The sequence below is a fragment of the Isoptericola variabilis genome, from assembly GCF_050311655.1.
Classification (GTDB): domain Bacteria; phylum Actinomycetota; class Actinomycetes; order Actinomycetales; family Cellulomonadaceae; genus Isoptericola; species Isoptericola variabilis.
On sequence record NZ_JBNOZM010000001.1, the window covers coordinates 1 to 448879 of the forward strand.

Consider the following 448879-nt stretch of genomic DNA (forward strand, 5'->3'; position numbering starts at 1 on the left):
CGGCCACGCGCCGCGACACCCCCGCGCGCCCCGGGCGCCCCGCCGGCGACGCCGCCGCACCCGGCACCGCCCGCCCCGGCCGCGGAGCCGCTGGCGCCCGCACCGGCTGCGCCCGGCGCCCCGCTCCCGGACGACCTGGAGGACCTGGAGGCCACCCGGTTCAGCGTGTCCTCCCGCCGCAGCCCGGGAGACGGCAGCGTGCCGCCGCGGATCGTCGTCGAGATCGACCCCGAGCGCCGGGTGCACGTCGCGACGCGGACGCTCGTCGGTCGTCAGCCGCAGCAGGACGGCGGCGCGCCCGCGACGTTGCTGCGCGTCGAGGACCCGACCCGCTCGGTGTCGAAGACCCACCTCGAGCTCGTGCCGACCGCGCAGGGGCTGCAGGTCATGGACCTGGGCAGCACCAACGGCAGTGCCGTCATCGCGCCGGGCGGCGCGGTGCAGGAGCTCGTCGTGGGGCGGCCGGTGACGGTCGCCGCGGGATGGGTCGTGCAGGCCGGCGCGCGCCGCCTCACCGTGGTCGGCCAGGACGCCGGAGCATGACGGCACCCGTGAGCCTCGGCCTGCTCTGGGGCGCGGCGACGCACCAGGGCGCCCGCCGCAGGCTCAACGAGGACTCCTACCTCGCGCGCGGGTCGGTCTTCTTCGTCGCCGACGGGATGGGCGGGCACGACGCCGGGGAGGTCGCGAGCGCGGCCGCGGTGGCCGCGCTCTCGCCCCTGGGCGATTCGGAGGTCGTCGGGGTCGACGAGGTGCGCTGCCGCGTGCGCGCGGCGCACGACGCCGTGCGCGCCATCGAGACCGCACCCGGCCGGGGTGCCGGCACGACGCTCTCGGGTGTCGTCCTCACCGACCAGGGCGGTGAGCCGTACTGGCTCGTGGTCAACGTGGGCGACTCTCGCACCTACCGGTCGGCGGACGGCGTGCTCGAGCAGGTGAGCGTGGACCACTCGGAGGTCCAGGAGCTGGTCGACGCCGGGCGGATCACCGCGCACCAGGCACTCACGCACCCCCGCCGGCACGTCGTGACGCGCGCGCTGGGGGCCCCGGACGACCCGGAGCCCGACTTCTGGTTCCTGCCCGTGCACGCGGGCGACCGGATGCTCGTGTGCTCGGACGGTCTGACGGCCGAGCTGACCGACCGTCGGGTGGCCGAGGTGCTGCTCGTCGAGGCCGATCCCCAGGTGGCCGCCGAGCGGCTGGTCGGCGAGGCCCTGGCCGCGGGAGGCCGGGATAACATCACGGTCATCGTGGTGGACGCCACAGGGCTGACCGACGCCCTGGAGCGCACGGCGCCCCGGGGGGACGGGCGCGCCGGCCAGGAGGACGACGAGGACACGGTGCCCCGGCGGTCGCCGTGGGAGGGGGCGCTGACGTGACGGTGCGCTACGTGATCGGCCCGGCGTACGCCGTGGTGCGCGGCGGGGCCGTGGTCGTGCTGCCGGAGAAGGTGACCCCCGAGCTCGTGGACGAGCTGTGGACCACCCTCGGCGAGCGGCCCGGCGTCGTGCCGGTCCTCGAGGTGCTCACGGGGTCCTTCGGCTCGAGCCTGGCGTCCCTGCCCCCGTTCGCGATCGCGGTCGCCGACGGGCGGCGCGTGCAGGTCGCGAGCCGTGGCGCCACGTCCGTGACGGTCGCGCGGGCTGACGGCCGGGACCACGTGTCCGGCGAGGGCGTCACGACCTGGGCGGAACGGACCTTCGACGAGGTGGTCGACCTCGCCGTGCAGGTCGGAGTCACCGAGCCCGAGGACCTCGTCGACGCGCGTGCCCTGCCGCTCGACGCGGGCGTGGTCCTCGTGCGCTCCGTCGGCACCCGGCTCACCGGGGAGCCGCTGCCCGCGGTCGCGGTCCGCCGGTCAGAGCCCGTCCGCGAGCCGTGGGAGGACTCGGGTCCCGAGCCGGCCGGCGCGCCGACGCCGGTCGTGGCCGCCCCAGCGCTCGCCGCGCCGGTCGCGCCCGAGGCGACCATCGCCCCCGAGGCCACCATGGTGCCCGGCCTGACCGTGACGTCCGACGACGTCCCGCGCCCCGCGGCCGCGGAGCCGGCCCCCGGCCCAACCGGTGCAGAGGTCCGTGCCGACGACCTCGCCGGGGACCGCGCCGACGACGGGGGCGCGACCGCCGGCGGTGCTGCCGGCGCGGGCGAGCCCCCGGTCGAGGAGAGCACGGGCTACGACCACCTCTGGGGGTCGACGGTCCACCGCGCGGTGGAGGCCGCGGCCGTGCGGCCGCAGGGCGAGGACGACGCGGAGGACGACGCGGAGGACGACGCGGAGGACGACGGCACGCCCTCCGCGGACGCCTCCCCGGCGGGAGAGGCGGTCCAGGCCGGCGACGCCGACGCCTCCGCGGCGGGTGCGCCGGGGGCCGGGCCGCCACCGGTCGAGGCGCCGGCAGCACCGCCGGGGGAGGACGACGCCGGGCCCTCGCCCGAGACGCTGGCTCCCGCCTTCACCGCTCCCTCCGGTCCGGTACCGTCCGTCCCCGCCGCGGCAGGGTCCCCCCCGTCCGCGACAGGGTTCACGGGCGCGCCGGCCGCGGGAGCCGACGAGATCGACGGCAGCACCGTGCTGTCGTCCGCGATCGCAGACCTGCGTGCCGCAGCGAGCACCCCGGCGGCGGCCGCGCCGGTCCCGGACGTCCCGGTCACGCTTCCGCCCGGCCCGTCGTTCGCGGCTGCCCCGCAGCCGGGGCGGCCGATGATCCTGGCGCGCTCGTGCACGGCCGGGCACCCCAACCCCCCGCAGCGGGACGACTGCGCGACGTGCGGGCAGTCGCTCGTGGGGGAGGCGCGGCAGGTGCCCCGGCCGGCGCTCGGCGTGATGAGCGTCTCGGGCGGGCCGCGCGTCACGCTGGACCGACCCGTCGTCGTCGGGCGCCGCCCGCGCTCGCCCCGGGCGACCGGGGACGACCTGCCCCGCCTGGTGACCGTCCCGAGCCCGCAGCAGGACATCTCCCGGTCCCACGTCGAGGTGCGGCTGGAGGGCTGGCACGTGCTCGTCAGCGACATGAGCACGACCAACGGCACCACCCTGCTGCGGTCGGGGCAGCCGCCGCTGCGCCTGCACCCGGGAGAGCCTGTGCTCGTCGTCTCGCGGGACGTCGTCGACCTGGGCGACGGCGTGACGCTGACCTTCGAAGGGATCCTCTGAGTGAGCCGCAAGCGCCCGCCGTCACCGCCGCCCGAGATCGAGGGGTACGAGTACGTCTCCCTCATCGGCTCGGGCGGCTTCTCGGACGTCTTCCTCTACCAGCAGCGGCGCCCGCGTCGGCGCGTCGCGGTCAAGGTGCTGCTGCACGAGTGGACGAACGAGGGGCAGCGGGAGGCCTTCGAGGCCGAGGCCGACCTCATGGCCACCCTGTCCACCCACCCGTCCATCGTCACGATGTACGAGGCGGACGTCGCCGCGGACGGCCGCCCGTACCTCGCGATGGAGTTCTGCTCCCGGCCCAACCTGGGCGCGCGGTACCGCGCCGAGCGGCTCAGCGTGCCGGACGTGCTGCGCATCGCCGTGCAGGTCGCCGGCGCGGTCGAGACGTCCCACCGCGCGGGCATCCTGCACCGGGACATCAAGCCCGCCAACATCCTGGTCACCGAGTACGGGCACCCCGCCCTGACCGACTTCGGCATCTCGTCCACGCTGGACGACGCCGGGCTCGCGGAGGGCATGTCGATCCCGTGGTCGCCGCCCGAGTCGTTCGCGGAGCCACCGCGCACCTCCGTCGCGACCGACGTCTGGGGCCTGGCCGCCACGACCTACTCGCTGCTCGCGTCGCGGACGCCGTTCGAGGTGCCGGGTGGGTCGAACTCCAGCGCGGACCTCGTGTCGCGGATCGAGTCGTCGCCGCTGCAGCCCACCGGCCGGAACGACGTGCCGGCCTCGCTGGAGCGGGTGCTCGCCACGGCGATGGCGAAGAACCCGGAGGCGCGGTACCCGACGGCGCTCGCGTTCGCGCGCGCGCTCCAGGCCGTGCAGACGGACCTCTCGTTCGCCGTCACGCCGATCGACCTCCTGGACGACCGCGGTCAGGTGCTCGACGACGACGGGAGCGCGTCCGGGCCGGACGACGACGAGGTCGGCACCCGCCTGCGCGAGGTCGTCTCGGTCGACCCGCGCGGCCCGGCGACGGCTGCGGGCGGGCTCGCGGCGCCGGCTCCCGCCGCCCCGCCCCGGCCCTCCTGGTCCTCGTCGGTCCCGGCTGCCACGACCGGCACGCCCCAGGGCGTCCTGGCCGACGACCTCGGGGACACGGTGCACCGGTCGATGGCCCCGTCCATGCCGATGGCTCCGGCCGGGACGACGGCGCCTCCGGCGCCCGCCCCGGCCCCGGAGGAGCCGCGTCGCGGCCGGGCCACGACCGGCCTCGTGGTCGGGCTCGTCGCGGTCGTGGCCGCCCTGGTGGTGACCCTCGCGGTCGTGCTGTGGCCCGACGGCGCGCAGGACCCCGACGTCGCCCCCACGCCGGTGGCCACGGGTGCCGGCGACGACCCCGCGCCCCCGGCCGACAACCTGGGCGGTCTGGTGCCCGCGGTGACGGAGCTCGAGGGCACGGTCGAGGGCGACAAGGTGGTGTTCACCTGGGCGAACCCCGACCCCGTGGACGGCGACACGTACGGCTGGCGCGAGCCGAAGGCGCTGGAGGAGGCCCACTACCAGCAGGTGGAGGAGCCCACTGTCACCGTCGACAAGGCGGGCTCCGGTGAGACCTGCGTCGAGGTCGTCATCGTGCGCCGGGGGGCGTTCTCTGTCGAGCCGCAGGGGGTGTGCGTCCCATGAGCGACCTCGCGGTGGAGTTCGCGGGCGAGTGGTTCCGGCCCGACCCGGCGGCGGTGTTCGAGATCGGCCGCGAGGGCGACCTGGCGCTGGACGACAACCCGTACCTGCACCGGCGGTTCCTGCACCTGACGTACGCCTCCGGCCTGTGGTGGCTGGGCAACGTGGGCGCGCGCCTGTCGGCCACCGTGTGCGACGCGGCGGGCGGGGTGCAGTCCTGGCTCTCGCCGGGCACGTCGCTGCCGATCGTCTTCCCCTCGACGTCCATCGTCTTCACCGCCGGCCCGACCACGTACGAGCTGCTCGCACGGCTCAGCCCCTCCCCGTACGCGGAGATCCGCTCGGAGGAGCCGGAGGGCGGCGCCACCACCATCGGGATGATCCCGTTCACCGTGAGCCAGCGGCAGCTCGTGGTCGCCCTGTGCGAGCCGATGCTGCGCCGCGACGGCACGGGGCTGTCCGAGATCCCGTCCTCCGCCGAGGCGGCGGCACGCCTCGGGTGGACGACGACCCGGTTCAACCGCAAGCTCGACAACGTGTGCGAGAAGCTCGACCGCGTGGGGGTCAAGGGGCTGCGCGGCGGTTCCGGCGGCCTCGCCACCAACCGGCGCGCGAGGCTCGTGGAGTACGCCGTCGCGTCGCGGCTCGTGACCTCGGATGACCTGCCCCTGCTGGACCTGGCCGACGACGAGGGAAAGGACGGCGAGTGAACCGCCCCACGCGCCCGGAGCTCTGGCAGCTCGTGGTCGTGGTCGCCGGGGGAGCCGCCGCCATCGCGTTCGTGATCCTCGTGGCTGCCGGCGTCGTCACCGACGGTGCCGGTACCGGCGACCCGCTGGACTACTGGCGGTCGATCGGCCGTGAGCTCACCGACGGCGGCAACTGGCGCATCATCGGCCTCAGCGCGCTGGCCGGGGCGGCCGTCACCGCCGTCGTCGGCGCGATCGCCCGCCGGGGTTCCTGACCCGGACCGGCCGACGCGGCCGGTCCCCACCGACACCGACAGAACGACCCGAGGAGAGCGATGCGCGTCAAGGTGACGCTCCGGCGCCCCGACACCACGCACGACGACGTCGTCATCACCGCCGACGCGGGGGCGACGATCGGCGAGGTGGCGTCCACGCTGGCCCGCGTGGACCCCGGGGCCACGGGGGCGGTCGGCGCCGGCCGCAAGACGATCGAGGCGCGCCTGCCCGGCCAGGACCGGCCCACCCGCCTGCCGGCCGACGCCGCACTGGGTGAGGCGTGGATCGGGTCGGGCGCCGAGGTCGCCGTCGTGGACCTGGACCGGCCGGGCTTCGACTACCAGACCTCGCGCGAGGTGCGCGCGACCCTGCGGTTCGCGGACGGCGGCGCGATCGACCTCCCCGAGGGCAGCTGGACGCTCGGCCGGGCGCCGGGGTGCGACGTCGTGCTCAGCGACCCCCTCGTGTCCAAGCAGCACCTGCGGCTCGACGTCTCGGACGTGGTGGACGTCGTCGACCTGGGCTCCGCGAACGGCCTGCTGGTGGACGGCGACCACGTGCAGCGGCTGCGCGTCGAGGGCGGCCAGCGGGTCACCGTCGGCGACACGGTGATGACCATCGAGCGACGCAAGCCGCAGACGCTGACGGGCGTGGCGCCCAAGGCGGGGCCCGTGCCGTTCACGCGGTCGCCGCGGGTCGAGGCGCGGTACAAGGGCGAGGAGTTCGAGTCGCCCGAGGTGCCGACCGAGACCGAGCCGCAGCCGTTCCCGCTGCTGGCCATGCTGGCGCCGGTCCTCATGGGCGGCTTCATGGTCGCCATGGGCCGCGGAGTCATGGGCCTGGTGTTCATCGCGATGTCCCCGATCATGCTGCTCGGCAACTACCTGACGCGGAACCGGCAGATCAAGAAGCGCAAGGAGCGCGACATCGCACGGTTCGAGGAGCGACTGGACGCGCTGCGCGACGCGCTCGGGGGCGAGGAGGAGACGGAGCGCTCGGTGCGGCTGCGCGAGGCACCCGCCACGCAGCACGTGTTCGCCGAGGCGATGCGGCACGGGCCGATGCTGTGGACGCGCCGTCCTGAGCACTGGAGCTTCCTCAACGTGCGCTTCGGCATCGGCACGATGCCGTCGCGCAACACCGTGAAGGACGCGGCCAAGGGCGCGCTCATCAAGGAGTACCAGGAACGCCTGGACGCGGTCGTGGACCGGTACGAGAACGTGTCGGGCGTGCCGGTGGTCGAGAACCTGTACGACGCCGGCGCGCTCGGCTTCGCGGGCCCGCCCGCGCAGGTGGCGGGCAGCCTGAACGCCGTGCTGCTGCAGCTCACGGGTCTGCACTCGCCGTCGGAGCTGGTGGTCACCGGCATGGTCAGCCCGGTGTGGACCCGGCACCTGCAGTGGCTGACGTGGATCCCGCACACGTCGTCGCCGCAGAGCCCCGTGGAGGGACACCACCTCGCCGACTCGGCGAGCGGGGCCGCCCGGCTCGTCGCCGAGCTCGAGGAACTGGTCACGACGCGGCTGAAGGCGCAGCGTGGCGGTGCCCAGCGGCGGGGCGCGATCGACGAGGACGACGCCGCGCTCGAGCGGGGCGCCGAGGTCGGCACCACGAAGGCGGAGGCCGGGACCCGGTCGCCTGTGCCGGCCGTCGTGGTGGTCATCTCCGACGACATCGACGTCGAGCGCGCCCGCCTCGTGCAGCTCGCCGAGCAGGGGCCGGACGCTGGCGTCTTCCCGCTGTGGATCTCGGCCGACACGGCGTACCTGCCGGCTGCGTGCCGCACCTTCGTCGACCTGGGCGAGCACGGCCCGCGCGTGGGCATGGTGCGCCTCGGTCGCTGGGTGGACGACGTCGAGCTGGAGGAGGTGGACGCCACCACCGCCCTGGACTACGGCCGTCGGCTCGCCCCCGTGTTCGACGCGGGCGCGATCGTCGCGGACTCCTCCGACCTGCCCCGGTCGGTGACGATGCCGACGCTGCTGGGTCACGAGCTGTTCGAGGACCCGCACGCCGTGCTGGAACGCTGGCGGCAGAACCTGTCCGTCTACGACCGCACGCAGGCCGTGCCGCGCAAGCGCGCAGGGACGCTCCGCGCCATCGTCGGCTCGGCCGGCCTCGACGCGCAGCACCTCGACCTGCGCACGCAGGGCCCCCACGCCCTGGTGGGCGGCACCACCGGTGCCGGCAAGTCGGAGTTCCTGCAGGCCTGGGTGCTCGCGATGGCGGCGGAGTACAGCCCGGACCGCGTGACGTTCCTGTTCGTGGACTACAAGGGCGGGTCGGCGTTCGCCGACTGCGTCCAGCTGCCGCACTGCGTCGGTCTGGTCACCGACCTCTCCCAGCACCTGGTGCTGCGGGCCCTGACCTCGCTGCGCGCCGAGCTGCACCACCGCGAGCACCTGTTCAACCGCAAGAAGGTCAAGGACCTGCTCGAGCTGGAGAAGCGCGGTGACCCGGAGACGCCGCCCGCGCTCGTCATCGTCATCGACGAGTTCGCGGCGCTGGTGGGGGACGTACCCGAGTTCGTCGACGGCGTCGTGGACGTCGCGCAGCGCGGACGCTCGCTGGGCATCCACCTCATCATGGCCACGCAGCGGCCGGCCGGTGTCATCAAGGACAACCTGCGCGCGAACACCAACCTGCGTGTGGCGCTGCGCATGGCCGACGAGTCGGACTCCAGCGACGTCGTCGACATCAAGGACGCCGCGCACATCGACCCGGCCATTCCCGGCCGCGGCGTGGTGAAGACCGGTCCGGGTCGCCTGCAGGCCTTTCAGTCCGGCTACGCGGGCGCCTGGAGCACCCGGGAGCCGGAGCGGGCAGCGATCGAGGTCGCGGGGCTGCACTTCGGTCGCGAGGAGAAGTGGGAGGAGCCGGTCGACCCGGCCGCGGTGGACGACGACATGGATCTCGGCCCCAACGACCAGCAGCGGCTCGTGGCCCGGGTCAGCGAGGCGTTCGAGCTGGGACGGCTGCCCGTGCCGCGCCGCCCGTGGCTGGACTCCATGGCGGACGCCTACGACCTGACCCGCCTGCACCAGCGCACCGACACCGAGCTGCTCGTCGGCGTCGCGGACATCCCGGAGCAGCAGGCCCAGCGGCCCGTGTACTTCGTGCCGGACGTCGACGGTCACCTGGGCGTGTACGGTACGGGCGGCGCGGGCAAGAGCACGGCTCTGCGCACGCTGGCGGCGGCGGCGGGCATCACCCCCCGCGGCGGCCCGGTGCACGTGTACGGCCTGGACTTCGCGGCCGGCGCGCTGCGGATGCTGTCCGCCCTGCCGCACGTGGGCACGGTCGCCCGCGGGGACGACGTCGAGCGGGTCGTCGGCCTCATGCGGATGCTGCGCGACGAGCTGCAGCGCCGCGGAGAGGCGTTCGCCGCCGTGTCGGCGTCGAGCGTCACCGAGTATCGCCAGCTCATCGGCCGTGCCGACGTGCCGCGCATCCTGCTGCTCGTCGACGGCTTCCCCGGGTTCCGTGACGACTTCGAGGTCGGCGCCGGCCGCGCCGAGTGGTTCGACGTGTTCCGCGACATCCTCAACGACGGCCGCGCGCTGGGTATGCATGTCGTGTTCACCGCTGACCGCTCGGGCGCGGTGCCCACGTACGTGCGCTCGATGGTGCAGCGCAACCTCCTGCTCCGGATGACCGACGACGGGTACCTGGCCTTCAACGCGCCGCGCGACGTCATCACGGCGGACTCGCCCAACGGCCGCGCGCTGCTCGACGGGCTCGAGGTCCAGGTCGCCGTGATCGGCGGCACGACGTCCGTGTCCGCGCAGGCGGCCGCGACCGAGAAGCTGGGCCAGTCGATGCTCCAGGCGGGAGTCCGCCCGGCGCCCGGGGTGCGCGTGCTGCCGACCGAGTACGACGCCGGAGAGCTGCCGGACCAGGTGGACGGTCAGCCGGTGCTCGGTCTGGACGGCATCACCCTGGGCCCGGTGCCATTCGAACCCACGGGCACCATGGTCGTCGCCGGCCCGCCGGGGTCGGGTCGCAGCAACGCGCTGGTCGCGATCGGCCGGGCGGTGCTGCGGGCCAACCCCGACGCGCGTCTGTACCTGTTCGCGCAGGGCCGGTCGGCGATCGCGGACAAGCTGCCCTGGACCGAGGTGGCCACCGGGGTGGAGAAGGTCAAGGCGCTCGCCGCGGACCTGCTCGCCGCCGTGCAGGACGAGGACGTCGACCCCGGTGTCGTCGTCCTGATCGAGGGCATCAACGAGTACCTGCAGTCCCCGGCGGACAAGCCCATCCAGGACCTCACGAAGGCGATCCGCAACAGCGACCACCTGCTGGTGGCCGAGGCGGAGACCGCCGGTTGGGCCGCGACCTGGCCCCTCCTGGGCGAGGTGAAGAACGGCCGCCGAGGCCTCATCCTGCAGCCGGAGAACCTTGACGGCGACACCATCCTCAAGACGTCCCTGCCGCGCGCCGGCAAGGGTGAGTTCCCCGTCGGCCGCGGGGCCTGGATCGCGCGCGGCAAGCACACGCGCGTGCAGTTGCCGCTGGTGCTGGACGCGTGAGGACGCGCCGCGCGGATGGGGAGTCCTCCCCATCGACCGGCGCCGTCGCCCTCGGCTACGGTGCTGCCCGGCGACGAGACGACGAGCCGCGGTGCGACGACGAGGGGGAGCTGTGGCCGGGTACGACCTGTCCATCGACATGGAACAGCTGAGGACGCTGAAGGACGACCTGAAGTCCATCAGCAGCGAGCTCGAGAACGCCGACTCCCACGCCCAGGACGCGGCGGAGGCGACGGGACACGACGAGCTCCGCGACCGGGTGAACGACTTCGCCGACAAGTGGGAGATCAAGCGCGGCGAGATGCTCGAGAACGTCAAGAAGCTGTCTGACATCATCGCCCAGATCGCTGACACGTTCACGGAGATCGACAGCGAGCTGGCCAAGTCCCTCGAAGACGCGGCGAAGAAGTAGGAGAAGGTCGGCATGAGCGACACGCAGTGGGACGAGCTCGACGGGACCCCGGGCACCGTCGAGGCCAAGGGGCGCCGGTACACCGAGCTCGCAGAGGCGATCAGCCGCTCGATCGGCACGCTCCAGCAGATCGTCGACGACACGAGCACGACGGCGAAGTCCATGGAGGCGACCCGCAAGCTCGCGAGCGAGGTCCGCGAGGACATCGAGAAGGCGAAGGACCGGTACTCGTTCACGGGCGAGGCGCTGACCACCTACGGTGCGGCCCTGCGCGCGGCGAAGAACGAGGCCGACCCCGCGGCGGTGCGGCTGCGCACCCTGCGGGACCAGCTGGACCACGCCCAGGCGACGCAACGGAGCGCCGAGAGCTCGGTGGACGACCTCCCCGACGACGCGTCGCCGGCAGAGACGAGCGAGGCGCAGCGCGCCGCGACGAGCGCGGGCGACGCCGTGAGCGACCTCGAGGGCCAGATCGCGGTCCAGGAGGGATACTGGAACGGCGGCCACGACGACAAGAACCGGGCCGCGAGCGCCGCGATCTCCAAGATCGACGAGGTCGTGTCCGGCGAGAAGGTCCACGGCCTCGAGGACAGCACCTGGGACAAGGTGATGAACGTCGTCAAGGGCGTCTACAAGGTCTTCAAGGTGATCTGCGACATCGCGGGGATCCTGGCGATCTTCCTGTCGTGGGTGCCCGTCCTCGGCCAGATCCTGCTGGTGCTCGCTGCGATCGGCGCGATCATCTCCATCGTCGAGAGCATCGTGAAGTTTGCCCGCGGAGAGATCGGCTTCGGGGCGATGCTGCTGGGCGTCGGGCTCGGCGTCATGGGCCTCTTCGGCGGCAAGGCCATCAGCTCGGTCGCCAAGTACGCGAAGGCCCGCTCCGTGGTGCAGACGGCCGCCACCATGAGCAACGGGGCGGCGAAGGCGAAGTTCGGCGCCGCGCTGCTCAAGAGCTCGCGCAAGACGTTCGCCATGACCAGGGGGCAGCGGGTCACCGAGGTGCTCAAGTCGCCCTTCGTGCGCTCCGCCGGCGACAAGGCCGTGGCGGGCATGGTGAAGAACGGCCTGTACAAGAACGCGTTCAAGTCCTGGCAGGGCTCGCAGTTCCCCCTGCCCTACAAGGACGGCGCGGCCCGGTTCACCCTGGGCAACGACGATGTCGTCGACATGATCTCGCACTTCAACCAGACGGGTCTGCGGATCGACAACGTGACCAGCAACGCGCAGGCCATCGCGTCCGTCGGGGCGGTCTTCCACCAGACGGCCAGCCTGGCGAACAACGCGGGCAAGCTCGGTATGGGCATCAGCGGCGGCGACGGCTGGGGCATCTACGGCGAGGGCAACTCGTTGGTCACCAGCGGCGCCGGCGGGGCGTGGGGCAAGATCACCGGGTCGCCCGGCAACGTCAACAACGCGGTGACGGGCATCGACGACGTGTTCGGGCACGGCGGGTACGTGGCGGGCTCCTGGTGAGCCGACGCATCGCGGGCTTCGAGCTGCGGCTCCCCGAGGCCTGGTACACCGTCCCGACCGAGACGCCCGGCCTCGTGGGGGAGTGGGCGCGGTCGACCGCTGCGCAGCTGGTGGCCGAGGCAGCGGCGGCTCGCGACCTCGAGGTGCCCGGACAGGACCTGGCGCTCGAGCTGGCGAGCCAGCTCGAGGCCGTGGGGCACGCGGTCGCCGACACGGGGCTGCCCGGCCTGGTGACCGGGGCCCTGGTCCGCAGGCCGGAGCTCGGGGTGGTCGACGCGATGGTGACGGTGACGGCGCAGCCGGGCCTCGGAGCCCAGGAGTTCGCCGCGCAGCTCACGTCCGTCGTGGAGACGTCGGAGGAGCACGACTACGCGTTCGCGAGCCGCTTCGACGGCACGTCGGCCGCCGGAGACGTGACGGGACTGCACGCCATGATCACGCACTTCGGCGAGTTCGGCGACGAGGGCTCCGGGGTCCTCGAGGAGCGCGTGGTGCTGGGGGTCTTCCCCCCGGGCAGCCCGGACATGGTCGAGGTGACGGCCGTGGCACGCAGCGTCGGGACCTTCGACGACATGCCCCAGGAGATGCTCGACCTGCTCGTCGGGCTGACGGTCGAGACGGAGGAGGCATGACGCAGGAGGCGACCCCCGAGCTCAAGGTGCTCGGCGGTGAGGTGCGGATCATCGTGCCGGGCACCTGGGTGAGCATCCCGCTGGAGAGCCCGGAGAAGGCCACGGCGTTCATCAAGCGTCTCGTGCGCCGTCAGGTCGGCACCGCGGACAGACTGGCGCGCATGCGCCGCCAGGCGGTGGACGAGCTGCTGGCCACCGCGCGCGAGGCCGCCTCGATCGGCGTGCACACCTACCTCATGTCGCTCGAGATCGCGCCCGGCGTCCCCTTCCCGGCGGCGATCCTCATGGTCGACGACGAGTGGCCGGCCGCGGCGGGCCCGCTCGTGGCGGAGGGCGACTACGAGGGGGCGCTGCGGGCCGCCTACCCCGAAGGCGAGGTCGCCGTCCAGCGCAACGGCCGGCCGGCAGCCCGCGTCGTCGAGATGACCCAGGGTCAGGCCGGCGACGGCGACGACGCGGTCGACGTCCTGACGATGCGGCTCGAATATCACATGCCGCACCCGAAGGACCCGTCGAGGATGCTGCTCGTCCGCGCGAACGCCTCGGACATCCCGTCGGCGGAACCCTTCGCGATCCTCTTCGACGAGATCGTGGACTCGGTCGCGTTTATCGACGACGCCGAGGAGTCCGCGGCCTTCTGAGGGCGCAGGGCGGTCAGCGGCCCGAGTCGTCGTCCTGCATCCGGGCGACGTTGCGGTTGGTCCGGCGGACCATGTCCAGGCCGGCCCAGACGGCGACGACGAGGAAGACCACCACGACCGTCACCCAGCCGCCCAGGGTCGCGAACAGGTGGGGTGCGGCGACGTTGAGAACCACCCCGAGCACGCAGATCACGACGGCCGCGCCGAGCGCGTAGCCGGCCGGTCGCATCGCCTGGTTGGCGGCGGTGTCGCGCGCCGCGTCCTTCTTGCCGGTCATCTCGTCCGCTCCTGTCGTCGGGACCGTGCTGGTCCGCCCTGCTGTCGTCACGCGCCCGTGGCGGTCGGCGATCCGGCCGCCGTCGTCGGGGCGCGCGGCCCGGCGGCTAGTCTGACACCCCGACGCAGCACCGACAGGGAGGGACGATGACCGGGACGAGGGCCGAGGCGCCGGAGGCCTCGACACCGGCGCCACCGCCGCCCGCACGATGGAGCCTCGTGCTGCGGCCGCTCGGGTACCTGTTCGTGGGGCTGGTGTGGACAGGGATCTGGCTGGTCGCGCTGCTGCTGCTCGTGGGTTCGGTGCCCTACCTGGCTTTCGTGGACTCGGAGGCGCTGGTGGCCGGCGTCGGCGAGCGCCTGTCGAACCCGCTGGAGGCGCTCGGCGTCGTGGTGATCGTGCTGCCGGTGCTCGCCCTCGCGATCGGCTCCGGCGGGTGGTACGTGCTGACCGCGTCGTGGCCGCTCGCGGTCCTGTCCTTCGTCTATGCGGGGCGCGCGCTGGACCGCCGCTACCGCGGCGAGAAGCTCTCGTTCACGACGCGCGGCGCCCGGGGCAGCACGTTCGGGCCCCCGACGACGACGAGCGTCGCCCTGTCGCTCCAGCCGGTGCGGTCGACGGCGTTCACGGACCGGGTGATGCGGTTCTACGCCGCCGGCTGGAGCGTGGACGGGCGGACGGTGGTCGCGATGCTGCCGGCCGGCCTTGCCTGGCCGTGCGCGATCGCGGCGCTCGCCCCCGACGTGCCGGACCCGGTGCGCGCCGTGTCGGCCGTCGCCGTGGTGGTGCTGCTCCTAGCGTCGCTCGTGCTCGGGGTCCGGGCCTTCCGCCGGCGTCTCGCCGACCCGTCGGCGCCGGACCACGACCGGCCGTTGACGGATCTCAGCGCCGCCGAGCGCCGCGACCGGCTGGCCCGGGTGCGCGAGCAGCGGCGGGCGCGGCTGTCCCGCGGCGACCCCTCGGGCACGTGACCGGCGCGTCGACGGCTCGGGGACGAGACCGGCACGTGTTCCCGGATGGGGAGGAGTCCCCATCGACGGTGCTTGGGGGCGGCGGCTAGGGTCGTCCCCGGACGACGGATCGGCCGCAAGGGGGCCGGCCGAACCACTGATGAGCTGAGGAGCTTCTCATGGCGAACATGAACGTCACGTACGACGAGCTGCGGTCGCAGGCGGGGCAGCTGCGCAACGGTCAGCAGCAGATGACGGACATCCTGCACAACCTGCAGACCCAGGTGAACAACCTGGTGTCGTCGGGCTTCGTGACCGACCAGGCGTCGGGCGCGTTCCAGACGTCCTACGAGGAGTTCACGACCGGTACCACGCAGGCCATCGAGGGCCTCGAGGGTATGGCGTCGTTCCTGGAGCAGGCCGCGCAGACGCTGTCCGACGCGGACTCGCAGCTGGCGCAGGGCATCCGCGGCTGATCTCAGCCTTCTCCCGGCCGGTGGTCGGGACGTCGAGGGGCGGTCCGGTTCACCGGGCCGCCCCTCGACGCGTCCACGGACCAGGGACGGGGCCGGGCCATGCTGGCGGCACGGGTTCCCGGATGGGGAGGAGTCCCCATCGACGGTGCTTGGGGGCGGCGGCTAGGGTCGTCCCCGGACGACGGATCGGCCGCAAGGGGGCCGGCCGAACCACTGATGAGCTGAGGAGCTTCTCATGGCGAACATGAACGTCACGTACGACGAGCTGCGGTCGCAGGCGGGGCAGCTGCGCAACGGTCAGCAGCAGATGACGGACATCCTGCACAACCTGCAGACCCAGGTGAACAACCTGGTGTCGTCGGGCTTCGTGACCGACCAGGCGTCGGGCGCGTTCCAGACGTCCTACGAGGAGTTCACGACCGGTACCACGCAGGCCATCGAGGGCCTCGAGGGTATGGCGTCGTTCCTGGAGCAGGCCGCGCAGACGCTGTCCGACGCGGACGCGCAGCTGGCGCAGGGCATCCGCGGCTGACACCAGCCGAGGTCGAGGGGCGGTCCGGGTTCCGGACCGCCCCTCGTCGTCTGCGGTACCGACGTCGCCGGCGCACCGCGTGGTGCGCGGCCCCGACCCGACACGTCCCTGGAGGCAGGGTGGACTCCCGTTCCCGACGCAGGTGGTTCGTCACCGCGCTCGTGCTGTTCCTCGCGATCTCGGTGCTGCGCCTCGCGATCACCGTCTCGCGCGACGGCATCGAGGGCGCCACGATCTGGATCGCGCTCCTCGTGGTGGTCGTCATCGTGGGGGTGACGCTGGCGGTGGTCGTGCGCCGGGCCGGCGCGGTCCGGGACCACGTCACACGCCTGCGCCCGGGCGCGGTCGTGGTCCCGGCGTTCACGACCGCGGACACGCTCGACGAGGCGCGCGCGGCCGGGGCCCGCACCCAGGGCATCTCGGGGATGGGCGGCAACCCGGTCGCCCTCGCGGTGGGCGACGGCGCCGTCGAGGTCTGGGTGGGTCGCGAGGAGGCGCCCCGCTGGGTGGTGCGCCGGGTGCCGGACGGCGTGGCGCAGGCGCGCGCCGTGTACGGGTCGCGCGAGTCGGGCGCCGTGAGGGTGTCGGACCGGGCGACGTCGGTCACCGTGGTGCCGGCGTACCGGCCGCTGCGCGCGGCGGGCGGCGCGGCCGGCGCGGACCTCGCCCGGGCGGTCCAGGAGCTCACGACGGCGCCGTGACGCGGTGCGTGCCCCCGGCACCAGTGCCCGACGAGCGAGACAACCTGTTCACCGGATGAGACGGTTGTGGCACCCTGGGTAAGGCTGGACCCTGAAGGTGAGGTAACCCTCACCAGTTCGCAGGAGAATCCTCCTAGAATCGAACGCCACGCATCACCGATCCGGAAGGCGTACCCCGCAGTGAGCAGCATCCGACCTCTGCGCGTCGCGATCGTCGGCGCAGGCCCCGCCGGCATCTACGCCGCGGACATCCTGTCGAAGACCGACCTCGACGTGAGCATCGACCTCTTCGAACGCCTGCCCGCGCCGTTCGGCCTCGTGCGCTACGGCGTCGCCCCGGACCACCCGCGCATCAAGCAGATCATCACCGCGCTGCACCGCGTGCTCGGCCGCGGCGACGTGCGCCTGCTGGGCAACGTGGACTACGGCGTCGACCTCAAGCTCGACGACCTGCGCCAGTTCTACGACGCCGTGATCTTCTCCACGGGCGCGATCAAGGACCACGAGCTGCCGATCCCCGGCATCGACCTCGACGGCTCGTACGGCGCGGCCGACTTCGTGTCCTGGTACGACGGGCACCCGGACGTGCCGCGCACCTGGCCGCTCGAGGCCAAGGAGGTCGCCGTGCTCGGCGCCGGCAACGTCGCCCTCGACGTCGCGCGCATCCTCGCCAAGCACGCGGACGACCTGCTGCCCACCGAGATCCCGGCCAACGTCTACGACATCCTCAAGTCGTCGCCGGTGACCGACGTGCACGTCTTCGCCCGGCGCGGCCCGGCGCAGGTGAAGTTCTCGCCGCTGGAGCTGCGCGAGCTCGGCCACGTGCCGGACGTCGACATCGTCGTCTACCCCGAGGACTACGACTTCGACGAGGGCTCGATGGCCGCCGTCGAGTCGTCCAACCAGACGAAGCAGGTCGTCAAGACGCTCACGGACTGGACGCTCGTCGACCCGTCGACGCAGAAGGCCTCCCGTCGCCTGCACCTGCACTTCCTGCACGCCCCGGCCGAGATCCTCGGCTCCGGCGGCAAGGTCGTCGGGCTGCGCACCGAGCGCACCGCCCTGCAGGGCGACGGCACGGTCAAGGGCACGGGCGAGCACCACGACTGGCCGGTCCAGGCCGTCTACCGCGCGGTCGGCTACTTCGGCTCGCCGCTGCCGGAGATTCCCTTCGACGAGCTCAAGGGCGTCATCTCCAACCGCGAGGGCCGCGTCGTCGACCTCGACGGCGAGCACCTGCCCGGCGTGTACGCCACCGGCTGGATCAAGCGCGGGCCGGTCGGCCTCATCGGCCACACCAAGTCCGACGCGTCGGAGACGATCCGCCACCTCGTGGAGGACGTCACGGGCGTGGGCGACGGCGGCGACGTCGCGACCGGGGACCTGACCGCCGGCCGCACCGCCACGCAGGCGGACCCGCAGGCCGTGCTGGACTTCCTCGCCGACCGCGGCGTCGACGTCGTCGAGTGGGACGACTTCGTGCTGCTCGACGAGCACGAGAAGGCTCTCGGCGAGCCGCACGGCCGCGAGCGCATCAAGGTCGTGCCGCGCGAGGAGATGCTGGACATCGCGAAGGGCCGCGCCTGACGGCGCGCCGCTGACGCGTCGGTACTGACGGATCGGCACGAGGGCCCGGGCGGGAACCGCCCGGGCCCTCGGCGCGTTCACCTCGTGGGATCCTGCCGGCGCGCCGGCGCGGGCGGGACGCACGGAAGGAGACAGCAGGACACATGGGCCACCAGCACTTCAACGGTCTCAAAACGGCGGCGCTCTTCGGCGTCATGTGGGCCGTGGTCCTCGGCCTGTGGGCCCTGTTCTTCCGCGGCAGCGCGGGCATGCTCGTCGTCTTCGTGGGGATCGGCCTCGTCACGACGTTCGTCGGCTACTGGAACTCCGACAAGATCGCGATCCGGGCGATGCACGCCTACCCGGTGACGGAGCTCGAGGCGCCGGAGATGTACCGCATCGTGCGGGAGCTCTCGACCCAGGCCCGCCAGCCCATGCCGCGCCTGTTCATCTCGCCCACGCAGGCGCCGAACGCGTTCGCGACGGGGCGCAACCCCAAGAACGCGGCGGTGTGCTGCACCGAGGGCATCCTGCGCCTGCTCGACGAGCGGGAGCTGCGCGGCGTGCTCGGGCACGAGCTGATGCACGTGTACAACCGCGACATCCTCACGTCGTCGGTGGCGTCCGCGATGGCGGGCGTCATCACCTCGCTGGCGCAGTTCCTGCTGATCTTCGGTGGCGGCGACCGGCGCGAGGGCGGCAACCCGCTGGCCGCGCTGGCGATGGCGATCCTCGCGCCGTTCGCGGCGATGATGATCCAGATGGCGATCTCCCGGACGCGCGAGTACGACGCGGACGAGGACGGCGCCAAGCTCACCGGCGACCCGATGGCGCTCGCGTCGGCGCTGCGCAAGCTGGAGTCCGGCACCGCGAAGGCGCCGCTGCCGCAGACCCGCGAGCTGCAGAACGTCTCGCACCTCATGCTCGCCAACCCGTTCCGCGGTGCCGGCATGGCGAAGATGTTCTCCACGCACCCGCCGATGGCGGACCGCATCGCCCGCCTGGAGAAGATGGCCGGCGGCACGGGCTTCGGCCCCGGGGGAATCACCCGCTACTGACGCCGCGTGGGGCGGCGCTCGGGGAGCGTGGCCGGCGCCGGTCTGCCAGGCTGACCTGCGATGACCTCAGCCCTACCGGGCGGCCGGGACGACACCCCTGACACGGCCGCGCCCGGTCCGCGGGAGCGCCCGCCGTCGTCGCACGCGGACGCGGGTCACGCGCGCCTGCGGCGCTGGCAGGCCGCCACCGAGTGGCCGCTGACCGCGATCTCGCTGCTGTTCCTCGTCGCGTACGCGATCCCGATCGCGCGGCCCGACGTCCCTCCGGAGGTCCGGGCCGCCTGCTCGTTCGTCCTCGCGGTGACGTGGCTGCTCTTCGTCCTCGACTATCTCGTGCGCGCCCGGCTGGCCCCTCACCCGTGGCGGTACGTCCGCCGGCACCCGCTCGAGCTCGCGGTGGTCGTGCTGCCCGTGCTGCGCCCGCTGCTGCTCGTGTCCGTGGTGGTGCGCCTCAACCGGGTGAACGCCGTGCGGCTGCGGGGCCGGGTGGTGCGGTTCGCCGCGGCGGGCACCGCCCTCCTGGTGATCGTCGGCGCGCTCACCGTGACCCAGGCCGAGCGGGGCGTGCCCGGGGCGGACATCGTCAACCTCGGCGACGGCTTCTGGTGGGCCATGGTGACCATCACGACCGTCGGCTACGGCGACCTCGCCCCCGTCTCGCCCGTCGGCCGCGTCATCGCGGTCTGCCTCATGCTCGGCGGCATCGCGCTGCTGGGCGTCGTGACGGCGACGCTGTCGTCGTGGCTGGTGGAGCGGGTCACCGACACCTCGTCGCCGGACGACCGCCTGGGCGGGGCGGCTCGCGGGCCGGCCGGCCCGGCGGGGGAGGCGCCCGTCGGCATGGTCAGCCAGGCGCAGGTCGCCCTCCTCGTCGCGGAGGTGCAGGAGCTGCGCGCCCAGCTCGTCGCCGACCGGCAGCGCGCTCAGGGGGAGGGCGGCCCCGCGGGCGAGTGAGCCCCGGCGGGCGGGGCCGGGTCGAGCGCCGCCTCCAGCGCGGCGGCGACGCCGTCGTCGTCGTTGCCGGGCACGACGGCGTCCGCGCACGCGAGCACGTCGGGGTGCGCGTTCGCGACGGCGTGGCCGCGACCGGCCCAGCGCAGCATCGGCAGGTCGTTGGGCATGTCGCCGAAGGCCCACACGTCGCGGGCGTCGACGCCGAGGCGGCGGCACCACCGGGCAAGCGCGACGTCCTTCGTCACCCCGGGCGGGAGCAGCTCGGCGAGCCCGGCCGCGCCCGAGTAGTGCAGCTCGGCCCGCCCGCCGACGACGTCCCGCACCCGCTCGAAGAAGGCCTCCTGCGCGTCGTCCCGCACGTCGCCGCGCTGCACGACGCCGAAGCCCTGCGTCGGCGTGCCGGGCCGGACCGCGAGGAGCTTGGCGACGGCGTCGTCCCCGCCGCGGAGCGCGTCCTCGACGGGCACGGCGCGCAGACCGCGGTCGAGGCCCGGCTCGCCGTCGGGGAACCAGGGGTCGAAGGCGGGGCCGCGGACGGTCTCGACGGCGAGGCCCACGCCGGGCACGGCCTCCCGCAGCCCGGCGACGAGGTCGCGCACGACGCCGTCGCCGAAGCCGCAGGCGTCCAGCGCGCGGCCGGACCCCAGGTCCCAGACCGCGGCGCCGCCCAGGGCGATGACGCGGCCGTGGCCGCCGACGAGGTCGGCCAGGTCGGCCAGCCAGCGCGGCGGGCGGGCGGTGACGAAGACGACCTCGGTGCCGGCCTCCTCCACGGCCCGGAGCGCGTCGCGCGTGCGCGCGGAGACGGTGCCGTCCGAGCGCAGCAGCGTGCCGTCGAGGTCCGTCGCGACGACGCGCGGCAGCCCGCGGCGTGCGCCGCCGTCCGCGTCCCCCGTCATGCCGGGGTCACCGGTAGTTGACGAACTGGACCGCGAAGTCGAGGTCCGCGCCCTTGAGGAGCGCGATCACGGCCTGGAGGTCGTCGCGGGACTTGCTCGTCACCCGCACCTCGTCGCCGGTGATCTGCGTCTTGACGCCCTTGGGGCCCTCGTCGCGGATGATCTTGGTGACCTTCTTGGCGTTCTCGCCCGCGAGGCCCTCCTTGAGGGAGCCGGCGAGCCGGTACGCCTTCCCGGACGCCTGGGGCTCGTTCTCGCCCGTGTCGAAGGCCTTGAGCGAGACCCCGCGCTTGATGAGCTTGGTCTGGAAGACGTCGAGGGCGGCGAGCACGCGCTCGGCCGAGTTCGCCTCGAAGACCACGGTGTCCTGGCCGCTCCACGCGATGGACGCCCCCACGCCCTTGAAGTCGTACCGCTGCGAGATCTCCTTGGCGGCCTGGTTGAGGGCGTTGTCCACCTCCTGGCGGTCCACCTTGCTGACGATGTCGAACGACGAGTCGGCCATGACGGCTCCTTCGGGTCGGGGGTCAGGGTTCGGTGACCACCGTAGTGCGTGCGCGCGCCGCCAGACGGGCGGCGCGGGCCTGGCGGGTGCCGTCGACGCTGAGGATCACGAGCGCCACCCACACGAGCACGAAGCCGGCCCAGCGCGTGGGCGGCATGTGCTCGCCGAAGACCAGCAGGCCCAGCAGGAACTGCAGCACCGGGGTGAGGTACTGGAGCATCCCCACGACGGACAGCGGCAGCCGTCGCGCGGCGGCCGAGAAGAGCAGCAGGGGAAGCCCCGTGATGACGCCGCACGCGGCGAGCAGGAGCGCGTGCCCCACCCCCTGGGTGGTGAACGTGCCGACGCCGGTGGCGCCCAGCACCACCAAGTACGCCAGGGCGAACGGCGTGGCCACGGCCGTCTCGGCGGCGAGCCCCGGCAGCGCGCCGACGTCGCGCCCCACCCGGTTCTTCACCAGGGAGTAGAGCCCGAACGCGCCCGCGAGGACGAGGGCGATCCACGGCAGGCCGCCCACCCCGGTGGAGATCACCACGACCGCGGCGGCACCGGACCCGAGCGCCACCCACTGGGCCACGCGCAGGCGCTCGCGCAGCACGAGCACGCCGAGCAGCACCGTGAGGAGCGGGTTGATGAAGTACCCGAGGGCGGCGTCGAGCACGTGGCCGGAGAGCACCGCGTACACGTAGGTGGTCCAGTTCGCGATGATCAGCACGGACGCGACGGCGAGCACGCCCATGACGCGACCGTTGCGGAGGACGGCGACGAACGAGGAGAAGGTGCGCGTGACGAGCAGGAGCACCACGCAGAACACGAGGCTCCACACCACGCGGTGGGCGATGATCTCGACCGGGCCGGCGGGCTCGAGCAGCGGGAAGAACAGGGGCATCGCGCCCCACAGGACGAACGCCGAGAGGCCGAGCGGCAGCCCCCAGCGGTCGGGGGAGGAGGGGGACGTCACCGCCTCAATGTAGGGCCCCGCCGCACGGAGCGGGCGGTGGTGACGGGGGCCACCGCGGGACGATTTCCGCCGGGGCCCTCCGGGGCGTTATGGTTCTACCCGCGAGCTCGTCCGCGAGCCCGCACGGCAGGTTGCCCGAGCGGCCAAAGGGATCTGACTGTAAATCAGACGGCTCAGCCTTCGGGGGTTCGAATCCCTCACCTGCCACCGCGACGGACGGGGCGCCACCCTCGGGAGGCGCCTCGTCCGACGTCTGGAGGGACCGCGCGGTCCCGGCGCACGGTGTGATCCAGCGGGCATCCCGCGGATTTCATCAGGTGCCGCGAGCCGTGTAGAGTCTTCTCCGCTGCCCCGATAGCTCAGTCGGCAGAGCGTCTCCATGGTAAGGAGAAGGTCAAGGGTTCGATTCCCTTTCGGGGCTCTGTGACACGGCGCGGGGCCGCCCACCGGAAACGGGCGGCGGTCTCGCGTTCAGTCACGCGCGGCGGGGTAGCTCAGCTGGTCAGAGCGCACGACTCATAATCGTGAGGTCGCGGGTTCGAGCCCCGCCCTCGCTACCGACATCATCACGGTTCGACGGCCGGCGTCGGACCGGCCTGTTCCTTGATTCACGTGGCGCCTTCCGGGGGCGCGAGAGGTGACACACCATGGCTGCCAAGAGCGCGGACGTCCGCCCGAAGATCACGCTGGCCTGCGTGGACTGCAAGGAGCGGAACTACATCACGAAGAAGAACCGCCGCAACGACCCCGACCGTCTCGAGCTGGCGAAGTTCTGCCCGCGCTGCGGCAAGCACACGTCGCACCGCGAGACCCGCTGACCCAGCCCTCGACGGCTCACCGCACCGACGTGGCGAACACGCTGCCCGATCGAGGCTTCGCCGGCCGGGAGTACCCGGCCACCGCCCCCTACTTCGTGGGGCGCGAGAAGCTCCGCGAGTTCGCCTCCGCCGTCGGTGCCGCCCACCCCGCGCACCACGACCTCGTGGCGGCGCGGGGTCTCGGCTATCCGGACCTTGTCGCGCCCCCCACGTTCGCCGTCGTCGTCGCGCAGCGGGCCGAGGCGCAGTACGTGCAGGACCCGGCCGCCGGGATCGACTTCTCGCGCGTCGTGCACGCCGACGAGAAGTTCACGCACCACCGGCCGATCGTCGCGGGCGACGAGCTGGTCACCGTGCTCCACGTGGACTCCGTGACCGAGCGCGCCGGCATCGCGATGGTGACCACGCGCTGCGAGATCTTCGCGGTCACGGAGGGTGGCGGTGCCGACGACGCCCGCGAGCCCGTCGCGACCGTCTCCTCCAGCCTCGTGATCCGCGGGGAGGACTCCTGATGACCCGCCCCGTCCTCGCGGACCTGACCGTCGGCGACGTCGTCGCCACCGGGACGGTCGAGCTCGACCGCGCCCGCCTCGTGCGCTACGCCGGGGCCAGCGGCGACTTCAACCCGATCCACTGGGACGAGTCCTTCGCCACCGGCGTCGGGCTCCCCGACGTCATCGCCCACGGGATGCTCACGATGGGCTCCGTGGTCGGCGTCGTCGCCGACTGGGCGGGCGACCCGGGCGCCGTCGTCGCCTACCAGACGCGCTTCACGAAGCCCGTCCCGGTGCCCCGCGAGGGCGGCGCCGTCGTCGAGGTCTCGGCAGCGGTCGGCGCGATCGACGCCGACGCCGGCACGGTGCGCGTCGACCTCACGGTGACCCACGAGGGCGCCAAGGTCCTGGGCCGCTCGCAGGCCACCGTCCGCCTCTCCTGACGCCTCGTCCTCGGCCGCGCGCGGCCGACCCGATCTCGTCGCGCCTCCCGCGCGACGAGATTTTTTACATCTACGACTTCCCATGAAACGGGATTTCACGGTTCGATGACGAGGTGCGCCCTGAGCGCACTCCGTCCTCGAGAGGAGCACTCCCCGTGAGATCCGTACGACGACGCACCACCGGGCTGGCAGCCGCCGGCCTGCTCATCCCCCTGGTCACGATCCCCGCGGTCGCCGCGGGGGCGGGGCCGGGCACCGCACCCACGTCCGACGCGACCTGCGACGCCGTCGTCGCGGCGCCGGACCGGGAGTCGGCCTTCGCCGCCGCGAGCGAGGCGACCGGCGTCCCGGCCGACCTGCTCAAGGCCGTCTCCTACATGGAGTCCCGGTGGGACCAGCACGCCGGCTCCCCGAGCGCGGACGGCGGCTACGGCCTGTTCAACCTGCTCGACCACGCGCCCGAGGCGCCCGACGGGGCCGGCAAGGACGCCGACCGACGCGCCGCCGTGAGCGAGCTCGACCGTGCCGCCGCGCTCACCGGCCTGTCCGTCGCGGAGCTGAAGTCCGACGCCGCCGCGAACACCTGCGGTGGCGCCGCGCTGCTGGCCTCCTACCAGGCGGACGCGGGCGAGGGCCTCGGCGAGGGCAAGGAGGACCTGGCGTCGTGGGACACCGCCGTCGCGCGGCTGGGCGGCTCGGCGTCCTTCGCCGACCGGGTGTACACGACCCTCCGGAAGGGCGCGTCGCGCACCACCGACGACGGGGGGCGGGTCACCCTGGCCGCCCGGCCGGACGCCGTCCTGCCGGAGACGACCACGGCCGCGGCCAGCGACCCGGCGGCGGACTGCCCGCCCGACCTGGGCTGCGAGTGGCTGCCCGCGCCGTACGAGAAGGGCAGCCCCGACCTGCCCGACGACACGGGCAACTACGGCAACCACGACCAGGCCGACCGCACGGGCGAGGGCGGCCCGTCGATCGACTACATCGTCATCCACGACACGGAGACGGCGTACGAGCCGAGCGTGCGGCTGGTCACCGACCCCACGTACCTGGCGTGGAACTACACGCTGCGGTCCTCCGACGGGCACGTGGCGAACCACCTCGAGCCCGGCGACGTCGGCTGGCACGCCGGCAACTGGTACATGAACATGCACTCGATCGGCCTGGAGCACGAGGGCTGGGCCGGCACGTCGGGCTGGTTCACGGAGGCGATGTACCAGTCGTCGGCGGAGCTCGTGCGCTACCTCGGCGAGAGGTACGACGTCCCGCTCGACCGCGCGCACGTCATCGGGCACGACCAGATCCCCGGCATCCTGCCCGGGTACACCAAGAGCGTGCACTGGGACCCGGGCCCGTACTGGGACTGGGAGCACTACTTCGAGCTGCTCGGCGCGCCGATCGGCGGCGGCCTGGACACGACGACGGACGTCGCGCCCGGCGACGTCGTCGAGGTGGTCGCCGGCTACGACGACAACGCCAACCCGATCACCGGCTGCCAGCAGGCGTCGCCGGGCTCGGGCGACTGCGTCGCCGGCGCGGGGACGAACTTCGCCCTCGCGTACCAGGAGCCGTCGCTCGACGCCGCATACGCCCGCGACCCGGGCTGGAAGCCGGACGGCGCGGCCGGCACGACCTACGCCAGCGACATCAGCGCCCGCGTGAGCTCGGGCCACAAGCTCGTCGTCGCACAGGTGCAGGGCGACTGGCTGGGCGTGTGGTGGGCCGGCTCGCTCGCGTGGATCCACAACCCGGCCGACCGGCCCGTCGTCGTGCCGAGCACCGGGCAGACGGTGACCGTGAGCGGGGACGAGGCGGCCGCCATCTACGGCCGCGCGTACCCGGAGGAGGCCGCGTACGCGCCGTACCCGGGCATCACCCCGCAGTCCGTCATGCCGATCGAGTACACGATCGGCACGGACCAGAGCTACGTGGTCTCCGACGACACGGTGTCGACGGACTACTACTACGCCACGTCGTTCGACGGCTCCGTGCCCGACGACCGCACGGACGTGCGCGGCGAGGACGCGTACTACCAGCTCTGGTACGCGCACCGGCAGGTGTTCACCCGCGCGGCGGACGTGACGCTGCACGACCCGGTCGTCACCGACGTCGAGGGGCCGAGCGTCGAGGGCCGGCCCGAGATCGGCAAGGTGCTCACCGTCGACCCGGGGGAGTACCTGCCCGCGGACGGCGCCGACCTCGAGGTGCAGTGGCTGCGCGACGGCGAACCCGTGGCCGGCGGTGAGCGGTACCACCTCACCGGCCGCGACCGCGGCGCGGACATCTCCGTCGAGGTGACCGTCTCCGCCCCGGGCTACACGGCGGCGACGTTCACGTCCGACGCCGTCGGCCCGGTGCGCCCGCACTGAGTCCGGACGACGAACCCCCGGCCGTTGTGCGCGGCCGGGGGTTCGTCGTGCCAGGGGTGCCTGCCGGGGTCACCAGTTCGGCGTGGCCCCCGGGACGTTGTCGGGCAGCTTCACGTCGTGCGGGTGGATGACGTACGCGATGCCGTCGGTGGACGTCTGCCACACGCGCTCGAAGTTCTCGCGGGTGTAGACGTTGCGGACGTCGGCGTCGGTCGCCTTGTTGGGGTCGTTGATGACCGGGTCGCCGTCGGCGGTGAAGCCCACGATGGTCACCAGGTGGCCGTCGGTGCCGTAGCCGGCCTCGGGCATCTCCTCCTTCGCGAAGTTGATCGACACGACGAGCGGGATGCCCGCCGCGACGAACCGCTCCGCCTCGGCCAGCGACCGCAGGCGGGTCACGAACGACTCGAGCCCGAACCGGTGCGCGTAGGCCGTGTTGAACGGCCAGTTGCCCGAGCCCTCGTACGTGTAGTCCCACGTGTTGATGGCGGCGTAGGCGACCTCCGGGTCGCCGTTCGGCGCCACGATGTCCGCCAGCTCCGACGCCGGCACCCGGTACTTCGCGCCGTAGGAGTACTGGATCATCGTCGTCGACGTCGGGGAGCACCACACCTGTCCGCCGCCCCCGAACTCCGGGTACTCGCCGATGTGGACGAGCTGCGAGTAGCCGGGCACGTCGAGCTCCACCGCGCGCCCGAGCGTGAAGTCGCTCGTGCCCTGGTAGGCGCCGTCGGGCAGGTACTCGTTGGTCATCGTCGTCACGCCCGACAGCCGGGGGGTGGCCGTCGACCCGGCCGGGCGGTAGAGCGTGACGCGGGTCTGGAACGCCTCGGGCTCGTGGCCGGACTTGGCGACGTACGTGTCGGTGAACAGGTACGCGTCGGCGTCGTTCTGGCCGTCCACCGAGGTGCGGTGGATGTCGCCCACGCCGCCGTCGGCGGGCTCGACGTCGTCGCCCGACGCCCAGCGCCCCATGACGAACCACTTGGTCCACGCGCCGTCGGCCTTGCGGCCGCGGAACTCGACCTCCACCCAGGTGCCGGTCGGCGTGGTGGCGTTCCACGACGTGAGCGACTCGTCGACGGCGTACCCGGTCTCGACGACCGGGGACGTCCACGTCCCCGTCTCGTACTCGACCGCGGTGCCGTCGCCGAACGGGTCGGTGTACGCGGTGGTGGGTCCTCCGGCGTCGCGGATCCCCAGGGTGCCGTGCGCCCCGGGGCGCAGGTTCTCCCACTCGCCCTGCCGCAGGTCGTCGATGCCCTGCCAGTGGGTGGTGGTGATCTTGCTGCCGGTCGGCTCCGGGTCGTCCGCGGCGCCGGCCGCGCCCGCCGTGGGCGCGATCACCGCCCCCGCCACCAGTGCCGCCGTCGTCGCTCGCATCCAGCTCCTTCGTGCCGTGCCTCGCGCCATGGTTCTCATGGATCCTCCCGCAGGCGGGGGCGGTGGACGGTCCCCACCGCCCTGATGGCGAAGACTTTCCCAGATCCTGAGGTCCGTGTCACGGGTTTGCGCGTCACCACGTCGTCGCGGCCCGGCGGTGTGATCTGCGTCGCTCCGGTTGGCAGGGGCCGGGCGCCCCTCTAGGTTAGGCGAGGCTCGCCTAACCCAAACTTCGAAGGAGCTCCGTGACGATGCCCTCCGCCCTGCTCGGAGCCGCGACCGCGGCCGACTACGCCGGCGCGCTGCACGCGGTCGTGGACGACGTGGCCACCCGCGTCGAGACCGCACGGCAGCCGTTCTGCGGCGCCGGCCGTCGCGAGCTCCAGGCCCTTGTCGACGCGGTCGATCTCGACGGCCCGCCGGTCGGGACGCCCGACGCGCTGCGCGAGACGGCCGACCTCTACGCCTCCCACGCCGTCTGGTTCCACCACCCCGCGTACGCGGCGCACCTCAACTGCCCGGTGGCTCTCCCCGCCGTCGGGGCGGAGGCGATGCTCGCCGCGATCAACACGTCGGTCGACACGTACGACCAGTCGACGGTCGCGACGCTCATGGAGCAGCGCCTCGTCGGGTGGACGGCCGGCCGCATCGGCTTCCCTGCCGGGAGCGACGGCGTGTTCACCTCGGGCGGCACGCAGTCGAACCTCCAGGCCCTGCACCTGGCGCGCGAGGCCGCGCTCACCGGGCCCGACGGCGCCCGGCTCGGCGGCGCGGCGCGGCGCGAGCGCCTCGGGCGGCTGCGCGTGCTGGCCACCGCCGCCGGGCACTTCAGCGTGGCGCGGTCCGCGCTGCTGCTCGGGCTCGACGACGACGCCGTGATCGGCGTCGGCACCGACGCCGACGGCCGCCTCGACCCCGGCGCGCTGGCCCGGGCGCTGGTCGACGTCGAGCGGGCGGGCGACGTCATCATGGCCGTCGTCGTCACCGCGGGGACCACCGACCGCGGCTGCGTCGACCCGATCGGCCCGGTCGCGGACCTGTGCGACGCCGTCGGGGCCTGGCTGCACGTCGACGCCGCGTACGGCGGCGGGCTGCTGGTCTCACCGCGTCGCCGCCACCTGCTGGACGGCATCGAGCGGGCCCGCAGTGTCACGGTCGACTTCCACAAGACGTTCTTCCAGCCGGTCTCCTCCAGCGCCCTCCTGGTCCGCGACGCCGCCGACCTGGCGCGCGCCGCGTGGCACGCGGACTACCTCAACCCCGCCGAGGAGTCGGGGGAGCCGAACCCCGACCTCAACCTCGTCGACCGGTCCCTGCAGACCACGCGCCGCTTCGACGCCCTCAAGCTCTGGGCCACCCTGCGGGCCGTCGGCGCCGACGGGATCGGCGCGATGGTCGACGCCGTCTGCGACCTCGCCGCCGCCGTGCACGCCGACCTGGCCGGCGACCCCGAGCTGCGACTCCTGGCACGGACGGACCTCTCCACCGTGCTGTTCCGCTACCAGCCCGACGGCGTCGACGACGCGCAGGCGGACGCGCTCGTGCCGCGCGTGCGGCGCGTGCTGTTCGACTCCGGCCGCGCGCTCGTCGCGAAGACGGTGGTCGACGGGCGTCCCTGCCTCAAGCTCACGCTCCTCAACCCGGACGCGACCTTCGACGACGTCCGCGGCGTGCTCGACCTGGTGCGCTCCACGGCGCACGGGCTGCTCGCCGGCCAGGAGCTGCTCGAGCTCGACGCCCCGCCGTGCCGCGGGGTGCACCCGCGGCTCGAGCGCACCGCCACCACCGACGCCACCCTCGAGGGAGCAGCCCGATGACCCGCACCTACGACCTGCTCGGCGTCGGCGTCGGCCCGTTCAACCTGGGCCTCGCGGCGCTCGCCGACCCGCTCGACGACGTCGACGCCGTGTTCCTCGACCGCCGCGACGGGTTCTCCTGGCACCCGGGCATGATGCTCGAGGGGGCCACGATCCAGGTGCCGTTCCTGGCCGACCTGGTGACGATGGCCGACCCGACGTCGCCGTTCTCGTTCCTGGCGTTCCTCAAGGAGACGGGCCGTCTCTACCCCTTCTACATCCGCGAGTCGTTCTACCCGCTGCGCGCCGAGTACGACGCGTACTGCCGCTGGGCGGCCGACCGGCTCGACACCCTGCGCTGGGGCCGCGACGTCGTCGCGGTCGACCGGGACGAGTCGTCCGGCGACCTGGTGGTGACCGCGCGCCTCGCGGACGGGACGTCGGAGACGTACCGGGCGCGCCACGTCGTCCTCGGCGTCGGCACGACGCCGCAGCTCCCCGGGCCGCTCGCGGACCTGGCCGCGGAGGCCGCCCGGCACCCGGGTGCCGGTCCGGTCGTGCACAGCGCCGACTACCTGCCGCACCGCGACGCGCTCGCCGCGACGGGCGCGGTGACCGTCGTCGGGTCGGGCCAGTCGGCCGCCGAGGTGTACCGCGACCTGCTGGAGGACGCCGCGCCGGGCGCCCACCGCGTGGACTGGGTGACCCGCTCGCCGCGGTTCTTCCCGATGGAGTACACCAAGCTCACGCTCGAGATGACCTCGCCGGAGTACACCGACCACCACCGCGCGCTGCCCACCGAGCTGCGCGAGATCCTCGGCCGCGAGCAGCGCGCGCTGCACAAGGGGATCAGCGGCGACCTCGTCGACGACATCTACGACGCGCTGTACCGCAAGTCCGCGCTCGGGCGGGAGGTGCCGACGACGCTCCTGTCCGACACGGAGGTGGTCGCGGCGCGGTTCGACGCCGACGGCGCGGGCGGGGCGGGGGAGTACGTGCTCACGCTGCGGCACGGCCAGCTGGGCACGACGGCGGAGCACCGCACGCGCGCCGTGGTCGCGGCGACCGGGTATGCCCCGGGGTACGGCCCGGGCGTGCCCGAGTTCGTGGCGCCAGGCCTGGTGGACCTCGACGAGCTGGGTCGCGTGGACGTGGCCCGCGACTACACCGCCGGTGCGGGCGGGCGCCTGCACGTGGGCGGCACGGAGGTGCACACCCACGGCGTCACGGCCCCCGACCTGGGCTTCGCCGCCTGGCGGAACTCGGTGATCCTCGCGCAGGTCACGGGGCGCGAGCCCTACGCGATCGAGCGGCGCATCGCGTTCCAGACGTTCGGCCTGCCCGGCGGCGTGCCCGCGGACCGGGCCGCCGCGCCCGCGCAGGAGGTGGCGCGATGACCGCCGAGGCCGCTCCCCGCCCCGCCCTGGCCCCGGCGCCGCGGACGTCCCCCGACGCCGTCACCCTCGAGCCGGTCGACCCGGCGCGCGACGCCGCGACCGTGCACGGCTGGCTGACCCACCCGGCGTCCGCGTTCTGGCAGCTGGGGCACCTGGGCCTCGCCGAGGTGCGCGACTACCTCGCCGCCGTCACCGGCGACCCGGACCAGGACGGCTGGCTCGGCCGGGTCGACGGCGTGCCCGCGTTCTACGCCGAGACCTACGACCCGGCCCGCGTGCTGCTCGTCGGCGTGCACGACGCCGCGCCCGGCGACGTCGGCATGCACCTGCTCGTGGCGCCCGCGCCCGAGGACCCGGCCGCCCGCGCGCCGGGGCTCACCGACGCCGTGATGGCCGCCGTCGTGCGATTCTGCCTGACGCGCGAGGGGCTGGACGCCGCGCGCGTCGTCGTCGAGCCGGACGTGCGCAACCGCGCGATCGCCGCGAAGAACGCGGCGGCGGGGTTCCGCGTGCTGCGGGAGGTCGACGTCGCCGAGGGCGACGGGCGCACCAAGCGCGCCGCGCTGAGCGTGTGTACCCGGGCGGACTTCGCGGCGTCGCCCCTCGGAGCGCTCGCCGGGGTCGAGGACGGCGCCGCCGCCCAGGCTCCGCACCTGCGCCCGGACCTCGCCGAGCACGCCCACCGGCACCTGGCCGCCAAGGCCCTCGCGGAGCTCGCGCACGAGCGCCTCTTCCGCCCGGAGCCCGACGTGGGGGACGGAGGACGGGGCCGGTACGTGCTCGCGCTCGACGGCGTCACCTACCGGTTCGCGGCGCGCACGTTCGCGCTGGAGCACTGGGTGGTGGACCCGGCGTCGATCACGCGCACGGCGGCGTCGGGCGGTACCGAGGTCGCGCTCCCCGTGGACGCGCTGGAGCTGGTGGCCGAGCTGCAGCCGCTGCTGCGGATCCCCGACGACCTGGTGGCGACGTACCTCGAAGAGCTCTCCTCGACGCTCGCCGCGGCGTGCGCCAAGCGGGAGCGGGAGCTGGACGGCGCGTCGCCGCAGGTCCCGGCGCTCACCTCGCTCCTCGCCCCCGCGGGCGGACACCTGGACGAGGGCGGCGACGACCGCCGTCGCGCCGACGCGTTCCAGGCCGCCGAGGCCGCGATGACGGAGGGCCACCCCGGCTTCCTGGCGAACAACGGCCGCATCGGGTTCTCGCTCGACGACTACCGTGCGTACGCGCCCGAGCGGGGCGAGCGGCTGCGCCTGATGTGGCTGGCGGCCCGCCGCGAGCACACCCACCTCGCCGTCGGAGACGGCCTGGACGAGCAGCAGCTGTACGGGACCGAGCTCTCCGGGGCCGAGCGCGCCGCGTTCGCCGGGCGGCTGGCCGCCCGCGGCCTCGACCCGGCCGGGTACCTCTACCTGCCCGTGCACCCGTGGCAGTGGCAGCATCGCGTGCCGGTCACGTTCGCCGCGGACGTCGCGCGCGGCGACCTCGTGCCCCTCGGCCCGGGTGCGGACGAGTACCAGCCGCAGCAGTCGATCCGCACGATGTTCAACCGGACGTGGCCGGAGCGCCACTACGTCAAGGTGGCGCTCGCGATCCAGAACATGGGCTTCCTGCGCGGCCTCTCGCCCGCGTACATGCGCGCGACGCCGGAGATCAACGACTGGGTGGCGGGCGTCGTCGAGGGCGACCCCGCGCTGCGCGCGGCCGGCTTCGGCGTCCTGCGCGAGCGGGCGTCGATCGGGTACACGGGCGACGTCTACCACCGCACCGCCCGGCCCAGCGCGCACCGCAAGATGCTCGCCGCCCTGTGGCGCGAGTCGCCCGTGCCGCGCACCGCGCCGGGGGAGCGGCTGGCCACCATGGCGAGCCTGCTGCACCGCGACGTCTCCGGTCGGGCGCTCGCCACCTCGCTCGTCCGCGCGTCGGGCATCGCGCCCGAGGCCTGGCTGCGCGCCTACCTCGACGCCTACCTGTACCCGCTGGTGCACTGCCTGCGCGCCCACGACCTGGCGTTCATGCCCCACGGCGAGAACCTCGTGCTCGTGCTGCGCGACGGCGTCGTGCGGCGCGTGTTCATGAAGGACATCGGGGAGGAGGTCGCGGTGCTCGGCGAGCGGGCCCTGCCGCCCGGCGTCGAGCGGGTCCGGTCCGTGGTGGACGACGAGGAGAAGGCGCTCGCGATCTTCACCGACGTGTTCGACGGCGTGCTGCGCCACCTCGCCGGCATCCTCGCGGTGGACGGCGTGCTCGCGGAGGACCGGTTCTGGGCCGTCGTGGCGGACGTCGTGGACCGGCACTCTGCCGAGCACCCCGACCTCGCCCCGCGCGGGGGCCGGGGCGTCGACCTGCGGGCGCCGCGGTTCGCGCACTCGTGCCTCAACCGGCTGCAGCTGCGCAACACGCTGCAGATGGTCGACCTCACCGACCAGTCCGCCTCCCTGCTGTACGCAGGGACGATGGCCAACCCCGTCGCCCGCACCGAGACCGGCGCGGGCGCCCCGTGAGCGCACGCTTCGAGCTGTTCCGCGACGACCTGGGCGTGCCGCACGTGCGGGCCGGCTCCGAGGCAGACCTGGCGTACGGGCAGGGGTACGTCACGGCGCTGGACCGCGGCTGGCAGCTCGAGGTCGACCGCTGGTACGGCGAGGGCCGGCTCGCCGCGCGGATCGGGCCGGCGGGGCTCGAGTGGGACCGGTTCGCCGTCCGGGTGCGCCTCGCGGACACCACCCGCCGGGTCTGGGACGCGCTCGACGAGCCCGAGCGGGCGTGGCTCGCGGCCTACGCCGACGGCGTGCGCGCCGGGCTCGACGCCGGCGGCCGGGACACCCCCGAGCGGGCCGAGCTCGCCCGCGCCCTCGCAGGCGCCCCGCTACCCGACGACGAGCCCTGGCGCCCGTGGACGCCGGTCGGCACCTTCCTGGTGCACCACGTGCTGTTCAGCGGGTTCCCCCACCTGCTGTGGCGCGAGCACGTGGCGCGCACGCTCGGCCCGACCCTGGGCGACGCGGCCGTCGGCTGGTGGGGCGAGCGGGCCGGCGGGGCGGGCGGCCCGTCGTCGGGGTCCAACGCGTGGGCGCTGCACGGGTCACGGACGGCGTCCGGCGCGCCGCTGCTCGCCGGCGACCCGCACCGGCTGCTCGAGCTGCCCGGCGTCTACCAGCAGGTCCGGCTCGCGCGTCCCGGTCATGACCTTGTCGGGCTGGCGTTCCCCGGCGTGCCCGGCGTGCTGCACTTCGGGCACGCCGAGACCCCGCAGGGCTCGGTCGCCTGGGGCATCACCAACGCGATGGCGCACCACGCCGAGCTGTTCGTGGAGGGCCGCGACGCCGCGGCGGCGGGCGCGCGGGTGGTCGCGCAGGGGGCCGAGACCGTGCCCGTGCGCGGCGGCGACGCCGTCGTCGTGCGCTGGGCCGAGACGCCGCGCGGCCCGCTCGTCACCGACCGGCACAGCCTGCGCTGGCCCGTGCGCGTCACCGCGGACGCCGGTGTGGCGGCCTGGCGCGCGCTCCAGCACGCGCGGACGGCGCGCGACGTCGCCGCCGCGTTCGCGGGCTGGGTCGACCCGGTGGACCGGGTGCTCACCGCCGACTCCGGCGGCGAGGTGCTGCGCCTCACCGCCGGACGGGTCCCGGTCGTCGAGCCGGCCGACCGCGTCCTCCCGGCGCCGGGTGACGCGGCCGCGCCGCGGGGTGGCGCGCCCCGGGCGCCGTCGGACGTGACCTGGCGCGTGCTGCCGGGACCCCGGGGCGTCACCGACGTCGCGGTGGACGCGAACCACCGCCCGAGCCGGCCGGAGCACGACCTCGGCCACGCCTATGCGCCGCACCGTGCGGCGCGGATCCGCGCGCTGCTGGCCGACCCGCCACCGGGCGGCGAGACGGCGGCCGCGCAGCAGCGCGTGCTCGCGGACACGCACGACGGCGGCGCGGCGGAGCTCGTCACCTGGCTGGCCGCGCCGGGGCTCGGCGAGCCGGCCGACGCGAACGACCGTCGTCGTGCGCGCGCCGACCGGCTGCTCGCGTGGGCGTCGTCCGGCGCCCGCATGGACGCCGACGACGTCGACGCCGCGCTGTTCGCCCGCTGGCGGCACGCGCTGGCGCGCCGCGTCGCGGCGGACCGCGCCCTCGCCCCGCTGCACCAGCCGCACGGCCTGCCCGAGGTCTTCGCACCGTGGCTCGACGTCGTCGCGCGGGTGGGCGACGCGCTCGCGGTGGTCCTGGCCTCGGGTGTCGTCGACGCCCGCGCCGCGGCCGCGGCGGCGCTCGCGGACCTCGACGAGGACGACGACGGCGAACGCGACGACGGCGGCCGCGGCGCCCGTCGCCCCGAGACGTGGGGCGACCTGCACCGCCTGGCGCCGCTGCACGCGCTGGGTCTGGTCCCGGGCGCGGCGGTGCCCGCGGTCCCGGTGGAGCACGCCCGGCCGCTGGGCGGGTCGGTCGACGCCGTCCGCTGCACGGCGGGCGCGCTCGGCGTGACGCACGCCGTCCTGCACGGCTCCGTCGCCCGCTGGGTGTGGGACCTGGGCGACCGGCGCCGCAGCCGCTGGGGTGTGCCGTTCGGCGCGTCCGGCGACCCGCGCTCGCCGCACTTCGCCGACCAGCACCCGGCGTGGGCCGACGCCCGCACCGTGCCTGTCGAGACCGACTGGGCGCGGCTGCGCCCGGAACCCCTGCCGACCCGACCGACCACCGCGACGACCACGGAGGACCGATGACCAGCGAGCCCACGACCGACCACCCGACCGACGCCACGCCGTCCGACCGCCTGCTGTCCGGCGCGCGCGGCGCGGAGGTGTGGCGCGCGGACGTCCCGGGCGCGGGCACGGTCACGGCGCACGTGCTCGACCCGGTGGCGGACCTCGACGTGCTGCACGAGTGGGTCAACCGCCCGCACGCCGGGTTCTGGGGGCTGGCGGGCCTGAGCCGCGAGGACCTGAGCGACACGTACGCGTTCGTCGACTCGCTGCCGACGCACGACGCCTACCTGGTGCGCTGGGACGGTGAGCCGGTCGTCCTGGTGCAGCTGTACCACCCGGAGGACGACCCGGTCTCGACCGCCTACGACGTGCAGCCGGGCGACCTGGGCCTGCACTTCTTCAAGGGCGGCGACGGGCCGGCCGAGCGCCACGGCGTCGCGCCCTGGGCCGTGATCGGGCCGGCGGTGCTCGCCTTCGCGTTCGCCCGACCGGCCACGCGGCGGCTGGTCGGGGAGCCGGACACCCGCAACCGGTCCGCGGTCACGCGCATGGCGGCGTTCGGCTTCGAGGCCGCCGGCACGGTGCGCTTCGAGTCGCCGCAGGGGCCGAAGGAGGCGGTGCTGGCCTTCTGCGCGCGCGAGCGTGCCGAGGAGCTCGTCGCCGCGGCCCTCGGGACGGGCGGGTTCGCGGCGGAGGGGTGAGCCCGGCGTCAGGCCTGCGGGTCGGCGGGCCGGACGACGTCGGGCACGGGCCCGGTGGTGGTGCCGGGCACGAGCTCGACGGGCAGGGTGGTGCAGGTGGGCTCGTCGCCGGCCAGCACGCCCAGGACGGCGCGCCCGAGCGCGGCGCCCTTCGCCTGCAGCGGCTGGTGCACGCTGGTGAGCACGTCGGGGGAGAGCCACGGCAGGTCGATGCCGTCGAAGCCCGCGACCGAGACGTCCTCGGGCACGCGCAGGCCGAGCTCGCGGGCGGCGATGACGGCGCCCGCGGCGAGCAGGTCGGAGTGCGCGACGATCGCCGTCGGGCGCTCCGTCTCGGGCACCCAGGCCCCGAGGATCTCCGTGGCGGCGTCACGACCGTGCTCGACGAGCGACGCGGGCGTCTCCCACGAGATCACCGGCTCCACCGCGTCGCGCACGCCCGCGAGACGGTGCCGCGTCGACGTGCGGTCGGCCTGCGCGAGGCGGGCCGCGTCGATCGGGCCGGACCGCTCCGCGGCGTCGAGGGGCAGCGTGATCTCGGCGATGCGGGTGTGCCCCAGCTCCTGCAGGTGGCGCACGGCCAGGGCCGTGCCCGCCCGGTCGTCCAGGGCGACGAGCGGCGCGCCCTCGACCCGGCCGCCCTCGCCGACGACCACGGGCACGTCGCGGCGGCGCAGGGCCGCGAGCGTGGCGTCGTCGGTGAGCACGCCCCACACGAGCACCGCCACGTCCATGGCGGCGGACTCCAGCAGGGGGTCGACGGCGGTCACGGGCGGGGCGTCGTCCCCCTCCGCGCGCGGGCTCGCGACGGCACGGACGCCGGGGATGAGCAGCACGCCCAGGCCCTCCGTGCCGAGCACGTCCACGAGGCCGTCGAGCACCTTGACCGCGACGGGGTCGCGGAAGGCGCGGCCGGGCTGGTCGCCGAGGACGACGCCCACGATGCCGGACCGGCCCGAGCGGAGCTGCCGCCCGAGCGGGTTGGGCCCGGAGTAGCCCAGCTCGGCGGCTGCGGCGAGCACCTTGTCGCGGGTCTCGGCGGTGATCGGTCCGGCGCCGGAGAACGCCAGGGACGCGGTCGAGACCGAGACACCCGCGAGCTCGGCCACCCGTGCGAGGGTCGGTCGGGCGTTGCTGCGGCCCATGGGGCTCCTTCCGGCGAGGTCCGGGGCGAAGCCTACCCGCGGCGGCCACGCAGCGCTCGAATCGATTTGACCCGCGTGGCGGAATCGGGAAGCGTCGGACCGTGAGCACCGAGATCCCCACGCGCGCGCCCGCGCACGCCGTCCGCGCGGCCTGGGCCGTCTTCGCCGTCTTCGTCGTCGCGGGGATCGGCATGGCCACGTGGGCGTCCCGCATCCCCGCGGTGCGCGACGGCCTCGGTTTCTCCGAGGCGGAGATGGGCGTGCTGCTGCTCACCGGTGCCATCGGGTCGCTCGTCGCGCTGCCGCTGTCCGGCATGATCGCCTCGCGCATCGGCGCCGGCCGCACCTGCGTGTCCTTCGCCGCGCTGGCGGCCGCCGGCTTCGCCGTCGCCACCCTCGCGGTCGAGGGCGACCACCCGCTGCTGGTGCGCGTCGGGCTCTTCCTCGGCGGCATGGGCGTGGGCATCTGGGACGCGGCGATGAACCTCGAGGGCGCCGTGGTCGAGCAGCGCCTCGGGAAGTCCGTCATGCCGCGCTTCCACGCCGGCTTCTCGCTCGGCACCGTCGCGGGCGCGGGCATCGGCGCCCTCGCGGCGCACGCCGGCGCCTCGCTGCCCGGGCACGTCATCACGGTGATGGTGGTCGACCTGGTGGTGGTCGTGGCCTGCGTGCGCTTCTTCGAGCCGACGGCGGAGGCCGCCGCGGCGGAGGGCATGGCCGCGACGGACGGGCAGGCCGACCCGGCCACCGCCGTCGACACGGGCACCGGCCACACGCTCCGGGACACCCTGGCGACCTGGCGCGAGTCGCGCACGCTGCTGGTCGGGCTGGTCGTGCTCGCGGCCGCGCTCACCGAGGGCGCCGCCAACGACTGGGTGAGCCTCGCCGTCGTGGACGGCTTCGGCACCGACGACTCCGTCGGCGCGATCGGCCTGGCCGTCTTCCTGTGCGCGATGACGCTCGCCCGGTTGGCCGGCACGTCGCTGATCGACCGCTACGGCCGCGTGACCATGCTGCGCGCGTGCGGCGCCGCGGCCCTGGTGGGCGTCGTCGTGTTCGCGCTCGTGCCGACGCTGTGGGTGGCCCTGGTGGGCGTCGCGGTCTGGGGCGCGGGGGCCTCGCTCGGTTTCCCGCTGGGCATGTCCGCCGCCTCGGACGACCCGAAGCGGGCCGCGCTGCGCGTCTCCGTCGTGTCGACCGTCGGGTACTCGGCGTTCTTCGTCGGCCCCGCGCTCATCGGGTTCCTCGCCGAGCACGTCGGCTACCGCGACGCCCTGCTGGTGCTGGCCGTGCCGGTCGCGGTGGGCCTGCTGGTCGCGGGCGCCGCGAAGCCCTTGCCGGCCGCTCCGGACCCGGCGCGTACGCTGGGCGAGTGAGCCTGTCGACCCTGAACACGCCGTCCGCCGACGAGCCCGCCCGTGAGCGCGACGGGCGCGACACGGCCGCTCCGGCCCTCTCCGAGCTCACGACGCTGCGCGTCGGCGGGCCCGTCGACGAGTACGTCGAGGCGGAGTCGGAGGCTGAGCTGATCGACGCGGTGCGTGCGGCGGACGACGCCGGGCGGCCGCTGCTCGTGATCGGCGGGGGCTCCAACCTGCTGGTCGCGGACGAGGGGTTCGCCGGCGTCGTCGTGCGCGACGTGCGCCAGGGCCTCGACGCGGACCTCGAGGACTCGTGCGGCACGGACGGCGCGTGCGGGGGCGCGAGCCTGCGCCTGCCCGCCGGCCAGGACTGGGACTCCTTCGTGGCCGAGGCCGTGGCCAACGAGTGGGTGGGCGTCGAGGCGCTGTCCGGCGTCCCCGGCACCGTGGGCGCCGCGCCCGTGCAGAACATCGGCGCGTACGGCCAGGAGGTGTCCGGCGTCGTCGCGTCCGTGGTCACGTGGGACCGCGCCACCGGCAGCCGCCGGACCTTCACGCTCAGCGAGCTGGGCTTCGGCTACCGCACGTCGCTGCTCAAGCGCACGATGCGCGCCGACGGCGGCGAGGGCGCGCCCTGGTACCCCACGCCGCGGTACGTCGTGCTCGAGGTGAACCTCCAGATGCGGCTCGGCAGCCTGTCCGCGCCCGTCGGCTACGGCGAGCTCGCCCGGCGGCTCGGCGTCGAGGTGGGGCAGCGGGCGCCGTCGGCCGAGGTGCGCCAGGCCGTGCTCGAGCTGCGCGGCGGCAAGGGCATGCTGCTCGACGGCGTGGGCGGGGTGCCGCTCGGCGACCACGACCGCTGGTCGGCCGGGTCGTTCTTCACCAACCCGGTGCTGCCGGCCGCCGCTGCGGACGAGCTGCCCGAGGACGCCCCGCGCTTCGCCGTCCGCTCCGCGACGCCGGAGTCGACCGTGAGCCCGAGCCTCGGCGTCGTCGACCCGACGCTCGTCAAGACGAGCGCCGCCTGGCTCATCGAGCACGCCGGGTTCACCAAGGGCTTCGGCCTCGCCGGCGAGCACAGCCCGGCGCGCCTGTCGACGCGGCACACCCTCGCGCTGACCAACCGCGGCGGGGCGACGGCGGCCGACCTCGTGGCCCTCGCCCGCACCGTGCGCGACGGCGTCCGCGACGCCTTCGGCATCGAGCTCGAGCCCGAGCCGGTCCTGGTCGGCACCGCCCTGTAGCGCCCACAGCGCGGGGTCGCGGTCAGTAGAGGATGACCGGCGTGCCCTTCGGCATGCCCCACGAGTCCCAGAGCCAGTTCATCGCGGCGTTGGAGACGCGCACGCAGCCGTGCGACGCGGGGAACGGCGGGATGGACCCCGAGCCGTGCACGGCGTACCCGCCGGAGAAGTACTTCGGCCGGTACATCGACCCCAGCTCGAGCGTGGACTCGTGCATGCCGTTGCGCTCCATGTACACGGCGTAGGAGCCCCGCGGGGTCGTCGCGTGGTAGCTGCGGCCCTTCGCCTCGTACGTCTCCCCGTTGCCCGACGACGCGTTGATGATCCGCGTGACCTTGCCGCCCTCGACGGTCATGAGCAGCTGTCGGTCGAGGTCGATCTCGATCGCCTTGCCGGACGACGAGTGGGCCTGCGGCCGGACGCCGTCGTCCAGCGCGGCCTGCGTCTTGGGGCCGACGACGCCGTCGCGGTACTGCCCGGCGGCCTTCTGCAGCGCCCACACGGCCTGCTGCGTGGCGGGGCCGAAGCTGCCGTCGGCGTCCTGGAGGAAGTAGCCCAGCTCCTGCAGCCGCTGCTGCAGCGCGAGGACCCGCTCGCCCGAGTCGCCGTACTCGAGCATCTTGTCCCGCTCCTCGGCGGCCTTCTTCTCCGCCGCCTCCTGCTCGGCCTTCTCCTTCGCGGCCTTCTCCTCCGCCTTCTTCTCGGCGGCCGCCTTCTCCTCGGCCTTCTTCGCCTTCTCCGCGGCCTTCTTCTCGGCCGCCTCCTGCTCGGCCTGCTCCTTCGCGGCGGCCTCGTCGGCGGCCTTCTTCTCGGCCGCCTCCTTCTCGGCGGCGTCGCGGTCGGCCTGCTCCTGGGCTTCCTGGTCGGCACGGCCCTGGGCGTCCGAGCCGGCGTCGGACGAGGGAGCGGAGGCCGTCGGGGCGGAGCCCGGCTCGGGCTCGGTCTCGCCGGTCAGCGGGGCGCACCCGGCCAGGGTCAGGGCGAGCACCACGGGCACGCCGACGAGCGCCGCCGTCAGGCGTCGCCTCAGGTTGGGAACCGTACGCATGGAGCCCCTTCCGCGCCGTCGGCGCACCAGGCGCGCCGCGGGGTACTACCGTGCCCCGCGGGTGCCCGGAACGCGACCGCAGCGCTCCGGTCGTGTCGTGATCGTCACCGTGTCGTGACCTGTCGTCTGCCGTTCACCTGCTCAGACGCACGACGGGGCGGAAACGTTGTGGCGGTGGCCACGACGACCGATGCCTTCCAGCACGCGATCTCTCGGGCCATCGGACCCGATGGCGCGAGAGATCGCGTGCTGAAAGGCCGGGCAGGGTCAGCGGCGGTCCTCCTTGAGGACCGAGAGCCGCTGCCGGTACTCGGCCTCGTCGATCTCGCCGCGGGCGTAGCGCTCGCCCAGGACGTCGACGCCGCCGGCGCCCCCGCGGGCCCACGGCGGGCCGTACCGCCGCGCGCGGCGGGCGATGAGGACGACGACGGTGGCGAACAGCAGGAACCACAGGATCGGGAAGACGATCCACCAGCCCGGCCCGCCCCCTGCGGCGTACGGGTGCCCCATCTCGGCTGCGGAGGCGACCGCAGGGGCGGCGATCGCGGTGGCGGTGGTGAGCATCGGGAACTCCTCGTGACGGTGGGCCCGCCCGGTGCGAACCCTTCGTCACCACCGTCGCCCGGGAGGGTGGGTCGCGTCGTCAGCCCCTCGTACCGACCTGGGTCGTCCCGTCGTGCCGTCCCGTCGAGCCGCCTGTTCGGCACTCCTGGTCAGCCGGTCCAGCCCGGTCGCACGACGCCGCCCTCGTACGCGGCGACGACGAGCTGCGCGCGGTCGCGGGCGCCCAGCTTGGCCATGACCCGCGAGACGTGCGTCTTGACGGTCGACTCCGACAGGTACAGGGCGTGCGCGATCTCGTCGTTGGAGAGCCCGCCGGCCACCTCGACGAGCACCTCGCGCTCGCGGGCGGTGAGGTCGTCGAGGCCGGGCGGGGGCGGCACGTCGCGGGTGGCGTCGGCGACCCGGGCGAGCAGTCGGCGGGTGACGCCGGGGGAGAGGAGGGCGTCGCCCGCCGCCGCCACGCGCACCGCACGCACCAGGTCGGCGGGCTCCGTGTCCTTGACGAGGAAGCCGCTCGCGCCGCCGCGGATGGCCTCGGCCACGTAGTCGTCGAGCTCGAACGTCGTCACGACCACGACGTGCACCCCGCCCGCGCCCGGGTCCGCGACGATGCGCCGGGTCGCCTCCAGCCCGTCCGCGCCGGGCATCCGCACGTCCATGAGCACGACGTCGGGCCGCAGCTGCAGCGCGAGGCGCACGGCCTCGTCGCCGGTGGCCGCCTCACCCACCACGCTCATGTCGTCCTCGGCGTCCAGCAGGGCGCGGAAGCCGCCGCGCACCAGCGCCTGGTCGTCGGCCAGCAGCACCCGGATCATGCGTTCCTCCGCGAGTTGTCAGGGCCAGGTTCACGTATACCCGTGCGTGGCCCTGACAACTCTGAGCGCTCCGAGTTGTCAGGGGCAGGATCAGGTTGTGGTGCCCCTGGCCCTGACAGGTCGAGGGGGATGGCCGCGGCGACGGCGAACCCGCGCGCCCCGGGCGCGGCGTGGAGCGTGCCGCCCGCGCCCTCGACGCGCTCGCGCATCCCGCGCAGGCCGTAGCCGACCGCGTCCGCGTCGTGCGTGCCGACGGGTCCGCCGTCGTCGTCCACCGTGACCTGCAGCACGTCGCCGTCGCGGGCGACGCGCACGACGACGCGCCGGGCCCGCGACGCGTGCCGACCCACGTTGGTGAGCGCCTCCTGCACCACGCGGTACGCGACGCCGGCGAGGTGCGCGGGCACGGCACCCGGGGGCAGGAGCGCGGGGTCGACGTCGAAGTGCACGGTCACGCCGCGGGCCCGCAGCGGCTCTGCCAGGCGGGGCAGGGCGGCGAGGTCCCAGGTGGGGGTGCGCGGCTCGGGGGCGTCGGACGACGCCACGGGCACGCCGTCGCCGGTGCCCTCGACGGCGTCGCCCTCGCCACGGACGACGCCGAGCACGGCGCGCACCTCGTCGAGCGCGTCGCGGCTCGTGGTCTTGATGGACGCGAGCGCGGAGCGCGCCTGCTCGACGTCGCGGTCCAGCAGGTGCAGCCCCACGCCCGCCTGCACGTTGATCGCGGACAGGGAGTGCGCGAGGACGTCGTGCAGCTCGCGCGCGATGCGGAGGCGCTCGGTGGCGACGGCCGTGCGTTCCCGGTCGGCGCGGGCGGCCCGCCAGGCGGCGGCCCGCGCGAGCCGTTCGCGGATGCCGGTCGCGACGAGCAGCGCGACGGCGGTCCAGGCGGCACCGCCGAGCAGACCGCCGACGCGGGTCCCCTCGTCGCGCAGGGCGGCCGCGCCCACCACGACGCCCCACATGAGCACGGCCCCCGACCAGGCGACGACCCGCGCCCGGGCGGCGGGCCCGGTGAGGAGCACCATGACCAGGACGCCGACCGTGCCGCCCAGCACCGGCCCCCACGCGTAGCCGAGCGCGAGGTACGTGCCGACCGCGCCGACGGCGAGCAGCACGGCGAGGACCGGCCGCCGGGGCAGCGCGAGCAGCACGACCGGCCCGACGAGCGCGAGCCCCAGCCCCAGCGCGTCGATGTCGCGCGCGCCCGGCTGCCAGTGCGACGCCCCGAGCGTCCCGAACGTCGCGACGACGGCCAGCGCCACCGCGAGGAACAGCCGGGGGCGCCACCGGTCGAGCGGGCCGCGGTCCATGCCGGGCACGCTACGCCGCGGCGCCGTCCTGCGCGTCCGACCGGGGTGCCGTGCCGGGTGGTCCCGGGGGACGACCCGGCGACCCGGCACGGCCCGTGCGCGAGGTCGGTACGGGACCGGCCCTCGATGAGAGACCTCTCATCGACGTCTCACCGTGCGCACGCCCGCGACCCGTCGGATGGTGCCGTGCCGCCCACGAGCCCCGTCCTGACCGGTCCCGTCGCGACCGGCGCCGCCCCGACCTCGCCGGCGGACCACCGCGCCTGGCTCGACGTGCTCACCGGCGACGCCGCAGCGGACCTGCTGGAGGCGGCGCTCGCGGCCGACGGCGCCGCGCTCGAGTCGTGGTCGGTGCGGCAGGTGCACGCGCGCCCCGGCGCGGAGCTGACGGTGGCGTACGAGGTCGTCGCGCGGCGCGAGGCCGACGGGCGCACGCTCCGCGCGCCCGAGCACCTGTTCGCGACGAGCGCCCGCGCGTCCGCGTTCCGCCGGGCCCGGGGAGACCGCGACCCCGGCCGTGACGTCGCCGCCGGCCCCGGGGTCGTGCGCCTCGACGACGGCGAGCGCACGGTGCACGTGTGGCGGCACCCGTACGACCCCGCGCTGCCCGGGCTCGCGGCGGGCAGCACGCCCGACCGGGTCGCCGAGCGGCTGCGCGCCGCGGGGGTCGACGCCCCGCTGCTGTCCCTGGAGACCGTCACCTACCGGCCCCTGCGTCGTGCCGTGCTGCGGGCGCGGACCACCGCCGGGGCCGCCTACGTCAAGGTCGTGCGCCCCACCCGCGTCGAGGCCCTCGTGCGGCGGCACGCGCTCTTCGCCGCCCGCCCGGGCGGGACGAGCGGGGTGGCCGCCCCACGCGTCCGGTCCTGGTCCGCCGACGGCGTCGTGCTGCTCGACGAGGTGCCGGGGGAGTCGGTCGCCGGGCTGCTCGCCCGCACCTCGGCGCGCGACCAGCCCGCCTGCATCGACCCCGCCGAGCTGCTCCGGGTCGCGACGGCGCTGCCGCGCGCGGGCCTCGCCCTGCCGCGCCGGCCCGCCTGGGCCGACCGGTCGGCCCACTACCTCGGCGCGCTCGCCACCGTGCACGGCGTCGACGCCGCCCGGCTCGCCGCGCTGCACGAGGCGATCGACGCCGTCGTCGCGGAGGGCGACCCCGGACCGCTGGTGGTGACGCACGGCGACCTGCACGCCGCCAACCTGCTGCTGGAGCCCGCCGCCCGGGCCGGGGACCGCCCGCGCGTGGGCGCCGTGCTCGACGTCGACACCCTGGGGCCCGGGCACCTGGTGGACGACCTGGCGTGCGCCGTCGCGCACCTCGCCGTGCTGCCGGCGCTCGACCCGGGCGCGTACGCGGGCGTCGACGGGCTGGTGGAGCGGTGCCTCGACGTGTTCGGGCGGGCGGTGGAGCCGGCCCTGCTGCGCGCCCGCGCCGCGGCCGTCGTCGTCTCGCTCGCCGCGGGGGCGGAGGACGCGGCGACCGTGGGGGAGTTCCTCGCCGTCGCGGAGCGACTCGCCGACCGGCATGCCGCGCAGGCGGCCGGAGTCTGAGAACCCTCTCATCCACGCCTCCCGGCCCTCTCACGGTGGCCACGGAGGCTGGGAACCAGTCGGCGGGAGAGGCCCGCCGGGAACCGTCACACGAATCACGAACCACGAGCGAAGGAGCAGCACGATGAAGGCACGCAGCGCATGGATCGTCACGGGCGCGCTGGGCGCCGTCGGCCTGGGTGCCGGCGTCGCCGCGGCCCAGGGTACGTTCGACCGCACGCCGTCGGACGCGGTGGTCGCCGACGCCGTCCAGGTGGGCGACGACGGCGCCTCGTCGACCGCGGCGTCGGCAGCGACGTCGACCGCGAGCCCGTCGCCAGCGGCAGTGCAGAACGGCACGTCCATCACCACCGTGACGGCGGGTTCGGTCGCCACGCCGGGCACCGCGCCGACGACGCAGACCGCGAACACGGCGCCGTCCGCCCAGACGGCCCAGACCGCCCAGACGGCCCCGACCGCCCAGACCGCGGCGTCCCCGGTCAGCCCGGTGACCCCGCAGTCGGCGACGACCACCCCGACGGCGGCCTCCACGGACTGACCGTCCCCCTCGCACCCCGCCGCCGGCCGCCCTCCTCGAGAGGCACGGCCGGCGGCGTCGTCATGCCAGGCGGTACCCCATGCCCCGCACGGTGACGAACCGCTCGGCGCCGAGCTTGTTGCGCAGGTAGCGCACGTAGACGTCCACGACGTTGGAGCCGGGGTCGAAGTCGTACCCCCACACGCGCGAGAGCAGCTGCTCGCGGCTGAGCACCTGCCCGGCGTTGCGCAGGAAGGCCTCGGCGAGCGCGAACTCCCGCGCGGAGAGGTCCACCTCGACGCCGGCGGCGGTGGCCCGGCGGGTGCGCAGGTCGAGGCTGAGGTCGCCGTGGCTGAGCACCGTGACCTCGCCCGCCGGCTCGGCCCGCAGGCGCAGCCGGATGCGCGCCAGCAGCTCCTCGAAGCGGAAGGGTTTCGGCATGTAGTCGTCGGCGCCGCCCTCGAGGCCGGCCACCGTGTCCGCCACGGAGGTGCGGGCGGTGAGGATGATGACCGGCAGGGTGACCTTGGCCTCGCGCAGCCGGCGCAGCACGGTGAAGCCGTCCTGGTCGGGGAGCCCGAGGTCGAGCACCATGAGGTCGAAGTCGCCCGACGACGCGAGGTCGAACGCCTCGCGCGCGGTCGCGACCGTCGTGCTCGCGTAGCCGGCGGCGCGCAGCCCCTTCGCGACGAACGACGCGATGCGGGTCTCGTCCTCGGCGATGAGGATCTGGCTCACGTGGCGGGTCCTTCCCGGTCGGGGGCGGTGCGCGGGGGCAGCTCGGGGGTGGGGGCGGAGCGGGCGGTCGGCGCGGTCCGGCCGGCCGGGGGCACGGAGCGGCCGGGGGCCGGGTCGGGGCCGGCGTCGGGCACGGGCAGCACGGGCACCACGACGGCGAACGTGGACCCCCGTCCCGGCGCGGACTCGACCGTCACCTCGCCGCCGTGGCCCTCGGCGATGGCGGCGACGATCGCGAGGCCGAGCCCGGAGCCCTCGCGCCGCTCGCCCTCGTGGTCGCCGCGCGCGAACCGGTCGAAGATGCGCTCGAGGTCGTCCGGCGCGATGCCGACGCCCTCGTCCCGCACCCACAGGCGCACCCGCGCCCCGTCCGGCGTCGTGCGCGACCCGATCGCCACCACGCTGCCCGGTGCGGAGAACTTCACGGCGTTCGCGGCGAGCTGCAGCCACGCCTGCGTGAGGCGCTGCGCGTCCGCCATGGTCCGGGCGTCGGTCCGGGAGTCGACCAGCCAGGTGCGCTCGCCGAGCGTGCGGGCCTTGTCGAGCACGTCGTCGGTGAGCCGGCCCAGCTCCACGGGTGCGGGGCGCACGAAGTCGGGCTGCCCGACGGTGGCGAGGGTGACCAGGTCGTCGACGAGGCGGTGCATCCGGTCGAGCTCGTCGAGCGCCAGCACGCGGGTCTCGGCCGCGTCGGCCGGGTCGGCGGTGTCCATGAGCTCGAGGTGGCCGCGCACGATCGTCAGCGGGGTGCGCAGCTCGTGGCCGACGTCGTCGAGCAGGCGGCGCTGGGACTCGAACGAGCCCTCGAGCCGGTCGAGCATCCCGTTGAAGGCGCGGGTGAGGTGCGTGAGGTCGTCGTTCCCGGTCTCCGGGATCCGGGCCGACAGGTCCGACTCGCCGATCTGCTGGGCGGTGCGCGCGAGCGTCCGGATCGGGCGCAGCAGGCGCCCGGCGAGCAGCCAGCCGACGACGCCCGTGACCACGAGCGCGGCGAGCGCGACGAGGAGGTACCCGCGGAAGACGGCCTGCGTCTCGGCGTGCTCGGCGTCCCGGTCGTACGCGAGGACGAGGGCCGCGGGGTCGCCCGACGGCGTCACCGGCGCGACGGGCGCGACGAGCACCCGGTAGTCGGTCGTCGACGTGCCGATCGTGCGCAGCACGGCCCTCTCGGACGTGAGCAGCGGGGTCACCGCCGCGACGAGCTCGGGGTCGTCCTGCAGGTGCACCTCCACCGCCTGCTGGGAGACGAGCGGCCGCTTGCCGGTGCGCAGGCCCAGGACGCCCTCGTGCCGGGCGGGCACGTCGAGCTGGATCGCGGCGATCACCACCTCCTCCGCCGTCGCGAACGGGTCGCCGGTCACCGGGTCGACGCCCGAGGCGCCCAGGGTCTGCAGCTCCTGCGCGCTCTCGGCGAGGTCGGCGTCGATGCGGTCGTCCACGTGGTCGTACGTGAGGAGGTACGCCGTGGCCCCGGCCAGCGCGAGGGCGAGAGCGGTGAGGGCGAGGAGGACGGCCAGGATGCGCGTGCGGACGGTGGGCCCGCCCTGGGGCCGCGGGGCTCGCGCCATCAGTCGTCCTTGTCCGTGTCGGGGGCGTCGTCATCGTCGTCCGGGCCGTCGTCGTCGGGCCCGTCGTCGTCGTCATCGTCGTCGTCCGTGGGCGGGACGGGCGCGACGCCGCCGTCGTCGGACGTCCGCGTCGGGGAGGGGCTCCCGGACGGCGTCGGCTCCCCGGACGGGGCGGGCGTCGGCGACGCGGGGTCGCGCGTGCGGTCGGGCGTGGGGTCGGGCGTGGGGGAGACAACCACGACGCCGCCCACGTCCCGGTCCTCGGGCTCGGACGACAGGGCGGCGGCGAGGACCCCGCCGATCAGCGCGACCAGCGCCACCCCGAGCACCCAGGGCACGGCGGCGCGCCACCGACGTCCCGACCGTCCAGCCGCCCCGTGCACCATGGCCGGATCATCCCGCGGGCGGATGAGACGCAGATGAGAGCGCCGCGGCCCCGGAGCTCGTGCCCGGGTCCGGGGCCGCGAGCCAGGCGTCGACGTCCGCCAGCATCCGACGCCTCGTCGCGTCCGAGGCCCGGCTCGCCCGCACCGACGACCGGGCCAGGTCCGCCAGCTCGGCGTCGGTGAACCCGTGGACCTCGCGGGCGGCGACGTACTGGTCGAGCAGCCGGGAGGAGAACAGCAGCGGGTCGTCCGCGCCGAGCGCCACCCGCGCCCCGGCGTCGACCAGCGGCCGCAGCGGCACCTGCGACGTGTCGGCGTACACGCCGAGGCCGACGTTCGAGGCGGGGCACACCTCGAGGGCGACCTCGCGCTCCACGAGCTCGGCGAGCAGCGCCGGGTCCTCGCCGGCGCGCACGCCGTGCCCCAGCCGGTCGGGGTGCAGGGCGTCGACGACGTCGCGCACGTGCGCCGGCCCGAGCAGCTCGCCGCCGTGCGGCACCGACGCCAGGCCCGCGCGGCGCGCGATCCGGAACGCGGCGGCGAACTCGGCGGTGTCCCCGCGCCGCTCGTCGTTGCTCAGCCCGAAACCCACCACCTCGCCGGCGCCCTCGCCCGCGTACCGGGCCGCGAGCCGGGCGAGCGTGCGCGCGTCGAGCGGGTGCCGCATCCGCGACGCGGCCACGACCACCGCCACCTCGACCCCGTGCGCGGCGCTCGCGGCCTTCGCGGCGTCCAGCACGATCTCGACCGCCGGCGTGATGCCGCCGACGAACGGCGCGTACGACGTCGGGTCCACCTGGATCTCCAGCCGGCCCGACCCCTCGGCGGCGTCGTCCGCCGCGGCCTCGTCGACCAGGCGGCGCATGTCCGCCTCCGAGCGCACGCACGCGCGGGCCGCGTCGTAGAGGCGCTGGAACCGGAACCAGCCGCGCTCGTCGGCCGGCACCCGCAACGGGTCGCCGTCCAGCAGGGCGCCGGGCAGCCGCACGCCGTGGCCGGCCGACAGGTCGCGCAGGGTGTCCACCCGCATCGACCCCGTGAAGTGCAGGTGCAGGTGGGCCTTGGGGAGCTTCGCCAGATCGCGCACGGCGCCAGTCTGCCCCGAGCCCGCGGGTGCGGGCCCGGTCAGGGCAGCCAGCCGCGCTCGCGGGCCACGGTCACGGCGGCCGTGCGGTCGTCCACCCCGAGCTTCGCGAACGCCCGCAGCAGGTGCGTCTTCACCGTGGCCTCCGCGATGAACAGCTCCCGCCCGACGGCGGCGTTGGACAGGCCGCGCGCCACGAGCCCGAGCACCTCCGCCTCGCGCGCCGTGAGCCGCTCGGCCGCGGTGCGCACGCTCGTCACCAGGCGCGTCGCGACGCCCGGCGCCAGCACCGTCTCGCCGCGCGCGGCGGCGCGCACGCCCGCGACGAGCTGGTCGCGCGGGGTGTCCTTGAGCAGGTAGCCGGTCGCCCCCGCCTCGACGGCGCGCAGGATGTCGGCGTCCGTGTCGTACGTCGTGAGGACGACGACGCTCGGCCCGGCGTCGCGCGACGCGCCGACGATGCGCGCCGTCGCGCCCACGCCGTCCAGGCGAGGCATGCGCAGGTCCATGAGCACGACGTCGGGCGCCAGCTCCGCGGCCAGCGCCACGGCCGCCTCGCCGTCCGGGGCCTCGCCCACGACCTCGACGTCCGGCTCGCCGTCGAGCATCCCGATGATCCCCGAGCGCACCACCGGGTGGTCGTCGGCGACCAGCACGCGCACCGTCCCCACCGGTGCCTCCCCGGGACCCGGCCCCGTCACGGCGAACCGCCCGCGGCCGGCACCTGCACCTCGACGCGGGTGCCGCCGCCCTCGCCCGGCCCGACGGCGAGCCTGCCGCCCACCGCCGACACCCGCTCGCGCATGCCGGCCAGCCCCAGGCCGTCCGCGTGGCCGGGCGGCAGGCCGCGGCCGTCGTCGGACACCTCGAGCCGGACGTCGCCCGCACCGCCGCCCTCGCGCTCGCCGTCGCGCGTCAGCCGGACCGTCACCGCGTGCGCCCCCGCGTGCCGTCGGACGTTCGCCAGGGCCTCCTGCGCCGCGCGCAGCAGCACCACGTCGGCGGCCGCGTGGCCGGTGGCGCCGCCGCCCGACCCGTCGGCCGCCCCGGCGACGTCCAGCACCACAGGCGTGCCCGTCTCGGCGGTGAACCGTTCGGCGAGCCGGCGCAGCGCCTCGGCGAGCGTCGAGCCCTGCAGGGGCACGGGCGCGAACGCGGCCACCAGCGCGCGCGCCTCCGCGAGGTTGTCCCGCGCGGTCTGCTCCACCACCACGAGCCGCTCGCGGGCACGGTCCTGCTCGCCCCGGTCGAGCGCTGCCGTCGCCGCCTGCGCCTGCGTCACGACGCTCGTGAACCCCTGCGCCAGCGTGTCGTGGATCTCCCGGGCGATGCGCTCGCGCTCCGCCGTCACGCCCGCCGCGTGGTGCGACTCCGCGAGCTCCGCCTGCGCCTCGCGCAGGTCGTGCAGGAGCCGCGCGCGCTCGTCGGACCGGCGCATCGTCGTGGCCACCCAGAGCCCCAGCATGATCGCGAACGCCAGCGCGATCGCCATCTGGGGCGCCGCCTCCAGCAGGGTGGGCAGGTCGAAGCCCTCCTGGTACGCGATGCCCACCGTGGTCGCGGCGGCGAGCACCACCGACGCGACGACCGCTCGCCGCTCCGGCTCGAGGAGCATCCACAGCTGCGTGAACGCGCCGAACAGGAGCAGCGTCGCGATGCCGTTCTGCGCCACCGTGACCGACGTGCCCGCGATCAGCACGACGACGTACGCCGTCGCCAGGCGCTGGTCGCGGGACCGCGCCGCCCGCGCGCCCCACGCCGCGTACGCCGCGAGGATCACCGCCATCGCGCCGTACGCGACCCACAGCGACGTGCCGCGCTGGCCCGTCAGGGGGAGCGCGACGGCGGTCAGCAGGACGATGGCGACGAACGTGCGGTCCCACCACACGACCTGCCGGTCCCAGGCGGCGAGGTCCAGCGCGTCGTACGGCTCGCCGGGCCGGGCGGCGTGGTCCTCAGCCGTCGTCACGGCGCCGCCACCGGAAGGTGCGCACCGCGACGACCAGCCCCACGATCAGCCATGCGACCAGTACAGCAGCGGTCGCGGGGTGCTGCCAGGACCCGCTCGTCTCCAGCGCCGCCATCTCGTCGGGCAGGAAGACGGACCGCATGCCCTGCGCGATCCACTTGAGGGGGAACACCGAGGCCAGGGTCTGCATCCACCCCGGCAGGGCGAAGAACGCGAAGAACACGCCCGAGACGAACTGGAGCACCAGCACGACCGGCGTCACGACGGCGCTCGCGGACCGGCCCGACCGCGGCAGGGACGAGAACCCGACGCCGCAGATCGTGCCGGTCGCCGACCCCAGCACGAACACCCAGGCGAACGTGGCCCAGCGGCCGGCGTCGGTGGGCAGCGGCACGTCGAAGGCGAGGGCCGCCACCGCCAGCAGCAGCGCCGTCTGGACCACCGACGTGGCGAGCGTCAGCAGCACCTTCCCGCCGACGTACGCGGCGGCGGGCAGCGGCGTCGCCCGCAGGCGGCGCAGCGTGCCGTCGTCCCGCTCCACCGCGATGGACACGGCCAGGGACTGGAAGCTCGTGAGCACGATGCCGGTCGCGACCATGCCCGGCAGGAAGTACTGGGCGAAGCCGATCTGGGCGACGTCGGTGCCCTGGTCCTCGCTCCCGAAGACGCTGGAGAAGATCGCGAGCATGACGATCGGGTAGGCGAACACGAAGATCACGGCGTCCCGCTCGCGCCAGAACTGCCGCAGCTCGAGCCCCGCGCGCACCAGCGCGAGAGGTGCGAGGCCGGGCAGGCGCCCGGCCCGGCCGGGGGCGACCCGGGTGTCGACGGCGGCGCTCATGCGTGGTCCTCCTTCGCGAGCAGCCCGAGGTAGACGTCCTCGAGGCTGGGGCGGGTGATGCACAGGTCGGCGACCTCGCCGTCGGCGCCGGCGGCGGTCGCCATGAGGTGCGCGGCGAGCGCGGTGGGGGCGTCGGTGCGCTCCGCGTGCCGGACGCCGTCGGCGGTCCAGGTCACCAGGGGGGTGCGGGCGTCGGGACCGCCGAGGGACTCGGGCGCCCCCTCGGCCACGACCCGCCCGTCGCGCACGACGGCGACGCGGTCGGCCAGGTGGGCGGCCTCGGCGAGGTCGTGGGTGGTGAGCAGGATCGTCGTGCCGGCGTCGCGAAGCCGCAGCACGAGGTCCCAGAACGTGCGCCGTGCCTGCGGGTCGAAGCCGGTCGTCGGCTCGTCGAGGAACAACAGCTCGGGATGGCCGACGACACCCAGCGCGACGTCGAGCCGACGCCGCTGCCCGCCCGACAGGGAGCGCACGCGCGCGCCCGCCTTGGGGGCGAGGCCCACGGCCTCGACCACCTCGTCGGGGTCGCGCGGCGCCGGGTAGTAGCGGGCCGTTGAGCGCACGGACTCCGCGACGGTGAGCTCCGCCTGGTCGCGCGAGTCCTGCGCGACGACGCCGAGCCGCGCCCGCCAGGCCCGCCCGGCACGGGCGGGGTCCTCGCCGAGCACGCGGACGTCGCCGCCGTCGCGGTCCCGGAACCCCTCGAGGATCTCGATCGTCGTCGTCTTGCCCGCGCCGTTGGGGCCGAGGACGGCGACGATCTCCCCCGTCGCGAGGTCGAGGTCGAGGCCGTCGACCGCCTGCTTGGTGCCGTAGCGCTTGGCCAGGCCGCGGACGCGGACGGCCTCGCCGGAGGAGCGGCGCGGCCCGGCGCCGGCGGGGGTGCCGCGCCGTCCGCGGGGGGCGGCCGGCGGGGGAGCCGGAGAGGGTGTCGTCGTCGAGGTCATGCGTCGAGCCTCGCGCCGGGGACGGGGCCTGCGGGAGCCTCGGACGACGGGCCCCGGGGTCCACCGATCGGTGGACGGCGGGGGTCCGCGCGGGCGGTCGAGAGGGTGTGCCGGCGGTGGTTCGACCCACGCCCCCGCGTCGCGTACAGTTGTCCCTCGGTGGTTGATGCCCGCCAAGATCGAACGCGCCCTTCCGGGGTGGTTCGAGCGTGGCGACAGGGGCGTCGAGCACGAAGGGTAGTGGCGCAATTGGTAGCGCAGCGGTCTCCAAAACCGCAGGTTGCAGGTTCGAGTCCTGTCTACCCTGCCAGCGTGATCCCCCGCGGGGCCGCGCGCAGCGGGGCCATCCGCATGACCCCGGAACGCCAGGAGTCAGTGCCGTGGGTGCGTCGCCGGCAGGTGGCGCGGCCGCGGCGGGAACGCGAAACGGGGTAGAGCGAGTGAGCGAGTCACCGGCTGAGGCCGTGGGGACGCCCGGCGGGGGCAAGTCGGCCACCGGCAAGCGCCCGAACCTGTTCGCGCGCATCGCGCTCTTCGTGCGCCAGGTCGTGGCGGAGCTCCGCAAGGTCGTGACCCCGACCCGTTCGGAGCTCATCAACTACACGATCGTGGTGCTGGTGTTCGTCACCGTGGTCATGCTGTTCGTGGTGGCGCTCGACTGGGTCATCGGACTGGGCGTCCTCGCCCTCTTCGGCGACTGACCTCGGCAGGCCGCCGGCGCCCGCCCCTGAAGCAAGCAGATTCCAGAAAGCAGGTTCGTTCGTGTCCCAGGATCCGCTGGACCAGACGGAGAACGTCGACCCCACCCAGCCCGACGCCGACGGCGCCGAGGCTGACCTCGACGTGCCCACGGACACCGCCGACGCCGAGCCCGAGGCGGGCGTCGAGGACGCTGCTGAGGAGAGCGACGCCGTCGACGCGGGCACCGCGGCCGACGACGGCGCCGACGACGAGGACGAGCGCCCGGCGGACGCCGACGGCGACGTCGTCGAGGACCCGGCCGAGGAGTTCCGCCGCACGCTGCGCTCGCAGCTCGGCGACTGGTACGTCATCCACTCGTACGCCGGGTACGAGAACCGTGTGAAGGCCAACCTGGAGAACCGCATCCAGAGCCTGAACATGGAGGACTACATCTTCCAGATCGAGGTCCCCATGGAGGAGGTGACCGAGATCAAGAACGCGCAGAAGAAGACCGTCCGCCGCGTCCGCATCCCCGGTTACGTCCTCGTGCGCATGGACCTCACGGACGAGTCGTGGGGCGCCGTGCGCCACACGCCGGGCGTCACCGGCTTCGTCGGCCACACGCACCAGCCCGTCCCGCTGACGCTCGACGAGGTCTACTCGATGCTGGCGCCGGTGTTCGTCGAGGCCGCCCCCGAGGCCGGCAAGGCCGCCGCGGCGTCGTCGGGCGCGACGGCGAAGGCCCCGGTCGAGGTCGACTTCGAGGTCGGCGAGTCGGTCACCGTCACCGACGGCCCGTTCGACACGCTGCCCGCCACGATCTCCGAGATCAACGCCGAGGCCCAGAAGCTCCAGGTCCTCGTCTCCATCTTCGGCCGGGAGACCCCGGTCGAGCTGTCGTTCAACCAGGTCGCCAAGATCTGACGGACGCAGTACTGCAACCGGGTCATCGCCCACGGCGTCGGCCCACAACTCAGAAAGTCAGGGAAGAGTCATGCCTCCCAAGAAGAAGGTCGCCGGCCTCATCAAGCTCCAGATCAACGCCGGTGCGGCCACGCCCGCCCCGCCGATCGGCCCCGCGCTCGGTCAGCACGGCGTGAACATCATGGAGTTCTGCAAGGCCTACAACGCGGCCACCGAGTCGCAGCGCGGCAACGTCGTCCCCGTCGAGATCACCGTGTACGAGGACCGCTCGTTCACGTTCATCACGAAGACGCCGCCGGCCGCCGAGCTCATCAAGAAGGCCGCAGGTGTGGCCAAGGGCTCCGCGACGCCGCACACCGTCAAGGTCGCGCAGCTCAGCCAGGACCAGGTCCGCGAGATCGCGCAGACCAAGCTCCAGGACCTCAACGCGAACGACATCGACGCCGCGATGAAGATCGTCGCCGGCACCGCTCGTTCGATGGGCATCACCGTCGCGGAGTGACCCGCGAGAACCGTCGCGGAGTGATCCGCGACCGGGTCGCCCGGCCGTGACCGGATTCTTCCGGCGCGGTCCGGGCGTCCCGGACCAAGTCCCGGCGATCGACGCCGGGCACGTGGCAGGGTCCGCGCGGACCCGCTCACCACGACTGCAGAAGGAGAAGCAGATGGCAACGCGCAGCAAGGCGTACCGCGCCGCGGCCGAGAAGATCGACCGCGAGAACCTGTACAGCCCCCTCGAGGCGGTCCGCCTCGCCAAGGAGACCGCGACGGTCAAGTACGACGCGACCGTCGAGGTCGTGTTCCGCCTGGGCGTCGACCCCCGCAAGGCCGACCAGATGGTCCGCGGCACGGTCAACCTCCCGCACGGCACCGGCAAGACGGCCCGCGTGATCGTCTTCGCGAACGCCGCCAAGGCGGAGGAGGCCCGTGCGGCCGGCGCCGACGAGGTCGGCGGCGACGACCTGATCGAGAAGGTCGCCGGCGGCTACACCGACTTCGACGCCGCCGTGGCGACGCCGGACCTCATGGGCAAGGTCGGTCGTCTGGGCAAGGTGCTGGGCCCCCGTGGTCTCATGCCGAACCCGAAGACCGGCACCGTGACGATGGACGTGACCAAGGCCGTGTCCGACATCAAGGGCGGCAAGATCGAGTTCCGCGTCGACAAGCACGCGAACCTGCACTTCATCATCGGCAAGGCGTCCTTCGACGAGAAGGCGCTGGTGGAGAACTACGCCGCCGCGCTCGACGAGGTGCTGCGTCTCAAGCCGACGTCGTCCAAGGGCCGGTACATCACCAAGGCCACGATGACGACGACGATGGGCCCGGGCATCCCGCTCGACCAGTCGCGCACCTCGAAGCTGCTCGAGGAGGCGTGATCCCGGCAGGGACCCGCTGAACCACCGCCGACGGCCCGGCACCCGCGAGGGTGCCGGGCCGTCGTCGTACGCGAACTCCCTGACCCCGCGGCCGCAGGTGCCGGGGAATCCCTCATCCCGCGGCCCTGCCCTCCCCGCCTACCGTCGAAGCACCCGGATCCCCGGGCCCGCGACGACGAGGGAGCATGCCGTGAGAGCAACGACGAAGAGGGTCGTGACGGGACTGGTCGGCGCCGCGTGCGCCGCCGTCGTCGCGCTGACCGGGGGAGCCGCGGCGTCGGCCTCGCCGGGGCAGGAGCCCGCCGCTGCGCCCGTCGCCGCCGCGGCCGACGGCCCGTGGCTCACCGGCTACTGGCAGAACTTCGACAACGGCGCGACGGTGCTGCGGCTGTCGCAGGTGCCGGCCGCCTACAACCTGGTCGCGGTCGCCTTCGCCGAGAACCTCACCGGCACGCCGGGCGGCATCACCTTCGAGGTGGCGAGCGCGGAGCTCGACGGGTACACCGAGGCGCAGTTCAAGGCCGACGTCGCCGCCATGCACGCGCAGGGCCGCAAGGTCGTGCTGTCGGTCGGCGGGGAGAAGGGCAACGTCGTCGTCTCGAACCCGACGGAGGCGAAGAACTTCGCGGACAGCGCCTACGCCCTCATGCAGGAGTACGGCTTCGACGGCGTCGACATCGACCTGGAGCACGGCATCAACGCCACCGCGATGGCGGACGCCCTGCACCAGCTCTCGGCGAAGGCCGGGTCCGACCTGATCCTCACGATGGCGCCGCAGACGATCGACTACCAGGCGACGACCATGGGCTACTACCAGCTCACGCTGGCGATCAAGGACATCCTCACGATCGTCAACACGCAGTACTACAACTCCGGGTCGATGCTCGGCTGCGACCAGAAGGTCTACTCGCAGGGCACGGTCGACTTCCTCACCGCGCTGTCGTGCATCCAGCTCGAGATGGGGCTGCGGCCCGACCAGGTGGGCATCGGCGTCCCGGCCACGTCGCGCGCGGCGGGCGGCGGGTACCAGCCGGCGGGGAACGTCGTGAAGGCGCTCGACTGCCTCGAGGCGGGCACCGACTGCGGGGCGTTCACCCCCGCGGAGCCGTACGGGCCGATCGGCGGCGCCATGACCTGGTCGATCAACTGGGACGCGACGAACGGCTACGCGTTCGCGGACGTCGTCGGCGCGCGGCTCGCCACCGGCGCGGGCACGCCGACCGACCCGCCGACGGAGCCCACGGACCCGCCGACGGAGCCCACGGACCCGCCGACGGACCCGGGTGACTGCACGGCGCCGGCCTGGGCGTCGTCGGCCGTGTACGTGGGCGGGAACCAGGTCTCCTCCGACGGCCGCACGTACGAGGCCAGGTGGTGGACCACGAACGAGAACCCCGCCCAGAGCGGCCAGTGGGGTGTCTGGCGCGACCTCGGCGCCTGCTGACGGGGCCGCCCGGACGAGCTCGGAGATTCGACCCGCGCCGCGTGTATCACGCGGCGCGGGTCGTCCTCTCTCCGGGCGATGACGAGTACGCAGCACCGCACGAGCGCTGCGGGAGGAGGTCCTTGCATGTCGATGCAACTTCCTCCTGCCGCGTCGTCCGGGCGCGCCGTAGGCTCGGAGGTTCCGGGGCGCGGCCGCCCCGGCCTCTCGACGAGCCCCCACGAGGTGCGAACAGCCATGACACGAGCCACTGAGGAACCGCTCGGTGGGACGCCCGACGCCGACGAGAGCCTGGGCGACCGGGCCGCGCGGGCGATCCTGGAGTTCCGGGCGGGGCGCACCGACGCCCTGACGGACCTGGTCCGTGAGGCGACGCCGCTGCTGTGGCACACCGTGCGCGCCCAGGGTGTCGACCGGGACGTCGCCGACGACGTGGTGCAGTCCACGTGGGCGGCACTCGTGCGGCACGCGGACACGATCGCCGAGCCGAAGGCCGTGCTGAAGTGGCTCCTCGTGACGGCCCGCCGGGCCGCCTGGGAGACGGTGCGCAAGGGGCGTGCGGACCTGCGCCGCCGCACCGAGCTGCCGGACGACGTGACCGAGGGTGCCGCGGCGCTGCCGGACGCCCGCCCGGGCCCGGAGGCCGAGGTGCTGACCGACGAGCGCGACCGGATCCTCTGGTCGTCGCTCCGCCGGCTCCCGGAGCGCTGCCAGGAGCTGCTGCGGCTCGTCTCGCTCGCCGACCGCCCGGACTACAAGGCGATCTCGGCGTCGATCGGCATGCCGGTGGGAAGCATCGGCGCCACACGGGGACGGTGCCTGGCGAAGCTGCGCGCCGTCCTCACGGAGCATGGGGAGGCCTCGTGGACATGAGCCAGAAGCACGAGAACGCGTGGGGCGAGCCCGTGCCCGGCGAGGACGAGGCCCTGGACGCGCGCGACGTCGCGGTCCTGGGGCGTCTGGGACGCGCCGTCGAGGCGGTGGACCCCGTGCCCGACGGGCTGGTCGAGCGGTCGCTGTTCGCCATGACGCTCGCGCGCCTCGAGGCCGAGGTGATGGAGCTGCAGCAGATCGAGGCCCCCGTCGGGTCCGTGCGGGGTGACGCCCCGCCGCTCGAGGCGCGCACCATCACGTTCACGCACGAGCGCCTCACCGTGATGATCGCGCTGTCCACCGACGACGACGGCACCCACGTGCGCCTCGACGGCTGGGTCGCGCCCGCCGCCACGCTCGTCGTCGAGCTGCGCCAGCCGGACGGCGAGCGCACCACCACCGCCGACGACGACGGCCGCTTCGCCTTCACCGGCGTCGACCGCGGCCCCACCAGCCTGCTCGTGCGCCTGCCCGACGGCGGCGACGTCACCGTCGCCACGCCGCTCATCGAGCTCTGAGACGCCGGGCGCGACCGCGCCCACCTGAGAACGTGCGCCGATCCGGCGCGCCCGTGACGAGGAGGACACGTGACCGAGAGCCCCGTGGGACCGACGCCGAGCCGGCCCGAGCCGACGATCCGGTTCCTGGACCCCAGCACCGCCCGGCGGAGTCCCGGGCAGCGCCAGGTCGGGTCGACCTGGTACGTGGCTGATCGGCTGCTGGTCCGCGGAGGCCTCCCGGACTCGGTGCGCGGGCGCCTGCGCACGCCTGAGGGTGTCACCGGGCTGCCGCCGGTCCTGGCACTGGAGCCGAGCGAGGACGAGGAGGCCGCCGCGGGGTTCGAGCGGGCAGCGAGGCGCCAGGGGTGCCGCGTCGGTGTCGAGGTCAGGTACCGGCACGGGATCCAGCCCGCGGCGGACGCGAGACCGCTCGATCTGGTGGACGAGGACCAGGGCTTCGTGCTCCGGCTGATCGCGGATCGACCGGACGTTCAGCCCGACGCCTGGGAGGTCCTCGAGGCCGACGCTCGTGACGAGTCGACGCCGTGGACCCTCAGCCTCGATCACGTCCTCACTGCGCTCCCGTTCACGACGCATCCGTTCACGACGCATCCGTTCACGACGCATCCCTTCACGACGCATCCCTTCACGACACATCCGTTCACCACGCACCCGTTCACCACCCACCCCATGGCGGCGCAGCCGTTCACGACGCACCCGTTCACGACCCACGGGATGGCTGAATACGGCGTGCCGGGCAGTGGCGGCAGGTCGCCGGTGGCGTGGCTCGGCGCGCCGCCGGCGCGCCGGGTCCGGGACGACGGCGACGAGTCGCGCACACCCGACGGGGCGATCCGCCCGGTGGTCGCCATCGTCGACACCGGGATCGGGACCCACCCGTGGTTCGGTACCTACGGGCTGGGGTCGGAACCGGACGACGGCAACGGCGTCGTGATCCGCGGCGCGCGCCTGCCCGACGGTCCCATCGGCACATATCCGGTGCCGCAGCTGCCGGAGGAGGACGCCGAGATCGGGGGCGCGAGCACCGCACCCCTGACCGGGCCCCTGGACCCGGTCGCCGGCCACGGGACCTTCATCGCAGGGATCGTGCACCAGACGTGCCCGGACGCTCGGCTCCTGCCCGTCCGGGTGGTCGGTGGAGCCGGTGCCGCCATCGAGTCCGAGGTGATCGAATCCCTGCGGCGTCTGCTGAGGTTCCACCGCCGCGGGCTCGCGGGCGAGGAAGGCTTTGTCGCGGTCGATGTGGTGGTGCTCCCGATGGGCTACTACCACGAGCAGCCCGAGGACCTGCAGTGGGATCACCCGCTCGCCGACGTGCTGGCGCGGCTCCGCGACTCAGGCGTCGCCGTCGTCGTGGCCGCGGGCAACGACGGCGAGACCCGCCCTGAGTTCCCCGCTGCGTTCGCGCCCGAGGTGGACCGGCGCGCGACGCCACCGCGTATCACCAGCCCGCGGGACACGACCACGGAGCGCCCCCCGATCCTCGCGGTGGGTGCTGCCAACCCCGACGGCTCCACGGCGCTGTTCAGCAACGACGGCCCCTGGGTGACGTGCGTCCGTCCGGGCGCTGCGGTGGTGAGCACCGTGCCGCGGACCCTTGACGGGCCCAGCACGCCCTCGCTGCGCACGCGGGAGCGGTTCGCCGACGCGGTGCGCTCGACGATCGACCCGGAGGGATTCCAGGGCGGGTTCGCGACCTGGAGCGGGACGTCGTTCGCCGCGCCGGTCCTCGCGGGCGAGATCGCTCGTGAGCTGCTCGCCGACCGGAGCCAGCGTGCCCGGGCGGCGGACGCTACGCTCACGGGGTCGGTCGCTCGGACCGATCAGGACGACGAGGCGCGGGTGGCGGCGATCTGGCGCGCCATCTCCGGGGCGACGGGAGGCCTGTCGCTCGACGACGCGTCCACCCCGGGGTGATCCACGAGGGGTGAGGCATGAGCGATGCGTTGGCGACGGTCCGCGCCGAGGTCGACGAGATCCGTTCGCACGCGCGCGCTCATCGCCAGTTCTCCAGCACGCTCAGCCGCTACGAGGGCGTTCTCGTGCGGCTCGACGCGCTCGAGGACGAGGCGACGGCGCGGGACGTCGCCGCTGTCAGGGCCCGTGTACTGGTGGGGATCGCCGCGTGCGAAGGCGAGCTCGGGGCGGACCGCGAGGTGGTGCTCGCGAAGCTGGCGGCAGCCGCGGCGATGGCGCTCCGGGCAGGCAGCGCGGAGATGGTCGCGCTCGTCCATGCCAACCTGGGTCTCCAGCTCCTGCGGTCGGGGGATCACGACGGCGCGAGGGTCGAGCTCGGCGCCGCCCTGGACGGCCTCGTCGACGAGGCCGAGATGCTCCCGGTCCTCATCAACCGGAGCTCCCTCCTGCTCGAGATCGGTGCGATCGACGAGGCGGTCGCCGATCTCCGGCGCTGCCTGGAGATCGCCCGAGGGCTGGGGGACGAGCAGGTGATCCCGATGGCGGAGCACAACCTCGGGTACGCGCAGTTCCTCCAGGGTGACCTTCCCGCGGCGCTGCGGGCCATGGACGCCGCTGCAGCGGCGGCGCCGCCCGAGCACGCCGGCGTGGGCCTGATGGACAAGGCCGCGGTGCTCTATGAAGCGGGGCTGCTCACGGACGCGGAGACCGCGCTCCGCACCGCGGCCGGCATCCTCGCCGCGACGGGGGGCGCGCGCGATCTGCTCGACGCCGAGCTCCAGCAGGCTCGATGCCTCGTGGGCCTGGCGAGGTTCTCGGAGGCGGAGGAGCTCGCCGAGCAGGTCCGTGACCGCGCGCAGCGTGCGGGGCACGGAGTCATGGCGCTCCGTGCGGAAGTCGTCGGCCTCGACTCGCGGTTCGGGCTCGTCGTCGCGGGCGACACGGACGAAGGCCTCCTGCCGCTGGCGCGTGCCGCCGACCTGCTCTGCGCTCGGGCGGGCGACCAGCCCGGTGCCGAGCGCGTGCTCATCGACGCCCGGCTGCTCGCTGCGGAAGCATGGGCTCGCGCGGGACGGTTCGCTGAGTCGCGGGACCGACTCCGTGCCCTTCCGTCGCGGTCGAGCCTGGCCCTCGGCGCGCGCGTGCGCTGTGAGGTCGTCTCCGCCTTGTGCGGCTTCGGCACAGGGTCCCGGCGCACGGGGCTGGCGGCCGTCCGGCGTGGCTATCGGTTGCTTGCCGTGCAGCGGCAACAGCTCGGTGCCGTCGAAGCCGTCACGGCCGCCGCGGTGCACGGCATCCGGCTCCAGGGCGTCGACATCGACGCCGCGCTGCGGTCTGTGTCGCCGGACCCGCTCTTCGACGCCCTGGAACGCGGGCGCGCGACCTTCGCAGGGTCGGGCCGTGTGCGCCCGCCGGACGACGAGCATGCCGCCGAGCTGATCGTGTCGGCTCGACGGCTGATGGAGCGCGCGCGCCTCCTCCGGTCGGACGGGGCGACCACGGACGCAGAGCTGGTGCGCGGCGTCGAGCTGCATCGCGACGCGCGCCGGCTCCAGGACCGTGCGCGGCAACGGACCTGGCACGCGGGCGGGTCCGGAGGCGTCCCGGCTCCGGTGACGGCGCGTGGTCTGCGGACGGACCTTCGCGCCGCGGGGTCGGATCGGGTGGTCCTCAACCTGGCCATGAGCGGCGACCGCCTCCGCGCCATCCGGGTGGACGGTACGGGGGCGCGCCTCGTCGAGCTCGGACCGCTGCCGCCTGTCCTCGAGCTTGCGAGGCGGGTGCGCGCGGACCAGCAGGCCCTGGCCAACCCGCTCCTGCCCACGCCCCTGCGCGACGTGGTCCACGCGTCCGTGACGGCGACGTTGCAGCGTCTCGACGTGCTCCTCCTCGGTGCTCTCGACGTCGCGGAGCGAGACGTCTTCGTCGCGGCTCGCGACAGGCTGGTGTCGCTCCCGTGGGCGTCGCTGCCCTCCCGGCGGGGACTGTCGACGGTGGTCAACTCCTGGGTCGCGCGCGGGAACGCGGAGTGGACCCCGGGGCCCGGTCTCTCGGTCGCAGGGTCCGATCTCGTCCACGGCGTTGCCGAGGCGCAGCAGGTGGCGGCGGTCTGGGGGAGCGGTGCGCGTCTGCTCACCGGTGACGACGCCTCGTGTGCGGCGGTGGCGGAGGCGGTCGAAGGCGTTCCGGTGGTCCATGTCGCCGCGCACGGGACGCACGAGCCCGAGAACCCCATGTTCTCGAGCCTTCAGCTGGCCGACGGCCCGTTGTTCGCGCACGAGCTGGACGGGCGGGACCTGTCGCGTTCGGTCGTGGTCCTGTCGGCCTGCGACGTCGGCTCGGCGAGCATCCGGCACGGCGGCGAGCCGCTCGGCCTGACGAGCGTGCTGCTGCGGATGGGGGCTCGCGCCGTGATCGCCGCGGTCGCGCCGCTGCGGGACGACGTCGCCGTGCGGGTCATGCCAGCGCTGCACGAGGGGCTGCGCGACGGCTTGCGCCCGGGCGCGGCGCTCGCCCGCGCCGTCGCGGACGAGCCGGAGCCGGTGCCGCTGGTGTGCTTCGGCCCGCTGGTGCTCTGACAGTCGGAGTGGCGCGTGCCACAGGCGTCGCGTGCTGAGCGCGGCCGTCGTCGTGTAGAGTTCTCGGGTAACCCAAGACCGCCGGTCGTCCGACGCTGCCCGGGCTCGCCCCAGCAAGCCGAAGACCGAAGTCCCGTGAGAGTGCGGGGGCCTGCGTAGGTGACACGACGACGATCACACAGCCCGGCTGTGAGCTCCGAGCCCCGTGCGCACCTGCGCCGGGGCTCTTTTCTTTCGCAGGTACCGGTGGCACCACCACCGGAAGGATTGCCATGGCGAGGCCGGACAAGGCAGCCGCTGTCGCGGAGGTCGCGGACAAGTTCCGTGACTCGAACGCGGCCGTGCTGACCGAGTACCGCGGGCTCACCGTCGCGCAGCTCAAGGAGCTGCGTCGGTCGCTCAGCGGCAACGCAACCTACGCCGTGGTGAAGAACACGCTGACGTCCATCGCGGCCAAGGAGGCCGGGATCGACGCGTTCGAGGCCGACCTCAAGGGTCCGTCCGCGATCGCGTTCGTGACCGGCGACCCGGTCGAGGCCGCCAAGGGTCTGCGTGACTTCGCCAAGGCGAACCCTGCACTGGTCATCAAGGGCGGTGTCCTTGACGGGAAGCCGCTGACCGCTGCAGAGGTCACCAAGCTCGCGGACCTCGAGTCCCGCGAGGTCCTGCTGGCCAAGACGGCCGGCGCGATGAAGGCCAAGCTCTTCCAGGCTGCCTACGCCTTCAGCGCGAAGCCGGCCCAGGCCGCTCGCGTCATCGATGCCCTGCGTCAGAAGCAGGAATCGGAGGCCGCTGCCGCCTGACGGCGGTGCGGCAAGCACTACCCCCTCCCTTGCTTCTGCGGGGCCCCGGCCCCAGGACGCACCAACCGAAAGGAACGCCATCATGGCGAAGCTCAGCACCGACGAGCTCCTGGCCGCCTTCGAGGAGCTCACCCTCATCGAGCTCAACGAGTTCGTGAAGGCCTTCGAGGAGAAGTTCGAGGTCACCGCCGCCGCTCCCGCCGCCGTCGCGGTTGCCGCCCCCGCCGCTGGCGGTGCCGGTGGCGCCGAGGCCGCCGAGGAGAAGGACGAGTTCGACGTCATCCTCGAGGCCGCCGGCGACAAGAAGATCCAGGTCATCAAGGAGGTGCGCGCGCTCACGTCCCTCGGCCTGAAGGAGGCCAAGGACCTCGTGGACGGCGCCCCGAAGCCGGTCCTGGAGGCCGCGAACAAGGAGACGGCCGAGAAGGCCAAGGCTGCCCTCGAGGGCGCCGGCGCCACCGTCACCCTCAAGTGATCGTTGCGGCCTAGCCGCGCATCGCTTCCGCGAGGCCCGCATCCCTTCGGGGGGTGCGGGCCTCGCCGCGTTCTACGCCGGTGTCCCATGCCGGTGTCCGATGCCGGTGTCCGACGTCGTCGGCGCGGCACTTCCGGCTCGGCGCGGCAGTTCGAACTGCCGCCGCGAGCGCGAACTGCCGCGGCGAGCGACCGGCGGACGGCGCGGCGTCGCGGGGAGCCGGGCCGGTTGTGGAGGTGTCGTGTCGTGACCGACGTCGCGCGCGGGCCCCTGGCCGGGGCCGCCTACCACGGGTTAGGCTGGTCCGACAACCGTTTCTTGGGCGGCATATGGCGGCCACCGAGACAACGTCCTCACGACCCAGAACCGAGGGCGTCCACTCGTGTGCCCGCGCGAGTGGACAAACGACGAAGTTCTGGCTACGCTAGCGCTTTGCGCTCGCTTGTGCCCCGACGCCTCCCCGCCGACGAAGTCCCGCCCCCTGTGATCACGTCTTCGTGACCCCTGGGCCGGTTCCTCCCGCCGCGGTCCGGCGCCTGCAGCCTCGCTGAGCGTACAGCGTGCCATCGAACTGCAGGGAAGGACCCCTCTTGGCTGCCTCGCGCACCCCTTCTGTTCCGTCCGCCGACGCTATCGCGAACCGCACCGCTTCCCGCCGCGTCTCCTTCGCCAAGATCTACGAGCCGCTCGAGGTCCCCGACCTCCTCGGGCTGCAGACCGAGAGCTTCGACTGGCTCCTCGGCAGCCCCGCCTGGCAGGCCCGGGTCGAGGCGGCCACCGCCGCCGGCCGTTCCGACGTCCCCGCGACGTCGGGCCTCGAGGAGATCTTCGAGGAGATCTCGCCGATCGAGGACTTCGGCCAGTCGATGTCCCTCTCCTTCTCGAACCACCGTTTCGAGCCGCCGAAGTACACGGCGGAGGAGTGCAAGGAGAAGGACTTCACCTTCGCCGCCCCGCTGTTCGTGACGGCCGAGTTCGTGAACTACACGACCGGTGAGATCAAGAGCCAGACCGTGTTCATGGGCGACTTCCCGCTCATGACCGAGCGTGGCACGTTCATCATCAACGGCACCGAGCGCGTCGTCGTCTCCCAGCTGGTGCGTTCTCCGGGCGTGTACTTCGAGCGTCAGCCGGACAAGACGAGCGACAAGGACGTCTTCTCCGCGAAGGTCATCCCGTCGCGCGGCGCCTGGCTCGAGTTCGAGATCGACAAGCGCGACGCCGTCGGCGTGCGCGTCGACCGCAAGCGCAAGCAGCCCGTCACCGTCCTGCTGAAGGCCCTCGGCCTCACCGAGGCGGAGATCCGCGAGGAGTTCGCCGACTTCCCGTCCGTGCTCGACACGCTCGAGAAGGACCACGTCCACACCCAGGACGAGGCCCTCGTCGACCTGTACCGCAAGATCCGCCCGGGCGAGCCGCCGACGGTCGAGGCCGGTCGCGCGCTGCTCGAGAACTTCTACTTCAACCCGAAGCGCTACGACCTGGCGAAGGTCGGCCGCTACAAGGTGGGCAAGAAGCTCGGCGTCGAGGCGCCGCTGGCGGACTCCACGCTGTCCGTGACCGACGTCGTCGCCACGATCAAGTACCTGGCCGCGCTGCACGCCGACCAGGCGACGATCCCTGGCACCCGCGACGGCCAGCCGATCGAGGTCCGCGTCGAGACGGACGACATCGACCACTTCGGCAACCGCCGCATCCGCGCCGTCGGCGAGCTCATCCAGAACCAGGTGCGCACGGGCCTGTCCCGCATGGAGCGCGTGGTCCGTGAGCGCATGACGACGCAGGACGTCGAGGCGATCACGCCGCAGACGCTGATCAACATCCGTCCCGTGGTGGCGTCGATCCGCGAGTTCTTCGGCACCTCGCAGCTGTCGCAGTTCATGGACCAGAACAACCCGCTGGCGGGCCTGACGCACAAGCGTCGTCTGAACGCCCTCGGCCCGGGTGGTCTGTCCCGCGACCGCGCCGGCATGGAGGTCCGTGACGTCCACCCGTCGCACTACGGCCGCATGTGCCCGATCGAGACCCCTGAGGGGCCGAACATCGGCCTCATCGGCTCGCTCGCGTCGTTCGGTCGCATCAACCCGTTCGGCTTCATCGAGACGCCGTACCGCAAGGTCACGGACGGCAAGGTCACCGACGAGATCGTCTACCTGACGGCGGACGACGAGGACCGGCACATCATCGCCCAGGCGAACACCGAGCTCGCCGCGGACGGCACGTTCCTCAACGACCGCGTCCTGGTGCGCACCAAGGGCGGCGAGACCGACGACCTGCCGCCGGCCGAGGTCGACTACATGGACGTCTCGCCGCGCCAGATGGTGTCCGTCGCGACGGCGCTCATCCCGTTCCTCGAGCACGACGACGCGAACCGCGCGCTCATGGGCGCGAACATGCAGCGTCAGGCCGTGCCGCTGGTGCGCTCCGAGGCGCCGCTGGTCGGCACCGGCATGGAGCGTCGTGCGGCGGTCGACGCCGGCGACGTCATCGTGGCGACCAAGCCCGGCGTGGTCACCGAGGTGTCCGCCGACCTGGTCCTCGTCGCGAACGACGACGGCACCACGGGCTCGTACCGTGCGGCCAAGTTCCGCCGCTCGAACCAGGGCACCAGCTACAACCAGCGCGTGCTCGTGGACGAGGGCCAGCGGGTCGAGGTCGGCTCCGTGCTGGCCGACGGCCCGGCGACCGACGAGGGTGACCTCGCCCTCGGCCGCAACCTGCTCGTGGCGTTCATGTCGTGGGAGGGCCACAACTACGAGGACGCGATCATCCTGTCGCAGCGCCTCGTGGAGGACGACGTCCTGTCCTCGATCCACATCGAGGAGCACGAGGTCGACGCCCGCGACACCAAGCTCGGGCCCGAGGAGATCACGCGGGACATCCCGAACGTCTCCGAGGACGTGCTGGCGGACCTGGACGAGCGCGGCATCATCCGCATCGGTGCCGAGGTCGGCGCGGGCGACGTGCTGGTCGGCAAGGTCACCCCGAAGGGCGAGACCGAGCTGACCCCGGAGGAGCGCCTGCTGCGCGCCATCTTCGGCGAGAAGGCCCGCGAGGTCCGCGACACGTCCCTCAAGGTGCCTCACGGCGAGCAGGGCACGGTCATCGGCGTCCGCGAGTTCAACCGCGAGGACGGCGACGAGCTGCCCGCCGGCGTGAACCAGCTGGTCCGCGTCTACATCGCCCAGCGCCGCAAGATCACCGTCGGCGACAAGCTCGCCGGCCGGCACGGCAACAAGGGCGTCATCTCGAAGATCCTGCCGCAGGAGGACATGCCGTTCCTCCCCGACGGCACGCCGGTCGACGTCATCCTCAACCCGCTGGGCGTGCCCGGCCGCATGAACGTCGGCCAGGTCCTCGAGACGCACCTGGGGTGGGTCGCGAGCCGCGGCTGGGACATCGAGCTGGCCGAGGGCGAGGACCTCTCCTGGAAGGAGACCCTGCCCGAGGTCGCGTCGAAGTCCGCGCCGGGGACGCCGGTGGCGACGCCGGTGTTCGACGGCCTCGAGGAGTCGGGCCTGCGCGGTCTGCTCTCCACGACGCTGCCGAACCGCGACGGTGACCGCATGGTCGCGACGGACGGCAAGGCCCGGCTCTTCGACGGCCGCTCCGGCGAGCCGTTCCCGGACCCGGTGTCGGTGGGCTACATGTACATCCTCAAGCTCCACCACCTGGTCGACGACAAGATCCACGCGCGCTCGACCGGCCCGTACTCGATGATCACGCAGCAGCCGCTGGGTGGTAAGGCGCAGTTCGGCGGCCAGCGCTTCGGCGAGATGGAGGTGTGGGCCCTCGAGGCGTACGGCGCGGCCTACACGCTGCAGGAGCTGCTCACCATCAAGTCCGACGACGTCCCGGGCCGCGTGAAGGTCTACGAGGCGATCGTCAAGGGCGAGAACATCCCCGACTCGGGCATCCCGGAGTCCTTCAAGGTGCTCCTCAAGGAGATGCAGTCGCTGTGCCTGAACGTCGAGGTGCTCTCGAGCGACGGGACCTCCATCGAGATGAAGGAGTCCGACGACGAGGTGTACCGCGCCGCGGAGGAGCTGGGCATCGATCTGTCCCGACGCCCCAACTCGGCCGCCACGGTCGACGAGATCTGATCCAGCGACCAGCTGAACTCCACGGACATTCGAAAGCTTTGAGGAAGTAGGACATCTTGCTCGACGTCAACGTCTTCGACGAGCTGCGTATCGGCCTGGCCACGGCCGACGACATCCGTGCCTGGTCGCACGGAGAGGTCAAGAAGCCCGAGACCATCAACTACCGCACCCTGAAGCCGGAGAAGGACGGGCTCTTCTGCGAGAAGATCTTCGGCCCCACCCGGGACTGGGAGTGCTACTGCGGCAAGTACAAGCGCGTGCGCTTCAAGGGCATCATCTGCGAGCGCTGCGGCGTCGAGGTGACGCGCTCGAAGGTGCGCCGTGAGCGCATGGGCCACATCGAGCTCGCCGCCCCGGTCACGCACATCTGGTTCTTCAAGGGTGTGCCGTCGCGCCTCGGCTACCTGCTGGACCTGGCCCCGAAGGACCTGGAGAAGGTCATCTACTTCGCGGCCTACATGGTCACGTGGGTCGACGACGAGGCCCGGCACGAGGACCTCCCGAACCTCCAGAACGAGATCGACCTGGAGAAGAAGGAGATCTCGGACCGCCGCGACAACGACATCAACACCCGCGCCGCCAAGCTCGAGGCCGACCTGGCCGAGCTGGAGGCCGAGGGCGCCAAGGCCGACGCGCGCCGCAAGGTGCGCGACTCCGCCGAGCGCGAGATGGCGCAGCTGCGCAAGCGTGCCGACCAGGAGCTGGACCGCCTCGAGCAGGTCTGGGACCGGTTCAAGAACCTCAAGGTCGCGGACCTCGAGGGCGACGAGATGCTGTACCGCCAGCTCGTCGACCGCTACGGCACGTACTTCGAGGGCTCGATGGGCGCCGCGGCGATCCAGAAGCGCCTCGAGAGCTTCGACCTGGAGGCCGAGGCCGAGTCGCTGCGCGAGACCATCCGCACCGGCAAGGGCCAGCGCAAGACGCGCGCGCTCAAGCGACTGAAGGTCGTCAACGCGTTCCTCACGACGACCAACTCGCCCACGGCGATGGTGCTCGACGCCGTCCCGGTCATCCCGCCGGACCTGCGCCCGATGGTGCAGCTCGACGGTGGCCGCTTCGCGACGTCGGACCTCAACGACCTGTACCGCCGCGTGATCAACCGCAACAACCGGCTCAAGCGCCTGCTCGACCTGGGTGCGCCGGAGATCATCGTCAACAACGAGAAGCGGATGCTCCAGGAGGCCGTGGACTCGCTGTTCGACAACGGTCGCCGCGGCCGTCCGGTCACGGGCCCGGGCAACCGCCCGCTGAAGTCGATCTCCGACATGCTCAAGGGCAAGCAGGGCCGGTTCCGCCAGAACCTGCTCGGCAAGCGCGTCGACTACTCGGGCCGTTCGGTCATCGTGGTCGGCCCGCAGCTCAAGCTGCACCAGTGCGGCCTGCCCAAGCAGATGGCGCTCGAGCTGTTCAAGCCGTTCGTCATGAAGCGGCTGGTCGAGCTCAACCACGCGCAGAACATCAAGAGCGCCAAGCGCATGGTCGAGCGCACCCGCGCCGAGGTGTGGGACGTGCTGGAGGAGGTCATCCAGGAGCACCCGGTGCTGCTGAACCGTGCCCCCACCCTGCACCGTCTGGGCATCCAGGCGTTCGAGCCGCAGCTCGTCGAGGGCAAGGCCATCCACCTGCACCCGCTCGTGTGCGCCGCGTTCAACGCGGACTTCGACGGCGACCAGATGGCGGTCCACCTGCCCCTGAGCGCGGAGGCGCAGGCCGAGGCCCGCATCCTCATGCTCTCGAGCAACAACATCCTCAAGCCGTCGGACGGCCGTCCGGTGACCATGCCCTCGCAGGACATGATCATCGGTCTGCACCACCTCACCTCGGACCGCCCCGGCGCGACGGGGGAGGGGCGCGTGTTCTCCTCGCAGGCCGAGGCGATCATGGCCCTCGACCGCGGCGAGCTGGACCTCAACGCCACGATCAAGCTGCGGATGTCGGACCTCGTGCCCCCGACCAAGGGCTTCGAGGCTCCCGAGGGGTGGGAGCCCGGGCAGCCGCTGCTGTTCGAGACCACCCTGGGCCGCACGATCTTCAACGAGGCGCTCCCGATCGACTACCCGTTCCAGAACGGCGTCGTCGGCAAGAAGGAGCTCTCGACGATCGTCAACGACCTGGCGGAGCGCTACCCGAAGGTCGACGTCGCGACGTCGCTCGACGCGCTGAAGGACGCCGGCTACCGGTGGGCCACGCGCTCGGGCGTCACGATCGCGATCTCCGACGTCGCGATGCCGGAGGTCAAGAACGACATCCTGGACGAGCACGAGCAGCGTGCGCTGAAGGTCCAGGACCAGTTCGACAAGGGTCTGATCACCGACGACGAGCGCCGTCAGGAGCTCATCGAGATCTGGACCCAGGCCACCGACAAGATCGCGTCGGTCATGCGCGAGAACCTCGAGAACAACTCGCGGAACACGCTGTACCGCATGGTGTCCTCGGGCGCCCGTGGTAACTGGATGCAGGTCCGTCAGATCGCCGGTATGCGCGGTCTCGTGGCGAACCCGAAGGGCGAGATCATCCCGCGCCCGATCAAGTCCAACTACCGCGAGGGCCTGTCCGTCCTCGAGTACTTCATCGCCTCGCACGGTGCCCGCAAGGGTCTGGCCGACACGGCGCTGCGTACCGCGGACTCCGGCTACCTGACCCGTCGTCTGGTCGACGTGTCGCAGGACGTCATCATCCGCGAGGAGGACTGCGGCACCGAGCGCGGCCTCACGCTGCCCGTCGCCGAGCGCATCGGCGACGTGCTGGTGCCGCACCCGCGCGTCGAGACGAGCATCTACTCGCGCACGTTCGCGACGGACGTCGTGGACGCGGACGGCAACGTCGTGGCCGAGGCGGGCTCGGACGCGGGCGACGTGATCATCGACAAGGTGATCGCCGCCGGCATCGAGAACGTCAAGGTCCGCTCCGTGCTGACCTGCGAGTCGCGCGTCGGCACCTGCGCCAAGTGCTACGGCCGCTCCCTGGCCACCGGCAAGCTGGTGGACATCGGCGAGGCCGTCGGCATCATCGCGGCGCAGTCCATCGGTGAGCCGGGCACGCAGCTGACGATGCGTACCTTCCACACCGGTGGTGTCGCCTCCGCGGAGGACATCACGCAGGGTCTGCCGCGTGTCACCGAGCTGTTCGAGGCCCGCACCCCCAAGGGTGAGGCCCCGATCGCGGAGTACACCGGCACGGTGACGATCGAGGACACGGAGCGCACGCGCCACCTGGTCCTCACGCCGGCCGACGGCGGCGAGGAGATCCGCTACCCGGTGACCAAGCGCGCCCGCCTCCTGATCGCCGACGGCGAGCAGGTCCAGGTCGGCACGCAGCTGGTCCAGGGCGCCGTCGACCCGAAGAAGGTGCTGCGCATCCTCGGCCCGCGTGCCACGCAGAAGCACCTGGTGGACGAGGTCCAGGAGACCTACCGCTCGCAGGGTGTGGACATCCACGACAAGCACATCGAGGTCATCGTGCGGCAGATGCTGCGTCGCGTGACCGTGCTCGACTCGGGTGACTCGCACCTGCTGCCGGGTGAGCTCGCGGAGCGCGTCCGCTTCGAGGACGCGAACCGTCGCGCCGTGGCGGAGGGTGGCCAGCCGGCCTCCGGCCGTCCGGAGCTCATGGGCATCACGAAGGCGTCGCTCGCCACCGACTCGTGGCTCTCGGCCGCCTCCTTCCAGGAGACGACCCGCGTGCTCACCGAGGCGGCGATGAGCGGTCGTCGTGACCCGCTGCTGGGCCTCAAGGAGAACGTCATCCTCGGTAAGCTCATCCCCGCCGGTACGGGCCTGCCCCGCTACCGGAACATCGAGGTCGAGCCGACCGAGCAGGCCAAGGCCGAGCTCTACCCGAGCTTCGGCTACGACGAGATCGACTTCCCGACGCTCGGCATGGGCTCGGGCGAGGCGATCCCGCTGGAGGACCTGGACTTCGGCGACTTCCGCTAGGTCTGATACCACGAGGTAGTCCGGGAGGGGCGCACGTCACAGCGTGCGCCCCTCCCGTTCCTTTGACCCCGCTTGCTTCCGCGGGTAATCTTGGAAGCCGTGCCCGTGCCGTCGCGCGCGCATCCCGCTGTCAGCCCAGAACGTTCTCGCTCGGGCCGGCTGCCGGAGGCGTCGCCGACCTGAGCGCACAGGTACCCCGGGAAGATCGCTCGGACCGTCCGTGAGGGCGGGGGAGCTGAGCTGACCCGGGCCATCGAGCCGGTGGTAAGTGGCGTTGCGGTCCGTGAGGGCCGCGGGTGCCGCATGCGATCGGCACGCACAAGCCAGACAGACCACCGTCGAGGGCCGGCCGGCCCTCGTGAGCTCGAGAAGACGACGGAGACGTAGTGCCTACGATCCAGCAGCTCGTCCGCAAGGGCCGGTCCACGAAGGCCGTGGCGTCGAAGACGCCGGCCCTCAAGGACTCGCCCCAGCGGCGCGGCGTGTGCACCCGTGTGTACACCACCACCCCCAAGAAGCCGAACTCCGCGCTCCGCAAGGTCGCGCGCGTCAAGCTGTCCTCGGGCACCGAGGTCACGGCGTACATCCCCGGTGTCGGCCACAACCTGCAGGAGCACTCGATCGTGCTCGTCCGCGGCGGCCGTGTGAAGGACCTCCCGGGTGTCCGCTACAAGATCGTGCGCGGCGCGCTCGACACGCAGGGCGTGAAGAACCGCAAGCAGGCCCGCAGCAAGTACGGCGCGAAGAAGGAGAAGGCCTGATGCCTCGCAAGGGTCCGGCCCCCAAGCGGCCGCTCATCGTCGACCCCGTCTACGGGTCGCCCGTCGTGACGCAGCTGATCAACAAGGTCCTGCTCGACGGCAAGAAGTCCACCGCCGAGGCGATCGTCTACGGCGCCCTCGAGGGCGTCCGTGCCAAGACGGACCAGGACCCGGTCGTCGTGCTCAAGCGCGCGCTGGAGAACGTCCGCCCGGCTCTCGAGGTCCGCTCCCGCCGTGTCGGTGGCGCCACCTACCAGGTGCCCGTCGAGGTCCGCCCCGCGCGCTCCACGACGCTCGCGCTGCGCTGGCTCACCGACTTCTCGCGCGCCCGTCGCGAGAAGACGATGACCGAGCGCCTGATGAACGAGATCCTCGACGCCTCCAACGGCCTCGGTGCCGCGGTGAAGCGCCGCGAGGACATGCACAAGATGGCCGACTCGAACAAGGCGTTCGCGCACTACCGCTGGTGATGCGCTCAGGACGGCTCCGGGTGACCCCCGGGGCCGTCCGCGGATCCGGAGCCGGCCGGGGGCCGGCCCTCCGGCCCGGCTTCCGACCTTCCACCGACCAAGGGGAAAGACACCGTGGCACTCGACGTGCTGACCGACCTGAAGAAGGTCCGCAACATCGGCATCATGGCCCACATCGATGCCGGCAAGACGACCACCACCGAGCGCATCCTGTACTACACGGGTGTGAACTACAAGATCGGTGAGACGCACGACGGTGCGTCGACGATGGACTGGATGGAGCAGGAGCAGGAGCGCGGCATCACGATCACGTCCGCCGCGACGACCTGCTACTGGAAGAACAACCAGATCAACATCATCGACACCCCCGGTCACGTGGACTTCACCGTCGAGGTCGAGCGCTCGCTGCGCGTGCTCGACGGCGCGGTCGCCGTCTTCGACGGCAAGGAGGGCGTGGAGCCCCAGTCCGAGACCGTGTGGCGTCAGGCCGACAAGTACGACGTCCCGCGCATCTGCTTCGTCAACAAGATGGACAAGCTGGGCGCCGACTTCTACTTCACGGTCGAGACGATCATCAACCGCCTCAAGGCGAAGCCGCTGGTCATCCAGCTGCCGATCGGTGCCGAGAACGACTTCATCGGCGTCGTCGACCTGCTCGAGATGAAGGCGCTCGTCTGGCGCGGCGAGACCGCCCTCGGCGAGAGCTACGAGACCGAGGAGATCCCCGCGGACCTCCAGGAGAAGGCCGAGCAGTACCGCAACGAGCTCATCGAGGCGGTCGCCGAGGCCGACGACGAGCTGCTCGAGAAGTTCCTCGGTGGCGAGGAGCTCACGGTCGCCGAGATCAAGTCCGGCATCCGCAAGCTCGTGGTCAAGTCCGAGGCGTTCCCGGTCCTGTGCGGTTCGGCGTACAAGAACAAGGGCGTGCAGCCCATGCTCGACGCCGTCATCGACTACCTGCCGTCGCCGCTCGACGTCCCCTCGATCGAGGGTCACGACGTCAAGGACGTGGAGAAGGTCGTCGAGCGTCACGCCGACGCGTCGGAGCCCTTCTCGGGCCTCGCGTTCAAGGTCGCGACGCACCCGTTCTTCGGCAAGCTCACCTACGTGCGCGTGTACTCCGGCAAGGTCGAGCAGGGCGCCCAGGTGCTCAACACGACCAAGGGCAAGCGCGAGCGCATCGGCAAGCTCTTCCAGATGCACTCCAACAAGGAGAACCCGGTCGAGGAGGCGCAGGCCGGGCACATCTACGCGTTCATCGGTCTCAAGGACGTCACCACCGGTGACACCCTGAGCGACCCGGCGAACCCGGTCATCCTCGAGGCGATGACCTTCCCCGAGCCGGTCATCGACGTGGCCATCGAGCCGAAGACGAAGGCCGACCAGGAGAAGATGTCGACCGCGATCCAGAAGCTTCTGGCCGAGGACCCGACGTACCGCGTCAAGCTGGACGAGGAGACCGGCCAGACCGTCATCGGCGGCATGGGCGAGCTCCACCTCGACATCCTCGTCGACCGCATGCGTCGCGAGTTCAAGGTCGAGGCGAACGTCGGCAAGCCGCAGGTCGCCTACCGCGAGACGATCCGCCGCACCGCGGAGAAGATCGACTACACGCACAAGAAGCAGACCGGTGGCTCGGGCCAGTTCGCGAAGGTCCAGGTGACCTTCGAGCCGCTCGACACGGCCGAGGGGGAGCTCTACGAGTTCGCCAACGCCGTGACCGGTGGCCGCATCCCCCGCGAGTACATCCCCTCCGTCGACGCCGGTATCCAGTCGGCGATGGAGCAGGGCGTGCTGGCCGGGTTCCCCGTCGTGGGCGTCAAGGCCACGCTGCTCGACGGTGCCTACCACGACGTCGACTCCTCGGAGATGGCGTTCAAGATCGCCGGCTCGATGGTCTTCAAGGAGGGCATCAAGCGCGCCGACCCGGTGCTGCTCGAGCCCGTCATGGCCGTCGAGGTCCGGACGCCCGAGGAGTACATGGGTGAGGTGATCGGCGACATCAACTCGCGTCGTGGGATGATCCAGTCCATGGAGGACGCGACCGGTGTCAAGGTCGTGCGCGCCCAGGTACCGTTGAGCGAGATGTTCGGGTACATCGGTGACCTGCGTTCCAAGACGCAGGGCCGCGCCGTGTACTCGATGCAGTTCGACAGCTACGCCGAGGTTCCTCGCAACGTTGCTGACGAGATCATCAAGAAGACCCGGGGCGAGTGAGTCCCCACAGGTCGACGACCAGCACAACCATCAACCTGTAGGAAACCCCCGTCGCCCCGCGGGATGTAGGCTCTCTCGCCGAGTCTCGCAACGTTCGGGAACATCTACCCAAGTCCCAGGAGGACCCCAGTGGCTAAGGCCAAGTTCGAGCGGACCAAGCCGCACGTCAACATCGGCACGATCGGGCACGTCGACCACGGCAAGACGACGCTGACCGCCGCGATCTCGAAGACGCTTGCGGACACGTACCCCGACCTGCCGGCGAACACGCAGCGCAACTTCGACGAGATCGACGCCGCGCCGGAGGAGAAGCAGCGCGGTATCACGATCAACATCGCGCACATCGAGTACGAGACGCCCAAGCGTCACTACGCGCACGTCGATGCTCCGGGTCACGCCGACTACATCAAGAACATGATCACCGGTGCCGCCCAGATGGACGGCGCGATCCTGGTGGTCGCCGCGACCGACGGTCCGATGGCCCAGACGCGCGAGCACGTGCTGCTGGCCCGCCAGGTGGGCGTCCCCTACCTGCTGGTCGCGCTGAACAAGGCCGACATGGTCGACGACGAGGAGATCCTCGAGCTCGTCGAGATGGAGGTCCGCGAGCTGCTGTCGTCGCAGGAGTTCGACGGCGACAACGCGCCCGTCGTCCGCGTCTCCGGCCTCAAGGCCCTCGAGGGTGACCCCGAGTGGACCAAGAAGGTCCTGGAGCTCATGGAGGCCGTGGACGAGAACGTCCCCGACCCGGTCCGCGAGCTCGACAAGCCGTTCCTCATGCCGATCGAGGACGTCTTCACCATCACCGGCCGCGGCACCGTCGTGACCGGCAAGGTGGAGCGCGGTGCGCTCGACGTCAACTCCGAGGTCGAGATCGTCGGTATCCGTGCGCCCCAGAAGACCACGGTCACCGGTATCGAGACGTTCCACAAGCAGATGGACCAGGCCCAGGCCGGTGACAACACCGGTCTGCTCCTGCGCGGCATCAAGCGCGAGGACGTCGAGCGTGGCCAGGTCGTCGTGAAGCCGGGTTCGATCACCCCGCACACGAACTTCGAGGCGCAGGTCTACATCCTGGGCAAGGACGAGGGCGGCCGTCACAACCCGTTCTACTCGAACTACCGTCCGCAGTTCTACTTCCGGACCACGGACGTCACCGGCGTCATCACGCTGCCCGAGGGCACCGAGATGGTCATGCCCGGCGACAACACCGAGATGTCGGTGGAGCTGATCCAGCCCATCGCCATGGAGGAGGGCCTCGGCTTCGCCATCCGTGAGGGTGGCCGCACGGTCGGTTCCGGCCGTGTCACCAAGATCATCAAGTGACCATCGCTTGATCTTGGTCGGCTGAAGCCCGGCTGATCGTCCGGAGGCCCGGGCCCGCGAGGGTCCGGGCCTCCGGCGTGCGCGGACGCGTCGTGCCCTGAGTGGAGGTGCGTCCGGTGTCACAGCGGCAGTACCCCGTTCCGGCTTGGAATCACGGGGTTCCCTGTGGCAAGATGTTCAGGTTGCCTGTCACGGGCGCGTTCTTTCTCGTGTCGAACAGTGTGTAGCACCACGGTGCGTGCACCGGTCCGGTCTGCCGGAGCGGTCCACCCGCCTGGAGCGGTTCTCCTCCCGGAGGAGTCGCGGGGTTGCCGGCTGTCGACGCGCGTGAGCGCCCCGCGGGACACATGTTTCGACAGGCCAGACAGACGTCGTGGTCCGCCTCGCGCGGACCACAATCAACGGCCCCACGCCGATTCGGTGTGCGCCCGGGTACGTCGCCTAGCGCGACACGCCCGAGCGCGGGGGTCGGACAGTAGCGGTTCGAGAGAGAGAGTCAGACGACGCCATGGCGGGACAGAAGATCCGCATCCGGCTCAAGTCCTACGACCACGAGGTCATCGACAGCTCGGCGCGCAAGATCGTCGACACGGTGACGCGCGCTGGTGCGACGGTCGTGGGTCCGGTGCCGCTGCCGACGGAGAAGAACGTCTTCACCGTCATCCGGTCGCCTCACAAGTACAAGGACAGCCGCGAGCACTTCGAGATGCGCACGCACAAGCGGCTCATCGACATCATCGACCCCACGCCGAAGGCCGTCGACTCGCTCATGCGGATCGACCTGCCTGCCGACGTGAACATCGAGATCAAGCTCTGAGGCTGGGATAGACATGACCAACCAGCAGAAGAACGTGACCGCGGTGCTCGGCACCAAGCTCGGTATGACGCAGCTGTGGGACGACGCCGGTCGTCTGGTCCCCGTGACCGTCGTGGCCGTCCCGACCAACGTCGTGACGCAGGTCCGCTCCGCGGACGCCGACGGCTACGCGGCCGTGCAGCTCGCCGCCGGCCAGATCGACCCGCGCAAGGTCACCAAGCCGCTCAAGGGCCACTTCGAGAAGGCCGGCGTCACGCCGCGCCGTCACGTCGCCGAGGTCCGCACCGAGGACGCCGCCGAGTACACGCTCGGCCAGGAGATCACCGCCGAGGCCTTCGAGGCCGGTGCCGTGGTCGACGTCGTCGGCACCACCAAGGGCAAGGGCACCGCCGGTGTCATGAAGCGCCACGGCTTCGCCGGCGTCGGCGCCTCGCACGGTGCCCACCGCAACCACCGCAAGCCGGGCTCGATCGGCGGCGCCTCGACGCCGTCGCGCGTCTTCAAGGGCCTGCGGATGGCCGGTCGCATGGGCCACGCCCGCATGACCGTCCAGAACCTGACCGTTCACGCGGTCGACGCCGAGAAGGGTCTGCTGCTCGTCAAGGGCGCGGTTCCCGGCCCCAAGGGTGGCGTCGTCGTCGTGCGTACCGCCGCGAAGGGTGCGTGACCTCCATGGCCAACCAGACCGTCGACGTGCTCGACGCCCAGGGCAAGAAGGCCGGCTCCGCCGAGCTCCCCGCTGAGGTGTTCGACGTCGCGACCAACGTCCCGCTGATCCACCAGGTGGTCGTGGCGCAGCGCGCCGCCGCCCGCCAGGGGACGCACGCCACCAAGACCCGCGGCGACGTCCGCGGTGGTGGCAAGAAGCCGTACAAGCAGAAGGGCACCGGCCGCGCCCGCCAGGGTTCGACCCGCGCCCCGCAGTTCGCCGGCGGTGGCACCGTCCACGGCCCGCAGCCGCGCAAGTACGACCAGCGCACCCCGAAGAAGATGAAGGCCGCCGCGCTCCGTGGCGCCCTCTCCGACCGGGCTCGCGCCGGCCGCGTCCACGTGGTCTCCGGCTTCGGCCTCGACGGTGCGCCGTCGACCCGGACCGCCGTCAAGACGATCGCGGCGCTGACCGAGCGTGAGCACGTCCTCGTGGTCACCGAGCGTTCGGACGAGCTGACGATCCTGTCGCTCCGCAACGTCGAGCAGGTCCACCTGCTGACCGCGGACCAGCTCAACACCTACGACGTGCTCGTCTCCGACGACGTCGTCTTCACCGAGGGCGCGCTCGCCGCGTTCCTCGCGGGCCCGGCCACGGGCAAGAGCGTGAAGGCCGTCGCCACGGAGTCCGAGGCGGCCGAGACCGAGGAGGCCACGAAGTGACCGCCGTGACGAAGGACCCGCGCGACATCCTGATCGCGCCGGTCGTCTCCGAGAAGTCCTACAACCTCCTCGACGAGGGCAAGTACACCTTCGTCGTGGACCCGCGGGCCAACAAGACCGAGATCAAGATCGCGGTCGAGCAGGTCTTCGGCGTCAAGGTCGACTCGGTGAACACGATCAACCGCAAGGGCAAGGCGCGTCGCACGCGCTTCGGCCTGGGCAAGCGCAAGGACACGAAGCGCGCGATCGTGACCCTCCGTGAGGGCACGATCGACATCTTCGGCGGTCCGGCTTCCTGAGGCGCAGAGAGCAGATCGAGGACTAACCCATGGGAATCCGTAAGTACAAGCCGACGACGCCCGGCCGCCGCGGCGCCAGCGTCGCCGACTTCGTCGAGATCACGCGCTCCGAGCCGGAGAAGTCTCTGGTCCGTCCGCTGTCCAAGACGGGTGGGCGCAACAACTCCGGTCGCATCACGACCCGTCACAAGGGCGGTGGCCACAAGCGTGCCTACCGCGTGATCGACTTCCGTCGCCACGACAAGGACGGCGTGCCCGCCAAGGTCGCGCACATCGAGTACGACCCGAACCGCACGGCTCGGATCGCGCTCCTGCACTACGCGGACGGCACGAAGCGCTACATCGTCGCGCCGAACAAGCTGTCGCAGGGCGACGTCGTCGAGGCCGGTGCCGGCGCCGACATCAAGCCCGGCAACAACCTGCCGCTGCGCAACATCCCGACCGGTACGGTCATCCACGCCGTCGAGCTCCGCCCCGGTGGCGGCGCGAAGATCGCCCGCTCCGCGGGTGCCTCCGTGCAGCTCGTCGCGAAGGACGGCCCGTACGCGCAGCTGCGCATGCCGTCCGGCGAGATCCGCAACGTCGACCTGCGCTGCCGCGCCACGGTCGGCGAGGTGGGCAACGCCGAGCAGTCGAACATCAACTGGGGCAAGGCCGGCCGCAAGCGGTGGAAGGGCGTCCGCCCGACCGTCCGAGGCGTCGTCATGAACCCGGTCGACCACCCGCACGGTGGTGGTGAGGGCAAGACCTCCGGTGGTCGCCACCCGGTCAGCCCGTGGGGCCAGCCCGAGGGCCGGACCCGCCGCCCGAACAAGCCGAGCGACAAGCTGATCGTCCGCCGTCGCCGCACCGGCAAGAAGCGCTGATAGGAGCCTGACAGATGCCTCGTAGCCTGAAGAAGGGCCCCTTCGTCGACGACCACCTGCAGAAGAAGGTGGACGCTCAGAACGAGAAGGGGACCAAGAACGTCATCAAGACCTGGTCCCGTCGGTCGGTCATCACGCCCGACTTCCTCGGTCACACCTTCGCCGTGCACGACGGCCGGAAGCACACCCCGGTCTTCGTCACCGAGGCGATGGTCGGCCACAAGCTCGGCGAGTTCGCTCCCACGCGAACCTTCCGCGGCCACGTGAAGGACGACAAGAAGGGCCGTCGCCGCTGACCCCCCGGGTCAGCCGGACGACAGGCCCCGACGGTCTGAGAAAAGGAAGCAGGACAGCAATGGAAGCCAAGGCGCAGGCGCGGTTCGTCCGTGTCACGCCCCAGAAGGCCCGGCGCGTCGTGGACCTCATCCGTGGCAAGCAGGCCGCCGAGGCCGTCGCGGTGCTGAAGTTCGCGCCGCAGGCGGCGAGCGAGCCGATCCGCAAGGTCGTGGAGAGCGCCGTCGCGAACGCCCGGGTGAAGGCCGACCGCGCGAGCGAGCGCTTCGACGAGACGGAGCTCTTCGTCTCGGAGGCGTTCGTGGACGAGGGCCCGACCCTCAAGCGGTTCCGTCCGCGGGCCCAGGGGCGTGCGAGCCGGATCCTCAAGCGCACCAGCCACATCACCGTGGTCGTCGCACCGCGTGAGCAGAAGGAAGGGGCCCGATAGTGGGGCAGAAGGTTCACCCGCACGGGTACCGCCTCGGCATCACCACCGACCACCGGTCGCGCTGGTTCGCCGACAGCACCAAGCCTGGTCAGCGGTACCGCGACTACGTCCGTGAGGACGTGGCGATCCGCAAGCTCATGAGCACCGGTCTCGAGCGGGCCGGCATCTCCAAGGTCGAGGTCGAGCGCACCCGCGACCGCGTCCGCGTGGACATCCACACGGCGCGTCCGGGCATCGTCATCGGTCGCCGGGGTGCCGAGGCCGACCGCATCCGCGGCGAGCTCGAGAAGCTCACGGGCAAGCAGGTCCAGCTCAACATCCTCGAGGTCAAGAACGCGGAGATCGACGCGCAGCTGGTCGCGCAGGGCATCGCCGAGCAGCTCGCGAGCCGCGTCTCGTTCCGTCGCGCCATGCGCAAGGGCATCCAGTCCGCGCAGCGCGCCGGTGCCAAGGGCATCCGCGTGCAGGTCTCCGGCCGCCTCGGCGGCGCCGAGATGAGCCGGTCGGAGTTCTACCGCGAGGGTCGTGTGCCGCTGCACACGCTGCGCGCGAACATCGACTACGGCTTCTTCGAGGCCCGCACCACCTTCGGCCGCATCGGCGTGAAGGTGTGGATCTACAAGGGCGACATCACCGAGAAGGAGTTCGCCGCGCAGCAGGCCGCTGCCGCGCCCCGTCAGGGTCGTGGCCGTGGTGGCGAGCGTGGGGAGCGCCGCGGTGGCGGTCGTCGCCCCGAGCGTCAGGCCCAGCCGGCCGCCGAGAGCGCCCCCGCGTCCGACGCGGCCCCGGCGCCGGAGCAGGCTGCGGCCCCCGAGTCCGGAACGGAGGCCTGAGTCATGCTGATCCCCCGCAGGCTCAAGCACCGCAAGCAGCACCACCCGAAGCGCTCCGGCGCGGCCAAGGGTGGCACCACGATCGCGTTCGGCGACTACGGCATCCAGGCTCTCGAGCCGGCCTACGTCACCAACCGCCAGATCGAGGCTGCTCGTATCGCGATGACCCGCCACATCAAGCGTGGCGGCAAGGTCTGGATCAACATCTACCCGGACCGTCCCCTGACCAAGAAGCCCGCCGAGACCCGCATGGGTTCCGGTAAGGGCTCGCCCGAGTGGTGGGTCGCCAACGTCAAGCCCGGCCGCATCGTCTTCGAGCTGGCCGGTGTCGACGAGGAGCTGGCCCGTGAGGCCATGCGCCGCGCGATCCACAAGCTCCCGATGAAGTGCCGTTTCGTGGTGCGCGAGGGTGGTGCGAACTGATGGCAGTCGGAACCAAGGGCCTGGCCCCCGCTGACCTCGACGGGTTCGACGACGAGAAGCTGGTCGCCGAGCTGAAGAAGGCCAAGGAGGAGCTCTTCAACCTCCGTTTCCAGTCGGCCACCGGCCAGCTGGAGTCCCACGGTCGGATCAAGGCCGTCAAGCGCGACATCGCGCGGATCTACACGGTCCTGCACGAGCGCGAGCTCGGTATCCGCACGGCCCCGAGCGTGAGTGAGTGAGGCATCGATGAGCGAGAACACCAACGCGGTGGCCGCTGAGACGACCGCGCGCAGCACGCGCAAGGTCCGTCGCGGCTACGTCGTCAGCGACAAGATGGAGAAGACCATCGTCGTCGAGGTCGAGGACCGCAAGAAGCACCCCCTCTACGGCAAGGTCATGCGCACCACCACCAAGGTGAAGGCGCACGACGAGCAGAACTCCGCCGGTATCGGCGACCTGGTCGAGATCATGGAGACCCGTCCGCTGTCCGCGACCAAGCGGTGGCGCCTGACGGAGATCCTCGAGAAGGCCAAGTGATCCAGAAGGTCGTCTAGACCTTCGGCCGGGGCAGGCCGTGACACACGTATGCGGCCCGCCCCGGCCACCTCAGCAACTATCCGTTCGGCAAGGCTCGCCCGGGGGACCCCGGGACGAGAACCAGCTCGACGACAGGAGATCAATCGATGATCCAGCAGGAGTCGCGACTGCGGGTCGCCGACAACACGGGTGCCAAGGAGATCCTCTGCATCCGTGTTCTCGGTGGATCCGGCCGTCGCTACGCCGGTATCGGCGACACGATCGTCGCCACCGTCAAGGACGCGATCCCCGGCGGCAACGTGAAGAAGGGCGACGTGGTCAAGGCCGTCGTCGTCCGGACCGCCAAGGAGCGCCGTCGTCCGGACGGTTCCTACATCAAGTTCGACGAGAACGCCGCCGTGATCCTCAAGAACGACGGTGAGCCCCGTGGCACCCGCATCTTCGGCCCGGTCGGGCGCGAGCTGCGCGACAAGCGGTTCATGAAGATCATCTCGCTGGCGCCGGAGGTGCTCTGACCATGGCGAAGATCAAGAAGGGCGACCAGGTGATCGTCATCGCCGGTCGCGACAAGGGCAAGACGGGCCGCGTGCTCGAGGTCCTCAAGGACTCCGACCGCGTCGTGGTCGAGGGCGTGCAGCGCGTCACCAAGCACGTCAAGGCCGGCCAGACGGCTCGTGGCACCCGCACGGGTGGCATCGAGACCGTCGAGGCGCCGATCCACGTCTCGAACGTGATGGTCGTCGACCCGGAGACCAAGAAGGGCACGCGCGTCGGGTTCCGCACCGAGCAGGTCGAGCGCGACGGCCGTACCCGCACCGTCCGTGTGCGCTACGCCAAGCGTTCCGGGAAGGACATCTGATGACCGAGACCACTCTCGAGGCCCCGGCCACCCCGCGCCTCAAGCAGAAGTACCGCGAGGAGATCATCGCGGCGCTGCGCGAGGAGTTCGGCCACCAGAACATCCAGCAGGTCGCCGGTCTGACCAAGATCGTCGTCAACATGGGTGTCGGTGACGCCGCCAAGGACTCCAAGCTCATCGAGGGCGCGATCCGCGACCTCACGGCGATCACCGGGCAGAAGCCCCAGGTGACCCGGGCCAAGAAGTCCATCGCGCAGTTCAAGCTGCGCGAGGGCATGCCGATCGGTGCGCACGTCACGCTGCGCGGCGACCGGATGTGGGAGTTCCTCGACCGGCTGCTGTCGATCGCGCTGCCCCGTATCCGCGACTTCCGCGGGCTGAGCCCGAAGCAGTTCGACGGGCACGGCAACTACACCTTCGGTCTCACGGAGCAGTCGATGTTCCACGAGATCGACCAGGACAAGATCGACCGCGTCCGCGGCATGGACATCACGGTCGTGACCACGGCGACGACCGATGACGAGGGCCGCTCCCTGCTGCGCCGTCTCGGCTTCCCCTTCAAGGAGAACTGACATGGCGAAGAAGGCCCTGATCAACAAGGCGAACGCCAAGCCGAAGTTCGCCGTCCGCGCCTACACCCGGTGCCAGCGCTGCGGCCGTCCGCACTCGGTCTACCGCAAGTTCGGCCTGTGCCGGATCTGCCTGCGGGAGATGGCCCACCGCGGCGAGCTCCCCGGCGTCACCAAGAGCAGCTGGTAAAACCACTACGCCGCAGGTCCGGGCGGTACCTCGTACCGCCCGGATACCCCGGCGAGGAAGGGCTGGAGCCCAATGACCATGACAGACCCCATCGCAGACATGCTCACGCGTCTGCGTAACGCGAACTCGGCGCACCACGAGACGGTCACCATGCCGCACTCGAAGCTGAAGTCGAACATCGCGGAGATCCTGCAGGCGCAGGGGTACATCTCCGGCTGGACCGTCGAGGACGCGAAGGTCGGCAAGACCCTCACGCTCACCCTCAAGTACGGCCCGAGCCGCGAGCGCGCCCTCACCGGCGTCCGCCGCGTCTCGAAGCCCGGCCTCCGCGTCTACGCGAAGTCCACCAACCTGCCCCAGGTCCTCGGCGGCCTCGGCGTGGCGATCCTGTCCACGTCCTCCGGCCTGCTGACGGACCGTCAGGCCCAGGCCAAGGGCGTGGGCGGCGAAGTCCTCGCCTACGTCTGGTAATCCGGAAAGGAGATATCGCCATGTCTCGAATCGGCAAGCTCCCCGTTCCGGTCCCGGCCGGCGTGGACGTCACCATCAGCGGTGCGCTCGTGACCATCAAGGGCCCGAAGGGGACCCTGGAGCACACGGTGCCCGCCCCCATCACGGTCGCTCAGGACGACGGCTCCCTCGTGGTGTCGCGCCCGGACGACGAGCGTGAGTCCCGTGCGCTGCACGGCCTCACCCGCACCCTCCTGGCCAACATCGTCACCGGTGTGACCCAGGGCTACGAGAAGAAGCTCGAGATCGTCGGCACGGGTTACCGCGTCGCGGCCAAGGGGCAGAGCCTGGAGTTCGCTCTCGGCTTCTCGCACCCGGTCACCGTGACCGCTCCCGAGGGCATCACCTTCGCGGTGGAGAGCCCGACCAAGTTCTCGGTCGCGGGCATCGACAAGCAGCAGGTCGGCGAGGTCGCAGCGAACATCCGCAAGATCCGCAAGCCCGAGCCCTACAAGGGCAAGGGTGTGCGCTACGCCGGCGAGGTCGTCCGCCGCAAGGTCGGAAAGGCTGGTAAGTGATGGCTCTCAAGGTTCTGGGCAAGGGCAAGGCCGTCGCTCGTCAGCGCCGTCACCTGCGCCTGCGCAAGAAGATCAAGGGCACCGCGGCGCGTCCGCGCCTCGTCGTGACCCGCTCCTCGCGCCACATGGTGGCGCAGGTCGTCGACGACACGGTCGGCAAGACCGTCGCCTCCGCCTCGACCCTCGAGGCCGACCTGCGCGCCCTCGACGGCGACAAGACGGCGAAGGCCCGCAAGGTCGGCGAGCTCGTCGCCGCGCGTGCCAAGGCCGCCGGCGTCGAGACCGTGGTCTTCGACCGCGGTGGCAACAAGTACCACGGTCGGGTGGCTGCGGTCGCCGACGGCGCCCGGGAAGCGGGGCTGGAGCTGTGATGGCCGACGTCCGCGATTTCGCACGGAAGATGAGGATCCTCTGATGGCTGCAGGGCAGCGCACCGGCGCCCCCCAGGGCGCCAACGAGTCCAACAAGAACGACGGCCGCCGCGGCGGCGGTCGCCGCGACGACCGCCGTGGCGGTGGCCGCGACGCCGCCGACAAGAACGCCTTCGTCGAGCGCGTGGTGACGATCAACCGCGTCTCGAAGGTCGTCAAGGGTGGTCGCCGCTTCAGCTTCACCGCGCTGGTCGTGGTGGGCGACGGCGACGGCACCGTCGGTGTCGGCTACGGCAAGGCCAAGGAGGTGCCCGCGGCGATCGCCAAGGGTGTCGAGGAGGCGAAGAAGAACTTCTTCCGCGTCCCGCGCATCCAGGGCACCATCCCGCACCCCGTCCAGGGTGAGGAGGCCGCCGGCGTCGTGTTCCTGCGTCCGGCCTCGCCGGGTACCGGTGTGATCGCCGGTGGTCCGGTGCGCGCCGTGCTGGAGTGCGCCGGCATCCACGACGTGCTGAGCAAGTCGCTCGGCTCGTCCAACTCGATCAACATCGTGCACGCCACCGTCGCGGCCCTCAAGGGCCTCGAGGAGCCGGCTGCCGTGGCCGCCCGCCGTGGTCTGCCGCTGGAGGACGTGGCCCCGGCCGCGCTCCTGCGTGCGCAGGCCGCCGGGCTCGCCGACAAGGCGGCCAAGGCCGACGAGAAGGTGGGTGCGTGATGCCTCGACTGAAGGTCACCCAGGTCAAGTCCGCCATCGGCGGCAAGCAGAACCAGCGTGACACGCTGCGGACCCTCGGCCTCAAGCGGATCGGCGACACCGCCGTGAAGGAGGACCGTCCGGAGATCCGTGGCATGGTCACCACGGTGGCGCACCTCGTCACCGTCGAGGAGGTCGAGTGATCGTGGCTGAGAACAAGGCCGACAACACCGAGAAGGCGGGTCAGCCGCTCAAGGTCCACCACCTGCGTCCGGCCCCCGGCGCCAAGACCGCCAAGACCCGTGTGGGTCGTGGTGAGGCGTCGAAGGGTAAGACGGCGGGTCGCGGTACCAAGGGCACGAAGGCTCGCTACCAGGTTCCCGCCGGCTTCGAGGGTGGGCAGATGCCTCTGCACATGCGCCTCCCGAAGCTCCGCGGGTTCAAGAACCCGTTCCGCGTCGAGTACCAGGTCGTCAACCTGGACAAGCTCGCCGCGCTGTACCCCGAGGGTGGCTCCGTCACCGTCGAGGGCCTCGTCGCCAAGGGCGCGGTCCGCAAGGGTCAGCCGGTGAAGGTGCTCGGCAACGGCGAGATCACCGTCAAGCTGGACGTCACGGTCGACCGCGTCTCCGGCTCCGCCAAGGACAAGATCCTGGCGGCCGGCGGCACGGTCTCCGAGGACTGACATCCGCATCAGGGCCGGCGGCGCACATGCGCTGCCGGCCCTGTGTGCTCCCGGGGTGATCCGCCGGTCGGGCTCACGTGACGGCGTGTGGTCTGGATCACTGGTCCGGGGCACGTAGAATCCGTCACGGTCCGCGCCGCGCACCTCATCCGGGTGGCGGCGAGGCCGGGGGTCTCCCCGGCCGGACCTTGACCGAGTCGGCGTGACGGCGGCGTGGCCCACGGGCCGCGGCGTCGGCAGCTCGCGCCACACCTCGCCGGTCCCCGGCGACACGACAACCCGCCGCGGCGGGCCAGGAGGATAGGTGCTCAGCGCATTCGGCCGGGCTTTCCGGACACCGGACCTGCGGCGCAAGCTGCTGTTCACGATCGCGATCATGGCGCTCTTCCGGGTGGGGTCGCTCGTACCCACGCCCGGCGTCGACTACGGCAACGTGCAGCAGTGCGTCGCGGCCCTCGAGGGCAGCACCTCTCTGCTCGGCCTCGTCAACGTCTTCAGCGGTGGCGCGCTGCTGCAGCTGTCGATCTTCGCGCTCGGCATCATGCCGTACATCACCGCGAGCATCATCGTGCAGCTGCTGCGCGTGGTGATCCCGCGGTTCGAGGCCCTGCACAAGGAGGGCCAGTCGGGTCAGGCGAAGCTCACGCAGTACACGCGCTACCTGACGATCGCCCTCGCGATCCTGCAGTCGACGACGATCATCACGACCGCCCGCACCGGGATGCTCTTCCAGGGCTGCCCGGTCGACGTGATCGCGGACGACAGCTTCGTGACGGCCACGCTGATGGTCATCACGATGACGGCCGGTACCGGTCTGGTGATGTGGCTCGGCGAGATGATCACCGAGCGCGGCGTCGGCAACGGCATGTCGCTGCTGATCTTCACGTCGATCGCGGCCAGCTTCCCGTCGGCCCTCTGGTCGATCGCGGGCGGCTCGAACGGCCCCCTGAACTTCATCGTGATGATCCTGGTCATCGTGCTCGTCGTCGGCCTGGTCGTCTTCGTCGAGCAGTCCCAGCGCCGCATCCCGGTGCAGTACGCGAAGCGCATGGTGGGTCGCCGCATGTACGGCGGCACCAGCACCTACATCCCGATCAAGATCAACATGGCCGGCGTCATCCCGGTCATCTTCGCCGCGTCGATCCTCGCGATCCCCGGCCTGATCGCCCAGTTCGGCGAGCCGACGGCGGACTGGGTCGTGTGGATCTCCGACAACCTGGTCCAGCAGTCCGACCCGCTGTACATCGTGCTGTACGTGCTGATGGTCATCTTCTTCGCGTTCTTCTACACGTCGATCACGTTCAACCCGGACGAGGTCGCGGACAACATGAAGAAGTACGGCGGCTTCATCCCGGGCATCCGCGCGGGCCGGCCCACGGCCGAGTACCTCGACTACGTGATCACCCGCATCACGTCCGCGGGCTCGATCTACCTGGCGATCGTGGCGCTCATCCCCACGATCGTGCTCGTGGTGCTGGGAGTCACCACGAACATCCCGTTCGGCGGCACGTCGATCCTCATCATCGTGGGCGTCGGGCTCGAGACCGTGAAGCAGATCGACTCCCAGCTCCAGCAGCGTCATTACGAAGGGTTCCTCCGTTGACCGAGACGACCGAAGGCGGCAGCACTGCTGCCACCCCGACCACCCGCCGCGAGCTCCACGGCGCCCCCAGCGCCGAGGCGCGGGTGACGCGCCTGGTGATCATGGGTCCGCAGGGTGCGGGCAAGGGCACGCAGGCCGCGCGCCTCGCCGAGCTCTTCGGCATCCCCGCCATCTCGACGGGTGACATCTTCCGCGCCAACATCAAGGGCGGCACGGAGCTCGGCAAGCTCGCGCAGGAGTACAGCGCCAAGGGCGAGCTCGTCCCGGACGAGGTCACCGACCAGATGGTGCGCTCGCGCCTCGGCGAGGACGACGTCAAGGCGGGCTTCCTGCTCGACGGCTACCCGCGCAACGCGCACCAGGTCGAGGCGCTGGACGGCATCCTGGCCGACCTCGGCTGGGAGCTGGACGGCGTCATCGAGCTCACCGCCGCGCGCGAGGAGCTCCTGTCGCGGATCGCGAAGCGCGCCGAGATCGAGGGCCGGGAGGACGACACCCCGGACGCGATCGCGCGCCGGCTCGACATCTACGACGAGCAGACCGCGCCGCTCACTGCCGCCTACTCGGAGCGGGGCCTCCTCGCGAAGGTCGACGGCATCGGCGACGTCTCCGAGGTCACCGAGCGCATCGTCCAGGCGCTGGCCGCCGAGCTCGGCTGAGGCCCGCGACCCCATGATCTTCGGTTCGCGCGAGCGCATCGAGCTCAAGACGCCGGACCAGGTGCGCGTCATGCGGCGCGCCGGCCTGGTCGTCGCGTCGGCGCTCGACGCGGTGCGCGCGGCGGCCCGCCCGGGCCTGACGACGGCGGACCTCGACGCGGTCGCCGCCCGGGTCATCGCGGAGGCGGGGGCGACCCCGTCGTTCCTCGGCTACGAGGGCTACCCCGCGACGATCTGCGTCTCCGTGTCGGAGGAGGTCATCCACGGTATCCCCGGCGGTCGCGTGCTCGAGGTCGGCGACGTCGTGTCGATCGACTGCGGCGCGATCGTGGACGGCTGGCACGGCGACTCCGCGATCAGCGTCGTGCTGGGCCCGGACGGCGCGCTGGACGTCGACGACCCGGGCGCCGCCGACGGCGTCGAGGGTGTCGACGCGGCCGACCTCGACCTCGTGCGCGCCACGCGGACGGCCATGTGGGCCGGGATCGCCGCGCTGGCGGGCGGCAAGCGCCTGGGCGACGTCGGCACGGCGGTCGAGGCGGCCGTGGAGCTGGCGGGCGGCATGGCCGGTGTCGAGTACGGGATCGTCGAGGACTACGTCGGGCACGGCATCGGCACGGCGATGCACCAGCCGCCCGACGTCGTGAACTTCCGGACCTCGGACCGCGGACCGCGGCTGCGGCCGGGCATGTGCCTCGCCGTCGAACCGATGGTCACGCGGGGGAGCGGGGCGACCCGGGTGCTCGCCGACGACTGGACGGTCGTGACGCAGGACGGGTCCCGCGCCGCGCACTGGGAGCACAGCGTGGCTCTCCTCGAGGACGGCATCAGCGTGCTGACGGCCGCGGACGGCGGCCGCGCCGGGCTCGCCCCGTTCGAGGTCGTGCCCGTGGCCCTCGACGTGTGACCGACGCCCGCCTGCCGCACGGTCGCACCCCCTGGTGCGATGGAGTAGGATGGTCTGTCGGGTGTAGTCCGTTCGGCAGTTCCTCGAGATGCAGGCGCGAGTTGGTGGCGCTGCAGACCAGCACCGGTCCGACGTCACGTCGGCCGGCCGGGACGAGGGTGAGCAGGCGGCACGCACGACATCCGGACCTCCGTCACATCGCTGACGGGCGCCCGGGGACAGACGAGAGTTAGCGGAGGACATGGCAAAGAAGGACGGCGTCATCGAGATCGAGGGCAGCGTGGTCGAGGCCCTGCCGAACGCGATGTTCCGTGTGGAGCTGGCGAACGGCCACAAGGTCCTCGCGCACATCTCGGGCAAGATGCGTCAGCACTACATCCGGATCCTCCCGGAGGACCGTGTCGTGGTCGAGCTCAGCCCGTACGACCTGTCCCGCGGTCGGATCGTCTACCGCTACAAGTAACCACCACCCCATCGAGCGCCGTCGTGGCGCCGGCACCCGCCGGCGTGCGTACGGCGGCGGAGGAACACTGATGAAGGTCAAGCCGAGCGTCAAGAAGATCTGCGACAAGTGCAAGGTGATCCGCCGGCACGGTCGCGTCATGGTGATCTGCGACAACCTGCGCCACAAGCAGCGCCAGGGCTGATCGCAGCCACCGCCTGACGGCACGCGCTCGCCGTCGGACACAGCGCACCACCACGAACCTCGACCCCGCTCTTCCGAGAGCGGAGCCCCTCGCGGGGCAGGTCGGGAGGAACCTCCGGTCCAGGGGCCGGGGCCCGCGGTCTTCGCGGGAGGGCGGTGCGGTAGACCTCTGGACGAAGTACAGGAGCCGGAAGGCACATGGCACGTCTGATCGGCGTCGACCTCCCCCGCGAGAAGCGGCTCGAGGTTGCGCTCACCTACATCTACGGCGTCGGCCGTACCCGCGCCCAGCAGACGCTGGCCGCGACCGGGATCTCCCCGGACGTGCGGGTCAAGGACCTCGGCGACGACCAGCTCGTCGCTCTCCGCGACTACCTGGAGGGCAACTTCCAGCTCGAGGGCGACCTGCGCCGCGAGGTCGCCGCCGACATCCGCCGCAAGGTCGAGATCGGCACCTACCAGGGCCTGCGTCACCGCCGCGGCCTCCCGGTGCGCGGTCAGCGCACCAAGACCAACGCGCGCACCCGCAAGGGCCCGAAGCGCACCGTGGCGGGCAAGAAGAAGGCCCGCTGAGAGCAGTCCGTGGCGTGGTCGGCTCCCCGAGCTGAACCGCCCCGGTCCGATCAGACCAGGAGATCAGAGAACACATGCCTCCCAAGACTCGTGCCACGGCCGCGCGCAAGCCGCGTCGCAAGGACAAGAAGAACGTCCCGCTCGGCCAGGCTCACATCAAGAGCACCTTCAACAACACGATCGTCTCGATCACCGACCCGTCGGGCGCCGTGATCTCGTGGGCGTCCGCCGGCCACGTCGGCTTCAAGGGCTCCCGCAAGTCCACGCCGTACGCCGCGCAGCTCGCCGCCGAGTCGGCCGCCCGCCGCGCCCAGGAGCACGGTGTCAAGAAGGTCGACGTCTTCGTCAAGGGCCCGGGTTCCGGTCGTGAGACCGCGATCCGCTCCCTGCAGGCGACCGGCCTCGAGGTCGGCTCGATCCAGGACGTGACGCCCCAGGCGCACAACGGCTGCCGTCCCCCGAAGCGCCGCCGCGTCTGACCCTCCCGACGTCGTCGGGCCCCGGGGCCGAGGGATCGGCCCCGGGCCCGTACGACGCCGCAGCCTGCCCGGGCGGGTGGACCGAGTCCCACCCGGGGCCGCGAGTACTCGCGGATCCGTGATGCGTCATATGGCGGACGCACACTGAAAGGACCTGACCGTGCTGATCGCACAGCGCCCCTCCCTGACCGAAGAGGTCATCTCGGAGTACCGTTCGCGCTTCTCCATCGAGCCGCTCGAGCCTGGCTTCGGCTACACGCTCGGCAACTCCCTGCGCCGGACCCTCCTGTCGTCCATCCCGGGCGCGGCCGTCACCTCCATCCGCATCGACGGAGTGCTCCACGAGTTCTCCACCGTGCCGGGTGTGAAGGAGGACGTCACCGAGATCATCCTCAACATCAAGAACCTCGTCGTCTCCTCGGAGAACGACGAGCCCGTCGTGATGTACCTGCGCAAGACGGGTGCGGGCGTGGTCACCGCCGCGGACATCGTGCCGCCGGCGGGCGTCGAGGTGCACAACCCGGACCTGCACGTCGCCACGCTCAACGACAAGGGCAAGCTCGAGATCGAGCTCACCGTCGAGCGCGGTCGTGGCTACGTGTCCGCGGCGCAGAACAAGAACGACGAGGCCGAGATCGGTCGGATCCCCGTCGACTCGATCTACTCGCCGGTCCTCAAGGTCACCTACAAGGTCGAGGCCACCCGTGTCGAGCAGCGCACGGACTTCGACAAGCTGATCGTCGACGTCGAGACGAAGGCCGCGATCGCCCCGCGCGACGCGCTCGCCTCGGCCGGCAAGACGCTCGTCGAGCTGTTCGGTCTCGCCCGTGAGCTGAACGTCGAGGCCGAGGGCATCGAGATCGGCCCGTCGCCGACGGACTCCGCGCTGGCCGCGGACCTGGCGCTGCCGATCGAGGAGCTCAACCTCACGATCCGCTCGTACAACTGCCTCAAGCGCGAGGGCATCCACCAGGTGGGTGAGCTCGTGGCTCGCAGCGAGGCCGACCTGCTCGACATCCGCAACTTCGGTGCGAAGTCCATCAACGAGGTCAAGGAGAAGCTCGCCGAGCTGGGCCTCTCGCTGAAGGACTCGCCCCTCGACTTCGACCCGTCCAGCTCCGCGTACTTCAGCGGTGGGGACGACGAGGCCACGTACTCGGACGAGCAGTCGTACTGACGTCTCCGCGCCCGCAGCAGCCCGCTCGACCTGACCGGGCCGCGCGGTGCGGAACCACCCTCAAGGAGAACCAGAAATGCCTACCCCCACCAAGGGTCCGCGGCTCGGTGGCAGCCCGGCTCACGAGCGACTGATCCTCGCGAACCTGTCGACGTCGCTCTTCGAGCACGGCCGCATCACCACCACGGAGACCAAGGCGAAGCGCCTGCGCCCCCTGGCCGAGCGCCTCATCACCTTCGCGAAGCGCGGCGACCTGCACGCCCGTCGCCGGGTGCTGACCGTCGTCCGCGACAAGTCCGTGGTGCACACGCTGTTCACCGAGATCGCCCCGGCCATGGCCGAGCGCAACGGTGGCTACACGCGCATCACCAAGATCGGCAACCGCAAGGGTGACAACGCGCCCATGGCGGTCATCGAGCTCGTCACCGAGCCGGTGAGCCCGAAGCAGGCCGTCGTCAAGGAGGCCACGAAGGCCACTGAGAAGGCGTCGACGAAGGCCGCCAAGGCCGAGGACGAGAAGCCCGCCAAGGACGAGGCCGCGGTCGAGGCGGCCGAGGAGGCCACCGAGGCTCCGGCCGAGGCGCCCGCCGAGGACGCCGCTGAGGACAAGGCCGAGGAGACCAAGGAGGCCTGACCTCCCGCGTCCCCGCGACCAGGACGAGCCCTGCGCCACCTCCCGAGGTGGCGCAGGGCTTCGTCGTCCCTAGGGTGGGCCGCATGGTCGCGCGCCCCGGGCCCGTCCCCGTCCCCGTCGTCCTCGTGCACGGGTCGCGCACGTCCGCGACGATGTGGCGCCGTCAGCTCGAGACGCTCGGGCGCGCCGGGGTCCCCGCCGTGGCGACCGACCTGCCGGGCCACGGCTCGCGCCGGGGCGAGCCGTTCACCCTCGACGGCGCGGTGGCGGCGGTGCGACGCGACGTCGACGCGCTGGGCGGGCGCGCGTTGGTGGTCGGGCTGTCGCTCGGGGGCTACGTCGCGATCGAGCACCGGGCGCGGCACCCCGAGCAGAGCGCCGGCCTCGTCGCCGCGGCGTGCTGCACAGTGACCTCGTCGGTGCTGCGGCCGGCGTGGCTGTCGCTCGCCCGGTGGATCGAGGGGTGGCCCGACCACGGCGCCCGCCTGAACGACACGTTCGTCCGGCTGGCCCTCGACGCGGAGGGTGCGGGGGACCTCGCGGCGGGCGGCTTCGCGCTCACCGCCATGGCCCAGGTGCTGCGGGAGCTCGGACCCACGGACACGCTCCGCGCCCTCGCAGAGGCGAGCAGCCCCGTGTGGCTCGTCAACGGCCGCTACGACCACTTCCGCACCCAGGAGCGCGCGTTCGTCGCGGCGGCCCGGGCCGGCGGCGCGGACGCCCGGCTCGTCGTCGTGCCGCACGCCCGGCACCTCGTCAGCCTCGACGCCCCGGTCGCCTTCTCGAGGGTCCTTCTCGAGGCGGGCGACGTGGTGGCCTCCACCGTCAGGGCAGGGTGAGGTCCCAGGCCCGCGCACCGCCGACGAGCGCGGCCGAGTTGGGCACGACGACGACGTCGTCGCCCAGGCGGTCCAGGGCGGCCCGGGTGATGCGGCGCGAGTTGCCGCCGCCCAGGTACAGGCGGTCCCAGAGGAACACCGGGCGCAGCCCGTCGACCATCGCGACGACCCGCCGCGACCAGAGGCCGTCGCCCAGGCGGCGCCGTTCCGGCTCGCCGATGTATTGGTCGTACGTCGCGCCCCGCCGTACGGGGGCGTGCGACCACTCCAGGTGGGGCGCCAGCAGGCCGCCGTCGAACAGTGCGGACCCCAGCCCTGTGCCGAGGGTGAGCACGAGCTCGGCACCCGAGCCCGCGACGACGCCGGCGCCGTGCACCTCGGCGTCGTTGAGCACGAGCGCGGGCACGCCCAGCCGGCGGGCGAGCGCGCCGCGCACGTCGAAGCTGGCCCACGCCTCCACGAGCTCGGGCAGCACCCGCGAGCGGGGCCCCGAGCGGGTGATGTAGTGCGGCGTGTGGACGACGACGCCGTGGCGGATCATGCCGGGCATGCCGAGCGTCACCCGGTGCGCCGGCGGCAGCCGGTCCGCGATGTCGGCCACGGTGTCCAGCAGCAGCGTCGGGGGCAGGGGATAGGGCGTGGGGACCCGCACCGGCGTCGCGTGCGCGGTGCCGGCGGAGTCGAGCACGGCCGCCTTGATGCCCCCGCCGCCGCAGTCGACGGCGAGGGTGAGCACGTCGGCGGGCGCGGGGGCGCGGGAGCCGCCGCCGGGACCGGGTTCGGGGGTGCGCGCCGTGGCGCCTGGGTCGACCATCACGGGACATCATCCGGCCACAATGGGTCGGTGAGCACGCCGACACCTCCCGCCGACACCCTCCGCGTGCGGCTCGACCTCGCCTACGACGGCACCCACTTCGCGGGCTGGGCCGCCCAGCCGCGGCTGCGCACCGTGCAGGGGGTGCTCGAGGACGCCCTCGCGACGGTGCTGCGGACCGGCCCCCTCGGGCTGCCCCGTCCGCGGCTCACCGTGGCGGGCCGGACGGACGCGGGCGTGCACGCCCGCGGCCAGGTGGCGCACGTCGACGTGCCGCGCGAGCGCTGGGCGGAGATGCCCGGCCGGTCCGACCGGGAGCCGGGCGTCGCCCTCGCCGACCGGCTCGCCGGGGTGCTGCCCCCCGACGTCGTCGTGCACCGGGCCACGGAGGCCCCCGACGGCTTCGACGCGCGGTTCTCCGCGCTGCACCGCCGCTACGCCTACCGGGTGGCCGACCGCCCGGACCTGCGCGACCCGCTGCGCCGCGACTGGGTGCTGTGGCACCGCCGCCCGCTCGACGTCGAGGCCATGCACCGGGCGATGCAGCCGCTGGTCGGGCTGCACGACTTCGCGGCCTTCTGCAAGCCTCGCGAGGGCGCCACGACCATCCGCGAGCTCACGCACCTGTCGTGGGACCGCCCCGCGGACGGGCCGGATGCCGGGCTCGCCGTCGCGACCGTGCAGGCCGACGCCTTCTGCCACTCGATGGTCCGCGCCCTGGTCGGCACGGCGCTGGCCGTGGGGGAGGGGCGGCGCGGTATCGACGACCCCGCCGCGGTGCTGGCGGGCCGGTCCCGCTCGGCGGCGGCCGGCGTCGTCGCCGCGCGCGGGCTGACCCTCGAGCACGTCGCCTACCCGGACGCCGACGAGCTCGCCGCGCGCGCCGAGCGGGTCCGGGCCAAGCGGGACCCCGGCGAGGTCGACGCCGGGTGACCCCGCCGGGCGCGGCCACGGCTCGTCGGCCTTACGGCTCGTCCACCCAGTGGACGGCTGCCTCCTCGGCGCTGGCGCCCGCGCCGTCGATCCCCGCGTCCTCGCCGTAGACGTCGTTCTCGCGGTCGCCGTCCTCGCCGGGGTCGGCGAACGGGTCCTCCGCGAGCCGGCCGGCGCGGGTCGTGTCCGGGCGCTCGAGCGGGTCGCGCTCCCACACGTCGGGCTGCTCCTCGGCGAGACGCCGGTCCATCGGCTCGCCGGCGGACTCCTCCCACGCCGTCTCGCCCCAGTGGTTCGACCGCGACCGCTCCAGGGGGGAGTAGCCCTCGTCGAGGACGTCGTCGAGCTCGGGGTCGAGGAGCGTGTCCTCCTGGGGGAGCTGGTCCTCGTCGCCCTCGGCGCCGGTCTCGGGGTCCGGGGTGGTGCCCGGTGTCTCCTGGGTCATGTCACCACGGTGCACCCGTGGGCGTGCCGCTGCAACGAGGGCGCGAGACCCGGGCCGAGCGGTTGCGAGGCCCCCCGTGATCGTGAGCGCGCCCGGCAGGTGCGCCTGCCGGGCGCGGCACGACGGGGAGCCCATCATGTCCGCTGCATCGTCCGCTGCATCGCCGGCTGCGTCGTCCCGCCCGAGCATCGACGACCTGCTCGCCGAGCTGCCGATCGACCAGGTCGCGGGACAGCTCGGCGACGACGCCGAGCAGGCCCGGCGCGCCGTGGGCGGGGCGCTCCCCGCGCTCTTCGGCGGGCTCAAGGCCAACGCCAACGACCCCGCAGACGCGGCCTCCCTCGCGGGCGCGCTGTCCCAGCACGACCCCGGCCTGGTGGAGGCGGTGCCGCGGCGGGCGGGGGGATCGGAGACCTGCTGGGCGGGCTGCTCGGGGGCGGTGGCTCGTCGTCGGGCGGCCTCGACGTCGGGGGAGTGCTCGGCGGCCTGGGCGGCCTGCTGGGCGGCGGCCAGCGCTGACCCGGGTGCCCGGTCGCGGGCACGGGGCCGCGTGACCAGCGTCGCTTTGACCCTCGTGCCCGGCCGCCGCTAAACTGTCTCCTCGTTGTGCTATGCCTCCGGCGTCCCGCGTCGTCAGCGCGCCCACTCGCACCCGACGATGCCTCGGCCAGGACGCCACCCGGAGCACCCGCGCACAACACCTGACTCATCGGGCGCCGCTTCCGCCCGACGACACCGAACACGAAAAGGTGACGCAACCGTGCGTACTTACACCCCCAAGCCCGGCGACGTCCAGCGCGACTGGTACGTCGTCGACGCGACCGACGTCGTCCTCGGCCGCCTGGCGAGCCAGGTCGCCACCCTCCTGCGCGGGAAGCACAAGCCGACCTTCGCCCCGCACGTCGACGGCGGTGACTTCGTCATCGTCATCAACGCGGACAAGGTCGCCCTGAGCGGCAACAAGCGGGAGACCAAGCTGGCCTACCGCCACTCCGGCTACCCGGGCGGCCTCCGCTCGGTCAACTACGGCGAGCTTCTCGAGAAGAACCCCGAGCGGGCCGTGGAGAAGGCCGTGCGCGGCATGCTCCCCAAGACGTCCCTCGGTCGTGACCAGCTGGGCAAGCTGAAGGTCTACCGCGGCGCGGAGCACCCGCACGCGGCGCAGCAGCCCAAGCCGTTCGAGATCACCCAGGTTTCGCAGCAGGCCTGAGCCGCTGCCGGATGCAAAGCGAAGGATTCACTGTGGCCGAGACCACCGTCGACACCGAGCTGGACGAGAACACGCCCAGCACCTACACCTCTGAGTCCGCCGCGCCCGTCGCGGACGGCGGCCAGTCCATCACCGCTCCCGGCGCGGCCGTCGGCCGCCGCAAGGAGGCCGTGGCGCGCGTGCGCCTCGTCCCCGGCACCGGGACGTGGAAGATCAACGGTCGCACCCTCGAGGACTACTTCCCGAACAAGGTGCACCAGCAGCTCGTGAACTCGCCGCTGAAGCTGGTCGAGGTCGAGGGCCGCTTCGACGTCATCGTCCGCATCACCGGCGGCGGCCCCTCGGGCCAGGCCGGCGCGGTGCGCCTGGGCATCGCCCGCGCGCTCAACGCGATCGACGCCGAGGCGAACCGCCCCGCGCTGAAGAAGGCCGGCTACCTCACGCGTGACCCGCGTGCGGTCGAGTCCAAGAAGGCCGGTCTCAAGAAGGCGCGCAAGGCGCCGCAGTACTCGAAGCGCTGATCCAGCGCTCCTGCGCCGGTCGACCTGTCGACGGGCGTCGACAGGAGCGTCAGCGTCACGGACGGCCCCGTCGGAACTCTTCCGGCGGGGCCGTCCGCGTGTCCGGCTACGATCGGTGCGGCGTCCGCGGGGACGTCGTGGGGTGTGCGTGCGGATCCACCGCCGCGCCCGGAGGAGGAGACATCGTGCGACTGTTCGGCACGGACGGGGTCCGTGGGCTGGCCAACCGGGACGTCACCGCGGAGCTGGCCCTGGGGCTCGGCAGCGCGGCGGCCCACGTGCTCGGCACGTCGGGCGAGTTCGCCGGGCACCGCCCGCGTGCCGTCGTCGGGCGCGACCCGCGTGCGTCCGGGGAGTTCCTGGCCGCCGCGGTCGGCGCCGGTCTCGCCAGCTCCGGGGTGGACGTCGTCAACCTCGGGGTGCTGCCGACGCCCGCGCTCGCCCACCTCGTGGGGGCGATGGACATGGACCTCGGCGTCATGATCTCCGCGTCCCACAACGCGATGCCGGACAACGGCATCAAGTTCTTCGCGCGCGGCGGGCTCAAGCTGGCCGACCACGTCGAGGACGAGATCGAGGCCCGGCTCGGCCAGGACTGGGAGCGGCCGATCGGCGCCGACGTCGGGCGCATGCGCTCCGACACCGGCATCGCCGCCCAGCAGTACGTGGAGCACCTCGTGGCGAGCATCGGCACGACGCCGGACGTGCGCCCCCTGGAGGGCCTGCGCATCGCCGTGGACGCCGCGAACGGTGCCGCGAGCCAGGTCGGTCCGGAGGCCCTCCGGGAGGCGGGGGCCGACGTCGTCGTCATCAACGCGAGCCCCGACGGTCGCAACATCAACGAGAAGGCCGGCTCCACGCACCCGGAGCAGCTGCAGGCCGTCGTCGTGGCCGCGGAGGCCGACTTCGGCGTCGCGTTCGACGGTGACGCGGACCGCTGCCTCGCCGTCGACCACGGGGGCGTGCTGGTGGACGGCGACCAGATCCTCGGGATCCTCGCCCGCGCGCTCAAGGACGAGGGCCGGCTGCCGTCGGACACGCTGGTCGTCACCGTGATGAGCAACCTCGGCCTCCTGCTCGCGATGCGCGAGTCGGGCATCACCACGATCCAGACCGGCGTGGGCGACCGGTACGTGCTCGAGGAGATGCGCGCGCACGGGTACGGCCTCGGGGGCGAGCAGTCGGGCCACATCATCCTCGCCGACCACGCCACGACCGGCGACGGCGTCCTCACCGCGCTGCACCTCGCCGCGCGCGTGAAGGCGAGCGGGCGGCGCCTGGCCGACCTCGCCGCCGACGTCCCGCGCCTCCCGCAGACGCTCGTCAACGTCAAGGGCGTCGACAAGGCCCGCGCGGCCGACGACGAGGGGGTGCGCGCCGCGATCGAGAGCGCGGAGGCGCTGCTGGGGGAGACGGGCCGCGTGCTGCTGCGCCCGTCCGGCACGGAGCCGCTCGTGCGCGTCATGGTCGAGGCCGCCACCCAGACGCAGGCCGACGGCGTGGCGGACACGCTCGCCGCCGTCGTGCGCGACCGGCTGGCCCTGTGACCGACGGCCCGGCCGACGCCGTGGACGAGGCCCTGCGGGCCGCCGTCGTCGACCTGCTGGACCGGGCGGACGCGGCGGCGGACGGGCCGGGCACCGGCCTGCTGCCGATCGTGCAGGCCGGGGCGCCGGTGCTGCGCACCCGAGCGGCGTCGTACACCGGGCAGCTGGGCGACGTGCTGCCGCGGCTGCTCGAGGCGATGCGGCGCACCATGCACGCCGCGCCCGGCGTGGGGCTCGCGGCGCCGCAGGTCGGGATCGGGCTGGCGGTCGCCGTCGTCGAGGACGCCGGCGCCTCGCCCGGCTCCGGGGCGGACGACCCCCGCGAACGGACGCCGCTGCCGTACCGGGTGCTGCTCGACCCCGCGTACGAACCGCTGACCGGCCCGGACGGGGAGCCGGAGCGAGCGGCCTTCCACGAGGGCTGCCTGTCCGTGCACGGCTGGCAGGCCGTCGTCGCGCGGCACCGGCGGGTGCGCCTCACCGGCCGCGACGAGACCGGCGCGCCGATCGACGAGGTCCTCACGGGCTGGCCCGCCCGCATCGTGCAGCACGAGACGGACCACCTGGCGGGCGAGCTCTACCTGGACCACGCGCGGCTGCGGACGCTCACCTCGAACGAGAACCTGCTGCGGTACGGCCAGGTCACCGACCCGGCGTCCGCGGACAGCGGGTTCGTGGACCTCGGGTGAACATTCGGCGCTCAGGGTGGAACCGGGGGAAATCCCCATGCAGCCGGTGCCCTGGTACTGCCTAGGCTGGTGCCGTGACGCCGCCCGGCGTCGTGCGACCGCCGGAGGCCCACCTCCCGGCCGACGAACCGAGGGACCGACCTGGTGAACCTGTCGACGATGCTGGCACAGCTGGAGGGCTGGGTCCTCGACCTGGGCGCGTCCCTGTGGATCTACCCGGCCATGTACGTCTTCGCCACGATCGACGGGTTCTTCCCCCCGATTCCCAGCGAGTCCGTGGTCATCACGCTCACCGTGCTCGCGCACTCCGAGGGCGAGCCGTGGCTGCCCGGCGTCCTCGCCCTCGCCATCGCCGGCGCGTGGACGGGCGACCAGATCGCCTACCAGATCGGCCGCTCCGTCGGCACCGAACGGTTCGCCTTCCTGCGGTCCGCCCGCGGACGCAAGGCCGTCGACTGGGCGCGGCACGCGCTGGACCACCGCGGGGCGTCGTTCATCCTCGCCGCGCGGTACGTGCCGATCGGGCGGGTCGCGGTCAACATGACCGCGGGCGCCGTGGGCTACCCGCGCCACCGGTTCATGCTCTACTCGGGCATCGCGGCCGTGACGTGGGGCATCTACTCGATGCTCATCGGGCTCGCCGCGGCCTCGTGGCTCGGGCACAACACGCTGCTCGCCATGGCCGTCGGCGTGGTCGCGGGCATCCTGCTCGGCGTCCTCGTGGACCAGGTGGTGCAGCGCGTCGCCGGTCCGCCGAAGACGCAGCCGGTGCCCGCCGACGACGAGCGCGACGACGAGGCCGACGCCGAGCCCACGAGCCGGGCGGCCTGACGCCGGTCGCCGTCAGAGCTTGCGCAGCCGCACCCGCTGGACGGAGTGGTCCGACCCCTTGGTGAGCACCAGGGTGGCGCGGCCCCGGGTGGGGAGCACGTTGTGCTCGAGGTTCGGCGCGTTGATCGACTCCCAGATGGACAGCGCCCGCTCCGTCGCCTCCGCGTCGGACAGGTCCGCGTAGCGCCGGAAGTACGACTCCGGCCGGCTGAACGCCGTCCGGCGCAGCTGGAGGAACCGCTCCACGTACCACTGGCGGATGTTGCGCGTGCGGGCGTCGACGTAGATCGAGAAGTCGAAGAAGTCGCTCACCGCCACCGTCGACTCGTCGATCGCCGACGGGCGCGCCGGCTGCAGCACGTTGAGGCCCTCGACGATCAGCACGTCCGGCTTGCGCACCACGACCTCCTCGCCGGGCACGATGTCGTACACGACGTGCGAGTACACGGGGGCGCGTACCTCGGCCTGCCCCGCCTTCACGCGGGACAGGAAGCGGATGAGGGCGCGACGGTCGTAGGACTCGGGGAAGCCCTTGCGGTCCATGATGCCGCGGCGCTGCAGCTCGGCGTTCGGGTACAGGAAGCCGTCGGTCGTGATCAGCTCGACGTGCGGGGTGTCCGGCCAGCGCGCCATCATCTCGCGCAGGATGCGCGCCGTCGTCGACTTGCCGACCGCGACCGAGCCCGCGACGCCGATGACGTACGGGGTGCGCGGCGGCTCCTCGTGCAGGAACGTCGACGTGGCGCGGTGCAGCCCGGCGCTCGCGGCCACGTACAGGTTGAGCAGCCGCGACAGGGGGCGGAAGACGGCGTCCACCTCGGCCAGGTCGATCGGGTCGCCCAGGCCGCGCAGCCGCTCCACGTCGGCGTCGGTCAGCGGCAGGGGCGTCGACGCGGACAGGCGGCTCCACGCCGCGCGGTCGAGGTCGACGTACGGGGACGCCGGCGCCAGCCGGGTGAGGTGCTCGCCGAGGGGCTGGGGTGCCGTGCCGGGGGCTGTGCCCGGTGCGTTGTCGGGGGACTGCGGTGCCACCTGCACGATTCTGCCCGAGGCCGGCCGGGGAACGACAACCGCGGACGCTCTCGTCTCCGGGCGAGTCACGGCGGCCACGGGTCGACGACGTCGCCGAGCCGCTCCACGAGCCGCCGCGCGTCCCGCGGGGCGTGGGCGTGGCCGTCGTTGTCGAAGTACACGACGACGTCCTGCCCGGCGTCCGCCCGCCGTCGCACCCAGTCCGCCCACCCGTCCAGGCGCGCGTCGTCGTAGCGGCTCGAGTACAGCGACGTCGGGCCGTGCAGCCGGAGATACGCGAGGCCGGCCGTGGGGTGGTCGAGGAGCGGCCAGTGCCCGGCGCCGTCCGACAGGACGAGCGCGACGTCGTGGTCGCGCAGCATCCGGAGGGCCTCGCGAGTCTCGAACGACGCGTGCCGCGGCTCCAGGGCGTGGCGCAGGGGGCGGTCCACGCCGGCCTCGGTCCAGGCCTCCGCACGAAGACGGTCGTCGTGGTGGGTGGCGAGGCGCGCGGCCTCGGCGGTGGTGCGCGGCAGCGTGTCGAGGAACGTCGCGAGCACCTCGGCGTCGAACGTGGCGCGCTCCGGCAGCTGCCAGAGCACGGGACCGAGCCGGTCCCCGAGGGCGAGGAGGCCGCTCGCCACGAAGTTCGCGAGCGCGGTGCGCGGCTCGCGCAGGCGCTTGAGGTGCGTGACGTACCGGCTGCCCTTGACCGCGAACGTGAAGCCCTCCGGCACCGTGTCCCGCCAGCGCAGGAAGGAGGCGGGCCGCTGGAGGCCGTAGAACGTGCCGTTGAGCTCGAGCGTCGAGAACCGCCCCGCGGCGTGGGCCAGCTCGTCGGCACGCCGGGTGCCGTCGGGATAGAAGCGGCCGTGCCAGTGCCGGTACTGCCAGCCCGACAGGCCCACGCGGACGCTGGGCACGGTGGCGAGCCTACGAGCCGTCCGCTCTGGTCGCCGCACGGCGCCCCGCCCTGGAGGTGGCCGGCGGCCGCGGGTGGGCAGGGTGCATGATCGGCGCATGGACCTGGGCGAGCTGTCGGACGAGCTGGAGATCATCTCGCGGGTGTACGAGCGGCGCTTCGGCGTGGCGCGCACCGACGACTGGTTGGTGCTCAAGCTGCACGAGGAGGTCGGGGAGCTCACCCAGGCCTACCTCGCCCGGTCGGGACGTTCCCGGGACCGGGGCGAGGGGGAGCAGGCGGTGGACGCCGCGTTCCGGGCCGAGCTCGCCGACGTGCTCGCCCAGGTGCTGCTCGTGGCGCGCCGGTTCGACGTCGACCTCGAGGCGGAGCTCGAGCGGAAGTGGTTCCGCTGGCGGCACCTCGTGGAGCCGGCGGACGAGGCCGGGGTGCGCGCCGGGGACGGTCCGGCGCCGACCTAGAGTGGGGCGCATGATCATCGGCGTGGGCATCGACGTGGTGGACGTCGCCCGGTTCATGGCGACGGTGGAGCGGGTGCCGCGCCTGCGCGAGAAGCTCTTCACCGAGGCCGAGCGCGACCTGCCGGCGTCGTCCCTGGCGGCGCGCTTCGCGGCCAAGGAGGCCATCGCGAAGGCGCTCGGTGCCCCGGGGAACCTGCACTGGCACGACGCGACGGTGCACCGCACGGTCGGCGGGCCGCCCGAGGTCGAGCTGCGGGGCACCGTGCAGGCCCGCGCCGACGAGCTGGGCGTCAAGGCCTGGCACCTGTCCATCTCGCACGACGCCGGCATCGCGTCGGCCATGGTGGTGGCGGAGGGCTGAGCGCGCCCGCCGGACGGGCCCTCAGGCGAGGGCCCGCCACCAGTCGAGCGCGACCGGCAGCGCGGCGAGCACGCTGACGTGGCCGTCCCGTGGGCGCAGCCACAGCTCCGCGGCGGGGAGGGCGTCGAGCAGCAGGTCGGCGTGGTGGCACGGCACGACCCGGTCGGCGCCGCCCTGCACGACCAGGGCGGGGGCCGTCACGTCGCCCAGCTCGACGCCCCAGGGCCGCACGAACGCGAGGTCGTCGTCGACCTGCCCGCCCGGCCACGCCTGGCCGGACCGCGAGGCGTCGTCCCCGAGCGAGGCCCAGGTCCCCGCCAGCGCCGCGTAGTCGTCGGCCGTGAAGCTGGACTCGTCGAACTCCGCCGTCTCGGCGTGTCGCTCCCGCGCCTCCCGACCGTCGAGCGCCGAGCGCAGGCCGCCGTCGTCGGCCATCCCGGCGAACCACGGCTCGTCGCGCTCGGGCCCGGGGTACGGCGCGACGCCGGCGAGGGTCACCGCGCCGGACACCAGGTCGGGCCGGAGCGCGGCGAGGGCCAGGGCGTGCGGACCGCCGCCGGAGGCGCCGACGGCGACGCACCGGGCCACGCCGAGGGCGTCGAGGGCGTGCGCCACGTCCGACGCGGCGTCCGCCACGGTGCGCCCGGGGTGGGCAGCGGAGCCGCCGTACCCGGCGCGGGCCGCGGAGACCACCCGCAGCCCGCGCGCCCGGGCGGCCCCGACGACCGGGGGCAGCAGCTCGCCGGACTGCGGCGACCCGTGGTGCCAGACGACGGCGTCGGCAGACGGCGGGCCGTCGTCGTGCACGACGAGCCGCCGACCGTCCGGCAGGTCGATCTCGTGGCGCGGCACCCCGTCAGTCCTGCAGCGCGGGGATGACCTGGCGCTGGAACAGCTCGATCTGGTCGCGGTCGGCCGCGGCGTTCGGGAAGTATGTGATGGCGTACGTCATGCCGAGGTCGCGCAGCCCCGAGAGCTTCTCCACGATCTGCTCCGGCGTGCCGACGAGCGGCCCGTTGCGCCAGTTCGCGATCTCCTGCTCGCCCTTCTCGCCGGGCGCGTGCTTGCGGAAGTGCGACTCGATCCAGGCGAAGCGGTCGTCCACCTCGGCCTGGTTCTCGCCGATCACCACGTTGTAGTCCGAGGACCGGGTGATCTCGCCGAAGTCGCGGCCCAGGTCGCGGCAGTGCTGCTCGAGGATGGACGACTTGTGGGCGAACGTCTCCGGGTCGCCCGCGAAGTTCGTGTACTGCGCGAACCGCGCGGCGATGCGCAGCGTCTTCTTCTCGCCGCCGCCTGCCACCCACAGCGGGATGCTCGGCACCTCGGCGCCGCCGTCGCCCACCGGGAGCTGCTGGAGCGGCTGGGGGTAGCAGAGGGCGCCGTCCACCTGGTACGTCTCGCCGTCGAACTTCCCGGACGACCCGGTGCGCCACATCTGCGTGATGATCTGCAGGCCCTCGTCGAGCGCACGCAGACGCTCGCCCGCGCGGGGGAAGCCGTAGCCGTAGGCACGCCACTCGTGCTCGTACCAGCCCGCCCCGATGCCGAGCTGGGCGCGGCCGCCGGAGATCGCGTCCACCGTGGAGGCGACCTTCGCCAGGTAGGCGGGGTTGCGGTACGACATGCACGTGCACATCTGGCCCAGCTTCACGCGCTGGGACGCGGCCGCGAACGCCGCCATGAGCGTCCACGCCTCGTGCGTCGCCTCGGTGCTGGGGACCGGAACGGTATGAAAATGGTCATACACCCAGACCGAGTCCCAGGCCCAGGGGCCACCGGGGATCGGCTCGCCGGCCGCGGCGTTGTCGGCGTAGTGGAGCAGGGACAGCATCGTCTCCCAGTGCTGCTCCGGGGGGATGTCGGTGAGCGAGTGGCGCCAGCCCTGCGGGATGAAGAGTCCGAATCGCATGGGCCAGAGCCTATGCCTCGACCTGGGGCGACGCTGCGGGGCGCGGCGGGGCGCGGCAGGATGCGTCCCATGATCTCCGCCTGGACCGCCGCCGACGTCCGCGCCGCCGAGGAGCCGCTGCTCGAGGCCGGGGTCCCCCTGATGGAGCGGGCGTCGTTCGCGCTCGCCGTGCACGTGCTGCGCGAAGTCGCCGCGCGCCGGGGGCCGGTGCGCGGCGCGCGGGTCGTGGTGCTCGCGGGGGCGGGCAACAACGGTGGCGACGCGCTGCACGCGGGCGCCGTGCTCGCGCGGCGTGGGCTCGCGGTGACGGCGGTGCTGGTCGCCGAGCGGTTCCACGCCGGCGGTCGGGCGGCGCTGGAGCTCGCCGGCGGCCGCGTCGTCGAGCTCTTCGCCGCGCCCGAGCGACTGGACGCGGTGGCCGACGACGCCGCCCGCGCCGACGTCGTGCTCGACGGCCTGGTCGGCATCGGGGCGCGGGGGCCGCTGCGCGGACTCGCCCAGGATGCTGCGAGCGGGCTCGTGGCCCGCATCGACCGGCGTGCCGGGGCCGACGGCCCGCTCACTGCGACGGCGGACGGCCGGCCGTGGGTGGTGGCGGTGGACGTGCCGTCGGGCATCGGAGTCGACGACGGCGCGGTGGCCGGTCCGGTGCTGCCGGCGGACCGCACGGTGACGTTCGGCGCGGTCAAGCCGGGCCTGCTGCTGCCGCCGGCGGCAAGGCTCGCGGGCGAGGTGAGCGTCGTGGACATCGGCCTGGACCTCCGGCCGGACGGCGCCGGCCCGTCGGCCGTGCGGCGGCTGGAGCCGGCCGACGTCGGCGCGTCGTGGCCCGTGCCCGGCGCCGCGGACCACAAGTACACGCGCGGCGTGGTCGGCGTCGTGGCGGGAACGGCGACGTACCCCGGCGCGGCGGTGCTCACGACGACCGCCGCCGTACGGACCGGGGCCGGGATGGTGCGCTACCGGGGCTCGGCCGAGGTGGGCGGCCGGGTGCTCGACGCCCGGCCCGAGGTCGTCACCGCGCCCGGCCGCGTGCAGTCGTGGGTCGTGGGGCCGGGCATCCCCGGCGACCCGGAGACCGCGCACGAGGGGGAGGCCGACGGCCTGGACGACGGTCAGCATGAGCGCGGGCGGGCGTGCCTCGCCGCGGCGGCCGGCCGGCTCGCCGGGACGGCGGGCGGGCCCGTGCCCGCGGTGGTCGACGCCGGCGGGCTGGGCCTGCTCGACGAGCGCGTCCCGGCGTGGTTCGTGCTCACCCCGCACGCGGGCGAGCTGACGGCGCTGCTGCGCTCGCGCGGCGAGGACGTGCGCAGGCCGGACGTCGAGGCCGAGCCGCTGCGCTGGGCACGCCGCGCGCATGAGCTCACGGGCGCGACGGTGCTGCTCAAGGGCGGTGTGACCGTCGTCGCGGGACCGGGCGTCGCCTGGGCGCAGGCCGACGGGCCCGGGTGGCTGGCCACGGCGGGCGCCGGCGACGTCCTCGCCGGGGTGCTCGGCGCGATGCTCGCGGCCCGGTCGCGCGACGTCGTCGAGGACCCGGCGCTCGCGGCCGAGGTCGCCGCCGCCGCGGCGCTGGTGCACGGTCGTGCCGCCCAGCGCGCGAACCCCGGCGGGCCCGTGGCCGCCCTCGACGTCGCGCACGCCGTGCCCGGCGAGATCGGGGACCTCCTGGCCGCTGTCTGACGCAGACCCGAGGTCGACTGCACGCGCGGCCAGAAAGGGCATGACCGGTGCCGCTCAGCGCGGGTACGGTGCGCCGGTGACGACGAACCTCCCGGCCGTGCGAGTGCTGCGCTCCGACGACCCGGAGGCCGCCCGCCTCCTCGACGCCGGGGCCCGTGTCGTCTCCGAGTCGTGGGGCGCCCGGCTCACCGTCACGCCCGAGGTGCTGGCCACGTGCCGTGCCGCCGTCGACGCCGGGCAGAGAGCGGGGTGGACGGTCCGGGCGCTCGCGCCTGACGACGCGGCCGCGCTCGCCGCGCTCGACGCCGGGGCCGCCGCCGACTACCCGGTGACCGTCGCGACGTCGCACGACGTGCCCGACGCCGCTGCGCTCGCGGCACAGCTGGGCGCGGGGGAGCGATGGGCGTTCGGTGCGTTCGCCGCGGGCGGCCGTCTGGACGCCGCGACGGTGCTGTACCCGGCGGCGGACCGCGTCGAGATCGACTTCACCGTGACGCGCGCCGCGGCCCGACGGCGAGGGCTGGCGACCGCCGTCAAGGGGGCCGCGGTCATGGCGCTCGCCGACGCCGGGCACGCCGTCTTCGGCACCGGTGGCGCCGGGGACAACGTGGCATCACGGCGTGCGAACGAGGCGCTCGGCTACGTCGTCACCGAGCGCTGGCTGCACCTGGGGAGGCCCGTGCCCACAGGGGCGGTCGGCACCGCGCCACGACCGTGACCGCTCACCGCGTGGTGAACGCGCCCCCGTTCACGTGCAGGGTCTGGCCGGTCACGTGCCGTGCGCCGGGCGACGCGAGGTAGGCCACGAGGGCGGCGACGTCGTCCGGGCGGCCGGGACGCCGGTCGTGCGTCGCGGCCACGAGCGACTCCCGCCGCTCGGGGGCGAGGCGTCCCTTGAAGTAGCCGGTGCCCTCGACGTATCCGGGGGACACGCAGTTCACGGTGATCCCTCGGGGGCCCACCTCGGCGGACAGGCCCGCGGTCCACGCCTGGACCGCGGCCTTCGCGACGCCGTAGGAGGTGCCGGCGTATTCCGCGCCGATCGAGCCCACGGTGACGACCGACCCGCCGGGCGGCATCTCGCGCAGCGCGGCGGTCGAGACGAGGACGGTCGACAGCAGGTTGGCGTCGAGGTTCGCCCGCCACGCCTCCGCCACCGCGTCGAGCGACCGGGTCCCCTCGGCCGGGGAGTCGAAGTCGGTGTTGCCGCCGGAGAGGGCGACGAGCACGTCGACGGGCCGGCCGACCTCCGCCACCAGGCGCTCGACGTCCGCGGGGTCGGCGGGGTCGCAGCGCACGCCGCGCGCGCCGGTGTCGGCGGCGGCGTCCGCGAGCGGCCCGGGCCGGCGGCCAGACAGGACGACGTCGTCGCCCGCCGCGGCGAACGTGCGCGCCACGGCGCGGCCGATGCCGCCGGTGCCGCCGGTCACGAGAACGGTGCGGGTCATGGGGGCCCCCGGTATGTTTAGACCTAAACGTCGTCGCCAGCGTACAGGAGCCCGCATGTCCGAACCCGTCGTGGGGCCGCCCGGCCCCGGACCCCTGGACGGGGTGGCCGCGCTCCCGTCCGCGCGGATCGCCGAGGCCTGGGAGCGTGAGCTGCCCGGTGTCCCGACGTCGTCGATCGGGGTCATCACGCCGCTGTGGAGGGTGGCGAAGTTGCTCGCCGACGAGCGTCGACGCACCCTCGCACGGCTCGGGGTCGACACGGCGGCCCTGGACCTGCTGAGCACGCTGCGCCGGGCGGGCGATCCCTGGACGCTCACGACGCGGGAGCTCGCGGCCCGGTGCCTTGTCACCGCGGGGGCGATCTCGCAGCGGGTGGCCCGGGCCGAGGCCGCCGGGCTGGTGGCACGGTCGTCGTCGTCCACCGGGCCGCGCGCGGTCGCCGTCACGCTGACGGACGCCGGTCACGCGACGGTGGAGCGGGTCGTGCGCGAGCTGCTCGAGCACGAGGAACGGCTGCTCGACGTGCTGAGCGACGCGGACCAGGCCCGCGTGGCCGACGCGCTCGAGACCCTGCTCGCGTCGCTGCCGAGGGCGGACGCGGAAGGCCCAGGAGGCGTCTAGCGGGGCAGCGCCTTCTCGATCAGGCCGACGATGTCGGGGGAGTCGGGGACGGTCTGCGGGGAGAACCGGTGCACGTCGCCGCCGGGCAGCACGACGAACTTCTCGAAGTTCCACCGGATGCGGCCGTCGTGCCCGCCGGCGTCGGAGGTCTTCTTCAGCTCGACGTACAGCGGGTGGGTGTGCCGGCCGTTCACGCGGATTTTCGAGACCACGGGGAACGTGACGCCGTAGGTGGTGGAGCAGAACTCGGCGATCTTCTCGTCGGTGGACAGCTCCTGGAGGAACTGGTTGGACGGGAAGCCGATCACGGTGAACCCGCGGTCGGCGTACGACTTCTGCAGCTGCTCCAGCGCCTCGTACTGCGGGGTGAGCCCGCACCGCGAGGCGACGTTGACCACCAGCACGACGTCGTCCCGGTGCTCCGCGAGCGTGGTCGCCGTGCCGTCCATGCGCTCGAACGGGATGTCGTAGAGGCTCATACGGCCCATCATGCCGCGCGCGACAATGGTCCGGTGCCACCAGGATCGCGCGAGCACCGCCCGCGCAAGCACGTCCCGCCCCTGCCCGTGCGCGCCGGCCTCAACCCCACGCGCCTCGTGCTGCCCCACGACGCGGCCAGCGTCGCCCGGTACGCGACGGCGGCGCAGTACCTGCTGGAGCGGTTCGGCCGCGACGCGGGCGACGTCGCGCGCTTGCGGGAGAAGCTCGCCGCGGGCGAGGTGGTGACGGGCGGGGGCGCCGTCGTCGACGACGCGACGCCGTACGAGCCGCGCGGGTTCCTCTATCTCTACCGCGACCCGCCCGCCGACGAGCCGGAGGTGCCCGCCCTCGCGGAGCTGGAGGTGCTGCACCGCGACGACGACCTGCTCGTCGTGGACAAGCCGCACCTCGTCGCCACGATGCCGCGCGGGCGGTGGGTGACCCGCACGGTGCTCGTGCGCCTGCGCGCCACGCTCGACCTGCCCGAGCTGGTGCCCGCGCACCGGCTCGACCGGCCCACCGCGGGCGTCCTGGTGCTCACGGTGCGGCCCGAGGTGCGCGGTGCGTACCAGACGGCGTTCCAGGACCGTGCCGTGCGGAAGGTCTACGAGGCGGTCGCGCCGCTTCCGGCGCCGGGCTCGGCGATCGACCGGGACGGGACGACGACGGTCCGTTCGCGCATCGTCAAGCACCGGGGCGTGGTGCGCGCCCAGGAGGAGCCGGGGGAGCCGAACGCCGAGTCGCGGGTGACGCTCGTCGCGCGGGACGAGGACCGCGGGCTCGGGCTCTACCGGCTCGAGCCGCGCACCGGCAAGACGCACCAGCTGCGCCTGCACATGGCGTCCCTCGGGCTGCCGTTGCTGCACGACCCGTTCTGGCCGGTGCTGCGCGCGGACGCCCCCGACGACCCGGACCGGCCGCTGCAGCTGCTCGCCCGCTCGCTGGCGTTCGTCGACCCGCTCAGCGGCGAGCCGCGCGAGTTCCGCTCCCGCCGCCGCCTCGCCGCGTGGCCCGGTGGCGAGCACGCCGGGGCCGACGGCCCGCGGTGAGAGAATCGATGACCGTGAGCACCGAGGTCCCGTCCGAGGTCCCGACCGACACCACCCCCGCCGCGCCGGCCGACCCGTCCCTCCCCGCATTCCCCGACGACGCGCTGGCCCGCGCCGTCGTCGACCTGTCCGCCGTGCGCGACAACGTGCGCGCCCTGGCCGGGCACGCCCCCGGCGCCGCGGTGATGGCCGTGGTGAAGGCGGACGGGTACGGGCACGGGATGCTCCCGGTGGCGCGGGCGGCGCTCGCCGGCGGCGCGACCTGGCTCGGCACGGCGGTGCCCGCCGAGGCGCTCGCGCTGCGCGCCGGCGGCGTCACGACCGCCGACGCCCGCGTGCTCACCTGGCTCGCGACGCCCGGCGCGCCGTTCGACCGGCTCGTGGCGGCGGGCGTGGACGTCGGGGTCGCGGCGCCGTGGGCGCTGGACGAGGTGGCCGCCGGGGCGCGGGCCGCGGGCGAGCCGGCGCGCGTGCACCTCAAGGTCGACACCGGCCTCGGCCGCAGCGGGATCATGCCCGCCGACCTGCCGGACGTCGTCCGGCGGGCCGCCGCGCTCCAGGCCGAGGGCGTGCTGCGGGTGGTCGGCGTGATGTCGCACCTGGCGTGCGCGGACGAGCCCGGCCACCCGTCGATCGCGCTCCAGGCGGCGGCGTTCGACGCCGCGGTCGCCGTGGTCGAGGCCTCCGGCGCGTCGCTCGAGGTGCGGCACCTCGCGAACTCGGCCGCCGTGCTCACCGACCCCCGCCTGCACTACGACCTCGTGCGCCCCGGCATCGCCGTCTACGGGCACTCGCCGGTGCCGCAGCTCGGCGCCCCCGGCGACTACGGGCTGCGCGGGGCGATGACGCTGCAGGCGCGGCTCGCCACCGTCAAGGACGTACCGGCCGGCCACGGGGTGTCGTACGGGCACCACTACACGACGCCGCGGGACACGCGGCTCGGGGTGGTGCCGCTGGGCTACGCGGACGGCATCCAGCGGCACGCGTCGGGCGGCGGCCTCGGCGTCGGCGGGCCGGTGGGCGTCGGCTCCGCGGCCGGAGCACGGGTGCTGCGCGTGGCCGGGAGGGTGTGCATGGACCAGTTCGTGCTCGACCTCGGGCCGGACGCGACCGAGCGCGAGGGCGACGTCGTGACGCTGTTCGGGGCGTCCGACGGCGTGGAGCGCGGCGCGGTCGTGCCGAACGCGGAGGACTGGGCCCGCGCGGCGGGCACCATCAGCTACGAGATCGTGACGGGCATCGGGGCGCGCGCGGTGCGCGTGTACACGGGCCCGGGCGACGGGACCGACAACGGCAGCAGGAAGGAAGGGCAGCGGTGAGCGACGTCGTCGTGCGCACGGAGACGGACCTGCCGGACGCGGAGGCGACCCGGGCGCTGGGAGCGGCCCTCGCCGGGGTGCTCCGGGCGGGTGACCTGGTGATCCTCACGGGGGACCTGGGGGCGGGCAAGACGACGCTCACCCAGGGCCTCGGGGCCGCGCTGGGGGTGCGGGGGCAGGTCGCGTCGCCCACGTTCATCGTGGCGCGCGAGCACCCGCCGCTGCCGCGCGAGGACGGCTCGCGCGGCCCGGCGCTGGTGCACGTGGACGCCTACCGGCTCGGCGGGCTGGGAGAGCTGGACGCGCTGGACCTGGACTCGTCGCTGGACGAGTCCGTCACCGTCGTCGAGTGGGGTCGCGGGCTGGCCGAGGCGCTCACCGACGACCGGCTCGAGATCGACCTGGAGCGCCCGCGCGGCACCGCGGCCGGCGCGGCCGACGGCCCCGACGCGGAGGTGGCTGCCGACGACGAGGCCGACCCCGGCGCCGGGACGCGGCACGCGACGCTGCGCGGCGTCGGCGCCCGCTGGGCCGGCGTCGACCTGGCCGCGCTCACCGCGCGCTGACCCGGTCGAGGAATCGAGCGTGCTGAACTGATCCTCCAAGGCCGCGTTCGAGGATCAATTCAGCACCGACGATGCGTCCCCCGGCCGGGCCGCGGGAAACGTAGGCTGAGGCCGTGGCAGTTCTCGCATTGGACACCTCCGCAGCCGTCGCCGTCGCCCTCGTGGACGACGACGGCGCACGCCTCGCCGCACGCTCGGCCGACGAGCGCCGCCGGCACGCCGAGTCGCTGGCCCCGCTGATCGACGCGGCGCTCGCCGACGCCGGCCTGGACCGCACCGACCTCACCGCCGTCGCGGTGGGCACCGGGCCCGCGCCGTTCACCGGCCTGCGCGTGGGGCTGGTCACGGCGCGCACGCTGGCGCTCGCGCTCGGGATCGACGTGCTCGGCGTGCCGAGCGTCGACGCGCTGGCCGTGCAGGCGGTCGCCGACCTGGGGCTGACGCCGGGCGACGAGGTGCTCGTCGCGACCGACGCCCGCCGCAAGGAGGTCTACTGGGCGCACTACCGCGTCGTCGCGCACGAGGGTCCGCACGCGGTCCCCGTCGTCGAGACGCTGGCCGGCCCGGGCGTCGACAAGGCCGCCGACGTCGCCGCCCGCCTCGCGGACGCGCCCGCCGACGGCGGTCGTCTCGTCGTCGTGGGGGAGGGTGCGGCCCTCTTCCCCGAGCACCTGCCCGCCGACGACGACGGGCCGCTCGTGCCCGACGCCGCCGTGCTCGCGCGCGTCGCTCTCGCCCGCCGCGCCGCCGGCGAGGAGCTGCCCACCGAGCCGCTGTACCTGCGCCGGCCCGACGTGCAGGAGCCCGCGCCGGCGCGCCTCGTGCCCGCGACCGGGAGCCCGGCATGAGCACCGAGCAGCCGACCTCCGACCCGACGACAGAGCCGACGACGGAGCCCGTCGCCGCCGAGCCCGAGCGCCCCGCCCCGGACCTGCCCCGTACCGTGCAGCAGGTGTACGCGCCGTCGTGCCGGCTGCGACCGCTGGGCAGCGCGGACTTCGACCGCGTGCTCCAGCTCGAGCGGGTGCTGTTCGGCGCCGGGGCGTGGACGTACGGGATGCTCGCCGACGAGCTGGCCGCGCTCGGCCGCTGGTACGTCGTCGCGGAGCCCGCGGGGCCGGACGCCGTCGCGGTGTACGGGATCGGGCCGAAGCCGGTGGTCGGGTACGCAGGCCTGTGGTTCGACGGCGACGACGCGCAGATCATGACGATCGGCGTGGACCCGCACTACCAGCGGCACGGCGTGGGGCGCGCGCTGCTGGAGGCGCTGGTCGAGCGCGCGCGCAAGCTCCGCGCCGGGGCGGTCCTGCTCGAGGTACGGGTCGACAACGCGCCCGCGCTGGCGCTGTACGAGAAGTACGGCTTCGAGCGGATCGGGCTGCGCAGGCGGTACTACCAGCCCGAGGACAAGGACGCCTTCACGATGCGGCTCGACCTGCGGGGGACGGCGTCGTGACCCGCGAGGACACGCCGCGCTCGCGGGTGCTCGTCACGGTCGCGGAGCTCGCGGCGGACCTGCGGCTGAGCGCCGGGCCCGACCCGGCCGACGGCGCCCCCGTGCTGCTCGACGTCCGCTGGGCGCTCGGCATGACCGACGGCCGCGAGCGCTACCTCGAGGGGCACCTGCCCGACGCCGTCTACGTGGACCTGGAGTCCGAGCTGGCCGCCGAGGCGTCGCCGGAGGAGGGCCGCCACCCGCTGCCGTCGGCGTCGTCGTTCCAGCGCAGCGCGCGGGCCTGGGGGCTGCGGGGCTCGTCCCGCGTCGTCGTGTACGACACGGTGGGCGGCACGTCCGCGGCGCGGGCCTGGTGGCTGCTGCGCTACTTCGGCGTGGCCGACGTCCGCATCCTCGACGGCGGCCTGTCCGCCTGGGTGCGCGCGGGCTACGCGCTGGAGAGCGGCGACGTCACGCGCGCGCCGGGGGACCTGGTCGTCCGTCCGGGCCACCTGCCCGTGCTCGACGCCGACGACGCGGCGGAGCTGGCCGAGACCGGGACGTTGCTGGACGCGCGGGCCGCCGAGCGCTACCGGGGTGAGACCGAGCCGGTGGACCCGCGCGCGGGTCACGTGCCCGGAGCCGTGAGCGCCCCGACGGCGGAGAACCTGCGCGAGGACGGCACGTTCCTCGACGAGGAGTCGCTCCTGGGGCGGTTCGCCGACCTCGGCCTGAGCGCGACCGGCGAGGCCGACGACGTGCTCGCCGTCGGCGTCTACTGCGGGTCGGGCGTGACGGCGTCGCACGAGATCGCCGCGCTGGCGTGCGCGGGCATCCCGGCCGCTCTGTACCCGGGGTCCTGGTCGCAGTGGTCGAACGACCCGTCGCGGCCGGTGGCCACGGGCGCACGCCCCTGAGCACGCCGAGGCGCGGAACGTCGTGAGCGGGCGGCGGGCCCCTCTCCCGACCGGAAGAGGGGCCCACCGCCCGCTCACGACGTGCGGCGGTCGGGTCAGAGGACCTGCGCGACCTCGTCGAAGGACAGGCGCGGGGCGCGCGGGTACGGCGAGCCCTCGCCCTCGGCGTGGCCGACGTTGATGACGAGGAACGACTTCCAGCCGGACTCGGCGAAGAACTCGGCGTCGACACCGTCGAAGTCCATGCCGTTCATCGGGCCGGCGGCGAGGCCGGCGGCGCGCAGGCCGACGATGAGGTACCCGGCCTGGATGAGGGCGTTGTTGCGGGCCATCTGCTCGCGGACGTCCGCGGCGGGCTCCAGCTGGTCCTTCATGCCCGGGTAGGCGGGGAACAGGGTGTCGAGGTGCTGGTGGAACGCCGGGTCGGCGGCCAGGACGAGGGAGACGGGCGCGTTCGCGACGCGCTCCTTGTTGTTGCCGCCCATGTGGGTCACGAGGCGCTCGCGGGCCTCGCCCGAGCGCAGCACGAGCACGCGCAGGGGCAGCGTGTTCATCGCGGTCGGCCCGAACTTCGCCAGGTCCCAGGCGGACGTGAGCTGCTCGTCGGTGACGGGCTCGTCGGTCCACAGGGAGGTGGTGCGGGCGGAGCGGAACAGGAGGTCCGCCACGTCGTCGCCGACGGCGAGGGACGTGGACGGGTGCGTGAGGGTCTCGGTCATGGTTGCCGTAACAGATCGATGCAGACGCATGATTCCGCGCTCGGCCGTGACGTGAACCACAACGGCACGGCTCACAGCGTCGTGAGGGGCTCGAAGTCGAACCCGTCGGCCCGCGCGAGGTACAGCCTCTGCTCCGCGTGGTTGCCGTGGAACCGGACCAGGCCCCGCGGCCCCTCGTAGGCGAGGCCGTCCACGGAGCGGTCCGTCGCTGCGACGGCGGCGCTGCCCGCCCGCTCGACGATCGACCGCAGCGCGAGGATCCCCTCGTAGCAGGCCTCCGCGGCCGCGCCGACGGCGGGCGCGTGCAGCCCGTGGTGCGCCGTGTACCGACCCACCAGGTCGAGGGCCTCGCCGGTCGCGAGGCTGCGGAACCAGCCGCCGGCCGAGTAGAGGTTCGCCGTCGCCCCGGTGCCGCTGCCCATGAGCATGTTCTCCTCCATGAGCGTGCTGAGGCGCACGACCCGTTCGTGCAGGCCTCGCCGGGCGAACAGGCGGTTGAACCGCACCCCGTTCTGCCCCACCATCAGCAGCAGCACACCCTCGGCGCCGGAGCGCTCCACCTCCGCGAGGGTGGCCGCGAGCTGCGCGTCGCTCGCGCCCTGCTCCGGCAGGAAGCGCGCGCCCGCGAACCCGGCGCCGAGCCCGGCGAGCTGCGGGGCCAGCGCCGCGTAGGTGCCGCGGGGCCAGGCGTAGTCGTCCCCGACGACGAACCACCGCCGCGCACCGACCTCCGCCCGCAGCCGGGTGATCGCGGGGAAGAGCTGCGCCGACGGCACCTCGCCGGTGACGTAGAGGCCCGGGCGGGTCTCCCTGCCCTCGTACGCCGCCGGGTACACGTACGGGACGCGCCGCTGCACCACCGGGACGACGGCGTGCCGCACCGCCGACGTGTGCCACCCGGTGAGCGCGTGGATGCGCCGGGCGTCGAGCGCCGCCCCCAGCCGACGGCGCAGCTGGGCGGCCGGCTGACCGGCGTCCAGCAGCTCGGCGCGCACCGGGCGCCCGAGGATGCCGCCGGTGGCGTTGAGCTCGGCGACGGCGAGCTCCGTGACGGCCTGGCACGAGGGGCCGTAGATCCCGCCCGGCCCCTGGAAGTGCAGCAGGACGCCGACGACGAAGTCCGACATGACGTCCCGTCCGCGCGAGGGGCCCTGCCCCGGGCCCCGGCCTGTGATGGCCGGTAGTGTACGAGCGCGAGGGAAGGCGGGTCAGCATGCGGACGGCACCACGTGCAGGGCGCACCACGACTGTCGTGCCCGCGGGCGCGCTGCGCGACACCGTCCTCGCCGGCCGTCGGGCAGCACGCCGCGCCGCCGACGTCCTGGCGCACGCGGGCTGCACCGTCGACGAGTGGCTCGTGCTGGACGCGCTCGCGCGCCGGCCGGGGGCCACGATGTCGGAGCTTCGCGCCGCGACGGTCACCGACAAGGCGACGCTCGGCCGTCGCGTGGACGCCCTGGTGACGCGCGCGCTGGCGTTCCGCGAGGTCGACACCTTCGACCGGCGCGTGATCCGGGTCCACCTGTCGTCCCGAGGGCGGGACGTGCTGTCAGACCTCGACGCGCGGCTGGCGGAGGCGGAGCAGGGCGACCAGCCACGCGACCAGTAGCACCCCGGCGAGGACGAGGCCGTAGGGCTCGAGGCCGACGGCGGCGCCGGGCAGCCCGGACAGCGCCGGCACGTGCTCTGCCGCGACCTGGAGGAGAGTGACCCCTCCGATCCCCACCGCGGCCGCCGCGGACACCCCCGTGACCAGCACGTCGTAGCGCAGGCGCCCGCGGGTCGCGTCTCCGGTCCCGGCCTGGGCGTACGCGCGCCGGGCGGCCGAGCCCTGCAGGGAGTCGAGGAGAGACATCCCGGCGGCGAACAGCACCGCCAGCGGCAGCGGCGCGTACCAGGGCACCTGCCCCAGGGCCGCCGACGCCGTCATCGCGAGCAGGCCGATCTCCGTCGCGGTGTCGAACCCCAGCCCGAACACGAGGCCGACGCCGTACATGCGGCCCGGGCGGTCGGTGGCCCAGGCGAAGCGGCGCAGGGCCCACGAGACCGGGCCGCCGACGGGGCTGTCGACGGGGCCGAGGTCGTGACGGTGGCCGTCGCCGCCGTCCGCGTCGCCGCCCGCGCTGCGGCCGGCCCGCAGGGCGCGACGCAGCAGCAGCACGTTGACGACGGCGATCGTCAGCAGGAACGTGCCCGACACGACCGGCCCCCACACGCCGGTGAACCGGCGCCAGGGCGACGACTCGTCCTCGAGCACCGGCGCCAGGGCCTGCGCGCCGACGGTGAGGAGCAGCGCGGCGCCCACGACCACCGTCGAGTGCCCGAGCGAGAACCACAGGCCCACGCCGCGGGCGTCGCGCCCCTCGCGCACGAGGCGGCGCGTGGTGTTGTCGATCGTCGCGATGTGGTCGGCGTCGAAGGCGTGCCGCAGGCCGAACCCGTACGCGGTGAGGGCCATGACCAGCGTGATCGCGCCGGCACCGCCGTCGACGGCGAGGGTCGCGGCGAGACCGAGGATCCCCACGACGTGCAGGGCGGCGACGACGAGGGCGGTGCGGGTCATGCGTGCTCCAGACGGGCGAGGGGCGGTACGGACGGCACCGGATCCGGACGGTCCGGTACGGGGTGAGACCGGTGCAACGGGCTGAGATGAGCGGCGGGCCCGAGCCAGCGGGTCAGCGTGCCGCCGCGCTCCAGGCGCAGCGTCACCGCGCTGTCCGCCGTCGGCACGCGGTGGTCGGCCACACGATCGCCCCCGGATCCGTCCAGCGGCTCGTCGTCGGCGGTGGCTCGCAGGTCGACGACCGTGTCGATCACGCGCGTCCCGGCCAGGACGCCCGGCACGGGGCGTTCGCCGGCCGCCACGACCTCCTCGACCAGCAGCGGCCCGCCGTCGTCGTGCACGCCGGACCGCAGCACCACGCGGCCGCCATGCTCGCCGTCGCGCCCCAGCACGATGGTCTCGCGCAGCCGCAGCCGCGCGCCCGGGCCGAGCCGCACGTCCGTCGACCGGGTCACGTCCGCGCCCGTGGCCACCACGAACGGCAGACCCTCCCAGTCGAGCCGCGCGCCGGCGCCGAGGCGCACGTCCACGTCCCAGCGGCACGGCCGGCCCTCGCCGTCGTACGCGACCGTGCCGCCGACGTCGGTGAGGGTGAGGGCGCACCCGTCGGCGACGCGCACCTGCACGGCCACGTGGTCGCCGCCGAGCAGCACCGCGCCGGTCGCGACCAGCGCGACCTCGGCGTGCACCGCGCCGCGCGCGACGGTCCGCGCCGCGAGCAGGCCGTCTCGGGTCCGGACCCGCACGGGCGCGCCCGGCACGGTGGCCGGGAGGACCTCGACCAGCGTGCGGCGCACCTCAGTGCGCGTGGGCGTGCTCATGCTCGTGCCCGTGCGACGGGTCGTCGTGGCTGTGCAGGTAGCCCTGGCCCTCCTCGTCCGCGTGGAAGTGCGGCGCCATGGGGCCGGGGTCCTGCGCCACGTGCGCCCCGGCGCGGAACCGCTCCAGCACGCCGAGGAGCCACGCCCGTAGCGCCGCGACGGAGGCCGGGTCCGTGCGCGACAGGGCCACGACGTCCCGGCCGTCGCGGGCGGCCGACGCGTCGGCGACCATCCGTGCGACGTCGACGCCCACGTACGGGGCGAGGTCCGTCTTGTTGACCACGAGCAGGTCGGCGCGCCCGATGCCCGGCCCGCCCTTGCGCGCGACGTCGCCCCCGCCCGCGACGTCGAGCACGAAGATCTGCGCGTCGACGAGGGCGGGGGAGAACGTGGCGGTGAGGTTGTCGCCGCCGGACTCGATGACGACGAGGTCGAGCGGCGCGAAGTCGCGCTCCAGGTCCTCGGCGGCGAGCAGGTTGGCGGTGACGTCGTCGCGGATGGCGGTGTGCGGGCACGCGCCGGTCTCGACGGCGCGGATGCGCTCGGGGTCCAGCACGCCGGCGGAGCGCAGGAACCTCGCGTCCTCGTCGGTGTAGATGTCGTTGGTGATGACGCCGATCGCCAGCTCGTCGGCCAGCGCCCGGCACACGGTCGCGATGAGGGAGGACTTGCCGACGCCGACGGGGCCGGCGACGCCGAGCCGCAGGGCTCGGGCGGGGGCGTGGGGGAACGTGGTGGTCTCAGGCACGGAACAACCTCTGGGTCGTGACGGCATGGGCCTCGGCCCAGCCCTCGGTCAGCGGGGCGCCGGAGGCAGGGACGTCCTCCGGGGTGGTGCACGCCGCGACGCGGAGCACGTGCTCCTCCGCCGCGGCGCACGCGTCGAGGACCCACCGCGCCGGGGCGAGGGGGTCCAGCGGCTCGAGCTTGAGCAGGGCCGACGCCGCCGTCTGGGCGTCGTCGTACACGGTGAGGCGGACGACGTCCGCCGGCGCGACACCGGCCGCCGCGCAGATCGCCCCCAGCACGACGGCGCGCGGGAGCCCGCCCGTGCCGTGCGGGTGCCCCTTGCCCTCCCGGCGACGGGTCGCCGCGTCGTGCCGGGCGACGACGCGCACGGCCGCGCTGTGGGGCCACAGGGTGCGCGCGACCCGCAGGTACCCGCGGCCCAGCAGGCGCGACGCGTCCCGCAGCGCGGGGGACGGCGTGCGCGCGGCCCAGGCGCGCACCAGCGCGTCGACACGGGTGTGGACACGCGCGTCGCCCGCCTGGTCGTCGTGCGTGACGGGCCCGGCGTCGGCGAGCAGCCGCGCGGCGACCACCGCGGTGCCCGCCTCCACGAGGCTCACCGTCGTCGCGCGCCCGACCATCCACGCCGGGACGTCGCCGGGAGGCAGGCCGCCGCGCAGCGCGGGCTCGAGGCTCGCGGAGTGGGCGTGCCCGCCGCCGGGCAGGCGGGCGTCCGCGAGCAGCAGCGCGACCGTGGCGGGGTGCGGGGACAGGGACGTCACGGGCGGCCTAGAACATCGCGTAGAGCTGGGCGAGCGGCAGGCGCACCGCGGGGGCGGGCTCCACCAGGTCGCCGTCGACGCGGATCTCGAAGGTGTCCGGGCGGATGTCGATGTCCGGCAGCGCGTCGTTGTTGCGCATGTCCGCCTTGGTGACGCCGCGCGTCGGGGCGACGGGGGCGAGCTCGCGGCGCAGGCCGAGCCGCCCGGCCAGGCCGTCCTCGATCGCGGCCGGCGCGACGAACGCGAGCGAGGTGTCCGCGCCGACGGCGTCGCCGAACGCCGGCCGCATGAGTACCGGCTGCGGGGTGGGGATGGACGCGTTCGGGTCGCCGAGCGCCGCCCACGCGATGACGCCGCCCTTGATCACGAGCTCGGGCCGGACCCCGAAGAACCGCCGGTCCCACAGCACGAGGTCGGCCAGCTTGCCCGGCTCCACGGAGCCGATGTGGACGTCGACGCCGTGCGCGACGGCCGGGTTGATCGTGTACTTCGCGACGTACCGGCGGGCGCGCTCGTTGTCTGCCGGCTCCGCGCCCGACAGCGGCCCGCGCCGGTGCTTCATCACGTGGGCCACCTGCCAGGTGCGGGTGATCACCTCGCCGATGCGGCCCATCGCCTGGGCGTCGGAGGACGTGATGGAGATGGCGCCCAGGTCGTGCAGCACGTCCTCGGCGGCGATGGTCGACGCCCGGATGCGCGACTCGGCGAACGCCAGGTCCTCGGGGACGGCCGGGTTGAGGTGGTGGCAGACCATCAGCATGTCGAGGTGCTCTGCCACGGTGTTCACGGTGTGCGGCAGGGTCGGGTTGGTCGACCCCGGCAGCACGTGCGGCAGGCTCGCGATGGTGAGGATGTCGGGGGCGTGGCCGCCGCCCGCGCCCTCGACGTGGTACGCGTGGATGCCGCGGCCGTCGATCGCGTCGATCGTGGACTGCACGAACCCGGCCTCGTTGAGCGAGTCGGAGTGCAGCGCCACCTGCAGGCCCCACTCGTCGGCGGCCCGCAGCGCGGCGTCGAGGGCCGCGGGGGTGGAGCCCCAGTCCTCGTGCACCTTGTACCCGGCGGCGCCGGCCAGGGCCTGCTCGGCCAGGGCGTCCGCGCTCACGGTGTTGCCCTTGCCCAGCAGCAGCACGTTGAGCGGCAGGTGGTCCAGCGCGCGCAGCACGGACCGCAGGTGCCAGGCCCCGGGCGTCACCGTGGTGGCCTTCGACCCCTCGGACGGGCCCGTGCCGCCCCCGGCGACCGTCGTGATGCCGGTGGCCAGCGCCTCGTGCAGCGCCGACGGGGACAGCAGGTGCACGTGCGGGTCGAAGCCCCCGGCGGTGAGGATGCGGCCCTCGCCCGAGATCACGTCGGTGGACGGCCCGATGACGAGGTCGGGGTGCACGCCGTCGGCCACGTCCGGGTTGCCGGCGCGGCCGAGCGCGACGACCCGGCCGTCGCGCAGGCCGACGTCCGCCCGGACCACGCCCCACCAGTCCAGGACGACGACGCCCGTGATCACGGTGTCCAGGGCCCCGGCGGCGCGGCTCCGCGTCGACTGCGCCATCGACTCCCGGATGGACTTGCCGCCGCCGAACACAGCCTCCTCGCCCCCGACCGTGCGGTCCTCCGTGACCTCGATCCACAGGTCGGTGTCGCCGAGGCGCAGCTGGTCGCCGACGGTCGGTCCGTACAGGGCCGCGTAGCGCTCGCGGTCGATCCAGACCATCAGTCCTCCTGGTCGTCGTGCGGCTCGGTGTGCGGCCCGGTGGCCCCCGGTGCGACGACGGCGCCGAGCGCGCCGCCGTCGGGCTTGCCCCGCTGGATGCCCGGCACGCGGCGCGCGCCGCGGATCGTCACGGCGTCGACCTCGCGGCTCACGCCGGGCTCGAACCGCTGCGACGTGCCGGACGGCACGTCGAGCCGGAACCCGTGCGCGGCGGCACGGTCGAAGCGCAGCGCCTCGTTGGCGTCGGGCAGGTGGACGTGCGAGCCCACCTGCACCGGCCGGTCGCCGGTGTTCTCCACGACGAGGCGCAGCCGCTCGTGGTCGGGGCGCACGTTGAGCTCGAGGCGGCCGGGGGCGACGCGGGTCGCGCCGGGGCCGGCGGACGAGGTGGCGGACACGGGGTCCTCCTGTCGGGTCGGGACGTCAGGGGATCGGGTGGTGCAGGGTGACGAGCTTGCGGCCGTCCGGGAAGGTGGCCTCGACCTGCACGTCGACGAGCATCTCGGGCACGCCGTCCATCACCTGCTCGCGGCCCAGCACCTCGCGGCCGTCCTGCATGAGGGTCGGGACGTCGGCGCCGTCGCGGGCCCGCTCGATCACCCAGCACGACAGCAGGGCGACCGACTCGGGGTGGTTGAGGCGCACGCCGCGGGCGAGGCGGTCGCGCGCGACCATGCCCGCGACGGCGAGCAGCAGCTTCTCGGTGTCGGCGGGGGTCAGGTGCACGGTGCCTCCTCGGCTCGGACGGCGGCTCGCACGGCGGGTCGGCTCACAGCGCCATCGCCTCGCGGGCGCCGGCGAGGGCGCCCGCGCCGCCGCCCGTGCCCCGGTGGGTCACGCGCCCCGACGCGAGCACGGCGTACTCGGCCGCGTGCTCGACGGCGTAGCCGAGGTGCTGCTCGACCAGCAGCGCGGAGAGCCCGCCCGCCGCCGTCAGCGTCGTGATCGCCGCGTAGATCTCGCTCACGACGTTCGGCTGGATGCCCTCGGCGGGCTCGTCGAGCACCAGCAGCCGCGGGCCGGTGACCAGCGCGCGGGCGATGGCGAGCTGCTGGCGCTGCCCGCCCGACAGCAGCCCTGCCTGGCGGCCGAGCAGCTCGCGCAGCGCCGGGAACAGGTCGAGCGCGTCGTCGGTGCGGCGGCGCCCGGCGGCCCCGTGGGCGTCGGCCACCACCTGCAGGTTCTCCCGCGCGGTGAGCTGGCCGAACGACTGCTGGCCCTGCGGCACGTACGCGATCCCCGCGCGCACCCGCCGGTGGGTGGGCCAGCGCGTGACGTCCTCGCCGGCCAGCCGCACGGTCCCCGCGCGCACGGGGAGCAGGCCGAGCACCGCCTTGAGGAGCGTCGTCTTGCCCGCCCCGTTGTGGCCGAGGACGGCGGTCAGCGTGCCGTCCGCGACGGCGAGGTCGACGTCGTGCACCACGGCCGTGCGGCCGTACCCCGTGCTCACGCCTGCCAGCTCGAGCATCATGCGCCTGCCTCCGTTCCCGTGTCGACGGTCGTGGTCCCGAGGTACACCTCGACGACCGCCGGGTCCTGCTGCACCTCGGCGACGGTCCCCTCGGCGAGGACGGCGCCCTGGTGCATGACCGTCACCGAGTCGGCGTAGGAGCGCAGGAACTCCATGTCGTGCTCCACGACCACGACGACCCGCTGCGAGCCGACCCGGCGCAGCAGCTCTCCGGTCTCCTCGCGCTCCGCCTGGGTCATGCCCGCGACGGGCTCGTCGAGCAGCAGCAGGTGCGCGTCCTGCACCAGCAGCATCCCGATCTCGAGCCACTGCTTCTGGCCGTGCGCGAGGACGCCCGCCGGCACGTCGCGCAGCGCCGCGAGGCCGACCGTCTCCATCGCCTGCTCGACCGCCTCCGGGATGCCCCGGCGGCGGCGCAGCATCGTCGTCGCCCGGCGGCGCGCTCCCGCGGCGATGTCGAGGTTCTGCACCACCGTGAGCTGCTCGAACACGCTCGCCGTCTGGAACGTGCGGCCCACGCCCGCGCGGGCGACGCGGTGCGTGGCGCGCCCCAGCAGCTCCGTCCCGCCGAAGCGCGCCGACCCCGCCGCGGCCCGCACGAGACCGGTGACGGCGTCGATGAGCGTCGTCTTGCCCGCGCCGTTGGGGCCGATGAGGAACCGCAGGTCGCCCTGCGTGACGGTGAGGTCGACGTCGCGGACGGCGACGAAGCCGCCGAACTGCACGCGCAGGCCGCGCACCTCGAGGTAGTCGTGCCGGAACCGGTCGGTGTCGCCGCCGAGCAGCGCGTCGGCGGCGGCGAGGTCGATCTGCTCGGTCGGCCCGGTCTGCTCCGTCTGCCCGGTCATGCGCGGCTCCCTTCGGGGAGGAGGTCGGAGGCCGGGGCGGTACCCGGCTCGTCGGGCTCGGCCGGGGCGCCCGGTTGCCCGTCGCGGGCGGTGCGGCGCCGGCGGCGCAGGGCGGGCACGACCGACGCCAGGCCGCCGGGCAGGAAGGCCACCACCAGGACGAACAGCGTGCCCTGGAGGTAGATCCAGCCGGAGGGGAACTGCTCGGACAGCGAGGTCTGCGCCCAGCTCACGGCGACGGACCCGAGGACGGGGCCGAGCAGGGTCGCCCGGCCGCCGATGGCGACGCCGACGAGGAAGCCGATGGACGGCACGACGCCGACGTCGGCGGGGGAGACGATGCCGACGATCGGCACGAACAGCGCCCCGCCGACGGCGGCCATCACGGCCGCGACCACGTAGACGACCGTCTTCACGGCCGCTGGGTCGTAACCGAGGAACCGGACGCGGTCCTCCTGGTCGCGGACCGCGACGAGGACCTCGCCGAACCGCGACACCATGAGCTGGCGGGCGACGACGACCATGACGAGGAGCACCCCGGCGGCGATCAGGTAGAGCATCCGCTGGTTGACCGGGTCGGCGAGGTCGTAGCCGAAGAACGACCGGAACCCGTTGAGCCCGTTGGTGCCGCCCGTCGTCTGCTGCTGGCCGACGAGCAGGATGGCGAACGCGGCGGCGAGCGCCTGCGACAGGATCGCGAAGTACGCGCCCCGCACCCGCCGCGTGAAGACGGCCCAGCCGAGGGCGGCGGCGAGCGCGGCCGGCAGGAGCACCACGAGGGCGAGCGCGACGGCGGGCGAGCGCAGGGGCTCCCACCAGCCGGGCACCTCGCCGGTGCCGTACAGGAGCATGAAGTCGGGCACGCCGCCCGGGCCGGCGTCGGCGAGCTTGAGGTGCATGGCCATGACGTACGCGCCCAGGCCGAAGTACACGCCCTGGCCGAGGGTGAGCAGCCCGCCGCGGCCCCAGGCGAGGCCGATGCCGACGGCCACCATGGCCAGGCAGAGGAACTTGCCGAGCAGGCCCAGCCGGAACGGGCTGAGCAGCACGGGCGCGACGGCGAGGAGCAGGACGGCGGCGAGGCCGAACCCGGCCAGGGCGCGCGCCCGCCCCGGGCGCAGGAGCACAGCGAGCCGTGCCGTGAGGGTGTTCGTGCTGCCGGTCATGCCAGGCTCCTCGTCCGGACCGAGACCAGGCCCTGGGGTCGTACCTGCAGGAACGCGACGATGACGACGAAGACGAGCACCTTCGCGACGGACGCCGTCGTGGAGTACTCGAAGAACGCCTGGAGCAGGCCCAGCGCCGTCGCCGCGATCACGGTGCCCTTGATCTGCCCGATGCCGCCGGCGACGACGACGAGGAACGCGTCGACGATGTAGCCGGTGCCGAGCGTCGGGCCGACCGAGCCGAGCAGGGTCAGCGCGACGCCGGCCACGCCCGCGAGGCCCGAGCCGATGAAGAAGGTCAGCCGGTCGGTGGCGCGCGACGAGATGCCCGACGCCTCCGCCAGGTCACGGTGCTGCACGACGGCGCGGATCCGCCGCCCGAGCGGCGTGGCCCGCAGCACGAGCGCCAGCGCGACGACGCACCCCACCGCCAGCACGAGGATGAACAGCCGCGTCTTCGGCAGCGCGAGGCCGCCGACGGTGACCGCCCCCGACAGCCAGGACGGCGCGGCCACGTCCACGTTGGGGGCGCCGAACACGTCGCGCGCCACCTGCTGCAGCAGCAGCGCGACGCCCCACGTGACGAGCAGGGTGTCGAGCGGGCGCCGATACATCCGGTGGATGAGCGTGGCCTCGAGCAGAAGCCCGAGCGCCCCGCCCACCAGGAAGCCGAGCGGCAGCGACACGAGCAGGCTCGCGCCCGGGTCGCCGAGCAGCCCCTGGATCACGAACGCCGTGTAGGCGCCCGCCATCATGAACTCGCCGTGGGCCATGTTGATCACGCCCATCTGACCGAACGTCAGGGCGAGACCCAGGGCCGCGAGCAGCAGCACCGAGCCGAGGCTCAGGCCCGCGAAGAGCTGGGAGAGGAGGGTGTCCATGTCGTGTCCAGGGGCCCCGGTCAGGAGAGCCCGTCGGCCCAGTCGTAGCCCTCGAGGAACGGGTCCGGTTCGATGGGCTCCTCGGAGCTCCACTCGGTGTGGATGAGCCCGTCCTCGCCGATGCGCCCGATGAGCGCCGTCTTCGCGACGTGGTGGTTGTCGCCGTCCACGACGACGGTGCCCTCGGGGGCGTCGAAGCTGACGCCGTCGGCGGCCGCCTGCACGTCCGCGACGTCGAACGACTCCGCCTTCTCGACCATCGCCTTCCACAGGTACAGCGACGTGTAGGCCGCCTCCATCGGGTCGGAGGTCACGCGGTCGTCGCCGTACTCGGCCTGGAACGCCTCGACGAACGCGTCGTTCTCCGGGCTGTCGACGGTCTGGTAGTAGTTCCACGCGGTGAGCTGGCCCTCGACGTTGTCCACGCCGATGCCGCCCACCTCCTCCTCGGCGATGGACACGGAGACGACGGGCATGTCGTCGGCGGACAGGCCGGCGTTGTTGTACTCCTTGAAGAAGGCGACGTTGGAGTCGCCGTTGAGGGTGTTGAAGACGGCGTCCGCCCCCGCGGCCTTCACCTTGTTGACGATGGTGGAGAAGTCCGTGTGGCCGAGCGGCGCGTACTCCTCGCCGACGACCTCCATGCCGTTCGCCTCCGCGTAGGCGTTGATGATCTTGTTCGCCGTGCGGGGGAAGACGTAGTCGGAGCCGACGAGGAACAGCGTCTTGGTGCCCTGCTCCTTGAGGTAGTCGAGGGCCGGCACGATCTGCTGGTTGGTCGTGGCGCCCGTGTAGAAGATGTTCTCGGACGCCTCGAGCCCCTCGTACTGCACCGGGTAGAACAGCAGCGAGTCGTTCGCCTCGAAGACCGGCAGCATCGCCTTGCGCGACGCCGACGTCCAGCCACCGAACACGGCCGCGACGCAGTCGCTCGTGATGAGCTTGGTGGCCTTCTCCGCGAAGACGGTGGGCTCGGACTGGCCGTCCTCGGAGACGATCTCGAGCTGCTTGCCGAGCACCCCGCCGCCGGAGTTGATCTCCGCGGCGGCCAGCTGGAGCGAGTCGTGCACGGTCTGCTCGGAGATCGCCATGGTGCCCGACAGCGAGTTGAGGAAGCCGACCTTGACCGTGTCGCCCGACGTGTCGACGCAGCCCTCCGCCGCGGACGCCGAGGCGCCGCCGCCCGCCGCGTCCACCCGGGCGCCGCAGGCCGAGAGGGCCGCGACCGCGAGGACGGCGAGCGAGGCGACGACAGGTCGGGTGGCGGGGGTGCGCGTGGTGCCCGTGCTGCTTCGAGGACGCATGGTGCTCCTTCGTGGCCGTGGCCCGGGGGCCGGTTAGGTTCAGATGAACCCAAGTACGTCCACGTGTCCCCGCCGTGAGTTCGGTGTCACCATCGTGTTACGGCTGGTGGGAGGGGGTCGGGACGACCGCACCGGCACCGGTGCCAAAATGGGGCCATGGCATCCGCGCACGGGGTCGGCGACCCCCTCGTCCTCGGCATCGAGACCTCCTGCGACGAGACGGGCGTCGCGCTCGTCCGGGGCGACGAGCTCCTCGTCGACGCCGTCGCGAGCTCCATGGACGAGCACGCGCGCTACGGCGGGATCATCCCGGAGGTCGCGAGCCGCGCCCACCTCGAGCAGATGGTCCCGACGATCACCCGCGCGCTGGGCGAGGCCGACGTCGACCTGTCCGAGGTGGACGCGATCGCCGTCACCGCCGGCCCGGGCCTGGTCGGCCCGCTGACGATCGGCGCGTCCGCCGCGAAGGCGCTCGCGATCGGCCTGAACAAGCCGCTGTACGGCGTCAACCACGTCATCGGGCACGCCGCGGTGAACCAGCTCGTCGACGGCCCGTTCTCCGGGCGCACGATGGCGCTCGTGGTGTCGGGCGGGCACAGCTCGCTCATGCTCGTGGACGACGTCGCGACGGACGTCACCGAGCTCGGCTCCACGCTCGACGACGCGGCGGGGGAGGCGTTCGACAAGGTCGGCCGCCTGCTCGGCCTGCCCTACCCGGGCGGCCCGCACGTCGACCGGCTCGCGCGCGAGGGCGACCCGGAGGCCATCCGCTTCCCGCGCGGCCTCACCGCGGCGAAGGACCAGGCGAAGCACGCCTACGACTTCTCCTTCTCCGGTCTCAAGACGGCGGTCGCGCGCTGGATCGAGGCGTGCGTCGACGCCGGGCGTGAGGTGCCGGCGGCCGACGTCGCCGCGTCGTTCGCCGCCGCCGTCGCCGACGTGCTCACGGCCAAGACGATCGCCGCGTGCCGGCGGCACGACGTCGACACCCTCGTCGTGGGCGGCGGCTTCTCCGCCAACAGCCAGCTGCGCGACATGGCCGCGAAGCGCTGTGCCGAGGCGGGCATCGACCTGCGCATCCCGCCGATCCGCTACTGCACCGACAACGGCGCGATGATCGCCGCGCTGGGCTCCGCCGTCGTGCGCGCCGGGGCGGCGCCGTCGAGCTTCGACTTCCCGGTCGACTCGTCGATGCCGATGACCACGATCACCGTCTGACGGGCGCCGCCGGAAAAGGCCTCGTGGCCGCCGGGGCGCGTCGGTAGCGTCCCGAGCGTGGACGCCGACCGCCCCGCCATCTACCAGCACCCGCTCGCGTACCTCGTCGGGCTGGAGGGCCTGGCGCTGCTGCGCGCGTTCGCCGGCGAGCACGACCGCTCGTTCGTCGAGGCGCGCCTGGCCGACGTGCGCGCGCTGCTCGACGCCGCCGACCGCTTCGGCCCGGGCCACGAGGTCCCGCCGATCAGCACCCGCGAGGGCTACCGGCACTGGGCGCCGCGCTACGACGGTCCCAACGGCTTCTGGGGGATGGAGGAGCCGCTCGTCCGGCCGTTGATGGAGGGCCTGCCCCGCGGCGTCGCGATCGACGCGGCGTGCGGCACCGGGCGCCACACGGAGTGGCTGGTCGAGCAGGGGCACGACGTGCTCGGCGTGGACTCGTCGCCGGACATGCTCGAGCTCGCCCGCGCCAAGGTCCCGGGGGCACGGTTCGCCGAGGGCGACCTGCACGCGCTGCCGGTGGACGACGCGTCCGCCGACCTCGTGCTGGTCACCCTCGCGCTGTGCCACGTGCGGGACCTGGCGCCGGTGTTCGCCGAGCTGGCGCGCGTCCTGCGTCCGGGCGGCCACCTCGTCGTCTCCGACACGCGCGGGTACTTCACGGGGTCGCCGCTCTATCCGCTCGTCGAGGGCGCGGACGGCGAGTTCGGCTACATCCCGAACTGGTTCCACGCGACGAGCGAGTACCTGCAGGCGGCCCTCCCCGCGGGCCTGGCGCCGCGGTTCTGCCGCGAGTACGTCGGCGGCGCGGACGACGCCGACGGCGGAGCCGCTGCGGGCCGCGAGTACGCCGCGGCCCCGGACCCCGGGACAGGGGCCTTCGACCCCACCGCCGACCTCGGGCTCGAGGACCCGGCGAGGCCCCCGACCATCTGGGAGCTGATGCCGTGGGTGCCGGCGGCGGCGGGCGCGGCGTACGCCGGCACGCCCTCGCTCATCGTGTGGGACTTCGAGAAGGAATAGCCGCAGTGCGTCCGTGGACAGGGGCTCGTGCTTGGCCCGTGTCGTGCCAGACTCGGCGAGATGGACCCCCTGACCAGCCCGGACGCCGTCCGCGACCCGTACCTCGAGGCTGCCGCCAGGGCAGCTGCCCTGCTCCACGACCCGCGGGTGGCGAGCGCGTGGGACGGAGAGTCGGTCCTGGCAGGCATGACGGTCGGCGCGCTCGCCGGCCACCTCGCGCGCAGCGTGCTGCAGGTGGAGTGGTTCCTCGACGGGCCGCTCGACCACGGCAACGAACCCACGACCGCGGTGACCTACTACGCCCGCATCGTGGACGCCCCGGACCCGGGCTCGGCGCTCAACCGTGGCGTGCGTGCGCGCAGCCAGGAGTCCGCGGCGGCGGGCGCTGCCGCCGTGGCGAGCGACACCGCGACGGCGCTCGACCGCCTCCGCGCCCGGCTCCCGCAGGAGCCTGCCGACCGCCGCGTGGCGATCCTGCACCGGCCGGGGGAGGAGATGCTCCTCGACGAGTACCTGCGCACCCGGTGCGTCGAGCTCGCGGTGCACACCGACGACCTCGCCCTCAGCGTCGGGGCGGACGTGCGCGCGCCCGAACCGGCGACGGCGGTCGCGATCGACCTGCTCGTCGCCGCCGCCGCCGAGCGGCATGGCCGGCTCGCCGTCCTGCACGCTCTCAGCCGCCGGGAGCGGGACGCGATCGGGGCGCTGCGCGTGCTGTGAGTCAGGCCCGACGGGCGCACGTGCGGCACGGGCGGCGGGTCCGCTCCCGGTCTCGGCCGGATCGTCAGGCCGCCGCCGGCAGCGGCCGGCCGGCGTGCAGTTCGGCGACGAGCGACGCGACGACGGCCTCGAGCGCCGCGGGGCCTCCGCCGTGCGCGCGTGCCACCTCCCGCTGCCGCTGGTACGACGCGCCCCGGCGGACGATCTCCCGCACGCCGTCGAGCTCCGCGGCGCAGCCGAGCCGCTCGGCGACGGGCTCGAGGGTGGTCAGCAGGCGAGGGAGCGCGTCGGTGACGAGCTCCTCCTCGCCCGCGTCGTCGAGGATGATGATCGCGTCGGTGCCGTAGCGGGCCGCGCGCCACTTGTTCTCGTGCACGAACCACGCCGGCATCGTGGGCAGCGGGCGTCCCTCGTCCAGCAGGGTCGACAGGTGCTCCACCAGGCAGTGCACCAGGGCACCGAGCGCCGCCAGCTCCAGCGTGTTCGACGTGCCGTCGCAGATCCGCACCTCGACGGTGCCGAAGTGCGGCGCGGGCCGCACGTCCCAGCGCACCTCCGTGAAGTCGTCGATGACGCCGGTGTGCAGCATGTCCGCGACGTACCGCTCCAGCTCCGACCACGCCCCGAACTGGTAGGGCAGCCCGGCCGTGGGCAGCTGCTGGAAGATCATGGTCCGCATCGACGCGTAGCCCGTGTCGTCGCCGCCGAAGAACGGCGACGAGGCGGACAGCACCTGGAGGTACGGCAGGTACACCAGCAGGGAGTTGACGATGGGCAGCACCTTGGCGCGGTCCTCGATGCCGACGTGGGCGTGCACGCCGTAGACGATCTGCTGGCGCCCCACCACCTGCGCCCGGTCGACGACGGTCGCGTACCGCTTCTTGTCCGTGACCTTCTGCTGCGACCAGTGCGCGAACGGGTGCGTGCCGGCGCCCATGAGGTCCACCCGCATGGGGCCGGTGGCGTCGTGGATGGCCGCGATCCCCCGCTCGAGGTCGGCGATCGCCTCGGGCACGGTGCGGCGCACATCGCTGATCACCTCGACCGTGTTCCGCAGGAACTCGGGCTTCACGTAGCGGTGCCGGACGTCGTCGGCGACGGCGTCGATGACGGCGGGCGCCACCTGCCGCAGGGTGCCGGAGTCGGCGTCGACCAGCGCGAGCTCCCACTCGAGGCCGACGCTCGACCGGTCGGAGACGGCGAATTCCAGCACCATGCGGGCCATGCTTCCACGGGGGGACGGCGGGCCGCGCGCCGGTCCGCGGCCCGTCGTCTCAGCAGCGTCGCCTCAGCAACCCACGCGGCGGGTGGAGAGGGCGATGTCGTCGAGGTACGTGTCGAAGGTCTCCGTGCTCTCCTGGTAGAGCTGCCAGCCGAACCGCACGGTGTCCACGTCGGGCAGCACGAGGTCGACCGGGTTGCCGCCGTGGTCGGTGCGCGAGACGGAGAGGTCCGGCTGGGCCACGCCGTCGAGCCAGACGTCGATCGCGTCGTCCTGTCCGTCCCAGAGGAACTCGACGCACTGCCACCGGCCCGCGACCGTCGGGGCCGACTCACGCCAGGTCGTCCAGTCGCCGGTGGGACCGCCGTCGGCGCCGACGCCGTAGAACGTCGCGTCAGGCCCGACGGTCGGGGCGAACTGGCCACCGAAGGGGCGCACCACCTCGGCGGAGCCCGTGCCGGTCGCCTCGACGAGCGTGAAGTGCGCCCAGTCGGGGGACGTGGGGAACTCGTCCACCAGGACGCGGAGCCGCCCGTAGAACGCGCCCGCCGGGACATCGAGGTCGCGCACCGTGAGGAAGGCCTTGCCGTTGCCCTCGGTGCGCACGTGCGCCACGTGGTTGCGGCGGCTCTCGCGCTCGACGCGGAGCGTGCCGGCGCTCGACTCCACGTCCCAGCGCGGCGCCGTGCGGTGGCCGGTCGGCCGGCCCTCGAAGTCCTCGCAGAAGTGCGCGCCGGGGCGTGGGCACGCGCCCTGCCCGGCGTGCCGCCCGTGCGGGTGGTCCGGCGCGGCCGCGGCGGCGGGTGGCGCCCCCAGGGCGGCGACCAGCAGGAACGCCGGCAGGAGCGCGGACAGGGTGGTCGTCAGGGGCTTCTTCATCGAGGCACCGGCCGTTCGTCGGGAGCGGGACGCGCCGCAGTCAACGGGCCCCGCGGGCGCCCGGCAAGACGCCGGAACGTTTCAGCCGCGCAGCGGCTCGACGACGAGCACGTGCTGCGCACCGCCGACGCGGGTGAGCACCAGGGTCGCCTCGGCGTCGCCCTTCGGCGAGAGCTGGGCGCGCAGCTGCTCGGGCGTGACGGCGGTGCCGCGCTTCTTGATCGTCAGGCGGCCCACGCCGCGCTCGCGCAGGTAGGCCTTGAGCCGCTTGAGGTTGAACGGCATGACGTCGAGCACGCGGTAGCCGGTCGCCAGCGGCGCGGCGCCGGCCGGGGGCGGCGGCGCGGGCTGGTCGGTCGTGACGTAGGCGATGGTGCGGTCCAGCAGGCGACCGCCCAGCTCCGCGGCGGCGTGGGCCACGAGCCCCGCGCGGATGACGGCGCCGTCCGGCTCGTACAGGTAGGCGCCGACGGCGCCGACGTCGGGCACCAGCTCTGCGGTGCCGAGGTCCGCGCGCAGGGTGCGCGACGCCGTCGTCCCGCCCGTGGTCGCGAGCACGAGCGCGGACCGGCCGGGTCCGTCGGGGGCGAGCGGCCCGAACCACAGCCCCGCCTCCACGACGTCGCCGTCCACGGACACCCACTGCGTCTCGGCGTCGTCCGGCAGCCCCTGGTGGGGGATGCCCGGGCCGACCTTGATGCCCAGCGCCGGGACCTGCGCCCGCAGGTCCCAGACGGCGTCGAGCGGGGGAGCATAGGCCGCCGGGTCGAACACCCGCCGCCCACCGCGGGTGCGCCGGGCCGGGTCGGCGTACACGCCGTCCACGCCCTCGGCGGCGAGGTCGAGCGCGAGCCCGTCCGCGTGCCGCACCTCGGCCTCGGGGAAGTGGCGCAGGTTGACGGTGGCGAGCGCGGCGGTGATCTCGTCGACGTCGGTCGCGAGCACGCGCAGCCCGACGCCGGCGAACGCGAGCGCGTCCGCGCCGATCCCGCTCGTGAGGTCCGCGACCTTGGTGACGCCGGCGGCGAGGTAGCGGCGGGCGTGCAGCGCCGCGACCACGAGCCGCGTGGCCTGCTCCACGCCGTCGGGCGTGAAGAGCATCCCGTCCGCGAAGTCGCCGAGCTTGGCGCGGGCCTTCGCGCGCAGCCGCGACTGGGTGAGCGCGGCCGCCGCGAGGTCGGCGTCCACCCCGTCGGCCCGCAGCCGGGTGGCCAGGGCCATGGCCTGCTTCTCGTCGTACGGGGGGAGCGAGCTCAGCAGCGCCCACCCGTCCGGGCTCAGCAGCTTGCTCACGGAGGCGGCATCCATCGGGCCATCGTCTCAGGCGCGCGGGTGACGCCGTGGGCGAACGACCCGCCGACTTCTGGCACTCGACTTGTCAGAGTGCTAACGCCTGCCTAGATTTGTCGTCAGCGACCGCAAGGCTGTACCGGCACCCGCGACGACGGCCAGCCCTCGGACGCGACCTGGTCAACCAGCTAGTCCATCCACGCATCGCGAATCAAGGAGGTCCGACGTGTCGGTCCCCATCAAGCCGCTCGAGGACCGGATCGTCGTCAAGGCCATCGAGGCCGAGACCACGACCGCTTCCGGCCTGGTCATCCCGGACACCGCCAAGGAGAAGCCCCAGGAGGGCGAGGTCCTGGCCGTGGGCGAGGGTCGCTTCGACGACAAGGGCAACCGTGTCCCCGTCGACGTCAAGGTCGGTGACAAGGTCATCTACAGCAAGTACGGCGGCACCGAGGTCAAGTACGCCGGCGAGGACTACCTTGTCCTCTCCGCCCGTGACATCCTCGCGGTCGTCGTCGCCTGACGACGCCACCACGCAGAAGGCCTCGCACCGTCGTCGGTGCGGGGCCTTCGTGCTGTCAGCCGGTCTTGCGGGCGCTGCCGGCGAGGATCGCGGAGCGCTCGTCCTCGCTGAGCCCGCCCCACACGCCGTAGGGCTCGCGGACCCGGAGCGACTGCTCCCGGCACTGCATCATCACGGGGCACGAGCGGCAGATCGCCTTGGCCGCCTCGGCGCGACGTCGGCGCGTGGAGCCGCGCTCACCCTCGGGGTGGAAGAACAACGTGTCGTCGGCGTCGCGGCAGGAGCCCTGGTACTGCCACTCCCACAGCTCCATCACCGGACCGGGAAGCCTCGAGATCTCCGTCATGGCGAACAACCTACAAGTTGTGCAGAAGTTGTTCAAGGTCCGAAATCGTGACCGGATTCGATGATTCAGTGTTCAACTTTCTGTCGCTGCCTGAACGGGTTCGGGTGGCCTCTGAACGGCTTTGACCTGCAGTGTCGAGGTTTACGGCGGCGCGCCCGGGGGAGCAGTGGCGACCCTCCGATCCTCTCGGCAGAATCGACGCCATGACCTCATCCCGACCCGCTCCTCACGGGGGCGGGTCTCGCGCGTCGAGCCCGGGCCTCGCCGTCGCGGCGGTCGCGAGGCGCCTGGGGGTGGCTCCGGCGACCCTGCGCACGTGGGACCGCCGCTACGGACTCGGCCCGTCCGCCCGCACCGCGGGATCGCACCGTCGCTACACGCCCGAGGACGTGGCGCGCCTGCTCGTCATGCGCCGCCTCACGCTCGAGGGCGTCGCGCCCGTCGACGCAGCGAAGGCCGCCCTGGAGGCGGGCGTCGAGGAGCTCGAGGAGGCGACCGAGGAGGCCGCGAGCGCCGGCGCCGAGCCGGAGGACGGGGACGACGCGGAACCCGACCCGGCACGGCCTGCCCCGGTCTCCGACGGCGAGGCGCCGCGCGGGCGCGCCCACCTCCGCGCCCTGCCCGGGGGCGGGGAGGGCTCCTCGCCCGCTCCTGGTCACCTGCCCGGTGGGAGCGCTTCCGGCCGGGTGTCGGCCGTGGTCGACGCCGCGCTCGACTACGACCAGGCGGCGTGCGACGACCTGCTCGCGATCCCGGCGCAGGGCGACCCCGCCGCCTGGTGGACCGAGATCGCGGAGCCCGCGTGGCAGCGCGTCGCCCAGCGGACGGTGCTCGCCGGCCCGGGCGCCGTCCCCGAGGTGGTGCTCGCGACCGCGGCGCTGCGCGCCCTGCGCGACTTCACCGAGGAGTTCGAGCGGGCCATGGTCGCCGGCGGGGCCCCGCCGGCCAACCACCCGAGCCGGATGCGCAAGATCGTGCTGATCTTCGCCGCGCCCGACGAGGTGGTGCCGCTGTCGGCGCACGCCCTCGCGGCCGCCCTGACGGCGAAGGGGGCGACGGCGCGCATCGTGACCGGGCCCGCCAGCACGCACCGCTCGCTCGAGCTCGTGACGATGGTGCGGCCCGCGGCGCTCGTCCTCGCGACCGCGCAGCGCCGGCCCGACCTGGACCTCATCCACGCGGTGCACGACGGCTTCGCCGACCTGCCGGTCATCGTCAGCCTGCGGCGCGACGACGCGGCGAGCGAGCTGCCGCTGGCGGCGACCGTGCAACGGGTGCGGTCGTTCACCGCGATGCTGCACGAGGCGCTCGCCGTCGTGACCTGAGTCGTGACGTGAGGTCCGCCACGACAGGGCCCCGCTGGGCGGACGGGCCGGAATAACGCGGCCGCCCAGAACGTAGACTCCTGTCATGACGGACTCGATCTCGCCCGCGCACGACCCGTTCGGATTCCTCGGCCTCACCTACGACGACGTCCTGCTGCTGCCGGGGTACTCCGACCTCGCACCGTCGGACATCGACACGACCTCCCGCCTGACCCGCGAGATCTCGCTGCGCGTGCCGCTCGTCTCGGCCGCGATGGACACCGTCACCGAGTCGCGCATGGCGATCGCGATGGCCCGTCAGGGCGGCATCGGCGTGCTGCACCGCAACCTGTCGATCGAGGACCAGGCGTACCAGGTGGACCTGGTGAAGCGGACGCAGACCGGCATCATCTCCAACCCGGTGACGATCGGGCCGGACGCCACGCTCGAGGAGCTCGACAAGCGGGCGGGCGAGTACCGCATCTCCGGCTTCCCCGTGGTCGACGCGGGCGGCCGCCTCACCGGCATCGTCACCAACCGCGACCTGCGCTTCACCCCGGTCGCCGAGTGGGCCACGACCAAGGTCTCCGAGGTCATGACGCCCGCCCCGCTCATCACCGGGCAGGCCGGCATCTCGCGCGAGGACGCCACGCTGCTGCTGCGCAAGCACAAGCTGGAGCGCCTTCCGCTGGTCGACGACGAGGGGCGCCTCGCGGGCCTCATCACCGTCAAGGACTTCGTGAAGTCCGAGCAGTTCCCGAACGCGTCGAAGGACGGCCAGGGCCGTCTGCTCGTCGGCGCGGCGATCGGCTACTTCGGCGACGCCTGGGAGCGCGCGACGACGCTGGTCGACGCCGGCGTCGACGTCCTGGTCGCGGACACCGCGCACGGCAACGTCCGGATGCTCATCGACATGGTCCGCAAGCTTAAGACGGACCCTGCCACCCGCCACGTGCAGGTGATCGGCGGAAACGTCGCGACGAAGGAGGGCGCGCAGTCCTTCGTCGACGCCGGCGCCGACGGCATCAAGGTCGGCGTCGGGCCGGGCTCGATCTGCACCACCCGAATCGTCACCGGCGTCGGGGTCCCGCAGATCACGGCCGTGTACGAGGCGTCGCTGGCCGCGCGCGCGGCCGGGATCCCCGTCATCGCCGACGGCGGGATGCGGCACTCGGGCGAGATCGGCAAGGCGATCGTCGCCGGCGCGGAGGCGGTCATGCTCGGCTCGATGCTGGCCGGCACCGAGGAGGCGCCGGGCGAGACGATCCTCGTCAACGGCAAGCAGTACAAGGCCTACCGCGGCATGGGCTCCATGGGCGCGATGTCCTCGCGCGGCAAGAAGTCCTACTCGAAGGACCGGTACTTCCAGGCCGAGGTCACCAGCGACGACATGATCGTGCCGGAGGGTATCGAGGGCCAGGTGCCGTACAAGGGCACGCTGAACACGGTCGCGCACCAGCTCGTCGGCGGGCTGCACCAGTCGATGTTCTACGTCGGCGCCAGCACCATCCCGGAGCTGCAGGCCAAGGGCCGGTTCGTGCGCATCACGTCCGCGTCGCTCAAGGAGAGCCACCCGCACGACGTGCAGATGACCGTCGAGGCGCCGAACTACACCGGCTTCTGAGCCGACCGGCGGGCGCGACGAGGCCCGGCACCCGCGAGGGTGCCGGGCCTCCGCCGTCCCGCCGTCAGCTCGCCATGACCCGGGCGTGCAGCGCCTGGACCGCGTACCGGGCGGACCAGAACGCGCCGTGCTGCCAGGCGGAGACCTCGGACATCCAGTCGCCCGCGAAGTAGACGCGGCCGGCGCCCTGCTGGAGCTGCTTGAACCCGGAGGACTCCGTGTTCGGGTAGGCCCACGCGCCCTCGATGTACGGCACCTTGTGCCAGGCGATCGAGAACGACGACTCGAGCTCGGTGCGGTACTTCTCGCCGTGGATCTTGACGCCCTGCTCGACAGCGCGGCGCTCGCGCTGCCGGGGCGTCAGGTCCGCGTAGGCGCGGGCGTTGGCGCCCGTGTTGTAGTAGCCCACCACGAGTCCCTTGCGCTCCCCGTACCCGTAGGACGGGTACCAGATGTGCGCGAGGTCCATGTCCGTCTCGGTGATGCCGCCGAAGATGCGGTGGTCGTCCTCCCACCACCGCGACCGGTACTGCAGGCCGATCTTGCCCGCCGGCGAGCCGGTGGCGAACTCGCCCAGCGCGGCGTCGATCCCTGCGCCCCAGTTCGTGTCCCAGCGGCGCATGACGCCTGCCGGCGCGGCGACGATCGCGAAGTCGGCCTCGAGCTGCCGCGCCTTGCCGTTCGGCGCCGTGTAGGTGACGCGCACCCCCCGGCTCGTGTTCTCCACCCCGGTGACCGGCGAGTTGAAGTGCACGTTCTCGGAGCCGATGGCCTTGACGAAGTACCGGTACGTCGTGTCCATGCCGCCCTTGGGCTGGAACATGAGCATCGACTGCTCCCAGTTGATCTCGAACGGGAAGTACTGGCCCACCTTCGAGGCGAGCACCTCCGAGACCGTGCCGGGGCCCGGCAGCGGCGTGCCGTGCTCGTTCCAGGCGGACGGGTAGGTCGCGAACCCGCGGTTGTCGCCGCCGGCGTACGTGCCGTCGGCCTTGAGCGAGCCCCAGCTGCGCAGGAAGGACCGCAGGTTCTCCTTGTCCTCGGCGCTGAGCCGCTGGTCCAGGGCGCCCTGGTCGGTGGCGTAGCTCAGCAGCTCGGACGTGTAGCCGAAGACGTCGGCCTTGGCCGTGCGGTAGCGCACGGGGTTGCCGGGCGTGGCGCCCGACCTCTCGTTGTAGAGGTAGGCGTCGGCGTTCGCGTTGGTGAAGACCTCGTAGGGCACGCCCAGCTCGCGCAGGTAGTCCATGGTGACCATCCACTGCGCAATGCGGCCGGCGCCCGCGTTCATGTAGACGCCGTCGTCGAACCGCGCCGTCTGGGTGACGCCGTCCACGTCCGTCTCCGAGTCGCCGCCCCGGATCGTCAGCGTGCGGCCGCCCGGCCGGTGCCGTGCCTCGAGCACCGTGACGCGGTAGCCGGCCTTCTGCAGCTCGTAGGCGGACGCGAGGCCGGCCGGGCCCGCGCCGACCACCACGACCTTCTTCGCCGAACGGCCGGTGAGGGTGAAGTCGCCGGACCGGGGCGGCGTCCACGCGGCGGCGGTGGGCTGGGCCGCGGCCGTCGGGGCGAGCCCCATCGCCCCCATCGTGGCGAACATGACGCCGGCGCTGGAGCCGACCCCGACGGCCTGGAGGAAGCCGCGGCGGGAGACGCCGGACCGGGTTCCGTCGGTGGACCCGTCGGTGATCGTGTCAGTGACCATGTGGCACTACCTCTCGTGTCGAAAGGTCTGACGGACGGACGCGGCGGCCCTGGATGCCGGGCGCCGCCGTCAGCACCGCGCCCGACCGTAGGAGGCCGGTGTCACGCGGCGAGGTCCGGGCCGTTTCCGGGGCGTCGCCCACGGTAACGACGACGTTTCCCGGGCATCGCCGCAGGTCACCGACTCGCGTTGGACCCGCCGCCGTCATCCGGGAGAAACCGGGCGCCCCTACGTTCCCGCCATGAAGAACACCACCAAGGTCGCCGTCGCCGTCCTCGTCACCACCGCCGTCGCGGTCCCTGCCACCGCCGTCGCCGCCGGCCGGCTCTTCGAGCCGCGGCCCACCGAGGCGCACTCGTTCGTCACGGGGGACACGCCCTCCATCGCCGACGGCGTCGCCCTCGGCAAGAACGTCGCCTGGTACAAGTCGTCGGGCCTCGGCCCGTCCGCGATGAACAAGGCGCCCGGCGCGACCGCCGAGGAGCGCTACATCCCGACCGACGTCTTCCCCGGCGGGGAGCTGCCCGCCGGGGTGACGCTCACCGAGGCGCAGGGGATCAACGCGTTGATGCGGATCGGCGAGAACCTCGAGCGCGCGGGGCTGTCCTACGACGACGTCGTCTCCATGCGGGTGTTCCTGCAGAACCCGGACGGCGAGGAGGCGATGGACTTCGCCGGCTGGAACCGCGCCTACCGGCAGTTCTTCGCCAACACGAACCTCGCCACCGGGGAGACGCTCGACGTCCAGCTCGGGTCGGCTCCCGGCGAGCCCATGGTCGTCAACGAGGCCCGTCCCTCCCGGTTCGCGCTGGAGATCGAGAACCTGCCGGTGGACGGCTGGCTGGTCGAGGTGGAGGTCGACGCCGTCTACGACCGGTAGGGGCTAGGCGCCGGCCGCGGGCCAGGCCGTCGAGGTGGGCGGCCGCCCCTCGAGGCTCGCGGCGCGCTCGGCGTTGACGCGCTCCGCCCAGGCCCGGTGGGCGCCGGCCTGGGCGGCGTGCAGCGCGTCGAGCGCGGTGCTCCGCAGCCGCGGGTGGGCGACGAGCTGGGCGTCGAGGACGTCGAGCGTCGCGAGGACGTCGACGTCCGCGCGGTGCAGCTCGCCGTCGCCCTCGATCCCGTACAGCGCGCAGAGGTCCCCGAGGCGTCGCTTGCCCTCGCGGGCCCGGTCGAGCCACCGGTCGAGGACGAGGGGGTCGAGCACCGGAGCGACGGGCCGGCCCAGCCGCTCGGGCACGGTCGGCAGGCCGTGGCGGGCGAGCTCGACGTCGAGGAGCGACAGGTCGAACGACGCGTTGTAGGCGACGAGGGGGACGCTGTCGCGCACGTGGTGGACGAGGATCGCGGCGATCTCCTCGAGCGCGCCGACGGGGTCCCGGCCGTGCGCGCGGGCCTCGGCGGTGGTGATGCCGTGGATGGCGGTGGCCTCCGCGGGGATCTCGACGCCCGGGTCGAGCAGCCAGGTGCGCACCGAGCGGGACCCGTCCGGCCCGCGCAGGACGAGCGCGGCGGACACGATGCGGTCGGCCTCGACGTCGAGCCCGGTGGTCTCCGTGTCGAAGCCGAGCAGGGGCCCCCGCGACCACCCGGGGTCGGGGGCGGCCTGCGGTGCGCCGAGCTCCGCGTACGTCGTCATGCCCCCGGACTGTGCCACCGGCCACCGACAGCACGCGCCGGTAGGCTGTCCGGGTGAGCAACGAGATCGAGATCGGACGCGGAAAGCGCGGCCGCCGCGCATACTCCTTCGACGACATCGCGATCGTGCCCTCGCGGCGCACGCGCGACCCGAAGGACGTCTCCGTGGAGTGGCAGATCGACGCCTACCACTTCGAGCTGCCGATCATGTCGGCGCCGATGGACTCCGTGATGAGCCCCGCCACCGCGGTGGCGCTGGGGAACCACGGTGGCCTCGGCGTCCTGGACCTCGAGGGCCTGTGGACCCGCTACGAGTCGCCCGAGGCCCTGCTCGCCGAGATCCGTGAGCTGCCCGCCGAGCGCGCCACGCAGCGCATGCAGGAGATCTACGCCGAGCCGATCAAGGCCGAGCTCATCACCCAGCGCCTCAAGGAGGTCCGCGCCGCGGGCGTCACGGTGGCCGGCGCGCTGTCCCCGCAGCGCACGCAGGAGCACTACCAGACGGTGGTCGACGCCGGCGTCGACCTGTTCGTCATCCGCGGCACCACGGTCTCGGCCGAGCACGTCTCCGGCAACGCGGAGCCGCTCAACCTCAAGCGGTTCATCTACGAGCTCGACGTCCCCGTCGTCGTCGGCGGCGCGTCCACCTACACCGCCGCGCTGCACCTCATGCGCACGGGCGCGGCCGGCGTCCTGGTCGGCTTCGGCGGCGGCGCCGCCCACACGACGCGCGTGGGCCTCGGCATCCACGCCCCGATGGCCACGGCCGTCTCGGACGTCGCCGCGGCCCGCCGCGACTACCTCGACGAGTCCGGCGGCCGGTACGTGCACGTCATCGCCGACGGCGGCGTGGGCCGCTCGGGCGACATCGTCAAGGCGGTCGCCTGCGGCGCCGACGCCGTCATGCTGGGTGCCGCGCTCGCCCGCGCCGAGGAGGCGCCGGGCAAGGGCTGGCACTGGGGGCCCGAGGCCCATCACCCGGCGCTGCCGCGCGGCGAGCGCGTCGAGGTCGGCACGGCCGGCACGCTCGAGCAGGTGCTGTTCGGGCCGAGCGGCTCCGCCGACGGCACCCTCAACCTCGTGGGCGCGCTGCGCCGCGCCATGGCCACCACCGGCTACTCGGACCTCAAGGAGTTCCAGCGCGTCGAGGTCGTCGTCTCCCCGTACCAGCCGCGGTGACGGCCGACGCCACGACCCGGGGCGCGACCCAGGACCCGGCCCGGGACGCGACCGACGTCGCGTTCCGGGAGATCACGGACGACGACGTCGAGCAGGTCGTCGCGCTGTGGGCGGAGTGCGGGCTGACCCGGCCGTGGAACGACCCGTACGTCGACATCGCCGACGCCCGGCGCACCCCGACGTCGACCGTGCTCGTGGGGGTGGAGGGCGACCGGGTCGTCTCCTCGGCGCTCGCCGGTCACGACGGCCACCGCGGCTGGCTCTACTACGTCGCGGTCTCCCCGGGCAGGCAGCGCGGCGGCCTCGGCCGGGCGACCGTCGAGGCCGCGGAGGCCTGGCTGCGCGAGGCCGGCGCGCGCAAGGTGCAGCTCATGGTGCGCGCGACGAACGCGCAGGTGGTGGGCTTCTACGACCGTCTCGGGTACGCCGACCAGGAGACGGTCGTGCTCGGGAAGTGGTTCGACGGCTCGCGCTGAGAGCGAACGACCCGGGACAACCCGGACGACGGTTGCCGAGGTGTCAGGTGACCCGCGTAGGGTGTCGGCCATGTCCACCGCGCACGAGGGCGAAGGCGCTCTCGGGGAACTTCTGGACCCCGAGCTGCCCGCCGCCACCTATGTCCTGGAGCCCGACGTCGTGGAGCCGCTGACGCGGCGCATCGTCACGTCCCACACGGCCGGAACGCACCGTTCGACCCTCCCGTTCACCGGGGCCCCGCTGGCGGCCTTCCCGCTGTCGTCCACGGACGACGTCGCGGCCGCCACGGGCCGGGCGCGCGTCGCGCAGGGCGAGTGGGCGCGCACGTCGCTGCGCGAGCGCACCGCCGTGCTCGACCGCCTCGGCGCCCTCGTGCTGGAGCGGCAGTCGGAGATCCTCGACCTCATCCAGATGGAGTCCGGCAAGGCGCGGCGCAGCGCGTTCGAGGAGGTCGCCGACGTCGCGATGGCCTGCCGCCACTACGCCGTGCGCGGCCCCGGGTACCTGGGCGAGCGGCGCGTGCCGGGCATGCTGCCCGTGCTCACCGGCGTGCGGGTGCACCGCCGCCCGGTCGGCGTGGTCGGGGCGATCGCGCCGTGGAACTACCCGCTGTCCCTGGTGCTGTCCGAGGCGATCCCGGCGCTGCTCGCGGGCAACGCGGTGGTGCTCAAGCCGGACCCGCAGACCACGCTCTCGTCGCTGTGGGTGGCGGAGCTGCTGCAGGAGGCCGGCCTGCCCGACGACCTGTTCCTCGTCGTCGCCGGCGGCGGCGACATCGGCGCCGCGCTCGTGGACCACGTGGACCACATCGCGTTCACCGGCTCGACGGCGACGGGCCGCAAGGTCGCGGCGCGGGCGGGGGAGCGGCTCATCGGCACGACGCTGGAGCTGGGCGGCAAGAACCCGCTGTACGTCGCGGCCGACGCCGACCTCGACTCCGCGGTGCCCGGCGTGGTGCGGGCCTGCTTCGCGAACGCCGGCCAGCTGTGCATGTCCATCGAGCGCCTGGTGCTGCACGAGCGGATCGCGGACGTGTTCCTCGAGCGGTTCGCGGTCGCGGTGCGCGACCTCACCCTGGGCACGGGGCTCGACTACACCGCGGACGTGGGTTCGCTGGTCTCCGCCGCGCAGCTCGAGCGCGTCACCCGGCACGTGGACGACGCGCTCGCCAAGGGCGCCCGCGCGATCGTCGGGGGCGTGCACCGCTCCGACGTCGGCCCGTTCTTCTACGCCCCGACGGTGCTGGACGACGTCCCCGAGGACGCGCTGTGCGCCCGGGAGGAGACGTTCGGACCGGTCGTCGCCGTGACCCGCGTGGCGTCCGACGACGAGGCGGTGCGCGTCATGAACGACACCGAGTTCGGCCTCAACGCCAGCATCTGGTCCACCGACGTCGCCCGCGCCCGGCGCCTGGCGGCGCGCGTGCAGTCCGGCACGGTCGTGATCAACGACGGGTACGCGTCGGCCTGGGGCTCCGCGGCCGCGCCGATGGGCGGCTTCAAGGCCTCCGGGCAGGGCCGCCGGCACGGGCGCGAGGGGATCGAGGCGGTCACCGAGGTGCAGACGGTCGCCGTCCAGCGCGGCGCACGGTTCGGCCTGTCCCTCGACACGCTGTACGCGCTCGGCGGCGAGACGCCGAGCCGCGTGCTGTCCGTCGCGCTGGGCGCGATGCGGCGGCTGCGCCTGCCGTGACCGTCCGGTAGCCGCGCTCGGGCGCGCCAGGGTCAGGGTCGTGCGAGGAACGAGCTCAGGGCGGCGCGTGCCTCGGGCTCGCCGAGCAGGCGCGTGAACACCGCGCCCTCGTCCTCGATCCGGTCGAGGAGCGCGGCCTGCGTGCCGGAGCGCAGCAGCCGCTTGGTCTCCCGGAGCGCGGTGACGGGCTTCGCCGCCAGCCGCGCGGCCTGGTCGTGGGCGACGCCGAGCACCTCGGCGTCCGGCAGCACCCGGTTGACCAGCCCGGCGTCGAGCGCGGCGGCCGCACCGAGCGGCTCGCCGAGCATGAGGGCCGCCGCGGCCCGCTGGTGCCCGACGGCCTGCGGCAGCAGCAGGCTGGAGCCCGCCTCGGGGACCAGGCCGAGGTCCACGAACGGGAAGTGGAGCGTGGCGCCCTCCCCGGCGTACACGAGGTCGCAGTGCAGCAGCATGGTCGCGCCGACGCCGACGGCCGGGCCGCAGACGGCCGCGACGAGGGGCTTCGGGAAGCGCGCGATCGTGCGCAGGAAGCGGAACCCCGGGTCGTCGGGCCCGGCCTCCGGGCGGTCGAGGAAGTCCCCGATGTCGTTGCCCGCGCAGAACACCGTCTCGTCGCCGCGCAGCAGCACCGCCCGGACGTCGGGGTCGCCCTCCGCGGCGTCGAGGGCGTCGGCCAGCGCGGTGTACATCGCGGTGGTGATCGCGTTCTTCTTCGCGGGGCGGTTCAGGGTCACGGTGGCGACGCCCTCGGCGACGCTGGTGAGGACGACGTCGGTCATGCCGCGACGATAGCGGCCGGCGACGCCCGTCAGAGCTCACGCAGCGCCGCCCGCCACGACGCCGGGATCTCGCGCACGTGCCACCACGCCCACTTGCGGGGCGTCGCGCTCGCGGCCGAGACGCCCACGCCCTGCGCGTCCAGGCCGGCGCGGGAGCAGCTGAACAGCGCGCGGCGCAGGTGGTAGTCCTGCGTGACCACGACGGCGGTGCGGGCCCCCGTGAGCTCGACGGTGCGGCGGCGGGACGCCGTCGTGTCGAGGCCTTCGCGATCGAGCGTCAGCGCCTCGTCCGGCACGCCGCGCCCCAGGATCCACGCGCGCATGGAGGCGGGTTCGTCGTAGGGGGTGCCGTCCCGTCGCGGCTGCCCGTCGCCGCTGAGCACCACCCGGTCGGCGACCCCGGCGTGGTACAGCTCCGCGGCCGCGTCGAGGCGGCGGCGCAGGTAGGGCGACGGGGTGCCGTCGGACCGGATGCCCGCCCCGAGCACGAGGATCGCGTCGACCGGCTCGACGGCCTCGACGGACGGCCGCACGCGGGCCTGCCCGGTCAGCTGCACCCACGCGACCGGCACCACGACGGCGAGGGCGAGCGCGCCCGCGGTCGCGGCGGAGACGCGCAGCGCACGACGGCGCCGCGGGCGGGCGGGGCTCGGGGTCGGGTCCGTGGCGGGCGGCGTCGAGGTCACGTCGGCAACGTAGCGTCAGGGGCGCAGGGCAGCGCGCTCGGTGCGCAGGTTGCGCCCGGCGGCCGCGGCCCACCGGGACACGGCCGCGGGGGAGCGGTACAGGTGCGGTAGCCCGGCGAGCTGGTCGAGGACGGCGGCGCGTCCGGCGCGGAACGCGTCGTCGGGCACGTGGCCGTACTCGGCGCGGACCTGGGCGGCGTAGCGCGCGTACCGGCCCGGGTCCGCGCCGAGCACGGCGAGGTCCGCGTCGCTGACCAGCGCGCCCGAGGCGTCCGACGGCGCGGGGTCGTGCGCGGTGGTCACCAGCACGAGCCGGGCGACCTCGTCCACGTCGTGCCCCGTCAGCGGCTCGCCCGTCCCCGCCCGGCGTGCGTGGCCGGCCAGCGGGCCCAGCAGCGTGCCTACCAGGGCCGCCGAACGCTCCTCGTCGCGGCCCGCCTCGCCGTCGTGCACGGCGTCGTGGAACCACAGCGCCGTGGCCGCGTGCCAGCGCGAGCCGGGCGCGCCGTCGGCGACGAGGAGGTCCAGGGCGTCGAGCGAGTCCGCGAGGTGCAGGCGCGAGTGGTAGACGCGGTGCGGCTCGCGCCAGCGGTCGACGAGGTCGCGCCCGACGTCGTGGACCGCGGTGCCGCCCGGTCCCCACAGCGCCGACCAGCGCGCGAGCAGCGCGTCGCGGGACGCGCGCCGCCGCTCCCGGCCCGGTACCCGCAGGACGGAGCCGGCGAGCCGGCGGGACAGCTCGCCGCCGCTGACCGGGACCGCCCCGGCGGCCACGAGGGCCTCGTAGCGCTCGGCGGGGACGTCGTAGTGGTCGAGGTCGAACGCCCGGTCGCCGACGCCCTGGGCGCGGGCGAACGACCGCAGCTCGTGCAGCGACGTGTCCGAGACCAGGTGCGACCAGACGGTGCCGTGCGCGGGCCAGGCCGGCGGGTCGAGCAGCAGCGTCATCGCCCCACCCGCCGCACGGTGAGCGCGCCGGGCACCTCGAGGCGGTCGCCGAGGTCCTCGCCCCGGGCGAAGGCGCCCCAGACGGCGCGCACCCGGCGCGCCGAGCGCTGCAGGTCGTCCCACGACGCACCCCGCAGGAGCCCCGCCGACGCCCACGCCTTCTCGTCCCCGAACAGCAGCGGCAGGTCGACGGTGTGCGCGGCGCCCCACGGGTTGCCGGGCGCCGCCCACGTCACGACGTACCGGTGGGCGGTGCCGCCGGCCGCCGCGTGGCGGGCGGCGAACCGCCGGGCGGGAGCCCCGTAGATCGCCGCGGTGACCGCGGCGACCAGCGCGCGCCGCAGCGCCGGGCCCACGACCGGCAGCGCGGCGAGGCGCCGGATCGCGGGGACCCGGGGGACGAAGAGCCGGGTCTCCTCGCGGGTGCTGCCGATGAGGAGGGGGACGTGCGGCGCGGCCGCGTCCCACGCGGCGTCGATCTCGTCCTCCGGCGGCAGCGGGTCGTGACCGTACTGCGTGCCGAACGGCATCCCGGCCCGCAGCCCGGAGCCGGCCGCCACCCGGGCCACGCGCGCCTCGGCGGCGACGACGTCCGCCACCGGCGTCCGCGCGGAGATCCCGGCGGCCGCGCGCGCCATCGCGGCGGTCATCCGCTCCCGGCCGCGCGCGATGCCGAGCGGCGCGCTCTGCACGATCGCGCGGGAGACCAGGGCGACCGCGGCCGGCACCGCCAGGAGGTGCGCCACGGCGTCGCCGCCGGCGGACTGGCCGAACAGCGTGACCCGCGCGGGGTCGCCCCCGAACGCGGCGATGTTGCGACGCACCCAGCGCAGCGCCTCGAGCTGGTCGAGCAGCCCGAGGTTTGCGGGCCGCTCGGGGCCGTCGCCCAGGTAGCCGAACAGGCCGAGCCGGTAGGTGACGGTCACGACGACCACCCGCTGCTCCGCGACCAGCGGCCGCGGGTCCATGATCGGCAGGTCGCCCGCGCCGGACGTGTACGAGCCGCCGTGGATCCACACCATGACGGGCAGCCGGTCGTCCGGGCGCACGTCGGCGGGCATCGTGACGGACAGCCGCTGGCAGTGCTCGTCGCCGGGGACGTCGGCGCCCGGCGACCCGAGCACCTCCTCGAGGAACGGGACCGGCGCCTGCGGGCACGCGGGGGACCACTGCGTCGCCTCGAACGGCGCGTCGCGGTCGGGGGCCGGCACGGGTCGTCCGAACCGGTCCGCGTGGGCGTACGGGATGCCCGTGGCGCGGACGACGTCGTCGTCCGCCCAGCCGTCGACCGGTCCGCAAGGAGGCGTGAAGCGCAGCATCGCCGTCGAGACTAACCCCGCGGGGAGGGCGCGTCCCCGTCGTCGGGCAGGTGGTCGGGCAGGTCGTCGAGGGCCCGCCGGACCTCGCCCACGATCCGCGCCATCGCGGCCTCGGCGGCGTCGGGGTCGTGCTCGGCGACCGCCCGGGCGACCGCCTCGTGCTGGTCGAGCGCCTCGGGCGCGGGGGAGGGCGGCATGAGTCCGAGGTGCGTGCGTCCGGCGAGCACCTCGGCGACGACGTCGGCCAGCGGGCCGAACATCTCGTTGCCGCTGGAGCGCAGCAGCAGCTCGTGCATCCGGACGTCGAGGGCGAGGAACTCCGTGAGGTCGCCCGCCTCGCCGAGGGTGCGCATCCGGCGGGCGAGGTCCACGAGCTCCCCACGCACCTGCGGGGTGGCATGGCGGGCGGCGCCGGCGGCGGCGAGCGGCTCGACCGCGTGCCGCAGCTCGGTGAGGCTGCGCAGCTGCGCGTCGCGGCCGGGGCCCTGCAGCCGCCACCGGATGACGCGCGGGTCGAGCACGTTCCAGTCCTCCATGCCGAGCACCACGAGGCCGACCCGGCGCCGCGAGCGCACCATCCCGAGGCCCTCGAGCATCCGCATCACCTCGCGCGCCACGGTCCGCGAGACACCGTGCTCGGCGCCGATCCCGTCGAGCGTGAGGGGGGCGCCCGCGGGGACGTCTCCGCTGGTGATCGCGCGGCCGAGCGCGTCGAGCACTCCGGCGTGCAGGGACGGTGACGACATGGGCGGAGCCTATCGACGTCCGGTGCGCCCCGTGTTTGGTGTGACCAGTCTTGTCAAAGGTAGTACCAATGAGGCATGCTCGGGCGACGCGGTGACGCAGCAGTCGCCGCGGGGCCCGCCCCGGCGGGTCGCCGACCGAACAGGGAAGTCGAGATGGACACTGTCGTCATGAACGCCACCGGTGACGCTCGCGCCGCGAGCGCGCCGCGGCCGCTGGTCGCCGGGCACCTCGTCGTCATGGGCGTCGCCGGCTCGGGCAAGACCACGATCGCCGGGATGCTCGCCGCACGCCTCGGCGTCGACGTCGCCGAGGCCGACGAGTTCCACCCCCAGGCCAACATCGACAAGATGTCGGCCGGCACGCCCCTCACCGACGCCGACCGCGCCCCCTGGCTCGCCGCGATCCGCGACTGGCTGACCGGGGAGACCGACAGCGGCAGGTCCGCCGTCGTGACGTGCTCGGCGCTCAAGCGCTCCTACCGCGACGTCCTGCGCGGCGCGCACGGCAGGGTGCGGTTCGTCCACCTCGACGGCACCCCCGAGCTCCTCGCCGACCGGATGGCGCACCGCAGCGGGCATTTCATGCCGCCGGCGCTCCTGCCGTCCCAGCTCGCCACGCTGGAACCGCTGGAGGACGACGAGGACGGCATCCGGATCGACGTCGCCGCCGCGCCGGAGGAGATCGTCGACTCGGTGCTCGCCTGGCTCGGCGACCGGGACTGACCCACCGGCGGGCCCGCTCCGCCACCTGAGCCGCAGGCTCCCGCCGGTCTCCCGGGCCGGCCCGCAACCCCACCCGTACGACCGTCGACGAGGACCTCTCCATGCCTACTGACGACTGGACCCAGACCCTCACGGCCGGGCCGCTGCTCGCCATCGCCGCCGGAGCCGTCGCGCTCCTGCTCCTGCTCATCATCAAGGTGCGCCTGCACGCGTTCCTCGCGCTCGTGCTCGTCAGCCTGCTCACCGCGGTGGCCACCGGGCTCCCCGCCGGCGGCGTCCTGGACGTGCTGCTGGACGGCTTCGGCTCGACCCTGGCGTCGGTCGCCCTGCTCGTCGGCCTCGGCGCGATGCTGGGCCGGCTGATCGAGACCAGCGGCGGCGCGAAGGTGATGACCGACGTGCTCATCGCGCGCTTCGGCGAGAAGCGAGCCCCGCTGGCCCTCGGCGTCGCGTCGCTCATCTTCGGCTTCCCGATCTTCTTCGACGCCGGCCTCGTCGTGATGCTGCCGATCGTGTTCGCGGTCGCCCACCGCCTCGGCGGGTCGCTGCTGCTGTACGGCCTGCCCGTGGCCGGCGCGTTCTCGGTCATGCACATCTACGTGCCGCCGCACCCCGGCCCCGTCGCCGCGTCCGAGTTCCTCGGCGCGAACGTCGGCACGGTCCTGCTCCTGGGGCTGATCGTCGCGATCCCCACCTGGTACGTCACCGCCTACCTCTTCGGCCGGTTCGCGGGCCGCCGGATCGAGCTGCCGGTGCCGGCGATCCTCGGCCGCGCCGACGCCGCGCAGATCGCGAACCCGCCGCGCTTCGGCACCGTCGTCGGCATCCTGCTGCTCCCGCTCGTGCTGATCTTCGCCAACACCGGGCTGGAGACCGCGGTCTCCGCGGGCTGGGTCGCCGCCGAGAGCCCGGTCGTGACCTGGGCGGGCGTCGTCGGTTCCACGCCCGTCGCCCTGCTCACCGCCGTCCTCGTGGCGGCCTGGGCGCTCGGGCGCCGCCGGGGCGTCGAGGGCACCGTGCTGGAGCAGACTCTCGACTCGGCGCTGGGGCCCGTCTGCTCCGTCATCCTCATCACGGGCGCCGGCGGCATGTTCGGCGGCGTGCTGCGCGCGTCGGGGATCGGCGACGCGCTCGCCGACGTCCTCGCCGACCTGGGGCTCCCCGTCATCGTCGCCGGCTTCGTCATCGCCGCGGTCCTGCGGGTGGCGCAGGGCTCCGCCACCGTGGCACTCACGACGGCGGCCGGGCTCATCGCCCCGGCCGTGGCCGCCGGCGGGTTCAGCCAGCTCGCGACGGCCGCGATCGTCGTCGCCGTGGCGGCCGGGTCCGTGGTGCTCAGCCACGTCAACGACTCGGGGTTCTGGCTCGTGGGCCGGTTCTTCGACATGGACGTGAAGACCACGCTGCGCACGTGGACCGTCATGGAGACGGCGATCGGCGTGATGGGCTTCGGGATCGCCTGCGTGGCGTTCGCGCTGGCCTGAGGCAGGGCGCTCCTCGCTCGGTGCGTCCGGGGGTCAGCCCGCCGTGACCGACGACGACGGGCGCAGGTGCTCGACCGCCTCGACGCACTGCCGGGCGATGGCGAGCTCCTCCATCGTGGGGATCACCATGACCAGCGTGGACGTCCAGTCGGGGGAGATGATGCGCTCGTCCCGCCGCGACGCGGCGTTGCGCTCCGGGTCGACGGCGATGCCCATGCCCTCGAGGCCCGCGCAGACGGCGGCACGCACTGCGGCGTCGTTCTCGCCCACGCCCGCGGTGAACGCGACGACGTCCACCCGGCCGAGCAGGGCGGCGTAGGCGCCCACGTACTTCTTCAGGCGGTGGATGTAGACGTCGAACGCGAGCGCGGCCGCCTCGTCGCCGTCGTCGATGAGGCGCCGCAGCTCACGGAAGTCGTTCACGCCCGACAGGCCGAGCATCCCCGACCGCTTGTTGAGCAGCGTGTCGAGCTCGTCGATGCCCATCTCGGCGTTGCGGGCCAGGTGGAAGACGACGGCCGGGTCGATGTCGCCGGACCGCGTGCCCATGACCAGTCCCTCCAGCGGCGTGAGCCCCATGGAGGTGTCGATCGGTACGCCGCCCGCCACGGCCGACGCGGACGCCCCGTTGCCCAGGTGCAGCACGATCGTGTGCAGGTCCTGCACGCGGCGGCCCAGCACCCGCGCCACCTTGCCGGCCACGTACTGGTGGCTGGTGCCGTGGAAGCCGTACCGGCGCACGTCGTACTCGTCGGCCACCTTCCGGTCGATCGCGTAGGTGTACGCCTCGGCGGGCAGCGCGGAGAAGAACGCCGTGTCGAAGACGGCGACGTGCGGGACGTCGGACAGCAGCTCGCGGGCCACCCGGATGCCCTGCACGTTGGCCGGGTTGTGCAGCGGCGCGAGGGGCACGAGCGCGTCGATGCGCGCCACGACGTCGTCGTCCACCACGACCGGCCCCGAGAACTCCGCCCCGCCGTGCACCACCCGGTGCCCGACGGCGTAGATGCCGGCGTCCGCGAGGCGCGGGCCGATCTCGTCGAACATGCCGAGCGCGAGCCGCAGCGCCTCGCCGTGGTCCGGCACCTCGAGCTCGCGGCGGGTCTTGTTGCCCGCGAACGTGTGGGTGACGATGCCGGACGGCTCGCCGATGCGCTCGATCGTGCCGGCCGCGATCGCCTCCCCGCCCACGGGGTTGACGAGCTGGTACTTGAGCGACGACGAGCCCGAGTTGAGCACCAGCACGGAGCCGTGCGCCCCGTACGCGCTGTACGGGTTGGGGCGCTCGGCCTCGGGGACGATGCTCATGCGGTGGCCTCCTGTGCCTGTGCGTCGAACGACTGGGCCTGGATCGCCGTGATGGCGACCGTGTTGACGATGTCGGCGACCAGCGCGCCGCGCGACAGGTCGTTGACCGGCTTGTTCAGGCCCTGGAGCACCGGGCCGACGGCGACGGCGCCGGCCGAGCGCTGCACGGCCTTGTAGGTGTTGTTGCCCGTGTTGAGGTCGGGGAAGACGAACACCGTCGCCTGCCCGGCCACCGACGACTCCGGCAGCTTCGACTTCGCGACCGACGCGTCCACCGCGGCGTCGTACTGGATCGGCCCCTCGACGGACAGGTCGGGGCGGCGCTCGCGGACCAGCCCGGTCGCGGTGCGCACCTTGTCGACGTCCGCGCCCGAGCCGGACGTGCCGGTCGAGTAGGACAGCATCGCGACCTTCGGGTCGACGCCGAACTGCGCCGCCGTCGCCGACGACGAGATGGCGATGTCCGCGAGCTGCTCCGCCGTCGGGTCGGGGATGACGGCGCAGTCGCCGTAGACCAGCACCCGGTCCTGCAGGCACATGAGGAACACCGACGACACGACCGAGACGCCCGGCTGCGTCTTGACGATCTCGAACGACGGCCGGATGGTGTGCGCCGTCGTGTGCGCGGCGCCCGACACCATGCCGTCCGCGAGCCCCAGGTGCACCATCATCGTGCCGAAGTACGACACGTCCGTGACGATCTCGCGGGCCCGCTCCACCGTCATCCCCTTGTGCGCGCGCAGCGCCGCGTACTCCGCGCTGAACCTCTCGACGTGCTCGGGGTCGGTGGGGGAGAGCACCGTGGCGGCCGCGATGTCGAGGCCCAGCTCGGCGGCGCGCGCCCGGATCGACGTCTCGTCGCCCAGGATCACCAGGTCCGCGATGCCGCGGGCCAGCACGGTCGACGCGGCGCGCAGGACGCGGTCGTCGTCGCCCTCCGGCAGCACGACGCGGCGGCGGTCGCCGCGCGCCCGCTCGATGAGCTCGTACTCGAACATCAGCGGCGTCACGACGCGCGTGCGCGGCAGGTCCAGCCGGGCCAGCAGCGCGCCGCCGTCCACGTGCTGCTCGAACAGGGCGCGCGCGACGTCGATCTTCCGCGTCGAGGCGACCGTGACGTAGCCGTGGGTCTCCGCCGCACGCCGGGCCGCCTGGAACGTGTCGAGGGCGGTGGCGACGACCGGCACGCGCGGCCCGAGCGCCGACAGCAGCTGCGCGATCACGCCGCGCGGCACGTAGCCGCCGGTGAGCACGATGCCCGCCAGCGACGGGAACGTGGCGGCGGCCTGCGCCGACAGCAGCCCGAGCAGCACGTCCGACCGGTCGCCCGGCAGGATGACGACGGCGCCGTCGGACAGGTGGTCGAGCACGTGCTCGAACGACATCGCCCCGACGATGACCTCCAGCGCTTCGCGGCCCAGCAGGTCGGCGTCGCCGAGCATCAGCGTGCCCTCCACGGCCTCGGCCAGGCGGCCGACGGTGGGGGCGTGCAGGAACGGCTCCTCGGGGATGGTCCACACGGGCAGGTCCGCGTCGCCGACCACCGCCGTCGCCGCCGAGGCGAGCACGGCCGGGGTGCACCGGTTCACGACGACGCCCACGGGCTGGGCGTGGTTGGCGCGCAGCTCCGACAGGCTGAGGCGCACCAGCGCGCGCACGTCCTCCGGCGAGCGCTCGCGGCCGGACGCCACGAGCAGCACCGGGGCGCCGAGGTTCGCCGCGACGCGCGCGTTGAACGCCAGCTCCGTGGCGCCCGCGACGTCCGTGTAGTCCGTGCCGACCACGACGACGGCGTCGCACCGCTCCGCGACCGCGTGGTACCGGTCGAGGATGCGGGCGAGCGCCGCCTCCGGGTCCGCGTGCACGTCGTCGTACGTGACGCCGACGGCCTCCTCGTACGTCAGGTCGACGCCGTCGTGCGCGAGCAGCATCTCCAGGACGTGGTCCCGCGGGGCGTCGCCCCCCGCGTCCGAGGCCGGCGGCGACGGGACGCGGGAGACGGCGCGGAACACCCCGACGCGCGAGACCTGCCGGACCAGGAGGTCCAGCACGCCCAGCGCGACCGTCGACTTGCCGGTCTCGCCCTCCGGGGAGGCGATGAAGAGAGAGCGGGTCGAGCCGGTCACGCGGCGTCCCCTGTCGATCGTGCGTCCCCCGTCACTCGTTGTCGCCGCCCGTCGCCGCGGCGGCGTCGTACTGGGGCCCGCCGTTCTCGGTGCCCGTCTCGCCGACGTCCGGCCACACCCAGTCGCGCACCTCGGGGATGTCCTCGCCGTGCTCGCGGGTGTACTGCCGGGCCGCGAGGCGGGCGTCGACCATCTCCTGGCGCAGGCCCGCGTACCGCGAGCGCAGGGCCGGCACCCGGTCGATGACGTCGACCACCAGGTGGTACCGGTCGATGTCGTTGAGCATCGCCATGTCGAAGGGCGTCGTCGTGGTGCCCTCCTCCTTGTACCCCCGCACGTGGATGTTGGCGTGGTTGGTGCGCCGGTAGGTGAGGCGGTGGATGAGCCAGGGATAGCCGTGGTAGTTGAAGATCACCGGCTTGTCGGCGGTGAACAGCGTGTCGAAGTCCTTGTCGGACAGGCCGTGCGGGTGCTCCTTCTCGTCCTGGAGCCGCATGAGGTCGACGACGTTCACCACCCGGACCTTGAGGTCGGGGATGCGGTGGCGCAGGATGTCGGCCGCCGCGAGCACCTCGAGCGTGGGCACGTCGCCCGCCGCGCCGAGCACGACGTCCGGGTCCTCGCCCTCGACCTCGGTGCCCGCCCACTCCCAGATGCCCAGCCCGCGGGTGCAGTGGGCGACCGCCTGCTCCATGGAGAGGAACTGCGGCGCCGGCTGCTTGCCCGCCACCACGACGTTCACGTACTGGCGCGAGCGCAGAATGTGGTCGTAGGTGCTCAGCAGCGTGTTGGCGTCCGGCGGCAGGTACACGCGAACGATCTCGGCCTTCTTGTTCACGACGTGGTCGATGAAGCCCGGGTCCTGGTGGCTGAAGCCGTTGTGGTCCTGGCGCCACACGTGGCTGGAGAGCAGGTAGTTGAGGCTCGCGACCGGGCGCCGCCACGGGATGTCGTTGGTGACCTTGAGCCACTTGGCGTGCTGGTTGAACATCGAGTCGACGATGTGGATGAAGGCCTCGTAGCTGGTGAACAGGCCGTGCCGCCCCGTGAGCAGGTAGCCCTCCAGCCAGCCCTGGCACTGGTGCTCGCTGAGCATCTCCATGACGCGGCCGGCGCGGGCGAGGTGCTCGTCGACGTCCGGACCGAAGAAGTCGGCGTTCCACTGCTTGTCGGTGACCTCGTAGACCGCCTGCAGGCGGTTCGACGCCGTCTCGTCCGGCCCGAAGATGCGGAAGTTGTCGGGGTTGAGGCGCACGACGTCGGTGAGCCACTGGCCCAGCACGCGCGTCGCCTCCGCGACCGCCCCGCCGGGCGCCTTGACGTCCACCGCGTAGTCGCGGAAGTCCGGCAGGCGCAGGTCCTTGAGGAGGAGGCCGCCGTTGGTGTGCGGGTTGGCGCTCATCCGCAGCTCGCCGGTGGGCGCCTGGTCGGCGATCTCCTCGAGGAGCCGGCCGCGCTCGTCGAAGAGCTCGTCGGCCCGGTACGACTCGAGCCAGCCGCGCAGCACCTCCAGGTGCTCCGGGGTGTCCCGGGCGCTCGCGAGCGGCACCTGGTGCGCGCGCCAGGAGTCCTCGGTCTTCTTGCCGTCGATGACGGGCGGGCACGTCCAGCCCTTCGGCGTGCGGAAGACGATCATCGGCCAGGCGGGCCGCTCGTCGTTGCCCGCCGCGGCCTCGGCCTTGATGCGGGCGATGTGGTCGAGGACCTCGTCGAGGAGCTGCGCGAACCGCCGGTGCGCCGCCGCGTGGTCCTCGCCGTCGAACCCGCCGACGAAGAAGTACGGGGTGTGGCCGTAGCCGATCATGAGGTCGCGCAGCTCGTCGTCGCTGATGCGGCCGAGCACCGTGGGGTTGGCGATCTTGTAGCCGTTGAGGTGCAGGATCGGCAGCACGACGCCGTCGTTGACGGGGTTGACGAACTTGTTGGAGTGCCAGCTCGTGGCCAGCGGGCCCGTCTCGGCCTCGCCGTCGCCGACGACCGCGGCGACCAGCAGGTCCGGGTTGTCGAACGCCGCGCCGTACGCGTGGCTGAGCGCGTAGCCGAGCTCGCCGCCCTCGTGGATGGAGCCCGGCGTCTCCGGGGCCACGTGCGACGGGATGCCGCCCGGGAACGAGAACTGCCGGAACAGCCGCCGCAGGCCCTCGTCATCCTGCGTGATGTCCGAGTACGTCTCGGAGTACGTGCCCTCGAGGTAGGTGTTCGCCACCAGCCCGGGGCCGCCGTGGCCGGGCCCGGCGACGTAGATCGTGGACTGCCCCCGCTCCTTGATCGCCCGGTTGAGGTGCGCGTACAGGAAGTTCAGGCCGGGCGTCGTGCCCCAGTGGCCCAGCAGGCGCGGCTTCACGTGGTCGCGCGTCAGGGGCTCGCGCATCAGCGGGTTGTCCAGCAGGTAGATCTGCCCGATGGACAGGTAGTTCGCCGCCCGCCACCACCGGTCGATCCGGTCGATCGTCTCGGCCGAGAGCTCGGTGCCGCCGCCGGCACGCCACGGGGTGGGGCTGACGGTCGGGGTGGTCGTGGTGCTCATCACACGCTCCTGGGGCTCGGGGGTAGACCGGCGCCTTCATTCCACCGCACCCGGTGCTCGAATGCAGCACGACCGGCGAGGTCAGAGGGCGTGACGTCGATCTGGCGGGCTGTCAGGTGCCTGAGGTGCACGGATTCCTGGGGAGGGCCCCGGGCCGATTACGGTGGTGCCGTGCCCAGCCCCCAGCCCGCCCGCAGGTCGTTCTGGGCGGTGGCCCTCCAGCCCCGCATGATCGGGATCCTGCTCCTCTTCCTGCTCGCCGCCGCCGTGTGCGGTCGGCTCGGCGTGTGGCAGCTCGACCGCGCCTACCAGCGTGCCGAGCTCGCCGCCCAGCAGGAGGCGGCGGAGCAGGCGTCGCAGGGGCCCGAGGCGCTGGGCGAGCTGCTGCCGCCGCAGTCGTCGTTCCCCGGCGAGCTGGTGGGCACCGAGGCATGGGTCACGGGGGAGTACGAGGCCGAGGGGCAGATGCTCGTCGCCGGGCGCGCGCTGGACGGCCGCACCGGCTACCTGGTGCTCACCCCGCTGCGCGTCTCCGACGACGGCACGGGCGGGGCGTCCTGGGCGGACCTGTCCGGGGCGCCCGTCCTGCCCGTCGTCCGCGGCTGGGTGGACTCGCCGACCCCCGACGCCGCTGCGCTCGAGGTGCCCGACGGCGAGGTGCGCATCACCGGCTGGCTGCAGGCGTCGGAGTCCGTGCAGGAGGGCGGCGAGCCGCTGCCCGACAACCCGGACGGACCTCCGCTCACCGACTCCATCTCCACCGGCGCGCTGGTGAACACGTGGGGCGGGCCGATCTACTCCGGGTACGTGGTGCTCACGACGTCCGACCCCGCGCAGGCGACCGCCGCCGAGGGCGGCCCCGCCCTGCTCCCGCGGCCGGTGCTCGAGGGCAGCGACGGCGTCAACCTGCAGAACCTCTTCTACGCGCTGCAGTGGTGGGTGTTCGGGCTCTTCGCCGTGCTGCTGTGGGTGCGGCTCGTGCGCGACGAGGCGGCGGGGACCAGGCGCGGCCGCACGCACGACGACTCCGACGACCCGGTCGGCACCGGCATCGCGGGCCTGCCGGGCTGACCCCCACGACGCGATGTCGACGGTGTCGGCGGTGGCTGCGACGCTGTCGACATGGCGAGCATCGACCTCAAGCGTGAGCCGGGGCTGCACTACCGGGCGACGACGACGCCGGCCCTGGTGTCGTTGCCGGCCCGGTGGTTCCTCATGGTCGACGGGGAGGGGAACCCCAACACGGCGCCCGCGTACCGCGAGGCGATCGAGACGCTCTACCCGCTCGCGTACGCGCTGCGGGCGGCGGTCAAGGCGGCCACGGGCGACGCGTACACCGTGCTGCCGCTCGAGGGCCTGTGGTGGGCCGACGACATGAGCCGGTTCAGCGTGGACGCCAAGGACGAGTGGCGCTGGACGCTGATGATCGCCCTGCCGGCGGCCGTCGAGCAGGTCGACGCCGCGGAGGTGTTGGCACGCGCGGTCGCCGCGAAGCAGCCGCCCGCCGGTGACCGTGTCCGGCTGGAGCGCTACGACGAGGGCGACGCCGCGCAGGTGCTGCACCGCGGCCCCTTCGCCACCGAGCCCGCGGCGATCGAACGGCTGCACGCGTTCATCGAGTCCGAGGGGCGAGCGCTGCGCGGGCTGCACCACGAGATCTACCTCTCCGACGCCCGCCGCGCCGACCCCTCCACGTGGCGCACGATCATCCGCCAGCCCGTGACCGCGAGATCGAGGTAGCCGTCGCCAGATCGACCTTCGGTGGGTCGATTTCACGACGGCTACCTCGATCTCGACGCCCGCGACCGGAGCGCGGACCTGATGCGGGCGACGAGAACCTCCGGGCGTCGCAGGTCCTCCCAGACGACGCGGATGACGAGCCATCCGTCCTCCTCCAGCGCGTCCTGCCGGAGCTTCTCCTCGAAGAGCCGCCGCGCGGGGTCGCCGTACTCGCCCCCGGAGTACTTGACGGCGCCGTCGAACTCCAGCGCGACCTTGCGGTCCGGCCACGCCAGGTCGAGCCACGCGTCGCCGCGCCGGGTCGTGACGCCGTGCCCCACCTCGGCCATCCATGGAGCACGGCCGCCGTCGCAGGGGAGTACCAGCACGTCGTCGAGAGCCGAACCTCGACGGCGCGGACCTGTCGCAGGACCTCGGCCCTCCTGGTGCGAGCGGGCCCGTCGGCGTCGACCCTTGCGCACCCGTTCGAGCGTGCCGCGCGAGACCTCCGCGGCGATGTCGCTGCGGCGGCCTTCGCTGAACCGCGTGGCGGGCGGGACGGCGGGCGGAGTGAGCCCGCGACGGTCGCCGGGTCGCGAGGGCGGAGTCGTCATGGCGAGCGAGCGTGCCAGAGCCGGCGGGTGCGCGGCGGGGCCGGCTGTGGACAACGTCGCGAGATCGAGGTACCCGTCCCGAGATCGACCTTCAGTGGGTCGACTTCACGACGGGTACCTCGATCTGGGCGGGTGGGCTACTCGTGCTGCCAGCTGTGCCAGAGCCTGGCGTAGTCGCCGCCGGCGGCGACGAGGTCGTCGTGCGGGCCGATCTCGGTGATGCGGCCGCCGTCGACGACGGCGACGCGGTCGGCGTCGTGCGCGGTGTGCAGGCGGTGCGCGATGGCGACCACGGTGCGACCGGTGAGCACGGCGTTGAGCGACCGCTCCAGGTGGCGGGCGGCGCGCGGGTCGAGCAGCGACGTCGCCTCGTCGAGCACGAGCGTGTGCGGGTCGAGCAGCACCAGCCGCGCGAGCGCGACCTGCTGCGCCTGGGCGGGAGTGAGCGTGTGCCCGCCGGAACCGACGGCAGTCTCCAGCCCGTCGGGCAGCGCGGCGGCCCACGACGCGGCGTCGACCGCCCCGAGCGCGCCCCACAGGGCGTCGTCGGTGGCCGACGTGTCCGCCAGCCGCAGGTTCTCCGCCAGCGACCCGACGAACACGTGGTGCTCCTGGGTGACCAGCGCGACGTGGTGGCGCAGGTCCTCCAGCGGCAGCTCGACGAGCGGCACGCCGCCCACGGTGACGGACCCGCCGGTGGGCGGGTGGATGCCCGCGAGCATGCGGCCGAGCGTCGACTTGCCCGCGCCGGACGGCCCGACGACGGCCAGCCGCTCGCCGGGCGCGAGGTCGAGGTCGATGCCGTGCAGCACGTCGTGACCCTCGCGGTAGGCGTACCGCACGGACCGGGCGCGCACGACCCCCGACGACGGCACGGCGGTGCCCGCGGTGCGGTCCGGGCCCACGAGCCCGACGCCCACGACGCGCGCCAGCGCGACGGCGGCGACCTGCAGCTCGTCGAGCCAGAACACCAGGTCGAACACCGGGCCGCCCATCTGGTGCCCGTACATCGCGATGGTCGCGACCGTGCCCACGGTGGTGAGGTCCTGCGACACGAGCCAGCCGCCCCAGAGGATGACGACGATCGGCGCGATGGCGACCGCGGCGTCCAGGGCCGGGATGAGCCGCAGCCGCAGGCCCAGGGTGTACGACTCGGCGTCGAACGCCTCGCGCAGGTCCCGGTCGATGCGCCGCCGGATGCGTGCGCCGAGGTGGAGGGCGTCGGTGGTGCGGGCGCCCTCGACGGCCTCGGTGATGGAGCCGTTGATCGTGGCGTACGCGGCGGACTCGCGCAGGTAGCCGGGGGTCGCGCGCCTGAGGTACCAGCGCGTGGCCACGACGATCAGGGGCACGCCGGTGAGCAGGCCGATCGCCACCAGCGGGCTCGCGAGGAACGACGCGACCAGGGTCAGCACGATCGTCACGACGCACACCAGCACGCGCGGCACACCGAACCGGACGGCGTGCTGCAGCTTGTTGACGTCGTTGGTGGTGCGCGCGACGAGGTCGCCGGTGCCGGCCTTCTCCACCGTCGACAGCGGCAGCCGGGTCACGGCGTCCATGAACTCCTCGCGCAGGTCCGCGAAGACCCGCTCGCCGAAGACCATGGACAGCCGCTGCGCGTACCGCGTGATGACGGCCTGCGCGACGACGGCGCCCACCAGCACCAGCGCGAGCGTGTCGACGGCGGACAGCGTGGTGCCGGCGGCGACCTCGTCGATGATCCTGCCCAGCAGGAACGGGCCCGCCAGTCCGGCCAGCGCGGCGAGGGTGTGCAGCACGGCGACGCCGCCGAGCTGGCCGCGGTGGCGGCGGAACAGGCGGCCCACCGTGCGGTTGACCTCGGCGCGGTCGGCGATGGGCAGCAGGTTCGGGTTGGTGGGGCTGCTCGTCGTGCCGCTCATCGTGCCGCTCCTTCCAGGTCGGTGTCGGTGCGGTCGGTCTCGGTCGAGTCGGTGTCGTCCTCCGCCATGCTGCGGCCGACGACGGCGCGGTACGCGGCGCCGTGGGCGTCGCGGCGGGCGAGGAGCTCGGCGTGGGTGCCCGACGCCGCGACGGTGGCGTCGTCGTCGAGCAGCACGACCTCGTCGAGGTGGTCGAGCACGAGCGGGCTGGCGGTGACGACGAGCGTGGTGCGGCCGCGGCGGACCTCCGCGACCCGCTCCGCGATCCGCGCCTCGGTGTGGGCGTCCACCGCGCTGGTGGGCTCCACGAGGACGAGGATCTCCGGCTCGGTGAGCAGGGCGCGCGCGAGCGCGACGCGCTGCCGCTGGCCGCCGGACAGGGACCGGCCCTTCTCGGGCAGCTCGCCGGCCAGGCCGCCGGGCACGCTGTCGAGCACGTCGTGCGCGTCGGCCGTGACCATCGCGGCCAGCAGGTCCGCCTCGGTGGCGCGGCCGCGCGCGTCGAGCGCCTCGCCGAGCACGCCCGAGAACAGGTGCGGCGTCGCCTCGGAGACCACGACGCGGTGACGCAGCGTCTCCTTGTCGAGGTCGGCCAGCAGCACGCCGCCGAGCCGCACCGGCGTGCCGGCCTCGGCCTCGTCGTCGAGCCGCCCGAGCCGCGTCGCGACACGCGCCGAGGCGTCCGGGTCCGCGCTGACGAGGCCGAGCACGCGGCCCGGGCGCAGCACCAGGCCGCTGGCCTCGTCGGCGAGCTCGGCGCCGGCGGGCGGCGCGTCGGCCGGGGCCTCGGCCGACGGTGTCGCCTCCGTGACCCGCAGCACGTCGAGGATCTTGCGCGACGAGATGACGGCGCGGATGACCATCTGCAGCATCTGCGTGGCCATCTGCACGGGCCAGGCGAGGAAGGCGGCGTAGCCGTAGAACGTCACGAGCTGGCCGCTGGTGATCTCGCCGCGGACGGCGGCGCGGGCGCCCAGCCACAGCACGAGCGCGGCGAGCAGGCCCGGCAGCAGCACCTGGAGCCCGTCGAGCACCGACTGCAGCACGGCGACGCGCACGCCCTGGTGCCGCACCTCCTGCGACTGGCGCGCGTAGCGGGCCGCGAACTCGTCCTCGCCGCCGATGCCGCGCAGGATGCGCAGGCCGGAGACGGTGTCGGCGCCGAGCGACGTGAGCCGGCCCGTCGCCTCGCGCTGCGTCGTCTGGCGCGACTGCAGCGGCTTGACCAGGAGGCCGAGCACGGCCGCGACCGCCGGGATGCCGAGCGCCAGCACCAGGCCGAGCTGCACGTGCTGGGACAGCATGATCGCCACGACGACGACGTACGCGATCACGCCGCCGGTGAACCGGCCGGCCATGGAGAACATGTCGCCCACGCGCAGCGCGTCGTTCGCGACGGCGGAGACGACCTCGCCGGTGGGCAGCTTGCGGGTGATCGCGTGCCCGGCGCGCGAGGCCTTGTAGCCCACGAGCTGGGAGAACGACAGCGACGCCCGCACCCAGTTCTCGACGTCCCAGATGTGGTTGAAGATGCCCGCGACGACGATGACCGCCGCGGCGCCGAGCATGGCGCCGCACCACAGGAACAGCTCGGGGCCGAAGCCCTGCGACAGCCCCTCGTCGATGGCGCGACCGATGAGCAGCGGGGCCGCGGCCGACGCGAGCATCGCCACCACGCCCGCGACCAGGGACTTCGCGAGCACGTCGCGCTGGCGCCACCCCTGCCAGGCCAGCAGCCGGGCGGGGGACGTCAGGGGAGGGTTGCCCACGTCGGGCAGGGGGAGGGGACGCACGGTCGTCCAGCCTACGAACATTCCTCGGCGCCCGGCCACGAATTAACCGCACCGTTCTCGCGGACCGTCAGGCCTGTTTCCGCGCCTACGATGCTGGGGTGAGCTCGCCCCAGCAGACCCCCGCCCCGCAGCCCTCGCCGTCGCCCGCCGGCGGCGCCAGCCAGGCCCAGGCCGAGGCCGCCATCCGCAAGGCCCGCGGCGCCCTGAAGCGCTACCGGTTCATGGCGATCCTCACCGGTGTGATGCTGCTGATCCTGTGCGTCGAGATGTTCTTCAAGTACGTGGTGCCGGTCGACGTCGTCGTCGACTACATGGGCTGGGTGCCGTTCGCGCACGGCTGGATCTACGTGGTCTACCTCGTCACGGTGCTCGACCTGTGGTCGAAGATGCGCTGGGGCTTCGGCCGCCTCGCGAGCATGGTGTTCGCCGGCGTCGTGCCGGTGATGTCCTTCATCCTCGAGAAGCGCGTGCACGCCGACGCCGACGCGAAGCTCGGGGCGCTCGCGGAGCGGTACGCGGCATGACGTCGCTCGCCCCCCTCGTCGCGCCCGGCCCGGAGCTCGACGCCGCGCGCCTCGCGCGGTACGCCCGGCACCTGCCGCTGCCCGGCGTCGGCCCGGAGGGGCAGCGGCGGCTCGCCGCCGCGCGCGTGCTCGTCGTGGGGGCGGGCGGCCTCGGCAGCCCGGCCCTGCAGTACCTCGCCGCGGCCGGCGTGGGCACCCTCGGCGTCGTGGACGACGACGTCGTCGACGTCTCCAACCTGCAGCGGCAGGTGGTGCACGGCACCGCCGACGTCGGCCGGCCCAAGGTCGAGTCGGCGCGCGACCGGCTCGCGGACCTCGCGCCCGACGTCGACGTCGTGGCGCACCCCGTGCGGCTCACGCCCGAGAACGTGCTGGAGATCGTCGGCGGGTACGACGTCGTGCTCGACGGGGCGGACAACTTCCCCACGCGCTACCTCGTCTCCGACGCGGCCGAGATCCTCGGCGTGCCCGTCGTGTGGGGCGCCATCCACCAGTTCGACGGGCAGGTCGCCGTGTTCTGGGGCGCGCCGCGGCTCGCGACCGGCGAGCGCGAGCGCGGCGTCACGTACCGCGACGTCTTCCCCGTGCCGCCGCCGCCCGGCACCGTGCCCGACTGCGCCACCGGAGGCGTGCTCGGCGCCCTGTGCGGCACCGTCGGCTCGGTCATGGCCACCGAGGCGGTCAAGCTCATCACCGGCGCGGGCACCACGCTGCTGGGCCGCATCGCCGTCTACGACGCGCTCGAGCTGTCGTGGCGGCAGCTCGCCGTCCGCCCCGACCCGACCCGCGAGCCCGTCGCCCAGCTGCTGGCCGACGACGCCGCGTACGCCGCGTTCTGCGGCCTGCCCGCCCCCGTGGGCGGGTCGGCCGACGCGGCCGCCGTGGCTGGGGACGCCGGCCTCGGCCCCGCCAGCATGAGCGCCGTCGACGCGGCCGCGCTCCTCGCGGGTGACGCGCCGGTCGCGCTCGTCGACGTCCGCGAGGACTGGGAGGCCCAGGCGCTGCCGGTCGCGGGCGCGCGCCTCGTGCCCAGCGGCGCGTTCTTCGGGCCCGACGGCGCGGACGTCGCTCGGGCCGAGCTGCCCGCCGACCGGCCGGTGCTGCTGGTCTGCGCCGCCGGAGCCCGCTCCGCCCGCGTGGCCGACGTCGCGCGTACCGCGGGCGTCGACGCGCGCTCCGTCGAGGGCGGTGCGCCCGCGCTGCTCCTCGCCGCGGGGTAGCGCGACTCAGAGCGCGAGGTCGAGGCGACCGTCGGGGGAGGAGCTGGCCAGCGCGCCCTCGCGGCGCGGGATGCGGCCGGCCCCGGCGGCGAGGCGCCCGGACTCGACGGCGAGGCGCATGGCGTGCGCCATGCGGACCGGGTCGGCGGCGCGCGTGACGGCGGTCGCGAGCAGCACGCCGTCGCAGCCGAGCTCCATCGCGAGGGCGGCGTCGGACGCCGTGCCCACGCCGGCGTCGAGGATCACCGGGACGCGCGCGGCGGCCGCGATCGCCTCGATGTTGCGCGGGTTGAGCACGCCCAGGCCGGTGCCGATGGGGGCGCCGAGCGGCATGACGGCGGCGCACCCGACGTCCTCGAGGCGCCGGGCCAGGATCGGGTCGTCGTTGGTGTAGGGCAGCACGACGAACCCGTCGCGGACGAGCCGGTCGGCGGCTTCGACGAGGCCGATCGGGTCGGGCAGCAGGGTGACGTCGTCCGCGATGACCTCGAGCTTCACCCAGTCGGTGCCGCACGCCTCGCGCGCGAGCCGGGCGGTGAGCACGGCCTCGGCGACCGAGAAGCAGCCCGCCGTGTTGGGCAGGGCGCGGATGCCGAGCCGCTCCAGCAGCCCCCAGATGCCGCCGTCCTCCGCGCCGGCGCCGCCCGGGCGCACCGCGACGCGGCGCATCGCCACCGTGGTGAGCCCGGTGCCCGACGCCACGAGCGCGTCCTCCAGCGTCATGAGGTTGGACGCCCCGCCCGTGCCCATGACGAGGCGCGAGCCGATCTCCGTGCCCGCGACCACCAGGGGGTCGACGAGCGGGTGGGCGTCGACGTGCGTGCTGGTCATGCTTCCTCCATGCGTGCTGGTCAGTTCTCGGTCAGCCGCCCTGGACGGCAGTGACGATCTCGACCCGGTCGCCGGGAGCGATCCGGGTATCGGCCCACAGGCCGCGAGGGACGACGGCGTCGTTCACGGCGACGGCGATGCCCTGCACCGAGCCGTCGGCGACGAACGCGGGGACGAGGGCCGCGACGACGGCCTCGACGCCGTCGCCGTGCGGCCCGTCGAGCGGGTAGGTCTCGCCGTTCACGACGGCGGTGGGGCCGGTGGGCGCAGGGGGCGCGGCGGTCATTCGACTGCTCCTTCGGTGTGGCGTGCCGGGGAGAATCGGCGCGGGTCGGCGGCGGACAGCGGCGGTACGGGGGGAGGCGCGCCCGTCAGCGCGGCGAGCACCGCGTCGGCGGTGAGCGGCGCCAGCAGCACGCCATTGCGCCCGTGCCCGACGGCGGCGAGCAGGCCCGGGACGGCGGTGGCGCCGACGAGCGGCAGGTTGTCGGGGGTGGCGGGGCGGGCGCGGGGCGTGACGTCGACCAGGGCGGCCTCGTCGATCCCGGGCACGAGCGCGCGGGCGTCGCGCAGCAGGGCGAACACGCCGCCGGCCTCGGCGCGGCGGTCGTCCGGACGCTCCTCGCTGGTGGCGCCGACCACGATCTCGCGGTGCCCGGGCCCGCCGCCCGGCCCCGCACCCGTGCCGGGGCCCCGCGGTACGACGTACACCGGCCGGCCCTGCACCGTGCCGCGCACCACGTGCTCCAGCGGGAGCCCCGGGCCGGCGTCCAGGCGCAGCGTCACGCCCTTGACCGGCCGCACCGGGACGCGCACCCCGGGGACGCCGTCGAGCAGCGCCGCCGACGTCCCGTGGCCGGTCGCGAGCACCACCGCCCCGGCGGCGTGGCGCGCGCCCGCGTCGTCGTGCACCGCGACCACCCGGCCGGCGGCGTCGCGCTCGAGGCGCACGGCCGCCCGGCGCACGACGGCGTCGCCGAGCGCCCGGGCCAGGGCCGCGTGCACGACCCGCGGGTCGACGGCGAGGTCGCCCTCGACGACGGCGGCCCCGGCCAGCCGCGGCCCGAGGTACGGCTCGCGGCGCCGCGCGTCGGTCACGGAGACCTCCGCGGACGCGAGCCCCCACTCCCGGTGCAGGGCCAGGACACGACGCAGGAGGGCGAGGTCGTCGGCGTCGTACGCCACGGCGAGCGAGCCCGCGCGCAGCAGGGGGACGTCGCAGCCGGTCGCGGCGGCGAGGTCGGCGGCGAACGACGGCCACCGGGCGGCCGACGCGAGGTTGAGGCGCGCGAGGTCCCGCTCGCCGAAGTCCGCCTCGCTGACCGCCGCGAGCATCCCCGCCGCGGCGCGGGTGGCGCCGTCGCCCGGCGACGGGTCGAGCACCGTGACGGCGAGGCCGGCGTCCGCGGCCCGCCGGGCCACGGCGAGTCCGACGATCCCGCCGCCCACGACGACGACGTCGCGGACGGACGCGCGCGCGGGAACGGATCCCGGAACGGGTGCAGAGGTGGGCATGTGCGCTCCCTTCGCTGGCATGACCCAGATCAGGTTCGACGGTCGGCTCCTACGCCCTCTCAGCCCCGAGCGGGGCTCCCGTGCGCGGCTACTGTAACCCGGGCCGTGGTTACCCTGACCGGCGTGACCACGACCCGCGCCCGCCTCGCCGACGCCCGCCTGTACCTGTGCACCGACGCCCGCGAGGACCGCGGCGACCTCGAGGACTTCCTGCACGCGGCGCTCGCGGGCGGGGTCGACGTCGTGCAGCTGCGGGACAAGACGCTCGACGTCGCGCGCGAGCTCGAGCTCCAGGAGGTCGTGGCCCGTGTCGCCGCGGAGCACGGCGCGCTCTGGGCGGTGAACGACCGGGCCGACGTCGCCCGGCTCACCGGCGCTCCCGTCGTGCACATGGGGCAGCGCGACCTGCCGGTGCCGGCGGTGCGCTCGCTGCTGGGGCCGGACCCGGTGCTGGGCCGCTCGACCCACTCCGCCGCGCAGGCGGCCGAGGCGGAGGCCGACCCGGACGTCGACTACTTCTGCGTCGGCCCCCTGTGGGCCACGCCCACCAAGCCCGGCCGCGCGGCCGTCGGCCTCGACCTGCTGCGGGAGGTCGCCGCGACCCGCCCGACCACGCCGTGGTTCGCCATCGGGGGTGTCGACGGCGAGCGTCTGGACGCCGTGCTCGACGCCGGCGCGTCGCGCGTCGTCGTCGTGCGGGCGATCACCCAGGCGGCCGACCCCGAGCGGGCCGCCCGCGAGCTGCGCGAGCGGCTGGGCTGACGGTCGGGGCGGGACAGCAGCGCGAGGTGACCTACCCCACCGCGTGACCCGGGGGACGGGCCCGAGAGCGGTACCGTCCGGCGGCTACGATGGCTCGGTGACGTCTCCCGCCACCGACACCCCCACCACCGCCGACCTGGCGCCCACGCCGCGTCCCGTCCTCGTCGTCGACTTCGGCGCCCAGTACGCGCAGCTCATCGCGCGCCGCGTGCGCGAGGCCCGCGTCTACTCCGAGATCGTGCCGCACACGTTCACCACCGAGCAGATGCTCGCCAAGAACCCGGCGGCCATCATCCTGTCGGGCGGCCCGTCGTCGGTGTACGCCACGGGCGCGCCGTTCGTCGACCCGGCCCTGTTCGAGGCAGGCGTCCCGGTGCTCGGCATCTGCTACGGATTCCAGGCGATGGCGCAGGCCCTCGGCGGCACCGTCGCGCAGACGGGCCAGCGGGAGTACGGCGGCACCGAGGTCGAGGTGTGCGAGGCGGGCGTGCTGCTGGCCGGCACCCCCGACCACCAGACCACCTGGATGAGCCACGGCGACTCCGTGCACGCCGCGCCCGACGGCTTCCAGGTGCTCGCGACGTCGTCCGGCTCGCCCGTCGCCGCGTTCGAGGACACCGGCCGCCGCCTGTACGGCGTGCAGTGGCACCCCGAGGTCAAGCACTCCGCCCACGGCCAGGCCGTGCTGGAGAAGTTCCTCTACGAGGGCGCGGGGCTCGCTCCCGACTGGACGGCCGGGAACGTCATCGCCGACCAGGTCGCCGCGATCCGCGCGCAGGTCGGCGACGCGCGCGTCATCTGCGCCCTGTCCGGCGGCGTGGACTCCGCCGTCGCCGCCGCGCTCGTGCAGCGCGCCGTCGGCGACCAGCTCACCTGCGTGCACGTCGACCACGGCCTGCTGCGCGAGGGCGAGGTCGAGCAGATCGAGCGCGACTTCGTCGCCTCCACGGGCGTGAAGCTCGTCATCCGCGACGAGAAGGAGCGGTTCCTGTCCGCCCTCGCCGGCGTGAGCGACCCGGAGACGAAGCGCAAGATCATCGGCCGCGAGTTCATCCGCGTGTTCGAGGACGCGCAGCGCGACATCGTCGCCGAGGCCGGCGAGCACGGCGAGGAGGTCAAGTTCCTCGTGCAGGGCACGCTGTACCCCGACGTCGTCGAGTCCGGCGGCGGCGAGGGCGCGGCCAACATCAAGAGCCACCACAACGTGGGCGGCCTCCCCGACGACCTGCAGTTCGAGCTGGTCGAGCCGCTGCGCACCCTGTTCAAGGACGAGGTCCGCGCGGTGGGCCGCGAGCTCGGCGTGCCGGAGGAGATCGTCTCGCGCCAGCCCTTCCCGGGCCCGGGGCTCGGCATCCGCATCGTCGGCGAGGTCACCGCCGAGCGCCTCGAGACGCTCCGCAAGGCCGACGCCATCGCGCGCGCCGAGCTCACCAAGGCCGGCCTGGACGACGAGATCTGGCAGTGCCCCGTCGTGCTGCTCGCGGACGTCCGCTCCGTCGGCGTCCAGGGCGACGGCCGTACCTACGGCCACCCGATCGTGCTGCGGCCCGTGTCCTCCGAGGACGCCATGACCGCCGACTGGACGCGCCTGCCCTACGACGTGCTGTCCGTCATCTCCACCCGCATCACCAACGAGGTGAGCGAGGTCAACCGCGTGGTGCTCGACGTGACGAGCAAGCCGCCGGGCACGATCGAGTGGGAGTGACGACCCGCGGCCCCGCCCCCCGGAAGGGGAGCGGGGCCGCGGTCGTCCCGGGTGGTGCGGTGCGGGAGCGGGTCAGGAGATCGCGAACGAGCTCGCGCGGTTGTTGAGCGAGCCGAGCTTGCTGCTGCGGTCCACCCAGCCGGTGTGGGCGCCGTTCTTCGACGCGCCGTCGAACAGCTTCACGTCGCAGTGGTTGTACGTCTTGACCGACGTGACCTTGTTCGACATCGCGCCGAGGACGGAGCCGCCCTCGTTGTCGGTGGTCTTGGCCGTACAGCCCACCTTGTACTTCGGGTTGAAGATCACGACCTGGCGGCCGGTGTATCCCGCCCCGTCCCAGAGCCGTGCCACGACGAGCCCCTTGCCGTAGGCGTAGGGCTTGCAGCCGAACGTGCCGTCGAGGACGGCGCAGTAGAGCGTGCCCGACGCCGCGGTGGCGGCGACGTCCTGCACGGTGACGGGCTTCTCGCTGGTCACCTTCTGGACCTGGACGGGGGTGGCGCCGTCGTCGGGCGCTGCCGTGGCAGCCGGGCCGGTGAGGCCCAGGGCCGCGATCGCCGCGAGCCCTCCGACCACGGCGGCGAGCCGTGCGCGGCGGGTGCGGTTGCGGGTCGTGATGGTCATCGTCGCTCCTCACGTCAGCCGGCGATCCCCTCTGTCGCCGGTCTGCGAGTGATGGAGGGTCGGCGACCGCGGGTGATACGCCGGGGCACCGATCTGGCTCGTGGCCTGCGTTCTCACCCGCGGACGAGGGCCGCCGCCCGGTCGTACGCGGCGTCGACGTCGGCGACGACGCGGGGCCACGACGTGGCGAGGTCGGCCGTGCGGTTGTGGGCGATGATCGCGTCCAGCAGGGCCGGGTCGTCGGCCAGGCGGACCAGGGCCGCGGCCATCGCCTCGTCGTCGTCGACGAGGAGGGCGTCGCGGCCGTCGACCAGGCGCTCCGCGACGCCCGACTGCGACCGGCTGACGACGGCGAGGCCCGCGGCCTGGGCCTCGAGAGCCGCGATGCCGAACGCGTCCTGCACCGCCGGGGCGACGAAGACGTCCGCCCGGATGTAGAGGCGCTTGAGCTCGGTCGGGGTGAGGCGGCCCACGAGCCGCACCGTGTCCGCCAGGCCGTGCTCCCGCACCCAGCGGCGGGCCTCGGCGAGCTGCGGTCCGTCGCCGCCGATCGTCGCGACCAGGCGTCCGGGAGCCCTCTCCACCGCCGCGGCGATCGCCTCCAGCATCGGCAGCACCCGCTTGCGGGGCGCGAACCGGGTCGCCGACACCACGTGCACCTCGTGGCCCTCGGCCCGCTCGCCCCGCTCGACGCGCGGCAGCCGCCAGGCCTCGACGTCGATGCCGTTGCCCAGCACGGACACGCGACCCGCCGCGGCGTCGGGCCCCAGACGGCGGCCGACGACGCGGCGCAGCGGTGCCGCCGTCAGCTCGCTGACGGCCGACCACTGCACCGGCCACGCCGACCACCGGGCCACCCGGTCGAGCGCGGCGAACGCGCGCTCCCAGCCGCCCCACACGCTGTGCACCGTGAGCAGCGCCGGCAGCCCCAGGCGGGTCACCGGGCGGAGCGCCAGCTCGACCGTGGGGGCGAGGACGCCCATGTGCAGGTGCACGGCGTCGGGCCGGCGCCCGTCCGCCTCGAGCTCCCGCAGCCGGGCCAGCACGTGCGCCGTCGAGCGCGGGTGGACCGGGTAGCCGCCCGGCACGCGGGCCGCGACACGGTGCACCACGACGCCGTCGTCGTCGGGCCGGGTGCTGACGCCGTGCTCGCCGGGCGCGCCCGGCGTCGTGGTGATCACCTCGACCTCGTGCCCGGCCTCCGCCTGCCGGCGCGCGAGCCGGGCCACCTGGGTTTCGATGCCGCCGAGCAGCGGGAGGTAGGAGTCGGAGACGTGGACGATGCGCACCGGGTCATCCTGCCATCGGGACCGGCGCGACCACCTGCGGATTCGCCGCGCCGGGGACGGGTGGGGGCGCTACCGTGCGAGGAGCGGTACCTCCGGCGCATGCGCCACGGCACACACCTGAGGAGAGGTGCGACATGTCGAGCACTGTCACCGTCCATCCGACCAAGGGCGTCCGCGGGATCGGGCTGATCACCGTCATCGCGGGCATCGTCATGATCGTGCTCGGCGTGGGGGTCTGGGTGGTCGTCTCCCAGACTCTCTCCGCCGAGGAGATCACCGTCTCCGACGACGCCAACATGTTCGCGGGCCAGCACGTCGCCGGCCCGTTCACCGCGTACGCGCAGGCAGAGGTGATCGACAAGCACGCCACCGAGATGGCGGACGGGAAGACGTACGCGCAGCTCGACCAGGACGACCCGGTCCGCGACAGCGTGATGGACGCGTCGTTCCTGCGTGCGTCGCTGTTCACGTCGGTGGTGGCGTTCGGCGTCTGCGCCCTGGTCATCGGGCTCGGCATCGTCTTCATCCTGCTCGGGAGCGCGCTACGCAAGCTGGCCGGCGGGCCGCAGGTGGTGATCGACTCGCCCTCGCTGACGTCCGAGGGTGGGCTGTCGCACGCCGCGCACCGCGCCGACCCGGTCGAGCCCGACCGGCCCGGCGCCCCGACGACGCCCGCCCCGCCGCCCGAGCGGCCGAGCACGCGCACGGCCCCCGAGGCGCCGTCCACCGGGACCTCGACGCCCCCCGCGACGTCTCCCACGCCGCCTCCGTCGTCACCGCCCGCGTCCCCCTCGACGCCGCCGGAGAACCCGCCGGCGGCTCCGCCGGCCGGGGGCGGCGGTTCGCCGACGGCCTGAGGCAGGCTCCCTGACACGACGACGCGGCGGCGACCCGAGAGGGTCACCGCCGCGTCGTCGTTCACGTCAGCGGGCGGTCGTGCGGCGCCGGCGGCGCACCGCGCTGACGACGGAGCCGATCACCAGCAGCGCGCCCGCCGCGGCGAGCAGCACGATGGCGGCCAGCTCGACGTCGATGTGCGCGCCCGCGGCGTTGGCCAGCAGGCCCGCGCCGAAGGCCACGACGAGGAAACCCCACACGATGGTGCTGGCCCGCGGGCCGGGGCTGGCCGGCCGCTCGTCCGGGGTCGCGGCCACGGGGGCGGCGGGCGTCGCCCCGGCCGGTGCCGACGCGGCAGGCGCGGACGTGACCGGCTGCTCGGGCGTCGCGGGCTCGGTCGCCGTGGGGCCGTAGCCCGGGGACGGCGGCTCCGGCACGGAGCTCTCGGGCGGCGCGGACGTGTGCTCCGCGGGCGCGGGTTCCGCGGGCCGCTCCGGCTGGTCGAAGATCGACAGCGGGTCGTCCGGCCCCGCCACCGGGAAGGCGCGGGTGTCGCCCGTGGGGAAGGCCTGCGTCTCACCGGCCGCCGGGAGCGCCTGGGTCTCGTCGGCCGCGGGGAGGGCCTGCGTCTCGTCCGGGGCCGGCAGGGCCTGGGTCTCGTCGGCCGCGGGCAGCGCCTGCGTCTCGTCCGCCTCCGGGCCGGGCGTGGTGGGCTTGTCGTCGCTCATCGGGACTCCTCGATGGTCAGGTCGCCGGCGCGCACGTCGACGTCGAGCAGCAGGCGTGCGCCGTCGCCCTCGCGCACCTCGTCGGTGCGGAAGCGGGCGGGCCCGTTCGTGTACGTGTTGACGGAGCTGTCCTGCCCGTCGGCGCGCCAGGTGGCGTTGCCCGCGATGACCTGCACCTCCGCCTCGACCGCCTCGTCGGCGGGGATCCGCACGACGGTGCTCCCGGCGGTCATGGAGATCGGCACGACGACGGGGTCGCCGGGCGTCACGTCGGCGAGGTCGAGCGACGTGAGGTCGACGACGGCGCTGCCGAAGCGGACGTGCACGCCGTCCTCGGCCTCGTCGACGGTGGTCGGGGTGAGGGTGCCGTCGCTGATGACCGCGGCGGCGCCGTTCAGCTGCGGGGTGTCGTCCCAGAAGTCCCACGAGTCGCGGCTCCCGGCGAACGGCCAGGTGACGACCCCGGCGATCAGCGCGAGGATCGCGAGGAACGTCAGGGTGCCGCCGCGGCGACCGCGCAGGCCGGTCACGACCAGCCCGAGCCCGAGGACGACGATCGACGCGCCCAGCCACGTGGGGCCCCAGGGGACCCCGAGGTCGCCCACGCGGTCGGCGACGAGCAGGAGGGCGCCGCCCAGCAGCACGAGACCGAGCACGATGCCGACCGTGGCGGCGCCGGGACCGCGGCGCACGGGGCGCGGCGGGCTCGGCGGACGCGGTGCGGCGACCGGGGCCGCCGGGGGAGCGGCCGGAGCGGGGGCGGAGGCCCACGCGCCGGACGTCGCTGCGGGGGCCGCGGGGGCCGTGGCCCAGGAGCCGGACGGGCTCGCGGGATCCGCCGGCGGCTGCGGCGCCGGGGAGGTGAGGTACGGCGCCGGGGGCGCGGGGGTGAAGGAGCTCGTGGACGAGGGGCCGCCGGCGGCGGGGCCGTCCGTGGCGCCCGGTGCGGGCGCCGCGGGGTACGGAGGAGCCGCGGGGTACGGCGGCGCGGGAGGCGCGCCGGGGCCGCGGCTGGGCGGCCGACGGTCGCGGATCAGCTTGACGACCAGCCAGACGATGCCCACCCAGACGGCCACCCACAGGAGCCCGGCGACCCAGTCGAAGAACCGGCCGCCGCCCCAGGACCAGAACCCGTCGCCCCACGCGAAGCCGACGATGAGCGCGACGACCGCCCCGAGGAGCGCGACGTCGAAGTCGCCCCGGAACGCCTGCTGCAGGTGGATGCGGCCGTCCCGCTCCGGGAGCAGCGCCCACGCGATCGCGTAGATGACGATGCCGGCGCCGGTGAGGAAGAAGCTGAGGATCAGCAGGCCGCGCACCAGCAGCGGGTCCAGGCCGAAGCGCTCGGCGACGCCCCCCGCGACACCGCCGACCCACCGGTTGTCGGACCGGGTGACGCCCATGCGGCGGATCGAGTCGAAGAAGCCGTCGCCGCTGCGGCGCGGAGGGGTGCCGCCCGCGGGGGCGGTGCCGGGTCCGGGCTGGGGCCCGGGCGGCTGGGGGAGGTCGTCGGTGCTCATGGCTCCATCCTGGCGATCGGGGAGCCTTCGCGGCATCGGGTGCTGCCCTGACACGACCCTGATTCGGGGTGCCGGGCCACCCTGAAACCTCGGGATCCCGGGCCCGGGGGCAGCCCCGACGTGCCAGGATCGGGAGCATGACCACCGAGCGACCCCCGCGCCTGCCGCTGCGCCGGCCCCCGCAGGGGCGGGTGCTGGGCGGCGTCGCCGCGGGCCTCGCCGCGCACCTGCGCCTGCCGGTGCTGCTCGTGCGGGTCGCCTTCCTGCTCTTCGCCCTCGCGGGCGGCGCGGGCCTGGTGGTGTACGTCTTCTGGTGGGTGACCGTGCCGTCCGGCGACCCGAGGCTCGCCGCGGACACGACCCCGACGTCGCTGCAACGGCTCGCGCCCCGGTTGCGCCTGCGCGGTCCGGTCTCGGCGCTGCCGGTGCGCGACGTCCTCATCGGCGCGGCCCTCATCGCGGGCGCGTTCGTCCTGGTCGCGATCCGCGCGGGCTGGGACATCGGCGCGTCGTGGGTGCTGCCGGCGCTCGTCGCCGTCGGCGGCCTGGCGCTCGCGTGGAGCCAGCTCGACGCCGCGCACCGCGGCCGCGCGGCGGACGGCGGCCAGACCCGGCGCTCGACCCTCGTGCTGCGGCTGGTGGGCGGCGTCGTGCTCGTCATGGTGGGGGTGCTGCTGCTCATCGGCCAGGACGCCCCCGTGCCCGTGCTGGTCCAGGCGGCCGTGGCGTCGCTCGCGGTGCTCGCGGGCGCGGCGCTCATGCTGGCCCCCTGGTGGCTGCGGCTGGTGCGCGAGCTGGGCGACGAGCGCGCCGCCCGCGCCCGCGAGGCCGAGCGCGCCGACATCGCCGCGCACCTGCACGACTCCGTGCTGCAGACCCTCGCCCTCATCCGCTCGCGAGCCGACGACCCGGAGGCGGTGGCCCGCATGGCCCGCGCCCAGGAGCGCGAACTGCGCGAGTGGCTGTACACGGACCGCACGGCCCCGGGCACGTCGCTCGCGGCCGAGCTCCGCGCCCTCGTGGCGGAGGTCGAGGACGGCCGGGCCGTCGAGGTCGAGTCGGTCATGGTGGGCGACTGCGTGCCGACCGAGGAGACCTCCGCCCTGCTGCAGGCATCCCGTGAGGCGCTGGTGAACGCCGTCGTGCACGGCCGGCCGCCGGTGACGGTCTACCTCGAGGTGACGGACGCCGCCGTGGAGGTCTTCGTCCGCGACCGCGGCGACGGGTTCGAGATGGACGACATCGCGCCCGACCGGTTCGGGGTGCGAGAGTCGATCCTGGGCCGCGTGCACCGGCGCGGCGGCACCGCCGACGTCACCAGCCGCCCCGGCTGGGGCACCGAGGTGCGGCTGCGGATGCCGCGCGACGGTTCCGCCGGGCCGGCGACGGCGCCCGCCGTCGACACGCCCACCGACGAGGACGAACCCAGCACGACCGCCGACGAAGGAGCCCGCACGTGACCACCCCCACCGACGCGACGCCGCAGCCGACCGGGCCGGTCCCCGTCGTGCTCGTCGACGACCACCACATGTTCCGCACCGGCGTGCGCGCCAGCCTCGACGGCCGGGTGCAGGTGGTGGGCGAGGCGGCGGACGTCGACCAGGCCGTCGCCGTCGTGCACGAGCACCGCCCGCCCGTCGTGCTGCTCGACGTGCACCTGCCGGGCGGCAACGGTGGCGGTGGGGCCGAGGTCGTCCGCCGGTGCGCCGACCTGCTCGGCGAGACGAGGTTCCTCGCCCTCTCGGTGTCGGACGCGGCCGAGGACGTGGTGGCCGTCATCCGCGCTGGGGCGCGCGGCTACGTCACGAAGAACATCTCGGCGTCGGACCTCTCGGGCGCCGTGGTCCGTGTCGCCGGCGGGGACGCGGTCTTCTCGCCGCGGCTCGCGGGATTCGTGCTGGACGCGTTCGGCACCGCCGCGGGCGACGTCGCCGTCGCCGACGACGAGCTGGACCGCCTGTCCAAGCGCGAGCAGGAGGTCATGCGCCTCATCGCGCGCGGCTACTCCTACCGCGAGGTGGCGAGCGAGCTGTTCATCTCCATCAAGACGGTCGAGACCCACGTGTCCGCCGTGCTGCGCAAGCTGCAGCTCTCCAGCCGCTACGAGCTCACGCGGTGGGCCGCGGCGCGCCGGCTGCTGTGACCGGGTCGGCGCGCCCAGCGGTGCGGTAGCGCTCGACGACGACGTCCACCAGCCCGTCCGGCGCGTCCTCGTGGGCGACCAGGAGCGGGGCGGTCGTGACGTCGCCGCCGGCCCGCGCGGCGAGGTCGGCGAAGAACCCCGGCGCGAGCAGGTAGGACGCGACCACGACGCGGTGCCCGGGACGCCCGGCGCGGGCGGTGGCGACCACCTCGTGGACGCGCGGGGTGGCGTTCGCGATGTACCCGACGGCGACCGGGCGGCCCAGGCGCTCGGCGAGGCGGGCGGCCGTGGTCTCACAGTCGGCGACGGCGCGCGCGTCGCTGGACCCGGCGGCGGCCAGGACGACGGTGTCGTCGTCGCGCAGGCCGGCCTCGGCGAGGCGCTGCCCGAGCACGTCGACCAGGCGGTCGTCGGGTCCGAGCGCCCCGCCGAGCGTGACGTCGTCGCCGCCCGCGACGGCGGCGTCGACGTCCTCGCGCAGGTCGACGTGCACGTGGTAGCCCGCCGACAGCAGCAGGGGCACGACGACCGTCGGCGCGTCGAGGTCGCGCAGCCCGGTCAGGCAGGTCGGCACGTCGGGCTGCTGCACGTCGACGAAGCCGGCGTGCACCGGGACGTCGGGCAGGCGGGCGGCCACCGCCTCGACGAGGGTCGCGACGGCGCCCGCACCGGTGGCGGACGCCGTCCCGTGCGAGACGGCCAGCAGCGCGGGAACGGTCATGCCCGCGACCCTAGGACGCACGTCGACCGGGGCCGTTTCGCCCGCGTGAACGGCCGTCACGACGTCCTCACCACCGCAGCGGCGACCGTGTGAGCGGAGCTGTGCGCGGCCGCGGGCCCCGTCCACGCGGGGCTGCGCCGCACGACGTCGCCCACGACGGTCACGGCGGGCGCCCGCACCCCGACGGCGCGCGCCCGGTCGGCGATGTCGGCGAGCGTGCCGACGGTGGTGCGCTGGCGGGCGCCGAACCCGTCCTCCACGACGGCGACGGGCGTCTCGGCCGGGCGGCCTGCGGCGACGAGCGCGCGGGCGGTGTCCGCCAACCGGGTGACGCCCATGAGCAGGACGAGCGTGTGGTCGGTGCCGCCGGGCACCTGCCCGACGTCGTCGTGCCCGGTGAGCACGCTGAACCCGCGGGCGACGCCCCGGTGCGTGACCGGGATGCCGGCCGCCGCCGGCACGGAGACGGCGGACGTCACGCCGGGCACGACCTCGACCTCGATCCCGGCGGCCCGGCAGGCGTCGAGCTCCTCGCCGCCGCGACCGAAGACGTACGGGTCGCCGCCCTTGAGGCGCACCACGTCCCGCCCGGCGAGCGCGTGCCGCACCAGCAGCGCGGTGATCTCGTCCTGCGGCACGGGGTGGTGCCCGGACGTCTTGCCGACGTCGACCACCTCGACGTCGTCGTCCAGGCCGGCCAGCAGGGACCGCGGCGCCAGCCGGTCGACGACGACGACGTGCGCCTCGGCGAGCAGGCGTCGGCCGCGCACCGTGATGAGGCCCGCGTCCCCGGGGCCGCCGCCCACGAGCGCCACGCGCCCGACGCGCGGCAGGCCACCGGAGAGGTCGCCCTCGTCGGGGGTCGCGGGGCGCACCGCGCGCAGCGGCAGGCTGCCGTCGTCCAGCCCGGCCACGACGGCGTCGCGCACGCGCACGGCACGGCGCGGGTCGCGCCCGGCGGTGACGGCGACGGCGAGGTCGCCCGCGGGCCGCCCGGCGGCGTCGGTCACCGGGGTGCGGGCCACGGCGGGAACCCACGCCGAGCCGAGCCCGGCGTCGCCCGCGGTGACGCAGAACGTCCGCAGCAGCTCGGCGTCGCCGGCCACGCGGGCGTCCACGTCGGGGTCGCCGGTCGCGGTGTGCACCAGCCACGCCCCGTCGAGGTCTCCGTCGCAGTAGCCGCGGGTGATCCGCTCGATCGCGCCCGCGGACACGAGCGCGGCGAGCTCCGGCACCACGTCGGGCGCGATCACGCGCACCCGGGCCCCGGCGGCGAGCAGGCCGCGCACGCGGCGCAGCGCCACGGGGCCGCCGCCCACGACGATCACGAGGCGGCCGGCGACCCGCAGGCCCAGCGGGTACGTGTCGTGGGGCACTGCGGGCCGCTGGGGCCGGGGCCCGTGCGAGGGCGTCCTGTTCCGGCTCATACGTGCAGCCCGCACTCGTCCTTGTCGCGGCCGGCCCAGCGCCCGGCGCGGGCGTCCTGCCCGGCCTCGACCCGCTGGGTGCAGGGCTCGCAGCCCACGGACGGGTACCCGTCGCTGAGCAGGGGGTTCACCACCACGCCGTGCGTGCGGGCGTACTCCTGGACCTCCTCGTCGGTCCAGGCCGCGAGGGGGTTGATCTTCACGACGCCGTCGCGCTCGTCGAAGGAGACCAGGGGCGCGTTCGCGCGGGCCGCGGTCTCGCCGCGGCGGACGCCGGTCGCCCAGGCCTCGTAGCCCTGCAGGGCCTGCCGCATGGGAGCCACCTTACGCATGGCGCAGCAGGCCTCGGGGTCCCGGTCGTGCAGGCGCGGGCCGTGCGCGGCGTCCTGCTCGGCGACGGTGAGCTCCGGGCGCACGTCGACGACGTCCACGTCCATCTCGATCTCGACGGCGCCGCGCGTGCCGAGCGTCTCCGCGAAGTGGTACCCGGTGTCGCCGAACAGCACGTCGACGAACGGGAGCTGGCGCGAGACGAGGTGCGCCAGCACGAGGTCCTGCATGGACGACGCGACCGCGAGGTACGGGCCGAACTCGCGCACCGCCCAGGCGACGACCTCCTCGGCCGTGGCCTCCGGGCGGTCGCGGTCGGCGTGCAGCTGCGCCTGGCCCCGCTCGACGACGAGACGCAGCTCGTCGGTCGAGCGCCGGTGCCGGGACGCGCGGGCACGCTGCCGCGCCGCCCGGGAGTCCTCGCGCGCCGCCGCCCGGGCCCGCACCTCGGCGAGCCGGCCCCCGCCGGCCGGGGAAGCGAGCAGGGTGACCGGGGAGGAGACCTCGACGGCGGTCACCGCAAGGCCTCCTCGTCGGCCCGGTGCGCCCACTGCGCGAACGTCTCGCCGCCGTCGTGCTCGGCGTCGTACCGCCGCACGACGCGCTCGACGTACTCGCCGACCTCCGACGCCGGCACCTTGAGGCCGCGGACCGTGCGGCCCAGCTCGCCGGCGTCGCGCCCCGCGCCGACCAGGCCGCCGCCCAGGTGCACCTGGAAGCCTGGCATCTGCTCGCCGTCGACCGTGATGATCTGGCCCTTGAGCCCGATGTCGGCGGTCTGGATGCGGGCGCACGAGTTGGGGCAGCCGTTGACGTTGAGCTCGATGGGCCGGTCCAGGCGGGCGGTGACGTCGCCGAGCCGGTCCTCGAGCTCGCCGATCACGCGGGCCGCGGTGTCCTTGGTGTCGACGATGGCGAGCTTGCAGAACTCGATGCCCGTGCAGGCGATGGTCGAGCGGCGGAACAGGCTCGGGCGAGCGGTGAGTCCCAGGGGCTCTAGGCCGTCCAGCAGCTCGTCGACGCGGTCGCCGGGAACGCCCAGGATCACGACCTTCTGGTGCGCGGTGAGCCGGGCGGAGTCCGCGCCGACCCGCTCGATGAGGTCGGCCAGCCCGGTGAGCGTGTTGCCCCCGACCCGCCCGACGACGGGCGCCGCGCCCACGTAGAAGCGGCCGTCCTTCTGCTCGTGCACGCCGACGTGGTCGCCCGGGCGCGTGGCCGGCGCCGGGGCAGGGCCGTCGGGCAGCGCGTAGCCGAGGTACTCGGTCTCCAGCACCTCGCGGAACTTCTCGGTGCCCCAGTCCGCCAGCAGGAACTTCAGGCGGGCCTTGTTGCGCAGCCGCCGGTAGCCGTAGTCGCGGAAGATGCGGATGACGCCGTGCCAGACGTCGGGCGCCTGGTCCTCGGTGACGAAGACGCCCAGCCGCTCGCCGAGTCGCGGCGTCGTGGACAGCGCGCCGCCCACCCACAGGTCGTAGCCGGGGCCGAGCTCCGGGTGGACGACGCCGACCAGCGAGATGTCGTTGATCTCGTGCACCACGTCGAGGCTCGGGTGGCCCGTGATCGCCGTCTTGAACTTGCGCGGGAGGTTCGCGAGCTCCGGGTCGCCGATGTAGCGGCGCTTGATCTCGAGGATCACCGGCGTCGGGTCGATGATCTCGTCGGCCGCGATGCCCGCGACCGGGCTGCCGAGGAACCCGCGCGGGGAGTCGCCGCACGCCGTCGTGGTCTCGAGTCCCACCGTGTCCAGCCGGCGCCAGATCTCCGGCATGCTCTCGATCTCGATCCAGTGGTACTGGATGTTCTGCCGGTCGGTGATGTCGGCCGAGCCCCGGGCGAAGTCCGCCGAGATGCCGCCCAGCACCCGCAACGCCTCGGGTGCGAGGGCCTGGCCGTCCGAGCGGACGCGGAGCATGAAGTACCGGTCCTCGAGCTCGTGCGGCTCGAGCGTCGCGGTGCGCCCGCCGTCGATCCCGGGCTTGCGCTGCGTGTACAGGCCCCACCAGCGGAACCGGCCGTGCAGGTCGTCGTCGGCGATCGAGTCGAACCCCTCGCGGGCGTAGATCTCCTCGATGCGCTCGCGGACCCCGAGCGGCGCCGCCTCCTGCTTGAAGACCTCGTTGTGGTTGAGGGGCTCGGTGCCGTCCACCTTCCACTGCCCGTTCGGGCGCGCGGCGCGCGGCGGGCGGACTCGGGCGGGGGTGTTCTCGCTGGTCGGGGCGGGTGCGGTGGTCTGCGTCGTCATCTGGGGGAGTTCCTCGGGTCCTCGGGGGCGGGACGCGCGACGACGAGCGACTCAGCAGGGGTGGGCCGAGGACCGACGGCGCGCGCCGGTGCTCAGGAGCCGCATGGCGGCGGGGCTGAGGTAGGGCGCGATCAGCGACAGCAGCACAGACAGCTGCGCATGCTGCGACGCACGCACGCCGGCATCTCGTGACGGTTCGTCACGAGGAGGCGGTGCGCGGCCGTGGTCATGGGCACGACCGTAACGGCACGGGGTCGTGTCGCGCGAGACGGGGTCCACATGCTGGGACCACATCGTGGGACGACGCGGGAGCGGCTTGCGGAGGTCGATCCGGGTGTGATGTGTGACCGGTTGCGGACACCGGCGTCAGATCCCGCTGCGGGCGCGGCTAGGCTGCCCGCATGGAGTTCCTCTACCACGTCTTCGTCGCGCTCCACTTCGTGGGCTGGGCGATCGTCCTCGGTGGCTACATCGCGTCGATCAAGAGCCCCGGCCTCTACCGCGGGGTCTTCCACGGCGCCCTGACCGCGCTCGTCGCGGGCGTCCTCATGGTCGGCGTCGCCGAGATGTCGGACCTCTGGGCCGACGGCGGCCCGAGCATGGCCAAGATCGGCGTCAAGCTCGTGATCGCGCTGATCATCGCGGTGCTCGCGTTCGTCGCCAAGCGCCAGGGCTCGAAGGGTGACAACGGCACGGGTGCCGTGGCCCCCGGCCTCAAGCACTCGATCGGCGCCCTGACGCTGGTCAACATCCTGGTCGCCGTCTTCTGGTGACTCTCCAGGAGCCCTCGGGGCGGGCGCGATGAGCGTCCTGGGGGAGGTGCTGGTCGGGCTGGCGATCGCCGTCGGCCTGGTCGGCATCGTCGTGCAGGTGCTCCCCGGCAACGTGCTCGTGCTGGGGAGCATCCTCGTGTGGGCGTGGGTCACCGGCGGCACGACGGCGTGGGTGTGCTTCGCCGTCGCGGCCGTGGCGGTCGTGGCCGCCGAGACGGGCCAGTGGCTGCTCGCCGGTCGTCACATGCGCCGGGCCGACGTGCCGTGGGGCACGCTCGCGATCGCCGGCCTCGCCGGGATCGTCGGGTTCTTCGTCGTCCCCGTCGTGGGGCTCTTCCTCTTCTTCGCGGGGGCCGTCTTCCTGGTGGAGCTGGCCCGGCGCCGTGACGCCGCCGTCGCGTGGACGGCCACGCGCGCGGCGCTCAAGGCCACCCTCATCACCATCGGCGTGCAGCTCGCCGGCGGCGTCGTCGCCACCCTCGTGTGGGTGGTCGGGCTGGTCGTGACCTGACCGGGCGTCAGCAGTGCGACCCGGGGCGGCAGAAGTCTCCGCGCCCGAGGCGGTGCGGCGTCGGGTCCCCGGCATCGTGCGGGGCCTCCGCCGCGGGCGGGTCCGCCACGACGCGGTCGACGGCGGTGAGTGCGCCGGCCGCGGCCGCGGCGCCCAGCAGCAGCGCGAGGAGGGTCCTGCCGGCCTGCGCCCCGCGCACCCTCGGTGAGGTCGTGACTGGCGCGGGGGACAGGCCAGGAGGGCCGTCGTCGGCCCAGATCTCGAACACCACCGGAGCTCCCACGGCAGCCTCCTGGATGTTCGGGTCCAGGCCGAGTCTCGCCGGGCGCGTGGCGCTCCTGCATCAGGTGTTGTCCTTGCCCGTGGCTTCGGTGCCCGGCGGGCTCGGTGCGGGGGACATCCGCGCGCCGAGCTCGGCACGCGACCTGATGCCCAGCTTCGCGTAAGCGCGGGCGAGGTGCGCCTCGACCGTCTTCGGGCTCATCGTCAGCGCGTACGCGACGTCACGGTTCGTCAGGCCGCGGGCCGCGAGCGCGCAGACGCGCTCCTCCATGGCCGTCAGGGCGGTGCCGCTGCGGGGGCCCGACGACCGGTCGGCCTCGTCCTGCGCGACCCTGCGCCACAGGACGCAGCCCACGGCGTCGAGCTCCGCCACCGCGCGGCGGGCCGCGGCCACGGCGGCCGCTCGACGCCGCGCGTGGCGCTCGAGGCGCGCGAGAGACACGAGCGCGCGTCCCCGCTCGTAGCCCAGGTCGGGGGCGGCGAAGCAGGACAGCGCGCGCTCGAGGTGGTGGCGCGCGGACGCGACGTCCGCGTCCGCGGCCGCGACGGCTGACCGGCCGCGTGCCAGCACGCCGCGCAGCCATGCCTCGCCGGAGTGTGCGGCGACCGGCTCGTACCGGTCGAGGACGGCTGCGGCCTCCCCGGTCTCGCCGGCCGTGACGAGCGCCTCGACGAGGTCCGGCAGGTGGCGCGCGAAGCCCGGGTGGCGGTACCCCGCGCCGGCCAGGAGCCGCTCGAGCGGCCGCAGCAGCGTCACGACCGACGGCGCGTCGCCCGCCGCGAGCAGGACGGACGCGAGTGCCGCGGCCGGCAGCGCGGCCACGTGCGCCGCACCGAGCGCCCCGAAGCGCGCGACGGTCCGTCGCGCCGTCGCCGCTGCCTCGTCCGTCCGGCCCGCCCACGCGAGCAGGTGCGCCTCCGCGGTGCGGCTCATGAGGTCGAGGACCGGGCCCTCGGTACGGCCGGCGCGCTCGTCGAGCCGTTCCGCGGCCTCGGCCGCGGTCGTCAGCTCACCGAGGAGGATCGCGGCGCGCACGGTGGAGAACTGCACGAACCAGAGGTCGGTCTCCTGGCCGCGGTCGACGCAGCGGCGTTCCGCCCCGGCCAGAAGCGGCAGGGCCTCGCCCGGCCGGCCGCTGAAGAGCAGCGCCGACGCGACGTTCACGGTCGGCCAGCGGATCGCCGGGCTGACCCGGTCGGCGCTCTCCAGCGCCAGCGCGCGGCGCGCGATGCGGTCGTGGTAGCCGAGGCCCGCGAGCTGGTCGATCACGACGCGAGCGCCGAGCAGCTCGGCCAGCGCGCCGTCGTCCATCGGAGGGCCGGCCGGCGAGGGAGCGGGGTCGACCTCGGGAAGCTCCGCGCGGGCGGCCTCGAGCCGGCCGGAGTTGAGGAGGCAGGTCGCCAGGTCGCCGAAGACGGAGACGTGCAGGCCGGGGTCGCCCCCGGCCAGCGGGAGGGCGGCCTGGAGCGCAGACACCGCTCCCTCGATGTCGCCGAGCCGGAACCGGGCCTGCCCGACCGTGGCGAGCGCGCCCGCCCGCTCCAGCGGGGACGTGAGCGCGGGCAGCGCCTCGGCCGCGAGCTCGAGCGCGCGGCCGTAGGCGTCCGTGCCGAGCCGGTCCTGCGCGGCCCGCAGCAGCCGCTGCGGCGACCGCGCGCCCAGCCCGAGGGTCAGCTCGCCCAGCTCTGCTGCGACGGACGTCGCGCCGCGGCGCCGGGCGGCGTCGGCCGCGGCGTCGAGCGCATCGAGGGCCGCCGGCTCCGGTCCGGCCGCGGCGTACGCGAGATGGCGGGCCCGGGCCTCGTCGTCGGCCGCGCCGCCGGCGAGGTCGGCCAGCTGCCGGTGCCGCTCCCTCCGGCGGCCGGGTGGGGCGGCGTCGAGGACCCCGAGCGCGAACAGCGGGTGCGCGAAACGGAGCCGCCCGTCGGCGACCCGCGCGACCCCCGCGTCCTCGGCCGCCGCCACGGCCTCCACGTCCCCGTGGACCGCGGCCAGCGCGTCGAGCCGCGCGTCCGCCAGGCACGCCGCCGTGAGCAAGAGGTCGCGGGTGGCGTGGGGGAGAGTCGTCAGCCGCTCGGCGACGAGCGCCCGCAGGCTCGCGGGCAGGCCGTCCGGGGTGCCACGCGAGCCCCAGTGCTCCGCGAGCTGGACCGCGAAGAGCGGGTTGCCGTCCGCGGCCTCGACCAGGCGTTCCATCGTCGTCGCGGCGAGGGGGCGCCCTGCGACGTCGCGGGCGACCGCGGCCACGTCGGCCGGCGCGAGCGGCGCGAGCGGGAGGTGGGTGAGGGTGCGCGGGTCGGCCGGCTCGATCACGGCGACAGGGACGTCGTCGCCGCCCGCCGGGGCGTCGGAGGTGCGGGCGCTCGTGAGGATGGCGAGCCGGCCGGGTGTCCGGCGGCACGCCGACGCGATCGCCTGCCGGCTCGACGGGTCGAGCCACTGCAGGTCGTCGACGGCGAGCAGCACGGGCCCGCGCGCCGCGGCGTCGCGCAGCAGCGTGCCCGCGGCCGCGGCGACGAGCTGCGGGCCGCCGCCCGGCCCGGAGGGCTCGACGCCGAGGGCCGCCCGGAGCGCACGCTGCTGCGGCAGCGGCAGGGTGACGACCGCGTCGGACAGCGGGTCGAGGACCTCCCGCAGGCCCGAGTACTCGAGCCGCACCTCGGCGGGCACCGGACGGCTGGCGAGCACGAGCACGCCTCGCTCGCGGGCCCGGTCCAGGGCGGCGAGCCACACCGTCGTCTTGCCGATGCCCGGAGGTCCGCTCAGCGCCAGGGCCGCGGGCCCTACTTCCGCCGCGCCGAGCAGATCGTCGACGGCGACGAGCGCCTCGGACCTCCCCACGACCCGCGGGGTGCCCACGAGGCGACTATCCCATCGGCGGTGCCCGACGTGCCGTGGCCCGGGAGCGATTCACCCCGGGATCACCCGCGCCGGCCGGGGTTCAGGCGGTGCCTCGCGGGGCGTACATGATCACCGCGACGCCGACGAGGCAGATCAGGGCGCCCGCGACGTCCCACCGGTCGGGCCGGAACCTGTCGACGGCCATGCCCCAGACGAGCGACCCGGCCACGAAGACCCCGCCGTACGCGGCGAGGATGCGGCCGAAGCTGGCGTCCGGCTGCAGGCTCGCGAAGAACCCGTACACGCCGAGCGCGAGGACCCCCGCGCCGATCCAGACCCAGCCGCGGTGCTCGCGCACCCCCTGCCACACCAGCCAGGCGCCGCCGATCTCGAAGAGGGCGGCGGCGAGGAAGAGCACGATCGAGCGCAGCACGGTCATGCGCAGGAGTCTCGCGCGCCCGACGGCGCCGCGGCGATCCCGCGGCGGTCAGCCGGCCGGGATCTGGGTGGCGTCCTCGGTGGCGTAGAGCGTGTTGCCGTCGGGGTCCCGGAACGAGAACATCGGCGGCGCCGACCCCCACAGCAGGAGCTCGTCGACGTCGGCCCCGGCCTCGGTCAGGGCCGCGTGCGCGGCGCGGGCGTCGGGCGTGACGAGCCGGATCCCCGTGTCGACGCCGGCGCGCGACTCCTCGCCCGCCCGCACCAGGGCGAGCGACGTCGCGGCGCCCGGAGCGGCGACGTCCACCCACCGGAACCCCGGCTGGAGCTCGGCGTCGAAGCGGACCTCGAGCCCCAGCGGCCCGGTGTAGAAGGCGAGCGCGGTGTCCTGGTCCCGGACCGGCACGGCGACGGTGTGGACCCCGGTGAATCGTGCTGCTGTCACGGTGGTTCCTCCTCGGTCGATGACCCGCGCAGGTCGCGCGGGTGCGGCAGGGGTGGGACCGGACGCGGCGCCGGATCTCATCGGCGCGCGGCATAGGGTGTCGGCGGCAGGCACGGCACGAGGGGGACCCATGACGACGCAGGCGGCACGACAGGACGATCGGTGGACGGTGCGTGTCGCGACGCTCGACGAGCTGGACGCGCGCACGGCGTACGAGGCCTGGCGGCTGCGGCAGGACGTGTTCGTCGTCGAGCAGGAGTGCGCGTACCCCGACCTGGACGGCCGCGACGCCGAGCCCACGGCGCGCCACGTCGTCCTGCTCGACGGCGGGTCCGGCGGCCGCGTGGTCGCGACGGCCCGGGTGCTCGACGACGGCGACGTACAGCGCATCGGCCGCGTCGTGTGCCACCCGGACGTGCGCGGCACGGGGGCGTCGGGCGTGCTCATGCGTGCGGCGCTGGAGGTCGCCACCGCCACCGCCCCGGAGGCCGACGTCGTGCTCGGCGCGCAGTCGCCGCTGACCGGCTTCTACGGGCGGTTCGGCTTCGCCCCGGACGGGCCCGAGTACCTCGAGGACGACATCCCGCACACGCCGATGCGCCTGCGCCGCTGACCGGTCACCGCCCGCGGAGCGGCCCGCACCGGGATGTCGGCCGCGGAGCCTAGGCTTGGTCCACGATGACCTCCCTGTTCGACAGCCTGTCCCTGCCCGGGTTCGACCACGCCGCGAAGGACGACACCGCCCGCCTGCCGTCCACCGCCCCGCGCTGGGACGACGACGCCGCCGACCCGGGGTCCGGCGCGCCCGCGTGGGTGCGCGACGCCGCCGCGGAGGCGCACGACGGCGGACCGGGGGAGCGGCCTCGGGCGCGGGGGGCGTTCTCGCACCTGGACCCCGAGGCGCTCCTGGAGGGGCTGAACCCGCAGCAGCGGGCCGCCGTCGAGCACGCGGGCTCGCCACTGCTCATCGTCGCGGGCGCCGGGTCGGGCAAGACGCGGGTGCTCACGCACCGCATCGCCTACCTGCTGGCCACGGGCCGCGCGCGGGCGGGGGAGATCCTCGCGATCACGTTCACCAACAAGGCCGCCGCGGAGATGCGTGAGCGCGTGGAGCACCTGGTGGGCCCGGCCGGCGGGCGGATGTGGGTCTCGACCTTCCACTCCGCGTGCGTGCGGATCCTGCGCAAGGAGGCCAAGACCCTCGGCCTGCGCTCCAGCTTCTCCATCTACGACGCGGCGGACAGCCAGCGGCTCATCACGCTGGTCACGCGCGAGCTGGACCTGGACGCGAAGAAGTATCCGGCGCGCTCGCTGGCGCACAAGATCAGCGACCTCAAGAACGAGCTGATCGACCCCGAGACGTACGCGCAGAGCTCAGGCGCCGACGCCACGGAGGAAGGCTGGCGCGAGCGTGCCGCGCGCGCCGCGTCGTCGGGCTCGCTGCCGTCGCAGGCACCGGAGTTCGACACGGTGCTGGCGGACGTCTACCGGCGCTACCAGCAGCGCCTCGCGCAGGCGAACGCGCTCGACTTCGACGACATCATCATGACGACGGTGAACCTGCTGCAGGCGTTCCCGAACGTCGCCGAGCACTACCGCCGCCGCTTCCGGCACATCCTGGTGGACGAGTACCAGGACACCAACCACGCGCAGTACGTGCTGGTGCGCGAGCTGGCGGGCGCCACCGCCGACGGCCCCGGCGTCGACGGGCTCGACCCCGCCGAGCTCACCGTCGTCGGCGACGCCGACCAGTCGATCTACGCCTTCCGGGGCGCCACGATCCGCAACATCGTGGAGTTCGAGGAGGACTACCCGGACGCCACGACCATCCTGCTGGAGCAGAACTACCGCTCCACCCAGACGATCCTCACGGCCGCGAACGCCGTGATCTCGCGCAACCCGGACCGCAAGCCCAAGCGGCTGTGGACCGACGCCGGCGCGGGGGAGAAGATCGTCGGCTACGTGGCCGACGACGAGCACGGCGAGGCGCGGTTCGTCGCCGAGGAGATCGACCGTCTCGGCGACTCCGACGGCGTGCGACCGGGCGACGTCGCGGTCTTCTACCGCACCAACGCGCAGTCGCGCGCTCTGGAGGAGGTGCTGATCCGCGTCGGCCTGCCCTACAAGGTGGTGGGCGGCACGCGGTTCTACGAGCGCCGCGAGATCAAGGACGCCGTCGCCTACCTGCGGGCGCTGGCGAACCCGGACGACGACGTCAACCTGCGCCGGGTGCTCAACGTGCCCAAGCGGGGGCTGGGGGACAAGGCGGAGTCGCTGGTCGCGTCGTTCGCGGACCGGGAGCGGATCTCGTTCGGCGCGGCGCTCGAGCGCGCCGACGAGATCGGCGGCATGACCTCCCGCACGCTCAAGCCCCTCCTGGCGTTCCGCGACATGATGCGCGAGCTGCGCGCGCTCGTCGACGACGGCGAGCCGCCCGCCACGATCCTCGGCGCCGTCCTCGACCGCACGGGCTACCTCGCCGAGCTGCGCGCGTCCGACGACCCGCAGGACGCGTCCCGCGTCGAGAATCTCGCCGAGCTGCACGCCGTCGCGGCGGAGTTCAGCGAGCTGGACCCGGAGGGCGACCTGGCCGACTTCCTCGAGCGGGTGTCGCTCGTGGCCGACGCCGACCAGATCCCCGACGAGGACGTGGCCGACGGCGTGGCGGAGCAGGAGCCCAAGGAGGACCAGGGCGTCGTCACGCTCATGACGCTGCACACCGCGAAGGGCCTGGAGTTCCCGGTCGTCTTCCTCACCGGCATGGAGGACGGCACGTTCCCGCACATGCGGTCGCTGCACGACGACTCCGAGCTCGCCGAGGAGCGGCGGCTGGCGTACGTCGGGATCACGAGGGCGCGGCAGCGGCTGTACATCAGCCGGTCGGCCGTGCGGTCGGCGTGGGGCTCGCCCAACGAGTTCCCGCCCAGCCGGTTCCTCGAAGAGGTCCCCGACGAGCTGTGGGACTGGCGGCGGCGCGAGTCGTCGACCCAGTACCTGCGCCGCGGAGGCTCTGCCTGGGGCGGGCCGGCGCGCGGCGGGACTCGGGGCAGCTCGTCCGGTGGCGGCACCTGGTCGCCCCAGCGGAGGTCGCCGTCCGAGGGCGTCGGCGGTCGGATCGGGCGCCCGAAGGACGCGGGCGCGACGGCGGGCACGGGCGCGACGTTCGGCTCGGCCACCCCGCGCAAGGACGCGGACGTCCCCTCCCTCGACGTCGGCGACAAGGTGACGCACGACGCCTACGGGCTGGGCACGGTCGTGTCGCTGGAGGGCAGCGGCCCCAACGCCGTCGCGCGGATCGACTTCGGCGCGGACGGCACGAAGCGGCTGCTGCTGCGGTACTCGCCGGTCACGAAGCTCTGACGCTCGCCGGGCACGCTCCCGTCGTCGCTGGCATGGTGGCCGTGTGCTGCTCGACGCCAGGACGCTGCGCGGGCTCGCCGACGGGACGGTGACGCACACCTACCGCCGGTGGGCGGTGGTGCGCGTGCACGCCGGGTCGACGATGCGCACGCGCGTCGGCGTCGTCGAGGTGACGTCGGTGGACCCCGTGGCCCTGGAGAGCGTCGACGACGCCGACGCCCGGGGCGCGGGGTTCCGCTCGGGGGCCACGGCGCGCGCCTGGATCGAGCGGCGCGGCGAGGGCGAGCTGTACCGGGTGGGCCTGCGGCTGGCGGGCCCGGACCCGAGGGTCGCGCTGCGGGAGGACGACGACCTCGACGCCGCGGCCGTGGACGCGATCCGTGCCCGGCTCGCCCGCATGGACCGCGCCGCCCCGGAGCCGTGGACCCGCACCTACCTGGACCTGATCGCGGCGCGGCCGGCCGTCGTCGCGCGCACCCTCGCGGCGGACGTCGGGATGGAGCGCGACCCGTTCAAGATCCGCGTCCGCCGCCTCAAGGAGCTGGGCCTCACCGAGAGCCTCGACGTCGGCTACCGCCTCTCGCCGCGAGGCCGCGCCTACCTGGCGGCCACCGCGGAGCCGCAGGGCGCGGGCCCGGCAGAGTGAGTGCCGGGATCCGTCAGGCCGCGCGCGGCTCCTGCTCGGCGGCAGCGCGGAGGGCGGCGACGTCGCTCCCGGCGTCGTGCAGCGCGGCCTCGAGGATCCGGCCGCCGGGGCAGTCGGCGCGCAGCACGCCGAGCAGCAGGTGCCGGTCGTCGATCCCCTTGTCGCCGAGGCGGATCGCCTCGCGCAGCGACAGCTCGAGCGCCTTGCGGGCGTCGGCGGTGAACGGCCAGTGCTTGCGCCGTCGCGTGCCCCGCCGGGCGGCCCGGTCGAGCGCTCCCGCGCCGAAGGTCTCGTCGGCGCGCCGGCTGACCTCGTCGAGGTCGATCCCGACCGCGGCCAGGGCCTCGGCGTCGAGCACCTCGCCGCGGCGGACGGCGTCGCGCGCGAGAGTGGCGACGTCGTCGGGCCGGAGCCCGCAGGCCTCGAGCGCGGCCGGCGCGTGCCCCGTGCCCGAGGCGAGCGTGACCACCAGGTGCCGGGTGTCGATCGACTCGGAGCGCTCCTGCTCCGCCACCTCGACGGCGCCCTGCACCGCGGCGCGCGCGTCCTTGGTGAACCTCTCGAACATCAGATCCTCCTGCCGTGCTTCTTGTGGACCGCCTGCTTGCTCACGCCGAGCGCGTCGGCGACGTCCTGCCACGACCAGCCGAGCTGTCGCGCGCGCTCCACCTGGAGCGTCTCGAGCCGGTCCGCCAGGTCGCGCAGCGCGCGGACGGCGCGGAGCCCTTCCGTGGGGTCGTCGCCGGCGGCTGCGCCGACGAGCGTCTTCTCCGTCATGCCGTCAATTGTGGTTGACGCCGGGACGACTGTCAACCTTGGTTGACGTGGCCGGGACGGAGTTGTCAGAGCCACGTCGAGGTATAGGTGGTCCTGAGTCTGACAACTCGGGTGGCGGCATGTGGGATCGGTCACCTGTGGCCGGGGATTGCAGGGCCGCGGTTCCCGGCGTCGTGCGGCTCGGACTACCCTGTTCGGGGATGTCTTGATGTCGAGACATCCGTTCGTGCCGGCCTCTGCCGACCCAGGGGCACCACCGATGGAAGGACGCAGCAGGGTGGACCTGTTCGAATACCAGGCTCGCGACATCTTCGAGAAGCACGGCGTGCCCGTGCTCGGCGGCGTCGTCGCGACGACGCCCGAAGAGGCTCGCGCGGGTGCAGAGAAGCTCGGCGGCGGGACCGTCGTCGTCAAGGCCCAGGTGAAGACCGGCGGCCGCGGCAAGGCCGGCGGCGTGAAGCTCGCCCACTCCCCGGCGGAGGCCGAGGAGAAGGCCACCGAGATCCTCGGGATGGACATCAAGGGCCACACGGTCCACCGCGTGATGATCGCGCAGGGCGCCAAGATCGCCGAGGAGTTCTACTTCTCCGTGCTCCTGGACCGCGCGAACCGCAACTACCTCGCCATGTGCTCCGTCGAGGGCGGCATGGAGATCGAGCAGCTCGCCGTCGAGCGCCCCGAGGCCCTCGCCCGCGTCGCCGTCGACCCGATCGTGGGCATCGACGAGGCGAAGGCGCGCGAGATCGTCGACGCCGCGAACTTCGCCGAGGAGCTCAAGGCCCCCGTCGCCGACGTCATCCAGAAGCTCTGGACCGTCTTCACGGCCGAGGACGCCACGCTCGTCGAGGTGAACCCGCTGGTCCGCACCGAGGACGGCGCGATCGTCGCCCTCGACGGCAAGGTCACGCTGGACGACAACGCCTCCGAGGTGCGTCACCCGGACCACGAGGCGCTCGAGGACAAGGCCGCGGCGGACCCGCTGGAGGCCAAGGCCAAGGAGAACGGCCTCAACTACGTCAAGCTCGACGGCGAGGTCGGCATCATCGGCAACGGCGCGGGCCTCGTGATGAGCACCCTCGACGTCGTCGCCTACGCCGGCGAGGCGCACGGCGGCGTGAAGCCCGCCAACTTCCTCGACATCGGCGGCGGCGCGAACGCCACCGTCATGGCGAACGGTCTCGACGTCATCCTCAGCGACCCGCAGGTCAAGAGCGTGTTCGTCAACGTCTTCGGCGGCATCACCGCCTGCGACGAGGTCGCCAAGGGCATCGTCGGCGCGCTGGAGATCCTCGGCGACGAGGCCAGCAAGCCGCTGGTCGTGCGCCTGGACGGCAACAACGTGGACCTCGGCCGCGCCATCCTGCGCGAGGCGAACCACCCGCTCGTCACCCTCGCCGAGACCATGGACGGCGGCGCCGACAAGGCCGCCGAGCTGGCCAACGCCTGACCCGCCGCCGGACCGCAGAGAGCAGAGAACACCAGAGCCATGTCGATCTACCTCAACAAGGACTCGAAGATCATCGTCCAGGGCATCACCGGCGGGATGGGTGCCAAGCACACCGCCCTGATGCTCGACTCCGGCGCGCAGATCGTGGGCGGCGTGAACGCCCGCAAGGCCGGCACCACCGTGACCCACAAGGACCACGAGGGCAACGACGTCACCCTCCCCGTCTTCGGCACCGTCAAGGAGGCCATGGCGGAGACCGGCGCGAACGTGTCGGTCCTGTTCGTGCCGCCGGCGTTCACCAAGGACGCGGCGATCGAGGCCGTCGACGCCGAGATGCCGCTGATCGTCGTCATCACCGAGGGCGTCCCGGTGCAGGACTCGGCCGAGGTCTTCGCCTACCTCCAGGGCAAGAAGACCCGCATGATCGGCCCGAACTGCCCCGGCATCATCACGCCGGGCGAGTCGCTCGCCGGCATCACCCCGCACACCATCACGGGCAAGGGCCCGATCGGCCTCGTGTCGAAGTCGGGCACCCTGACCTACCAGATGATGTACGAGCTGAAGGACCTCGGGTTCTCCACCGCCATCGGCATCGGCGGCGACCCGGTCATCGGTACCACGCACATCGACGCGCTCGAGGCCTTCGAGAACGACCCGGAGACCCAGGCGATCGTCATGATCGGCGAGATCGGCGGCGACGCCGAGGAGCGCGCCGCGGCCTACATCAAGGAGCACGTGACGAAGCCGGTCGTCGGCTACGTCGCCGGCTTCACCGCCCCCGAGGGCAAGACGATGGGCCACGCCGGCGCCATCGTCTCCGGCTCGGCGGGCACCGCGCAGGCGAAGAAGGAGGCCCTCGAGGCCGTGGGCGTGAAGGTCGGCAAGACGCCGTCCGAGACTGCTCAGCTCATGCGCGACATCCTCGCGTCGCTCTGACCTGACGCGACGCCCGACGGCGCTCGTCCCTGCCGGGGGCGGGCGCCGTCGTCGTGTCTGCGGGGTTCTGCCCGGGGAGCGGGTGACGATGGGCCGGTGAGCGCACCACCCGGCACCCGACCCGCCCGCACCGCCCGGACCGTCGACGGCGACGGGCCCGCGCGGCGCCTCGGGCGGGGGAGCGAGCGGTTCGCCGCCGCGACGTCGGGCGCCTGGGCGACCGTGCAGGGCGTCGTGCTGTCTGGGGCGGTCGTCGTGCTGCTCGCCGTCGTCGGGGTGCTGGGCGCTTCTCCCGACTCCGCGTGGACCGGTGCGGTCGGCGTCGCCACGGGGCTGTGGCTGCTGGGGCACGGGGTGCCGGTCGACGCCGGCTCCGGCGTGATCACGCTGGTGCCGCTCGGGATCGGTGCTCTCGCCGTGTTCACCACGTACGTGTCCGTGAAGCGGTCCGCGCTGCCCACGCTGGCCGCCTGGGTCGCGGCGACCGTGACCTACGCGGCCGCGACCGTCGCCCTCGCCGCCGCGACCGCGGGCGTGGCGGGCGGCGACGGGCTCGCAGCCGCGGCGCCCCGGCTGGCCCTGGCGGCGCTCGGCGGCGCCGTCGTGGGCGGGGCGGGGACCGCGCTCGGCATCCTCGTCCCGCCGGACCGGCCCGAGGTGGTCGTCCCCGGTGGGTTCCTCGACCGCGTGGTGCCCGACGTCGCGCGGCTCGGCCTGCAGGCGGGCACGGTCGCGGTCCTCGCGCTGACCGGCGTGGGCGCGGCGCTCACGCTCGTGTGGGTCGTGGCGGGGCGGGCGACGTCGGAGGACGTGGTCGCCGGCCTCGACCCGGGTTGGATCGGCGGCGTCGTGTTCGCCGTCGCACAGCTCGCGCTGCTGCCCAACCTCGTGCTCTGGGCGACGTCGTGGGTGGCCGGCACCGGGTTCGCCGTCGGGCAGGGCACCCTGTACGCCCCGGGCGGCACCGAGACGGGCCCGCTGCCGGCCGTGCCCCTGCTGGGCGCCCTGCCCGGTCCCGACTGGTCCGGCCCGACGGCGACCGTCCCCGGCCCGCTGGCGGTCGTCGCGTGCGGCGCGCTCGCGGGCTGGTTCGCCTGGCGGCGGCTCGACCCCGACCGCGTGCGCTGGGCCGACCTGGCCCAGGTGCTCGCGGGAGTGGTAGCCCTCGCGGGGGTCGTGACCGGGCTGCTGCAGTGGTGGGCCGGGGGCGCGGTGGGCGCCGGCCGGCTGGCGCAGGTGGGCGCGGACCCGCTGCTCACGGCCGCGGTCGTGGCCGTCGAGGTCGGCGTGGGGGCGGCGGTCGTGCTGGCGGCCGCGCACGCGCAGGTCGGCGCGCGCTGGCGCCGGGAGTAGGCCGGCGGCCCTTCGCGGAAGCGACGGGCGGCGGGAGGGCGCGGGTAGGGTGACGTCGTGCAGACCCCGTCCGGCCACCCTGTCGCGTCCACGTCCACCCAGGGCACGGCCCAGGCCCGGCTCGTCGTCCTGGCCTCCGGCGGCGGCTCCAACCTCGCGGCGCTGCTCGCCGCCCACGACGACGCCGCCTACGGCGCCCGCGTCGTCGGCGTCGTCTCCGACAAGCCCGGCGCCGGGGCGCTCGACCTGGCCCGCGACGCCGGCGTGGCGTCCGTCGTCGTCGCCCCGCAGGACTTCGACGACCGCCCGGCCTGGAACGACGGTGTGGCCGAGGCCGTCGCCGTCTTCCGGCCCGACTACGTGGTGCTCGCCGGCTTCATGCGGATCCTGGCGCCCTCGTTCGTGGAGCGGTTCGCGGGCCGGATCGTCAACACGCACCCCGCGCTGCTGCCGTCGTTCCCCGGCGCGCACGGCGTGCGCGACGCCCTCGCCTACGGCGTGAAGGTCACCGGGTGCACCGTGCACGTCGTCGACGCCGGCGTCGACACCGGCCCGATCCTCGCGCAGGCCACCGTGCCTGTGCTCGACGGTGACGACGAGACGTCCCTGCACGAGCGGATCAAGGTCGCCGAGCGCGCCCTGCTCGTCGAGACCGTCGGCCGCGTGGCGCGCGAGGGGCTGCGCGTCGACGGGCGTCGCGCCGTCGTCGGCTGACGGCGGCCGTCGCCGCGGGGGCGTCAGACGGTCGGCTCGCGGGCGGTCTCGCCGCTGACGTCGTCGCGCGGGCCGAAGGCGCTCAGCACCTGGTAGACCTCCCGAGCGACGGCGGGCTCGTCGCGCGCGGCCTGGTGGCTCCGGTCGGCCCAACGACTCAGCAGCTCGGCGATCTCGAGCGCCATCTGGTCGGCCTCCTCCTTCGTGAGCAGCATGGTCAGGAGCATGAACTGCCGCTTGGCGGCGTCGTCGTCGCCGTCGTGGTGCGCGAAGACGTCAGCCGTCCACTGCAGCGCGGGGCGGACGATCGCCTCCCCGGCGCCGGGGGAGTCCGACTTCACGCGGTAGCTCTGCGCCACGTTGGTCCAGACCCGGTCGCGCTTGTCGCGCGCGTGCTCGGGCGCCTCGACGATCATCCCGGCCTTGGCGAGCACGCGGAGGTGGAAGCTCACCGAGTTGGCGGGCTGCCCTATCGCTTCGGCGAGGTCGGCGGCGCGGGCGTGCTCGAGCACCGAGAGCTGCATGAGGATCCGCTGCCGCACGGGGTGGGCGAGGGCGCGGAGCGCCTCCGGCTCGGTGATCTCCATCGTCTCCTGCACGCCTGCGAGCGTACCAACATCTCGCACCATCTGTTGCGCACTGACTATTGCGCAACAGATGGTGCGGGTCTACCGTCGTGCTCATGACCGACACCCAGGTCGCCGCGCCGTCGTCAACCGCGAGCGAGCCCGCCACCGTCGACGCGACCGAGCCGCTCGCGCCCCTGCGCCGCAACCGTCCGTACGTCCTGCTGATGTCGGGGCTCACGACGCAGTCGTTGGGCGGCGGCGTCGCCAGGTTCGCCGTGCCGCTGCTGGCGCTCGGGCTCACCGGGTCGGCTGCGGCCGCCGGCGTGATCGCGGCGGTGGGTCAGGTGGGGGCGCTCGTAGCCACGCTGCCTGCTGGCGTCGTCGCCGACCGCACGGACCGCCGTCGCCTGGTCGTCGTCGCCGCGTCGGCGGCCGCCGTCCTGTGGGCCTCCGCCGTCGTCGCCGCGGCGCTGGGGGCCCTGACGGCGTGGCACCTCGCGGCCGTGCTGTGTGGGTCCGCCGTCGCCGCGGCGTTCCTCGACCCGGCGATCAGCGGCGCCTTCCGGGCGGTGGTGCCGACCGCACAGCTGCCTACCGCCTATGCCACCGCGCAGGGCCGGGACGCCGTCGCCGGCATCGCCGGCGGGCCGGTGGGCGGCCTGCTCTACGGCGTCGCTGCGTCGCTGCCGCTGGTGGGCGCAGTCGTCGGGCACGCCGCGACGGCGGTGTGCGCGTGGTTCGTGCGTGCGCCGCTGAACGACGACGTGTCCGAGGCGCGGGCGACCCGGCCGCTCGGCGCCCTGCGGGAGGGGCTGCGGTTCGTGTGGGCCGTGCCGCTCTTCCGGGCGAGCCTCGGCCTGTTCGTCGCGGTGAACGTGGCGGTCAACGGCATGCTCGTCGGGATCAATCTCGAGCTCGCGCGCACCGGCACCCCGCCTGTCCTCATCGGCGTCGTCGGCACCGTGGCGGCCGGTGCGATGCTGCTGGGCGCGTTCGGAGCCCCGGCCCTTGTCGCGCGGTTGCGCCTCGGTGCGCTGACGGTGCTGGCGCTCGTGCCGATCGTGCTCGCGTTCGTGGGCATGGCCCTGCTCCAGACCTATGCCGCCTACGTGGTGCTCGTCGGCCTGGGCATGCTCGTCGTGCCAGCGGTGAACTCGGCCATGGCCGGCTACACCGCGGCGATCACGCCCGACCGGATGCAGGGGCGCCTCGCCTCCGTGCTCGGGCTCAGCGGGGTGGCGGCGATGCCGCTGGCTCCGCTGGTCGGCGGCACCCTGCTCGAGGTCGGCGGTATCGGCGTGGTGCTGTGGACCCTCGTGGTGCTGCTCGCGGCGACGGTTGTGGGCCTGTGCCTGGTGCGCTCGCTGTGGCGGGTCGGCACGCCGGACACCTGGGCCGACGACGCCCTCCCGATGCCCGCCGAGTGATCCGACGAGCTGTCAGGGCCACGCGCATGTTTCCATCACCGTGGCCCCGACAGGTCGGGTCAGACGGCCGACCAGCCGCCGTCCGACGCGAGGATCGCGCCGTTGAGGTTCACGGCGTCCGTGGACAGCAGGAACGTGATCGACGCGGCGAGGTGCTCCGCCGTGGCGATGCCGGGGATGTTGCCCATGTAGCGACCCAGCCGCGCGCCGCCGAACTCGGCCTGCGTCGGCACCTGGATGCCGGTCGCGACCCCGCCCGGGGCGACGGCGTTCACCTGCACGCCGGTGCCCGCGTACATGACCGCGGACGACTTGGTGAGGCCGACGACGGCGTGCTTGGACGCCGTGTACGCGGCACCCGCCGCGGACCCGCGCAGGCCCGCCTCCGACGCGACGTTCACGATGCGCCCGCGGCCTGCGGCGAGCATCCCGGGCAGCACCGCGCGCATGAGGCGCATGGTGCCGTCGACGTTCACGCGCATGACGCGCTCCCACGTCGCGTCGGTGAGCTCGTGCACCGCGCCCATGTCGTCCATGATCCCGGCGACGTTGGCGAGGGCGTCGACCCGGTCGCCGGCGGCGCGCACGATCTCCTCGACCGACTCGGCCGACGTGATGTCGCCCGCGACGGCGACGACCTCGGCGCCCGGCGCGACGCCGGACAGCGACGCCGCGAGCTCGTCCAGCTTCTCCTTCGCCAGGTCGACGGCGACGACCCGGCCGCCCTCGCGCGCCACGCGGGACGCGACGGCGCGGCCGATGCCGGAGGCGGCACCGGTGACGACGACGGTCTGGCCGGCGAACCGGCCCGGCGTGACCTGCTCGGCCCAGGGCTCGGGTGAGCCGCCCTTGCCGGGGGAGTCGGCGCCGTCGGCGTCGTCCGGCGCCTGCTCGCGGTACGCGGCGACGAGGCCGTCCATCATCTCGGCGGGGAACTGGCCGTTCGACAGCGCGACGAGCTGCTCGAGCGGGAGGTTGCGGGCCGGGGCGAGCGCCTCGGCCGACGCGCCGGCCTGCTCGAGGACGGTGCCGAGGATGCGGCCTCCGACGGGGTGGTCGAGCCACTCGCCGACGGTCGAGGATGCGGACAGGGCCATGGTGCTCTCCTTGCTGGACGGTCCCTCACGGGCGGTCGTTCTCACCGGACTACTAACCGGACAACACTGTCCGGTTGGTAGTCTATTCCGGTGCCCACCGCCCGGAGCAACCCCCGCCCCTCCACCCGGAGCAACCCTGGCCCCGCGGCCGCGGCCCGCAACCGCGCGGCGCTCGTGGCGGCGGCGCACGCCGTCTTCGCCGAGTCCGGCACGGCCGCGCCGCTGAGCTCGGTCGCCCGCCGCGCGGGCGTGGGGCAGGGCAGCCTCTACCGGCACTTCCCCGACCGCGTCTCGCTCGTGGCGGCCGTCGTCGAGGAGAACGTGGCCGCGCTGGAGGCGGCCTCGGCCGCGGGCGCCACGCTGCCGGAGCTCCTCGGGCTCGTGACGCGGCACGCCATCGAGTCCGTCGGGGTCGTCGACCTGCTGGTCGAGGACCGTCCGGGCCGGATGCTGGAGCTGCGCGAGCGCGTCGCCGCCGTGCTCGCCGCGCACCGCGACGCGGCGCTCGCGGCCGGCCAGGTGCCCGCCGGCACCACCGTCGAGGACCTCATGCTCGGCGTCGAGCTCGTGGCCGGGGCGCTCACCCGGCGCCCCGCGCCCGACCGCGCGGACACCGCCGTCCGGGCCTGGCGGCTGCTCGGCATGGACGTCGCGCTGCCGTGACTCTCCCCGACGACGTTCGGTAGACTCGCCGCGGCCGTGACTGGCGAGGGTGGGTCACCACCGGGGAGCGGCCGACACGTCCCGCCATGCGCGCCGCCCGCCTGGGTGCGAGGGTCTTTCCGCGAGAACCCGCCCGAGGAGAAGACACTCATGTCCGGTGCCCCCACCGCCCCCGACGTCCAGCTCGCCGACGACGCCCAGCGCCCCGTGCGCCGCGCGCTGCTCAGCGTCTACGACAAGACCGGCCTGATCGAGCTCGCCACCGCCCTGCACGCCGCGGGCGTGGAGCTCGTCTCGACCGGCTCCACGGCCTCGAGGATCGCCGACGCCGGCGTGCCCGTCACGCGCGTCGAGGAGCTCACCGGCTTCCCGGAGTGCCTCGAGGGGCGCGTCAAGACGCTGCACCCGCGCGTGCACGCCGGCATCCTGGCCGACACCCGCAAGGCCGACCACCTCGCCCAGCTCGCCGACCTCGGCATCGAGACCTTCGAGCTCGTCGTCGTGAACCTGTACCCGTTCGCGGCCACGGTCGCGTCGGGCGCCGGCCCTGACGAGGTCGTCGAGCAGATCGACATCGGCGGGCCGTCCATGGTCCGCGCCGCGGCGAAGAACCACCCGAGCGTCGCCGTCGTCGTCGACCCGGCGCGGTACGACGACGTCGTCGCCGCGGTCCGGGGCGGCGGCTTCACGTTCGCCCAGCGCAAGCGCCTCGCGGCCGCCGCGTTCGCGCACACCGCGCAGTACGACGTCGCCGTGGCCTCCTGGTTCGCCAGCGTGTACGCGCCCGACGAGACCGCGGTCGAGTCGCGCATGCCCGACGTCGCCGGCGCGGCGTTCGAGCGCGCCGCCGTGCTGCGCTACGGCGAGAACCCGCACCAGAAGGCCGCGCTGTACACGCGGACCGACGGCGGCACCGGCCTCGCCCAGGCGACCCAGCTGCACGGCAAGGCGATGAGCTACAACAACTACGTGGACGCCGACGCCGCCTGGCGCGCCGCGCACGACCACGAGGCCCCCGCGGTGGCGGTCATCAAGCACGCCAACCCGTGTGGCATCGCCGTCGGCGAGGACATCGCGCAGGCGCACGCCCGCGCGCACGCCACCGACCCCGTGTCGGCGTACGGCGGCGTCATCGCGGCCAACCGGGTGATCACGAAGGCCGCGGCGGAGCAGATCGCGCCCGTGTTCACCGAGGTGGTCGTGGCCCCGGGCTTCGAGCCCGAGGCGCTCGAGATCCTCCAGGCCAAGAAGAACGTGCGCCTGCTCGTCGTCGACACCCCGCCGCACGCCGTCGCCGAGAACCGTCCGATCTCCGGCGGCATGCTCGTCCAGGAGGTCGACCGGTTCCAGGCCGAGGGCGACGACCCCGCGTCGTGGACCCTCGCCGCCGGCGAGGCCGCCGACGAGGCGACGCTCGCCGACCTCGCGTTCGCGTGGAAGGCCGTCCGCGCCGCCAAGTCCAACGCCATCCTGCTCGCCGCCGACGGCGCCGCCGTCGGCATCGGCATGGGCCAGGTCAACCGGGTCGACTCCTGCCGCCTGTCCGTCGAGCGCGCGAACTCCCTCGCCCAGGGGCAGGAGCGGGCGCGCGGCGCGGTCGCCGCGTCCGACGCGTTCTTCCCGTTCGCCGACGGCCTGCAGGTGCTGCTCGACGCCGGCGTCCGCGCCGTCGTCCAGCCCGGCGGGTCCATCCGCGACGCCGAGGTGATCGAGGCCGCCCAGGCCGCCGGCGTGACGATGTACCTCACCGGGACGCGCCACTTCGCGCACTGACGCTCCGCGCCAGGCCCGCTCACGAATCGAGCGTGCTGACTTGTTCCTCACACTGGCCGTTTGAGGAACGAGTCAGCACGCTCGTCGCGTCAGGCAGGGTCGGCGACAGCGGACTTCAGGCGGACGGCGGGGTCGGTGGCCCGAGCGAGGTCCAGGCGCAGCGGCTCGCCGCGGCTCATGAGGCGCCGGACGCCGCCGACGTCGCGCGGCGAGTCGACGAGCAGGACGGCGCGGACGGTCGCGACGCCGTCGGGCGCGCGGTCCGCCTCGGGCGTCTCGGCCGGGTCCAGGTAGAGCGCCGCCCACGGGCCGTCGCCGGGGGTGCCGCGGAGCACCACGGGGGAGTCGGGCGCGGGCAGGCCGAGCAGCGCCAGGTCGTGACCGAGCTGCTGCGAGAAGACGTAGGGCGCGTGGCCCGCGCCGGCCGGCTCGACGCCGGACCCGACGTCGAGCATCGCTCGTACGGTGGGGTCCGGGTCGTGCAGCGCGGCCGACCAGTGCCCGCCGGGCACGGTGCCGAACACCGGGTGCGCGCGTGACGCGACGTCGCCCACCGCCCAGACGCGCGGGTGGCCGGGCACGCGCCCGTCGCCGTCCACGAGCAGCGCGCCGCGTGGGTCGAGCGGCAGGGTGCCCGCGAGCCAGCCCGACGCCGGCCGGGCACCGACCGCGGTGAGCACCAGGTCCGCCGGCACGTGCTCGCCGCCGGCGAGGACGACGCCCGAGTCCTCCACCGCCGCCACCGCGGCGCCGGTGCTCAGCCGCACCCCGGCGTCCGCGTACCAGCCCGCGAGCAGCGCGCCGACGTCGGGACCGAGCTGGCGCGACAGCGGCGCGCCGGCCGCCTCGAGCACCGTGACGTCCGCGCCGGCGCCCGCCGCGACCCCGGCGACCTCGGCGCCGATCCAGCCCGCGCCCACGATCACCAGGCGCAGCCCGTCGCGCCCGCGCAGCGCCGACCGCAGACGGTCCGCGTCGGCGGCGGTGTGCAGCAGCGACGACGCGGCGAACCCCGGCGGCACGATCGGGACGGAGCCGACGGCGAGCACCACGGCGTCGGCCGCGACCTCGCCACGCCCGGTCGTGACGACGACGCCGTCGGGCCCCGCCGCGAGCCCGAGCGCCGGCTCGTCGAGCCGCACGTCGTCCGCCAGCGCCTCGACGTCGACGCCGAGGTCCGCGCTCAGCCACACCGGCTCGGGCCGCGTGAGGAGCTCCTTGGAGAGCGGCGGCCGGTCGTACGGGGGCACGCCCTCGGCGCCGAGCAGCGTGATCCGCCCGTCGAAGCCGTGCGTGCGCAGCGCGGCGACGGTCTGGGCGCCGGCCAGGCCGGCGCCCACCACGACGACGGAGCGAGGGACGGGGGAGGTGAGGGGCGTGGCGTCGGGGGTCGGGTCGGGCACGGCCTCACCGTAACCCTCGTCGGAACCCCGCGGGCGTGGAGGGCCGGCACCCGCCCCGGTCGCACGACGGTAGGCTCGGCTGCCGTGGATCCCCGTGCGCTGCCCGACCCTCCGCGTGACCCCGGAGGGACCGAGCCCGCGCCCGCGTGGCACTCGGTGGGGGCGAAGGGCGAGGAGCCCGCACGCACCCTGCCCGGCCCGGAGCGTGCCATCGTCACGGTGCTCAGCGGCATCGTGCTCGCCGTCGTCCTCGGGGTGCTGGTCGGCGCCCGCGTCGGCACCGGCACCATCGCGCTGACGCTCGCCGTGGCGGGCACCTGGCGCGCCACGTCGTCCACCGGGCCCGTCGGTCTCGTGGTGCGCAGCCGTGGCTTCGACGTCTTCCTGTGCTGGGGCGGCGCCGTCGTCATCGGCCTGCTCGCCCTCACGGCCCCCGGCCTGGGCTGAACCCCGCGCGGGCCGGACGGCCCCGGACGCGACGAGGGCCGGCACCCCGCAGGATGCCGGCCCTCGTCACGCGCACGAGGCGTCAGGCGCGCGGCGCGTCGCCCTTGGGCTCGTCGGTGTCGGTGCCGGACGTCGTGGCGTCGTCGGCGTCCTGACCGTCCCACTCGCCCTCGTTCTCGTCGAGCTCCGACCGCGCCGGGACGGCACCGTCGTCGACGACGTCGTGCTCGGGGGCGCCGTCGCCGAGGTCGTCGCCGGCCGCGGAACCGACCTCGGCCCGGACGACGGCGGGCACCGGGGCGAACGCGCGGTAGAACAGCGCGGCGAGCGCGGCGCCGACCAGCGGGGCGACGATGAACAGCCAGAGCTGGCCCCACGTCCACCCGCCAGCGAAGAGGGCGGACGCGAACGACCGCGCGGGGTTGAGCGAGGCGTTGGTGACCGGCCAGATGACGATGATCAGCGCGCCGAGCGTCAGGCCGATCACGGCCGGGGCGAACGTGATCTTCGAGCGCTTGCTCGTGACCGCGAGGATCACGCCGACGAAGACGGCCGTCGCGACCACCTCGACGAGCAGCGCCGACCACTGGCTGAACTCGGCCTGGCCGCCGGTGACCGTCGCGAGCGGCGAGTGGGTGCCGAACCCGTTCGCCGTGCCGGCGAAGACGCCGGCCTTGTCCTCGGCGTTCACCAGGGCGGGGTAGCCGGTCGGGATGATCGAGAAGGCCACCGCGGCCGCGGCGGCGCCGCCGACGAGCTGTGCGAGCCAGTAGGGGGCGAGGTCGCGCCACGGGGCGCGACCCGCGAGGACGATCCCGAACGTCACCGCGGGGTTGAAGTGGCCGCCCGACACGCCGCCCACGGCGGCGATGGCGCCCATGACGATGATGCCGCCGGCGAGGCCCACCGGGAGGATCTGGCCGTTGTTGGCGGCGTTGAACGTCGCGGTGCCGACGATCCCGAGCACCAGCGCGAAGGTGCCGAAGGCCTCGGCGGCGAGGCGGGCGAACAGGCCGTACTGGGGGGTGTCGGCCGCCGTCTCGACGTCGACCGAAGCCGTACCGCTCTCGGCGGCGATGTCCTGGGACATGAGGGTCCTTCTCTGCTCGGGAGACGGGCGTCTCGGTGTGCCCACCGCGATGGGAGGGCCGGTCGTGCGTGACCGGCCTCACGGCCGGCTGCGCGGGCATGCTTCCACCGTGGTCTGAACGGTTGCTGAGCGCGGGCCGACGGTGGCGCTTCTGGCACGTTACCGCGCGTCGTCCCAGGTCGCGCTCCGCCACGACGGTCGGCGCGCCGGTCGACCCCGGCGTCCGGCTGCGTCAGAGTAGGGGCATGACCACACCAGTGAACGTCACCGTCACCGGGGCGGCGGGCCAGATCGGGTACGCGCTGCTCTTCCGGATCGCGTCGGGCGCGATGCTCGGCCCCGACACCCCCGTGCGGCTGCGGCTGCTGGAGATCCCGCAGGCGGTGAAGGCCGCCGAGGGCACGGCGATGGAGCTCGACGACTGCGCGTTCCCGCTGCTGGACGGCATCGACATCCACGACGACCCGACCGCGGGGTTCGCGGGCACCAACATCGCCCTGCTGGTGGGGGCCCGGCCGCGCGGCCCGGGCATGGAGCGGGCGGACCTGCTCGAGGCGAACGGCGGCATCTTCGGGCCGCAGGGCCGGGCCATCAACGCGGGCGCGGCCGACGACGTGCGGGTGCTCGTGGTGGGCAACCCGGCGAACACGAACGCGCTGATCGCGGCGTCGAACGCGCCCGACGTGCCGAAGGACCGCTTCACGGCGATGACGCGCCTCGACCACAACCGCGCGCTGTCCCAGCTTGCCAAGCGGGCCGACGTGCCGGTCTCGCAGGTGCGCCGCGTGACGATCTGGGGCAACCACTCCGCGAGCCAGTACCCGGACGTGTTCCGGGCCGACGTCGCGGGCACGCCGGGCGCGCGCTACGCGGACGAGGACAAGCTCTGGCTCACGGACGACTTCATCCCGACGGTGGCCAAGCGCGGCGCCGCGATCATCGACGCGCGCGGGGCGTCGTCGGCGGCGTCCGCGGCGAACGCGGCGATCGACCACGTCCACGACTGGGTGCTGGGCACGCCCGAGGGGGACTGGACCAGCGCCGGCCTGTGGTCGACCGGGCAGTACGGCGTGCCGGAGGGTCTCGTCTCGTCGTTCCCGGTGACGTCGTCGGACGGCGCGTGGGAGGTCGTCGAGGGCCTCGAGATCGACGCCTTCTCCCGCGAGCGGATCGCGGCCAGCGTGCAGGAGCTCTCCGAGGAGCGGGACGCCGTGCGTGCGCTCGGCCTGATCTGACGAAAATTCTGCGGCGGAGCGTCGGGGGCGCCGCATAGGCTTCTCGGGCCATGATCGACGCCCCTGCCGCGCGCGCGGACCACGCCCCCTCCACCGCGACCACGACGACCGACCCCGCCCGCCGCCTCGACTGGCGCCGGCTGCGCGGGCCGGTCGCCGCGGTCGCGCTGGTCGCGCTGACCCTCGGGGCGGTGGGCGCCGCGCTGGGCACCGTCGTCGCGGGCCGCCTCGCCGAGGACCCGACGGGGGCCCTGCTGGCGCTGCTCGCGCTCTGCGTGGTCGGCGCCGCCCTGTTCGACACGGCCGGGCAGGTCGTGTGGGCGGGCGTCGTCGACCGCGCCGAGGGCCGGCTGCGCGGCGACCTGCTCACCGCGGCGCTGCACCAGCCGCTCGCCACGCTCACCGAGCAGGCCGTGGGCGAGGTGCTCGACCGGGTCGACGACGACACCCACGCCGTGGGCACGCTCGTGCGCCGCCAGCTGTGGGGCGCGGGCCGCACCGTGGTCGGCGTCGTGCCCATGTACGTGGTCGCGGGGATCACCTGGTGGCCCGCCTGGGTGCTGTTCCCCCTGCTGGGGGCGCTCGCGGGCCTCCTGGTGCGCCCGATGCTGGGCGAGATCGCCCGCCGCAAGGTGATCGAGGAGGCGGCCTGGACCGACCACGCCGCCGCGTTCGAGGAGTCCGTCGCGGCCCGCGACGACCTGCGCACCAGCCTCGGCCAGCCGTTCGCGATCCGCCGCCTCGCGCAGCGCTCGGCGGACGTGCACCGCAAGTTCCGCGACGTGGTGGTGGTCGAGTCGAAGATGCTGCGCCGCGCCGGGCTGGTGCTCGCCTCGCTGCTCGCCGGCGTCGCGGTGGCCGGGGCCGCGCTGGCGTCGGGCGGCACGCTCGCGGTCAAGGACCTGGTGACGCTCTTCCTCGTCACGTCGATGTTCGTGGGCCAGGTGGACAACCTCATCCACCACCTGCCCGACATCCAGGAGGGGCTGGGCGCGATCACGCGCATCCGCCAGATGCTGTCCGTCGAGCCGGAGCCGGCCGGCGGGCGCGACCTGCCCGAGGGGCCGGTCGGCATCGAGCTGCGCGACCTGCACTTCTCGTACGCGGAGGGCACGTTCGCCCTGCAGGGCGTGAACCTGCACGTGCCGGCGGGGCAGACCGTGGCGCTCGTGGGCCGCACCGGCTCGGGCAAGTCGACGCTCGCGTCGCTCCTGTCCCGCGCCGTCGAGCCGGAGCCGGGCACCGTGTTCCTCGGCGGCGTCGACGTGCGCGACCTCGACCTGCAGAAGCTGCGCGCCGCGGTGGGCGTCGTCACGCAGCGCACCGAGATCCTCGCCGGCACGCTCGCCGAGAACATCGCGCTGTTCGCGGACGTCGCGCGCGAGGACGTCGAGTCGGCCGTGCGCGAGCTGCGCCTGGACGCGTGGGTGTCGGGACTGCCCGACGGCCTCGACACCCTGCTCGGCCCGGGCGGCACGTCGCTGTCCGCGGGGGAGGAGCAGCTCGTCGCGTTCGCGCGGCTGCTCGTGCGCGACGTCCAGGTGGTCGTGCTCGACGAGGCGACGGCGCGGATGGACCCGCTGACCGAGGCGCGCGTGGTCGCGGCGTCCGAGCGGCTGCTCGCCGGCCGCACGGGCGTGCTCGTCGCGCACCGGCTCACCACCATCGAGCGGGCCGACCTGCTCGCCGCGCTCGACCACGGCCGCGTCGTGCAGCAGGGCCCGCGGGCGCGGCTCGCGCGCGAGGACGGCCCGTACCGCGACCTGCTCCTCGCGAGCGACGCCGCGGACGCGCCCGTCGCGAGCGCCGGCGCCGCGGAGGAGGTCGCGTCCGCGCTCACCGGGCACGGGGGGACGTCGTCGAGCGACCCGTCCGGCACGGAGGGGACCGCGGCGGCGCACGACGTCGGCGGCAAGCGCCGCCGCGGTGCGGCGCCGGACCTCGCCGACCCGGGCGAGGGCCCGAGCCTGGCGCGCGGCGTGCTGCACGCGCTGTTCGTGCGGCCCGCCTGGGGCGTGGTCGGTGCGCTGCTGTTCCTCGTCGCGAGCCTCGTCTCCGCCCAGGGCGCGCTGACCGGGTTCCTGTGGGGGCAGGCGGTCGAGGGCCTCGACGCGGGCTTCCCCACCGTGCTCATGGTCGCGTTCGCGGTGCTCCTCGTCGTCGCGCCGCTGGCGCTGGCGTGGGCGCTGTACGTCTACCCGCGGTGGTGGGTCGAGGTGCTGCTGCGCGTGCGGATGGCGGTGATGGTCGGCCAGACGCGCCAGGAGCGGCTGCGCGCCACCCCGCCGGGCGAGGTCGTGGCCCGCGCCATGGACTCCGACCGGTTCGTGCGCTACGCCGACCGGTGGGTCGACTTCGTCAACGGCCTGGTCATCGCCGGGGTGACGGCGCTGCTCAGCGGGTCGTGGCTCGCCGGCGCCGTGCTGCTCGCGGTCATGGTGGTCTCGGCGGCCGCGTCGGCGATCGGCCGACCGATCGCCGGCCGGTCGGCCACGCGGTCGTCGGCTGCCCGCGCCCGCTTCGGCCGCGCGCTGGTCTCGGCGCTCGACTCCGCGCGCACGGTGAAGCTCGCGGCGCGAACGCCCCAGGTGCACGCGCACCTGCGCGAGGTGGACGGCGGCCGCGTGCGGGCCGCGATCTTCGAGCACCGGATCCAGGCGGCGCTCGACGGCGTGCCGATGATCATGGTGCAGCTCGGCGTCGTCGCGGCCTGGGCGGGCCTGCTCACGGGCACGTGGGGGCTGGCCACGGCGCTGCTCGTCGCGAACGCGGTGAACGGCTTCGGCTGGTTCGGTGTCGTCGCGGGGGCGGTCGTGACGGAGGCACCCGGCACCCGGTCGTGGCAGCGGGCCACGGGCCGGTTCGCCGCCGGGGCCGACCTCATGGACCTGCCCGCCGGCGTCGACCTGCTCACGGGCGACGCCCCGCAGCCCACGGCCGGACCGCGCGAGGGTCTGGAGCGGCTGCGGCTCGAGGGCGTGACGGCCGTGCACGACGACGGCACGATCGGGGTGTCCGGGGTCGACCTGGAGGTGCGGCGCGGCGAGCTCGTGCTGCTGCTCGGGCAGGTCGGCTCGGGCAAGTCGAGCCTGCTGTCCGCGCTGAGCGGCCTCATGGAGCACACGGGCCGCATCCGGTGGAACGAGCGGGACGTCACGGACGCGCAGGCGTTCCTGCGCCCGGGCCAGGTGGCGCACGTCGCGCAGGTGCCGCGGGTGCTGTCCGGCACGTTCAGCGAGAACGTGCGTCTGGACCACGAGCGCGACGTCGACGGCCCGGTCGCCGCGGCGCGCCTCGGTCAGGACGTGGACGAGGCCGGCGGCCCGGACGCGCTGGTCGGGCACCGCGGCGTGCGGCTGTCCGGCGGTCAGGTGCAGCGTCTCGCGCTCGCCCGCGCGCTGGCGACGGACGCCGAGCTGCTGCTGGCCGACGACGTCTCCAGCGCCTTGGACGCCACGACCGAGATCGAGCTGTGGGCGTCGCTGCGCGAGCGCGGCACCACCGTCGTCGGCGCGACGTCGAAGCGCGCGGCACTGTCGCGCGCCGACCGCGTCGTCGTCCTCGCCGACGGCCAGGTCGCGGAGATCGGACCTTGGCGCGACCTCGCACCGCGCTGGGGGCACTTGGCGGGCTGACGCCGCGCAGTGCGCCGACCAGGCGAAAGAGGCCCGACCGGACCACCGGGCGGGCCTCTTTCGCGTTTCGACGACGGAGGCGCCGCACTGTTGCTGCAAGATTGCTGCAAGGGTACAGTCGGCGCGGGTCGCGACCCGCGCGCCCGGACGACGAAGGAGTCCTCCCATGCCTCGTGCTGCCCAGGCCCGCGCCCACCGAAGGCGCCCGACCCGTCGCGCGGCGGCCTCGCTGACCGCCGTCGCGCTCACCGTGCCCGGGCTGTCCGCAGGGCTCGGCGGGCTCGCGCTCACGACCGCGCCCGCGGCGGGAGCGGCGGACCGCACCGCCACCCTGGTGGGGAGCCTCCAGACCGAGCTCGGCTGCGCGGAGGACTGGGACCCGACCTGCGCGGCGACGGCGCTCGCGCCGGCCGGCGACGGCACGTTCAGCGCCGACGTCGACCTGCCGGCCGGCACGTACGAGTACAAGGTGGCGCTCGACGGCGCCTGGGACGAGTCGTACGGCCGCGAGGGCACCGACGAGAACGCGCCCCTGGTGCTGGGCGGCGACGCGCGCGTGCGGGTCACCTACGACGACACCACGCACCGCGTCGCGCTCACGCCGCTCACGCTGGCGGGCGCCTACGACGACGCGACGGACGCGGGCCTCGTGGTGCCGCCGGTGCGGCAGGCGGGCTCCGACGAGCGGTTCTACTTCGTCATGACCGACCGGTTCGCCAACGGGGACGCCGCCAACGACACGGGCGGCATCGACGGCGACCGGCTCGACCACGGCTTCGACCCGACGGACAAGGGCTTCTACCAGGGCGGGGACATCGCCGGCCTGCGCGAGAAGCTCGACTACATCGAGGGCCTGGGCACCACCGGCATCTGGCTCACGCCGTCGTTCCTCAACCGCCCGGTGCAGGGCACGGGCGACGACGCGAGCGCGGGCTACCACGGCTACTGGATCACGGACTTCACGCGGATCGACCCGCACCTGGGCACCAACGACGAGCTGCGCGCGCTCATCGACGAGGCCCATGCCAAGGGCATCAAGGTCTACTTCGACATCATCACCAACCACACGGCCGACGTCATCGACTACGCCGAGGGGGAGTATCGCTACGTCGACCAGGCCACGACGCCGTACACGGACGCCGCCGGGAACGCGTTCGACCCGAGCGACGTCGCGGGCTCGGACGACTTCCCCGAGCTCGACGCCGCGACGTCGTTCCCGTACACGCCGGTGATCGCGGACGAGGACGCCGACGCGAAGGTCCCGGCGTGGCTCAACGACCCCACGCTGTACCACAACCGGGGCAACTCGACGTGGACGGGGGAGTCGGTCACGTACGGCGACTTCGACGGCCTGGACGACCTCATGACGGAGGACCCGCGCGTCGTGCAGGGCTTCGTCGACGTGTACTCCGACTGGATCGACCTCGGCATCGACGGCTTCCGCATCGACACGGTCAAGCACGTCAACCCGGAGTTCTGGGAGACGTGGTCGGCCGAGGTCATGGACTACGCCCACGCGCAGGGCAAGGACGACTTCTTCATGTTCGGCGAGGTGTACGACGCCGACGCCGCCAAAACGTCGCCGTACGTGCGCGACACGGACATGAGCTCGGTGCTCGACTTCTCGTTCCAGGCCGCCGCGACCAGCTACGCGAGCGGCAACAGCGCCCGAGGCCTGGCGAGCCTGTTCGCGAGCGACGACCGGTACACGACGCCGACCAAGTCCGCGTCCGCGCTGCCGACGTTCCTCGGCAACCACGACATGGGCCGCGTCGGGTACATGCTCGCGGGCACGGACGAGCCGCTCGCGCGCGACGAGCTGGCGCACGACCTCATGTACCTCACGCGCGGCCAGCCGGTCGTCTACTACGGCGACGAGCAGGGCTTCGCCGGCGCCGGCGGGGACAAGGACGCGCGGCAGACGCTGTTCGCCACGCAGGTCGACGAGTACGCGGACCAGGCGCTGGTCACGGGGGAGCAGGCGGGCAGCACCGACCGGTACGCCACCGACGCGCCGCTCTACGACCACATCGCGGGTCTGGCGGCGCTGCGCGAGGCGCACCCCGCGCTCGCGACCGGCGCGCAGGTGGAGCGGTACGCGGAGAACGGTGCGGGGATCTACGCCTTCAGCCGCGTGGACCGGGAGGAGAAGGTCGAGCACCTGGTCGCCGTCAACAACGCGGCGCAGGCGAAGAGCGCGACGTTCACCACCCTCACCCCCGGCGCGTCGTACGAGGTGCTGTACGGCGACGGCGAGGCCGTGACGGCGGACGACGCCGGCGAGGTCACGGTCACCGTCCCCGGCACGTCGGCCCTGGTGCTGCGCGCGGACCGCGCGGTGGGCGCGGACTCCGACGGCACGCTCGAGGTCGCCGTCCCGGCGGCGGGCGCCGCGGTCACGGGCACGGCGGCCGTGGCGGCGGACGTCGACGACGACGCGTGGGCCGAGACGTCCTTCGCGTGGCGCGAGGTCGGCACGACCGAGTGGCACCCGCTCGGCACGGCCGAGGACACGACGCCCCGCGTCTTCCACGACGCGAAGGGGCTCGCCGAGGGCACCCTGGTCGAGTACCGCGCCGTGACGCAGGACGCCGACGGCGACCGGGCGGCCGCCTCGACGTTCGCCTCCGTCGGCGTCGACGTGTCCGGCGTGGTCGGCGACACCGAGCCCGAGCCGGAGATCGACCTGGTGACCGTGCCCGGCAGCCACAACAGCGAGATGGGCTGCGCTGGCGAATGGACGCCGGACTGCGAGGGCGCGCGCCTCACCGAGCGACCGGACGGGGTGTGGGAGGGCACGTTCGACCTGCCCGCCGGCGACTACGAGTACAAGGTCGCCGTGAACGGCTCGTGGGACGTCAACTACGGCGTCGGGGGAGTGCGGGACGGCGGCAACGCCACGTACTCCCACGACGGCGGCGAGGTCACGTTCTACTGGGACCCGGTGAGCCACGACTTCTCGTCCACCGCGCAAGGCCCGGTCGTCACGCTGGCGGGGTCGTTCCAGGACCAGGTGGGGTGCCCGGGCTCGTGGGCGCCCGACTGCCTCGCGTCGTGGCTCAAGGACCCGGACGGCGACGGCACGTACACGTGGTCGACCGACGACCTGGCCGCGGGCGCCTACGAGGCCAAGGTCGCGCACGGCCTGAGCTGGGCCGAGAACTACGGCGTGGGCGGCGCGCCCGACGGCGCCAACTACTCCTTCAGCGCGGGCGACGGCGAGACGGTGGCGTTCTCCTACGACCTCGCCACGCACGTGCTCGAGATCGGCGTGGAGAACCCGCCGCTGCCCGGCGCCGGGCAGCAGGCCGCGCACTGGGTGCGCGGGGGCCTCGTCCTGGCGCCGGCAGACCTCGGGACGGGCGACGACTGGACGCTGTGGACCGCGCCGGACGGCGGGCTCGCCGTCGCCGACGGACAGGTGCGCGGGCCGGACGGCGGCGACCTCCCCGAGGGGGCCGCGTCCTACGACCTGGTGCCCGCCGGGGACGTGCCCGACGACGTCGCGCGCGACTTCCCGGCGCTCGCGGGCCACACGGCCCTGGAGCCGGCGGGCGACGACGGGAAGCCGCTGGGCCGGGCCGTCGTCGAGAAGCTCCTGACGGGCCAGCTCCTGGTCACCCGGGCCTCGGGCGAGGGCCTGTCCGCGGCGACCGGGGTGCAGGTCCCGGGCGTCCTCGACGACCTGTACAGCCAGCGGGCCTCGAAGCGTACATTCGGTGCGCAGAGGCACCCGAGCGGCAAGTGGGCGTCGTTCGCGCTCTGGGCGCCGACGGCGCGGGACGTGGATCTGCTGGTCTGGCCGGCCGGCCGTGACCTGGGTGCGGACCCCGAGCGCTTCGACGCGGACCGCGAGCGAGACGGCTCGTGGACCCTCGACGGGAAGAAGGCGGCGAAGAACCTCGCCTGGGACGGCGCCCGGTACCGGTACGCCGTGCAGGTCTACGTGCCGAGCACGGGGAAGGTCGAGACGAACGTCGTCACCGACCCGTACTCCGTCGGACTGACCCTCGACTCGACGCACTCCGTCGTCGTCGGCCTGGATGACAAGCGCTGGCAGCCGAAGATCTGGCGCACCACGCCGCAGCCCGTCGTCGAGCGGGCCGTGGACCAGACGATCTACGAGCTGCACGTGCGCGACTTCTCGATCTCCGACGAGACGGTGCCGGCGAAGGAGCGAGGCACCTACCTCGCGTTCGCCGAGAAGCGGTCGGACGGCATGACGCACCTGCGGGAGCTGGCGGACGCCGGCATGACGACGGTGCACCTGCTGCCGACGTTCGACATCGCGACGATCCCCGAGGACCGCGGCGACCAGGCGACCACGGGCGACCTGTCCGGGTTCGCGCCGGACTCCGAGGAGCAGCAGGCGGCCGTGGCAGAGGTCGCGGCGTCCGACGGCTTCAACTGGGGCTACGACCCGTTCCACTTCTCGGTCCCCGAGGGCTCGTACGCCGTCGACGCCGAGGGCGGCGCGCGCGTGGCCGAGTTCCGCACGATGGTGGGCTCGCTGCACGACGCGGGCCTGCAGGTGGTGCTCGACCAGGTGTTCAACCACACCGCGGCGAGCGGGCAGGACGCGAAGAGCGTGCTGGACCGCGTCGTCCCCGGCTACTACCAGCGGCTGAACCCCGCCACGGGCGCCGTGGAGACCAGCACCTGCTGCCAGAACGTCGCCACCGAGCACGCGATGGCGGGCAAGCTCATGGTCGACTCCGTGGTCACCTGGGCGCGCGACTACAAGGTGGACGGGTTCCGCTTCGACCTCATGGGCCACCACTCGAGGGAGAACATGCTGGCCGTGCGCGAGGCGCTCGACGGCCTGACCGTCCGCGAGGACGGCGTCGACGGGTCCGCCGTCTACCTGTACGGGGAGGGCTGGAACTTCGGCGAGGTCGCGGACAACGCCCTGTTCACGCAGGCCACGCAGGGGCAGCTCGGCGGCACGGGCATCGGCACGTTCAGCGACCGGCTGCGCGACGCCGTGCACGGCGGGTCGCCGGTGGACGCCGCGTCGCGGTTCACGCAGGGCTTCGGCACGGGGCTGTTCACCGACCCGAACGGCCGCGAGGCCACCGAGGGCGACGCCGGCAGCGTCAACGACGGCTCCGACGACGAGCGCGCCGACCTCGGTCACCAGACCGACCTGGTGCGCCTGGGCCTGGCGGGCAACCTGCGGGACTTCGCGTTCCGGGCGTCGGACGACGGCGCCGGGGAGACGACGCGGGGCGAGGACCTCGACTACCGCGGCGCGCCCGCGGGGTACGCGGACTCGCCGGAGGAGGTCGTCACGTACGTCGACGCGCACGACAACGAGACGCTCTTCGACCTGCTGACGCTCAAGCTGCCGCAGGAGACGTCGATGGACGACCGGGTGCGGATGAACACGGTGTCCCTCGCGACGACGGCGCTCGCCCAGACCCCGTCGTTCTGGCACGCAGGCACGGACCTGCTGCGCTCGAAGTCGTTGGACCGCAACTCCTACGACTCCGGCGACTGGTTCAACGCGGTCGACTGGTCCGGGCAGGACAACGGCTTCGGCCGCGGCCTGCCGCCGGCGGCGGACAACGAGGACGCCTGGCCCGTCATGGCGCCGCTGCTGGCGGACCCGGCGCTCAAGCCCGCGCCGTCCGACATCCGGGTGGCGTCCCAGGCGGCGCGCGAGCTGCTCGAGCTGCGCTCGTCGACCCGGCTGTTCCGCCTCGGGAGCGCCGCGGCGATCGAGCAGAAGGTGTCGTTCCCGGGCGCCGGCCCGGACTCGGCGCCGGGCGTGGTCGCCATGGCCGTGGACGACACCGTCGGTCGTGACTCCGACCGTCGCCTGGACGGCCTGCTCACGGTGTTCAACGCGTCGCCCGAGCCCGTGACGCTCGAGCTGCCCGCGCTGCGGGGCCGCGACTTCCGCCTCTCGGGCGTGCAGCGTTCGGGCGGCGACGCCGTCGTGAGGCAGACCCGGTGGGACGCCCGCACGGGCACCGTCACCGTGCCCGCACGGACCGTGGCGGTGCTGGAGGACCCGCAGCGCTGAGCGCCGCGCGCCTCGCCCTTGTGTTCGACGTACGAACGAACCACCGCAGGGTGGAGCCGGAGGGCCGCGGGACGGAGTGCCGTCCCGCGGCCCTTCTCGTGCGCCTGCGGGGCAGCGGCGCCGCGCCGTGACGTGATCGTTATCGGTTTCCACCCGCCGAGGCTTTGACTTCGGAACTCGAACGCAGCAGTCTGTACCGCGGACCGGCTCGGCCGTCCGAGGAAGACCTCGGCGTCCGGGCGCCGGCGGCGAAGGTCGCTGCCGGGGGACACTCGACGACGAGAAGGAGCGCGAGGATGCGACTCGCCAAGACGATGGGCGCGGTGGCCGCCGGTGCGGCGCTGACGCTGGGACTCGCCGCGTGCGGCGGCTCCGGGGCCGGCGGTGGCGGCGGTGCCGACGGCGCCGCGGGCAACGGCGACGACGACGTGAAGATCGGCGTCGCGATGCCGACGCAGACCTACGAGCGCTGGATCCAGGACGGCAACAACGTCAAGAAGGGCCTGGAGGACCTCGGCTACTCCGTGGACCTGCAGTTCGCCAACGACGACATCCCCACCCAGACGCAGCAGATCGACTCGATGATCACCGAGGGCGTCGACGTCCTCGTCATCGCCTCGATCGACGGCACCGCGCTGACCAGCCAGCTCGACGCGGCCGCCGCGGCGAACATCCCGGTCATCGCGTACGACCGCCTGATCCGCGACAGCGAGAACGTCGACTTCTACACGACGTTCGACAACGAGGCGGTCGGCGTCGCGCAGGCCAACGCCCTGCTCCGCGGCCTCGGCTACCTCGACGCCGACGGCAAGGAGACCGGCGAGAAGGGCCCGTACAACATCGAGCTCTTCGCCGGGTCGCCCGACGACAACAACGCCGGGTTCTTCTTCAACGGCGCGATGTCGGTGCTCCAGCCGCTCATCGACGACGGCACGCTCGTCGTCCCGTCCGGCCAGACCGACTTCGGCCAGGTCACGACGCAGCGCTGGGAGCTCGAGACGGCCCAGAAGCGCATGGAGGACATCCTGACCTCCACCTACCAGGGCGGCGAGAAGCTGGACGGCGTGCTCGCGCCGGCCGACGTCCTCTCCCGCGGCATCATCAACGCGCTCAAGAGCGCGGGCATGGGGCCGACCCTCGAGGACGGCCTGCCCGTCGTCACCGGCCAGGACGCCGAGATCGCCAACATCAAGCTGATCGACGACGGCGTGCAGTCCTCGACGATCTTCAAGGACACGCGCCTCCTCGCCGAGCAGGCCGTCAAGGCCGCGCAGTCCTTCGTGGAGGGCGAGGAGCCCGAGGCGAACGACACCGAGACGTACGACAACGGCAAGAAGGTCGTGCCGTCGTACCTGCTCGAGGTCCAGACGGTGTTCAAGGACGACATCCAGCCCGTGCTGATCGACTCCGGCTACTACACCGCCGACGAGGTCAAGGCCGGTCAGGCGGACGACTGATCCGCAGGTCATGACCCGCACGGGTGGGCCCGCCCGTCGCCGCTCCCTCCCGGGGGCGGACGACGGGCGGGCTCGCCCCCGGGGCCGCCGCGGACGCGTCCGACGGCGGCGTATCCCACCGAAGGAGGGACGAGAGCGCAGATGAGCACGATCCTGGAGATGCGCTCCATCACCAAGGAGTTCCCCGGCGTCAAGGCGCTGTCGGACGTCACCCTCACCGTCGAGCAGGGCGAGATCCACGCCATCTGCGGCGAGAACGGCGCGGGGAAGTCCACGCTCATGAAGGTGCTGTCGGGCGTCTACCCGCACGGCACCTACGACGGCGAGATCGTCTTCGACGGCGCGACCGCGGAGTTCGGGTCGATCAACGACTCGGAGGACCGCGGCGTCGTCATCATCCACCAGGAGCTCGCCCTGGTGCCGTACCTGTCGGTCGCCGAGAACATCTTCCTGGGCAACGAGACCCGGAACCGGTTCGGCATGATCGACTGGAACGCGGCGAACCGGAAGGCCGCGACGCTCCTCGAGCGGGTGGGCCTCGACGAGAACCCGACGACGCCCGTCGGCCAGCTCGGCGTCGGCAAGCAGCAGCTCATCGAGATCGCCAAGGCGCTCTCGAAGGAGGTCAAGCTGCTGATCCTCGACGAGCCGACCGCTGCGCTCAACGACGACGACTCCGAGCACCTGCTCGAGCTGCTACGCCAGCTCAAGGCGCACGGCATCACGTCGATCATCATCTCCCACAAGCTCAACGAGATCGAGGAGATCGCCGACCGCACGACGATCATCCGGGACGGCCGGACGATCGAGACCCTCGACATGTCCGAGCCGGGCTCCACGCAGGACCGCATCATCCGCGGCATGGTGGGCCGCGACCTCGAGCACCGCTACCCCGAGCGGGCGTCCGTCGTCGGCGACGAGGTGCTGCGCGTGGAGCACTGGAACGTCGACCACCCGACGCAGATCGGCCGCCAGATCATCGTCGACGCGTCGTTCAACGTGCACGCCGGCGAGGTGGTCGGGATCGCCGGCCTCATGGGCGCCGGTCGCACCGAGCTCGCGATGAGCATCTTCGGCCGCACCTACGGGCGCAACATCCGCGGCGAGATCTACAAGGACGGCAAGCCGATCCAGATCCGCAACGTGTCCGAGGCGATCGGGCACAACATCGCGTACGCGACCGAGGACCGCAAGCACTACGGCCTCAACCTCATCGACGACATCCGCCACAACATCTCCGCGGCAGGCCTGCCCAAGCTCGCCCCGCGCGGCTGGGTGAACGGCAACGAGGAGCTGCGGGTCGCCGAGGAGTACCGCGGCTCCCTCAACATCAAGACGCCCAACGTCCTCGTCGACGTCGGCAAGCTCTCCGGCGGCAACCAGCAGAAGGTCGTGCTGTCCAAGTGGCTGTACACCGACCCCGACGTGCTCATCCTCGACGAGCCCACCCGAGGGATCGACGTCGGCGCCAAGTTCGAGATCTACACGATCATCAACAAGATGGTCGCGGCGGGGAAGGCGGTCGTCGTCATCTCCTCCGAGCTTCCCGAGCTGCTCGGCATCTGCGACCGCGTGTACACCCTCGCCTTCGGTCGGATCACCGGTGAGCTCCCCGTCGCCGAGGCGACGCAGGAGCGCCTCATGGAGCTCATGACGATCGAGCGCGACCAGCCCCTGCCCACGAAGGAAACCGCCTCATGAACGCCATCGACTCGGTCCGGGACATCCTGACCCGGAACATGCGCCAGAGCGGCATCGTCATCGCGTTCCTCGCGATCGTCGTGCTCTTCGCCGCCCTGAACCCGAACTTCCTCTCGCCGACCAACCTCACGAACATCGTCCTGCAGTACTCCTACATCCTGATCCTCGCGATCGGGATGGTGATGATCATCGTGGCGGGGCAGATCGACCTGTCGGTCGGCTCGGTCGTGGCCCTCACCGGGGCCGTGAGCGCCGTCGTCGTCATCCGCCAGGGCATGCCCTGGTACGTGGGCGTGCTCGCCGCCCTGGTCGTCGGCCTCCTGGTCGGCGTCTGGCAGGGCTTCTGGGTCGCGTACGTCGGGATCCCCGGCTTCATCGTGACCCTGGCCGGCATGCTCCTGTTCCGCGGCCTGACGTTCCTCGTGCTGGACAACAAGTCGCTGTCGCCCTTCGGCGGCACCTACTACGACATCGCGAACGGGTTCCTCAACGGCCTGCTCGGCGGGTACGGGTTCGACGTCTTCACGCTGGTCATCTTCGGTATCGCCGTGGTCGGCTTCGCCGTCAGCCAGTGGCGCACCCGCCAGGGCAAGATCGCCTACCAGCAGACGGTCGAGTCGATGCCGCTGTTCGTCACCAAGCTCGTGGTGATCGCGGCCGTGGTGATGTGGTTCGGGTACCAGCTGTCGATCTCGCGCGGCCTGCCGATCGTGCTCATCATCCTCGCGGTGCTGATCATCGCCTACACCCTGGTCACGCAGAAGTCGGTGTTCGGCCGGCACGTCTACGCCGTCGGCGGCAACCGCCACGCGGCCGAGCTGTCGGGCGTCAAGGTCCGGAAGGTCAACTTCTGGATCTTCGTGAACATGGGCGTGCTGGCCTCGGTGGCCGGCGTGGTCTACTCCTCGCGCATGAACGGTGCCCAGCCGGGCGCGGGCAACATGTTCGAGCTCGACGCGATCGCCGCGTGCTTCATCGGCGGCGCGTCGACCACCGGCGGCGTCGGCCGCGTGGGCGGCGCCATGATCGGTGGTCTGATCATGGCCGTCATGTCCAACGGCATGCAGCTGATGGGCGTTCCGCAGTCCATGCAGCAGGTCGTCAAGGGCCTGGTGCTGCTGCTCGCGGTCGCGTTCGACATCTACAACAAGCGTCGCGCCTCGGTGCTGCGCTGACCTGGGGGTCCGGCCGGGGCCGGACCATTCCCGCCACGAGGCGCGGGGCGGCGGACGACCGCCGCCCCGCGCGTCGTCGCACCATAGACTCCCCGGCGTGAGAGGACGGCTGCCGATGGTGGGATCGCAGTCGTCGCTGCGCGAGGCGAACCGCGCGCGCGTCGTCGACGCGGTCAAGCGGCACGGTGGCCTGACGCAGGTCGAGCTCACCGGGGCCACCGGGCTGTCGCCCGCCACGGTGTCGACCATCGTCAAGGAGCTCGTCGCCGCCGAGCTGGTCGAGGTGCGCAACACGATCCGCTCGGGCCGGCGCGCGCAGCTCGTCACGCTCGCCCACCGCGTGGGGCTGGTCGCGGGCGTGCTCGTCGGCTCCCGGCACCTCACGGTGGCGATCGCGGACGTGTCGCACGAGATCCTCGCCGAGCAGGTGCTGCCGCTACCGGCCGAGCACCGCGCCGACACGAGCCTCGACCGCGCGGCCCTGCTCGTCGTCGACCTGCTGGAGCGCGTGGGGTCCGAGCTCGACGAGGTGCTCGGCATCGGCCTCGGCCTGCCGGCGCCGGTCGACGCCTCGAGCGGGCAGGTCACCGTGCGGGGCATCCTGCGCGGCTGGGACGGCGTGCCCGTGGCGCAGGTGCTGGAAAAGCGGCTCGCCAGGCCGGTGTTCGTGGACAACGACGCGAACCTGGGCGCGCTCGCCGAGAGCACGGTGGGCGCCGCCCGCGAGGTCCACGACGCGCTGTACGTCCGGGCCGGGCACGGCGTGGGCGCCGGCATCGTGCTCGCCGGCCGGGTCCACCGCGGGGTCGCGGGCACCGCCGGCGAGATCGGCCACGTGCAGGTGGATCCCGCCGGGAACATCTGCTCGTGCGGCAGCCGCGGTTGCCTCGACACGGTGGTCGGTGACCGGGCGCTGCTCGAACCGCTGCGCAGCAGCCACGGGAACCTCACCCTCGCCGACGTCGTGCGACTGGCGAACGAGGACGACCCGGGCTGTCGGGAGATCGTCGCCGACGCCGGTACGGTGGTCGGCGGCGTCGTGGCCGGGCTGGCGACGTCGCTCAACCCGGAGCTCGTCGTCGTCGGGGGAGCGCTGGCCGACACGGGCGAGGTCTTCCTCGCGCCGCTGCGCGAGGCGCTGCGCCGTCGCACCCTGCTGCAGCTGGTCACGCCGCTGGAGGTGGTGCCCGCGGCGCTGGGGACGCGCGCCGAGCTGGAGGGCGCGATCGCGCTCGCGCTCCAGCACACCGACCTGCTGGAACAGCCCGACGACCGACCGCGCGGCCCCGTCGCCGCGGGGCAGGTCCGCACAGGAGAGGGGAACCGGTGAGGGGACGCACGCCGCTGCTCGCGCTGCGGCAGGTCAGCAGGTACTTCGGTGCCGTCGAGGCCCTCGTCGACGTGGACCTCGAGGTGCACGCGCACGAGGTGGTCGCCCTGGTCGGGGACAACGGGGCGGGCAAGTCGACGCTCGCCCAGATCGTGGCGGGCGTGCTCAGCCCCAGCTCGGGGCAGCTCGAGATCGACGGCGAGCCCGTGTCGATCCCGTCGCCGTCGGCGGCGAACCAGCTCGGCGTGGCGAGCGTGTTCCAGGACCTGGCCGTGTGCGAGAACCTCGACGTCACCGCGAACGTCTTCCTCGGCCAGGAGCTGCGCGGGCGGGCCGGCCTGCTGCGCGACGGCGAGATGGAGACCGAGACCCGCGAGCTGCTGGAGCACCTCACCGTCCGGATCCCGTCGGTGCGCACCCCGCTGCGGCACCTGTCCGCGGGGCAGCGCCAGGCCGTCGCCATCGCGCGCACCCTCATCGGCCAGCCCCGCATCGTCGTGCTCGACGAGCCGACGGCGGCGCTCTCGGTGGCGCAGACCGCCGAGGTGCTCACGCACATCCAGCGGCTGCGCGATCTGGGGCTGGGCGTCATCCTCATCAGCCACAACCTCAACGACGTGCGCGCGGTCTCCGACCGCATCGAGGTGCTGCGGCACGGGCGGAACAACGGCTCGTTCCCGTCCACCGCCACGCACGAGGAGATCCTCGCCGCGATCACCGGCGCCAGCTGACCCCTCCGGCCCGAGAGCGAGGACGCCATGGCGAAGTCGGAACGGCAGCAGCAGGTCGTCGCGCTGATCGAGCAGCGTGGTGAGCTCCGCCTGGCGGACCTCGCGGGAGTCGTCGACGCGTCGGCGGTCACGCTGCGTCGGGACCTGCGCGAGCTCGCCGAGCGCGGTCGCATCAGCTACCTCCACGGCCTCGCCCGCGCCCGCTCCCGCCACACGCTCGAGCTCGCGTACGAGGAGAAGCGCCAGGTGGCGGTGGCGGAGAAGGCCCTCATCGGCCGGGCGGCCGCCGAGCTGGTGCACGACGGGGACGCCGTCGTCCTCGGGGCGGGCTCCACGACGCTCGAGCTCGCCCGCTGCCTCGTCGACCGGAGCGTGGAGGTGTGGACCAACTCGCTGCTCGTCGCGGAGGCCCTGGCCGACGCCCGGTCCGTGCGGGTGCGGCTGGCCGGCGGCGACGTCCGTGGCGCGGTCCGTGCCCTCGTCGGGTCGCGCGCGGAGCGCAGCTTCGCAGGCCTGCGGGCGCCGCTCGCGTTCCTGTCGGGGAACGGTCTGACCTGGGCCCGCGGGCTCACCACCCCGAACCTGCACGTCGCCGAGATCGACCGGGCGATGGCTGCTGCGGCGGTCGAGGTGGTGGCGCTGGTCGACCACACCAAGGTCGGCGTCGAGTCGTTGATCACCACGGTCCCGACGGCACGGCTGGCACGGGTGGTCACCGACCGTGCCGCCCAGCGCTGCGGCGAGCTCGAGCAGCTGGTGCGCAGGGGCGTCCGGGTGCAGCTCGTCGACTGAGCGCCCCCGGCAGCGCGGGTGATCGTGCGGCCGATCAGATGATCACCCGTCGCTCGGGGAGGACGACGAAACGCTCACCCCCGGGCGCATCTGTGGCCGCTCGCGGCCGCACGGGGGCAGCGTCGCCCTGGACCACCCCTGGCCCGCGACCGCGGGCCACCGATCAATGACGATGGAAGTAGGGGATCTCCGTGGGTCAGACGTTCCGACGTGTGGTGTCCGCGTTCGTGGCTCTTACCGCCTCCGCCGCGATGACGACGACGTCCGCGGCGGCGGCGTCGCCGCCCGGCAGCCCGGACCGGGCCGGGGGCGCCGCCGCGAGCGAGAAGCTGCCGCTCGCGCCGACGCCACCGCTGGGCTGGAACAGCTGGAACACCTTCGGGTGCGACATCGACGCGCAGCTCATCGAAGACACGGCCGACGCGATGGTGGCCTCCGGGATGCGCGACGCGGGTTACGAGTACGTCAACATCGACGACTGCTGGATGGCGCCGGAGCGTGACGCCGACGGCAACCTCGTGCCGGATCCGGTGCGGTTCCCCGACGGCATCGCGGCGGTGGCCGACTACGTCCACGCCCTCGACCTCAAGCTGGGGATCTACTCGTCCGCGGGGACGGCCACCTGCCAGGACCTCCCGGCGAGCCTCGGGCACGAGGTGGAGGACGCCCGCAAGTTCGCCGAGTGGGGCGTGGACCTCCTGAAGTACGACAACTGCCACAACGAGGGGCTGCCCGCCGCAGAGCGTTACAAGGCGATGGCCGACGCCCTGCTGGCGTCGGGCCGGCCCATCCTGCTGTCCATCTGCGAGTGGGGCGCGAACGACCCGTGGTCGAGCTTCGGCCCGGAGCTGGGCCAGATGTGGCGCACGACAGGCGACATCACCGACACGTGGGGCAGCGTGATGGGGATCCTCGACCAGCAGGTGGGTCTCGAGGCGTACTCCGGGCCGAACGCGTGGAACGACCCCGACATGCTCGAGGTCGGGAACCCGGGGCTCACGGAGGACGAGTCGCGGGCCCACATGAGCCTGTGGTCGCTCCTCAACGCGCCGCTCATCGCGGGGAACGACCTGCGCGACATGCCGGACTCCACCCTCGCCATGCTCACGAACCCTGACGTCCTCGCGGTCAACCAGGACTGGGGCGGGATCCAGGGGCACAAGGTCGCCGACGACGGGGACCAGGAGGTCTGGGTCAAGCCGATGTCGGACGGCGGGGCGGCCGTCGTCCTGCTGAACCGCGGCAAGGGCGGCGCCGCCATGGAGACGAAGGCGGCCGACCTGGGCCTGTCAGGTGCGGACGCGTACCGGGTCACGGACGTGTGGTCGCACGCCGTGACGCAGACGCGAGGCGCTGTGCGGGCCTCCGTGCCCAGCCACGGCGCCCGCATGTTCGTCGTCGAGCCGGGGCGTCCGGCCGAGGACCACCCGGCCATCACCGCGGCCGTCGACGCAGGAGGCTTCGCCGCCCCGGGGAGCGACGTGACGGCGACCGTCACGGTGACGAACGACGGGTTCACGCCGGTGCGCGACCTCACGCTGCAGGTCGCGGCCCCGGACGGCTGGGCGGTGCGCGCCGACCAGGCGAAGCCGGTGGTCGTGCCGCCGGGCGACGCGGTGACACGGAAGGTGGTCGTGAGCGTTCCGGTCCAGGCGACCACCGGCACCTACGAGCTCGGCGTCGAGGCGGACTACACCACGGTCGACAAGGAGGCGCAGCACGTCTCGGGCACCGGGTCCGTCGCCGTGGCGACCGCCCCGCGCGGCGAGCGCTACGTCAGCGACCTCGAGCCGGTGAGCGCACAGGTGGGCTGGGGCGACCTGGGCGTGGACGAGAGCACCGACGGCAACCCGATCACCCTCGGGGGCACCCGCTACGAGAAGGGGGTCGCGGCGCACGCGGCGTCGGAGGTGGAGTACTACCTCGGCGGGGTCTGCTCGGCCTTCACCGCCGATGTCGGCATCGACGACGAGGTGGGCGACCGCGGGACGGTCACGTTCACCGTCCTCGGCGACGGGAAGGTACTCGACGAGACCGGGGTCGTCACCGGAGCCGACGACGCGATCACCGTCGACGCCGACCTCGCCGGGGTCGAGCTGCTCACCTTGCGGGCCGGGGTGGGCCCCGAGGGGAGCGACAACTACGACCACGCCGAGTGGGCGGACGCCCGGGTCTCCTGCGCCGGTCCGGTCGCGTCGGTCGGCGTCGACCCGCAGGGCACGGTCGAGGTAGGCGCCGGCTCCACGGTCGACGTCACCGGGACGCTCACCGTGAGCGACGGCACCGCGACCGACGTGCGCCTCGCCCCGTACGCGCCGTCGGGCTGGACGGTCGAGGGAGAGCCGGCGACGGCGGACCGTCTCGCCGCGGGGGAGTCCCTCGCCGCCACGTGGAGCGTCGCGGTCCCGGCCGACGCCGAGCCGGGGGTGGTGGAGATCCCGCTGGTGGCGACCTTCACGGGCGAGGATTCCGCCGGTCTCGTCGTCGAACGGGGCACGGCGCGGGTCTCCGTGCTGCCGGACGGGTGGCTGCTCACCCGTGAGGCGGAGGCCGCCCAGAACACGCGGGGCGGCGCCGCGCGGGTGGTGGCGTGCGGGGCGTGCTCCGGCGGCCAGAAGGTGGGGTACGTCGGTTCCGGCGCCGCCAACGACCTCACCCTTCCTGGGATCGAGGTCGCGGAGGCCGGCGAGTACGGACTGGTGGTGGACTACCTGGTGTCCGGCACACGGACCGTGGACGTGAGCGTCAACGGAGGGCCGGCACAGACGCTGACCCTGACCGGCGGCTCGTTCAGCACGCCGGCGAGCACGATGGCACGGGTGCGTCTCGACGCGGGGGAGAACGTCGTGCGCTTCTTCAACGACGCGGCGTACGCCCCCGACCTGGACCGCATCGCGGTCACCCGATAGCCCGGTCGCCCGACGGACGAACGGCGGGGGCGCCACGCACGGTGCCCCCGCCGACGTGCTCAGATCCCGACGAAAGGAAGCTCGATGACGAGTTCTCGCAGACGCCGCTCGTGGAGGGGTGTCGTTCCGTGGGCCGTGGCCGCCGTGCTGGTGGGTCCGGGGCTCGCAGCTCCGGCCGCCGCGACGGATCCGTCGGCGGGGCTGCCGGTCGGCGACGAGTTCGACGGCGCGTCGCTCGACCCCTCCGTCTGGGAGGTGGTCCGGCCCGACGGCGCGGCGCTGTCGATGGCCGACGGCGCCCTGACGATCGACGCCCTGCCCGGGGACCTCTACGGCGGGACGAACACCGCGAAGAACCTGGTGCTCCAGCCGGCTCCGGCGGAGCCGTGGGAGGTGACGACCACCATCGACTTCGCGCCCACCTCCTGCTGCCAGCAGGCGGGCCTGCTGCTGTACACCGACGACGGCAACTACGCGTCCCTCGCCTTCTCCGGGCGGGCCGGCGGGGCCGGGCGGGTGTTCTTCCTGCGCGAGGAGCGCGGGACGCCGTCGGTCCCCCGGCCGGTGGACAGGCCGCTCGACCAGTGGCCGACCCGGTACTCGCTCCGGCTGACGAGTGACGGGGACTCGATCACGGGGTCCTACTCCGCAGACGGTGAGGTCTGGACGGAGATCGGCGTGCCGGTTGCGGCGGCGAGCTACCGGAAGGTCGGGCTCTTCGCCATGGCGGGGACGGCGGGCGCGGCGGTCGTCCCGGCTCGCTTCGAGAGCTTCACGGTGGCGGAAGGACCGGAGCCGCCCCCGCCGCCGCAGGCGGAGTCGACCGTCCGCCCGATCGACTGGACGGCGCTCGGCGACGAGCACCTGACCGGCGTCGACGCCGTCCCCGCGGAGATCCTGGGCAGCTCGAACGAGTACGCGCTCACCACGTGGTGGCGGCAGAAGTTCGCGGGCCAGCCCGAGGGGTACCTGTCGTTCGGGGGCACCGGGGAGCACCAGATCAGGCCCGTGGCGGCCGAGTCGCTGGCCCTCGCGACGGCGATCGCGACCGGCAGCTACGACCCGGCCGTGACCGGGGTGCCGGTCGAGGAGGCAAGGGCGCGAACCGCGCGCCTCGTCGGCTCGCTGGCGCACGCCCACTACGGCAACCGTGGCGGCGGGTGGAGCGGACCGACGTCGTGGCAGGGCGCGCTGTGGGCGGCACTGACGGCGCAGGCGGCCTGGCTGATCTGGGACGACCTGGACGCCGGGGCACGGCGCGAGGTCGAGGTCATGATCGAGACCGAGGCGGACCGCTTCCTCGACTACGAGGTGCCCTACTGGACGGCTGCCGACGGCACGGTCCTCTCGCCGGGCGACACCAAGGCCGAGGAGAACTCGTGGAACTCCATGCTGCTGCAGGCGGCGACCGCGATGATGCCCGACCACCCGCGGCACGACGCCTGGATGGCGAAGAACGTGGAGCTCCTGCTCTCCGCCCACGCGAAGCCGTCCGACGTCGCCGACGCGACCCCGGTCAACGGCCGGCCGCTGAACGAGTGGATCGACGGCTGGAACGTCGAGGAGGACGGTCGCGCGTACAACCACGACCGGCTCCACCCCGACTACATGGCCACGATGGTGCAGCAGCTGTACGCGGGGGTGACGTCGACCCTGGCGGGCCGACCCACGCCCGCGGCCGCGCTGCACAACATGGAGCTGCTGTACGGAAACTTCGTGGACCGTGACTACCCCGCACCTCCCTACGTCGCGCCCGGCGGCACGATCTACCGACCCGGCTCCGGCGCGGTCTACTACCCGGAGGGCACCGACTGGGGACGCTCCCGGCGCCTCCAGTTCGTCGCCGTCGACGCCATGTCGGCGGCGTTCGGCGTCGACCGGGCGGCGAGCCGTGACGGCCGGTACTGGCTGGCGCTGCACGGCGCGGACGCGCTCGCCATGCAGGGGCGGTCCGACGACGGTCGCACGTACCTCGCCGGTGACGACGACACCTACGCCGGCCGCGAGGAGTGGGTAGCGATGCACGCCGCCTGGTCCGTGCTCTCGCTGTGGACGGTGCAGAACGGGGACTTCCGGGTGTCCGACGCTCGGGCCGAGAGTCTCGACGATCTCGTGCCTCCCGAGATCTCGTCGGTCGTCGAGGGCCGCCCTGCCCCCGGCGGTGCTTACTGGCGCGGCGCGACCCTCGCGCTGACGGCGGTGGACGACGACGCCGGCGTCGCGGGCCTGGAGCTCCGGACCCAGCGCGACGAGCGCTGGCAGCGGTACGACGAGCCGCTCGAGCTGAGCCCTGGCGTGTGGGACGTCGAGGTACGCGCGACCGATCGGAACGGCAACGTCGCGACGACGACGCTGGAGCGCCTGCGGATCGTCGGCCCCGGGAAGTAGCGACGGCGGTCGTGACGGGGGCCTGAGGGCCGCGGGGGAGGGGACCCCGCGGCCCTCAGGGTCGAGGTCGGCGGCTCAGGACGCCGAGCAGGTGACCTTGGGCCACGTCCAGTCCCCGCCGTGCATCACGGTGAAGCCGAACGACGTCGACTGGCCCGCGGCCAGCGTCCCGTTCCCGGCCGGGCGCATCGTCATGACCTTGCCGGACGAGTCCCAGGTGGGCGTGCCGTTCCAGGTGGCGCTGATCCGCTGGCTGGAGCTGACGGTCACGGTCGAGGTCCACGACGAGATGTTGCCGTTGGCCGTGACGGTCACGGTCCCGTTGAAGCGGTCGCCCCACTTCTGGCCCTCGGAGTAGGTGGCGGTGCAGCCGCTGCCGCCGGTGGGCGGCGGCGTGGTCTCGCCCGGGTCGGGGTCGCCGCCGCCGGGGACGCCCTCGCCGCTGTTGAGGACGTTCAGGACCGAGGTGTAGGCGGCCTTCTTCTGGCCGTTGCCGTCGAAGAGCAGCGGGGTGCCGCTCGCCCGCCACGAGTCGGAGTCGCGCACGCCCCACACCGTGATGCCCGTGCAGCGCGAGACCGCGAGGCACGCCTGCGTGACGCCCTGGTACTGCTCGGCCTGCGAGCTGCCGGAGCCCTCGATGTCCAGCTCGGTGATCTGGACGTCCACGCCGAGGTCGGCGAAGTGCTGGAGCGTCTCGTGGTAGTTGTTCGGCACCGGGTTGCCGCTGTTGAAGTGGGCCTGGAAGCCGACGCAGTCGATCGGCACGCCGCGCGCCTTGAAGTCCTTGACCATGGTGTAGACGCCCTGCGTCTTGGCGTGGGACCAGTTGTCGGTGTTGTAGTCGTTGTAGCAGAGCTTCGCGTTCGGGTCGGCGGCCCGGGCGGCACGGAAGGCGGCCTCGATCCAGTCGTTGCCGGTGCGCTGGAGGTTGGAGTCGCGGCGGGCGCCGGAGGTACCGTCCGCGTACGCCTCGTTGACCACGTCCCAGGCGTAGACCTTGCCCTTGTAGTGCGTGGCGACCTGGGTGACGTGGTTGAGCATCGCCTGGCGCAGCTGCGAGCCGCTCATGTTCTGCATCCAGCCCGGCTGCTGGGAGTGCCAGGCCAGCGCGTGACCGCGCACCCGCTTGCCGTGGCTGGTGGCCCAGTCGAGGATCCGGTCACCGGAGGAGAAGTTGAACTGCCCCTGCTGCGGCTCGGTGGCGTCCATCTTCATCTCGTTCTCGGCCGTGATCATGCCGAACTCGCGGTCCGCGATCGTCGTGTACTGCGAGTCGCCGAGCTTGCCGGCGGCGATCGCCGTGCCGAAGTAGCGGCCCTGGTCGGACGCCGCGGCGTGCAGCGTGCTCCCGGCGGCCTGTGCGCTCAGCGCCGTCGCGGCGAGGATGCCGATCCCGGCCACGGCCGCCCCTACGGACGCGCGCCATCTCTTCGTCGTGCGCTTCATCGATCCCATCCTTCGTTCGAGCCTGCTCATCCTTGAGTGGTGCTCGGCCACGAGGCCTCGTCATCGAGCGGTCGGGGTCGCCGACGACCCGAGGCTAGATAGAAAACGTTTTCGATACAACCCCTGCGGGTGAATCTCTCGTCGCGAGGGCGTCGAGGGCGGCCGTACCTCGGGCGCTGGCGGCGGCGCCGATCAGCGGGCGGAGCGCTCGCCGAGGCCGAAGCGGTCGTGCGGGTCGATGTGCGCGAGGACCTTGTCGAAGGCTCCGGCGAGCGTGCGGACCTCGTCCGGATCGAGGTCGTCGAAGACGTCCTGGAGCACCGTGCGCGCGTGGCCGGGGGCGCTCGCGACGACCTTCCGCCAGCCGGCGTCGGTGAGGTGCGCGATCGTCGCGCGACGGTCGTCCGGCGCGGTGCAGCGCTCGACGTAGCCGCGCGCCTCGAGCCGGCGGGCCACGTGCGAGAGGCGGGGGAGCGTGGCGCTGGTGAGGCGGGCGAGCTCGGTCATGCGCAGGTCGCGACCGGGCGCCTCGGACAGCATCGCCAGCACCATGTACTCGAAGTGGGTGAGGTCGGCGTCGCGGCGCAGCTGCTGGTCGAGCGTGGCGGGCAGCAGCTCGATCACCGCCTGCAGCCGGAGCCAGGTGCGCATCTGCTCGGCGTCGAGCCAGCGCGGCTCGTCGTCGGCCGCCGTCGCGGGCCGGGTCGTGGTCACGTGTTCGCCTCCTGGTCCGTCACCCTCCGAGTGAAAGTTGACGCTACAACTATAGCGGTCTATGTTGGTTGTAGCGTCAACCAAATGGGTCGACGACGGAACCTCAGGAGGAACCATGGCCACCATCAGCATCCTCGGCACCGGGAACATGGGCTCCGCGATCGCGGGCCTGGCGCTCGCCGGCGGGAACGACGTCCAGGTCGTCGCGCGCGACGTCACCAAGGCCGCGGCCGTGGACCCGGCGGTCACCGCGACGGCCTTCGGCGAGCCGCTCACGGGCGAGATCGTCGTCCTGGCGCTGCCGTACCCCGCGCTCGACGACGTCGTCGCGACCTACGGCGACCAGCTCGCCGGCCGCACCGTCGTCGACCTCACCAACCCGCTCGACTTCGCGACGTTCGACGCGCTCGTCGTGCCGGCCGACTCCTCGGCGGCGGCCGGGCTGGCGGCGAAGCTCCCCGGCGCGGCCGTCCTCAAGGCGTTCAACACGAACTTCGCCGCGACGCTCGTGACCGGCACCGTGGGCGACGTCCGGACGACCGTCCTCGTCGCGGGCGACGACGCCGACGCCAAGGCCGCGTTCGCCGCCGCGTTCGACGGGTCCGCCGTCCGCGTCGTCGACGCCGGCTCGCTCAAGCGCGCCCGCGAGCTCGAGGCCCTCGGGTTCCTGCAGCTCACCCTCGCCGCAGGGGAGAAGACGCAGTGGACCACGGGGTTCGCGCTGCTCTGACCCTCGTCACCCCCAGCACCAGGAGCCGATCATGACCCGCACGTCCGACCTCCTCGCGGCCGAGACCGCGATGGGCGCCGTCACCCTGCACGTGGGCGACCTCGGCGCGATGAGCGCCTACTACCGCGAGGCGATCGCGCTCGAGGAGATCCCCGCCCTCGGCGCACCCGGCCGGGTGGTGCTGGGTCGCGGCGGCGTGCCCGTCGTCGCGCTCCAGCACACGCCGGGGCTGCCGGCCGCGTCCCGGAACCAGGCCGGCCTGTTCCACACGGCGGTCCTCTTCGACACGGAGGAGGCGCTCGCCTCCGCCGTCGCGCACGCCGCGCAGCACCCGCTGTCGCGGTTCGCGGGAAACGCCGACCACTGGGTCTCGCGAGCGTTCTACTTCACGGACCCCGAGGACAACGGGATCGAGCTCTACTGGGACCGGCCGCGCGAGGTCTGGCAGCACGACGGCGGCGACCGGGTGGCGATGGGCTCCGACTGGTTCGACCCGCAGGAGTTCCTGCAGCGGCACCTCACCGAGGGCGCCCTCGCCGGGGCCACCGAGCAGGCCGCGCAGGTGGGGCACGTCCACCTGCAGGTGGGCGACATCCCCACGGCGCAGAAGTTCTACGTCGACACCCTTGGCTTCGAGATCATGGCGACGTTTCACGGCGCCCTGTTCGTCGCCGCCGGCGGGTACCACCACCACATGGCGATGAACACCTGGAACAGCGCCGGCGCCGGGCCGCGGGCCGCCACGCTCGGGCTCGGGCAGGTGGCGCTCACCGTCCCGACGCGCGACGAGGTCGGGGCGCTCGCGGACCGGCTGAAGCACGCCGGCGTCGCGGCGCGCGACGACGGCCGCACGCTGCGCTTCGACGACCCGTGGAACACGCTCGTCGAGGTGTCGGTGGCCTGAGCGCAACCGGCGCGGCCTGATGTTGTGAGCGCGATTGAGGGGACTATCCGAGGCCGGATAGTCCCCTCAATCGCGCTCACAACATCGGGCGGGATGGATCGTCAGCGGAAGACGACCGTGCGGTGGCCGTCGAGCAGCACGCGGTGCTCGGCGTGCCACCGCACGGCGCGCGCGAGGGTGCGGCGCTCGACGTCCTCGCCGATCGCGACGAGGTCCGCGACGGCGCGCGAGTGGTCCACGCGCTCGACGTCCTGCTCGATGATCGGGCCCTCGTCGAGGTCGCCCGTGACGTAGTGCGACGTCGCGCCGATGAGCTTGACGCCGCGGTCGTGGGCCTGCGCGTAGGGGCGCGCGCCCTTGAAGCTCGGCAGGAACGAGTGGTGGATGTTGATGACCTTGCCCTCGAGGTCGCGGCACAGCTCGTCCGACAGGATCTGCATGTACCGGGCGAGGACGACCAGCTCGACGTCGAGCTCGGCCACCAGCTCCCGCAGCCGGTCCTCCGCCTGCGCCTTCGTGTCCTTCGTGACCGGCACGTGGTGGAACGGCTTGCCGTAGAACGCCGCCATGTCCGCCAGGTCCGGGTGGTTGCCGACGACGCCGACGACGTCCACCGGCATGCCCTGGTAGCGCTCGCGGTACAGCAGGTCCACCAGGCAGTGCGGCGCCTTGCTGACCAGCACCAGGGTGCGCAGGCGGCGGCCGACGACGTCCAGCTCCCAGGTCATGCCGAACAGCTCCGCCACCGGCGCGATCGCGGCCGTCAGCGCGGCGCGCGCGGCCGGCTCCTCGACGTCGAGCGCCACCTGCACGCGCATGAAGAACAGGCCCGACGCCGGGTCCCCGAACTGCTGCGACTCGGTGATGTTGCCGCCGTGCTCGGCCAGCACGCCCGCCACGGCGTGCACGATCCCGGGGCGGTCGGGGCAGGAGAGGGTCAGCACCCATTCGGTCGTCACCCGCCCATTGTCCCCGACCGTGCCGGGCGCGCGACGACACGTCCGCCGTCCGTCTGCCACGATGTCCCCATGAGCGAGGCACCCGGCACCGACGCCCAGGACGTCCAGCAGGAGAGCGACGACGCGCTGCGGATCGCGCTGGTCGACGACGACCAGGCGGGAGAGCTGCTGACGTTGCGGCGGGCGGCGTTCGTCAGCGAGGCGCAGCTGTACGACGACCCGCACATCCCGCCGCTGACGCAGACGCTGCACGAGCTGCGCGAGGACATGGCGCGCGACGACGTCGTGACCGTGGGCGCGTGGGAGGGCCACCGCCTGGTGGGGTCGCTGCGCCTGGAGATCGAGGGGCCGAAGGCGACGCTCGGCCGGCTCGCCGTCGCGCCGGACCAGCAGGCGAAGGGCATCGGCACGTCGCTGATGTTCGCGATCCTGCAGTTCCTGCCGTCCGAGGTGACGGAGGTGTGGGCGTTCACGGGCAAGGACTCGAAGAAGAACCTCGCCATGTACACCAAGCACGGGTACGAGGAGCAGTACGACCGCGCCGCGGGCAAGCTCACCCTGACGTACCTGCGTCGGGTGCTCGACGAGGTCGACGCGAGGAACGCGGCGCAGGAGTCATGACCGACGCCGGCGGGCAGGCGACGCGTCCTCGGTCGCGGCGCCCGTCCATGGCCGACGTCGCGGCGGTGGCGGGGGTCTCGCACCAGACGGTCTCCCGGGTGCTCAACGACCACCCGAGCGTGCGCGGCGAGACCCGCGAGCGCGTGCTGGACGCCATCTCGGCCCTCGGCTACCGGCGCAACAGCGCCGCCCGCGCGCTGGCGACGGCGCGCTCCACCACCCTGGGCGTGGTGACGACCGGCTCGGCGCTGTTCGGCCCGACCAGCACGCTCATCGCGATCGAGGGCGCCGCCCGCGACGAGGGCTACTTCGTCTCCGTGGCGACGCTGCGACGCTACGACGCCGAGGCGATGCACGAGGCCCTCGAGCACTTCATGGACCAGGGCGTCGAGGCGATCGTCGTCATCGCGCCGCAGGACGACGTCGCGGCTGCGGTCGAGTCCTTCCGCGCCCCGGTCCCAGTGCTCGTCGTCGCGGCGCTGGAGAAGGTGCCGCGCGAGGCCGGCACGACGGCGGCCGGCCCGACGACGCTGTCGCTCGCCGTCGACCAGCGCGCGGGGGCGCGCGCCGCGACCGAGCACCTGCTCGACCTGGGGCACGGCGACGTGCTGCACGTCGCCGGGCCGCAGGACTGGTTCGACGCCCGCGAGCGCGCCGCCGGCTGGCGCGAGGCGCTCGAGGCGCGGGGGATCGCACCGAGCCGGCCGCGGTACTGCTCCTGGTCGGCCGAGGACGGCTACGCCGCGGGTCGTGACCTGGCGGAGGCGGTGGTGGCCCACGAGGGTCCGACGGCGGTGTTCGCCGGGAACGACCAGCTCGCGCTCGGCATCCTCCGCGCCTTCTGGGAGCGGGGCGTGTCCGTGCCGGACGACGTGTCCGTGGTGGGCTTCGACGACGTCGCCGGCGCCGCCTACTTCGTGCCGCCGCTGACCACGGTGCGCCAGCCGTTCGGGGTGCTGGGGGAGCGCAGCGTGGCGATGGTCGTCGCGGCGCTGGCCGATGCCAGCGTGCCCACCGAGCGGATCGTGCCCGAGCTCGTGGTGCGCTCCAGCACGGCGCCGCCGCCCGCACGCTGACCGCGGGCCCGTTGACCGCCGTCGTGACGGCTGGGTAGATTCGGCGCGTTCGCAATTCTACATCGTTGTAGAGGAGACACGATGCACCGATCCCTCAGGCGGGCCCGCGCCGCGGCCGCCGGGGTGCTCACGACGGCGCTGCTGGGGGCCTCGCTGGTCGCCGCCACGACCGTCGGCCCCGCCACCGCCACCCCCGGCGCCGACGCGTCCGGCGCCGTCGAGCGGGGTCGCCCGGCGGCGACCGCCCCGACCGGCGGGCTGTCCGTCACCGGCGAGACGTCGCCCGTGCACGACCCGGCGCTCGTCGTCGACGACGACGGCACCTGGCGCGTGTACACGACGGGCCTGGTGAACCGGGAGAACGGCGGCACGATCCAGATGTGGTCGAGCCACGACGAGGGGGTGACCTGGGCCTACGACGGCACCGTCTGGGACGAGATCCCCGCCTGGATCGACGAGCGATTCGCGGCGGACGGCGACGGCACACTGCCCGACAACCTGTGGGCGCCGGAGGTGTACGAGCACGACGGCACCTACTACCTCTACTACTCGGCGTCGCGCTTCGGCACGAACACGTCGGTCACGGCCCTCGCCACCAACACGACGCTCGACCCGACCGACCCCGACTACGCGTGGGTCGACCAGGGGCCGGTGATCAGCTCGCCGAACGACATCGCCGGCGGCAAGACCTTCAACGCCATCGACGCGGGCATCGTCGAGGGCGCGGACGGCACCCCGTACATGGCGATCGGCTCGTTCTGGTACGGCATCTTCCTCGTGGAGCTCGAGTGGCCCACCGGCAAGCTCGCGGACGGGGCGCTGGAGAACGCCACGCACCTGGTGGACCGCATGATGGCGGGCAACCCGGTCGAGGCGCCGTACATCGCCGAGCACGACGGCTGGTACTACCTGTTCGTGTCGTTCGACCGGTGCTGCCAGGGGCTCGACAGCACGTACCAGGTGGCGGTCGGGCGGTCGCGCGACGTCGCCGGGCCGTACGTCGACCAGGACGGCAAGGACCTGGCCGACGGCGGCGGCACGGTGCTGCTCTCCTCGCACGGCGCGGTGGTGGGCCCCGGCGGCCAGTCGGTGTCCGACGGCGTCCTCGCCTTCCACTACTACGACGGCGCGAACGCCGAGATCCCCGGCTTCCCGACGCTCGGCCTGCAGCGACTCGGGTGGGAGGACGGCTGGCCCGTCGTGGACCAGACGGTCGAGGCGCCGGCAGTCACGGCGGACCCGCGCGACGTGACCGTCCGCGGCAACCGGCCCGCGACGTTCGAGGTCGCGGTGACCGGCGCGCCGGTCCCCGTCGTGACCTGGGAGATCTCCGACGACGACGGCGCCACCTGGTCGGCGGCCCCGGTCGCCGCGACGCGCGCCACGGGCGGCACCGCGCGCTGGACGCTCAAGCACGTCGGGCGCGAGCCGGACGGCCGGCTCGTGCGAGCCGTCGTCGCCAACGCCCACGGCGACGTGCGCAGCGAGCCGGCGCGGCTCTCCGTCCTGCACGGTCACTAGCACCGGGAGGCATCGAGCGTGCTGACGTGATCCTCATGCGTCGAGAATGAGGATCACGTCAGCACGCTCGATGCTTGGTGCGGGCTTGGGCGCGCGCCATGTGAGCGCTAACATGAGGTGACCACGACGACGCCCGGAGGCCGGGCAGGGACGGAGCAACGATGACGCAGGCGGCGCAGCCGGACGACAGGTCCGCGATCCGGGACGCCATCGCGGAGGGCCGCGCCTCGCTGGGCATCGAGCTCGGCTCCACCAACATCAAGGCGTGCCTGATCGGGCCCGACCACGCGCCGATCGCCAGCGGCTCGCACGGCTGGGAGAACGAGCTGGCGGACGGCGTGTGGACCTACTCGCTCGACGCCGTGCACGCGGGGCTGCAGGGCGCGTACGCCGCGCTCGTGGCCGACGTCGAGGAGCGCTATGGCGTCCGCCCCACCACCTACGCGGCGCTCGGCGTCTCGGCGATGATGCACGGCTACCTGCCGTTCGACGCCGACGGCGAGCTGCTCGTGCCGTTCCGCACGTGGCGCAACACCAGCACGGGGCCGGCGGCCGCCGAGCTGTCCGCGCTGTTCGGGTACAACATCCCGCTGCGCTGGTCGATCGCCCACCTGTACCAGGCGATCCTCGACGACGAGCCGCACGTGCCGCAGGTCGCGTCGTTCACCACGCTCGCCGGCTACGTGCACCGGGCGCTGACCGGCCGGCACGTCCTGGGCGTCGGAGACGCGTCGGGCATGTTCCCGATCGACCCCGCCACCGGCGACTACGACGCGCGGATGCTGGAGCAGTTCCGGCACCTCGCCGCCGCCAAGCGGCCCGGCCTGCACGTCGAGGGCCTGCTGCCGCAGGTGCTCACCGCGGGCGAGGACGCCGGCCGGCTCACCGCCGAGGGCGCCGCGCTGCTCGACCCCACGGGCAGCCTCCGGCCCGGCGTGCTCCTGTGCCCGCCCGAGGGCGACGCCGGGACCGGCATGGTGGCGACGAACTCCGTCGCCCCGCGCACCGGCAACATCAGCGCGGGCACGTCGATCTTCGCGATGGTCGTGCTGGAGAAGCCCCTGACCTCCGTGCACCACGAGCTCGACCTCGTCACCACCCCCGCCGGCGACCTCGTCGCGATGGTGCACTGCAACAACGGCGCCAGCGAGCTCGACGCGTGGGCCGGTGTCTTCGGCCAGTTCGCGGCCGCGCTCGGGCAGCCGGTCGAGCCCGACGCCGTCTTCGGCGCGCTCTTCGCCGCGGCGCTCGACGGCGCCCCCGACGGCGGCGGGCTGCTCGCGTACAACTACCTCGCCGGCGAGCCCATCACCGGCCTCGACGAGGGCCGCCCGCTCGTGGTGCGCACCCCCGACAGCCGCCTCACGCTGGCGAACTTCGCGCGCACGCAGCTCTACGGCGTGTTCGGGACGCTCGCGCTCGGCATGCGCGTGCTGCACGGCGAGGGCGTCGCGATCGACACGATGTTCGCGCACGGCGGCCTGTTCAGGACCGCCGGCGTGGCCCAGCGGCTGCTGGCCGGCGCGATCGACGCCCCCGTGGCCGTCGGGCAGACGGCGGGGGAGGGCGGCGCCTGGGGCATCGCCGTGCTCGCCGCGTACGCCCGGACCCGCGCGGAGGCCGACGGCGGCGCCCCGGCCCTGGACGCCTACCTGGCCGAGCGCGTCTTCGCCGACGCCCGCCTCGACGTCGCCGAGCCTGCCGCCGACGACGTCGCCGGCTTCGCCGCCTACCTGGAGCGGTACTCCGCCGGCCTCGCGGTCGAGCGCGCCGCCACCGCCGCCCTCTGACGACAGCCGCTCGTCGACGACCCGTCCCCCCGCACTGGAGAACCCCATGAGCACCCCCACCGAGGTCCCCGCGCACCTGCGCGCCGCCGTCGACGCCGCCAAGGAGAAGGTCGCGGCCCTGCACGCCGAGCTGCCCCGCTGGGAGCTCGTCGTGTGGACCGCCGGCAACGTGTCCGAGCGCGTGGTGAACCCGGACGGCGACGACCTGCTCGTCATCAAGCCGTCCGGCGTCGCCTACGACGACATCACCCCCGAGTCCATGGTGGTCTGCGACCTGGACGGGAACCTCGTCGAGGGCGACCGGTCGCCGTCGTCCGACACCGCGGCGCACGCCTACGTGTACTCGCACATGCCCGAGGTCGGCGGCGTCGTGCACACGCACTCCACCTACGCGACGGCCTGGGCCGCCCGCGCCGAGGAGATCCCGTGCGTGCTCACGATGATGGCCGACGAGTTCGGCGGCCCCATCCCCGTGGGCCCGTTCGCGATCATCGGCGACGACTCCATCGGCCGCGGCATCGTCGAGACGCTGAAGGACTCGCGCAGCCCCGCCGTCCTCATGCGCAACCACGGCCCCTTCACCATCGGCAAGGACGCGCGCGCCGCGGTCAAGGCCGCCGTGATGTGCGAGGAGGTGGCCCGCACCGTGCACGTGTCGCGCCAGCTCGGCGAGCCGCTGCCCATCGCGCAGGAGCACGTCGACTCGCTCTACGCCCGCTACCAGAACGTCTACGGCCAGCACTGAGCCGGTCGCCCCGACCCAGCCCCGCACCAGCCACGCACCAGACCGTGATCCAGGAAGGACACCCATGAGCAAGCCGTACGCCGACCGCGAGGTCTGGTTCTTCACCGGCAGCCAGGACCTGTACGGGCCCGAGACGCTGGAGCAGGTCGCAGCGCAGTCGCAGGAGGTCGCGCGGGCCCTGGACATCTCGTCCGACGTGCCCGCGAAGGTCGTCTGGAAGCCCGTGCTCAAGGACTCCGGCTCCATCCGCCGCGCGATGCTCGACGCGAACGCGGACGACAAGGTGCTCGGCGTCATCACGTGGATGCACACGTTCAGCCCGGCGAAGATGTGGATCTCCGGCCTCGACGCGCTGCGCAAGCCGCTGCTGCACCTGCACACGCAGGCGAACGTCGAGCTGCCGTGGGCGGACATCGACTTCGACTTCATGAACCTCAACCAGGCCGCGCACGGCGACCGCGAGTACGCCTACCTGGCCACGCGCCTCGGCGTCGCGCGCACCACCGTCGTGGGGCACGTGTCGAACCCGGCCGTGACCCGCCGCGTCGGCACCTGGGTGCGCGGCGCCGCCGGCTGGGCTGCCACGCACGAGCTCAAGCTGGTGCGCTTCGGCGACAACATGCGCAACGTCGCCGTCACCGAGGGCGACAAGACCGAGGCCGAGCTGCGCTTCGGCGTCTCCGTGAACACGTGGGGCGTCAACGACCTGGTCGAGGCCGTCGAGGCCGTCGACGACGCCGCGGTCGACGCGCTGGTCGCCGAGTACGAGGAGCTGTACGACGTCGTCGCCGAGCTGCGGAAGGGCGGCGAACGGCACGAGTCGCTGCGCTACGCGGCCCGGCAGGAGATCGCCATGGAGGCGTTCCTCGTCGAGCGCGGCGCCAAGGCGTTCACCACGAACTTCGAGGACCTCGGCGCGCTGCGCCAGCTGCCCGGCATCGCCGTGCAGCGCCTCATGAGCAAGGGGTACGGCTTCGGCGCCGAGGGCGACTGGAAGACCGCCGTCCTGGTGCGCGCCGCGAAGGTCATGGGCGAGGGGCTGCCCGGCGGCGCCTCCCTCATGGAGGACTACACCTACGACCTCACGCCCGGCTCCGAGCTCATCCTCGGCGCCCACATGCTCGAGGTCTGCCCGTCCCTCACGACGTCGAAGCCCCGGGTGGAGATCCACCCTCTCGGCATCGGCGGCAAGGAGGACCCGGTCCGCATGGTGTTCGACGCCGACGCGACCGAGGGCGCCGTCGTCGTCTCGCTCGCGGACATGCGCGACCGCTTCCGCCTCACCGCGAACGTGGTCGACGTCGTCCCGCCGACGCAGGACCTGCCGAACCTGCCCGTGGCCCGCGCCGTGTGGGCGCCGCGCCCCGACTTCACCACCTCCGCCGAGGCGTGGCTGACCGCCGGCGGCGCGCACCACACGGTGATGTCGACGGCGGCGGGCCTCGAGGCGTTCGAGGTGTTCGCGAACATCGCCCGCACCGAGCTGCTCGTCATCGACGAGGACACCACGCGCCGCGGCTTCGCCGACCAGGTGCGCTGGAACCAGGTGTACTACCGCCTCGCCCAGGGGCTCTGAGCACGACCACCGGCGGGTGCCCGGCGGTTCGGTAGGCTGACGCCGCCGAGCCGCCGGGCCGGCCGGTGGACGCATCCCGTGGAGGCCCCGCATGGCGAGTCCCGCCGACAAGCCGAACATCCGGCAGGTCGCGCAGCTCGCCGGTGTCTCGCACATGACCGTGTCGCGGGTGCTCAACGACCACCCGAACATCCGCGAGGCCACGCGGCGCCGCGTCGAGGAGGCCATCGAGCAGCTCGGCTACCGGCCGAACATGGCGGCCCGCGCGCTGGCCACCCAGCGCAGCCGGCGCATCGGCGTCCTCGTCGAGAGCGCGGCAACGTTCGGGCCCACCAGCACGCTGTACGCCGTCGAGTCCGCCGCCCGCGCCGCGCAGTACGAGGTCAGCTCGGTGCTGCTGCACGCCGGCGAGGAGATCACGCCGCAGGAGGCGGTCGACCACCTCATCGCCCTCGGCGTCGACGCGCTGTGCGTCGTCGCGCCCCGGTCGTCGTCGATCGCCGCGCTCCGTCGCATCGACGTCGGGGTGCCGGTGCTGGTGGTCAAGCCCGACAAGGACCCGACGTTCCTCACCGTGACGGTCGACCAGCAGGCGGGGACGGCGCTCGCCGTCGACCACCTCGTCTCGCTCGGGCACCGTGACATCCTGCACCTCGCCGGCCCGCTCGACTGGCTCGACGCCCGCACGCGCGAGCGGTCGTTCCACGCGCGGGCGAAGTCGTGGGGGCTGCGCGAGCGCCCCATCGTCGTGGGGGACTGGACGGCCGACTTCGCCTACGACTTCGCGCGCGGGATCCGCGAGCTCCCCGAGTACACGGCGATCTTCGTCGCGAACGACGACATGGCGGTGGGCCTCGTGCACGGCCTGCACGACCGCGGCTTCTCGGTGCCCGACGACCTCAGCGTCGTCGGGTTCGACGACATCCCCCTGGCGCGCCACGTCATCCCCCCACTGACGACGGTGCGGCAGAACTTCCACGCGCTCGGCGTCGCCGTCGTCGACGTCCTGCGCGCGGCGATCGAGGACCGGGAGATCCCGGCGGTGACCAAGATCGCCGCGGAGATGGTCGTGCGGGCGTCGAGCGCCGCGCCGAGGAAGGCGGACTGATGGCCTCGCCGTCCAAGGTGCGGGCGCCCGTGGTCGAGCTGCGCGGGATCACGGTGGAACGCTCGGGCGTGCGGGTGCTCGACGGCGTGGACCTTGCGTTGCGGCCGGGCGAGGTGCACGCCCTCATGGGGGAGAACGGCGCGGGCAAGTCCACCCTCATCGGCGCGCTCACGGGGACGCTGCCGATCCTGGCGGGGACGGTCGTGGTGGACGGCGTCGAGAGCCCGCCGACGAGCGTCGCGCAGAGCCGCGCGGACGGCATCGCGACCGTCTTCCAGGAGACGCACCTGAGCCCGCACCTCACCGTCGCCGAGAACGTGATGATCGGCCACGAGGTGCGCGGGCTGCTCGGCATCGACTGGGGTCGCACACGCGCGCGGGCGTCGGCCGCGCTCGCGACGCTGGGGCTCGAGGACATCGACCCGCGCGGCCCCCTGTCGGCGCTGTCGCCCGCCACCAAGCAGCTCGTGGCGGTGGCCCGGGCGATCGTGCTCGAGCCGCGCGTGCTCGTGCTCGACGAGCCGACGTCGAGCCTGGACGCGGACGAGGCCGCTCGGCTGCTCGGCGTCGTGCGCCGCCTGTGCGACCAGGGCGTCGCGGTGCTGTTCGTCTCACACTTCCTCGAGCAGGTCTTCGAGGTGAGCGACCGCATGACGGTGCTGCGCGGCGGGCGGGTCGTCGCCGAGTTCCGGACGGCGGACGTCGAGCGCGCCGAGGTGATCTCCAAGATGCTCGGGGAGGACATCGACGCGCTCCAGGCGCTGCGCTCGCAGCGGCTCGCGCACCACTACGCGGCCGCGGGCGAGCCGACGCTGCGCGCGTCGGACCTCGGGCGTCAGGGTGTCCTCGAGCCGACCGACCTGGAGCTGTCGCGGGGCGAGGTCGTGGGGCTCGCGGGGCTGCGCGGCTCCGGGCGCACCGAGCTCGCCAAGTTGATGAGCGGGGCGGAGCGCGCGGACCGGGGCGAGCTGTGGCTCGACGGCGTGCGGGTGCAGCTGCGCAGCCCGGCGGCGGCCCTGCGGCACCGGATCGCGATGTCCAGCGAGAACGTGCGGACCGACGGCATCGTCGCGGGGCTCACGGTGCGGGAGAACATCGTGCTGGCGCTGCAGGCGCTGCGCGGCTGGTCGCGGCCGCTGTCGCGCGGCGAGCAGGACGCCGTCGTCGACACCTACCTCGACGCCCTGCACCTGTCGCCGGACGACCTGGACCGGCCGGCGGGCGAGCTGTCCGGGGGCACGCAGCAGAAGGTGCTGATCGCCCGGCTGCTGGCCACGCGGCCGCACGTGCTGATCCTCGACGAGCCGACCCGTGGCATCGACATCGCCGCCAAGCTCGAGATCCAGCGCCGGGTGGCGCGCCTGGTGGGCGAGGGCGTCGCCGTCGTCTTCATCTCCTCCCAGCTGGAGGAGGTGGTGCGCCTCGCTGACCGCATCGTGGTGCTCAAGGACCGCGAGAAGATCGGCGAGCTGAGCAACGGGCCCGGGGTCACCGTCGACACCATCGTCGAGATGATCGCCGCCGACGTCGACGAGTTCGACGAGCCCGGTCCCGGCAACCCCTGATGTTGTGGGTGTGATCGTGGCCCCGTTCACGTCGAGAACGGGGCCACGATCACACTCACAGCGCTTTCGGGCGAAGTCCACCAACGCCGTTACGCAACCGTGACGTCGAATCGTGGAACGCCTCTTTGTGACCGGTCACATCTCCGCTATGTTAACGGTCACACAGGCGTTGCCGGAGGGTCAGAGCAGACCCACGGACCGGGCTCCCGGTCGGCCGGCGTCTCGAGGAGGAGATCATGAGCAAGAACTTCCGGCGTGCCGGAGCGGCGCTGTTCGCCGCGGCCCTCACCGCGGCCTCGCTGGTCGCGTGCAGCAGCGAGCAGGCGCCGCAGGGCGGCGGGGACGGGGGCGGCGAGTCGGCCGCGGCCTCGGACACGATCGTCCTCGGCTTCTCGCAGGTCGGGGCCGAGTCGGGCTGGCGTGCGGCCAACACGAAGTCCATCCAGGACACGCTCACCAAGGAGAACGGCTTCGACCTCAAGTTCTCCGACGCGCAGCAGAAGCAGGAGAACCAGATCCAGGCGATCCGGTCCTACATCCAGCAGCAGGTCGACGTCATCGCGTTCTCCCCGGTCGTCGAGACCGGCTGGGACGCCGTGCTCGAGGAGGCCAAGGCCGCGGGCATCCCGGTGATCCTCACCGACCGTGCCGTCGACTCCGAGGACGACACCCTCTACGAGTCGTTCATCGGGTCGGACTTCGTCGAGGAGGGCCGCCGCGCGGGCGAGTGGGCCAAGGAGCAGTACGACGGCGAGGGCTACAAGGCCGTCGAGCTCCAGGGCACCACCGGCGCGGCCCCGATGATCGACCGCCAGAAGGGCTTCGCCGAGGCGATCGAGGGCAGCGACATCGAGATGATCGACTCGCAGACCGGCAACTTCACCCGCACCGAGGGCAAGCAGGTGATGGAGGGCTTCCTGCAGAAGTACGACGACATCGACCTGGTCTTCGCGCACAACGACGACATGGGCCTGGGAGCGATCGAGGCCATCGAGGCCGCGGGCAAGGTGCCGGGCAAGGACATCAAGATCATCACGGTCGACGGCGTCAAGGACGGCATGCAGGCGCTCGCCGACGGCAAGATCAACTACATCGTCGAGTGCAACCCGCTGCTCGGCCCGGACCTCGCGGAGATCGCGAAGAAGGTCGTGGCCGGCGAGGAGGTCGAGAAGCGCATCGTCACGCAGGACGAGGCCTTCGACCAGGAGGCGGCGAAGGCCGCGCTGCCGGACCGTCAGTACTGACGGTCGGTACGCTCCACCGAGACCCGCGGTGGGTGCGGTGCGGGACGCCCGCGCCGCGCCCACCGCGCTCCACGGAAGGTCAACGATGACGCCATCGGACGCCGGCGACGCCGGCAGCACCCCCGACGCCCGCCCGGAGGCGGTGCGCCCCGTCGTCGAGATGACCGGGATCTCCATCGAGTTCCCGGGCGTCAAGGCGCTCGACGGCGTGGACCTCCGGCTGCTGCCGGGCGAGGTGCACGCCCTCATGGGCGAGAACGGCGCGGGCAAGTCCACCCTGATCAAGGCGCTCACGGGCGTCTACGGCATCGACTCCGGCGAGATCCTCGTCGACGGCGAGCCGCACCGGTTCTCCGGCCCCGGCGAGGCCCAGGCCGCGGGGATCGCGACCGTGTACCAGGAGGTCAACCTCTGCGAGAACCTCACGGTCGCGGAGAACATCATGCTCGGCAACGAGCCCCGGCGCCTCGGCGCCATCGACTGGCCGCGCACCCGCCGCCGGGCGGCCGAGCACCTCGCCACGATGGGGCTCGACATCGACCCGGCCTCGTCGCTCGGCGCCCACTCGATCGCCGTGCAGCAGCTCGTCGCGATCAGCCGGGCCATGGTGGTCGACGCCAAGGTGCTCATCCTCGACGAGCCGACCTCCAGCCTCGACGCCGACGAGGTCGCGCGGCTCTTCGCCGTCGTGCGCCGGCTGCGCGACCAGGGCGTCGCGATCCTGTTCGTCTCCCACTTCCTCGAGCAGGTCTTCGAGCTCTCCGACCGCATGACCGTGCTGCGCAACGGCGCACGGGTGGGGGAGTACCCGACGTCGGAGATCACGCGGAGCGAGCTCGTCTCGCGGATGATCGGCCGGTCGATGGAGGTGCTCGAGGACCTGGAGGTCCGCACCGAGCGCACCGCCGACGCCGCCCAGGGCGCGCCCTTCGTGCAGGCCGTGGGGCTCGGCCGCCGCGGCTCCGTCCAGGCGTTCGACCTGGACGTGCACGAGGGCGAGGTCGTGGGCCTCGCCGGGCTGCTCGGCTCCGGGCGCACCGAGGTGGCCCGCCTGCTCGCGGGCGCCGACCGTGCCGACGAGGGCTCGCTGTCGGTGAAGGGCACCCCGACCCGGCTGCGGACGCCGCGCGCGGCGATCGAGCGCCGGATCGCGTTCTCCTCGGAGGACCGCAAGGCCGAGGGCGTCGTCGGCGACCTCACCGTGCGCGAGAACATCGTGCTCGGCCTGCAGGCGGAGCGCGGCTGGCTGCGACCGCTGCCCGGCAAGCAGGTCGACGAGATCGTGCACCGGTACATCGAGGCGCTCAACATCCGGCCCGCCAACCCCGACGCCCTGCTGCGCAACCTGTCGGGCGGCAACCAGCAGAAGGTGCTCCTGGCGCGCTGGCTCGCCACCGCGCCCGAGCTGTTCATCCTCGACGAGCCGACGCGCGGGATCGACGTCGGCGCCAAGGCAGAGATCCAGCGCCTGGTGTCCGACCTCGCCGCCCGCGGCATGGCGGTGCTGTTCATCTCCGCCGAGCTCGAGGAGGTGGTGCGGCTCAGCCACCGCATCGCCGTCATGCGCGACCGCCAGAAGGTCGCGGAGCTGACCAACACCGACTCCGTCGGCGTCGACGACGTCGTCGAGCTCATCGCGAGCGGAGGGGATCGCTGATGCCCACGTCCCAGGCCACCGGCGGGTTCGGCGCCGTCGTGCGCCACCACCTGTTCTGGCCGGTCGTCGCGCTCGTCGCGCTGCTCGCCGTGAACACGGCCGTCCGGCCCGGCTTCCTGTCCGTGTCGATCCTCGACGGCCACCTCTTCGGCTCGCCGATCGACATCCTGCGCAACTGCGCCCCGCTGATGCTGGTCGCCCTCGGCATGTCGCTGGTGATCGCGACCCGCGGCATCGACCTCTCCGTGGGCGCCGTCGTGGCGATCTCGGGGGCGGTCGCCCTCACCTTCATCGCAGGCGCCGAGGACCCGGCCTCCACGACGACCGTGCTCCTCGCGATCGGGATGGCGCTCGCGCTCGGGCTGCTGCTCGGCGTCTGGAACGGCTTCCTCGTCTCCGTCCTCGGGATCCAGCCGATCATCGCCACCCTCATCCTCATGACGGCGGGTCGCGGTGTCGCGATGCTCATCACCGAGGGGCAGATCACCACGGTCACCAGCGCGCCGTTCAAGATGCTCGGCGCCGGGTTCTGGCTGGGGCTGCCGGTCGCGACCCTCGTGGCGTTCGGGGTGTTCGCGCTGGTCGCGCTCCTGGTGCGGCGCACCGCGCTGGGGATGCTCGTCGAGTCCGTCGGCATCAACCCTGCGGCGAGCCGGCTCGCGGGCGTGCGCGCGCGGACCATCGTGTGGACCGTCTTCGCGCTGTCGGGGCTGTTCTCCGCGCTGGCCGGCCTGATCCTGTCGTCCAACGTCATGGCGGCCGACGCGAACAACGCCGGCCTGTTCATCGAGCTGGACGCGATCCTCGCCGTCGTCATCGGTGGCACCTCGTTGGCCGGCGGGAAGTTCTCGCTCTCCGGCACGTTCGTCGGCGTGCTCATCATCGCGACCCTGTCGCTCACGGTGACGAACGTCGGCATCTCGCCGCTCGTGACGCCGCTGTTCAAGGCGCTCGTGGTCGCCGCGGTGACGCTGCTCCAGTCGCCCGTGATGCGGCGCAAGCTCTTGGAACGCACGCGACGGCGGGACACGACGGCGCCGGTCGCGCCGTCGGACAAGCCCGCCGACGTGTCCACGGACAAGGTGGTGGCCTGATGACGACCCTCGCTTCCTCGCGCCCCGGGGCGCCGTCCCCCGACGCGCTGCCGGCCGTCGGGCGCCGCCTGCGCGTCGACCGTCGCTACCTGCCCGTGGTCGGCACGCTCGTGGTGTTCGTGCTGCTGCTCGTGGTGGGCGGTGCGCGCTACGACAACTTCCTGTCCGTCGGGGTGCTCGCGAACCTGTTCATCAACAACGCGTTCCTCATCGTGCTGGCCGTCGGGATGACGTTCGTCATCCTCACCGGCGGCATCGACCTTTCGGTCGGCTCGGTGCTCGCGCTGTCCGGGGTGACCGCGGCCTACCTGCTCCGGGCGGGGGTCCCGGCCGGGGTCGTGATCCCGCTGGTCGTGCTGATCGGCTCGCTCATCGGGCTCCTCGTGGGCGCGATGGTGCACGTCTTCGAGGTGCAGCCGTTCATCGCGACCCTCGCGGCGATGTTCTTCGCCCGCGGCCTGTGCTTCCTCATCGCGCCGGAGTCGATCCCCATCGACGACGAGACCTTCGTCGCCCTCGCCTCCTGGGACACGTGGGCGGGCGGCCAGTGGCGTGTCACGTCGAGCGTGGTGATCGCGCTGGTCGTGGTCGCGGTGGCGTTCTACCTGCTGCACTACACGCAGTTCGGCCGCACCGTGTACGCCATCGGCGGCGGGGAGCAGTCGGCCCGGCTCATGGGCCTGCCCGTCGCGCGCACCAAGGTGCTGGTGTACGTCATCAGCGGCACGTGCGCCGGCCTCGGCGGCCTGCTGTTCGCCATGTTCTCCCGGTCGGGCTACTCGCTGACCGGCGTGGGCATGGAGCTGGACGCGATCGCGGCCGTCGTCATCGGCGGCACGCTGCTCACCGGCGGCACCGGCTTCGTGCTCGGGTCCGTCCTCGGCGTCCTCGTGCTCGGCCTCATCCAGACGATCATCACCTTCGAGGGCACCCTCAGCTCGTGGTGGACCAAGATCGTCATCGGCGCGCTGCTGCTGGTCTTCGTGGTCCTGCAGCGGCTGCTCGCGCTGCGGCGCTCGTAGCCCCCCGGGGACCGAGCGCCCGTCCGGGCGGCGGGGACGGCGGCACGCGCCGTCGGCCCCGCCGTCCCACGCTGCACCCCCCGCACCTGTACGACGACGTACTCACCGGAGGATCTACAACGATGAATTTCCGACCACGACGGTCCGCGCCCCTGGCGCTGGCCCTCGCGCTCGCGCTGCCCGCGTCGGCCGCCGCGGCCGTCCCGCCCCGGGCGGCCCCCGCGGAGGCCGTCCCGCAGGCCGCCCCGACCGGCGACGACGCGTACGGCGCGTACGTCTTCCCCTACTTCGCCGGCGAGCAGGACGGCGGGGAGAAGATCTTCCTGGCCGTCAGCGAGGCCGACGACCCGACGGCGTGGACGACGCTCAACGGCGGCGAGCCCGTCCTCGAGTCCACCCTCGGCACGCAGGGCCTGCGCGACCCGTTCCTCACCCGCAACCCCGAGACCGGCCGGTACTACCTGCTCGCCACGGACCTCAAGATCGCGGGCGGCGGCACCTTCGGCGACGCCCAGGAGACCGGCAGCCGGTCGATGATGGTCTGGTCGTCGGACGACCTGATCCACTGGTCCGACCAGCAGGAGGTCGAGGTCGCGCCGCCGAACGCCGGCAACCTGTGGGCCCCCGAAGCCACGTGGGACGCCGACGCCGGCCAGTTCGTCGTCTACTGGGCGTCCGCGCTGTACCCGGACGACGTCGCCCCCGAGGACCGCGACATCGCGACGTCGTACCAGCGCATGCTGTCCGCCACGACGCCCGACTTCTCCGCCGGCAGCTTCTCCGAGCCGCAGGTGTGGATCGACGAGGAGCGTGGCGCCGGCCGGGGCATGATCGACTCGACCGTCGCGGTCGAGGACGGCACGTACTACCGGTTCACCAAGGACGAGGCGGACATGACCGTCCGCGAGGAGTCCTCCGACGACCTGTCCCGCACGCAGGGCGTCACCGACGGCGACGGGTGGGACCTGGTGGCCGAGCACGTCGGCGTGGGCGAGCCCAACCCGTGGGGCGGCACGTTCACCGCGGGGGAGGGGCCCACGGTCTTCCCGTCCCTCACCGACGACTCGTGGTTCATGATGATCGACCAGCCGTCGTACCACGGCGGCCAGGGGTACATGCTGTTCCGCACCGACGACCTGGCCAGCGGCGACTGGTCCTCGGTGCCCGACGCCGAGCTGCCGAGCCACCCGCGGCACGGCACGGTGCTGCCGATCACCACGGCCGAGCAGCAGGCGCTGCTCGAGGCGTACCCGGAGGGCGAGCCCGACGTCGTCGAGCAGCAGCTCACCATCGACTCGGCCGCCGCGCGCACGGAGATGAGCGACGACCTGTACGGCGTGTTCTACGAGGACATCAACTACGCCGCTGACGGCGGCCTGTACGCCGAGCTGGTGCGCAACCGGTCGTTCGAGTTCGCCAAGGAGGACAACGCGACCTTCACCGGACTCACCGGCTGGGAGCAGACCGGCGGCGGCGAGGTCGCCGTCGAGTCCGAGCGCGGCGAGTGGCTCAACGACAGCAACCGGCACTACCTCACGGTCACGTCCGACGGCACCACCGGCGTCGCCAACTCCTCGTACAACGAGGGTGTCGCGCTGAGCGAGGGCGAGTCGTACGACTTCTCGGTCTGGGCGCGGTCCGACGTCGCGCAGGACCTCACGGCGACGCTCGTCTCCGCCGACGGCGCGACGACCTACGGGACCGCCACGGTCGCCGTCGACGGCTCGGACGACTGGCAGCAGTACACCGCCATCGTGACGGCGTCCGCGACGACGAACGCCGCGCGGCTGCGGGTGGCCTCGGGAGCCGAGAGCACGCTGCGCCTCGACATGGTGTCCCTGTTCCCGCAGGACACGTGGGTGGGGCCGGTCAACGGCAAGAGCACGCTGCGCAAGGACCTCGCGGAGAAGGTCGCGGCCCTCGACCCGAGCTTCCTGCGGTTCCCGGGCGGCTGCGTCACCAACGTCGGCACGTTCGACTCCTACCTCGAGTCCGACGGCCAGGACCGGCGGCGCACGTACCAGTGGAAGGAGACGATCGGCCCGGTCGAGGAGCGCCCGACCAACTGGAACTTCTGGGGCTACAACCAGTCGTACGGCATCGGCTACCTCGAGTACCTGGAGTTCGCCGAGGACCTCGGCGCCTTCGCGCTGCCCGTCGTGTCGGTGGGCGCCAACGGCTGCGGGTCGACCATCCCCGAGATGACCGACGAGCAGCGCCCGCGCTGGATCCAGGACACGCTCGACCTCATCGAGTTCGCCACCGGCGGCACGGACACCGAGTGGGGCGCCAAGCGCGCCGAGCTCGGTCACCCGGAGCCGTTCGAGCTGCCGTACATCGGCCTGGGTAACGAGGAGAACACCCCCAAGTTCCAGGAGAACTTCCCGGCGTTCCGCGACGCCATCGAGGCGGAGTTCCCCGACGTCACGATCATCTCGAACAGCGGCCCCGACGACGCCGGCACCCGGTTCGACGAGCTGTGGGACTTCAACCGCGAGCAGGGCGTCGCGATGGTCGACGAGCACTACTACAACGACCCGTCGTGGTTCCTCACGAACACCGAGCGGTACGACTCGTACGACCGGAACGGACCGCACGTCTTCCTCGGCGAGTACGCGTCGAAGGGGAACACGTTCGGCAACGCGCTCGCGGAGGCGGCGTACATGACCGGCCTGGAGCGCAACTCCGACGTCGTCGAGCTGGCCTCGTACGCGCCGATGTTCGCCAACGAGGACTACGTGCAGTGGTCGCCGGACATGATGTGGTTCGACAACGACGAGTCGTGGGGCTCGGTGAACTACTACGCCCAGCAGATGTTCATGACGAACGCCGGTGACCAGGTGGTCCCGTCGGAGCTCGGTGACGGGCCCGACGTCGTCCCGCCGGACGTCGACGGCGGCGTCTTCCTGTCGACGTGGGCCACGCAGGCGCAGTACGACGACGTGCGGGTCACGGACAACGCGACCGGCGACGTGCTGTTCGCGGACTCGTTCGACGACGCGTCGCGCTGGGAGGCGCAGCGCGGCACCTGGTCGGTCCAGGACGGCCGGTACGTGCAGTCCGACGCCGCGGTGGAGGACGCCCGCAGCATCGTCACCGGCGCCTACGACGAGGACTGGCACGACTACACGATGGAGGTCACGGCCCGGAAGACGGGCGGCGCCGAGGGCTTCCTCGTCGGGTTCGGCGCGAGCGCGAGCGACGACTTCTACTGGTGGAACGTGGGCGGCTGGGGCAACACCCGGTCCGTGCTGGAGCGGGCCGACGGCGCGCGCCAGGGCGAGGTCGCCGCGGCGGAGTCGTTCACGCCGCTGGAGAACGGTCGTGACTACCAGGTCAAGGTCGTGGTCGAGGGGCGCACCATCAAGCTCTACCTCGACGGCGAGCTGCAGCTCACCTACACCGAGCCGGTGACCAAGTCGCTGTTCCAGGTCGTGACCCACGACGAGGAGACCGGCGAGCTCGTCGCCAAGGTGGTCAACGTGGGTGACGCCGTGGCGCGCACCGACGTCGAGGTCACGGGCGGCTTCGAGCCGGCCGCGACGGCGTCGGTCACCGAGATGACGGCCGACCCGTCGGCGACGAACACCAAGACGCGGCCGGAGCGTGTGGTCCCGGTGGACCGGACGTTCGAGGGGGCGGGGACGTCGTTCACCTACGACTTCCCGGCGCACTCGATCACGTTCCTGCGGCTCGCCCCCGATCGTGCGGGGGAGACCGGGGACACGGCCAGCGCGGTGCGGGCCCAGCTGAAGCCCGCGTCCGTCGTGGCGGGTACCGACGCGCGCGTCGAGGTCACGGCCACCGCCGCCGAGGGTCGCGGGTCGGCGCCCGCGGCGACCGGCGCCGTGACCGTCGAGCTCGGCGGCGAGACCGTCACCGCGACGCTCGACGGCGGCCGCGCCACCGTGTCCCTGCCGACGTCCGGCGTCGATCCCGGCCGGCACGACGTCGTCGTGCGGTACGGAGGAGACGCGCGGTTCGCGCCCAGCGAGGCGACCAGGTCCCTCACCGTGCGCGCGCCGCAGAAGTAGGCGAACCGCCCCGGCCGCTACGGCGTCCGGGGCGGTTCTCGGCCCAGAATGTTGACGTCAACATCGAGTCGACATCGACGTCGACACCCGACAGTTCAGTTCCTCGAGGAGGAGGACGCATGACCCCCACCACAGCACGACGACGGAGCGGGGCGCTGGCAGCCGCGCTCGCGCTCGCCGTCGGACTCCCGGCGGCCCTGACCGGCCTGACGGGCGCCGCCGCGTCGGCCGCAGAGTCCGCCGCGGCCCCTGCGGCGGCGCACGGCGCGACCGCCGCCGAGGAGGAGGCGGCTGGGCAGGACGAGTACGCCGGCTACCTGTTCTCGTACTTCACCGGCGAGGGCTACGCCGACGGCGAGCAGGTCTACTTCGGCCTGAGCAAGGGCAACGACGCGCTGCGCTACCGGAACCTCAACGACGCCGAGCCCGTGCTCACGTCGGACCTCGGCACCGGCGGCGTGCGCGACCCGTTCATCATCCGCTCGCCCGAGGGCGACCGGTTCTACCAGGTCGCCACCGACCTCAAGATCCACGGCAACGGCGACTGGGACGGCGCGCAGCGGCACGGGTCGCGCTCGATCGTCGTCTGGGAGTCCACCGACCTGGTGACCTGGAGCGAGCCGCGCCTCGTGGAGGTGTCGCCCCCGACGGCGGGCAACACCTGGGCGCCCGAGGCGTACTGGGACGAGAGCCGCGGCGAGTACGTCGTCTTCTGGGCCTCGAAGCTGTACGACGAGGACGACCCCGACCACACCGGCGACTCGTACAACCGCATGCTGTACGCGACGACCAAGGACTTCCGCACCTTCTCCGAGGCGAAGGTGTGGGTGGACCCCGGCTACTCCGTCATCGACTCGACGGTGGCCCGCGACGACGACGGCACGTACTACCGGTTCACCAAGGACGAGCGGAACAACACGTCGTCCACGCCGTGCTCCAAGTTCGTCCTGTCGCAGCGGTCGGCCGACCTGACCTCCACGGCGTGGGACGACGTCGCGGAGTGCATCGGCAAGGCGAACAGCACGGGGCCGGGCATCGACCGCGGCGAAGGCCCGACGATCTTCCGGTCGAACACCGAGGACAAGTGGTACCTGTTCATCGACGAGTTCGGCGGGCGCGGGTACGTGCCCTTCGAGGCGGACTCGCTCGACGCGGCCGAGTGGACCATGTCCACCGACTACGAGATGCCGTCGCGGCCCCGCCACGGGACGGTGCTGCCCGTGACCCAGGCGGAGTACGACCGGCTGCTGCGGCACTACCAGCCGGACGCGTTCGTCGCGTCGGTCGAGGACGTGGAGGTCACCACCCAGGCACGGCACGCGCCGACGCTGCCCGACGAGGTCGCGGTGACGTACGCCGACGGCTCCACCGGCACCGAGGCCGTCACCTGGGACGACGTCGACCCGGCGGCCTACGCGCGCCCGCACGCCACGTTCACCGTGTCCGGAACCCTCCCCGACGGCGCGTCCGTGCGAGCGAGCGCCGTCGTGACCGTGCAGGCGCAGCGCATCCCGGTCACCTCGCTCACGGTGGCCCCCGCCGAGGTCGAGCTGTGGCAGGGCACCGACGCCGCGCTCGAGGCCACGGTCGAGCCGGCGAACGCCTCCGACCGGCGCGTGCGCTGGTCCTCCGCCGACCCGGCGGTCGCAACCGTGGACGCCGACGGCGTCGTGCACGCCGTCGCGCCGGGGACCACGACCGTCGTCGCGGCGACGAACGGCCCGCACCGTGCGGAGGTCGCCGTGACCGTCACCGCCGAGCCGCCGGGCCTCGTCGCCCGGTACGCGCTGGACGAGACGTCGGGCACGAGCGCGGCCAACGGCGTCGAGGGCAGCGCGTTCGGGTCCGCGTCCCTGCAGGGCGGGGCGACGTTCGCCGGCGGGGACGGGGGAGTGGCGCTCGACGGCGTGGACGACTTCGTCGACCTGCCGGACCACCTGCTGCGCGGCCTCACGGACGTGACGGTGGCGCTGGACGTGAAGATCGACCCCGACCAGCGCACGCCGTACTTCCTCTACGGGCTGGGCAACACCAGCGGGTCCGCGGGGGACGGGTACCTGTTCACCACCGGCGACGCCTATCGCACGTCGATCACGACGGGGAACTGGTCCGCCGAGCAGACGGTGTCCGCGGGCCGCAGCCTGGACCGCGGCGTCTGGAAGCACCTGACGTACACGCTGTCCGGCGACACGGCCGTCCTCTACGAGGACGGGGTGGAGGTGGCCCGGCAGACCGGCGTCACGATCGACCCCGGCGAGATCGGCGCGGGGGAGACCGTGGCCAACTACCTCGGGCGGTCGCTGTACTCCGGGGACCGCTACCTGCACGGCGCCGTCCGCGACTTCCGGCTCTACGACCGGGCGCTGGGTGCCGACGAGGTCGCCTTCCTCGGCACCGACCACACCGCTGTGCGCGGGGCGGAGCTCGACGCGCTGAAGGTCGACGCCGTCGTGGACGGCGCGTCGGGCACCGTCACGCTGCCGGTCGAGCCGGGCACCGACGTCACGGCGCTCGCGCCGCGGCTCGAGGTCTCCGACGAGTCCACGGTGAGCCCGGCCAACGGGTCGACGCGCGACTTCACCGAGCCGGTGACGTACACCGTGACCGGCCCGGACGGTGCGTCGCGGGAGTGGACCGTGCAGGCCGTCGAGATGCGCACCCCGGCGCTGCCGGGGTTCAACGCCGACCCGAACATCGCGCAGTTCGGCGACACGTTCTACCTGTACGCGACGTCGGACGGCGTCGACGGCTGGGGCGGCAACACGTTCTACGTCTGGACGTCGAAGGACCTCGTCGACTGGGAGCGGTCGGCCGAGCCGATCCTCACGCTCGACGGCGAGGACGGGAACGTGCCGTGGGCCAGCGGCAACGCGTGGGCCCCGACGATCATCGAGCGGGACGGGAAGTACTACTTCTACTTCTCGGGCCACAACCCGTCGGTCGACCGCAAGACGATCGGCGTCGCCGTGGCCGACAGCCCCACCGGCCCGTTCACCGCGGAGCCCGAGGCGATGATTCTCAACGACGGGTCGGTCACGTCCGGCCAGGCGATCGACCCCGCGGCGTTCGAGGACCCGGAGACGGGGAGGTTCTACCTGTTCTGGGGCAACGGCGGGCCGTCGAACGGCCCGCTGTACGCCGAGCTGGACGACGACATGACGTCGCTCAAGAACGGCACGACCCGCCGGATCGCCGGCCTGCCCGACTTCCGCGAGGGCCTGTTCGTCAACTACCGCGACGGGAGGTACCACCTCACGTACTCGATCGACGACACCGGCTCGGAGAACTACCGCGTCGGCTACGCGACCGCGGAGAGCGTGGACGGTCCGTGGACGTCCCACGGCGTGCTCCTCGAGAAGGACCCGACCCAGGGGATCCTCGGCACCGGGCACAGCTCGATCCTCAACGTCGCCGGGACGGACGACTGGTACATCGCCTACCACCGCTTCGGCATCCCCGGCGGCGACGGCACCCACCGGGAGACGACGATCGACCGCCTCGACGTCGGCGACGACGGGCTGTTCCAGCCGGTGACGCCGACGCTCTCCGGCGTCGAGCCGCTCTCCTGACCCGAGTGGTCAGGGCCGGCGCGCGGTATACCCGGCGCCGGCCCTGACAGCTCGTGTGGACGGCCGCACGGCACGCAAGCGCCGCAAGAAGCGCAAGCGGCTTGCGTGATCGCGTGTACAGTCGAGGCATGTCGAGACGACTGGCCGACGTGGCCGCGAAGGTGGGGGTCAGCGAGGCGACGGTCAGCCGCGTGCTCAACGGCAAGCCGGGCGTGTCGCAGGCGACGCGGGACGCCGTGCTCACCGCGCTGGACGTGCTGGGCTACGAGCGGCCCACCAAGCTGCGGGGCGACCGGCCGCGCCTGGTGGGCCTGGTGCTGCCGGAGCTGGCGAACCCGATCTTCCCCGCCTTCGCGGAGGTGGTGGGCGGCGCGCTGGCGCAGCAGGGATACACGCCCGTCCTGTGCACGCGCACCGCGGGCGGCATCTCCGAGGCGGAGTACATCGACCTGCTGCTGGGCCAGCAGGTGTCGGGGGTCATCTTCGCGGGCGGCTTCTACGCCGAGCGCGACGCCGACCATACGCACTACGAGCGGCTCCAGGCGCTGAACCTGCCGGTCGTGCTCATCAACGCGTCGATCGAGAGCCTCGACTTCCCCCACGTCTCGTGCGACGACCTGATCGCCACGCACCAGGCCCTCGAGCACCTGGTGTCCATGGGGCACACGCGCATCGGCCTGCTGCTGGGCCCGCGCGACCACGTGCCGTCGGAGCGCAAGCTCGCGGCGGCGCGGGGCTTCGCGGAGCGGCACGGCGTCGACCTCCCCGACGCGCTCGTCGTGCACAGCCAGTACTCGCTCGAGAGCGGGCAGGCCTCCACGGGCCGCCTGCTCGACGCCGGCGCGACGGCGATCCTGTGCGCGTCCGACCCGCTCGCGCTCGGCGCGGTCCGCGCCGTGCGGCGGGCCGGGCTCGAGGTGCCGCGCGACGTGTCGGTGGTCGGCTACGACGACTCCGCGCTGATGAACTCCACGGACCCGGCGCTCACGACGGTCCGGCAGCCCATCGACGCGATGGGCCGTGCGGCGGTCGACATCCTGGCCAGCATGATCGCGGGCGCCACGGTCTCGCGCGACGAGCTGCTGTTCGAGCCGGAGCTCGTCGTGCGCCGCTCGACGGCGGCGGCCCCGCGCGCCGCGGGCTGAGCCCGCCCCCTCACCCCGACGGCCGGTCGGGCGACCTCGGGTCGCCCGGCCGGCCGTTCGCATGCTCGGGTCTGCTCGGCATGGATGTCGCAGTTTGGTAACGCTGTTGTCGACTTCTTGCGTTACTCACGTCGCCTCATTACTGTCCTGCTCATCGACGACGACGGGGAAGGGGCTCATCGGTGAGCAAGGGGCAGGACGCCGAGTGGTGGCGCAGCGCGGTGATCTACCAGGTCTACCCGCGCTCGTTCGCCGACGGGAACGGCGACGGCACGGGCGACCTGGCCGGGGTGCGCAGCCGCCTCGGGTACCTGCGGGACCTCGGCGTCGACGCGCTGTGGTTCACCCCCTGGTACGTGTCGCCGCTCGCGGACGGCGGGTACGACGTGGCCGACTACCGCGCGATCGACCCGCAGTTCGGCACGCTCGCGGAGGCCGAGGCGCTCATCGCCGAGGCCCGGGAGGTTGGCATCCGCACGATCGTCGACGTCGTGCCCAACCACGTCTCGGCCGAGCACCCGTGGTTCCGCGCGGCCCTCGCCGCCGGGCCCGGGTCGGCCGAGCGGGAGCGGTTCTGGTTCCGGCCGGGCCGGGGGGAGGGCGGCGACGAGCTGCCCACCCGCTGGGTCTCCGACTTCCAGGGCACCACCTGGACGCGCACGACGAACCCCGACGGCACGCCGGGCGAGTGGTACCTGCACCTGTTCGCCCCGTCGCAGCCCGACCTCAACTGGGACCACCCCGACGTGCGCCGGGAGCACGAGGAGATCCTGCGGTTCTGGTTCGACCGGGGCGCCGCCGGCATCCGCATCGACTCCGCCGCGCTGCTGATCAAGGACCCGGCCCTGCCGGAGGTCCCCGAGGACCCCGGGCCCGGGGAGCACCCGCACGTGGACCGCGACGAGCTGCACGACGTCTACCGGTCCTGGCGCGCCGTGGCCGACTCCTACGCCGAGCCACGCGTACTGGTCGGCGAGGTCTGGCTGCCGGACACCGAGCGCTTCACGCGGTTCCTGCGCCCCGACGAGATGCACACGGCCTTCAACTTCGACTTCATGGCCCGCCCGTGGGACGCGAAGGCGCTGCGCGAGTCGATCACCACGACGCTCGACGCGCACGCGCCCGTCGGGGCGCCCGCCACCTGGGTGCTGTCCAACCACGACGTCACCCGACCGGTGACCCGGTACGGGCGGGCGGACTCGTCGTTCGCGTTCGCCGCCAAGCGGTTCGGCACCCCGACCGACCTCGACCTCGGGCGCCGTCGTGCCCGCGCCGCGGCCCTCCTCGTGGCCGCGCTGCCGGGCGCGCTGTACGTCTACCAGGGCGACGAGCTGGGCCTGCCGGAGGTCGAGGACCTGCCGCGCGAGCTCCTCCAGGACCCGATGCACGACCGGTCCGGCGGCGTCGACCCCGGCCGCGACGGCTGCCGCGTGCCGCTGCCGTGGACGCGCGGGGGCACCTCGTTCGGCTTCGGGCCCGACGGCGGTGCGCCGCCGTGGCTGCCGCAGCCGGCGACCTGGGGCGGCCTGTCGGTCGAGGCGCAGGAGGCGGACCCGGCGTCGATGCTCGCCCTGTACCGCCGGGCGCTCGCCGCCCGCCGCGCGGAGCCCGCGCTGCGCGGCGGCGGGCTGCGCTGGCTCGACGCGGTGGGCGAGGCCGCCGTGGGCGACGACGTCCTCGCCTTCGCCCGCGACGGCGGTCCGGAGGGCGATGCGCGCGGGCTCGTCTGCGTCGTCAACCTCGGGCCCGAGCCCGTCCCGCTGCCGGCCGGCGCCGACGTCGTCCTGCACAGCGCCGACCCCCGCGAGCCGCTCACGCGGATCGCCACCGACGTCGCGGCCTGGCTCCGTCCGTGAGCCGCGCCCGACGCCCGACCGGTACCGACCCGATCGACCCTGACCCAGCTGCACCACCGCGATTCCTTCGCCGGTGACCTCGACAAGGGAGTGACGATGAAGTCCACACGAAAGCCGGCCGCGCTCGTCCTGGTGGGCGCCCTCACCGCCGGCGCGCTCGCCGCGTGCTCCGGCGGGGGCGACCCGCAGGACGAGAGCACCAACTCGGCGGGGCAGGTCACCCTCTCGGTGGTCTCCCTGCTGCCCGGGTCCACGGAGGAGGCGATCGCCGCCTTCGAGGACCAGGTCGCGGAGTTCGAGAAGGCGAACCCGGACATCGACGTGCAGCCCGAGGAGTACGAGTGGAAGGCGACGACGTTCGCCGCCCAGCTCGCGGGCGGCACGCTGCCCGACGTCTTCGAGATCCCGTTCACCGACGCGCAGGGCCTGGTGGAGAACGGCCAGCTCGCCGACATGGACGCCCAGTTCCGCGCCCTGCCGTACGCCGACCAGTTCAACCCGACGATCCTCGAGGCGGGCACGGGCGCCGACGGCCACGTGTACGCGATCCCGGCGAAGAACGCCTACCCGGTCGCCCTGCACTACAACCGCCAGCTCTTCGAGTCGGCCGGCCTCGACCCCGACCAGCCGCCGACCACCTGGGACCAGGTGCGCGAGTACGCCAAGAAGATCGCCGACGCCAACCCCGGCGTGGCGGGCTACGCGACGATGACGCAGAACAACACGGGCGGCTGGCAGCTCACCGCGCAGACGGTGGCGCGCGGCGGCCGCACCGTCGAGACCGACGCCGACCAGAAGGCTACGGCGACCCTCGACAACGCGGGCACGAAGGAGACGCTCCAGTTCCTCCACGACCTGCGGTGGGAGGACAACTCGATGGGCGGCAACTTCCTGCTCGACTGGGGCAGCATCAACCAGGAGTTCGCGGCCGGGCAGGTGGGCATGTTCACCTCCGGCTCCGACATCTACACCGCGCTGGTGCAGACCAACGCCGTCGACCCGGACACCTACGGGCTCGCGCCGATCCCGCTGTCCGACGCACCCGAGGCGGCGACGCTCACCGGCGGCACCCTCGCCGGCGTGCCCGCGAACGCCGACGACGCCGTCAAGGACGCCGCGATGAAGTGGATCGACTTCTTCTACCTCAACAAGCTGGTCGACGAGGACCGCGCCGTCGCCGACGCCGAGACCCTCGCCAAGAACGACCAGCCCGTGGGCACGCCCGTCCTGCCGATGTTCTCGAAGGAGCAGTACGAGCTCAACCAGGAGTGGATCGCGGACTACGTCAACGTGCCGCTCGACCAGATGGCCGCGTTCACCGACGCGATGTTCGACCTGCCGCTGGCCGGCGAGCCGTCGCAGAAGACGCAGGAGGTGTACGCGCTGCTCGACCCGGTCGTGCAGGCGGTGCTCACGGACGAGGGTGCCGACATCGACGCCCTCCTCGCCGACGCGAACACGCAGGCCCAGGCGCTGCTCGACCAGGGCTGACCGTGACCGTCACCACCACCACCTCTTCTCGCGGCGACGACGTCGTCGCACCCGCGCGGGCGGCCGGTGCCGGCCGCCCGCGCCGGGGCGCGGCCACCTGGCTGCGCGGGGGCGGGCTGCACAGCCTCGTCTTCCTGCTGCCGCTGCTGGTGATCTTCGGCGTCTTCTCGTGGTTCCCCATCGTGCGCGCCGTGATCATGAGCGTGCAGGAGACGAACCTCGTCACCGACCCGACGTTCGTCGGGCTGGACAACTTCCGGCACGTGCTGGCCGACCCGCTGCTGTGGAAGGCCGTGCAGAACACCCTGTACTTCGCGTTCCTGGCTCTGCTGTTCGGCTACCCGGTGCCGCTGGTCGCCGCGGTGCTCATGCGCGAGGTGCGCCGCGCCCGCGGCCTGTACTCGGCGCTCGCGTACCTCCCGGTCGTGGTGCCGCCCGTCGTCGCCGTCCTGCTGTGGAAGTTCTTCTACAAGGGCGGCCCCACCGGCGTGTTCAACACGATCCTCGGCTGGGTGGGGCTCGGCCCGTACCCGTGGCTGCAGGACGCGTCGTGGGCGATGCCCTCGCTCGTGCTGGCGGCCACCTGGGCCGGCGCCGGGGGCACGATCATCATCTACCTGGCGGCGCTCACGAGCGTGCCGGCCGAGCTGTACGACGCCTCCGAGGTGGACGGCGCGGGCCTGTGGCGCAAGATCTGGCACGTCACGCTGCCGCAGCTGCGCGGCGTCCTGTTCATCACGCTGATCCTGCAGGTCATCGGCACGGCGCAGGTGTTCCTCGAGCCGTACCTGTTCACCGGCGGCGGCCCGAACAACGCCACCGTGACCGTGCTGCTGCTCATCTACCGGTACGCGTTCCAGAACAGCCTCGGCGGCGACTACGGCGCCGCGACGGCGCTGTCGCTCATGCTCGCGGCCGTGCTCGCGGTCTTCTCCGTCCTCTACTTCCGGCTCACGCGGTCCTGGAGCACGTCATGATCCTCTCGACCCCCGACCGCCCGGCCCCGGCGCGAGCCTCGCGCCGTCGTCGGGCCGCCGCCCCGTCCGACGACGACGACCGCGGCGCGCTGTCCGCGCCCGACTGGCGCCGCCCCGCGATCCGCTGGGGGATGGGCGGCACGCACGTGCTGCTGCTGGTGCTGCTCGTCGTCGTCGGGCTCGGGCCGATGCTGCTGCTGGCGAAGTACGCCGTCACGCCGACGCAGGACATCCTGCGCACGCCGATGGCGATCTTCCCGCACGGCATCGCCTGGGGGAACCTCGAGCGCGCCTGGAACGACGTCCAGATCAGCCGGTACTTCATGAACACGGTGTGGCTGGCGCTCGGGTCGTGGGCGGTGCAGCTCGTGGTCGCGACGACGGGCGGCTACGCGCTGTCGGTGCTGCGTCCGCGCTACGGCAAGGTCGTGCAGGCGCTCGTCCTGTCGACGATGTTCGTGCCCGCCGTCGTGCTGCTCGTGCCGCTGTACCTGACGATCCTCGACCCGCCGCTGCTGGGCCGGTCGCTGGTCGACAGCTTCTGGGCCGTGTGGCTCCCGGCGGGCGCGAGCGCGTTCAACGTGCTGCTGGTGCAGCGGTTCTTCGACAACCTGCCGCGCGAGGTCTTCGAGGCGGCGCGGGTGGACGGCGCGGGGCCGTACCGGCTGTTCTGGTCGATCGTGCTGCCGATGTCGAAGCCGATCCTCGGCGTCGTGTCCGTGTTCGCGGTGATCGCGGCGTGGAAGGACTTCCTGTGGCCGCTGCTGGTGCTCAAGGACCCGGCGATCCAGCCGCTGTCCGTGCGCCTGCCGGCGATCGAGGCCTCCACGGACCTCGGGGTGTTCCTCGCGGCGCTGGCCATCGCGACCGTGCTGCCGGTGGCGATGTTCCTCGTCTTCCAGCGGCTGTTCCTGCGCGGCGCCGGGCTCGGGGGAGCAGTCAAGGGCTGACGGGTTCACCCGCTGTGTCGTTGACGCCTGGATCGTCCGAATGCTGGTATATGCGCAGATCTGATGACGGTGCAGATCAGCGACCCCGGAGGAACGACGTGACCCAGCACGACCCGACGACCGACACCCCCGGCCCCGCCCGGGCCACGGTGCGCTACCGCGGGCGGCACCTGCCGATGGTCGCGGTCGTCGTCGCCGCGACCATCGCGACGGCCCTGGCGTACAGCGGCATGGTGCTGTTCGGCCTGGAGGTGGCGGGGATGTCCCCGGCGGAGGCGTACGCGCTCGCCGGGTTCCTCGAGGTCAGCCTCGTCGCCGTCGCCCTCATGGCGCGCAACGCCGCGCTCGAGGGCCGGCCGTACGGCGTCCTGCTCACGCTGACCTGGATCCTGTCGGGCACGTCCGGCGTGTTCGCGGCGCTGCACGAGATCGCCGTGCCGGACGCGAGCACCCCGTACATGGTCGCGTTCCGGTTCGTGCCGCCGCTGGTGGCTGCGCTCATGTGGCACCTCGCGCTGGTGGGCGAGCGCCACCTCGTCACCGGGCACACGCTTGACGAGCGCCGCCGCGAGCACCGCGTGCACCAGTACGTCACGGCCCTCGAGCTGTGGCGGGACGCGCGTCTCGACAGCGACGGCACGCACCGCGGCATGCGCAAGGTCCGCGCGACGCACAGCCGGCAGCGGGCCGCCCGCGACGCCGCGCTGAAGCTGCTCACGGTCGAGGACTTCGAGCGGCGCATGCAGGTCTGGGTGGAGCGGCTGGAGGCCGCGGAACGGCACGGCAACCGCCTGGATCTCATCGGCGCCAGCTCGGTCGAACGGGGCGTCGCCCGCGGCGCTGCCGGCCCGGGTCCGCGCGCGCTGCCGGCGCACGAGGCCACGCCCGTCGCGCTGGTCGCGGCCCCGCCGGCGGAACAGCCGGCAGAAGCCCGCCGGGCGACGACCGAGGACGCAGCGGCCGCCGCCTTCGCCGACGACCTCCAGGCGGCGCTCACCGGCGCGACGCCGGTCGTGGAGGCGGGGGAGCGGCCGGACGCGCCGGTCGACGACGCCGCCGTCGCGGCCTGGTTCGACGACCTGGACGAGGACCTGGGGTCCGACCCGTCGCGCGAGCCGGCCGGGGAGGCAACGGTCGCCGAGGACGCGGCCTGCGCCGTGCCGGCCGAGGGGTCCCCGGAGCCGACGCGCGCGGAGCTGGAGTCGGAGGCCGGGCTCCCGGGCACGCGCGAGCCGCTCCCGGAGACGGGGCACACCCGCCGGGTCGAGGTGTTCGACCTGCTGCGGCAGTCGGACCCGGCGCTGGGCGGCGCGCTCGCCCAGCGGTCCGCGTTCCTCACGGCCCACGGCGCGGCGTCGGAGCCGGCCGACGGCGCGGGGCCGACGACGGCGCCCGAGGTGATCGACGCGTCGGATGACGCCGTCGCGGCGGCCGACGTGCCGCTCGACGAACGGGGCGACCGCGACCGCCGCATCGTCGAGCTCGCCGAGGACGGGGTGAGCCCGCGGGAGATCGCCGAGCGGATGGACGTCTCCGCATCGACCGTGCGGCGCGTGGTGAAGCGGTACGCCCCGGCCTGACCTCCGGAACGCGGTGTCAGGGCCAGGAGCGTCACCCTGCTCCTGGCCCTGACAGCTCGGGCCCCTGACAGGTCGCGTGTCAGGCGCGGGCGAACGTCCCGGCGAAGGCGGTCCAGGACTCCGGCGCGAGGCGCACGCGCGTGGTGCCGCCGTCGCCCGCCGTGGCGACCGACGCGACGTCGACGGTGGACCAGCAGGTCTCGGCGACCTTCGCGGCGTGCTCGGGGCCCTCGACGGCGGGCTCGTGGTCCGCGACCATCTGCCAGCCCTCGACGAGGCCGAGCGCGGCGCCGACGTGGGCGAGCTCCACCTCGACGACGCGGTCGGAGCGGTTGGTGAGGAACAGGCCGAGCGAGCCGTCGTCGTCCACCGTCGCGGCGGCCGTCACGACCGGGGCCGCGCCGTGCCGCGCGGTGTCGTACGACGGCGCGTCGACGCGCACGTCGAGCGCGGTGCCGCGGGCGAGGCGCGACGTCGTCGCGAACGGGTGGAACGTGGGCTGGCGCCACGCCTCGCCGCCCGGCGCGGTCATGATCGGCGCGATGACGTTGACGAGCTGCGCGAGGCACGCCACGGGCACGCGGTCGGCGTGGTTGAGCAGCGTGACCATCAGGTCGCCGACGACGACGGCGTCGAGCCCGGAGTAGACGTCCTCGATGATGCGCGGGGCGTCGCGCTGGATGGGCAGGTTCTCCTCGCCCGGGAAGCGGGTCTCGAGGTACCAGACGTTCCACTCGTCGAAGCTGATGGTGATCTTCTTGTCGCTGCGGCGCTCGGCGCCGACGGCGTCCGCGGAGGCGACGACGCGGTCGATGAAGCGGTCCATCGCCGTGCCCGACGCGAGGAAGGAGGCGCGGTCGCCGCCGACCTCCTCGTAGTAGGCGTGCATGGAGATGTGGTCGACCAGGTCGTACGTGTACGACAGGACGGTGCGCTCCCACTCGCCGAACGTGGGCATCTGCATGGACGACGAGCCGCAGACGATCAACGAGATCGACGGGTCGACGAGCTTCATGGCCTTGCCGGCCTCGGCGGCGAGCTTGCCGTACTCGTGGGCGTCCTTGTGGCCGATCTGCCAGGGGCCGTCCATCTCGTTGCCGAGGCACCAGAGCTTCACGCCGTAGGGCTTCTCGCGCCCGTTGGCGATGCGCAGGTCGGCCCAGCGGGTGCCGGCCTCGCCGTTGCAGTACTCGACCAGGGCGGCCGCGGCGTCGACGCCGCGCGTGCCGAGGTTGACGGCCATCATCGGCTCGACGCCCTCGCGCTCGGCCCACTGCAGGAACTCGTCCGTGCCGACGAGGTTCGGCTCGACGGTGCGCCACGCGAGGTCGAGGAACGGCTTGCGCTGCTCGACCGGGCCGACGGCGTCCTCCCACACGTAGTTGGAGACGAAGTTGCCGCCGGGGTAGCGGACCATGGGCACGCCCAGCTCGTGGACCAGGTCGGCGACGTCGCGGCGGAAGCCGTGCTCGTCGGCCTCGGGGTGCCCGGGCTCGAAGATGCCGGTGTACACGGCGCGGCCGAGGTGCTCGACGAACGAGCCGAACAGGCGGCGGTCGACGGCGCCGCGGCGGAAGTCGGGGTGCAGGGTGACGCGGGCCCCGGGGGCGGTGGCGCTGGCCGCCTCGTCGGGGGCTGCGGTGTCGGGGCGGGCATCGGTCTGGGGAGCCGTCATGGGTCTCACGTTCCTCGTCGAATCGGGCGATGGTGAAGCCACCGTGTACAACGATGTAGAGTCAACCACGGTCGCCGCGCGCGGCACCAATCGGCCCAGGAGGATCTGGGTCCGGACGACTCGAGGAGGAATCGGCATGCGCAGAGGCCTGCGACGCGCCACGGCGGCGACGGCCGCCGGTCTGGCGGGGCTGTCGCTCGCGGCGTGCGCGCCCGGCGGCGACGCCGGCTCGGTGGACAACACGAGCTGCACCAACGAGATCACCAAGCCCGACGCCACGCGCGTCACGCTCTGGGCCTGGTACCCCGCCGTCGAGCAGATCGTGGACACGTTCAACGCCCAGCACGACGACGTCCAGATCTGCTGGACCAACGCGGGCCAGGGCGCCGACGAGTACGGCAAGTTCTCCACCGCGCTCGAGGCCGGCACCGGGGCGCCCGACGTCATCCAGCTCGAGTCGGAGATCCTGCCGACCTACACGATCCTCGACGGCCTCGCCGACCTCGCGCCCTACGGCGCCGCCGAGCTCGAGGACCAGTTCCCCGCCGGCGCCTGGTCGGACGTCTCCAGCGGCGACTCGGTGTTCGCGGTGCCCGTCGACGGCGGGCCCGTGGGCATGCTGTACCGGGCCGACATCTTCGAGACGTACGGCGTCGAGCCGCCCACCACCTGGGACGAGTTCGCCCAGGCGGCCCAGGACCTGCGGGACGCCGGCTACGACGGCTACATCACCAACTACGCCACGAACGGTGGCGCGTTCAACTACGCGCTGTTCGCGCAGGCCGGCTGGGCGCCGTTCGCCTACGACCCGGCACAACGCGACCAGATCGGCATCGACGTCGACACCCCCGAGGCGCGCCACGTCCTGTCCTACTGGGAGGACCTCATCGACCGCGGCCTCGTGTCCAGCGACGACGCGTTCACCAGCGACTACAACACGTCCCTGGTGGACGGCACCTACGCCGTCTACATCGCCGCCGCGTGGGGCCCCGGCTACCTCGAGGGGCTGTCGGACGCCGACTCCGGCGCCGAGTGGAAGGCGGCGCCGCTGCCCCAGTGGGACCCGGAGCACCCGGTCCAGGTCAACCAGGGCGGGTCGGCGCTCGCGGTCACGTCCCAGGCCACGGACCCCGAGGCGGCGGCCACCGTCGCGATGGAGCTGTTCGACGACGAGGAGACGTGGAAGATCGGCGTGGAGGACGCCGGCCTGTTCCCGCTGTGGAACCTCGCGCTCGACGCGCCGTGGTTCACCGACCGGCGGTACCCGTTCTTCGGCGGCCAGCAGGTCAACCGCGACGTGTTCCTCGACGCCGCCGCCCAGTACCCCGGGTTCACGTTCAGCCCGTTCCAGGTGTACGCCTACGACCGCCAGACCATGGCCCTCTACGACATGGTCGAGGGCGACTCGACCGCCGCCGAGGCGCTGGCGACCATCCAGGACAGCCTGGTGCGCTACGCCGAGCAGCAGGGGTTCACGGTCCGATGACGCGCACAGAGACGACCGGAGGGAGCCACTCGATGGCCTCGACGACGAAGCCGGCCGCCACCCCCGCCCGGGCCGGGAGCCGGCGCGGCGGGCCGACCCTGCTGGACACCAAGCGACAGTGGTGGGGGTGGCTCTTCCTCGCCCCGTTCACGATCGTGTTCGTCCTGTTCCTGCTGGTGCCGCTCGCGTACGCGTTCTGGCTCAGCCTCCACACCAAGGGCATCGCGACCGGCGGCGAGAGCATCTTCACGGGCTTCGCGAACTACGCCCGCGTGTTCACCGACGCGGACTTCCTGTCCGGCATGGCTCGGGTGGGCAAGTTCGTGCTCGTCATGGTGCCGATCCAGATCGGCCTCGCCGTGGCGATCGCGCTCGTGCTCGACACGCTCGCCACCAGGCTGTCGAAGGCCTCGCGGCTCCTGGTCTTCGTGCCCTACGCCATCCCCGCCGTCATCGGCGCGCTCATGTGGGGCTTCCTGTACAGCCCGCGCTTCGGCCCGGCGAACGACCTCTTCGGGATCTTCGGCCTGGACGCTCCCGAGTTCCTGTCACGGGACCTGATCTTCGGCTCGCTGGTCAACATCGTGACCTGGCAGTGGGTGGGCTACTACATGATCATCGTCTACGCCGCGCTCCGGGCGATCGACCCCTCGATCTACGAGGCGGCGAAGCTCGACGGCGCCGGGAACGGGGCGATCGCGTTCCGCATCAAGATCCCGATGATCGCGTCGTCCATGGTGATGATCGTGGTGTTCGCCCTCATCGGCACCCTCCAGTTCTTCACCGAGCCGACGGTGCTGCGGTCGGTCGCGCAGGGCGCGATCCCCACCACCTACACCCCGAACATGTACGCGTACTCGATGGCGTTCTCCTACAGCCAGTTCAACTACGCCTCCACGATCGCGTTCGCGCTGGGGATCCTCGTGTTCATCGGGTCGTACGTCTTCCTGTACGCGACCCGCAAGCAGAGCGGACTGAAGTGATGACGACGGCGACGACGCAGCAGACCTCCCCGCGCCGGGCCGGGCAGCGCCGGATCGGCTCCCACCTGTTCCTCCTCCTCGCGGTCGTGTACTTCGTCGTGCCGCTGTGGTGGCTCGTGGTCGGGTCCACGAAGTCGAACAGCGGCCTGTTCGTGGGCTCCGGCGGGGCCCTGTGGTTCAACGACGAGTTCGCGCTGTGGGACAACGTCAAGCAGCTGTTCACGTATCAGGGCGGCATCTACTGGACGTGGATGCGCAACTCGTTCGTGTACGCGATCGTCGGCGGCGTCGGGTCGACCGTGCTCGCCGTGCTGGCCGGGTACGCCCTGGCCAAGTACCGGTTCCGCGGCCGCAACCTCTACTTCTCCATGCTGCTGGGCTCCGTGATGGTGCCGCTGACGGCGCTGACGATCCCGACGTTCGTGCTGCTCAGCCAGCTCGGCATGATCAACACGATGTGGGCCGTCATCCTGCCGTCGCTGCTCAGCCCGATCGGCGTCTACCTCGTGCGCGTGTACGCCGTCGACGCCATCCCGGACGAGATGCTCGACGCCGGACGCGTGGACGGCGCGGGAGAGCTGCGCCTGTTCTTCCGCGTCGCGCTGCCGCTGCTGCGGCCGGCGTTCGTCACGGTCCTCCTGCTCACGACCGTCGCGACGTGGAACAACTTCTTCCTGCCGCTGGCGGTGCTGCGCGACCCGCAGCTGCTGCCCGTCACGGTGGGCATCAACCAGTGGCAGGCGCTGTCGAACGCGGGCGCGGGCGGCGAGCAGGTGTGGAACCTCATCACCACCGGCGCGCTCGTGTCGATCCTGCCGCTGATCGTCGCGTTCCTGGCCCTGCAGAAGTACTGGCAGGGCGGCCTTTCGCTCGGGTCGATCAAGTGACCGACGCCGCCGGGCGCCGGGGGCTGACCCGTACGGCCGGTGCCCTACGCTGTGGGAGGCGAACGGAGAGGTGAGCGGCATGCGCGTGACCATGCACGACGTGGCCCAGCGGGCGGGCGTGTCGATCAAGACGGTGTCGAACGTCGTCAACGGGTACCCGCACATCCGCCCGGAGACGCGGCTGCGCGTCGAGGAGGCCATCGACCACCTCGGGTACCGGCTCAACACCACGGCGCGCAACCTGCGCACGCAGCGCACGGACATGATCACGCTGGCCGTCCCGGAGCTCAAGCTCCCGTACTTCGCGGAGCTCGCCGACTCCGTGATCCGCTCGGCCGAGGAGCAGGGCCTCACCGTGCTCATCGAGCAGACCGGGTCGGTGCGCGAGCGCGAGATCGAGCTGCTCGACGGGCGGCGCCGCCACCTCACTGACGGCGTGATCTTCTCGCCGCTGGCGCTCGGTCAGGACGACGTCGGGCTGTTCGAGGTCGACTTCCCGCTGGTGGTGCTGGGCGAGCGCGTCTTCGACGCCCCCGCCGACCACGTGACGATGAACAACGTGGCCGCGGCCCGGGCCGCGACCCTGCACCTCGCCTCGCTGGGTCGCCGTCGGATCGCCGTCGTCGGTGCGCACGAGGGCGAGCTGGTCGGCTCCGCCGCGCTGCGCACCGAGGGCTACCGGCAGGGGCTGAAGGCCGCCGGGCTCCCGTACGACCCGGCGCTCGTCTCCGAGGCCGGGCTGTGGCACCGGTCCACCGGGTCGGAGTCGATGGGTCGCCTGCTCGACTCGGGAGTCGAGATCGACGCGGTCTTCGCCCTCAACGACGCGATGGCCCTGGGCGCGCTGCACGCGCTGCACGCCCGCCGCATCGACGTGCCCGGCGACGTGGCGCTGATCGGTTTCGACGACGTCGACGACGTGCGCTACTCCGTGCCGACCCTCAGCTCGGTGGACCCGGGCCGCGAGCAGATCGCGCGCACGGCGGTGGACCTGCTCGTCGAGCGCATCGCGGGCGGTTCCGGCCGGCCGTACCGGCGCGTGGTCACCGGCTCGCGGGTCGTGGGGCGCGAGTCCACCGGCGACGCCGCGGAGGGTGCGGAGACGGTGGTCGCCGTCCAGCCCGGCGGCAACGAGGAGATCGTGTCGCCGGTCAGCGCGACGGCGTGAGGACGCCCGGCACCTGGCGCGGTGCCGGCATCTCCCGCAGCCCGCGCAACGGGCTGCGCAACGCGCTGAGGCAGGCGGCGCAGTGCACCGCCGCCATGAGCAGCACGGTCTGGCGCACGCCGAGCACCTCGCCCAGGGCGCCCGCGGCCAGCCCGGCGAGCGGCATCGTGCCGAAGTTGACGAACTGGCTGGTCGTCATGACGCGACCCATCAGCGCCTGCGGCACGTAGCGCTGCCGCCACGCGCCGCGCAGCACGTTGCCCGCGACCACGGCGAGGCCGACGAGGAAGAGCCCGGCGACGGTCCACGCGACCTGCCCGCCGCCGCCCCCGAGGCCGACGAGCAGCGCGGGCGGCCCGCCCGCGACCATCAGCAGCACCGTGGCGCGGGCGCTGCCGAGGCGTCGGCTGAGCCGGGTGGCGACGGTGGCGCCCAGCAGCCCGCCGCACGCCCCGACCGTCATGACCACGCCGAGCGCCGAGGGGCCGAGGCCCACGGTGTCCACGAGGAACAGGACGAGCAGCGCGGTGTACCCGGTGAGCCCGAAGTTGGAGATCCCGCCCACGACGACGAACCAGCTCAGGTAGCGGTCGGAGGAGACGAACGCGACCCCCTCGCGGATGCGCACCCGCAGCGGCGCCTGGGGCGGACGCTCGGGCTGCCGCGCCGGCCGGATGCGCCAGAGGCACAGGGCCGAGACGACGAAGCTCGCCGCGTCCAGGGCCAGCCCGGCGGCGGCGCCGAGCGCCTGGGCCATGGCGCCGCCGATGCCCGGCCCCGCCACCTGCATGCCCGACTCCGTGCCGAGCAGGCGCGCGTTCGCGGCCTCGAGCTGGTGGTCGGGCACCACCTGGGGGACGAAGACGGTGTACGCGGTGCGGAAGAAGACGGTCGTGACGCCCGCGGCGAGCGCGGCGCCGACGAGGTGGGGCAGGGTCAGCGCGTCGAGCGCGGCCGCGACGGGGACGCTGCCGACGGCGACGGCGGCGACCAGGTCGGCCACGATCATCACGGCACGCGCCGGCAGCCGGTCGACCCACGCTCCCGCGGGCAGGCCGATCACGAGCCACGGCAGCCACGCCGCCGCGGTGAGCAGGCCGACGACCGCGGCCCCCGCGTCCAGCTCGAGCACCGCGACGAGCGGCAGCAGCACCGACGTGGTGGCGTTGCCCAGCACGCTGACGCCCTCGCCGAACCAGAGTCGGCGGAAGCCCCGGTTGCGGTCGAGGGGCACGTCGCGGGCGTCGGCGTCGCGGCCCGTCGTGGCGGTCATGGCTGCGCGGGGAAGCCGCGGCCGAAGACGAGCACGGGCTCGCGCTCGACGCCGTCGTCGGGGCGCGGCCGCTCGGCCCACCGTACGAGGACGGCGGTGATCTCCTCGCCGAGGGCGGCGAGCTCGGCGGGGGAGAGGTGCACCCAGGTCTCGGTGCTGAACGCGGCGCCGTCCCACTCGGGGGCCGACTCCGCGTTGGCCTGCCACTCCCGCACCCGGTCGAACTGGCGCTGGAGGTGCAGCGCCTCGGCGGCCTCGGCGGCGGTGACGGCGGCGGAGTCCGTGGCGAACTCCTGGCGCGACCAGCGCAGGCGGGGCGCGACGAGGCGCCACCAGCGCTCGCGGCGGTCACGGGCGAGCTCGGGCGCCTCGTCGACCAGGCCGGCGTCGTGCAGCACCTTGAGGTGATGGCTGGCGCTGCCGACGGCCTGCCCGGTGCGGCGCGCGAGCGCCGACGCGGTGGACGGGCCGTCGACCTTGAGCGCGTCCATGAGCCGCGCCCGGTACGGGTTGGCGAGGGCGGCGAGCGCCCTCGCCTCGGTGACGGTGCGCACCTCGTGCTGCTCGGGCGCGCCGTCCTCGGGGGTGTCCTCGGTGGGGACGGGTGGGGGCGTCATCCCGCCACCGTAGACCCACAAGAGGTGTTGTACAAGAGTTCTTGTGGAATAGCGCAGGTCGTTCAGGCCGCGGCGACTCCCGAGACCTGGTCGTCGATCCGGTCGAGGCGGTCGGCGGTGAGCCGTCCGGTGGCCCACAACCAGAAGCCCGGGCCCAGGAGGACCGCGAGCAGCGGCAGCGCCCAGGCGGCGGCGAGCAGGGCCGCCGTCACGACCAGCACCGCGAGCGACGTCGTCGGGGCGAGCAGGGGGAGCAGCAGCAGGAGCCGCCACGTCGCGGCGGCCCCGCTCCGGTACCGCGTCACGACCGTCGGCCAGCACGCGAGGACGACGACGCCCCACGCGCCGACGACGAGCAGCCCACCCGTCAGCAGGGCGCGCACGGGCCCGTCGAGCAGCCCGAGGACCGCGCCGTCGAGCCAGAGCAGCGCGGCGACGACCCACGCGGGGGCGAAGAGCGCCGCGGACCGGCCGAACCCGTCGCGCCAGGCACGCCAGAAGGTGCGCCACGGCGTGGGCTCCGCCGTCATCCGCGCGGCGACGACGGCGCCCGCGCGCAGGCCCGGCCCGATGCCGAGCAGCACGCCGCCGGCGAGGGTGCCCAGCGCGACCATGGCCGAGACCTCGACCAGCAGCGTCACCCAGCGCAGGGCGAGCATGACGCCGCCCGCCCAGCCGGGCACCTCGGCGTCGGCGACGGCGGTGCGCACCGCCGCGCGGTCGGGCGCGGGGGCCGTCACGGGAGCCTCGTCGCGAGCGTGACGCGGCCCGCGTCGTCCAGCGCCTCGAGGCACAGGGTGGCGCGGTCCCGCACGGCGTCCCACGCCGGGTGCACGACGGCGGACACGGTCGCGCCGTCGGGGGCCGTCCACGCGAAACGTCCGCCGCCCAGCGACCGCGCGTGGTCGCGCGCCTCGAGCGGGCCGGTGGCGCCGTCCTGCACGCGTGTCGGTTCGGTGCCCGGGGTGAGCTGCTCCCACAGGCCGTCGAGGACGGCCGGGTCGGTCGGCCAGCGGGAGACGTCGTCGTCCTCGCGCCCGGGGCCGGCCCACGGCTGCGGAGCGACGAGCGGCCAGCCGTCGTGCGTCCACACCAGGCGGCGCAGCTGGAGGCGGTGCTCGGTGGGTGCGTCGGCGTCGCGCACGTGGTGGACCAGCAGCTGGCGTCCGTGCGTGCCCGCGTCGGGCAGCGTGGCCGGCACCCGCTCCGTGAGCACCGAGGCGTGGCCGGGGGCGAGGATCCCGGGCCCGCCCGCGAGCCGGTGCCCCGCGAGCACGGGCACGCCCACCGACCACGGGTCGGCGTCCACGTCGGTCAGGAGGTGCCCGCGACGGTCGCGGTACGGGCCGACGACGGCGTCCCCGACGCCCGCGCGCAGGTGGTAGCTGCCGCCGAGCGAGTCGTACGACACGAGCAGCGCCCAGCCGCCGCCCGGACGGGGGAGCACGAACGCGCCCTCGACCGCGCCGTCGGCGGCTCGGGACCGGCGCGCCAGGAGGCGGCCCGGGGCCGCGTGCAGCGCGCCGGTCCCGGGCGCGAACCCGTCGGCCACGAGCCCCGTAGCGGCGTCGAGCGGCAGCGCGTGGATCCCGCCGAAGAACGACCCGTACACGAGCCACTGCGTCCCGTCCGGCTCCGTCACGACGTTGGCGTCGATGGCGTTGGGGTGGCCCAGCCCCGCGGGCGGCTCGGCGTGGTCGCTGGCCACGACGATCCCGCGGTCGGTCCACGGGCCGGACGGGTGCGGCGCCTCCGCGAGCCCGATGGCGGAGCGGCGCGAGCCGAACGTCGACGCCGAGTAGTACATCCGCCAGACGGGTCCGTCAGCGGTCTCCACCCGCACGACCTCCGGCGCCCACAGGCCCTCGGCGCCGGACCAGGCGGCGGCCGGCGCGGGGACGCCGGGCAGAGCCCAGCCGTGGAAGTCCCACGTCACCAGGTCGTCGGAGCGGCGCACCTGCACGCCCCCGCGGGCGGGGCCGTCGGAGCGCGCGTCGGTGGAGAAGAGCCAGTAGACGCCGTCGTCGTCACGCACCGCGGTGGGGTCGTGCACGTGGCGCCCGCCCCAGGCCGAGGTGTCCGGGAGCTCGGGGGCCGGCGCGTCGGGGGAGGTCGTGTCCGTCATCGTCAGCCCTTCGTGCCGGTGAGCGCGACGGACTCGATGATCTGCCGCTGGAAGATCAGGAAGACCACGAGGATGGGCAGCAGCGCGACGACGGACGCCGCCATGATGAGCGGGTAGTCGCGCTGGGTCGCGTACTGGACGTTCATGTTGGCGATGACCACCTGGAGGGTCTGCCGCTCCGGGGTGTTCAGGTACAGGATCGGCGCGAGGTAGTCGTTCCACACCGCCATGAACCAGAGGATGAACTGCGCGGCGACGGCCGGTCGGATGATCGGCATGATCATGCGCCAGAAGATCTGCCAGTACGAGGCGCCGTCGATCTTGGCCGCCTCGACGAGGGAGTCCGGCACGCTCGACAGGTATTGGCGCAGGAAGAAGATCATCACGATGTTGCCGAAGATCGCCGGGACGATGAGCGGCAGCAGCGTGTCGACCCAGCCCAGCTTCGAGAACATGACGAACTGCGGGATCATCAAAGTCGGGAACGGGATCATGATCCCGGAGAGCAGCCCGATGAAGATCGCGTTCTTGAACGGCATGCGCATCTTGGCGAGGGCGAACGCGGCCAGGGCGCAGGTGAACGTCCCGACCACCGTGACGCTGAGCGACACGACCAGGCTGTTGCGGATGCCGTCGAGCACGTACGAGTCGGTCCACATCCGCACGTAGGTGTCCCACTGGGGCGCCTCGGGGATCCAGACGGGCGGCAGGGCGAAGACTTCGAGCTTGGTCTTCAGCGAGGTGGACAGCATCCACAGCAGCGGGGCGAGCATGAAGATCGCGCCGGCGGCGAGGACGATCCAGACGACGGTGTCGGTGAGCCGCGTGCGTGCCTTGCGGCCGAGGTGGTGCGCGGCCGGGGCCGTGCTGGTGGGCACGGCGGTGGGCAGGTCCGTGGGCGTGGCGGTGGTCATGGGTGTCTCCGGGCCTCAGTCGATCGCGAAGCTGTTGCGCTTGTTCAGGCGGAACTGGATGAGCGTGATGACCAGGATGAGGATCCCGAGCACGATCGCCGCCGCCGTCGCGTAGCCCATCTGCCGGTACTGGAACGCCTGCTTCCAGATGTAGAAGACGGCGGACGCCGTGGAGTACTCGGGGCCGCCCGTGGGCGTCATGATGTTGATCTCGGTGAAGATCATCGCGCCGGCGATCACCTGCGTGACCACGAGGAAGAACGTCACCGGGCGCACCATCGGCAGGGTGATCGCGCGGAACTGGCGCCACGCGCCGGCGCCGTCGAGCGCCGTCGCCTCGTACAGGGACCGCGGCACCGACTGGATGGCGGCCAGGTACAGGAGCATCGAGTACCCGAGGCCCTTCCAGACCGCCATGAGGATGATGGCGGGCTTGGCCCAGGTGGTGTCCGCCAGCCAGTTGGGGCCGTCGATGCCGAAGAAGGCGAGGAACTGGTTCACCAGGCCGAAGTCGCCGTTGTAGGCCCACTGCCACAGGATCGCGACCGCGGCGATCGACGAGATCACCGGGATGTAGTAGATCGTGCGGAAGGCGGTGAGCCCGATGATCTTGCGGTTCATCGCGATGGCGAGCGCGAGCGAGATCGCGAGGCCGATCGGGATACCGATCATGTAGAAGAACGTGTTGAACAGCGACTGGAGGAAACGCTCGTCGCTCAGCAGGGCGACGTAGTTGTCGAGGCCGATGAACTGCATCGGCCCCAGCCCGTTCCACCGGGTCAGCGACGCGTACAGGGCGAAGAGCGTCGGGTACAGCACGAACAGCAGGTAACCGAGCACGGGCGCGGCCACGAACAGCAGCGCCCACCTCTTCTCGGCGCGGTGGAGCCGCGAGGTCCCGCCGCGTCGGGGCGGCGCGGGGTCGGGGGCCGGCGCCAGGGGGCGGGTGCCGGCCTGCGCCGGCGTGGCGGTGGACGTCATCGCAGACTCCTTCGTCCAGGAACGTGCGGTCAGGGCGGTGCGGCCGCCGGGGACGGGGCGGCCGCACCGCATCAGGGGTGGGCGTCAGCGGGGCGCGGCGGCGCGGTCCGGACGCGTCACGGGGCGGAGCCGGCCGCGGCGGCCTGCTCGGCCTGCTCGTTCGTCTGGTCGAGCAGGTCCTGCATGCGCGGCTGCACCTCGGCGAGGTAGTCCGCGGCCGTCGTCTTGCCGTCGAGGACCGGCTGGATGCCGACGAACAGCTCGTCGTACCACTGCGTGCTGTAGGTGTAGGCGGCGGGCATCGCGCGGCCGTACTCCTCGACGATGTCGAGGAACTCCTGGCGGTTGGCCGGCTCGGCGTCCTCTGCCGTCGCCCACTGCTCGGCCGTGTCGATCCGGTTGGGGATCTGGATGTTGGCGTCGACGAGGGTCTGCTGCGCCGTCTCGTCGGTGGACAGGTAGGTGGCGAGCTTGACGGCGTCCTCGGGCAGGGCCGTGGTGTTCGAGACGCCGATGCCGAGGGAGCCGATGTAGGTGGCGGGCTCACCGGACTTGCCGGTCGGCCACGGCATCAGGTCGTAGTCGAAGTCGAGGTCGTTGTAGGTGCTCACGTCCCACGGGCCCACCGGGAAGAACGCGATCTGACCCTCCATGAACCGCTGGTAGGTGTCGAGCGTCGCCGCCTGCTCCGGGTTGGGCGTGACCTTCTCCTTGGTAGTGAGGTCGGCGAAGAACTGCAGCGCGTCGGCGAACTCCGGCGTGTCGACGGTGACCTGGGTGCGGTCGGCGTTGGTCCAGTCGCCGCCGTTGCTCCAGACGAACGACTGCAGGGTCCAGTTGACGTTGAGGCCGGTGCCCCACTGGTCGACCTCGCCGTCGCCGTCGGTGTCCTTCGTGACCATCTTGAGGATCTTCAGCCAGTCCTCGCGGGTCATCGGCTCGTCGGCGTCCGGCAGCTCGACTCCCGCCTCCTCGAGCAGGGTCTTGTTGTAGCCCAGCGCCATCGGGCCCACGTCCTTCGGCAGCGCGTAGAGCTGCCCCTCGGGCGTGCCCTGGAGGGTGCCGTCGAAGCGGTAGGAGTCGACGCCGTAGGGCCAGACGTTGTCGAGGTCGACGCCCTGCTCGGCCACCTGGTCGGTGATGTCCATGAGGACGCCGGAGGAGACGTAGGACTGCAGGCTGCCCTGCTCGACGTAGAAGACGTCGGGCACCTTGTTCCCGGCCACGGCGGCCTGGAGCTTGGTGGCGTACTGGTCCGCGTCCGTGACGATGACCTTCACCTTCACGCCGGTGTCCTCGGTGAAGCGGTCGATGGCCTCCTGGTAGGCCTTCTTCTCGTCGTCGCCGCCGCGGAACATGAACGTGAGCGTGCCGTCGTCGGCGCTGCTCCCGTCGCCGGAGCCGCAGGCGGCGAGGGCGCTGGTGGCCACCAGGGCGGCGGCGATGCCGGCGATCAGGCGTGACTTCCTCATCACGGGGTCCTCTCGGGGAGATCCGGTCCGCGTCGGCGCGGCGTCGCCCCGATGCGGTTTACATCGATGAAGAGCCATCGACGGCGCCCAATCTGACATGGCCCGGGGCGCGCGGTCAAGTGGCTCGGGTCACGCCTCTGCAACGATGTAGAGATGGGGTGCGTCAGGGTGAGCCCGCGGGCGGCGCGTGACGATTGACCCCGCCGTCGCCGGCGGGCAGGATGGCGACTCCTACAACGATGTATCGCCGCGGGCGGCGAGGGGGAGCGACGGTGCACGAGCAGGTGGGCGGGCCGAGGGCCGCCAGGGCAGGGGCGTCGCGACCGCCCATGGGCTGGAACTCGTGGGACAGCTACGGCACCACGGTCACCGAGGCCGAGGTGCTGGCGAACGCGCGGCTCCTGGCGACCCACGACGGCGGGGCGCTGGCGGCCGCCGGGTGGGACACCGTGGTGGTGGACATCCAGTGGTACGAGCCGACGGCGCGCGCGGGGGGCTACAACGACGACGCGCCGCTGCTGTTCGACGAGCACGGGTTCCTGCAGCCGGTGCCCGGGCGCTTCCCGTCGTCCGCGGGAGGCCACGGCTTCGCACCGCTCGCCGCTGCCGTGCACGACCTGGGCCTGCGGTTCGGCATCCACCTCATGCGGGGCATCGCGCGTCGCGCGGTCGAGGCGGACCTCCCCGTCCCCGGCACGCCGTACCGCACCGGCGAGATCGCCGACCGGGGCAGCACGTGCCCCTGGAACTCCGACTGCTACGGCCTGCGCCACGACCACCCCGGCGCGCAGGCCTGGCTCGACGCGATGATCGACCACGTCGTCGGCTGGGGCGTCGACTTCCTCAAGGTCGACGACATGCTCGCGCCGTACCACCGGGACGCCGTGGAGGCGCTGTCGCTCGCCGTCCGTCGGGCCGAGGAACGGCACGGGCGCCGGATCGTCGTCTCCCTGTCGCCCGGCACGGAGCTGTCCCTCGCCCACCTCGAGCACCTGCGGGAGCACGCCGACATGTGGCGCGTCTCGGACGACCTGTGGGACCGGTGGCCCGACGTCGAGGCGCAGCTCGGCCGCATGGCCCGCTGGGCACCGCACTCCGGGCCCGGCGGCTGGGCCGACGCCGACATGCTGCCGCTGGGCCGCATCGGGGTGCGGGCCGAGCGCGGCGAGCCCCGCCACTCGCTCCTCACCGTCGCCGAGCGGCGCACGATGCTGAGCCTGTGGTGCCTCGCGCGCTCGCCGCTGTTCGTGGGCGGCGACCTGCCCACCTCCGACGACGCGACGCTCGCCGACCTGGCGCACCCGGGCGTCCTCGAGGTCGCGCACCGCTCCGGCGGCGGCCGCGAGCTCCTGCGGGAGGGGCAGCCGGGCTGCGAGACCGTGGTCTGGGGCGCCGCGACCGACGACGGCGCCACGCGCTGGGCGGGCGTCTTCAGCACCGCGCCCGACGTCCGCCGGGTGCGGGTGCGCGCCGCCTCCGCCGGGCTGCCGGGGAGCCCCGGGTCCGTGGTCGACGTGTGGTCGGGCGAGCCGGTGCCGCTGCTCCCCGCGACCGCGGCGACCGGCGGCGACACCGTGCTCGACGTCGAGGTCCCCGCGCACGGCGTGCGCCTGCTGCGGCTCGACGGCCCGCCGTCGTGGTCGCCGGGGGACCGTCACGGGGCGATCGGCTAGGATCGCGAGGGTCGCGACTGGCGTACAGGTGGATCACCACCGGGGAGCGACGCGCTGTGCAGACGACGGGTCGTTCGCCTGGGCCCGGTCGTCGTCCGACACGTCCGTCCGACACAGCAGGAGAACGCCGATGAGCACTCCCGACCCCACGTTCAACGCGCCCCTGGCCGAGCTCGACCCCGAGATCGCGGCCGTGCTCGACGGGGAGCTGGCCCGCCAGCGCGACACCCTCGAGATGATCGCGAGCGAGAACTTCGTCCCGCGCGCGGTCCTGCAGGCGCAGGGCAGCGTCCTGACCAACAAGTACGCCGAGGGCTACCCGGGCCGCCGCTACTACGGCGGCTGCGAGCAGGTCGACATCGCGGAGAACCTCGCGATCGCCCGCGCCAAGGACCTGTTCGGTGCCGAGGCCGCCAACGTGCAGCCGCACTCCGGCGCCCAGGCCAACGCGGCCGTGCTGCACGCCCTCATCAACGCGGGCGACAAGATCCTCGGCCTCGAGCTGGCCCACGGCGGCCACCTCACGCACGGCATGAAGATCAACTTCTCCGGCAAGCTCTACGACGTCGGCGCCTACGGCGTCGACCCGCAGTCGTACCGGATCGAGATGGACGAGGTCCGCAAGCGCGCCCTCGAGCACCGTCCCGACGTCATCATCGCCGGCTGGTCCGCCTACCCCCGCCACCTCGACTTCGCCGCGTTCCGCGAGGTCGCGGACGAGGTCGGCGCCAAGCTGTGGGTGGACATGGCGCACTTCGCCGGCCTCGTGGCCGCGGGCCTGCACCCGAGCCCCGTGCCGCACGCCGACGTCGTCTCCTCCACGGTGCACAAGACCATCGGTGGCCCGCGCTCCGGCTTCATCCTGAGCAAGGAGGAGCACGCCAAGAAGATCAACTCGGCCGTGTTCCCCGGCCAGCAGGGTGGCCCGCTCATGCACGTGATCGCGGCCAAGGCGGTGGCGTTCAAGGTCGCCGGCACCGACGAGTTCAAGGACCGCCAGGAGCGCACGCTGCGCGGCGCGCAGATCATCGCCGAGCGCCTGTCGCAGGCCGACGTCGCCGAGCAGGGCGTCTCCGTCCTCACCGGCGGCACCGACGTGCACCTGGTGCTCGTGGACCTGCGGAACTCCGCGCTCGACGGCCAGCAGGCCGAGGACCTCCTGCACGACGCCGGCATCACCGTGAACCGCAACGCCGTGCCGTTCGACCCGCGCCCGCCGCGCGTCACCTCCGGCCTGCGCATCGGCACGCCGGCGCTCGCCACCCGAGGGTTCGGCGACGCCGAGTTCACCGAGGTCGCGGACATCATCGCCGTCGCCCTGCGCGACGGCGCCTCGGCCGACGTCGACGCGCTCGCGGCCCGCGTCGCGAAGCTCACCGCCGACTTCCCGCTCTACCCCGGGCTGCAGCAGTGACGGCCCGCCTGCTGCCGGGCAAGCCGGTCGCGGAGGCGGTCTTCGCGGACCTCGCCCCGCGCATCGACGCGCTCGTCGCCGCGGGGCGCCGCCCCGGCCTCGGCACGATCCTCGTCGGGGACGACTCGGCGAGCGCCGGGTACATCCGGATGAAGATGGACAAGGCGACCGAGCTCGGGTTCACCTCGCCGCACATCCACCTGCCGCAGGACGCCACCCAGGCGGACGTCCTGGCGGCTGTGCGGGAGATGAACGACGCCGACGACGTCGGCTCCGTCCTCATCCAGAACCCGCCGCCCCCGCAGATCGACTTCGACGCGGCCATGCTCGCCCTGGACCCGGACAAGGACGTCGACGGCCTGCACCCGGTGAACATGGGGCGCCTCGCGCTCGGGATGCCCGGCCCCGTGCCGGCGACCCCGGCGGGGATCGAGGCCCTGCTGGCGCACTACGAGATCCCGGTGGCCGGGCGCGAGGTCTGCATCCTCGGCCGCGGCACGACGCTCGGGCGGCCCCTCGCCCTGCTGCTGTCGCAGAAGCGGCCGACGGCGAACGCGGCCGTCACCGTGGTCCACACCGGCGTGCCCGACTGGCCGGAGTACACCCGGCGCGCCGACATCGTCATCGCGGCCGCCGGGGTGCCCGGCATCCTGCAGCCTGAGCACCTCTCGCCGGGCGTGACCGTCGTCGGCGGGGGCGTCCGGTACGAGGGACGCAAGCTGCTGCCCGACGTGGACGAGTCGTGCGCCGAGGTCGCCGGGGCGATCACGCCGCGCGTCGGCGGCGTGGGGCCGACCACGATCGCGATGCTGTTCCGCAACGCCGTCGAGGCCGCGGAGCGCGCGGCGCAGAAGTAAATCCTGCGCCGCCACGGTCTCGACCGACATCCGGGCCCGTCGTCCTCCGGGGCGACGGGCCCGGCCGCGTCCGCCATGATGTGCGCATGGTCGCGAGAAGCCAGCGTGGGTGGTCGGGCGAGCCGGGCGAGCTGCTGAGGGTGGGGCCGGGGTTCCGGCTCGCGGACGTGGACCCGGACGCGAAGCCCGGGTACGACGGGAAGAAGAAGGACGGCGCGGCCGACCTGCTCGCCGGCGAGCAGGAGCTCGACGAGCTGCAGGAGCGCCTGTACGCCCAGAGCCGCGAGGACCCGTCCGCGCCGGCGGTGCTGCTCGTGCTGCAGGCGATGGACTCCGCGGGCAAGGGCGGCATCGTGCGGCACGTCATCGGGGCGACGGACCCGCAGGGCGTGCACCTCGTGGCGTTCAAGAAGCCGACGCCGCAGGAGCTGGCGCACGACTTCCTGTGGCGCGTCGAGAAGGAGGTCCCCGAGGCCGGCTACATCGGCGTCTTCGACCGCTCCCACTACGAGGACGTGCTCATCGGCAAGGTGCGCGAGCTCGCCCCGCCCCAGGAGATCGAGCGGCGGTACGGCGCGATCAACGCGTTCGAGTCCGAGCTGGTCGCGCGCGGCACGCGGATCGTCAAGGTGATGCTGCACATCTCGCCCGAGGAGCAGAAGGCGCGGCTGGGCGAGCGTCTCGAGCGCCCCGACAAGCACTGGAAGTACAACCCCGGTGACGTCGACGAGCGACTGCTCTGGCCGGCCTACATGGACGCCTTCCAGACCGTCTTCGAGCGCACCTCCACCGACCACGCGCCCTGGTACGTCGTCCCCGCGAACGCCAAGTGGTACGCCCGGCTCGCCGTGCAGGCGCTGCTGCTGGACGCGCTCGAGGACATCGACCCGCAGTGGCCCGCCGCCACGTTCGACGTCGAGAAGGAGAAGTCGCGCCTCGCGGCGTCGTGACGCTCAGCCGGTCGCAGCGGGCCCGGCCGCGGGCTCGTCGTCGGGCAGGTTGGCGTCGAGCGGCTCGCGGTCGGTCTTGGTCCACGTGCGCCGCCCGGCGAGCTCGCGGACCAGCGCCACGGTGACGACCGGCCACAGCAGCCAGGTGTAGAGCATGTACGGGACGAGCCCGAACACGGCGCGCAGGAACGGGTGCCGGCCGGTCTCGGTGGTCATCAGCAGGGTGAGGAAGCTCGGCACCAGCGTGAGCGTCGCGAAGAACACCAGCGACGGCCACCAGCCGGAGACGAACGGGACGTCGCCGAACAGCCAGAACGCCAGCGACAGCACGAGGCCGAGCCCCATGAGGAGCTGCAGCAGCGGCATGAGCAGGTAGGCGACGTGGTCGAGCCGTGCGCCCAGCGACACGGGCGTGCGCAGGGCGCCGCGCAGCAGCGAGAAGGCCTGCCAGTTCCCCTGCGCCCAGCGCACCCGCTGCTTGAACAGGCGGCGCAGGCTCGTCACGCCCTGCTGGTCGACGGTGGTCAGGACCGTCTGGCGGCCGCGCCAGCCGGCACGGATCAGCCGCACGCCGATGTCCTGGTCCTCGGTGAGGCGGTCGCGCCACGGGCCGCGCTCGACACCGGGCGGCAGCTTCTCCGTGACGACGACGTCGTCGAGCGCTGCGAGCCGCACGTACTGCCCGTTGCCGCCCATGTTCGCCGTCCCCCAGGCGGAGCGGCCCAGCTGGTAGACGTACGCCATCACGCCGAACTCCACGTCCTGGCCCCAGGTGAGGTAGTGCCGGCGGTTGTAGATCCGCACCAGCGCCTGCACGCCGCCCACCCGGTCGTCCGTGAACGCGCCGGCCAGCGCCCGCGGCGCGTCGGCCGGGATGCGTCCGTCGGCGTCCACCACGCCGACGACGACGCGGGTCGTCGGCCAGCCGGCGTACCGGCCCGTGAGGACCTCGTCGTGGATGAACTCCCAGGCGTTGTCGAGGCCCGCCGACTTGCCCACGCGGGCGTTCGGCAGCTCGCGGCGCAGCACCCGGAGCTCGGGCACCTCCGCCCGCAGGCGGGCGAGCACCTCGGGCGTGCCGTCGTCGGACCCGTCGTCGACGACGACGATCGCCTTGTGCGTCGCCTGGACGGCGACGAGGCGGCTGACGCTGTCGGCGATCGTCACCTCCTCGTTCAGCGCCGGGACGACGAAGACCCACAGGTAGTCGTCCTCCCGCGCCTGCTCGACGGCGCGGCGCTGCCGGCGGCGCTCGAACCAGGCGCGCACCACGAGCCACACGATCACCCCGACGGTGACGAGCGTGAGCGCGAGCAGGAACCACATGAGCACCTGCACGCCCACCGGCATGCCGCGGTACGGGTCCCACCACGGGGCGGTCGCCGCAGCCGAGGCGACGGCGCTCACTCGGGCCCCACGTCGTAGGGGTCGACCGTCGACTTCGGGGCGATGACCACGCCCTCGAGGTCCTGCGGCACGTGGTCCACGGGGCCGGGCTCGCGCACGAACTCGGGCCCGTCGACGGCGTCCGTGCGGCGGAAGCCCGCCCACTCGAGCACCTGGGCGCGCACGAACCCCGGGCCGGACGTCTGCGGCACGGGGGAGTTGAAGACCAGGTGCTCCAGCGCGTCGACGATGCGCGCGGCGGCGTGGCCGTCGCCGTAGGGGTTGGGCTGGCGGGAGAACGCCGCGTGCGCGGCGGGGTCGGTGAGCACCCGGGTGGCGGCGGCCACGATCGTGTCGGCGTCCGTGCCCACGAGCTCGAGCGTGCCCGCCTCGACGCCCTCGGAGCGCTCCGTCGTCGTGCGGGCGACCAGCACGGGCACGCCGAGCGCGGGCGCCTCCTCCTGGATGCCGCCGGAGTCGGTGATCACCAGGGTCGACCGCGCCAGCAGGCGGGCGAAGGTGTGGTACTCCATGGGCGCCGTGAGCGTCACGGTCCCGACGCCGCCGAGCTCGTCACGCACCGTCTGCGCCACCCGGGGGTTGGGGTGCACCGGCACGACGAACCGGACGTCCGGGTGGGCGTCGGCCAGCCGGTGCACCGCCCGCGCGATGCTCGTGATGCCCTCCCCCCAGTTCTCCCGGCGGTGCGCGGTGACCGTGACGACGGGCGACGTCGCGTCGTCCTCCAGCCACGCCAGCTCGGGCCGCCCGTACGGCACCTCGCGCGCGGCCGCCCAGCGCAGCGCGTCGATGCCGGTGTTGCCGGTGACGAACGTGCGGCCGATGTCGACGCCCTCACGCACGAGGTTCTGCACGTTGCTGCGCGTGGGGGCCGCGTGGAAGGAGGCGATGCGCGCGACGAGCTGGCGGTTGAGCTCCTCGGGGAACGGCGACAGCGTCGTGCCGGTGCGGAGCCCCGCCTCGACGTGGAGCACGGGGATGCGCAGGTGGAACGCGGCGACGGCGGCCGCGGCGGCGCTGGACGTGTCGCCGTGCACGATGCAGGCCGCGGGGTAGTGGTCCTCGCGGACGCGCCCGGTCATCCGCTCCGGGGGCGGCCCGTACCGGTCCGTGACGAACGCGTCGAGCCCGGCGATCACCGCCGACGAGAGCTGGTTCAGCGTCAGTCCCGGGCGGCCGACGCCGAGGTCGCCGGCGACCTCGCACCCGGCCTCCTGCAGCACGTAGTCCACGAGCTCCTTGTGCTGCCCGGTCGTGACGACGACCGGGCGCAGTCGCGGGTGGTCCTGCAGGCGCTGGATCAGCGGGAACAGCTTGATCGCCTCCGGGCGGGTGCCCAGCACGACCAGGATCTCGGGGCTGACGGGAAGCGGCATGTCTCTACCTTCGTCGAGCGGCGTGCCGGGACGGCGGACCGACACCGATGAGTTCCGGTTCGCTCGTCGGTCGGAAGGGTGCCCGCACCGGCCGCGAGGGACGGTGCCCGTCAGGAGGGAGCGGCCATGGTGACCGCACGCACGCACCTGTGGTTCGGGAACAACTGCGCGCACGAGGCGGCGGCCTTCTACGCCGAGCACATCCCGGGGTCGTCGGTGGAGTCGGTGCTCACGTCGCCCGAGGGGGTGCCGGGGGCGGAGGCCGGCGAACCGTTCGTCGTCGAGTTCACGGTAGCGGGGCTTCCTGTGACGGGCCTGAACGCCGGCCCGGAGTTCCGGCTGAACGAGGCGTTCAGCTTCTACCTGCGGGTGGACTCGCAGGAGGAGGTGGACCGGTACTGGGAGGTGCTCACCTCCGACGGCGGCGAGCCCGGGCCCTGCGGCTGGTGCAAGGACAAGTTCGGCATCTCCTGGCAGGTGATCCCGAAGCAGCTCGAGGAGCTGTCCGGCGACTACACGACGGAGGCCAACCTCCGCACCATGAACGCGATGCTGAAGATGGGCAAGATCGACGTCGCCGCGCTGGAGGCCGCCTACCGCGGGGAGTGACGCACCCGACGTCCGGCCGGGCAGGTCGGTGGCGGCGGGGTGTCGGCGTCCTGTGATGGGATGTCGGGCGTGCTGACCGTCGCCACCGCCAACGTCAACGGCATCCGTGCCGCCTTCCGCCGCAACATGGACGCCTGGATCGCCGCCCGCACCCCCGACGTCCTCCTGCTCCAGGAGGTGCGGGCCCCCGACGAGCTCGTCCACGAGTACCTCGAGGGCTGGCACGTCGCCCACCTGCCCAGCGACCTCAAGGGCCGCGCGGGCGTCGCCGTCGCGTCGCGCCTGCCGCTGCACGCCGTGCGGATGGGCCTCGAGGCCCACGGCCCGGTCGGCGAGCCCGAGCCTCCCGTGGACACGGGCCGCTGGGTCGAGGCCGACGTCGAGCTGCCCGGTGGCGGCCTGCTCACCGTCGTCTCCGCCTACCTGCACTCGGGCTCCAACGCCCCTGGCCAGGAGCACACGATGGCGGCCAAGTACGCGCACCTCGACAAGGTCACCGCGCGCCTCGGCGAGCTCGCCGCGGCGGAGCACCCTGCCGTCGTGGCGGGCGACCTCAACATCGCCCACCGCAACGAGGACATCGCGAACTGGAAGGGCAACCTCAGGAGCGCGGGATTCCTGCCGCAGGAGCGCGCGTACGTCGACCGCTGGCTCGACGAGCTCGGCTGGGCCGACCTCGGCCGCGCGCACGGCGGCGAGGGCCCCGGGCCGTACACCTGGTGGTCGTGGCGCGGGCAGTCGTACGTCAACGACCGCGGCTGGCGCATCGACTACCAGCTCGCCAACGCCGCGCTGGCGCCACGTGCCGTCAAGGTCGAGGTCGACCGCGCCCCCACCTACGAGGAGCGCTGGTCCGACCACGCCGCCGTCGTCGCCACCTACGACCTGTAAGGACGTTGTGAGCGGGCGTTTGGCCCTGTTTCGGGATCGAAACAGGGCCAGACGCCCGCCCACAACACCGCTGGTCAGCGGTGGCCGCGCGGGAACATCGCCCGCTGGACGGCGTCGTGCACGTCGGTGTTGAGCTGCGGCCCGGACAGGAGCTCGGCGCCGGGCCCCTGCGCCGTGATCGGCGTGGCCTCGCCGGTGTGCCCGCCGGTGGTCCAGTCGACGGTGAACTCGAGGTCCGTCCCGGCGACGGGGAACGGCCCGTCCTCGGCCGTCTGCCCCTCGCCCGACTCGTCCTCGGGGTCGACGTTCTCGATCGCGAGTCCGCCCGTGGCGTGGTCGCCGACGACGAGGACCAGCGTGTCCCGGTGCCTCTGCTGGAAGTCGAGGGCGAGCGCGACGGTCTCGTCGAGCGACCTGCCCGCCTCGATCGTGCGCGTCGCGTTGCTCTGGTGCGCGAACTCGTCGATCGCCTCCTCCTCGAGGAAGAGGAAGAACCCGTCGCGGTCGCGCTGGAGCACGTCGAGGGCCTTGGCGGCCATGTCGACCAGCGGCACCTCGGGGGAGTAGACGTCGCCCTCGCCCTCGTTCGCCTGCTGGAACATCTCCTCGTTCGCGAACAGGCCGAGCAGCTTCCGGCCGTCCGCGTCGGCGAGGCCGGCGGCGTCGCTCACGTACGTGTAGCCGAGCTCCTGGGCCCGCTCGACGAGGTTGCCCTCCGTGCCCTTGCTCTGCTCCTCGGGGTCCTCCGGCGGGTTGTCGGGCCACGCGCCGGGCTCGCCCTCCGGGTACCAGAAGTCCTCGCCGCCGCCCAGCAGGACGTCGGGCTTCGACTCCTCCAGGTACTGCCGCGCGATCTCGCTCTGGTCGTACCGGTCGGTGACGTGCGCGCCGAACGCGGCCGGGCTGGCGTCGGTGACCTGCGCCGTCGACACGAGTCCGGTCGCCTTGCCCGCGCGCTGCGCGTCCTCGAGCAGCGTGGGGACGGGGTTGCCGTCCGCGTCGACGCCCACGGCGCCGTTGAACGTGCGCTCCCCCGTGGCGAACGCCGTCGCGCCGGCCGCCGAGTCGGTCACGGCGTCCTCGGGGTCGGCGGAGTCTGTCGCGGTCCAGCCGGCCTCGTCCAGGCTGTCCATCACGAGGTGGCCGTCCTTGCCCACGGTCCCGAGGCGGATCAGCTCCCGGGCCGCCAGGCCCATGCCGTCGCCCTGGAGCACGATGACGTTCCGCGCCCGGTCCCTCTGGTGTCCGGCGGCGTGCCCGGCGTCGTGGCGCCCGTCCTGGCCTCGGTCCCTGTCGGCGCCGGCCGTGGCGCCGACGGCCGTGCTCGCGGCGACGAGCGCCGTGAGCGCCGCCGCCCCGGCGCGGCGCAGGGTGGTGCGTGCTGGCATCGCTCCTCCTCGAACGATCGGGCCCGGCGGCGGAGCTGCCGCCGGGCCCTCGCACCGTAGGCAGGTGCCCGCGTCACCGGCATCCGGGAGGAGACGCCGCAGGTCGTGCGCTCAGGCGGTGCGGCCCGCCGGCGCGGACGGCGGGGCGAGGAGGAATCCCGGCGACCGCAGCCCGGCGGCCGCGAACGCGTCCTGCACGGCCGCCGCCACGGCGTCGACGGCGTCCGCGCGCACCAGCGCGATCGCCGAGCCGCCGAACCCGCCGCCCGTCATGCGCGCACCGAGTGCGCCGGCGGCAAGCGCGGCGTCGACGACGAGGTCGAGCTCGCGGGCGGAGACCTCGTAGTCGTCCCGCAGCGAGGTGTGGGACGCGACCATCAGCGGCCCGACCTCGTCCACCCGGCCGTCGGCGACGAGGTCGCGGAACCGCGCGGTGCGGTCGATCTCGGTGACCACGTGCCGCACGCGCCGTGCCAGGACGCCGTCCGGGTCGTGCGGCTCGAGCGCGGCGAGCGTCTCGTCCAGGCGGGCCGGGTCGACGTCGCGGAGGGTCTCGACCCCGAGCAGCGCGGCCGCGCGCTCGCAGGTGGCGCGCCGCTCGGCGTACTGGCCGTCGACGAGCGCGTGCTCCGCGCGGGTGTCGACGACGAGCAGCGTGAGGCCCGCGGCCGCCAGGTCGAACGGCACGGGCGTGCCGGACTCCAGCGCGGACAGCCCGGGCCGCGAGTCGACGAGCAGCGCGTGCCCCGCGGTGGCGCGCAGCGACGCGGCCTGGTCCATGCCGCCCGTCGGGGCCCCGGCGATCTCGTTCTCCGCGCGCACGCAGGCCGTGACCAGCGTCGCCCGGCCCGCGTCGTCGCCCGCGAGGCCCAGGCCGCCGGTCTCGTCCAGCGCGACCGCGACGGCGCACTCCAGCGCCGCGGACGACGACAGCCCGGCGCCGAACGGCACGCACGAGTCGACGACGGCGTCGAAGCCGCGCACCGGGTGGCCGGCCTCGCCGAGCGCCCACGCGACGCCCGCGACGTACGCGCCCCAGCCCGTCACGGCGCCCGGCGCGACGTCGGACAGGCGGGCCGACCAGACCTCGCCCGGCGCCTGCGCGGACCCGAGACGGACGACGTCGTCGTCCCGGTGCCGCAGCGCGACGTACGTGCGGTGCGGCAGCGCGGTCGGCAGCGCGAGACCGCCGTTGTAGTCGGTGTGCTCGCCGATGAGGTTGACCCGGCCCGGGGCGGACCAGACGCCGTCGGGCGCACCGTCGTCACCGAAGACCTGGGCGAACAGGTCGCGGACGCGGCGCGCCCCCTCGTCGTCGGACCAGGACTCGAGCCACTCGGGCGTGCTCATGGCAGGACAGCTCCTTCGCAGGGTGAACCGGGGGTGGCGCCGCGGGGCGCCCGGGCGAGGCTACCGCGCCTCAGCCCTGGACGGGGCTGAGGTTCAGCCGCATGCCCGCGAGGCCGCGGGACCGGCCGGCCAGCGCGCGGGCGACGTCGCGCAGCACGCGTGCGCCGGCGGAGCCGGGGTCCGACAGCACGACGGGCGTGCCGTCGTCGCCCGCCGCACGGACGGCGACGTCGAGCGGCACCTGGCCGAGCAGCGGCACCGGCGTGCCGAGCGTGCCGCCCAGCCGGTCCGCGACGCGCTGCCCGCCGCCGGATCCGAAGACCTCGAGGCGCGACCCGTCCGGCTGCTCCAGCCACGACATGTTCTCCACCACGCCCACCACGCCCTGCGACGTCTGCGTGGCGATCGACCCGGCGCGCTCCGCGACCTCCGCCGCGGCGGCCTGCGGCGTCGTCACGACGACGATCTCGCTGCCGGGCAGCAGCTGCGCCACCGAGATGGCGATGTCGCCGGTACCGGGCGGCAGGTCGAGCAGCAGCACGTCGAGGTCGCCCCAGAACACGTCCGCGAGGAACTGCTCCAGCGCGCGGTGCAGCATCGGCCCGCGCCACACGACCGGCTGCCCCTCCGGCACGAACATGCCGATCGACACGACCTTCACGCCGTGCTCGATCGGCGGCAGGAGCATCGAGTCCACGCGGGTGGGCTGGCGGTCGACGCCGAGCATGCGGGGGATCGAGAAGCCGTAGATGTCCGCGTCCACGACGCCGACGTTCAGCCCGTCGGCCGCCATCGCGGCCGCGAGGTTCGCCGTCACGCTCGACTTGCCCACGCCGCCCTTGCCGGACGCGATGGCGTACACCTTGGTGAGCGAGCCGGGCTGGGCGAACGGGATCACGGGGTCGCCGGCCCCGCCGCGCAGCTGCGAGCGCAGGGACTGCCGCTGCTCCGGGGTCATGACGCCGAGCTCCACGCCCACCGCCGTCACGCCGTCGAGCGCCTCGACCGCGGCGGTGACGTCGCGCACCAGCGTGCCCTTCATGGGGCACCCGGCCACCGTGAGGTCCACGCCCACCGTGACGCGGCCGCCGTCGTGCACGTCCACCGAGCGCACCATGCCCAGGTCGGTGATGGGGCGGCGGATCTCCGGGTCGACCACCGACGCCAGGGCGGTGCGGACGCGGTCGGTCAGCGGTGCGGAGCCGTCGGGGGAGCCGGAGGTCATGCCTCGATCCTAGGTGCGGCGGGCGGCGGGGCCGCTGCGTCGTGGGTCACGACCGGACCGCCCGCCCGGACGGACGCCCGGAGAGCGCGGCGGCGACCCGCAGGGCCAGCGCGCCGACGTCCACCGGCCCGGTCGTGTCCTGCCGCACCACCGGGCCGAGGGCGAGCGGCGCGGCGTGCTCCGCCCAGGCCGCCCACGTGGCGGCCGGGTCCCGATCGTCGGCGTGCACCGGGTGCCGGCTCGGTCGACGGGCGTCGGAGCGGTCGCGCGCGACGTCCGGCGGCACGTCGCACCACACCTCGACGACGGCGTCCGCGCCCGCCGTCGCGAGCCCGCGCAGCGCGTGGTCCAGGTCGTGCGGCCGGAACCACCACGCGTCGACGACGACCCGCGGCAGCGGCGCCGAGGCCAGGCGCCACACGGCCTCCGTCGCCGCGACGCCGACCACCTCGGTCCCGACCAGGGGCGCGGCGCCCGGTCCGACGGCGTCCGCCAGGGCCTCCTTGACGGCGTCCTTGCCCAGCCACGGCGCGCCCAGGCGGGCGGCGAGCGGGCCCGCCAGCGTCGTCTTGCCCGACCCCGGCAGCCCGTTGACCAGCACCACCTGTCGTGCCACGCCCACCTCCCGTCCGTCGTCGGGACCTCGTCGGTCGCGCCGTGGGGAGACTAACGGCCTGCGGCGCGCCGCGCGGTCAGAGGTGCCCGGGGATACGTTGACGGGCATGGACGCCCTGGCCTCGCTGGCTCGCGACTCGGCCCTGCTCGTGACAGCGGTGCAGGACGCTCCCGCCGGCGCCGAGGTGCCCGCGTGCCCGGGTTGGACCGCTGCCGACCTGGCCCACCACGTCGCACTGGTGCAGTCGTTCTGGGCGTCCGTGGTCGGGCGCGAGCCGGGGGCCGGGCTGCCGGGCGGCGACGTCGTCCCGCTCGTGCGGCCCGCGGACGACGCCGCGCTCGCCGGGCTCCTGCGCGAGGCCACGGCGCGGCTCGTCGCCGCGCTCGCCGGCCGGGACCCCCGCGAGCCGTGCTGGTCCTGGCACCCCGACGGCCGCACCGTGGGGTGGGTGACCCGGCGGCAGCAGCACGAGGCGCTCGTCCACCGCGTCGACGCCGAGCAGACCGGTGGTCGCGGCCTCACCGCGCTCGACCCCGACATCGCCGCCGACGGCGTCGACGAGGTGCTCGACGTCCTGCTCGGCGGCCACCCCGCCTGGACGACGTTCGCCCCCGACGGCGGCACCGTCGCCGTCGTCGTGGACGCCCCGGGCGAGGTGCCGCACCGCTGGGACGTGGAGCTCGGGCGGGTGCGCGGCACCGGCCCCGAGTCGGGCCGGTACTACGACGTGCCCGGTGGTCGTCTCATCCGTCCCGGCGGCGAGCCGGACGCCGTCGTCGCCGGCACCGCGGCACGGCTCGACCTGTGGCTGTGGGGACGGGGCGACCGTGAGGAGCTGCGCGTGACCGGTGCGGCGGACGCGGCTGACGCGCTGCGGGCCGCCGCTGTCGGCGCCATGCAGTGACCGTGCGGCGCCACCCGCCTCAGGGGGTGGCGTCGCGGCCGCGCCCGGACTCCTTCTCGTCCAGCTCCTCGAGCAGGTTCCGGATCTCCGACCGGACGAAGTCGCGCGTCGCGACCTCGCCCAGCGCGATCCGCAGCGCTGCCATCTCGCGGGCCAGGTACTCCGTGTCGGCGAGGTTGCGCTCCGCGCGCTGCCGGTCCTGCTCGGCCGTCACCCGGTCGCGGTCGTCCTGCCGGTTCTGCGCGAGCAGGATGAGCGGCGCGGCGTAGCTCGCCTGCAGCGACAGCATGAGGGTCAGCGCGGTGAACCCGTTCGACGCCGAGTCGAACCGCAGCGCCTCCGGACCCCACGAGTTCCACGCCAGCCACAGCGCGCAGAACACGGTGAGGTAGATGAGGAAGCGCGGCGTTCCCAGGAAGCGCGCGATGCCCTCGGTGGCACGGCCCACCGCGTCCTGGTCCATCTGCGGTCGGGGGATGAGGGTGCGGCGGGCCTCCTTCGGCTGGTCGAGACGGTCAGCCACGCGGCACCTCCTCGAGGTTCTCGTCGACGTGCTCGCGCCAGTCGTCCGGGAGGATGTGGTCCAGGACGTCGTCCACGGACACCGCGCCCAGCAGCCGCCGCTCGCCGTCGACGACGGGCAGCGCCAGCAGGTCGTAGGCCGCCAGCAGGCGCGTCACCCGGCCCACCGGGGCGTCCGGCGTCAGCCACTCCGTGTCCGTGTCGAGAACCGACCCCACCGACGCGTGCGGCGGCTCGCGCAGCAGCCGCTGGAAGTGCGCGACGCCGAGGAGCCGGCCCGTGGGCGTCTCGAGCGGCGGGCGCACCACGAACACCATCGACGCCAGCGCCGGCGGCAGGTCCTGCTTGCGGATCTGCGCCAGGGCCGTCGCGATCGACGTCTCCGGGCCGAGGATCACCGGCTCGGTGGTCATGAGGCCGCCCGCCGTGTCCTCGTCGTAGGACAGCAGGCGGCGCACGTCCTTCGCCTCCTCCGGCTCCATGAGCTCCAGGAGGCGGGCCGCCTGCTCCTCGGGCAGCTCGTGCAGCAGGTCGGCGGCGTCGTCCGGCTGCATGGCCTCGAGGACGTCGGCCGCACGCCCCGAGTCCAGGCGGGAGACGATGGCGACCTGGTCGTCCTCGGGGAGCTCCTCCAGGACGTCGGCGAGGCGCTCGTCGTCCAGCGCGCTGGCCACCTCCAGGCGGCGGGTGTCGCCGAGCTCGTGCAGCACGTCCGCCAGGTCGGCCGGGCGCAGGTCCTCGTACGCCTCCAGCAGCTTCGTGGCCCCCTGCTCCTCGGTGGAGCCGGCCAGCCCGGTGACCGCGTCGACCGGCACGACCAGCGTCTCCCCGCGCCGGCGCAGCGACAGGCCGCGCGCGGGCTGCTTGCGGCGCACGAAGAGCTGGTCCACCAGCCAGTCGCCCGTGCGCTGGCGGGTGATCGACAGGTCCTCGACCGTGGCCTCGCCCGATCCGTCGGTGAACCGCACCGTGCGGTCGAGCAGCTCGCCCAGCACCAGCGACTCCATCGCGCGCTGCTCGAACCGGCGCATGTTGAGCAGGCCCGTGGAGATCACCTGGCCCGCGTCGATCGCGGTGACCCGCGTCAGCGGGAGGAAGACGCGTCGGCGGCCGGGGACCTCGACGACCAGGCCCACCGCGCGCGGCGCGCCCTTGGCGCGGATCAGCACGACGGCGTCGCGCACGCGCCCCACCTCGTCACCGATCGGGTCGAAGACCTGGGTGCCGGCGAGCCGTGCCACGAAGACCCTGGTTGCCGCGCTCACGTCGGTCAGCCTACGCGGGGCGGCCCCGTCGGTCCTGGTAGGAGCCGTGGCGGGCGCGTGGCCTGGTGGTGTCAGGGCCGCGGCTGGGCCAGACTGGGCGAATGAGCTTCAGCCGCCCGAACGCCGTGCCCCGCGTCCCGACCCTCCCGGCGGGCGACGAGGTCGCCGCGTACGACACGTACCTCGAGGCCCAGCAGGCCGTCGACTACCTGTCGGACCACAAGTTCGCCGTCGAGCACGTCACCATCGTCGGCACCGACCTGCGCATGGTCGAGCGGGTCACCGGTCGGCTGTCCTACGGCCGGGTGGCGCTCGCGGGCGCCCTGTCGGGTGCGTGGTTCGGGTTCTTCGTCGGCCTGCTGCTCAGCCTCTTCGGCGGTGCGGGCATGGGCGGTGTGCTGCTCGTCGGCATCGGCCTCGGTGCCGGCTTCGGCCTGCTGTTCTCGGTGCTGTCCTACGCGCTGACGGGCGGGCGTCGCGACTTCACGTCGTCGTCGCAGATCGTCGCGACCACCTACGCCATCCTCTGCGCCGCGGAGCAGGCGGGCGAGGCCCGGTCCATGCTGCGGGAGTCTCCTGGCGGTCTCGGCAAGGCGCGTCGTGGCGCGGCCGCCGCCACCCCGCCCGTGGGCTCGCCCTCCGTCGGCGCGCCGGCCACCCCCGCGGCCCCCGCCGCCCCGCGCCCGCCCGACCCGCGCTGGACCACCCCCAGTGGCGCCCCGCGGTACGGCGCCATGCGGCCGGAGCAGCCGGCCCAGACCTCGCAGCCCCCGGCCCAGCCGACGGAGCCGACCCCGCCGCAGGCGCCGCAGCAGCCGGAGCCGCGGCAGCCGCAGGAAGGGGACCCGGAGCAGCCGAAGGCGCCGGAGCACGACGACCCGTACCGCCCGCCGCAGCCCTGACGCGGTAGCCCTCACCTGCTGAGGTCGGTCGTCCGGTACGAAGTCGGTCGGGATGCGGACCGCCTTTGCACCGGATGACCGACCTCACGGCGGGGGCGGCAGGAGCGGGTTGACCCGGAACGACGCGCGCACCTCGGGCGGGAACCGCGCGGCGATCCGTGACACCACCTCGGCCAGCCCGCGGCCGCGCGTCGCCAGCACGCGGACGGGGTCGTACCCCGCCTCCCGGATCGCCTCGTACCTCGCCTTCTCGCGCAGCAGCTCGGTGGAACCGTCGTGGTCGTCGCGCAGGATGCCGTCGCGGTACTTCACCCGGCCGTCGAACTCCGCGAACACCTTCCACTCGGGCCAACCGAGGTCGCAGTGGGTCACCCCGATGCGCGTGGGGATCGGGGCCTGGGTCACCGGCCGCGGCATCCCGGCGCGGAGGCAGACGTACCGCAGCCAGGTCTCCCATGCGGAGTCGACGCCGGTCTCGGCGTGCTCGATCGTCCACGCCGCCCGCGCGCGGCCCTTGCGCGCGGGCAGTGGTGCGAGGACGGCGCGGGCCTCGTCGAGGTCGAGCCCTCGGCGCCGTGCCGAGTCGGCGAGGACCAGCGACTCCAAGGGGTGCATCGTCAGCGCACAGTCGACGACGGTGCGTGCGAGCGTCGTCACCGGGAGCCCGTCCCGGGTCATGACGTGGGCAGCAGGGAGCGGCGCGACGTGACGGGCGATGTCGCGGGACGCGTGCCCCGAGGCGCGGTACGACTGGACGACGTGGGTGCGGGTGGGGGTCCGCCAGAGAGTGAGCCCCCAGCAGAGGGCGGCCGTCTCGTGGCTGAGCACGTGCGCCGCTCTGAGCTGCCGGTGCACGGCGACCGCCGTCGCGAGCGCGCGGGACCGCTCTGCGGCCCGGGGCCGCGCCTCGGGCTGGGGCACGCGGTACGCGCCGTACCGCAGGCGCTCCACGTCGCCGGCGGCGAGCGCACGGCTCAGCCCGGGTCGCGAGAGCTCGCGGGACAGGATGACCTCGCCTGGTTCGACCATGCCGGAAGCATGGCGCCGGCCGCCCAGGGCCGGAGCCGTCGAGGACCGACCTGGGGACGAGGCCCTCCTGGGGGCAGGCTCCACCCCGCGGGAACGAGTTCGGCCATCCGGTACGAGGTCGGTCGGGATCCCGACCGACCTCGCACCGGATGACCGAACTCAGGGACCAGATCAGCCCCGCAGGCGCGCCATCCAGGCCTCGACGTCCTCGGGGCGACGGGGGAGGGCGGCGGACAGGTTCTCGTTGCCGTCGGCGGTGACCAGCACGTCGTCCTCGATGCGCACACCGATGCCGCGGTACTCCTCGGGCACGGCGAGGTCGTCGGCCTTGAAGTACAGCCCCGGCTCGATGGTGAACACCATGCCGGGCTCCAGGACGCCGTCGAGGTACAGCTCGCGGCGCGCCTGCGCGCAGTCGTGCACGTCCAGGCCGAGGTGGTGGCTGGTGCCGTGCACCATCCACCGGCGGTGCTGCTGGCCCTCGGGGGAGAGGGACACCTCGGCGGTGACGCCGTCGGGCAGCAGGCCCCACTCCTCGAGGCGCTCGGCGATGACCTCCATCGCGGCGGCGTGGATGTCGCGGAACTTCGCGCCCGGCTTCGCGACGGCGAACGCGGCGTCGGCGGCGTCGAGCACGGCGGTGTAGATGCGGCGCTGCACGTCGGTGAACTCGCCGTCCACGGGCAGGGTGCGCGTGATGTCGGCGGTGTACAGGGAGTCGACCTCGACGCCGGCGTCCAGCAGCACCAGCTCGCCCGAGCGGACGACGCCGTCGTTGGTGATCCAGTGCAGCGTGGTGGCGTGCTCGCCGGCGGCGGCGATGGTCTCGTAGCCGACGGTGTTGCCCTCCAGGCGGGCGTGGGCGTCGAACGTCGTCTCGATGACGCGCTCGCCGCGGCGGTGCGCGACGGCCTTGGGCAGCGCCGGCACGACCTGCTCGAAGCCCTCGATGGTGCGGGCCACGGCCTCGCGCAGGTGCTCGAGCTCGAGCGCGTCCTTGACCAGGCGGATCTCCGACGTCGCCTCGACGAGCTGCTCGTCCTCGGCCTCCGCCTCGACGCCGGCCTCCTCGCGGATGGCCTCGACGAGCGTCTCGACGTTCTCGTCCGCGCCGGTCACGACCAGCACCCGCACGCCGTCCGCGCCGACGTCCTTGGCGAGCGCGTCGCGGAGCTCGTCGACGTGGCGGGCCTCGATCCCGGTGAGCGTGGTGACGTCGTCGAGCGACGGCCGCGCGCCCACCCAGAACTCGCCGTAGCGGGAGTCCGCGTAGAACTCCTCGGTGTCGCGCGCCGCGAGCGGGCGCACGTACAGGACGGCGTGGTGGTGGGTGCCGTTGCCGTTGCCGTCGGGGTCGCCCTCGCCGTCGGCCACGGGGTGCAGCACGAGCACGGCGTCGGGCTCCTGGTCGGTGCCGAGGCCCGTGAGGTGCGCGAACGCGGAGTGCGGGCGGAACCGGTAGTCGGTGTCGTTCGAGCGCACCTTGAGCGGGCCTGCGGGGACGACGAGGCGGGCCCCCGGGAAGCGGGCGGACAGCTTCGCGCGGCGCTCCGCCGTGTACGGCACGGCCTCGCCGGGCTCGACGCCGAGGTCGGCGCGCTCGCCCCACTGCGAGGTGATGAACGCCTTGAACGCCTCCGAGACGGGGCGCTGGGAACGGTTGCTGCCGCGGTCCTCGGTGCCTGCCGTGGGGCTGGCGGCGGCGGGCGCGGTCTCGTCGACGGGGGTGGTGTCGGTCATGCTCCCCAGTGTCCCACCGGTCACGCGCGGGCGAAGTCGTGCAGGGCCCGCGAGAGGACGCGGTTGAAGGCGTCGGGTGCGTCGGAGTTGACGTCGTGGCCGGCGTCCGGCACGACGACGAGGGCACCGCGCTCGGCGGCCGCCACGTGCCGTGACTCCTCGAGCCGCATCCGGTCGCGCGCGCCGTTGACGAACCACACGGGCACGCGCAGCGCCCGCGTGCTGGCGACCGACGAGCGGCCGGCGAGGTGCGTGAGCGCGTCGGTGACGATGTCCCAGCCGGGGCGCGGCGCGGCGTCGCCCAGGAGCGCCGCGACCTCGAGCCCGCCGGCGCGCGACCGGCCGCCGGTGAGGGCCGCGCGCCAGGCCAGCGAGGCGTCGCGCAGGCCGCGGCGCACCGTCGTCGTGCCGGTGACGGCGAGGTGCGCGACGTCGCGGAACAGGGCGACGGGCTTGCCCTTGGGGTCGGAGCTGCAGCCGGCCGCGACGACGCCGGACAGGTGCGGGGCGGTGGCGGCGGTCGCTGTGCTGGCATGGTGCGCGGCCCAGGCGAGGGACGTGTACCCGCCGAGCGAGAGCCCCACGACGACGACGGGCCGGTCGGCGCCGAACGACCCGGCCGCCTCGTCGAGCACCTCGAACGCGCGCGGCATCGAGAACCGCTCCCGGTGGAGCGCCCCGTGCGCGGGCAGGTCGACGGCGACGGCGTCGTGCCCGGCGTCGCGCACGTGCTCGACCTGCCGCTCCCAGATGGCCGACGACGTGCGCATGCCGTGCACGAAGACGATCCCGGCCCGCTCGGGAGCCGGGTCGGCCCTGGTCTCGGCGGGCAGGGCGGCGGTCGGGACGGGCGGCAGGGCGACGGCGGCGCTGGGGGAGTTCATCGCGAACGATGGTGCCCTGCCGGTCGGGGCGTGTCGGGGGCGACGACGTCGGGGGCCGTGGAGAGGTTGTGCCGACTCCTTCACGGGGCACGGCCGCCGAAGGTGTCCGACGTCGCACCGCGGGGGCGCCGTTTCGCGCGTGCGGGCGCGCGGGGCTCCCTAGAATCGGGGATCGTGATGCCGTCCCGGATCGACCTCCACACCCACTCGCGGGCCTCCGACGGCACGGACTCCCCGCGCGGCGTGCTGGAGGCGGCGGCCGGGGCCGGGCTCGACGTCGTCGCCCTCACCGACCACGACACCACGGCCGGGTGGGCCGAGGCCGCCGACGCCGTCGCGTCGACCGGCGTCGCGCTGGTGCGCGGCACCGAGATCTCCACGCGCGTCACGACCGAGGGCGGCAGCATCAGCGTGCACCTGCTGTCCTATCTGCACGACCCCGACGACGTCGTCCTGCGCGCCGAGTGCGACCGCACCCGCGACGACCGCCTCACGCGGGCCCGACGCATGACCGAGCGCCTCGCGGAGGACTTCCCGCTGACGTGGGACGACGTCGTCGCGCAGACGGGCGACGACGCGACCGTGGGCCGCCCGCACCTCGCGGACGCGCTGGTCGCCGCGGGCGTCGTCGCGACGCGGGACGAGGCCTTCGCGACGATGCTGCACCCGGGCGCCCGCTACTACGTGCCGCACTACGCCCCCGACACGGACGCCGCGGTGCGGGCGGTGCTGGGCGCCGGCGGGGTGCCCGTGATGGCGCACCCGGGCGCCGGGGCGCGCGGCCGCACGGTGAGCGAGGAGACGATCGCGGCGCTCGCCGCCGCGGGCCTCGCCGGCCTCGAGGTGGACCACCGCGACCACGACGCCGCCACCCGCGACCGGCTGCGCGGCCTGGCGGGGGAGCTGGGGCTGCTCGTCACGGGCTCCAGCGACTACCACGGCACCGGAAAGCTCAACCGCATCGGGGAGCACACGACCGCTCCCGAGGTGCTCGCACAGATCGAGGAACGAGGTCTGCTGGACGTGATCCGACCATGAGGGTGGTGCGACAGTGAGCGCGGTGCTGGACACCGCGCTGTTCACCGAGGTGTTCGTCACCCTGTTCGTCATCATGGACCCGCCCGGTACGGTGCCGGTGTTCCTGGGCCTGACGTCGGCGATGGGGGCCAAGCAGCGCAACCGCGCCGCGCGCCAGGCCATCCTCGTGGCGTTCGGCGTCATCGTGGTCTTCGCGCTGTTCGGCCAGCAGGTGTTGCACTACATGGGCATCACGCTGCCGGCGCTCCAGGCCTCCGGCGGCCTGCTGCTGCTCCTCATCGCGATGGAGCTGCTCACCGGCAAGATGGAGGAGCCCTCGCCGTCGGGCAACAAGGGCGTCAACGTGGCGCTCGTGCCGCTGGGGACGCCGCTGCTGGCGGGCCCGGGGGCCATCGTCGCGACGATGGTGTTCGTCCAGCAGACCCGCGTGTCGGACGACGGCGGTGCGCCGCAGCTGATCGCCATCGCGGTGGCGATCGTGCTGGTGCACGTGTGCCTGTACCTGTCGATGCGGTTCGCGAACGTCATCCACCGGGTGCTGCGGGAGTCGGGCGTCACGCTGGTGACGCGGATCGCGGGCCTGCTGCTCGCGGCGATCGCGGTGCAGCAGATCGCCACGGCGGTCACCGAGTTCGTCAAGATGGCGCAGTAGCGCCTCCGGCCCGGTGGCCGGGGCCGGCACCTCCCGGGTAAACATGGGATGTTAGGGTCTTTGGGTGCCTCAGCCCGCCGTGCCCCCGATCTCCCCGCCCCGCAAGGTCTCCGAGCTCGTCGTCGAGCACCTGACCGACCTCGTCGAGCGGGGGGAGTGGCCCGTGGGGTCGCGCATCCCCGCCGAGCCGGAGCTCGTCGCCCAGCTCGGCGTGGGGCGCAACACCGTCCGCGAGGCCGTGCGCGCCCTGGAGCACGCGGGCATCCTCGAGCCGCGGCGCGGCGACGGCACCTACGTGCGCGCCGCCAGCGGCCTGGACGCCGCCATCGGGCGCCGCGCGCGCACCTCCGACGCGCTGCAGGTGCTCGAGGTGCGGTCCGTGCTCGAGCGCGGGGCGGCGCGGATCGCCGCCGGCCGGCACGACGACGGCTCCCTCGCGGCGCTGCGTGCCGCCCTGGACGCCCAGGAGGCCGCCGCCCGCGACGGCGGGGAGGACGACTTCCGGGCCGCCGACATCGCGTTCCACGCCGAGCTGGTGCGGTCCGCCGGGAACGCCCTGCTGGCCGAGCTGTACGACGGCATCGACCACGTGCTGGTCCGCACCCTCGCCACCGACGCCCACGGGCGCCACCACCGCGACGTGCCCGGCCACCGCGAGGTCGTCGACGCCGTCGCCGCCGGGGACGCCGACGCCGCGGAGCGCGCCGTCGGGGCCACGATGGCCGCCGTCCGCGCCCACCTGGTCGACCAGGCCGATGCCGCGTCGGCCGGCGGCTCGACGGCGGAGGTGCGCGCGTGAGCCTCCGTCGCCCGCTCGGGGCCGGCGCCGTCGTCGCCATCGTCCTCGCCGCGCTCAACCTGCGCCCCGGCGTCGTCGCGGTCTCGCCGCTGCTGGGCGAGATCCTCGCCGAGGAGGGACTCAGCGCCACCGCCGGCGGCGTCCTCACGACGCTGCCCGTCCTCTGCTTCGGGATCCTCGCGCCCGTCGCGCCCGGGCTGGCCCGCAAGGTCGGCCTGGAACGCGCCCTGTTCGGCAGCCTCGTGCTGCTGTGCCTCGGCTTCGCCCTGCGGCTCGTGCCCGGGATCGCGCCGCTGCTGGTGGGCACGCTCGCCGTCGGCTCGGCGATCGGGCTCGGCAACGTGCTGCTGCCCGCCCTGATCAAGCGCGACTTCGCCGACCGGGTCGGGCTCATGACCGGGCTGTACTCCATGGCCCTGTCGGGCGGCGCGGCGCTCGCCGCGGGTCTCACGGTGCCGATCGCCTCGGCGACCGGCATGGACTGGCGCGCCACCCTCGCGTCGTGGGGGCTGCTCGCCGTGCTCGGGGCGGTCGTGTGGGCGCCGCGCGCGCTGCGCTCGACCGGCGCCGTCGCCGCGCTCCGCCCGCCGGGCGCCACCCCCGCGGACGCCGTCCGCTCGGTGTGGCGCAGCCCGCTGGCCTGGGCGGTCACGGTGCTCATGGGCACCCAGTCGCTGTCGTTCTACGCGGTGAACGCGTGGCTGCCGGAGATCTTCGTCGCGAGCGGCCGCAGCATCGCGGTGGGCGGCTGGCTGCTGGCGCTCACCAACCTGCTCGGGATCGTCGGCTCGTTCGTCACGCCCGTGCTCGCGGGGCGCATGCGACGGCAGCGGGCGCTCGGCGTCGTCATCGTCGCGCTCATCCTGACGGGGCTGCTGGGGCTCGTCCTCGCCCCCGGCGCCGCCGTGCTGTGGGTGGTGCTGCTCGGCCTCGGCCAGGGCGGCGGCATCAGCCTCGCGCTGACGCTCATGGCGCTGCGCACCGAGAACGCCGCGCGGACGTCCGAGCTGTCGGGCATGGCGCAGAGCGCCGGGTACGTGCTGGCGGCGTGCGGCCCGCTGGGGCTCGGCGTGGCGCACGACGCCACCGGCTCCTGGACGGTGCCCCTGCTGCTCCTCGTCGTGGCGTCGCTCGTGCAGGGCGTCGCGGCCTGGTTCGCCGGCCGGGACGAGATCGTCCGCTGAGGCCGGCGGGCCGCTCGGCGCTCAGAGGCCGACGGGCTCGAGCGTGACCCGCACGGTCGCGCCGGGCTCGATCCCCTCGGCCAGGCGCACGGACCTCTTCATCGGCAGGATGTAGCCCCGTTGCTCGTCGCTGGGGAACACCGACGTCGTCCACGAGGTGGCGCCGACGGTCGCGGTGACCTTGATCGACCCGAACCCGCGCGGCGGCAACGGCAGCTCGGCCAGCGTGTCCGACTCGTCGGGCGGCACCGTGACGAACCACCACGACGAGTCCGTGCGGACCTGCCACCGCCACAGCGGGGCTGAGAACGTCAGGCGCATGCCGCCACGCTACGACCCGCCCCGGACATGCCCCCGGACATGCATCGAGCGTGCTGACCTGCTCCTCAAGACGCGGTCTTGAGGAGCAGGTCAGCACGCTCGATGCGTACCGGACGTGTGCCGGGTGAGGCGAGGGAGGGTCAGCCCTCCGACGGCGCCTGCGGGGCGGACGAGCCGCCCTCGACCGGGCGACCGCCGCGGGTACGACGGCGGTTGCGGCTGCGGCGACGACGCTGCTCGCCGTCGCGCTGCTCGCCGGCCTCGGACGCCGCGCCCTCGGTGCGCTCGCCGCCGGAGCGCGAGCCCTGGCCGGAGCGCGAGCCGCCGCGGCCGCCGCGCGAGCCGCCGTCACGACGACCGTCCCGACCGCCGTGGCGGCTGTCGCGCTGGCCGGAGGACTGGCCGGAGGAGCTGTGGCGCTTGCCCGTCTCGCCGAGGTCCTCGAGCTCCTCGGCCTCGAGGCCGGCGAGCGTGCGCTGCTCCTTGGGGAGGCGCCCCTTGGTGCCCTCGGGGATGCCGAGGTCCGTGAACAGGTGCGGCGAGCTCGAGTACGTCTCGACCGGCTCCGGGAACCCGAGGTTCAGGGTGCGGTCGATGAGCTGCCAGCGCGGCACGTCGTCCCAGTCGACGAACGTCACCGCGGTGCCCTGCTTGCCGGCGCGGCCGGTGCGGCCGATGCGGTGCAGGTAGGTGCGCTCGTCCTCGGGGCACTGGTAGTTGACGACGTGCGTGACGTCGTCGACGTCGATGCCGCGCGCCGCGACGTCGGTCGCGACGAGGACGTCGATGTGGCCGTGCCGGAACGCGCGCAGGGCCTGCTCGCGCGCGCCCTGGCCGAGGTCGCCGTGGATGGCGCCGGCCGCGAAGCCACGGTCGCGCAGCTCGTCGGAGACCTTCGCCGCCGTGCGCTTGGTCCGGGCGAAGACGATGGTGCGGCCGCGGCCCTCGGCCTGCAGCAGGCGGGCGAGCACCTCGACCTTGTCGAGCGCGTGGGCGCGGTAGACCACCTGGCGGGTGTTCTTCACGGTCGCGCCGTCGTCGTCCGGGTCGGCCGCGCGGATGTGCGTGGGCTGCGACATGTAGCGGCGGGCCATCGAGACGACCGGGCCGGGCATCGTCGCGCTGAACAGCATGGTGTGCCGCACCGCGGGGGTGCGGGCGAGGATCTTCTCGACGTCGGGCAGGAAGCCCAGGTCGAGCATCTCGTCGGCCTCGTCCAGCACGACCGTGGCCGCGCGGGTGAGGTTGAGGTGGCCCTGGTTGAGCAGGTCGACCATGCGGCCCGGCGTACCGACGACGACCTCGACGCCGTGGTTCAGCATCTCGATCTGCGGCTCGTACGCGCGGCCGCCGTAGATCTGCGCGATGCGCACGGACCGCTTCTTCGAGGCGGTGGCGAGGTCGTTCGCGACCTGCACCGCGAGCTCGCGGGTCGGCGCGACGACGATCGCCTGCGGCTTGCCGGGGGCCGGCAGCTCGTCGTAGCCGGGCTCGCCGGGCGCGACGACGCGGTGCAGCAGCGGCACGCCGAAGCCGAGCGTCTTGCCCGTGCCGGTCTTGGCCTGGCCGATGATGTCGTGCCCCTGCAGCGCCACCGGCAGGGTCATCGCCTGGATGGGGAAGGGGTGGGTGATGCCGGACTCGCGCAGGGCCTCGACGATCTCGGGGCGCACCCCGAAGTCCGCGAAGGAGACGTCCTGCGCCTGGATGGCGGCGGGGGTGGAGTAGTCGGGCTCGCCGGTGGCGGGAGCCTCGGGGGCCGCGGTGGCGGCGGGGTCGGTCGTGGTCACGGGTACCTTCGTCTGCTCGTCGGCGCGCGCGGACCGAGGGGTTCCCGTCCGGGCCCGGGCCGTCGACGGCCGCACCGTGCGGGTCACACTCGTCGGGTCGCAAGGAGCGCCGAGGTGGTCGGCAGCCGATCGCGGAAGAACGTCGCTCAGGCTCGGCGGGGATCCCGCCGGGCCGCTGCGGTCGAGTCAGTGCATTGAGACCCAAGGCGTGACGACCGGGCAACCGAAGTACACCCCCATGGTACGCGACGGGGGCCCGGCCGGGGTGTGACGTGGCCGGTCGCCTCTATCCTGAGGCGCGTGAGCCAGCAGCAGAGCACCCCGGACCCGGCCCTGACGACGCTCGTGGGGCTCGCGGCCTACACGGGGCTCGCGGCGTTCGGGCTGCTCGCGGCCCGGTCGGTGGACGCTCCGGACCTCGCCGCCCGCCAGACGCTGGCGACGGCGGCGGGGGAGGCGCTGGAGCGTCAGCAGCGGCTGCTCGCCCTGGTCGGCGCGCCGGGGCCCGACGGCGCGGCCGCCGTGATGGCGCCGTTCGACGGCGCACTGGCCGACTTCGACGCCCGCACCACGCCGTCGGGCTGGGCGGAGGGCCTGCTCAAGAGCGTCGTGGGGCTCGGCGTCGCGCGCGACCTGTGCCGCGAGCTCGCCGCCGGGCTGCCCGACGGGGGCTCCGCCTTCGTCGGCGCGGTGGGCCTGCCGGTGGGCGAGCCGCCCGCCGACGACCCCGCGACCGCGCTGCTGGCCGAGGCCGCGGCGGCGGACGGCGTGCTCGCCGCCCGCCTCGCGCTGTGGGGACGGCGCGTGGTCGGCGAGGCGCTGGGCCTCGTGCCCGTGCTGCTCGCCGCGCACCCGCCGCTGGCCGCGCTGGCCGCCCGCGCCCGCGAGGCCGCCGACGACGGCGGCGCCTCCGCGCAGGCCTGGCTCGTCTCGCGGCTCACCGCGGAGCACACGCGCCGGATGGATCGCCTGGGGCTCGCCGCCTGACGTCTTGCCTGACGCCTGCCTGACTCTGACGCCTGGTGCTGCGCGGCGCCGATGTCAGAGGGCGCCGAAGCCCACCCGGGGCTGCTCGGTGGCGCCCACCTCGACGTAGCCGATCGTGGCGGTCGGCACGAGGATGGTGCGGCCCCTCGAGTCGGTGAGCTCCAGGAGCCCGCCGTCGGCGATCGCCTCGCGGACCGCGGCCGTCACGTCCTCCGCCGTCTGGTCGGTCTCGACGACCAGCTCGCGGGCCAGGTTCTGCACACCGATCGTGATCTCCACGTTGTCTCCTTCGCGAGCCCGCCGGTCGTGCCGGCGCGCGTCTGTCGGCCGTGCGGCCGTCGGTCGTTCCCGGTGATCCCGGACGTCCCGTCGATCCTAGCCACGGGCGGGCGGCGCGACGGGCCCGGGACGCGTTTGTCAGCGGAGGGTGAAACCGGCGTGCCGCACGCCCGCGCTCGGGGCCGTCGGTGGGGCTGTCGGTGGGGCTGTCGGTGGGGCATGGTCGAATCGGTCCCGTGACGTCAGCCGCCCCTCCCGCCGTGCGCCTCGTGGTGCCGGAGCCTGCCGAGGTCGCGAGCGCCGACGTCGTGCTCGACACGACGCAGGAGGCCGCGGTCGCGGCCGCTCTCGGGGGCGACGTCACGCTCGTGGTCGGGGCGCCGGGGACGGGGCGGACGACGGTCGCGACGTCGGTGGCGGTGCGGGCCATGCGCGACGACGACGGCGCCCCGGGGGTCGACCCGTCGCGCGTCCTCGTGCTCGCGGCGTCGCGCAGGTCGGCGGCGCGGCTGCGGGACGAGGTGACCGCGCGCGCGGGTCGCACGGTCGGGGCGCCGATGGTGCGCACGCCCGCGTCGGCGGCGTTCGCGGTGCTGCGCTCGCGGGCGGCGGCGCACGGCGACGCGGCGCCCACCCTGGTCTCCGGGCCGGAGCAGGACCTGGTGCTGGCCGAGCTGCTCGAGGGGCACCTGTCGGGGGAGGGGACCGGCCTCGTGCTGCCGCCCGGGCTGCCGGAGGAGTCGCTCGGCCTGCGCGGTCTGCGGCAGGAGCTGCGCGACCTGCTCATGCGCGCGGCGGAGCGCGGCCTGGGTCCCGTGGACCTCGACGAGCTGGGCCGCCGGCACGACCGGCCCGAGTGGGTGCTGGCCGCGCAGCTCTACGAGGAGTACCTGGATGTCACGACGCTGCGCCTCGGCACCCCGGACGCGGGCGCGCGGTACGACCCGGCGGGCGTGATCGACGAGGCGGCGCACGCCCTCGCGACCTGGGACGACGAGCTGCCGGACGTGCCGCGGCCGTCGTGGGACCTCGTCGTCGTGGACGACTACCAGGAGGCGACCGTCGCCACGGCGCGGCTGCTGCACGTGCTGCACGACGCGGGCGCGCGGCTCGTGCTGCTCGCGGACCCGGACTCCGCGGTGCAGGGCTTCCGTGGGGCCTCCCCGGGGCTGGTCGGGCGCGCCGCGGCGCCCGCGCGTGCCGGGGTGGTCGGGGCGTTCGACGCGCGGACCGTCGTGCTGGGCACGGCGTGGCGCCAGCCGGAGGAGCTGCGCGCGGTGACGCTGGCCGTGACGTCGCGCATCGCCACGGTGTCCGGCGCCCTGCACCGCGGTGCGGGCCCGCGCCCCGAGCCCGTCGGCCCGGCCGACGAGGGCGCGGACGCCCAGGCCCCCGCGGGCGGGACAGCCTCGGACGACGCCGCGTCGGCAGTCGGCGACCCGACGACCGGCGACCCGACGACCGGTGACGTGCCGGACGCCGAGGTGCCGTCGGGGGTGCAGGTCGCGGTGCTCGCCGGGCCGGCGCAGGAGGCGGCGTTCGTGGCCCGGGAGCTGCGCGCGGAGCACCTGCTGCACGGCACGCCGTGGGAGCGGATGGCGGTGGTGGCGCGCAGCGGCGACCGGCTGGCCTCGCTGCGCCGGGACCTGGTCGCGGCGTCGGTGCCGGTGGCGCTGCTCGGTTCGGACCTGCCGCTGCGCGACGAGCCGGCGGCCTCGCCCCTGCTCGCGGCGCTCCGCGTGTGCGCGGCGGGCGGCGGCGTCGACCGGCTCCTCGCCGACGAGCTCGGGGAGCCCGTGGTGGGCTCGGCCCTCGACCCGGAGACGGCGGCGCTGCTGCTCACGTCCCCGGTGGGCGGGCTCGACGCCGTGGCGCTGCGCCGGCTGCGGCGTGCGTTGCGGGCGGAGGAGCTGTCGGGCGGCGGCGGTCGGACCTCGGACGCGCTGCTCGTCGAGGTGCTGGACGACCCGGCGCGCGCGGAGACCCTCCCGGCGCCGGTGCGGCGCGGCCCGGTCGCGGTCGCGCGCGTCCTCGCCGCGGGCCGGGCGGCGGCCGGCGAGCCGGGCGCCACCGCGCAGACCGTGCTGTGGGCGGTGTGGGCGGCCACCGGGCTCGCGGACCGGTGGCGCGACCAGGCGCTCGCGGGCGGTCCCGCCGGGGCGCGCGCCGACCGCGACCTGGACGCGGTCCTCGCCCTGTTCCGCGCGGCCGAGACGTACGTGGACCGCATGCCAGGCGCGCCCGTCGCCGCGTTCGTCGACTACCTCGCGTCGCAGGACCTGCCCGCCGACTCGCTGGCGGCGTCCGCGGTCGGCGCGCACGCGGTGGAGGCGCTCACCCCCGCCGGCGCGGCGGGGCGCGAGTGGGACGTCGTGATGGTGGTGGGCGTGCAGGACGGCGTGTGGCCGGACCTGCGGCTGCGCGACTCGCTGCTGGGGTCGCAGGCGCTCGTGGAGCTGCTCGCCGGGCGCTCCGACGACGCGCACGGCATGGGCCCGGAGGCCCGCCGCCAGGTGCTGGCGGACGAGCTGCGGGCGTTCGCCGTCGCGACGTCGCGGGCGCGGCGGCGGCTGGTCGTGACGGCCGTGGAGGATGCCGAGGACGCGCCGTCCGTGTTCCTCGACCTCGTCGCGCCGCCCGACGGCGACCGCACGGCGGCGGACGGGCCAGACCCGCGGCGCGTGACCGTAGGACCGCCGCTCGACCTGCGCGGCGTCGTCGCCGAGGCGCGCGCGACGCTGGTGCGCGCGGCCGGCCGGTCCGAGCAGGACGGGACGGAGGACGGGGCGGCCCAGGGCGCCGACCGCACCGCCGGCGTCGCCGCCGCGCTGCTCGCCGACCTGGCCGACGCGGGGATCGCCGAGGCCGACCCGCGCACCTGGTACGGGGTGGCGACGACCTCCAGCGACGTACCATTGTGGGGGCCGGACGACGTCGTGACGGTCTCGCCGTCCAAGGTGGAGACGGTGAGCACCTGCGCCCTGAAGTGGGCGTTCGAGTCGGCGGGTGCCACGGCTCCCGACGCCACGCACCAGACGCTCGGCACGCTGGTCCACGCGATCGCGGAGGACCTGCCGAAGGCGTCGCTCACCGAGCTGCGCGCGGAGCTCGACCGCCGCTGGCCGCAGCTCGCGCTCCCCGACGGCTGGCCGTCGCGGCAGCTGCGGAACCGGGCCGAGAAGATGATCGAGCGCCTCGCCGCGTACTACGCCGAGGCGGGCGACCCGGTCCTCGTGGAGCCGGAGTTCGAGCTCACCGTGGGGCGGGCACGCCTGCGCGGCAAGATCGACCGGGTCGAGGACGCGGGCGACGAGGGCGTGACCGTGGCCGACCTCAAGACCGGCCGCAGCGCGCCCGCCCGCGCGAAGGCGACCGAGCACCCGCAGCTCGGCGCGTACCAGGTCGCGGTGTCCGAGGGCGCGCTCGACCTGCCGCCGGGCACGCCCAGCGCGGGCGCGCGGCTCGTGTACGTCGGCACGCCGACCGTGGCGCCGACGCTGCGCGACCAGCCCGCGCTGCAGGTCGGCGAGGACGGGTCGAGCTGGGCCCGGGCGCTCGTGGAGAGCGCCGCCGACACGATGGCGGCGGGCCGCTTCACCGCGCACGAGAACGACCTGTGCCCGATGTGCCCCGTGCGCCGGTCGTGCCCCGTGCAGCCCGAGGGAAGGACCGTGATCGAGTGAGCGGCGACGGCACCACCGGGGCCGGCGGCGCCGCCGCGCCCGAGCCGCGGAGCGAGGGCCCTGACGGCGGCGACGACCTCGCCGGCGCGTTCGCCGACGAGACGTGGGCGGCGCTCGGCGAGCCCGGCCGCGAGGCCGACCTCGGGTTCCCGGAGCTCGCCGACGTGGGACCCGCGTCGCAGGACGCGGTGCTCTTCGACGACGCCGCGCTGTTCGACGGTGCGGCGCTCGCGGGCGGCGCGACGACGGGCGGCGGTCCCGGTACGGCAGCGCGCCCGGCCCCGGCGGAGCCGCGACTGTCGGCCCGCGACATCGCGGAGCTGCTCGGACGGCCGTCGCCCACGGACGAGCAGGTGGCCGTCATCGAGGCGCCGCTGGAGCCCGTGCTGGTCGTCGCGGGTGCCGGGTCGGGCAAGACGGAGACGATGGCGGCGCGGGTGGTGTGGCTCATCGCCAACGAGCTCGTCGCCCCCGAGGAGGTGCTCGGCCTGACGTTCACGCGCAAGGCGGCGGCCGAGCTCACCCAGCGCGTGCAGTCCCGGCTCGCGCAGCTCGCCCGCGCGCAGGGCCGCGCGACGTCGGGGCTGGACCTGCTCGCGCGCCCGACGGTCGCGACCTACAACGCGTACGCGGCGTCGCTCGTGGCCGACCACGGGCTGCGGCTCGGCATCGAGCCCGGCTCGCGGCTGCTCGGCGAGGCGAACCAGTGGCAGCTCGCGGCGCAGGTCGTAGAGTCGTGGGCCGACGACCTCGGTACCGACAAGGCGGTGAGCACGGTCGTCGGCGCGGTCCTCGCGCTGTCGGGGGAGCTCGGCGAGCACCTGCTGCCGGTGGACGAGGCGCGCGACGCGCTGTCCGACCTCGTCGCCCGCCTGGACGCGCTGCCGCTGGGCCCGCGGCAGAAGAAGCGGACCAAGGAGATCCAGGGGCTGATCGACTCGGTGGCGGAGCGGGCCCGGCTGCTCGACCTCGTCGCGGAGTACCGGCGCCGCAAGCGGGTCGCGGACTCGCTGGACTTCGGCGACCAGATCGCGTTCGCGGCGGAGCTGGCCCGGTCGGTGCCGGCGGTCGGGGCGACGGAGCGCTCCCGCTTCCCCGTGGTGCTGCTCGACGAGTACCAGGACACCTCGTACGCGCAGGTCGAGCTGCTCGCCGGGCTGTTCGGCGGCGGCCACGCCGTGACCGCGGTGGGCGACCCGCACCAGTCGATCTACGGCTGGCGCGGCGCCTCGGCGTCGGGGCTGGCCCGCTTCGGCGAGCGGTTCCGCACCCGTGCCGGCGCGCCGGCGGCCGTGCGCTACCTGAGCACGTCATGGCGCAACGACGCCGCCGTGCTGGCGGCCGCGAACGTCGCGGCGGCACCGCTGCGCGAGCGCGCCCGGCACACCGGGACGGGCGTGGACGTGCCGCCGCTGGACCTGCGCCCCGGCGCGGGCACGGGCGTCGTGCGCGCGCACGTCGCCGCCACGAGCGAGGAGGAGGCGGAGGCCGCCGCCGAGTTCGTCGCGGCCCGCTGGCGCCGCGCGACCCGCCGGGACGGCTCCGACCGCGTGACGGCCGCCGTGCTGTGCCGGGCACGGTCGCAGTTCGCGGCGGTCGAGGTGGCGCTGCGGCGACGCGGCCTGCCGGTCGAGGTCGTGGGCCTGGGCGGCCTGCTGTCCACGCCGGAGGTGGTGGACGTCGTCGCGCTGCTCGAGGCCGTGCACGACCCGTCCCGGGGCGACTCGCTGCTGCGGCTGCTCACCGGGCCGCGGGTCAACCTCGGCGCCTCGGACCTGCACGCGCTCGGCTCGTGGGCGTCGGACCTGGCGCGGGCCGACGGCGTCCGGCCCGGCGACCACGCCGCCGCGCGGGAGGAGGCGCCGGAGGAGGACGACGACGGCCCGGTCGTCGTCGAGGGCGACGTCGTGGACCACCGCTCGATCGTCGACGCGCTCGACGACCTGCCCGCCCCGGGGCGACCCGCCCGCGACGGCCGCGTGCTGTCCGCGGCGGGCCACGGCCGCCTGTCCGCGCTGGCCCGACTGCTGCGGGAGCTGCGCGGCCTCACCTACCTCTCGCTGCCGGAGCTGGTCGTGGCCGCCGAGCGCGCGCTCGGCCTCGACGTCGAGGTCGCCACGGCGCAGGTGCTCGCGGACACGCTCACCCCGCTGACCGGGCCCGGCGGCGGGGCGGCCGCCGGGGTGAGCCTGCGCGGGCGGGAGCACCTCGACGCGTTCCGGGACGTCGCCGCGAGCTTCGCGCAGTCGGCCGACGTCGCGACGCTCGGCGCGTTCCTCGCCTGGCTCGGCGTCGCCGGCGACCAGGAGCGCGGCCTCGACATGCCCGTCCGGGAGCCCGACCCGGACGCCGTGCAGGTGATCACCGCGCACGCCGCCAAGGGGCTGGAGTGGGACGTCGTCGCGGTGCCCGGCCTGGTGGACGGTGTGTTCCCCAGCCAGGCCGAGTCGTCGCAGGGGCGCCTGGACGGCGGCTGGCTCACCGACGTCTCGGCCCTGCCGTACCACCTGCGCGGCGATGCCCCCGACCTGCCCGAGTTCACCTGGGCCGAGGCCGCCGACACCAAGGACCTCGCCGCCCGGCGCGACCAGTTCCGCGCGGACAGCGGCGCGCACCGCCTCGCCGAGGAGCGGCGGCTCGCCTACGTCGCGTTCACCCGCGCCCGCCGCGAGCTGTTCCTCACGGCGCACTGGTGGGGCACCGGCAGCACGCCCCGGCGTGTCTCGCCGTTCCTCGCCGAGCTCGTCGAGGCCGGGGTGGTCGACGCGGGCGGCTGGGCCGAGGCGCCCGACCCGTCGTCGGGCAACCCCCGCGACGCCGTCGAGAACGCCGCCCCGTGGCCCCCGCCCGACCGGTCCACGGGGACCGGGACAGCAGGCGACGCCGAGCCGGGTGCCACGACGGAGGCGCGGCCCGCGGGCGGGGCCGATGCCGACCCGACCCCGCGCGACGTCCTGCGCGCGACGGCCGTGCGCGTCGAGGCGGCGCGGCGCGACCCCGCGCGGCCGCGGGACGGCGCCCCGACCGGGGTCTTGCGCGACGCCGCGGGCCGCGACCTGGTGCTGCTGGCCCGGACGCTGCTCACGGAGCGCGGGGAGCGGGGGGCGCGCGAGGTCGAGCTGCCGGCGCACGTGTCGGCGTCGGGCCTGGTCCGGCTCGCGGGCGACCGCGACGGCTTCGCGCTCCAGCTGCGCCGCCCGGTGCCGCAGGAGCCCACGGTGCACGCCCGCCGCGGCACGCACTTCCACGAGTGGGTGGAGCGGTTCTTCACGTCGTCGTCGCTGGTCGACGTCGACGACCTCCCCGGTGCCGAGGACGGCGAGATCGCGCCCGACGTCGACCTCGAGACGCTGCGCCAGCGCTTCACGGAGTCGGAGTGGGCGTCCCGCACCCCGCTCGCGGTCGAGGTGGACGTCGAGACACCGGTGGGCGGCGTCATGCTCCGCAGCCGGATCGACGCCGTCTTCCCCGACCCGGACGCCCCACCCCCGGCCGAGGGCGAGGCGCCGGCCGTCGTCGTCGTGGACTGGAAGACCGGGCACGAGCCGCGCGACGCGGCCGCGCGCTCCGCCCGCGAGGTGCAGCTCGCCGTGTACCGCCTCGCCTGGTCCCGCTACGCGGGGCTGCCGCTGGAGAAGGTGTCCGCCGCGTTCGTGTACGTCGCGAGCGGCACCACCGTGCGGCCCCGGCGTCTGCTCGACGAGGCCGAGCTGGAGGCGCTGGTGCGCGGCGGGACGCACCAGCGGTAGGCCTCACCAGCGGTAGTCGAGGAACTTCCCGTCGAGGGTCACGACGACGCGGTCGCCGTCCGGGTGCGGGCGGCGGGCGATGTCGACCCGGAAGTTGATCGCCGACATGATCCCGTCGCCGAACTCCTCGTGGATGAGCTCCTTGAGCGCCGGCCCGTAGACGCTGAGCGCCTCGTGGAAGCGGTAGATCGTGGGGTCGGTCGCCACGGCCTCGTCGCGCACGCGGTAGGGCTGCAGCCGCAGGGCCTCGGCGACGTCCTCGCCCAGGCCGAGCAGCGCGCACGCCGCCGACGCCTGGTCCGCCGCCATCGGGTGGTTGCCGAGCAGCGCGGCGGTCGTCCAGACGACCGGGGCGCCGACGGCGTCGGCGATCTCCTGCCAGGTGAGGCCGGAGCGGAGGCGGGCGGTGACGACCTGCTCGGCCGCGGCGGCCTTGGTCATGATCGGGTCCACGGGTGTCCTTCGGTCGGTGCGGGCGGAGACGGAGGGGGAGCGGGGCGTCAGCCGACCGGCGCGGCCACGCGGTCCTCGACGGCGTCCACCGGTGCGGGACGGCGGCGCTCGGGGCGGGTGCGGTAGTGCGTCAGGTACAGGGGCAGGCCGACGAACGTCAGGCCGCCGACGAGGTTGCCGAGCACCGTGGGGATCTCGTTCCAGACCAGGTAGTCCATGACCGTGAAGTCGCCGCCGAGCAGCAGGCCGGACGGGAACAGGAACATGTTGACGACGGAGTGCTCGAACCCCATGTAGAAGAACAGGAACACGGGCATCCACATGACGACGGCCTTGCTGATCGTGTCCTTCGACATGAGGAAGGCGACGACGCCGGTGGAGACCATCCAGTTGCACAGCACGCCGCGCACGAACAGCGTCAGCATGCCGGCCGCGCCGTGGTCGGCGTACCCGACGGTGCGGCCCTCGCCGATGTGCCCGATGGCCTGCCCGACCTCGTTGGGGGCCACGTCGAAGCCGTAGGTGAACGTGATCGCCATCAGCACGGCCACGGTGAACGCGCCGGCGAAGTTGCCGCAGAACACGAGGCCCCAGTTGCGCCATATGCCGGCCCAGGTGGCGCCGGGGCGCCGGGCGATGACGGCGAACGGCACCAGCGTGAAGACGCCGGTGAGCAGGTCGAAGCCCATCAGGTACAGCATGATGAAGCCGATCGGGAAGAACACGGCCCCGAGCAGCGGGTTCCCGGTGTTCGTCGAGATGGTCACCGCCATCGCGGCGGCCAGCGCGAGGATCGCGCCGCCCATGAACGAGCGGATGAGGGTGTCCCGGGTGGACATGAACAGCTTCTTCTCGCCGGTGGCGATCATCTGCGAGACGAAGTCCTGCGGCATCACGTACGACATGGCGGACCCTTCGGCGGGAGTGGCGGGCTGGCGTGCCGCCGAGTCTCGTCGTCGCAGGTTGTGGCCACGTCGCCGTGGTGTTGAGGTCGTGTTTCGGCCCGGCCCGGGACGATGAGCCCGCGGTTTCCGCGGCCTCGCACCCGGGGGCCTGGGCCTGTGAGGCCCGGCGAGGGGCCCAGTGAGAGGTCAGGCGGGGGCGTCCTCGCGGGTGGCCTCGTCCAGGTCGGCGAGCATGGCCTCGGCGTCGGCGACGACGTCGTCCAGGCCGCGGCGGACGCCGTGCAGCAGCCAGCGGGCCAGGGCGAGCTCGCCCACGAGCAGCGCGCGGTCGACGAGGCGCGCGTCGTGCAGCTCGGTGCGCCGCAGCTGGTAGGCCTCCATGATCGAGTCGACCGCGTCCGGCGGGGCGGCGACGAGCAGCCAGGCGAGGTCGTCGGCCGGGTCGGCCACGCGGGCGTCGGACCAGCCGCTGATCGCGGTGACGCGCCCGCCGGTGACGAGCATCTGGTCGGTGGCGAGGTCGCCGTGCACGACGACGGGCTGGAAGCGCCACAGGGCCACGTCCTCGAGGGCGGCCTCCCACCGGCGCAGCAGCGTGGGCGGCACCTTGCCGGTCGCGGCGGCCTCGTCGAGCTCGACCAGGCGGCGCTCGCGGTACTCGGCCGCGGTGTACGACGGCAGCCCGCACGACTCCACCACGGACGCGGGCAGCTCGTGCACCGCGGCGAGGGTGCGGCCGAGGTCGGCGGCGAGGCCGGGGCCGGGGCGCAGCGCCTCGAGGTCGAGGGCCGTGCCGGTCACGTGCCGGTGCACGACGGCGCGCCCGCCCTCGGGCAGCAGGGCGAAGCCGGCCACCTGCGGCACCGTGAAGGGCAGCACTCCCGCGTCGACGTACAGGTGGAGCGCCTCGAGCAGCTCGGTCTCGGCCTCGAGGGCGGCGCCGGCCATGGTGGTGCGCGGCGCGCGCACGAGCCAGTCGACGCCGTCGTCGGCCGTGACGACGGCGACGTCGTAGTCGCCCGGGAGCTCCTCGGGGCGGACCGAGCGGGCGTCCAGGCCCGGGACGGCGGCCGTCGCGAGGGCGGCGAGGGCGAGCGGACTGCGTGGCACCCGCCCACCGTAGACGGTGCCGGGGCCCGCCCGGGAGCACCGCGGCGCGCGTGTCCGCCGTCGTTCCGCCGGTCGTGCGGTCGGGCACGGCTCGGGCCCGCCGCCGCGGGTACGGTCGAGGCGTGACGGCCCCCTTCGCGATCCCCGACCTCTCCTACACGCACGCCACCCACGACCGCGCGGCCGAGCGTCGCGCCGAGCCGGGGCTGCTGGCCCGGCTGCTGGACGACCCCGCCACGCGGGTCGTGCTGGTGCTGCGCGGCCGCGTCGCCGTCGACGCCGCGGGCGACCTGCTCCTCGTCGACGTCGCGGCCGTCGACGGGCTCCCCGCCGAGCCCGAGCGGGTCGACCGCCCGGACGCGCACGTGCCCGGTCACCGCTGGCTGTTCCTCGGCGAGCAGGACGGCGCGGGGCTGCTGGGCCTCGTGCTGCCCGACGAGGCGGACGCCGACGCCGTGGGGATCGAGGGGGTCTCCCCGGCGGCGCCCGCGCCGCGGCTGGCGCGCGAGCACCGGTGGGCCGGGCTGCGCGAGGTGGGCGGGCGGCGCGGCGACGCGCTCGCCGCGGAGGCGGTGGCCCTGGCCGCGTGGCACGCGTCGCACGAGCGCTGCCCGCGGTGCGGCGAGCCGACCGTCGTCGAGCAGGCGGGCTGGGTGCGCCGGTGCCCGGTGCAGGACGTCGAGGTCTACCCGCGCACCGACCCGGCGGTGATCATGGCGGTCGTCGACGACGCGGACCGCCTGCTGCTGGGCCACGCCGCGCACTGGCCGGAGGGCCGGTACTCGACCCTCGCGGGCTACGTGGAGCCGGGGGAGGGCCTGGAGCAGGCGGTGCGCCGCGAGGTCGCCGAGGAGACGTCTGTCGTCGTCGGCGACGGGCCCGGCGACGTCGTGTACCGCGGCAGCCAGCCCTGGCCGTTCCCCGCGTCGCTCATGCTCGGCTTCCGGGCGCGCGCCGTGGCGACCGACGTCGAGGTGGACGGTGCGGAGGTGACCGCGGCGCGCTGGTTCACCCGGGAGGAGCTGGCCGCGGGCGTGCGCGCCGGCGAGGTGGGCCTGCCGGGGCGTCCGTCGATCGCCCGCGCCCTCGTCGAGGAGTGGTACGGGGGAGAGCTGCCCGGCTGAGCGGCCAGGGGCGGGGGCCTCAGGAGGCCAGGCGTGCCTTCACGTCCAGCAGCGACGGGTTGGTCGCGGCGGTGCCGTCGGGGAAGACGACGGTCGGGACGGTGCGGTTGCCGCCGTTGACCTGCTCCACGAACTCCGCGGTCTCCGGCTGCTCCTCGATGTCGATCACCGTGTACCCGATGCCCTCGGAGTCGAGCTGGGTGCGCAGCCGACGGCAGTACCCGCACCACGCCGTCGAGTACATCGTGACGGTGCCGGGCTCGGGGAGCGTCGGGGTGGCGGTGGTCATCGGGTCCTCCTGATCGGGGTGCCGCGGCCCGGTGCCCCGGCCTGGGGACGACGGGAGCGGCGTGTCGGCGACGGCTGCGAGAATCGCAGACGATGTCGACCACCACCAACTCCCCGAGCGCCCCGCTTCATCCCGACGCGATCCTCGACGCCCTCGATCCCGAGCAGCGGGACGTGGCGCTGGCCCTCACGGGGCCGGTGTGCGTGCTCGCGGGTGCGGGCACGGGCAAGACGCGGGCGATCACCCACCGCATCGCCTACGGCGTGCGCACCGGCACGTACAAGCCGACGTCCGTGCTCGCGGTGACGTTCACCGCCCGCGCGGCGGGGGAGATGCGCACCCGGCTGCGCGACCTGGGCGTGGTGGGCGTGCAGGCGCGCACCTTCCACGCGGCGGCGCTGCGGCAGCTCGGCTACTTCTGGCCCCGCGTGGTCGGGGGCGCACCGCCGCGGATCCTCGAGCACAAGGCCCCCGCCGTCGCCGAGGCCGCGCGCCGCGTCGGCGTCAGCGTCGACCGGGTCGCCGTGCGCGACCTGTCCTCCGAGGTCGAGTGGGCCAAGGTGTCGCTCGTCACGGCGGAGGACTACGTCAAGGCGGCGCTCGTCGACGACCGCCCCGCGCCGTCGGGCTACGACCACCAGACCGTCGCTCGCCTCATCACGGCGTACGAGGACGTCAAGACCGAGCGCGGCGTCATCGACTTCGAGGACGTCCTGCTGATGCTCGCGGACATGCTCAACTCCCACCGGCAGGTGGCCGACGAGGTCCGCTCGCAGTACCGGCACTTCGTGGTCGACGAGTACCAGGACGTCTCGCCGCTGCAGCAGTTCCTGCTCGACCAGTGGCTCGGCGACCGCAAGGAGCTGTGCGTCGTGGGCGACCCGTCGCAGACCATCTACTCCTTCACGGGCGCGACGCCGCACTACCTGCTCGACTTCACGCGGACCTACGCCGACGCCCAGGTGGTCCGGCTCGTGCGCGACTACCGCTCCACGCCGCAGGTCGTGCACCTCGCCAACCAGGTGCTGCGCCGCGGGCGGGTCCCCGGGGCGCTGGAGCTGGTGGCGCAGCGGCCGGCGGGCCCGCCCGCGAGCTTCACGGCCTACGACGACGACGACGCGGAGGCCGCGGGGATCGCGGCCCGGGCCGGCCGGCTGATCGCGTCGGGCGTGCGGCCCAGCGAGATCGCGGTGCTCTACCGCACCAACGCGCAGTCGGCGGCCTTCGAGTCGGCGCTCGCGGACGCCGGGATCAGCTACCTCGTCCGTGGGGGCGAGCGGTTCTTCCAGCGCAAGGAGGTGCGCGACGCGATCGTCCTGCTGCGCGGCGCCGCCCGGTCCGCCGACCCGGACCAGCCGATGCCGGAGCAGGTGCGCGACGTGCTCACCACCGCCGGCTGGACGGAGCAGCCGCCCGCCGCCCGGGGCGCCGCGCGCGAGCGGTGGGAGGCGATGCAGGCGCTCGTCGGGCTCGCCGACGACGTGGCGGCCGTGGCGCCCGAGGACGCGCCCGCCACGATGGCGACGCTCGTCGGCGAGCTGGAGGAACGGGCCTCGGCGCAGCACGCGCCCACCGTCGAGGGCGTCACGCTGGCGTCGCTGCACGCGGCGAAGGGTCTCGAGTGGGACGCCGTCTTCCTGGCCGGGGTGAGCGAGGGGCTCATGCCGATCTCGCTCGCGGAGACGGACGAGGCGGTCGCGGAGGAGCGCCGCCTCCTCTACGTGGGGATCACCCGGGCCCGTGAGCACCTGGAGCTGTCGTTCGCGCGGTCCCGCAACCCGGGCGGCCGCGCCACCCGCAAGCGCACCCGCTTCCTCGACGGGCTGTGGCCGGACGACCCGGCGGACCGGCGGGGCCGTGGGCGGGCGGTGCGCGGCCAGGCCCGCCAGCAGCTCACGGGGGAGCACGACGTCGCGCTGTTCGACGCGCTGCGCGAGTGGCGGCTGTCGGTGGCCCGCGAGACGGACAAGCCGGCGTTCACGGTGCTCGGCGACGCCACGCTGGCGGCGATCGCGGAGCTCAAGCCGACGTCGGTGGCCCAGCTCGCGCGTGTGAACGGCGTGGGCCCGGCGAAGATCGACCGGTACGGCGAGACGATCCTCGCCATCGTGGCGGAGCAGGCCGGCTGACGCGTACGGCATATCCCGTATTTGTGAGCAAACCTGACGAAAGGTCTTGTGGGGCGTCGCAGGGCCTGCCAGATTGTCGGGGTCCGTCCCCCCGACGAGAGGTGTCCGCCATGGTCCCCGCCCGCCGTCCCCGCCCCGCCGCCCGTCGCGCCCGCACGGCACCCGTCGCCCTGTCGGCGACCGTCACCGGCGCCGTCCTCGCCGTCCTGCTGGCGGCCTGCTCCGGCGGCGGCTCCGACCCGGGCGACGGCAACGGGCCACGCGGCGGCGGCGACCACGCCGACCACGGGAGCTCCGAGGGTGGCGGCCACGCCGCCCACGAGCTGCCCGAGGGTTTCGCCGAGGCCCTCGAGCGCGTCACGACCGACCGCGGCACCGAGATCCTCGAGGACGGTCTCATCACCCAGGCCGAGGTGCAGGACCTCCAGCAGGTCCAGGTCGACTGCCTCCTCGACGAGGGTTTCGACGCGAGCCGCGGCGACGGCGGGCTGCAGGTCCGGGAGGTCCCGGACGGGCTCGACGACGCGGGCGTGGCGGCGGCGGTGGAGGGCTGCCTGGGCGACCTGAAGATCGTCGGCCCGCTGCACGCGTCGACGTCCGCGGGAGCCTGATCGGGTGCCCGGAAAAACTCGCCGAAGAAAAAGTCGAAAAAAGATGTGGCGGCCGCGGCGAGGCCGTCTATGCTCGGAGAGTCCCAGACGGAGTGGCGTCTGCCGAGAGGCGGAGGTCCGAGAGCAGTGAGGAGGTGGGTGCACAAGATGGACACGATGACTCAGATCGTGATGGCGACCGCGTCTGCCGGCGCGCCCGGGTACACGTCTGCCCGTGGCGAGCTCGACGCCGTTCGTCCGTTCCGCGCGCGCAAGCACGGAGCAGGCAACGCCGATCTCCACATCGCACCCGACTCCGCCCCCTGGAGCCATCCGGTCTAGAACCGGATCCAGGCCGCGGAGTCCCACCGGGACCCGCGGCCTTCGTCTTTCCGCCCAGGGAAGAAGACCTCACCAGGTCGTTCGAGCCGGACCTCTGACTCCAGGGGTCCACCGCAGGTCCTGAACACCGACGTTCATATCAAGACCCAGGACCTGACGGAGGAACTCGTGCGTCTCGCACAGCTGTTGGACGAGCGGCTGCTCGACACGATCCCCCAGGGCGGATCCGGCCCCTGGACCCCGCATCAACCCCTCACGCAGAGCCCGGCCGAGGTGGCCGAGCTCGACCGCCAGTTCGCGGCGCTGCTGCCGTGCCGCACCAACGACCCGGAGCTCTGGTTCGCGGAGCACACCGCCCAGGTCGAGGAGGCCAAGGCGCTGTGCCGCGGCTGCCCGCTGCAGGCCGGGTGCCTCGCGGGCGCCCTCGAGCGGCAGGAGCCCTGGGGCGTCTGGGGTGGTGAGGTCTTCGTCGACGGCAAGGTCGTGGCCCGCAAGCGCGGTCGCGGCCGGCCCCGGAAGTCGGAGACCGTCGCAGCATGACCGCGCGGTGCGCCCGGCACGCCCGGCGCGCTGACCATGCAGGAACCATGACAGGCCTCCGGCGAGCCCCCGGAGAGCACGCCCGCACCACGTGCGGCCGGCTCTCCGTGGTCTCGCCGGGGGCCTGTCCTCATGCCGGCAGGCGGGTGCATCCGCAGCCCGGGTGCGGCGCGACGTCTCGCACGCGCGGCACCGCCTCGGGCAGCGCGACCTCCAGACGTCGCCCCACGGTCGCCGGCGTCGCGCCGTCGAGCAGCGCCAGCACCTGCCCCGCGGCGAGCGCGGCGGCGGTCGCGGCGAGCGTGGTCTCGTGGGCGACCCCGTCGGACGTCCGGTGGGCGAGGTCCGCCACGACGGAGGGCCAGCCGGGGTCCGCGTCGGCGGCGTGCCGGTCGCAGCAGCCCACGCAGGCCGAGCGGCCGGGCAGGACCATCGGGCCGACGACGACGTCGGCCTCCCGCACGACGACGGGCAGGTGCGGGACGCCGGCGCCCAGCAGCCGCTCGTAGCGTCCCGGTCGCGCGACGTGCGACTCCACGACCACGACGACGTCCGGCAGGTGCGGCTCGTCGCCCGTCGTGACCCGCAGCTCGCTGCCGACCCGGAGCCGCGGGTGCGCGGCCGCGAGGCGCGCGGCCGCGGACCGTTCCCGGGGGCGGCCGACGTCGCCGGGTCCGTGGCCGCCGAGCCCGAGGTCGCTCACCTGGACCGGGTCGCGGTCGTCGAGCACGAGGCCGCCGACGCCGGCGTCGGCGAGGAGGCCCGCCAGGGCGGTCCCGGTCCGGCCGAGGCCGTGGACGCCGACCAGGCGCTCGGCGCGTCGGGCGAGGGTGAGCGTGCCGGCGCCGTCGGGCCGCAGGGCGCCCAGCACGGTGGCGTCGGGAGTCCAGTCCGCCGCGGCGCCCGCCGCGCCGGGCTCCCCGTTCCCGCCGGTCGGGACGAGGAAGCCGCCGTCGCCCAGCGCGCGCAGGATCTGCGCGTGACGCTCGGCGCTCACGCCCCAGTGCCGGGCGCCGCGCTCGAGGGACCGGTGCCGGCGCGCCCCGGCGTCGCGCAGCCAACGTGCCTCGTGGTCGTCCAGGCCGGACAGGACGAGGCTCCAGCGCGGGTCGGTGCCGAGCTGGACCTCGCCGTCGCCGTGGTCGAGGACGGGGGTCGCCGGGCGCAGCGTGAGGAGGGGGCCCGGCGCGGCGGGCCGGCTGTCGGCGGGTGCCATGCGGTCACCCTGGCACGTGCGCCCGGGGTCGGTCGGGCGTCGTCCACAGGTCCCGCGCCGGCCTCCTCGGAGGGCCCGACGGCGCCCGGTTCGTGTGTTCTGACACACAAAGTTCACGATTCCCCGGTACCGTCGTGCCGTGGCCCACGACACGATGATGACGTCGGTGGAGGTCCGGCGCAGCCGTCGACGGACCGCCACGGTCAGCGCGTACCGCGACGGTGAGCGCACCGTCGTGGCCATTCCCGCGCGCTTCTCGCGCGCCCAGGAGCGCGAGTGGGTCGCGAAGATGCTCGCGCGGCTCGAGGACAAGGAGCGCCGCCGGCGCCCGTCCGACGCCCAGCTCGTCGAGCGGGCCAAGGAGCTCTCCGAGCGGTACCTGGACGGCCGTGCCCACCCCACGAGCGTCTCCTGGTCGCCCCACCAGGGCCGCCGCTGGGGGTCGTGCACGCTGGTCGACGGCTCGATCCGGATCTCCACGCGCGTGCAGGGGATGCCGGAGTGGGTGCTCGACTACGTGCTGCTGCACGAGCTGGCGCACCTGCTGCACGCCGGGCACGGCCCTGCCTTCTGGCAGCTCCTCGAGAGCTACCCCCGCACCGACCGCGCGCGCGGCTTCCTCGAGGGCGTGTCGTTCGTCCAGGACGACGGCGGCGCGTCGCCGGCGCTCGCCGACGACTCGCCCGCCGCCGGCTGAGCCCGGCCGGACCGCTCAGGACGACGGGCGCTCCTCGTCGTCGCTCGTGCCCGTGCCCGTGTCGTCGGACCCCGCGTCGCCGGATCCCGTCTCGTCGGTGCGCGGCCGGTCGGAGCCCGCCTGGTCCGCGGCGTCGAAGATCTGCGCCAGCGCCGCGTCGACGTCGGACTGCTCCTCCGCCTGCTCCTTGCGGCGCGTGAAGTAGCCGGCGGGGTCGTCGAGGTCGGCGGTGCCGGGCAGCAGGTCCGGGTGCTCCCAGACGGCGTCGCGGGCCTCCGGGCCGCCCTCGGCGAGGACGTGCGCGAACAGCGCGGTGGCGTCGCGCGAGCGGCGCGGGCGCAGCTCCAGGCCGACCAGGGTGGCGAAGGTGTGCTCCGCGGGCCCGCCGGCCGCGCGGCGGCGCCGGATCATCTCGCGCAGCGGGTAGGTGTGCGGCAGGTGGGGGAGGGCCGCTGTCGCCGCGACCTCCGTGACCCAGCCCTCCACGAGCGCCAGCGCGGTCTCCAGGCGCAGCAGCGTGGCCTCCTGCTCGGGCGTGTGCTGCAGGCCGAAGACGCCGCCGGTCAGCGCGCCGCGCAGCGCCTCGGGGTCGCTGGGGTCGATGTCGCGCACCTGCTGCTCGAGCACGTCCAGGTCGATGGTGATGCCGCGCGCGTACTGCTCGACCAGGCCGTGCAGGTGCGCCGCGAGCCAGGGGACGTGCGTGAACAGGCGGGCGTGCGCGGCCTCGCGCAGCGCGAGGAAGTGCCGCACCTCCTCCAGCGGGGCGTCGAGGCCGTCCGCGAACGCGGTGACGTTGGTCGGGAGCAGCACGGTGGCGGGCTCGGACAGCAGCGGGACACCGACGTCGGTGGCGCCGAAGACCTCCCGGGAGAGGGTGCCGGCGGCCTGCCCCACCTGCATGCCGAAGACGGCGGACCCGAGGCGGCGCATCATCTGCGCGGGGTCGAACCCGCCACCGAGGCCGCCGCCCAGGGCGCCGGCGGGCAGGCCCGCGAGCCCCGGCATGCCCAGCGCGTCGTCGCCGAGGTCCCCGGGGAGCTGGTCGCGCAGCACGGTGGCGAGGGCGTCGGCGACCGACGTCGCCACCGGCGCCACCAGCCGGTTCCACGCGGGGAGCGTGGCCTCGACCCACTCCGAGCGGCTCCACGCGTGCGCGCGCCCGCCGGCGGGCGGCAGGTCGGTCACGGCGTCGAGCCACAGCTCGGCGACCCCGAGCGCGTCGGTCGCGGCCTTGGCCTGGCCGCCGGTCAGCGACGGGTCCCCCTCGGCGACGGCGACCTGGCGTGCGATGTCGTGCGCGACGTCGGTGTTCACCGGGCCGTCGCCGGACGCGGACAGCATCCGCTGCACCTGGGCCAGGACGTGCTGCATCGTCGCCGGGTCGGGCGTGCCGGCGCCCGGCATGCCCGCGAGTGCGGCCGGGTCGATGCCCTGCGCGCGCATCTGGGCGAGGACCTCGTCGGTGCGGTCGCCGAAGAAGCCCTCCAGCATCGAGCGCAGCATGCGCTCGCGCTCCTCGGCACCCTCGGGGTCGTCGGGAAGGTTGCTCATGCGGAGGCTCCTCGGCTGGGCGGTGGAGGGACGCGGTCGTGGGGACGCCCGTGACGGCGGCCGTCGGTCGACGGGTTCACCGTAACCACCGACGACGTCCGGCCGGGCCGTGGGGTTCCGGCAGTTCGCTCTGGGCGCAGATCTCCCGGAGACCCTGACGAGACCCTGACCGGGCACGTCGCCCGGGCGCACGCCCAGGAACGTCGGCGATGATGTGCCGGTGACCTTCGACCGCGACATCCTCGCGCCCGACGACCCGTCGTCGCCCGACGAGGACACGCTCCCTGCCGCGCGCGCGTCGCGACGCAGCGTGACGCTCGGCGTCTCCCTGCTGGTGACCGCACTCCTCGCCGCCGTGCTCCTCGTGCTCCCCACGCCGTACGCCATCCGCGCCCCGGGGCCCACGGAGGACACGCTCGGGCTGCAGGGCGCGGACGTCCAGGGCGGCTCGGGCGAGACGTCGAGCGGCGGCGAGAGCGCCACAGCGAAGCCCGTCGTCGAGATCGAGGGCGCCGACACCTACGACGTCACGGGCGAGCTGCGCCTCACCACCGTGTCGGTCTACGGCGGGCCCGGCGGCGACGTCCTGCTGGGGGACGTGCTGTGGGGCTGGGGCTCGCGCGAGCGTTCGGTGCAGCCGGTCGAGTCGATCTTCCCCGAGCAGACCACGCGGGAGCAGCAGCAGGAGGTCGGTCAGGCGCAGATGGCGGGGTCGGAGTCGGCCGCGACCGTGGCCGCGCTGACGGAGCTGGGGTACGAGGTGCCCGCCACCCTCACGGTGGCCGGCACCGTGCCGGACTCGGGCGCCGACGGCGTCGTCGAGCCGGGGGACGTGGTGCGCAGCATCGACGGGCAGGAGATCACGACGCACCAGGACCTGCTGGCCGGCCTCGACGACGTGACCCCGGGCGACGACGTCACGCTGGGCGTCGAGCGGGACGGCGAGGCGAAGGATCTCACGGTGACGACGTCGGACGGTGACGGGCGGGCGGCGCTCGGCGTGCTCCTCGACCCGAAGTACGCGTGGCCCGTCCAGGTGACGATCCGGCCGGGGGACATCGGCGGGCCGAGCGCGGGCACCATGTTCGCGCTGGCGATCATCACGAAGATGACGCCCCAGGACGAGCTGAACGGTGCGCACGTCGCGGGCACGGGCACCATGAGCGTGGACGGTCTGGTCGGGCCGATCGGCGGCATCCAGCAGAAGCTCTTCGGGGCGGTGGAGGACGGCGCCGACTGGTTCCTCGCCCCGGCCGACAACTGCGACGAGGTCGTCGGGCACGTCCCCGAGGGCCTGCGGGTGGCCCGGGTGGCGACCCTCGACGACGCGCGGGAGGCGATCGAGGCGATCGGCGCGGGCGAGGGCGAGGACCTGCCCACCTGCTCGTGACCGGCCTGTGAAGAGCACGTCGCCCACCCGCGGGCGAAGCGTGGGAACCTGAGGGATGACAGGGACGTTCCACACCAGAACGTCCGTCCGTCCCGAGCACGAGTGAGGTGCCCGCACCGTGTCCTTCGCTGCCCCGCCCCGTCGACGACCAGGCGGCCCGCCCGCCAAGCGCCGCCGCAGTCCTCTCGCGATCACGCTGGTCGTGATCGCCGCGGTCGTCGTCGCGCTGCTCCTGCTCGCGCAGTTCTGGACCGAGATCATGTGGTTCGACGCGCTCGGCTTCGGCAACGTGATCTGGACGGAGTGGATCACCCGCGGCGTCCTGTTCGTCGTCGGCTTCCTCGTCATGGCGGCGGCCGTGTTCTCGTCGTTCGCCGTCGCGTACCGGGTGCGCCCGGTCTACGCGCCGTCGACGCCCGAGCAGGCGACCCTGGACCAGTACCGCGAGGCCATCGAGCCGCTGCGGCGCGTCGTGACCATCGCCGGGCCGGTCGTCGTCGGGTTCTTCGCCGGCGTCGCGGCGTCCGCGCAGTGGCGCAGCGTGCTCCTGGCGATCAACCCGTCGTCGTTCGGCGAGAAGGACCCGCAGTTCGGCATCGACCTCGGGTTCTACGTCTTCTCGCTGCCGGCGCTGCGGTTCGCGGTGAGCTTCCTCATGGCGGTCGTGATCATCGCGGGCATCGCCGCCCTGGTGACGCACTACCTGTACGGGGGCCTGCGCCTCGGGCCCGTGCCGGCCGGCACGCCGCGCACCACGCGTGCGTCGCGGATCCACCTCGCCGTGCTGGGCTCCGCGCTCATGCTGGTGATCGGCGCGAACTACTGGCTCGACCGGTACTCGCTGCTCACGGCGACGAACGGCGGCAGCACCGCGGCCACCTACAACGGCGCCTCCTACTCGGACGTGCACGCGGTCATCCCCTCGAAGGAGATCCTCACCGGCGTCGCGGTGCTCGTGGCGCTGCTGTTCGTCGTGGCGGCCGTCCGGGGCACGTGGCGTCTGCCGGCCATCGGCGTGGGCCTCATGGTCGTGTCGGCGATCGCGATCGGCGGCATCTACCCGGCGGTCGTGCAGCGGTTCCAGGTGAACCCGAACGCGCAGGAGCTCGAGGCCGACTACATCCAGCGCAACATCGACGCGACGCACGCGGCGTACGGGCTGGACGACATCGAGACGCAGCCGTACGACGCGACGACTCAGGCCGAGGAGGGCGCCCTGCGCGAGGACGCCGACACGACGGCGTCGGTGCGTCTGCTCGACCCGCAGATCGTCAGCCCGTCGTTCCGGCAGCTGCAGCAGAACAAGCAGTACTACAACTTCGCCGACAACCTCTCGGTGGACCGGTACGAGATCGACGGCGAGTCCCGCGACACCGTGATCGCGGTGCGCGAGCTGAACCTCGCCGGCCTGGGCGACGGCCAGCGCAACTGGGTGAACGACCACACCGTGTTCACGCACGGCTACGGCGTGGTGGCCGCGTACGGCAACCAGCCCGGCCCGGACGGGCAGCCGGCCTTCTACGAGGGCGGCATCCCCACGCAGGGCGCGCTCACCGACAAGGGGTACGAGCCTCGCATCTACTTCAGCCCGTCCACCACGGAGTACTCCATCGTGGGCGCGCCGGAGGACACGAAGCCGTGGGAGCTCGACTACCAGGCCGACGACGAGCAGGGCGGCCAGCAGGTCAACACCACGTTCCCCACGGACGAGGTGACCGCGGGCCCGTCCGTCGGGTCGTTCGGCAGCAAGCTGCTCTACGCGCTGAAGTTCGGCTCGCAGGAGATGCTGTTCTCCGACCGCGTGACCGAGGAGTCGCAGATCCTCTACGACCGTGACCCGATGACGCGCGTGCAGAAGGTCGCCCCGTGGCTGACCCTCGACCAGGGCATGTACCCGGCCGTCGTCGACGGGCGCGTCAAGTGGATCATCGACGGCTACACCACGTCGGACGCGTACCCGTACTCGACCAGCCGTCCGATGCAGGAGGCGACGGCGGACTCGCTGACCCTCGCCGCGCAGGGCGTGCCGGTGGAGATGCCGCCGGAGGTCAACTACATCCGCAACTCGGTGAAGGCGACCGTCGACGCGTACGACGGCTCGGTGGACCTGTACGCGTGGGACACGGAGGACCCCGTCCTCAAGGCCTGGTCCGACGTGTTCCCGACGTCGGTCCAGCCGATGTCGGAGATCTCGGGCGACCTGATGAGCCACATCCGCTACCCGGAGGACATGTTCAAGGTCCAGCGCACGCTGCTGACCCAGTACCACGTCGAGGACGCGGGACAGTTCTTCTCCGGCCAGGACTTCTGGGCGAACCCGGCGGACCCGGTGTCGACCGGGGGCGCGTCGGGCCCGAACGCCCCGAAGCAGCCGCCGTACTACATGTCGCTGCAGATGCCGGGACAGGAGTCGTCGGCGTTCTCGCTGACCAGCACCTTCATCCCGGGCGGTAACACGGACCGCGAGATCCTCACCGGGTACCTGGCCGCCGACGGCGACGCCGGGTCCACCGCGGGCGAGGTGGCGGAGGGCTACGGGAAGCTCCGGATGCTGGAGCTGCCTCGCGACTCCACGGTGCCCGGCCCCGGTCAGGTGCAGAACAACTTCGACTCGAACCCGACGATCTCCGAGCAGCTGAACATCCTGGAGCGGGGCTCGTCGAACGTCGTGCGAGGCAACCAGCTGACGCTGCCCGTGGGTGGTGGCCTGCTGTACGTACAGCCGGTGTACATCCAGTCCGCGGGAGGCACGGCGTACCCGCTGCTGCGTCGTGTGCTGGTCGCGTTCGGTGACCAGACCGGGTATGCGGAGACGCTCGACGAGGCCCTGGACCAGGTGTTCGGCGGCGACTCGGGCGCGACGGCCGGCGACGCCGACGGCGGGACCGAGACCGAGGTGCCCACCGCGCCGGTCGACGGCGGCGACGGGGGGACCGAGCCGTCCGCGGAGCCCAGCACGGAGCCGAGCACGGAGCCGAGCACCGAGCCGAGCACCGAGCCGAGCGGCGGCAGCACGCCGTCGGGCGACGCGCAGTCGCGCCTGAACTCCGCTCTCCAGGACGCGAACAAGGCGATGACCGACAGCGACGAGGCGCTGAAGGCCGGCGACTTCTCCGCGTACGGCGAGGCGCAGGACCGCCTGCAGAAGGCGATCGAGGACGCCCTCGCCGCCGAGCAGGAGCTCGGGTCCGCCGGCTGACCCCGGCGGGGTGGTGCGAGGCGCGGGGTCGTCGGTCTATCGGACCGGCGGCCCCGCCGTCGTTCGTGGGGAGGGGCAGCGTCGACGTCGTCGCAGGTCGGAGGCGGCCGCGGGTGTGACCTCCGTCCCATTCGCCCGATGCGATTTGATTCGTGCCCGGTGACGCCGTAATGTTCAGGGAGTCGACGCGGGGTGGAGCAGCTCGGTAGCTCGCTGGGCTCATAACCCAGAGGTCGCAGGTTCAAATCCTGCCCCCGCTACCACGGGATGTCGTCGACATCCAGAAGGCCCCGACCGGGATCCGGTCGGGGCCTTCGTCATGTCCGGCCGGTGTCGCCCGGGCTTCTCTGTCACCGTGCTCAGGAACGTGCCCCGGCGCGTTCCTCGGGATGCGACCTGGCGGCGTCGCGTCCACGGTGGAGTCACCGCGTGGAGACGACGCGCGGTGCCAGGACCGATCGACAGGTCGTGACCGGGAGGAGTCGCAGGATGCCGCGACGAGATGCGGGGCCGAGCGTCAAGGACAAGGAGCTCTACGAGGAGCTGCGCGACGAGGGCAACAGCAAGGAGAAGTCCGCGCGGATCGCGAACGCCGCCGCGGCGCGCGGCCGCAAGAAGGTCGGCGAGAAGGGCGGGAAGTCCGGCTCCTACGACGACTGGACCGTCGCCGACCTGCGCAAGCGCGCGTCCGAGATCGGCATCGAGGGCAGGTCGTCGATGCGCAAGAGCGAGTTGATCGACGCCTTGCGCTCGCACTGACGGCCGCCGCGCCCGGAGCCGCCCCGCCCGTCCGCGGACGTCGTCGGACGGTCGCGGGGTGCTCGCCAGGCGCTCTCACCTGCGGGGCGGACGGTGCTTCGCGAGGCAGGACCTGTGCTGCCGAGCGGCGTAGGAATCGCGCGCCCGACCCTTGCCCGCCGTGCGGGGTGCCGATAGGTTCCCGAGCAGACGCCGACGGGGGCGTCCCGACGAGAGGAACCACATGCCACGCGGGCGCGCCTTTTCGGTCCTGACGAAATCGATTTCGACCGCCGGGATCCTCGGCGTCGTTCTCGCCGGACCCGGAGCGGCGTGGGCCGCGGGCGCGTCGGGCGTCACGGGCCGGGCCCCCGTCGCCGCGAGCGCCGCGGCCGCCCTGGAGCTGCCGCCGGCCGGGCAGACCTTCGAGCACTATCCGGCGATGAAGGACGTGTACCGCGACTACTTCCCGTTCGGCGTCTTCGGCGCGGGCGAGATGCAGGCGCTGGTCTACAACTACGCGTCCTTCACCCCGGGCAACGAGATGAAGCCCGACTACACCCAGAAGGAGAAGGGCGTCTTCACCTACGACGCCGCCGACGACGCCTTCGCCAGGTACGCGGCCGCGAGTCCCGACATGACGTTCTCCGGGCACACCCTCGCGTGGCACTCCCAGACGCCCACGTGGATGTGGGACGCGCCCCCGGCCCGGTACGGCCAGCCGGGCACGTTCGACCACGACGTCGCGCTGGCCAACCTCGACACGCACATCGAGAACGTCCTCGGCCACTTCGGCGGCGAGCTGCAGGCGATCGACGTCGTCAACGAGGCCGTCGGCACGGCGAACCCCGACGACTGGCGCGCATCCCTGGCCAAGGGCGAGGGCTGGTACCAGGCGCTGGGCTCCGACTGGGTGGAGCTCGCGTTCCTCAAGGCGGCCGAGGTGGTCGACTCCCACGGCTGGGACGTGAAGCTCACCTACAACGACTTCGGCCTGGACTCGCCGGCCAAGGCCCAGGTCGTCCACGCCATGGTCGAGGACATCAACGAGCGCTACGCCGGCGTGCGTCCGAACGGCAAGCCGCTGATCGAGGTGATCGGCATGCAGGGCCACTACAACCTGGCCACGGACGTGGCCGCCGTCGAGAAGAACATCCGGCTGTTCGCCTCGCTGGGGAACGTGGACGTCAACGTCACCGAGATGGACATCGCCCTGCCGCCCGGCGAGCTCACGCCGGAGGCGGGAAACAACCAGGGCATGAAGTTCGCCGAGCTGTTCCGGGTGTACCGGGACTACGCGGCGGGCCCGGCCAACACCACCGACAACCCGCACGTGATCACGGGCGTGAAGCTCGCGGGCGTCCGCGACGTCGAGACCGGCTGGAAGGGTGGGGAGTTCGCGCTGCCCTACGACTACGACGGCAACGCGAAGGAGGCCCTGCTGGGCATCCTGTACCCGGCGGAGTTCCTCGCCACCCACGAGTACCTGGACCTGCCGGGCGACGAGGACCGCGCACCGGTGCCCGGCGTCCACGTCTACGACACCTCGAAGGGTGACGCCTGGAGCGGGGCGAACATCGTGCTGGGCGACGACGCGACGGCATGGCCCTGGTCCACGACCGACGACGGCCAGGTGGCGTTCACGCCCGAGAAGGGCGCAACCTACCGCCTCACCGTGAACTACACCGCGAAGGGGACGACGGCGATCCGGGTGCGGTGGCTCAAGGACAACACGAACGGCGGCTACACGACCGCCGACGGTGCCGCGATCAACGACCACCAGTACTCCGCCGACGAGGTGGCCACGCACATCCCGGCGTACTTCACCAGCGGCATGGTCAACATGGGCAGCTACGACCTGGTCACCGAGGTGACGCTCGACGGCGCGCAGCCCGCCGACGGGCTCGTCGGCAACATCGCCGTCCGCGGGGGGATGGGCGGCAACGCGTTCACGATCAACTCGATCACGGTGGAGAAGCTCACGGGCACCGGCTCGGAGCCGGTCGTGAGCTGGCCGGGGGCCGTCGTCGAGCCGACCCCGCCGAGCACGACCCTGTCGTACCAGGGGACCAACCGGGTCACGGTCGCCCTCGACGCCGCGGTGACAGCGCCCGCCACGCTGACCCGCACCGAGTACCGCGTCGACGACGGCGACTGGGTCGCGTACGACGGGCCGTTCACGCTCAAGCGGTCCACGCGCCCGACCATCGCCTATCGCAGCGTGGACTCCGGGGGCGCGGTCGAGGACGCGCGGTGCGTCACCCTCGCGCCCGGCGCCCCGGTGGACGTCGTCGTCGGGCCCGAGGAGGCGACCGGCTGCACCCCCTGACGGCCGGGGCGCCTCCGACGCTCGTGCGTGCGCCCGCGCCGACGCGCACGATGGACGCACGGGCGACGACGCACGGGAGGCGACGATGAGGGCGACGGTGGGCGACCGGATCGTGGTGGCGTCCGGGGTGGTCGGCGGGGCGGTGCGCGACGGCGTGGTGATCGCCTGCCCGCACGAGGACGGCTCGCCGCCCTACCAGGTGCGCTGGTCGGACACGGGGGAGGAGACGCTGGTCTTCCCCGGCGCGGACACCCTGGTGCAGCACGACGGGGGAGGGACGGAGCACGCGCGACCGCCGCAGCCGTCGCCCGCCCGTGCGCTGACGTGGGACGTGCGGGTCTCGCTCGTGGAGTCGGCCGGCAGCACGACGGCGGAGGCGATGCTGACGCCTGGACCGGACGTCGGCTCGCTGCGGGCCGTCGGGCACGCGCGCAAGGACCCGGACGACCTGCAGGTCCCGGTCATCGGGGACGAGGTCGCGGCGGCACGGGCCCTGCGCCGGCTGGCGGACGCGCTGCTCGAGCAGGCCGAGCAGGACATCTCCGCGCAGACGGGGCACCAGGCGCACGTGCACCCCTGACCGTCGGTCTGGCCTCGCGGGCGGGACGGTCAGGCGAGCTCGGCACGACGACGGCGCAGGTGGTCGTGCTCGGCACCCTGCCCGCACAGGGCGAGCGCTGCGTCGTAGGCCCGCAGGGCGGCGTCCCGGTCGCCGTCGCGCCGCAACAGCTCCGCCCGCAGGGCCGGCAGCCGGTGCCCGGGCAGCGCGACCCCCGCGAGCGCGTCGAGGCCGGCGCGCGGGCCGGCGACCTCGGCGACCGCGACGGCCCGGTTGAGCCGCACCACCGGGGTGTCGGTGAGCGCCAGGAGCTCGTCGTAGCGGGCGAGGACGCGGTCCCAGGCGGTCGCGTCCGGGGTGCGGGCGATCGCGTGCTCGGCGGCCACGAGGGCCTGCAGCAGGTACGGCGTCGGGGGAGCGGTGGCGAGCGGCGTGAGCAGGTCGAGGGCCTCCGCGATCTCGTCCTGGTGCCAGCGGGTGCGGTCCTGGTCCGGCAGGAGCACCAGGGCGCCGTCGCGCACGCGGGCGTCGCGGCGCGAGTGCTGGAGGAGCACGAGCGCGAGGAGCGCGTCGAGGTCGCGCGCCGCCACGTCGTCGCCGTCCGCGCCGTCGCCCCTCGCGGCGCCGCCCAGCGCGGGTCGGACGTCGCGCAGCACGCGGACGAGCCGCACCGCCTCGCCGGCGAGCTCGCCGCGCACGACGTCGTCCCCGCTGGCCGGCGCGTAGCCCGCGGTGAACGCGAGGTAGGCGACGTCGGCCGCGACGCCGAGGCGCTCGGCGGCCTCCTGGGCGGGCGGCAGCGCGAACCGCTCGCCCGCGAGCTTCTTGCGCGCCCGGGTGAGCCGCGCCGCCATCGTCGGCGTGGACTGCAGGAACAGGCGGGCGACGTCGGCCGTGGGCACACCGAGCACCAGGCGCAGCGAGAGCGCGGCCGCCGCCTCCCGCGACAGCCGCGGGTGGGCGCACAGCAGCACCAGGCGCAGCCGCTCGTCGGTGAGGGGCTCGCCGGCGTCCGCCATCACCCGCTGCGCCCGGGCGGCGAGGTCCGCCTCCACCTCCAGCAACGGCATCGAGCGCGCCAGGACCTGCTCCGACCGGAGCCGGTCGAGCACGCGGCGCCGGGCAGCCGTGAGGAGCCAGGCCGGGCCGTTCGCCGGCACGCCGTCGCGGGGCCAGGTGCGGGCCGCCGCCTCGAACGCGTCCGCGAGCCCGTCCTCGGCCAGGTCGAGGCGGCGGAACCGCGCGACGAGCAGGGCCAGCAGCCGGCCCCACTCGTCGCGCATCAGGTCCTCGAGGGCCGTCACGGGCGTCCTTCCACGGCGCCCTACCCCGCCACGGCCGGTCGCAGCTCGACCGTGAGCTCGTCCGGCAGCAGCCGCGCGAGCTCGACGGCGGTGTCCAGGTCGGGCACGTCGACGACGTAGAAGCCGCCGAGCTGCTCGGCCGTCTCGGCGTAGGGGCCGTCCGTGACCGCGCGGTCGCCGTTCGAGCCCGGCCCGAGCGTGCGAGCGGTGCCGGGATGGGCGAGTCCCTCGCCCGCGACGACCGTTCCCCGCTCCGCGACGGCGGAGTCGAAGGCCTCCAGCCGGGCGTAGAAGCGTTCGCGGTGCGCATCGTCGGCGGCGCCCCAGATCTCGTAGTGGTTCGGCTGCGTGAGCAGGACGACGACCTTCATGCCTCGCCCTCCCCGTGGTCGACGGCGGCGCGCACCTCGACGACGCCGTCCGCGTCGCCGCCGCCGGTCGAGCCGACGAGGGTCGCGCTGACCTGGAGCAGGTCGTCGAGGTCGTCCGACTCGACGAGGTAGAACCCGGACAGCTGCTCCGCCGTCTCGGCGAAGGGCCCTTCGGTCACGACCACCCGGCCCGCGGCGTCGCGGGAGACCTGCTTGGTGGTGCGGGAGTGCGTGAGCTCGGCGCCGCCGGTGATGCGGTGCCCGCGCTCGGCGAGCAGCCGGGCGAACTCCTCGTGCCTCGCGTAGACGGCGGCGCGCTCCTGCGCGCTCGCCCGTTCCCAGACGTCCTCGACGCCGGGCAGCAGTACGACGTACGTGGTCATGGTCCCATCGTCCTTCCTCGTGGTGGGTCGTACACGGTGATGACGCGCGCGGGTCGGGAAGATCGACAACCGCGCCGAGGTTCCTCTGTGACCACCGCCATGCCGCGGGAATCCGTGGTCGGCATAGGCTCGTCGGCGGCGCGACCCGCTCCGTCCTCGTCGGTCCCCCTCGTCGGAAAGGCACCACCGTGCGCACCTCCCGTCCTGTCCTCGCGGTCGCTCTCGCGTCGGCCGCCACGCTCGCGTTCGCCGGCTGCTCGTCGTCGGACGACGGCGGCGACGGCGCGCCCGCGGCCTCCGGCAGCGCGACCGACTGCACCCCCGAGGGGATGCAGACCCTCACCGACGGCACGCTGACCGTCGGTGCGAGCGACCCGTTCGAGCCCTGGTACGTGGGCGAGCCGAGCAGCGGAGAGGGCTTCGAGTCCGCCCTCGTGTACGCCGTCGCGGACGAGCTGGGCTTCGCGAAGGACGACGTCGAGTGGACCTCCGTCACGTTCGAGCAGATCATCAGCCCGGCCGTGAAGCCCTTCGACGTCGCCGCCTACCAGACGACGATCACCGACGAGCGCAAGAACGCCGTCGACTTCTCCAGCCCGTACCTCACCAGCCGGCAGGGCGTGATCGTGGCCGACGAGGGCGAGTTCTCGAAGGCCGCCAGCCTGGCCGACCTCGAGGGCGCGAAGATCGGCGTGACCGCCTCGCAGACGTCGCTCGCCGTCGCCGACGCCGCGTGGGGCGACGACGTCGAGGTCACCCCCTTCAACGCCGCGGGCGACGGCATGACGGCGCTGAGCTCCGGGACGATCGACGCCATGGTGATGGACGTCGACCAGGGCGTCGCCGCCTCGACCGTCTACTTCCCCGACACCCACGTGATCGGCACGCTGCCGCCCGTGGGCGAGCCGGAGCAGCTCGGGCTGGTGCTCGACAAGGGCTCGTCGCTCACCGCGTGCGTCTCCGCCGCCGTCGACACTCTCGAGGAGAACGGCACGCTCGCCGAGCTGCGCACCACGTGGCTCAAGTCCGACGACGTCCCCGAGCTGTCCTGACCCGCGCGTGAGCGACCCGACGACCGGACCTGCGACGACGCCGACCGGCGGCTGGCAGCCGTCGGAGCGGGCGCGTGCCCGCGCGGCCTACCGGCGGGCGCAGCACCGCCGGGCGCTGCTGGTCGCGGGCGTCGCGACCGTGCTCGTGGTCGCCGCCGTCGTGTACGTCGTGACGACGGCGCCCGGCTGGGAGCGGGCGCGCGAGGCGTTCTTCTCCCCGGAGCGCGCCTGGGAGGTGCTGCCGGAGGTCGCGGCGGGGCTGTGGCTCAACCTGCGGGTCTGGGTCGTGGCGAGCGTCGTCGGCCTGGTGCTGGGCCTGCTCCTCGCCGTCGTGCGCACCTCCCGCGTCCCGGCGCTGTTCCCGGTGCGGATGCTCGCCGTCGCGTACGTGGACGTGTTCCGTGGCGTTCCGCTGCTGCTCGTGCTGCTGCTGGTGGGCTTCGGCCTGCCCGCGCTGCGGCTGCCGTGGCTGCCGATGGACGCCGCGTTCCTCGGCGGCCTGTCGATCGTCGTCTGCTACACGGCGTACCTCGCGGAGATCTTCCGCGCGGGCATCGAGGCGGTGCACCCGTCGCAGGTGGCGGCCGCCCGGTCGCTCGGGCTGACCCGCGGGCAGGCGACGTGGCGCGTCGTGCTGCCGCAGGCGGTCCGCAACGTCACCGCGCCCGTGGCCAGCATGCTCGTGTCGCTGCAGAAGGACTCCGGCCTCATCTCGATCCTCGGCGCCGTCGACGCCATCCGCGCCGCCCAGATCGCCACCACCGGGGACTACAACTTCACGCCCTACGTGGTCGCGGGCCTGCTGTTCCTCGCGATCTCGATCCCGCTCACGCGCCTCGTCGACGCCTGGTCCGCACGGCAGGGCTGGCGCGGCGAGCTGCGCGGCGTCGCGGGCGCGGGGGTGGTGCGATGAGCGCCGTCGTGCCCGGGGCGCCGCTGCTGTCGCTGCGCGGCGTCCGCAAGTCCTTCGGCGCGGGGGAGGGGCGCAAGGTCGTGCTCGACGGCGTCGACCTCGACGTCGCCGCCGGGTCGTGCGTCGTCGTGGTCGGGTCGTCCGGCTCCGGCAAGTCCACTCTGCTGCGCGTGGTCGACCTGCTCGAGGAGGTCGACGACGGCCAGGTGCTGCTCGACGGCGAGGACGTCGCCGACCCGTGGGTGGACGCCGACGCCGTGCGCGCCCGCCTCGCGATGGTGTTCCAGCAGTACAACCTCTTCCCGCACCTGCGGGTGCTCGACAACGTGACGCTGGCACCGCGCGTCGTGCACGGGGTGCCGCGCGCCGCGGCCGAGGAGGCGGCGCTGGCGATGCTCGAGCGCGTCGGCCTCGCGGACAAGGCCCGCGCCTACCCCGACCAGCTCTCCGGCGGGCAGCAGCAGCGTGCGGCCATCGCCCGCGCGCTGGTCAACGGGCCCGAGCTGCTCCTGCTCGACGAGGTGACCTCCGCCCTCGACCCCGAGCTGGTGGGGGAGGTGCTCGACCTCCTGCTGTCCCTGCGCAGCGAGGGCGTCGACGGGCGGCCGACGACGATGCTCGTCGCCACGCACGAGATGGGCTTCGCGCGCGAGGTCGCCGACGAGGTGGTCTTCCTGCACGCCGGGCGCGTGCACGAGCGCGGCACGCCCCAGCAGGTGCTCGGCGACCCGCGGGAGCAGCGCACGCGCGAGTTCCTGCGGCGGCTGGGCTGAGGGGACCGGCAGCTCACCGGCTCCCGTAGCCTGAGCCGGCCGAGGACATCATCGGCGAGGGCGACAGGGGGGTCACGGATGCAGGGGACGACGATCGGGTTCGTCGGCACGGGGCCGATGGGGGCGCCGATGGCGCGGAACGTGCTGGCGGCGGGGTTCGACGTCGCGCTGTGGAACCGAACGGCCGCGAAGGCGGAGGCGGTCGCCGAGGGTGAGGCCCGCGCGACGGTCGCGGCGACGCCGGCGGAGGTGGCGCGTCCGGTGGTGGTCGTGATGCTGCCGGACCTGCCGCAGGTGCGGGACGTCGTCGACCGGCCGGACGGGCTGCGGGAGGGGTGGCACGCGGCGGGCACCACGGACCCGGTGCTGGTGGTGATGAGCACGGTGAGCCCGGTCGAGGTCAAGGCCTGGGCGGAGGAGCTCGCGGCCGACGGCATCCGCCTGGTGGACGCGCCCGTGAGCGGCGGCGTCGAGGGCGCGGCGGCCGGCAGCCTGAGCATCATGGCGGGCGGCGCGGACGACGACGTCGCGACGGTCCGGCCCGTGCTGGAGGCGATGGGCTCGACGGTGCGTCACCTCGGCCCGGTCGGCGCGGGGTCGCTCACCAAGACGTGCAACCAGATCGTCGTGGGCGGCACCCTCAACGCGCTGGCCGAGGCGGTCGCCATCGCGCAGGCCGGCGGCCTGGACCTCGCCACCGTGCTCGAGGTGCTGGGCGCGGGCCTCGCCGGCTCGCAGCTGCTCACCGACAAGTCGCGGCGCTACCTCACGGGCGACTACGCGCACGGCGGCGCGTGCCGGACCCAGCTCAAGGACCTCGAGTTCGGCCTCGCGGCCGGGCGGCAGCTCGGCGTCGACACCGCGCTGACGCAGGTCGCCCGCGACCGCTACCAGCAGATGGTCGACCGCGGGGACGCGGAGCTGGACCACAGCGCCGTCATCCGCGTCGTCGTCTGACGCTGCGTATCAGCAGCTCCTCGCCCCCCTCCGAGGTACATGGAGGGGACGACATGAAGCGACTGGTGCTGTGCTGCGACGGGACGTGGAGCCACGCGGTGAACCCGCAGGTGTCCAACATCGAGAAGATCGCGCGGTCCGTGCTGCGCTCCGGCGGGAGCGCGGACCCCGACGTCGAGCAGATCGTCGGCTACGTGGCGGGCGTCGGCGCCCGCGGCTACCTCGTGGACCAGCTGCTGGGCGGCGCGTTCGGGTACGGGTTCACCCGCAACGTGATCGACGGCTACCGGTTCCTGGCCATGAACTACGAGCCCGGTGACGAGATCGTCGTGCTCGGCTACTCCCGCGGGGCGTACACGGCGCGCAGCGTCGTGGGGATGCTCTCGCAGGTGGGTCTGCTCACGGTGGAGGCGCAGGACGCCGGTCTGCTGTGCGAGGCGGAGCGCGTCTACCGCCTCAAGCCGCCGACGGCGCGGCGCGTCGCGAGGGCGAAGCGCACGGTGGCGCGCACGCGGCCCGGGTCGTGGCGGCGCCGTCGGGCGGAGGCCGTGCTGCGGCAGGGCGACGACGTCCGGGCGGAGAAGGAGGCGTTCCGGGCGGAGCACGGGATCGAGGTCCCGGTCCGCTTCCTGGGCGTCTTCGACACGGTCGGCGCGCTGGGCGTCCCCGGGCCGTCGCGGCGCAAGAACCGCTTCCACGACGTCTCCCTCTCGCCCGCCGTGCTCACCGCGCGGCAGGCGCTCGCGATCGACGAGCGTCGGCTGACCTTCGCGCCCTGCCTGTGGACCGTGCCCGACGACGACCCGCCCGGCCGCGTGGAGCAGGTGTGGTTCCCGGGCACCCACGGCGACGTGGGCGGCGGCGGCGCTCGCTGCGGCCTGTCCGACGTCGCGCTGCAGTGGATGGCCGCCGAGATGCGCGCCGTCGGCGTGCAGTTCGACGAGCACCGGCTCGCGCGCCAGCTCAGCCCGCGCGCCCCGCTGATCCTGGACCAGGCCCCGCCGTGGCCGTTCCGCATCCTCAACGCGGTCACCCGCGTGCGGCCGCGCTACGCGACGGTCGACGGCCGCCTCGTGTTCCGCCGCGGCCTGCGGGTCCTCGCGCTGCCGGCGACGTCGTCGTCCGCGTCGTCCCCGGCGGAGCTCACCACCGGCATCACCGCGCACGACGGCGTGTCCGCGCAGGTCGTCGGTGCGTGGCGCGACGGGGTGCGCCTCGCGGACACCGTGCTGCGGCACGTGCTGCGCGACGGCTACGCGGCCCTCGCCCCCAACCTCGGCTGGTGGATCACCGAGGCCGGGGGCGTGGAGCGTGTGCCCGTCGAGCAGGTGGACGCCGCGCGCGGTGACCTGCGGCCGTTCGTCGTGCCCGGCGACGACGTCATCGAGCCGGTGCGAAGTCCTCGAGCGCTGCCGGCGGGTCGGTGAGGTCGGGGTCCTTCGCGAGGTAGGCCTTGGTCTCCCGCGCGATGAGCCCCGACAGCAGGAGCAGCCCGACGAGGTTCGGCAGCGCCATCAGCCCGTTGAGGACGTCGGCCACGCCCCACACGAGGTCCAGCTCCCAGACGGCCCCGACGAGGCACACGAGCGTGAAGATCGCGCGGTACGGCAGCGAGACCTTGATGCCGAAGAGCGACGTGGCGCACCGCTCGCCGTAGTACGCCCACCCGATCACCGTCGAGAGCGCGAAGAAGACGACGGCGATCGCGACGACGGCGCCGCCGAACTGCGCGAGCGGGCCGGACGACATCGCCGTCGACGTCATCGCGGCGCCCTCCTCGCCCGTGGTCCACGCGCCGGACGTGATGATGACGAGGCCCGTGAACGACACGACGATGATCGTGTCGATGAAGGTCTGCGTCATCGACACCAGGCCCTGGCGCACCGGGTGGTGCGTCTTGGCCGCGGCCGCCACGATGGCGGCCGACCCCAGGCCGGACTCGTTGGAGAACAGGCCGCGCGCGACGCCGTACTGCAGCGCCAGGGCCACGGTGGAGCCGACGAAGCCGCCCGTGGCCGCGGTGCCCGTGAACGCGTCCGTGAACACGAGGGCGAAGGCGTCCGGGATCGCGGTGACGTTCGCCCCCAGCACCAGGAGCCCGGCCACGATGTAGAAGACGATCATCATCGGCACGAACGACGCCGTGACCGCGCCGATCCGCTTGATGCCGCCGAGCAGCACCACGCCCACGAACAGCACGATGACGATGCCGGTCGCCAGCGGCGGGACGCCGAACGTGTCGTCGAGGGACTGCGCGATGGTGTTGGTCTGCGTCATGTTGCCGATGCCGAACGCGGCGAGCGCGGCGAAGACGGCGAACGCAACGGCGAGGATCGTGCCCAGCGGGCCACGGATGCCCCGCTTGAGGTACTCCTGCGGACCGCCGCGCTGCTCGCCCTTCTCGTCGACGACGCGGAACTTCGAGCCGAGGAACGCCTCGGAGTACTTGGACGCCATGCCCAGCAGGCCGGTGACCCACATCCAGAACAGGGCTCCGGGGCCGCCGATCCCGATGGCGGTCGCGACGCCGGCGATGTTGCCGACGCCGACGGTGGCGGCGAGCGCGGTGGTCAGCGCCTGGTAGTGGGAGATGTCGCCCTCGCCGTCGCCCTCGCCCGCCGAGGACTCCTTGCGCTGCAGCAGCCCGAGCCGCAGGGCGGGCCCGAGCTTGCGGAACTGCAGGCCCTTGAGCCGGACGGTGAGGTACAGGCCCGTGCCCAGCAGCAACGGGATGAGGAGGAACGGGCCCCAGACGAAGGAGCTGGCTGCGGCGATGAAGTCAGCGAAGGAATCCACGCCGCGCACCGTAACCCGTTGCGCCGGTCACGCGTCGTCGGTTCGCGGCGCGTGTCGGTGGTCGACGGTCGGGTCGACGGGACGGCGGGCCGTCAGGAGTCGTACGCGTCCTTGACGACGAGCACGGGGACGGGGGAGTCCAGCAGCACCCGCTGCGTCGTCGTGCCCACGAGGAACGTGCCCGCGCTGGACCGCTTGCGGGAGCCGAGGACGACGAGCGTCGCGTCGGAGGCCTCGGCGGCGTCGAGGATCGCGTCCGCGGGCTCGGTGCCGGAGGGCCGGCGGGTGACCGGCTGGACCTCGATGGTCTGGGAGGCCTCGGCGAGGAGGCCGTCGAGGGGGTCGCCGTCGGCGGGGTCGTCCGACCGTGCCAGGTGGACCACGTGCAGGGGGAGCCCGCGCCGGGTCGCCTCCGCGATCGCCGTCCGGACGGCCGCCTCACCGTGGGGCGACGGGTTGTAGGCCACGAGCACCGTCATGCGCACACTCTCGCACACGGAGGGAACCTCGCGCCGGTCCGACCCGTTGACCCCACCAGCCGACGAAGGAGCAGCGCACCATGCAGTGCCCCCACGACCAGTCCGTCCTCGTGATGTCCGAGCGCAAGGGGATCGAGATCGACTACTGCCCGCAGTGCCGGGGCGTGTGGCTCGACCGCGGCGAGCTGGACAAGATCATCGAACGGTCCCTCGAGTCGGAGATCGCCGCCGAGGCGCGCGGTCCCCTGCCGCCCGCGCCCGCGCCGGCGTCGTACGACGAGCGGCGCTACGACGACCGCCGGTACGACGAGAAGCGCTACGACGACCGCCGTTACGACGACCGCCGCCGCGACGACAGGCGGTACGACGACGGCTACCGCAAGCGCAAGAAGAAGGAGTCGTTCCTCGGGGACCTGTTCGACTTCTGAGCGCGGCCGACGTCGGGCGGGGGACGTCAGGCGGCGAGCTGCTCGCGCACCTGCCGCTTGGCGCGGGTGAGCATGCCCGCCATGCCGTTGAGGCGCAGCGGGCTGACCGCGCGGGTGAGCCCGATCATCAGCGGGAAGTCGTCGGGCACGTCCAGCACCTGCTGCGGCGAGAGACCGGACAGCCCCTGCGCGAGGATCGACGCGAACCCGCGGGTGGTGGGCGCCTCCTGCGGCGCGGTCGCGTAGAAGTGCACGACGTCGCCGTCGACCTCCGCGAACGCGCGCACGGGGGACTGGCACTCCTCGACGGCCTCGAGCAGGCCGGGCGCGCTCTCGTACCGCGGCGGCAGGCCCGGCAGCTCGCGGGAGAACTCGAGCAGCAGCTGGAGCCGCTCACGCTCCGGGAGGGCGAGGAACTCCTCGCGGATCTCGGCGAGCGGCTCGGGCAGGGGTGCGGCGTCGGTCATGGTCCCAGTCTCTCGTAGGAGGCCGGACGCCGGTCGAGCCGGTCCGGACCGCGGAAGGTCCGGACCGGCTCGAGCGCGTCGTCGTGTCCGGTCGGTCCGTCAGGCGGCCTGCTGCTGCTTGACGCTCGCGGGGACGTCGCCGGGCTCCGCGCCGGCGACGATCGGGACGCGCACGGCGTTGCCCCACTCGGTCCAGGAGCCGTCGTAGTTGCGCACGTCGTCGATGCCGAGCAGGTAGCGCAGCGCGAACCAGGTGTGGCTGGAGCGCTCGCCGATGCGGCAGTACGTGATCACGGAGTCGTCGGCGGTGAGGCCGAGGCCGCCCTCCTGGTAGATCGCCTCGAGCTCGGCGCGCGGCTTGTAGGTGCCGTCCTCGGCGACCGCGGTGGCCCAGGGCACGTTGCGCGCCGACGGGATGTGGCCGCCGCGCAGCACGCCCTCCTCCGGGTAGTCCGGGATGTGCAGGCGCTCGCCGGAGAACTCCTGCGGGGAGCGGATGTCCACCAGCGGGCCGTTGCCGAGGTGGGCCAGCACGTCCTCCTTGAAGGCGCGGAACGTGCGGTCGTCGCGCTCGACGACGGGATAGTCGCCGCGGGCGGGGGAGGGCACGTCGGTGGTGAGCTCGCGGCCCTCGGCCACCCACAGGTTGCGGCCGCCGTCGAGCAGGCGGACGTCCTCGTGGCCGAACAGCGTGAAGACCCACGCGGTGTACGCGGCCCACCAGTTGTTCTTGTCGCCGTACAGCACGATCGTCGTGTCGCGGGAGATGCCGCGGCTCGCGAGCAGGTCGGCGAAGCCGGCGCCGTCGAGGTAGTCGCGCTCGACCGGCTGCAGCAGGTCGGTGTGCCAGTCGATCTTCACGGCGCCGGGGATGTGGCCGGTCTCGTAGAGGAGGACGTCCTCGTCGGACTCCACGACCACCAGGCCCGGGGTGTCGAGGTTCTCGGCGAGCCATGACGTCGTCACGAGGCGCTCGGGGTGCGCGTACTCGGCGAGGCGCGGCGTCGGGTCGGTGGGTGCGGGCATGAGGTTCCTCCATCTGTGCGGCGTCCGGACGCCGACCGGGGTGCGGTGGGTCGCGACCGCTCGGGTCCCTGGACACTCTAGGAACTGCACCACCAGCAGCGACAGCCCGTGTCCATCATGTGGGACCACGATGCGAGACGCGGTTCACCCGTGCGAAACACCCGCGATACGGAATTGTGATTCCAAAAATGCTTGTGTCGTAGGTCACCGAGTGTTAGCGTCGCGCTTGCCTACGGCGGGCCCGGGCCGCACGGACGTCGACGTCGACGCACGTGCGGTGGTCGACGAGATCGATCCGACACCGGCAGCTATCTACCAGGCGGCATGAAGGACAACTCGCCTGCAGCGACCCGCCGAGCGCCCGGTGTTCACCGGGACCTCGAGGGGCCGACGGACCCGAGCACCCGGGGGCCGCTGCCCGAACCGTGGAGACTCACCATGGACCGCAATGCCGTGATCAACACCCAGGCACCCAGCACGGCCGTTGCTCCGGCCGTCCATCCGGCCGCAGCACACCTCGAGAAGGCCGTCTCCCTGGCCGTCGACAGCGTGGCGAACGCGGGCGGACCCTTCGGAGCCGTCGTCGTCACCCGTGACGGCCGCGTCATCGAAGGGAACAACCGCGTCACCCAGGACAACGACCCCACCGCGCACGCGGAGGTCACCGCCATCCGGCGGGCGTGCGCCGAGCTCGGCACGTTCGACCTCTCGGGGGCCGTCCTGTACTCGAGCTGCGAGCCGTGCCCCATGTGCCTCGCCTCCGCCCTGTGGGCGCGCGTGGACGCCGTGTACTTCGCCGCCGACCGCCACGACGCGGCCGAGGCGGGGTTCGACGACGCCGTGTTCTACGACTTCTTCGCCGCCCGCCTCCACGACCTGCCCGAGACCCGGACCGCCGGCGAAGTCATGACGGTGCGGCACGAGCGCACCGGCAGCGCCGTCGCGCCCTTCGACGCGTGGCGTGTCCTCGAGACCCGCATCGACTACTGACCCGCGGGCCGGAAAGGACACAACGACGTGACCATCCTGGGAACCCGGCGGGACACCGCCGAGAACGACAAGACGCCCCCCACCAGCGCCCGCCGCGGCCTGCTGGAGCGGCTGTTCAAGATCACCGAACGAGGCTCCACCACGGGACGCGAGATCCGTGGCGGGCTGGTGACCTTCTTCGCGATGGCGTACATCGTCATCCTCAACCCCCTGATCCTCGGCGGCACCAGCGCCGAGAACGCCCCCACCGACGTCGCGGGCGGCTGGCTCGCGACGGCCCAGGTGGGCGCCGTCACCGGCCTCGCCGCAGGCGTGCTCACCATCCTGTTCGGCCTCGTCGCGAACCTCCCGTTCGCGCTCGCGGCCGGGCTGGGGATCAACTCGTTCCTCGCCGTGGCCGTGGTCGGCGACGTCACCTGGCCCGAGGCGATGGGCCTCGTGCTCATCAACGGCCTGCTCATCGTGCTGCTCGCCGCGACCGGTGCGCGGTCGGCGATCTTCAACGCCGTCCCGCGCCAGCTCAAGGCGGCCATCACGGTCGGCATCGGGCTGTTCATCGCCTTCATCGGCTTCGTCGACGCTGGCTTCGTCACTCCCACCGAGGGCGGCCCGCCGGTGCAGCTCGGCGACGGGGGGTCGATCACGACCGTCCCGACGATGATCTTCGTCTTCGGCCTGCTGCTCATGGGCATCCTCGTGGCGCGCAAGGTCAAGGGCGGCCTGCTCATCGGGCTGGTCGCCACGACGGTCGTCGCGATCGTCGTGGAGGCCGTGGTCAAGCTCGGCCCCGCGAGCGCGGACAACCCGGGCGGCTGGAGCCTGTCGGTGCCCGCGCTGCCGGACACCCTGGTCTCGGTGCCGGACCTGTCCCTGCTGGGGCAGTTCAGCCTCGGCGCCTTCGACCGCATCGGGGCGCTCGCCGCCACGATGCTCGTGTTCACGCTGTTCTTCACGAACTTCTTCGACGCGATGGGCACGATGACAGGCCTGGCCAAGCAGGGCGGGCTCGCCGACGCCGACGGGAACTTCCCGCGGATCAAGTCGGCGCTGGTCGTCGAGGGCGTGGGCGCCGTCGTGGGCGGCGCGACGTCGTCGTCGTCGAACACGGTGTTCGTCGACTCGGCGGCGGGCGTCGGCGAGGGGGCACGCACCGGCCTGGCGTCGGTCGTGACCGGCGCGCTGTTCCTGGCCGCCATGTTCCTCACGCCGCTCACCGCGGTCGTCCCGATCGAGGTCGCCAGCGGCGCCCTCGTCGTGGTCGGCGCGATGATGATGCGAGAGATCAAGGAGATCGACCTGGGCGACTTCTCCGTCGCCCTGCCGGTGTTCCTCACGGTCGTGACGATGCCGTTGACGTACTCCATCGCCAACGGGATCGGGATCGGCTTCATCACGTGGGTGCTGCTGCGGTTCGCCTGCGGTCGGGCGCGCGAGGTGCACCCGCTGCTGTGGGTGGTCGCCGCGGGCTTCCTCGTGTACTTCGTGCGCGGGCCGCTCTCGGCGGCGCTCGGAGCCTGACGACGACGTCGGTCGGGCCTGCCGCGACCCGGCAGGCCCGACCGGCGGGGAGGGAACCAGCGATGCTCACCCTGGTCGACCAGCTCACCGAGTGGCTCGAGCCCGGCGTGCCGTCGTTCGCCGTCGCCACGGTGGTCGGCGCGTCCGGCTCGGTGCCGCGGCCCGTCGGCACGGCGATGGCCGTGCGCGCCGACGGCGCCGTCATCGGCAGCCTCTCCGGCGGCTGCGTGGAGGCGGCCGTGCACGCGGCCGCCCTCGACGCGATCGCCGTCGGCGAGTGCCACCGCGAGACCTTCGGCTACTCCGACGACGACGCGTTCGCCGTCGGGCTCACCTGCGGCGGCAGCCTCGAGGTGCACGTGCAGCCCGTGCGGCCCGGCGACGACGGCGACCCCGCCGCCGTCGCCCTCGCCCGCCTGGCGGCGGGTCGTGGCGCACCCGCCGCGCTCGTCCGCCGCCTCGACGTCGCGCGGCCCACCGCCGTCCTCCTCGACGACCTGTCAGGGCGAGGGAGCGGTATACCCGGCGCTGGTCCTGACAACTCGCTGCGGGGACTGGTGGACGACGGCGCGCTGCCGGCAGTGTCCGCGCAGGTCGCGGCCGTGCTGCGCGCGGGTGGCGCCGCCACCGTGCACGCGGCCCCCGGCGTGCGCGACGGCGCGTGCGAGGGCGAGCCGGAGGAGCCCGTCACGCTGCTCGTCGAGACGCGCCTGCCGCCGCCGCGGTTCGTCGTCGTCGGCGCCAACGACTTCGCCGGCGCCCTCGTGCGCGCCGTGCACCTGCTCGGGTACCACGTGACGCTCGTCGACGCCCGCGAGGTGTTCGCCGCGCCCCGGCGGTTCCCGCAGGCCGACGAGGTGGTCGTGGACTGGCCCGACCGGTACCTCGCCGCCGAGGCGGCCGAGGGCCGGCTCGACGGCCGCACCGCCGTCGCCGTCCTCACCCACGACGTGAAGTTCGACGTCCCGACGCTTCGGCTCGCGCTGGGGCTGCCGCTCGCGTACGTGGGCGCGATGGGCTCGCGCCGCTCGCACGCGCAGCGGCTGCAGGCCCTGCACGACGAGGGCGTGACCCCCGACCAGCTGGCCCGGCTGCGCTCGCCGATCGGCCTGGACCTCGGGGCGGTGACGCCAGAGGAGGTGGCCGTGTCGGTCGTCGCGGAGCTCGTCGCCGTGCGCTACGGGCGCGACGCTGCCGTCCCCCTCAGCCGTACCGACGGGCCGCTGCACGCGGCCCGCAGCACCACCGCCGGCACGACGCCCGGCACCACCCGAACCAAGGAGCACCCCCGGTGGACATGAACACCGTCACCGACCTGGTCCCCACGGCCGACCCCGCCGACTGGCGCGAGGGCGACGCGTGGCTGGCCGGCGGCACCGTCCTGTTCTCGTACGGCAGCCAGACGCTGCGCCGCCTGCTCGACCTCACGAGCGCCGGCTGGCCGGCCCTCACGGTGACCGACGCGGGCCTGGAGATCGCCGCGACCTGCACGGTCGCGGAGCTGTACGTGTTCCCGGAGGCTCCGGCGTCGGTCCCGGTGCGCGACGCGTGGCGCGCGCTGGACCTCGTGCGCCCGTGCTGCGACGCGTTCGTCGCGTCCTTCAAGATCTGGAACACCTCGACCGTGGGGGGCAACGTCGCGACGTCGCTGCCCGCCGGCCCGATGACGTCGCTCACCGCGGCGCTCGACGGCGTCGCCGAGGTGTGGGGGCCGGGCGGCACGCGACGTACCCAGCCCGTGGCCGAGCTGGTCACCGGCGAGATGCGCAACACCCTCGTCCCGGGCGAGCTGCTGCGCGCGATCCGGATCCCCGCGGCCGCGCTGCGTGCCCGGACGGCGTTCCGGCGGCTGTCGCTGTCGAACCTCGGGCGCTCCGGGGTGCTGCTGATCGGCCGCCTCGACGCGCCGGACGACGGCGGCGAGCTCGTGATCACCGTGACCGCGTCGACCCGCCGGCCCGTGCAGCTGCGGTTCCCCGCCGGCGCGCACCCCGACGCCGCCGGCCTGGTCGCCGCGATCGACGCCGCGATCCCGTCCGGGCTCTACCACGACGACATCCACGGCCTGCCCGAGTGGCGCCGCGACATGACCTACCGGCTCGCGGAGGAGATCCGCGCCGAGCTGACGACCCGCACCACCGACGGAGGCCGGCGATGACCGACGCGACCACCCGCCCCACGACCCCGCCCCCGGCGGCCGCGCCCGTGCTGCGCGTCGACGGCCGCGACGTGGACGCCGTCCCGCGGGCCGGCCAGTGCCTACGCACCTTCCTGCGCGAGCAGGGTTCGCTCGGGGTGAAGAAGGGCTGCGACGGCGGCGACTGCGGGGCGTGCACCGTGCACGTGGACGGCGTGCCGGTGCACAGCTGCGTGTACCCCGCGCGCCGCGCCGCCGGGCGCGAGGTGACGACGATCGGGGGCCTCGCGGCCACGGCCGAGGAGCCGACGGCGGACGGGCTGCACCCCGTGCAGCAGCGCTTCCACGACGCGCAGGGCTTCCAGTGTGGCTTCTGCACCGCGGGCATGATCATGACGGCCGCCACGTTCGACGACGACCAGCGCGCGAACCTGCCCCGCAGCCTCAAGGGCAACCTGTGCCGCTGCACGGGCTACCGGGCGGTCGCCGACGCGGTGCTCGGCGGCGACGTCTGCGGCACGGCGCACCCCGCGGGCGCTGCCGCCTGCGACACGGCGCAGGACGGGTGGAGCGCGGCGCACGCGCGCGGCGAGGACGCGGGGGCGACAGCCTCCGCGTTCGGCACCTCGGAGCCCGCGCCCGCGAGCCGGGGCGTGGTCACCGGCCAGGTGCGCTACACGCTCGACGTCGACCCGGAGGCGTACCCCGGTCTGCTGCACCTCAAGCTGGCGCGGTCGCCGCACGCACACGCGCGCATCGTGTCGATCGACGCCTCGGCCGCGCTGGCGGTGCCCGGGGTGCGGGCCGTGCTCACGCACGAGGACGCGCCCGCCGCCCGGTTCAGCACGGCCCAGCACGAGCTGTGGACGGACGACCCCGACGACACCCGGATCCTCGACGACGTGGTCCGGTACGTCGGGCAGCGCGTGGCCGCCGTCGTCGCGGACTCGGTCGCCGCGGCGGAGGAGGGCGTGCGGCGCCTGCGCGTCGAGTACGAGGTGCTGCCCGCGCTGATCGACCCGGAGCAGGCGATGGCGCCCGGCGCCCCGCTCGTGCACCCGGACCTCGACGCCGCGACCGCCCGGGTCTCGCGCCCCGAGGCGAACGTCGTCGCGGAGCTGCACAGCGAGCTGGGCGACGTCGAGGCGGGCCTCGCGGAGGCCGACATCGTGCACGAAGCGACCTACCGCACGCAGCGGGTGCAGAACGCCGCCCTCGAGACGCACGCCGCGATCGCGTCGTTCGACGACGACGGGCGCCTCGTCGTGCGGTCCTCGACCCAGGTGCCGTACCTCGCCCGCCGCCACCTGGCGCGGGTGCTGGACCTGCCGATGGACCGCGTGCGCGTCGTGTGCGAGCGCGTCGGCGGCGGCTTCGGCGGCAAGCAGGAGGTGCTCATCGAGGACGTCGCCGGGCTTGCCGCCCTCAAGCTCGGCCGCCCGGTCCAGCTGGAGCTCACCCGCACGGACACCTTCGTCGGCACGACGACGCGCCACCCGTTCCGCATCCGGGTCCGGGCGGGCGCCCGGCGCGACGGCACGCTCACGGCGCTGCACCTGGACGTGCTCAGCAACACGGGCGCGTACGGCAACCACGGCCCGGGCGTGATGTTCCACGGCTGCGGCGAGTCGATCGCCGTCTACACCTGCGCGAACAAGAAGGTCGACGCGCACTGCGTGTACACGCACACGCTGCCTGCGGGCGCGTTCCGCGGGTACGGGCTGAGCCAGATGATCTTCGCCGTCGAGTCCGCGATGGACGAGCTCGCGAGGCAGCTCGGCATGGACCCCCTCGAGCTGCGGCGCCGCAACGTCGTGCACCCCGGGGTACCGATGCTGTCCACGGGGCCGGAACCCGAGGAGGACGTGCTGTACGGCAGCTACGGCCTCGACCAGTGCATCGAGCTCGCCGACGACGCGCTGGCCCGCGGCCGCGCGCGCGACGTCGCCGCGTACGGCGCCGACCCCGCCGACCCGTCGCGCCCGTGGCTCGGCGAGGAGTGGGGCGTCGGCGAGGGCACGGCGGTGTCGATGATCGACACCGTGCCGCCGCGCGGGCACGTGTCGCACGCCCGCGCCCGGCTGCGCCCGGACGGCGTGGTGGAGGCGGAGGTCGGCACCGCCGAGTTCGGCAACGGCACCACGACCGTGCACGCGCAGCTCGTCGCCAGCGCGCTGGGGCAGCGAGCCGCGGACGTCGTGGTGAAGCAGTCCGACACCGACCTCGTGGAGCACGACACCGGCGCCTTCGGCTCGACCGGCACGGTGGTGGCCGGCAAGGCGTCGCTGGCGGCGGCCACGGAGCTCGCCGAACGGGTGCGGGTGGTCGCGTCGTCGCTCACCGGCACGCCGTCGGCCGAGTGCCGCCTGGTGCCCGGCGGCGTCGAGTACGAGGCCGGTGCGGTGGTGCCGCTCGCGAGGGTGGCGCAGCACGCCCGCGCCGCGGGCGTGCGACTCGAGGCCGAGGGGCGGTGGGGCGGCACCCCGCGGTCGGTGGCGTTCAACGTGCACGGCTTCCGCGTGGCCGTGCACCGCGGCACGGGCGAGATCCGCATCCTGCAGAGCGTGCAGGCCGCCGACGCCGGCGAGGTCGTCAACCCGCGCCAGTGCCGCGGCCAGGTGGAGGGCGGCATCGCGCAGGCGCTCGGCGCCGCGCTCTACGAGGAGGTCGTGATCGACGACGCCGGCCGCGTCACGACCGACATCTTCCGCCAGTACCACCTGCCCACCTTCGCGGACGTGCCGCGCAGCGAGGTGTACTTCGCGCAGACCTCGGACTCCACCGGGCCGATGGGGGCGAAGTCCATGAGCGAGAGCCCGTTCAACCCTGTCGCGCCGGCGCTCGCCAACGCGCTGCGCGCCGCCACGGGCGTGCGGTTCACGGAGCTCCCGCTCTCGCGCGACCGGGTCTACCTGGGCGTCAAGACCGCCGCGACGCCCTGACCGAACGTTGTGGGCCCACCCACAACGATCAGGCGAGGAGGTCGAGGTCGGCCTCGGTGTCGACGTCGCGGCCGTCGCCGGGGTGCGTGACGACGTCGACGAGGTCGGCGTGGGCGCGCAGGAACGCGCGCGCCCCGGCGTCGCCGACGGCGCTCGCGGCCGCCGGCGCGGCGAGCGCGGCGTCCAGCACGAGCGGGTGCGCCCACCGCGGCCGGCCGCTCTCGGGGGCTGCTGCGTGCGGCGCGGGCGCGTCGGCCCAGCGTGAGGCCGTCACGCGGCCCGGGCGGTGCGCCGCGAGCAGGCGCGCGACGTCGGCGGGCGTCACGCCCGGCTGGTCCACGTGCGCGACGACGACGCGCGCGGGAGCCTCGCCGTCGCGGGGCTCCCGCGCGGTCGCCACCCCCGCCCGCAGGGACGACCCCATGCCGGTGGCCCAGTCGGGGTTGACGACGACGCGGGCGGTCGTCAGGTCGGCGGCGGCCGCGACCCGCACCGCCTCGGCCCCGAGCACGACGACGACCTCGTCGCAGCCGCCGGCGACCAGCACGCCCGCGACGTGCTCCACGAGCGGGCGGCCGTGGTGGGGGAGCAGGGCCTTCGGGCCGCGGCCCAGCCGGGAGCCCGCGCCCGCCGCGAGCAGCACGGCGACGGCGCGACCCGTCACGACGCCTCGCGCCGCGCGTCGTACGCCCGCTGGGCCGCGCTGACCTCGTCGACGGCCCCCTCGAGGACGTCGATGAGGCCCACGAGCCGGTCGGCGACCCGTCGTCCCAGGTCGGTGAGCGAGTACTCGACGTGCGGGGGGATGGTCGTGCGCACCTCGCGGACGACGATGCCGTCGCGCTCGAGCGTCTGGAGGGTCTGGGCGAGCATCTTCTCGCTCACGCCGTCGATCCGGCGGCGCAGGGCGTTGAAGCGGACGGCGCCGTCGCGCAGCCCGGCCACGGTCAGGACGCCCCAGCGGCCGGTGACGGCCTCGAGCGCCTGGCGCGAGGTGCAGTCGCGCGCGAAGATGTCCGCGATCATCGCGTCGGTCGGTCCGGCGGGTGCGGGGGAGTCGGGGGCCACCGCACCAGGATACGGCGCGCACCGTCGGCGAGCACTGTGATCAAGACCGCGCATGCAACTGGTTGGCACTTACGAAAAGTTAGTGCATGCTGTCCGGGTCGGCCGACGAGACGGTCGACGGCCTGCACCACGCCCGTCGAAGGAGCACACCCCCATGACCATCGCCGTCACCGGAACCAGCGGCCACCTCGGCCACCTCGTCGTCGAGTCGCTGCTCGCCCGCGGCGCCGCGCCCGCGGACGTCGTCGCCCTCGCCCGCTCGACGGCGAAGGTCGCCGACCTCGCCGCCCGCGGCGTCGTCGTCCGCGAGGCCGACTACGACCGCCCCGAGACCCTCGTGCCCGCGCTGGACGGCGTCGAGGTGCTGGTGCTCGTCTCGGGCTCCGAGGTCGGCCGCCGGGTGCCGCAGCACCAGGCCGTGATCGAGGCGGCGAAGGGCGCCGGCGTCGGCCGCGTCGTCTACACGAGCGCCCCGCACGCCGACACGTCCCCGCTGATCCTCGCCCCCGAGCACAAGGCGACCGAGGAGCTGCTCGCCGCGTCGGGCCTGTCCACCACGGTGCTCCGCAACGGCTGGTACACCGAGAACTACCTCGGCGACGTGCAGCAGGCCCGCGAGACGGGCGAGATCGCGCGCAGCGTGGGCGACGGCCGGGTCGCCAGCGCGAGCCGCAAGGACTACGCCGAGGCCGCCGCCGTCGTCGCCCTCGACGCGCGCCGCGACGGCGCGCACGACGACGCCGTCTACGAGCTGTCCGGCGACGTGGCCTGGAGCTTCGACGACCTCGCGGCCGCGGCCGCCGAGATCGTCGACCGGCCCGTCACCTACCGCCGGCTCACCGCCGACGAGCACCGCGACGCGCTGCTCGCCGCGGGCCTCGACGAGGGGACGGCCGGCTTCGTGGTCGCCCTCGACGGCGACACGCGCGCGGGCCTGCTCGACGAGACGTCGGGCGACCTCGCCCGCCTGATCGGGCGTCCCACCACGCCGCTCGTCGAGGGGCTGCGCCAGGGCCTGGCCGGCTGACCGCCTCGCGCCCCGGACGCTTCGGTGCCCGGGGCGCGAAACTCCCTACACTCGCCCGGTGCGTCGTGTGCTGAGCCGGTGGGTGGATCCGTTCGTCGTCACGCTGGTCGTGGTGATGGTGCTGGCGCTGGTGGTGCCCGTCGGCCCGGGGGCGCAGCGGGTCGTCGACGTCGCGGCGGACGTCGCGGTGACGATCCTCTTCCTGGTCTACGGCGCGCGCCTGTCCACGCGCGAGGTGTGGGCGGGGCTGCGCAACTGGCGCCTGCAGGGCGGCATCCTCGTCGCCACCTACGTGGTCTTCCCGCTGCTCGGGCTCGTCGTCGCGTGGGCGATCACGCCGCTGGTCGGCGCACCGCTGGCGGCCGGGATGCTCTACCTGTCGCTGCTGCCGTCCACCGTGCAGTCCTCGGTGGCGTTCACCTCCGTGGCGCGCGGCAACGTCGCGGGCGCGATCTGCGGGGCCACGGTGTCGAACGTGCTCGGCATGGTGCTCACGCCCCTGCTGGTGCTGTGGCTCATGACCGACGCCGAGGGCTCCGGCGGCGCCGCCGGGCACGGCCTCGACGGGCTCCAGACGGTGCTGCTCCAGCTGCTGCTCCCGTTCGTCGTGGGCCAGTTGCTGCAGCCGTGGGTGGGGGGCTGGGTGCGCGCCCGCCGCTGGCTCACCCTGTCCGTGGACCGCGGCACCATCCTCGTCGTCGTGTTCTCCGCCGTCGCGGCGGCGAGCTCCGCCGGCGTGTGGGCCGGCACCTCCGGCTGGTCGATCGTGGCGCTGCTCGTCGTGAGCGGCGTGGTCCTGGCGATCATGCTCGGTCTCACCTGGTGGGGCGGCGCCGCGCTCAGGCTGCCGGTGGAGGACCGGATCGCGCTGCTCATGTGCGGGTCCAAGAAGTCCCTGGCCACCGGCCTGCCGATGGCCAGCGTGCTGTTCCCCGTCGCCGCGGCCGGCGTGATCGCCGTTCCCGTGATCATCTTCCACCAGCTCCAACTCGTGGTCTGCGCCGTGCTCGCCCGCCGCCTCGCGCTGCGCGACTGATCCTGCCGGCGGGCTGCGAGCACCCCGGCCCCGCGCCTAGCGTCGAGGCATGGCGAAGGACGACGACGGCGCGCGGTGGTCGCAGGACGTCACCGAGCACTCCGACGCGCTCGACCTCGAGGAGGACGTCTTCACCTGGGACGACCCCGCGCGCATCGCGGCGTCCCTGAAGCGCTCCGCCGAAGCCAGCGACCGACGCAAGGGCTCGGCGTACCAGTCGGCCATGTCGACGCTGACGTTCTACGTGAACCGCGCCGGGAAGAACCTGCCCGCCGCGCAGCGGGACGTGCTCGAGCGGGCGAAGGACGAGCTGCGCAGGGCGTTCGGCCGGGCCTGACGCCCGAGCGACGGTGGTCAGGCGAACGAGACGCCGGTCAGCTCCTCGGACAGCGCCCACAGCCGTGCGGCGTCGTCGGCACGGCGCAGGGAGGCCCAGGGGCGCTGCGGTCCGGGAGGACCGCCGAGGTGCCCCGGCCAGCCCGGCCCGTAGAAGCCACCGTCGCGCGCCTCGGGCGACGCGACCGCCAGGAGCGCCGGCAGGGCTGCGCTCTCGGCGGTCCCGACGAGGAGACCGCGCTCGGAGAGCCGGCGGATCACTCGCACGTCCCGGGTGTCCCCGGCGCGACCGACCTCGGGCCGCGCGGCGAGGAGGCTCGTGGGCGCCACCCCGGGGTGCGAGACGTTGCTCGTGACGCCCCAGCCGGCGGCCGCGCTGCGGCGGGCGAGCTCGAGACCGAACAGCGCGCAGGCCAGCTTCGACTGCGCGTACGAGCGGCGGCCGTCGTAGCGACGCTCCGCGTTCGGGTCGTCCCAGAAGATCGTGCCGCGGCGGGCGGCGATGCTCGACTGCGTCGTGACGCGGGCCCGCCCTGCCCGGAGCAGCGGCAGCAGGTGTGCGGTGAGCGCGACGTGGCCGAGGTGGTTCGTGCCGAGCTGCAGCTCGAAGCCGTCGGCCGTGACCTGACGCTCGGGCGGGGTCATGACGCCCGCGTTGTTGACCAGCAGGTGGATCGGCTCGCCCTCCGCCGTGAGCGTCGTGCCCAGGGCCGCGACCGACGTCAGGGAGGCCAGGTCCAGCTCGTGCAGCACGAGCCGCGCGGCCGGGTGCCGCGCACGGATCCGCTCGACGGCCGCCTCGCCCTTGCGGGGGTTGCGCACGGGCAGGAGGACCTCCGCACCGGCGCCCGCGAGGCGTGTCGCGATGCGCAGGCCGACGCCGTCGCTCGCGCCGGTGACCAGCGCGCGTCGTCCGGACAGGTCGGGGAGGGCGAGGTCGGGGAGGGCGCCGTGCGCGGTGCGTGACATGCCGTCCACGGTGCCCGACGGCACGGGGGCGATCCAGGGCCCGGCGATCCCTGGCTGAGCGCTCGGCCCCCTAGACTGGCGGGCACGCACCGGACGACGACGTCGGGAGGTCGCGGTGGAACGCTCGGCCACGTCGGTGGCGCGCGGGGACGAGGCCCGCGCGGCAGGCGTGCGTCGTGACCCGCGCACCGTGCGCGCCGCCTACGAGCGGTTCCTCGGCACGGGCGAGCCTCCCGGCGGCATCGACCCCGTCGTCGCCGACTCCTGGCGACGCTCCCTGCGCAGCGGCGTCGACCCGGACACCCCGCACCCGCAGGTGGCGCTCGCCGACTCGGAGCTCGACGCCTACCGCGCCACCCACCCGCTCGCCGCCGTCATGCCCGTGGTGCGCGAGCTCGTCGTCGACGGCGCGGCCGACGACGGCCTGGTCGTCGCGGTCTCGGACGAGATCGGCCGCCTGCTCTGGGTGGAGGGGAACCACCGCCTGCGCGGCACGGTCGACCGTGTCGGGTTCGTCGAGGGCGCCGTGTGGGGCGAGGAGAGCGTGGGCACCAACGCGCCGGGGACGGCGCTCGCCACCCGCCGCGCCGTCCAGGTGATCGGCGCGGAGCACTTCTCCCGGCCGGTGCAGGAGCTCAGCTGCGCGGCGGCGCCGATCCGTGACCCGGCGACCGGGCGCGTGCTGGGCGTCCTCGACGTCACCGGGCGGAGGGCCGCGGCGACGCACGTCGTGCTGTCCCTCGTGCGCGCCACCGTCGCCACCGTGGAGCGCGAGCTCGCGACCCGCGCCGCCGCGCACCCGTCCGGCGTCGCGCCCGTCGACCTCCGCGTGCTCGGCCGGCCCGTGCTGCGGACGCCCGCGGGGGAACGGCCGCTCTCGCTGCGCCACGCCGAGATCCTGCTGCTGCTCGCGGAGCACCCGCGGGGCCTGGCCGCCGACGAGCTCGCCGTGCTGCTGCACCCCGGCGAGCTGTCCGACGTCACGGTGCGGGCCGAGGTCTCCCGGCTGCGGCACGTGGTCGGCGCGCTGCTCGCCGGGTCGCGCCCGTACCGGCTCGCCCGTGCCCTGCGCACCGATGCGGACGTCGTCCGTACGGCCCTCGCCGCCGGCGACGTGCGCGCCGCCGTCGACGCCTACGCCCCGCTGCTGCCGCGGTCGGTCGCGCCCGGCGTCGAGCAGCTCCGGGCGGAGCTCTCGGCCGAGGTGCGCGCCGCCGTCCTGGCCGCCGGCGACCCGGACGCGCTGGACGACTGGGTGCGCGGCGCGGACGGCACCGACGACCTCGCCGCCTGGACCCGCCTGCTCGCCGTGGCGCCCGCCGGCAGCCCGCAGGCCGTGCGCGCCCGCGCCCGCGTCACCCTGCTCGACGCCGCCCTCTCCTGACGCTCGCGGCCGCTGCAACGGGACTGCAACCCTCGCCGTCCTACCGTCACCGCAACGCGGCGCGACGAGGCGCCGCACGTGCGAGGAGGCAGCATGACCGTCTACGCAGCCCCCGGTCAGCCCGGGGCGATCGCCGAGTACCGCGCCCGGTACGACCACTGGATCGGCGGCGAGTACGTGCCGCCCGCGAGCGGGCAGTACTTCGAGAACCCCAGCCCGGTCACCGGGCAGACCTTCACCGAGGTGGCGCGCGGCAACGCCGAGGACATCGAGCACGCGCTCGACGCCGCCCACGGCGCGGCGCCCGCGTGGGGCCGCACGTCCGTCACGGAGCGCGCGAACGTCCTCAACAAGATCGCGGACCGCATGGAGGCGAACCTCGAGCAGATCGCCGTCGCCGAGACGTGGGAGAACGGCAAGCCCGTCCGCGAGACGCTCGCCGCGGACATCCCGCTCGCCATCGACCACTTCCGCTACTTCGCGGGCGCCATCCGCGCCCAGGAGGGGTCGATCTCGGAGATCGACGAGGACACCGTCGCCTACCACTTCCACGAGCCGCTCGGCGTCGTCGGGCAGATCATCCCGTGGAACTTCCCGATCCTCATGGCCACGTGGAAGCTGGCGCCGGCGCTCGCGGCGGGCAACGCCGTCGTCCTCAAGCCGGCCGAGCAGACGCCGGCGTCGATCCTGTTCCTCATGGACCTCATCGGCGACCTGCTGCCGCCCGGCGTGGTCAACGTGGTCAACGGGTTCGGCGTCGAGGCGGGCAAGCCGCTCGCATCGAGCTCGCGCATCCGCAAGATCGCGTTCACCGGCGAGACGACGACCGGGCGCCTGATCATGCAGTACGCGTCGCAGAACATCATCCCGGTGACGCTGGAGCTCGGCGGCAAGAGCCCGAACATCTTCTTCTCGGACGTCGCGTCGGCGAGGGACGACTACTACGACAAGGCCCTCGAGGGGTTCACGATGTTCGCCCTCAACCAGGGCGAGGTGTGCACCTGCCCGTCGCGCGCCCTGATCCAGGCCGACATCTACGACCAGTTCCTGGGCGACGCGCTGGAGCGCACGAAGGCGGTGAAGCAGGGCAACCCGCTCGACACCGACACGATGATCGGTGCGCAGGCGAGCAACGACCAGCTCGAGAAGATCCTCAGCTACATCGACATCGGCAAGGCCGAGGGTGCGAAGGTCCTCACCGGCGGGCACCGGGCCGAGCTCGACGGCGACCTGGCGGGCGGCTACTACGTGACGCCCACCGTCTTCGAGGGCAAGAACTCCATGCGGATCTTCCAGGAGGAGATCTTCGGGCCGGTCGTGTCGGTGACGGACTTCGCGGACTTCGACGACGCCATGAAGATCGCCAACGACACCCTCTACGGGCTGGGCGCCGGCGTCTGGTCCCGGCAGGGGGAGACGGCGTACCGGGCCGGCCGCACCATCGAGGCCGGGCGCGTGTGGACCAACTGCTACCACGCGTATCCGGCGGCCGCGGCGTTCGGCGGGTACAAGGGCTCCGGCGTCGGGCGCGAGAACCACAAGATGATGCTCGACCACTACCAGCAGACCAAGAACCTCCTGGTCAGCTACTCGGGCCAGAAGCTCGGGTTCTTCTAGGCCGCGACGGGAGACGACGATGACCGACGACACGATCTCCCGTGTCGCCGTGACCGACGCCGCGGCCGGGCTCCTCGCCCGGCTGCGGCGTCAGCACGGCGAGCTGATGTTCCACCAGTCCGGCGGCTGCTGCGACGGCTCCAGCCCGATGTGCTACCCCGACGGGGACTTCCTGCTGGGCGACGCCGACGTGCACCTCGGCGACCTGCACCTGGTCGACGGGCCGCCCGAGGCGGCCGGCGCGACCGAGGAGCCCTTCACCGTGCCGGTCTGGATGAGCCGCGCCCAGTTCGAGTACTGGCAGCACACGCACCTGACGATCGACGTGGTGCCGGGACGCGGCGCCGGGTTCAGCGTCGAGGCGCCGGAGGGCGTGCGGTTCCTCATCCGCTCGCGGCTGCTCACCGACGCGGAGTGGGCGGCGCTGCCGGCCCGGCGCGGTTGAGGGCCGGTCGAGGTCAGAGCGCGGCGAACCGCCCGACGGCGACGAACACGGCGAGGGCGAGCAGCACGACGTTCACCGGGACGCTCTTGCCCTCGCCGAGGCGAAGGTGCAGCGGGATCGCGCCGACCTGCGTGACGGCGAGGCCGACGGCGGCGATCGGCGTGAGCACGGGCGCGACGCCGGTGGCCCACGGCAGGATCACGCCGACGGCGCCCAGCACCTCGAGCCAGGCGAGCACGCGCACGGCGGCGAGCCGCTCGGGGGTGACCCAGCGCATCTGCTCCTGGAGCGCGGCGGCGGGGCGCAGGGCCTTCCCGAGCCCGGCCATGAAAAACATGGCGGCGAGCAGGCCGGAGGCGATCCACAGGGCGACGTTCATGCGATGTCCTTCGAGGGGGGCGGTGACGACCCGTCTGGTCGGTCACTCTTTGTGCCTGGCAGCATGATGGGTAATCATCGAGGGGCGTACAAAAGGCACACGCGTGTGCCTCAGGCACATCGGACGGAGCGAGGATGACGACGACGGAGCAGGACGGGCCGGTGCGGCAGCTGCCGGTGCTGGGCGCGTCGTGCCACGCGGACGAGGCCACGAGCGAGGTGCGCGCGGTGCTCGACCGGGTGGGCGACAAGTGGAGCACCCTCGTGCTCGGGACGCTCGCGTCCGGGCCGCGGCGCTTCACCGAGCTGCTGCACGGCATCGAGGGCATCTCGCAGCGGATGCTCACGCTCACGCTGCGCCAGCTCGAGCGGGACGGGCTGGTGAGCCGCACGGTGCACGCCGTCGTGCCGCCGCGCGTCGACTACGCGCTCACGGACCTGGGGGAGACGCTCCTGCCACCGGTCGTCGCGCTGGTGGAGTGGGCGTTCGCCCACACGGACGCGATCCGCGAGCACCGGGAGGCGTACGACGCGGCGCAGGCCGAGGCTTGACGGGCGCCGTCGACGCCGTCACCAGCCGGCGAACCGCCCGACGGCGACGAAGGCCGCGGCGAGCAGCAGGAGCACGTTGACCCACAGCTGCGCGAGCTCGCGACGGCGCACGTGCACCGAGATCGCCAGCGCCTGCAGCACCACGAGGCAGGTCGCGGCCGTCGGGGTGAGCCAGGGCTGGACGTCGGTGGCGAGGGGAAGGATCAGGCCCAGCGCGCCGGCGATCTCCGCCAGGCCGATGAGGCGCACCACGACGACCGGGAAGTCCTCCACCCACCCCATGGACGCGCGCAGGCGTTCGCGGCTGCGGGTCAGCTTGACGAAGCCCACCGCCAGGTACAGCAGGGCCAGCAGCCCGGCGGCGACCCACAGTCCGATGTTCATCCGTGCCTCCTCGCGGCAGCAGCTCGTCGGCGGGGCGGCGGCGGTGCCTGGTGTCGTGCACGGTGCGGGGCGGCGACGCCGTCGTGCCTGCTGGGAACCTAGCGCGGGGACGGCGTCACAGGAACGACCGCGCCCGTGGTGTCGGAGGGTCGGCGCCCGATATGTTCTCCCGGTGACCCGAGAGACGCTCCCCTCCCTGTCGGCCCTGCCCGCGTGGCTCGTGCCCTCCGTGTACCTGCACTGGTCGGCCGACTGGCTGACGGAGTCCGTCGCGATCGCGACCCGCTCGCCGGAGCACCGGCTGCCGGCCGGCCCGGACGGCCCGCAGCGCGGGGACGTCGTCGTCACGGTGCTCGGCGACGCCGGCGTGGTCGCGGCCGTCGAGCTCATGGGCGCCACCGACGGCGAGAGCTGGGTGAGCGAGGACCTGTTCGGCCCCGACCGGCCGATCGTGTGGGCGGACCTGTTCGAGGGCGCCGACACCTACACGGGCACGTCCGGCTGGTTGCCTCCCGACCACGCGCGCCTCGTGCTCGACGGCGTCGCGGAGCAGTTCCGCGGCGGCCCCGTGCACACGCTGGACCCGGGCGACTGCGGCGTCGGCGCCACCGCGCCCGACGTGCACGCCCTGCGCATCCTCGGGCACCGGGCCGTGACGGGCTGGGCGATGCGGCGGGAGGAGCGCTGCGCCACCTGCGAGCGGTTCGTCGACGTGCACCGCATGCAGGCGCACGACGACGGCGCCGTCCGTCTCGGCACCACCACCGCCGGCGGGCGCACGCTCGAGCAGCTCGTCCGCGACGTGCACCTGCTGTGCGGGCAGTGCCACGACCTGCTGCACGCGCACACCGTGGCGTCGCAGCGGGCGCGCATGCGCCCGCAGTGCCCCGGCTGCGGCGCGCGCGGCAAGACCAAGCGGATCGTGTGGGGCATGACGTTCCAGGACGACGTGATGAACGCCGAGCCGGACGTCGTCTACGGCGGCTTCGAGGTGCCCGTGCCCACGCCCGAGTGGTACTGCACCGAGTGCCACGCGAACTTCGCGAGCAGCGTCATCGCGTCCCGCGCCCTCACGCCGGCGGACCGGGGCGCGAACGCCCTGCCCGCCACCGGGTCGCTCACCGTGGTGCCACACCTGCCGGAGGACGAGCCCGCGGCCTGATCAGGCCGCGGCCGTCGCCGTGGCGCGCCGTCGGCGGCGCACGAGACCGTGCTCCGCCGGCGGGACGAACGGCGCGAGGAGCAGCGGCATGCCTGCCTCCAGGGGCGTGCGGTCCGCCTTGCGCCCGTTGCACGCCTCGCACGCGGCGACGAGGTTGAGCCACGACGAGTCGCCGCCCCGGGAGCGGGGGATCACGTGGTCGACCGTCTCCGCCGGCCCACCGCAGTAGGCGCAGGCGCCGTCGCGGCGCTTCACGCCGTCCTTGGTGACCGCCGGCCGCCCGGCGCTGCGGTAGCGCCAGCGCATCGCGACGTACCGCACGAGGCGCAGCACGCGGGGGAGCGGGTACGGGCCGAACCGGTGGCCCTCCACCGCCTCCTCGACCACCGCGACCTCGCGGACCAGCATCGTGATGGCGTGCTTGACCGACACACGGTGAAGGGGCTCGTAGCCCGCGTTGAGCACCAGGACGTCGGCCACGGCTCCGCTCCCCTCCAGCTCGTCCGTCCAGCGGTCCGGTAGCGTGTGTGAATCCGGTCACAGCATGCTGCCGAGGTGAAAGTATGCCGCCGAGGCGTGGAAGTCCAGGGCAAAGACCGGTCGGGCGCCGATGACGGAGGATCCCATGCGGCTCAGCGTGAACATCTTCACCTCGCTCGACGGGGTCGTGCAGGGCCCCGGAGGGCCCGACGAGGACACCCGCGGCGGCTTCACCGAGGGCGGCTGGTTCGTCCCGTTCACCACGGACCCGGTGTTCGGGGAGGTCGTGGACGGCTGGTTCGCGGAGGTCGACGCGTTCCTGCTCGGGCGCACCACCTACGACATGTTCTGGGCGTCCTGGGGGCAGGTCACCGACCCGGACGACGCGCTCGCCGCCCGCATCGACGCCGGCCCGCGCTACGTCGTCTCCTCGACGCTGACGGACCCCGAGTGGGCCGGGACCACCGTGATCGACCCCGCCGACCTCCCCGGCGCGGTGCAGGCGCTCAAGGCCGGCCCGGACGGTGAGCTGCAGGTGCACGGCAGCGCGCGCCTCGCGAGCACGCTGCACGACCTGGGGCTCGTCGACGTCTGGCGCCTCGTCGTCGCGCCCGTCGTCGTCGGCTCCGGCGCGCGCCTGTTCGACACCGGGGCCGCGCCGTCCGGGTTCGACGTCACGCGATCGCGCCTCGGCGACAGCGGGCTCGTGTTCCTGGAGCTCGAGCCGAGGCCGCTGCGGCACGGCACCGCCGACGTCGTCGACGGCGCGCAGTCCGTCACCATGGAGGACTGAGCTCACGCGTCGTCCAGCGCCAGGGGGCGCACCTGCCCGCCGGCGGCGACGAAGAAGCCGCGCAGCCGCACGCCCTGGGCGTCGGCCTGCTCGCGCAGGTCGCGGTTCCAGGCGCGGTCGTCGGCCGTGAGGGTGGCGTCGCCGGGCCGCTCCAGCACGACGACGGCGCTGCCGCCGGGCGCCTCGTCGTCGACGACGCTCCGCAGCACCGTGCCCAGCCCGACGAGGGCGGCGGCGTCGGGCCGCAGCGGTACGTCCTCGATCGGCAGGGCGAGGCCGAGGAGCCGGTCGTCGGCGTCGAGCCAGGTGACGGTGAGGCTGCGCCGCCGCGGGTGCACGCCTCCCGCGAGGAAGTGGGCGAGCTCCAGCAGCTCGGCGTCGTCGGCGATCTCGTCGCCCGGGCGGAACGGGGTGATGGTGTCCATGCGCCGTCACCCTGCCGCACTACGGCCTGCGCCCGCGGCCGTTATCCACAGGCCCCCGCCCCGCGCTGCCGAGCATGCAGTTGCGCACGTTCTGAGCGCTCAGAACGTGCGCAACTGCATGCTCGGCGGTCAGAGGGCGAGCGTCTCGGCCAGCTCCGTGCGGCCCAGGAAGTCCGCCCAGCCCGCCGGCGTCGTCCCGAAGCGGTCGTCGACGGCGGCAAGGTCCGCGCCGTGGTCGAGGAGCAGCCGGGCGTCGTCCGGCGTGCCCGTGGCCGCCGCGTGGTGCAGGGCCGTGGAGCCGTCGTCGGCAGCGACGGTGACCGGGAAGCCGCGCTCGACGAGCGACCGCACCGCGGCCCAGCGGCCGAGGCCGGCCAGCTCGACGAGCAGGGTGGGGTGCCGGTCGGGCAGGTCGCCCAGGCCGCCGTCGAGCCGGAGCATCCGCTCGAGGTCGGCCGCGGTGCCCCCGAGCGCCACGGCGACCACGGGGTCGCGGCGCTGCTGCCGCGCGCGGTAGAGGTCGCGCAGCAGGCAGATCTCGGCCCCGTGCGCCATCGCCTCGCGGTTGAGATGCACGACGAGCGCGGCGAGCGAGTCCTCCGCGTACGGCCCGCCGCGCGGCCCGAGCGGCGCGGCGAGGGCGTCGTCGTCGAGCCGGGCGAGGTTGTCCCGCCACAGCGCGTAGCCCTCGCGCAGCAGCGCGAGGCCGCCCTCGGCCGTGAGCGGCAGCGGCTCGGGCCAGTGCCGCGCGTCGAACATGTCGGCGTCGTCGGGGGCCGGCGTCGGGCCGAAGAACGCGCGGCCCCGCCTGCCCCAGACGTCGCGGCCCAGGTGCGCGGCGCGCCAGGCGATCGTCGTCACCGGCGGCACGGGCGGGTCCACCGGCGTCTGCTCGATGCGAACGGTGCCGTCGCCGTCGCGCCGCAGGCTCCACGCGCCGTCGACCGGCTCCCAGAGGTACTCGTCGTCGGTCAGCCCCTGCAGCCGCGGCCACAGGTGCGCGTCCCAGGAGAACTCGACCTGGCCCAGCAGGAGCTCGCGCACCGTCGTCGCCATCCCCCGATCCTGCCCCGAGCATGCAGTTGCGCACGTTCTCGGGGCTGAGAACGTGCGCAACTGCATGCTCGACGGTCAGCCGGCGAGGTAGCGGGCGTAGGCGCCGGTGGTGAGGAACGGGGGGAACTCCTCGCCGAGGGCCACCTCGCGGAACAGCGCCGCGGCGTCCGCGAACCGGTCGCCGGCGGAGCGGGGGAGGCCGCGCAGGACGTCGCGCAGCACGGCCTCGCAGCGCAGGCGGGTGATGGGCAGGCCGTCCTCCGTCGTCGTGCCGGACGCGACCCACTGCCACACCTGCGACCGGGAGATCTCGGCCGTGGCGGCGTCCTCCATGAGGTGGTCGATCGCCGCCGCGCCGGTGCCGCGCAGCCACGACTCGATGTAGCGCAGCCCCACGGACACGTTGGTCCGCAGCCCGGCCGCCGTGACCGTCGCACCGCCGCGCCGCGCCGACGCGACGTCGAGCAGCTCGGCCTGGCCCACCTCGACGTCGTCGCGCCGGCGGTCGACCTGGTTCTCGCGCTCGCCGAGCACCTCGTCGAACGCGCCGCGCGCCACCTCGACCAGGTCCGGGTGGGCCACCCAGGTGCCGTCGAAGCCGTCGTGGGCCTCGCGGGTCTTGTCGGCCCACACCTGCTCGACGGCGCGCTCGGTCACCTCGGGGGAGCGGCGGTCGGGGATGAAGGCGCTCATGCCGCCGATGGCGTGCGCCCCGCGCCTGTGGCACGTGGCGACGAGCAGCTCGGTGTACGCCCGCATGAACGGCGCGGTCATCGTGACCTGCCCGCGGTCGGGCAGCACGTACGACGAGCCTCGCGTCCGGAAGCACTTGATCACGCTGAACAGGTAGTCCCAGCGACCGGCGTTGAGGCCGGCGCAGTGGTCGCGCAGCTCGTAGAGGATCTCCTCCATCTCGAACGCGGCCGGCAGCGTCTCGATGAGCACCGTGGCGCGGATCGTGCCGCGGGGGATGCCGAGGGCCTCCTGCGCCGCCTCGAAGACCTCGTTCCACAGCCGCGCCTCGCGGTAGCCCTCGAGCTTCGGCAGGTAGAAGTACGGCCCGCGTCCGCGGGAGATCAGCTCGTGGGCGTTGTGGAACAGGTACAGGCCGAAGTCGACCAGCGAGCCCGACGCCGGCTGGGTCGAGCCGTCCGGGCCCGTGTAGGCCAGGTGCGACTCGAACAGGTGCCACCCGCGGGGCCGGAACACGATCGTCGGCAGCTCGGTGAGGTCCGTCGAGCGCAGCTCGTACCGCTTGCCGACCGGGTTGGTGAACGTCAGCGTGCCGCGGATCGCGTCGTGCAGGGCGAGCTGGCCCTCCACGACGTTGCGCCACGTGGGCGACTGCGCGTCCTCGGCGTCGGCCAGCCAGCACCGGGCGCCCGAGTTCAGCGCGTTGATGGTCATCTTCGGGTCGGTCGGACCCGTGATCTCGACGCGCCGGTCGCTCAGCCCCGGCGCCCCGGCCGCGCCCGCGACCCGCCAGGACGGGTCGTCGCGCACGGGCCGGGTGGCCGGGTGGAAGTCCGGGTCCTCGCCGTCCGCGACGCGTCGCATCCGCCGCTGCCGCTCCAGCAGCAGCGCGGTGCGGTCGTCGGCGAACCGGTCGTGCAGCATCGCCAGGAACGCCAGCGCCTCCGGGGTGAGGATCTCCTCGTCGCGCGCCTCGAGCGGCGCGGTGACGGTGAGGTGCCCCTCCGCCAGCGACGTCCCGCCCCAGACGAACGGGTCGGTCGCGGTGTCGGCGAGCGGCGTGCCGACGGCGGGCACGGGGGCGGTGGTCGGGGACGTGAGCGTGGTCATGGCGTGCCTCCGGTCTGTCGGGGCTGGTCGTGGCTGGGGCGGGAGCGGGGGTGACCCGCTCAGAACTGCGCGGCCTCGGTGGAGCCGGCGAGCGCGAGGGTCGCGGCGTCGGGGTTGAGCGCCGTCGACACGCGGTCGAAGTAGCCGGTGCCCACCTCGCGCTGGTGCTTGGTCGCGGTGTAGCCGCGCTCCTCGGCGGCGAACTCGGCCTCCTGGAGCCGCACGTAGGCGGACATCTGCTCGCGGGCGTAGCCGTGGGCGAGGTCGAACATCGAGTAGTTGAGGGCGTGGAAGCCGGCCAGGGTGATGAACTGGAACTTGAAGCCCATCGCGCCCAGCTCGCGCTGGAACGTGGCGATCGTGGCGTCGTCGAGGTGCTTCTTCCAGTTGAACGACGGCGAGCAGTTGTACGCCAGCATCTGGTCCGGGAAGTCGGCCTTGACGGCCTCGGCGAACTTCCGCGCGAGCTCGAGGTCGGGGGTGCCGGTCTCCATCCAGATGAGGTCGGCGTACGGGGCGTAGGCCTTGGCCCGGGCGATGCACGGCTCGACGCCGTTGCGGACCTCGTAGAAGCCCTCGCCCGTGCGGCCGCCGGTGAGGAAGGGGCGGTCGCGCTCGTCGACGTCGGACGTGAGCAGCGTGGCGGCCTCGGCGTCCGTGCGGGCGATGACGACGCTCGGCACGTCGGAGACGTCGGCCGCGAGACGGGCCGCGTTGAGCGTGCGCACGTGCTGCTGGGTCGGGATGAGCACCTTGCCCCCCAGGTGGCCGCACTTCTTCTCGCTGGCGAGCTGGTCCTCCCAGTGCACGCCCGCGGCGCCCGACGCGATCATCGACCGCATCAGCTCGTACGCGTTGAGCGGGCCGCCGAACCCGGCCTCGGCGTCCGCGACGATCGGGGCGAGCCAGTCGCGCGTCGGGGCGCCGTTCTCGGAGACGTCGATCTGGTCGGCGCGCAGCAGCGCGTTGTTGATGCGGCGCACGACGGCGGGCACGGAGTTCGCCGGGTAGAGCGACTGGTCGGGGTAGGTCTGGCCCGCGAGGTTCGCGTCGCCGGCCACCTGCCAGCCGGACAGGTAGACGGCCTGGAGGCCGGCCTTGACCTGCTGCACGGCCTGGTTGCCGGTCAGCGCGCCGAGCGCGTTGACGAAGTCCTCCTCGTGCAGCTGGCGCCACAGGCGCTCGGCGCCACGCCGGGCGAGGGTGAACTCCTCGCCGACCGACCCGCGCAGCGCGACGACGTCCTCGGCCGTGTAGGTGCGCTCGACGCCCGCCCAGCGGGGGTCGGACGCCCACTGCTCGGCCAGCTCGGCGGCGGTCTGCGTCTGGTCGCCGGCGGCGGTGGTGCGGGGGTCGAGGGTGGCGGTCATGGCGTGCCTCTTTCGTCTCTCGGCGTCTCTCGTCGTGCGGCGACGGCGGGTCGCCCGCCGTCGTCCTTGGTCACGACCCTGGCGCGCCGCGCCACCCCGCGGCCAGAAAATCCGAGCAGAAATTTCTGGGTTCTTCTCCTGGACGGAAGGTGTGGTCCGTGTCACCCTCGAGCATGGCCATCTCGACCGATTCCGGGCCCGGTACCCGGGACGACGCCACGCTGCCGAGCGGCATCCCCATCGGGCAGGAGGCGGACGCCCTGACGATCGGCCGCCGCATCCGGCACCTGCGCACCCGCCGCGGCATGACCCTCGAACAGCTCGGCGAGGCCATCGGGCGTGCGCCCTCGCAGGTCTCGATGCTGGAGAACGGCAAGCGCGAGCCCACCATCGCGCGCCTGCAGGCGGTGGCCCGCGCCCTCGGCGCGAGCGTGGAGGACCTCCTGTCCGCCGAGCCGCCGTCGCACCGCGACGCCCTGGAGATCGAGCTGGAGCGGGTGCAAAGGGGGTCGCTCTTCTCCGCGCTCGGCGTGCGCCCTGTGAAGGTGGGCAAGTCGCTGCCGACCGACGCGCTCGAGGCGATCGTCGGGCTCCAGCGCGAGCTGGAGCGGCTGCACTCCGAGCGCGCGCTCACCCCGGAGGAGGCCCGCCGGGCCAACACCGAGCTGCGCGCCGACATGCGGGCGCAGGACAACTACTTCCCCGACCTGGAGATCGTCGCGCGCGGCCTGCTCGACGACGTCGGGCACGGCCGTGGCCCGCTGCCCCAGCGGGCGGTGGGGGAGCTCGCCGCCCACCTCGGCTTCTCGATCCACTACGAGCCGGACCTGCCGCAGTCCACGCGCGCCGTCATCGACCAGCTGCACCGCCGGGTCTACCTGCCGAGCAACGGGATCCGCGGTCGGTCGGAGGCACGCTCCGCGGTGCTCCAGGCGCTCGCGTCGCACGTGCTGGAGCACGCCGAGCCGCGGGACTACCGCGAGTTCCTCCGCCAGCGCGTCGAGGCCAACTACCTGTGCGCGGCGCTCCTGGTGCCCGAGCGCGAGGCGGTCAAGCAGCTGCGCGAGGCGAAGGAGCGGCGGTCGATCTCGTTGGAGGACCTGCGCGACGCGTTCGCCGTCTCGTACGAGACGGTGGCCCACCGCTTCACGAACCTCGCCACCCGGCACCTGGGCATCCCGGTGCACTTCATGAAGGTCCACGAGTCGGGCGCGATCCACAAGGCGTACGAGAACGACGGCGTCCGGTTCCCGGCCGACCCGCTGGGCACCGTGGAGGGGCAGCACGTGTGCCGCCACTGGACCGCGCGCGTGGTGTTCGGCATCGCCGACCGGCTCAGCCCGTACTACCAGTACACGGACACGCCGACCGGCACCTACTGGTGCACCTCGCGCGTGCAGGACACGCCCGACGGGCGGTTCTCCGTGAGCGTCGGCGTCCCGTACGCGCAGGTCAAGTGGTTCCTGGGCCGCGAGACGACGGCCCGCAGCACGTCACGCTGCCCCGACGACGGCTGCTGCCGGCGCCCGGCCGCGCCGCTGGCCCGCCGCTGGGACGGGCACGCGTTCCCCAGCGCCCGCCCGCACGCGTCGATGCTCGCCGCGATGCCGTCCGGCGCGTTCCCCGGCGTCGACACCACCGAGGTCTACGAGTTCCTGGAGCGGCACGCGCCGACCGAGTGACCGGTCCGACGAGCGGCACGGCGCTCAGTCGTGCCAGGCGCCGACCCACGCGTCCCAGCTCGGGCCCTCTCCGATCCCCGCGCCGCCGAGCGCGACGTCGTCGCGCGCCCCCGCCCGCAGGCCGGCCAGGACGAGCCGGAGGTAGCGCAGGTGCAGCGCGTCCGCCTCGGCGCGCGGGAAGGGGAGCGCGGGGCGCAGGTGCAGCAGCAGCTGCATGACGTCGGCCGTGGTGAAGCCGGCGGGGAGCAGGCCCTCGGCGCGGTCGTAGGCGATGAGCCGCTCGAGCCCGACCCGCAGGTCGCGTGTCGCGGCGGCCAGGTCCGCCGGGAGCGGGCCGCCCGCCCCCGGCGGTCGCAGCAGCGGGCCCGTCGCGCCCGTGATCTGCCGGGCGAGGAAGGTGCCGACCGCGCCGTCGTCGGCCGTGGCGTCGGAGCCGTGCTCCTCCGCGACCTCGGTCGCCAGCCGGGCCGCCTCCCGCACGGCCTGCACGTGCAGCGCCTCGACCAGCGCCTCCTTGGTGGGGTAGCGCCGGTAGACGGACCCGACGCCGACGCCCGCGTGCCGCGCGACGTCGGCCATCGAGGCGCCGTGCCCCTGGGCGGCGAAGACCTCCCGGGCGGCGGCCAGCACGGCGGTGTCGTTGGCGCGGGCCTCGCGCTGCCGGCCGGGCAGCGGGCGCCCGGCGCCCTCGTCGGCAGGCGTGGCGGGGGAGGGCATGGGCACACGGTAGCCCGTCGTGCGATGCTAGGGTGAATCGGAACGACGAGTCCGTTCCGATTCACCGGACCCTTCTCGGCCCGCGCGACGAGGCGCAGCCACCCTCACCACAGAGAGCGAGCATGACCGTGCCTCCGACCAGCCAGGCGCCCAGCGCCGGACCCGACGCTTCCCTCGACGCTGCCCTCGACACTGCCAGCGACGCCGTCCCCGCACCCGGCCCCGACAGCACCGCCGCGCGTCACCCCGGCCGCGTCACGTTCGCGCTGAGCGCCGCCGTGCTCGCCTTCTCGCTGATGCAGACGCTCGTCGTCCCGGCCCTGCCGACCCTGGGCCGCGAGCTCGGCGCGACCGCGCAGGGGACCGGCTGGATCCTCACCGCGTTCCTGCTGGCGGGGGCGGTCTTCGCGCCCGTGGTCGGCAACCTCGGGGACCGGTTCGGGCACCGGCGGGTGCTGCTCGGCACGATCGTCGTGTTCGGCGGGGCGACCCTGCTGGCGGCCGCCGCGCCGTCCCTCGGCGTGCTGCTCGCGGCGCGCGTGGTGCAGGGCGTGAGCACCGCGACGTTCCCGCTCGCCCTGGCGATCGCCCGGTCGGTGCTGGCGGGGCCGCGGCTCGCGGCGGCGTTCGGCTGGATCCCCGGGATGATCGGGCTGGGCGCGGGAGCGGCCCTCGTGGTGGGCGGCGTGGTCGTCGACGCACTGGGCTGGCGCTGGCTGTTCGTGCTCGGCGCCGTGCTGATCCTCGGCTCGGGCGCGCTGGTCGCGGCCTGGGTGCCGCGCGGCGGTGCGCCCGCCGTGCAGCGCCGGACCGACTGGCCCGGCATCGCGCTGCTCGCGGGCGGCCTGGTGGGCGTGCTGCTCGCCGTCTCCCAGGGCGGCTCCTGGGGCTGGGGCTCCCCCCGGACGATCGCCGTCGGCGTGGCCGGCGTGCTGCTGCTCGCCGTGCTGGTGCTCGTCGAGCGCCGTACCGCCGCGCCCGTCGTCGACGTCCGCACCTTCCGGCACGGGCCCATCGTGCTCGTCAGCCTGCTCACCGTGGCCGTGGGCTTCGTCCCGTACGTCTGCTACGTCGCGCTGCCGCTGCTCATGCAGGCCCCGGCGGGCACGGGGTACGGCCACGGGATGAGCGTCACCGTCTCCGGCCTCGCGATGCTCCCCAGCGCCGTCCTCGTCTTCCTCGGCGGTCGCGCGACGCCGGCGCTCGTGCGGCGCGTCGGCCCCGGCGGCACGGGCGCGGTCGCGGCGGCGGTGATGGCCGTCGGTGCCGTCGGCCTGGCGCTGTGGCCGGCGACGCCGTGGGCCGTGGTGGTCGCGTTCTCCGTGCTCGGCCTCGGCAACGGCATCGGGTACGCCATCTGCGCCCAGCTCGTCGTCACCTGGTCGCCGCCCACGGAGACGGGCGCGGCGACCGGGCTGAACAGCGTCGTGCGCACCGTCGGCTCCGCGGCGGCGGCCCCGGTGGTCACCGCGCTGCTCGCCGCCGGCACGGCCGACCCCGCCGGGGCCTACTCCGCCGCGTTCTGGGTCGCGACCGCGGCGAGCGTCGTGGGCGTGCTGGTCGCCCTCGTGCTCGCGGCGCGCTCCCGTCGGGTGGCCTGAGCGGTCGGGCGCCTCACCGGTGCGCGGACTCGAAGGGCCGGGTCGCCTTCCGGTACCAGTGCAGGAGCCGGAAGACCAGGCCGGTCCCCGCGACGAGGACGGCTAGGGTTGCGAGGAGCGGGCCGTCCCACCAGTCGGCCGGCCGGTGGACGACCTCCGCGTCCGCGCGGACGTCCACGTAGGCGGGGCTCACGGGCGGCGGCCGGCCGTCCCCGCGCGACGTCCCGAGGTCGTCGCGCAGCTCGGCGTCCACCAGCACGACGCTCCGGTCGTCGGCCGTGAAGGTCCCGCTCCAGCTGCAGTGCTCGGAGCCCCACGACCGCCGCCCGTGCCGCTGGGTGCAGTGCTGGCGCTCCGGGGTGAACACTCCCGCCACGCCGGAGCCGTGCGTCACGCGGTACGCCTCGACGGAGCTGGCGGCGGCCAGGGCGAGCATGCAGACCGTGAACAGGGCGACGGCCACGAGCCCGGCGATCAGGCCGACGCGTGCGCGGACCAGGCGGATCTCCGGCGACATCACGGCCGGAGCATAGCCACTCGCTCCGGAGCGAGACGCCGTTCCGGGTCCGTCGGCCGCCACGGCCCGGCAACCCGCTCAGGGTCGCCCCAGGGTCGAACCGGGGGGACACCCCATGGTGGCGGGCGGTGGCCCCGCCGGAGGCTGGGACGCATGATCGACGCGATCGGCTCGCTGTGGGCCCAGCTGGAGAGCACGCTGTTCGCGCTCGTGTCGTCCGTGTGGGCGTTCCCCGCCCTGTTCGGGGCGACCGCGGCGGACGGCTTCTTCCCGCCCGTGCCGGGCGAGACCGTGATCATCATGATGGCGGTGGGCGCCGAGACCGGCCAGGCCGTCAACCTCGCCCTCGTGATCCTCGTGGCGGCCCTCGGCGCATGGTGCGGCGACCAGGTCGCCTACGCCCTCGGCCGCGCGCTCGGCACGTCCCGGGTCCCGTTCCTGCGCGGCCCGCGCGGGCAGCGCGCCGTGGCCTGGGCGGCGCGCTCCTTCGAGCGGCGCGGCGCGTCCGTCGTCCTCGGGGCGCGGTTCGTGCCGGTGGGGCGGATGGCGGTCAACGTCACCGCGGGCGCGGTCGGGTTCTCGCGCCGCCGGTTCATGGGCCTGTCCGCCGTCGCGTCCCTGGCGTGGGCGGCGTGGTCGGTGCTGCTCGGGGTGATGGCCGCCCAGCCGCTCGGCGACCAGCCGTTGGTCGCCGTCGCCGTCGGGATCGTCGTGGGCACGGTGCTCGGGTTCGTCGTCGACCGGGTCCTCACGGCCTGGGCAGCCCGCGGCCGGCGGGCCGCCCCGGCCGCACGGACGGCCGCCGTGGCGCAGCGGGAGCCGGCGCTCGCGGGCGGCGCCGCGCCGCGGGTCCCCGCCCGCGGGCCGGCCGCGCTCAGTGCTCCCTGCGGTCCTTCTCGTCCCCGATGAAGTCGGCGACGGCGTCGTCGACGCCGTCGAGGTTCATATCGGAGGTGCGGGCGCGGCGGGCGTCCCAGCGCAGGGTCACGGCACCCAGCACCGCCGCGATCACCGAGCCCATGAGGATGGCCGCCTTGGCGCCCTCGGTGTGCTCGGAGGCATGCCCGAACGACAGCTCGGCCACGAGCAGCGCCACGGTGAACCCGATGCCCGCGAGGAAGCCGACCGGCAGCAGGTCGCGCACGCCGATGCCCTGCGCGAGCCGGAGCGGCGTGAGGCGCGTGACCAGCGCCGTCGTGCCCAGCACGCCGACAAGCTTGCCGACCACGAGGCCGACCGTGATGGCCGGGACCACGGGCTGCCCGAGGATCTCGGTGACGCCGCCGCCGTCGACCAGGTCCACGCCGGCCGCGAAGAACGCGAAGACGGGCAGGGCGACCCCCTGCGACCACGGCTTGACCGCCCGCTCGTAGCGGTGCGTGCGCGGCACGGCCTCGCCGTGGGTGGGGCGGGCCGCGACGGTGAAGCCCATGAGCACGCCGGCGACGGTGGCGTGCACCCCGGAGGCGTGCATGAACGCCCAGGCCACGGCGAACAGGGGGACGAGCATCCACCAGTACGGCCGGCGGGAGCGTACGACCAGGCCGAACACCACGATGGTCGCGAGGGCCGCGGCGAGGTAGCCGAAGTCGAGGTCCGAGGTGTAGAAGACGGCGATCACGATGATCGCGAGGAGGTCGTCCACGACGGCGAGCGTGAGCAGGAACGTCCGCACCGCGGCCGGGAGCCCCTTGCCGAACACGGCGAGCACGCCGAGCGCGAAGGCGATGTCGGTGGCGGTGGGGATGGCCCAGCCCTGGAGGGCCCCGGGCTCGCCCAGCACGACGACGATCACCGCGTAGAGGATCGCGGGCACCGCCATGCCGCCGACGGCGGCGAGCATCGGCACGCCCGCCTCCTTCGGGCTGCGCAGGCTGCCCGCCACGAACTCGTGCTTGAGCTCGACGCCGACGACGAAGAAGAAGATCGCGAGCAGGCCGTCCGCGGCCCACTCCGCGACCGAGAGGTCCAGGTGCACGGACAGCGGGCCCAGCCGGTCGAAGCCCAGCACCGCCTCGGACAGGGCGAAGTACGACTCGCGCCACGGGGCGTTCGCGCAGATCAGGGCGAGGACGGCGGCGCCGATGAGGAGCGCCCCGCCCGTGGTCTCGCGGGAGGCGAAGCGGCGCAGGCGGGCGCCGAAGGGCTGGGTGGCGGTGTCGGAGGTCAGGGTGGTGCTCCCGTCCGGTCGTAGGGGGTCGATCGTCGTACCGGCGTCGCAGCCGGTGCCACCGACCAGACTTCCCGGCTCACCCGCGGGCCAGCCTAACGTCCGGTGTCGGGTGCCCGACGCCGCCTCCCCGTCAGGTCGCCTCGCGGGCCATCGCGACCAGCCTGGTGAGGGTGTTCCAGTTCCGCGCGGTGGTCCAGGTCCCGGCGGCCTTGTCGATGAGCGCGGGGGTGAGCCTGGAGCGGCCGATGCCCGCCACGTAGTCCACGTAGAGCACGCCGTCCACGACGGCGAACCGCTCGAGCCGCCCCTCGGCCAGCCGCGCGAGAGCGTCGGCGTCCACGGGCTCGGGGGAGAGGTGCACCTGCACGTGGGACGGGTGGTCGGCCACGGCGTCCGGGAACGGGTCCGCGGCGAGGACGCCGGCCGCGCGCTCTGCCGTCAGGGCGACGACGCGCAGGTCGCCGTCGAGGCGGTCGGACAGCGCGGCCGCGACGCGCCCGGCGACGTCGCCGTCGTCCGCCGCGCCGACGGCCACGAGGTTGCCGCTGTTGGCGTAGGTGCGGGCGTCGGCGAGTCCTGCCGTGGCGGCGGCCTCGCGCAGGTCGGCGGAGCTCACCCGGCGGGACCCGCCGACGTTCACGCCGCGCAGCAGCACCACCCAGGCGGTCGGGTCGTCGTCCGTGGGTGTCGAGGGCTTCGGGGTCACGGCTCCATGGTGCTCGCCGTTCCTGCCCGCGTCGCGGCGGGGTCCGGCGCGTGAACGGCGGGTGACAACTTCCCGACCCGCCGACGTGGGGGTGGTGAGGGGAATCACAGCGTCGTAGTTTGGCGGCAGGGACGGTGTCCAGCCGTCCTCGGGGAGGCCAGCCGATGGGGTTCACGCTCCGTGCGGGAGGGCCGGCTCCGGCCCGGCGCCGCACGGCGCCCCCGGGGCGGCCGCCCGTCCACCTGGAGGGAGCTCGCCGTGGCCCGAACTGCACCCGTCCCTGAGCGCGACACCGTCGACGCCACCGACCCGGACGGCACCACCCCCCGCACGTTCGTCGTCGACACGTCCGTGCTGTTGTCCGACCCGCGGGCGATCCACCGCTTCGCCGAGCACGACGTCGTCCTGCCGGTCGTCGTGATCACGGAGCTGGAGGCCAAGCGCCACCACGCCGAGCTCGGCTACTTCGCGCGCAGCGCGCTGCGCATGCTCGACGAGCTGCGGCTCAAGCACGGCCGCCTCGACGCGCCCATCCCGGTGGGCGAGGCGGGCGGCACGCTGCGCGTCGAGCTCAACCACACCGACCCGCAGGTGCTGCCCGCCGGGTTCCGCCTCGGCGACAACGACACGCGGATCCTGTCGGTCGCGGCGAACCTCGCGGCGGAGGGCTGCGACGTCACCGTGGTCTCCAAGGACCTGCCGATGCGGGTCAAGGCGTCGGCCGTCGGTTTGCGGGCAGAGGAGTACCGCCACGAGCTCGCCATCGACTCCGGCTGGACCGGGATGCGCGAGATCGACGTCGCCGACGAGCAGGTGGGCACCCTGTACGAGGGCGGCGAGCTGGAGCTCGCGGCCCTCGACCCCGCCGTCGTGGAGGCGGCGTCGCCCCTGCTGTGCCACACGGGCCTGGTGATCCACTCGCCGGGCGGCTCCGCCCTCGGCCGCGTCACGCCCGACAAGACGGTCCGGCTCGTGCGCGGCGACCAGGACGTCTTCGGTGTGCACGGCCGCTCCGCGGAGCAGCGCATCGCCATCGACCTGCTGCTCGACCCGGAGGTGGGGATCCTGTCGCTGGGCGGCCGGGCCGGCACCGGCAAGTCGGCGCTGGCGCTGTGCGCCGGGCTGGAGGCGGTGCTCGAGCGCCGGCAGCACCGCAGGGTCATCGTGTTCCGCCCGCTGTACGCCGTGGGCGGGCAGGAGCTCGGCTACCTGCCCGGGTCCGAGTCCGAGAAGATGAACCCCTGGGCCCAGGCCGTCTACGACACGCTCGGCGCGCTCGTCTCGCCCGACGTCGTCGACGAGGTGATCGACCGCGAGATGCTCGAGGTGCTGCCGCTGACCCACATCCGCGGGCGCTCGCTGCACGACGCCTTCGTCATCGTGGACGAGGCCCAGTCGCTCGAGCGGAACGTGCTCCTCACGGTGCTGTCGCGCATCGGGCAGGACTCGCGCGTGGTCCTCACGCACGACGTCGCGCAGCGCGACAACCTGCGGGTCGGGCGGCACGACGGCGTCGCGGCCGTGATCGAGGCGATGAAGGGGCACCCGCTGTTCGCGCACGTGACCCTCACACGCTCGGAGCGGTCGCCCGTCGCGGCGCTGGTCACCGAGATGCTGGAGTCGCTGGAGATCTGACGGCTCCCGCGCCGCCGGTCAGGCCTCGGCAGGCCGGCGGCGCGGGTGCACCAGGACGACGGCGAGCACCCCGACGACGGCGCCGAGCACGGTGTCGAGGGCGCGCGACGCCGCGATCCCGGCGGGGTCGACGGACCCGCCGAGCGACGTCATGAGCAGCGCCATCGGCGTGATGGTGAGCATCGCCAGCCCGTAGTGCCGGCCGACGATCACCTCCGTGACCACCTGCAGCACCACCACGACGACGCAGGTCGCCGCCAACGACAGGTGCGCCGCGAGGAGGGGCCAGGCGAGCAGGGCACCCAGCACCGTGCCGCCGCCGCGCTGGAGCGCGCGGACCACGGCGTGGCGCGTGCTGGCGCCCTGCAGCGTCGCCGTGGCGCCGAGCTGCGCCCACGCGGGATGGCTCAGGCCCGCGGCGAGCGTGGCCCCGCCGGCGACGACGCTCGCCAGCACGACGCGGACACCGGCGAGCCGCCAGCCGGGGACGCGCCAGCCGGCCCGGAGGTCGTCGCGCAGGCGGCGACGCGGCGGGAGCGCGTCGGCGGGCGCCGTCGCGGCGCCCGCCGCGGAGGCGGACGGTGAAGAGGTGGACGGCGCTGAGGCGGCCGGCGCGTCCAGCGCGGCGGTGACCGCGGCCAGCTCGGCGGCCAGCACCCGCGCGGTGTCGCGGGTGCGTCGACGGGACAGGTCGTCGGCGAGCACGTCGCGGGCCCGGGCGACGGCGGCCGTCGCGGCCCGCGCGGCGTCCGGGGCTTCGGGGCCGGCGTCGAGCGACGTCCGCACCGCGTCGGCGGCCCGGCGGACGGCGAGGCGTGCCGGCGCGCTCGGGCGCACGAGCCACCCGCTCATCCCGACGAGCCAGGCGATCGCGGCACCGACGGCGAACGCGGTTCCCCGCTCGGCGACGTCGCCCCAGCCCAGGGGGCCGACCATGCCGCCCGCCGCGGCGAAGACGACGATGCTCGCCCCGGGCGGCCCGGTGCGGACGAGGGTGCACAGGGCCGTGGCCACGCCGGCCACCAGCGCCACGACCCCGAGCACGACGAGCGTCGGCGCGCCCGCGGCGGTGAGCGAGGCCGTGAGCAGGAACGCCACGACGAACACGGCGGCGACGCCGGCCAGCAGTGACGCGCGGCGCCGGTACGGCTCGTACCGCCCGTACAGGATGACGAGCGCGCCCAGCGAGGCGAAGGCGGCAAGGTGGGTGCGGCCGACGGCGGCGCTCAGCGCGAGGACGACGGCGGCCGCGGCGCCGACGCGCAGCGCCGCCGCGAGCGTGGCGTCGGCGGGGTTGATGCGCAGCGCGGCCCGCAGGTGGCCGGGATCGAGCACGTCGCGGGCGCTCGTCAGGACGGGGGAGGAGGTGGGAGGCATTGCCGCCCATGATAGTTCACCGGTAAATCATCAGGGAAGAAGTGGTGGTGTGACCTCTATCCTGTCGCCGTGGACTACATCGAGCGCGTGCGCGCGCAGTGGGCCGAGCGGCTGCCCTCCGTCGACACGTCTCCCGCCGACGTCGGCGCGCGGGTGCGCCGGATCGCGGCGCTGCTGGAGGCGGAGATGGGCGGCGACCTCGCCGCCCGCGACGTGACGCGGGCCGAGCTCGACGTGCTCACCGCGCTGCGGCGCTCCGGCCGGCCCCTGCGCGCCGGCGAGATCACGACGATGACGGGGTCGCCGGGCGCGTCGATCACCAAGCGCCTCGACCGGTTGGAGCGTGCCGGTCTCGTGGAGCGCGCCGTGCACGAGCGGGACAAGCGGGGCGTGCTGGTGGCGCTGACCGCCGAGGGGGAGCGGCTCGTGGACGAGCTGTTCCCGCGGCAGGTCGAGCACGAGCGCGCCGCCCTGGCGGACCTGTCCGAGGTGGAGCGGGCCGAGCTCGGCCGGCTGCTCGCCGTCGTGCTGCGCCGGCTGGACCCGAAGGACTACTGATCGCGGGGAGGCGCCGCACGTCTCAGGTGGAACCCCCCAGCCCCGCGCCCCGAGGGACGCCTCCCCGCGTACCGCCGACAGTAGCAGGTGAGGTTAGCCTAACCAACCCCGGGGCCGGGATGCGGTCACTCCGGAGACGCCGACGGCGGTGCCCCCCGAGGGGAGCACCGCCGTCACGGGGCAGGGGCGTCAGGCCTGCGGGGGCTTCGTCATCGACAGGACGTCGAGGGCCGAGTCGAGCTGCTCCTCGGTGACCTCGCCGCGCTCCACGAAGCCGAGGTCGATGACGGCCTCGCGCACGGTGAGGCCCTGCTTGACCGAGTGCTTCGCGACCTTGGCGGCGGCCTCGTAGCCGATCACGCGGTTGAGCGGCGTGACGATCGACGGCGACGACTCGGCGAACGCACGGGCGCGGTCCACGTTGGCGGTGATGCCCGAGACCGTCTTGTCGGCCAGCACGCGCGACGCGTTGGCGAGCAGGCGGATCGACTCCAGCACGCCCTGCGCGATCACCGGGATCTGCACGTTGAGCTCGAACGAGCCGCTGGCGCCGGCCCACGCGACGGTGGCGTCGTTGCCGACCACGCGGGCGGCCACCATGAGGACGGCCTCCGGGATCACCGGGTTGACCTTGCCCGGCATGATCGACGAGCCCGGCTGCAGGTCGGGGATCGCGATCTCGCCCAGGCCGGTGTTCGGGCCCGAGCCCATCCAGCGCAGGTCGTTGCAGATCTTCGTGATCGATACGGCGATGGTGCGCAGCGCGCCGGAGAGCTCGACGAGCCCGTCACGGGCCGACTGCGCCTCGAAGTGGTCGCGCGCCTCCGTCAGCGGCAGGCCCGTGTCCTCGCGCAGCAGCTCGATGACGCGCTGCGGGAAGCCGGCCGGCGTGTTGATGCCGGTGCCGACCGCGGTGCCGCCCAGCGGCACCTCGGCCGCGCGGGGCAGGGCCGCCTCGACGCGCTCGACGCCGTAGCGGATCGCGGCGGCGTACCCGCCGAACTCCTGGCCGAGGGTGACGGGGGTGGCGTCCATGAGGTGCGTGCGGCCGGACTTCACCACGGTGGCGAACTCGTCGGCCTTGGCGGCCAGCGCGTCGGCCAGGTGGGTCAGGGCCGGGATCAGGTCGTGGATCGCGCCGGCGGTGGCGGCCACGTGCACGGACGTCGGGAAGACGTCGTTCGACGACTGCGAGGCGTTGACGTGGTCGTTGGGGTGCACGTCCTTGCCGAGCGAGCGCGTGGCCAGCGTGGCCAGCACCTCGTTGGTGTTCATGTTCGACGACGTGCCCGAGCCGGTCTGGAAGACGTCGATCGGGAAGTGCGCGTCGTGGGCGCCGGACGCGACCTCGTCGGCCGCGGCGACGATCGCGTCGGCGACGTCCCGGTCGAGCACGCCCAGCTCGGCGTTGGCGCGGGCGGCGGCCTTCTTGATGCGGGCCAGGGCTTCGATGTGCCCGCGCTCGAGCGTGGTGCCGGAGATGGGGAAGTTCTCCACGGCCCGCTGCGTCTGCGCGCGGTAGAGCGCGTGCGCCGGGACGCGCACCTCGCCCATCGTGTCGTGCTCGATGCGGTACTCGGTCTCGCCCGCGCCGGACGCGCCGGGGACGACGGTGTCGGAAGTCATGCCTCTATCGTGCCGCACCTCGGCAGGCGGTCCGTCGTGAGGCGGGTCACTCCCGTGTGGGCGGCGCCCACCAGGATGGGGGCATGACGTTCACCCACGTGGTGCTCTACCGGGCGATGAACCTGGGCCATCGCGGCAGCCCGGTGCGCGCCGACCTGGAGGCCGCGCTGCTGGCGGCGGGGGCGCGGGCGGTGCGGTCGTTCCAGACCAACGGCACGGTGCTGCTCGACGTCGGCCCGGGCGGGGACGGCGCGGCGGAGGCCGTGGCCCGCGCCGCGGCGCCGCGGCTCGCGGAGCGGTGCGGGTACGCCGGCGCGGCGCTGGTGCGCCCGCTCGCCGACCTCGCGGCGGCGATCGACGGCGACCCGTTCGCGCTCACCCGCGACGAGCGGACGTACCGAGACACCCTGACCTTCGTGGACGGCGGGGAGCCGCTGCCCGTCGACCTGCCGTGGACCGACCCGCGAGACCTGCTCGACCTCGTCGCCGCCAGGCCGGGTGTGGTCCTCGCGGTCGTGCGGGGCGGCCCGGGGACGGGCGGCGACCCGAACTCCGCCGTCGAGCGCTTCACCGGCGGGGTCGCGACGACGCGGACGCTCGGCACCGTGCGGCGGCTGCTGGCGGCCGCCGCACGGACCTGAGCGTCCAGTCCCGCGCGGGGGATCAGGCGGCGGCAGGCTCCTCGCCGACCTCGCCGTCGACCGCCACGAGGCGGGCGCTGCCGTCGTCCAGGTCGTAGACGACGCCGACGACGGCCAGGCGGCCCGCGTCGATGGCCGCGGCGATCGCGGCCGAGTAGCCGCGCAGCAGCGCGACGGTGTGCTTGACGTGCTCGGTGCGCAGCACGTCCGGGTCGATCGGCCCGGTGACGCCCTGCCGGCTCGTGAGCTCCGCGACCGAGGGGATGACCTTGTCGACGACGGCGCGCACGAAGCCGGGCGGCTGCTCGCCGGTCGCGAGGGTGTGCGCCGTCGCCGCGACGGCGCCGCAGGAGTCGTGCCCCAGCACCACCACCAGGGGCGTGTGCAGCACCTCCGTGCCGTACTCGATCGAGCCGAGCACGGTCGTGTCGACCACGTGGCCGGCGGTCCGCACGACGAAGACGTCGCCCAGGCCCTGGTCGAAGATGATCTCCGCCGCCACCCGGGAGTCGGAGCACCCGAAGATCACCGTGTGCGGGTGCTGCACGGTGCGCAGCTCGTGGCGGCGGACGGCGTCCTGGTCGGGGTGGTCCGGCTCGTCGCGGACGAAGCGGCCGTTGCCGGCGCGCAGCCGGGCCCAGGCTTCGGTGGGGGTCAGGGTCATGAGTGCTCCTCTGCTCCGTGATCGTCTGCTGCGTGCTGGCCGGCCCGCACGCGGTCCGGCCCGACGAGGTCGTGGGGCCACGGCGGGTTCGCGCCGGCCCGGGAGACGGTGACGGCGGCCACGGCCACCGCGCGCACGAGCATCCGCGCCGTCGCCGCGCGGTCGATGGCGCGCAGCGCGTCCCGCCGGTCCGCGCCCAGCAGGTCCGCGCCCCACAGCCAGTCCAGGAGGGCGCCCATGAACGAGTCGCCCGCGCCGACGGTGTCGACGACGTCGACCCGCGGGGCCTCGACGGCGACCTCGCCGGCCGCCGTCACCGCCGTCGCGCCCTCGCCGCCGAGCGTCACCACGACGACCGCCGGCCCCGTGGCCTGCCAGGCCCGGGCGACGTCGAGCGGGTCGCGGCCGGGGTAGAGCCACGCCAGGTCCTCGTCGCTGACCTTCACCACGTCCGAGAGCGCGACGATCTCCTCGACCCGCGGGCGCACGGCGTCGGCGTCGCCCATGATCGCCGGCCGCGCGTTGGGGTCGTACGTGACCGTCGCCGTGCCGCGCGCCGCCGCCAGCAGTCGCCGCACGTCGGCGTCCCCGGGCGGGAGCATGGCGGCGATGGAGCCGGTGTGCACCGCGAGGGTCTCGCCGGTGGCGCCGGCGCCCGCGGGCACCTGCCACTCGAGGTCGAACTCGTAGGTGGCGGCGCCCGTGCCGTCGAGGGTCGCCTGCGCGACGCTCGTGCGGTCCGCGCCGTCGCTGCCCGGGGCCAGGGCCACGCGCGACTCGGCGAGCCACGCCCGCACGGCGTCGCCGCGGTCGTCGCGGCCGAGCCACGTCGCGAGCCGCACGTCGCGGCCGAGGCGGCCGAGCGTGAGCGCCACGTTCGCCAGGCTGCCGCCGGGGTGCTCCTCGCTGGTCCCGTCGGGGCGGTGCACCGCGTCCACCAGGGCCTCGCCCACGGCGAGGACGTGCGCGCTCACGCGTCGTCCTCCTCGTCCTCGGGCGACGGCGCCGCCGAGGCGGCCTGCGCAGCCGCCAGCCGCTCCCGCGCGCCGTCGAGCCACTGCTGGCAGCGTGCCGCCAGGGCCTCGCCGCGCTCCCAGAGGGCGAGCGACGCCTCGAGGGGCTCGCTGCCGGCCTCGAGCCGGGCGACGACCTGGACGAGCTCGTCGCGGGCTTCCTCGTAGGTCAGGGCGGAGACGTCGGCGGGCAGGTCCGGGGCACCGGGATTCGCATCGGTCACGGGGGACAGTCAACAACACCGGGCCGACAGGCCGCCGACGTCGTCCGTGTGGCGGGCAGGGCTGCGGGCGGAATTGCCTTGCGACCGGGCGGCGCGTCAGGCAGCGTGCCCGGCATGGGTCATCTGGAGGTGGCGCACGTCGAGCACGTGCTGCCGGACGGGCGCACGCTGCTCGACGACGTCTCGTTCCGCGTCCCCGAGGGCAGCGCCACCGCCCTGGTAGGGCCCAACGGCTCCGGGAAGACGACCCTGCTGCGCCTGCTCTCGGGCGACCTGGTGCCGCAGGCCGGCTCCGTCACCGTGACGGGCGGGCTGGGCGTCATGCGGCAGTTCGTCGGCTCCGTGCGGGACGAGACCACGGTGCGCGACCTGCTCGTCTCCGTCGCGCCGCCCCGGGTGCGCGACGCCGCGCGCGCCGTCGACGCCGCCGAGCTGGCGATCATGGAGGTCGACGACGAGCCCGCGCAGCTCGCGTACGCGCAGGCGCTCGCCGACTGGGCGGAGGCGCAGGGCTACGAGGCCGAGACGCTGTGGGACGTGTGCACCGTCGCCGCGCTGGGCGTCCCGTACGAGCAGGCGCGGTGGCGCGAGGTGCGCACCCTCTCGGGCGGCGAGCAGAAGAGGCTCGTCCTGGAGGCGCTGCTGCGCGGGCCGGACGAGGTGCTGCTCCTCGACGAGCCGGACAACTACCTCGACGTGCCGGGCAAGCGCTGGCTCGAGGACCAGCTCCTGGCCACCCGCCAGACCGTGCTGTTCGTCTCGCACGACCGCGAGCTGCTCGCGCGCGTCGCCGACCGCATCGTCTCCCTCGAGCCCGCGCCGTCCGGCGCCGACGCGTGGGTGCACGGCGGCGGCTTCGCCACGTTCCACGAGGCGCGCCGCGAGCGGTTCGCGCGGTTCGAGGAGCTGCGCCGGCGCTGGGACGAGAAGCACGCCCAGCTCAAGAAGCTCGTCCGGGAGCTGCAGCGCGCCGCGACGATGAGCGACGTCATGGCCGCCCGGTACAAGGCCGCCCAGACCCGCCTGCGCAAGTTCGAGGAGGCCGGCCCGCCGCCCGAGCCGCCGCGCGAGCAGGACATCCGCATGCGCCTGCGCGGCGGCCGCACCGGCGTGCGGGCGCTCACCTGCGAGGGCCTCGGGCTCACCGGGCTGATGCAGCCGTTCGACCTCGAGGTCTTCTACGGCGAGCGCGTCGCGGTCCTCGGGTCGAACGGCTCGGGCAAGTCGCACTTCCTGCGGCTGCTCGGGGGCGACGACGTCGCGCACACGGGTCAGTGGCGCCTCGGCGCGCGCGTCGTGCCCGGCATCTTCGCGCAGACCCACGCGCACCCGGAGCTGTTCGGGCGCACGCTGACCCAGATCCTCTGGGAGGACCACGCCCGCGACCGCGGCGCCGCGATGTCGGTGCTGCGCCGCTACGAGCTCACCGTCGCCGCCGACCGCGCGTTCGACCGGCTGTCGGGCGGGCAGCAGGCCCGGTTCCAGATCCTGCTGCTCGAGCTGGCCGGTTGCACCGCGCTGCTGCTCGACGAGCCCACCGACAACCTCGACCTCGCCAGCGCCGAGGCGCTGCAGGAGGGCCTGGAGGCGTTCGACGGCACCGTCCTCGCGGTGACGCACGACCGCTGGTTCGCGCGCACCTTCGACCGGTTCCTGGTGTTCGGCGAGGACGGCACCGTGCGCGAGACGCCCGAGCCCGTCTGGGACGAGGGGCGGGTCGTCCGGGCGCGCTGAGCGTCACCCCCGCCGCGTCGGGGGCGTGGCCCGGGACCGGCGGCCCGCGGCGACGTCGAGCACGTTGTCGACGAGCCGCTCGGCGGCGCCGGTCGCGTCGCTGATCCCGAGGGTGGAGCCGAGGTGCGCTGGCGCGACGAGCAGCAGGACGAGGTCGAGCGGATCGAGCTCGGTGGTCCCGCTCGCGTCCAGCAGCCGTTGGAAGAGGTCGAGCCGCGGCCGCAGCAGCTCCTCGGTGCGCTCGGGGCTCAGGCGCGCCTCGCGCGACGCCCGGACCAGGGCGTCGACGAAGGCGAGGCCGCCGGGCCGGTCGAAGGCGTCGAGCAGGCCGCGCGTGTACGCGAGCAGGTCGGCGCGCAGGTCGCCGGTGGCAGGGACCGGCGAGGCGGCGTTGACGTCGGCCACCGCGACGTCGAGCACGAGCGCGTCCCGGGTGCGCCAGCGGCGGTAGATCGTCGCCGGGTGGACGCCGGAGCGGGTCGCGACCGCGGAGACCTCGGGAGCCTCGCCGCCGTGCTCCGCCATCAGCTCGCGCACCGCCTGGTGCACGGCTTCCCTGGTCCTGGCCGTACGACCCCCTGGGCGGACGGTCCCGGTCGACTGGAGGCCGTGGTCGGTCGTGTCGCTCACGCCCGCCACCCTAACGCAACGAGTGTTGCATCAGTCGTTCCGCCGGGCTACGTTGCAAACGCAATCGGAGTCGCATCAATGGCGGAGGTGGGCGTCATGCCCAGAGTGCTGGTCGTGGGAGCAGGGATCGCGGGGGACGCGCTCGCGGTGCTGCTCGACAGGTCGGGGTGGCAGGTGACCGTCGTCGAGATCGCGCCGGGCCTGCGGTCCGGCGGGCAGACGGTCGACCTGCGCGGGGACAGCCGGGAGGTGCTCGACCGGCTGGGGCTCCTCGACGCTGCGCTCGCGGCCACGGTCGAGCAGCGAGGCATCGCGTGGATCGACGACCGAGGCCGGCGGCGCGCCGAGATGCCCGTCGAGGCGTTCGGCGGGGCGGGCTTCGTCTCGACGGAGGAGCTGCTGCGCTCCGACCTCGCCCGGTTGCTGCACGACGCGGCCGGCCCGCGCACCGAGCACCGCTTCGGGGACACGGTGACGGGGCTCGCCGAGACCGGCCTCGGGGTGCGGGTCGAGTTCCGCCGGCACGCACCGGAGGACTACGACCTCGTCGTCGGGGCAGACGGCGCGCACTCGGTCGTCCGGCGGCTCGCCCTGGGGCCGGAGCAGGACGTCCGGCGCCCGCTGGGGCTGGCGCACGCCTGGTTCACCCTGCGCGAGACGCGGACGACCCCGCCCCTCGACGGGTGGTTCCTCATGCTCAACCTGCCGGGATCCAGGGTCGTCGAGGCCCGGCCCGGGCGCGCCGGCGAGCAGGAGGTCGGTTTCACCTTCCCGGCCACGTCCCTGCCGCCGCGCGGTGACGCCGACGCACGGTTCGCCCTGCTCGAACGGACCTTCGCGGGAGAGGGCTGGCGCACGCCCGAGCTCCTGGCGGCCGCGCGCGTGTCCGACGACTTCGCCCTCGACACCTACGACCAGATCCGGATGGACAGGTGGTCGCACGGGCGCGTCGTCCTGCTCGGGGACAGCGCGTGGTGCGCCAGCCCCCTGAGCGGCCTGGGCACCGCGCTCGCGCTGCGCGGCGCGGCCACCCTCGCCGACGTGCTCGGCGACGAGCTCCCGGCCGACGTCGGCGCGCCCCTCGCCGCGTACGAGGTCGCGATGCGCCCGGTGGTCGAGCGCGCCCAGGCCATGTACCCCGGCCGGGTCCGCTCGTTCGCACCGCGCACGCGCTCCGGCATCGCGGTCATGACCGGAGTCATGCGGCTGATCCAGCGCGGCCCGGTCGCGGCGTTCCTCACCCGGCACGCCGGCGACTACGGGCGGGCGCCCGAGGCGGCGCCCGCCCCGCCGGTCAGGACCGTCCGCTGAAGAAGGCCTTCAGGTCGTCGGCCAGCAGCCCGGGCTCCTCCATCGCGGGGAAGTGACCGCCCTCGGGGTGCTCGACCCACCGGTCGATGGCGCCCCAGGCGTTGAAGACCTTGGCCATGAGCGGGTGGGTGTCGAACACGGACCACGCGGAGGGGACGTCGGCGGCGGAGAGCCAGTCGAGCCCGGAGTGCGAGGCCTCGTAGTAGAACTGCGCGCTGGACGCTCCGCTGCGGGTGAACCAGTACAGCGACACGTTCGTGAGGAGCTGGTCGCGGTCGACGGACTCGTCCGGCGTGGGGCGCTTCGGGTTGGTCCAGGTCTGGAACTTCTCCGCGATCCACGCGAGCTGCCCGACGGGGGAGTCGACCAGGGCCGCACCGATGGTCTCGGGGCGGTGGTTCTGCATCTCGAAGTAGCCGTGCTCGGCGGCGTCGCGGGCTCGCACCGCCTCGATCTGGGCGACCTCGTCGTCCGTCAGCCCGTCGGGCATCGGGAACTGCGTGCCGACCATGCCGAGCGTCCGCCCGTCGCTCCCGACATGGGTGGCGATCACGCGCTCCGGATAGAGGGCGGGGAGCCGGCCGGTGACACCGGCGCCGATGTCGGTGCCGTGCACGCCGTACCGCTCGTAGCCGAGGCGCGACATGATCTCGGCGTACGCCTCGGTGGTGCGCGCCACCTCCCAGCCGGTGCCGGACAGGGGGGTCGAGAACCCGAACCCGGGCAGGGACGGCACGACGACGTGGAACGCGTCGGTGAGCAGCGGGAGCAGCCGCTGGTACTCGACGAACGAGCCCGGCCACCCGTGGCACAGGAGCAGTGGCGTGGCGTCCGGGTTCGCGGAGCGCGCGTGCACCACGTGGAAGGTCTGGCCGTCGACGACGGTCGTGACCTGCGCGTACTCGTTGAGCGCGGTCTCCTGGGCGCGCCAGTCGAAGCCGTCGCGCCAGTACTCGGCGAGCTCGCGCAGGTACGGCAGGGGGATGCCGCGGCTGAAGTCCGTGCGGTCGTCGCGGCCCGGCACGGGAAGCGGCCAGCGGGTGCGCGCCAGCCGGTCGTGCAGGTCGTCGAGGTCGGCCTGCGGGACGTCGATGCGGAAGGGGACGAGGGTGGTGTCTGCGGTGGTGTCCATGCCTCCACGCTCGCAGCAATCGCGGAAGGTTTGCTTCCGCGATGGGTGAGATGCTCCGAGAATGCTCGAGACGTCGGCCCGCCTCCTCCAGCTCCTGTCCCTGCTGCAGCTGCGGCGCGACTGGACCAGCGGCGACCTTGCCGAGCGGCTCGGGGTGAGCACCCGCACCGTGCGCACCGACGTCGGCAAGCTGCGTTCGCTCGGCTACCCGGTCGAGGCCCGGCCCGGCGTCGCGGGCGGGTACCGGCTCGCCGCCGGGTCGGCGATGCCGCCGCTCGTGCTCGACGACGACGAGGCGGTCGCGGTCGCGATCGGCCTCGGCGTCGCGGCGGGCGCCGGCGCGGACGGCGGGGAGACGTTCCTCACCGCGCTCGCCAAGCTCGAGCAGGTGATGCCCTCGCGGCTGAAGCGCCGCGTCGAGGCGGTCCGCGAGGCCACCAGCGTGGTGCCGGAGGTCGACCCGGCCCCGGACCTCGAGGTGCTCGGCGCCGTCGCCGCCGCGATCCGGAACCACGAGCGGCTCCGCTTCGACTACACGACCCACGCCGGGACCGGGTCGGCGCGCCACACCGAGCCGCACCGCGTGGTGCGGTGGGGCTCGCGGTGGTACCTGCTGGCCTGGGACCTCGACCGGGCGGACTGGCGGGTCTTCCGCGTGGACCGGATCGCCCCGCGCCCGCCCACCGGGGCGCGGTTCCGGCCGCGGGCGGTCCCCGAGGACGCCGTGCAGCGCTACGTCGTGGCGCGGGTGGGGCGGGCGACCTGGCGCTACCGCGCGCGGATCCTCGTCCACGCGCCCGCCGACGAGGTGGTCGCGAGGATCGGCTCGCCCCTCGAGGTCGAGGTGCTCGGGCCGCGGACGTGCCGCGTGGAGGTCGGCAGCGACGATCCCGACCAGCTCGCGCTGTGGATCACCCAGCTCGGCATGGACGTCGACGTGCTCGAGGGGGACGAGCTCCGGGCGGCGTTCGGCCGGCTCGCGGAACGGCTCACGCGGGCGGCGCGGGTGCCGCCGTCGCCGTGACGGCGGCGTCCAGCGAGCCCTCGGCGACGCGCACGTGCACGGCGTCGCCGGTCGCGACGTCGTGGCTCGCCCGCACGACGTGCCCGTCCGCGCGCTGCACGACGGCGTACCCCCGCTCCAGCGTGGCCTGCGGGGAGAGCGCCCGGACCTGGGCCGCGAGACGGCCGACCTCCCCGGACGCGCGCAGCAGCGCGGCGTCCAGGCAGTGGCGGGCGTGCCGCACGTGCTGGGCGATCTCGCGCTCGCGGGCGTCGACCGTCGTCTGCGGGCGGGCCAGCACCGGGCGCGACCGCAGCGCGTCCAGCCCGTGCTGCTCGCGCTCGACCCGCCCCGCCATCGCGGCGCGCATCCGTCGTCGCGCCTGCTCCAGCCGCAGCCGCTCCTCGGCGACGTCGGGCACGACCTGCTTGGCCGCGTCGGTCGGGGTGGACGCGCGGTGGTCGGCGACGAGGTCCAGCAGCGGGGTGTCGGTCTCGTGCCCGATGGCGCTGACCAGTGGCGTCGTGGCGGCCGCCGCGGCGCGGACCAGCGCCTCGTTGCTGAACGGCAGCAGGTCCTCCACCGACCCGCCGCCGCGCGCCACGACGATCACCTCGACCTCGGGGCGGGCGTCGAGGTCGGCGATCGCGGCGCTCACCTCCCGGACGGCGTCGACACCCTGCACCGCGACCTCACGGATCTCGAACCGGACCTGCGGCCAGCGGGCACGCGCGTTCACCACGACGTCGTACTCGGCCTTCGACTCCCGCCCGCACACGAGCCCCACCACGGCGGGCAGGAACGGCAGCGGACGCTTGCGGTCGAGGTCGAACAGGCCCTCGGCGGCGAGCACGCGGCGGAGCTGGTCGATGCGGGCGAGCAGCTCGCCGACGCCCACCTGGCGCACCGCCGTCGCGCGCATCGACATCCGGCCGGTCTTGACCCAGAACTCGGGCTTGGCCTGCACCACGACGTGGTCGCCCACCTCGGGCTTGTGATGGAGCCCCTCGTAGATCCGCGACAGCAGGTGCACGGGGAGGGAGGCCTCGGCGTCGGTGTCGCGCAGGGTGACGAACTGCATGCCCGCGCGGGGCCGGTAGGTGTGCTCCACGACCTGGCCCTCGACCCAGACCGTCGACATCCGCGCGACGTAGTCCCGGATCTTCGCGGACAGCAGCCGCACCGGCCACGGGCGCTCCGCCGTCGTGTCGCGGGCGAGCTCGGGCAGGGGCTGCGGCTGGGCTGCTGTCCGGGATTCCGGCTGGGACGTGTCCGACACGTCGTCCAGCATGCCCCACGCCGCCGACGGGCCCGTCGGAGGTCGCCGACGCCCGGTCGTGCGCCCGTCACAGGACGTCCACAACGGCCCACCTAGACTGGCCGCGTGACTGTGACCAGCCCGGCTCCCGCCACCCCGACGTCCACCAAGCGCGTGCTCCTCGCCGCGCCGCGCGGCTACTGCGCGGGGGTGGACCGTGCGGTGGTCGCGGTGGAGAAGGCGCTCGAGACGTACGGCGCGCCCGTGTACGTGCGCAAGGAGATCGTGCACAACAAGCACGTCGTGGAGACGCTGCGCGACCGCGGCGCGATCTTCGTCAACGAGACCGACGAGGTGCCCGAGGGCGCCCGGCTCGTGTTCTCCGCGCACGGCGTCTCGCCCGCGGTGCGGGAGTCGGCCGCGGCCCGCAGCCTCGAGACGATCGACGCCACCTGCCCGCTGGTGACGAAGGTGCACAAGGAGGCCGTCCGGTTCGCCAAGGACGACTACGACATCCTCCTCATCGGCCACACCGGGCACGAGGAGGTCGAGGGCACGGCCGGCGAGGCGCCCGACCACGTGCAGGTCGTCAACTCCCCGGACGAGGTCGACCAGGTGCAGGTCCGCGACCCGCACAAGGTCGTCTGGATCTCGCAGACCACGCTGTCGGTGGACGAGACCATGGAGACCGTGCGGCGCCTGCGCGACCGGTTCCCCGAGATGCAGGACCCGCCCAGCGACGACATCTGCTACGCCACGCAGAACCGCCAGGTCGCGGTGAAGAAGCTGGCCCCGGAGTGCGACGTCGTCATCGTCGTGGGCTCGGCGAACTCGTCGAACTCCGTGCGGCTGGTGGAGGTGGCGCTGCAGGCCGGCGCCCGCAGCGCGTACCGCGTGGACCGCGCGACCGAGATCGAGGACGCCTGGCTCGACGGCGCGACGACGGTGGGTGTCACGTCCGGCGCGTCCGTGCCCGAGATCCTCGTGCAGGACGTCATCGCGCACCTGGACAGCCACGGCTTCGGCGAGGTCGAGGAGGTGCGCACCGCCACCGAGGACCTGATGTTCTCCCTGCCGCGCGAGCTGGCGCGCGGCCTCAAGGCCGCCGGCCAGGAGGAGAAGCGCCCCCGCCGCGGCGCGCGCACCGCGCTGCCGGTCGAGCCCGCCTGACCCGAGCCCGCGAGGCGCTCAGCCCGCGGCCGACTCGCCCTTCTCCTCGGTCCCGGTCGCGCGCTCGAGGTCGCGCTGCGCGGCGTCGACGAGCGACTCGACCGAGTCGCCGCGCGCCCCGGCACGCTCCCCGTCGGCGGACAGCGTGCCCAGGTCGACGACGAAGCCCTCCTCGACGGCCAGCAGCTCCGGCTTGGTCACGGTGCGCGTCGTGTCCTCGACCGCCTTGAGCGGCTCGATCGCCTGACCCGCGTCGACGACCTTGAGCTCGACCATCCGGCGCGCCTGCGGCAGAACGCGGGTCTCCAGCGATCCGACGAACGCGTTGTAGTGCTTGGTGGCGGAGGTCATCGACTGGCCGAGCTTGGTGATGCTCTTGGTCATCGTGACGATGCGGGCGTACAGCTCCTTGCCGGTCTGCAGCACCTTCTGGGCGTCCTCGGCGATGGCGTCCTGCTGCCACGCGTACGCCACGGTGCGCAGCATGGCGACGAGCGTCATCGGCGTCGCGACGAGCACCCGCTTGCGGATGGCCGTCTCGAGCAGGTCGGGCTGGCGCTCGACCGCCGCCGCCAGGATCGGCTCCGCGGGGACGAACATCACGACGAACTCGGGCGCGGCGTCGAACTGCCCCCAGTACGCCTTGCCGGCGAGGACGTCGACGTGCTTGGCGAGGTCCTTGGCGTGCGCGTCGAGCTCCCGGTCGCCGTCGGCCGGGCTGCCCGCCTGCTGGGCGCGCAGGTACGCGCTGAGCGGCACCTTCGCGTCGACCACGATGTTCTTGCCGCCCGCCAGGCTCACCACGAGGTCGGGGATGAGCGTGTCGCCCTCCGCCGTCGTGCGGTGCACCTGGGCCTCGAAGTCGACGTGGTCCATCATCCCGGCCGCCTCGACGACCCGCTTGAGCTGCAGCTCGCCCCACACGCCCCGCGTCTGGTTGGAGCGCAGCGCCGACACGAGGTCGCTGGTGCCGACGCGCAGCTGCGCGTTGACGCTCTCGAGCTGGCGCAGCTGCTCCGTGAGGGCCGTGTGCCCCTGGATGCGGGCCTGCTCGGCGGTGTCGACGCGGGCGTTGACCTTGTCGAGCGTCTTGCTCATCGGGTCGAGCAGCGCGCGGATCGCCTGCTCGCGCTGGGCGAGCGTCTCGTCGTTCTTCTGCGTGCTGCGGCGCAACCGCTCGTCCGCCAGGTCGAGGAACTGCTTCTGGTTCGCCGTCAGCACGTCGTTGGCCAGCGCGCGGAACCGCTGCGCCGCGGCCTCCTGGTCGCCCTTGGCCTCGGCGAGCTGCTCCTCGAGGTTCTCGCGCACCTGGGTGAGCAGCCGGTCGGCCTGCTCCCGCGCCTCCGCCACCCGGCGGTCGGCCTCGTCGCGGGCCCGGTCGAGGTCGCGGTCGGCGAGCTCGCGCTGCTCCGCGAGGCGGCGCGCGGCCTCGTCCGCGGCCTGGGTCAGGCGGCTGCGCAGCTCGGCGGCGTCGCGGCGCAGGGTCTCGAGCTCGCCGTGCTGCTGCACCCGCTGCATCTCCTGCGACCGGCCGGCCTTGGCCGCCCGGTTCGCGTGCCCCATCCAGCCCAGCAACGCCCCGAGCACGAGGGCGCCGGCGATGAGGAGGAGAGCGAGGGACGTCGTCATGGGCGACACGGTGTCACGGGGCACCGACACGGCCCAGCCTCCACGCCGGGCCCGCGACGCCCCGCTGAACTGGGTCGTCGCCGCCGGGACGCCTGTCCGGCGTCGGCCGCGCCGACTACGGTGGTCCCGTGAGCGACCAGACCGGGCCGCCGCCCGCCGCCCCCGCCCCCGTCCCGCCGCCCGACCTCGCCGCTGCCCTCAGCCTGCGCGGCCTGTGGAAGCGCTTCGGCCAGAAGATCGCCGTCGCCGGCGTGGGCCTCGATGTGCCGACCGGGTCGTTCTTCGGCCTCGTCGGGCCCAACGGCGCAGGCAAGACGACGTCGCTGTCGATGGCGACCGGCCTGCTGCGCCCGGACTTCGGCACGGTGCACGTGCACGGCACGGACCTGTGGGCGCAGCCCGAGCGCGCCAAGGCGGAGCTCGGCGTGCTGCCCGACGGCGTCCGGCTCTTCGACCGGCTCACGGGCGCGCAGCTCCTCACCTACGCGGGGCTGCTGCGCGGGCTGGACCGGGACACGGTCGCGGAGCGCACCGAGGACCTGCTGCAGGCGATGGACCTGGTCGGGGACCGGGACACGTTCGTCGTCGACTACTCGGCCGGCATGACGAAGAAGATCGGCCTGGCGTCGGCGATGATCCACGCGCCCCGCGTGCTGGTGCTGGACGAGCCGTTCGAGGCCGTCGACCCGGTCAGCGCCGCGAACATCCGCGACATCCTGCACCGGTACGTGGCCGACGGCGGCACGGTGGTCGTGTCGAGCCACGTGATGGACCTGGTGCAGCGGATGTGCTCGCACGTGGCCGTCATCGCCGGCGGGCACGTGCTCGCGGCGGGCACCGTCGCCGAGGTGCGCGGGGAGCAGAGCCTCGAGGACCGCTTCGTGGACCTCGTCGGCGGTCGTCGGGAGTCGGAGGGACTGGCGTGGTTGCGCAGCTCGTCCGCCTCAAGCTGACCCTCCTGGCCAACACGTTCCGCCGGAGCGTGTGGCAGACGATCGGGCTGGTGATCGGGTCCCTGTACGGGCTCGGCGTGCTGGTCCTGGTGGTGGGCGCCGCGGTGGCGGGCGGCACCGCGGACCCGGTCGTGACCGGCCACGTCCTCACCGTGGCGGGCGCGCTGGCGGTCCTCGCGTGGTGGGTCGTGCCCGTCTTCGCGTTCGGGGTCGACGCGACCCTCGACCCGCGGCGCTTCGTCACCTTCGCCATCCCGCGGCGCACGCTGCTGGCCGGGCTCGCGCTGGCGGGGCTCGTCTCCATCCCGGCGGCGGTGACGACGCTCGCCGCCCTCGGCGTCTCGTTCGCCTGGTGGCGGTATCCCGCCGCGCTCGTGGCGGGGCTGCTCGGCGGGGTGCTCGCGACCGCCCTGTGCGTCGTCGGCTCCCGCGCGGTGACGACGGCCCTCGCGCCGCTGCTCGACTCGCGGCGGTACCGAGAGGTCCTGGCGATCGTGGCGGTGGTGCCGCTCCTGCTGATCGGGCCCGCCCTCGGTTGGCTGGCCGACGGCGTCGAGGTGACCGTGGACGGCGCCGGCGCCGGGGCGCTGGGGTCGGCGATCGCGCCGTTGGCCCAGGCGGTCGGCTGGACCCCGCTCGGGGCGCCCTGGGCGCTCGCGTCCGCAGTGCACGACGGCGCGTGGGCGCTGTTCGCGGCCCGGCTCGCGATCTGCCTGGCCACGCTCGCGCTCGCCTGGGTGGTGTGGGACCGGGCGCTCGCCCGCGAGCTCGTGACGCCGCACGGCGGCGGCTCGTCGGCGACGGCGGCGAAGGGCCTCGGCTGGTTCGGCCGCCTGCCGGCCACGCCGCTGGGCGCGGTGGCCGCCCGGGCCGCCACCTACTGGGTGCGCGACCCCCGGTACGCGGCGTCGATCGCGATGGTCCCGCTGCTGCCGCTGGTGTTGCTCGCCGTCGGGACGACGAGCGGTGCGGGCGGCGGGCTGCTGCTGGTCATGGCCCCGCTGGCGGCGTGGCTGCTCGGCTTCGGGATCTCGAACGACGTCGGCTACGACAACACGGCGTTCGCGCTGCACGTCGCGACGGGCGTCCGGGGCCGGGTCGACCGGTGGGGCCGCGTGCTCCCCGTGCTGGTGGGCGGGCTGCCGCTGTGCGTGGCGTTCGCCCTCGTCGGCTGCGCCGTCGCGGGCCGCTGGGACGCGCTGCCCGCGCTGCTGGGGCTGACGGTCGGCACCCTGGGCGCGTCGCTGGGCATCTCGAGCGCGGTGTCCGCGCGGCTCGTGTACCCCGTGCCGAAGCCGGGGGAGAGCCCGTTCAAGTCCCCGCAGGGCGCCACGATGGCGACGATGGTCGCCCAGTTCGCGACGATGGGGATCACCCTCGCCGTGAGCCTCCCGACGCTCGCCCTCGCCCTGCCGGCCATCCTGCTGCCGCAGGCGGCTTTCGGGTGGGTGGCGTTCGGCGTCGGGCTGGTCACCGGGGTGCTCGTGCTGCTGCTGGGCGTGCGCTGGGGTGCCCGCACCTACGACCGCCGCCTGCCCGAGCTCCTGCAGCAGGTCATGGCCTTCGGCTGACGTCCTGACGGGCTCGCGCGGGGCTTCGTGACGGGGCGGTCATGGGGAGCTCAAGGGACCCTTTGCGACAATGGGACGCGTGACCTTCGAGAACCTCGAGCACCTGCCCCTGCCCGACGGCTGGACGACGTCGGCCCCCGACCTGTCCGACCTGCCTCGCCTGGGCGAGCTGCGCGGCGCCGCCGCGGCCCCGTTCACGGGCTCGTCGGTGGTGAACCAGGACGCCCTGGCGGCCGAGGTGGCGGGTCCGGTGTCGTGGACGCGCCGCCAGGTCGTGGCGCGCGACCCCGAGGGCGTGGTCCGCGGGTGGGCGTGGGCGCACGACCGCGCCGCGGGGCGCGTCGTCGTGGGCGTCGACGTCGACCGCGACGTGCCGGGGGCCGACGCGCTCGCCGCCGCCGGGTACGCCTGGGCGGCGCGGCAGGGGCGCGAGCTCGCGGCCCAGCGGGGGGTGCGCCGCACCCAGCTCGACGCCGGCGCGTACGCGGGCGACGCGACCCAGCAGGCCTGGCTCGCCGCGGCCGGGTACGCCAAGGCCCGGTCGTGGCTGCAGATGTCGCGGCCCGTCGTCGCGGAGGAGGCGCACCGCGGCGTGCTGCCCGACCCGCGCCCGGGGGTGACGGTGCGACGCGTCGCGACGCACGACGACGGCATGCCCGTCGCCGAGGACCTGCAGACCGTGCACCGGGTGCTCGAGAGCGCGTTCGAGGACCACTTCAACTCCTACCGGGAGAGCTTCGGCGAGTTCCTGGTGCGGTTGCGGTCCGACCCGGGGCACCGGTGGGACCACTGGTGGCTGGCGTTCGTCTCCGACCCGGAGCACCCCGACGCGGCGCCCGAGCCGATGGGCGCCCTCGTCGGCGCCGTGCTGCCGTCGGGCGCCTCGGGCAAGGAGGGCAGCTACATCGAGTACCTGGGCGCCGACCGCCGGGCCCGCGGCCGCGGGGTGGCGACGGCGCTGCTGTTCGCCGTCGTGCGCGACGCGGCGGCCCGGGGGCGGGACCGCGTGGGTCTCGAGGTCGACGCCGACAGCCCGACCGGCGCGGCGTCGCTGTACGAGAGCTGGGGCTGGCGCACCCGCTACGTCACCGAGTCCTGGCACCAGGACGTCGACGTCTGAGTGTCGGTGGTCACACCTACGGTCGGTCGCATGGCAGATCCTGAGGCACGGTTCGGCCCGGACGACGAGCTGCGGGGCGCCCGCTTCGTCGAGGCGGACATGACGGGCGCCTCGTTCCGGCTGGTGAGGCTCGACGGCGTGCGGTTCGACCAGAGCTTCATGCCCGGTGCCGTGATGCGCGGCGTGGACCTCACCGACGCCGACCTCGACGGCGAGATCACGGGCCTGCGCGTCAACGGCGTCGACGTCGCCCCGCTGGTCGAGGCGGAGCTGAACCGCCGGTTCCCGGGCCGGGAGCAGGCGCGCTCCGCGGACCTCGGCGAGCAGCGCGCGTCGCTGGACGCGGCGCTGCGCGCCTGGGACGCGCACCTCGCGCGGGCGGCGGGGCTGGGGCCCGGTGCGGTCGACGAGCAGGTCGACGGCGAGTGGTCGACGACGCAGACGCTGCGGCACCTGGTGTTCGCCATGGACGGCTGGATCCGGTACGGGCTGCGGGGGATCGACGACCCGTTCTGGTACGCCGGGCTGCCGTTCACCGAGTACGAGCCGGAGGTCGCCGCCCTCGGGGTGGACCTCGCCGCGACGCCCTCGCTGGAGGAGACGCTCGCGGTGCACGCCGACCGCATCGCCCAGGTGCACGCGCTCTACGACGACCTCGCCGGCACGGACGCCACGGCGGACGCCCCGCGGCTGCCGCCATGGGCGCCGGAGGGGCTCACGCGCGCGGTGCACCAGAGCCTCGGCGTCGTCGCCCGGGAGCACTGGGCGCACCTGCAGTTCGTGGAGCGCGACCTCGCGACCCTGGAGGAGCGAGCCCGGGCGGCCCGCTGACCCGCGCCACGTAGACTCTCCCGACGTGGCACTCACCATCGGCATCGTCGGCCTGCCCAACGTCGGCAAGTCCACGCTCTTCAACGCCCTGACCCGCAACCAGGTGCTCGCGGCGAACTACCCGTTCGCGACGATCGAGCCCAACGTCGGCGTGGTCCCGCTCCCGGACCCGCGGCTGGACAAGCTCGCGGAGATCTTCGGCAGCGAGCGGATCCTGCCCGCGACGGTGTCGTTCGTCGACATCGCGGGCATCGTCAAGGGCGCGTCCGAGGGCGAGGGCCTGGGCAACAAGTTCCTCGCGAACATCCGCGAGGCCGACGCGATCTGCCAGGTCACGCGCGTGTTCGACGACGGCGACGTCGTCCGCGTCGAGGGCTCGGTGGACGCCGAGGGCGACATCGAGACCATCTCCACCGAGCTCATCCTCGCCGACCTCCAGACGCTGGAGAAGGCGCTGCCGCGCATGGAGAAGGAGGTCAAGATCAAGCGGGGCGACCCCGCCCTGTTCGCGGCCGCCACCACCGCGCAGAAGATCCTCGAGTCCGGCACCACGCTCTTCCAGGGCGCGAAGGCCGAGGGTCTCGACCTCGCCGACGTCGCGTCGCTGCAGCTGCTCACGGCCAAGCCGTTCATCTACGTGTTCAACACCGACGAGGCGGGCCTCGCCGACGCGGGGATGCAGCAGCGCCTGCGCGACCTCGTCGCCCCCGCGGACGCCGTCTTCCTCGACGCGAAGTTCGAGTCCGAGCTCGTCGAGCTCGAGCCGGAGGACGCCAAGGAGATGCTCGCCGACTCCGGCCAGGACGAGGCGGGCCTCGACCAGCTCGCCCGCGTCGGCTTCCACACCCTGGGCCTGCAGACGTACCTCACCGCCGGGCCCAAGGAGTCCCGCGCCTGGACCATCCGCAAGGGCTGGACCGCCCCGCAGGCCGCCGGCGTCATCCACACCGACTTCGAGCGCGGCTTCATCAAGGCCGAGGTCATCTCGTTCGACGACCTCGTCGACGCCGGCTCCGTCCAGGCCGCCCGCTCCGCCGGCAAGGCGCGCGTCGAGGGCAAGGACTACGTCATGCAGGACGGGGACGTCGTAGAGTTCCGCTTCAACGTGTAGCGCAACGCCGGCCGGCGGCTCGACGCGGCCCTGGTCAGAAGACCCGGCGGACCTCCTGCGGCCAGCCGCAGGCCTCGGCGACCCGGCCGGCCCACGCCTTCGCGGCGTCGTCGTCCGCGACGTCGATGATCGTCAGGCCGCCGATGCGCTGCTCCGCCGGGGCGAACGGCCCTGCGGTGACCAGCGGCGTGCCGCTGGTGGCGTCGGCGGTGAAGGCCGCGGCGTCGTCCTCGCCCACGCCGGCGGCGAACACGAGGACGCCGGCGTCCCTCATGTCGTCCACGACGGCGTTGGCGAGCGGCCCGCGCTCGGCGAACCAGTCGGGGCTGTGGTCGCCCACCCACTGCTGGTTGAAGTAGATGAGGTAGTGGCTCATGGTCCTCGCCTCGTCGACGTCGTCGGGAGTCTTGCGCAGGACGTTACCCGGACCGCCGTCGGCCGGCACCACCCTTGGGAGGATGGCCCCATGACCACTCCGCACGTCGAACCGGACCGCGTCCCCGAGCCGCTCGACCTGACCGTCCGCCCCGGAGCGGGGCCGGAGGAGTACCCCCGCCTGGTCGCGATCTGGCGGTCCGCGGTCGACGCGACGCACGACTTCCTGGCGGCGGACGACCGGGCGCGGATCGAGGAGCGGCTGGCGAGCGCGTACCTGCCGCACGTGCGGGTGCTGGTCGCCGAGCGGGCCGGCCGGGCCGTGGGCTTCGCGGGGGTCTCCGAGGGGTCGCTCGAGATGCTGTTCGTCGACGCGGCCGAGCGGGGGAGCGGCGTCGGGAGCGTGCTCCTGGCCCACGTCGTCGACCGGTGCGGCGTGACGACCGTCGACGTGAACGAGCAGAACGCGCAGGCGCTCGGCTTCTACGAGCACGCCGGGTTCACGGTGACGGGCCGGAGCCCGGTGGACGACGAGGGCCGGCCCTACCCGCTGCTGCACCTCTCGCTGCCGAGGTAGCCCCGCCCCGGACGCCCGTGCTCGCCGCGGGTCATCGCTCGTCGTCCGGCGCCGGCGGGAGCTGCGGGTAGTCCGCGACCGGGTAGATGCCGACGGCGAACCCGTGCACGACGTCGCCACGGCGCGGGAGGGCGTCGAACTCCTCCACCAGCGCCGCCATGCGCTGCCAGAACTCCTGCTTCTGCGACTCGTCGATCCGCGCGTGCCGCAGGAACCCCCACAGCTGCCCCTCGAGGTACGCGGGTTGCGACTCGCGTGCCGCGACCTCGAGGTCGTTGAAGTCCAGCGGCCGGTCGCGACCGTCGTCGCCACCCCCGTCGGCGGCGCTCCCGAGGGCGACGTGGAACAGCCGGGCGGTGCGCCCGTAGAAGGCCTCCTCGACGGCGCGGACCCGGCGAGTCCTGACCACCCGCAGCAGCCCGGCGTCGGCGAGCACCTTGACGTGGTGCGCGACCGTGCTCTTCGGGCGTCCGACGGCAGCCGCGAGCTCGGTGACGCTGGCGGCGCGCTCGTGCAGCAGGCCGAGGATCGTCGTGCGGAGCGGGTTGCCCAGCGCCCGGACCTGCTCGGGGCTGGTCAGGGCGATCCGGTCCTCGAGCGCGTAGTCGGGGGTCTTGCCGTCCATGGTCGACGATACTAACGTTCTGGAACGTTCGAAGTTTCTGGATCATTGTCGCCGGATCCACGAGGAGGGGCCATGGCCGAGATCGTCCTGTTCCACCATTCCCAGGGGCTGACGCCGGGGGTCCGGGCGTTCGCCGACGACCTCGCCGCGGCGGGGCACGTCGTGCACGTCCCCGACCTGTTCGAGGGCCGCACGTTCGAGGACGTCGGGTCGGGCGTCGCCCACGCGCAGGAGATCGGTTTCGACACGGTGCTGGCCCGGGGCGTCGCCGCCGCGGAGGGCCTTCCCGCGGAGCTCGTCTACGCGGGCTTCTCGATGGGGGTCATGCCGGCGCAGAAGCTCGCCCAGACGCGGGCGGGCGCCATCGGCGCGCTCTTCCTCGACGCGTGCCTGCCCGTCGAGGAGTTCGGGACCTGGCCCGAGGGCCTGCCGGTCCAGGTCCACGGCGGCCTGGACGACGAGTGGTTCGCGGAGGACCTGGAGTCCGCCCGTGCGCTGGCGGGCTCCGTGCCGACGGCGGAGCTCTTCCTCTACTCCGGAACGGCGCACCTGTTCGCCGACTCCTCGCTGCCGGGTCACGACGCCCCGGCCGCCGGGCTCGTCCTGCAGCGCGCGCTGCCCTTCCTGGCCGCGCTCTCCTGAGCGGCGGATCGGGCATGATGCGCGGGTGATGATCCGCCGCGGCGAGAGCGCCGACATCCCCGTGATCCTCGACTTCTGGGCGGTGGCGGGAGAGAACGCGTCGCGGCCCGCCGACGACGCCGCGCTGGTGGAGAACCTGCTGCGGCGGGACCCGGACAGCCTCCTCGTCGCGGAGCGCGACGGCGCGGTCGTCGGCACGGTGATCGCGGGCTGGGACGGCTGGCGGGCGCACCTGTACCGGCTGGCCGTCGCCCCCGACACGCGCGGCCAGGGCGTCGGCCGCCGTCTGGTGGAGGCGGCCGAGGCCAGGCTGCGGGCTCTCGGCGCCGTCCGGTTCGACGCCATGGTCCTGACGGAGAACGCGCTCGGGGCGGCCGCCTGGTCCGCGCTCGGGTACCGCCCCCAGGACGACTGGGCCCGGTGGGTCAAGCCCGCGTGACGACCCGCCGTCGGACGCGAATACTGGACGGCATGAGCCTGTACGACGACGTGGGAGGCTTCGACGTCCTGCTGGCGGTGTGCCGGCGCTGGAACGCGCTGTGCCTGGCCGACCCCGTGGCGACGCACCCGTTCTCGCACGGCACCCTGCACCCCCAGCACGACGAGCGGCTCGCCGCCTACCTGGCCGAGGCGCTCGGCGGTCCGCTCCTGTACACGGGCGGCTACGGGGACGAGTCGAAGGTGCAGCGGATGCACGCGGGCAACGGGGAGCACGCCGACCTCGACGAGGTGTGCGTGCGCCTGTTCCGTGAGGCGCTGGACGACGTCGGCGTGCCCGCGGGGGCGGGCTCTCGGCTGGGCGACTTCTTCGAGCGGCAGACCCTCGCCATGCGCGCCTACGGCCGTAGCCGCGACGACGTGCCCGCCGGGCTCGACGTACCGCGCGCCTGACGGCGCCGCCGTCGGGCCTACGATCGCCCGGTGCCGACGATCGTGCTGACGACCGAGATCCCCGCGGCTCCGGAGGCGTGCTTCGCGCTGAGCCTGTCGGTCGACGCGCACACGGCGTCGATGCGCCGCTCGGGGGAGCGGGCGGTGGCGGGCGTGACGTCCGGCGTCATGGGCCCGGGCGACACGGTGACCTGGCGGGCGCGCCACTTCGGCGTCCCGATCCGCATGACGTCGCGCATCAGCGCTCACGACGCGCCGCACCGGTTCGTCGACGAGCAGGTGGCCGGGCCGTTCCGCCGCTGGTGGCACGAGCACCGGTTCGAGGGGACGCCCGGCGGCACCCGGATGACGGACACGGTGGAGTTCGCGGCCCCGGCCGGTGCGCTGGGCCGGTGGGTGGAGCGGCTGGTGCTCACCCGGTACATGACGCGGCTGCTGCGCACCCGCAACGACTGGCTCGTGGCGACGCTCACCGCACCGCGCTGACGCCCGCGCCGCCGGCGTGTCCGCACCGCCGGCGGCGGCCGTGGGGGGCTCCACACGTGCCCGACCAGGCGATGCCCAGGCACGCTGCTTACCCTGAGCGTGATGTTGCTCCAGGCTCTTACCGCGCCCGAGCGCGCCCCGGACGGTCCCCGTCCCGGCACCCGAGCGGTGCGTGCCCGGCGGCGGGACCGCCCGCTCGCCCGCCTCACGTCGGCGCCGGCGCTCCTGGCCGGGCTGGTCGTCGTCACGCTCCTGGCGGCCGGTCCGTTCCAGGGGATCGACGAGGCCGCGCACGGGCACTGGGCCAGGGAGCTCACGCCGGGGCTGCGGCCGTTCCTCCAGCACGTCCTCGACCCGATCGCCGGGCAGGCGGTCTGCCTGCCGGTCCTGCTGGCCGTCGCGGTCACCCTCTCGTGGCGGCACCGCACGTGGCGGCCGCTGTGGTGCGCCGCGGCGGCCGAGCTGGCGTTCTACGGCGGGGTGGGGCTGCTCAAGGTGGTGCTCGCGCGGCCCGCGCCCACGACGGACGACGCCGACCTGTTCGACGGCGGGCTGCGCCAGCTCGGCTGGAGCGGCATCAGCTTCCCGTCCGGGCACGCCGCCGAGGCGGTGCTGGTCTACGGCACCGCCGTCTACCTCGTGGGGCGCTGGACGACCGCGTCGGCGCGGACGATGACGACCCTCCGGCTGGGCGTCGGCCTGGTCGCGCTCAACGCCGTCGCCGTGTCCTACTACCTCGGCTGGCACTGGATCAGCGACCTGGTGGGCGGCCTGCTCGTCGGCGGCCTGCTGCTGCGCCTGCTGGTCGAGGCGGACCGTCGGGGGTGGCGGCCCCGCTCCCGTCGCCCCGCGCCGTCGCGCATCCTTGCGTGACCGCGGCCGCCCTGGGAACGTCGGCCGGATGAGCAGACCCGCACCCGTGGCCGCGACGCGCGGCCGGTACGTCACCGCCTTCGTGGGCGGCCTCCTGGTGGCCAACAGCGCCCCGCACCTGGCGTCGGCCGCGACCGGACGTGAGCACCTCACCCCGCTGGCGGGACGCAGGTCGTCGCCGCTGGTCAACCTCGCGTGGGGCGCGGCCAACCTGGCCGGCGGTCTCGCGCTCGTGCGCTCGGCGACGGGCCCGGGGCGGCGCTGGGACCGGCGCCTCGTGGCCTTCGAGGCGGGCGCCGTGACGTTCGCGGCGTGGATGGCGGCGAGCGAGGCCTTCGCGCCCCTGAACTCGGTGCCGTACGGCGATCAGACCACGACGGCGGCCCCGGCCAGCGCCAGATAGATCCCGCCGGAGGCACGCCCCAGCCCGCGACGGGCGCGGTCCGACGCGCGCAGCCGCCACGACACCCGGTCGGCGAGCAGGGCGAACGAGGAGTCCACGAGGGCGGCGAGCCCGACGAAGAGGCCGCCGAGGAGCGCGAGCTGCGGTGCCACGGGGCCGCGCGCCGGGTCGGCGAACTGCGGGAGGAAGGCCAGGAAGAACAGGGCGGTCTTGGGGTTGAGGACGTCGACGAGGACACCGTCGGCGAACAGGCGCCAGCGTCGGGGTGACGACGGCGCCCCGGCGTCGCCGGTGACGGCGCCGACGGTGCGGGCCGCGCGCAGCTCGCGGACCCCGAGCCACACCAGGTAGGCGGCGCCGGCCCAGCGCACCGCGTCGAACAGCGCCGGCGACCGCGCCAGCAGGGCGGACAGCCCGGCCGCCGCGGCGGCGACGTGCAGCGCGGCGCCGGTCTCCAGCCCCGCCATCGACCACAGGCCGGCGCGGCGTCCGTGAGCGGTGGCGCGCGCGACGACGTACACGACGGACGGGCCGGGGACGGCCAGGGCCGCGAGGGACGCCCCGAGGAACCCGAGCAGCGCGGCGGCCCCCGGTAGCAGCGCCGTCACCGCCTCCACCGTCTGCGTCACCTGCATCGCCTGCACGGTCATGGTGGGGAGGGAGGGGACCGGACTGTTGTCCGTGACATCTTTCCCCGGGCTCGCGTGGCCCGTCCGGCCGCCCGGGGCGAGGATGGCCCCATGGCGGGATGGACGATCGTGCAGGTCAGCGACCCGAGCGAGCTCGTCGCGGCGTCGCACCTCTTCGACGGCCCGGTCACGCCCGAGGGCGCGGCGGACACGCTCGGCCGCCCGGGCCACGTCGTCCTGCTGGCCCGCGCGGCCGACGGGAGCGACGTCGGGTTCGTGTCGGGGGTGGAGATGCGCCACCCGGACAAGGACGCGGAGCTGTTCCTCTACGAGCTGGGCGTCGACGAGGCCTGGCGGCGGCAGGGGGTGGCGACGGCGCTGCTGGCGGCGCTGCGCGACGTCGCCCTGGCGCGCGGCTGCCACGGGATGTGGACGGGCACGGAGGCGGACAACGACGCGGCGCTCGCCACCTACCGCGCGGCGGGTGCGGAGATCGACGCCGGGTCGGTCTTCGTGGTCTGGGACGACCTGGTCGCGACCCGGGCCGACCAGGTCGTGCGCGAGGACGGGAGCGGCGGATGACGGGGCTCGGCGCGAGGTTCCGGCAGGCGTGGGGGGAGTTCGTCGGGCCGGAGGCGACGCCGGCGAACCACGCGCTGACGGCCGCGACGACGGCGGTCGGCGCGGTGGCGGCCCCGCTGGTCGCGCGGTGCCGCGGCGTGGGAAGGGCGCGGGTCGTGGCGGCGTGCCTGCTCGCCGTCGACCTGTCGGGCGGCGCCTACGTGAACAACACGCGGGCCTGCGCGCGCTGGTACGAGCGTCCGGGGCAGGGCGCCCCGGCGCACTACAGGTTCGCCGCGCTGCACGTGCACCCGGCGGCCGTGGCGTGGCTCGACACGGGCGTCGGGGGACGGCGGCGGGTGCCGCCAGTGGCGTGGGCCGCCGCGCAGTACGCCTACCTCATGGCGGCGACGGTCGTCGTCCGCCGCAACCCGGCGCGGCGTCGGGCGCTGGGCGTCGCCCTCACGGCGGGCGGCCTGGCTCTCGACGCCGCGCTGGGCCCGTCGCGCGTCGCCCCCTGGTTCGCGTGGACCTACTACCCGAAGCTGCTGCTCGGTCATGCGTCCGCCGCCTTGTGGTCCGACGAGGACCTGGCCGGCGACTGACGCCCGACGAGGCAAGGACCTGTCGGTTCCGTGCATCCCGGTGAAAACCGTTGCCCCGCGTGCTGCGCTCTGGAAGGGTGTCCGCCGTGAACGCATCAGCCGCGGACGTCGACGTCGCGCGCCTCCTCTCCGCCTACGACGACCAGCTGCGCACCGACGCCGAGACGCCGAGCGCCGTCGCCGTGACCCGCCTCGGCCCGCTGCGCCTCGTCACGTTCCCGGGCGGCCGAGGGTTCGTCACGTACCGCGACCTCGGTGGCGCCGACGCGGCGACGATCCGCGGGTTCGTCGCCGCGGCGCTCGCGCACTTCCGCGACGACGCGACCATCACGGACGCCGAGTGGAAGACCCGCGGCCACGACGTCGCCCCCGGCCTGCACGACGCGCTGGTCGACCACGGCTTCGAGCCCCAGGAGCCGGAGTCGATCATGATCGGCGACGCGCGGCTCCTCGTGGCGGACGTCCCGCTGCCGGACGGCGTCACCCTGCGCCGGATCACCGCGGAGGCGGACGTGCGCGCGATGTCCGCGATGGCAGACGAGGTCTTCGGCGACGACCCGGCCACCTCGGGGCATGCCGACCAGATCCTCCACCGCCAACAGCATGACCCCGACATGGAGCTGTGGGTCGCGGAGGCCGACGGGCAGGTGATCAGCGCCGGCCGGCTCGAGCCCGTGCCCGGCACCGACTTCGCCGGGCTCTGGGGCGGCTCGACCCGCCCTGAGTGGCGGGGGCGCGGCATCTACCGCGCGCTGACCGCGGCACGCGCCCGGTCCGCCGTCGCGCGCGGCAAGACCTACCTGCACAGCGACTCGACGGAGTTCTCCCGGCCCATCCTGGAGCGGTCCGGCCTGGTCAAGGTGTCCACCACGACGCCCTACGAGTGGCGCCGCTGAGGGCCACCGGATGGGCCTCGAGGACGACCCGTTCGACCACCGGGTCACCAAGGACGGCACGGTGCTGGTGAGCCGCGGCGGCCGCCCGGTCGTCACGGTCGCGGGGGCGCGTGCCGCGCGCCTGGCCGCGCTGCTCGGTCGTGACCCCGAGACCGACCAGGAGCTGCTGGCCCGCGCGACCGGCAACTACCGGCGCGGCAACGAGAAGCGCGGGCACCGTCCGTGAGCCGCGCCCGGCTGCTGGCGCGCCGCTCGGGCGCCCGACGAGGGCTGCTGGTCCTGGTCGCGCTGCTGGTCGCCACCGTCGCGGCCGCCCTCGGGACGGCGGTCGGGGCGGTCCGCGCCGCCGAGACGGACATCGTCCACGACGGGCTCACCCGCGGCGGGGACCCCGCCGTGGTCGCGGTGACCACCCGGCTTGCCCCGGAGGCCGACGCCGCGGCGCAGGACGCTGCGCTGCGCGGCGACGTCGAGGCGCTGTTCGCGCCCGCGCCCTACGCGCTGGTCCGCGAGGAGGTGCCCGACGACGACTCGGACGACCCGTTCGTGCGCTGGACGCTCACGCCGGACGTCGCCGCGACCGGCACCGCCGACCTCACCGTCCTCGCGACCGGCGCGGACGCCCTCCTCGAGACGGTCCTCGCCGACGACGCCGTGGCGGTGCGCGGCGCGACGGTGACGGGGGACCTGGGGGAGCGGGCGGCCGCCGCGGCGGAGGCGGCGGCCGCCGCGGCGGCCGTGGCGCTCGTCCCGATGCTGGTGCTCGCGCTGGCGGGCGCGGTCTCCGTCGGACAGGTGGCGCGCCTGCTCGCGGCCACGCGGGCGGCGGAGGTGCACCTCCTGGTCTCGCGCGGCGCCTCGGCGGGGCAGCTGGCGGCGGCCGGGGCGGCCGAGGCGGCGCTGGTGGTCCTGGGCGGCGCGGCCGTCGGCGCGGGCGCGGCGGCGGCCGTGCTCGCGGCCCAGGGCACGCCCGGCGGGGCGCTCGCGGGGACGCTGGCACCGTCGGCAGTGGCGACCGCGGCGGGCGCGCTGCTCGTCCTCGTGACCGTCGGCGGCCTGCAGGCGCGGGCGGCCGCGGCGCTGCGCGTCGTGGACCGGTCGGGCCGCGCGCGGCGGGCCGCCACCTGGGGGACGGTCGCCCTCGTCGTCGTGGCCGCAGGCGTCACCACGTGGCTGCTGCGCCGGTACGGGTCGCCCCTCGTCCCCACGCCCGACGGCGCACAGACCGACCCGGCGGCCGCCGCGGCGCCCGCGCTCGTGCTCGCGGCGGCGGCCGTCGTGGCGGTGGCCCTGCTGGGCCCGCTGTCGCGGGCGTGGGCGGGGGCCACCGCGCGCCGCCCGGGCACGCGGGTGCTCGCGGCGCGGCAGGTGGCGCGGCGCCTCGCCGTCACGGCGGTGCCCGTGGTGCTGGTCGTGGTGGCGGCAGGGAGTGTCGTCCTCGCGTCGGCCTACGCCGGGACCGGGCAGCAGCTGCGCCGGGCGGCCGCCACCGTCGCCGCGGGCGGCGACGTGCGCGTGGTCGCCACGGAGGGGACGCCCGGACCCGCCGCGACGTACGCGGCGCTGCCGGGCGCGGCGGCCGCGGCGCCCGTGCGGGTGTCCGAGGCGGCCCTCGACGGCGTCCCCCTGACCACGACGGGGGTCCCGCCCGACCGGGTCGCCGCGGTGGCGCGCGGACCGCACGGGCAGCAGGGCGTCGACGAGATCGCGGCGGCGCTGGACGGCGCCGGCCCGTACGCCGACAACCCCCGGCTCCCGGCCGGCACCACCGGGCTGTCGCTCCACGTCACGGGGCAGTTCTTCGTCGTCGACGAGGAGGCCACGGCCGAGGCCGGGACGGCGGGGGCGGGCGGCGAGCCGGCCTCGTGGGACACGCTCGTGGCGGCGACCGGGCCGACGGCCTCCGAGCGGGGCGGGCTGCTCGCGCTCGAGGGCTCCACGGTCGCGCTCACGCTCTGGCTCGCCGACGCCGACGGGCAGCTGGTCCCCGTCGACGTCGGGGCCCTCGACGTCGACCTCGACGGTGACCTGGACGGTGACCTGGACGGCGGCGTCGACGGGGAGGCCGACCAGAAGCACCCGATCGGCCCCGACGAGCGCACGCTCGAGCTGCGGGCCGAGGTGCCGCCCGCCCCCGCGGCCGCGGACGGCGCGCCGGGGGGCTGGACCGTCGTCGCGCTCGACACCCAGCTGCCGCCGTCGCGCAGCGCGCTCACGACGCTGCGGCTCTCCGTCGACGAGCTGGACGCCACCACGGACGCGGGCGGGACGACGGCGGTGGACGTCGCGTCCGTCGACTGGGCCCCCGCCCGCGACGACCCGAGGGCGAACGCCGTCTTCGGCGGACGCGAGGGCTCCGGCCTGAGCCTCGCGATCCAGGCGGACCACGAGGCGATGCCCTCCCCGTTCCGCGTCATGGTGGGGGGCTCGGGCCGGGGCCCGGCCCCGGCGGTCCTGTCGCAGAGCCTGGCCGGCCTGCTCGACGTCGCGCCCGGCGGCACGACGGAGCTCCCGCTGGGCGAGGGCGGGCGGCTGCCCGTGCAGGTGGTCGGCGTCGTGGACGTCGTGCCCGGCTCGACCCACCCGGCGGCGGCGATGGTGGGGCTCGACGCGCTGCAGGCCGCGTCGCTGCGCCTCGCCGCCGTCGTGCCCGGTGCGCGCGAGACCTGGGTCCGCGCCGCGCCCGGCGCCGACGTCGACCGGCTGGCCGCCGCGACCGAGGAGGCCGCCGGATCGGTGCCGGTCCAGGGGCCCGTGCTGGTCACGACGTCGAGCGGGGAGCAGGGCTCCGACGCCGCCGGCCCGGTGCGCCAGGCGTTCACCGTCGCCGCGCTCGCGGCCGTGGCGCTCGCCCTGGTCGGCGTGGGTGCGGTGAGCGTCGCCGGCGTGCGGGAGCGGCGCGGCGAGGTCGCGGTGCTCCGCGCCGTCGGCCTGCCGCCCCGGGCGCAGGGGGCGAGCCGTGCGACGGAGCTCGCCGTCGTCGCGGCCGCGGCGCTGCTCGCGGGGCTCCTGGCCGGGTGGGCGCTCGCAGCGGCCACCGTGCCGGGCCTGGCCGCGGCCACCCTCACCGGGTTCGCCGTCGTCCCCGTGCCCGCCGCGGCGTTCGCGCCCGCGGCGGCCCTGGTGCCCGGCGTCGTCCTGGTCGTGGGGCTGGCGGCCGTCGCGCTCGCCGTGCGGGCCGCCGTCACCGGCCAGGCGCGCGACGGCGGCTACCGGGAGGAGGTGCGCTGATGCTGTGGCTGCTGCTCCGCCGCCACCTGCGCACGGCGTGGGGGACGGCGCTCGTCCTCGCCGTCGTGACCGTGCTCGGGGCGGGTGCCGCGACCGCCGCCACCCGGGCGATCGGCGAGATGCGCTCGGAGCAGGTCACCTACGCCACCGAGCAGCTCTCGCCCCAGCGGCGCGACGTCACGTCCCGCGCGTCGGTGGTGCCCGGCGGCGGTCTGTCGGCCGCGGACGCCGTCCTGACCGAGCCGTCGGCTGAGCCCGCGGTCCCGCCGGAGCCTCGGTGGGACGAGTTCCTCGACGGCATGGTGACGCTGCGCGCCAGCCTGCCGCGCCCCCTGCGCGACGTGCTCGGCGAGCCGTCGTTCGCCGTCTCCTCCCGGGAGGCGGTGACCGAGCAGGTGCCCGGCTCCGGGATCGAGGTCCCGCAGGTCGTGATGCGGGCGTCGGCACGAATGACCGAGGACCTGCGGCTGGTCGAGGGGGAGTGGCCCGCCGCGACGCCAGTGGTCACGGGCTTCAACGGCCCCGAGGGCGACGAGCCCGTCCAGGTGGTCCTGTCTCGCTCGGCCGCTGAGACGCTCGGGTGGGAGCTCGGCGGGACGTACGCCGTGGACGTCTGGAAGTTCCCCCCGCTGCGGGTCGTCGGGCTCGCCGAACCGGTCGACCCCGACGCGAGCACCTGGTACCACCAGCCGTTCGGTCGGAAGGCCCAGCTGGGCACGACCCCGTCCGGCGCCACCATCGCGACGGCGGCCGTCTACGTCGACCCGGCGATGATCGGGTCCCTCGCCTTCCGGGAGGTGCAGACCGAGCTGTGGTACCCGGTGACGGTCGAGGGCCTGCGGTCCGGCGACGTCGCCACCCTCGCCGACCAGGTGCGCGGCCTCACCCACGAGACCCTGACCGTGCTGCCGGGCGACCCGGCGACCCTGCAGGCGCGCACCGCCCTCTCGGACGTGCTCGACGCGCTGATGCGCGAGCGCGTCACGACCGACGCGATCCTCGCGGTGCTGGTGGTGGGGCCGCTCGGCGCGCTCGGCGCGGTCGTGGTGCTGGCGGCGCGCCTCGTCGTCGAGCGCCGCCGGGCGGCGCTCGCGGTGCTGCTCGCGCGCGGTGCGACCGGCACCCGGCTGCGGCTGCTCACCGCGACCGAGGGACTGGCCGTCAGCCTGCCCGCCGCCGTCGTCGGCGTGCTGCTCGGCCTGCTCGTCCGGCCGGGCGAGGTGACCGGGACCCAGCTGCTGTGGGCCGCGGCGGCGGCGCTGGCGCCCGCGGTCGCGGCCGCCGCCGTGACGGTGCCGCGCTCGCTGCGCAACGAGCGCCACGACCTCGCCGCGGGCACCGGCGGGCGCTGGCGCCGGACGGCGGAGCTCTCGGTCGTGGGCGTCGCGGTCCTCGCCGTCGTGCTCCTGGTGCGCCGCGGCGTCGTCGGGGGCGCGGGGGACGGCGGGGTCGACCCCCTGGTGGCGGCGACGCCGCTCCTCGTGGCGGCCGCGGCCGCCCTCGTCGCGGTGCGCGTGGTGCCGCTGCTGGCGAAGGGCCTCGAGCGGCTGCTGTCGCGGCGTCGCGACCTCGTGCCGTTCCTCGGGGCGGCGCGGGCCACCCGGGCGCCGGCGGGCGGCGTCGTCCCGGCGCTCGCCCTGGTCCTCGCGGTCTCCGTGGGGGCGTCGTCGGCCGTCCTGCTGTCCACGGTGGACGCGGGGGTGGACCGCCAGGCGCACGTCGAGCTCGGGGCGGACCTGCGGGTGTCCGGGCCCGCGCTCGCCGAGGAGGACGTCGCGGCGCTGCGGGGCCTGGACGGCGTGGCGGCGGTGGCCCCCGCGGCCCGGGTGACCGAGACGGGCCAGCTCACGTCGTCCGACGGGAGGTCCCGTTCGGTGCAGGTGGTCGCCGTCGACGCGGCGGCGCTCGCCGCCGTGCAGGCGGGCGTGCCCGACGCCCCGCCCGGCGTCGCGGCGCTCGCCCGCCCGACCGCCGACGGCGACCTGCCCGTCCTCGCGCTGCGGGTCCCGGGGGTCGCGGCGGGTGCGACGGGTCTCGTCCTCGACCTGCAGGACGAGAGCGCCGACGTCGTGGTGGCGGGGGCGACGGACAAGGTGCCCGGCGTGATCGACGCGCCGTCGACGCTCGTGCTCGACGCCGGCGTGCTCGCCGGGCCGCTCGACATGGCGACCGAGCCGCGCACGGCCCTGCTGGCGCTCGACGACGACGCGGACCCGGCGCGGGTCGCCGCCGCGGTGCGCGACGTGCTGCCGGGAGCCGCCGTGGACGACCGCACGACGGTCGCCGACGAGCTGCTCGAGTCGCCCGCCGCCCAGGGGATCGCGACCGGCGCGCGGGTCTCCGTCGTCCTCGCGGGCGTGCTGGTCGCGCTCACCGTGGCGCTCACGCTGGTGCTGGCCGCACCGGACCGGGAGCGGCTGCTCGCGGTGCTGCGCTCGATGGGCGTCCGGCGCTCGGAGTCGCGCGGCCTCGTCGCGTGGGAGGTGGCGCCCTGGGCCCTGGGAGCACTCGTCGTCGGGGCCCTCGTCGGGGTCGCCGTGCCGGCGCTGCTGCGCGCCCGCGTGGACCTCACCGCGCTGACCGGGGGCGGGCCGCAGCCCGCGCTCACGGCCGATCCCGTCCTCGTGGCGCTGGGGGTGGCCGGCTTCGTGGCGACGGTGGTGGTCGGGGCCGTGGTCGCGCCGGTCGCGGGGCGTCGTGGCGCGACGCCGGAGCGGTTGCGGGAGGCGGCGGAATGACGGAGGACGACGGACGGGCGGCCGCGGTGACCGCAGGCCGTGACGGGAAAGACGGTGACGAGATGGCGGTGACGAGATGGTGGTGACCGAGGAAGAGGCGCGCTGGCCGGCGGCCGACGCGGCCCGGACGGAGCCCGACGAGATCCGCTGCCGCGGGCTGGTGCGCATCTTCGCGACGGACGGCATCGAGGTGCAGGCGCTGCAAGGGCTCGACCTCACCGTCGACCGCGGGGACCTGGTCGCCCTGGTCGGGGCGTCGGGCTCGGGCAAGTCGACGCTGCTCAACATCCTGTCCGGCATGGACCTGCCCACGGCCGGCTCCGCCGTCGTGGGCGGCACGGACCTGCTGACGATGACGCGGCGCGACCGCGTGCGCTACCAGCGGTCCACGGTCGGGTTCGTCTGGCAGCAGACCGGACGCAACCTGCTGCCGTACCTCACCGCGGCCGAGAACGTCCGGGTGCCGCTCGAGATCGCCCGCACCGGCGACCGGGCGGCGCGGGCGGCGCGCGTGACCGAGCTGCTCGAGCTGCTCGACGTCGGGCACGTGGCCGACCGGTTGCCGGGCCAGATGTCGGGCGGGCAGCAGCAGCGGGTCGCGATCGCCGTCGCGGTGGCGGGCGGGCCGCGCGTGCTGCTGGCGGACGAGCCGACGGGGGAGCTGGACGAGGCGACGAGCGTCGAGGTGCTGGAGGCGCTTCGCGGCGTGAACGCCGCGACCGGCGTCACCACGCTGATCGTCACGCACGACCCGGCGGTCTCGGAGCACGTCGCGCGGACGGTGCAGATCCGCGACGGGCGCACGTCCACGGAGGTGCTGCGCCGCACCGAGGTGGACGAGGACGGCGCGCAGCGGCACGTCGCGGAGGAGTTCGCCGTGCTCGACCGGGTGGGGCGCCTGCAGCTGCCGCAGGACTTCGTCAGCGCCCTGGACCTGCGCGACCGCGTGCGGCTCGCGCTCGAGCCCGACCACGTCGAGGTGCGGCCGGACGGCCGGCGCGGACCGTCGACCGGGCGATCGGCCGGCAGACCGGGGGCGGAGCGATGAGCGTCACGACGACGGTGCTGCGCGCGGAGGGCGTCTCGCGCGTCTACGGCAGCGGCGCGAGCGAGGTGCGGGCGCTGGAGGACGTGTCCGTGGAGGTGGGGGCCGGCGAGCTCGTCGTGGTGGTGGGGCCGTCGGGCTCCGGCAAGTCGACGCTGCTGCACCTGCTCGGCGGGCTCGACCGCCCCACGACGGGCACCGTGCACCTCGGCGCCGACCCCGCGGCGGCCGGCGGCACGGGGGCCGTCGAGCGCGAGCTGGGCGGGCTGGGCGAGGACGAGCTGCACGCGGTGCGCCGCACCGAGATCGGCTTCGTGTTCCAGTCGTTCGGCCTGATCCCGGTGCTGTCGGCGGCCGAGAACGTGGAGGTGCCGCTGCGCCTGGCGCGGGTCGACGCCGCGGAGCGGACGGCCCGGGTCGCGGAGGCGCTGGAGGCGGTCGGGCTCGCGGACCACGCGGAGCAGCGACCGTACGAGCTCTCGGGCGGGCAGCAGCAGCGTGTCGGCGTGGCGCGGGCGCTGGTCTCCCGACCGCGGGTGCTGCTCGCCGACGAGCCGACGGGGCAGCTGGACTCGGCGACCGCGGCGCGCGTGATGGCGCTGCTGCGGGACCTGGTGCACTCGCGCGGGGTGGCCGCCGTCGTGGCCACCCACGACCCGGAGCTGGTGGCCATGGCGGACCGCGTGCTGGTGGTCCGCGACGGCCGGTTGGTGACGGTATGACGGTGTCCGGCCCCGGGCGCCGGTCGTGTCCCGGAAGTTGCGTCCAGATACCGGATTGGTCACGGTTCCGGGTGCAAACGGGGCGAAGGGTATGTGCGGGCCCCGAACCGTGACTAGAGTCACCCGCGCACAGTGCAGTGCGCGGGCACACGCGCCTGCACCTCACCGAGGGGTGATCCCCGCCGGTGAGCGACCCAACTCAGGAGGACACGTGACACCTCGACGACGACTTGCAGGCATCGGGGCCTTCACCCTCGCCTCGGCCCTGCTGCTGTCCGCGTGCGGTGGCGGCTCTGGTGACAGCCCCGAGGCCTCGGGCGACGGCTCGAGCACCGGGATCATCACCGTGCAGAACGGTGAGCCGCAGAACCCGCTCATCCCCACGATGACGAACGAGACCAACGGCTCCCTCGCCATCTCGAACATCTTCGCGGGCCTGGTCTACTACGACCAGGACGGCGCGCCCCAGAACGACATGGCGGAGTCCATCGAGTCTGACGACAACCAGACGTGGACGATCACCATCAAGGACGGGTGGACGTTCACCGACGGCTCGCCCGTCACCGCGCAGAGCTACGTCGACGCGTGGAACTACGGCGCCAAGCTGTCGAACAAGCAGAACCTGTCGTACTTCTTCGAGCCCATCGAGGGCTTCTCGTACGACAAGGACTCGGAGCTCACCGGCCTCAAGGTCGTCTCGGACACCGAGTTCACGGTCAAGCTCAGCCAGCCCGAGTCCGACTTCCCGATCCGCCTCGGGTACTCGGCGTTCATGCCGCTGCCGGAGGCGTTCTTCGACAACCCGGACGCCTTCTCCGACAAGCCGATCGGCAACGGCCCGTACATGGTCGAGAACTGGGTGCACAACGAGGTCATCGAGCTGCGCCCGAACCCCGACTACAAGGGTGCGCGGAAGGCGCAGAACGGTGGCGCCGACCTGGTCGCGTACACCGAGGAGGACACGGCGTACAACGACCTCCTCGGCGGCCAGCTCGACATCGTGAAGAACGTGCCGTCGTCGGCGTTCTCCTCCTTCGAGGACGAGCTGGGCGACCGCGCGGTCAACCAGGCCGCGGCCGTCATCCAGGTCGTCAACGTCCCGGAGTACGTCAAGGAGTTCCAGGGCGACGCGGGCGTGCTGCGCCGCAAGGCCATCTCCATGGCGATCGACCGTGACCAGATCACCGAGACGATCTACAACGGCACCCGCACCCCGGCGAAGGACTTCACGTCGCCGGTCATCGACGGCTGGTCCGACTCGGTCCCGGGCAACGAGGTCCTCGAGTACAACCCCGACGAGGCCAAGAAGCTCTGGGACCAGGCCGAGTCCGAGGACCCGATCGGCAAGGACTTCACGCTGCAGATCGCCTCGAACGCCGACTCCGACCACCAGACCTGGGTGGACGCCGTCTGCAACAACGTCCGTAGCACGCTCGGCATCGGCTGCGAGTTCGACCCGTACGCCACGTTCGACGAGTTCCTCGACGCCCGTGACAACGAGCAGATCAAGGGCCTCTTCCGCGGCGGCTGGCAGGCCGACTACCCGGCGCTGAGCAACTTCCTCGGGCCGATCTACGGCACGGGCGCGGGCTCGAACGACATGGGCTACTCCAACAAGGAGTTCGACGCCAAGCTGAAGGAGGGCAACGGCGCGAGCGACCCCGAGGCGGCCATCAAGGCCTACCAGGAGGCGCAGACCATCCTGTTCGGTGACATGCCCGGCATCCCGCTGTGGTACCAGAACGCCACCGGTGGCTTCAGCGAGGACGTCGAGAACGTCACCTTCGGCTGGGACAGCGACCCGATCCTGTACCAGGTCACGAAGCAGGGCTGACGCCCGATTCGGCGGAGGCCGGTCGCGTCCGGTAGGTTCGCGGCCGGCCCTCCGACGTCCGGAGGGCAGGGCGTGCCGACGAAGCACGCCCTGCCCCCTATCCTGTCCTGGCCACAGCCGTCGTGGCCGTCGTCCTGGCAACGAGGCCCGAAAACAGAACCCGTGGCCCTGGGAATCCCGGGGCGAACGAGGAGACAACACACATGCTCTGGTATCTCGGACGCAGGCTCCTACAGGTGATCCCTGTGTTCCTGGGGGCGACGCTCCTGCTCTACGCACTCGTGTTCCTGCGGCCCGGAGACCCCGTCGCCGGCCTCGGCGGGGAGCGTGGCCTCCCTGAGGCCGTGCAAGCCCAGATTCGCGAGCAGTACAACCTGAACGAACCGTTCATCGTGCAGTACCTGCTCTTCCTCAAGGGCGTCTTCACCCTGGACTTCGGCGTCGACTTCCGTGGTCAGGACATCATGGACGTCATCGGCGCCGCGCTGCCGGTCACGTTCCAGCTCGCGATCATGGCGCTCGTCATCGAGGGCGTCTTCGGCGTCGTCTTCGGGCTCTTCGCCGGGATGCGCAAGGGCGGCTGGTTCGACGGCACCGTGCTCGTGATCAGCCTGCTGGTCATCTCCGTGCCGACCTTCGTCATCGGCTTCGTCCTGCAGTTCGTCATGGGCGTGAAGCTCGGCTGGTTCCCCGTGACGGTGGGCAGAGACCCGAACTTCTACAGCCTGCTGCTACCGGCGATCGTGCTGGCAGCGACGTCCTTCGCGTACGTGATCCGCCTGACCCGCACGTCGGTCGCGGAGAACCTCGGCGCGGACTACGTCCGCACCGCGCGGGCCAAGGGGCTCCGTCGCTCGCAGGTCACCGGCCGCCACGTGCTGCGCAACTCGCTCATCCCCGTCGTCACGTTCCTGGGCGCCGACCTGGGCAACCTCATGGGTGGCGCGATCGTGACGGAGGGCATCTTCAACATCAACGGCGTCGGGGGGACGCTCTACCAGGCGATCATCCGCGGCGAGAACATCACCGTCGTCTCGCTCACGACCGTGCTGGTCATCGTCTACATCCTGGCGAACCTGCTCGTCGACCTCCTCTACGCCGCCCTCGACCCGAGGATCCGTTATGCCTGAGAACCGTTACGAGACCGTGCCCGGCGGGCGCCGACCGCGCCCCGGGCAGGAGCACTTCGCCGCCGAGGTCGACGAGGGCGGCCTGGGCGCCGTCGACGCGGTCAAGACGGACGAGGCGCCGTCCAGCCTGTGGCGCGACGCCTGGCGCGAGATGCGCCGGCGCCCCATGTTCTGGGTCGCGGCCGCGATCATCGTGCTCGTCATCACGGTGGCGGCGTTCCCCAGCTGGTTCACGTCCGTGCACCCGCGCTTCGACTGCGAGCTGGCCAACTCGCTCGCCGGCCCCGAGCCCGGGCACCCGTTCGGCTTCGACAAGCAGGGCTGCGACATCTACGCGCGCACCATCTACGGCGCCCGCGCGTCCGTGCTCGTGGGCGTGATGTCCACGGCGATGGTCGTGATCATCGGGACGATCATGGGCGCCGTCGCCGGCTACTTCGCCGGCTGGTTCGACGTCGTCCTGTCGCGCATCACCGACATCTTCTTCGCGATCCCGCTGGTGCTGGCCGCCATCGTCATCATGTCGATCACCACCAACCGGACCAGCTTCACCGTCGCCCTGGTGCTCGCGTCGTTCGGGTGGACGTCCATCGCCCGCATCACGCGCGGCACGGTGATGTCCGTGAAGAACAACGAGTTCGTCACCGCTGCCCGCTCGCTCGGCATGGGGCGCGGCAGGATCCTGCTGCGGCACGTGCTGCCCAACTCGGCGGCGCCGATCATCGTGTACGCCACGGTCGCGCTGGGCACGTTCATCGTGGCCGAGGCCACGCTGAGCTTCCTCGGCATCGGACTGCCGCCCAGCACCGTCTCGTGGGGCGGGGACATCTCCCAGGCGCAGCGGGCGATCCGCCAGGCGCCGGAGATCCTCTTCTACCCGGCCGCAGGCCTGGCGATCACGGTGCTCGGCTTCATCATGATGGGCGACGTCGTGCGCGACGCCCTCGACCCGAAGGCACGGAAGCGATGACGACACAGTTCCCAGTGACGAACGGCAACCAGCCCGTCGGTGAGGGCGCCGGCCGCAGCTACGAGGCGGGGACCGACAAGCCCCTGCTCGAGATCCGCGACCTGCAGGTGTCGTTCACGACCTCGGAGGGCGTCGTGCACGCCGTCCGCGGCGCCGACATCACGGTGTACCCCGGGCAGTCGGTCGCGATCGTCGGCGAGTCCGGCTCGGGCAAGTCGACCACCGCGCACGCCGTGATCGACCTGCTCCCCGGCACCGGCAAGGTGACCGGCGGCAGCATCATGTTCGACGGCCGCGAGATCGTCGGCCTGCCCCGCACGGAGATCGAGGCGATGCGCGGCCGGGACATCGGCCTCGTCCCGCAGGACCCGATGTCCAACCTCAACCCGGTGTGGCGCATCGGCACCCAGATCGAGGAGGCCCTCAAGGCCAACGGCTTCGAGGGGGGCAAGAAGGAGCGCAAGGAGCGGGTCGCCGGCCTGCTCCAGGAGGCCGGCCTCCCCGACGCCGAGCGCCGGGCGCGCCAGTTCCCGCACGAGTTCTCGGGCGGCATGCGCCAGCGCTCGCTCATCGCGATCGGGCTGGCCTCGCGGCCCAAGCTCCTCATCGCCGACGAGCCGACGTCGGCCCTCGACGTCACGGTGCAGCGGCAGATCCTCGACCACCTCGAGGTGCTCACACAGGAGCTCGGCACCGCCGTCCTGTTCATCACCCACGACCTGGGCCTGGCCGCGGAGCGCGCCGAGCACCTCGTGGTGATGTTCAAGGGCCGCGTCGTCGAGTCGGGCCCGGCCCGGCAGATCCTCGCGAACCCGCAGCACCCGTACACGCAGCGCCTGGTCGCCTCGGCGCCGTCGCTCGCGTCCCGCCGCATCCAGGTGGCGCACGAGCAGGGCGAGGAGTCGGACGAGCTGCTGGCTCCCGACCTCGACGCGACGGTGCCGCTGCGCGACGCCCGCAAAGCGGCGCAGTCGGACATCGTCGTGGCGAAGAACCTCACGAAGGTCTTCACCATCCGCGGCGGCCGGCCGGGGGCGTCGACGGACTTCAAGGCCGTGGACGACGTGAGCTTCACGCTCAAGCGCGGGCACACGCTGGCGCTGGTGGGCGAGTCGGGCTCCGGCAAGTCGACGGCGGCCAACATGGTGCTGGGTCTGCTCGACCCGACCTCGGGCGTCGTCGAGTTCGACGGCGCGGACGTCGCGAAGTTCACGCCCAAGGAGGCCTTCGCGTTCCGGCGTCGCATCCAGCCGGTGTTCCAGAACCCGTACGGCTCGCTCGACCCGACGTTCTCCATCTACCGCTCGATCGAGGAGCCGCTGGCGCTCCACCGGGTCGGCAGCAAGAAGGAGCGCGAGAAGCGGGTGCGGGAGCTGCTCGACATGGTGGCGCTGCCCCAGTCGGCCATGCGCCGGTTCCCGAACGAGCTCTCCGGCGGCCAGCGCCAGCGCATCGCCATCGCGCGGGCGCTCGCCCTGCGACCCGAGGTCATCGTGCTCGACGAGGCCGTGTCGGCTCTCGACGTGCTCGTCCAGGCGCAGATCCTCGAGCTGCTCGGGAACCTGCAGGAGGAGCTCGGGCTGTCGTACCTGTTCATCACCCACGACCTGGCGGTCGTGCGGCAGATCGCCGACTCGGTGGTCGTGATGCAGAACGGCCGCGTCGTGGAGCAGGCCACCACCGACGAGGTGTTCGACAACCCGCGTCAGCAGTACACGCGCGACCTGCTCGCCGCCATCCCCGGCGCAGGGCTGGAGGGCGCGGCGATCGCGGGCTGACGCCCCGACGCGGACCGGCGAGGGCCGGCGCACGACCAGGTCGTGGGCCGGCCCTCGCCGCGTCTGCGTTTGCCGGTGGTCCGGCCGGGCGTCAGGGTGAGGGGCATGGCAGGGGCATCGACGCTGGCCCGCGGCGTCTTCTACCCAGCAGCAGGCATCATCCTGCTGTTCGTGCTGGTCGCGGTCCTCTTCACCGACGCCACGGACGCCGTGATGACCACGCTCCAGGGCGAGGTGATCGGGGCCTTCGGCTGGTACTACGTGCTCCTGGTGGCGGCGTTCGTCATCTTCGCGATCTGGATGGGCCTGAGCCGGTTCGGCGACATCGTGCTGGGGCCCGACGACGAGGCACCGGACTTCAAGCTCCCCGTGTGGTTCTCGATGCTGTTCGCCACCGGCATGGGGATCGGGCTCGTCTACTACGGGGTGTCCGAGCCGCTGTCGCACTTCGTCACCCCGAAACCCGGCGTCACCGGCGACGACGCCGCGCTCGCCCAGGCGGCGATCTCCCAGACGTACGTGCACTGGGGTATCCACGCCTGGGCGATCTACGTGGTGGCCGGTCTGGCGCTGGCCTACGCGATCCACCGCAAGGGCCGGCCCGTGTCGATCCGGTGGGCGCTCGAGCCGGTGCTCGGCGACCGGGTGAAGGGCTGGCTGGGCAACGTCATCGACGTCGTGGCCATCATCGGCACGGTCTTCGGCGTCGCGACGTCGCTCGGGCTCGGGGTGCTGCAGGTGGCGCACGGGCTCGGCTACCTCGACGTCGTGGAGCCGAGCATCGCGCTCGAGCTCGGGCTGATCGCGGCCATCACCGCGCTCGCGGCGTTCTCGGTGGCCTCGGGCCTGTCCAAGGGCATCAAGTGGCTCTCCAACGGGAACATGGTGCTCGCCGGCGTCGTGCTGGTCGTGGTGCTGGTGCTGGGCCCCACCCTGTTCCTCCTGCGCAGCTGGGTGCAGTCGTTCGGGTACTACTTCGCGAACGTCATCCAGATGACGTTCGACACGCTGGCGTTCCGGGGCGACGAGGGCCTGGCCTGGGAGTCGAGCTGGACGATCTTCTACTGGGGCTGGTGGATCTCGTGGGCGCCCTTCGTCGGCGTCTTCATCGCACGGATCTCCCGCGGCCGCACCGTGCGCGAGTTCGTGCTGGGCACGCTGGCCGTCCCGATGGCCGTCGCCACGATCTGGTTCAGCGTCTTCGGGGGAGCGGGCCTGCACCAGGAGATGACGGAGCCCGGCAGCATGCTGGACCCCGCGACCGGCGGCGTGAACACCGACACGGCGATGTTCCAGCTCTTCGCGACGCTCCCGGGCAGCGGCACCTGGCTCGCCGTCGCGGGCATCGTGCTGGTGGTCATCTTCTTCGTGACGTCTTCCGACTCGGGATCGTTCGTGGTCGACATGCTCGCCAACGGCGGCGACCCGAACCCGCCGCTGTGGAGCCGCCTGTTCTGGGCGATCCTCGAGGGCCTGGTCGCGGCGGCGCTGCTCCTGGCGGGCGGGCTCACGGCGCTGCAGACGGCCGCCATCCTCATCGCCCTGCCGTTCTCTCTGGTGCTCATCGGCATGGCGGTGTCCATCGTCAAGGAGCTGAGCGTGGAGCACCGGCAGATCGTGCGCGCCGAGCGGCGTGCCGCCCGGGCGGAGCTCACGGAGCACGTGACCCAGGAGGTGGCGACCACGTTGGCGGGCCGGTGGGAGAACGTCCTGCCGCCGGCCCCGGGCGCGCTGCGGCTGCGCGTGCCGCGCCGTCGTGACGCCAAGGACCCGCCCGGCGCTCCGCCCGGGAAGGCGTCCGCGGCGGGCGGGGACGAGCAGCCTGGACCGGGCGGGTAAGATAGCGGCGGCCCGATTGACGGGTCGCCTCCCCACCCCAGGAAATGAGACCCGTAGATGTCTGTGCGCTCCGACCTGCGCAACGTGGCGATCGTCGCCCACGTCGACCACGGCAAGACGACCCTCGTGGACGCCATGCTGCGCCAGGCAGGCGCCTTCTCCGCCCACCAGCACGTGGACGACCGCGTGATGGACTCCGGTGACCTGGAGCGCGAGAAGGGCATCACCATCCTCGCGAAGAACACCGCGGTCCGGTACGCCGGCCCGTCGGCCGCGGAGGCGGGCGAGCCCGGCGGCATCACCATCAACGTCATCGACACCCCCGGCCACGCCGACTTCGGCGGCGAGGTCGAGCGCGGCCTGTCGATGGTCGACGGCGTCGTGCTGCTGGTCGACGCGTCCGAGGGCCCGCTGCCCCAGACCCGCTTCGTGCTGCGCAAGGCGCTCGCCGCGAAGCTGCCGGTGATCGTCGTCGTGAACAAGGTCGACCGCCCCGACGCGCGCATCACCGAGGTCGTGGGGGAGACCACCGACCTGCTGCTCGGGCTCGCGAGCGACCTGTCCGACGAGGTCCCGGACCTCGACCTGGACGCCATCCTCGACGTGCCCGTCGTGTACGCGTCGGCCAAGGCCGGCCGCGCGTCGATCGACCAGCCCGCCGACGGCGAGCTGCCCGCGAACGAGGACCTCGAGCCGCTGTTCGGCATGATCCTCGAGAAGATCCCGGCGCCCACGTTCGACGCCGACATGCCGCTGCAGGCGCACGTCACCAACCTGGACGCGTCGCCGTTCCTCGGCCGCCTGGCGCTGCTGCGCATCTTCAACGGCACGCTGCGCAAGGGGCAGACGGTCGCGTGGGCCCGTCACGACGGCACCCTGTCGAGCGTGCGGATCACCGAGCTCCTCGAGACGAAGGCGCTCGACCGCGTGCCCACCGAGTCCGCCGGCCCGGGCGAGATCGTGGCCGTGGCGGGCATCGCCGACATCATGATCGGCGAGACCCTCACCGACGTCGACGACCCGCGCCCGCTGCCGCTCATCACGGTGGACGACCCCGCGATCTCGATGACCATCGGCATCAACACCTCGCCGCTGGCGGGCAAGGGCGGCAAGGGCCACAAGGTCACGGCCCGCCAGGTCAAGGACCGCCTCGACTCCGAGCTCATCGGCAACGTGTCGCTCAAGGTGCTCCCCACCGAGCGCCCGGACGCGTGGGAGGTGCAGGGCCGCGGCGAGCTGGCCCTGGCGATCCTCGTCGAGCAGATGCGTCGTGAGGGCTTCGAGCTCACGGTCGGCAAGCCGCAGGTCGTGACGAAGCAGATCGACGGCAAGCGGCACGAGCCGATGGAGCGGATGACGATCGACGTGCCGGAGGAGTACCTCGGCGCCGTCACCCAGCTCCTGGCGCAGCGCAAGGGCCGCATGGAGACCATGAGCAACCACGGCACCGGCTGGGTGCGCATGGAGTTCATGGTCCCGGCGCGCGGCCTCATCGGCTTCCGCACGCAGTTCCTCACCGAGACGCGCGGCACGGGCATCGCGGCGTCCATCTCCGAGGGCTTCGAGCCGTGGCACGGCCCGATCGAGTCCCGCAACACCGGATCGCTCGTGGCCGACCGCGCCGGCAAGGTGACGCCGTTCGCCATGATCAACCTGCAGGAGCGCGGCTCGTTCTTCGTCGACCCCACGCAGGAGGTCTACGAGGGCATGATCGTCGGCGAGAACTCCCGCAACGAGGACATGGACGTCAACATCACCAAGGAGAAGAAGCTGACGAACATGCGGTCCTCGACCGCCGACAACTTCGAGAACCTCATCCCGCCGCGCCACCTCACGCTCGAGGAGTCCCTCGAGTTCGCGCGCGAGGACGAGTGCGTCGAGGTGACGCCGGAGGTCGTGCGGATCCGCAAGGTCGAGCTCGACGCCACGGCGCGCGCCCGGGCGACGGCGCGGGCCAAGCGCGCCTGACCCGTGCGCGACGGCGGCCTGCTCGCGGTGCACGCGCATCCCGACGACGAGACGCTCGCGACCGGCGCGCTCCTCGCGTCGTGGGCGGCCGCCGGACGGCCCGTCGCCGTGGTGACCTGCACCCGCGGTGAGCGCGGCGAGGTCATCGACACGCCGTCGCACCCCACGGGGCTGGCCCGCCTCGAGGGCGACGGGCCGGCGCTCGCCGCGCACCGGGAGACCGAGCTGGCGGCGGCGCTGGCCTCGCTCGGCGGCGCGCCCGGCGCCGTCGGGCACGCCTTCCTCGACGCCGTCGAACTGTCGGGCGCTCGGTCCGGGGAGCGCGCGACGTCCGACCGACGGTTCGAGGACTCCGGCATGGCGTGGATCGCGCCGGGGGTGGCCGGGCCGGCGGACGACGCGCCGCCCACGGCGTTCGCGCGCGTCCCGCTCGACGACGCCGCGGCGCGGCTGGCGGCCGTCGTGCGCGCGCGCCGCCCCGCCGTCGTCGCGACGTACGAGGAGCAGGGCGGGTACGGGCACCCGGACCACGTCCGCACGCACGACGTCACGGTGCGGGCGCTCGCCCTCGCGGCAGACCCGGACGCCCCCGTGCCCGGCGAGCCCTGGGGCGACGCCGAGCTGTGGCGTGCGGTGACGCCGTCCGGCGCGCTGCGCGCCGGACGCCGGGCGCTGGCCGCCACGCCCGCGGGCCAGGACCTCGCGGCCCGTACCGGGCTGACGTTCCCCGACCCGGACGAGCCCCTGCCCCCGCTCGCGCGCCACGACGCGGAGCTGCGCGACGCCGGGCCGCACGCCGTCGTGCAGGTCGACGTCGCCCCGGTGCTCGACCGGGTGCTCGGCGCGATGCGCGCGCACGCCACCCAGGTGCAGCACGCCGCCCCGGCGCCAGGGGCGGACAGCGCAGCGGGCACCACGGCGGGCACGGCGGAGGCCGACGGCACGCTGCTCGGGTGGTACGCGCTGAGCAACGACGTGCTCGCCCCGGTGCTGCCGCACGAGCACTATCTCGTGTCCCGGCCGGTAGGCTCACCGCGATGACGACGCCGGAGCACGTGAACCCCACCAGGCCTGCTGCCGCGTCGGGCGCCGGCCGGTGGTGGCGTTCCGCCGCGCGGACGGTGCTCGCCGTGGCGCTGGGCGCCGTCGTCGGGGTGCTCGGCACGGTCGCGCACCGCACCCAGTGGCAGGACCTGCCGGTCGGCATCGTCCTGGCTCTCGCGATCACCCTGTCCACCGCCGTGCTCTGCCGCGCCTGGGCCGGGCTGGGCCCGCTGCTCGCGGCCGGTGCTGGCTGGGTGGTCGCGGTGCAGGTGCTCGCCGTCGCCGGGCCGGGCGGGGACGTGCTGGTGCCGGCCCAGCCCGTCGGCCTGGTGTGGACCTACGGCGGCCTGGCGATGTTCCTCGTCGCCGCCTTCCTGCCGCGGTCCTGGTTCTCCGACCGGCAGGGCTGACGCGCGGGCCCGTGCCGTCTGTGCGCGTCCCGTGCGCGCCGCCGGGCCGGGCGTGACGAACCTGTGGGGACCGACGTCCGATTTGGCACTTTCACCCGGACTTGCTCCGGGACGGCAGGTGCCGCCCGAGTAGGATCCCCCAGGCGGGTCCGCCCCGCCTCACCTGTCCTCCGGGGCGTCGCCCCGCACCCCACCCTGACGGAGCATGCATGGGTCACCCGACCGAGCGCGAGCCGGACCCCGCCGGGCCCGCACCCGCCGAGCCTGCGCGCCCCGAGACCGAGTCCCCGACACCGGCCGCCGCCGAGCAGCCGGCGCCCGCCGAGCAGCCGGCGCCCGCCCAGCAGCCGGCGCCCGAGCAGCCCGCGGCCGAGCAGCCTGCCGCCGACGAGCCGGACGTGCCGTACCAGCCGCGGGTGCGGCTGTACGAGCAGCGCGTGATCGCGACCGTGCCGGCGCCGCCGTCGGGCCCGCCCACGCAGGCGCTGCCGGCGGTGGCGTCCGTCCCCGGCGCCGCGGGCACGCCCGGACCCGACGTCCCGCCGCCCGCGGAGCCCGGCTCGCCGCTCGACGGCCTGGCGGGCGACGGCGCCCCCAGCCGTGCGCCGAAGGTCGCGCTGTGGGCCGGCATCGGGCTCGTCGTCGTCGCGGGTCTGTACGCGGGGGCGCAGTGGGCCGTCGCGGGGAGCGTGCCGAAGGGCACCAGCGTCGCCGGCGTCGAGATCGGCGGCATGGACTCCGAGGCCGCGGTCGCGGCGCTCGAGGCCGACCTGGCGCCGCGCGCCGAGGAGCCGGTGGAGGTCCGCGCAGGGGAGGCGTCGAGCACGATCGACCCGGCCGAGGCCGGGCTGTCCTTCGACGCCCAGGCCACGGTCGACGGGCTCACCGGGTTCTCGCTGAGCCCGGCGCACCTGTGGGAGCACCTGGTCGGCGCCGACGCGGTACCCCCGGCGGTCGACGTCTCGCGGCCGACCCTCACGTCGGCGATCTCGGGCCTCGAGGACTCCCTCAAGGTCGAGCCGGTGGACGGCACGGTCGGCTTCGAGGGCGCCAAGGCCGTGTCCACGGACGCGGTCGAGGGGTCGGGCGTGCTGGTCGACGAGGCGGTGGACGCCGTCGCGGACGCCTGGCTCGTCACGTCGGGCCCGGTGGACCTGCCGACCGAGGTCGTGGAGCCCGCGGTCACGCAGGCGGAGACCGACGCCGCCCTGGAGCAGGCGCAGCAGGTGGTGAGCGGCCCCGTCACCGTCGACGTCGGGGAGCAGTCCGCCGAGCTGTCGCCGAAGGCGCTCGCCAAGGCGACGTCGTTCAAGAACACCAAGGGCGAGCTGAAGGCGCGTTTCGACGGCGAGAAGCTGGTCTCCGACGTGGTCGACGGCACCGACGACCTCCTCACCGAGCCGGACGACGCGCACTTCGTGTTCTCGGGCGGCAAGCCCGTCGTCGAGGGCGGGGAGCAGGGCACGACGCTCGACCCGGACGACACCGCGTCCGCCGTCGGCAAGGCGGCGCTGTCGACGGAGCGCACGACCGAGCTGAAGCTCGTGGAGCGCGAGCCGGAGCACACCAAGGAGGCCCTCGAGGACATGGGGGTCAAGGAGGTCGTCTCCTCGTTCTCCACCCCGCTGACGAGCGAGCCGATCCGTACGCGCAACCTCGTGCGGGGCGCCGAGATCCTCACCGGCACCCTCGTGGCGCCGGGCGACACGTTCTCGCTGCTCGACACCCTGTCGCCCATCGACGAGTCGAACGGCTTCGTCGCGGCGGGCGTGGTCAGCAACGGCGTGCACACCGACGCCGTGGGCGGCGGGCTGTCGCAGATGGCCACCACCACGTACAACGCCGGCTTCTTCGCCGGGTTCGACGACGCCGGGCACCAGCCGCACAGCTACTGGTTCAGCCGGTACCCGGCGGGGCGCGAGGCGACCATCTACGTGGGCGCCATCGACATGAAGTTCACGAACGACACCCCGTACGGCGCCGTCCTGCGGTCGTGGGTCTCGGGCGGCGAGCTGCACGTGGAGATCTGGTCGACGAAGTACTACGAGGTCAAGACCTCCGCCAGCTCCAAGCAGAACGTCCAGCCGGCGACCCCCGTGCACAAGTCCGGCGCGGGGTGCGAGCCGTACCCCGGCGGGAACGACGGGTTCACGATCACGAACTACCGCAAGGTCTACCACGACGGCGAGCAGGTCAAGGACGAGGCGAAGACCTGGACCTACAAGCCGGACAACCCCGTGGTCTGCGACCAGCCGAAGGCCGACCGCGACGCCGACCGCGAGCCCGCGGACGGCGGCGACAAGGACGGCGACAACGACGGCGGCGACGACGGAACGGCCAAGGAGGACTGATGCTCGGACGCTCGGAACGGGAGTCGCCGGCGCACGCGGCGCTGGCGGCGCACGACGCCGGCTGGTCGGGGGTGGCCCCCGGCTCGGTGGTGGCGGCGGCGGTGCCGGACGAGTCGATCGAGCTGCTGGACCTGGGCACGACGTCGGAGACGCTCGCGACCGTGGCGACGATCGACGACCTGGCGGCGGTGGTGCACCTCGGGCACCCGGAGCAGCCGTCGCCGGGGCTCGAGGAGGCGCTGCTCGCCGGCGAGCCGTCGCTCATCCTCACGGCGGCCGTCGCCGTCGCGCCGCAGTGGGTGTGGGTGGCCCCGGCGGGCGCGACGGGCGGCCAGGTGGTCATCGACGAGGCCGGCATGCGCGACTGCCAGGACCTGCTGCGCGGCATGGGGGTGAGCCCGCGCCTGGTGCCGACCCGCACCTCGGTGGACGAGCGGGTCGCGCTGGCGGGGCCGGCCGGGTCGCTCGTGGTCGAGCGGTCCCGGGTGCCGGCGGGCTGGGTCGAGGTGCCGGGCAGCGAGCGGCTCGCCGGCCGGCTGCCGGTCTGGTACGGGCTGCTGGAGGCGCGCGCGCAGTGGCCGCGGTTCGACGCCCCCGCCCAGGTGTGGCTCGCGGTCGGACCGTCGGACGACCACCGCGGGTCGCTGCAGCACACGCTGGCCGTCCTGTCCGAGGCGGGCGTCGACCTGCAGCACCTGCGCAGCCACCCGTCGGCCCGCGGGCCGCACGTGTTCTTCACCTCGTTCCGCTGCGGGTCCGTCGACGTGCTGGACGGGCTGGTCGCGGAGCTCGACGCGCGGGGCGTCGCGCACCGCACGTTGGCCGTGCTGCCGGGCGAGGGCTTCGTGCCGGGACCCGTGCCGCTCGCGCCGCGGTGGGCCTCCGGCTCGGCGGGAGCGTGAGGGAGCGCCGATGAGGATCGCGTACCTCGGGCCGGAGGGCACGTTCACCCACGAGGCGGTGCGACGCTGGGTCGGTGCCCGGTCGGTCGATGCCCGGTCGGGTGATGGTGACGTCGCGCAGCAGCCGCTGGCCACGGTCCGCGAGGTGCACGACGCCGTCGCGTCGGGCGCGGCGGACCGCGGCGTGGTGGCGGTCGAGAGCTCCGTCGAGGGGTACGTCGTGCCGTCGCTCGACGCCCTGCTGGGCAGCCCCGACGTCGTCGCTGTCGACGAGGTGGTGCTGGACGTCTCCTTCGACGCCTTCGTGCGCCCCGGCCACGCCGACCCGTCGGGCCTGCGCGAGGCGACGGCGCACCCGCACGGCCTCGCGCAGTGCACGCGTTTCGTCGCTGAGCGGAACCTGCTGCCCGTGCCGGCGTCGTCGAACGCGGCGGCGTGCCGCGACCTCGCCGACCACCAGGTCGCGTTCGGGCCGCGGCTGTGCGGCGAGCTCTACGGGCTGGAGACCCTCGCGACCGGGGTGGAGGACTTCGCCGGTGCGCGCACGCGGTTCGTCGTGCTGTGCCGGCGGGACGACGCGACCGCGGCGTGGGCGCCCGTCCGCGCGGCCGGTCGCGAGGCCGGTCGAGATGCATGGCACACGATGCTCGCCGTGACGCCGGTCGTCACGGGGCCGGGCGTGCTGGCGCGGGTCACGGCGGAGTTCGCCGAGCGCGGCGTCAACATGTCGAGCCTGGTGGAACGCCCGTTGAAGGTGCGCGAGAGCCAGTACGTGTTCGTCGTGACGCTCGACGGCGCCCCCTGGGAGCCGCAGGTCCGCGACCTGTTCGCCGCCCTGCTCGGCGCGGGCGACTCGCTCAAGGTGCTCGGCGCGTTCCCCGTGGCCCCCGGCGGCCGGGGCCTCGACGGCGTCCTGCCCGACCACGTCCCGACGGGCAGCGTGCTGGGTGGGGACGACGACGCGGCGGTCGCGCGGGGCCTGCTGTGGTGAGCGACCCGGCGGCGGGGCGCGTCGGCGTCGTCGGTGTCGTCGGGCTGGGCCTGGTCGGCGGCTCGCTCGCCCGCCTGCTCGCGGCCCGGGGCGTGGACGTCGTCGCGACCGACACCGACGCCGGCACCCGCGCCGACGCGCGCGCGGTCGGGCTGCGTGTCGCCGACGACCTGGCGGGCCTGTGCGCCGCGGGGCCCGACGTCGTCGTGCTCGCCGTCCCGCTGCGGGCCGTGCGCGCCACGGCCGTCGAGCTCGCGCCGCTCCTGGCCGACGACGCGACGCTGACCGACGTCGGCTCGGTCAAGGGCCCGGTCCGGGCGGCCGCGGCCGCCGCGGGGCTGGGGGACCGGTACGTCGGTGCGCACCCGATGGCCGGCACCGAGCACAGCGGCTTCGCCGCGTCCGACGCGGCGCTGCTCGACGCGGCGCCCTGGGCGGTCACCGTCGCGGAGCCCGGCGAGGGGGCGGCCGACGAGCCCCGGCGCCTCGCGCAGGTGCTGCGCCTCGTGACGGGCCCGCTGGCCGGTACCGCCGCGGTGGTCACGGACGACCGGCACGACGAGGCGGCGGCGCTCGTGAGCCACGTGCCGCACGTGGTGGCGACCCAACTCCTCAACGCCGTGGCGGGCGCCCCGGTGCGCGACCTCGCGCTCGGCCTCGCCGCCGGCAGCTTCCGCGACGGCACCCGGGTCGCACTCACCGACCCGGCGCGCACCGAGGCGATGGTCACGGAGAACGCGGCCTGGGTGGCGCCGGCGCTGCGCAAGGCCGTGCGCGACCTCGAGGTCGTCATCGGCGCCCTGGAGACCAACGGCTCGCTCCACGACGTCTTCCACGCCGCGGACGACGTCCGCGAGCTCCGTGCGGGCGGACGGCCCCGCCCGGCCGGGCCGGAGGAGGTGCTTCCGCTCGACGCCGGCTGGACGGCCGGCGCGGTCGGCGACCTCGTGGCGCGCTGCACCGCGGGCGCCGTCGTCGTGGGCGTCGACGACGACGCGGTCCGCGTGCGCGCCGCGCGCTGAGCCCCGGGGCTCAGGACTCGCCGGGCCGCCCGCGCCGCGGCCGCCGAGGCGGGACGGGCTTCACGGCCTCGACGTCGTCGGCGGCGACGGCCACCTCGGGCAGGTCGGGGGAGCGGTCGGGACGCACGCGCACCCCGTCGGGCCCGACGGCCGTGAGAATCCCCACGACGTCCGCCCACCGGGCCCCGTGCTCGGCCGCCTCGGCGGGAGACAGGCGCCGCCGCACGACGACGCGCGTCCCCGCAGGGACACCGGTCCAGGCGGGCGGTACGGCAGGTGGGACGGCTGACGGCGAAGGCACCACGTCAGCGATACTAGAGTTGGTCCGGCGCCCGGCTCTCCGGCGCGCGCCCTCGTCACCTGGAAGGTAGCCCGCAGTGACCTACGTGATCGCTCAGCCGTGCGTCGACGTCAAGGACAAGGCGTGCATCGAGGAGTGTCCCGTGGACTGCATCTACGAGGGCTCGCGCTCCCTGTACATCCACCCGGACGAGTGCGTCGACTGCGGCGCCTGCGAGCCGGTGTGCCCGGTCGAGGCCATCTACTACGAGGACGACGTCCCCGAGCAGTGGAAGGACTACTACCGCGCCAACGTCGAGTTCTTCGACGACCTCGGCTCGCCGGGCGGCGCCGCGAAGATGGGGCTCATCGAGAAGGACGACCCCATGATCTCCGCCCTGCCTCCCCAGGCCTGATGGGGTTCGCCGACCTCAGCGGACTGCCCTACCCCTGGGACACGCTCGAGGACGTGCGGGCGACCGCCCGCGCGCACCCCGGCGGCGTGGTCGACCTGTCGATCGGCACGCCGGTCGACCCGACGCCCCCGGTCGTGCGCGACGCGCTGGCCGCGGCGTCGGACGCGCACGGCTACCCGCTGACGCACGGCACGCCCGCGCTCCGGGAGGCCGTGGCGGGCTGGTTCGCCCGCCGTCGCGGCGTGCCCGGCCTCGACCCCGCGGGCGTGCTGCCCACGGTCGGGTCCAAGGAGCTCGTCGGCCTCCTGCCGTCGCTGCTGCGCCTGGGCCCAGGCGACGTCGTCGTGCACCCGGCGGTCGCGTACCCGACCTACGACGTCGGGGCGCGGCTGGCGGGTGCGACGCCCCTGGCCACGGACGACGTCGACGCGTGGGCGGGGCGCCGCGACGTGCGCCTGGTGTGGGTCAACTCGCCCGGCAACCCGACCGGCGAGGTCGCCGACGTCGCGCACCTGCGGCGCGTGGTGGAGGCGGCCCGGGAGATCGGCGCCGTCGTCGTGGGCGACGAGTGCTACGCCGAGCTGCCGTGGGCAGACGTCTGGGTCGGCGACGACGGCGTCTCGCGCGTGCCGAGCCTGCTCGACCCGCGCGTCACCGGGGGCAGCACGGACGGGCTGCTCGTCGCGTACTCGCTGTCGAAGCAGTCGAACGTGGCCGGGTACCGCGCCGCGTTCGTGGCCGGCGACCCGGACCTGGTGTCCGGTCTCCTGGCCACGCGCAAGCACCTCGGCATGATCGTGCCCGCGCCGGTGCAGGCGGCGATGACCGCCGCGCTGGGCGACGACGCCCACGTCGCCGCCCAGCGCGACGTCTACCGCCGTCGTCGCGCCGCGCTGCTCCGCGCGCTCGAGGCGGCGCGCTTCGTCGTCGACGGCTCCGAGGCCGGCCTGTACCTCTGGGCCCGCCCGTCCGACGGGTCGCCGCTCGCGGGAGCGTCGTCGCGCGACCTCGCGGCGTGGTTCGCCGGCCGGGGCATCCTGGTGGGGCCGGGGGAGTTCTACGGCGACGCGGGCCGTCGGCACGTGCGCGTCGCGCTGACCGCGCCCGACGATTCCGTGGCCGAGGCTGTGGCGCGCATCACATCTCCGTGACCCTCGGGATGGCTGCGGCTGGGCAGGGGATTGGATCACCTTGGTGTTGGGGGGTAGGTTCGACCGCAGGCCGAGGTAGCCCTGGAGGATGCCACGGCCGGCGTGCCCCGGGCCGCCCCCGTCCCAGAGTCACGAGTCACGCGCCCACCGGTCCCGTCGTCGGGAGTCGGCAGGCCCGTCACGGAAGGAAGACATGACGTCCACCACGCCTGCCGCAGGCACCACGGGCGACTCCGCCTCGGTGGAGCTCGTCGTCGACGGCACCGCTCGACAGCTGCCCGTCGTCCCGGCCACGGAGGGCAACGACGGCATCGTCGTGTCGTCCCTGCTGAAGGACACCGGGCTCGTCACTGTCGACCCCGGGTTCACGAACACCGCGTCGTGCCAGTCGGAGATCACGTACATCGACGGCGACCAGGGCATCCTGCGCTACCGCGGCTACCCCATCGAGCAGCTGGCCGACTCGTCCACCTTCCTCGAGGTGGCGTACCTGCTCATCCACGGCGAGCTGCCCTCGCCGGCCGAGCTGTCGGCGTTCGAGGAGCGGGTCAACCGTCACACGCTGGTGCCGGAGGGCTTCCGCGCCTTCCTCTCGTCGTTCCCGCGCGGCGGCCACCCGATGTCGATCCTGGCCTCGGCGGTCAACGCGCTCGCCACGTACTACCCCGAGTCGCTGGACCCGCACGACCCGGAGGCCGTCGAGCTCGCCACCGTGCTGATCCTCGCCAAGATCCGCACCATCACCTCGTACCTGCACCGTGCCACGCGCGACGAGCCGCTCATGTACCCGGACTACGCCCGCGGCTACGTGGACGACTTCCTGCGCATGACGTTCTCGCGGCCCTACGAGCAGTGGGAGTCCGACCCGGTGCTCGTGTCCGCGATGGACAAGCTCCTCATCCTGCACGCGGACCACGAGCAGAACTGCTCCACGTCCACCGTGCGCATCGTCGGCTCCTCGAACGCGACCCTGTACGCCTCGGTGGCCGCCGGCATCAACGCGCTGTCGGGCCCGTCGCACGGCGGCGCCAACGAGGCCGTCCTCACGATGCTCGAGAGCATCCGCAGCGGCGACGACTCCGTCGAGACCTTCATGAAGAAGGTCAAGAACAAGGAGGCCGGCGTCCGGCTCATGGGCTTCGGGCACCGCGTGTACAAGAGCTACGACCCGCGCGCCGCGATCGTCAAGAAGCACGCGGACGCCGTGCTGGGCCAGCTCGGCGCCAAGGACGAGCTGCTCGACATCGCCCGCGGGCTCGAGGAGATCGCCCTGTCGGACGACTACTTCGTCGAGCGCAAGCTCTACCCGAACGTGGACTTCTACACGGGCCTCATCTACAAGGCCATGGGCTTCTCGCCGGCCATGTTCACGCCGCTGTTCGCGCTCGGCCGGATGCCCGGCTGGATCGCCCAGTGGCGCGAGATGATGAACGACCCGCAGACCAAGATCGGCCGCCCGCGGCAGGTCTACACCGGTCCGACCGAGCGCGACTACGTGCCGCTCGAGCAGCGCTGAGGCCCGCACCCGCGCGGCACCGCACCGACGCCGGCCGTCGGCCCGCGACCAGGACGATCGATCACGACAGGACGATCCTCACCTGGCCGTCGGGTCGGCGGTCGGCGTCGTCGTCGACGGTGCTCCACGTGCCGTCCTCGCGGGTCCACACGCGCGTGCCTGCCGTGACCTCCTGCGCCCCGGTGACGGAGGCGGTGGCGACGGCCCAGTGGGCGACGGCCCAGGTGGCGAGGTCTCCGTCGAGCGGCACCGCGGCGGCGTCCAGGACGACGGCGTTGACGTCCGCGTCGGAGGTGTCGGCCCGTAGGGCGTCGGCCGGAAGGCCGAGGTCGCGCGCCGCGCGCTCGGCGAGCAGGTCCCGGGCGGCGGCGCCGGACGGCGCCCGGTCGTCCTCGGTGGGCGGCAGGTCGCAGGTGATCGCGCCGGGGGAGTGCCCGGTGAGCGCCGACGCCCACGCCCGCGACCGGGTCTCGTGCTGGGCGTAGGCCTCGGGAAAGCCCGAGCGCTGCACCGCCTGGGCGGCGACGGTGACCTCGAGGTCCTCGTAGCCCTCGACCTTGACGAGACCGTCGTAGAACTTCCCCGTCGAGTAGACGGGGTCCATGATCTCGTCGACCGTGCCCCAGCCCTGCGACGGGCGCTGCTGGAAGAGGCCCACCGAGTCCCGGTCGCCGTAGTCGATGTTGACCAGCCGCGACTCCTGGAGCGCCGTCGCGAGGCCGATCGTGGCGGCCCGCCCGGGCAGCCCGCGCTGCACCGAGGCCCCGACGATCAGGGCCGCGTTGTCCGCCTGGACCGGCGTGAGGTACCAGGAGGTGCCGTCCAGCGCGGCCGCGCACCGCTGCACCGACGGGGTGTCGACCCGGTCGAGGAACCAGACGACGCCGGCCGTGGCACCGGCGCCGACGACGAGGACCGCGGCGAGGGCGGCGCCGGTCGCTCGTCGTCGGCCCCGCCGCCGGCCCGGTCGGCCGGACACGTCAGTTCGCGTGCAGCGCGGCGTTGAGCTCGATGCCCACGCCGCCCCGCTCCAGCACCTCGACCGCGCCGGTGCGCGAGTTGCGGCGGAACAGCAGGTTGTCGCGGCCGGCGAGGTCGCGGGCCTTGACCACCAGCGGGTCGCCGTCGGCGCCCATCTCGCCGAGCACGGTGACCTTGGTGCCGGCGGTGAGGTAGAGGCCGGCCTCGACCACGCAGTCGTCGCCCAGCGGGATGCCGAGGCCGGCGTTGGCGCCGAGCAGCGACCGCTCGCCCACGCTGATGACCTCCTTGCCACCGCCCGACAGGGTGCCCATGATCGACGCGCCGCCGCCCACGTCGGAGCCGTCGCCCACGACGACCCCGGCGGAGATGCGGCCCTCGACCATGGAGGCGCCGAGCGTGCCGGCGTTGAAGTTCACGAAGCCCTCGTGCATGACCGTGGTGCCGGACGCGAGGTGGGCGCCGAGGCGCACGCGGTCGGCGTCGGCGATCCGCACGCCGGCGGGCACGACGTAGTCCACCATGCGGGGGAACTTGTCGATGCCGTAGACGGTGACGGCGCGGCCGGTGTCGGCGCGCAGGCGCAGGCGGGTGGCCTCGAAGCCCTCGACGGCGCACGGGCCGTGCGAGGTCCACACCACGTTCGTCAGCACGCCGAAGAGGCCGTCGAGGTTGACGCCGTGCGGCTGGACCAGCCGGTGGGAGAGCAGGTGCAGGCGCAGGTAGGCGTCGGCGGTGTCCTGCGGGGCGGCGTCGAGGTCGATCACGGTGCGCACGACGACGACGTCCACGCGGCGCGCGTCGTCCCGCTCGGTGAGGGCGTCGAGCTCGGCCGGGATGTCAACGTCGGACTCCGGCGGCGCGCCCAGCACGGGCGCGGGGTACCAGACGTCGAGGGTGGTGCCGTCGTCGGCGACCGTGGCGAGACCGAGGCCCCAGGCGGGGCGGGAGGAAGCAGGCGTCGTCATGCGCCCAGCGTAGTGGGCTCGTCTGCCACGATGGTGCGCGTGACCACGGACCGCACCGCCCCTTCACCCGACGCCCCCGACCGCTCCCGGACCGGCGCACCGCTGGACGCGCTCCTCGACACCCTGCTCGACCCAGGGACCGTCGGGACCTCGGACCTCGTGGACCTGCTGGCGGCGATCTGCGACGTCCCGTCGGTCTCGGGGGACGAGGCCGCGCTCGCGGACGCCGTCGAGCGGGTGCTGCGCGCGCAGCCGCACCTCGACGTGCTGCGCGACGGCGACGCGCTGGTCGCCCGCACCCACCTGGGCCGCGAGCGGCGCGTGGTGCTCGCCGGTCACCTCGACACGGTGCCGCTGACCGACCCGCCGAACCTGCCGACGCGGCTCGAGAGGGCCGCGGACGGCACGGTGGAGATGTGGGGCCGTGGCACGGTGGACATGAAGGGCGGGGTCGCGGTCATGCTCGCGCTGGCCGTCGAGCTGGGCCGCCCGGGCCGCGAGCCCGCCCACGACCTCACGTACGTCTTCTACGACCACGAGGAGGTCGAGGCGTCGCTCAGCGGGCTCGGCCGGCTGGTGCGGAACCACCCCGAGGCGCTCGCCGGAGACGTCGCGATCCTGGGCGAGTCGAGCAACAACGGGATCGAGGGCGGCTGCAACGGGACGCTGCGCGTCGAGGTCCGCACCCACGGCGTCGCCGCGCACTCAGCGCGCGCCTGGGCGGGGGTGAACGCGATCCACGCGGCGGCGCCGGTGCTCGACCGCCTCGCCGCCTACGAGGCGCGCGAGGTCGAGGTCGACGGGCTCGTGTACCGGGAGAGCCTGGGCGCCGTCGGCATCCGTGGGGGCATCGCAGGCAACGTGGTGCCGGACGCCTGCACCGTCACGGTGAACTACCGCTTCGCGCCGTCGCAGGGCGTCGCCGAGGCGGAGGCGCACGTGCGTGACCTCTTCCACGGCTTCGAGGTGGTCGTCACCGACGCCGCCGCGGGCGCCCGGCCCGGCCTCGACGACCCGCTGGTGGCGGACTTCGCGGCCGCTGTGCAGGCCGCGACCGGCACCACGCCGACACCCAAGTACGGCTGGACGGACGTGGCGCGGTTCGCGGAGCTCGGCATCCCGGCCGTGAACTTCGGCCCGGGTGACCCGGTGCTGGCGCACAAGGACGACGAGCGCCTGCCCGTCGCCCGCCTCGCGGTCGGCCGCGACGCCCTGCGCGCCTGGCTGCTCGGCGCGCCGGCGGGTGGCGTGGATAGTCTCGAGTCATGACGCGAGCGACGACCTCCCCCAGCGCCCACGGACCCGGCCACGGACCCGGCAACGGACCGCAGCGCGGGGACGACGGGGTGCCCGAGCAGGGCCGGGGCTACCGCAAGGGGCCGGTGCTCCTGCGGGGCAAGGAGATCCCGGCCCAGACCACCGACCAGCGGCTCCTGGCCGGCGGCGGGGACTCCGACTGGGTGCACTCCGACCCGTGGCGGGTGATGCGGATCCAGTCGGAGTTCGTCGAGGGCTTCGGCGCGCTGGCCGAGGTCGGCCCCGCGGTGTCGGTGTTCGGCTCCGCGCGCACGCGCGCCGACCACCCGGACTACGCGCAGGCGATCGAGGTGGGTCGGCTGCTCGCCGAGGCGGGGTACGCCGTGATGACGGGCGGCGGGCCCGGGATCATGGAGGCGGCGAACGCCGGCGCGCACAAGGCCGGCGGCACGTCCATCGGGCTCGGGATCGAGCTGCCGTTCGAGCAGGGCATGAACGAGTTCGTGAACCTGGGCGTGAACTTCCGCTACTTCTTCGCCCGCAAGACGATGTTCGTCAAGTACGCCCAGGGGTTCGTCGTGCTGCCGGGCGGCTTCGGCACCTTCGACGAGCTGTTCGAGGCCCTCACGCTCGTGCAGACCCACAAGGTGACGGAGTTCCCGATCGTGCTGGTCGGGTCCGACTACTGGGGCGGCCTGCTGGAGTGGCTGCGCACCGCCGTCGCCGACCGCGGCATGATCGGCCGCGCCGACCTGGACCTGCTGCACCTCACGGACTCGCCGGAGGAGGCCGTGAGCTACGTGATCGAGCGCGGGCGCGCCCTCGCCGCCTCGGAGCGAGAGGCGTTGGACGAGCTCGTCGAGGACCAGCGGGGGGCGGCGGACGACGCGGCCGACGACTCGTGACGGCCCAGGTCCCCGGCCCGACCGGCGTCCCGGCGGCGGGGACCCCGCTGGTGCTGCGCGGGCGCGAGGTCGGCCGCGGGCCCGACGGGGTGCTGCGCCCCGTGGTGATGGCGATCGTCAACCGCACCACGGACTCCTTCTACGCCCCGGCGCGGCGGCCCGACGACGGCGCGGCGCTCGGCGCGGCGCACCAGGCGTGGGCGGACGGCGCGCAGATCCTCGACGTCGGCGGGGTGCGCGCCGGCGTCGGCCCGGAGGTCGACGAGGCGGAGGAGATCCGCCGGGTCGTCCCGTTCGTCGCGCGGGTGCGCGAGGAGCTGCCCGACCTGCTCGTGTCGGTCGACACGTGGCGCTCCGCCGTCGCCCGCGAGGTCGTGGCCGCGGGCGCCGACCTCGTCAACGACACCTGGGCCGGGCACGACCCCGCGCTCGTCGAGGTGGCCGGCGCGGCGGGGGTCGGGGTCGTGTGCTCGCACACCGGCGGGGCGGTGCCGCGCACCGACCCGTACCGCGTCGAGTACCCGCCCGTCGACCGTCCACCCGTCGACCACGCCGGGCCCGGGGAGGGCGCGGACCCGCGCGACGGCGTCCTGGACGACGTCGTCGCGACGCTGCGCGCGGCGGCCGCCCGCGCCGTCGCCTGCGGCGTCCCGCCGCGGTCCGTGCTCGTGGACCCGACGCACGACTTCGGCAAGAACACCTGGCAGTCGCTGCACCTGCTGCGCCGCACCGCCGCGCTGGCGGGGCTCGGGTACCCCCTGCTCATGGCGCTGAGCCGCAAGGACTTCGTGGGGGAGACGCTGGGTCTCGGTCCCGACGACCGGCTCGAGGGCACCCTCGCCGCCACGGCGCTCGCCGCCTGGCAGGGCGCGACCGTCTTCCGTGCCCACGACGTCGCCGCCACGCGGCGGGTGCTCGACCTGGTCGCCGTCGTCCGCGACGAGGCTCCGCCGCACGCCACCCTGCGGGGCCTCGCCTGACCTGGCGCGGCACGGCCGGGTCTCGCCAGGCGACCTCTGACGTCCGGGGTGTGGAAGTCAGGGGTGGGTTCTGACCTAGAATGGTGGGGCGCGCCTCGTCTCGCCCCCGCCGACCGGCGGGCCGCGGGCAGGGGGCAGGCCGAGGAACCGGACAACGGAATGGAGAGCCACAGATGGCTGCGATGAAGCCGCGGACGGGCGACGGGCCGCTGGAGGTCACCAAGGAAGGACGCGGCATCGTCATGCGGGTCCCGCTCGAGGGTGGCGGCCGTCTGGTCGTGGAGCTGAACGCCACCGAGGCGACCGAGCTGGGCGAGGCACTCCAGGCCGTCGTCTCCTGACGACGGACCCCGAGCAGTACGGCGAGCGCCGGACGACCACGTCGTCCGGCGCTCGCCGTGTCTCAGCGCTGTCTCACCGCTGGATCAGAGGTGTCTCACGGCTGTCTCGGTGCCGCCTCAGCGACGCACCGCGAGGAGCAGGCCGTCCCCGGACGGCGCCAGCGCGGGCAGCACGCGGTCGTCGGAGCGCAGCGACCGGCCGACGTCGCGCACCACGGTGGTCACCTCGTCGCGCCGCGCGGGGTCGGGCACGCGCCCGCCGTGCAGCGCGCCGTCGACGGCGAGGACCCCGCCGGGGCGCAGCAGCCGCAGCCCGGCCTCGACGTGCTCGGGGTAGGAGTGCGGGTCGGCCCCGACGAGCACGAGGTCGTACGCGCCGTCGGTGAGCCGGGGCAGGACGTCGGTCGGCCGGCCGGGGATGGTGCGGGTGCGGGCGGGCGCGATCCCCGCCTCGGCGAAGGCCCGCTTCGCGGCGCGCTGGTGCTCGAGCTCGGCGTCGATGGTGGTGAGCACGCCGTCGGCGGGCATGCCGCGCAGCAGCCAGAGGGCGGCGACGCCGGTGCCCGTGCCGATCTCGACCACGGCCCGCGCGTCCAGCGCCGCGGCCATGACCTGCAGCAGCGCCCCCGTGCCGGGGGAGGCGGCCCCGCAGCCGAGCTCGGCGGCGCGCTCGCGGGCGCGCAGCAGCACCTCGTCCTCGGGCACGAAGGACTCGCTGTAGGCCCAGGCTGCGGTGCGCCCGCTGCGGGCGTCGACGTCGGTGGTGATGGCGGTCCTCCACGGCGGGGTCGCCGGCGAGAGGCCGGCGCGGGTGATGCTGCGGTGATCGTACGCGGGAACGCGGCGGCGTGCCCGGACGTTGCCGTGGGACGATGGTGATGATGACGACCGACCCCGCACCCGTGCCGGACGCGCCCGAGGCCCCCGCCGAGGCGGCCTTCGGCACGCCCCAGGACGCCGCGCGCGACACGGCGTGGACGCCCCCGACGTGGGACGAGATCGTGCGCGAGCACTCGGCGCGCGTGTACCGCCTCGCCTACCGGCTGAGCGGCAACCGGCAGGACGCCGAGGACCTCACCCAGGAGACGTTCCTGCGCGTCTTCCGCTCCCTGTCGAGCTACACGCCGGGTACGTTCGAGGGCTGGCTGCACCGCATCACGACGAACCTGTTCCTCGACCAGGTGCGGCGCAAGAAGCGCATCCGGATGGAGGCGATGGGCGACGACGCCGCCCGGGTGGCGGCCCCCGAGGACCACGGGCGCCCCGAGCGGGGGTTCGAGCACGCCAACCTCGACCACGACGTGCAGGCCGCGCTCGACGCGCTGCGCCCCGAGTACCGCGCGGCCGTCGTGCTGTGCGACATCGAGGGGCTGAGCTACGAGGAGATCGCCGTCACGCTGGGGATCAAGCTCGGCACGGTCCGCTCCCGCATCCACCGCGCCCGTGCCCAGCTCCGCGACGCGCTGGAGCACCGGCGCGCGGAGGTGACGGCGCACGGCGCGAGCGGCGGTGGGGCGTCGTGACGGGGTACACCGGCTCCGGGCACCTCGGGGTGTGGGTCAGCGACCTGGCCGACGGTCAGCTCGACGCCGCGGCGACCGAGCGCGCGCTCGCGCACGTCGCGGGCTGCGCCCGGTGCGCGGCCGAGCTCGACGCCGCCCGCGACGCGCACCGCGCCCTGGCGGCCGCCTGCGACGTCGCTCCCGACCCGGAGCTGACGGACCGGCTGCTGGCGCTGTCGGCGTCGATCCCGTCGGCGACCGGGGACCCGCTGCGAGACCGCGGGCGGTCCGCGGGCTGGGAGCGCCCCCGCGCCTGGGAGCCGACGCTCTCGGGCGACCTGGGCTCGCGGAGGCGGCACCGCACCCGACGGCTGGTCGTCGCCGGGGCGGGCGGCGTCGGCGTGCTCGGCGTCGCGCTGTTCGTGCTGGGGCAGGCGCCCGTGGTGAGCCCCGACCCGTCGCGGGTCGCGGCCCTCACCCTGCTGGCGGACGCCGAGCCGGGCGGCCACGACGCGGCCGCCGGCCGCGCGGCCACCGCCGACGCGCTCGCGTGGCTGACCGACCACGGCTGGTCGGCGCCGGCCGCGCTGCCCGACGGGTACGCCGTCACCGCGCTGCGCACCGACGGCTGCGCCGGCACGCACGGTCCGCGCGGCGCCGTGGAGCTGGACATCGCCGGGCCGGACGGGTCGGCCGTCGCCTGCCTGCGGCAGGGCCGGCTCGCGGACCTGGGCACGGCCGTCGCCGGGCCGGAGGACGGGGCACCCGCCGCGTTCGCCGCCGGCGACCACGACGTGCGCGTGCTCTCCTCCGACCCCTGGCACGTCGCCTGGCAGTCCGGGGACACCGTGGTCGACGTGGCCACCGACGTCGACGAGGAGACGCTCGCCGCGCTCGTGGCGGCCTTCCCCGGCGCCGCCGAGGGCGGCGACGTCGGCGTGCTGGGCGACATCTCCCGCGGCTGGTCCGCGGTGGGCGACGTGGTGGGCGACGTGATGACCGACGCGATGTCCGGAGCGATGACAGGAGCCCTCTGGCGCCGATGACCGAACCGTCCCGCCCCGACGACCTGTTCGCACCCCCCGAGCCGCCGGCCCGCGCGCCGGAGCCCGACCCGTACCTGCCGCCCCCGGCGGCCGCGCTGTTCCCCGGCACGGCGTCGGCGCCGCGCGAGCCGGCGCCCGGCCCCACGCCTGACCCGACGCCAGATGCCATGACGCCCACGGCCGCGACGCCCGCCACCCCCGCGGCGACCCCGGTGCGTCGGCGCCGCCCCGGGGCGGCGGCGGTCGTGGCGCTCGCGCTGGTCGCGGGTGTCGTCGGAGGCTTCGCGGGCGACCGGGTCTCGGACGCCCTGGACGACGGGAGGCCCGCGGACGCGGCGCTGCCCGCGTCGGAGGGCGCGGACACCGACCGCGGCACGACGGCGGGCGCGTCCGCCGGCGGCGACCGCCCGGACGGCTCGGTCGCGGCGCTCGCGGCCGACGTCCTGCCGAGCGTCGTCTCGATCCAGGTGCAGGGAGCGCAGGGCGCGTCGAGCGGGTCCGGCTTCGTGCTGCGCGAGGACGGCTACATCCTCACCAACAACCACGTGGTGGCCCCCGCGGCGACCGCGGGCGGCTCGGCCGTGGTCGTCTTCGCCGACGGTCGCAAGCGGGACGCCGAGGTGGTGGGCCGCACCGCGGACTACGACCTGGCCGTGGTGAAGGTGGACGCCGACGGCCTGGAGCCGCTCGTCCTCGGCGACTCCGACGCCGTCGTGGTCGGGGACCCGGTGCTCGCCGTCGGCGCGCCGCTGGGCCTGGACTCCACCGTGACCACCGGGATCGTCAGCGCGCTGCACCGGCCGGTGCAGGCCGGGGACGAGACCGGGGGAGGGGACACGACGGCGTTCATCGACGCGATCCAGACGGACGCCGCGATCAACCCCGGCAACTCCGGCGGGCCGCTGATCGACTCGGGCGGCGAGGTGGTCGGCATCAACTCGGCCATCGCGCAGCCGCCGGGCGCGATGTCCGCGACCGGCAGCATCGGCCTGGGCTTCGCGATCCCCGCCTCCCAGGCGCGGCACACCGCCGAGCAGCTCATCGAGACGGGGCACGCGACGTACCCGGTGATCGGGGCGCTGCTCGACACGAGCTACACGGGTGAGGGCGTGCAGGTCTCCTCGGCGCCCCAGCAGGGCCAGCCGGCCGTCACCCCCGACGGCCCGGCCGACCGGGCCGGCATCCGCCCCGGCGACGTCATCCTGGAGATCGACGGCCGGCCCGTGACCGTGAGCGACGCCCTCATCGTGGCGATCCGCGCCCGCCAGCCCGGCGACGCGGTGACCCTGCGCGTGCGCACGGACGGCGAGGAGCGCGACGTCCGGGTGGTGCTCCAGGAGCACCAGAGCGAATAGGCTGTCCGCGTGTTCGACATCAACGGCGGTGAACTCATCATCATCGTGGTGCTCGCCGTCCTGCTCATCGGGCCCGAGCGCCTCCCCGGGTATGCCGCCCAGCTGGCGTCTCTGGTGAAGCGCGGCAAGCGCCTGCTGCAGGACACCAAGGCGCGCGTGGACACCGAGCTCGGCCCGGAGTTCAAGGACGTCGACTGGTCCAAGCTCGACCCGCGCCAGTACGACCCGCGCCGTATCGTGCGCGACGCGCTGATGGACGACGACGACGCTCCCGCACCGGCTCCGCGCGCCGCCGCGGCGGCGGGGGGCGCCGCGGCGGCGGCCGCCGCCACGCGCACCTCCGACGAGCCGCGCGCCGCGGTCCCCGCCCCCTTCGACGACGAGGCGACGTAGCCCGTCGGGCCGGGGCCGGACGGGTTTCCGAGCGGTCGCGCCGACCTGCCACAATGGACGCCATGTCCGACGTCGCCACCTCACCGTCCCTCCAGCGCGGAGCGTCCGCGCCGGGACTGCCCCGCATCTTCTCCGGCATGCAGCCGACCGACGGGTCGCTGCACCTCGGGAACTACCTGGGCGCGCTCGCCCAGTGGGTGGCGCTCCAGGACGACCACGAGGCGCTGTACTGCGTCGTCGACCTGCACGCCCTGACGGTCAACCCGGACCCGGCGGCGCTGCGCGAGCGCACCCGCCGCACCGCCGCCCAGTACCTGGCCGGCGGCATCGACCCGGAGCGCTCCATCCTCTTCGTGCAGTCGCACGTGGCGGAGCACGCCGAGCTCGCGTGGCTCCTGTCCTGCCAGACCGGTTTCGGCGAGGCCGGCCGCATGACCCAGTTCAAGGACAAGTCCGCGAAGCAGGGCTCCGAGGGCACCACCGTGGGGCTGTTCACCTACCCCGTGCTCATGGCCGCGGACATCCTGCTCTACGACACGGCGCTCGTGCCGGTCGGCGAGGACCAGCGTCAGCACCTCGAGCTCACCCGCGACCTCGCGGAGCGGCTCAACGCCCGCTTCGGCGAGGGCACCGCCGTCGTCCCCGAGGCGCACATCGTCAAGGCCGTGGCGAAGATCCAGGACCTCCAGGAGCCCACGGCGAAGATGAGCAAGTCGAACGCCGGCGGCAAGGGCGTCGTCTGGCTGCTCGAGGACCCGAAGAAGGCCGTCAAGGCGATCAAGTCGGCGGTGACCGACGCCGACGAGACGTACGGGGTGCGCTACGACCCCGCGGCCAAGCCGGGCATCTCCAACCTGCTCACGATCTTCTCGGCCGTCACGGGCCGTGGGGTCGACGAGATCGCCGCCGAGTACGACGGCCGCGGCTACGGCTACCTCAAGGTGGACCTGGCCGACGCGGTCGTCGCGTTCCTCGAGCCGTTCCAGGCGCGGGCGCAGACGTACCTCTCCGACCCGGCCCAGCTCGACAAGGTGCTCGCCGACGGCGCCGAGCGCGCGCGAGAGATCGCGCGCCCGGTGCTGAACCGGGTCTACGACCGGTTCGGCCTGCTGCCCCGGGGAGCGCGGTGAACCTCCCCGACCGCGGCCCGGCCCAGGTGCGGATCGGCGTCGCCATCGCGGTGCCCGAGCCGTTCGGCTCGCAGCTCCAGGAGGCGCGCGCCGCGCTGGGCGATCCGCTGGCCCACGCGATCCCGCCGCACATCACGGTGATCGGCCCCACGGTGGTCGACGAGTCCGTGCTGGACGCGGTGGTCGAGCACCTCGAGAAGGTCGCGTCGGAGACGGCACCGTTCCGGGTGCACCTGCGGGGGGCCGGCACCTTCCGCCCGATCTCGCCCGTGGTGTTCGTGGCCCTCGCCGAGGGCATCGCGGAGTGCGAGCAGCTCGAGACCGCCGCCCGCTCGGGCGTGCTGGCCCAGGAGCTGCGGTTCAACTACCACCCGCACGTCACCGTCGCGCACGAGGTCTCCGAGGCCGACCTGGACCGCGCCTTCGTCGAGATGGCGGACTTCGACGGCGTGTTCGAGGTGGACCGCCTGTGGCAGTACGAGCACGGCGACGACGGCGTGTGGCGACCGCAACGCTCGTTCCGGCTCGCGGGGGAGCAGCCCGCTCCCTGAGGGGTCTCGCTGTGTAGTGTCGCGGTGTGAACGACCGACTCGAGCGTGCCAGGAGCCGGTCCGTCGTCGCGTACCAGTGGTTCAAGAGCCTGCGACCCGTGCGGTCGTGGTACTGGTACGTCGACCGCCGCGGCGCCCTCCTGTGCGGCGGCATCGCCTACACCGCGATCTTCTCGCTCTTCGCGGCCCTGACCATCGGGTTCACGGTGTTCTCGCGGGTGCTGGCGGGGCGGCAGGAGCTGCAGGACGAGGTGTTCGAGCAGATCAACGACTGGCTCCCGGGCCTCATCAAGACCGCCGACAACCCGAAGGGCGTCCTCGCCCCGAGCCAGCTCGTGCTCGACTCGGCCCTGACCTGGACGAGCGTGATCGCCTCGGTCGTCTTCCTGTGGACCGCGATCGGGTTCATGCGCGCGCTGCGCATCTCCGTGCGGTCGATGTTCGACCAGCCGGTGGTGGGCGTCAGCCCCGTGCTGTCGAAGATCTGGGAGCTGCTCGGCTTCGTCATCCTCGGCGCGATGATCGTGGCCTCCGCCGGGGCGAGCATCCTCTCCCAGACGTTCAGCCGACAGATGCAGGCGTGGTTCGGCAGCTCGTACCTGCTCGCCCAGCTCACCGCGCTCGGCACCGCCGTGGTGGGCGTGCTGCTCGACGCGCTGCTCGTCTACCTCATCGTGCGGGTCGTGGCCCGGGTCAGGCCACGCCGTCGGCGCGACTTCGTGCTCGGGTGCCTGGCGGCGGGCGTCGTCGCCGGAGCGCTGCGCTGGCTGGGCACGTCCGTGGTGGCGGCGGGCGCGGAGCGCAACGCGCTGCTGGCGGCGTTCGCCGGCCTGGTCACGGTGCTGGTGCTGGTGAACTTCGTCGCCCGGGTGCTGCTGCTGGTGTGCGCATGGGTGTACGACCCGCCGCGGCTCGACGAGATCGCGCACGCGGAGGCGGAGGTGGCGGCGATGCGCGACGCGGCGGAGATCGAGCGTGTGGTCCGCCGGGGTCAGGGGTCCGGAAAGCCGTGGAGCCCCGTCGTACGCGGGGTACGACGGGGCTCCTACGCCATGCGGATGTCCAGCGTGCGCCGGGTGGGCCGCGGTGGCCGGGGGGTCAGAACGCGCGCGTGATCATGGCGCGCTTGACCTCCTGGATCGCCTTGGTGACCTCGATGCCGCGCGGGCAGGCCTCGGTGCAGTTGAAGGTCGTGCGGCAGCGCCACACGCCCTCCTTGTCGTTGAGGATCTCCAGGCGCTGCGTGGCGCCCTCGTCGCGGCTGTCGAAGATGAACCGGTGCGCGTTGACGATCGCGGCCGGGCCGAAGTACTGGCCGTCGGTCCAGAACACGGGGCACGACGACGTGCACGCGGCGCACAGGATGCACTTGGTGGTGTCGTCGAAGCGCTCGCGGTCCTCGGCGGACTGCAGGCGCTCGCGCGTCGGCTCGTTCCCCGACGTGATGAGGAACGGCATGATCTCGCGGTAGGAGGCGAAGAACGGCTCCATGTCGACCACGAGGTCCTTGACCACGGGCAGGCCCTTGATGGGCTCGACCGTGATCGGCTTGTCCGGGTTGACGTCCTTGAGGAGCGTCTTGCAGGCGAGGCGGTTGCGGCCGTTGATGCGCATGGCGTCGGAACCGCAGACACCGTGCGCGCAGGAGCGGCGGAAGGTCAGCGACCCGTCCTGCTCCCACTTGATCTTGTGCAGGGCGTCGAGCACGCGGTCGGTGCCGTGCACCTGGACGGTGAAGTCGTCCCAGGTCGACTCCTCGCCGTGCTCCGACTCGGGGTTGTACCGCCGGATGCGGAGCGTGACCTCGAAGCTGGGGATGGCACCGGCCTTCGGCTCGGAGGCCGGGGCCGCAGGGTTCTCGAGAACAGCAGTCATCAGTACTTCCGCTCCATGGGCTCGTACCGGGTCTGGATGACGGGCTTGGACCCCAGGACGACCTTGTAGTCCCCGAAGTCCTCGACGTGGTCGAAGTAGCCCGGGACGTGGCCGTCGCCGGCGTCGGGGGCCGACGTCGGACGGCGGTACGCCATCGTGTGCAGCATGTAGTTCGCGTCGTCGCGGTCCGGGAAGTCCTCCCGGTAGTGCCCGCCGCGGGACTCCTTGCGGTTGAGGGCGGCGACGACGGTCACCTCGGCGATGTCCAGCAGGAAGCCGAGCTCGATCGCCTCGAGCAGGTCCGTGTTGAACAGCTTGCCCTTGTCCTGCACGGAGACGTTCCGGTACCGCTTCTGCAGCTCCCGGATCTCGGCCAGCGCCTCGTTGAGGGAGTCGCCGGTGCGGAACACCTGGGCGTTCGCGTCCATCGTCTCCTGGAGCGCCTTGCGCACGTCCGCGACGCGCTCGCCGTCGGGGCGGTCGCGCATCTCGGCGAGCTGCGCCTCGACGCGGGCGGTCGGGTTCTCCGGGAGCTCCTTGTGCTGGGCGACCGTCTTGGCGTACGCCGCGGCGGAGCGGCCGGCGCGCTTGCCGAAGACGTTGATGTCGAGCAGCGAGTTGGTGCCGAGGCGGTTCGACCCGTGCACGGACACGCACGCGACCTCGCCGGCCGCGTAGAGACCCTTGACGACGTTGTGGCTGTCGCGCAGCACCTCGCCCTGCACGTTGGTCGGCACGCCGCCCATCGCGTAGTGCGCCGTCGGGTAGACGGGCACGGGCTCGGTGTACGGCTCGATGCCGAGGTACGTGCGGGCGAACTCGGTGATGTCCGGGAGCTTCGCGTCGATGTGCGCGGGCTCCAGGTGCGTGAGGTCGAGCAGCACGTAGTCCTTGTTCGGGCCGGCGCCGCGGCCCTCGCGCACCTCGTTGGCCATCGAGCGGGCGACGATGTCGCGCGGCGCGAGGTCCTTGATGGTGGGGGCGTAGCGCTCCATGAAGCGCTCGCCGTCGGAGTTGCGCAGGATGCCGCCCTCGCCGCGCGCCGCCTCCGACAGGAGGATGCCGAGGCCCGCGAGGCCCGTCGGGTGGAACTGGAAGAACTCCATGTCCTCCAGCGGCAGGCCGCGGCGGTACGCCAGCGCCATGCCGTCGCCCGTGAGGGTGTGCGCGTTCGACGTCGTCTTGAAGATCTTGCCCGCGCCGCCGGTGGCGAAGATGATCGCCTTCGCCTGGAACACGTGGATCTCGCCGCTGGCCAGGTCGTAGGCCACGACGCCGGTCGCGTTGACCTCGGCGCCGTCCTCGAGCTGCTCGGTGGTGAGGTCGTGGTCCGTGAGCAGGTCCAGCACGTAGAACTCGTTGTAGAACTCGACGTTCTGCTTCACGCAGTTCTGGTACAGCGTCTGCAGGATCATGTGGCCGGTACGGTCCGCGGCGTAGCACGCGCGGCGCACGGCGGCCTGGCCGTGCTCGCGGGTGTGACCGCCGAACCGGCGCTGGTCGATGCGGCCCTCG

Annotated in this window: 418 protein-coding genes, 5 tRNA genes and 3 riboswitches (1 of these 426 cut by a window edge); of the genes, 275 read left to right on the plus strand and 148 right to left on the minus strand. The window is 74.0% G+C overall.

The genetic code is table 11. The annotated features are described in order from the left end of the window. The 11 genes from ACQP60_RS00005 to ACQP60_RS00055 form a co-directional block, all read left to right on the plus strand. Positions 1-543, plus strand: a 543-nt coding sequence (locus ACQP60_RS00005) for an FHA domain-containing protein (protein WP_429727780.1), incomplete at its 5' end; no start/stop codon positions are given. Continuing rightward, a complete protein-coding gene (locus ACQP60_RS00010) occupies positions 540-1379 on the plus strand; it encodes a PP2C family protein-serine/threonine phosphatase (RefSeq protein ID WP_429727781.1) in 840 nt (279 codons plus the stop codon). The genes ACQP60_RS00005 and ACQP60_RS00010, both read left to right, overlap by 4 nt. Next, a complete protein-coding gene (locus ACQP60_RS00015) occupies positions 1376-3154 on the plus strand; it encodes an FHA domain-containing protein (protein WP_429727782.1) in 1779 nt (592 codons plus the stop codon). The genes ACQP60_RS00010 and ACQP60_RS00015 overlap by 4 nt, the downstream gene beginning before the upstream one ends. Then, entirely contained in the window at positions 3155-4780 is a 1626-nt protein-coding gene (locus tag ACQP60_RS00020) for a serine/threonine-protein kinase (protein WP_429727783.1), read from the plus strand. After that, a complete protein-coding gene (locus ACQP60_RS00025) occupies positions 4777-5487 on the plus strand; it encodes a hypothetical protein (RefSeq protein ID WP_429727784.1) in 711 nt (236 codons plus the stop codon). The genes ACQP60_RS00020 and ACQP60_RS00025 overlap by 4 nt, the downstream gene beginning before the upstream one ends. Then, positions 5484-5741 carry a hypothetical protein gene (locus ACQP60_RS00030; protein ID WP_429727785.1) on the plus strand — a complete coding sequence of 86 codons (258 nt, stop codon included), beginning with the start codon at positions 5484-5486 and terminating at the stop codon, positions 5739-5741. The genes ACQP60_RS00025 and ACQP60_RS00030 overlap by 4 nt, the downstream gene beginning before the upstream one ends. A gap of 60 nt (positions 5742-5801) precedes the next feature. Next, the gene (locus tag ACQP60_RS00035) at positions 5802-10271 is read left to right on the plus strand and encodes a type VII secretion EssC family protein (RefSeq protein ID WP_429727786.1); all 4470 of its coding nucleotides are present in this window, start codon (positions 5802-5804) and stop codon (positions 10269-10271) included. Positions 10272-10383: 112 nt separating this feature from the next. Continuing rightward, a complete protein-coding gene (locus ACQP60_RS00040; RefSeq protein ID WP_429727788.1) occupies positions 10384-10683 on the plus strand; it encodes a hypothetical protein in 300 nt (99 codons plus the stop codon). A 12-nt stretch (positions 10684-10695) separates the two neighbouring features. After that, entirely contained in the window at positions 10696-12159 is a 1464-nt protein-coding gene (locus ACQP60_RS00045; protein WP_429727789.1) for a hypothetical protein, read from the plus strand. Next, the gene (locus ACQP60_RS00050) at positions 12156-12791 is read left to right on the plus strand and encodes a hypothetical protein (RefSeq protein WP_429727790.1); all 636 of its coding nucleotides are present in this window, start codon (positions 12156-12158) and stop codon (positions 12789-12791) included. Before ACQP60_RS00045 ends, ACQP60_RS00050 begins: the two co-directional genes overlap by 4 nt. After that, positions 12788-13432, plus strand: a complete 645-nt coding sequence (locus ACQP60_RS00055) for a hypothetical protein (RefSeq protein WP_429727791.1) — start codon at positions 12788-12790, stop codon at positions 13430-13432. The genes ACQP60_RS00050 and ACQP60_RS00055 overlap by 4 nt, the downstream gene beginning before the upstream one ends. Before the next feature lie 13 nt (positions 13433-13445). On the opposite strand, the gene ACQP60_RS00060 is transcribed toward ACQP60_RS00055, so the two are convergent. Then, positions 13446-13709: a hypothetical protein gene (locus ACQP60_RS00060; protein ID WP_429727792.1), complete on the minus strand. Its 264-nt coding sequence runs from the start codon at positions 13707-13709 to the stop codon at positions 13446-13448. Positions 13710-13855: 146 nt separating this feature from the next. On the opposite strand from ACQP60_RS00060, the gene ACQP60_RS00065 reads away from it, so the two are divergent. From ACQP60_RS00065 to ACQP60_RS00095, 7 genes are all read left to right on the plus strand, one after another. Continuing rightward, entirely contained in the window at positions 13856-14680 is an 825-nt protein-coding gene (locus tag ACQP60_RS00065) for a hypothetical protein (RefSeq protein WP_429727793.1), read from the plus strand. A 158-nt stretch (positions 14681-14838) separates the two neighbouring features. Beyond that, positions 14839-15135, plus strand: a complete 297-nt coding sequence (locus ACQP60_RS00070) for a WXG100 family type VII secretion target (RefSeq protein ID WP_344246257.1) — start codon at positions 14839-14841, stop codon at positions 15133-15135. Positions 15136-15370: 235 nt separating this feature from the next. After that, positions 15371-15667: a WXG100 family type VII secretion target gene (locus ACQP60_RS00075; RefSeq protein ID WP_106265076.1), complete on the plus strand. Its 297-nt coding sequence runs from the start codon at positions 15371-15373 to the stop codon at positions 15665-15667. 119 nt (positions 15668-15786) lie between these two features. After that, positions 15787-16368: a hypothetical protein gene (locus tag ACQP60_RS00080; RefSeq protein ID WP_429727794.1), complete on the plus strand. Its 582-nt coding sequence runs from the start codon at positions 15787-15789 to the stop codon at positions 16366-16368. Positions 16369-16548: 180 nt separating this feature from the next. After that, on the plus strand, positions 16549-17955 hold the full coding sequence (locus tag ACQP60_RS00085) for an FAD-dependent oxidoreductase (RefSeq protein ID WP_429727795.1): 1407 nt from the start codon (positions 16549-16551) through the stop codon (positions 17953-17955). A 143-nt stretch (positions 17956-18098) separates the two neighbouring features. Then, a complete protein-coding gene (htpX, locus tag ACQP60_RS00090) occupies positions 18099-18992 on the plus strand; it encodes a zinc metalloprotease HtpX (RefSeq protein WP_429727796.1) in 894 nt (297 codons plus the stop codon). Positions 18993-19052: 60 nt separating this feature from the next. Continuing rightward, entirely contained in the window at positions 19053-19946 is an 894-nt protein-coding gene (locus tag ACQP60_RS00095; RefSeq protein WP_429727797.1) for a potassium channel family protein, read from the plus strand. Here the strand turns inward: ACQP60_RS00095 and ACQP60_RS00100 are convergent. Genes ACQP60_RS00100 through rarD form a run of 3 tightly spaced genes read right to left on the minus strand, consistent with a single transcriptional unit; the run spans position 19916 to position 22311 of the window. Further along, complete coding sequence (locus ACQP60_RS00100) at positions 19916-20845, minus strand: HAD family hydrolase (RefSeq protein ID WP_429727798.1); 930 nt, start codon at positions 20843-20845, stop codon at positions 19916-19918. The genes ACQP60_RS00095 and ACQP60_RS00100 overlap by 31 nt on opposite strands. 7 nt (positions 20846-20852) lie before the next feature. Further along, complete coding sequence (locus tag ACQP60_RS00105) at positions 20853-21350, minus strand: YajQ family cyclic di-GMP-binding protein (protein WP_429727799.1); 498 nt, start codon at positions 21348-21350, stop codon at positions 20853-20855. Between the two features lie 22 nt (positions 21351-21372). Further along, entirely contained in the window at positions 21373-22311 is a 939-nt protein-coding gene (gene rarD / locus ACQP60_RS00110) for an EamA family transporter RarD (RefSeq protein WP_429727800.1), read from the minus strand. A gap of 125 nt (positions 22312-22436) precedes the next feature. Here rarD and ACQP60_RS00115 point away from each other — a divergent pair. The 7 genes from ACQP60_RS00115 to ACQP60_RS00145 all read left to right on the plus strand — a co-directional run bounded on the left by ACQP60_RS00115 (position 22437) and on the right by ACQP60_RS00145 (position 26435). Then, a tRNA-Tyr gene (locus ACQP60_RS00115) sits at positions 22437-22518 on the plus strand. 141 nt (positions 22519-22659) lie between these two features. Next, positions 22660-22732: transfer RNA gene (locus ACQP60_RS00120), tRNA-Thr, on the plus strand. Between the two features lie 62 nt (positions 22733-22794). Then, positions 22795-22868: transfer RNA gene (locus ACQP60_RS00125), tRNA-Met, on the plus strand. A 90-nt stretch (positions 22869-22958) separates the two neighbouring features. Continuing rightward, entirely contained in the window at positions 22959-23129 is a 171-nt protein-coding gene (gene rpmG / locus ACQP60_RS00130) for a 50S ribosomal protein L33 (RefSeq protein WP_079572326.1), read from the plus strand. A gap of 29 nt (positions 23130-23158) precedes the next feature. Then, positions 23159-23641: an FAS1-like dehydratase domain-containing protein gene (locus tag ACQP60_RS00135; protein WP_429727801.1), complete on the plus strand. Its 483-nt coding sequence runs from the start codon at positions 23159-23161 to the stop codon at positions 23639-23641. After that, positions 23641-24066 (plus strand): MaoC family dehydratase, encoded by a 426-nt coding sequence (locus ACQP60_RS00140; RefSeq protein ID WP_429727802.1) that lies wholly within the window; start codon positions 23641-23643, stop codon positions 24064-24066. Before ACQP60_RS00135 ends, ACQP60_RS00140 begins: the two co-directional genes overlap by 1 nt. A 155-nt stretch (positions 24067-24221) precedes the next feature. Next, positions 24222-26435 carry an N-acetylmuramoyl-L-alanine amidase gene (locus ACQP60_RS00145; protein ID WP_429727803.1) on the plus strand — a complete coding sequence of 738 codons (2214 nt, stop codon included), beginning with the start codon at positions 24222-24224 and terminating at the stop codon, positions 26433-26435. A 69-nt stretch (positions 26436-26504) separates the two neighbouring features. Here ACQP60_RS00145 and ACQP60_RS00150 read toward each other — a convergent pair whose 3' ends face one another. Then, entirely contained in the window at positions 26505-27818 is a 1314-nt protein-coding gene (locus ACQP60_RS00150) for a C39 family peptidase (protein WP_429727804.1), read from the minus strand. A 251-nt stretch (positions 27819-28069) separates the two neighbouring features. Here ACQP60_RS00150 and ACQP60_RS00155 point away from each other — a divergent pair, with 251 nt between their 5' ends. Genes ACQP60_RS00155 through ACQP60_RS00175 form a run of 5 tightly spaced genes read left to right on the plus strand, consistent with a single transcriptional unit; the run spans position 28070 to position 36411 of the window. Next, on the plus strand, positions 28070-29635 hold the full coding sequence (locus ACQP60_RS00155; protein ID WP_429728754.1) for a pyridoxal phosphate-dependent decarboxylase family protein: 1566 nt from the start codon (positions 28070-28072) through the stop codon (positions 29633-29635). Beyond that, on the plus strand, positions 29632-31011 hold the full coding sequence (locus ACQP60_RS00160; RefSeq protein ID WP_429727805.1) for a lysine N(6)-hydroxylase/L-ornithine N(5)-oxygenase family protein: 1380 nt from the start codon (positions 29632-29634) through the stop codon (positions 31009-31011). Before ACQP60_RS00155 ends, ACQP60_RS00160 begins: the two co-directional genes overlap by 4 nt. Continuing rightward, positions 31008-33515 (plus strand): GNAT family N-acetyltransferase, encoded by a 2508-nt coding sequence (locus ACQP60_RS00165; protein ID WP_429727806.1) that lies wholly within the window; start codon positions 31008-31010, stop codon positions 33513-33515. Before ACQP60_RS00160 ends, ACQP60_RS00165 begins: the two co-directional genes overlap by 4 nt. Further along, entirely contained in the window at positions 33512-35728 is a 2217-nt protein-coding gene (locus tag ACQP60_RS00170; protein WP_429727807.1) for a penicillin acylase family protein, read from the plus strand. Before ACQP60_RS00165 ends, ACQP60_RS00170 begins: the two co-directional genes overlap by 4 nt. Then, positions 35725-36411 carry a GNAT family N-acetyltransferase gene (locus tag ACQP60_RS00175; RefSeq protein WP_429727808.1) on the plus strand — a complete coding sequence of 229 codons (687 nt, stop codon included), beginning with the start codon at positions 35725-35727 and terminating at the stop codon, positions 36409-36411. The genes ACQP60_RS00170 and ACQP60_RS00175 overlap by 4 nt, the downstream gene beginning before the upstream one ends. 8 nt (positions 36412-36419) lie before the next feature. Here ACQP60_RS00175 and ACQP60_RS00180 read toward each other — a convergent pair whose 3' ends face one another. Continuing rightward, positions 36420-37556, minus strand: a complete 1137-nt coding sequence (locus ACQP60_RS00180) for a LacI family DNA-binding transcriptional regulator (protein WP_429727809.1) — start codon at positions 37554-37556, stop codon at positions 36420-36422. Between the two features lie 101 nt (positions 37557-37657). On the opposite strand from ACQP60_RS00180, the gene ACQP60_RS00185 reads away from it, so the two are divergent. Continuing rightward, a complete protein-coding gene (locus tag ACQP60_RS00185; RefSeq protein ID WP_429727810.1) occupies positions 37658-38932 on the plus strand; it encodes an MFS transporter in 1275 nt (424 codons plus the stop codon). Next, the gene (locus ACQP60_RS00190) at positions 38929-40161 is read left to right on the plus strand and encodes a UDP-N-acetylmuramate dehydrogenase (protein ID WP_429727811.1); all 1233 of its coding nucleotides are present in this window, start codon (positions 38929-38931) and stop codon (positions 40159-40161) included. Before ACQP60_RS00185 ends, ACQP60_RS00190 begins: the two co-directional genes overlap by 4 nt. 22 nt (positions 40162-40183) lie before the next feature. Here ACQP60_RS00190 and ACQP60_RS00195 read toward each other — a convergent pair whose 3' ends face one another. The 4 genes from ACQP60_RS00195 to ACQP60_RS00210 form a co-directional block, all read right to left on the minus strand. Then, positions 40184-41209 carry a L,D-transpeptidase family protein gene (locus tag ACQP60_RS00195; RefSeq protein ID WP_429727812.1) on the minus strand — a complete coding sequence of 342 codons (1026 nt, stop codon included), beginning with the start codon at positions 41207-41209 and terminating at the stop codon, positions 40184-40186. Positions 41210-41476: 267 nt separating this feature from the next. Beyond that, positions 41477-41773, minus strand: a complete 297-nt coding sequence (locus tag ACQP60_RS00200; RefSeq protein WP_429727813.1) for an SHOCT domain-containing protein — start codon at positions 41771-41773, stop codon at positions 41477-41479. 149 nt (positions 41774-41922) lie between these two features. Beyond that, a complete protein-coding gene (locus ACQP60_RS00205; RefSeq protein WP_429727814.1) occupies positions 41923-42588 on the minus strand; it encodes a response regulator in 666 nt (221 codons plus the stop codon). After that, the gene (locus tag ACQP60_RS00210; protein WP_429727815.1) at positions 42585-43901 is read right to left on the minus strand and encodes a sensor histidine kinase; all 1317 of its coding nucleotides are present in this window, start codon (positions 43899-43901) and stop codon (positions 42585-42587) included. The genes ACQP60_RS00205 and ACQP60_RS00210 overlap by 4 nt, the downstream gene beginning before the upstream one ends. Positions 43902-44087: 186 nt before the next feature. Between ACQP60_RS00210 and ACQP60_RS00215 the strand changes: the two genes are divergently transcribed. Together ACQP60_RS00215 and ACQP60_RS00220 are read left to right on the plus strand one after the other, a co-directional pair. Continuing rightward, a complete protein-coding gene (locus ACQP60_RS00215) occupies positions 44088-45449 on the plus strand; it encodes a phosphotransferase family protein (protein WP_429727816.1) in 1362 nt (453 codons plus the stop codon). Positions 45450-45573: 124 nt separating this feature from the next. Then, positions 45574-45987 carry a hypothetical protein gene (locus ACQP60_RS00220; protein WP_429727817.1) on the plus strand — a complete coding sequence of 138 codons (414 nt, stop codon included), beginning with the start codon at positions 45574-45576 and terminating at the stop codon, positions 45985-45987. 60 nt (positions 45988-46047) lie between these two features. On the opposite strand, the gene ACQP60_RS00225 is transcribed toward ACQP60_RS00220, so the two are convergent. From ACQP60_RS00225 to ACQP60_RS00260, 8 genes are all read right to left on the minus strand, one after another. Beyond that, positions 46048-46704: a response regulator transcription factor gene (locus ACQP60_RS00225; protein ID WP_429727818.1), complete on the minus strand. Its 657-nt coding sequence runs from the start codon at positions 46702-46704 to the stop codon at positions 46048-46050. After that, positions 46701-48272, minus strand: coding sequence for a sensor histidine kinase (locus ACQP60_RS00230; RefSeq protein ID WP_429727819.1), 1572 nt, complete (start codon positions 48270-48272; stop codon positions 46701-46703). The genes ACQP60_RS00225 and ACQP60_RS00230 overlap by 4 nt, the downstream gene beginning before the upstream one ends. Next, on the minus strand, positions 48272-48610 hold the full coding sequence (locus ACQP60_RS00235) for a hypothetical protein (protein WP_429727820.1): 339 nt from the start codon (positions 48608-48610) through the stop codon (positions 48272-48274). Before ACQP60_RS00235 ends, ACQP60_RS00230 begins: the two co-directional genes overlap by 1 nt. Positions 48611-48665: 55 nt before the next feature. Further along, a complete protein-coding gene (locus ACQP60_RS00240) occupies positions 48666-49745 on the minus strand; it encodes an adenosine deaminase (protein ID WP_429727821.1) in 1080 nt (359 codons plus the stop codon). A 38-nt stretch (positions 49746-49783) separates the two neighbouring features. Beyond that, entirely contained in the window at positions 49784-50350 is a 567-nt protein-coding gene (locus ACQP60_RS00245) for a response regulator (RefSeq protein WP_429728756.1), read from the minus strand. 89 nt (positions 50351-50439) lie between these two features. Beyond that, a complete protein-coding gene (locus ACQP60_RS00250) occupies positions 50440-51711 on the minus strand; it encodes a sensor histidine kinase (RefSeq protein ID WP_429727823.1) in 1272 nt (423 codons plus the stop codon). After that, entirely contained in the window at positions 51698-52552 is an 855-nt protein-coding gene (locus tag ACQP60_RS00255; protein WP_429727825.1) for an ABC transporter permease, read from the minus strand. The genes ACQP60_RS00250 and ACQP60_RS00255 overlap by 14 nt, the downstream gene beginning before the upstream one ends. Then, complete coding sequence (locus tag ACQP60_RS00260; protein ID WP_429727826.1) at positions 52549-53499, minus strand: ABC transporter ATP-binding protein; 951 nt, start codon at positions 53497-53499, stop codon at positions 52549-52551. The genes ACQP60_RS00255 and ACQP60_RS00260 overlap by 4 nt, the downstream gene beginning before the upstream one ends. Before the next feature lie 234 nt (positions 53500-53733). Between ACQP60_RS00260 and ACQP60_RS00265 the strand changes: the two genes are divergently transcribed. The 49 genes from ACQP60_RS00265 (at position 53734) to ACQP60_RS00505 (ending at position 95690) form a co-directional block, all read left to right on the plus strand. After that, positions 53734-53809 (plus strand) — tRNA-Trp (locus ACQP60_RS00265). Positions 53810-53963: 154 nt separating this feature from the next. Beyond that, positions 53964-54200 carry a preprotein translocase subunit SecE gene (gene secE / locus ACQP60_RS00270; protein ID WP_429727827.1) on the plus strand — a complete coding sequence of 79 codons (237 nt, stop codon included), beginning with the start codon at positions 53964-53966 and terminating at the stop codon, positions 54198-54200. A gap of 61 nt (positions 54201-54261) precedes the next feature. Continuing rightward, the gene (nusG, locus tag ACQP60_RS00275) at positions 54262-55104 is read left to right on the plus strand and encodes a transcription termination/antitermination protein NusG (RefSeq protein WP_429727828.1); all 843 of its coding nucleotides are present in this window, start codon (positions 54262-54264) and stop codon (positions 55102-55104) included. A 70-nt stretch (positions 55105-55174) separates the two neighbouring features. Then, positions 55175-55606 carry a 50S ribosomal protein L11 gene (gene rplK, locus ACQP60_RS00280; RefSeq protein ID WP_429727829.1) on the plus strand — a complete coding sequence of 144 codons (432 nt, stop codon included), beginning with the start codon at positions 55175-55177 and terminating at the stop codon, positions 55604-55606. Between the two features lie 163 nt (positions 55607-55769). Next, a complete protein-coding gene (gene rplA / locus ACQP60_RS00285; protein ID WP_429727830.1) occupies positions 55770-56480 on the plus strand; it encodes a 50S ribosomal protein L1 in 711 nt (236 codons plus the stop codon). A 214-nt stretch (positions 56481-56694) separates the two neighbouring features. Next, positions 56695-57924 carry a glycosyl hydrolase family 18 protein gene (locus ACQP60_RS00290; RefSeq protein ID WP_429727831.1) on the plus strand — a complete coding sequence of 410 codons (1230 nt, stop codon included), beginning with the start codon at positions 56695-56697 and terminating at the stop codon, positions 57922-57924. Positions 57925-58161: 237 nt separating this feature from the next. Continuing rightward, positions 58162-58797, plus strand: coding sequence for an RNA polymerase sigma factor (locus ACQP60_RS00295; protein WP_429727832.1), 636 nt, complete (start codon positions 58162-58164; stop codon positions 58795-58797). Further along, positions 58794-59315: a carboxypeptidase-like regulatory domain-containing protein gene (locus ACQP60_RS00300; protein WP_429727833.1), complete on the plus strand. Its 522-nt coding sequence runs from the start codon at positions 58794-58796 to the stop codon at positions 59313-59315. The genes ACQP60_RS00295 and ACQP60_RS00300 overlap by 4 nt, the downstream gene beginning before the upstream one ends. Positions 59316-59384: 69 nt before the next feature. Further along, positions 59385-61235 carry a S8 family peptidase gene (locus ACQP60_RS00305; protein WP_429727834.1) on the plus strand — a complete coding sequence of 617 codons (1851 nt, stop codon included), beginning with the start codon at positions 59385-59387 and terminating at the stop codon, positions 61233-61235. Between the two features lie 17 nt (positions 61236-61252). Continuing rightward, complete coding sequence (locus ACQP60_RS00310; protein WP_429727836.1) at positions 61253-63814, plus strand: CHAT domain-containing protein; 2562 nt, start codon at positions 61253-61255, stop codon at positions 63812-63814. 272 nt (positions 63815-64086) lie between these two features. Next, positions 64087-64617 carry a 50S ribosomal protein L10 gene (gene rplJ / locus ACQP60_RS00315; protein ID WP_429727837.1) on the plus strand — a complete coding sequence of 177 codons (531 nt, stop codon included), beginning with the start codon at positions 64087-64089 and terminating at the stop codon, positions 64615-64617. A gap of 82 nt (positions 64618-64699) precedes the next feature. Continuing rightward, on the plus strand, positions 64700-65092 hold the full coding sequence (gene rplL / locus ACQP60_RS00320; protein ID WP_429727838.1) for a 50S ribosomal protein L7/L12: 393 nt from the start codon (positions 64700-64702) through the stop codon (positions 65090-65092). A gap of 590 nt (positions 65093-65682) precedes the next feature. Beyond that, positions 65683-69195, plus strand: coding sequence for a DNA-directed RNA polymerase subunit beta (gene rpoB / locus ACQP60_RS00325; protein ID WP_429727839.1), 3513 nt, complete (start codon positions 65683-65685; stop codon positions 69193-69195). 56 nt (positions 69196-69251) lie between these two features. Beyond that, complete coding sequence (locus ACQP60_RS00330; RefSeq protein ID WP_429727840.1) at positions 69252-73133, plus strand: DNA-directed RNA polymerase subunit beta'; 3882 nt, start codon at positions 69252-69254, stop codon at positions 73131-73133. A gap of 386 nt (positions 73134-73519) precedes the next feature. After that, entirely contained in the window at positions 73520-73894 is a 375-nt protein-coding gene (rpsL, locus tag ACQP60_RS00335; RefSeq protein ID WP_416342463.1) for a 30S ribosomal protein S12, read from the plus strand. Continuing rightward, positions 73894-74364 (plus strand): 30S ribosomal protein S7, encoded by a 471-nt coding sequence (gene rpsG, locus ACQP60_RS00340; RefSeq protein ID WP_380244197.1) that lies wholly within the window; start codon positions 73894-73896, stop codon positions 74362-74364. The genes rpsL and rpsG overlap by 1 nt, the downstream gene beginning before the upstream one ends. 114 nt (positions 74365-74478) lie before the next feature. After that, the gene (gene fusA, locus ACQP60_RS00345) at positions 74479-76581 is read left to right on the plus strand and encodes an elongation factor G (protein ID WP_429727841.1); all 2103 of its coding nucleotides are present in this window, start codon (positions 74479-74481) and stop codon (positions 76579-76581) included. Positions 76582-76710: 129 nt separating this feature from the next. Further along, positions 76711-77907 carry an elongation factor Tu gene (gene tuf / locus ACQP60_RS00350; protein WP_429727842.1) on the plus strand — a complete coding sequence of 399 codons (1197 nt, stop codon included), beginning with the start codon at positions 76711-76713 and terminating at the stop codon, positions 77905-77907. A gap of 508 nt (positions 77908-78415) precedes the next feature. Next, entirely contained in the window at positions 78416-78724 is a 309-nt protein-coding gene (rpsJ, locus tag ACQP60_RS00355) for a 30S ribosomal protein S10 (RefSeq protein ID WP_013837837.1), read from the plus strand. 13 nt (positions 78725-78737) lie between these two features. Then, positions 78738-79391, plus strand: coding sequence for a 50S ribosomal protein L3 (rplC, locus tag ACQP60_RS00360; RefSeq protein WP_429727844.1), 654 nt, complete (start codon positions 78738-78740; stop codon positions 79389-79391). A gap of 5 nt (positions 79392-79396) precedes the next feature. Then, positions 79397-80095, plus strand: coding sequence for a 50S ribosomal protein L4 (gene rplD, locus ACQP60_RS00365; protein ID WP_429727845.1), 699 nt, complete (start codon positions 79397-79399; stop codon positions 80093-80095). After that, positions 80092-80394: a 50S ribosomal protein L23 gene (gene rplW / locus ACQP60_RS00370; protein WP_079572420.1), complete on the plus strand. Its 303-nt coding sequence runs from the start codon at positions 80092-80094 to the stop codon at positions 80392-80394. Before rplD ends, rplW begins: the two co-directional genes overlap by 4 nt. A 29-nt stretch (positions 80395-80423) precedes the next feature. Further along, the gene (gene rplB / locus ACQP60_RS00375; RefSeq protein ID WP_429727846.1) at positions 80424-81260 is read left to right on the plus strand and encodes a 50S ribosomal protein L2; all 837 of its coding nucleotides are present in this window, start codon (positions 80424-80426) and stop codon (positions 81258-81260) included. 14 nt (positions 81261-81274) lie between these two features. Beyond that, entirely contained in the window at positions 81275-81556 is a 282-nt protein-coding gene (gene rpsS / locus ACQP60_RS00380) for a 30S ribosomal protein S19 (RefSeq protein WP_075829208.1), read from the plus strand. Positions 81557-81615: 59 nt separating this feature from the next. Then, a complete protein-coding gene (rplV, locus tag ACQP60_RS00385) occupies positions 81616-81984 on the plus strand; it encodes a 50S ribosomal protein L22 (protein WP_429727847.1) in 369 nt (122 codons plus the stop codon). Continuing rightward, positions 81984-82817, plus strand: coding sequence for a 30S ribosomal protein S3 (rpsC, locus tag ACQP60_RS00390; RefSeq protein WP_429727848.1), 834 nt, complete (start codon positions 81984-81986; stop codon positions 82815-82817). The genes rplV and rpsC overlap by 1 nt, the downstream gene beginning before the upstream one ends. Positions 82818-82820: 3 nt before the next feature. Beyond that, on the plus strand, positions 82821-83240 hold the full coding sequence (gene rplP / locus ACQP60_RS00395) for a 50S ribosomal protein L16 (protein ID WP_429727849.1): 420 nt from the start codon (positions 82821-82823) through the stop codon (positions 83238-83240). After that, positions 83240-83479 (plus strand): 50S ribosomal protein L29, encoded by a 240-nt coding sequence (gene rpmC, locus ACQP60_RS00400; protein ID WP_380321628.1) that lies wholly within the window; start codon positions 83240-83242, stop codon positions 83477-83479. The genes rplP and rpmC overlap by 1 nt, the downstream gene beginning before the upstream one ends. A gap of 7 nt (positions 83480-83486) precedes the next feature. After that, positions 83487-83777 carry a 30S ribosomal protein S17 gene (gene rpsQ, locus ACQP60_RS00405; RefSeq protein ID WP_429727850.1) on the plus strand — a complete coding sequence of 97 codons (291 nt, stop codon included), beginning with the start codon at positions 83487-83489 and terminating at the stop codon, positions 83775-83777. 146 nt (positions 83778-83923) lie between these two features. Beyond that, entirely contained in the window at positions 83924-84292 is a 369-nt protein-coding gene (rplN, locus tag ACQP60_RS00410) for a 50S ribosomal protein L14 (protein ID WP_013837848.1), read from the plus strand. Positions 84293-84294: 2 nt separating this feature from the next. Beyond that, positions 84295-84636: a 50S ribosomal protein L24 gene (gene rplX / locus ACQP60_RS00415; RefSeq protein ID WP_429727851.1), complete on the plus strand. Its 342-nt coding sequence runs from the start codon at positions 84295-84297 to the stop codon at positions 84634-84636. Next, complete coding sequence (gene rplE / locus ACQP60_RS00420) at positions 84636-85208, plus strand: 50S ribosomal protein L5 (protein WP_429727852.1); 573 nt, start codon at positions 84636-84638, stop codon at positions 85206-85208. The genes rplX and rplE overlap by 1 nt, the downstream gene beginning before the upstream one ends. Position 85209: 1 nt before the next feature. Beyond that, positions 85210-85395 carry a type Z 30S ribosomal protein S14 gene (locus tag ACQP60_RS00425; RefSeq protein WP_013837851.1) on the plus strand — a complete coding sequence of 62 codons (186 nt, stop codon included), beginning with the start codon at positions 85210-85212 and terminating at the stop codon, positions 85393-85395. A gap of 72 nt (positions 85396-85467) precedes the next feature. Continuing rightward, positions 85468-85866, plus strand: a complete 399-nt coding sequence (gene rpsH, locus ACQP60_RS00430) for a 30S ribosomal protein S8 (RefSeq protein WP_380244185.1) — start codon at positions 85468-85470, stop codon at positions 85864-85866. Positions 85867-85886: 20 nt separating this feature from the next. Next, complete coding sequence (rplF, locus tag ACQP60_RS00435; protein ID WP_429727853.1) at positions 85887-86423, plus strand: 50S ribosomal protein L6; 537 nt, start codon at positions 85887-85889, stop codon at positions 86421-86423. Then, positions 86423-86794 (plus strand): 50S ribosomal protein L18, encoded by a 372-nt coding sequence (gene rplR, locus ACQP60_RS00440; RefSeq protein WP_429727854.1) that lies wholly within the window; start codon positions 86423-86425, stop codon positions 86792-86794. The genes rplF and rplR overlap by 1 nt, the downstream gene beginning before the upstream one ends. Before the next feature lie 43 nt (positions 86795-86837). Next, on the plus strand, positions 86838-87509 hold the full coding sequence (gene rpsE, locus ACQP60_RS00445) for a 30S ribosomal protein S5 (protein ID WP_429727855.1): 672 nt from the start codon (positions 86838-86840) through the stop codon (positions 87507-87509). Beyond that, positions 87509-87691, plus strand: a complete 183-nt coding sequence (gene rpmD / locus ACQP60_RS00450) for a 50S ribosomal protein L30 (protein WP_079573239.1) — start codon at positions 87509-87511, stop codon at positions 87689-87691. Before rpsE ends, rpmD begins: the two co-directional genes overlap by 1 nt. A gap of 2 nt (positions 87692-87693) precedes the next feature. Then, positions 87694-88173 carry a 50S ribosomal protein L15 gene (gene rplO, locus ACQP60_RS00455; protein ID WP_429727856.1) on the plus strand — a complete coding sequence of 160 codons (480 nt, stop codon included), beginning with the start codon at positions 87694-87696 and terminating at the stop codon, positions 88171-88173. 304 nt (positions 88174-88477) lie between these two features. Beyond that, entirely contained in the window at positions 88478-89776 is a 1299-nt protein-coding gene (gene secY, locus ACQP60_RS00460; RefSeq protein ID WP_429727857.1) for a preprotein translocase subunit SecY, read from the plus strand. A gap of 101 nt (positions 89777-89877) precedes the next feature. Beyond that, positions 89878-90435, plus strand: coding sequence for an adenylate kinase (locus ACQP60_RS00465; RefSeq protein WP_429728758.1), 558 nt, complete (start codon positions 89878-89880; stop codon positions 90433-90435). A 13-nt stretch (positions 90436-90448) separates the two neighbouring features. Further along, the gene (gene map, locus ACQP60_RS00470) at positions 90449-91342 is read left to right on the plus strand and encodes a type I methionyl aminopeptidase (protein WP_429727858.1); all 894 of its coding nucleotides are present in this window, start codon (positions 90449-90451) and stop codon (positions 91340-91342) included. 241 nt (positions 91343-91583) lie between these two features. After that, complete coding sequence (infA, locus tag ACQP60_RS00475; RefSeq protein ID WP_012867920.1) at positions 91584-91805, plus strand: translation initiation factor IF-1; 222 nt, start codon at positions 91584-91586, stop codon at positions 91803-91805. Between the two features lie 70 nt (positions 91806-91875). Then, the gene (gene rpmJ / locus ACQP60_RS00480) at positions 91876-91989 is read left to right on the plus strand and encodes a 50S ribosomal protein L36 (protein ID WP_003956441.1); all 114 of its coding nucleotides are present in this window, start codon (positions 91876-91878) and stop codon (positions 91987-91989) included. 197 nt (positions 91990-92186) lie between these two features. Next, the gene (rpsM, locus tag ACQP60_RS00485) at positions 92187-92561 is read left to right on the plus strand and encodes a 30S ribosomal protein S13 (RefSeq protein ID WP_429727859.1); all 375 of its coding nucleotides are present in this window, start codon (positions 92187-92189) and stop codon (positions 92559-92561) included. Positions 92562-92635: 74 nt separating this feature from the next. Beyond that, complete coding sequence (rpsK, locus tag ACQP60_RS00490; protein ID WP_380321664.1) at positions 92636-93040, plus strand: 30S ribosomal protein S11; 405 nt, start codon at positions 92636-92638, stop codon at positions 93038-93040. A gap of 160 nt (positions 93041-93200) precedes the next feature. After that, entirely contained in the window at positions 93201-94217 is a 1017-nt protein-coding gene (locus tag ACQP60_RS00495; RefSeq protein WP_429727860.1) for a DNA-directed RNA polymerase subunit alpha, read from the plus strand. A 76-nt stretch (positions 94218-94293) separates the two neighbouring features. After that, positions 94294-94851 carry a 50S ribosomal protein L17 gene (rplQ, locus tag ACQP60_RS00500; protein WP_429727861.1) on the plus strand — a complete coding sequence of 186 codons (558 nt, stop codon included), beginning with the start codon at positions 94294-94296 and terminating at the stop codon, positions 94849-94851. 83 nt (positions 94852-94934) lie between these two features. After that, on the plus strand, positions 94935-95690 hold the full coding sequence (locus ACQP60_RS00505; RefSeq protein WP_429727862.1) for an alpha/beta fold hydrolase: 756 nt from the start codon (positions 94935-94937) through the stop codon (positions 95688-95690). Here the strand turns inward: ACQP60_RS00505 and ACQP60_RS00510 are convergent. Further along, positions 95677-96507 carry an ROK family protein gene (locus ACQP60_RS00510; protein WP_429727863.1) on the minus strand — a complete coding sequence of 277 codons (831 nt, stop codon included), beginning with the start codon at positions 96505-96507 and terminating at the stop codon, positions 95677-95679. The genes ACQP60_RS00505 and ACQP60_RS00510 overlap by 14 nt on opposite strands. Before the next feature lie 27 nt (positions 96508-96534). Between ACQP60_RS00510 and truA the strand changes: the two genes are divergently transcribed. After that, complete coding sequence (truA, locus tag ACQP60_RS00515) at positions 96535-97437, plus strand: tRNA pseudouridine(38-40) synthase TruA (RefSeq protein ID WP_429727864.1); 903 nt, start codon at positions 96535-96537, stop codon at positions 97435-97437. A gap of 31 nt (positions 97438-97468) precedes the next feature. Here truA and ACQP60_RS00520 read toward each other — a convergent pair whose 3' ends face one another. Beyond that, positions 97469-97882 (minus strand): DUF5709 domain-containing protein, encoded by a 414-nt coding sequence (locus ACQP60_RS00520; protein ID WP_429727865.1) that lies wholly within the window; start codon positions 97880-97882, stop codon positions 97469-97471. A gap of 136 nt (positions 97883-98018) precedes the next feature. On the opposite strand from ACQP60_RS00520, the gene ACQP60_RS00525 reads away from it, so the two are divergent. The 6 genes from ACQP60_RS00525 to ACQP60_RS00550 all read left to right on the plus strand — a co-directional run bounded on the left by ACQP60_RS00525 (position 98019) and on the right by ACQP60_RS00550 (position 102680). Next, complete coding sequence (locus tag ACQP60_RS00525; protein ID WP_429727866.1) at positions 98019-98474, plus strand: DUF937 domain-containing protein; 456 nt, start codon at positions 98019-98021, stop codon at positions 98472-98474. A gap of 168 nt (positions 98475-98642) precedes the next feature. Further along, positions 98643-99092, plus strand: a complete 450-nt coding sequence (gene rplM, locus ACQP60_RS00530) for a 50S ribosomal protein L13 (RefSeq protein WP_429727867.1) — start codon at positions 98643-98645, stop codon at positions 99090-99092. Positions 99093-99124: 32 nt separating this feature from the next. Then, a complete protein-coding gene (gene rpsI, locus ACQP60_RS00535; protein ID WP_429727868.1) occupies positions 99125-99613 on the plus strand; it encodes a 30S ribosomal protein S9 in 489 nt (162 codons plus the stop codon). 182 nt (positions 99614-99795) lie between these two features. Beyond that, on the plus strand, positions 99796-101160 hold the full coding sequence (glmM, locus tag ACQP60_RS00540) for a phosphoglucosamine mutase (RefSeq protein ID WP_429728760.1): 1365 nt from the start codon (positions 99796-99798) through the stop codon (positions 101158-101160). Then, positions 101157-101849, plus strand: a complete 693-nt coding sequence (locus ACQP60_RS00545; protein ID WP_429727869.1) for a peptide deformylase — start codon at positions 101157-101159, stop codon at positions 101847-101849. The genes glmM and ACQP60_RS00545 overlap by 4 nt, the downstream gene beginning before the upstream one ends. Positions 101850-102008: 159 nt before the next feature. Continuing rightward, positions 102009-102680 carry a DedA family protein gene (locus ACQP60_RS00550; RefSeq protein ID WP_429727871.1) on the plus strand — a complete coding sequence of 224 codons (672 nt, stop codon included), beginning with the start codon at positions 102009-102011 and terminating at the stop codon, positions 102678-102680. Positions 102681-102692: 12 nt separating this feature from the next. On the opposite strand, the gene coaA is transcribed toward ACQP60_RS00550, so the two are convergent. Both coaA and ACQP60_RS00560 read right to left on the minus strand, forming a co-directional pair. After that, positions 102693-103631 (minus strand): type I pantothenate kinase, encoded by a 939-nt coding sequence (gene coaA / locus ACQP60_RS00555; RefSeq protein WP_429728761.1) that lies wholly within the window; start codon positions 103629-103631, stop codon positions 102693-102695. A gap of 146 nt (positions 103632-103777) precedes the next feature. After that, on the minus strand, positions 103778-104614 hold the full coding sequence (locus tag ACQP60_RS00560; protein ID WP_429727872.1) for a DUF72 domain-containing protein: 837 nt from the start codon (positions 104612-104614) through the stop codon (positions 103778-103780). A gap of 97 nt (positions 104615-104711) precedes the next feature. On the opposite strand from ACQP60_RS00560, the gene ACQP60_RS00565 reads away from it, so the two are divergent. Both ACQP60_RS00565 and ACQP60_RS00570 read left to right on the plus strand, forming a co-directional pair. Continuing rightward, positions 104712-105074 (plus strand): nucleoside triphosphate pyrophosphohydrolase family protein, encoded by a 363-nt coding sequence (locus ACQP60_RS00565; protein ID WP_429727873.1) that lies wholly within the window; start codon positions 104712-104714, stop codon positions 105072-105074. Positions 105075-105084: 10 nt separating this feature from the next. After that, on the plus strand, positions 105085-105435 hold the full coding sequence (locus ACQP60_RS00570; RefSeq protein WP_429727874.1) for a holo-ACP synthase: 351 nt from the start codon (positions 105085-105087) through the stop codon (positions 105433-105435). A gap of 21 nt (positions 105436-105456) precedes the next feature. On the opposite strand, the gene ACQP60_RS00575 is transcribed toward ACQP60_RS00570, so the two are convergent. Together ACQP60_RS00575 and ACQP60_RS00580 are read right to left on the minus strand one after the other, a co-directional pair. Next, a complete protein-coding gene (locus ACQP60_RS00575; RefSeq protein ID WP_429727875.1) occupies positions 105457-106287 on the minus strand; it encodes an alpha/beta fold hydrolase in 831 nt (276 codons plus the stop codon). Between the two features lie 4 nt (positions 106288-106291). Further along, positions 106292-107347: an LLM class F420-dependent oxidoreductase gene (locus ACQP60_RS00580; RefSeq protein ID WP_429727876.1), complete on the minus strand. Its 1056-nt coding sequence runs from the start codon at positions 107345-107347 to the stop codon at positions 106292-106294. Positions 107348-107416: 69 nt separating this feature from the next. On the opposite strand from ACQP60_RS00580, the gene ACQP60_RS00585 reads away from it, so the two are divergent. Further along, complete coding sequence (locus ACQP60_RS00585; RefSeq protein WP_429727877.1) at positions 107417-109030, plus strand: bifunctional ADP-dependent NAD(P)H-hydrate dehydratase/NAD(P)H-hydrate epimerase; 1614 nt, start codon at positions 107417-107419, stop codon at positions 109028-109030. A gap of 76 nt (positions 109031-109106) precedes the next feature. Continuing rightward, entirely contained in the window at positions 109107-109748 is a 642-nt protein-coding gene (locus tag ACQP60_RS00590) for an acetyltransferase (protein ID WP_429727878.1), read from the plus strand. A 4-nt stretch (positions 109749-109752) separates the two neighbouring features. On the opposite strand, the gene ACQP60_RS00595 is transcribed toward ACQP60_RS00590, so the two are convergent. Next, positions 109753-110478: an SDR family NAD(P)-dependent oxidoreductase gene (locus tag ACQP60_RS00595; protein WP_429727879.1), complete on the minus strand. Its 726-nt coding sequence runs from the start codon at positions 110476-110478 to the stop codon at positions 109753-109755. A 55-nt stretch (positions 110479-110533) separates the two neighbouring features. On the opposite strand from ACQP60_RS00595, the gene ACQP60_RS00600 reads away from it, so the two are divergent. Beyond that, on the plus strand, positions 110534-111100 hold the full coding sequence (locus ACQP60_RS00600; protein ID WP_429727880.1) for a MarR family winged helix-turn-helix transcriptional regulator: 567 nt from the start codon (positions 110534-110536) through the stop codon (positions 111098-111100). Here ACQP60_RS00600 and ACQP60_RS00605 read toward each other — a convergent pair. Continuing rightward, complete coding sequence (locus ACQP60_RS00605) at positions 111097-111579, minus strand: glutathione peroxidase (RefSeq protein ID WP_429727881.1); 483 nt, start codon at positions 111577-111579, stop codon at positions 111097-111099. The two genes, ACQP60_RS00600 and ACQP60_RS00605, sit on opposite strands and share 4 nt — an antisense overlap. Before the next feature lie 33 nt (positions 111580-111612). On the opposite strand from ACQP60_RS00605, the gene ACQP60_RS00610 reads away from it, so the two are divergent. From ACQP60_RS00610 to ACQP60_RS00635, 6 genes are all read left to right on the plus strand, one after another. After that, positions 111613-112629, plus strand: coding sequence for a pseudouridine synthase (locus ACQP60_RS00610; RefSeq protein ID WP_429727882.1), 1017 nt, complete (start codon positions 111613-111615; stop codon positions 112627-112629). A gap of 8 nt (positions 112630-112637) precedes the next feature. Beyond that, a complete protein-coding gene (alr, locus tag ACQP60_RS00615; protein WP_429727883.1) occupies positions 112638-113948 on the plus strand; it encodes an alanine racemase in 1311 nt (436 codons plus the stop codon). Further along, on the plus strand, positions 113945-114514 hold the full coding sequence (gene tsaE, locus ACQP60_RS00620) for a tRNA (adenosine(37)-N6)-threonylcarbamoyltransferase complex ATPase subunit type 1 TsaE (RefSeq protein WP_429727884.1): 570 nt from the start codon (positions 113945-113947) through the stop codon (positions 114512-114514). Before alr ends, tsaE begins: the two co-directional genes overlap by 4 nt. A gap of 113 nt (positions 114515-114627) precedes the next feature. Continuing rightward, complete coding sequence (tsaB, locus tag ACQP60_RS00625; RefSeq protein WP_429727885.1) at positions 114628-115362, plus strand: tRNA (adenosine(37)-N6)-threonylcarbamoyltransferase complex dimerization subunit type 1 TsaB; 735 nt, start codon at positions 114628-114630, stop codon at positions 115360-115362. Next, positions 115359-115970 carry a ribosomal protein S18-alanine N-acetyltransferase gene (rimI, locus tag ACQP60_RS00630; RefSeq protein ID WP_429727886.1) on the plus strand — a complete coding sequence of 204 codons (612 nt, stop codon included), beginning with the start codon at positions 115359-115361 and terminating at the stop codon, positions 115968-115970. The genes tsaB and rimI overlap by 4 nt, the downstream gene beginning before the upstream one ends. Next, positions 115967-116866, plus strand: coding sequence for a sulfurtransferase (locus tag ACQP60_RS00635; RefSeq protein ID WP_429727887.1), 900 nt, complete (start codon positions 115967-115969; stop codon positions 116864-116866). The genes rimI and ACQP60_RS00635 overlap by 4 nt, the downstream gene beginning before the upstream one ends. 95 nt (positions 116867-116961) lie before the next feature. Here ACQP60_RS00635 and ACQP60_RS00640 read toward each other — a convergent pair whose 3' ends face one another. Both ACQP60_RS00640 and ACQP60_RS00645 read right to left on the minus strand, forming a co-directional pair. Continuing rightward, positions 116962-117585, minus strand: coding sequence for a malonic semialdehyde reductase (locus tag ACQP60_RS00640; protein WP_429727888.1), 624 nt, complete (start codon positions 117583-117585; stop codon positions 116962-116964). A gap of 71 nt (positions 117586-117656) precedes the next feature. Further along, on the minus strand, positions 117657-118712 hold the full coding sequence (locus ACQP60_RS00645) for a substrate-binding domain-containing protein (RefSeq protein WP_429727889.1): 1056 nt from the start codon (positions 118710-118712) through the stop codon (positions 117657-117659). Between the two features lie 86 nt (positions 118713-118798). On the opposite strand from ACQP60_RS00645, the gene ACQP60_RS00650 reads away from it, so the two are divergent. Next, the gene (locus ACQP60_RS00650) at positions 118799-119194 is read left to right on the plus strand and encodes a MarR family transcriptional regulator (RefSeq protein ID WP_429727890.1); all 396 of its coding nucleotides are present in this window, start codon (positions 118799-118801) and stop codon (positions 119192-119194) included. Here ACQP60_RS00650 and ACQP60_RS00655 read toward each other — a convergent pair. From ACQP60_RS00655 to urtA, 12 genes are read right to left on the minus strand one after another with little or no spacing between them, the layout of a single operon-like run. Beyond that, positions 119135-120148: a HoxN/HupN/NixA family nickel/cobalt transporter gene (locus tag ACQP60_RS00655; RefSeq protein ID WP_429727891.1), complete on the minus strand. Its 1014-nt coding sequence runs from the start codon at positions 120146-120148 to the stop codon at positions 119135-119137. The two genes, ACQP60_RS00650 and ACQP60_RS00655, sit on opposite strands and share 60 nt — an antisense overlap. Then, positions 120145-120969: an urease accessory protein UreD gene (locus tag ACQP60_RS00660; protein WP_429727892.1), complete on the minus strand. Its 825-nt coding sequence runs from the start codon at positions 120967-120969 to the stop codon at positions 120145-120147. Before ACQP60_RS00660 ends, ACQP60_RS00655 begins: the two co-directional genes overlap by 4 nt. Continuing rightward, positions 120947-121717 carry an urease accessory protein UreG gene (gene ureG, locus ACQP60_RS00665; protein WP_429727893.1) on the minus strand — a complete coding sequence of 257 codons (771 nt, stop codon included), beginning with the start codon at positions 121715-121717 and terminating at the stop codon, positions 120947-120949. Before ureG ends, ACQP60_RS00660 begins: the two co-directional genes overlap by 23 nt. Further along, complete coding sequence (locus ACQP60_RS00670) at positions 121710-122480, minus strand: urease accessory protein UreF (protein ID WP_429727894.1); 771 nt, start codon at positions 122478-122480, stop codon at positions 121710-121712. The genes ureG and ACQP60_RS00670 overlap by 8 nt, the downstream gene beginning before the upstream one ends. A 7-nt stretch (positions 122481-122487) precedes the next feature. Next, positions 122488-124191, minus strand: a complete 1704-nt coding sequence (locus ACQP60_RS00675; RefSeq protein ID WP_429727895.1) for an urease subunit alpha — start codon at positions 124189-124191, stop codon at positions 122488-122490. Beyond that, positions 124191-124589: an urease subunit beta gene (gene ureB, locus ACQP60_RS00680; RefSeq protein WP_429727896.1), complete on the minus strand. Its 399-nt coding sequence runs from the start codon at positions 124587-124589 to the stop codon at positions 124191-124193. The genes ACQP60_RS00675 and ureB overlap by 1 nt, the downstream gene beginning before the upstream one ends. Before the next feature lie 25 nt (positions 124590-124614). Next, the gene (locus ACQP60_RS00685) at positions 124615-124917 is read right to left on the minus strand and encodes an urease subunit gamma (RefSeq protein WP_429727897.1); all 303 of its coding nucleotides are present in this window, start codon (positions 124915-124917) and stop codon (positions 124615-124617) included. A gap of 43 nt (positions 124918-124960) precedes the next feature. Next, positions 124961-125662: an ATP-binding cassette domain-containing protein gene (locus ACQP60_RS00690; protein WP_429727898.1), complete on the minus strand. Its 702-nt coding sequence runs from the start codon at positions 125660-125662 to the stop codon at positions 124961-124963. Further along, positions 125659-126510, minus strand: coding sequence for an urea ABC transporter ATP-binding protein UrtD (gene urtD / locus ACQP60_RS00695; RefSeq protein ID WP_429727899.1), 852 nt, complete (start codon positions 126508-126510; stop codon positions 125659-125661). The genes ACQP60_RS00690 and urtD overlap by 4 nt, the downstream gene beginning before the upstream one ends. Then, complete coding sequence (gene urtC, locus ACQP60_RS00700) at positions 126507-127676, minus strand: urea ABC transporter permease subunit UrtC (protein WP_429727900.1); 1170 nt, start codon at positions 127674-127676, stop codon at positions 126507-126509. Before urtC ends, urtD begins: the two co-directional genes overlap by 4 nt. Next, positions 127673-128557, minus strand: a complete 885-nt coding sequence (gene urtB / locus ACQP60_RS00705) for an urea ABC transporter permease subunit UrtB (RefSeq protein ID WP_429727901.1) — start codon at positions 128555-128557, stop codon at positions 127673-127675. The genes urtC and urtB overlap by 4 nt, the downstream gene beginning before the upstream one ends. Before the next feature lie 20 nt (positions 128558-128577). Continuing rightward, on the minus strand, positions 128578-129861 hold the full coding sequence (urtA, locus tag ACQP60_RS00710; protein ID WP_429727902.1) for an urea ABC transporter substrate-binding protein: 1284 nt from the start codon (positions 129859-129861) through the stop codon (positions 128578-128580). 156 nt (positions 129862-130017) lie between these two features. Between urtA and tsaD the strand changes: the two genes are divergently transcribed. Genes tsaD through ACQP60_RS00725 form a run of 3 tightly spaced genes read left to right on the plus strand, consistent with a single transcriptional unit; the run spans position 130018 to position 132822 of the window. Continuing rightward, on the plus strand, positions 130018-131079 hold the full coding sequence (gene tsaD, locus ACQP60_RS00715; protein WP_429727903.1) for a tRNA (adenosine(37)-N6)-threonylcarbamoyltransferase complex transferase subunit TsaD: 1062 nt from the start codon (positions 130018-130020) through the stop codon (positions 131077-131079). Positions 131080-131136: 57 nt separating this feature from the next. After that, on the plus strand, positions 131137-132102 hold the full coding sequence (locus ACQP60_RS00720; protein ID WP_429727904.1) for a class I SAM-dependent methyltransferase: 966 nt from the start codon (positions 131137-131139) through the stop codon (positions 132100-132102). A gap of 60 nt (positions 132103-132162) precedes the next feature. Next, positions 132163-132822, plus strand: a complete 660-nt coding sequence (locus tag ACQP60_RS00725; RefSeq protein WP_429727905.1) for a maleylpyruvate isomerase N-terminal domain-containing protein — start codon at positions 132163-132165, stop codon at positions 132820-132822. 64 nt (positions 132823-132886) lie between these two features. Here ACQP60_RS00725 and ACQP60_RS00730 read toward each other — a convergent pair whose 3' ends face one another. From ACQP60_RS00730 to ACQP60_RS00740, 3 genes are all read right to left on the minus strand, one after another. Beyond that, entirely contained in the window at positions 132887-134038 is a 1152-nt protein-coding gene (locus ACQP60_RS00730) for a glutamate--cysteine ligase (RefSeq protein WP_429727906.1), read from the minus strand. A 72-nt stretch (positions 134039-134110) separates the two neighbouring features. Continuing rightward, positions 134111-134923 carry a hypothetical protein gene (locus ACQP60_RS00735; RefSeq protein WP_429727907.1) on the minus strand — a complete coding sequence of 271 codons (813 nt, stop codon included), beginning with the start codon at positions 134921-134923 and terminating at the stop codon, positions 134111-134113. Between the two features lie 81 nt (positions 134924-135004). After that, positions 135005-136231, minus strand: a complete 1227-nt coding sequence (locus ACQP60_RS00740) for a class I SAM-dependent methyltransferase (RefSeq protein WP_429727908.1) — start codon at positions 136229-136231, stop codon at positions 135005-135007. Between the two features lie 208 nt (positions 136232-136439). Between ACQP60_RS00740 and groES the strand changes: the two genes are divergently transcribed. After that, entirely contained in the window at positions 136440-136736 is a 297-nt protein-coding gene (gene groES, locus ACQP60_RS00745; protein ID WP_079572552.1) for a co-chaperone GroES, read from the plus strand. Positions 136737-136791: 55 nt separating this feature from the next. Here the strand turns inward: groES and ACQP60_RS00750 are convergent, their stop codons facing one another. After that, positions 136792-137082: a WhiB family transcriptional regulator gene (locus tag ACQP60_RS00750; RefSeq protein ID WP_166845770.1), complete on the minus strand. Its 291-nt coding sequence runs from the start codon at positions 137080-137082 to the stop codon at positions 136792-136794. Positions 137083-137285: 203 nt separating this feature from the next. Between ACQP60_RS00750 and ACQP60_RS00755 the strand changes: the two genes are divergently transcribed. Both ACQP60_RS00755 and guaB read left to right on the plus strand, forming a co-directional pair. Beyond that, entirely contained in the window at positions 137286-138407 is a 1122-nt protein-coding gene (locus ACQP60_RS00755) for a MerR family transcriptional regulator (RefSeq protein ID WP_429727909.1), read from the plus strand. An 85-nt stretch (positions 138408-138492) separates the two neighbouring features. Next, positions 138493-140010, plus strand: a complete 1518-nt coding sequence (guaB, locus tag ACQP60_RS00760; RefSeq protein ID WP_429727910.1) for an IMP dehydrogenase — start codon at positions 138493-138495, stop codon at positions 140008-140010. Between the two features lie 64 nt (positions 140011-140074). On the opposite strand, the gene ACQP60_RS00765 is transcribed toward guaB, so the two are convergent. Continuing rightward, positions 140075-141712 (minus strand): flavin monoamine oxidase family protein, encoded by a 1638-nt coding sequence (locus ACQP60_RS00765; RefSeq protein ID WP_429727911.1) that lies wholly within the window; start codon positions 141710-141712, stop codon positions 140075-140077. 241 nt (positions 141713-141953) lie between these two features. Between ACQP60_RS00765 and ACQP60_RS00770 the strand changes: the two genes are divergently transcribed. Then, positions 141954-142592, plus strand: a complete 639-nt coding sequence (locus ACQP60_RS00770) for a Rid family hydrolase (protein ID WP_429727912.1) — start codon at positions 141954-141956, stop codon at positions 142590-142592. A gap of 3 nt (positions 142593-142595) precedes the next feature. On the opposite strand, the gene ACQP60_RS00775 is transcribed toward ACQP60_RS00770, so the two are convergent. After that, positions 142596-143348, minus strand: a complete 753-nt coding sequence (locus tag ACQP60_RS00775) for an exonuclease domain-containing protein (RefSeq protein WP_429727913.1) — start codon at positions 143346-143348, stop codon at positions 142596-142598. A 53-nt stretch (positions 143349-143401) separates the two neighbouring features. Between ACQP60_RS00775 and ACQP60_RS00780 the strand changes: the two genes are divergently transcribed. The 3 genes from ACQP60_RS00780 to ACQP60_RS00790 all read left to right on the plus strand — a co-directional run bounded on the left by ACQP60_RS00780 (position 143402) and on the right by ACQP60_RS00790 (position 146695). Beyond that, a complete protein-coding gene (locus ACQP60_RS00780) occupies positions 143402-144526 on the plus strand; it encodes a GuaB3 family IMP dehydrogenase-related protein (RefSeq protein WP_429727914.1) in 1125 nt (374 codons plus the stop codon). After that, complete coding sequence (locus tag ACQP60_RS00785) at positions 144523-145002, plus strand: GNAT family acetyltransferase (protein ID WP_429727915.1); 480 nt, start codon at positions 144523-144525, stop codon at positions 145000-145002. The genes ACQP60_RS00780 and ACQP60_RS00785 overlap by 4 nt, the downstream gene beginning before the upstream one ends. 70 nt (positions 145003-145072) lie before the next feature. Then, the gene (locus ACQP60_RS00790) at positions 145073-146695 is read left to right on the plus strand and encodes a succinic semialdehyde dehydrogenase (RefSeq protein WP_429727916.1); all 1623 of its coding nucleotides are present in this window, start codon (positions 145073-145075) and stop codon (positions 146693-146695) included. 32 nt (positions 146696-146727) lie between these two features. On the opposite strand, the gene ACQP60_RS00795 is transcribed toward ACQP60_RS00790, so the two are convergent. From ACQP60_RS00795 to ACQP60_RS00815, 5 genes are read right to left on the minus strand one after another with little or no spacing between them, the layout of a single operon-like run. Further along, the gene (locus ACQP60_RS00795) at positions 146728-147474 is read right to left on the minus strand and encodes an enoyl-CoA hydratase (RefSeq protein ID WP_429727917.1); all 747 of its coding nucleotides are present in this window, start codon (positions 147472-147474) and stop codon (positions 146728-146730) included. 29 nt (positions 147475-147503) lie between these two features. Continuing rightward, positions 147504-148160: a SanA/YdcF family protein gene (locus ACQP60_RS00800; protein ID WP_429727918.1), complete on the minus strand. Its 657-nt coding sequence runs from the start codon at positions 148158-148160 to the stop codon at positions 147504-147506. A 15-nt stretch (positions 148161-148175) separates the two neighbouring features. Continuing rightward, the gene (locus ACQP60_RS00805; protein WP_429727919.1) at positions 148176-149108 is read right to left on the minus strand and encodes a DUF4031 domain-containing protein; all 933 of its coding nucleotides are present in this window, start codon (positions 149106-149108) and stop codon (positions 148176-148178) included. Next, positions 149105-150427, minus strand: coding sequence for a carboxylesterase family protein (locus ACQP60_RS00810; protein ID WP_429727920.1), 1323 nt, complete (start codon positions 150425-150427; stop codon positions 149105-149107). The genes ACQP60_RS00805 and ACQP60_RS00810 overlap by 4 nt, the downstream gene beginning before the upstream one ends. Positions 150428-150438: 11 nt before the next feature. Continuing rightward, positions 150439-151173: a FadR/GntR family transcriptional regulator gene (locus ACQP60_RS00815; protein WP_429727921.1), complete on the minus strand. Its 735-nt coding sequence runs from the start codon at positions 151171-151173 to the stop codon at positions 150439-150441. A 168-nt stretch (positions 151174-151341) separates the two neighbouring features. Between ACQP60_RS00815 and ACQP60_RS00820 the strand changes: the two genes are divergently transcribed. Then, positions 151342-151896 (plus strand): gluconokinase, encoded by a 555-nt coding sequence (locus tag ACQP60_RS00820; RefSeq protein WP_429727922.1) that lies wholly within the window; start codon positions 151342-151344, stop codon positions 151894-151896. A 101-nt stretch (positions 151897-151997) separates the two neighbouring features. Next, positions 151998-153380, plus strand: coding sequence for a GntP family permease (locus ACQP60_RS00825; RefSeq protein ID WP_429727923.1), 1383 nt, complete (start codon positions 151998-152000; stop codon positions 153378-153380). Between the two features lie 33 nt (positions 153381-153413). Here the strand turns inward: ACQP60_RS00825 and ACQP60_RS00830 are convergent, their stop codons facing one another. The 3 genes from ACQP60_RS00830 to ACQP60_RS00840 are packed head-to-tail and all read right to left on the minus strand — an operon-like array spanning position 153414 to position 159341. Next, positions 153414-154688: an acetate/propionate family kinase gene (locus tag ACQP60_RS00830; RefSeq protein ID WP_429727924.1), complete on the minus strand. Its 1275-nt coding sequence runs from the start codon at positions 154686-154688 to the stop codon at positions 153414-153416. After that, complete coding sequence (pta, locus tag ACQP60_RS00835) at positions 154685-156814, minus strand: phosphate acetyltransferase (protein WP_429727925.1); 2130 nt, start codon at positions 156812-156814, stop codon at positions 154685-154687. The genes ACQP60_RS00830 and pta overlap by 4 nt, the downstream gene beginning before the upstream one ends. 31 nt (positions 156815-156845) lie before the next feature. Further along, positions 156846-159341, minus strand: coding sequence for a phosphoketolase family protein (locus tag ACQP60_RS00840; RefSeq protein WP_429727926.1), 2496 nt, complete (start codon positions 159339-159341; stop codon positions 156846-156848). 171 nt (positions 159342-159512) lie between these two features. Between ACQP60_RS00840 and ACQP60_RS00845 the strand changes: the two genes are divergently transcribed. Together ACQP60_RS00845 and ACQP60_RS00850 are read left to right on the plus strand one after the other, a co-directional pair. Continuing rightward, positions 159513-160412 (plus strand): SURF1 family protein, encoded by a 900-nt coding sequence (locus ACQP60_RS00845; RefSeq protein WP_429727927.1) that lies wholly within the window; start codon positions 159513-159515, stop codon positions 160410-160412. 51 nt (positions 160413-160463) lie between these two features. Continuing rightward, positions 160464-161081, plus strand: a complete 618-nt coding sequence (locus ACQP60_RS00850) for a GyrI-like domain-containing protein (protein WP_429727928.1) — start codon at positions 160464-160466, stop codon at positions 161079-161081. A 41-nt stretch (positions 161082-161122) separates the two neighbouring features. On the opposite strand, the gene ACQP60_RS00855 is transcribed toward ACQP60_RS00850, so the two are convergent. From ACQP60_RS00855 to ACQP60_RS00865, 3 genes are all read right to left on the minus strand, one after another. Next, positions 161123-161410 (minus strand): hypothetical protein, encoded by a 288-nt coding sequence (locus tag ACQP60_RS00855; protein ID WP_429727930.1) that lies wholly within the window; start codon positions 161408-161410, stop codon positions 161123-161125. A 401-nt stretch (positions 161411-161811) separates the two neighbouring features. Next, the gene (locus ACQP60_RS00860; RefSeq protein WP_429727932.1) at positions 161812-163578 is read right to left on the minus strand and encodes an ABC transporter ATP-binding protein; all 1767 of its coding nucleotides are present in this window, start codon (positions 163576-163578) and stop codon (positions 161812-161814) included. Further along, on the minus strand, positions 163575-165392 hold the full coding sequence (locus tag ACQP60_RS00865; RefSeq protein WP_429727933.1) for an ABC transporter ATP-binding protein: 1818 nt from the start codon (positions 165390-165392) through the stop codon (positions 163575-163577). Before ACQP60_RS00865 ends, ACQP60_RS00860 begins: the two co-directional genes overlap by 4 nt. 77 nt (positions 165393-165469) lie before the next feature. On the opposite strand from ACQP60_RS00865, the gene ACQP60_RS00870 reads away from it, so the two are divergent. Further along, positions 165470-165895, plus strand: a complete 426-nt coding sequence (locus tag ACQP60_RS00870) for a DUF3817 domain-containing protein (RefSeq protein ID WP_429727934.1) — start codon at positions 165470-165472, stop codon at positions 165893-165895. Then, positions 165892-167115 carry a ThiF family adenylyltransferase gene (locus ACQP60_RS00875; RefSeq protein WP_429727936.1) on the plus strand — a complete coding sequence of 408 codons (1224 nt, stop codon included), beginning with the start codon at positions 165892-165894 and terminating at the stop codon, positions 167113-167115. The genes ACQP60_RS00870 and ACQP60_RS00875 overlap by 4 nt, the downstream gene beginning before the upstream one ends. 6 nt (positions 167116-167121) lie before the next feature. Here the strand turns inward: ACQP60_RS00875 and ACQP60_RS00880 are convergent, their stop codons facing one another. The 3 genes from ACQP60_RS00880 to thiO all read right to left on the minus strand — a co-directional run bounded on the left by ACQP60_RS00880 (position 167122) and on the right by thiO (position 169461). Continuing rightward, positions 167122-167946, minus strand: a complete 825-nt coding sequence (locus ACQP60_RS00880) for a thiazole synthase (protein WP_429727937.1) — start codon at positions 167944-167946, stop codon at positions 167122-167124. 31 nt (positions 167947-167977) lie between these two features. Beyond that, positions 167978-168232 (minus strand): sulfur carrier protein ThiS, encoded by a 255-nt coding sequence (thiS, locus tag ACQP60_RS00885; RefSeq protein ID WP_429727938.1) that lies wholly within the window; start codon positions 168230-168232, stop codon positions 167978-167980. Further along, on the minus strand, positions 168229-169461 hold the full coding sequence (gene thiO / locus ACQP60_RS00890) for a glycine oxidase ThiO (protein ID WP_429727939.1): 1233 nt from the start codon (positions 169459-169461) through the stop codon (positions 168229-168231). Before thiO ends, thiS begins: the two co-directional genes overlap by 4 nt. Then, positions 169451-169553: riboswitch (TPP riboswitch) on the minus strand. It overlaps the preceding gene by 11 nt. Before the next feature lie 22 nt (positions 169554-169575). On the opposite strand from thiO, the gene thiE reads away from it, so the two are divergent. Continuing rightward, positions 169576-170223: a thiamine phosphate synthase gene (gene thiE / locus ACQP60_RS00895; RefSeq protein ID WP_429728763.1), complete on the plus strand. Its 648-nt coding sequence runs from the start codon at positions 169576-169578 to the stop codon at positions 170221-170223. A gap of 97 nt (positions 170224-170320) precedes the next feature. Next, complete coding sequence (guaA, locus tag ACQP60_RS00900) at positions 170321-171928, plus strand: glutamine-hydrolyzing GMP synthase (protein WP_429727940.1); 1608 nt, start codon at positions 170321-170323, stop codon at positions 171926-171928. 72 nt (positions 171929-172000) lie between these two features. Here guaA and ACQP60_RS00905 read toward each other — a convergent pair whose 3' ends face one another. Together ACQP60_RS00905 and ACQP60_RS00910 are read right to left on the minus strand one after the other, a co-directional pair. Then, positions 172001-172552, minus strand: a complete 552-nt coding sequence (locus ACQP60_RS00905; RefSeq protein WP_429727941.1) for a hypothetical protein — start codon at positions 172550-172552, stop codon at positions 172001-172003. Positions 172553-172665: 113 nt separating this feature from the next. Beyond that, a complete protein-coding gene (locus ACQP60_RS00910; protein ID WP_429727942.1) occupies positions 172666-173841 on the minus strand; it encodes a glycosyltransferase family 4 protein in 1176 nt (391 codons plus the stop codon). Between the two features lie 134 nt (positions 173842-173975). Here ACQP60_RS00910 and ACQP60_RS00915 point away from each other — a divergent pair, with 134 nt between their 5' ends. Then, on the plus strand, positions 173976-174698 hold the full coding sequence (locus tag ACQP60_RS00915) for a hypothetical protein (RefSeq protein ID WP_429727943.1): 723 nt from the start codon (positions 173976-173978) through the stop codon (positions 174696-174698). 66 nt (positions 174699-174764) lie between these two features. On the opposite strand, the gene ACQP60_RS00920 is transcribed toward ACQP60_RS00915, so the two are convergent. Both ACQP60_RS00920 and ACQP60_RS00925 read right to left on the minus strand, forming a co-directional pair. Beyond that, positions 174765-175406, minus strand: a complete 642-nt coding sequence (locus tag ACQP60_RS00920) for a hypothetical protein (protein WP_429727945.1) — start codon at positions 175404-175406, stop codon at positions 174765-174767. Next, complete coding sequence (locus ACQP60_RS00925) at positions 175403-176926, minus strand: PspC domain-containing protein (protein WP_429727946.1); 1524 nt, start codon at positions 176924-176926, stop codon at positions 175403-175405. Before ACQP60_RS00925 ends, ACQP60_RS00920 begins: the two co-directional genes overlap by 4 nt. Positions 176927-177063: 137 nt before the next feature. On the opposite strand from ACQP60_RS00925, the gene ACQP60_RS00930 reads away from it, so the two are divergent. Both ACQP60_RS00930 and ACQP60_RS00935 read left to right on the plus strand, forming a co-directional pair. Then, the gene (locus ACQP60_RS00930) at positions 177064-178386 is read left to right on the plus strand and encodes an ATP-binding protein (protein ID WP_429727947.1); all 1323 of its coding nucleotides are present in this window, start codon (positions 177064-177066) and stop codon (positions 178384-178386) included. A 68-nt stretch (positions 178387-178454) separates the two neighbouring features. Continuing rightward, positions 178455-179069 carry a LuxR C-terminal-related transcriptional regulator gene (locus tag ACQP60_RS00935; protein ID WP_429728764.1) on the plus strand — a complete coding sequence of 205 codons (615 nt, stop codon included), beginning with the start codon at positions 178455-178457 and terminating at the stop codon, positions 179067-179069. On the opposite strand, the gene ACQP60_RS00940 is transcribed toward ACQP60_RS00935, so the two are convergent. Genes ACQP60_RS00940 through ACQP60_RS00955 form a run of 4 tightly spaced genes read right to left on the minus strand, consistent with a single transcriptional unit; the run spans position 179035 to position 183792 of the window. After that, positions 179035-179790, minus strand: a complete 756-nt coding sequence (locus tag ACQP60_RS00940) for a sirohydrochlorin chelatase (RefSeq protein WP_429727948.1) — start codon at positions 179788-179790, stop codon at positions 179035-179037. The genes ACQP60_RS00935 and ACQP60_RS00940 overlap by 35 nt on opposite strands. 56 nt (positions 179791-179846) lie before the next feature. Beyond that, entirely contained in the window at positions 179847-181166 is a 1320-nt protein-coding gene (gene cobA / locus ACQP60_RS00945) for a uroporphyrinogen-III C-methyltransferase (RefSeq protein WP_429727949.1), read from the minus strand. A 47-nt stretch (positions 181167-181213) separates the two neighbouring features. After that, positions 181214-182065 carry a phosphoadenylyl-sulfate reductase gene (locus ACQP60_RS00950; RefSeq protein ID WP_429727950.1) on the minus strand — a complete coding sequence of 284 codons (852 nt, stop codon included), beginning with the start codon at positions 182063-182065 and terminating at the stop codon, positions 181214-181216. Beyond that, positions 182062-183792 (minus strand): nitrite/sulfite reductase, encoded by a 1731-nt coding sequence (locus tag ACQP60_RS00955; RefSeq protein WP_429727951.1) that lies wholly within the window; start codon positions 183790-183792, stop codon positions 182062-182064. Before ACQP60_RS00955 ends, ACQP60_RS00950 begins: the two co-directional genes overlap by 4 nt. A 401-nt stretch (positions 183793-184193) precedes the next feature. Between ACQP60_RS00955 and ACQP60_RS00960 the strand changes: the two genes are divergently transcribed. Continuing rightward, complete coding sequence (locus ACQP60_RS00960) at positions 184194-184565, plus strand: hypothetical protein (protein ID WP_429727952.1); 372 nt, start codon at positions 184194-184196, stop codon at positions 184563-184565. A gap of 28 nt (positions 184566-184593) precedes the next feature. Beyond that, complete coding sequence (locus tag ACQP60_RS00965) at positions 184594-185076, plus strand: DUF456 domain-containing protein (RefSeq protein ID WP_429727953.1); 483 nt, start codon at positions 184594-184596, stop codon at positions 185074-185076. A 7-nt stretch (positions 185077-185083) separates the two neighbouring features. Here ACQP60_RS00965 and ACQP60_RS00970 read toward each other — a convergent pair whose 3' ends face one another. From ACQP60_RS00970 to ACQP60_RS00985, 4 genes are all read right to left on the minus strand, one after another. Continuing rightward, positions 185084-185359 (minus strand): hypothetical protein, encoded by a 276-nt coding sequence (locus ACQP60_RS00970; protein WP_429727954.1) that lies wholly within the window; start codon positions 185357-185359, stop codon positions 185084-185086. A 60-nt stretch (positions 185360-185419) separates the two neighbouring features. Continuing rightward, complete coding sequence (locus ACQP60_RS00975) at positions 185420-188218, minus strand: AAA family ATPase (RefSeq protein WP_429727955.1); 2799 nt, start codon at positions 188216-188218, stop codon at positions 185420-185422. 82 nt (positions 188219-188300) lie between these two features. Continuing rightward, positions 188301-188639, minus strand: a complete 339-nt coding sequence (locus ACQP60_RS00980; RefSeq protein WP_429727956.1) for a YnfA family protein — start codon at positions 188637-188639, stop codon at positions 188301-188303. A 48-nt stretch (positions 188640-188687) separates the two neighbouring features. Next, the gene (locus tag ACQP60_RS00985; RefSeq protein WP_429727957.1) at positions 188688-189083 is read right to left on the minus strand and encodes a VOC family protein; all 396 of its coding nucleotides are present in this window, start codon (positions 189081-189083) and stop codon (positions 188688-188690) included. Between the two features lie 130 nt (positions 189084-189213). Between ACQP60_RS00985 and ACQP60_RS00990 the strand changes: the two genes are divergently transcribed. From ACQP60_RS00990 to ACQP60_RS01000, 3 genes are all read left to right on the plus strand, one after another. After that, on the plus strand, positions 189214-189696 hold the full coding sequence (locus ACQP60_RS00990) for a GNAT family N-acetyltransferase (protein ID WP_429727958.1): 483 nt from the start codon (positions 189214-189216) through the stop codon (positions 189694-189696). Positions 189697-189761: 65 nt separating this feature from the next. Further along, on the plus strand, positions 189762-192443 hold the full coding sequence (locus ACQP60_RS00995) for a UvrD-helicase domain-containing protein (protein ID WP_429727959.1): 2682 nt from the start codon (positions 189762-189764) through the stop codon (positions 192441-192443). A gap of 43 nt (positions 192444-192486) precedes the next feature. Then, a complete protein-coding gene (locus ACQP60_RS01000) occupies positions 192487-193089 on the plus strand; it encodes an ASCH domain-containing protein (RefSeq protein ID WP_429727960.1) in 603 nt (200 codons plus the stop codon). Between the two features lie 13 nt (positions 193090-193102). On the opposite strand, the gene ACQP60_RS01005 is transcribed toward ACQP60_RS01000, so the two are convergent. Both ACQP60_RS01005 and ACQP60_RS01010 read right to left on the minus strand, forming a co-directional pair. Beyond that, a complete protein-coding gene (locus ACQP60_RS01005; RefSeq protein ID WP_429727961.1) occupies positions 193103-193657 on the minus strand; it encodes a Clp protease N-terminal domain-containing protein in 555 nt (184 codons plus the stop codon). Beyond that, positions 193657-193866 (minus strand): RNA polymerase subunit sigma-70, encoded by a 210-nt coding sequence (locus tag ACQP60_RS01010; protein WP_429727962.1) that lies wholly within the window; start codon positions 193864-193866, stop codon positions 193657-193659. Before ACQP60_RS01010 ends, ACQP60_RS01005 begins: the two co-directional genes overlap by 1 nt. 277 nt (positions 193867-194143) lie before the next feature. On the opposite strand from ACQP60_RS01010, the gene sucC reads away from it, so the two are divergent. From sucC to purN, 4 genes are all read left to right on the plus strand, one after another. Then, the gene (gene sucC / locus ACQP60_RS01015; RefSeq protein WP_429727964.1) at positions 194144-195313 is read left to right on the plus strand and encodes an ADP-forming succinate--CoA ligase subunit beta; all 1170 of its coding nucleotides are present in this window, start codon (positions 194144-194146) and stop codon (positions 195311-195313) included. Positions 195314-195352: 39 nt separating this feature from the next. Continuing rightward, entirely contained in the window at positions 195353-196249 is an 897-nt protein-coding gene (sucD, locus tag ACQP60_RS01020) for a succinate--CoA ligase subunit alpha (protein ID WP_429727965.1), read from the plus strand. Positions 196250-196345: 96 nt separating this feature from the next. Further along, positions 196346-197602: a cell division protein PerM gene (locus tag ACQP60_RS01025; protein ID WP_429727966.1), complete on the plus strand. Its 1257-nt coding sequence runs from the start codon at positions 196346-196348 to the stop codon at positions 197600-197602. Between the two features lie 57 nt (positions 197603-197659). Continuing rightward, positions 197660-198316, plus strand: a complete 657-nt coding sequence (gene purN, locus ACQP60_RS01030) for a phosphoribosylglycinamide formyltransferase (protein WP_429727967.1) — start codon at positions 197660-197662, stop codon at positions 198314-198316. A 23-nt stretch (positions 198317-198339) separates the two neighbouring features. On the opposite strand, the gene ACQP60_RS01035 is transcribed toward purN, so the two are convergent. Then, positions 198340-198915 carry an ArsR/SmtB family transcription factor gene (locus ACQP60_RS01035; RefSeq protein ID WP_429727968.1) on the minus strand — a complete coding sequence of 192 codons (576 nt, stop codon included), beginning with the start codon at positions 198913-198915 and terminating at the stop codon, positions 198340-198342. An 83-nt stretch (positions 198916-198998) separates the two neighbouring features. Here ACQP60_RS01035 and ACQP60_RS01040 point away from each other — a divergent pair, with 83 nt between their 5' ends. Continuing rightward, positions 198999-200312 (plus strand): MFS transporter, encoded by a 1314-nt coding sequence (locus tag ACQP60_RS01040; protein WP_429727969.1) that lies wholly within the window; start codon positions 198999-199001, stop codon positions 200310-200312. 59 nt (positions 200313-200371) lie between these two features. On the opposite strand, the gene ACQP60_RS01045 is transcribed toward ACQP60_RS01040, so the two are convergent. Beyond that, positions 200372-201409: an SDR family NAD(P)-dependent oxidoreductase gene (locus ACQP60_RS01045; protein WP_429727970.1), complete on the minus strand. Its 1038-nt coding sequence runs from the start codon at positions 201407-201409 to the stop codon at positions 200372-200374. A gap of 90 nt (positions 201410-201499) precedes the next feature. On the opposite strand from ACQP60_RS01045, the gene ACQP60_RS01050 reads away from it, so the two are divergent. Together ACQP60_RS01050 and purH are read left to right on the plus strand one after the other, a co-directional pair. After that, positions 201500-202072 (plus strand): helix-turn-helix domain-containing protein, encoded by a 573-nt coding sequence (locus ACQP60_RS01050; RefSeq protein WP_429727971.1) that lies wholly within the window; start codon positions 201500-201502, stop codon positions 202070-202072. Positions 202073-202098: 26 nt separating this feature from the next. Then, positions 202099-202186, plus strand: a riboswitch (ZMP/ZTP riboswitch). A 36-nt stretch (positions 202187-202222) separates the two neighbouring features. Continuing rightward, the gene (purH, locus tag ACQP60_RS01055; RefSeq protein WP_429727972.1) at positions 202223-203845 is read left to right on the plus strand and encodes a bifunctional phosphoribosylaminoimidazolecarboxamide formyltransferase/IMP cyclohydrolase; all 1623 of its coding nucleotides are present in this window, start codon (positions 202223-202225) and stop codon (positions 203843-203845) included. Between the two features lie 89 nt (positions 203846-203934). On the opposite strand, the gene ACQP60_RS01060 is transcribed toward purH, so the two are convergent. Further along, positions 203935-205248 carry an NAD(P)/FAD-dependent oxidoreductase gene (locus ACQP60_RS01060; RefSeq protein ID WP_429727973.1) on the minus strand — a complete coding sequence of 438 codons (1314 nt, stop codon included), beginning with the start codon at positions 205246-205248 and terminating at the stop codon, positions 203935-203937. Between the two features lie 84 nt (positions 205249-205332). On the opposite strand from ACQP60_RS01060, the gene ACQP60_RS01065 reads away from it, so the two are divergent. After that, positions 205333-205695, plus strand: a complete 363-nt coding sequence (locus tag ACQP60_RS01065; protein WP_429727974.1) for a DUF3017 domain-containing protein — start codon at positions 205333-205335, stop codon at positions 205693-205695. Between the two features lie 82 nt (positions 205696-205777). Here the strand turns inward: ACQP60_RS01065 and ACQP60_RS01070 are convergent, their stop codons facing one another. Continuing rightward, positions 205778-206785: an MIP/aquaporin family protein gene (locus ACQP60_RS01070; RefSeq protein ID WP_429727975.1), complete on the minus strand. Its 1008-nt coding sequence runs from the start codon at positions 206783-206785 to the stop codon at positions 205778-205780. Between the two features lie 245 nt (positions 206786-207030). On the opposite strand from ACQP60_RS01070, the gene ACQP60_RS01075 reads away from it, so the two are divergent. From ACQP60_RS01075 to ACQP60_RS01125, 11 genes are all read left to right on the plus strand, one after another. Further along, complete coding sequence (locus ACQP60_RS01075; RefSeq protein ID WP_429727976.1) at positions 207031-208020, plus strand: malate dehydrogenase; 990 nt, start codon at positions 207031-207033, stop codon at positions 208018-208020. Positions 208021-208070: 50 nt separating this feature from the next. After that, positions 208071-211655 (plus strand): ATP-binding cassette domain-containing protein, encoded by a 3585-nt coding sequence (locus ACQP60_RS01080; RefSeq protein WP_429727977.1) that lies wholly within the window; start codon positions 208071-208073, stop codon positions 211653-211655. 166 nt (positions 211656-211821) lie between these two features. Beyond that, positions 211822-217683, plus strand: a complete 5862-nt coding sequence (pulA, locus tag ACQP60_RS01085; protein ID WP_429727978.1) for a pullulanase-type alpha-1,6-glucosidase — start codon at positions 211822-211824, stop codon at positions 217681-217683. Positions 217684-217979: 296 nt separating this feature from the next. Continuing rightward, complete coding sequence (chvE, locus tag ACQP60_RS01090; RefSeq protein WP_429727979.1) at positions 217980-219140, plus strand: multiple monosaccharide ABC transporter substrate-binding protein; 1161 nt, start codon at positions 217980-217982, stop codon at positions 219138-219140. 141 nt (positions 219141-219281) lie between these two features. After that, the gene (gene mmsA, locus ACQP60_RS01095) at positions 219282-220841 is read left to right on the plus strand and encodes a multiple monosaccharide ABC transporter ATP-binding protein (RefSeq protein WP_429727980.1); all 1560 of its coding nucleotides are present in this window, start codon (positions 219282-219284) and stop codon (positions 220839-220841) included. Next, positions 220838-222016 (plus strand): multiple monosaccharide ABC transporter permease, encoded by a 1179-nt coding sequence (gene mmsB, locus ACQP60_RS01100; protein WP_429727981.1) that lies wholly within the window; start codon positions 220838-220840, stop codon positions 222014-222016. The genes mmsA and mmsB overlap by 4 nt, the downstream gene beginning before the upstream one ends. 97 nt (positions 222017-222113) lie before the next feature. Further along, entirely contained in the window at positions 222114-223346 is a 1233-nt protein-coding gene (locus ACQP60_RS01105) for an ROK family transcriptional regulator (RefSeq protein ID WP_429727982.1), read from the plus strand. Beyond that, positions 223343-224077 (plus strand): ATP-binding cassette domain-containing protein, encoded by a 735-nt coding sequence (locus tag ACQP60_RS01110; protein WP_429727983.1) that lies wholly within the window; start codon positions 223343-223345, stop codon positions 224075-224077. The genes ACQP60_RS01105 and ACQP60_RS01110 overlap by 4 nt, the downstream gene beginning before the upstream one ends. Before the next feature lie 27 nt (positions 224078-224104). Beyond that, positions 224105-224869, plus strand: coding sequence for a DeoR/GlpR family DNA-binding transcription regulator (locus ACQP60_RS01115; RefSeq protein ID WP_429727984.1), 765 nt, complete (start codon positions 224105-224107; stop codon positions 224867-224869). A gap of 191 nt (positions 224870-225060) precedes the next feature. Then, positions 225061-227778 (plus strand): NPCBM/NEW2 domain-containing protein, encoded by a 2718-nt coding sequence (locus tag ACQP60_RS01120; protein WP_429727985.1) that lies wholly within the window; start codon positions 225061-225063, stop codon positions 227776-227778. A 135-nt stretch (positions 227779-227913) separates the two neighbouring features. Beyond that, complete coding sequence (locus tag ACQP60_RS01125; protein WP_429727986.1) at positions 227914-230166, plus strand: beta-xylosidase family glycoside hydrolase; 2253 nt, start codon at positions 227914-227916, stop codon at positions 230164-230166. Positions 230167-230241: 75 nt separating this feature from the next. Here ACQP60_RS01125 and ACQP60_RS01130 read toward each other — a convergent pair whose 3' ends face one another. Beyond that, positions 230242-231624: a glycoside hydrolase family 10 protein gene (locus tag ACQP60_RS01130; RefSeq protein WP_429727987.1), complete on the minus strand. Its 1383-nt coding sequence runs from the start codon at positions 231622-231624 to the stop codon at positions 230242-230244. A 183-nt stretch (positions 231625-231807) separates the two neighbouring features. Continuing rightward, positions 231808-232329: a MarR family winged helix-turn-helix transcriptional regulator gene (locus tag ACQP60_RS01135; RefSeq protein WP_429727988.1), complete on the minus strand. Its 522-nt coding sequence runs from the start codon at positions 232327-232329 to the stop codon at positions 231808-231810. Positions 232330-232444: 115 nt separating this feature from the next. On the opposite strand from ACQP60_RS01135, the gene ACQP60_RS01140 reads away from it, so the two are divergent. Together ACQP60_RS01140 and ACQP60_RS01145 are read left to right on the plus strand one after the other, a co-directional pair. After that, the gene (locus tag ACQP60_RS01140; protein ID WP_429727989.1) at positions 232445-233059 is read left to right on the plus strand and encodes an NADPH-dependent F420 reductase; all 615 of its coding nucleotides are present in this window, start codon (positions 232445-232447) and stop codon (positions 233057-233059) included. Positions 233060-233090: 31 nt separating this feature from the next. Then, positions 233091-233963, plus strand: a complete 873-nt coding sequence (locus tag ACQP60_RS01145) for a VOC family protein (RefSeq protein WP_429727990.1) — start codon at positions 233091-233093, stop codon at positions 233961-233963. A 101-nt stretch (positions 233964-234064) separates the two neighbouring features. On the opposite strand, the gene purU is transcribed toward ACQP60_RS01145, so the two are convergent. Next, positions 234065-234922, minus strand: a complete 858-nt coding sequence (purU, locus tag ACQP60_RS01150) for a formyltetrahydrofolate deformylase (RefSeq protein ID WP_429727991.1) — start codon at positions 234920-234922, stop codon at positions 234065-234067. Positions 234923-234991: 69 nt separating this feature from the next. Here purU and ACQP60_RS01155 point away from each other — a divergent pair, with 69 nt between their 5' ends. The 20 genes from ACQP60_RS01155 (at position 234992) to ACQP60_RS01250 (ending at position 265543) form a co-directional block, all read left to right on the plus strand. Then, positions 234992-235543, plus strand: a complete 552-nt coding sequence (locus ACQP60_RS01155; protein WP_429727992.1) for a GNAT family N-acetyltransferase — start codon at positions 234992-234994, stop codon at positions 235541-235543. Then, positions 235540-236619, plus strand: coding sequence for a LacI family DNA-binding transcriptional regulator (locus ACQP60_RS01160; protein WP_429727993.1), 1080 nt, complete (start codon positions 235540-235542; stop codon positions 236617-236619). Before ACQP60_RS01155 ends, ACQP60_RS01160 begins: the two co-directional genes overlap by 4 nt. Before the next feature lie 81 nt (positions 236620-236700). Beyond that, a complete protein-coding gene (locus ACQP60_RS01165; RefSeq protein ID WP_429727994.1) occupies positions 236701-238140 on the plus strand; it encodes a family 43 glycosylhydrolase in 1440 nt (479 codons plus the stop codon). A gap of 161 nt (positions 238141-238301) precedes the next feature. Then, on the plus strand, positions 238302-239930 hold the full coding sequence (locus tag ACQP60_RS01170) for a xylulokinase (RefSeq protein WP_429727995.1): 1629 nt from the start codon (positions 238302-238304) through the stop codon (positions 239928-239930). 46 nt (positions 239931-239976) lie between these two features. Continuing rightward, positions 239977-240675 (plus strand): L-ribulose-5-phosphate 4-epimerase, encoded by a 699-nt coding sequence (locus tag ACQP60_RS01175; RefSeq protein WP_429727996.1) that lies wholly within the window; start codon positions 239977-239979, stop codon positions 240673-240675. Between the two features lie 64 nt (positions 240676-240739). Beyond that, entirely contained in the window at positions 240740-242251 is a 1512-nt protein-coding gene (araA, locus tag ACQP60_RS01180) for an L-arabinose isomerase (protein WP_429727997.1), read from the plus strand. Positions 242252-242342: 91 nt separating this feature from the next. Beyond that, complete coding sequence (locus tag ACQP60_RS01185; protein ID WP_429727998.1) at positions 242343-243359, plus strand: LacI family DNA-binding transcriptional regulator; 1017 nt, start codon at positions 242343-242345, stop codon at positions 243357-243359. After that, on the plus strand, positions 243359-244924 hold the full coding sequence (locus tag ACQP60_RS01190) for a sugar ABC transporter ATP-binding protein (protein ID WP_429727999.1): 1566 nt from the start codon (positions 243359-243361) through the stop codon (positions 244922-244924). The genes ACQP60_RS01185 and ACQP60_RS01190 overlap by 1 nt, the downstream gene beginning before the upstream one ends. A 236-nt stretch (positions 244925-245160) precedes the next feature. Further along, on the plus strand, positions 245161-246168 hold the full coding sequence (locus tag ACQP60_RS01195) for an ABC transporter substrate-binding protein (protein ID WP_429728000.1): 1008 nt from the start codon (positions 245161-245163) through the stop codon (positions 246166-246168). Between the two features lie 85 nt (positions 246169-246253). Further along, positions 246254-247825, plus strand: a complete 1572-nt coding sequence (locus ACQP60_RS01200; protein WP_429728001.1) for a sugar ABC transporter ATP-binding protein — start codon at positions 246254-246256, stop codon at positions 247823-247825. Then, positions 247825-248919, plus strand: a complete 1095-nt coding sequence (locus ACQP60_RS01205; RefSeq protein WP_429728002.1) for an ABC transporter permease — start codon at positions 247825-247827, stop codon at positions 248917-248919. Before ACQP60_RS01200 ends, ACQP60_RS01205 begins: the two co-directional genes overlap by 1 nt. Then, positions 248919-249941, plus strand: a complete 1023-nt coding sequence (yjfF, locus tag ACQP60_RS01210) for a galactofuranose ABC transporter, permease protein YjfF (RefSeq protein WP_429728003.1) — start codon at positions 248919-248921, stop codon at positions 249939-249941. Before ACQP60_RS01205 ends, yjfF begins: the two co-directional genes overlap by 1 nt. Positions 249942-250063: 122 nt before the next feature. Then, positions 250064-253975 (plus strand): alpha-L-arabinofuranosidase C-terminal domain-containing protein, encoded by a 3912-nt coding sequence (locus ACQP60_RS01215; protein WP_429728004.1) that lies wholly within the window; start codon positions 250064-250066, stop codon positions 253973-253975. A gap of 119 nt (positions 253976-254094) precedes the next feature. Next, positions 254095-257544, plus strand: a complete 3450-nt coding sequence (locus ACQP60_RS01220) for a family 43 glycosylhydrolase (RefSeq protein WP_429728005.1) — start codon at positions 254095-254097, stop codon at positions 257542-257544. Between the two features lie 128 nt (positions 257545-257672). Continuing rightward, on the plus strand, positions 257673-258689 hold the full coding sequence (locus ACQP60_RS01225) for a LacI family DNA-binding transcriptional regulator (RefSeq protein WP_429728006.1): 1017 nt from the start codon (positions 257673-257675) through the stop codon (positions 258687-258689). Positions 258690-258871: 182 nt separating this feature from the next. Further along, a complete protein-coding gene (locus ACQP60_RS01230) occupies positions 258872-260545 on the plus strand; it encodes a glycoside hydrolase family 13 protein (protein ID WP_429728007.1) in 1674 nt (557 codons plus the stop codon). A gap of 96 nt (positions 260546-260641) precedes the next feature. Continuing rightward, entirely contained in the window at positions 260642-262036 is a 1395-nt protein-coding gene (locus tag ACQP60_RS01235) for an extracellular solute-binding protein (RefSeq protein ID WP_429728008.1), read from the plus strand. Positions 262037-262038: 2 nt separating this feature from the next. Continuing rightward, positions 262039-263013: a carbohydrate ABC transporter permease gene (locus ACQP60_RS01240; RefSeq protein WP_429728009.1), complete on the plus strand. Its 975-nt coding sequence runs from the start codon at positions 262039-262041 to the stop codon at positions 263011-263013. Beyond that, the gene (locus ACQP60_RS01245; protein ID WP_429728010.1) at positions 263010-263963 is read left to right on the plus strand and encodes a carbohydrate ABC transporter permease; all 954 of its coding nucleotides are present in this window, start codon (positions 263010-263012) and stop codon (positions 263961-263963) included. The genes ACQP60_RS01240 and ACQP60_RS01245 overlap by 4 nt, the downstream gene beginning before the upstream one ends. A 98-nt stretch (positions 263964-264061) precedes the next feature. Further along, on the plus strand, positions 264062-265543 hold the full coding sequence (locus tag ACQP60_RS01250; RefSeq protein ID WP_429728011.1) for a helix-turn-helix domain-containing protein: 1482 nt from the start codon (positions 264062-264064) through the stop codon (positions 265541-265543). A 79-nt stretch (positions 265544-265622) separates the two neighbouring features. On the opposite strand, the gene arfA is transcribed toward ACQP60_RS01250, so the two are convergent. Further along, complete coding sequence (arfA, locus tag ACQP60_RS01255) at positions 265623-267218, minus strand: arabinosylfuranosidase ArfA (RefSeq protein ID WP_429728012.1); 1596 nt, start codon at positions 267216-267218, stop codon at positions 265623-265625. 136 nt (positions 267219-267354) lie between these two features. On the opposite strand from arfA, the gene ACQP60_RS01260 reads away from it, so the two are divergent. From ACQP60_RS01260 to ACQP60_RS01275, 4 genes are all read left to right on the plus strand, one after another. Then, positions 267355-268704, plus strand: coding sequence for an ABC transporter substrate-binding protein (locus tag ACQP60_RS01260; protein WP_429728013.1), 1350 nt, complete (start codon positions 267355-267357; stop codon positions 268702-268704). 32 nt (positions 268705-268736) lie between these two features. Further along, positions 268737-269687 carry a carbohydrate ABC transporter permease gene (locus tag ACQP60_RS01265; protein WP_429728014.1) on the plus strand — a complete coding sequence of 317 codons (951 nt, stop codon included), beginning with the start codon at positions 268737-268739 and terminating at the stop codon, positions 269685-269687. Next, positions 269687-270574: a carbohydrate ABC transporter permease gene (locus ACQP60_RS01270; protein ID WP_429728015.1), complete on the plus strand. Its 888-nt coding sequence runs from the start codon at positions 269687-269689 to the stop codon at positions 270572-270574. The genes ACQP60_RS01265 and ACQP60_RS01270 overlap by 1 nt, the downstream gene beginning before the upstream one ends. A 79-nt stretch (positions 270575-270653) precedes the next feature. Further along, positions 270654-271742 carry a LacI family DNA-binding transcriptional regulator gene (locus ACQP60_RS01275; RefSeq protein WP_429728016.1) on the plus strand — a complete coding sequence of 363 codons (1089 nt, stop codon included), beginning with the start codon at positions 270654-270656 and terminating at the stop codon, positions 271740-271742. Here ACQP60_RS01275 and ACQP60_RS01280 read toward each other — a convergent pair. The 7 genes from ACQP60_RS01280 to ACQP60_RS01310 form a co-directional block, all read right to left on the minus strand. Further along, positions 271726-273015, minus strand: coding sequence for an MFS transporter (locus ACQP60_RS01280; RefSeq protein WP_429728017.1), 1290 nt, complete (start codon positions 273013-273015; stop codon positions 271726-271728). The genes ACQP60_RS01275 and ACQP60_RS01280 overlap by 17 nt on opposite strands. Further along, positions 273012-273632 carry an ArsR/SmtB family transcription factor gene (locus tag ACQP60_RS01285; RefSeq protein WP_429728018.1) on the minus strand — a complete coding sequence of 207 codons (621 nt, stop codon included), beginning with the start codon at positions 273630-273632 and terminating at the stop codon, positions 273012-273014. The genes ACQP60_RS01280 and ACQP60_RS01285 overlap by 4 nt, the downstream gene beginning before the upstream one ends. Before the next feature lie 62 nt (positions 273633-273694). Continuing rightward, positions 273695-274372: a DUF624 domain-containing protein gene (locus tag ACQP60_RS01290; RefSeq protein WP_429728019.1), complete on the minus strand. Its 678-nt coding sequence runs from the start codon at positions 274370-274372 to the stop codon at positions 273695-273697. Continuing rightward, on the minus strand, positions 274369-275757 hold the full coding sequence (locus tag ACQP60_RS01295) for an arabinan endo-1,5-alpha-L-arabinosidase (protein WP_429728020.1): 1389 nt from the start codon (positions 275755-275757) through the stop codon (positions 274369-274371). The genes ACQP60_RS01290 and ACQP60_RS01295 overlap by 4 nt, the downstream gene beginning before the upstream one ends. Before the next feature lie 2 nt (positions 275758-275759). Further along, positions 275760-276671 carry a carbohydrate ABC transporter permease gene (locus ACQP60_RS01300; RefSeq protein ID WP_429728021.1) on the minus strand — a complete coding sequence of 304 codons (912 nt, stop codon included), beginning with the start codon at positions 276669-276671 and terminating at the stop codon, positions 275760-275762. A 15-nt stretch (positions 276672-276686) separates the two neighbouring features. Next, the gene (locus ACQP60_RS01305; protein ID WP_429728022.1) at positions 276687-277652 is read right to left on the minus strand and encodes a carbohydrate ABC transporter permease; all 966 of its coding nucleotides are present in this window, start codon (positions 277650-277652) and stop codon (positions 276687-276689) included. 116 nt (positions 277653-277768) lie between these two features. Continuing rightward, positions 277769-279124, minus strand: a complete 1356-nt coding sequence (locus ACQP60_RS01310; RefSeq protein WP_429728023.1) for an ABC transporter substrate-binding protein — start codon at positions 279122-279124, stop codon at positions 277769-277771. A 329-nt stretch (positions 279125-279453) separates the two neighbouring features. On the opposite strand from ACQP60_RS01310, the gene ACQP60_RS01315 reads away from it, so the two are divergent. The 4 genes from ACQP60_RS01315 to ACQP60_RS01330 all read left to right on the plus strand — a co-directional run bounded on the left by ACQP60_RS01315 (position 279454) and on the right by ACQP60_RS01330 (position 284018). Further along, entirely contained in the window at positions 279454-280797 is a 1344-nt protein-coding gene (locus ACQP60_RS01315; RefSeq protein ID WP_429728766.1) for an alpha-galactosidase, read from the plus strand. A 3-nt stretch (positions 280798-280800) separates the two neighbouring features. Then, a riboswitch (ZMP/ZTP riboswitch) is annotated at positions 280801-280888 on the plus strand. Positions 280889-280927: 39 nt separating this feature from the next. After that, the gene (gene glyA / locus ACQP60_RS01320) at positions 280928-282211 is read left to right on the plus strand and encodes a serine hydroxymethyltransferase (RefSeq protein WP_429728024.1); all 1284 of its coding nucleotides are present in this window, start codon (positions 280928-280930) and stop codon (positions 282209-282211) included. Further along, a complete protein-coding gene (locus ACQP60_RS01325) occupies positions 282208-283068 on the plus strand; it encodes a bifunctional 5,10-methylenetetrahydrofolate dehydrogenase/5,10-methenyltetrahydrofolate cyclohydrolase (RefSeq protein WP_429728025.1) in 861 nt (286 codons plus the stop codon). Before glyA ends, ACQP60_RS01325 begins: the two co-directional genes overlap by 4 nt. An 86-nt stretch (positions 283069-283154) precedes the next feature. Next, positions 283155-284018, plus strand: coding sequence for a polyphosphate kinase 2 family protein (locus ACQP60_RS01330; RefSeq protein ID WP_429728027.1), 864 nt, complete (start codon positions 283155-283157; stop codon positions 284016-284018). Positions 284019-284021: 3 nt separating this feature from the next. Here the strand turns inward: ACQP60_RS01330 and ACQP60_RS01335 are convergent, their stop codons facing one another. Further along, positions 284022-285425, minus strand: coding sequence for a glycosyltransferase family 2 protein (locus ACQP60_RS01335; RefSeq protein ID WP_429728028.1), 1404 nt, complete (start codon positions 285423-285425; stop codon positions 284022-284024). Next, positions 285422-286801 carry a non-hydrolyzing UDP-N-acetylglucosamine 2-epimerase gene (wecB, locus tag ACQP60_RS01340; RefSeq protein WP_429728029.1) on the minus strand — a complete coding sequence of 460 codons (1380 nt, stop codon included), beginning with the start codon at positions 286799-286801 and terminating at the stop codon, positions 285422-285424. The genes ACQP60_RS01335 and wecB overlap by 4 nt, the downstream gene beginning before the upstream one ends. Before the next feature lie 126 nt (positions 286802-286927). Here wecB and ACQP60_RS01345 point away from each other — a divergent pair, with 126 nt between their 5' ends. Together ACQP60_RS01345 and ACQP60_RS01350 are read left to right on the plus strand one after the other, a co-directional pair. Further along, positions 286928-287410, plus strand: a complete 483-nt coding sequence (locus ACQP60_RS01345; protein ID WP_429728030.1) for a VOC family protein — start codon at positions 286928-286930, stop codon at positions 287408-287410. A 69-nt stretch (positions 287411-287479) separates the two neighbouring features. Then, positions 287480-288301 (plus strand): exodeoxyribonuclease III, encoded by an 822-nt coding sequence (locus ACQP60_RS01350; protein ID WP_429728031.1) that lies wholly within the window; start codon positions 287480-287482, stop codon positions 288299-288301. A 74-nt stretch (positions 288302-288375) separates the two neighbouring features. Here the strand turns inward: ACQP60_RS01350 and ACQP60_RS01355 are convergent, their stop codons facing one another. The 4 genes from ACQP60_RS01355 to ACQP60_RS01370 all read right to left on the minus strand — a co-directional run bounded on the left by ACQP60_RS01355 (position 288376) and on the right by ACQP60_RS01370 (position 292880). Continuing rightward, on the minus strand, positions 288376-289689 hold the full coding sequence (locus ACQP60_RS01355) for an alkaline phosphatase (protein ID WP_429728032.1): 1314 nt from the start codon (positions 289687-289689) through the stop codon (positions 288376-288378). Positions 289690-289800: 111 nt separating this feature from the next. After that, positions 289801-291039, minus strand: a complete 1239-nt coding sequence (gene galK / locus ACQP60_RS01360; RefSeq protein ID WP_429728033.1) for a galactokinase — start codon at positions 291037-291039, stop codon at positions 289801-289803. A gap of 70 nt (positions 291040-291109) precedes the next feature. Continuing rightward, positions 291110-292264 (minus strand): P-loop NTPase, encoded by a 1155-nt coding sequence (locus tag ACQP60_RS01365; RefSeq protein ID WP_429728034.1) that lies wholly within the window; start codon positions 292262-292264, stop codon positions 291110-291112. A 46-nt stretch (positions 292265-292310) separates the two neighbouring features. Beyond that, a complete protein-coding gene (locus tag ACQP60_RS01370; protein ID WP_429728035.1) occupies positions 292311-292880 on the minus strand; it encodes a P-loop nucleotide/nucleoside kinase family protein in 570 nt (189 codons plus the stop codon). A 106-nt stretch (positions 292881-292986) separates the two neighbouring features. Between ACQP60_RS01370 and ACQP60_RS01375 the strand changes: the two genes are divergently transcribed. Next, positions 292987-293784, plus strand: coding sequence for a maleylpyruvate isomerase family mycothiol-dependent enzyme (locus ACQP60_RS01375; RefSeq protein WP_429728036.1), 798 nt, complete (start codon positions 292987-292989; stop codon positions 293782-293784). A 19-nt stretch (positions 293785-293803) separates the two neighbouring features. Here the strand turns inward: ACQP60_RS01375 and ACQP60_RS01380 are convergent, their stop codons facing one another. Continuing rightward, entirely contained in the window at positions 293804-294307 is a 504-nt protein-coding gene (locus ACQP60_RS01380; RefSeq protein ID WP_429728037.1) for a DUF1003 domain-containing protein, read from the minus strand. Next, on the minus strand, positions 294300-295571 hold the full coding sequence (locus ACQP60_RS01385) for a magnesium transporter MgtE N-terminal domain-containing protein (protein ID WP_429728038.1): 1272 nt from the start codon (positions 295569-295571) through the stop codon (positions 294300-294302). Before ACQP60_RS01385 ends, ACQP60_RS01380 begins: the two co-directional genes overlap by 8 nt. Positions 295572-295672: 101 nt before the next feature. On the opposite strand from ACQP60_RS01385, the gene ACQP60_RS01390 reads away from it, so the two are divergent. Beyond that, a complete protein-coding gene (locus ACQP60_RS01390) occupies positions 295673-296473 on the plus strand; it encodes a YflT domain-containing protein (protein WP_429728039.1) in 801 nt (266 codons plus the stop codon). Positions 296474-296557: 84 nt separating this feature from the next. Here the strand turns inward: ACQP60_RS01390 and ACQP60_RS01395 are convergent, their stop codons facing one another. From ACQP60_RS01395 to ACQP60_RS01405, 3 genes are all read right to left on the minus strand, one after another. Then, positions 296558-297502, minus strand: a complete 945-nt coding sequence (locus tag ACQP60_RS01395) for a type IV toxin-antitoxin system AbiEi family antitoxin domain-containing protein (protein WP_429728040.1) — start codon at positions 297500-297502, stop codon at positions 296558-296560. Positions 297503-297673: 171 nt separating this feature from the next. Continuing rightward, complete coding sequence (locus tag ACQP60_RS01400; RefSeq protein WP_429728041.1) at positions 297674-299242, minus strand: aminopeptidase P family protein; 1569 nt, start codon at positions 299240-299242, stop codon at positions 297674-297676. A gap of 20 nt (positions 299243-299262) precedes the next feature. Continuing rightward, positions 299263-300126, minus strand: coding sequence for an alpha/beta fold hydrolase (locus tag ACQP60_RS01405; protein ID WP_429728042.1), 864 nt, complete (start codon positions 300124-300126; stop codon positions 299263-299265). Positions 300127-300303: 177 nt separating this feature from the next. Here ACQP60_RS01405 and ACQP60_RS01410 point away from each other — a divergent pair, with 177 nt between their 5' ends. From ACQP60_RS01410 to ACQP60_RS01425, 4 genes are all read left to right on the plus strand, one after another. Beyond that, entirely contained in the window at positions 300304-301164 is an 861-nt protein-coding gene (locus ACQP60_RS01410) for a PHP domain-containing protein (protein WP_429728767.1), read from the plus strand. Positions 301165-301177: 13 nt separating this feature from the next. Then, entirely contained in the window at positions 301178-301816 is a 639-nt protein-coding gene (locus tag ACQP60_RS01415; protein ID WP_429728043.1) for a MarC family protein, read from the plus strand. A gap of 64 nt (positions 301817-301880) precedes the next feature. Beyond that, a complete protein-coding gene (locus ACQP60_RS01420) occupies positions 301881-302615 on the plus strand; it encodes a FadR/GntR family transcriptional regulator (RefSeq protein WP_429728044.1) in 735 nt (244 codons plus the stop codon). Next, on the plus strand, positions 302612-303799 hold the full coding sequence (locus tag ACQP60_RS01425; protein WP_429728045.1) for a CynX/NimT family MFS transporter: 1188 nt from the start codon (positions 302612-302614) through the stop codon (positions 303797-303799). Before ACQP60_RS01420 ends, ACQP60_RS01425 begins: the two co-directional genes overlap by 4 nt. 21 nt (positions 303800-303820) lie before the next feature. Here the strand turns inward: ACQP60_RS01425 and ACQP60_RS01430 are convergent, their stop codons facing one another. Both ACQP60_RS01430 and ACQP60_RS01435 read right to left on the minus strand, forming a co-directional pair. Further along, entirely contained in the window at positions 303821-304120 is a 300-nt protein-coding gene (locus ACQP60_RS01430; RefSeq protein ID WP_429728046.1) for a DUF1905 domain-containing protein, read from the minus strand. Positions 304121-304260: 140 nt separating this feature from the next. Continuing rightward, positions 304261-305910 (minus strand): DEAD/DEAH box helicase, encoded by a 1650-nt coding sequence (locus tag ACQP60_RS01435; RefSeq protein ID WP_429728047.1) that lies wholly within the window; start codon positions 305908-305910, stop codon positions 304261-304263. Positions 305911-306210: 300 nt separating this feature from the next. Here ACQP60_RS01435 and ACQP60_RS01440 point away from each other — a divergent pair, with 300 nt between their 5' ends. Next, entirely contained in the window at positions 306211-306897 is a 687-nt protein-coding gene (locus ACQP60_RS01440) for a ferritin-like fold-containing protein (protein WP_429728048.1), read from the plus strand. A gap of 54 nt (positions 306898-306951) precedes the next feature. Here ACQP60_RS01440 and ACQP60_RS01445 read toward each other — a convergent pair whose 3' ends face one another. Continuing rightward, the gene (locus ACQP60_RS01445) at positions 306952-307176 is read right to left on the minus strand and encodes a DUF3107 domain-containing protein (RefSeq protein WP_429728049.1); all 225 of its coding nucleotides are present in this window, start codon (positions 307174-307176) and stop codon (positions 306952-306954) included. Positions 307177-307412: 236 nt separating this feature from the next. Here ACQP60_RS01445 and ACQP60_RS01450 point away from each other — a divergent pair, with 236 nt between their 5' ends. After that, positions 307413-310859, plus strand: coding sequence for an ATP-dependent helicase (locus ACQP60_RS01450; protein ID WP_429728050.1), 3447 nt, complete (start codon positions 307413-307415; stop codon positions 310857-310859). Continuing rightward, complete coding sequence (locus ACQP60_RS01455; protein ID WP_429728051.1) at positions 310856-314608, plus strand: ATP-dependent helicase; 3753 nt, start codon at positions 310856-310858, stop codon at positions 314606-314608. The genes ACQP60_RS01450 and ACQP60_RS01455 overlap by 4 nt, the downstream gene beginning before the upstream one ends. A gap of 3 nt (positions 314609-314611) precedes the next feature. Here the strand turns inward: ACQP60_RS01455 and cynS are convergent, their stop codons facing one another. From cynS to ACQP60_RS01470, 3 genes are all read right to left on the minus strand, one after another. Next, positions 314612-315061 (minus strand): cyanase, encoded by a 450-nt coding sequence (cynS, locus tag ACQP60_RS01460; protein WP_429728052.1) that lies wholly within the window; start codon positions 315059-315061, stop codon positions 314612-314614. Between the two features lie 47 nt (positions 315062-315108). Beyond that, positions 315109-315966 carry a formate/nitrite transporter family protein gene (locus ACQP60_RS01465; protein ID WP_429728053.1) on the minus strand — a complete coding sequence of 286 codons (858 nt, stop codon included), beginning with the start codon at positions 315964-315966 and terminating at the stop codon, positions 315109-315111. Positions 315967-316152: 186 nt separating this feature from the next. Then, positions 316153-317076, minus strand: a complete 924-nt coding sequence (locus ACQP60_RS01470; RefSeq protein ID WP_429728054.1) for a macrolide 2'-phosphotransferase — start codon at positions 317074-317076, stop codon at positions 316153-316155. A gap of 122 nt (positions 317077-317198) precedes the next feature. Between ACQP60_RS01470 and nudC the strand changes: the two genes are divergently transcribed. Next, positions 317199-318200 carry an NAD(+) diphosphatase gene (gene nudC, locus ACQP60_RS01475; protein ID WP_429728055.1) on the plus strand — a complete coding sequence of 334 codons (1002 nt, stop codon included), beginning with the start codon at positions 317199-317201 and terminating at the stop codon, positions 318198-318200. Between the two features lie 19 nt (positions 318201-318219). On the opposite strand, the gene ACQP60_RS01480 is transcribed toward nudC, so the two are convergent. Then, positions 318220-318489 (minus strand): mycoredoxin, encoded by a 270-nt coding sequence (locus ACQP60_RS01480; protein WP_429728056.1) that lies wholly within the window; start codon positions 318487-318489, stop codon positions 318220-318222. 92 nt (positions 318490-318581) lie between these two features. On the opposite strand from ACQP60_RS01480, the gene ACQP60_RS01485 reads away from it, so the two are divergent. The 3 genes from ACQP60_RS01485 to ACQP60_RS01495 all read left to right on the plus strand — a co-directional run bounded on the left by ACQP60_RS01485 (position 318582) and on the right by ACQP60_RS01495 (position 322090). After that, the gene (locus tag ACQP60_RS01485) at positions 318582-320618 is read left to right on the plus strand and encodes an ATP-dependent DNA helicase UvrD2 (protein WP_429728057.1); all 2037 of its coding nucleotides are present in this window, start codon (positions 318582-318584) and stop codon (positions 320616-320618) included. Between the two features lie 110 nt (positions 320619-320728). Then, the gene (locus tag ACQP60_RS01490) at positions 320729-321229 is read left to right on the plus strand and encodes a hypothetical protein (RefSeq protein ID WP_429728058.1); all 501 of its coding nucleotides are present in this window, start codon (positions 320729-320731) and stop codon (positions 321227-321229) included. Between the two features lie 489 nt (positions 321230-321718). Beyond that, positions 321719-322090, plus strand: a complete 372-nt coding sequence (locus ACQP60_RS01495; RefSeq protein ID WP_429728059.1) for a WhiB family transcriptional regulator — start codon at positions 321719-321721, stop codon at positions 322088-322090. A 130-nt stretch (positions 322091-322220) separates the two neighbouring features. On the opposite strand, the gene ACQP60_RS01500 is transcribed toward ACQP60_RS01495, so the two are convergent. Beyond that, entirely contained in the window at positions 322221-323306 is a 1086-nt protein-coding gene (locus ACQP60_RS01500) for a ThiF family adenylyltransferase (RefSeq protein ID WP_429728060.1), read from the minus strand. A gap of 154 nt (positions 323307-323460) precedes the next feature. Here ACQP60_RS01500 and ACQP60_RS01505 point away from each other — a divergent pair, with 154 nt between their 5' ends. Further along, positions 323461-324003 carry a M48 metallopeptidase family protein gene (locus ACQP60_RS01505; protein ID WP_429728769.1) on the plus strand — a complete coding sequence of 181 codons (543 nt, stop codon included), beginning with the start codon at positions 323461-323463 and terminating at the stop codon, positions 324001-324003. Positions 324004-324018: 15 nt separating this feature from the next. On the opposite strand, the gene ACQP60_RS01510 is transcribed toward ACQP60_RS01505, so the two are convergent. Beyond that, a complete protein-coding gene (locus ACQP60_RS01510; RefSeq protein WP_429728061.1) occupies positions 324019-325557 on the minus strand; it encodes a zinc-dependent metalloprotease in 1539 nt (512 codons plus the stop codon). A gap of 220 nt (positions 325558-325777) precedes the next feature. On the opposite strand from ACQP60_RS01510, the gene ACQP60_RS01515 reads away from it, so the two are divergent. From ACQP60_RS01515 to ACQP60_RS01540, 6 genes are all read left to right on the plus strand, one after another. Beyond that, positions 325778-326947 (plus strand): YlbL family protein, encoded by a 1170-nt coding sequence (locus ACQP60_RS01515; RefSeq protein ID WP_429728062.1) that lies wholly within the window; start codon positions 325778-325780, stop codon positions 326945-326947. Positions 326948-327065: 118 nt separating this feature from the next. Further along, the gene (locus ACQP60_RS01520) at positions 327066-330146 is read left to right on the plus strand and encodes a UPF0182 family membrane protein (RefSeq protein WP_429728063.1); all 3081 of its coding nucleotides are present in this window, start codon (positions 327066-327068) and stop codon (positions 330144-330146) included. Between the two features lie 186 nt (positions 330147-330332). Continuing rightward, positions 330333-330409 (plus strand) — tRNA-Met (locus ACQP60_RS01525). Positions 330410-330635: 226 nt separating this feature from the next. Next, positions 330636-330905, plus strand: coding sequence for a DUF7218 family protein (locus ACQP60_RS01530; protein WP_429728064.1), 270 nt, complete (start codon positions 330636-330638; stop codon positions 330903-330905). A 223-nt stretch (positions 330906-331128) separates the two neighbouring features. Continuing rightward, the gene (locus ACQP60_RS01535; RefSeq protein WP_429728065.1) at positions 331129-333213 is read left to right on the plus strand and encodes an endo-1,4-beta-xylanase; all 2085 of its coding nucleotides are present in this window, start codon (positions 331129-331131) and stop codon (positions 333211-333213) included. An 85-nt stretch (positions 333214-333298) separates the two neighbouring features. Beyond that, positions 333299-333793, plus strand: coding sequence for a dsRBD fold-containing protein (locus ACQP60_RS01540; protein ID WP_429728066.1), 495 nt, complete (start codon positions 333299-333301; stop codon positions 333791-333793). Positions 333794-333822: 29 nt separating this feature from the next. Here ACQP60_RS01540 and ACQP60_RS01545 read toward each other — a convergent pair whose 3' ends face one another. From ACQP60_RS01545 to ACQP60_RS01555, 3 genes are read right to left on the minus strand one after another with little or no spacing between them, the layout of a single operon-like run. Next, positions 333823-335076: an RNA polymerase sigma factor gene (locus ACQP60_RS01545; RefSeq protein WP_429728067.1), complete on the minus strand. Its 1254-nt coding sequence runs from the start codon at positions 335074-335076 to the stop codon at positions 333823-333825. Between the two features lie 20 nt (positions 335077-335096). Continuing rightward, positions 335097-335447, minus strand: coding sequence for a YciI family protein (locus tag ACQP60_RS01550; protein WP_429728068.1), 351 nt, complete (start codon positions 335445-335447; stop codon positions 335097-335099). Further along, the gene (locus tag ACQP60_RS01555) at positions 335444-335830 is read right to left on the minus strand and encodes a YciI family protein (protein ID WP_429728069.1); all 387 of its coding nucleotides are present in this window, start codon (positions 335828-335830) and stop codon (positions 335444-335446) included. The genes ACQP60_RS01550 and ACQP60_RS01555 overlap by 4 nt, the downstream gene beginning before the upstream one ends. Before the next feature lie 188 nt (positions 335831-336018). Between ACQP60_RS01555 and ACQP60_RS01560 the strand changes: the two genes are divergently transcribed. The 5 genes from ACQP60_RS01560 to ACQP60_RS01580 are packed head-to-tail and all read left to right on the plus strand — an operon-like array spanning position 336019 to position 340952. Further along, on the plus strand, positions 336019-336882 hold the full coding sequence (locus ACQP60_RS01560) for an ABC transporter substrate-binding protein (protein WP_429728070.1): 864 nt from the start codon (positions 336019-336021) through the stop codon (positions 336880-336882). Between the two features lie 7 nt (positions 336883-336889). Beyond that, positions 336890-337795 carry an amino acid ABC transporter permease gene (locus ACQP60_RS01565; RefSeq protein ID WP_429728071.1) on the plus strand — a complete coding sequence of 302 codons (906 nt, stop codon included), beginning with the start codon at positions 336890-336892 and terminating at the stop codon, positions 337793-337795. Beyond that, positions 337792-338568 carry an amino acid ABC transporter ATP-binding protein gene (locus tag ACQP60_RS01570; RefSeq protein ID WP_429728073.1) on the plus strand — a complete coding sequence of 259 codons (777 nt, stop codon included), beginning with the start codon at positions 337792-337794 and terminating at the stop codon, positions 338566-338568. Before ACQP60_RS01565 ends, ACQP60_RS01570 begins: the two co-directional genes overlap by 4 nt. Positions 338569-338598: 30 nt before the next feature. Beyond that, on the plus strand, positions 338599-339525 hold the full coding sequence (locus ACQP60_RS01575; protein WP_429728771.1) for an NAD(P)-dependent oxidoreductase: 927 nt from the start codon (positions 338599-338601) through the stop codon (positions 339523-339525). 53 nt (positions 339526-339578) lie between these two features. Beyond that, positions 339579-340952, plus strand: a complete 1374-nt coding sequence (locus tag ACQP60_RS01580; RefSeq protein WP_429728075.1) for a DUF2235 domain-containing protein — start codon at positions 339579-339581, stop codon at positions 340950-340952. Here ACQP60_RS01580 and ACQP60_RS01585 read toward each other — a convergent pair. Together ACQP60_RS01585 and ACQP60_RS01590 are read right to left on the minus strand one after the other, a co-directional pair. Further along, entirely contained in the window at positions 340906-342321 is a 1416-nt protein-coding gene (locus tag ACQP60_RS01585; RefSeq protein WP_429728076.1) for an alanine/glycine:cation symporter family protein, read from the minus strand. The two genes, ACQP60_RS01580 and ACQP60_RS01585, sit on opposite strands and share 47 nt — an antisense overlap. Positions 342322-342413: 92 nt before the next feature. Next, positions 342414-342800 (minus strand): universal stress protein, encoded by a 387-nt coding sequence (locus ACQP60_RS01590; RefSeq protein ID WP_429728077.1) that lies wholly within the window; start codon positions 342798-342800, stop codon positions 342414-342416. 80 nt (positions 342801-342880) lie between these two features. Between ACQP60_RS01590 and ACQP60_RS01595 the strand changes: the two genes are divergently transcribed. Continuing rightward, positions 342881-343228, plus strand: coding sequence for a TFIIB-type zinc ribbon-containing protein (locus tag ACQP60_RS01595; RefSeq protein ID WP_429728078.1), 348 nt, complete (start codon positions 342881-342883; stop codon positions 343226-343228). A 26-nt stretch (positions 343229-343254) separates the two neighbouring features. Here ACQP60_RS01595 and ACQP60_RS01600 read toward each other — a convergent pair whose 3' ends face one another. Continuing rightward, positions 343255-343695, minus strand: coding sequence for a SufE family protein (locus tag ACQP60_RS01600; protein WP_429728079.1), 441 nt, complete (start codon positions 343693-343695; stop codon positions 343255-343257). Positions 343696-343794: 99 nt separating this feature from the next. Beyond that, on the minus strand, positions 343795-344721 hold the full coding sequence (locus tag ACQP60_RS01605) for a sulfurtransferase (protein ID WP_429728080.1): 927 nt from the start codon (positions 344719-344721) through the stop codon (positions 343795-343797). 438 nt (positions 344722-345159) lie between these two features. Between ACQP60_RS01605 and ACQP60_RS01610 the strand changes: the two genes are divergently transcribed. The 5 genes from ACQP60_RS01610 to ACQP60_RS01630 all read left to right on the plus strand — a co-directional run bounded on the left by ACQP60_RS01610 (position 345160) and on the right by ACQP60_RS01630 (position 352308). After that, positions 345160-345711, plus strand: coding sequence for a nucleoside deaminase (locus tag ACQP60_RS01610; RefSeq protein WP_429728081.1), 552 nt, complete (start codon positions 345160-345162; stop codon positions 345709-345711). Between the two features lie 33 nt (positions 345712-345744). Further along, positions 345745-347229 carry an NCS2 family permease gene (locus ACQP60_RS01615; RefSeq protein WP_429728773.1) on the plus strand — a complete coding sequence of 495 codons (1485 nt, stop codon included), beginning with the start codon at positions 345745-345747 and terminating at the stop codon, positions 347227-347229. Positions 347230-347291: 62 nt separating this feature from the next. Further along, positions 347292-348530, plus strand: a complete 1239-nt coding sequence (locus tag ACQP60_RS01620; RefSeq protein ID WP_429728082.1) for an XdhC family protein — start codon at positions 347292-347294, stop codon at positions 348528-348530. Further along, positions 348521-349387, plus strand: coding sequence for an FAD binding domain-containing protein (locus ACQP60_RS01625; RefSeq protein ID WP_429728083.1), 867 nt, complete (start codon positions 348521-348523; stop codon positions 349385-349387). Before ACQP60_RS01620 ends, ACQP60_RS01625 begins: the two co-directional genes overlap by 10 nt. Continuing rightward, complete coding sequence (locus tag ACQP60_RS01630) at positions 349384-352308, plus strand: molybdopterin-dependent oxidoreductase (RefSeq protein WP_429728084.1); 2925 nt, start codon at positions 349384-349386, stop codon at positions 352306-352308. Before ACQP60_RS01625 ends, ACQP60_RS01630 begins: the two co-directional genes overlap by 4 nt. Before the next feature lie 28 nt (positions 352309-352336). On the opposite strand, the gene ACQP60_RS01635 is transcribed toward ACQP60_RS01630, so the two are convergent. Both ACQP60_RS01635 and ACQP60_RS01640 read right to left on the minus strand, forming a co-directional pair. Then, on the minus strand, positions 352337-352972 hold the full coding sequence (locus ACQP60_RS01635; RefSeq protein WP_429728085.1) for a nucleotidyltransferase family protein: 636 nt from the start codon (positions 352970-352972) through the stop codon (positions 352337-352339). After that, complete coding sequence (locus ACQP60_RS01640) at positions 352969-353376, minus strand: winged helix-turn-helix transcriptional regulator (RefSeq protein WP_429728086.1); 408 nt, start codon at positions 353374-353376, stop codon at positions 352969-352971. The genes ACQP60_RS01635 and ACQP60_RS01640 overlap by 4 nt, the downstream gene beginning before the upstream one ends. A gap of 154 nt (positions 353377-353530) precedes the next feature. On the opposite strand from ACQP60_RS01640, the gene ACQP60_RS01645 reads away from it, so the two are divergent. From ACQP60_RS01645 to ACQP60_RS01655, 3 genes are read left to right on the plus strand one after another with little or no spacing between them, the layout of a single operon-like run. Beyond that, positions 353531-354403 (plus strand): SDR family oxidoreductase, encoded by an 873-nt coding sequence (locus ACQP60_RS01645; RefSeq protein ID WP_429728087.1) that lies wholly within the window; start codon positions 353531-353533, stop codon positions 354401-354403. A 58-nt stretch (positions 354404-354461) separates the two neighbouring features. Then, positions 354462-355439, plus strand: coding sequence for a bile acid:sodium symporter family protein (locus ACQP60_RS01650; RefSeq protein WP_429728088.1), 978 nt, complete (start codon positions 354462-354464; stop codon positions 355437-355439). A gap of 49 nt (positions 355440-355488) precedes the next feature. Beyond that, the gene (locus tag ACQP60_RS01655; protein ID WP_429728089.1) at positions 355489-355776 is read left to right on the plus strand and encodes a DUF3175 domain-containing protein; all 288 of its coding nucleotides are present in this window, start codon (positions 355489-355491) and stop codon (positions 355774-355776) included. A 17-nt stretch (positions 355777-355793) separates the two neighbouring features. On the opposite strand, the gene ACQP60_RS01660 is transcribed toward ACQP60_RS01655, so the two are convergent. After that, positions 355794-356744 carry an SDR family oxidoreductase gene (locus ACQP60_RS01660; RefSeq protein ID WP_429728090.1) on the minus strand — a complete coding sequence of 317 codons (951 nt, stop codon included), beginning with the start codon at positions 356742-356744 and terminating at the stop codon, positions 355794-355796. A 115-nt stretch (positions 356745-356859) separates the two neighbouring features. Here ACQP60_RS01660 and ACQP60_RS01665 point away from each other — a divergent pair, with 115 nt between their 5' ends. The 3 genes from ACQP60_RS01665 to ACQP60_RS01675 all read left to right on the plus strand — a co-directional run bounded on the left by ACQP60_RS01665 (position 356860) and on the right by ACQP60_RS01675 (position 360190). Continuing rightward, positions 356860-358128 (plus strand): GAF domain-containing protein, encoded by a 1269-nt coding sequence (locus tag ACQP60_RS01665; RefSeq protein ID WP_429728091.1) that lies wholly within the window; start codon positions 356860-356862, stop codon positions 358126-358128. Positions 358129-358221: 93 nt separating this feature from the next. After that, a complete protein-coding gene (adh, locus tag ACQP60_RS01670) occupies positions 358222-359745 on the plus strand; it encodes an aldehyde dehydrogenase (protein ID WP_429728092.1) in 1524 nt (507 codons plus the stop codon). A gap of 19 nt (positions 359746-359764) precedes the next feature. Continuing rightward, positions 359765-360190 (plus strand): DUF779 domain-containing protein, encoded by a 426-nt coding sequence (locus ACQP60_RS01675; RefSeq protein WP_429728093.1) that lies wholly within the window; start codon positions 359765-359767, stop codon positions 360188-360190. A gap of 13 nt (positions 360191-360203) precedes the next feature. On the opposite strand, the gene ACQP60_RS01680 is transcribed toward ACQP60_RS01675, so the two are convergent. Beyond that, on the minus strand, positions 360204-360569 hold the full coding sequence (locus ACQP60_RS01680; protein ID WP_429728094.1) for a DoxX family protein: 366 nt from the start codon (positions 360567-360569) through the stop codon (positions 360204-360206). 134 nt (positions 360570-360703) lie between these two features. On the opposite strand from ACQP60_RS01680, the gene ACQP60_RS01685 reads away from it, so the two are divergent. Then, on the plus strand, positions 360704-361120 hold the full coding sequence (locus ACQP60_RS01685) for a winged helix-turn-helix transcriptional regulator (RefSeq protein WP_429728095.1): 417 nt from the start codon (positions 360704-360706) through the stop codon (positions 361118-361120). 18 nt (positions 361121-361138) lie between these two features. Here ACQP60_RS01685 and ACQP60_RS01690 read toward each other — a convergent pair whose 3' ends face one another. Beyond that, positions 361139-361504, minus strand: coding sequence for a DoxX family protein (locus ACQP60_RS01690; RefSeq protein WP_429728096.1), 366 nt, complete (start codon positions 361502-361504; stop codon positions 361139-361141). Between the two features lie 172 nt (positions 361505-361676). Between ACQP60_RS01690 and ACQP60_RS01695 the strand changes: the two genes are divergently transcribed. Next, positions 361677-362666 carry a hypothetical protein gene (locus tag ACQP60_RS01695; protein ID WP_429728097.1) on the plus strand — a complete coding sequence of 330 codons (990 nt, stop codon included), beginning with the start codon at positions 361677-361679 and terminating at the stop codon, positions 362664-362666. On the opposite strand, the gene ACQP60_RS01700 is transcribed toward ACQP60_RS01695, so the two are convergent. Next, positions 362667-363146, minus strand: a complete 480-nt coding sequence (locus tag ACQP60_RS01700; RefSeq protein ID WP_429728098.1) for an HNH endonuclease — start codon at positions 363144-363146, stop codon at positions 362667-362669. Between the two features lie 145 nt (positions 363147-363291). Here ACQP60_RS01700 and ACQP60_RS01705 point away from each other — a divergent pair, with 145 nt between their 5' ends. Continuing rightward, a complete protein-coding gene (locus tag ACQP60_RS01705) occupies positions 363292-363939 on the plus strand; it encodes a dihydrofolate reductase family protein (RefSeq protein ID WP_429728099.1) in 648 nt (215 codons plus the stop codon). A 2-nt stretch (positions 363940-363941) separates the two neighbouring features. Here ACQP60_RS01705 and ACQP60_RS01710 read toward each other — a convergent pair whose 3' ends face one another. The 4 genes from ACQP60_RS01710 to aceA all read right to left on the minus strand — a co-directional run bounded on the left by ACQP60_RS01710 (position 363942) and on the right by aceA (position 368593). Continuing rightward, positions 363942-364364 (minus strand): hypothetical protein, encoded by a 423-nt coding sequence (locus ACQP60_RS01710; RefSeq protein WP_429728100.1) that lies wholly within the window; start codon positions 364362-364364, stop codon positions 363942-363944. Positions 364365-364493: 129 nt separating this feature from the next. After that, entirely contained in the window at positions 364494-365420 is a 927-nt protein-coding gene (locus ACQP60_RS01715; protein WP_429728101.1) for a DinB family protein, read from the minus strand. Positions 365421-365495: 75 nt separating this feature from the next. Then, positions 365496-367223: a malate synthase A gene (gene aceB / locus ACQP60_RS01720; protein ID WP_429728102.1), complete on the minus strand. Its 1728-nt coding sequence runs from the start codon at positions 367221-367223 to the stop codon at positions 365496-365498. Positions 367224-367282: 59 nt separating this feature from the next. Beyond that, positions 367283-368593, minus strand: coding sequence for an isocitrate lyase (aceA, locus tag ACQP60_RS01725; RefSeq protein ID WP_429728103.1), 1311 nt, complete (start codon positions 368591-368593; stop codon positions 367283-367285). A gap of 173 nt (positions 368594-368766) precedes the next feature. On the opposite strand from aceA, the gene ACQP60_RS01730 reads away from it, so the two are divergent. Further along, positions 368767-370275, plus strand: coding sequence for a helix-turn-helix domain-containing protein (locus ACQP60_RS01730; RefSeq protein ID WP_429728105.1), 1509 nt, complete (start codon positions 368767-368769; stop codon positions 370273-370275). Between the two features lie 24 nt (positions 370276-370299). Here ACQP60_RS01730 and ACQP60_RS01735 read toward each other — a convergent pair whose 3' ends face one another. After that, on the minus strand, positions 370300-370992 hold the full coding sequence (locus ACQP60_RS01735) for a TetR/AcrR family transcriptional regulator (protein WP_429728106.1): 693 nt from the start codon (positions 370990-370992) through the stop codon (positions 370300-370302). Positions 370993-371114: 122 nt separating this feature from the next. Here ACQP60_RS01735 and ACQP60_RS01740 point away from each other — a divergent pair, with 122 nt between their 5' ends. After that, complete coding sequence (locus ACQP60_RS01740; RefSeq protein WP_429728107.1) at positions 371115-372593, plus strand: MFS transporter; 1479 nt, start codon at positions 371115-371117, stop codon at positions 372591-372593. Positions 372594-372606: 13 nt separating this feature from the next. Here the strand turns inward: ACQP60_RS01740 and ACQP60_RS01745 are convergent, their stop codons facing one another. Then, positions 372607-373113, minus strand: coding sequence for a hypothetical protein (locus ACQP60_RS01745; RefSeq protein WP_429728108.1), 507 nt, complete (start codon positions 373111-373113; stop codon positions 372607-372609). Positions 373114-373263: 150 nt separating this feature from the next. On the opposite strand from ACQP60_RS01745, the gene ACQP60_RS01750 reads away from it, so the two are divergent. Further along, entirely contained in the window at positions 373264-374019 is a 756-nt protein-coding gene (locus tag ACQP60_RS01750; protein ID WP_429728109.1) for a DedA family protein, read from the plus strand. On the opposite strand, the gene nhaA is transcribed toward ACQP60_RS01750, so the two are convergent. Further along, positions 373985-375349 carry a Na+/H+ antiporter NhaA gene (gene nhaA / locus ACQP60_RS01755; protein ID WP_429728775.1) on the minus strand — a complete coding sequence of 455 codons (1365 nt, stop codon included), beginning with the start codon at positions 375347-375349 and terminating at the stop codon, positions 373985-373987. The genes ACQP60_RS01750 and nhaA overlap by 35 nt on opposite strands. 64 nt (positions 375350-375413) lie before the next feature. Further along, positions 375414-375989, minus strand: a complete 576-nt coding sequence (locus tag ACQP60_RS01760) for a DUF1697 domain-containing protein (protein WP_429728110.1) — start codon at positions 375987-375989, stop codon at positions 375414-375416. Positions 375990-376340: 351 nt separating this feature from the next. Here ACQP60_RS01760 and phoH2 point away from each other — a divergent pair, with 351 nt between their 5' ends. Further along, positions 376341-377624, plus strand: coding sequence for an RNA 5'-3' helicase PhoH2 (phoH2, locus tag ACQP60_RS01765; protein ID WP_429728777.1), 1284 nt, complete (start codon positions 376341-376343; stop codon positions 377622-377624). An 18-nt stretch (positions 377625-377642) separates the two neighbouring features. On the opposite strand, the gene ACQP60_RS01770 is transcribed toward phoH2, so the two are convergent. Beyond that, a complete protein-coding gene (locus tag ACQP60_RS01770; protein ID WP_429728111.1) occupies positions 377643-379001 on the minus strand; it encodes an FUSC family protein in 1359 nt (452 codons plus the stop codon). Between the two features lie 69 nt (positions 379002-379070). On the opposite strand from ACQP60_RS01770, the gene ACQP60_RS01775 reads away from it, so the two are divergent. After that, positions 379071-379559: a MarR family winged helix-turn-helix transcriptional regulator gene (locus tag ACQP60_RS01775; RefSeq protein WP_429728112.1), complete on the plus strand. Its 489-nt coding sequence runs from the start codon at positions 379071-379073 to the stop codon at positions 379557-379559. A gap of 189 nt (positions 379560-379748) precedes the next feature. On the opposite strand, the gene ACQP60_RS01780 is transcribed toward ACQP60_RS01775, so the two are convergent. Beyond that, positions 379749-381185: a class II fumarate hydratase gene (locus tag ACQP60_RS01780; RefSeq protein WP_429728113.1), complete on the minus strand. Its 1437-nt coding sequence runs from the start codon at positions 381183-381185 to the stop codon at positions 379749-379751. An 83-nt stretch (positions 381186-381268) separates the two neighbouring features. Here ACQP60_RS01780 and ACQP60_RS01785 point away from each other — a divergent pair, with 83 nt between their 5' ends. Continuing rightward, positions 381269-381826 (plus strand): DUF1697 domain-containing protein, encoded by a 558-nt coding sequence (locus ACQP60_RS01785; protein WP_429728114.1) that lies wholly within the window; start codon positions 381269-381271, stop codon positions 381824-381826. A 22-nt stretch (positions 381827-381848) separates the two neighbouring features. On the opposite strand, the gene ACQP60_RS01790 is transcribed toward ACQP60_RS01785, so the two are convergent. The 3 genes from ACQP60_RS01790 to ACQP60_RS01800 are packed head-to-tail and all read right to left on the minus strand — an operon-like array spanning position 381849 to position 383727. Beyond that, positions 381849-382490 (minus strand): carbonic anhydrase, encoded by a 642-nt coding sequence (locus ACQP60_RS01790; protein WP_429728115.1) that lies wholly within the window; start codon positions 382488-382490, stop codon positions 381849-381851. Continuing rightward, the gene (locus ACQP60_RS01795; RefSeq protein WP_429728116.1) at positions 382487-383464 is read right to left on the minus strand and encodes a carbohydrate kinase family protein; all 978 of its coding nucleotides are present in this window, start codon (positions 383462-383464) and stop codon (positions 382487-382489) included. Before ACQP60_RS01795 ends, ACQP60_RS01790 begins: the two co-directional genes overlap by 4 nt. Next, positions 383461-383727, minus strand: coding sequence for an exodeoxyribonuclease VII small subunit (locus ACQP60_RS01800; RefSeq protein WP_429728117.1), 267 nt, complete (start codon positions 383725-383727; stop codon positions 383461-383463). The genes ACQP60_RS01795 and ACQP60_RS01800 overlap by 4 nt, the downstream gene beginning before the upstream one ends. 114 nt (positions 383728-383841) lie before the next feature. Here ACQP60_RS01800 and ACQP60_RS01805 point away from each other — a divergent pair, with 114 nt between their 5' ends. Then, complete coding sequence (locus ACQP60_RS01805; RefSeq protein ID WP_429728118.1) at positions 383842-385461, plus strand: ABC-F family ATP-binding cassette domain-containing protein; 1620 nt, start codon at positions 383842-383844, stop codon at positions 385459-385461. Positions 385462-385464: 3 nt separating this feature from the next. Here ACQP60_RS01805 and ACQP60_RS01810 read toward each other — a convergent pair whose 3' ends face one another. Continuing rightward, a complete protein-coding gene (locus tag ACQP60_RS01810) occupies positions 385465-386091 on the minus strand; it encodes a TetR/AcrR family transcriptional regulator (protein WP_429728119.1) in 627 nt (208 codons plus the stop codon). 96 nt (positions 386092-386187) lie between these two features. Between ACQP60_RS01810 and ACQP60_RS01815 the strand changes: the two genes are divergently transcribed. After that, the gene (locus ACQP60_RS01815; protein ID WP_429728120.1) at positions 386188-387402 is read left to right on the plus strand and encodes an FAD-dependent monooxygenase; all 1215 of its coding nucleotides are present in this window, start codon (positions 386188-386190) and stop codon (positions 387400-387402) included. Here ACQP60_RS01815 and ACQP60_RS01820 read toward each other — a convergent pair. Beyond that, the gene (locus tag ACQP60_RS01820; protein ID WP_429728121.1) at positions 387386-388534 is read right to left on the minus strand and encodes an epoxide hydrolase family protein; all 1149 of its coding nucleotides are present in this window, start codon (positions 388532-388534) and stop codon (positions 387386-387388) included. The two genes, ACQP60_RS01815 and ACQP60_RS01820, sit on opposite strands and share 17 nt — an antisense overlap. Before the next feature lie 61 nt (positions 388535-388595). Between ACQP60_RS01820 and ACQP60_RS01825 the strand changes: the two genes are divergently transcribed. Beyond that, complete coding sequence (locus ACQP60_RS01825; RefSeq protein WP_429728122.1) at positions 388596-389558, plus strand: helix-turn-helix transcriptional regulator; 963 nt, start codon at positions 388596-388598, stop codon at positions 389556-389558. On the opposite strand, the gene xseA is transcribed toward ACQP60_RS01825, so the two are convergent. Next, entirely contained in the window at positions 389524-390828 is a 1305-nt protein-coding gene (gene xseA / locus ACQP60_RS01830; RefSeq protein WP_429728123.1) for an exodeoxyribonuclease VII large subunit, read from the minus strand. The genes ACQP60_RS01825 and xseA overlap by 35 nt on opposite strands. A 93-nt stretch (positions 390829-390921) precedes the next feature. Between xseA and ACQP60_RS01835 the strand changes: the two genes are divergently transcribed. Continuing rightward, positions 390922-391965, plus strand: coding sequence for a 4-hydroxy-3-methylbut-2-enyl diphosphate reductase (locus ACQP60_RS01835; RefSeq protein WP_429728124.1), 1044 nt, complete (start codon positions 390922-390924; stop codon positions 391963-391965). 18 nt (positions 391966-391983) lie between these two features. Here the strand turns inward: ACQP60_RS01835 and ACQP60_RS01840 are convergent, their stop codons facing one another. Continuing rightward, positions 391984-393594: a DNA recombination protein RmuC gene (locus ACQP60_RS01840; protein WP_429728125.1), complete on the minus strand. Its 1611-nt coding sequence runs from the start codon at positions 393592-393594 to the stop codon at positions 391984-391986. A 128-nt stretch (positions 393595-393722) separates the two neighbouring features. On the opposite strand from ACQP60_RS01840, the gene ACQP60_RS01845 reads away from it, so the two are divergent. The 5 genes from ACQP60_RS01845 to ychF all read left to right on the plus strand — a co-directional run bounded on the left by ACQP60_RS01845 (position 393723) and on the right by ychF (position 399180). Continuing rightward, entirely contained in the window at positions 393723-394547 is an 825-nt protein-coding gene (locus ACQP60_RS01845; RefSeq protein ID WP_429728126.1) for an ABC transporter ATP-binding protein, read from the plus strand. After that, complete coding sequence (locus ACQP60_RS01850) at positions 394517-396118, plus strand: hypothetical protein (RefSeq protein WP_429728127.1); 1602 nt, start codon at positions 394517-394519, stop codon at positions 396116-396118. Before ACQP60_RS01845 ends, ACQP60_RS01850 begins: the two co-directional genes overlap by 31 nt. A gap of 79 nt (positions 396119-396197) precedes the next feature. Next, the gene (locus ACQP60_RS01855; protein WP_429728128.1) at positions 396198-397238 is read left to right on the plus strand and encodes a GNAT family N-acetyltransferase; all 1041 of its coding nucleotides are present in this window, start codon (positions 396198-396200) and stop codon (positions 397236-397238) included. Positions 397239-397268: 30 nt separating this feature from the next. Further along, positions 397269-398069 carry a DinB family protein gene (locus ACQP60_RS01860; protein WP_429728129.1) on the plus strand — a complete coding sequence of 267 codons (801 nt, stop codon included), beginning with the start codon at positions 397269-397271 and terminating at the stop codon, positions 398067-398069. A 25-nt stretch (positions 398070-398094) separates the two neighbouring features. Continuing rightward, entirely contained in the window at positions 398095-399180 is a 1086-nt protein-coding gene (ychF, locus tag ACQP60_RS01865) for a redox-regulated ATPase YchF (protein WP_429728130.1), read from the plus strand. 34 nt (positions 399181-399214) lie between these two features. On the opposite strand, the gene ACQP60_RS01870 is transcribed toward ychF, so the two are convergent. Then, positions 399215-399556, minus strand: coding sequence for a YciI family protein (locus tag ACQP60_RS01870; RefSeq protein ID WP_429728131.1), 342 nt, complete (start codon positions 399554-399556; stop codon positions 399215-399217). Positions 399557-399646: 90 nt separating this feature from the next. On the opposite strand from ACQP60_RS01870, the gene ACQP60_RS01875 reads away from it, so the two are divergent. Next, positions 399647-400132, plus strand: coding sequence for an acetyltransferase (locus tag ACQP60_RS01875; RefSeq protein WP_429728132.1), 486 nt, complete (start codon positions 399647-399649; stop codon positions 400130-400132). 31 nt (positions 400133-400163) lie between these two features. Here the strand turns inward: ACQP60_RS01875 and ACQP60_RS01880 are convergent, their stop codons facing one another. Continuing rightward, complete coding sequence (locus tag ACQP60_RS01880; RefSeq protein ID WP_429728133.1) at positions 400164-400757, minus strand: ArsR/SmtB family transcription factor; 594 nt, start codon at positions 400755-400757, stop codon at positions 400164-400166. 72 nt (positions 400758-400829) lie between these two features. Here ACQP60_RS01880 and ACQP60_RS01885 point away from each other — a divergent pair, with 72 nt between their 5' ends. The 6 genes from ACQP60_RS01885 to ACQP60_RS01910 all read left to right on the plus strand — a co-directional run bounded on the left by ACQP60_RS01885 (position 400830) and on the right by ACQP60_RS01910 (position 404052). Further along, entirely contained in the window at positions 400830-401399 is a 570-nt protein-coding gene (locus ACQP60_RS01885; RefSeq protein ID WP_429728134.1) for a dienelactone hydrolase family protein, read from the plus strand. Positions 401400-401427: 28 nt separating this feature from the next. Further along, positions 401428-401838, plus strand: a complete 411-nt coding sequence (locus ACQP60_RS01890) for a GNAT family N-acetyltransferase (RefSeq protein ID WP_429728778.1) — start codon at positions 401428-401430, stop codon at positions 401836-401838. Between the two features lie 32 nt (positions 401839-401870). Beyond that, positions 401871-402290, plus strand: a complete 420-nt coding sequence (locus ACQP60_RS01895; protein WP_429728135.1) for a globin domain-containing protein — start codon at positions 401871-401873, stop codon at positions 402288-402290. Between the two features lie 30 nt (positions 402291-402320). After that, positions 402321-402776 carry an SRPBCC family protein gene (locus ACQP60_RS01900; protein ID WP_429728136.1) on the plus strand — a complete coding sequence of 152 codons (456 nt, stop codon included), beginning with the start codon at positions 402321-402323 and terminating at the stop codon, positions 402774-402776. Positions 402777-402878: 102 nt separating this feature from the next. After that, positions 402879-403649 carry a phosphatase PAP2 family protein gene (locus ACQP60_RS01905; RefSeq protein ID WP_429728137.1) on the plus strand — a complete coding sequence of 257 codons (771 nt, stop codon included), beginning with the start codon at positions 402879-402881 and terminating at the stop codon, positions 403647-403649. A gap of 28 nt (positions 403650-403677) precedes the next feature. Further along, the gene (locus ACQP60_RS01910) at positions 403678-404052 is read left to right on the plus strand and encodes a hypothetical protein (RefSeq protein WP_429728138.1); all 375 of its coding nucleotides are present in this window, start codon (positions 403678-403680) and stop codon (positions 404050-404052) included. On the opposite strand, the gene ACQP60_RS01915 is transcribed toward ACQP60_RS01910, so the two are convergent. Beyond that, on the minus strand, positions 404016-404702 hold the full coding sequence (locus ACQP60_RS01915; protein WP_429728139.1) for a LysE family translocator: 687 nt from the start codon (positions 404700-404702) through the stop codon (positions 404016-404018). The genes ACQP60_RS01910 and ACQP60_RS01915 overlap by 37 nt on opposite strands. A gap of 90 nt (positions 404703-404792) precedes the next feature. Here ACQP60_RS01915 and ACQP60_RS01920 point away from each other — a divergent pair, with 90 nt between their 5' ends. From ACQP60_RS01920 to ACQP60_RS02015, 20 genes are all read left to right on the plus strand, one after another. Next, on the plus strand, positions 404793-405263 hold the full coding sequence (locus tag ACQP60_RS01920) for a GNAT family N-acetyltransferase (protein ID WP_429728140.1): 471 nt from the start codon (positions 404793-404795) through the stop codon (positions 405261-405263). Continuing rightward, positions 405260-405847 carry a hypothetical protein gene (locus ACQP60_RS01925; RefSeq protein ID WP_429728141.1) on the plus strand — a complete coding sequence of 196 codons (588 nt, stop codon included), beginning with the start codon at positions 405260-405262 and terminating at the stop codon, positions 405845-405847. The genes ACQP60_RS01920 and ACQP60_RS01925 overlap by 4 nt, the downstream gene beginning before the upstream one ends. Positions 405848-405933: 86 nt before the next feature. After that, positions 405934-406743 (plus strand): GNAT family N-acetyltransferase, encoded by an 810-nt coding sequence (locus tag ACQP60_RS01930; protein ID WP_429728142.1) that lies wholly within the window; start codon positions 405934-405936, stop codon positions 406741-406743. A gap of 10 nt (positions 406744-406753) precedes the next feature. Then, on the plus strand, positions 406754-406969 hold the full coding sequence (locus tag ACQP60_RS01935) for a hypothetical protein (RefSeq protein WP_429728143.1): 216 nt from the start codon (positions 406754-406756) through the stop codon (positions 406967-406969). Beyond that, the gene (locus tag ACQP60_RS01940; protein WP_429728144.1) at positions 406966-409974 is read left to right on the plus strand and encodes an FtsX-like permease family protein; all 3009 of its coding nucleotides are present in this window, start codon (positions 406966-406968) and stop codon (positions 409972-409974) included. Before ACQP60_RS01935 ends, ACQP60_RS01940 begins: the two co-directional genes overlap by 4 nt. Then, the gene (locus tag ACQP60_RS01945; RefSeq protein ID WP_429728145.1) at positions 409974-412712 is read left to right on the plus strand and encodes an FtsX-like permease family protein; all 2739 of its coding nucleotides are present in this window, start codon (positions 409974-409976) and stop codon (positions 412710-412712) included. Before ACQP60_RS01940 ends, ACQP60_RS01945 begins: the two co-directional genes overlap by 1 nt. Before the next feature lie 76 nt (positions 412713-412788). Next, the gene (locus ACQP60_RS01950) at positions 412789-413760 is read left to right on the plus strand and encodes an ABC transporter ATP-binding protein (protein WP_429728146.1); all 972 of its coding nucleotides are present in this window, start codon (positions 412789-412791) and stop codon (positions 413758-413760) included. Beyond that, positions 413757-414479, plus strand: coding sequence for an ABC transporter ATP-binding protein (locus ACQP60_RS01955; protein ID WP_429728147.1), 723 nt, complete (start codon positions 413757-413759; stop codon positions 414477-414479). Before ACQP60_RS01950 ends, ACQP60_RS01955 begins: the two co-directional genes overlap by 4 nt. 211 nt (positions 414480-414690) lie before the next feature. Next, positions 414691-416313, plus strand: coding sequence for a peptide ABC transporter substrate-binding protein (locus tag ACQP60_RS01960; protein WP_429728148.1), 1623 nt, complete (start codon positions 414691-414693; stop codon positions 416311-416313). 203 nt (positions 416314-416516) lie between these two features. Next, positions 416517-417443, plus strand: a complete 927-nt coding sequence (locus tag ACQP60_RS01965) for an ABC transporter permease (RefSeq protein ID WP_429728149.1) — start codon at positions 416517-416519, stop codon at positions 417441-417443. Next, the gene (locus ACQP60_RS01970; RefSeq protein ID WP_429728150.1) at positions 417436-418413 is read left to right on the plus strand and encodes an ABC transporter permease; all 978 of its coding nucleotides are present in this window, start codon (positions 417436-417438) and stop codon (positions 418411-418413) included. The genes ACQP60_RS01965 and ACQP60_RS01970 overlap by 8 nt, the downstream gene beginning before the upstream one ends. After that, a complete protein-coding gene (locus ACQP60_RS01975; RefSeq protein ID WP_429728151.1) occupies positions 418410-420191 on the plus strand; it encodes a dipeptide ABC transporter ATP-binding protein in 1782 nt (593 codons plus the stop codon). Before ACQP60_RS01970 ends, ACQP60_RS01975 begins: the two co-directional genes overlap by 4 nt. Positions 420192-420296: 105 nt before the next feature. Further along, a complete protein-coding gene (locus ACQP60_RS01980; RefSeq protein WP_429728152.1) occupies positions 420297-422030 on the plus strand; it encodes a BCCT family transporter in 1734 nt (577 codons plus the stop codon). A 57-nt stretch (positions 422031-422087) separates the two neighbouring features. Continuing rightward, entirely contained in the window at positions 422088-423998 is a 1911-nt protein-coding gene (typA, locus tag ACQP60_RS01985) for a translational GTPase TypA (RefSeq protein ID WP_429728153.1), read from the plus strand. A gap of 3 nt (positions 423999-424001) precedes the next feature. Then, entirely contained in the window at positions 424002-425039 is a 1038-nt protein-coding gene (locus ACQP60_RS01990; protein ID WP_429728154.1) for a PIG-L family deacetylase, read from the plus strand. Beyond that, positions 425036-425452: a DUF6113 family protein gene (locus tag ACQP60_RS01995; protein WP_429728155.1), complete on the plus strand. Its 417-nt coding sequence runs from the start codon at positions 425036-425038 to the stop codon at positions 425450-425452. The genes ACQP60_RS01990 and ACQP60_RS01995 overlap by 4 nt, the downstream gene beginning before the upstream one ends. A 209-nt stretch (positions 425453-425661) precedes the next feature. Further along, positions 425662-427803 (plus strand): VanW family protein, encoded by a 2142-nt coding sequence (locus ACQP60_RS02000; protein WP_429728156.1) that lies wholly within the window; start codon positions 425662-425664, stop codon positions 427801-427803. Next, positions 427803-428705, plus strand: coding sequence for an ACT domain-containing protein (locus ACQP60_RS02005; RefSeq protein WP_429728157.1), 903 nt, complete (start codon positions 427803-427805; stop codon positions 428703-428705). Before ACQP60_RS02000 ends, ACQP60_RS02005 begins: the two co-directional genes overlap by 1 nt. 10 nt (positions 428706-428715) lie before the next feature. Next, complete coding sequence (locus ACQP60_RS02010) at positions 428716-429696, plus strand: prephenate dehydratase (RefSeq protein ID WP_429728158.1); 981 nt, start codon at positions 428716-428718, stop codon at positions 429694-429696. After that, the gene (locus ACQP60_RS02015; protein ID WP_429728159.1) at positions 429693-430718 is read left to right on the plus strand and encodes a prephenate dehydrogenase; all 1026 of its coding nucleotides are present in this window, start codon (positions 429693-429695) and stop codon (positions 430716-430718) included. Before ACQP60_RS02010 ends, ACQP60_RS02015 begins: the two co-directional genes overlap by 4 nt. Before the next feature lie 10 nt (positions 430719-430728). On the opposite strand, the gene ACQP60_RS02020 is transcribed toward ACQP60_RS02015, so the two are convergent. Next, a complete protein-coding gene (locus tag ACQP60_RS02020) occupies positions 430729-431022 on the minus strand; it encodes a putative acetyltransferase (protein WP_429728160.1) in 294 nt (97 codons plus the stop codon). Between the two features lie 73 nt (positions 431023-431095). Between ACQP60_RS02020 and fdxA the strand changes: the two genes are divergently transcribed. The 3 genes from fdxA (at position 431096) to ACQP60_RS02035 (ending at position 434080) form a co-directional block, all read left to right on the plus strand. Continuing rightward, the gene (gene fdxA / locus ACQP60_RS02025; RefSeq protein ID WP_079573027.1) at positions 431096-431413 is read left to right on the plus strand and encodes a ferredoxin; all 318 of its coding nucleotides are present in this window, start codon (positions 431096-431098) and stop codon (positions 431411-431413) included. Beyond that, positions 431413-432564, plus strand: coding sequence for a succinyldiaminopimelate transaminase (gene dapC / locus ACQP60_RS02030; RefSeq protein WP_429728161.1), 1152 nt, complete (start codon positions 431413-431415; stop codon positions 432562-432564). The genes fdxA and dapC overlap by 1 nt, the downstream gene beginning before the upstream one ends. Positions 432565-432757: 193 nt before the next feature. Next, complete coding sequence (locus ACQP60_RS02035; protein WP_429728162.1) at positions 432758-434080, plus strand: citrate synthase; 1323 nt, start codon at positions 432758-432760, stop codon at positions 434078-434080. Positions 434081-434141: 61 nt separating this feature from the next. Here ACQP60_RS02035 and ACQP60_RS02040 read toward each other — a convergent pair whose 3' ends face one another. Both ACQP60_RS02040 and dapD read right to left on the minus strand, forming a co-directional pair. Then, positions 434142-435059, minus strand: a complete 918-nt coding sequence (locus ACQP60_RS02040; RefSeq protein ID WP_429728163.1) for a hypothetical protein — start codon at positions 435057-435059, stop codon at positions 434142-434144. Between the two features lies 1 nt (position 435060). Then, entirely contained in the window at positions 435061-436029 is a 969-nt protein-coding gene (dapD, locus tag ACQP60_RS02045) for a 2,3,4,5-tetrahydropyridine-2,6-dicarboxylate N-succinyltransferase (RefSeq protein WP_429728164.1), read from the minus strand. 30 nt (positions 436030-436059) lie between these two features. Here dapD and dapE point away from each other — a divergent pair, with 30 nt between their 5' ends. The 4 genes from dapE to ACQP60_RS02065 all read left to right on the plus strand — a co-directional run bounded on the left by dapE (position 436060) and on the right by ACQP60_RS02065 (position 439512). Beyond that, complete coding sequence (gene dapE / locus ACQP60_RS02050; RefSeq protein WP_429728165.1) at positions 436060-437298, plus strand: succinyl-diaminopimelate desuccinylase; 1239 nt, start codon at positions 436060-436062, stop codon at positions 437296-437298. Then, positions 437295-438191, plus strand: coding sequence for an LOG family protein (locus tag ACQP60_RS02055; protein ID WP_429728166.1), 897 nt, complete (start codon positions 437295-437297; stop codon positions 438189-438191). The genes dapE and ACQP60_RS02055 overlap by 4 nt, the downstream gene beginning before the upstream one ends. Continuing rightward, positions 438188-439171, plus strand: a complete 984-nt coding sequence (gene folP / locus ACQP60_RS02060; RefSeq protein ID WP_429728167.1) for a dihydropteroate synthase — start codon at positions 438188-438190, stop codon at positions 439169-439171. Before ACQP60_RS02055 ends, folP begins: the two co-directional genes overlap by 4 nt. 173 nt (positions 439172-439344) lie before the next feature. Continuing rightward, positions 439345-439512: a DUF3117 domain-containing protein gene (locus tag ACQP60_RS02065; RefSeq protein WP_079573043.1), complete on the plus strand. Its 168-nt coding sequence runs from the start codon at positions 439345-439347 to the stop codon at positions 439510-439512. Positions 439513-439629: 117 nt separating this feature from the next. On the opposite strand, the gene ACQP60_RS02070 is transcribed toward ACQP60_RS02065, so the two are convergent. Further along, positions 439630-440217, minus strand: a complete 588-nt coding sequence (locus ACQP60_RS02070) for an O-methyltransferase (RefSeq protein WP_429728168.1) — start codon at positions 440215-440217, stop codon at positions 439630-439632. 173 nt (positions 440218-440390) lie between these two features. Between ACQP60_RS02070 and sigE the strand changes: the two genes are divergently transcribed. The 7 genes from sigE (at position 440391) to ACQP60_RS02105 (ending at position 446604) form a co-directional block, all read left to right on the plus strand. Next, a complete protein-coding gene (sigE, locus tag ACQP60_RS02075) occupies positions 440391-441035 on the plus strand; it encodes an RNA polymerase sigma factor SigE (protein ID WP_429728169.1) in 645 nt (214 codons plus the stop codon). After that, the gene (locus ACQP60_RS02080; RefSeq protein WP_429728170.1) at positions 441032-442060 is read left to right on the plus strand and encodes an anti-sigma factor family protein; all 1029 of its coding nucleotides are present in this window, start codon (positions 441032-441034) and stop codon (positions 442058-442060) included. The genes sigE and ACQP60_RS02080 overlap by 4 nt, the downstream gene beginning before the upstream one ends. Beyond that, positions 442057-443415 carry a S1C family serine protease gene (locus ACQP60_RS02085; RefSeq protein WP_429728171.1) on the plus strand — a complete coding sequence of 453 codons (1359 nt, stop codon included), beginning with the start codon at positions 442057-442059 and terminating at the stop codon, positions 443413-443415. The genes ACQP60_RS02080 and ACQP60_RS02085 overlap by 4 nt, the downstream gene beginning before the upstream one ends. A gap of 9 nt (positions 443416-443424) precedes the next feature. Beyond that, the gene (locus ACQP60_RS02090; RefSeq protein WP_429728172.1) at positions 443425-443808 is read left to right on the plus strand and encodes a twin-arginine translocase TatA/TatE family subunit; all 384 of its coding nucleotides are present in this window, start codon (positions 443425-443427) and stop codon (positions 443806-443808) included. 62 nt (positions 443809-443870) lie between these two features. After that, entirely contained in the window at positions 443871-444938 is a 1068-nt protein-coding gene (trpS, locus tag ACQP60_RS02095) for a tryptophan--tRNA ligase (protein ID WP_429728173.1), read from the plus strand. Next, entirely contained in the window at positions 444935-445489 is a 555-nt protein-coding gene (locus tag ACQP60_RS02100) for a 2'-5' RNA ligase family protein (RefSeq protein WP_429728174.1), read from the plus strand. Before trpS ends, ACQP60_RS02100 begins: the two co-directional genes overlap by 4 nt. 26 nt (positions 445490-445515) lie before the next feature. Then, on the plus strand, positions 445516-446604 hold the full coding sequence (locus tag ACQP60_RS02105) for a YihY/virulence factor BrkB family protein (protein WP_429728175.1): 1089 nt from the start codon (positions 445516-445518) through the stop codon (positions 446602-446604). On the opposite strand, the gene ACQP60_RS02110 is transcribed toward ACQP60_RS02105, so the two are convergent. Next, positions 446588-447364 (minus strand): succinate dehydrogenase iron-sulfur subunit, encoded by a 777-nt coding sequence (locus ACQP60_RS02110; RefSeq protein ID WP_429728176.1) that lies wholly within the window; start codon positions 447362-447364, stop codon positions 446588-446590. The two genes, ACQP60_RS02105 and ACQP60_RS02110, sit on opposite strands and share 17 nt — an antisense overlap. After that, positions 447364-448879, minus strand: partial view of a succinate dehydrogenase flavoprotein subunit gene (sdhA, locus tag ACQP60_RS02115; RefSeq protein WP_429728177.1) — the 3' portion only. Its footprint extends 320 nt past the window's final position; only the last 1516 of its 1836 coding nucleotides appear in the window; its start codon lies beyond the right edge, outside the window; it ends in the stop codon at positions 447364-447366. Before sdhA ends, ACQP60_RS02110 begins: the two co-directional genes overlap by 1 nt.

What these genes read in the sequence shown, in the direction of transcription:
- ACQP60_RS00010 (WP_429727781.1), top strand. Translation starts at nt 540, where the DNA reads ATGACGGCACCCGTGAGCCTCGGCCTGCTCTGGGGCGCGGCGACGCAC.
- ACQP60_RS00025 (WP_429727784.1), top strand. Translation starts at nt 4,777, where the DNA reads ATGAGCGACCTCGCGGTGGAGTTCGCGGGCGAGTGGTTCCGGCCCGAC.
- ACQP60_RS00035 (WP_429727786.1), top strand. Translation starts at nt 5,802, where the DNA reads ATGCGCGTCAAGGTGACGCTCCGGCGCCCCGACACCACGCACGACGAC.
- ACQP60_RS00045 (WP_429727789.1), top strand. Translation starts at nt 10,696, where the DNA reads ATGAGCGACACGCAGTGGGACGAGCTCGACGGGACCCCGGGCACCGTC.
- ACQP60_RS00055 (WP_429727791.1), top strand. Translation starts at nt 12,788, where the DNA reads ATGACGCAGGAGGCGACCCCCGAGCTCAAGGTGCTCGGCGGTGAGGTG.
- ACQP60_RS00060 (WP_429727792.1), bottom strand. Translation starts at nt 13,709, where the DNA reads ATGACCGGCAAGAAGGACGCGGCGCGCGACACCGCCGCCAACCAGGCG.
- ACQP60_RS00065 (WP_429727793.1), top strand. Translation starts at nt 13,856, where the DNA reads ATGACCGGGACGAGGGCCGAGGCGCCGGAGGCCTCGACACCGGCGCCA.
- ACQP60_RS00070 (WP_344246257.1), top strand. Translation starts at nt 14,839, where the DNA reads ATGGCGAACATGAACGTCACGTACGACGAGCTGCGGTCGCAGGCGGGG.
- ACQP60_RS00075 (WP_106265076.1), top strand. Translation starts at nt 15,371, where the DNA reads ATGGCGAACATGAACGTCACGTACGACGAGCTGCGGTCGCAGGCGGGG.
- htpX (WP_429727796.1), top strand. Translation starts at nt 18,099, where the DNA reads ATGGGCCACCAGCACTTCAACGGTCTCAAAACGGCGGCGCTCTTCGGC.
- ACQP60_RS00095 (WP_429727797.1), top strand. Translation starts at nt 19,053, where the DNA reads ATGACCTCAGCCCTACCGGGCGGCCGGGACGACACCCCTGACACGGCC.
- ACQP60_RS00100 (WP_429727798.1), bottom strand. Translation starts at nt 20,845, where the DNA reads ATGACGGGGGACGCGGACGGCGGCGCACGCCGCGGGCTGCCGCGCGTC.
- ACQP60_RS00105 (WP_429727799.1), bottom strand. Translation starts at nt 21,350, where the DNA reads ATGGCCGACTCGTCGTTCGACATCGTCAGCAAGGTGGACCGCCAGGAG.
- rpmG (WP_079572326.1), top strand. Translation starts at nt 22,959, where the DNA reads ATGGCTGCCAAGAGCGCGGACGTCCGCCCGAAGATCACGCTGGCCTGC.
- ACQP60_RS00140 (WP_429727802.1), top strand. Translation starts at nt 23,641, where the DNA reads ATGACCCGCCCCGTCCTCGCGGACCTGACCGTCGGCGACGTCGTCGCC.
- ACQP60_RS00150 (WP_429727804.1), bottom strand. Translation starts at nt 27,818, where the DNA reads ATGCGAGCGACGACGGCGGCACTGGTGGCGGGGGCGGTGATCGCGCCC.
- ACQP60_RS00155 (WP_429728754.1), top strand. Translation starts at nt 28,070, where the DNA reads ATGCCCTCCGCCCTGCTCGGAGCCGCGACCGCGGCCGACTACGCCGGC.
- ACQP60_RS00160 (WP_429727805.1), top strand. Translation starts at nt 29,632, where the DNA reads ATGACCCGCACCTACGACCTGCTCGGCGTCGGCGTCGGCCCGTTCAAC.
- ACQP60_RS00165 (WP_429727806.1), top strand. Translation starts at nt 31,008, where the DNA reads ATGACCGCCGAGGCCGCTCCCCGCCCCGCCCTGGCCCCGGCGCCGCGG.
- ACQP60_RS00175 (WP_429727808.1), top strand. Translation starts at nt 35,725, where the DNA reads ATGACCAGCGAGCCCACGACCGACCACCCGACCGACGCCACGCCGTCC.
- ACQP60_RS00180 (WP_429727809.1), bottom strand. Translation starts at nt 37,556, where the DNA reads ATGGGCCGCAGCAACGCCCGACCGACCCTCGCACGGGTGGCCGAGCTC.
- ACQP60_RS00195 (WP_429727812.1), bottom strand. Translation starts at nt 41,209, where the DNA reads ATGCGTACGGTTCCCAACCTGAGGCGACGCCTGACGGCGGCGCTCGTC.
- ACQP60_RS00200 (WP_429727813.1), bottom strand. Translation starts at nt 41,773, where the DNA reads ATGCTCACCACCGCCACCGCGATCGCCGCCCCTGCGGTCGCCTCCGCA.
- ACQP60_RS00205 (WP_429727814.1), bottom strand. Translation starts at nt 42,588, where the DNA reads ATGATCCGGGTGCTGCTGGCCGACGACCAGGCGCTGGTGCGCGGCGGC.
- ACQP60_RS00210 (WP_429727815.1), bottom strand. Translation starts at nt 43,901, where the DNA reads ATGGACCGCGGCCCGCTCGACCGGTGGCGCCCCCGGCTGTTCCTCGCG.
- ACQP60_RS00220 (WP_429727817.1), top strand. Translation starts at nt 45,574, where the DNA reads ATGAAGGCACGCAGCGCATGGATCGTCACGGGCGCGCTGGGCGCCGTC.
- ACQP60_RS00230 (WP_429727819.1), bottom strand. Translation starts at nt 48,272, where the DNA reads ATGGCGCGAGCCCCGCGGCCCCAGGGCGGGCCCACCGTCCGCACGCGC.
- ACQP60_RS00245 (WP_429728756.1), bottom strand. Translation starts at nt 50,350, where the DNA reads ATGCTCGACGGCGAGCCGGACGTCGAGGTCGTGGGCGAGGCCCCGGAC.
- ACQP60_RS00255 (WP_429727825.1), bottom strand. Translation starts at nt 52,552, where the DNA reads ATGAGCGCCGCCGTCGACACCCGGGTCGCCCCCGGCCGGGCCGGGCGC.
- ACQP60_RS00260 (WP_429727826.1), bottom strand. Translation starts at nt 53,499, where the DNA reads ATGACCTCGACGACGACACCCTCTCCGGCTCCCCCGCCGGCCGCCCCC.
- rplK (WP_429727829.1), top strand. Translation starts at nt 55,175, where the DNA reads ATGCCTCCCAAGAAGAAGGTCGCCGGCCTCATCAAGCTCCAGATCAAC.
- rplA (WP_429727830.1), top strand. Translation starts at nt 55,770, where the DNA reads ATGGCAACGCGCAGCAAGGCGTACCGCGCCGCGGCCGAGAAGATCGAC.
- ACQP60_RS00295 (WP_429727832.1), top strand. Translation starts at nt 58,162, where the DNA reads ATGACACGAGCCACTGAGGAACCGCTCGGTGGGACGCCCGACGCCGAC.
- ACQP60_RS00300 (WP_429727833.1), top strand. Translation starts at nt 58,794, where the DNA reads ATGAGCCAGAAGCACGAGAACGCGTGGGGCGAGCCCGTGCCCGGCGAG.
- ACQP60_RS00310 (WP_429727836.1), top strand. Translation starts at nt 61,253, where the DNA reads ATGAGCGATGCGTTGGCGACGGTCCGCGCCGAGGTCGACGAGATCCGT.
- rplJ (WP_429727837.1), top strand. Translation starts at nt 64,087, where the DNA reads ATGGCGAGGCCGGACAAGGCAGCCGCTGTCGCGGAGGTCGCGGACAAG.
- rplL (WP_429727838.1), top strand. Translation starts at nt 64,700, where the DNA reads ATGGCGAAGCTCAGCACCGACGAGCTCCTGGCCGCCTTCGAGGAGCTC.
- rpsG (WP_380244197.1), top strand. Translation starts at nt 73,894, where the DNA reads ATGCCTCGCAAGGGTCCGGCCCCCAAGCGGCCGCTCATCGTCGACCCC.
- rpsJ (WP_013837837.1), top strand. Translation starts at nt 78,416, where the DNA reads ATGGCGGGACAGAAGATCCGCATCCGGCTCAAGTCCTACGACCACGAG.
- rplC (WP_429727844.1), top strand. Translation starts at nt 78,738, where the DNA reads ATGACCAACCAGCAGAAGAACGTGACCGCGGTGCTCGGCACCAAGCTC.
- rplD (WP_429727845.1), top strand. Translation starts at nt 79,397, where the DNA reads ATGGCCAACCAGACCGTCGACGTGCTCGACGCCCAGGGCAAGAAGGCC.
- rplB (WP_429727846.1), top strand. Translation starts at nt 80,424, where the DNA reads ATGGGAATCCGTAAGTACAAGCCGACGACGCCCGGCCGCCGCGGCGCC.
- rpsS (WP_075829208.1), top strand. Translation starts at nt 81,275, where the DNA reads ATGCCTCGTAGCCTGAAGAAGGGCCCCTTCGTCGACGACCACCTGCAG.
- rplV (WP_429727847.1), top strand. Translation starts at nt 81,616, where the DNA reads ATGGAAGCCAAGGCGCAGGCGCGGTTCGTCCGTGTCACGCCCCAGAAG.
- rplP (WP_429727849.1), top strand. Translation starts at nt 82,821, where the DNA reads ATGCTGATCCCCCGCAGGCTCAAGCACCGCAAGCAGCACCACCCGAAG.
- rpmC (WP_380321628.1), top strand. Translation starts at nt 83,240, where the DNA reads ATGGCAGTCGGAACCAAGGGCCTGGCCCCCGCTGACCTCGACGGGTTC.
- rpsQ (WP_429727850.1), top strand. Translation starts at nt 83,487, where the DNA reads ATGAGCGAGAACACCAACGCGGTGGCCGCTGAGACGACCGCGCGCAGC.
- rplN (WP_013837848.1), top strand. Translation starts at nt 83,924, where the DNA reads ATGATCCAGCAGGAGTCGCGACTGCGGGTCGCCGACAACACGGGTGCC.
- rplX (WP_429727851.1), top strand. Translation starts at nt 84,295, where the DNA reads ATGGCGAAGATCAAGAAGGGCGACCAGGTGATCGTCATCGCCGGTCGC.
- rplE (WP_429727852.1), top strand. Translation starts at nt 84,636, where the DNA reads ATGACCGAGACCACTCTCGAGGCCCCGGCCACCCCGCGCCTCAAGCAG.
- ACQP60_RS00425 (WP_013837851.1), top strand. Translation starts at nt 85,210, where the DNA reads ATGGCGAAGAAGGCCCTGATCAACAAGGCGAACGCCAAGCCGAAGTTC.
- rpsH (WP_380244185.1), top strand. Translation starts at nt 85,468, where the DNA reads ATGACCATGACAGACCCCATCGCAGACATGCTCACGCGTCTGCGTAAC.
- rplF (WP_429727853.1), top strand. Translation starts at nt 85,887, where the DNA reads ATGTCTCGAATCGGCAAGCTCCCCGTTCCGGTCCCGGCCGGCGTGGAC.
- rplR (WP_429727854.1), top strand. Translation starts at nt 86,423, where the DNA reads ATGGCTCTCAAGGTTCTGGGCAAGGGCAAGGCCGTCGCTCGTCAGCGC.
- rpsE (WP_429727855.1), top strand. Translation starts at nt 86,838, where the DNA reads ATGGCTGCAGGGCAGCGCACCGGCGCCCCCCAGGGCGCCAACGAGTCC.
- rpmD (WP_079573239.1), top strand. Translation starts at nt 87,509, where the DNA reads ATGCCTCGACTGAAGGTCACCCAGGTCAAGTCCGCCATCGGCGGCAAG.
- ACQP60_RS00465 (WP_429728758.1), top strand. Translation starts at nt 89,878, where the DNA reads ATGGGTCCGCAGGGTGCGGGCAAGGGCACGCAGGCCGCGCGCCTCGCC.
- map (WP_429727858.1), top strand. Translation starts at nt 90,449, where the DNA reads ATGATCTTCGGTTCGCGCGAGCGCATCGAGCTCAAGACGCCGGACCAG.
- infA (WP_012867920.1), top strand. Translation starts at nt 91,584, where the DNA reads ATGGCAAAGAAGGACGGCGTCATCGAGATCGAGGGCAGCGTGGTCGAG.
- rpmJ (WP_003956441.1), top strand. Translation starts at nt 91,876, where the DNA reads ATGAAGGTCAAGCCGAGCGTCAAGAAGATCTGCGACAAGTGCAAGGTG.
- rpsM (WP_429727859.1), top strand. Translation starts at nt 92,187, where the DNA reads ATGGCACGTCTGATCGGCGTCGACCTCCCCCGCGAGAAGCGGCTCGAG.
- rpsK (WP_380321664.1), top strand. Translation starts at nt 92,636, where the DNA reads ATGCCTCCCAAGACTCGTGCCACGGCCGCGCGCAAGCCGCGTCGCAAG.
- rplQ (WP_429727861.1), top strand. Translation starts at nt 94,294, where the DNA reads ATGCCTACCCCCACCAAGGGTCCGCGGCTCGGTGGCAGCCCGGCTCAC.
- ACQP60_RS00505 (WP_429727862.1), top strand. Translation starts at nt 94,935, where the DNA reads ATGGTCGCGCGCCCCGGGCCCGTCCCCGTCCCCGTCGTCCTCGTGCAC.
- ACQP60_RS00520 (WP_429727865.1), bottom strand. Translation starts at nt 97,882, where the DNA reads ATGACCCAGGAGACACCGGGCACCACCCCGGACCCCGAGACCGGCGCC.
- ACQP60_RS00525 (WP_429727866.1), top strand. Translation starts at nt 98,019, where the DNA reads ATGTCCGCTGCATCGTCCGCTGCATCGCCGGCTGCGTCGTCCCGCCCG.
- ACQP60_RS00550 (WP_429727871.1), top strand. Translation starts at nt 102,009, where the DNA reads ATGCTGGCACAGCTGGAGGGCTGGGTCCTCGACCTGGGCGCGTCCCTG.
- ACQP60_RS00565 (WP_429727873.1), top strand. Translation starts at nt 104,712, where the DNA reads ATGGACCTGGGCGAGCTGTCGGACGAGCTGGAGATCATCTCGCGGGTG.
- ACQP60_RS00570 (WP_429727874.1), top strand. Translation starts at nt 105,085, where the DNA reads ATGATCATCGGCGTGGGCATCGACGTGGTGGACGTCGCCCGGTTCATG.
- ACQP60_RS00580 (WP_429727876.1), bottom strand. Translation starts at nt 107,347, where the DNA reads ATGCGATTCGGACTCTTCATCCCGCAGGGCTGGCGCCACTCGCTCACC.
- ACQP60_RS00585 (WP_429727877.1), top strand. Translation starts at nt 107,417, where the DNA reads ATGATCTCCGCCTGGACCGCCGCCGACGTCCGCGCCGCCGAGGAGCCG.
- ACQP60_RS00595 (WP_429727879.1), bottom strand. Translation starts at nt 110,478, where the DNA reads ATGACCCGCACCGTTCTCGTGACCGGCGGCACCGGCGGCATCGGCCGC.
- ACQP60_RS00600 (WP_429727880.1), top strand. Translation starts at nt 110,534, where the DNA reads ATGTCCGAACCCGTCGTGGGGCCGCCCGGCCCCGGACCCCTGGACGGG.
- ACQP60_RS00605 (WP_429727881.1), bottom strand. Translation starts at nt 111,579, where the DNA reads ATGAGCCTCTACGACATCCCGTTCGAGCGCATGGACGGCACGGCGACC.
- alr (WP_429727883.1), top strand. Translation starts at nt 112,638, where the DNA reads ATGACCGTGAGCACCGAGGTCCCGTCCGAGGTCCCGACCGACACCACC.
- rimI (WP_429727886.1), top strand. Translation starts at nt 115,359, where the DNA reads ATGAGCACCGAGCAGCCGACCTCCGACCCGACGACAGAGCCGACGACG.
- ACQP60_RS00640 (WP_429727888.1), bottom strand. Translation starts at nt 117,585, where the DNA reads ATGACCGAGACCCTCACGCACCCGTCCACGTCCCTCGCCGTCGGCGAC.
- ACQP60_RS00645 (WP_429727889.1), bottom strand. Translation starts at nt 118,712, where the DNA reads ATGTCGGACTTCGTCGTCGGCGTCCTGCTGCACTTCCAGGGGCCGGGC.
- ACQP60_RS00650 (WP_429727890.1), top strand. Translation starts at nt 118,799, where the DNA reads ATGCGGACGGCACCACGTGCAGGGCGCACCACGACTGTCGTGCCCGCG.
- ACQP60_RS00655 (WP_429727891.1), bottom strand. Translation starts at nt 120,148, where the DNA reads ATGACCCGCACCGCCCTCGTCGTCGCCGCCCTGCACGTCGTGGGGATC.
- ACQP60_RS00660 (WP_429727892.1), bottom strand. Translation starts at nt 120,969, where the DNA reads ATGAGCACGCCCACGCGCACTGAGGTGCGCCGCACGCTGGTCGAGGTC.
- ACQP60_RS00675 (WP_429727895.1), bottom strand. Translation starts at nt 124,191, where the DNA reads ATGGTCTGGATCGACCGCGAGCGCTACGCGGCCCTGTACGGACCGACC.
- ACQP60_RS00690 (WP_429727898.1), bottom strand. Translation starts at nt 125,662, where the DNA reads ATGATGCTCGAGCTGGCAGGCGTGAGCACGGGGTACGGCCGCACGGCC.
- urtD (WP_429727899.1), bottom strand. Translation starts at nt 126,510, where the DNA reads ATGACCGGGCAGACGGAGCAGACCGGGCCGACCGAGCAGATCGACCTC.
- urtC (WP_429727900.1), bottom strand. Translation starts at nt 127,676, where the DNA reads ATGACCGGCAGCACGAACACCCTCACGGCACGGCTCGCTGTGCTCCTG.
- urtB (WP_429727901.1), bottom strand. Translation starts at nt 128,557, where the DNA reads ATGGACACCCTCCTCTCCCAGCTCTTCGCGGGCCTGAGCCTCGGCTCG.
- urtA (WP_429727902.1), bottom strand. Translation starts at nt 129,861, where the DNA reads ATGCGTCCTCGAAGCAGCACGGGCACCACGCGCACCCCCGCCACCCGA.
- tsaD (WP_429727903.1), top strand. Translation starts at nt 130,018, where the DNA reads ATGGCATCCGCGCACGGGGTCGGCGACCCCCTCGTCCTCGGCATCGAG.
- ACQP60_RS00725 (WP_429727905.1), top strand. Translation starts at nt 132,163, where the DNA reads ATGGACCCCCTGACCAGCCCGGACGCCGTCCGCGACCCGTACCTCGAG.
- ACQP60_RS00730 (WP_429727906.1), bottom strand. Translation starts at nt 134,038, where the DNA reads ATGGTGCTGGAATTCGCCGTCTCCGACCGGTCGAGCGTCGGCCTCGAG.
- ACQP60_RS00735 (WP_429727907.1), bottom strand. Translation starts at nt 134,923, where the DNA reads ATGAAGAAGCCCCTGACGACCACCCTGTCCGCGCTCCTGCCGGCGTTC.
- ACQP60_RS00740 (WP_429727908.1), bottom strand. Translation starts at nt 136,231, where the DNA reads ATGGATGCCGCCTCCGTGAGCAAGCTGCTGAGCCCGGACGGGTGGGCG.
- ACQP60_RS00750 (WP_166845770.1), bottom strand. Translation starts at nt 137,082, where the DNA reads ATGACGGAGATCTCGAGGCTTCCCGGTCCGGTGATGGAGCTGTGGGAG.
- ACQP60_RS00755 (WP_429727909.1), top strand. Translation starts at nt 137,286, where the DNA reads ATGACCTCATCCCGACCCGCTCCTCACGGGGGCGGGTCTCGCGCGTCG.
- guaB (WP_429727910.1), top strand. Translation starts at nt 138,493, where the DNA reads ATGACGGACTCGATCTCGCCCGCGCACGACCCGTTCGGATTCCTCGGC.
- ACQP60_RS00765 (WP_429727911.1), bottom strand. Translation starts at nt 141,712, where the DNA reads ATGGTCACTGACACGATCACCGACGGGTCCACCGACGGAACCCGGTCC.
- ACQP60_RS00770 (WP_429727912.1), top strand. Translation starts at nt 141,954, where the DNA reads ATGAAGAACACCACCAAGGTCGCCGTCGCCGTCCTCGTCACCACCGCC.
- ACQP60_RS00775 (WP_429727913.1), bottom strand. Translation starts at nt 143,348, where the DNA reads ATGACGACGTACGCGGAGCTCGGCGCACCGCAGGCCGCCCCCGACCCC.
- ACQP60_RS00790 (WP_429727916.1), top strand. Translation starts at nt 145,073, where the DNA reads ATGTCCACCGCGCACGAGGGCGAAGGCGCTCTCGGGGAACTTCTGGAC.
- ACQP60_RS00795 (WP_429727917.1), bottom strand. Translation starts at nt 147,474, where the DNA reads ATGACCGACGTCGTCCTCACCAGCGTCGCCGAGGGCGTCGCCACCGTG.
- ACQP60_RS00805 (WP_429727919.1), bottom strand. Translation starts at nt 149,108, where the DNA reads ATGACGCTGCTGCTCGACCCGCCGGCCTGGCCCGCGCACGGCACCGTC.
- ACQP60_RS00810 (WP_429727920.1), bottom strand. Translation starts at nt 150,427, where the DNA reads ATGCTGCGCTTCACGCCTCCTTGCGGACCGGTCGACGGCTGGGCGGAC.
- ACQP60_RS00815 (WP_429727921.1), bottom strand. Translation starts at nt 151,173, where the DNA reads ATGTCGTCACCGTCCCTGCACGCCGGAGTGCTCGACGCGCTCGGCCGC.
- ACQP60_RS00820 (WP_429727922.1), top strand. Translation starts at nt 151,342, where the DNA reads ATGAACGCCACCGGTGACGCTCGCGCCGCGAGCGCGCCGCGGCCGCTG.
- ACQP60_RS00825 (WP_429727923.1), top strand. Translation starts at nt 151,998, where the DNA reads ATGCCTACTGACGACTGGACCCAGACCCTCACGGCCGGGCCGCTGCTC.
- ACQP60_RS00830 (WP_429727924.1), bottom strand. Translation starts at nt 154,688, where the DNA reads ATGAGCATCGTCCCCGAGGCCGAGCGCCCCAACCCGTACAGCGCGTAC.
- ACQP60_RS00840 (WP_429727926.1), bottom strand. Translation starts at nt 159,341, where the DNA reads ATGAGCACCACGACCACCCCGACCGTCAGCCCCACCCCGTGGCGTGCC.
- ACQP60_RS00850 (WP_429727928.1), top strand. Translation starts at nt 160,464, where the DNA reads ATGGCGAGCATCGACCTCAAGCGTGAGCCGGGGCTGCACTACCGGGCG.
- ACQP60_RS00855 (WP_429727930.1), bottom strand. Translation starts at nt 161,410, where the DNA reads ATGGCCGAGGTGGGGCACGGCGTCACGACCCGGCGCGGCGACGCGTGG.
- ACQP60_RS00860 (WP_429727932.1), bottom strand. Translation starts at nt 163,578, where the DNA reads ATGAGCGGCACGACGAGCAGCCCCACCAACCCGAACCTGCTGCCCATC.
- ACQP60_RS00865 (WP_429727933.1), bottom strand. Translation starts at nt 165,392, where the DNA reads ATGTTCGTAGGCTGGACGACCGTGCGTCCCCTCCCCCTGCCCGACGTG.
- ACQP60_RS00875 (WP_429727936.1), top strand. Translation starts at nt 165,892, where the DNA reads ATGACGTCGCTCGCCCCCCTCGTCGCGCCCGGCCCGGAGCTCGACGCC.
- ACQP60_RS00880 (WP_429727937.1), bottom strand. Translation starts at nt 167,946, where the DNA reads ATGACCAGCACGCACGTCGACGCCCACCCGCTCGTCGACCCCCTGGTG.
- thiS (WP_429727938.1), bottom strand. Translation starts at nt 168,232, where the DNA reads ATGACCGCCGCGCCCCCTGCGCCCACCGGCCCCACCGCCGTCGTGAAC.
- thiO (WP_429727939.1), bottom strand. Translation starts at nt 169,461, where the DNA reads ATGCCCACCTCTGCACCCGTTCCGGGATCCGTTCCCGCGCGCGCGTCC.
- ACQP60_RS00905 (WP_429727941.1), bottom strand. Translation starts at nt 172,552, where the DNA reads ATGACCATCACGACCCGCAACCGCACCCGCCGCGCACGGCTCGCCGCC.
- ACQP60_RS00915 (WP_429727943.1), top strand. Translation starts at nt 173,976, where the DNA reads ATGTCGAGCACTGTCACCGTCCATCCGACCAAGGGCGTCCGCGGGATC.
- ACQP60_RS00920 (WP_429727945.1), bottom strand. Translation starts at nt 175,406, where the DNA reads ATGAGCGACGACAAGCCCACCACGCCCGGCCCGGAGGCGGACGAGACG.
- ACQP60_RS00925 (WP_429727946.1), bottom strand. Translation starts at nt 176,926, where the DNA reads ATGAGCACCGACGACCTCCCCCAGCCGCCCGGGCCCCAGCCCGGACCC.
- ACQP60_RS00930 (WP_429727947.1), top strand. Translation starts at nt 177,064, where the DNA reads ATGACCACCGAGCGACCCCCGCGCCTGCCGCTGCGCCGGCCCCCGCAG.
- ACQP60_RS00935 (WP_429728764.1), top strand. Translation starts at nt 178,455, where the DNA reads ATGTTCCGCACCGGCGTGCGCGCCAGCCTCGACGGCCGGGTGCAGGTG.
- ACQP60_RS00940 (WP_429727948.1), bottom strand. Translation starts at nt 179,790, where the DNA reads ATGACCGTTCCCGCGCTGCTGGCCGTCTCGCACGGGACGGCGTCCGCC.
- ACQP60_RS00955 (WP_429727951.1), bottom strand. Translation starts at nt 183,792, where the DNA reads ATGACGACGCAGACCACCGCACCCGCCCCGACCAGCGAGAACACCCCC.
- ACQP60_RS00960 (WP_429727952.1), top strand. Translation starts at nt 184,194, where the DNA reads ATGGAGTTCCTCTACCACGTCTTCGTCGCGCTCCACTTCGTGGGCTGG.
- ACQP60_RS00965 (WP_429727953.1), top strand. Translation starts at nt 184,594, where the DNA reads ATGAGCGTCCTGGGGGAGGTGCTGGTCGGGCTGGCGATCGCCGTCGGC.
- ACQP60_RS00980 (WP_429727956.1), bottom strand. Translation starts at nt 188,639, where the DNA reads ATGACCGTGCTGCGCTCGATCGTGCTCTTCCTCGCCGCCGCCCTCTTC.
- ACQP60_RS00990 (WP_429727958.1), top strand. Translation starts at nt 189,214, where the DNA reads ATGACGACGCAGGCGGCACGACAGGACGATCGGTGGACGGTGCGTGTC.
- ACQP60_RS00995 (WP_429727959.1), top strand. Translation starts at nt 189,762, where the DNA reads ATGACCTCCCTGTTCGACAGCCTGTCCCTGCCCGGGTTCGACCACGCC.
- ACQP60_RS01005 (WP_429727961.1), bottom strand. Translation starts at nt 193,657, where the DNA reads ATGTTCGAGAGGTTCACCAAGGACGCGCGCGCCGCGGTGCAGGGCGCC.
- ACQP60_RS01010 (WP_429727962.1), bottom strand. Translation starts at nt 193,866, where the DNA reads ATGACGGAGAAGACGCTCGTCGGCGCAGCCGCCGGCGACGACCCCACG.
- sucD (WP_429727965.1), top strand. Translation starts at nt 195,353, where the DNA reads ATGTCGATCTACCTCAACAAGGACTCGAAGATCATCGTCCAGGGCATC.
- ACQP60_RS01040 (WP_429727969.1), top strand. Translation starts at nt 198,999, where the DNA reads ATGACCGACACCCAGGTCGCCGCGCCGTCGTCAACCGCGAGCGAGCCC.
- ACQP60_RS01045 (WP_429727970.1), bottom strand. Translation starts at nt 201,409, where the DNA reads ATGGCCCTGTCCGCATCCTCGACCGTCGGCGAGTGGCTCGACCACCCC.
- purH (WP_429727972.1), top strand. Translation starts at nt 202,223, where the DNA reads ATGTCCGGTGCCCCCACCGCCCCCGACGTCCAGCTCGCCGACGACGCC.
- ACQP60_RS01070 (WP_429727975.1), bottom strand. Translation starts at nt 206,785, where the DNA reads ATGTCCCAGGACATCGCCGCCGAGAGCGGTACGGCTTCGGTCGACGTC.
- ACQP60_RS01075 (WP_429727976.1), top strand. Translation starts at nt 207,031, where the DNA reads ATGACCACACCAGTGAACGTCACCGTCACCGGGGCGGCGGGCCAGATC.
- ACQP60_RS01080 (WP_429727977.1), top strand. Translation starts at nt 208,071, where the DNA reads ATGATCGACGCCCCTGCCGCGCGCGCGGACCACGCCCCCTCCACCGCG.
- pulA (WP_429727978.1), top strand. Translation starts at nt 211,822, where the DNA reads ATGCCTCGTGCTGCCCAGGCCCGCGCCCACCGAAGGCGCCCGACCCGT.
- chvE (WP_429727979.1), top strand. Translation starts at nt 217,980, where the DNA reads ATGCGACTCGCCAAGACGATGGGCGCGGTGGCCGCCGGTGCGGCGCTG.
- mmsA (WP_429727980.1), top strand. Translation starts at nt 219,282, where the DNA reads ATGAGCACGATCCTGGAGATGCGCTCCATCACCAAGGAGTTCCCCGGC.
- mmsB (WP_429727981.1), top strand. Translation starts at nt 220,838, where the DNA reads ATGAACGCCATCGACTCGGTCCGGGACATCCTGACCCGGAACATGCGC.
- ACQP60_RS01115 (WP_429727984.1), top strand. Translation starts at nt 224,105, where the DNA reads ATGGCGAAGTCGGAACGGCAGCAGCAGGTCGTCGCGCTGATCGAGCAG.
- ACQP60_RS01130 (WP_429727987.1), bottom strand. Translation starts at nt 231,624, where the DNA reads ATGGGATCGATGAAGCGCACGACGAAGAGATGGCGCGCGTCCGTAGGG.
- ACQP60_RS01140 (WP_429727989.1), top strand. Translation starts at nt 232,445, where the DNA reads ATGGCCACCATCAGCATCCTCGGCACCGGGAACATGGGCTCCGCGATC.
- ACQP60_RS01145 (WP_429727990.1), top strand. Translation starts at nt 233,091, where the DNA reads ATGACCCGCACGTCCGACCTCCTCGCGGCCGAGACCGCGATGGGCGCC.
- ACQP60_RS01155 (WP_429727992.1), top strand. Translation starts at nt 234,992, where the DNA reads ATGAGCGAGGCACCCGGCACCGACGCCCAGGACGTCCAGCAGGAGAGC.
- ACQP60_RS01160 (WP_429727993.1), top strand. Translation starts at nt 235,540, where the DNA reads ATGACCGACGCCGGCGGGCAGGCGACGCGTCCTCGGTCGCGGCGCCCG.
- ACQP60_RS01165 (WP_429727994.1), top strand. Translation starts at nt 236,701, where the DNA reads ATGCACCGATCCCTCAGGCGGGCCCGCGCCGCGGCCGCCGGGGTGCTC.
- ACQP60_RS01170 (WP_429727995.1), top strand. Translation starts at nt 238,302, where the DNA reads ATGACGCAGGCGGCGCAGCCGGACGACAGGTCCGCGATCCGGGACGCC.
- ACQP60_RS01175 (WP_429727996.1), top strand. Translation starts at nt 239,977, where the DNA reads ATGAGCACCCCCACCGAGGTCCCCGCGCACCTGCGCGCCGCCGTCGAC.
- araA (WP_429727997.1), top strand. Translation starts at nt 240,740, where the DNA reads ATGAGCAAGCCGTACGCCGACCGCGAGGTCTGGTTCTTCACCGGCAGC.
- ACQP60_RS01185 (WP_429727998.1), top strand. Translation starts at nt 242,343, where the DNA reads ATGGCGAGTCCCGCCGACAAGCCGAACATCCGGCAGGTCGCGCAGCTC.
- ACQP60_RS01190 (WP_429727999.1), top strand. Translation starts at nt 243,359, where the DNA reads ATGGCCTCGCCGTCCAAGGTGCGGGCGCCCGTGGTCGAGCTGCGCGGG.
- ACQP60_RS01195 (WP_429728000.1), top strand. Translation starts at nt 245,161, where the DNA reads ATGAGCAAGAACTTCCGGCGTGCCGGAGCGGCGCTGTTCGCCGCGGCC.
- ACQP60_RS01200 (WP_429728001.1), top strand. Translation starts at nt 246,254, where the DNA reads ATGACGCCATCGGACGCCGGCGACGCCGGCAGCACCCCCGACGCCCGC.
- ACQP60_RS01205 (WP_429728002.1), top strand. Translation starts at nt 247,825, where the DNA reads ATGCCCACGTCCCAGGCCACCGGCGGGTTCGGCGCCGTCGTGCGCCAC.
- yjfF (WP_429728003.1), top strand. Translation starts at nt 248,919, where the DNA reads ATGACGACCCTCGCTTCCTCGCGCCCCGGGGCGCCGTCCCCCGACGCG.
- ACQP60_RS01215 (WP_429728004.1), top strand. Translation starts at nt 250,064, where the DNA reads ATGAATTTCCGACCACGACGGTCCGCGCCCCTGGCGCTGGCCCTCGCG.
- ACQP60_RS01220 (WP_429728005.1), top strand. Translation starts at nt 254,095, where the DNA reads ATGACCCCCACCACAGCACGACGACGGAGCGGGGCGCTGGCAGCCGCG.
- ACQP60_RS01225 (WP_429728006.1), top strand. Translation starts at nt 257,673, where the DNA reads ATGTCGAGACGACTGGCCGACGTGGCCGCGAAGGTGGGGGTCAGCGAG.
- ACQP60_RS01235 (WP_429728008.1), top strand. Translation starts at nt 260,642, where the DNA reads ATGAAGTCCACACGAAAGCCGGCCGCGCTCGTCCTGGTGGGCGCCCTC.
- ACQP60_RS01245 (WP_429728010.1), top strand. Translation starts at nt 263,010, where the DNA reads ATGATCCTCTCGACCCCCGACCGCCCGGCCCCGGCGCGAGCCTCGCGC.
- arfA (WP_429728012.1), bottom strand. Translation starts at nt 267,218, where the DNA reads ATGACGGCTCCCCAGACCGATGCCCGCCCCGACACCGCAGCCCCCGAC.
- ACQP60_RS01260 (WP_429728013.1), top strand. Translation starts at nt 267,355, where the DNA reads ATGCGCAGAGGCCTGCGACGCGCCACGGCGGCGACGGCCGCCGGTCTG.
- ACQP60_RS01265 (WP_429728014.1), top strand. Translation starts at nt 268,737, where the DNA reads ATGGCCTCGACGACGAAGCCGGCCGCCACCCCCGCCCGGGCCGGGAGC.
- ACQP60_RS01270 (WP_429728015.1), top strand. Translation starts at nt 269,687, where the DNA reads ATGACGACGGCGACGACGCAGCAGACCTCCCCGCGCCGGGCCGGGCAG.
- ACQP60_RS01275 (WP_429728016.1), top strand. Translation starts at nt 270,654, where the DNA reads ATGCGCGTGACCATGCACGACGTGGCCCAGCGGGCGGGCGTGTCGATC.
- ACQP60_RS01280 (WP_429728017.1), bottom strand. Translation starts at nt 273,015, where the DNA reads ATGACCGCCACGACGGGCCGCGACGCCGACGCCCGCGACGTGCCCCTC.
- ACQP60_RS01285 (WP_429728018.1), bottom strand. Translation starts at nt 273,632, where the DNA reads ATGACGCCCCCACCCGTCCCCACCGAGGACACCCCCGAGGACGGCGCG.
- ACQP60_RS01295 (WP_429728020.1), bottom strand. Translation starts at nt 275,757, where the DNA reads ATGACGGACACGACCTCCCCCGACGCGCCGGCCCCCGAGCTCCCGGAC.
- ACQP60_RS01300 (WP_429728021.1), bottom strand. Translation starts at nt 276,671, where the DNA reads ATGACCACCGCCACGCCCACGGACCTGCCCACCGCCGTGCCCACCAGC.
- ACQP60_RS01305 (WP_429728022.1), bottom strand. Translation starts at nt 277,652, where the DNA reads ATGACGTCCACCGCCACGCCGGCGCAGGCCGGCACCCGCCCCCTGGCG.
- ACQP60_RS01310 (WP_429728023.1), bottom strand. Translation starts at nt 279,124, where the DNA reads ATGAGGAAGTCACGCCTGATCGCCGGCATCGCCGCCGCCCTGGTGGCC.
- ACQP60_RS01315 (WP_429728766.1), top strand. Translation starts at nt 279,454, where the DNA reads ATGGGCTGGAACTCGTGGGACAGCTACGGCACCACGGTCACCGAGGCC.
- glyA (WP_429728024.1), top strand. Translation starts at nt 280,928, where the DNA reads ATGAGCACTCCCGACCCCACGTTCAACGCGCCCCTGGCCGAGCTCGAC.
- ACQP60_RS01330 (WP_429728027.1), top strand. Translation starts at nt 283,155, where the DNA reads ATGGTCGCGAGAAGCCAGCGTGGGTGGTCGGGCGAGCCGGGCGAGCTG.
- wecB (WP_429728029.1), bottom strand. Translation starts at nt 286,801, where the DNA reads ATGCCGCTTCCCGTCAGCCCCGAGATCCTGGTCGTGCTGGGCACCCGC.
- ACQP60_RS01345 (WP_429728030.1), top strand. Translation starts at nt 286,928, where the DNA reads ATGGTGACCGCACGCACGCACCTGTGGTTCGGGAACAACTGCGCGCAC.
- ACQP60_RS01355 (WP_429728032.1), bottom strand. Translation starts at nt 289,689, where the DNA reads ATGCCAGCACGCACCACCCTGCGCCGCGCCGGGGCGGCGGCGCTCACG.
- galK (WP_429728033.1), bottom strand. Translation starts at nt 291,039, where the DNA reads ATGAGCACGCCCGAGTGGCTCGAGTCCTGGTCCGACGACGAGGGGGCG.
- ACQP60_RS01365 (WP_429728034.1), bottom strand. Translation starts at nt 292,264, where the DNA reads ATGACCTCCGGCTCCCCCGACGGCTCCGCACCGCTGACCGACCGCGTC.
- ACQP60_RS01375 (WP_429728036.1), top strand. Translation starts at nt 292,987, where the DNA reads ATGGACGCCCTGGCCTCGCTGGCTCGCGACTCGGCCCTGCTCGTGACA.
- ACQP60_RS01390 (WP_429728039.1), top strand. Translation starts at nt 295,673, where the DNA reads ATGAGCTTCAGCCGCCCGAACGCCGTGCCCCGCGTCCCGACCCTCCCG.
- ACQP60_RS01395 (WP_429728040.1), bottom strand. Translation starts at nt 297,502, where the DNA reads ATGGTCGAACCAGGCGAGGTCATCCTGTCCCGCGAGCTCTCGCGACCC.
- ACQP60_RS01400 (WP_429728041.1), bottom strand. Translation starts at nt 299,242, where the DNA reads ATGACCGACACCACCCCCGTCGACGAGACCGCGCCCGCCGCCGCCAGC.
- ACQP60_RS01405 (WP_429728042.1), bottom strand. Translation starts at nt 300,126, where the DNA reads ATGAACTCCCCCAGCGCCGCCGTCGCCCTGCCGCCCGTCCCGACCGCC.
- ACQP60_RS01410 (WP_429728767.1), top strand. Translation starts at nt 300,304, where the DNA reads ATGCCGTCCCGGATCGACCTCCACACCCACTCGCGGGCCTCCGACGGC.
- ACQP60_RS01430 (WP_429728046.1), bottom strand. Translation starts at nt 304,120, where the DNA reads ATGCGCCTGACGTTCTCAGCCCCGCTGTGGCGGTGGCAGGTCCGCACG.
- ACQP60_RS01465 (WP_429728053.1), bottom strand. Translation starts at nt 315,966, where the DNA reads ATGTCGTACGTGATGCCGCAGGACTTCGTCTCGCAGATGATCGCCACC.
- ACQP60_RS01480 (WP_429728056.1), bottom strand. Translation starts at nt 318,489, where the DNA reads ATGACCACCGCCACCCCGACGCTCCCCGAGCCCGGCACCGTCACGATG.
- ACQP60_RS01485 (WP_429728057.1), top strand. Translation starts at nt 318,582, where the DNA reads ATGTCGACCACCACCAACTCCCCGAGCGCCCCGCTTCATCCCGACGCG.
- ACQP60_RS01490 (WP_429728058.1), top strand. Translation starts at nt 320,729, where the DNA reads ATGGTCCCCGCCCGCCGTCCCCGCCCCGCCGCCCGTCGCGCCCGCACG.
- ACQP60_RS01500 (WP_429728060.1), bottom strand. Translation starts at nt 323,306, where the DNA reads ATGGCACCCGCCGACAGCCGGCCCGCCGCGCCGGGCCCCCTCCTCACG.
- ACQP60_RS01505 (WP_429728769.1), top strand. Translation starts at nt 323,461, where the DNA reads ATGATGACGTCGGTGGAGGTCCGGCGCAGCCGTCGACGGACCGCCACG.
- ACQP60_RS01510 (WP_429728061.1), bottom strand. Translation starts at nt 325,557, where the DNA reads ATGAGCAACCTTCCCGACGACCCCGAGGGTGCCGAGGAGCGCGAGCGC.
- ACQP60_RS01530 (WP_429728064.1), top strand. Translation starts at nt 330,636, where the DNA reads ATGCCGCGACGAGATGCGGGGCCGAGCGTCAAGGACAAGGAGCTCTAC.
- ACQP60_RS01535 (WP_429728065.1), top strand. Translation starts at nt 331,129, where the DNA reads ATGCCACGCGGGCGCGCCTTTTCGGTCCTGACGAAATCGATTTCGACC.
- ACQP60_RS01540 (WP_429728066.1), top strand. Translation starts at nt 333,299, where the DNA reads ATGAGGGCGACGGTGGGCGACCGGATCGTGGTGGCGTCCGGGGTGGTC.
- ACQP60_RS01550 (WP_429728068.1), bottom strand. Translation starts at nt 335,447, where the DNA reads ATGAAGGTCGTCGTCCTGCTCACGCAGCCGAACCACTACGAGATCTGG.
- ACQP60_RS01555 (WP_429728069.1), bottom strand. Translation starts at nt 335,830, where the DNA reads ATGACCACGTACGTCGTACTGCTGCCCGGCGTCGAGGACGTCTGGGAA.
- ACQP60_RS01570 (WP_429728073.1), top strand. Translation starts at nt 337,792, where the DNA reads ATGAGCGCCGTCGTGCCCGGGGCGCCGCTGCTGTCGCTGCGCGGCGTC.
- ACQP60_RS01580 (WP_429728075.1), top strand. Translation starts at nt 339,579, where the DNA reads ATGAAGCGACTGGTGCTGTGCTGCGACGGGACGTGGAGCCACGCGGTG.
- ACQP60_RS01590 (WP_429728077.1), bottom strand. Translation starts at nt 342,800, where the DNA reads ATGACGGTGCTCGTGGCCTACAACCCGTCGCCCCACGGTGAGGCGGCC.
- ACQP60_RS01595 (WP_429728078.1), top strand. Translation starts at nt 342,881, where the DNA reads ATGCAGTGCCCCCACGACCAGTCCGTCCTCGTGATGTCCGAGCGCAAG.
- ACQP60_RS01600 (WP_429728079.1), bottom strand. Translation starts at nt 343,695, where the DNA reads ATGACCGACGCCGCACCCCTGCCCGAGCCGCTCGCCGAGATCCGCGAG.
- ACQP60_RS01605 (WP_429728080.1), bottom strand. Translation starts at nt 344,721, where the DNA reads ATGCCCGCACCCACCGACCCGACGCCGCGCCTCGCCGAGTACGCGCAC.
- ACQP60_RS01610 (WP_429728081.1), top strand. Translation starts at nt 345,160, where the DNA reads ATGGACCGCAATGCCGTGATCAACACCCAGGCACCCAGCACGGCCGTT.
- ACQP60_RS01620 (WP_429728082.1), top strand. Translation starts at nt 347,292, where the DNA reads ATGCTCACCCTGGTCGACCAGCTCACCGAGTGGCTCGAGCCCGGCGTG.
- ACQP60_RS01630 (WP_429728084.1), top strand. Translation starts at nt 349,384, where the DNA reads ATGACCGACGCGACCACCCGCCCCACGACCCCGCCCCCGGCGGCCGCG.
- ACQP60_RS01645 (WP_429728087.1), top strand. Translation starts at nt 353,531, where the DNA reads ATGACCATCGCCGTCACCGGAACCAGCGGCCACCTCGGCCACCTCGTC.
- ACQP60_RS01655 (WP_429728089.1), top strand. Translation starts at nt 355,489, where the DNA reads ATGGCGAAGGACGACGACGGCGCGCGGTGGTCGCAGGACGTCACCGAG.
- ACQP60_RS01660 (WP_429728090.1), bottom strand. Translation starts at nt 356,744, where the DNA reads ATGTCACGCACCGCGCACGGCGCCCTCCCCGACCTCGCCCTCCCCGAC.
- adh (WP_429728092.1), top strand. Translation starts at nt 358,222, where the DNA reads ATGACCGTCTACGCAGCCCCCGGTCAGCCCGGGGCGATCGCCGAGTAC.
- ACQP60_RS01675 (WP_429728093.1), top strand. Translation starts at nt 359,765, where the DNA reads ATGACCGACGACACGATCTCCCGTGTCGCCGTGACCGACGCCGCGGCC.
- ACQP60_RS01680 (WP_429728094.1), bottom strand. Translation starts at nt 360,569, where the DNA reads ATGAACGTCGCCCTGTGGATCGCCTCCGGCCTGCTCGCCGCCATGTTT.
- ACQP60_RS01685 (WP_429728095.1), top strand. Translation starts at nt 360,704, where the DNA reads ATGACGACGACGGAGCAGGACGGGCCGGTGCGGCAGCTGCCGGTGCTG.
- ACQP60_RS01690 (WP_429728096.1), bottom strand. Translation starts at nt 361,504, where the DNA reads ATGAACATCGGACTGTGGGTCGCCGCCGGGCTGCTGGCCCTGCTGTAC.
- ACQP60_RS01705 (WP_429728099.1), top strand. Translation starts at nt 363,292, where the DNA reads ATGCGGCTCAGCGTGAACATCTTCACCTCGCTCGACGGGGTCGTGCAG.
- ACQP60_RS01710 (WP_429728100.1), bottom strand. Translation starts at nt 364,364, where the DNA reads ATGGACACCATCACCCCGTTCCGCCCGGGCGACGAGATCGCCGACGAC.
- ACQP60_RS01715 (WP_429728101.1), bottom strand. Translation starts at nt 365,420, where the DNA reads ATGGCGACGACGGTGCGCGAGCTCCTGCTGGGCCAGGTCGAGTTCTCC.
- aceB (WP_429728102.1), bottom strand. Translation starts at nt 367,223, where the DNA reads ATGACCACGCTCACGTCCCCGACCACCGCCCCCGTGCCCGCCGTCGGC.
- aceA (WP_429728103.1), bottom strand. Translation starts at nt 368,593, where the DNA reads ATGACCGCCACCCTCGACCCCCGCACCACCGCCGCCGGCGACCAGACG.
- ACQP60_RS01730 (WP_429728105.1), top strand. Translation starts at nt 368,767, where the DNA reads ATGGCCATCTCGACCGATTCCGGGCCCGGTACCCGGGACGACGCCACG.
- ACQP60_RS01735 (WP_429728106.1), bottom strand. Translation starts at nt 370,992, where the DNA reads ATGCCCTCCCCCGCCACGCCTGCCGACGAGGGCGCCGGGCGCCCGCTG.
- ACQP60_RS01740 (WP_429728107.1), top strand. Translation starts at nt 371,115, where the DNA reads ATGACCGTGCCTCCGACCAGCCAGGCGCCCAGCGCCGGACCCGACGCT.
- ACQP60_RS01750 (WP_429728109.1), top strand. Translation starts at nt 373,264, where the DNA reads ATGATCGACGCGATCGGCTCGCTGTGGGCCCAGCTGGAGAGCACGCTG.
- ACQP60_RS01770 (WP_429728111.1), bottom strand. Translation starts at nt 379,001, where the DNA reads ATGCCTCCCACCTCCTCCCCCGTCCTGACGAGCGCCCGCGACGTGCTC.
- ACQP60_RS01780 (WP_429728113.1), bottom strand. Translation starts at nt 381,185, where the DNA reads ATGACTTCCGACACCGTCGTCCCCGGCGCGTCCGGCGCGGGCGAGACC.
- ACQP60_RS01785 (WP_429728114.1), top strand. Translation starts at nt 381,269, where the DNA reads ATGACGTTCACCCACGTGGTGCTCTACCGGGCGATGAACCTGGGCCAT.
- ACQP60_RS01790 (WP_429728115.1), bottom strand. Translation starts at nt 382,490, where the DNA reads ATGACCCTGACCCCCACCGAAGCCTGGGCCCGGCTGCGCGCCGGCAAC.
- ACQP60_RS01805 (WP_429728118.1), top strand. Translation starts at nt 383,842, where the DNA reads ATGGGTCATCTGGAGGTGGCGCACGTCGAGCACGTGCTGCCGGACGGG.
- ACQP60_RS01815 (WP_429728120.1), top strand. Translation starts at nt 386,188, where the DNA reads ATGCCCAGAGTGCTGGTCGTGGGAGCAGGGATCGCGGGGGACGCGCTC.
- ACQP60_RS01820 (WP_429728121.1), bottom strand. Translation starts at nt 388,534, where the DNA reads ATGGACACCACCGCAGACACCACCCTCGTCCCCTTCCGCATCGACGTC.
- ACQP60_RS01825 (WP_429728122.1), top strand. Translation starts at nt 388,596, where the DNA reads ATGCTCGAGACGTCGGCCCGCCTCCTCCAGCTCCTGTCCCTGCTGCAG.
- xseA (WP_429728123.1), bottom strand. Translation starts at nt 390,828, where the DNA reads ATGCTGGACGACGTGTCGGACACGTCCCAGCCGGAATCCCGGACAGCA.
- ACQP60_RS01840 (WP_429728125.1), bottom strand. Translation starts at nt 393,594, where the DNA reads ATGACGACGTCCCTCGCTCTCCTCCTCATCGCCGGCGCCCTCGTGCTC.
- ACQP60_RS01860 (WP_429728129.1), top strand. Translation starts at nt 397,269, where the DNA reads ATGGCAGATCCTGAGGCACGGTTCGGCCCGGACGACGAGCTGCGGGGC.
- ACQP60_RS01870 (WP_429728131.1), bottom strand. Translation starts at nt 399,556, where the DNA reads ATGAGCCACTACCTCATCTACTTCAACCAGCAGTGGGTGGGCGACCAC.
- ACQP60_RS01875 (WP_429728132.1), top strand. Translation starts at nt 399,647, where the DNA reads ATGACCACTCCGCACGTCGAACCGGACCGCGTCCCCGAGCCGCTCGAC.
- ACQP60_RS01880 (WP_429728133.1), bottom strand. Translation starts at nt 400,757, where the DNA reads ATGGACGGCAAGACCCCCGACTACGCGCTCGAGGACCGGATCGCCCTG.
- ACQP60_RS01885 (WP_429728134.1), top strand. Translation starts at nt 400,830, where the DNA reads ATGGCCGAGATCGTCCTGTTCCACCATTCCCAGGGGCTGACGCCGGGG.
- ACQP60_RS01890 (WP_429728778.1), top strand. Translation starts at nt 401,428, where the DNA reads ATGATCCGCCGCGGCGAGAGCGCCGACATCCCCGTGATCCTCGACTTC.
- ACQP60_RS01895 (WP_429728135.1), top strand. Translation starts at nt 401,871, where the DNA reads ATGAGCCTGTACGACGACGTGGGAGGCTTCGACGTCCTGCTGGCGGTG.
- ACQP60_RS01905 (WP_429728137.1), top strand. Translation starts at nt 402,879, where the DNA reads ATGTTGCTCCAGGCTCTTACCGCGCCCGAGCGCGCCCCGGACGGTCCC.
- ACQP60_RS01910 (WP_429728138.1), top strand. Translation starts at nt 403,678, where the DNA reads ATGAGCAGACCCGCACCCGTGGCCGCGACGCGCGGCCGGTACGTCACC.
- ACQP60_RS01915 (WP_429728139.1), bottom strand. Translation starts at nt 404,702, where the DNA reads ATGACCGTGCAGGCGATGCAGGTGACGCAGACGGTGGAGGCGGTGACG.
- ACQP60_RS01920 (WP_429728140.1), top strand. Translation starts at nt 404,793, where the DNA reads ATGGCGGGATGGACGATCGTGCAGGTCAGCGACCCGAGCGAGCTCGTC.
- ACQP60_RS01925 (WP_429728141.1), top strand. Translation starts at nt 405,260, where the DNA reads ATGACGGGGCTCGGCGCGAGGTTCCGGCAGGCGTGGGGGGAGTTCGTC.
- ACQP60_RS01935 (WP_429728143.1), top strand. Translation starts at nt 406,754, where the DNA reads ATGGGCCTCGAGGACGACCCGTTCGACCACCGGGTCACCAAGGACGGC.
- ACQP60_RS01945 (WP_429728145.1), top strand. Translation starts at nt 409,974, where the DNA reads ATGCTGTGGCTGCTGCTCCGCCGCCACCTGCGCACGGCGTGGGGGACG.
- ACQP60_RS01950 (WP_429728146.1), top strand. Translation starts at nt 412,789, where the DNA reads ATGGTGGTGACCGAGGAAGAGGCGCGCTGGCCGGCGGCCGACGCGGCC.
- ACQP60_RS01955 (WP_429728147.1), top strand. Translation starts at nt 413,757, where the DNA reads ATGAGCGTCACGACGACGGTGCTGCGCGCGGAGGGCGTCTCGCGCGTC.
- ACQP60_RS01965 (WP_429728149.1), top strand. Translation starts at nt 416,517, where the DNA reads ATGCTCTGGTATCTCGGACGCAGGCTCCTACAGGTGATCCCTGTGTTC.
- ACQP60_RS01970 (WP_429728150.1), top strand. Translation starts at nt 417,436, where the DNA reads ATGCCTGAGAACCGTTACGAGACCGTGCCCGGCGGGCGCCGACCGCGC.
- ACQP60_RS01975 (WP_429728151.1), top strand. Translation starts at nt 418,410, where the DNA reads ATGACGACACAGTTCCCAGTGACGAACGGCAACCAGCCCGTCGGTGAG.
- ACQP60_RS01980 (WP_429728152.1), top strand. Translation starts at nt 420,297, where the DNA reads ATGGCAGGGGCATCGACGCTGGCCCGCGGCGTCTTCTACCCAGCAGCA.
- typA (WP_429728153.1), top strand. Translation starts at nt 422,088, where the DNA reads ATGTCTGTGCGCTCCGACCTGCGCAACGTGGCGATCGTCGCCCACGTC.
- ACQP60_RS01995 (WP_429728155.1), top strand. Translation starts at nt 425,036, where the DNA reads ATGACGACGCCGGAGCACGTGAACCCCACCAGGCCTGCTGCCGCGTCG.
- ACQP60_RS02000 (WP_429728156.1), top strand. Translation starts at nt 425,662, where the DNA reads ATGGGTCACCCGACCGAGCGCGAGCCGGACCCCGCCGGGCCCGCACCC.
- ACQP60_RS02005 (WP_429728157.1), top strand. Translation starts at nt 427,803, where the DNA reads ATGCTCGGACGCTCGGAACGGGAGTCGCCGGCGCACGCGGCGCTGGCG.
- ACQP60_RS02010 (WP_429728158.1), top strand. Translation starts at nt 428,716, where the DNA reads ATGAGGATCGCGTACCTCGGGCCGGAGGGCACGTTCACCCACGAGGCG.
- dapC (WP_429728161.1), top strand. Translation starts at nt 431,413, where the DNA reads ATGGGGTTCGCCGACCTCAGCGGACTGCCCTACCCCTGGGACACGCTC.
- ACQP60_RS02035 (WP_429728162.1), top strand. Translation starts at nt 432,758, where the DNA reads ATGACGTCCACCACGCCTGCCGCAGGCACCACGGGCGACTCCGCCTCG.
- dapD (WP_429728164.1), bottom strand. Translation starts at nt 436,029, where the DNA reads ATGACGACGCCTGCTTCCTCCCGCCCCGCCTGGGGCCTCGGTCTCGCC.
- dapE (WP_429728165.1), top strand. Translation starts at nt 436,060, where the DNA reads ATGGTGCGCGTGACCACGGACCGCACCGCCCCTTCACCCGACGCCCCC.
- ACQP60_RS02055 (WP_429728166.1), top strand. Translation starts at nt 437,295, where the DNA reads ATGACGCGAGCGACGACCTCCCCCAGCGCCCACGGACCCGGCCACGGA.
- ACQP60_RS02065 (WP_079573043.1), top strand. Translation starts at nt 439,345, where the DNA reads ATGGCTGCGATGAAGCCGCGGACGGGCGACGGGCCGCTGGAGGTCACC.
- sigE (WP_429728169.1), top strand. Translation starts at nt 440,391, where the DNA reads ATGATGACGACCGACCCCGCACCCGTGCCGGACGCGCCCGAGGCCCCC.
- ACQP60_RS02085 (WP_429728171.1), top strand. Translation starts at nt 442,057, where the DNA reads ATGACCGAACCGTCCCGCCCCGACGACCTGTTCGCACCCCCCGAGCCG.
- trpS (WP_429728173.1), top strand. Translation starts at nt 443,871, where the DNA reads ATGTCCGACGTCGCCACCTCACCGTCCCTCCAGCGCGGAGCGTCCGCG.
- ACQP60_RS02110 (WP_429728176.1), bottom strand. Translation starts at nt 447,364, where the DNA reads ATGACTGCTGTTCTCGAGAACCCTGCGGCCCCGGCCTCCGAGCCGAAG.